At 58.7% G+C, this 447680-nt stretch carries 438 protein-coding genes and 7 tRNA genes (2 of these 445 running past the window's edge); 235 read left to right on the plus strand and 210 right to left on the minus strand.

Translation table 11 applies throughout. The features are described from left to right. Window positions 1–393: the 5' end (the start) of a MobA/MobL family protein gene (locus tag ACR0AZ_RS02770; protein ID WP_480666718.1), read on the minus strand. The gene continues 834 nt to the left of window position 1, outside the view; the window shows 393 of its 1227 coding nt (coding positions 1–393); the start codon lies at window positions 391–393; the stop codon falls past the left edge of the window. Window positions 394–611: 218 nt separating this feature from the next. On the opposite strand from ACR0AZ_RS02770, the gene ACR0AZ_RS02775 reads away from it, so the two are divergent. Next, entirely contained in the window at window positions 612–878 is a 267-nt protein-coding gene (locus ACR0AZ_RS02775; protein WP_480552452.1) for a hypothetical protein, read from the plus strand. A 16-nt stretch (window positions 879–894) separates the two neighbouring features. On the opposite strand, the gene ACR0AZ_RS02780 is transcribed toward ACR0AZ_RS02775, so the two are convergent. The 5 genes from ACR0AZ_RS02780 to ACR0AZ_RS02800 all read right to left on the minus strand — a co-directional run bounded on the left by ACR0AZ_RS02780 (window position 895) and on the right by ACR0AZ_RS02800 (window position 6334). Continuing rightward, window positions 895–1659: a hypothetical protein gene (locus ACR0AZ_RS02780; protein ID WP_480666719.1), complete on the minus strand. Its 765-nt coding sequence runs from the start codon at window positions 1657–1659 to the stop codon at window positions 895–897. Beyond that, on the minus strand, window positions 1659–2480 hold the full coding sequence (locus tag ACR0AZ_RS02785) for a hypothetical protein (RefSeq protein WP_480666720.1): 822 nt from the start codon (window positions 2478–2480) through the stop codon (window positions 1659–1661). Before ACR0AZ_RS02785 ends, ACR0AZ_RS02780 begins: the two co-directional genes overlap by 1 nt. A gap of 12 nt (window positions 2481–2492) precedes the next feature. Then, complete coding sequence (locus tag ACR0AZ_RS02790) at window positions 2493–4457, minus strand: hypothetical protein (protein ID WP_480666721.1); 1965 nt, start codon at window positions 4455–4457, stop codon at window positions 2493–2495. A gap of 14 nt (window positions 4458–4471) precedes the next feature. Beyond that, a complete protein-coding gene (locus tag ACR0AZ_RS02795; protein WP_480666722.1) occupies window positions 4472–4696 on the minus strand; it encodes a hypothetical protein in 225 nt (74 codons plus the stop codon). Between the two features lie 123 nt (window positions 4697–4819). Continuing rightward, entirely contained in the window at window positions 4820–6334 is a 1515-nt protein-coding gene (locus ACR0AZ_RS02800) for a DNA cytosine methyltransferase (RefSeq protein WP_480666723.1), read from the minus strand. 85 nt (window positions 6335–6419) lie between these two features. Here ACR0AZ_RS02800 and ACR0AZ_RS02805 point away from each other — a divergent pair, with 85 nt between their 5' ends. After that, complete coding sequence (locus tag ACR0AZ_RS02805) at window positions 6420–6863, plus strand: very short patch repair endonuclease (protein ID WP_480666724.1); 444 nt, start codon at window positions 6420–6422, stop codon at window positions 6861–6863. Window positions 6864–7135: 272 nt separating this feature from the next. Here the strand turns inward: ACR0AZ_RS02805 and ACR0AZ_RS02810 are convergent, their stop codons facing one another. Then, window positions 7136–8125: a site-specific integrase gene (locus tag ACR0AZ_RS02810; RefSeq protein ID WP_480666725.1), complete on the minus strand. Its 990-nt coding sequence runs from the start codon at window positions 8123–8125 to the stop codon at window positions 7136–7138. 431 nt (window positions 8126–8556) lie between these two features. Here ACR0AZ_RS02810 and dusA point away from each other — a divergent pair, with 431 nt between their 5' ends. Genes dusA through ACR0AZ_RS02830 form a run of 4 tightly spaced genes read left to right on the plus strand, consistent with a single transcriptional unit; the run spans window position 8557 to window position 11991 of the window. Beyond that, window positions 8557–9594: a tRNA dihydrouridine(20/20a) synthase DusA gene (gene dusA / locus ACR0AZ_RS02815; RefSeq protein ID WP_480666726.1), complete on the plus strand. Its 1038-nt coding sequence runs from the start codon at window positions 8557–8559 to the stop codon at window positions 9592–9594. A gap of 28 nt (window positions 9595–9622) precedes the next feature. After that, complete coding sequence (locus tag ACR0AZ_RS02820; RefSeq protein WP_480666727.1) at window positions 9623–10447, plus strand: sulfite exporter TauE/SafE family protein; 825 nt, start codon at window positions 9623–9625, stop codon at window positions 10445–10447. Between the two features lie 23 nt (window positions 10448–10470). Next, the gene (locus ACR0AZ_RS02825; protein WP_480666728.1) at window positions 10471–11226 is read left to right on the plus strand and encodes a hypothetical protein; all 756 of its coding nucleotides are present in this window, start codon (window positions 10471–10473) and stop codon (window positions 11224–11226) included. A 36-nt stretch (window positions 11227–11262) separates the two neighbouring features. Continuing rightward, window positions 11263–11991 carry a SpoIIAA family protein gene (locus ACR0AZ_RS02830; RefSeq protein ID WP_480469387.1) on the plus strand — a complete coding sequence of 243 codons (729 nt, stop codon included), beginning with the start codon at window positions 11263–11265 and terminating at the stop codon, window positions 11989–11991. A 492-nt stretch (window positions 11992–12483) separates the two neighbouring features. On the opposite strand, the gene ACR0AZ_RS02835 is transcribed toward ACR0AZ_RS02830, so the two are convergent. From ACR0AZ_RS02835 to ccmI, 3 genes are read right to left on the minus strand one after another with little or no spacing between them, the layout of a single operon-like run. Continuing rightward, window positions 12484–12717, minus strand: coding sequence for a DUF1289 domain-containing protein (locus tag ACR0AZ_RS02835; protein WP_480469389.1), 234 nt, complete (start codon window positions 12715–12717; stop codon window positions 12484–12486). A gap of 17 nt (window positions 12718–12734) precedes the next feature. Then, complete coding sequence (gene ruvX / locus ACR0AZ_RS02840) at window positions 12735–13199, minus strand: Holliday junction resolvase RuvX (protein WP_480469390.1); 465 nt, start codon at window positions 13197–13199, stop codon at window positions 12735–12737. Then, window positions 13196–14416: a c-type cytochrome biogenesis protein CcmI gene (gene ccmI, locus ACR0AZ_RS02845; protein ID WP_480469391.1), complete on the minus strand. Its 1221-nt coding sequence runs from the start codon at window positions 14414–14416 to the stop codon at window positions 13196–13198. The genes ruvX and ccmI overlap by 4 nt, the downstream gene beginning before the upstream one ends. 176 nt (window positions 14417–14592) lie before the next feature. On the opposite strand from ccmI, the gene ACR0AZ_RS02850 reads away from it, so the two are divergent. The 4 genes from ACR0AZ_RS02850 (at window position 14593) to ACR0AZ_RS02865 (ending at window position 19872) form a co-directional block, all read left to right on the plus strand. After that, complete coding sequence (locus tag ACR0AZ_RS02850; RefSeq protein WP_480469392.1) at window positions 14593–15837, plus strand: sarcosine oxidase subunit beta family protein; 1245 nt, start codon at window positions 14593–14595, stop codon at window positions 15835–15837. Window positions 15838–15925: 88 nt separating this feature from the next. After that, window positions 15926–16255 (plus strand): sarcosine oxidase subunit delta, encoded by a 330-nt coding sequence (locus ACR0AZ_RS02855; RefSeq protein WP_480469393.1) that lies wholly within the window; start codon window positions 15926–15928, stop codon window positions 16253–16255. Window positions 16256–16298: 43 nt separating this feature from the next. Next, window positions 16299–19313: a sarcosine oxidase subunit alpha family protein gene (locus tag ACR0AZ_RS02860; protein ID WP_480666729.1), complete on the plus strand. Its 3015-nt coding sequence runs from the start codon at window positions 16299–16301 to the stop codon at window positions 19311–19313. Further along, entirely contained in the window at window positions 19306–19872 is a 567-nt protein-coding gene (locus ACR0AZ_RS02865) for a sarcosine oxidase subunit gamma (RefSeq protein WP_480666731.1), read from the plus strand. The genes ACR0AZ_RS02860 and ACR0AZ_RS02865 overlap by 8 nt, the downstream gene beginning before the upstream one ends. A gap of 109 nt (window positions 19873–19981) precedes the next feature. Here ACR0AZ_RS02865 and ACR0AZ_RS02870 read toward each other — a convergent pair whose 3' ends face one another. After that, complete coding sequence (locus ACR0AZ_RS02870) at window positions 19982–20749, minus strand: FkbM family methyltransferase (RefSeq protein ID WP_480469396.1); 768 nt, start codon at window positions 20747–20749, stop codon at window positions 19982–19984. Window positions 20750–20850: 101 nt separating this feature from the next. On the opposite strand from ACR0AZ_RS02870, the gene ACR0AZ_RS02875 reads away from it, so the two are divergent. From ACR0AZ_RS02875 to ACR0AZ_RS02885, 3 genes are all read left to right on the plus strand, one after another. Beyond that, window positions 20851–21450, plus strand: a complete 600-nt coding sequence (locus ACR0AZ_RS02875) for a superoxide dismutase (RefSeq protein WP_480469397.1) — start codon at window positions 20851–20853, stop codon at window positions 21448–21450. Window positions 21451–21614: 164 nt separating this feature from the next. Continuing rightward, window positions 21615–22790 carry a S41 family peptidase gene (locus ACR0AZ_RS02880; protein WP_480666732.1) on the plus strand — a complete coding sequence of 392 codons (1176 nt, stop codon included), beginning with the start codon at window positions 21615–21617 and terminating at the stop codon, window positions 22788–22790. Window positions 22791–23077: 287 nt separating this feature from the next. Further along, a complete protein-coding gene (locus tag ACR0AZ_RS02885) occupies window positions 23078–23530 on the plus strand; it encodes a baeRF12 domain-containing protein (RefSeq protein ID WP_480469399.1) in 453 nt (150 codons plus the stop codon). 49 nt (window positions 23531–23579) lie between these two features. Here the strand turns inward: ACR0AZ_RS02885 and ACR0AZ_RS02890 are convergent, their stop codons facing one another. Further along, a complete protein-coding gene (locus ACR0AZ_RS02890; protein WP_480469400.1) occupies window positions 23580–24131 on the minus strand; it encodes an LOG family protein in 552 nt (183 codons plus the stop codon). Window positions 24132–24257: 126 nt separating this feature from the next. Here ACR0AZ_RS02890 and ACR0AZ_RS02895 point away from each other — a divergent pair, with 126 nt between their 5' ends. From ACR0AZ_RS02895 to ACR0AZ_RS02905, 3 genes are read left to right on the plus strand one after another with little or no spacing between them, the layout of a single operon-like run. Then, the gene (locus ACR0AZ_RS02895) at window positions 24258–25613 is read left to right on the plus strand and encodes a LysM peptidoglycan-binding domain-containing protein (protein ID WP_480666733.1); all 1356 of its coding nucleotides are present in this window, start codon (window positions 24258–24260) and stop codon (window positions 25611–25613) included. Window positions 25614–25670: 57 nt separating this feature from the next. Continuing rightward, window positions 25671–27482, plus strand: coding sequence for an ABCB family ABC transporter ATP-binding protein/permease (locus ACR0AZ_RS02900; RefSeq protein ID WP_480469402.1), 1812 nt, complete (start codon window positions 25671–25673; stop codon window positions 27480–27482). 52 nt (window positions 27483–27534) lie between these two features. Beyond that, entirely contained in the window at window positions 27535–27942 is a 408-nt protein-coding gene (locus ACR0AZ_RS02905; protein WP_480469403.1) for a DUF2147 domain-containing protein, read from the plus strand. A gap of 33 nt (window positions 27943–27975) precedes the next feature. On the opposite strand, the gene ACR0AZ_RS02910 is transcribed toward ACR0AZ_RS02905, so the two are convergent. Continuing rightward, window positions 27976–31743, minus strand: coding sequence for an efflux RND transporter permease subunit (locus ACR0AZ_RS02910; protein WP_480469404.1), 3768 nt, complete (start codon window positions 31741–31743; stop codon window positions 27976–27978). Then, window positions 31740–32969 (minus strand): efflux RND transporter periplasmic adaptor subunit, encoded by a 1230-nt coding sequence (locus tag ACR0AZ_RS02915; RefSeq protein WP_480469405.1) that lies wholly within the window; start codon window positions 32967–32969, stop codon window positions 31740–31742. The genes ACR0AZ_RS02910 and ACR0AZ_RS02915 overlap by 4 nt, the downstream gene beginning before the upstream one ends. A 226-nt stretch (window positions 32970–33195) precedes the next feature. On the opposite strand from ACR0AZ_RS02915, the gene ACR0AZ_RS02920 reads away from it, so the two are divergent. The 5 genes from ACR0AZ_RS02920 to ACR0AZ_RS02940 all read left to right on the plus strand — a co-directional run bounded on the left by ACR0AZ_RS02920 (window position 33196) and on the right by ACR0AZ_RS02940 (window position 38577). Then, a complete protein-coding gene (locus ACR0AZ_RS02920) occupies window positions 33196–33867 on the plus strand; it encodes a hypothetical protein (protein ID WP_480469406.1) in 672 nt (223 codons plus the stop codon). Window positions 33868–33910: 43 nt separating this feature from the next. Further along, a complete protein-coding gene (locus tag ACR0AZ_RS02925; RefSeq protein ID WP_480666735.1) occupies window positions 33911–35233 on the plus strand; it encodes a PQQ-like beta-propeller repeat protein in 1323 nt (440 codons plus the stop codon). A 49-nt stretch (window positions 35234–35282) separates the two neighbouring features. Continuing rightward, window positions 35283–36746 carry a ribosome biogenesis GTPase Der gene (gene der / locus ACR0AZ_RS02930; RefSeq protein ID WP_480666736.1) on the plus strand — a complete coding sequence of 488 codons (1464 nt, stop codon included), beginning with the start codon at window positions 35283–35285 and terminating at the stop codon, window positions 36744–36746. A gap of 163 nt (window positions 36747–36909) precedes the next feature. Further along, window positions 36910–37896 carry a fatty acid desaturase gene (locus ACR0AZ_RS02935; RefSeq protein WP_480469409.1) on the plus strand — a complete coding sequence of 329 codons (987 nt, stop codon included), beginning with the start codon at window positions 36910–36912 and terminating at the stop codon, window positions 37894–37896. A gap of 78 nt (window positions 37897–37974) precedes the next feature. Beyond that, window positions 37975–38577: a helix-hairpin-helix domain-containing protein gene (locus ACR0AZ_RS02940; RefSeq protein WP_480666737.1), complete on the plus strand. Its 603-nt coding sequence runs from the start codon at window positions 37975–37977 to the stop codon at window positions 38575–38577. A gap of 52 nt (window positions 38578–38629) precedes the next feature. On the opposite strand, the gene serS is transcribed toward ACR0AZ_RS02940, so the two are convergent. Together serS and ACR0AZ_RS02950 are read right to left on the minus strand one after the other, a co-directional pair. After that, the gene (serS, locus tag ACR0AZ_RS02945; RefSeq protein WP_480666738.1) at window positions 38630–39922 is read right to left on the minus strand and encodes a serine--tRNA ligase; all 1293 of its coding nucleotides are present in this window, start codon (window positions 39920–39922) and stop codon (window positions 38630–38632) included. Between the two features lie 72 nt (window positions 39923–39994). Further along, entirely contained in the window at window positions 39995–41656 is a 1662-nt protein-coding gene (locus ACR0AZ_RS02950; RefSeq protein WP_480666739.1) for a mechanosensitive ion channel family protein, read from the minus strand. Between the two features lie 192 nt (window positions 41657–41848). On the opposite strand from ACR0AZ_RS02950, the gene yajC reads away from it, so the two are divergent. The 10 genes from yajC to ACR0AZ_RS03000 all read left to right on the plus strand — a co-directional run bounded on the left by yajC (window position 41849) and on the right by ACR0AZ_RS03000 (window position 48827). Next, a complete protein-coding gene (gene yajC / locus ACR0AZ_RS02955) occupies window positions 41849–42136 on the plus strand; it encodes a preprotein translocase subunit YajC (RefSeq protein WP_480469413.1) in 288 nt (95 codons plus the stop codon). Between the two features lie 33 nt (window positions 42137–42169). Further along, a complete protein-coding gene (gene secD / locus ACR0AZ_RS02960; RefSeq protein WP_480666740.1) occupies window positions 42170–43831 on the plus strand; it encodes a protein translocase subunit SecD in 1662 nt (553 codons plus the stop codon). Between the two features lies 1 nt (window position 43832). Continuing rightward, a complete protein-coding gene (gene secF / locus ACR0AZ_RS02965; RefSeq protein ID WP_480666741.1) occupies window positions 43833–44801 on the plus strand; it encodes a protein translocase subunit SecF in 969 nt (322 codons plus the stop codon). Then, on the plus strand, window positions 44794–45540 hold the full coding sequence (locus ACR0AZ_RS02970) for a sulfite exporter TauE/SafE family protein (RefSeq protein ID WP_480469416.1): 747 nt from the start codon (window positions 44794–44796) through the stop codon (window positions 45538–45540). Before secF ends, ACR0AZ_RS02970 begins: the two co-directional genes overlap by 8 nt. Before the next feature lie 9 nt (window positions 45541–45549). After that, complete coding sequence (locus ACR0AZ_RS02975) at window positions 45550–45903, plus strand: Mth938-like domain-containing protein (RefSeq protein WP_480469417.1); 354 nt, start codon at window positions 45550–45552, stop codon at window positions 45901–45903. 131 nt (window positions 45904–46034) lie between these two features. Beyond that, window positions 46035–46649, plus strand: coding sequence for a heme ABC exporter ATP-binding protein CcmA (ccmA, locus tag ACR0AZ_RS02980; protein WP_480469418.1), 615 nt, complete (start codon window positions 46035–46037; stop codon window positions 46647–46649). Further along, window positions 46646–47302 carry a heme exporter protein CcmB gene (gene ccmB, locus ACR0AZ_RS02985; RefSeq protein WP_480469419.1) on the plus strand — a complete coding sequence of 219 codons (657 nt, stop codon included), beginning with the start codon at window positions 46646–46648 and terminating at the stop codon, window positions 47300–47302. Before ccmA ends, ccmB begins: the two co-directional genes overlap by 4 nt. A 61-nt stretch (window positions 47303–47363) precedes the next feature. Beyond that, window positions 47364–48137 carry a heme ABC transporter permease gene (locus ACR0AZ_RS02990; RefSeq protein WP_480469420.1) on the plus strand — a complete coding sequence of 258 codons (774 nt, stop codon included), beginning with the start codon at window positions 47364–47366 and terminating at the stop codon, window positions 48135–48137. Beyond that, window positions 48134–48292, plus strand: coding sequence for a heme exporter protein CcmD (ccmD, locus tag ACR0AZ_RS02995; RefSeq protein WP_480469421.1), 159 nt, complete (start codon window positions 48134–48136; stop codon window positions 48290–48292). The genes ACR0AZ_RS02990 and ccmD overlap by 4 nt, the downstream gene beginning before the upstream one ends. Beyond that, the gene (locus ACR0AZ_RS03000; protein WP_480469422.1) at window positions 48285–48827 is read left to right on the plus strand and encodes a DsbE family thiol:disulfide interchange protein; all 543 of its coding nucleotides are present in this window, start codon (window positions 48285–48287) and stop codon (window positions 48825–48827) included. The genes ccmD and ACR0AZ_RS03000 overlap by 8 nt, the downstream gene beginning before the upstream one ends. Here ACR0AZ_RS03000 and ACR0AZ_RS03005 read toward each other — a convergent pair. From ACR0AZ_RS03005 to acnA, 3 genes are all read right to left on the minus strand, one after another. Continuing rightward, on the minus strand, window positions 48822–49523 hold the full coding sequence (locus ACR0AZ_RS03005; protein WP_480666743.1) for an SDR family NAD(P)-dependent oxidoreductase: 702 nt from the start codon (window positions 49521–49523) through the stop codon (window positions 48822–48824). The genes ACR0AZ_RS03000 and ACR0AZ_RS03005 overlap by 6 nt on opposite strands. A 127-nt stretch (window positions 49524–49650) precedes the next feature. Then, a complete protein-coding gene (locus ACR0AZ_RS03010) occupies window positions 49651–51153 on the minus strand; it encodes a BCCT family transporter (RefSeq protein ID WP_480469424.1) in 1503 nt (500 codons plus the stop codon). A 119-nt stretch (window positions 51154–51272) separates the two neighbouring features. Continuing rightward, the gene (gene acnA, locus ACR0AZ_RS03015; RefSeq protein WP_480666744.1) at window positions 51273–53963 is read right to left on the minus strand and encodes an aconitate hydratase AcnA; all 2691 of its coding nucleotides are present in this window, start codon (window positions 53961–53963) and stop codon (window positions 51273–51275) included. A gap of 226 nt (window positions 53964–54189) precedes the next feature. On the opposite strand from acnA, the gene ACR0AZ_RS03020 reads away from it, so the two are divergent. Further along, on the plus strand, window positions 54190–54891 hold the full coding sequence (locus tag ACR0AZ_RS03020; protein ID WP_480469426.1) for a DUF1223 domain-containing protein: 702 nt from the start codon (window positions 54190–54192) through the stop codon (window positions 54889–54891). Here the strand turns inward: ACR0AZ_RS03020 and ACR0AZ_RS03025 are convergent, their stop codons facing one another. The 5 genes from ACR0AZ_RS03025 to purB all read right to left on the minus strand — a co-directional run bounded on the left by ACR0AZ_RS03025 (window position 54892) and on the right by purB (window position 59267). Beyond that, window positions 54892–55815: a lysophospholipid acyltransferase family protein gene (locus tag ACR0AZ_RS03025; RefSeq protein ID WP_480667134.1), complete on the minus strand. Its 924-nt coding sequence runs from the start codon at window positions 55813–55815 to the stop codon at window positions 54892–54894. A 72-nt stretch (window positions 55816–55887) separates the two neighbouring features. Beyond that, window positions 55888–56982, minus strand: coding sequence for a flagellar motor switch protein FliG (locus tag ACR0AZ_RS03030; protein ID WP_480666745.1), 1095 nt, complete (start codon window positions 56980–56982; stop codon window positions 55888–55890). A 66-nt stretch (window positions 56983–57048) separates the two neighbouring features. Beyond that, a complete protein-coding gene (locus ACR0AZ_RS03035; protein WP_480469428.1) occupies window positions 57049–57591 on the minus strand; it encodes a tetratricopeptide repeat protein in 543 nt (180 codons plus the stop codon). A 104-nt stretch (window positions 57592–57695) separates the two neighbouring features. Then, a complete protein-coding gene (locus ACR0AZ_RS03040; protein WP_480469429.1) occupies window positions 57696–57848 on the minus strand; it encodes a chitin-binding domain-containing protein in 153 nt (50 codons plus the stop codon). A 114-nt stretch (window positions 57849–57962) separates the two neighbouring features. Next, the gene (gene purB, locus ACR0AZ_RS03045; protein WP_480666746.1) at window positions 57963–59267 is read right to left on the minus strand and encodes an adenylosuccinate lyase; all 1305 of its coding nucleotides are present in this window, start codon (window positions 59265–59267) and stop codon (window positions 57963–57965) included. A gap of 88 nt (window positions 59268–59355) precedes the next feature. On the opposite strand from purB, the gene ACR0AZ_RS03050 reads away from it, so the two are divergent. The 5 genes from ACR0AZ_RS03050 to ACR0AZ_RS03070 all read left to right on the plus strand — a co-directional run bounded on the left by ACR0AZ_RS03050 (window position 59356) and on the right by ACR0AZ_RS03070 (window position 61820). Further along, the gene (locus ACR0AZ_RS03050) at window positions 59356–59688 is read left to right on the plus strand and encodes a hypothetical protein (RefSeq protein WP_480666748.1); all 333 of its coding nucleotides are present in this window, start codon (window positions 59356–59358) and stop codon (window positions 59686–59688) included. Beyond that, on the plus strand, window positions 59685–60107 hold the full coding sequence (locus ACR0AZ_RS03055) for a DUF6314 family protein (protein ID WP_480469432.1): 423 nt from the start codon (window positions 59685–59687) through the stop codon (window positions 60105–60107). Before ACR0AZ_RS03050 ends, ACR0AZ_RS03055 begins: the two co-directional genes overlap by 4 nt. A gap of 76 nt (window positions 60108–60183) precedes the next feature. Next, on the plus strand, window positions 60184–60771 hold the full coding sequence (locus ACR0AZ_RS03060; RefSeq protein ID WP_480666749.1) for a biotin transporter BioY: 588 nt from the start codon (window positions 60184–60186) through the stop codon (window positions 60769–60771). Window positions 60772–60912: 141 nt separating this feature from the next. Further along, the gene (locus ACR0AZ_RS03065; RefSeq protein ID WP_480666750.1) at window positions 60913–61467 is read left to right on the plus strand and encodes a hypothetical protein; all 555 of its coding nucleotides are present in this window, start codon (window positions 60913–60915) and stop codon (window positions 61465–61467) included. A gap of 11 nt (window positions 61468–61478) precedes the next feature. Continuing rightward, window positions 61479–61820 (plus strand): hypothetical protein, encoded by a 342-nt coding sequence (locus ACR0AZ_RS03070; protein ID WP_480469435.1) that lies wholly within the window; start codon window positions 61479–61481, stop codon window positions 61818–61820. A 48-nt stretch (window positions 61821–61868) separates the two neighbouring features. Here ACR0AZ_RS03070 and ACR0AZ_RS03075 read toward each other — a convergent pair whose 3' ends face one another. Both ACR0AZ_RS03075 and dddP read right to left on the minus strand, forming a co-directional pair. Further along, window positions 61869–63083, minus strand: a complete 1215-nt coding sequence (locus ACR0AZ_RS03075; RefSeq protein ID WP_480469436.1) for a bifunctional alpha/beta hydrolase/OsmC family protein — start codon at window positions 63081–63083, stop codon at window positions 61869–61871. Between the two features lie 451 nt (window positions 63084–63534). Beyond that, entirely contained in the window at window positions 63535–64878 is a 1344-nt protein-coding gene (gene dddP, locus ACR0AZ_RS03080; protein WP_480469437.1) for a dimethylsulfonioproprionate lyase DddP, read from the minus strand. 125 nt (window positions 64879–65003) lie between these two features. Between dddP and ACR0AZ_RS03085 the strand changes: the two genes are divergently transcribed. Continuing rightward, on the plus strand, window positions 65004–65747 hold the full coding sequence (locus ACR0AZ_RS03085; RefSeq protein ID WP_480666751.1) for a heme-dependent oxidative N-demethylase family protein: 744 nt from the start codon (window positions 65004–65006) through the stop codon (window positions 65745–65747). A 36-nt stretch (window positions 65748–65783) separates the two neighbouring features. Here ACR0AZ_RS03085 and ACR0AZ_RS03090 read toward each other — a convergent pair whose 3' ends face one another. From ACR0AZ_RS03090 to ACR0AZ_RS03110, 5 genes are all read right to left on the minus strand, one after another. Then, window positions 65784–66692, minus strand: coding sequence for a hypothetical protein (locus ACR0AZ_RS03090; protein WP_480666752.1), 909 nt, complete (start codon window positions 66690–66692; stop codon window positions 65784–65786). A gap of 197 nt (window positions 66693–66889) precedes the next feature. Next, window positions 66890–67681, minus strand: a complete 792-nt coding sequence (locus tag ACR0AZ_RS03095) for a lytic murein transglycosylase (protein WP_480469440.1) — start codon at window positions 67679–67681, stop codon at window positions 66890–66892. Window positions 67682–67741: 60 nt separating this feature from the next. Continuing rightward, window positions 67742–68389 carry an MSMEG_1061 family FMN-dependent PPOX-type flavoprotein gene (locus tag ACR0AZ_RS03100; RefSeq protein WP_480469441.1) on the minus strand — a complete coding sequence of 216 codons (648 nt, stop codon included), beginning with the start codon at window positions 68387–68389 and terminating at the stop codon, window positions 67742–67744. A gap of 122 nt (window positions 68390–68511) precedes the next feature. Beyond that, window positions 68512–69918, minus strand: a complete 1407-nt coding sequence (gene glnA / locus ACR0AZ_RS03105) for a type I glutamate--ammonia ligase (RefSeq protein WP_480469442.1) — start codon at window positions 69916–69918, stop codon at window positions 68512–68514. Between the two features lie 32 nt (window positions 69919–69950). After that, on the minus strand, window positions 69951–70289 hold the full coding sequence (locus ACR0AZ_RS03110; RefSeq protein WP_480469443.1) for a P-II family nitrogen regulator: 339 nt from the start codon (window positions 70287–70289) through the stop codon (window positions 69951–69953). 170 nt (window positions 70290–70459) lie between these two features. On the opposite strand from ACR0AZ_RS03110, the gene ACR0AZ_RS03115 reads away from it, so the two are divergent. The 3 genes from ACR0AZ_RS03115 to tig all read left to right on the plus strand — a co-directional run bounded on the left by ACR0AZ_RS03115 (window position 70460) and on the right by tig (window position 75049). Continuing rightward, the gene (locus ACR0AZ_RS03115) at window positions 70460–72103 is read left to right on the plus strand and encodes an NAD(P)H-hydrate dehydratase (protein ID WP_480666753.1); all 1644 of its coding nucleotides are present in this window, start codon (window positions 70460–70462) and stop codon (window positions 72101–72103) included. A gap of 305 nt (window positions 72104–72408) precedes the next feature. Further along, window positions 72409–73533 (plus strand): porin, encoded by a 1125-nt coding sequence (locus ACR0AZ_RS03120; protein WP_480469445.1) that lies wholly within the window; start codon window positions 72409–72411, stop codon window positions 73531–73533. 184 nt (window positions 73534–73717) lie between these two features. Next, window positions 73718–75049 carry a trigger factor gene (gene tig / locus ACR0AZ_RS03125; protein ID WP_480471888.1) on the plus strand — a complete coding sequence of 444 codons (1332 nt, stop codon included), beginning with the start codon at window positions 73718–73720 and terminating at the stop codon, window positions 75047–75049. A 101-nt stretch (window positions 75050–75150) separates the two neighbouring features. Here the strand turns inward: tig and ACR0AZ_RS03130 are convergent, their stop codons facing one another. From ACR0AZ_RS03130 to rpsF, 6 genes are all read right to left on the minus strand, one after another. Next, window positions 75151–76005 (minus strand): acyl-homoserine-lactone synthase, encoded by an 855-nt coding sequence (locus ACR0AZ_RS03130; protein ID WP_480469446.1) that lies wholly within the window; start codon window positions 76003–76005, stop codon window positions 75151–75153. A 120-nt stretch (window positions 76006–76125) separates the two neighbouring features. Further along, window positions 76126–76827 (minus strand): autoinducer binding domain-containing protein, encoded by a 702-nt coding sequence (locus ACR0AZ_RS03135; RefSeq protein WP_480469447.1) that lies wholly within the window; start codon window positions 76825–76827, stop codon window positions 76126–76128. Between the two features lie 281 nt (window positions 76828–77108). Beyond that, on the minus strand, window positions 77109–77594 hold the full coding sequence (locus ACR0AZ_RS03140) for a transglycosylase SLT domain-containing protein (RefSeq protein WP_480469448.1): 486 nt from the start codon (window positions 77592–77594) through the stop codon (window positions 77109–77111). A gap of 155 nt (window positions 77595–77749) precedes the next feature. Further along, window positions 77750–78370, minus strand: a complete 621-nt coding sequence (rplI, locus tag ACR0AZ_RS03145; RefSeq protein ID WP_170414354.1) for a 50S ribosomal protein L9 — start codon at window positions 78368–78370, stop codon at window positions 77750–77752. A 12-nt stretch (window positions 78371–78382) separates the two neighbouring features. Further along, entirely contained in the window at window positions 78383–78610 is a 228-nt protein-coding gene (rpsR, locus tag ACR0AZ_RS03150; protein ID WP_005608650.1) for a 30S ribosomal protein S18, read from the minus strand. A gap of 27 nt (window positions 78611–78637) precedes the next feature. After that, entirely contained in the window at window positions 78638–78991 is a 354-nt protein-coding gene (gene rpsF / locus ACR0AZ_RS03155; RefSeq protein ID WP_170382745.1) for a 30S ribosomal protein S6, read from the minus strand. 279 nt (window positions 78992–79270) lie between these two features. Between rpsF and ACR0AZ_RS03160 the strand changes: the two genes are divergently transcribed. Together ACR0AZ_RS03160 and ACR0AZ_RS03165 are read left to right on the plus strand one after the other, a co-directional pair. After that, window positions 79271–79780 carry a hypothetical protein gene (locus ACR0AZ_RS03160; RefSeq protein ID WP_480469449.1) on the plus strand — a complete coding sequence of 170 codons (510 nt, stop codon included), beginning with the start codon at window positions 79271–79273 and terminating at the stop codon, window positions 79778–79780. A 126-nt stretch (window positions 79781–79906) separates the two neighbouring features. Beyond that, window positions 79907–80479: a YceI family protein gene (locus tag ACR0AZ_RS03165; protein ID WP_480469450.1), complete on the plus strand. Its 573-nt coding sequence runs from the start codon at window positions 79907–79909 to the stop codon at window positions 80477–80479. Window positions 80480–80539: 60 nt separating this feature from the next. Here ACR0AZ_RS03165 and ACR0AZ_RS03170 read toward each other — a convergent pair whose 3' ends face one another. Further along, window positions 80540–81766, minus strand: coding sequence for a cytochrome b/b6 domain-containing protein (locus tag ACR0AZ_RS03170; protein ID WP_480469451.1), 1227 nt, complete (start codon window positions 81764–81766; stop codon window positions 80540–80542). Window positions 81767–81939: 173 nt separating this feature from the next. Here ACR0AZ_RS03170 and fabD point away from each other — a divergent pair, with 173 nt between their 5' ends. The 9 genes from fabD to ACR0AZ_RS03215 all read left to right on the plus strand — a co-directional run bounded on the left by fabD (window position 81940) and on the right by ACR0AZ_RS03215 (window position 89613). Continuing rightward, window positions 81940–82878: an ACP S-malonyltransferase gene (gene fabD / locus ACR0AZ_RS03175; RefSeq protein WP_480469452.1), complete on the plus strand. Its 939-nt coding sequence runs from the start codon at window positions 81940–81942 to the stop codon at window positions 82876–82878. A gap of 44 nt (window positions 82879–82922) precedes the next feature. Beyond that, window positions 82923–83660, plus strand: a complete 738-nt coding sequence (gene fabG, locus ACR0AZ_RS03180; RefSeq protein ID WP_480469453.1) for a 3-oxoacyl-[acyl-carrier-protein] reductase — start codon at window positions 82923–82925, stop codon at window positions 83658–83660. A 210-nt stretch (window positions 83661–83870) separates the two neighbouring features. Beyond that, a complete protein-coding gene (locus tag ACR0AZ_RS03185; protein WP_008756330.1) occupies window positions 83871–84104 on the plus strand; it encodes an acyl carrier protein in 234 nt (77 codons plus the stop codon). Between the two features lie 141 nt (window positions 84105–84245). After that, complete coding sequence (locus ACR0AZ_RS03190) at window positions 84246–84785, plus strand: GNAT family N-acetyltransferase (RefSeq protein ID WP_480469454.1); 540 nt, start codon at window positions 84246–84248, stop codon at window positions 84783–84785. A gap of 123 nt (window positions 84786–84908) precedes the next feature. Further along, window positions 84909–85652, plus strand: a complete 744-nt coding sequence (locus ACR0AZ_RS03195) for a 1-(5-phosphoribosyl)-5-[(5-phosphoribosylamino)methylideneamino]imidazole-4-carboxamide isomerase (RefSeq protein ID WP_480469455.1) — start codon at window positions 84909–84911, stop codon at window positions 85650–85652. Between the two features lie 209 nt (window positions 85653–85861). Further along, window positions 85862–87127 (plus strand): beta-ketoacyl-ACP synthase II, encoded by a 1266-nt coding sequence (gene fabF, locus ACR0AZ_RS03200; protein ID WP_480469456.1) that lies wholly within the window; start codon window positions 85862–85864, stop codon window positions 87125–87127. Further along, complete coding sequence (gene mltG / locus ACR0AZ_RS03205) at window positions 87128–88285, plus strand: endolytic transglycosylase MltG (RefSeq protein WP_480469457.1); 1158 nt, start codon at window positions 87128–87130, stop codon at window positions 88283–88285. Between the two features lie 125 nt (window positions 88286–88410). Continuing rightward, window positions 88411–88755, plus strand: coding sequence for a copper resistance CopC family protein (locus tag ACR0AZ_RS03210; RefSeq protein ID WP_480469458.1), 345 nt, complete (start codon window positions 88411–88413; stop codon window positions 88753–88755). Between the two features lie 3 nt (window positions 88756–88758). Next, window positions 88759–89613 (plus strand): copper resistance D family protein, encoded by an 855-nt coding sequence (locus tag ACR0AZ_RS03215; protein ID WP_480469459.1) that lies wholly within the window; start codon window positions 88759–88761, stop codon window positions 89611–89613. Window positions 89614–89646: 33 nt separating this feature from the next. On the opposite strand, the gene ACR0AZ_RS03220 is transcribed toward ACR0AZ_RS03215, so the two are convergent. Next, complete coding sequence (locus ACR0AZ_RS03220; protein ID WP_480469460.1) at window positions 89647–90906, minus strand: DEAD/DEAH box helicase; 1260 nt, start codon at window positions 90904–90906, stop codon at window positions 89647–89649. 298 nt (window positions 90907–91204) lie between these two features. Continuing rightward, window positions 91205–91741, minus strand: coding sequence for a winged helix-turn-helix transcriptional regulator (locus ACR0AZ_RS03225; protein ID WP_480666755.1), 537 nt, complete (start codon window positions 91739–91741; stop codon window positions 91205–91207). Between the two features lie 39 nt (window positions 91742–91780). Here ACR0AZ_RS03225 and ACR0AZ_RS03230 point away from each other — a divergent pair, with 39 nt between their 5' ends. The 20 genes from ACR0AZ_RS03230 to ACR0AZ_RS03325 all read left to right on the plus strand — a co-directional run bounded on the left by ACR0AZ_RS03230 (window position 91781) and on the right by ACR0AZ_RS03325 (window position 107507). Continuing rightward, window positions 91781–92155 carry a VOC family protein gene (locus ACR0AZ_RS03230; RefSeq protein WP_480666756.1) on the plus strand — a complete coding sequence of 125 codons (375 nt, stop codon included), beginning with the start codon at window positions 91781–91783 and terminating at the stop codon, window positions 92153–92155. A gap of 83 nt (window positions 92156–92238) precedes the next feature. Further along, window positions 92239–92679, plus strand: coding sequence for a hypothetical protein (locus ACR0AZ_RS03235; RefSeq protein ID WP_480666757.1), 441 nt, complete (start codon window positions 92239–92241; stop codon window positions 92677–92679). Continuing rightward, window positions 92588–93958 carry a DNA-packaging protein gene (locus tag ACR0AZ_RS03240; protein WP_480666759.1) on the plus strand — a complete coding sequence of 457 codons (1371 nt, stop codon included), beginning with the start codon at window positions 92588–92590 and terminating at the stop codon, window positions 93956–93958. Before ACR0AZ_RS03235 ends, ACR0AZ_RS03240 begins: the two co-directional genes overlap by 92 nt. Before the next feature lie 108 nt (window positions 93959–94066). After that, on the plus strand, window positions 94067–94870 hold the full coding sequence (locus ACR0AZ_RS03245) for a class I SAM-dependent methyltransferase (RefSeq protein WP_480666760.1): 804 nt from the start codon (window positions 94067–94069) through the stop codon (window positions 94868–94870). A 120-nt stretch (window positions 94871–94990) separates the two neighbouring features. After that, entirely contained in the window at window positions 94991–96151 is a 1161-nt protein-coding gene (locus ACR0AZ_RS03250) for a phage portal protein (RefSeq protein WP_480666761.1), read from the plus strand. Then, complete coding sequence (locus tag ACR0AZ_RS03255) at window positions 96144–96362, plus strand: GTA head formation protein, RCAP_rcc01685 family (RefSeq protein WP_170585149.1); 219 nt, start codon at window positions 96144–96146, stop codon at window positions 96360–96362. Before ACR0AZ_RS03250 ends, ACR0AZ_RS03255 begins: the two co-directional genes overlap by 8 nt. 26 nt (window positions 96363–96388) lie before the next feature. Then, a complete protein-coding gene (locus tag ACR0AZ_RS03260) occupies window positions 96389–96934 on the plus strand; it encodes an HK97 family phage prohead protease (protein ID WP_480666762.1) in 546 nt (181 codons plus the stop codon). A 36-nt stretch (window positions 96935–96970) separates the two neighbouring features. Beyond that, the gene (locus ACR0AZ_RS03265; protein WP_480666763.1) at window positions 96971–98149 is read left to right on the plus strand and encodes a phage major capsid protein; all 1179 of its coding nucleotides are present in this window, start codon (window positions 96971–96973) and stop codon (window positions 98147–98149) included. A gap of 172 nt (window positions 98150–98321) precedes the next feature. Continuing rightward, window positions 98322–98921 (plus strand): head-tail connector protein, encoded by a 600-nt coding sequence (locus ACR0AZ_RS03270; protein ID WP_480666764.1) that lies wholly within the window; start codon window positions 98322–98324, stop codon window positions 98919–98921. After that, entirely contained in the window at window positions 98918–99256 is a 339-nt protein-coding gene (locus ACR0AZ_RS03275; protein WP_480469470.1) for a phage head closure protein, read from the plus strand. Before ACR0AZ_RS03270 ends, ACR0AZ_RS03275 begins: the two co-directional genes overlap by 4 nt. Continuing rightward, window positions 99253–99666, plus strand: a complete 414-nt coding sequence (locus ACR0AZ_RS03280) for a DUF3168 domain-containing protein (RefSeq protein WP_480469471.1) — start codon at window positions 99253–99255, stop codon at window positions 99664–99666. Before ACR0AZ_RS03275 ends, ACR0AZ_RS03280 begins: the two co-directional genes overlap by 4 nt. A gap of 20 nt (window positions 99667–99686) precedes the next feature. Beyond that, window positions 99687–100100 carry a phage major tail protein, TP901-1 family gene (locus ACR0AZ_RS03285; protein ID WP_170374021.1) on the plus strand — a complete coding sequence of 138 codons (414 nt, stop codon included), beginning with the start codon at window positions 99687–99689 and terminating at the stop codon, window positions 100098–100100. Then, window positions 100100–100414 carry a gene transfer agent family protein gene (locus ACR0AZ_RS03290; RefSeq protein WP_480666765.1) on the plus strand — a complete coding sequence of 105 codons (315 nt, stop codon included), beginning with the start codon at window positions 100100–100102 and terminating at the stop codon, window positions 100412–100414. The genes ACR0AZ_RS03285 and ACR0AZ_RS03290 overlap by 1 nt, the downstream gene beginning before the upstream one ends. Next, entirely contained in the window at window positions 100411–100620 is a 210-nt protein-coding gene (locus ACR0AZ_RS03295; RefSeq protein WP_480666766.1) for a rcc01693 family protein, read from the plus strand. Before ACR0AZ_RS03290 ends, ACR0AZ_RS03295 begins: the two co-directional genes overlap by 4 nt. Next, entirely contained in the window at window positions 100607–101269 is a 663-nt protein-coding gene (locus tag ACR0AZ_RS03300; RefSeq protein ID WP_480666767.1) for a phage tail tape measure protein, read from the plus strand. The genes ACR0AZ_RS03295 and ACR0AZ_RS03300 overlap by 14 nt, the downstream gene beginning before the upstream one ends. A gap of 12 nt (window positions 101270–101281) precedes the next feature. Then, window positions 101282–101914: a phage distal tail protein, Rcc01695 family gene (locus tag ACR0AZ_RS03305; RefSeq protein ID WP_480469475.1), complete on the plus strand. Its 633-nt coding sequence runs from the start codon at window positions 101282–101284 to the stop codon at window positions 101912–101914. Next, window positions 101914–102798 (plus strand): DUF2163 domain-containing protein, encoded by an 885-nt coding sequence (locus ACR0AZ_RS03310; RefSeq protein ID WP_480666769.1) that lies wholly within the window; start codon window positions 101914–101916, stop codon window positions 102796–102798. The genes ACR0AZ_RS03305 and ACR0AZ_RS03310 overlap by 1 nt, the downstream gene beginning before the upstream one ends. Continuing rightward, on the plus strand, window positions 102798–103238 hold the full coding sequence (locus ACR0AZ_RS03315; protein ID WP_480667135.1) for an NlpC/P60 family protein: 441 nt from the start codon (window positions 102798–102800) through the stop codon (window positions 103236–103238). The genes ACR0AZ_RS03310 and ACR0AZ_RS03315 overlap by 1 nt, the downstream gene beginning before the upstream one ends. Then, window positions 103238–107203 carry a baseplate multidomain protein megatron gene (locus ACR0AZ_RS03320; RefSeq protein WP_480666770.1) on the plus strand — a complete coding sequence of 1322 codons (3966 nt, stop codon included), beginning with the start codon at window positions 103238–103240 and terminating at the stop codon, window positions 107201–107203. Before ACR0AZ_RS03315 ends, ACR0AZ_RS03320 begins: the two co-directional genes overlap by 1 nt. A 7-nt stretch (window positions 107204–107210) precedes the next feature. Next, window positions 107211–107507, plus strand: coding sequence for a DUF7742 family protein (locus ACR0AZ_RS03325; RefSeq protein WP_480666771.1), 297 nt, complete (start codon window positions 107211–107213; stop codon window positions 107505–107507). On the opposite strand, the gene ACR0AZ_RS03330 is transcribed toward ACR0AZ_RS03325, so the two are convergent. Then, window positions 107488–107826 (minus strand): TraR/DksA family transcriptional regulator, encoded by a 339-nt coding sequence (locus ACR0AZ_RS03330; RefSeq protein ID WP_480469479.1) that lies wholly within the window; start codon window positions 107824–107826, stop codon window positions 107488–107490. The genes ACR0AZ_RS03325 and ACR0AZ_RS03330 overlap by 20 nt on opposite strands. Before the next feature lie 84 nt (window positions 107827–107910). On the opposite strand from ACR0AZ_RS03330, the gene cysE reads away from it, so the two are divergent. Beyond that, entirely contained in the window at window positions 107911–108720 is an 810-nt protein-coding gene (gene cysE / locus ACR0AZ_RS03335; RefSeq protein WP_480469480.1) for a serine O-acetyltransferase, read from the plus strand. Between the two features lie 3 nt (window positions 108721–108723). On the opposite strand, the gene ACR0AZ_RS03340 is transcribed toward cysE, so the two are convergent. The 7 genes from ACR0AZ_RS03340 to ACR0AZ_RS03370 all read right to left on the minus strand — a co-directional run bounded on the left by ACR0AZ_RS03340 (window position 108724) and on the right by ACR0AZ_RS03370 (window position 114842). Further along, a complete protein-coding gene (locus tag ACR0AZ_RS03340; protein WP_480469481.1) occupies window positions 108724–108966 on the minus strand; it encodes a hypothetical protein in 243 nt (80 codons plus the stop codon). Between the two features lie 148 nt (window positions 108967–109114). After that, window positions 109115–110413: a pyruvate dehydrogenase complex dihydrolipoamide acetyltransferase gene (locus ACR0AZ_RS03345; protein WP_480666772.1), complete on the minus strand. Its 1299-nt coding sequence runs from the start codon at window positions 110411–110413 to the stop codon at window positions 109115–109117. A 1-nt stretch (window position 110414) separates the two neighbouring features. After that, window positions 110415–110675 carry a hypothetical protein gene (locus tag ACR0AZ_RS03350; RefSeq protein ID WP_480469483.1) on the minus strand — a complete coding sequence of 87 codons (261 nt, stop codon included), beginning with the start codon at window positions 110673–110675 and terminating at the stop codon, window positions 110415–110417. Beyond that, on the minus strand, window positions 110675–112045 hold the full coding sequence (locus ACR0AZ_RS03355; RefSeq protein ID WP_480469484.1) for a pyruvate dehydrogenase complex E1 component subunit beta: 1371 nt from the start codon (window positions 112043–112045) through the stop codon (window positions 110675–110677). The genes ACR0AZ_RS03350 and ACR0AZ_RS03355 overlap by 1 nt, the downstream gene beginning before the upstream one ends. A gap of 14 nt (window positions 112046–112059) precedes the next feature. After that, window positions 112060–113049, minus strand: coding sequence for a pyruvate dehydrogenase (acetyl-transferring) E1 component subunit alpha (gene pdhA, locus ACR0AZ_RS03360; protein WP_170585104.1), 990 nt, complete (start codon window positions 113047–113049; stop codon window positions 112060–112062). Window positions 113050–113221: 172 nt separating this feature from the next. Next, on the minus strand, window positions 113222–113521 hold the full coding sequence (locus ACR0AZ_RS03365; RefSeq protein WP_480469485.1) for an FtsB family cell division protein: 300 nt from the start codon (window positions 113519–113521) through the stop codon (window positions 113222–113224). A 130-nt stretch (window positions 113522–113651) separates the two neighbouring features. Further along, the gene (locus ACR0AZ_RS03370) at window positions 113652–114842 is read right to left on the minus strand and encodes a phosphoglycerate kinase (protein WP_480666773.1); all 1191 of its coding nucleotides are present in this window, start codon (window positions 114840–114842) and stop codon (window positions 113652–113654) included. A gap of 136 nt (window positions 114843–114978) precedes the next feature. Between ACR0AZ_RS03370 and ACR0AZ_RS03375 the strand changes: the two genes are divergently transcribed. After that, a complete protein-coding gene (locus ACR0AZ_RS03375; protein ID WP_480469487.1) occupies window positions 114979–115485 on the plus strand; it encodes a peptidylprolyl isomerase in 507 nt (168 codons plus the stop codon). After that, window positions 115478–116026: a peptidylprolyl isomerase gene (locus tag ACR0AZ_RS03380; protein ID WP_480469488.1), complete on the plus strand. Its 549-nt coding sequence runs from the start codon at window positions 115478–115480 to the stop codon at window positions 116024–116026. The genes ACR0AZ_RS03375 and ACR0AZ_RS03380 overlap by 8 nt, the downstream gene beginning before the upstream one ends. 39 nt (window positions 116027–116065) lie before the next feature. Here ACR0AZ_RS03380 and ACR0AZ_RS03385 read toward each other — a convergent pair whose 3' ends face one another. The 7 genes from ACR0AZ_RS03385 to ACR0AZ_RS03415 all read right to left on the minus strand — a co-directional run bounded on the left by ACR0AZ_RS03385 (window position 116066) and on the right by ACR0AZ_RS03415 (window position 122187). Continuing rightward, entirely contained in the window at window positions 116066–116908 is an 843-nt protein-coding gene (locus tag ACR0AZ_RS03385; RefSeq protein ID WP_480666775.1) for an alpha/beta fold hydrolase, read from the minus strand. A gap of 103 nt (window positions 116909–117011) precedes the next feature. Next, complete coding sequence (gene aqpZ, locus ACR0AZ_RS03390; RefSeq protein WP_480469490.1) at window positions 117012–117701, minus strand: aquaporin Z; 690 nt, start codon at window positions 117699–117701, stop codon at window positions 117012–117014. A 199-nt stretch (window positions 117702–117900) separates the two neighbouring features. Continuing rightward, entirely contained in the window at window positions 117901–118632 is a 732-nt protein-coding gene (locus ACR0AZ_RS03395) for an NAD-dependent epimerase/dehydratase family protein (RefSeq protein ID WP_480469491.1), read from the minus strand. Between the two features lie 198 nt (window positions 118633–118830). Beyond that, on the minus strand, window positions 118831–119331 hold the full coding sequence (locus ACR0AZ_RS03400) for a bactofilin family protein (protein ID WP_480469492.1): 501 nt from the start codon (window positions 119329–119331) through the stop codon (window positions 118831–118833). Then, entirely contained in the window at window positions 119321–120646 is a 1326-nt protein-coding gene (locus ACR0AZ_RS03405; protein WP_480666776.1) for a DUF5930 domain-containing protein, read from the minus strand. Before ACR0AZ_RS03405 ends, ACR0AZ_RS03400 begins: the two co-directional genes overlap by 11 nt. A gap of 178 nt (window positions 120647–120824) precedes the next feature. After that, a complete protein-coding gene (locus tag ACR0AZ_RS03410; RefSeq protein WP_480471890.1) occupies window positions 120825–121643 on the minus strand; it encodes a ferritin-like domain-containing protein in 819 nt (272 codons plus the stop codon). Window positions 121644–121725: 82 nt separating this feature from the next. Continuing rightward, window positions 121726–122187 carry a peroxiredoxin gene (locus ACR0AZ_RS03415; protein ID WP_480469494.1) on the minus strand — a complete coding sequence of 154 codons (462 nt, stop codon included), beginning with the start codon at window positions 122185–122187 and terminating at the stop codon, window positions 121726–121728. Between the two features lie 69 nt (window positions 122188–122256). Here ACR0AZ_RS03415 and ACR0AZ_RS03420 point away from each other — a divergent pair, with 69 nt between their 5' ends. The 4 genes from ACR0AZ_RS03420 (at window position 122257) to ACR0AZ_RS03435 (ending at window position 128803) form a co-directional block, all read left to right on the plus strand. Then, the gene (locus ACR0AZ_RS03420; RefSeq protein WP_480666777.1) at window positions 122257–125640 is read left to right on the plus strand and encodes a YhdP family protein; all 3384 of its coding nucleotides are present in this window, start codon (window positions 122257–122259) and stop codon (window positions 125638–125640) included. 45 nt (window positions 125641–125685) lie between these two features. Further along, the gene (queA, locus tag ACR0AZ_RS03425; RefSeq protein WP_480469496.1) at window positions 125686–126732 is read left to right on the plus strand and encodes a tRNA preQ1(34) S-adenosylmethionine ribosyltransferase-isomerase QueA; all 1047 of its coding nucleotides are present in this window, start codon (window positions 125686–125688) and stop codon (window positions 126730–126732) included. A 107-nt stretch (window positions 126733–126839) separates the two neighbouring features. Beyond that, entirely contained in the window at window positions 126840–128114 is a 1275-nt protein-coding gene (locus ACR0AZ_RS03430) for an MFS transporter (RefSeq protein WP_480469497.1), read from the plus strand. 107 nt (window positions 128115–128221) lie between these two features. After that, window positions 128222–128803 (plus strand): DUF924 family protein, encoded by a 582-nt coding sequence (locus ACR0AZ_RS03435; RefSeq protein WP_480469498.1) that lies wholly within the window; start codon window positions 128222–128224, stop codon window positions 128801–128803. Here the strand turns inward: ACR0AZ_RS03435 and ACR0AZ_RS03440 are convergent. Further along, window positions 128800–129234 (minus strand): hypothetical protein, encoded by a 435-nt coding sequence (locus ACR0AZ_RS03440; RefSeq protein WP_480469499.1) that lies wholly within the window; start codon window positions 129232–129234, stop codon window positions 128800–128802. The two genes, ACR0AZ_RS03435 and ACR0AZ_RS03440, sit on opposite strands and share 4 nt — an antisense overlap. Window positions 129235–129437: 203 nt before the next feature. On the opposite strand from ACR0AZ_RS03440, the gene lpdA reads away from it, so the two are divergent. Further along, window positions 129438–130832, plus strand: a complete 1395-nt coding sequence (gene lpdA / locus ACR0AZ_RS03445) for a dihydrolipoyl dehydrogenase (RefSeq protein WP_480469500.1) — start codon at window positions 129438–129440, stop codon at window positions 130830–130832. Window positions 130833–130965: 133 nt separating this feature from the next. Here lpdA and ACR0AZ_RS03450 read toward each other — a convergent pair whose 3' ends face one another. After that, on the minus strand, window positions 130966–132351 hold the full coding sequence (locus tag ACR0AZ_RS03450; protein ID WP_480469501.1) for a dipeptidase: 1386 nt from the start codon (window positions 132349–132351) through the stop codon (window positions 130966–130968). A gap of 300 nt (window positions 132352–132651) precedes the next feature. On the opposite strand from ACR0AZ_RS03450, the gene hemA reads away from it, so the two are divergent. The 3 genes from hemA (at window position 132652) to ispG (ending at window position 136411) form a co-directional block, all read left to right on the plus strand. Continuing rightward, on the plus strand, window positions 132652–133875 hold the full coding sequence (gene hemA, locus ACR0AZ_RS03455; RefSeq protein WP_480666780.1) for a 5-aminolevulinate synthase: 1224 nt from the start codon (window positions 132652–132654) through the stop codon (window positions 133873–133875). Between the two features lie 129 nt (window positions 133876–134004). Beyond that, a complete protein-coding gene (locus ACR0AZ_RS03460; RefSeq protein ID WP_480469503.1) occupies window positions 134005–135219 on the plus strand; it encodes a helix-turn-helix domain-containing protein in 1215 nt (404 codons plus the stop codon). Window positions 135220–135289: 70 nt separating this feature from the next. Next, on the plus strand, window positions 135290–136411 hold the full coding sequence (ispG, locus tag ACR0AZ_RS03465; protein WP_480657371.1) for a flavodoxin-dependent (E)-4-hydroxy-3-methylbut-2-enyl-diphosphate synthase: 1122 nt from the start codon (window positions 135290–135292) through the stop codon (window positions 136409–136411). A gap of 170 nt (window positions 136412–136581) precedes the next feature. On the opposite strand, the gene ACR0AZ_RS03470 is transcribed toward ispG, so the two are convergent. The 3 genes from ACR0AZ_RS03470 to ACR0AZ_RS03480 all read right to left on the minus strand — a co-directional run bounded on the left by ACR0AZ_RS03470 (window position 136582) and on the right by ACR0AZ_RS03480 (window position 139552). Then, window positions 136582–137292, minus strand: coding sequence for a CHAP domain-containing protein (locus tag ACR0AZ_RS03470; protein WP_480666781.1), 711 nt, complete (start codon window positions 137290–137292; stop codon window positions 136582–136584). 122 nt (window positions 137293–137414) lie between these two features. Next, window positions 137415–138173: a DsbA family protein gene (locus ACR0AZ_RS03475; RefSeq protein WP_480666782.1), complete on the minus strand. Its 759-nt coding sequence runs from the start codon at window positions 138171–138173 to the stop codon at window positions 137415–137417. Then, entirely contained in the window at window positions 138170–139552 is a 1383-nt protein-coding gene (locus ACR0AZ_RS03480; RefSeq protein ID WP_480469507.1) for a M48 family metalloprotease, read from the minus strand. The genes ACR0AZ_RS03475 and ACR0AZ_RS03480 overlap by 4 nt, the downstream gene beginning before the upstream one ends. On the opposite strand from ACR0AZ_RS03480, the gene ACR0AZ_RS03485 reads away from it, so the two are divergent. From ACR0AZ_RS03485 to ACR0AZ_RS03495, 3 genes are all read left to right on the plus strand, one after another. Then, window positions 139551–140714 carry a pyridoxal phosphate-dependent aminotransferase gene (locus tag ACR0AZ_RS03485; protein WP_480657375.1) on the plus strand — a complete coding sequence of 388 codons (1164 nt, stop codon included), beginning with the start codon at window positions 139551–139553 and terminating at the stop codon, window positions 140712–140714. The genes ACR0AZ_RS03480 and ACR0AZ_RS03485 overlap by 2 nt on opposite strands. Before the next feature lie 66 nt (window positions 140715–140780). Continuing rightward, entirely contained in the window at window positions 140781–142001 is a 1221-nt protein-coding gene (locus ACR0AZ_RS03490; protein WP_480666783.1) for an N-acetylmuramoyl-L-alanine amidase, read from the plus strand. A gap of 95 nt (window positions 142002–142096) precedes the next feature. Continuing rightward, a complete protein-coding gene (locus ACR0AZ_RS03495) occupies window positions 142097–144586 on the plus strand; it encodes a penicillin-binding protein 1A (protein ID WP_480666784.1) in 2490 nt (829 codons plus the stop codon). On the opposite strand, the gene ACR0AZ_RS03500 is transcribed toward ACR0AZ_RS03495, so the two are convergent. Continuing rightward, window positions 144580–145410 carry an aminoglycoside phosphotransferase family protein gene (locus ACR0AZ_RS03500; protein ID WP_480666785.1) on the minus strand — a complete coding sequence of 277 codons (831 nt, stop codon included), beginning with the start codon at window positions 145408–145410 and terminating at the stop codon, window positions 144580–144582. The two genes, ACR0AZ_RS03495 and ACR0AZ_RS03500, sit on opposite strands and share 7 nt — an antisense overlap. Before the next feature lie 77 nt (window positions 145411–145487). On the opposite strand from ACR0AZ_RS03500, the gene prfB reads away from it, so the two are divergent. The 3 genes from prfB to ACR0AZ_RS03515 all read left to right on the plus strand — a co-directional run bounded on the left by prfB (window position 145488) and on the right by ACR0AZ_RS03515 (window position 149002). Beyond that, on the plus strand, window positions 145488–146612 hold the full coding sequence (gene prfB, locus ACR0AZ_RS03505) for a peptide chain release factor 2 (RefSeq protein ID WP_480469512.1): 1125 nt from the start codon (window positions 145488–145490) through the stop codon (window positions 146610–146612). A gap of 180 nt (window positions 146613–146792) precedes the next feature. Further along, window positions 146793–148190 carry an amidase gene (locus ACR0AZ_RS03510; protein ID WP_480666786.1) on the plus strand — a complete coding sequence of 466 codons (1398 nt, stop codon included), beginning with the start codon at window positions 146793–146795 and terminating at the stop codon, window positions 148188–148190. A gap of 26 nt (window positions 148191–148216) precedes the next feature. Further along, a complete protein-coding gene (locus ACR0AZ_RS03515) occupies window positions 148217–149002 on the plus strand; it encodes a DUF2189 domain-containing protein (RefSeq protein WP_480469514.1) in 786 nt (261 codons plus the stop codon). 17 nt (window positions 149003–149019) lie between these two features. Here ACR0AZ_RS03515 and ACR0AZ_RS03520 read toward each other — a convergent pair whose 3' ends face one another. The 3 genes from ACR0AZ_RS03520 to ACR0AZ_RS03530 form a co-directional block, all read right to left on the minus strand. After that, complete coding sequence (locus ACR0AZ_RS03520; protein WP_480469515.1) at window positions 149020–149745, minus strand: helix-turn-helix domain-containing protein; 726 nt, start codon at window positions 149743–149745, stop codon at window positions 149020–149022. Window positions 149746–150027: 282 nt separating this feature from the next. Beyond that, window positions 150028–150594, minus strand: coding sequence for an acetolactate synthase small subunit (gene ilvN, locus ACR0AZ_RS03525; RefSeq protein WP_480469516.1), 567 nt, complete (start codon window positions 150592–150594; stop codon window positions 150028–150030). Between the two features lie 67 nt (window positions 150595–150661). Further along, the gene (locus tag ACR0AZ_RS03530) at window positions 150662–152413 is read right to left on the minus strand and encodes an acetolactate synthase 3 large subunit (protein ID WP_480469517.1); all 1752 of its coding nucleotides are present in this window, start codon (window positions 152411–152413) and stop codon (window positions 150662–150664) included. Between the two features lie 424 nt (window positions 152414–152837). On the opposite strand from ACR0AZ_RS03530, the gene ACR0AZ_RS03535 reads away from it, so the two are divergent. Together ACR0AZ_RS03535 and ACR0AZ_RS03540 are read left to right on the plus strand one after the other, a co-directional pair. Continuing rightward, a complete protein-coding gene (locus tag ACR0AZ_RS03535; RefSeq protein ID WP_480469518.1) occupies window positions 152838–153683 on the plus strand; it encodes a HalD/BesD family halogenase in 846 nt (281 codons plus the stop codon). 3 nt (window positions 153684–153686) lie between these two features. Next, window positions 153687–154112, plus strand: a complete 426-nt coding sequence (locus ACR0AZ_RS03540) for a bleomycin resistance protein (protein WP_480469519.1) — start codon at window positions 153687–153689, stop codon at window positions 154110–154112. Between the two features lie 74 nt (window positions 154113–154186). Here the strand turns inward: ACR0AZ_RS03540 and ACR0AZ_RS03545 are convergent, their stop codons facing one another. Together ACR0AZ_RS03545 and ACR0AZ_RS03550 are read right to left on the minus strand one after the other, a co-directional pair. Next, window positions 154187–154831: a response regulator transcription factor gene (locus ACR0AZ_RS03545; protein ID WP_480469520.1), complete on the minus strand. Its 645-nt coding sequence runs from the start codon at window positions 154829–154831 to the stop codon at window positions 154187–154189. Then, the gene (locus ACR0AZ_RS03550; RefSeq protein WP_480469521.1) at window positions 154831–156264 is read right to left on the minus strand and encodes a cache domain-containing protein; all 1434 of its coding nucleotides are present in this window, start codon (window positions 156262–156264) and stop codon (window positions 154831–154833) included. The genes ACR0AZ_RS03545 and ACR0AZ_RS03550 overlap by 1 nt, the downstream gene beginning before the upstream one ends. A 245-nt stretch (window positions 156265–156509) precedes the next feature. Here ACR0AZ_RS03550 and ACR0AZ_RS03555 point away from each other — a divergent pair, with 245 nt between their 5' ends. The 3 genes from ACR0AZ_RS03555 to ACR0AZ_RS03565 all read left to right on the plus strand — a co-directional run bounded on the left by ACR0AZ_RS03555 (window position 156510) and on the right by ACR0AZ_RS03565 (window position 161010). Further along, window positions 156510–157592: a TRAP transporter substrate-binding protein gene (locus ACR0AZ_RS03555; protein ID WP_480469522.1), complete on the plus strand. Its 1083-nt coding sequence runs from the start codon at window positions 156510–156512 to the stop codon at window positions 157590–157592. Between the two features lie 119 nt (window positions 157593–157711). Further along, complete coding sequence (locus ACR0AZ_RS03560; protein WP_480666787.1) at window positions 157712–158638, plus strand: TRAP transporter small permease subunit; 927 nt, start codon at window positions 157712–157714, stop codon at window positions 158636–158638. A gap of 17 nt (window positions 158639–158655) precedes the next feature. Continuing rightward, window positions 158656–161010: a TRAP transporter large permease gene (locus tag ACR0AZ_RS03565; protein ID WP_480469524.1), complete on the plus strand. Its 2355-nt coding sequence runs from the start codon at window positions 158656–158658 to the stop codon at window positions 161008–161010. A 49-nt stretch (window positions 161011–161059) separates the two neighbouring features. Here the strand turns inward: ACR0AZ_RS03565 and ACR0AZ_RS03570 are convergent, their stop codons facing one another. From ACR0AZ_RS03570 to ACR0AZ_RS03590, 5 genes are all read right to left on the minus strand, one after another. Next, on the minus strand, window positions 161060–162418 hold the full coding sequence (locus ACR0AZ_RS03570) for a dicarboxylate/amino acid:cation symporter (protein WP_480666789.1): 1359 nt from the start codon (window positions 162416–162418) through the stop codon (window positions 161060–161062). Window positions 162419–162659: 241 nt separating this feature from the next. Then, the gene (locus tag ACR0AZ_RS03575; protein WP_480469526.1) at window positions 162660–163067 is read right to left on the minus strand and encodes a VOC family protein; all 408 of its coding nucleotides are present in this window, start codon (window positions 163065–163067) and stop codon (window positions 162660–162662) included. 5 nt (window positions 163068–163072) lie between these two features. Beyond that, a complete protein-coding gene (locus ACR0AZ_RS03580) occupies window positions 163073–163897 on the minus strand; it encodes an arginyltransferase (RefSeq protein ID WP_480469527.1) in 825 nt (274 codons plus the stop codon). Window positions 163898–163972: 75 nt separating this feature from the next. Then, complete coding sequence (locus ACR0AZ_RS03585; protein ID WP_480469528.1) at window positions 163973–164404, minus strand: RDD family protein; 432 nt, start codon at window positions 164402–164404, stop codon at window positions 163973–163975. A 63-nt stretch (window positions 164405–164467) separates the two neighbouring features. Beyond that, the gene (locus tag ACR0AZ_RS03590) at window positions 164468–164893 is read right to left on the minus strand and encodes a DUF2852 domain-containing protein (protein WP_480469529.1); all 426 of its coding nucleotides are present in this window, start codon (window positions 164891–164893) and stop codon (window positions 164468–164470) included. A gap of 145 nt (window positions 164894–165038) precedes the next feature. Here ACR0AZ_RS03590 and ACR0AZ_RS03595 point away from each other — a divergent pair, with 145 nt between their 5' ends. From ACR0AZ_RS03595 to ACR0AZ_RS03615, 5 genes are read left to right on the plus strand one after another with little or no spacing between them, the layout of a single operon-like run. After that, entirely contained in the window at window positions 165039–165428 is a 390-nt protein-coding gene (locus ACR0AZ_RS03595) for a DUF4440 domain-containing protein (RefSeq protein ID WP_480666790.1), read from the plus strand. After that, on the plus strand, window positions 165425–168196 hold the full coding sequence (locus tag ACR0AZ_RS03600; RefSeq protein ID WP_480666791.1) for a [protein-PII] uridylyltransferase family protein: 2772 nt from the start codon (window positions 165425–165427) through the stop codon (window positions 168194–168196). Before ACR0AZ_RS03595 ends, ACR0AZ_RS03600 begins: the two co-directional genes overlap by 4 nt. Before the next feature lie 2 nt (window positions 168197–168198). Further along, window positions 168199–168471: a hypothetical protein gene (locus ACR0AZ_RS03605; RefSeq protein ID WP_480469532.1), complete on the plus strand. Its 273-nt coding sequence runs from the start codon at window positions 168199–168201 to the stop codon at window positions 168469–168471. Between the two features lie 41 nt (window positions 168472–168512). After that, a complete protein-coding gene (locus tag ACR0AZ_RS03610; protein WP_480469533.1) occupies window positions 168513–169715 on the plus strand; it encodes an RSP_2647 family RNA methyltransferase in 1203 nt (400 codons plus the stop codon). Continuing rightward, window positions 169712–170254, plus strand: a complete 543-nt coding sequence (locus ACR0AZ_RS03615; protein ID WP_480469534.1) for an RSP_2648 family PIN domain-containing protein — start codon at window positions 169712–169714, stop codon at window positions 170252–170254. Before ACR0AZ_RS03610 ends, ACR0AZ_RS03615 begins: the two co-directional genes overlap by 4 nt. 49 nt (window positions 170255–170303) lie before the next feature. Here the strand turns inward: ACR0AZ_RS03615 and ACR0AZ_RS03620 are convergent, their stop codons facing one another. From ACR0AZ_RS03620 to ACR0AZ_RS03650, 7 genes are all read right to left on the minus strand, one after another. Then, on the minus strand, window positions 170304–170993 hold the full coding sequence (locus ACR0AZ_RS03620) for a M48 family metallopeptidase (RefSeq protein WP_480469535.1): 690 nt from the start codon (window positions 170991–170993) through the stop codon (window positions 170304–170306). 79 nt (window positions 170994–171072) lie between these two features. Next, complete coding sequence (locus ACR0AZ_RS03625) at window positions 171073–171372, minus strand: antibiotic biosynthesis monooxygenase family protein (protein WP_480469536.1); 300 nt, start codon at window positions 171370–171372, stop codon at window positions 171073–171075. 72 nt (window positions 171373–171444) lie between these two features. After that, complete coding sequence (locus ACR0AZ_RS03630) at window positions 171445–172629, minus strand: vWA domain-containing protein (protein WP_480666792.1); 1185 nt, start codon at window positions 172627–172629, stop codon at window positions 171445–171447. Window positions 172630–172633: 4 nt separating this feature from the next. After that, on the minus strand, window positions 172634–172801 hold the full coding sequence (locus ACR0AZ_RS03635; protein ID WP_480469538.1) for a hypothetical protein: 168 nt from the start codon (window positions 172799–172801) through the stop codon (window positions 172634–172636). A gap of 6 nt (window positions 172802–172807) precedes the next feature. After that, window positions 172808–174172 carry a DUF2927 domain-containing protein gene (locus ACR0AZ_RS03640; RefSeq protein ID WP_480469539.1) on the minus strand — a complete coding sequence of 455 codons (1365 nt, stop codon included), beginning with the start codon at window positions 174170–174172 and terminating at the stop codon, window positions 172808–172810. Next, window positions 174169–174618: an N-acetyltransferase family protein gene (locus ACR0AZ_RS03645; protein ID WP_480469540.1), complete on the minus strand. Its 450-nt coding sequence runs from the start codon at window positions 174616–174618 to the stop codon at window positions 174169–174171. The genes ACR0AZ_RS03640 and ACR0AZ_RS03645 overlap by 4 nt, the downstream gene beginning before the upstream one ends. A 110-nt stretch (window positions 174619–174728) precedes the next feature. After that, window positions 174729–175574 carry an AAA family ATPase gene (locus ACR0AZ_RS03650; protein ID WP_480469541.1) on the minus strand — a complete coding sequence of 282 codons (846 nt, stop codon included), beginning with the start codon at window positions 175572–175574 and terminating at the stop codon, window positions 174729–174731. Window positions 175575–175927: 353 nt separating this feature from the next. On the opposite strand from ACR0AZ_RS03650, the gene dksA reads away from it, so the two are divergent. After that, the gene (gene dksA, locus ACR0AZ_RS03655) at window positions 175928–176350 is read left to right on the plus strand and encodes an RNA polymerase-binding protein DksA (protein ID WP_170432517.1); all 423 of its coding nucleotides are present in this window, start codon (window positions 175928–175930) and stop codon (window positions 176348–176350) included. Window positions 176351–176421: 71 nt separating this feature from the next. Beyond that, complete coding sequence (locus ACR0AZ_RS03660; RefSeq protein ID WP_480666793.1) at window positions 176422–177573, plus strand: FAD-dependent oxidoreductase; 1152 nt, start codon at window positions 176422–176424, stop codon at window positions 177571–177573. Window positions 177574–177577: 4 nt separating this feature from the next. Here the strand turns inward: ACR0AZ_RS03660 and xth are convergent, their stop codons facing one another. Then, the gene (gene xth, locus ACR0AZ_RS03665; protein WP_480666794.1) at window positions 177578–178357 is read right to left on the minus strand and encodes an exodeoxyribonuclease III; all 780 of its coding nucleotides are present in this window, start codon (window positions 178355–178357) and stop codon (window positions 177578–177580) included. 288 nt (window positions 178358–178645) lie between these two features. Next, window positions 178646–178969: a HesB/IscA family protein gene (locus ACR0AZ_RS03670; protein ID WP_480469544.1), complete on the minus strand. Its 324-nt coding sequence runs from the start codon at window positions 178967–178969 to the stop codon at window positions 178646–178648. 76 nt (window positions 178970–179045) lie between these two features. Here ACR0AZ_RS03670 and ACR0AZ_RS03675 point away from each other — a divergent pair, with 76 nt between their 5' ends. After that, window positions 179046–180203 carry a deoxyguanosinetriphosphate triphosphohydrolase gene (locus ACR0AZ_RS03675; protein WP_480666795.1) on the plus strand — a complete coding sequence of 386 codons (1158 nt, stop codon included), beginning with the start codon at window positions 179046–179048 and terminating at the stop codon, window positions 180201–180203. Here the strand turns inward: ACR0AZ_RS03675 and ACR0AZ_RS03680 are convergent. Beyond that, complete coding sequence (locus ACR0AZ_RS03680) at window positions 180185–180736, minus strand: putative pterin-binding protein (RefSeq protein ID WP_480666796.1); 552 nt, start codon at window positions 180734–180736, stop codon at window positions 180185–180187. The genes ACR0AZ_RS03675 and ACR0AZ_RS03680 overlap by 19 nt on opposite strands. 129 nt (window positions 180737–180865) lie before the next feature. On the opposite strand from ACR0AZ_RS03680, the gene argS reads away from it, so the two are divergent. The 6 genes from argS to ACR0AZ_RS03710 all read left to right on the plus strand — a co-directional run bounded on the left by argS (window position 180866) and on the right by ACR0AZ_RS03710 (window position 186479). After that, window positions 180866–182611: an arginine--tRNA ligase gene (argS, locus tag ACR0AZ_RS03685; RefSeq protein ID WP_480666797.1), complete on the plus strand. Its 1746-nt coding sequence runs from the start codon at window positions 180866–180868 to the stop codon at window positions 182609–182611. Window positions 182612–182699: 88 nt separating this feature from the next. After that, window positions 182700–183743 carry an SPOR domain-containing protein gene (locus ACR0AZ_RS03690; RefSeq protein WP_480469548.1) on the plus strand — a complete coding sequence of 348 codons (1044 nt, stop codon included), beginning with the start codon at window positions 182700–182702 and terminating at the stop codon, window positions 183741–183743. Continuing rightward, complete coding sequence (gene nagZ / locus ACR0AZ_RS03695; RefSeq protein ID WP_480666798.1) at window positions 183740–184747, plus strand: beta-N-acetylhexosaminidase; 1008 nt, start codon at window positions 183740–183742, stop codon at window positions 184745–184747. Before ACR0AZ_RS03690 ends, nagZ begins: the two co-directional genes overlap by 4 nt. Next, window positions 184737–185531, plus strand: coding sequence for a segregation and condensation protein A (locus tag ACR0AZ_RS03700; RefSeq protein WP_480666799.1), 795 nt, complete (start codon window positions 184737–184739; stop codon window positions 185529–185531). Before nagZ ends, ACR0AZ_RS03700 begins: the two co-directional genes overlap by 11 nt. Then, window positions 185524–186174, plus strand: coding sequence for an SMC-Scp complex subunit ScpB (gene scpB, locus ACR0AZ_RS03705; protein WP_480469550.1), 651 nt, complete (start codon window positions 185524–185526; stop codon window positions 186172–186174). Before ACR0AZ_RS03700 ends, scpB begins: the two co-directional genes overlap by 8 nt. Before the next feature lie 65 nt (window positions 186175–186239). Continuing rightward, entirely contained in the window at window positions 186240–186479 is a 240-nt protein-coding gene (locus ACR0AZ_RS03710; protein ID WP_480469551.1) for a hypothetical protein, read from the plus strand. A gap of 3 nt (window positions 186480–186482) precedes the next feature. On the opposite strand, the gene ACR0AZ_RS03715 is transcribed toward ACR0AZ_RS03710, so the two are convergent. The 8 genes from ACR0AZ_RS03715 to ACR0AZ_RS03750 form a co-directional block, all read right to left on the minus strand. After that, window positions 186483–187562, minus strand: coding sequence for a 2'-deoxycytidine 5'-triphosphate deaminase (locus ACR0AZ_RS03715; RefSeq protein ID WP_480657410.1), 1080 nt, complete (start codon window positions 187560–187562; stop codon window positions 186483–186485). A 61-nt stretch (window positions 187563–187623) separates the two neighbouring features. After that, window positions 187624–187700 (minus strand) — tRNA-Pro (locus ACR0AZ_RS03720). A gap of 61 nt (window positions 187701–187761) precedes the next feature. Further along, on the minus strand, window positions 187762–188352 hold the full coding sequence (locus ACR0AZ_RS03725) for a MerR family transcriptional regulator (protein WP_480666800.1): 591 nt from the start codon (window positions 188350–188352) through the stop codon (window positions 187762–187764). Between the two features lie 18 nt (window positions 188353–188370). Continuing rightward, window positions 188371–188673, minus strand: coding sequence for an integration host factor subunit alpha (gene ihfA / locus ACR0AZ_RS03730; protein WP_008755922.1), 303 nt, complete (start codon window positions 188671–188673; stop codon window positions 188371–188373). Window positions 188674–188769: 96 nt separating this feature from the next. Next, window positions 188770–189741, minus strand: a complete 972-nt coding sequence (locus ACR0AZ_RS03735) for a beta-ketoacyl-ACP synthase III (RefSeq protein WP_480469554.1) — start codon at window positions 189739–189741, stop codon at window positions 188770–188772. Window positions 189742–189765: 24 nt separating this feature from the next. Continuing rightward, the gene (gene plsX / locus ACR0AZ_RS03740; RefSeq protein ID WP_480469555.1) at window positions 189766–190851 is read right to left on the minus strand and encodes a phosphate acyltransferase PlsX; all 1086 of its coding nucleotides are present in this window, start codon (window positions 190849–190851) and stop codon (window positions 189766–189768) included. A gap of 24 nt (window positions 190852–190875) precedes the next feature. Continuing rightward, complete coding sequence (rpmF, locus tag ACR0AZ_RS03745; RefSeq protein WP_008756996.1) at window positions 190876–191082, minus strand: 50S ribosomal protein L32; 207 nt, start codon at window positions 191080–191082, stop codon at window positions 190876–190878. A 205-nt stretch (window positions 191083–191287) separates the two neighbouring features. Continuing rightward, a complete protein-coding gene (locus tag ACR0AZ_RS03750) occupies window positions 191288–191824 on the minus strand; it encodes a YceD family protein (protein WP_480469556.1) in 537 nt (178 codons plus the stop codon). Window positions 191825–191909: 85 nt separating this feature from the next. On the opposite strand from ACR0AZ_RS03750, the gene ACR0AZ_RS03755 reads away from it, so the two are divergent. From ACR0AZ_RS03755 to ACR0AZ_RS03765, 3 genes are all read left to right on the plus strand, one after another. Further along, window positions 191910–192386, plus strand: coding sequence for an outer membrane protein assembly factor BamE (locus ACR0AZ_RS03755; protein ID WP_480469557.1), 477 nt, complete (start codon window positions 191910–191912; stop codon window positions 192384–192386). A 97-nt stretch (window positions 192387–192483) separates the two neighbouring features. After that, window positions 192484–193218: a GNAT family N-acetyltransferase gene (locus tag ACR0AZ_RS03760; protein WP_480469558.1), complete on the plus strand. Its 735-nt coding sequence runs from the start codon at window positions 192484–192486 to the stop codon at window positions 193216–193218. Between the two features lie 68 nt (window positions 193219–193286). Further along, the gene (locus tag ACR0AZ_RS03765) at window positions 193287–195095 is read left to right on the plus strand and encodes an ABC-F family ATP-binding cassette domain-containing protein (RefSeq protein WP_480469559.1); all 1809 of its coding nucleotides are present in this window, start codon (window positions 193287–193289) and stop codon (window positions 195093–195095) included. A gap of 76 nt (window positions 195096–195171) precedes the next feature. On the opposite strand, the gene ACR0AZ_RS03770 is transcribed toward ACR0AZ_RS03765, so the two are convergent. Continuing rightward, the gene (locus tag ACR0AZ_RS03770) at window positions 195172–195726 is read right to left on the minus strand and encodes a sugar O-acetyltransferase (protein WP_480469560.1); all 555 of its coding nucleotides are present in this window, start codon (window positions 195724–195726) and stop codon (window positions 195172–195174) included. Window positions 195727–195736: 10 nt separating this feature from the next. Continuing rightward, window positions 195737–196492 (minus strand): 3-hydroxyacyl-CoA dehydrogenase, encoded by a 756-nt coding sequence (locus tag ACR0AZ_RS03775; RefSeq protein WP_480469561.1) that lies wholly within the window; start codon window positions 196490–196492, stop codon window positions 195737–195739. Between the two features lie 169 nt (window positions 196493–196661). On the opposite strand from ACR0AZ_RS03775, the gene ACR0AZ_RS03780 reads away from it, so the two are divergent. Next, window positions 196662–197399, plus strand: coding sequence for a hypothetical protein (locus ACR0AZ_RS03780; protein ID WP_480666801.1), 738 nt, complete (start codon window positions 196662–196664; stop codon window positions 197397–197399). A gap of 99 nt (window positions 197400–197498) precedes the next feature. On the opposite strand, the gene tyrS is transcribed toward ACR0AZ_RS03780, so the two are convergent. Together tyrS and ACR0AZ_RS03790 are read right to left on the minus strand one after the other, a co-directional pair. Then, a complete protein-coding gene (tyrS, locus tag ACR0AZ_RS03785; protein ID WP_480657419.1) occupies window positions 197499–198752 on the minus strand; it encodes a tyrosine--tRNA ligase in 1254 nt (417 codons plus the stop codon). A 562-nt stretch (window positions 198753–199314) separates the two neighbouring features. Then, window positions 199315–200880, minus strand: coding sequence for a carbamoyltransferase C-terminal domain-containing protein (locus tag ACR0AZ_RS03790; RefSeq protein ID WP_480666802.1), 1566 nt, complete (start codon window positions 200878–200880; stop codon window positions 199315–199317). A gap of 396 nt (window positions 200881–201276) precedes the next feature. On the opposite strand from ACR0AZ_RS03790, the gene ACR0AZ_RS03795 reads away from it, so the two are divergent. The 4 genes from ACR0AZ_RS03795 to ACR0AZ_RS03810 all read left to right on the plus strand — a co-directional run bounded on the left by ACR0AZ_RS03795 (window position 201277) and on the right by ACR0AZ_RS03810 (window position 205295). Beyond that, on the plus strand, window positions 201277–201687 hold the full coding sequence (locus ACR0AZ_RS03795) for an SxtJ family membrane protein (RefSeq protein WP_480657422.1): 411 nt from the start codon (window positions 201277–201279) through the stop codon (window positions 201685–201687). Window positions 201688–201706: 19 nt separating this feature from the next. After that, window positions 201707–201856, plus strand: a complete 150-nt coding sequence (locus ACR0AZ_RS03800) for a DUF5989 family protein (RefSeq protein ID WP_480469566.1) — start codon at window positions 201707–201709, stop codon at window positions 201854–201856. Window positions 201857–201926: 70 nt separating this feature from the next. Next, window positions 201927–203774 carry a carbamoyltransferase family protein gene (locus tag ACR0AZ_RS03805; protein WP_480666803.1) on the plus strand — a complete coding sequence of 616 codons (1848 nt, stop codon included), beginning with the start codon at window positions 201927–201929 and terminating at the stop codon, window positions 203772–203774. 393 nt (window positions 203775–204167) lie between these two features. Beyond that, window positions 204168–205295 carry an anhydro-N-acetylmuramic acid kinase gene (locus tag ACR0AZ_RS03810; protein WP_480469568.1) on the plus strand — a complete coding sequence of 376 codons (1128 nt, stop codon included), beginning with the start codon at window positions 204168–204170 and terminating at the stop codon, window positions 205293–205295. A 109-nt stretch (window positions 205296–205404) separates the two neighbouring features. Here ACR0AZ_RS03810 and ACR0AZ_RS03815 read toward each other — a convergent pair whose 3' ends face one another. Together ACR0AZ_RS03815 and ACR0AZ_RS03820 are read right to left on the minus strand one after the other, a co-directional pair. Then, window positions 205405–206295, minus strand: a complete 891-nt coding sequence (locus tag ACR0AZ_RS03815; RefSeq protein ID WP_480666804.1) for a fatty acid desaturase — start codon at window positions 206293–206295, stop codon at window positions 205405–205407. Window positions 206296–206299: 4 nt separating this feature from the next. Then, window positions 206300–206719, minus strand: a complete 420-nt coding sequence (locus ACR0AZ_RS03820; protein ID WP_480469570.1) for a cupin domain-containing protein — start codon at window positions 206717–206719, stop codon at window positions 206300–206302. An 87-nt stretch (window positions 206720–206806) separates the two neighbouring features. Here ACR0AZ_RS03820 and ACR0AZ_RS03825 point away from each other — a divergent pair, with 87 nt between their 5' ends. Next, entirely contained in the window at window positions 206807–208225 is a 1419-nt protein-coding gene (locus tag ACR0AZ_RS03825; RefSeq protein WP_480666805.1) for a protein adenylyltransferase SelO, read from the plus strand. A gap of 7 nt (window positions 208226–208232) precedes the next feature. Here the strand turns inward: ACR0AZ_RS03825 and ACR0AZ_RS03830 are convergent, their stop codons facing one another. After that, complete coding sequence (locus tag ACR0AZ_RS03830; RefSeq protein ID WP_480666806.1) at window positions 208233–209120, minus strand: DMT family transporter; 888 nt, start codon at window positions 209118–209120, stop codon at window positions 208233–208235. 187 nt (window positions 209121–209307) lie between these two features. Here ACR0AZ_RS03830 and ACR0AZ_RS03835 point away from each other — a divergent pair, with 187 nt between their 5' ends. The 6 genes from ACR0AZ_RS03835 to ACR0AZ_RS03860 all read left to right on the plus strand — a co-directional run bounded on the left by ACR0AZ_RS03835 (window position 209308) and on the right by ACR0AZ_RS03860 (window position 213644). Continuing rightward, window positions 209308–210006, plus strand: coding sequence for an endonuclease/exonuclease/phosphatase family protein (locus ACR0AZ_RS03835; RefSeq protein ID WP_480469573.1), 699 nt, complete (start codon window positions 209308–209310; stop codon window positions 210004–210006). A 71-nt stretch (window positions 210007–210077) separates the two neighbouring features. Continuing rightward, window positions 210078–210491 (plus strand): Fur family transcriptional regulator, encoded by a 414-nt coding sequence (locus ACR0AZ_RS03840; RefSeq protein ID WP_480469574.1) that lies wholly within the window; start codon window positions 210078–210080, stop codon window positions 210489–210491. Window positions 210492–210627: 136 nt separating this feature from the next. Then, complete coding sequence (locus ACR0AZ_RS03845; RefSeq protein WP_480666807.1) at window positions 210628–211506, plus strand: DMT family transporter; 879 nt, start codon at window positions 210628–210630, stop codon at window positions 211504–211506. A gap of 137 nt (window positions 211507–211643) precedes the next feature. Further along, window positions 211644–212921 carry a phosphopyruvate hydratase gene (gene eno / locus ACR0AZ_RS03850; protein WP_480469576.1) on the plus strand — a complete coding sequence of 426 codons (1278 nt, stop codon included), beginning with the start codon at window positions 211644–211646 and terminating at the stop codon, window positions 212919–212921. 135 nt (window positions 212922–213056) lie between these two features. Further along, window positions 213057–213374, plus strand: coding sequence for a hypothetical protein (locus tag ACR0AZ_RS03855; protein ID WP_480469577.1), 318 nt, complete (start codon window positions 213057–213059; stop codon window positions 213372–213374). 102 nt (window positions 213375–213476) lie between these two features. After that, entirely contained in the window at window positions 213477–213644 is a 168-nt protein-coding gene (locus ACR0AZ_RS03860; protein ID WP_480469578.1) for a hypothetical protein, read from the plus strand. Here ACR0AZ_RS03860 and ACR0AZ_RS03865 read toward each other — a convergent pair. The 3 genes from ACR0AZ_RS03865 to mazG all read right to left on the minus strand — a co-directional run bounded on the left by ACR0AZ_RS03865 (window position 213641) and on the right by mazG (window position 215946). Beyond that, the gene (locus ACR0AZ_RS03865) at window positions 213641–214090 is read right to left on the minus strand and encodes an N-acetyltransferase family protein (protein ID WP_480469579.1); all 450 of its coding nucleotides are present in this window, start codon (window positions 214088–214090) and stop codon (window positions 213641–213643) included. The two genes, ACR0AZ_RS03860 and ACR0AZ_RS03865, sit on opposite strands and share 4 nt — an antisense overlap. Further along, window positions 214087–215025, minus strand: a complete 939-nt coding sequence (locus ACR0AZ_RS03870; RefSeq protein ID WP_480469580.1) for a nucleoside hydrolase — start codon at window positions 215023–215025, stop codon at window positions 214087–214089. The genes ACR0AZ_RS03865 and ACR0AZ_RS03870 overlap by 4 nt, the downstream gene beginning before the upstream one ends. Window positions 215026–215088: 63 nt before the next feature. Further along, entirely contained in the window at window positions 215089–215946 is an 858-nt protein-coding gene (gene mazG / locus ACR0AZ_RS03875) for a nucleoside triphosphate pyrophosphohydrolase (protein WP_480469581.1), read from the minus strand. A gap of 66 nt (window positions 215947–216012) precedes the next feature. Here mazG and ACR0AZ_RS03880 point away from each other — a divergent pair, with 66 nt between their 5' ends. The 4 genes from ACR0AZ_RS03880 (at window position 216013) to ACR0AZ_RS03895 (ending at window position 219620) form a co-directional block, all read left to right on the plus strand. Then, window positions 216013–217176, plus strand: coding sequence for a M20 aminoacylase family protein (locus ACR0AZ_RS03880; RefSeq protein ID WP_480469582.1), 1164 nt, complete (start codon window positions 216013–216015; stop codon window positions 217174–217176). A gap of 12 nt (window positions 217177–217188) precedes the next feature. Then, window positions 217189–218157, plus strand: coding sequence for an agmatinase (gene speB / locus ACR0AZ_RS03885; RefSeq protein WP_480469583.1), 969 nt, complete (start codon window positions 217189–217191; stop codon window positions 218155–218157). A gap of 59 nt (window positions 218158–218216) precedes the next feature. Then, on the plus strand, window positions 218217–219152 hold the full coding sequence (gene speB / locus ACR0AZ_RS03890) for an agmatinase (RefSeq protein ID WP_480666808.1): 936 nt from the start codon (window positions 218217–218219) through the stop codon (window positions 219150–219152). Window positions 219153–219218: 66 nt separating this feature from the next. Beyond that, complete coding sequence (locus tag ACR0AZ_RS03895) at window positions 219219–219620, plus strand: DUF1499 domain-containing protein (RefSeq protein WP_480469585.1); 402 nt, start codon at window positions 219219–219221, stop codon at window positions 219618–219620. On the opposite strand, the gene ACR0AZ_RS03900 is transcribed toward ACR0AZ_RS03895, so the two are convergent. Beyond that, entirely contained in the window at window positions 219546–219848 is a 303-nt protein-coding gene (locus ACR0AZ_RS03900) for a hypothetical protein (protein ID WP_480469586.1), read from the minus strand. The two genes, ACR0AZ_RS03895 and ACR0AZ_RS03900, sit on opposite strands and share 75 nt — an antisense overlap. A 62-nt stretch (window positions 219849–219910) precedes the next feature. Between ACR0AZ_RS03900 and prfA the strand changes: the two genes are divergently transcribed. The 3 genes from prfA to ACR0AZ_RS03915 all read left to right on the plus strand — a co-directional run bounded on the left by prfA (window position 219911) and on the right by ACR0AZ_RS03915 (window position 222627). Beyond that, window positions 219911–220966, plus strand: coding sequence for a peptide chain release factor 1 (gene prfA / locus ACR0AZ_RS03905; protein ID WP_480667136.1), 1056 nt, complete (start codon window positions 219911–219913; stop codon window positions 220964–220966). Further along, window positions 220963–221808: a peptide chain release factor N(5)-glutamine methyltransferase gene (gene prmC, locus ACR0AZ_RS03910; RefSeq protein WP_480469587.1), complete on the plus strand. Its 846-nt coding sequence runs from the start codon at window positions 220963–220965 to the stop codon at window positions 221806–221808. Before prfA ends, prmC begins: the two co-directional genes overlap by 4 nt. A 240-nt stretch (window positions 221809–222048) precedes the next feature. Beyond that, the gene (locus ACR0AZ_RS03915) at window positions 222049–222627 is read left to right on the plus strand and encodes a DUF4167 domain-containing protein (protein WP_480469588.1); all 579 of its coding nucleotides are present in this window, start codon (window positions 222049–222051) and stop codon (window positions 222625–222627) included. 58 nt (window positions 222628–222685) lie between these two features. On the opposite strand, the gene rsmA is transcribed toward ACR0AZ_RS03915, so the two are convergent. The 5 genes from rsmA to lptG all read right to left on the minus strand — a co-directional run bounded on the left by rsmA (window position 222686) and on the right by lptG (window position 229066). Beyond that, complete coding sequence (gene rsmA, locus ACR0AZ_RS03920; protein ID WP_480657431.1) at window positions 222686–223528, minus strand: 16S rRNA (adenine(1518)-N(6)/adenine(1519)-N(6))-dimethyltransferase RsmA; 843 nt, start codon at window positions 223526–223528, stop codon at window positions 222686–222688. Between the two features lie 81 nt (window positions 223529–223609). Beyond that, window positions 223610–224575, minus strand: a complete 966-nt coding sequence (gene pdxA, locus ACR0AZ_RS03925) for a 4-hydroxythreonine-4-phosphate dehydrogenase PdxA (RefSeq protein WP_480666809.1) — start codon at window positions 224573–224575, stop codon at window positions 223610–223612. Beyond that, window positions 224572–225816 carry a peptidylprolyl isomerase gene (locus ACR0AZ_RS03930; protein ID WP_480469591.1) on the minus strand — a complete coding sequence of 415 codons (1245 nt, stop codon included), beginning with the start codon at window positions 225814–225816 and terminating at the stop codon, window positions 224572–224574. Before ACR0AZ_RS03930 ends, pdxA begins: the two co-directional genes overlap by 4 nt. Continuing rightward, a complete protein-coding gene (locus ACR0AZ_RS03935; protein ID WP_480666810.1) occupies window positions 225807–227966 on the minus strand; it encodes an LPS-assembly protein LptD in 2160 nt (719 codons plus the stop codon). Before ACR0AZ_RS03935 ends, ACR0AZ_RS03930 begins: the two co-directional genes overlap by 10 nt. Next, a complete protein-coding gene (gene lptG, locus ACR0AZ_RS03940; protein WP_480469593.1) occupies window positions 227966–229066 on the minus strand; it encodes an LPS export ABC transporter permease LptG in 1101 nt (366 codons plus the stop codon). The genes ACR0AZ_RS03935 and lptG overlap by 1 nt, the downstream gene beginning before the upstream one ends. A 219-nt stretch (window positions 229067–229285) precedes the next feature. Here lptG and ACR0AZ_RS03945 point away from each other — a divergent pair, with 219 nt between their 5' ends. The 3 genes from ACR0AZ_RS03945 to ACR0AZ_RS03955 are packed head-to-tail and all read left to right on the plus strand — an operon-like array spanning window position 229286 to window position 232301. Next, a complete protein-coding gene (locus ACR0AZ_RS03945; RefSeq protein WP_480469594.1) occupies window positions 229286–230764 on the plus strand; it encodes a leucyl aminopeptidase in 1479 nt (492 codons plus the stop codon). Window positions 230765–230768: 4 nt separating this feature from the next. Then, complete coding sequence (locus ACR0AZ_RS03950) at window positions 230769–231227, plus strand: DNA polymerase III subunit chi (protein WP_480469595.1); 459 nt, start codon at window positions 230769–230771, stop codon at window positions 231225–231227. Between the two features lie 27 nt (window positions 231228–231254). After that, a complete protein-coding gene (locus ACR0AZ_RS03955) occupies window positions 231255–232301 on the plus strand; it encodes an aldo/keto reductase (protein WP_480666811.1) in 1047 nt (348 codons plus the stop codon). 76 nt (window positions 232302–232377) lie between these two features. Here the strand turns inward: ACR0AZ_RS03955 and ACR0AZ_RS03960 are convergent, their stop codons facing one another. Next, a complete protein-coding gene (locus ACR0AZ_RS03960; protein ID WP_480469597.1) occupies window positions 232378–233364 on the minus strand; it encodes a GlxA family transcriptional regulator in 987 nt (328 codons plus the stop codon). Window positions 233365–233495: 131 nt separating this feature from the next. Here ACR0AZ_RS03960 and bcoG point away from each other — a divergent pair, with 131 nt between their 5' ends. The 4 genes from bcoG (at window position 233496) to ACR0AZ_RS03980 (ending at window position 237037) form a co-directional block, all read left to right on the plus strand. Further along, entirely contained in the window at window positions 233496–234410 is a 915-nt protein-coding gene (bcoG, locus tag ACR0AZ_RS03965; protein WP_480657440.1) for a 3-dehydrocarnitine:acetyl-CoA trimethylamine transferase BcoG, read from the plus strand. Window positions 234411–234471: 61 nt separating this feature from the next. Continuing rightward, the gene (locus ACR0AZ_RS03970; RefSeq protein ID WP_480666812.1) at window positions 234472–234804 is read left to right on the plus strand and encodes a hypothetical protein; all 333 of its coding nucleotides are present in this window, start codon (window positions 234472–234474) and stop codon (window positions 234802–234804) included. 8 nt (window positions 234805–234812) lie between these two features. Further along, on the plus strand, window positions 234813–236279 hold the full coding sequence (locus tag ACR0AZ_RS03975) for a carnitine 3-dehydrogenase (protein ID WP_480666813.1): 1467 nt from the start codon (window positions 234813–234815) through the stop codon (window positions 236277–236279). Next, window positions 236276–237037, plus strand: a complete 762-nt coding sequence (locus ACR0AZ_RS03980; RefSeq protein WP_480666814.1) for an SDR family oxidoreductase — start codon at window positions 236276–236278, stop codon at window positions 237035–237037. The genes ACR0AZ_RS03975 and ACR0AZ_RS03980 overlap by 4 nt, the downstream gene beginning before the upstream one ends. Before the next feature lies 1 nt (window position 237038). Here the strand turns inward: ACR0AZ_RS03980 and ACR0AZ_RS03985 are convergent, their stop codons facing one another. Then, the gene (locus tag ACR0AZ_RS03985; RefSeq protein ID WP_480469602.1) at window positions 237039–237221 is read right to left on the minus strand and encodes a hypothetical protein; all 183 of its coding nucleotides are present in this window, start codon (window positions 237219–237221) and stop codon (window positions 237039–237041) included. Between the two features lie 76 nt (window positions 237222–237297). Beyond that, a complete protein-coding gene (locus tag ACR0AZ_RS03990; RefSeq protein WP_480666816.1) occupies window positions 237298–238164 on the minus strand; it encodes a helix-turn-helix domain-containing protein in 867 nt (288 codons plus the stop codon). 109 nt (window positions 238165–238273) lie between these two features. On the opposite strand from ACR0AZ_RS03990, the gene ACR0AZ_RS03995 reads away from it, so the two are divergent. The 3 genes from ACR0AZ_RS03995 to ACR0AZ_RS04005 are packed head-to-tail and all read left to right on the plus strand — an operon-like array spanning window position 238274 to window position 240296. Further along, window positions 238274–238477 carry a DUF2061 domain-containing protein gene (locus ACR0AZ_RS03995; RefSeq protein WP_480657445.1) on the plus strand — a complete coding sequence of 68 codons (204 nt, stop codon included), beginning with the start codon at window positions 238274–238276 and terminating at the stop codon, window positions 238475–238477. Then, a complete protein-coding gene (locus tag ACR0AZ_RS04000) occupies window positions 238470–239372 on the plus strand; it encodes a fatty acid desaturase (protein WP_480666817.1) in 903 nt (300 codons plus the stop codon). Before ACR0AZ_RS03995 ends, ACR0AZ_RS04000 begins: the two co-directional genes overlap by 8 nt. A 21-nt stretch (window positions 239373–239393) precedes the next feature. Next, window positions 239394–240296 carry an EamA family transporter gene (locus ACR0AZ_RS04005; RefSeq protein WP_480666818.1) on the plus strand — a complete coding sequence of 301 codons (903 nt, stop codon included), beginning with the start codon at window positions 239394–239396 and terminating at the stop codon, window positions 240294–240296. Here ACR0AZ_RS04005 and ACR0AZ_RS04010 read toward each other — a convergent pair. The 3 genes from ACR0AZ_RS04010 to ACR0AZ_RS04020 form a co-directional block, all read right to left on the minus strand. After that, entirely contained in the window at window positions 240293–241672 is a 1380-nt protein-coding gene (locus tag ACR0AZ_RS04010; protein WP_480666820.1) for a DEAD/DEAH box helicase, read from the minus strand. The two genes, ACR0AZ_RS04005 and ACR0AZ_RS04010, sit on opposite strands and share 4 nt — an antisense overlap. A 183-nt stretch (window positions 241673–241855) precedes the next feature. Beyond that, the gene (locus ACR0AZ_RS04015) at window positions 241856–242797 is read right to left on the minus strand and encodes a glycosyltransferase family 2 protein (protein WP_480666821.1); all 942 of its coding nucleotides are present in this window, start codon (window positions 242795–242797) and stop codon (window positions 241856–241858) included. Window positions 242798–242818: 21 nt separating this feature from the next. Next, a complete protein-coding gene (locus ACR0AZ_RS04020; RefSeq protein WP_480666822.1) occupies window positions 242819–244423 on the minus strand; it encodes a peptide chain release factor 3 in 1605 nt (534 codons plus the stop codon). Between the two features lie 109 nt (window positions 244424–244532). Between ACR0AZ_RS04020 and ACR0AZ_RS04025 the strand changes: the two genes are divergently transcribed. The 8 genes from ACR0AZ_RS04025 to ACR0AZ_RS04060 all read left to right on the plus strand — a co-directional run bounded on the left by ACR0AZ_RS04025 (window position 244533) and on the right by ACR0AZ_RS04060 (window position 251946). Then, window positions 244533–244895, plus strand: coding sequence for a nuclear transport factor 2 family protein (locus ACR0AZ_RS04025; RefSeq protein WP_480469610.1), 363 nt, complete (start codon window positions 244533–244535; stop codon window positions 244893–244895). Between the two features lie 70 nt (window positions 244896–244965). Next, window positions 244966–245745, plus strand: a complete 780-nt coding sequence (locus tag ACR0AZ_RS04030) for an SDR family oxidoreductase (protein ID WP_480469611.1) — start codon at window positions 244966–244968, stop codon at window positions 245743–245745. A 2-nt stretch (window positions 245746–245747) separates the two neighbouring features. Beyond that, entirely contained in the window at window positions 245748–246860 is a 1113-nt protein-coding gene (locus ACR0AZ_RS04035) for a hypothetical protein (RefSeq protein ID WP_480666823.1), read from the plus strand. 98 nt (window positions 246861–246958) lie between these two features. Beyond that, the gene (locus ACR0AZ_RS04040) at window positions 246959–248005 is read left to right on the plus strand and encodes a methyltransferase domain-containing protein (protein WP_480666824.1); all 1047 of its coding nucleotides are present in this window, start codon (window positions 246959–246961) and stop codon (window positions 248003–248005) included. Between the two features lie 45 nt (window positions 248006–248050). Beyond that, window positions 248051–249172 carry an ABC transporter ATP-binding protein gene (locus ACR0AZ_RS04045; RefSeq protein WP_480666825.1) on the plus strand — a complete coding sequence of 374 codons (1122 nt, stop codon included), beginning with the start codon at window positions 248051–248053 and terminating at the stop codon, window positions 249170–249172. A gap of 120 nt (window positions 249173–249292) precedes the next feature. Continuing rightward, a complete protein-coding gene (gene surE / locus ACR0AZ_RS04050) occupies window positions 249293–250075 on the plus strand; it encodes a 5'/3'-nucleotidase SurE (RefSeq protein WP_480666826.1) in 783 nt (260 codons plus the stop codon). Beyond that, the gene (locus tag ACR0AZ_RS04055) at window positions 250072–250722 is read left to right on the plus strand and encodes a protein-L-isoaspartate(D-aspartate) O-methyltransferase (protein ID WP_480469616.1); all 651 of its coding nucleotides are present in this window, start codon (window positions 250072–250074) and stop codon (window positions 250720–250722) included. Before surE ends, ACR0AZ_RS04055 begins: the two co-directional genes overlap by 4 nt. A 63-nt stretch (window positions 250723–250785) precedes the next feature. Then, on the plus strand, window positions 250786–251946 hold the full coding sequence (locus ACR0AZ_RS04060) for a peptidoglycan DD-metalloendopeptidase family protein (protein ID WP_480469617.1): 1161 nt from the start codon (window positions 250786–250788) through the stop codon (window positions 251944–251946). A 63-nt stretch (window positions 251947–252009) separates the two neighbouring features. Here ACR0AZ_RS04060 and ACR0AZ_RS04065 read toward each other — a convergent pair whose 3' ends face one another. Both ACR0AZ_RS04065 and ACR0AZ_RS04070 read right to left on the minus strand, forming a co-directional pair. Beyond that, the gene (locus tag ACR0AZ_RS04065; RefSeq protein WP_480469618.1) at window positions 252010–252681 is read right to left on the minus strand and encodes a helix-turn-helix transcriptional regulator; all 672 of its coding nucleotides are present in this window, start codon (window positions 252679–252681) and stop codon (window positions 252010–252012) included. Between the two features lie 21 nt (window positions 252682–252702). Beyond that, the gene (locus tag ACR0AZ_RS04070; RefSeq protein WP_480469619.1) at window positions 252703–253008 is read right to left on the minus strand and encodes a hypothetical protein; all 306 of its coding nucleotides are present in this window, start codon (window positions 253006–253008) and stop codon (window positions 252703–252705) included. A gap of 218 nt (window positions 253009–253226) precedes the next feature. Between ACR0AZ_RS04070 and ACR0AZ_RS04075 the strand changes: the two genes are divergently transcribed. The 4 genes from ACR0AZ_RS04075 (at window position 253227) to ACR0AZ_RS04090 (ending at window position 255739) form a co-directional block, all read left to right on the plus strand. Beyond that, window positions 253227–253442 (plus strand): twin-arginine translocase TatA/TatE family subunit, encoded by a 216-nt coding sequence (locus tag ACR0AZ_RS04075; RefSeq protein ID WP_480469620.1) that lies wholly within the window; start codon window positions 253227–253229, stop codon window positions 253440–253442. Window positions 253443–253448: 6 nt separating this feature from the next. After that, window positions 253449–253907 carry a Sec-independent protein translocase protein TatB gene (gene tatB, locus ACR0AZ_RS04080; RefSeq protein WP_480469621.1) on the plus strand — a complete coding sequence of 153 codons (459 nt, stop codon included), beginning with the start codon at window positions 253449–253451 and terminating at the stop codon, window positions 253905–253907. Next, the gene (gene tatC / locus ACR0AZ_RS04085; RefSeq protein ID WP_480469622.1) at window positions 253904–254782 is read left to right on the plus strand and encodes a twin-arginine translocase subunit TatC; all 879 of its coding nucleotides are present in this window, start codon (window positions 253904–253906) and stop codon (window positions 254780–254782) included. The genes tatB and tatC overlap by 4 nt, the downstream gene beginning before the upstream one ends. Window positions 254783–254896: 114 nt before the next feature. After that, on the plus strand, window positions 254897–255739 hold the full coding sequence (locus ACR0AZ_RS04090) for an ATP-binding protein (protein ID WP_480469623.1): 843 nt from the start codon (window positions 254897–254899) through the stop codon (window positions 255737–255739). Window positions 255740–255801: 62 nt separating this feature from the next. Here the strand turns inward: ACR0AZ_RS04090 and ACR0AZ_RS04095 are convergent, their stop codons facing one another. From ACR0AZ_RS04095 to ACR0AZ_RS04125, 7 genes are all read right to left on the minus strand, one after another. Next, on the minus strand, window positions 255802–256446 hold the full coding sequence (locus ACR0AZ_RS04095; RefSeq protein ID WP_480469624.1) for an SDR family NAD(P)-dependent oxidoreductase: 645 nt from the start codon (window positions 256444–256446) through the stop codon (window positions 255802–255804). Between the two features lie 42 nt (window positions 256447–256488). After that, window positions 256489–256737: a hypothetical protein gene (locus ACR0AZ_RS04100; protein WP_480469625.1), complete on the minus strand. Its 249-nt coding sequence runs from the start codon at window positions 256735–256737 to the stop codon at window positions 256489–256491. 242 nt (window positions 256738–256979) lie between these two features. Next, window positions 256980–258500, minus strand: a complete 1521-nt coding sequence (gene purF, locus ACR0AZ_RS04105) for an amidophosphoribosyltransferase (protein WP_480469626.1) — start codon at window positions 258498–258500, stop codon at window positions 256980–256982. A 644-nt stretch (window positions 258501–259144) separates the two neighbouring features. Further along, window positions 259145–259717 carry a CvpA family protein gene (locus tag ACR0AZ_RS04110; protein WP_480469627.1) on the minus strand — a complete coding sequence of 191 codons (573 nt, stop codon included), beginning with the start codon at window positions 259715–259717 and terminating at the stop codon, window positions 259145–259147. A gap of 41 nt (window positions 259718–259758) precedes the next feature. After that, window positions 259759–261123 (minus strand): DNA repair protein RadA, encoded by a 1365-nt coding sequence (gene radA / locus ACR0AZ_RS04115; RefSeq protein ID WP_480666827.1) that lies wholly within the window; start codon window positions 261121–261123, stop codon window positions 259759–259761. 121 nt (window positions 261124–261244) lie between these two features. Next, a complete protein-coding gene (locus ACR0AZ_RS04120; protein WP_480666828.1) occupies window positions 261245–262021 on the minus strand; it encodes a DNA repair protein in 777 nt (258 codons plus the stop codon). Window positions 262022–262168: 147 nt separating this feature from the next. Beyond that, entirely contained in the window at window positions 262169–262621 is a 453-nt protein-coding gene (locus ACR0AZ_RS04125) for a paraquat-inducible protein A (RefSeq protein ID WP_480657463.1), read from the minus strand. Window positions 262622–262725: 104 nt separating this feature from the next. Here ACR0AZ_RS04125 and ACR0AZ_RS04130 point away from each other — a divergent pair, with 104 nt between their 5' ends. Beyond that, window positions 262726–263154 carry an acyl-CoA thioesterase gene (locus ACR0AZ_RS04130; protein ID WP_480666829.1) on the plus strand — a complete coding sequence of 143 codons (429 nt, stop codon included), beginning with the start codon at window positions 262726–262728 and terminating at the stop codon, window positions 263152–263154. Here ACR0AZ_RS04130 and ACR0AZ_RS04135 read toward each other — a convergent pair. The 3 genes from ACR0AZ_RS04135 to alr are packed head-to-tail and all read right to left on the minus strand — an operon-like array spanning window position 263151 to window position 265707. Continuing rightward, window positions 263151–263897: an ABC transporter ATP-binding protein gene (locus tag ACR0AZ_RS04135; RefSeq protein WP_480469632.1), complete on the minus strand. Its 747-nt coding sequence runs from the start codon at window positions 263895–263897 to the stop codon at window positions 263151–263153. The two genes, ACR0AZ_RS04130 and ACR0AZ_RS04135, sit on opposite strands and share 4 nt — an antisense overlap. Beyond that, window positions 263894–264676, minus strand: a complete 783-nt coding sequence (locus tag ACR0AZ_RS04140) for an MlaE family ABC transporter permease (RefSeq protein ID WP_480469633.1) — start codon at window positions 264674–264676, stop codon at window positions 263894–263896. The genes ACR0AZ_RS04135 and ACR0AZ_RS04140 overlap by 4 nt, the downstream gene beginning before the upstream one ends. Next, window positions 264673–265707 (minus strand): alanine racemase, encoded by a 1035-nt coding sequence (gene alr / locus ACR0AZ_RS04145; RefSeq protein WP_480469634.1) that lies wholly within the window; start codon window positions 265705–265707, stop codon window positions 264673–264675. Before alr ends, ACR0AZ_RS04140 begins: the two co-directional genes overlap by 4 nt. Window positions 265708–265971: 264 nt before the next feature. Here alr and ACR0AZ_RS04150 point away from each other — a divergent pair, with 264 nt between their 5' ends. Next, entirely contained in the window at window positions 265972–266553 is a 582-nt protein-coding gene (locus ACR0AZ_RS04150; RefSeq protein ID WP_480666830.1) for a GNAT family N-acetyltransferase, read from the plus strand. Between the two features lie 3 nt (window positions 266554–266556). On the opposite strand, the gene ACR0AZ_RS04155 is transcribed toward ACR0AZ_RS04150, so the two are convergent. Further along, window positions 266557–268047, minus strand: coding sequence for a replicative DNA helicase (locus tag ACR0AZ_RS04155; RefSeq protein ID WP_480469636.1), 1491 nt, complete (start codon window positions 268045–268047; stop codon window positions 266557–266559). Between the two features lie 201 nt (window positions 268048–268248). Continuing rightward, window positions 268249–268926 carry an orotate phosphoribosyltransferase gene (locus ACR0AZ_RS04160; protein ID WP_480666832.1) on the minus strand — a complete coding sequence of 226 codons (678 nt, stop codon included), beginning with the start codon at window positions 268924–268926 and terminating at the stop codon, window positions 268249–268251. Between the two features lie 413 nt (window positions 268927–269339). Between ACR0AZ_RS04160 and ACR0AZ_RS04165 the strand changes: the two genes are divergently transcribed. Next, on the plus strand, window positions 269340–270620 hold the full coding sequence (locus tag ACR0AZ_RS04165) for an alginate O-acetyltransferase AlgX-related protein (RefSeq protein ID WP_480666834.1): 1281 nt from the start codon (window positions 269340–269342) through the stop codon (window positions 270618–270620). Between the two features lie 445 nt (window positions 270621–271065). On the opposite strand, the gene ACR0AZ_RS04170 is transcribed toward ACR0AZ_RS04165, so the two are convergent. The 4 genes from ACR0AZ_RS04170 to ACR0AZ_RS04185 all read right to left on the minus strand — a co-directional run bounded on the left by ACR0AZ_RS04170 (window position 271066) and on the right by ACR0AZ_RS04185 (window position 274542). Continuing rightward, the gene (locus ACR0AZ_RS04170) at window positions 271066–272247 is read right to left on the minus strand and encodes an ammonium transporter (RefSeq protein WP_480469639.1); all 1182 of its coding nucleotides are present in this window, start codon (window positions 272245–272247) and stop codon (window positions 271066–271068) included. A gap of 197 nt (window positions 272248–272444) precedes the next feature. After that, entirely contained in the window at window positions 272445–272921 is a 477-nt protein-coding gene (locus ACR0AZ_RS04175) for a CinA family protein (protein ID WP_480469640.1), read from the minus strand. Further along, on the minus strand, window positions 272918–273415 hold the full coding sequence (locus ACR0AZ_RS04180; protein WP_480469641.1) for a phosphatidylglycerophosphatase A family protein: 498 nt from the start codon (window positions 273413–273415) through the stop codon (window positions 272918–272920). The genes ACR0AZ_RS04175 and ACR0AZ_RS04180 overlap by 4 nt, the downstream gene beginning before the upstream one ends. Beyond that, window positions 273412–274542 (minus strand): bifunctional 2-C-methyl-D-erythritol 4-phosphate cytidylyltransferase/2-C-methyl-D-erythritol 2,4-cyclodiphosphate synthase, encoded by a 1131-nt coding sequence (locus ACR0AZ_RS04185; RefSeq protein WP_480666835.1) that lies wholly within the window; start codon window positions 274540–274542, stop codon window positions 273412–273414. Before ACR0AZ_RS04185 ends, ACR0AZ_RS04180 begins: the two co-directional genes overlap by 4 nt. A 179-nt stretch (window positions 274543–274721) precedes the next feature. On the opposite strand from ACR0AZ_RS04185, the gene dusB reads away from it, so the two are divergent. The 7 genes from dusB (at window position 274722) to ACR0AZ_RS04220 (ending at window position 283772) form a co-directional block, all read left to right on the plus strand. After that, the gene (dusB, locus tag ACR0AZ_RS04190) at window positions 274722–275705 is read left to right on the plus strand and encodes a tRNA dihydrouridine synthase DusB (protein WP_480666836.1); all 984 of its coding nucleotides are present in this window, start codon (window positions 274722–274724) and stop codon (window positions 275703–275705) included. Beyond that, window positions 275702–276781, plus strand: coding sequence for a two-component system sensor histidine kinase NtrB (locus ACR0AZ_RS04195; RefSeq protein WP_480469644.1), 1080 nt, complete (start codon window positions 275702–275704; stop codon window positions 276779–276781). The genes dusB and ACR0AZ_RS04195 overlap by 4 nt, the downstream gene beginning before the upstream one ends. Next, on the plus strand, window positions 276781–278148 hold the full coding sequence (locus ACR0AZ_RS04200; RefSeq protein WP_480469645.1) for a response regulator: 1368 nt from the start codon (window positions 276781–276783) through the stop codon (window positions 278146–278148). Before ACR0AZ_RS04195 ends, ACR0AZ_RS04200 begins: the two co-directional genes overlap by 1 nt. A gap of 162 nt (window positions 278149–278310) precedes the next feature. Continuing rightward, window positions 278311–280536 (plus strand): sensor histidine kinase NtrY-like, encoded by a 2226-nt coding sequence (locus ACR0AZ_RS04205; protein WP_480667137.1) that lies wholly within the window; start codon window positions 278311–278313, stop codon window positions 280534–280536. Further along, complete coding sequence (gene ntrX, locus ACR0AZ_RS04210; protein ID WP_480469646.1) at window positions 280533–281942, plus strand: nitrogen assimilation response regulator NtrX; 1410 nt, start codon at window positions 280533–280535, stop codon at window positions 281940–281942. The genes ACR0AZ_RS04205 and ntrX overlap by 4 nt, the downstream gene beginning before the upstream one ends. Before the next feature lie 23 nt (window positions 281943–281965). Then, the gene (locus tag ACR0AZ_RS04215; protein WP_480469647.1) at window positions 281966–282556 is read left to right on the plus strand and encodes a helix-turn-helix transcriptional regulator; all 591 of its coding nucleotides are present in this window, start codon (window positions 281966–281968) and stop codon (window positions 282554–282556) included. A gap of 43 nt (window positions 282557–282599) precedes the next feature. Next, window positions 282600–283772, plus strand: coding sequence for an MFS transporter (locus ACR0AZ_RS04220; RefSeq protein WP_480469648.1), 1173 nt, complete (start codon window positions 282600–282602; stop codon window positions 283770–283772). A gap of 10 nt (window positions 283773–283782) precedes the next feature. Here the strand turns inward: ACR0AZ_RS04220 and ACR0AZ_RS04225 are convergent, their stop codons facing one another. Next, window positions 283783–284262 carry a hypothetical protein gene (locus ACR0AZ_RS04225; protein WP_480666837.1) on the minus strand — a complete coding sequence of 160 codons (480 nt, stop codon included), beginning with the start codon at window positions 284260–284262 and terminating at the stop codon, window positions 283783–283785. A 96-nt stretch (window positions 284263–284358) separates the two neighbouring features. Here ACR0AZ_RS04225 and trkA point away from each other — a divergent pair, with 96 nt between their 5' ends. From trkA to hflX, 4 genes are all read left to right on the plus strand, one after another. Next, on the plus strand, window positions 284359–285735 hold the full coding sequence (trkA, locus tag ACR0AZ_RS04230; protein ID WP_480469650.1) for a Trk system potassium transporter TrkA: 1377 nt from the start codon (window positions 284359–284361) through the stop codon (window positions 285733–285735). Continuing rightward, window positions 285735–287276: a TrkH family potassium uptake protein gene (locus tag ACR0AZ_RS04235; protein WP_480469651.1), complete on the plus strand. Its 1542-nt coding sequence runs from the start codon at window positions 285735–285737 to the stop codon at window positions 287274–287276. The genes trkA and ACR0AZ_RS04235 overlap by 1 nt, the downstream gene beginning before the upstream one ends. 130 nt (window positions 287277–287406) lie before the next feature. Further along, window positions 287407–287646, plus strand: a complete 240-nt coding sequence (gene hfq, locus ACR0AZ_RS04240) for an RNA chaperone Hfq (RefSeq protein ID WP_005982826.1) — start codon at window positions 287407–287409, stop codon at window positions 287644–287646. After that, entirely contained in the window at window positions 287646–288917 is a 1272-nt protein-coding gene (gene hflX, locus ACR0AZ_RS04245; RefSeq protein WP_480666838.1) for a GTPase HflX, read from the plus strand. The genes hfq and hflX overlap by 1 nt, the downstream gene beginning before the upstream one ends. On the opposite strand, the gene ACR0AZ_RS04250 is transcribed toward hflX, so the two are convergent. The 4 genes from ACR0AZ_RS04250 to hemB form a co-directional block, all read right to left on the minus strand. Next, window positions 288914–289309 carry a nuclear transport factor 2 family protein gene (locus ACR0AZ_RS04250; RefSeq protein ID WP_480666839.1) on the minus strand — a complete coding sequence of 132 codons (396 nt, stop codon included), beginning with the start codon at window positions 289307–289309 and terminating at the stop codon, window positions 288914–288916. The two genes, hflX and ACR0AZ_RS04250, sit on opposite strands and share 4 nt — an antisense overlap. Window positions 289310–289412: 103 nt before the next feature. Next, window positions 289413–291875: a penicillin acylase family protein gene (locus tag ACR0AZ_RS04255; protein ID WP_480666840.1), complete on the minus strand. Its 2463-nt coding sequence runs from the start codon at window positions 291873–291875 to the stop codon at window positions 289413–289415. 166 nt (window positions 291876–292041) lie between these two features. Then, window positions 292042–292614, minus strand: coding sequence for a lipid-binding SYLF domain-containing protein (locus tag ACR0AZ_RS04260; RefSeq protein ID WP_480469655.1), 573 nt, complete (start codon window positions 292612–292614; stop codon window positions 292042–292044). A 143-nt stretch (window positions 292615–292757) separates the two neighbouring features. Continuing rightward, the gene (gene hemB / locus ACR0AZ_RS04265) at window positions 292758–293756 is read right to left on the minus strand and encodes a porphobilinogen synthase (protein ID WP_480666842.1); all 999 of its coding nucleotides are present in this window, start codon (window positions 293754–293756) and stop codon (window positions 292758–292760) included. Window positions 293757–293876: 120 nt separating this feature from the next. Here hemB and ACR0AZ_RS04270 point away from each other — a divergent pair, with 120 nt between their 5' ends. Then, the gene (locus ACR0AZ_RS04270; RefSeq protein WP_480469657.1) at window positions 293877–294404 is read left to right on the plus strand and encodes a component of SufBCD complex; all 528 of its coding nucleotides are present in this window, start codon (window positions 293877–293879) and stop codon (window positions 294402–294404) included. A gap of 19 nt (window positions 294405–294423) precedes the next feature. Beyond that, complete coding sequence (gene mfd / locus ACR0AZ_RS04275; protein WP_480666844.1) at window positions 294424–297879, plus strand: transcription-repair coupling factor; 3456 nt, start codon at window positions 294424–294426, stop codon at window positions 297877–297879. On the opposite strand, the gene ACR0AZ_RS04280 is transcribed toward mfd, so the two are convergent. From ACR0AZ_RS04280 to ACR0AZ_RS04300, 5 genes are all read right to left on the minus strand, one after another. Then, entirely contained in the window at window positions 297876–298553 is a 678-nt protein-coding gene (locus tag ACR0AZ_RS04280; RefSeq protein WP_480666845.1) for an SH3 domain-containing protein, read from the minus strand. The genes mfd and ACR0AZ_RS04280 overlap by 4 nt on opposite strands. Further along, on the minus strand, window positions 298550–300214 hold the full coding sequence (locus ACR0AZ_RS04285) for a tetratricopeptide repeat protein (RefSeq protein ID WP_480666846.1): 1665 nt from the start codon (window positions 300212–300214) through the stop codon (window positions 298550–298552). Before ACR0AZ_RS04285 ends, ACR0AZ_RS04280 begins: the two co-directional genes overlap by 4 nt. A gap of 58 nt (window positions 300215–300272) precedes the next feature. Further along, on the minus strand, window positions 300273–301481 hold the full coding sequence (locus ACR0AZ_RS04290) for an MFS transporter (protein ID WP_480469661.1): 1209 nt from the start codon (window positions 301479–301481) through the stop codon (window positions 300273–300275). Between the two features lie 73 nt (window positions 301482–301554). Next, a complete protein-coding gene (locus tag ACR0AZ_RS04295; RefSeq protein WP_480469662.1) occupies window positions 301555–302214 on the minus strand; it encodes a DsbA family oxidoreductase in 660 nt (219 codons plus the stop codon). Next, window positions 302211–303728, minus strand: a complete 1518-nt coding sequence (locus ACR0AZ_RS04300; RefSeq protein WP_480666848.1) for a class I adenylate-forming enzyme family protein — start codon at window positions 303726–303728, stop codon at window positions 302211–302213. The genes ACR0AZ_RS04295 and ACR0AZ_RS04300 overlap by 4 nt, the downstream gene beginning before the upstream one ends. 65 nt (window positions 303729–303793) lie before the next feature. On the opposite strand from ACR0AZ_RS04300, the gene ACR0AZ_RS04305 reads away from it, so the two are divergent. Further along, window positions 303794–304417: a helix-turn-helix domain-containing protein gene (locus ACR0AZ_RS04305; RefSeq protein ID WP_480469664.1), complete on the plus strand. Its 624-nt coding sequence runs from the start codon at window positions 303794–303796 to the stop codon at window positions 304415–304417. Here the strand turns inward: ACR0AZ_RS04305 and ACR0AZ_RS04310 are convergent. Both ACR0AZ_RS04310 and ACR0AZ_RS04315 read right to left on the minus strand, forming a co-directional pair. After that, the gene (locus tag ACR0AZ_RS04310) at window positions 304406–304723 is read right to left on the minus strand and encodes a hypothetical protein (RefSeq protein ID WP_480469665.1); all 318 of its coding nucleotides are present in this window, start codon (window positions 304721–304723) and stop codon (window positions 304406–304408) included. The two genes, ACR0AZ_RS04305 and ACR0AZ_RS04310, sit on opposite strands and share 12 nt — an antisense overlap. Window positions 304724–305298: 575 nt before the next feature. Further along, window positions 305299–307113: an extracellular solute-binding protein gene (locus ACR0AZ_RS04315; RefSeq protein WP_480469666.1), complete on the minus strand. Its 1815-nt coding sequence runs from the start codon at window positions 307111–307113 to the stop codon at window positions 305299–305301. A 294-nt stretch (window positions 307114–307407) separates the two neighbouring features. Between ACR0AZ_RS04315 and ACR0AZ_RS04320 the strand changes: the two genes are divergently transcribed. Both ACR0AZ_RS04320 and ACR0AZ_RS04325 read left to right on the plus strand, forming a co-directional pair. Further along, on the plus strand, window positions 307408–308181 hold the full coding sequence (locus ACR0AZ_RS04320) for a 3-hydroxybutyrate dehydrogenase (protein WP_480471893.1): 774 nt from the start codon (window positions 307408–307410) through the stop codon (window positions 308179–308181). A 65-nt stretch (window positions 308182–308246) separates the two neighbouring features. Beyond that, on the plus strand, window positions 308247–309272 hold the full coding sequence (locus ACR0AZ_RS04325; RefSeq protein WP_480666849.1) for a patatin-like phospholipase family protein: 1026 nt from the start codon (window positions 308247–308249) through the stop codon (window positions 309270–309272). On the opposite strand, the gene ACR0AZ_RS04330 is transcribed toward ACR0AZ_RS04325, so the two are convergent. The 4 genes from ACR0AZ_RS04330 to ACR0AZ_RS04345 form a co-directional block, all read right to left on the minus strand. Then, window positions 309273–309950 (minus strand): DUF502 domain-containing protein, encoded by a 678-nt coding sequence (locus ACR0AZ_RS04330; RefSeq protein WP_480469668.1) that lies wholly within the window; start codon window positions 309948–309950, stop codon window positions 309273–309275. 63 nt (window positions 309951–310013) lie between these two features. Then, on the minus strand, window positions 310014–310928 hold the full coding sequence (locus ACR0AZ_RS04335) for a pseudouridine-5'-phosphate glycosidase (RefSeq protein WP_480469669.1): 915 nt from the start codon (window positions 310926–310928) through the stop codon (window positions 310014–310016). Continuing rightward, complete coding sequence (locus tag ACR0AZ_RS04340; protein ID WP_480469670.1) at window positions 310925–311818, minus strand: PfkB family carbohydrate kinase; 894 nt, start codon at window positions 311816–311818, stop codon at window positions 310925–310927. The genes ACR0AZ_RS04335 and ACR0AZ_RS04340 overlap by 4 nt, the downstream gene beginning before the upstream one ends. Before the next feature lie 55 nt (window positions 311819–311873). Further along, the gene (locus ACR0AZ_RS04345; RefSeq protein WP_480469671.1) at window positions 311874–312494 is read right to left on the minus strand and encodes a thiamine phosphate synthase; all 621 of its coding nucleotides are present in this window, start codon (window positions 312492–312494) and stop codon (window positions 311874–311876) included. A gap of 164 nt (window positions 312495–312658) precedes the next feature. Here ACR0AZ_RS04345 and ACR0AZ_RS04350 point away from each other — a divergent pair, with 164 nt between their 5' ends. The 3 genes from ACR0AZ_RS04350 to ACR0AZ_RS04360 are packed head-to-tail and all read left to right on the plus strand — an operon-like array spanning window position 312659 to window position 316082. Next, a complete protein-coding gene (locus tag ACR0AZ_RS04350) occupies window positions 312659–313402 on the plus strand; it encodes an RNA methyltransferase (protein ID WP_480657495.1) in 744 nt (247 codons plus the stop codon). 60 nt (window positions 313403–313462) lie between these two features. Then, a complete protein-coding gene (ctaA, locus tag ACR0AZ_RS04355) occupies window positions 313463–314608 on the plus strand; it encodes a heme A synthase (protein ID WP_480666851.1) in 1146 nt (381 codons plus the stop codon). A gap of 4 nt (window positions 314609–314612) precedes the next feature. Then, window positions 314613–316082: a carboxypeptidase M32 gene (locus ACR0AZ_RS04360; protein WP_480469674.1), complete on the plus strand. Its 1470-nt coding sequence runs from the start codon at window positions 314613–314615 to the stop codon at window positions 316080–316082. A gap of 28 nt (window positions 316083–316110) precedes the next feature. On the opposite strand, the gene trhA is transcribed toward ACR0AZ_RS04360, so the two are convergent. Together trhA and gyrA are read right to left on the minus strand one after the other, a co-directional pair. Further along, window positions 316111–316779, minus strand: a complete 669-nt coding sequence (trhA, locus tag ACR0AZ_RS04365; RefSeq protein ID WP_480657498.1) for a PAQR family membrane homeostasis protein TrhA — start codon at window positions 316777–316779, stop codon at window positions 316111–316113. A gap of 126 nt (window positions 316780–316905) precedes the next feature. Then, on the minus strand, window positions 316906–319629 hold the full coding sequence (gene gyrA, locus ACR0AZ_RS04370; RefSeq protein WP_480666852.1) for a DNA gyrase subunit A: 2724 nt from the start codon (window positions 319627–319629) through the stop codon (window positions 316906–316908). 194 nt (window positions 319630–319823) lie between these two features. Between gyrA and ACR0AZ_RS04375 the strand changes: the two genes are divergently transcribed. After that, window positions 319824–320093, plus strand: coding sequence for an usg protein (locus ACR0AZ_RS04375; protein ID WP_480469677.1), 270 nt, complete (start codon window positions 319824–319826; stop codon window positions 320091–320093). A gap of 3 nt (window positions 320094–320096) precedes the next feature. On the opposite strand, the gene ACR0AZ_RS04380 is transcribed toward ACR0AZ_RS04375, so the two are convergent. Further along, window positions 320097–321050, minus strand: coding sequence for a radical SAM protein (locus ACR0AZ_RS04380; protein WP_480469678.1), 954 nt, complete (start codon window positions 321048–321050; stop codon window positions 320097–320099). A 163-nt stretch (window positions 321051–321213) separates the two neighbouring features. Between ACR0AZ_RS04380 and zwf the strand changes: the two genes are divergently transcribed. From zwf to ACR0AZ_RS04400, 4 genes are all read left to right on the plus strand, one after another. Further along, window positions 321214–322668 (plus strand): glucose-6-phosphate dehydrogenase, encoded by a 1455-nt coding sequence (zwf, locus tag ACR0AZ_RS04385; RefSeq protein WP_480469679.1) that lies wholly within the window; start codon window positions 321214–321216, stop codon window positions 322666–322668. After that, window positions 322665–323336, plus strand: a complete 672-nt coding sequence (gene pgl / locus ACR0AZ_RS04390; protein ID WP_480469680.1) for a 6-phosphogluconolactonase — start codon at window positions 322665–322667, stop codon at window positions 323334–323336. The genes zwf and pgl overlap by 4 nt, the downstream gene beginning before the upstream one ends. Before the next feature lie 5 nt (window positions 323337–323341). Next, window positions 323342–324952, plus strand: coding sequence for a glucose-6-phosphate isomerase (pgi, locus tag ACR0AZ_RS04395; RefSeq protein ID WP_480469681.1), 1611 nt, complete (start codon window positions 323342–323344; stop codon window positions 324950–324952). Window positions 324953–325058: 106 nt separating this feature from the next. Beyond that, window positions 325059–326678: a long-chain-fatty-acid--CoA ligase gene (locus tag ACR0AZ_RS04400; protein WP_480657503.1), complete on the plus strand. Its 1620-nt coding sequence runs from the start codon at window positions 325059–325061 to the stop codon at window positions 326676–326678. Between the two features lie 18 nt (window positions 326679–326696). On the opposite strand, the gene ACR0AZ_RS04405 is transcribed toward ACR0AZ_RS04400, so the two are convergent. From ACR0AZ_RS04405 to ACR0AZ_RS04415, 3 genes are all read right to left on the minus strand, one after another. Beyond that, a tRNA-Asn gene (locus tag ACR0AZ_RS04405) sits at window positions 326697–326771 on the minus strand. Window positions 326772–326887: 116 nt separating this feature from the next. Then, window positions 326888–326962 (minus strand) — tRNA-Asn (locus ACR0AZ_RS04410). Between the two features lie 77 nt (window positions 326963–327039). Beyond that, window positions 327040–327954 (minus strand): MBL fold metallo-hydrolase, encoded by a 915-nt coding sequence (locus ACR0AZ_RS04415; protein WP_480469683.1) that lies wholly within the window; start codon window positions 327952–327954, stop codon window positions 327040–327042. A 44-nt stretch (window positions 327955–327998) separates the two neighbouring features. Here ACR0AZ_RS04415 and ACR0AZ_RS04420 point away from each other — a divergent pair, with 44 nt between their 5' ends. Continuing rightward, window positions 327999–329318 (plus strand): ATP-binding protein, encoded by a 1320-nt coding sequence (locus tag ACR0AZ_RS04420; RefSeq protein ID WP_480666854.1) that lies wholly within the window; start codon window positions 327999–328001, stop codon window positions 329316–329318. A gap of 2 nt (window positions 329319–329320) precedes the next feature. Here ACR0AZ_RS04420 and ACR0AZ_RS04425 read toward each other — a convergent pair. Next, window positions 329321–329397 (minus strand) — tRNA-Ile (locus ACR0AZ_RS04425). A 107-nt stretch (window positions 329398–329504) separates the two neighbouring features. On the opposite strand from ACR0AZ_RS04425, the gene purM reads away from it, so the two are divergent. The 3 genes from purM to rnd all read left to right on the plus strand — a co-directional run bounded on the left by purM (window position 329505) and on the right by rnd (window position 332414). Further along, window positions 329505–330551 (plus strand): phosphoribosylformylglycinamidine cyclo-ligase, encoded by a 1047-nt coding sequence (purM, locus tag ACR0AZ_RS04430; protein WP_480469685.1) that lies wholly within the window; start codon window positions 329505–329507, stop codon window positions 330549–330551. Then, a complete protein-coding gene (gene purN / locus ACR0AZ_RS04435) occupies window positions 330548–331144 on the plus strand; it encodes a phosphoribosylglycinamide formyltransferase (RefSeq protein WP_480469686.1) in 597 nt (198 codons plus the stop codon). Before purM ends, purN begins: the two co-directional genes overlap by 4 nt. A gap of 112 nt (window positions 331145–331256) precedes the next feature. Continuing rightward, complete coding sequence (gene rnd / locus ACR0AZ_RS04440) at window positions 331257–332414, plus strand: ribonuclease D (RefSeq protein ID WP_480469687.1); 1158 nt, start codon at window positions 331257–331259, stop codon at window positions 332412–332414. Here rnd and ACR0AZ_RS04445 read toward each other — a convergent pair. Beyond that, entirely contained in the window at window positions 332411–332935 is a 525-nt protein-coding gene (locus tag ACR0AZ_RS04445; protein WP_480469688.1) for a hypothetical protein, read from the minus strand. The two genes, rnd and ACR0AZ_RS04445, sit on opposite strands and share 4 nt — an antisense overlap. Window positions 332936–333075: 140 nt before the next feature. Here ACR0AZ_RS04445 and ACR0AZ_RS04450 point away from each other — a divergent pair, with 140 nt between their 5' ends. Continuing rightward, window positions 333076–333486, plus strand: a complete 411-nt coding sequence (locus tag ACR0AZ_RS04450; RefSeq protein ID WP_480657508.1) for a SufE family protein — start codon at window positions 333076–333078, stop codon at window positions 333484–333486. Window positions 333487–333489: 3 nt separating this feature from the next. Here ACR0AZ_RS04450 and ACR0AZ_RS04455 read toward each other — a convergent pair whose 3' ends face one another. Then, on the minus strand, window positions 333490–334149 hold the full coding sequence (locus ACR0AZ_RS04455) for a DUF1638 domain-containing protein (RefSeq protein ID WP_480666855.1): 660 nt from the start codon (window positions 334147–334149) through the stop codon (window positions 333490–333492). 101 nt (window positions 334150–334250) lie between these two features. Continuing rightward, window positions 334251–334949 carry a corrinoid protein gene (locus ACR0AZ_RS04460; RefSeq protein WP_480469691.1) on the minus strand — a complete coding sequence of 233 codons (699 nt, stop codon included), beginning with the start codon at window positions 334947–334949 and terminating at the stop codon, window positions 334251–334253. A 318-nt stretch (window positions 334950–335267) separates the two neighbouring features. Between ACR0AZ_RS04460 and ACR0AZ_RS04465 the strand changes: the two genes are divergently transcribed. Continuing rightward, the gene (locus ACR0AZ_RS04465; RefSeq protein ID WP_480469692.1) at window positions 335268–336335 is read left to right on the plus strand and encodes a PA0069 family radical SAM protein; all 1068 of its coding nucleotides are present in this window, start codon (window positions 335268–335270) and stop codon (window positions 336333–336335) included. 6 nt (window positions 336336–336341) lie between these two features. Here ACR0AZ_RS04465 and ACR0AZ_RS04470 read toward each other — a convergent pair whose 3' ends face one another. From ACR0AZ_RS04470 to gltX, 3 genes are all read right to left on the minus strand, one after another. Further along, on the minus strand, window positions 336342–337283 hold the full coding sequence (locus ACR0AZ_RS04470) for an autotransporter outer membrane beta-barrel domain-containing protein (RefSeq protein WP_480469693.1): 942 nt from the start codon (window positions 337281–337283) through the stop codon (window positions 336342–336344). A 183-nt stretch (window positions 337284–337466) separates the two neighbouring features. Next, entirely contained in the window at window positions 337467–338762 is a 1296-nt protein-coding gene (gltA, locus tag ACR0AZ_RS04475) for a citrate synthase (RefSeq protein ID WP_480469694.1), read from the minus strand. 121 nt (window positions 338763–338883) lie between these two features. Beyond that, window positions 338884–340284, minus strand: coding sequence for a glutamate--tRNA ligase (gene gltX, locus ACR0AZ_RS04480; RefSeq protein ID WP_480666856.1), 1401 nt, complete (start codon window positions 340282–340284; stop codon window positions 338884–338886). A 78-nt stretch (window positions 340285–340362) separates the two neighbouring features. Between gltX and ACR0AZ_RS04485 the strand changes: the two genes are divergently transcribed. Continuing rightward, window positions 340363–342390, plus strand: coding sequence for a ComEC/Rec2 family competence protein (locus ACR0AZ_RS04485; RefSeq protein WP_480666857.1), 2028 nt, complete (start codon window positions 340363–340365; stop codon window positions 342388–342390). On the opposite strand, the gene lexA is transcribed toward ACR0AZ_RS04485, so the two are convergent. From lexA to ACR0AZ_RS04515, 6 genes are all read right to left on the minus strand, one after another. Continuing rightward, complete coding sequence (lexA, locus tag ACR0AZ_RS04490) at window positions 342384–343082, minus strand: transcriptional repressor LexA (RefSeq protein WP_480471894.1); 699 nt, start codon at window positions 343080–343082, stop codon at window positions 342384–342386. The two genes, ACR0AZ_RS04485 and lexA, sit on opposite strands and share 7 nt — an antisense overlap. 70 nt (window positions 343083–343152) lie before the next feature. Then, window positions 343153–344325: a molybdopterin molybdotransferase MoeA gene (locus ACR0AZ_RS04495; protein ID WP_480666858.1), complete on the minus strand. Its 1173-nt coding sequence runs from the start codon at window positions 344323–344325 to the stop codon at window positions 343153–343155. Continuing rightward, window positions 344322–344795 (minus strand): cyclic pyranopterin monophosphate synthase MoaC, encoded by a 474-nt coding sequence (gene moaC, locus ACR0AZ_RS04500; RefSeq protein WP_480469698.1) that lies wholly within the window; start codon window positions 344793–344795, stop codon window positions 344322–344324. Before moaC ends, ACR0AZ_RS04495 begins: the two co-directional genes overlap by 4 nt. Further along, window positions 344795–345607 carry an indole-3-glycerol phosphate synthase TrpC gene (gene trpC, locus ACR0AZ_RS04505; protein ID WP_480469699.1) on the minus strand — a complete coding sequence of 271 codons (813 nt, stop codon included), beginning with the start codon at window positions 345605–345607 and terminating at the stop codon, window positions 344795–344797. Before trpC ends, moaC begins: the two co-directional genes overlap by 1 nt. Next, the gene (gene trpD / locus ACR0AZ_RS04510; RefSeq protein WP_480469700.1) at window positions 345604–346623 is read right to left on the minus strand and encodes an anthranilate phosphoribosyltransferase; all 1020 of its coding nucleotides are present in this window, start codon (window positions 346621–346623) and stop codon (window positions 345604–345606) included. The genes trpC and trpD overlap by 4 nt, the downstream gene beginning before the upstream one ends. Beyond that, window positions 346620–347201 (minus strand): anthranilate synthase component II, encoded by a 582-nt coding sequence (locus ACR0AZ_RS04515; RefSeq protein ID WP_480469701.1) that lies wholly within the window; start codon window positions 347199–347201, stop codon window positions 346620–346622. Before ACR0AZ_RS04515 ends, trpD begins: the two co-directional genes overlap by 4 nt. A gap of 197 nt (window positions 347202–347398) precedes the next feature. Between ACR0AZ_RS04515 and ACR0AZ_RS04520 the strand changes: the two genes are divergently transcribed. Further along, entirely contained in the window at window positions 347399–348904 is a 1506-nt protein-coding gene (locus tag ACR0AZ_RS04520; RefSeq protein WP_480484997.1) for a divergent polysaccharide deacetylase family protein, read from the plus strand. A 33-nt stretch (window positions 348905–348937) separates the two neighbouring features. Here the strand turns inward: ACR0AZ_RS04520 and trpE are convergent, their stop codons facing one another. The 5 genes from trpE to fabI form a co-directional block, all read right to left on the minus strand. After that, the gene (gene trpE, locus ACR0AZ_RS04525) at window positions 348938–350449 is read right to left on the minus strand and encodes an anthranilate synthase component I (RefSeq protein WP_480469703.1); all 1512 of its coding nucleotides are present in this window, start codon (window positions 350447–350449) and stop codon (window positions 348938–348940) included. A gap of 12 nt (window positions 350450–350461) precedes the next feature. After that, entirely contained in the window at window positions 350462–352303 is a 1842-nt protein-coding gene (locus tag ACR0AZ_RS04530) for a peptidyl-prolyl cis-trans isomerase (protein WP_480469704.1), read from the minus strand. A gap of 81 nt (window positions 352304–352384) precedes the next feature. Beyond that, entirely contained in the window at window positions 352385–353560 is a 1176-nt protein-coding gene (locus tag ACR0AZ_RS04535) for an aminotransferase (protein WP_480469705.1), read from the minus strand. 65 nt (window positions 353561–353625) lie between these two features. After that, window positions 353626–354135: a xanthine phosphoribosyltransferase gene (gene gpt / locus ACR0AZ_RS04540; RefSeq protein ID WP_480666860.1), complete on the minus strand. Its 510-nt coding sequence runs from the start codon at window positions 354133–354135 to the stop codon at window positions 353626–353628. A gap of 3 nt (window positions 354136–354138) precedes the next feature. Next, entirely contained in the window at window positions 354139–354945 is an 807-nt protein-coding gene (fabI, locus tag ACR0AZ_RS04545; protein WP_480666861.1) for an enoyl-ACP reductase FabI, read from the minus strand. Window positions 354946–355080: 135 nt separating this feature from the next. On the opposite strand from fabI, the gene pdxH reads away from it, so the two are divergent. The 4 genes from pdxH to ACR0AZ_RS04565 all read left to right on the plus strand — a co-directional run bounded on the left by pdxH (window position 355081) and on the right by ACR0AZ_RS04565 (window position 356930). Continuing rightward, entirely contained in the window at window positions 355081–355686 is a 606-nt protein-coding gene (pdxH, locus tag ACR0AZ_RS04550; protein ID WP_480469708.1) for a pyridoxamine 5'-phosphate oxidase, read from the plus strand. Between the two features lie 121 nt (window positions 355687–355807). Next, window positions 355808–356335 carry a cold-shock protein gene (locus tag ACR0AZ_RS04555; RefSeq protein WP_480469709.1) on the plus strand — a complete coding sequence of 176 codons (528 nt, stop codon included), beginning with the start codon at window positions 355808–355810 and terminating at the stop codon, window positions 356333–356335. Window positions 356336–356342: 7 nt separating this feature from the next. Next, the gene (locus ACR0AZ_RS04560; RefSeq protein ID WP_480666862.1) at window positions 356343–356810 is read left to right on the plus strand and encodes a DUF192 domain-containing protein; all 468 of its coding nucleotides are present in this window, start codon (window positions 356343–356345) and stop codon (window positions 356808–356810) included. 43 nt (window positions 356811–356853) lie between these two features. Next, window positions 356854–356930: transfer RNA gene (locus tag ACR0AZ_RS04565), tRNA-Pro, on the plus strand. 11 nt (window positions 356931–356941) lie between these two features. On the opposite strand, the gene ACR0AZ_RS04570 is transcribed toward ACR0AZ_RS04565, so the two are convergent. Continuing rightward, window positions 356942–357376: a hypothetical protein gene (locus ACR0AZ_RS04570; RefSeq protein ID WP_480469711.1), complete on the minus strand. Its 435-nt coding sequence runs from the start codon at window positions 357374–357376 to the stop codon at window positions 356942–356944. A 546-nt stretch (window positions 357377–357922) separates the two neighbouring features. On the opposite strand from ACR0AZ_RS04570, the gene ACR0AZ_RS04575 reads away from it, so the two are divergent. Further along, window positions 357923–361540, plus strand: a complete 3618-nt coding sequence (locus tag ACR0AZ_RS04575; protein ID WP_480469712.1) for a vitamin B12-dependent ribonucleotide reductase — start codon at window positions 357923–357925, stop codon at window positions 361538–361540. Between the two features lie 544 nt (window positions 361541–362084). Next, on the plus strand, window positions 362085–362330 hold the full coding sequence (locus tag ACR0AZ_RS04580; protein ID WP_480666864.1) for an EF-hand domain-containing protein: 246 nt from the start codon (window positions 362085–362087) through the stop codon (window positions 362328–362330). 55 nt (window positions 362331–362385) lie between these two features. On the opposite strand, the gene ACR0AZ_RS04585 is transcribed toward ACR0AZ_RS04580, so the two are convergent. Further along, the gene (locus tag ACR0AZ_RS04585) at window positions 362386–363930 is read right to left on the minus strand and encodes a trimethylamine methyltransferase family protein (protein WP_480666865.1); all 1545 of its coding nucleotides are present in this window, start codon (window positions 363928–363930) and stop codon (window positions 362386–362388) included. A 413-nt stretch (window positions 363931–364343) separates the two neighbouring features. Here ACR0AZ_RS04585 and ACR0AZ_RS04590 point away from each other — a divergent pair, with 413 nt between their 5' ends. Next, complete coding sequence (locus ACR0AZ_RS04590; RefSeq protein ID WP_480666866.1) at window positions 364344–364862, plus strand: outer membrane protein; 519 nt, start codon at window positions 364344–364346, stop codon at window positions 364860–364862. 8 nt (window positions 364863–364870) lie between these two features. Here the strand turns inward: ACR0AZ_RS04590 and ACR0AZ_RS04595 are convergent, their stop codons facing one another. Further along, window positions 364871–366064 carry a pyridoxal phosphate-dependent aminotransferase gene (locus ACR0AZ_RS04595; protein ID WP_480666867.1) on the minus strand — a complete coding sequence of 398 codons (1194 nt, stop codon included), beginning with the start codon at window positions 366062–366064 and terminating at the stop codon, window positions 364871–364873. A 54-nt stretch (window positions 366065–366118) separates the two neighbouring features. Next, window positions 366119–366463, minus strand: coding sequence for an MmcQ/YjbR family DNA-binding protein (locus ACR0AZ_RS04600; RefSeq protein ID WP_480469717.1), 345 nt, complete (start codon window positions 366461–366463; stop codon window positions 366119–366121). A gap of 218 nt (window positions 366464–366681) precedes the next feature. Here ACR0AZ_RS04600 and cysS point away from each other — a divergent pair, with 218 nt between their 5' ends. Genes cysS through ACR0AZ_RS04615 form a run of 3 tightly spaced genes read left to right on the plus strand, consistent with a single transcriptional unit; the run spans window position 366682 to window position 370491 of the window. Continuing rightward, window positions 366682–368082, plus strand: a complete 1401-nt coding sequence (cysS, locus tag ACR0AZ_RS04605) for a cysteine--tRNA ligase (RefSeq protein ID WP_480469718.1) — start codon at window positions 366682–366684, stop codon at window positions 368080–368082. Continuing rightward, window positions 368079–369713 carry a citramalate synthase gene (gene cimA, locus ACR0AZ_RS04610; protein ID WP_480469719.1) on the plus strand — a complete coding sequence of 545 codons (1635 nt, stop codon included), beginning with the start codon at window positions 368079–368081 and terminating at the stop codon, window positions 369711–369713. The genes cysS and cimA overlap by 4 nt, the downstream gene beginning before the upstream one ends. A gap of 1 nt (window position 369714) precedes the next feature. Next, complete coding sequence (locus ACR0AZ_RS04615; RefSeq protein WP_480469720.1) at window positions 369715–370491, plus strand: squalene/phytoene synthase family protein; 777 nt, start codon at window positions 369715–369717, stop codon at window positions 370489–370491. Window positions 370492–370493: 2 nt separating this feature from the next. On the opposite strand, the gene ACR0AZ_RS04620 is transcribed toward ACR0AZ_RS04615, so the two are convergent. After that, window positions 370494–371720: an MFS transporter gene (locus tag ACR0AZ_RS04620; protein WP_480469721.1), complete on the minus strand. Its 1227-nt coding sequence runs from the start codon at window positions 371718–371720 to the stop codon at window positions 370494–370496. A gap of 98 nt (window positions 371721–371818) precedes the next feature. Here ACR0AZ_RS04620 and ACR0AZ_RS04625 point away from each other — a divergent pair, with 98 nt between their 5' ends. The 3 genes from ACR0AZ_RS04625 to ACR0AZ_RS04635 are packed head-to-tail and all read left to right on the plus strand — an operon-like array spanning window position 371819 to window position 373603. Beyond that, the gene (locus tag ACR0AZ_RS04625) at window positions 371819–372451 is read left to right on the plus strand and encodes a DNA-3-methyladenine glycosylase family protein (RefSeq protein ID WP_480469722.1); all 633 of its coding nucleotides are present in this window, start codon (window positions 371819–371821) and stop codon (window positions 372449–372451) included. After that, window positions 372448–373113, plus strand: coding sequence for an alpha/beta hydrolase (locus tag ACR0AZ_RS04630; RefSeq protein WP_480666868.1), 666 nt, complete (start codon window positions 372448–372450; stop codon window positions 373111–373113). Before ACR0AZ_RS04625 ends, ACR0AZ_RS04630 begins: the two co-directional genes overlap by 4 nt. A 1-nt stretch (window position 373114) precedes the next feature. Then, window positions 373115–373603 (plus strand): N-acetyltransferase family protein, encoded by a 489-nt coding sequence (locus ACR0AZ_RS04635; protein ID WP_480666869.1) that lies wholly within the window; start codon window positions 373115–373117, stop codon window positions 373601–373603. Here ACR0AZ_RS04635 and ACR0AZ_RS04640 read toward each other — a convergent pair. Continuing rightward, window positions 373600–374025 (minus strand): VOC family protein, encoded by a 426-nt coding sequence (locus ACR0AZ_RS04640; protein ID WP_480666870.1) that lies wholly within the window; start codon window positions 374023–374025, stop codon window positions 373600–373602. The genes ACR0AZ_RS04635 and ACR0AZ_RS04640 overlap by 4 nt on opposite strands. Window positions 374026–374057: 32 nt before the next feature. Next, a complete protein-coding gene (locus ACR0AZ_RS04645) occupies window positions 374058–374663 on the minus strand; it encodes an rRNA large subunit pseudouridine synthase E (RefSeq protein WP_480667138.1) in 606 nt (201 codons plus the stop codon). 212 nt (window positions 374664–374875) lie between these two features. Here ACR0AZ_RS04645 and ACR0AZ_RS04650 point away from each other — a divergent pair, with 212 nt between their 5' ends. Then, window positions 374876–375463, plus strand: a complete 588-nt coding sequence (locus ACR0AZ_RS04650; protein ID WP_480469726.1) for an HNH endonuclease — start codon at window positions 374876–374878, stop codon at window positions 375461–375463. Window positions 375464–375467: 4 nt separating this feature from the next. Here ACR0AZ_RS04650 and ACR0AZ_RS04655 read toward each other — a convergent pair whose 3' ends face one another. Both ACR0AZ_RS04655 and ACR0AZ_RS04660 read right to left on the minus strand, forming a co-directional pair. Beyond that, window positions 375468–375929, minus strand: a complete 462-nt coding sequence (locus ACR0AZ_RS04655) for a disulfide bond formation protein B (RefSeq protein WP_480469727.1) — start codon at window positions 375927–375929, stop codon at window positions 375468–375470. Next, window positions 375926–376504, minus strand: a complete 579-nt coding sequence (locus ACR0AZ_RS04660) for a YqaA family protein (protein ID WP_480666872.1) — start codon at window positions 376502–376504, stop codon at window positions 375926–375928. The genes ACR0AZ_RS04655 and ACR0AZ_RS04660 overlap by 4 nt, the downstream gene beginning before the upstream one ends. Before the next feature lie 145 nt (window positions 376505–376649). On the opposite strand from ACR0AZ_RS04660, the gene ACR0AZ_RS04665 reads away from it, so the two are divergent. Further along, a tRNA-Leu gene (locus ACR0AZ_RS04665) sits at window positions 376650–376735 on the plus strand. A gap of 189 nt (window positions 376736–376924) precedes the next feature. On the opposite strand, the gene ACR0AZ_RS04670 is transcribed toward ACR0AZ_RS04665, so the two are convergent. Genes ACR0AZ_RS04670 through ACR0AZ_RS04680 form a run of 3 tightly spaced genes read right to left on the minus strand, consistent with a single transcriptional unit; the run spans window position 376925 to window position 381004 of the window. Then, window positions 376925–377959 (minus strand): lipocalin-like domain-containing protein, encoded by a 1035-nt coding sequence (locus ACR0AZ_RS04670; protein WP_480666873.1) that lies wholly within the window; start codon window positions 377957–377959, stop codon window positions 376925–376927. Beyond that, window positions 377949–380360, minus strand: a complete 2412-nt coding sequence (locus ACR0AZ_RS04675; RefSeq protein ID WP_480469730.1) for an ABC transporter permease — start codon at window positions 380358–380360, stop codon at window positions 377949–377951. The genes ACR0AZ_RS04670 and ACR0AZ_RS04675 overlap by 11 nt, the downstream gene beginning before the upstream one ends. Continuing rightward, window positions 380357–381004: an ABC transporter ATP-binding protein gene (locus ACR0AZ_RS04680; RefSeq protein WP_480666874.1), complete on the minus strand. Its 648-nt coding sequence runs from the start codon at window positions 381002–381004 to the stop codon at window positions 380357–380359. Before ACR0AZ_RS04680 ends, ACR0AZ_RS04675 begins: the two co-directional genes overlap by 4 nt. A 155-nt stretch (window positions 381005–381159) precedes the next feature. On the opposite strand from ACR0AZ_RS04680, the gene ACR0AZ_RS04685 reads away from it, so the two are divergent. Further along, window positions 381160–381594: an ion channel gene (locus ACR0AZ_RS04685; protein ID WP_480469732.1), complete on the plus strand. Its 435-nt coding sequence runs from the start codon at window positions 381160–381162 to the stop codon at window positions 381592–381594. On the opposite strand, the gene cls is transcribed toward ACR0AZ_RS04685, so the two are convergent. From cls to ACR0AZ_RS04700, 3 genes are all read right to left on the minus strand, one after another. Further along, window positions 381591–383003: a cardiolipin synthase gene (gene cls, locus ACR0AZ_RS04690; RefSeq protein ID WP_480657605.1), complete on the minus strand. Its 1413-nt coding sequence runs from the start codon at window positions 383001–383003 to the stop codon at window positions 381591–381593. The two genes, ACR0AZ_RS04685 and cls, sit on opposite strands and share 4 nt — an antisense overlap. A gap of 24 nt (window positions 383004–383027) precedes the next feature. Beyond that, complete coding sequence (locus ACR0AZ_RS04695) at window positions 383028–384002, minus strand: HAD family hydrolase (protein ID WP_480666875.1); 975 nt, start codon at window positions 384000–384002, stop codon at window positions 383028–383030. 72 nt (window positions 384003–384074) lie between these two features. Further along, complete coding sequence (locus ACR0AZ_RS04700) at window positions 384075–385643, minus strand: arylsulfatase (RefSeq protein ID WP_480658558.1); 1569 nt, start codon at window positions 385641–385643, stop codon at window positions 384075–384077. 241 nt (window positions 385644–385884) lie between these two features. Here ACR0AZ_RS04700 and ACR0AZ_RS04705 point away from each other — a divergent pair, with 241 nt between their 5' ends. Continuing rightward, complete coding sequence (locus tag ACR0AZ_RS04705; RefSeq protein ID WP_480666876.1) at window positions 385885–386565, plus strand: Crp/Fnr family transcriptional regulator; 681 nt, start codon at window positions 385885–385887, stop codon at window positions 386563–386565. A gap of 3 nt (window positions 386566–386568) precedes the next feature. On the opposite strand, the gene ACR0AZ_RS04710 is transcribed toward ACR0AZ_RS04705, so the two are convergent. The 8 genes from ACR0AZ_RS04710 to ACR0AZ_RS04745 all read right to left on the minus strand — a co-directional run bounded on the left by ACR0AZ_RS04710 (window position 386569) and on the right by ACR0AZ_RS04745 (window position 395001). Continuing rightward, a complete protein-coding gene (locus ACR0AZ_RS04710) occupies window positions 386569–387798 on the minus strand; it encodes a hypothetical protein (protein ID WP_480666878.1) in 1230 nt (409 codons plus the stop codon). After that, window positions 387795–389291 carry a VWA domain-containing protein gene (locus ACR0AZ_RS04715; protein ID WP_480666879.1) on the minus strand — a complete coding sequence of 499 codons (1497 nt, stop codon included), beginning with the start codon at window positions 389289–389291 and terminating at the stop codon, window positions 387795–387797. Before ACR0AZ_RS04715 ends, ACR0AZ_RS04710 begins: the two co-directional genes overlap by 4 nt. After that, on the minus strand, window positions 389291–390277 hold the full coding sequence (locus tag ACR0AZ_RS04720; RefSeq protein ID WP_480666881.1) for a VWA domain-containing protein: 987 nt from the start codon (window positions 390275–390277) through the stop codon (window positions 389291–389293). The genes ACR0AZ_RS04715 and ACR0AZ_RS04720 overlap by 1 nt, the downstream gene beginning before the upstream one ends. Beyond that, window positions 390277–390750: a DUF4381 domain-containing protein gene (locus ACR0AZ_RS04725; protein ID WP_480666882.1), complete on the minus strand. Its 474-nt coding sequence runs from the start codon at window positions 390748–390750 to the stop codon at window positions 390277–390279. The genes ACR0AZ_RS04720 and ACR0AZ_RS04725 overlap by 1 nt, the downstream gene beginning before the upstream one ends. Then, window positions 390747–391694, minus strand: a complete 948-nt coding sequence (locus ACR0AZ_RS04730; protein WP_480666883.1) for a DUF58 domain-containing protein — start codon at window positions 391692–391694, stop codon at window positions 390747–390749. Before ACR0AZ_RS04730 ends, ACR0AZ_RS04725 begins: the two co-directional genes overlap by 4 nt. Before the next feature lie 19 nt (window positions 391695–391713). Further along, window positions 391714–392691, minus strand: a complete 978-nt coding sequence (locus tag ACR0AZ_RS04735; RefSeq protein ID WP_480666885.1) for an AAA family ATPase — start codon at window positions 392689–392691, stop codon at window positions 391714–391716. 117 nt (window positions 392692–392808) lie between these two features. Then, entirely contained in the window at window positions 392809–393918 is a 1110-nt protein-coding gene (locus ACR0AZ_RS04740) for an acetoin utilization protein AcuC (RefSeq protein WP_480666886.1), read from the minus strand. Between the two features lie 3 nt (window positions 393919–393921). Then, on the minus strand, window positions 393922–395001 hold the full coding sequence (locus ACR0AZ_RS04745; RefSeq protein WP_480469743.1) for an AI-2E family transporter: 1080 nt from the start codon (window positions 394999–395001) through the stop codon (window positions 393922–393924). A 143-nt stretch (window positions 395002–395144) separates the two neighbouring features. On the opposite strand from ACR0AZ_RS04745, the gene ACR0AZ_RS04750 reads away from it, so the two are divergent. The 3 genes from ACR0AZ_RS04750 to ACR0AZ_RS04760 all read left to right on the plus strand — a co-directional run bounded on the left by ACR0AZ_RS04750 (window position 395145) and on the right by ACR0AZ_RS04760 (window position 398172). Next, the gene (locus ACR0AZ_RS04750) at window positions 395145–396002 is read left to right on the plus strand and encodes a YihY/virulence factor BrkB family protein (protein ID WP_480666887.1); all 858 of its coding nucleotides are present in this window, start codon (window positions 395145–395147) and stop codon (window positions 396000–396002) included. Further along, window positions 395999–397897, plus strand: a complete 1899-nt coding sequence (locus ACR0AZ_RS04755) for a multiheme c-type cytochrome (RefSeq protein ID WP_480666888.1) — start codon at window positions 395999–396001, stop codon at window positions 397895–397897. The genes ACR0AZ_RS04750 and ACR0AZ_RS04755 overlap by 4 nt, the downstream gene beginning before the upstream one ends. Before the next feature lie 80 nt (window positions 397898–397977). Then, window positions 397978–398172, plus strand: a complete 195-nt coding sequence (locus ACR0AZ_RS04760; protein WP_480469746.1) for a hypothetical protein — start codon at window positions 397978–397980, stop codon at window positions 398170–398172. A gap of 3 nt (window positions 398173–398175) precedes the next feature. On the opposite strand, the gene ACR0AZ_RS04765 is transcribed toward ACR0AZ_RS04760, so the two are convergent. Beyond that, window positions 398176–398892 carry an RlmE family RNA methyltransferase gene (locus tag ACR0AZ_RS04765; RefSeq protein WP_480469747.1) on the minus strand — a complete coding sequence of 239 codons (717 nt, stop codon included), beginning with the start codon at window positions 398890–398892 and terminating at the stop codon, window positions 398176–398178. 389 nt (window positions 398893–399281) lie between these two features. After that, complete coding sequence (locus ACR0AZ_RS04770) at window positions 399282–400394, minus strand: Ppx/GppA phosphatase family protein (RefSeq protein ID WP_480469748.1); 1113 nt, start codon at window positions 400392–400394, stop codon at window positions 399282–399284. Window positions 400395–400574: 180 nt separating this feature from the next. Between ACR0AZ_RS04770 and ACR0AZ_RS04775 the strand changes: the two genes are divergently transcribed. The 5 genes from ACR0AZ_RS04775 (at window position 400575) to ACR0AZ_RS04795 (ending at window position 406563) form a co-directional block, all read left to right on the plus strand. Further along, entirely contained in the window at window positions 400575–402461 is a 1887-nt protein-coding gene (locus ACR0AZ_RS04775) for a PhoX family protein (RefSeq protein WP_480666889.1), read from the plus strand. Between the two features lie 244 nt (window positions 402462–402705). Next, window positions 402706–403002 carry a virulence factor gene (locus tag ACR0AZ_RS04780; protein ID WP_480469750.1) on the plus strand — a complete coding sequence of 99 codons (297 nt, stop codon included), beginning with the start codon at window positions 402706–402708 and terminating at the stop codon, window positions 403000–403002. Between the two features lie 26 nt (window positions 403003–403028). After that, the gene (locus ACR0AZ_RS04785; protein WP_480667139.1) at window positions 403029–403955 is read left to right on the plus strand and encodes a methylenetetrahydrofolate reductase; all 927 of its coding nucleotides are present in this window, start codon (window positions 403029–403031) and stop codon (window positions 403953–403955) included. A 9-nt stretch (window positions 403956–403964) separates the two neighbouring features. After that, window positions 403965–405023 carry a methyltetrahydrofolate cobalamin methyltransferase gene (locus tag ACR0AZ_RS04790; protein WP_480469752.1) on the plus strand — a complete coding sequence of 353 codons (1059 nt, stop codon included), beginning with the start codon at window positions 403965–403967 and terminating at the stop codon, window positions 405021–405023. Window positions 405024–405549: 526 nt separating this feature from the next. Next, entirely contained in the window at window positions 405550–406563 is a 1014-nt protein-coding gene (locus tag ACR0AZ_RS04795; protein WP_480666891.1) for a hypothetical protein, read from the plus strand. A 570-nt stretch (window positions 406564–407133) separates the two neighbouring features. On the opposite strand, the gene ACR0AZ_RS04800 is transcribed toward ACR0AZ_RS04795, so the two are convergent. Both ACR0AZ_RS04800 and ACR0AZ_RS04805 read right to left on the minus strand, forming a co-directional pair. Further along, window positions 407134–407991, minus strand: coding sequence for a class I SAM-dependent methyltransferase (locus tag ACR0AZ_RS04800; protein ID WP_480666893.1), 858 nt, complete (start codon window positions 407989–407991; stop codon window positions 407134–407136). A gap of 24 nt (window positions 407992–408015) precedes the next feature. Then, window positions 408016–410061, minus strand: a complete 2046-nt coding sequence (locus ACR0AZ_RS04805) for an ASKHA domain-containing protein (RefSeq protein ID WP_480666894.1) — start codon at window positions 410059–410061, stop codon at window positions 408016–408018. Window positions 410062–410276: 215 nt separating this feature from the next. Between ACR0AZ_RS04805 and guaB the strand changes: the two genes are divergently transcribed. From guaB to ACR0AZ_RS04820, 3 genes are all read left to right on the plus strand, one after another. Beyond that, window positions 410277–411725: an IMP dehydrogenase gene (gene guaB, locus ACR0AZ_RS04810; protein WP_480469757.1), complete on the plus strand. Its 1449-nt coding sequence runs from the start codon at window positions 410277–410279 to the stop codon at window positions 411723–411725. 28 nt (window positions 411726–411753) lie between these two features. Beyond that, window positions 411754–412914: an RsmB/NOP family class I SAM-dependent RNA methyltransferase gene (locus ACR0AZ_RS04815; protein ID WP_480469758.1), complete on the plus strand. Its 1161-nt coding sequence runs from the start codon at window positions 411754–411756 to the stop codon at window positions 412912–412914. A 104-nt stretch (window positions 412915–413018) separates the two neighbouring features. After that, a complete protein-coding gene (locus tag ACR0AZ_RS04820) occupies window positions 413019–415304 on the plus strand; it encodes an ATP-binding protein (RefSeq protein WP_480666895.1) in 2286 nt (761 codons plus the stop codon). Here ACR0AZ_RS04820 and ACR0AZ_RS04825 read toward each other — a convergent pair. Beyond that, entirely contained in the window at window positions 415301–415894 is a 594-nt protein-coding gene (locus ACR0AZ_RS04825) for a gamma-glutamyl kinase (protein WP_480469760.1), read from the minus strand. The genes ACR0AZ_RS04820 and ACR0AZ_RS04825 overlap by 4 nt on opposite strands. A gap of 190 nt (window positions 415895–416084) precedes the next feature. Here ACR0AZ_RS04825 and recA point away from each other — a divergent pair, with 190 nt between their 5' ends. The 4 genes from recA to ACR0AZ_RS04845 all read left to right on the plus strand — a co-directional run bounded on the left by recA (window position 416085) and on the right by ACR0AZ_RS04845 (window position 421253). Beyond that, complete coding sequence (gene recA / locus ACR0AZ_RS04830; RefSeq protein ID WP_480469761.1) at window positions 416085–417149, plus strand: recombinase RecA; 1065 nt, start codon at window positions 416085–416087, stop codon at window positions 417147–417149. Window positions 417150–417329: 180 nt separating this feature from the next. Then, window positions 417330–420002: an alanine--tRNA ligase gene (alaS, locus tag ACR0AZ_RS04835; RefSeq protein WP_480666896.1), complete on the plus strand. Its 2673-nt coding sequence runs from the start codon at window positions 417330–417332 to the stop codon at window positions 420000–420002. 1 nt (window position 420003) lies between these two features. Further along, window positions 420004–420291, plus strand: a complete 288-nt coding sequence (locus tag ACR0AZ_RS04840; RefSeq protein WP_480469763.1) for a DUF1330 domain-containing protein — start codon at window positions 420004–420006, stop codon at window positions 420289–420291. A gap of 341 nt (window positions 420292–420632) precedes the next feature. Beyond that, window positions 420633–421253: a transglutaminase-like cysteine peptidase gene (locus tag ACR0AZ_RS04845; RefSeq protein WP_480469764.1), complete on the plus strand. Its 621-nt coding sequence runs from the start codon at window positions 420633–420635 to the stop codon at window positions 421251–421253. 86 nt (window positions 421254–421339) lie between these two features. Here the strand turns inward: ACR0AZ_RS04845 and ACR0AZ_RS04850 are convergent, their stop codons facing one another. The 4 genes from ACR0AZ_RS04850 to ACR0AZ_RS04865 form a co-directional block, all read right to left on the minus strand. After that, on the minus strand, window positions 421340–421651 hold the full coding sequence (locus ACR0AZ_RS04850) for a hypothetical protein (protein ID WP_480666897.1): 312 nt from the start codon (window positions 421649–421651) through the stop codon (window positions 421340–421342). Window positions 421652–422095: 444 nt separating this feature from the next. Continuing rightward, window positions 422096–423913, minus strand: coding sequence for a translational GTPase TypA (typA, locus tag ACR0AZ_RS04855; RefSeq protein ID WP_480469765.1), 1818 nt, complete (start codon window positions 423911–423913; stop codon window positions 422096–422098). Window positions 423914–424506: 593 nt separating this feature from the next. Beyond that, on the minus strand, window positions 424507–424752 hold the full coding sequence (locus ACR0AZ_RS04860) for a hypothetical protein (RefSeq protein ID WP_480469766.1): 246 nt from the start codon (window positions 424750–424752) through the stop codon (window positions 424507–424509). Further along, on the minus strand, window positions 424752–425405 hold the full coding sequence (locus ACR0AZ_RS04865; RefSeq protein WP_480469767.1) for an alpha/beta hydrolase: 654 nt from the start codon (window positions 425403–425405) through the stop codon (window positions 424752–424754). The genes ACR0AZ_RS04860 and ACR0AZ_RS04865 overlap by 1 nt, the downstream gene beginning before the upstream one ends. 179 nt (window positions 425406–425584) lie before the next feature. Here ACR0AZ_RS04865 and iscR point away from each other — a divergent pair, with 179 nt between their 5' ends. The 10 genes from iscR to ACR0AZ_RS04915 all read left to right on the plus strand — a co-directional run bounded on the left by iscR (window position 425585) and on the right by ACR0AZ_RS04915 (window position 433418). Continuing rightward, the gene (gene iscR / locus ACR0AZ_RS04870; protein WP_480469768.1) at window positions 425585–426043 is read left to right on the plus strand and encodes a Fe-S cluster assembly transcriptional regulator IscR; all 459 of its coding nucleotides are present in this window, start codon (window positions 425585–425587) and stop codon (window positions 426041–426043) included. Between the two features lie 54 nt (window positions 426044–426097). Next, window positions 426098–427177, plus strand: a complete 1080-nt coding sequence (locus ACR0AZ_RS04875; protein WP_480666898.1) for a cysteine desulfurase family protein — start codon at window positions 426098–426100, stop codon at window positions 427175–427177. An 18-nt stretch (window positions 427178–427195) separates the two neighbouring features. Continuing rightward, on the plus strand, window positions 427196–428716 hold the full coding sequence (sufB, locus tag ACR0AZ_RS04880) for a Fe-S cluster assembly protein SufB (RefSeq protein ID WP_480666899.1): 1521 nt from the start codon (window positions 427196–427198) through the stop codon (window positions 428714–428716). Beyond that, a complete protein-coding gene (locus ACR0AZ_RS04885) occupies window positions 428716–428919 on the plus strand; it encodes a hypothetical protein (RefSeq protein WP_480666900.1) in 204 nt (67 codons plus the stop codon). The genes sufB and ACR0AZ_RS04885 overlap by 1 nt, the downstream gene beginning before the upstream one ends. Before the next feature lie 49 nt (window positions 428920–428968). Beyond that, window positions 428969–429724 carry a Fe-S cluster assembly ATPase SufC gene (gene sufC / locus ACR0AZ_RS04890; protein WP_480666901.1) on the plus strand — a complete coding sequence of 252 codons (756 nt, stop codon included), beginning with the start codon at window positions 428969–428971 and terminating at the stop codon, window positions 429722–429724. Then, window positions 429724–431004 carry a SufB/SufD family protein gene (locus ACR0AZ_RS04895; protein WP_480666903.1) on the plus strand — a complete coding sequence of 427 codons (1281 nt, stop codon included), beginning with the start codon at window positions 429724–429726 and terminating at the stop codon, window positions 431002–431004. The genes sufC and ACR0AZ_RS04895 overlap by 1 nt, the downstream gene beginning before the upstream one ends. Then, window positions 431004–431489 (plus strand): YIP1 family protein, encoded by a 486-nt coding sequence (locus tag ACR0AZ_RS04900; RefSeq protein ID WP_480469774.1) that lies wholly within the window; start codon window positions 431004–431006, stop codon window positions 431487–431489. The genes ACR0AZ_RS04895 and ACR0AZ_RS04900 overlap by 1 nt, the downstream gene beginning before the upstream one ends. Next, window positions 431486–432052: a Yip1 family protein gene (locus ACR0AZ_RS04905; protein ID WP_480469775.1), complete on the plus strand. Its 567-nt coding sequence runs from the start codon at window positions 431486–431488 to the stop codon at window positions 432050–432052. The genes ACR0AZ_RS04900 and ACR0AZ_RS04905 overlap by 4 nt, the downstream gene beginning before the upstream one ends. A 13-nt stretch (window positions 432053–432065) precedes the next feature. After that, window positions 432066–433286: a cysteine desulfurase gene (locus tag ACR0AZ_RS04910; RefSeq protein ID WP_480469776.1), complete on the plus strand. Its 1221-nt coding sequence runs from the start codon at window positions 432066–432068 to the stop codon at window positions 433284–433286. A gap of 55 nt (window positions 433287–433341) precedes the next feature. Continuing rightward, window positions 433342–433418 (plus strand) — tRNA-Arg (locus ACR0AZ_RS04915). 102 nt (window positions 433419–433520) lie between these two features. Here the strand turns inward: ACR0AZ_RS04915 and mepK are convergent. Further along, a complete protein-coding gene (gene mepK, locus ACR0AZ_RS04920; RefSeq protein WP_480469777.1) occupies window positions 433521–434090 on the minus strand; it encodes a peptidoglycan L,D-endopeptidase MepK in 570 nt (189 codons plus the stop codon). 347 nt (window positions 434091–434437) lie between these two features. Between mepK and ACR0AZ_RS04925 the strand changes: the two genes are divergently transcribed. From ACR0AZ_RS04925 to ACR0AZ_RS04940, 4 genes are read left to right on the plus strand one after another with little or no spacing between them, the layout of a single operon-like run. Then, complete coding sequence (locus tag ACR0AZ_RS04925; RefSeq protein WP_480666904.1) at window positions 434438–436033, plus strand: L,D-transpeptidase family protein; 1596 nt, start codon at window positions 434438–434440, stop codon at window positions 436031–436033. Window positions 436034–436068: 35 nt separating this feature from the next. Then, a complete protein-coding gene (lpxD, locus tag ACR0AZ_RS04930; RefSeq protein WP_480666905.1) occupies window positions 436069–437160 on the plus strand; it encodes a UDP-3-O-(3-hydroxymyristoyl)glucosamine N-acyltransferase in 1092 nt (363 codons plus the stop codon). A gap of 32 nt (window positions 437161–437192) precedes the next feature. Further along, entirely contained in the window at window positions 437193–437450 is a 258-nt protein-coding gene (locus tag ACR0AZ_RS04935; protein WP_480657653.1) for an acyl carrier protein, read from the plus strand. 9 nt (window positions 437451–437459) lie between these two features. Continuing rightward, window positions 437460–438668, plus strand: coding sequence for a beta-ketoacyl-[acyl-carrier-protein] synthase family protein (locus ACR0AZ_RS04940; protein WP_480469782.1), 1209 nt, complete (start codon window positions 437460–437462; stop codon window positions 438666–438668). A 48-nt stretch (window positions 438669–438716) separates the two neighbouring features. Here ACR0AZ_RS04940 and ACR0AZ_RS04945 read toward each other — a convergent pair whose 3' ends face one another. Beyond that, window positions 438717–439310, minus strand: a complete 594-nt coding sequence (locus ACR0AZ_RS04945; RefSeq protein ID WP_480666906.1) for an invasion associated locus B family protein — start codon at window positions 439308–439310, stop codon at window positions 438717–438719. Between the two features lie 446 nt (window positions 439311–439756). On the opposite strand from ACR0AZ_RS04945, the gene ACR0AZ_RS04950 reads away from it, so the two are divergent. After that, window positions 439757–441304 (plus strand): helicase HerA-like domain-containing protein, encoded by a 1548-nt coding sequence (locus tag ACR0AZ_RS04950; protein WP_480666907.1) that lies wholly within the window; start codon window positions 439757–439759, stop codon window positions 441302–441304. A gap of 45 nt (window positions 441305–441349) precedes the next feature. Here the strand turns inward: ACR0AZ_RS04950 and ACR0AZ_RS04955 are convergent, their stop codons facing one another. From ACR0AZ_RS04955 to ACR0AZ_RS04985, 7 genes are all read right to left on the minus strand, one after another. Further along, entirely contained in the window at window positions 441350–441604 is a 255-nt protein-coding gene (locus ACR0AZ_RS04955; protein WP_480469785.1) for a hypothetical protein, read from the minus strand. A 188-nt stretch (window positions 441605–441792) separates the two neighbouring features. Beyond that, window positions 441793–443106, minus strand: coding sequence for a branched-chain amino acid ABC transporter permease (locus tag ACR0AZ_RS04960; RefSeq protein WP_480666909.1), 1314 nt, complete (start codon window positions 443104–443106; stop codon window positions 441793–441795). Continuing rightward, window positions 443103–444113 carry a branched-chain amino acid ABC transporter permease gene (locus ACR0AZ_RS04965; RefSeq protein ID WP_480469787.1) on the minus strand — a complete coding sequence of 337 codons (1011 nt, stop codon included), beginning with the start codon at window positions 444111–444113 and terminating at the stop codon, window positions 443103–443105. Before ACR0AZ_RS04965 ends, ACR0AZ_RS04960 begins: the two co-directional genes overlap by 4 nt. Then, complete coding sequence (locus ACR0AZ_RS04970; protein WP_480469788.1) at window positions 444113–444547, minus strand: hypothetical protein; 435 nt, start codon at window positions 444545–444547, stop codon at window positions 444113–444115. Before ACR0AZ_RS04970 ends, ACR0AZ_RS04965 begins: the two co-directional genes overlap by 1 nt. 1 nt (window position 444548) lies before the next feature. Further along, window positions 444549–445379 carry an ABC transporter ATP-binding protein gene (locus tag ACR0AZ_RS04975; protein ID WP_480469789.1) on the minus strand — a complete coding sequence of 277 codons (831 nt, stop codon included), beginning with the start codon at window positions 445377–445379 and terminating at the stop codon, window positions 444549–444551. Further along, window positions 445376–446164 carry an ABC transporter ATP-binding protein gene (locus ACR0AZ_RS04980; RefSeq protein WP_480469790.1) on the minus strand — a complete coding sequence of 263 codons (789 nt, stop codon included), beginning with the start codon at window positions 446162–446164 and terminating at the stop codon, window positions 445376–445378. The genes ACR0AZ_RS04975 and ACR0AZ_RS04980 overlap by 4 nt, the downstream gene beginning before the upstream one ends. 126 nt (window positions 446165–446290) lie before the next feature. Next, window positions 446291–447472 (minus strand): ABC transporter substrate-binding protein, encoded by a 1182-nt coding sequence (locus ACR0AZ_RS04985; protein ID WP_480469791.1) that lies wholly within the window; start codon window positions 447470–447472, stop codon window positions 446291–446293. 150 nt (window positions 447473–447622) lie between these two features. Between ACR0AZ_RS04985 and ACR0AZ_RS04990 the strand changes: the two genes are divergently transcribed. After that, window positions 447623–447680, plus strand: the 5' end (the start) of a protein-coding gene (locus ACR0AZ_RS04990) for a PQQ-dependent sugar dehydrogenase (protein ID WP_480666910.1). It continues 1046 nt past the right edge of the window; 58 of the gene's 1104 nt are visible here — the first part of the coding sequence; the start codon lies at window positions 447623–447625; the stop codon falls past the right edge of the window.

Here is a 447680-nt window from a genome sequence, read left to right on the forward strand (position 1 = left end):
TTCAAGGTGCGGATTCTTGAAGCGAGGGGCATGAATATTCGCCTGGACCGCCACGCCGTATTGGTCTCGAAGCCAGAGAGAAAACCCTCGAACGAGCCTGACCTGGTCGGCCAGCGGTAGCTCGGCCGGCAAGGAAGGGCGAAGTTCCCGGATGACGCGGGCATTGCGCCGGTTTTCGGCCTGTTCTGCTGCATTCCAAAGATCTCCTGGCCTTCCGCTCCAATTTATCAACTCGTGTGACAGAAGCCCTCCCTTGGCTTTGCCGGAAAAACGCTTGCCGAGGCGCGTGTCCTGGTAAGTGGCACGCGCCGTGTAGGCGGCGGACTTGACGGCGGAGCGGCCATCGGCACGAGAATGAACAACGACTTCAAGTCGACTTGCTGGATGTATCATGAAGAGGATATCGGTCCCGATCCCGATATCCGCTCCCAAGCCCCGCCGGCCAGGCGCGCAGGCTAACCCCCGGTTTGCGTAACTGCGCGCATCGCCTTTTCAGGGCGTGCGAGGGCCGCGCTCAGGGCGGCAGGGTGAGACACCTATTCAAAGATAGGAGCGATCATTCAAACAGGGCACCACTTCCTGTTCGACCACCATCGATATGGGAGAACGAAATGGCGGATTTGGAAGCGAAAATCGAACACGCTCGACAGCGGCTCAGGGATCTTCAGGCGCAGGCGCAAAAACAGAAGCGCCGCAACGAGACGCGAAGGAAAATCATCTACGGCGCCGCTTTGCAAGAACACCTCGGGCAATTAGAAGCCTCGAAGAGGGAGGCCACCTTGGCATGGTTACACAAGAGAATTACTCGGCCCACCGACCGGCGTTTTTTGGGGCTGCCAGATGCCTTGAAAAACGGCGATCCTGAAAAGAAAGCTTGAACCCTGTTTGCACCCGCTACTTTTTCCAGGCATCGAATTCGGCAGGTAGGAGACTGTAAACTTGTTCCTTGCTCATCGAATGCATGTCGAAATTCATTTGCAACTGTTTCGCCACCTTGGTCGCCAAGCGTCTGGCGCTGCCAGGGGTTTCTTTGCCAAGCGCCTTTTTCTTCATAGCTCCGCTGTCGGCATCCAAGTACATTTCGACCGACACCTCCAACAAAGCCGGTGTTGTCAGGAAATCCTTGTCGGAGGTATAGAGCTGCTCGATTGCATCGGAGTGCTCATACATGGGCCGAGACAAGAACAGGCGCGCAGCAGTCTCTCCCAGTTGCCTGTGAAGCCAGAACGAAATGAAAGCCAGATGCCTGTAGTAACGGAACTTGCTGTAGGCGAGAGGAATATACCGATAGGTACTCCATAGATCATGTGAGTTTCCCCGACTGGATCGCTTCAGCAATTGAGGGAGGTAGACCGCCGATATCCAAGCCCATAGTCCCACATTCGAATACTGGACCTTGGACAATTCGGCAGGAAGTGTCTCGTGAAGATAGTGGCCGAATTCGTACCTTGAATCGAAGACCATGGAGTCATCGATTGGGTCAGCTCCAGGCACCTCTCGAACCAATTCTGAAGCCCCAGCGATTTTTTCAACCATGGAAAAGAAATCTTCGGAAACCTTAGCTGGCTGCGAAGATTTCACCTTTGCCCTCTCCGCATCCATCAGTTCCTGAAAGGCGGCCACACCATCCGAATTGAACTCGCAAAGCGTTCTCTCCATTACAAAATCTCCTCGATCAGGGTTTTGCCGTCCCGCCATTTCTGACTGGTGAACGCAGCAACGATCTGTTCGACGAGGTCGAGCCTATCAATGTTGTCTGCATCGTTGAGGTGGGCAGCTTCTTCTCCCTCGAGGGGTATTGAGAGCCGTTGCTGAATAAAGCTCACCCACTTTGCCAATAGAGAATCCTCGTCAATGTCCTTGATGCTGTCAAATCTCAGAAGAATTCCTGTGGCGACACTTCTCACGATCTCGGGGAAGACATGTGCGGCGAACAGTGGATCGTCGACGAATTTGTGGAAATAGTCGGCGTGCACGAACACCTCGAAGTCTCCATGCCCATCCCAGCCGACTTGCCAAATGCGATCCCCAATGCTTGTTGAGGGCTTGGGATGGAAGATACCCTGGTTCTGTTCTCCTGAGCCTTCGTCCCCGCTGCCGGTATGGAGCCTTACACGCCCACCTGTCGCGGCGAGGATCTTCCCTGAAGCATCTATAGAACGTGAAATCACCTTCAGGCGAAATTCCAAGTTTGCTCCATCCGGGATCTCATCCAACTCGATTTCATCCTCGGACCTGTATTCCGGAAGCACATGTCGACGAATGTCGCCAAGCGCGAAGACATCGAGAACAAACTCCTTGGGTTCTTCTTTGTCGAGCTTGCACTCTTTCTCGATCGCGGCCCGGTCGAATTTTGCATGTATTCGGACAGTTTCCCCTTTGCGGTCAAGGAGTTGTAAAGAGAAAAGCTCGCTTTTCTGTTTGATCCGAGCTCGACCAGTGAAATTATGCGTGTCGTTGAATTCAAGCTGAATGGTCATCGGCTAACCTCATCACAATTTAATTCTCGGATGGATCAGCAAGTCCCTGTTTCCATCGAAACCTCTTGCTGAAACCCGAAACTCCGGCTGGAGCAGCTCAACGGTGAAGGTATTCTCCGACGCCGAAACAATTTTTGCTGCCCCTTTTGGCGAAATCTCGATTGGAATGGTCTTTCCAAATTGGAAATCAATTTTGCTGTAGTCCCGCCATGATCTGCTTTTTCCGAGAGCCGATACATATGCCGCTTTCACGTAAACTTCGACCGGGAAGGCAACTTCCTCTTCTTCGAACAGTTCGGCAATGTTCCCCACCGGGAGCAGGTCGAAACCCGGGTTCTCTGTATCCCTTTCGACCCGAATGGCAGGCGACCTCTTCACTGGGGGGATGTCATCCGGTTCCTCCGACTTTTTCCGCTTCTGTCCACGTTTCTTCTTGGAACCAATCCCCATCGGTTCCATTACAGAGAAGATATCATCTGCGAAATTCTCGTATGTGTTTGCATCCTCATCTTCCCGAGAAAGGATGCGATACATGTATGCTGGGAGATCCATCACAAACCGCAGCGCCCAATCGGATGTGAAGCTTTTTTGTTCATTGAATCGATTCAGGAACCACCTCGTATGCGCCGGCTCTTCGGCTTCCTTGAGGTAGTCCGACATATCTCGATCTTCAGCGATCAAGAAGCAGGTGACATTCTTTGCCGGGATGTTTGAGGGTTGCCTCGATATGATGATCTGGTTCCGGATGAATTGCGCATTATCGGTCAGCTTGTAGTCATCTTTTTTGAAATATACTTCGACCAAACCGACTTGCTGCTCCCCATCAACGGTCTCGAATTTCAGGCTGAAACTGAACCCAACCAATTGACCTTTCTCGAATGCAGAAAACATCCTTCCAAGGTTGTCTTCCGAAAAACAATCCTTGGTAACTGCCCCCCGGATGTCTCCATGGGCTGTGTGTGTCATGATCGGCTCATTACCAGCAAACCAGTTTGGCTTCCCGCCGGTCTTGAGTTCAAGGATCTCCCGCACAATTCCGACGCGGTGTTCAGTGTCCGAAACAGCTTTCCTGAGCCGCTCCCCTTGATCTGCAATATGCGTGATCACTTCTGAGAGGTTTTCCGCGCACACCGTCGTCGTCTCACCGGAAAGGCGATCGACGACTTCGACAACAAGATCACCCTTCAGGATGGGCCAGTAGTAATCGCGTACCGTCGCAAGGAGAAGCCCACCGCTGTCGACTGAACTGGGAATGCCCGGGATGAAGACCGACAAGCCGCTCTCGTCACGCTTCAAGGAGAACTCGGACAGGAACCTCTCAACGTCAGTAGATTCCTCGATTGGCATGAACTTTTCATTGCCGCCTTCATGAACCGATTGGCCAAATCGGCCGTAGCCGAGATAACTGCTTCCGTTCACTCGATGATAGGGCAAATTCGCAAAGCCAAGAAGGTATCTCTTCTGGTCATCGCTGCGCTTTGTCACCGCCAAAAACAGCGACATCCCGGAAATACGAGTAAGAGTGGTTTTACCAACGCCGTGACTGCCGCTGGATCCTTTACCCTTGCCACTGATCCCATCGTTCCACCAGAAGCCGACGAAGTTGGATCCCGAATGAGCGTTGCTCTTGTCTGTTTCGCCGATAAGGCCCTTGGTGCCTTCATCTTCGATAATCAAACAGCGAAGCTCCTTTCCGGCAAAACTCTCCGCAAACTTTCCGAGATCGTTGCTCGACAGGTGGTTGTCAACGGTCTCTCCTGCTTGACCAGTCCGGAGGAATGGCTCGAGGGTTTCCCATGGGAACGAGGCCAACGAAAGACGCACTCTGACCGGCTTCGCCGGATCAAGAGCGGCGTCCAATGAGTTCTGGACGGCTTCTCGAACCAGAGCCGTAGAAGCATCCTGATCGTTGAAGAACTCATTCAGTTTCGAACTTGAATTGCTGTGCTCTGGGCCGGCCTTTGGAAAACTCCACATCACATCTTCCTAATTTACAATTTGAAATCTTGGTCCGAGGGGCGGGTCTGTGTAAAACGCCCCTTCAATGCTCTCATTTCATCGTCGAGCGCTTTCATGATTTTCCGAACATCACCATCATCGAACGAGTAGTTGTTCCTGTTCGAGAGGTTTCCGATGAGGCGGAGATCCTTGATCGCCTTGTTCACGCGCTTCTCGGCGAGTTCCTCAAATTTCTGTCGCTTGTCTCGTTCAACCATCGGCCGTCACCTCCAATTCGCGTGGCGCCCGACTCATATAGTTATTCAATACTCAGAATGTCAACTACATATGAATAATGTAGTACCCATTTTCGAGATGAGAACTATTTTTAGCCTATGGGATTACCCTTTCGTCGCTTGTTTCAACATGCTGGAAACCGCGCTTGCGATCTGAAATGCCAGATACGGAGGCACTGCATTGCCCACCTGATGGTACTGGGCCGTTCTGCCCCCATGGAAGAAATAGTTGTCAGGGAACGTCTGCAACCTTGCTGCCTCTCGGACCGTCAAGGATCGACACTGTGTTGGGTCAGGATGAATGAAGTAGTGCCCATCCTTTGAAATATGACTCGTCACCGTGGTCGAAGGGCGGCTACCTACCTGAGTCCGGAAGCGGTCAGCAAAGTGCCCTGTTTCACGGTTCTTGTGTTCAGGTTGCAGAAAATCAGGGAACTCAGACAATTTCGGAGCCTTCTGATGCTCCTCTGCAAAGATGGAAGAGAACAGGTAACGCCCGAGATCGCCGGGGATGTGCCCCCTGGTTTCATGATGAAGGACGGCCTCCAGTTTTTCGTCCAATAACCATTCTTCCAGATCCTTCGGAAGCTGATGACCATCAGAGTAGGCTCGCGCCTGTCGTGCCAATGGAAGCTCATTTGCCTTGGCAATTTGTCGGGCACGTCTCCTAACTTCTACAGGCACATCCTTTGCCTCTGAGATCTCCTTCGCCTGGTCTCGTACCGCATCGATCCAAGCTTCCAGTTGATCACCTCGGCTCAGCCCGCTCCGAACACGTGGGATCCCGGAGAGCGCTCTTTCAACAGTCGTTTGCCGATCTCGGCGAACAAGGAGGGGTTCCTCCCCGAAGTCCAATTTTTCAGAGATATCTTTCCGTACGCCGACCACGATCACCCTGTGCCGTGCTTGCGGCACACCGTGATCTTCTGCGCGGAGAATGAAATCTCGCGCCGGAGGATGCCCCACCCCGAGGTGTGGCGCAGCATTCAGCGGAATCAGGGTGTACCCTGGTCCAGCCCCGGCAAGATCATCCAACACTCGGTGGAAGATTCCCCCGCCATCAACCTTGCTCGACAACATTCCCTTGACGTTTTCCATCACGAAGGCTGCCGGTTCGAGGCGCTCCAAGATGTTCACGTATTCCTTATAGAGGTAATGCCGGTGATCGTTTTCGAGGACATAGTCCTCCTTGCCCTTGTTGCGCGATCTGCCAGCCAGTGAATAGGCTTGGCAGGGCGGACCACCAATCAGGATGGTGTTTCCTTGGAAATCTGTGCGAACCTTGTCGAGAACCCCTGCAATTTCGTCAAAAACACCGGCATCCCCCAGAACCAATTGCCGGACTTCCTGCTCTGCGTGTTTCCATTCTTCCGGATAGAGTTCCGACCAGTTGGGAAACTCCAGCCCCCCATTCAGTGCCGCATAGTACTCCTTCGGAAACTCTTCACCAAAGCGGCGCAGAAAGGAGCGCAGACGCAATGTCTGCACGGCGTTGGCTTCCATTTCTACAGACAAGTGGATTTTCATGCTGACGTCGCCATCACGGCCTGCCTGAGTAAACCCCTCGCCAAGCCCTCCCGGCCCCGCAAACAGGTCGATTATTGCGAATTCACTGCTCATCTACGTTCCTTCTTTGTATTATTCTTTTATCTTCAAGAGCATGATGTGCGCCAGGGCAAACCTGTCACGGCGAGAATGGGATCACATGGCAGACATAGTCACACCCGAAGTGCGTTCCAGGATGATGTCGCGCATTCGTGGTCGAAATACCACGCCGGAGGTAGTTCTGCGAAAGGCCCTTCATCGCAGAGGATTTCGATTTCGGCTGAATGCCAAAAAGTTGCCTGGTTCACCGGACATCGTGCTGCCGAAGTGGAAAACCGTTCTGTTTGTTCATGGCTGCTTCTGGCACCGCCACCCAGGGTGCCGGAAAGCCACAACTCCTTCCAGCAACGTCGAATTCTGGGCAAAAAAATTTCACCAGAATGTGGAAAGGGATGCGCGCAACATCCGCGACCTTCAGGAGGCCGGATGGCGTGTGGGTGTCGTCTGGGAGTGTGCCATAGGCCGCGAGCCACCGTCAGGCCTCGTTGAAAACCTTGTCGAGTTCATCACAAGTGCGGAGCCAGGCCGGAAGGTTCTTGAGTGATCAAGGCTTCGCCGTCGAAGACCAATTCTGGGGGCGGCCCTGGAAATGCTGCCATTCCGGGCCGTTTCTTCTAACTCCCCATGTATTTGCCCTTTATTTTCGAGGAATTTCCGCCCTGGCACTGTCTTCGGGACGTAGGGAAGGGAGGTTCAAACCTTCCGTATTGTCCCCTATATGAGGCCTGGGGGGCCACAATCGTTAGTCCTTCGAATATCGAAGGCGATGTTGTCGCCTCCCTGGCTTTCGACAGCCAAATAACGGCTTCCTTCAAATCACAGGGGTGCTGTTACCACGTCCCACCATTTCCATCCGTCGTATTTGTCGCCACGCTGTTTGATCTGCGTGTAACGTTTAAGGCATTGCCATGATTGATGGCCCGAAATTTGAGCCACCTGGGGGATGGTCAGTCCCATCTCGAACAGGCGGGAAATTCCCTCGTGGCGCAGATCGTGAAAATGCAGGTCTTCGATCCCCAGCAGTTTGCAGGCATCGGTGAACCGACGACTGACGACATCGCTGTTGTAGGGGAAAATCCTGTCCTCAGTGCGAGGCATGGATTCGATGATCGCCCGCGCTTCCTGCTGAATGGAGAGCGTCATGTCATTTCCTTGGGTCTGCCTGGGGTGTTTCATGTTGCGGATGGTGATCTCTTCATGCTCCAGATCATAATCTTCCCAGGTTTGCGACAGGATGGCCCCTTGGCGATGGGTTTCGAAGATCGCTGCCGGCACGATTTTGTGCATCGGTACCATGCGGGGGTTTTTCCGGTATCCGTTGACGAAATGGTTCATCAACAAGTCGAGTTCATTGAGGGTGGGGCGGCGAGTTCGTTGCGCTGACTTCGTGACGATCTTCTGATGTTGAAGGGTGCGCATGGCCTCTTCGAATTCAGCGCGCGGCATGGTGACGCCACAGATCGGTCCACCAAAACGGATCAGCGTGCCCAGGGTCACCATATATCCGTTGACCGTTTGCGGTTTGCGGGGTTTGAAGGTGTAGTGTGCAGGAGTGTCTTTTCGCGGATCAACGGGGCGTGCTTGAAGCCCGGACAGAAGCTCCATTGCGATTTTTACGAAATCCCGTGCCAATAGATCTTCGATGGCAGACGCGCCAAAATCCAGTCGCTGAAAATAACTCAGCATCTGAGACTTGGATTTGCCGAAACCTTCAGGGGAGGCATCAATGTAGTCGCTGATGCAATCGGCAACGCTTTTGCGCGTCTTTGCCTTTACGGCGCGTTCCAGGCCGCCCGGCTTTTTCAAGGCGTCTTCACGACGCTTCAACCAGCTTTTTGCAGCCTGCTCCGAGGCAAATGTCTCGACCAGGTTGAGGATGACCTTTCCGTTTTTCTTCTTGCGAATCTGGACGGTGAAGCTCGGTTTGCCATTGGCCTTGAGGCGTTCTGTGATAGTTCCCATGGGAATTCCTTTCAGTCACGGGTTTTCCATGGCCGGGACATCTGATCGTTTGATTTTTTCGGAAGCGGGTTTGATTGGGTTTGAAACCCAAATCGGGGGTGATCGAGCCGAATGGGGCGGAACTGATTGGGTAGGATGGTAGCCTGGCAGTGCTCGAACCGGAGTGCTGGAACTTGGGGCGAAAAAAGTGCTACACGGCGCCGTCGGTGCTACATTCTCTAGCACCGCACCCAAAAACGGGGCTAAATCGAGCCAAAACGAGGAAAACGTTGAAGATGGTGGTTTCGAAAAACCAAGAAAAATCAGGGTTTTCCGACGTGCGGCGAGCGGCACGCCTATCCATTGCACCCATGATGGATTGGACTGACAAGAATTGCCGGTATCTGCATCGTTTGCTCAGCGCTGAGACCCTGCTTTATACTGAAATGGTCACGGCGCCCGCTCTGGTGCGCGGCGGCGCGCTGCATCTGCTGGACCATAACCCGCAGGAGCATCCGGTTGCGCTGCAGCTAGGAGGTTCGGACCCGCAGGAACTCGCGCAAGCGGCACAAATGGGGGCCGAGGCCGGATATGACGAGATCAACCTGAACTGTGGTTGCCCCTCGGATCGGGTCCAGTCCGGGACCTTCGGCGCCGTGCTGATGCGTGAGCCCGAAAGGGTTGCTGACTGCGTTGCGGCGATGCGTGAAGTAGTGGACATCGAGGTCACAGTGAAATGCCGCATCGGCGTGGACGAACAGGAACCCGCGGAGGTTCTGCCTGCATTCCTTGACCAAATCCGCTCGGCGGGATGTGATCGGGTCACGATCCATGCGCGCAAAGCCTGGTTGCAGGGGCTAAGCCCAAAAGAAAACAGGGATATTCCGCCTCTGGATTATGAGCTGGTGCACCGGATGAAGGCGGAATTTCCGGACATGCATATCTCGATTAACGGCGGTATCACATCGCTGACGCAGGCGCAGGAGCATCTGAAGGCCGGGTTGGATGGCGTCATGATCGGGCGCGCGGCCTATCACCAGCCGACGGATATTCTGGCTGCGGCTGATCCGTTGATTTTCGAAACGGGGAAGGTTGCTGACCCCATCGAGGTGGTGCAAGACATGCTGCCCTATGTCGAGGCGCATCTTGCCAAAGGTGGAAGACTGCACCAGATCACTCGGCATATGCTGGGGCTGTTCGCAGGGCGTCCAGGCGCGCGGGGCTGGCGGCGGATGCTGTCCGAGGGTGCCGTACGTGAAAACGCGGGACCGGAAGTGATCCTGCAGGCTATGGACACCGTCGCGGGGGTGTCACAGGTGGAACGGGTGGTTTGAGACGGCTCTGGGCCGGTATGGGGGAATAATGCCCGAGACGATGTTGCTGGCCCAGATGCTGGGCCTTTTGCTTGTGATCGGTGCCTTTGCCGGGGTGCTTGCCGGGCTGCTGGGCGTTGGCGGCGGAATCGTTCTGGTTCCAGCTTTTTTCTATGCCTTTCAAACGCTTGGATATGGCGGGCCGCAGTTGATGCAATTGTGTCTGGCAACATCTTTGGCGACGATCATTGTGACCTCAATCCGGTCGGTATTGAGCCACAACAAAAAAGGTGCTGTCGACTGGAGCATCTTGCGCGGTTGGGGACCGGGAATCGCGGTGGGGGCGGTGATTGGTGTTCTGGTGGCGTCAGCACTGCGTACGGAACTGCTGCAGGCGCTGTTTGGTGTGCTCGGTATGGTAATCGGCATCTATCTTGGCCTGGGGAAATCCGAATGGCGGTTGGGGGATGCTATGCCAAAGGGGGTGCGCCGGGCCGCACTCTCACCCTCGGTCGGGTTTCTCTCGGTTTTGATGGGCATTGGTGGGGGCAGCTTCGGCGTCCCGCTGATGAGCCTCTATAACATCCCCATCCACCGCGCGGTGGCTACCGCTGCCGGATTCGGTGTGATCATCGCGGTGCCCTCGGTGATTGGATTTATGTTTCTGAACATCGCGCCGGAACACCGGCCACCATTGACCATCGGAGCGGTCAATCTGGTGGCCTTCGGCATCATCGTCGCCATGACCATGATCACCGCGCCCTGGGGTGTGAAACTGGCCCACGCGATGGATCCGAAACCGCTGAGGCGGGTCTTCGCAGTGTTCCTGACGCTGGTTGCGCTGAACATGTTGAGAAAGGCATTGGGGTGGTAGAGGCCTTTCACCAGCGGGGATGGGTGAAATTCCCTTACGAACAGGCTTTGGTGGATTGGGTCGAGCATGCTCTGCCTGTGGCACGAACATCCGTCACTGATCCGACGCATGCTAAATGGCACGATTGCGAGGGGACGTGGTTCATTGGGGTCGATGCGTTGGAAAATGACGTGCAGGGCAGGGTGGCTGGCTCTCCGGCTCTGGCTGGGTCGGCGATTGCGCTGGCGCATCAGCAATATGGGCCGATTGATCTGCACAAGGGGCAGGTCTCGGTGATTTATCCGGGTTACCCGCGACCCCGGCGCGGCGAAAGTGAGGGCGCCGCGCGATATCGCGCTCGGCGGGATGCGGCACATGTGGATGGGCTGAAGCCGATGGGGTCTGACCGGCGGCGTCGGGTCGATGAACCGCATGCGTGGATATTGGGGATCCCGCTGACCGAGGCCAGTGCCGATGCAGCTCCGATGGTCGTTTGGGATGGCAGCCACAAAATCCTTGGCGAGGCGTTTCGCGAGGCGCTGAAGGATACCCCGCGGGATCAATTGGCCAGTGCCGATATCACCGACATCTATCAGGCTGCTCGGCGTGAAGTGTTCGAGACCTGCCCGCGAATCGAACTGCCTGCGCGCCCGGGTGAGGCTTATCTGCTGCACCGCCATTGCCTTCATGGCGTCGCGCCCTGGGCCGAAGGGGCGCGGGCCGGGCCGGATGGCCGGATGATCGCCTATTTCCGCCCCGAGTTTCCCGGCGGAGTGGCGCAATGGCTCGAATCCCCGTAACTTCCTGCCATTCTTTGGTTTTGGAGGGTTGGTTCGATGATTACGGTTCACACAAACGCCGATGGCACCCTGATCGAGGTTGAGCTGTCTGGTGAAGTCACCAGCACCGATTATGCGACAACGCTTGTTCCCGCGATCGAGGCTGCACTGGAAGAGCATGACGCCATTCGCCTTCTGGTAATCGTGACATCCGAGTTCAAGGGATACGATCTGGGTGCGGCCTGGTCGGATACAAAGCTGGGGCTCAGCCACTGGCGCGGGTTCGACCGGATTGGAGTTGTGGCCGATCAGGGGTGGGTGCAAACCAGCGTCCGTCTGGCCGCGCCGATCCTGCCTTGTCCGGTGCATGTGTTCGACATATCCGAACTGGAAGGAGCCCGCCGTTGGATTCGCGAATCCCTGGGCGCGATCCATGTGACCGATCTGGGCGGTCCCTGTATTCAGATCAGCCTGATGGGAAAGCTCGATTCCGAAGAATACAAGCAGGCGCAGATTGATCTGGATGCATTGTTGCAAAATCGCGAAGGATTTCGGCTGCTGATTGATCTGCGGGAATTCGACAGCTGGCAGGGATTGACGGCGATGGGCGCGCATTTCCGCCTTGCCGCTGGGCATATCGGGCAGCTGGATCGCGCCGCGATTGTTGGAGACAGGACCTGGCAGAAGATGGCGCAACGTATGGCGAGCCACGTTCTGGGTACCCGCACCGAGTATTTCTCTGCGGAGGATTATGAGCACGCCAAATCCTGGTTGGTGGCAGGCTGATCCGTCAAGGCTTTAAAGGTACGATCAAAGTGACGCGGCGTTACAAATCACGCAGCGTTTATCCGTGTAATTTCGGCAAGGCATTGAAGTGTCATAAGGAAACTTGGGCGAAGCAGTTTTCTGCTAAATTATCGCAGCTTTTCCCCCTTATTCCCCCTCCGCGGTTCACTACATGCGCCGCATTGCTGCTAACAACCCAGATTTGCAGGTGCGCTGTATTGTTGACCTCATGAGGTGAGCAACCGCTGGCATTTGTCTGGACTCGGTGGGAGGAAAAAGATGCTTTTGAAGAAGTTGCTTTCCAGTGTTTTTGACGGAAGTTCCGTGTCCGCGTCACCGCGCAATCGGTCGGGGCACGATCTGTCCCAGCAGATCAGTGACAGGAATCGGATGGAAAAGACCGAGATTATGGAGCTGTTTCAGCGTGATCTGTCGCCAACGCCTGAGTTCTACAAAGCCCGAGAAAAGCAACGACCTGAAATACGCAGATGATCAGTCACGATTCAGTCGCGCGGCACGTCCGCCGCGGCGCTTTGCCAGACGCGGTTTGCGGTCCGGCAATTCCTGCATGATTTCTGCACGTTCGGAACTGTCCATCTTGGACCAGCGGGTGATCTCATCAATAGTACGATAACACCCGGTGCAGATGCGTTCGGTCGGATGAACAACGCAGATCTGGATGCAAGGGCTTTCGACCTCGTCCCGTTTCCAAACCATGTTTGTCATCTGCGTTCCCTCATCCGTCAAAGAAAGCGCAACCTATCCAGCGCCCCTTGCAAGATATAACCAGCTGCGACGTGATCAATAACCTGTCCGCGACGCTTTCGTGTCGTATCCGCCTCAAGCAGGGCCTTTTCTGCGGCAACGGTGCTCAGACGTTCGTCCCAGAAACCGATGGGAAGGTTCGTCAGGCGGGTCATATTTCGCGCAAATGCACGGGTGGACTGGCACCGGGGTCCTTCGCTGCCATCCATATTGCGGGGCAGGCCGAGGACGATTCCGCCGATCTCACGCTCGGTCACGATTTCGATCAGCCGTGCGGAATCCAGGGTGAACTTTTTGCGCCGGACCGTCTCAAGCGGGGTGGCCACGCCGCGCATCCGGTCCGAGACGGCAACGCCGATGGTCTTCTCACCCAGGTCCAGCCCCATCAGGGCGGACATCGGAGCCAGAGACGCAGCGAAATCTTCGAACGCGTCATGGATCATTGCGCGATTCCGGCTTGCAGCGCGGCAGCGTCAATCATCTGCAGCGCCTCGGCGTCGCCAGCGAACACCTCCATGGCCTCGTTTCTGATGTCTATGGCGCGCTGACCCTCGCCCAACACACCCAGAGCGGCAATCAGGCGTGCCCATTCTTCAGGCGTTCCGCCTTCGGTCGCCAGACGATCCGAGAGGCCATCAACCATGCCCCGTATCATCTCCTGTCGTTCTTCCGGCGACATCTCGGCGGCAGCACTTACGTCGTCCTGACTGGGGCCGGATGCTGCGGAAAAGTCGGGCGCGTTGAACACCCCGGCGCGGAAGGCCAACTCATCGATCTGTGCGCGGATCGCGCTCGCCCAGGGCGCGCCAGCTGGGGCGTCGTTCAAGGTCTCAAGCCAAACGCGATAGGCCATGTCAGGCCGCCCGGTTTGCGCCAGCATCTGACCCCAGTAGTACCGGGCCGGGCCGAGGGTCGGGTCACGCTCCAGCGCCTGACGCAATGCGGTTTCAGCTTCGGGAGAGACATATCCTCCGGCAGCCAGAATCATCATTTCAGCCAGATCAGAATAAGCTTCGGCCGGAGCGTTCGCGCCAGACAGCTCAATGACTCGCGATTGCGCTTCGTAGCCTGCCTTGAAATTTCCGGCGTTGGTTTCGTGCTGCGCCAGAAGGATATGCCCCTGCAGATCATCCGGGCGTTCGGCCACAGTTTCACGCAGGCGGTTCAGCAAGGTGGCATAGTTTTCTTCCAGTGGAGGCACCTGAACCGGCGGTGCCAATTCCTCGGATTCAAGCTGGCTGAGACGGTTGGTGCGCAGATCGTCGGCCATCTCCAATCGGGCGGTCAACGGCATGTCAGGGAAACCTGCAGCCCCCATCTGGCGATACATCGCCAATGCGCCACCCACCAGTATGATTGCTATCAAGATCAAGGCGATGACGGAAACTGCGCGCGATGGCCCCGCAGCCGAGGCCTCGCCCCGCATCTGTGCATCCGCGGCCAGAATGCGGCGTGAGATTTCGGTGCGCACGCGTTCGGCGTCTGCGTCAGCGATCACGCCACGCGCCAAATCCCGATCAACGCCCGCAAGCTGTTCGCGGTACACCCTGAGGTCATAGGCAGCTGCCGGCTCTTCCAAACGGCGGCCGCGCAACAGAGCGAACCCCAGAAATCCGGCGATCAGCAGGGCGATGAGGAATATGAGAACCCAGAACGGCATGGTCCCTCCGAAAATGTTGCCCTGATTTAGACCTCTGAGCCCGCCGACAAAAGGGACAAATGGCCGCGAGGTGCGCTCATGTCGCAATAGTGCATTATTGCGACGTTGTGCGGCGTGGGTAAACTGTCCGGGCACGGCATATCTGCGCCCAATCACCGAACCGGATGGATTCGCTTATGAAACACTACTCAGCCTTTGCTGTGGCGCGTGAAGCGCTGCGCTATCACACCGGGTGGGAACGCGCCTGGCGTTCGCCCGAGCCGAAGAAGCGTTATGACGTCATCATCGTTGGTGCCGGCGGGCATGGCCTGGCGACGGCCTATTACCTGGGCAAGAACTACGGCATCCAGAATGTTGCCGTGATCGAGAAAGGCTGGCTGGGCGGTGGCAACACCGGTCGGAACACGACTATCATCCGGTCGAACTACCTGCAGGACCCGTCGGCGGCGATCTACGAAAAGGCGCGTAGCCTGTATGAAGATTTGAGCCAGGAGCTGAACTATAACGTCATGTTCAGCCCACGCGGCGTGATCATGCTGGCGCAGACTCAGCATGAGATCCGTGGTTATCAGCGTACGGCGCATGCGAACGCACTGCAGGGTGTGAAAACCGAGTGGATCGGCCCCGAACGTGTCAAAGAACTGGTGCCGATCATCAATCTGGAAGGCCCGCGCTATCCGGTTCTGGGCGGGCTCTGGCAGGAACGTGGCGGCACCGCGCGGCACGATGCCGTGGCATGGGGCTATGCCCGCGCCTGTTCAGCCATGGGCATGGACATCATCCAGAAATGCGAAGTCACTGGCGTACGGTCCGAGAACGGTCGTGTTGTTGGGGTCGACACCACAAAAGGGGCCATCGACTGTGACAAGCTGGGCGTTGTAGTTGCTGGACACTCGGGTCAGTTGGCCGAGATGGCTGGCTTCCGTCTGCCGCTGGAAGCCGTTGCGCTGCAGGCGCTGGTCTCTGAGCCGATCAAACCCTGCATGGATGTGGTCGTGATGGCCAATACCGTTCACGGCTATATGTCTCAGTCCGACAAGGGCGAGATGGTGATTGGCGGCGGTACGGACGGGTTCAACAACTACACCCAGCGGGGCTCGTTCCATCACATCGAGGAAACCGTCCGCGCATTAGTCGAAACCTTTCCGATGATCTCGCGTCTGAAAATGCTACGCCAGTGGGGTGGGATTGTGGATATGACCGGCGACCGTTCGCCCATTCTGTCGAAAACACCGCTGCAAGGCTGCTTTATCAATGCGGGTTGGGGCACCGGTGGTTTCAAGGCCATTCCGGGGTCGGGTTGGGGCATGGCACAGCTGATGGCTACGGGTCATTCGCCGCTGACCGAAGCCTTCTCGCTGGACCGCTTCAAAGAGGGCCGTTTCATCGACGAAAGCGTCGCGGCCGGGGTGGCGCACTGATGAAGATTTTTCGTCGAAAAATCTCGCACTCCCGTCATGCAGATTTCGCAGGCAGCCTCGTCTCGCCTGCTGCCAAGAGGATGATCACATGCTGATCCTGAATTGCCCTTATTGCGGCGTCGATGCCGAAGAAACTGAGCTGGCCGCTGGCGGCGAGGCGCATCTGAAGCGTTATGGCCCGGGCTCGTCGGATGATGAGTTCCACGACTATCTGTTCATGCGCGAAAACCCAAAAGGCGTCCATTTCGAACGCTGGCGTCATGCCAATGGATGCGGCAAGTGGTTCCACGCCGCGCGCTGCACGAATACGCTTGAGGTCTTTGGCACCTATCCGGCGCAGACCACCGAACCGCCGCAAGAGATCAAGGACGCCATCACCGCCAAACGTCCCGGCTGGACGTGGAGAGAATACGAATGATCCACACAGCCATCCGTAATACCGCCTGCGAAAGGTCCGCATCATGAGCACCCGTCTCGCAAAACAAGGCCGCCTGATCGATCGGTCTAAAAAGGTTTCTTTCACCTTCAACGGCACCTCTATGCAGGGCTTCGAGGGTGACACGCTCGCGTCTGCCCTGTTGGCCAATGATCAGATGATGATGGGCCGTTCGTTCAAGTACCACCGCCCGCGCGGCGTTGTCGCCAGCGGTGCGGAAGAGCCGAACGCTCTGGTCGGTCTCGGTGAGGGCAACCGGTTCGAGCCGAACCAGCGCGCCACCACGACCGAGTTGTTCAACGGCCTGACATCCGTGTCGCAGAACCACTGGCCAAACCTCGAGTTCGACATCGGGTCAATCAATACCCATTTGTCGCGCTTTCTGCCGGCTGGCTTCTACTACAAGATGTTCATCCATCCGAAGCCATTCTGGAAGCACGTCTACGAGCCGTTTATCCGTCAGTCTGCAGGTCTGGGCAAAGCGCCGGACAAGGACAACCGAGATGCGGACACCTATGAGCATTTTTACCACTTTACCGATGTTCTGGTGATTGGTGGCGGTGTCGCAGGTTTGCAAGCCGCCAAGGTGGCGGCCCAGTCCGGTGCCAAGGTGATGCTGATCGAGCAGACCGCGCATTGGGGCGGTCGCGCTCCGGTTGATGGCGGAACCATCAACGGTGAGCCTGTGGATAAGTTCGTGGAACAATTGGTTTCCGAACTCGAAACAATGGACAACGTGATCATACGCAATCGCTGCATGGGCGCGGGGGTCTATGACCACGGTTATGTGCTCGGGTATGAGCGCCTGACAGACCACAAGCCGGGTACGCAAGGCCCACGTCATCGCCTGTGGCGCATTCGTGCGAAACAGGTCGTGACCGCGACCGGTGCCATCGAGCGTCCGCTGTCATTTGCGGGCAACGATGTGCCGGGCGTCATGCTGGCGTCGGCCATGCGCGACTATGTTGTCAACTGGGGCGTAACACCGGGTGAGCGCGTGATTGTCGCCACCAATAATGACGACGCTTACCGGACCGCGATCATCCTGAAACAGGCCGGTGTGGATGTCCTGCGTGTGGTTGATGCGCGCGACACGGCCGGCCCCCTCGCCGAAGAGGCGCGTCAGCTGGGTATCCGCGTTGATCCCGGCAAGGCGATCGCCAAGGTCAAAGGTGGCAAGCGTGTCAAGAAGGTTGCCATCTGTAATCAAGAGGGAATTGGCGGCGCTCGGGAAGAGGTCGAATGTGACGCGGTCGCCATGTCGGGCGGTTGGTCCCCGGTCGTGCATATGTGGTCGCATTGCGGTGGCAAGCTGATCTGGGATGAGGCCAACGCGCATTTCCGCCCCGACCCATCGCGTCCTCCGCTGGGGGCCGATGGCGAAGGTTTCGTGCTCGCCGCTGGGGCCTCGAACGGTCCGCTGGCTTTGGGCAAAGTTCTGACCGATGCGGATGCAGCGGGTAAAGCGGCAGCCAAGGCAGCCGGGTTCAGCGCGAAGCGCACCAAAGCGCCGGTTGGCGAAACCACAGCCGAAGCCCCGATGGCAGCCGTCTGGCTGATGCCCTCGAATGCCGAGATTGGCCTGCGCATGAAATCGTGGCTGGACTTCCAGAACGACGTGAAAGTTTCGGACGTTCAGCTTGCCGCACGCGAAGGCTATGAAAGCGTCGAACACACCAAGCGTTACACAACGCTAGGCATGGCGACGGATCAGGGTAAGTTAAGCAATATCAATGGACTGGCGATCCTTGCTGATGCGTTGGATTCAGAGATCCCAAAAGTCGGCACCACCACCTTCCGCCCACCTTATACCCCCATCTCGATGGCGTCGATTGGCGGTGAGGCGCGTGGTGAGGTGTTCCAGCCGATCCGTCAAACCCCGATGCACAATTGGCACGACAAGAACGGCGCGGACTGGGAGCCGGTCGGCCATTGGCGCCGTACATACGTCTATGTCCGTCCCGGTGAATCCGTGCATGACGCGGTGAACCGTGAGGTCAAGAACACCCGCGAAAACCTCGGTCTGCTGGATGCGTCGACACTGGGTAAACTGATCGTCAAAGGCCCCGATGCGGGTAAGTTCCTCGACATGATGTACACCAACATGATGTCCACGCTAAAGGTCGGCAAATGCCGCTATGGCCTGATGTGTTCCGAGAACGGCTTCCTGATCGATGACGGCGTTGTTGCCCGTATCGACGAGGACACATGGCTATGCCACACCACCACCGGTGGGGCCGAGCGTATCCATGGTCACATGGAAGAATGGCTGCAAACGGAGTGGTGGGACTGGAAGGTCTATGTGGCCAACGTGACCGAGCAGTACGCTCAGGTCGCCGTGGTTGGCCCTAATGCCCGCAAGGTTCTGGAGAAACTTGGCGGCATGGATGTCTCAAAAGAGGCGCTGCCGTTCATGGAATGGCGCGATGGCAAGATCGGTGACTTCGATTGCCGCGCCTATCGTATCTCGTTCTCGGGCGAGCTGTCCTATGAAATTGCCGTGCCTGCAAGTCAGGGGCAGGCGTTCTGGGACGCGCTGATGGATGCAGGCAAAGAGTTCGGCGTGATGCCATACGGCACCGAATGTCTGCACATCCTGCGGGCCGAGAAGGGCTTTATCATGATCGGTGATGAGACCGATGGCACCGTGATCCCGCAGGATCTGGGGCTGCACTGGGCGCTGTCCAAAAAGAAAGAAGACTACCTCGGCAAACGCGCCCATTCGCGGACCCACATGGCTGATCCTGAACGCTGGAAACTGGTCGGGTTGGAGACTGTGGATGGATCGGTTCTGCCCGACGGTGCTTATGCAGTAGGCGAGGGCGTCAACGCCAACGGTCAACGCAACATGATTGGACGTGTCACCTCGACCTACTACTCGGCCAATCTGGTTAAAGGTATCGCCATGGGCCTGGTCAAGCACGGCCCTGACCGTATGGGCGAGATTATCGAATTCCCGGGAACGGACGACAAAACTTACAAAGCCAAGATCGTGGACCCGATCTTCTATGATAAGGACGGGGAGAAGCAGAATGTCTGAACCCATCAGCGCACTGAACCACGCCAGCTATGACGGTATCGCCAAGGTCGAGGAATGCGGCCTGCAAGGCATGATCACGCTGCGCGGAGACCTGTCCGACAAGGTGCTGGCCAAGGCGGTCAAGGACGCCACCGGGAAGAAGATGCCTGGTCAGCGAGAGGCTCTGGTCGAGGGTGATACCGGCGTGTGCTGGATGTCCACCGACGAGCTACTGGTGCTTGTGCCCTATGCTGAGGTGGAGGCCAAACTGGCCGCGATGACCAACGCGCTTGGCGGTACGCATGCGCTGGCCGCCAATGTCTCGGATGCCCGTGCGGTGTTTACGGTCTCGGGCAGCAAAGCGCGCGAAGTTCTGGGCAAGGTTGCTCCGGTCGACCTGTCTCTTGCGGCGTTCCAACCGGGCCAGATCCGCCGTTCGCGCCTCGCGCAGGTGGCTGGTGCCTTCTGGATGGACGACGCCGAGACCTTCCGCATCGTTTGCTTCCGTTCCGCCGCGGATTATGCCTTCAAACTGCTGAAGGTTGCGGCGCAGCCTGGCAGCGAGGTCGGGGTTTATTAAGCCCTGATCGCCTGATGATATGTGGGTGCGGGGGCTTTGCCCCCTCGGCCTTCGGCCTCAATCCCAAGGCACTTCTGTCTAAATGAAAGTCGGATCTCTGTCTCGGGTGTCAGGGGTTCGCGCTGAACAGGAATGTCGGGAACTGAGTGAGTGCACGCTGGCCCGTGAGGGCTGACTTGCCGGTTTCGCCTGTGTGTGGGTCGTGGCAATGGCGATAGAAAGCCAGGTCTTTTGATAGTTTGTTCATAGCTGCGCTGCGGTTGTCTGCGCTCAGATAAGGTGCGTGCGTTGAGAGAAACAGCGCAGGGTTATCTATTTTTAACCAAGGCAGCAGAGAAGGCAGGACCGAAAATTCAGCGCCTTCGATATCCATTTTGACCAAAGACACGTTAGACAGGTCGACGGATTCAGAAAATTGATCCCAACCGACAGTGAGTGCGTCAGTGCCATGGCTTCCGTCGTGGAGCAATGACGAGGTGGAATCACCTGCCTCTCCGTGTGCCGATGCCATTCGGGTCACCCCAAACCCCTCAGACAAGGCGATGCTGAAGGCTGATACGTTGCGGATGTCGTTCAACTCTAGATTCCAGACCAAGTGGCGATAAGCCACTGGGTCAGGCTCAAAACACCAGACATGGCGAGCGCGGCGCGCGGCGTATAGGACCGTAGGGCCGATCCATGCACCAATATCGAGATAGTCATGCTCGGGCGACAGACATTGGTCCAGCACCGAAAATGTCTCGGGCTCCCACCGCCCGGCTGATGCCTTGCGCCAGAATTTCGAGTGGTAGGGGTCCAGGCGAAAAGGTTCACCATTCAGGTTGCCCGCATAGTATCCGCGGGCGCGATAGAACATTTTGCGCGCCTGTGTCAGCATCGCGGGCCTCCGGGTTTTCTTGTCTCAGCCCTTGACCTGCGGCATTTGCCAAAGCATGTAACCTTTGGAAACCGCAACATTCATTTCAACAGGGGGCCGAGATGGCTTTTGAACTTCCTGATCTTCCTTATGCACATGACGCGCTGGCAGCCAAGGGTATGTCCGCAGAAACGCTGGAATATCACCATGACCTGCACCACAAGGCCTATGTCGATAACGGCAACAAGCTGATTGCGGGCACCGAGTGGGACGGCAAGTCGCTGGAAGAGATCATCGTTGGCACCTACGACGCGAACGCCGTCGCTCAGAACGGTATCTTCAACAACATCAGCCAGCTGTGGAACCACAACCAGTTCTGGGAGATGATGGGCCCTGACGGTAACGCGATGCCCGGCGAGCTGGAGAAGGCTCTGACCGAAAGCTTCGGTTCGGTTGACGAGTTCAAGTCGCAGTTCAGCGCCGCTGGTGCCGGTCAGTTCGGTTCTGGCTGGGCATGGCTGGTTAAGAACGCAGACGGTTCGCTGGCCGTAACCAAGACCGAGAACGGCGTGAACCCGCTGTGCTTCGGTCAGACCGCCCTCTTGGGTTGCGACGTGTGGGAGCATTCCTACTACATCGATTTCCGCAACAAGCGCCCGGCCTACCTGTCGAACTTCCTCGACAACCTGGTGAACTGGGAAAACGTCGCATCGCGGATGTGATTTGATCCAAACGGGATCAAAAGTGGCCTGCTGGCGGTGACGCTGGTGGGCCTTTCGTTTTAAATGGGTGTTTCTATTGCTGTGGTGGTGCTTCGCAAACGGCGTCAAATGACAGTTCTGAGCTTAATCTAGACATTGACGAACGGCTGTGCCCACTGTGGGCCATGTCGCTGACGGAAGACCTGAAGCAAATTCTAGAAACTACCCTGCCAACCGATCCCAGTTTTCGGCGGATCGAGAAAGCCGTGATAGACAGCTGCATTAGTGACTGCAGACGATACGCTTTGGAAGGCTCAAAAGAGGCCTTTCTGATTTCCGCGATGCGCCTATTGGCACTTCCCAACAATGGGCACACACGGCTGATCCCGAATGATGCGATCTCGGTGCTCCCGCTGAGGTTCGTGAGCGTGGGGCGTTCGGTGCAACTCATAGGGGCGGCACCAAGGGTAACTGCGCCGCGAGGCGAGTTGATTGCAGTCAACGGTGCAGCTTTGAGCCAAATCGAAGCCGCCTCAAATGAGTTTCTGGCGGGAACGCGCCAAAGAAAACGGGTCATCGGATCAATTCTTCTGGCTTGGCCGTATGCTCTGGCTCATCTGGGGTTTTCTTCAAAAGACGATACGACCGAGTATCGCGTGCAAGACGAGAATGGGCGGATAACCGGTTTCAAAGTGGAAAATGGATATACCGTTCCTGCATCAACGCTCTACCCGAGAAACGAACACGGCAAGGTTGATCCGGCCTGGAAACCTAAGAGATTTGTGGAGATTGAGGACTGGCAGGGATTGGGGCTTTCAATAGTGTTGCCAAGTTTCTTTGATCCAGACGAAAGTGCGCTGCCGAAAGCTATCTCGGGTGCAGCAGAACATGTACGCGCCTGGCCGGACAAAACGCTCTTGATTGACATTCGTGGAAACACTGGTGGCGACTTTCTTCAAACGATGCCATTGATCGACGCCATCTCGGAAAACGCAGGCAGTCAGGTTGTTGTGCTTGTCGATAAATTCACGTTTTCCGCAGCGATCGTGTTTGTAGCCATCCTTAAACGTCGTGTGAGAGATAGGCTCAAACTCATCGGGGAAGAAATGGGTGATGGGTTGAAGTTCTTTGCTGAGGGTGGGCTGCTCGATTTGCCGACAAGCGGAGCGGTCGTTCGATACTCATCAGCCTTTCACGACTGGAAGAATGGAACGACCGACGAAACCACTCCGTCCGAGATCGTGCAGCAAATCGTACCCGCCGGGGCACTGAACTTGGATCGGGAATGGGTCGCAGGACCTGCTGATGCGGATGCACAAGGCGCGTTCTACCAACGAGTACTCAAAAGCCTGAGCGATTAGACGAACTGCCAGTAAGCCCGCTTGGCTGACTCTACAGATTGTGTCATGCGAACGTGCTGATCCAACTCGGCGACGCAGCCGCGAGAGAAAACCTGCCGATACGTCAACTTTCGACCCAAGACCTATTGTACCGGCCCGCACAACCCCTAGCTATAGTATGCGGAGGGAGAGAACCGCCAATACATTCAGGACTGATCACGCAGCGCGCGGAAACATCTAGATCGCGCGATAGATAAGCTGTGTCCAGGGGACGGGGAAAGCCACGTCAATCTTTGCAGGAGACTATAATGGCCGCACTTGAACAGGGAACATGGGTTATCATTGCTGATGGGGAAAAGGCTCTGGTGATGGAGAACATTACCGACGCGCAGGACCCCAATCTCGTTGTCGTATCCGTCGAGGAGCAGGAGGTGACCCCGGCAAAACCCTCCGACAGGGCAGGGCGCAGGTCCGATACCGGCCCTAATCAGAAATCCGCCGTGGAAGAGGATACCTGGAAGGCTCACGCTAAATCCCTGTTTGTTCAGGACGTGGCCAATCTGCTGAACCGGAAGGGGCTGAAGGGGGCCTATAAGCGGTTGGTTCTGGTCGCCAGTCCCCATGTGCTGGGCCTGTTGCGGCGCAGGTTGCATAGCGAAGTATTGGCGAAAGTGGTGGCCGAGGTGGACAAGACTTTGACCAACCATCCGCTGCACAAAGTCGAACGCATCCTCAAGTCGCGGCTTGCAAAGCCCGCCTGACCATCAAGCGAAGGTACGGGCGGTTACGACCGCCCGATTGCCTGTCTTTTTAGTTAAGAAAGTCACGCAGCCGAGCCATGGCCTCATCAGGCGTGCCGACCCAAGTGATGAAGTCGGCCAGTGACGTATCGGCAAAGCCCTGATTGATCACCTGATCTAGCAGCGTATGCAGCGCATCCCAGTAGCCGTCGACATTCAGCACCAGAATGGGTTTGTCATGCAGACCCAGCTGCCGCCATGTGAGCGCCTCGAACAGTTCATCCAGCGACCCGGGGCCGCCGGGCAGCACGATCACCGCATCTGCGTTCATGATCATGACCTTCTTGCGCTCGTGCATGGTCTCGGTGACCACAAATCGCGTCAGATCGGTTTTGCCGACTTCGCGCTGCAGCAGGTGGACAGGGATGACGCCGAATGTGTCTCCTCCGGCAGTTTGTGCAGCACGCGCAACCTCACCCATCAGTCCCACATCTCCTGCGCCGTAGACCAGACGCCAGCCTTCGTTGGCCAGCAGGGTGCCGAACGACCGGGCCGCCTCGGAATAGGCCGGACTCGCACCATTGCGTGACCCGCAATACACACACACGGATTTCTGGGACATGGGTCGGTCTCTCTGCTCTTGTGTTCGGGGTTTTGACCCCTGATAGCGGGATTGATAGGTTGGCTCAACCGTCTGTCGGAATGCTTGGCTGTCAAAGCATTTACGCGACGGAGTGAAAGGAAAAGAATGAACGCCAATTCGGGAAGCGGAAGCTCGGGCACCTTCATCTGGGGGCTGGTTGCCGGGATTGTTGCAGTGATCGCCGCTGGCGGATTGTACTTGTCGGGTATCTTCGGCACAGCGCCAGAGCCACAGACGCCTGAGGTGGCCGAGGTGGCTCAGCCAGACGAAGAGACGGCTGAGGCCACGCCAGAGCCCGAAGCCGGGCCGATCGAAGAGACGCCATCCGAAACGGTTGAGGCGGAGCCAGAAAACGAAGAGGTCGCGGCCCCCGCCGTGCAGGCGCCTGTTCTGGATCAGATTTTTGTCGAACCCGACGGCAACGCCGTTCTGTCAGGCAATGCCGAACCGGGGGTCGAGATCATCGTGCTGCTGGACGGAGAGACCGTGCACAGCTTTGTCGTGGATAACAGTGGTCAATTTGCCGAGTTTGTTACGATCCCGTTTGCAGATGCTGCGCGTGGGCTGGTGCTGGAAGTACAGGGTGATGGTGAACCCGTGCGGTCGGATGACTATCTGATTGCGGCATTGCCGAAGCCACCTGCGCCTGAGGAAACCACTCCTTCCGTTGAAGAGCCAAGCGTTGAAGTTGCCGAGGCCGAGACGACCCTGGAAGCACAGGAACCGAATGAGGAAACCACCGAGGCGGTGACGGAATCAGAACCCGAAGCGCCCGCGTCGGAGACTGCTGAGGCAGACACGACAGACGTTGCCAGTGGCGAAACGGATGTGACTGAGCAGGCTGAGGCGACGCCAGAGCCGCAACCTGAGGCGGAAGCATCGCAAACCACCGAAAGCCAAGATCAGCAGATCGCGGTCATCCGGTCCGGAGAAGAGGGCGTCGAACTCGTTCAGCCTCCAACCGTTACGGATGTCCCGCCCAAGCAGATTGCTCTGGATACGATCGGCTACTCGGATACCGGCGACGTGGAACTGACGGGTCGCGCACAGGATGGATCGGCCGTGCGCCTTTATCTCGATAACCGGCTGATCGCCGACCTGCCACCCGCGCCGGACGGCCAGTGGCGTGGCGAAGTCGAAGGCATTGATCCGGGTGTTTACACCTTGCGCGTGGATGAAGTCGCACCCGATGGTACCGTGGTCAGTCGGCTTGAAACACCGTTCAAACGCGAACCCGTCGAAGTCTTACGCGCCGCCGAAGAGACCGAGCAGGGCGAGACCCCGAGCGAGACGCCTCCGATCCGGTCCGTCACCGTGCAACAGGGTGATACACTCTGGGCAATCTCGCGTGAGCGGTTTGGCGACGGTATCCTCTATGTCAGGCTGTTCGAGGCAAACCGCGATTCAATCCGCGATCCAGACCTGATCTATCCGGGGCAGATTTTCACCATCCCCGAGTAACACTCTGCCTCGGCCCGTTCGGGCCGGCGCATTCTCTGACCGCAGTCAAGGTACGTGATGAGACGATCCTCAGCCCTGAAAGTTGATGCCGACGAACAGCGTTCCGGCTGGCGCACGATCCGCAAGGTCGCGCCCTATCTCTGGCCCGATGACGAGGCCTGGGTAAAGCGCCGGGTGGTTCTGGCGCTGGTGATGCTGGTGGTCGCCAAGCTGATCGCGGTCTATACCCCGATCCTTTACAAAGGCGCGGTAGACGGTCTGGCGGGCGAAGGTGTTCCACCGCTGGCGCTGGGGGCGGTGGGGCTGACGGTGGCCTATGGCGTCGCGCGTATGATGACGGTGGGCTTTCAGCAGTTGCGCGACGCGCTGTTTGCACCGGTGGGTCAGCGGGCGCTGCGGGCTTTGGCGCTGGAAACGTTTCAGCATATCCATCAGCTTTCGATGCGCTACCACGTCACCCGACGCACCGGCGGTCTGAGCCGGATCATCGAACGCGGGGTTAAGGGTGTCGAGTTCCTGCTGCGGTTCCTGCTGTTCTCCATCGGGCCGCTGATACTGGAATTGCTGTTGGTGGCCATTATCCTGATGTGGCTGTTCGACGTCTGGTATCTGGTCGTAGTGGCGGCGACCATCGCGCTGTACATCTGGTTCACCTTCGCCGTGACCGAGTGGCGCGTAAAGCTGCGCCGCGAGATGAATGATCAGGACACCGAGGCCAATCAGCGCGCCATCGACAGTCTTCTGAACTTCGAAACAGTCAAGTATTTCAACGCTGAAACACGCGAAGCTGAACGCTATGACGTTTCGATGAAGGCTTATGCCAAGGCGGCATTGAAGACCGCCTATTCGCTGGCTTTCCTGAATTTTGGCCAGTCCTTCCTGATCACCTGTGGTCTGATTGGCGTAATGGTTCTTGCCGCAATCGGTGTGCAAAACGGTCAGCTGACCGTGGGCGATTTCGTGATGGTCAATGCCTATATGATCCAGATCACCGTGCCGCTGAACTTTTTAGGCACGGTCTATCGCGAAATCCGTCAGTCGCTGGTGGATATGGGGCAGATGTTCGACCTGCTCGAACAACCTGCCGAGGTCACCGATAAGCCTTGCGCGCCGAACCTGAAAGTCAATGGGGGCGAAGTCACTCTGGAAGATGTGCGCTTTGGCTATGAGGCAGACCGCGAAATTCTCAAGGGTGTGTCCCTGACAGTCCCGGCGGGGCAGACTGTGGCCATCGTGGGGGCGACCGGGTCAGGCAAATCTACCATCGGGCGGTTGCTGTTCCGGTTCTACGATGTCACCGGCGGCGCGTTGAAGATCGACGGGCAGGATGTGCGTGATGTCAGTCAGCCCAGCCTGCACGCGTCTATCGGAGTCGTGCCGCAGGATACAGTGCTGTTCAACGATACGATCCGCTACAACATCGCTTATGGCCGGGAAGGGGCGTCGCAGGAGGATGTTGAGGCGGCGGCCAGGTCCGCACAGATCCATGACTTCATTACCAGCCTGCCCGAGGGCTATGACACCAAGGTGGGCGAGCGTGGTCTGAAATTGTCCGGCGGCGAGAAACAGCGGGTCGGCATCGCGCGTACGTTGCTCAAGAACCCTCCGATCCTGCTGTTGGACGAGGCAACCTCGGCACTGGATACCGACACCGAACAGGACATCAAGGACGCGCTGGCCCGCGCGGGCGAGGGGCGCACGGTGATCACCATCGCGCATCGTCTCAGCACCATTGCCGAGGCTGACCGGATCGTTGTTCTGGAACGTGGTGAGATTATCGAGCAGGGCACTCATGATGAGTTGCTGGCGCGTGAAGGTCGTTATGCCCAGCTTTGGAGCCGCCAGCAATCGGATGCGCAGGCGGCCTGATCCCACGACTTTGATATGCTATGATGGGGCCTTGATAGGCGGAGGATTTACTATGTTTGGATGTCCAAAGACCTTCAGTGCCCCAATTATCGCCGTCCTGATCCTATTGCCCGGGATCGCCCTTTCAGACCCCATTGTGGGTGTCTGGAAGACCGAGCCGGATCGCAAGAACCTGACCTCTCACATCAAGATCACTGCCTGTGGTGACAAATTCTGCGGTCAAATTCTGTCGGCCTATGATCCGTCGGGCAAAGAGGTGCAGACACCGAATATCGGCAAAAAGCTGTTCTGGGATGTCGCCAGCGAAGGTGGTGGCAAATATGGCGGCGGTGAGTTCTGGGTGCCGTTGATCAATGTCGATGCGGTACCGCAGATGACGTTGCAGGGCGACACGCTGCAGGTCAAAGGGTGCGAACATCTGGTCTGTGCCCATCAGACCTGGTCACGGTTGAAGGGCTAAGAGAAAGGGCCGGAAGATCCGGCCCTTGTGGTGTCATTCTGCTGCTTTGAGTGGCGGTCCAGGCGGCTGATCCGGATCCTGTTTGACCTCGGACGCAGTGCCATCGTTCCAAACAATCTCGGTCGCTTGCATGTCGCGTGCGCTCTGGTCGATGGCCATGTCCTGCGCGATCTTGCTGGAGCGCCCCTGTGTGGCCCGCGCCAGCGCCTTGCCGAGCCAGACCGCATAAGTCGTCACCCACACCCGCAACGCCAGCAGCGAGGGCGTCACGATCAGCGTCAGCACCGTCGCCGTGCCCAGACCAAACACCACTGCTGTCGCCAATTGCTTCCACCACAGCGCGGTGGGGCTGTCGATTGAGTAGCCGCCATTGATGAAGTCCAGAGACAGCCCGAACATCATTGGCGTCAGACCCGCCATGGTGGTCAGGGTGGTCAGCAGAACGGGACGAATACGTGCCTCGGCGGTGCGGACGATGGCCTCGATCCGGGGCATATAGCGACTGTACTCCTGATAGGTATCGATCAGAACGATATTGTTGTTCACCACGATCCCCGCCAGCGCCACGATGCCCGTCCCGGTCATGATGATCGAGAACGGCTGCTGCATCACCATCATCCCGATCAGAACACCGGTGGTCGACAGCACCACCGCCAACAATACCAGCACCGAGTTGTAGAACGAGTTGAACTGTGCCAGCAGGATCACGAACATCAGACCCAATGCTGCGAGGAAGGCGCTGGACAGGAAGGCTTGGCTCTCGGCCTGATCTTCCTGATCGCCGGTCCATTCCCAACTGATGGTGCGACCGAACGGATCGGTCTGCAGCCATTCCGTCAGCACCGCGATCCGCTCGTTCGGGTTGATCAGAGTAAAGCTGGCGCTGCCATCTTCGATGCTTGCGCGCAGTTGGCCGATATTCTCTGCACCGGTCAGTTGCACCAGCTCATATTCGCTGCCATCGGGACCGGTGATGATGGCTCGGTCAGAGGTTGCTCCCTCGGCCAGCGGGCGCACGACGGCCAGCCGCTCAGTGCTGCCATCCGGGCCACTGGCCACGACCTTGCTCAACCCCGGTTCGACATCGGCTTTCACGTCATAGTAACGCTGCTGATCGACCCGGTTGATCTCGGCCAGTTTGGCCACCGGCTGGCGGGTCACGAAGTTTGAGAGCGGCACCAGCCCGTCCGGCGTGCGGACCTTGAGCGTATCGAGCGTCGACAGCACTCGATCCTGATCGGGCAGGCGGACGCGGATTTCGATCTCTTCATCGGTCGAATCCGGGCGCATTTCACCCAGCAGGATACCGCGGGTCACAAGCTGCACCATTGCGCCGACGGTGGCGACGTCCGCGCCAAAACGCCCTGCCTTGGCGACGTCAACGTCGATCTGCCAGTCGATGCCGGGCAGGGGCAGGGTGTCTTCGATCTTGATCAGACCGGGGGTCTGTTCGAACGCCTCCCGTGCGGCGAGAGCGGAAGAGGTCAGCTCTTCCCAACCGTCGCCCTTGATGCGCAGATGGACGGGCTTGGCCGAGGCGGGGCCTTGTTCAAGTGGCAGAATTTCGACGACGAATCCGGGGATCTTGGCCAGTTCGGCATTCAGCTCATCCAGCACGAAATCGCCATCATATTCCGGCGCGATCACGTGGCGGTCGAAGAGCCCCCCGAAGATAGGCTCCGATACATTCGGACGATCCTCCCACGGGATGATCTCGAACTGAACGCGGCCCACGGTATCCGCGGGGGCGGTGGCTCCGCCGTTATTCTGGTTCAGGCCACCTTCACCGGCAAAGGCAAAAACGTTGATCACAGCCGGATGGGCGCTGATAACCTTTTCTGCCTCCAGAACCATCTCGTCCTTCTCGGCCAAAGACAGGTTGCCGCGAGCCCTGACATAAGCCGTGGCCTGTTCGGGTTCGCTTTCAACAAAGAATTCAACACCGCGGTTGTTTTCGCCAAAGACAGTCATGACGCTGATCACAGCGAAACCGACTAGACCAAGCGACACGATTGGCATGATCGGATTGCCGACCAGGAATTTGATCACATAGCCAAACGGCGTGTGTTCTTTGGCGGTATGCACATGATCATCCGGCGCGCGCTGGATTTTGGCAGCGCTCAGAGTGACCGACCCGGCGAAAGCGCCGAAGAGGAACATCAGAGCCCCGGCAATCGCGCCTCCGGGCAGCAGATAGCCGGGGTTCAGCATCTGCATCGCACCAAGGAAGATCGTGTACAGCGACGGCGGCACCAACAACAAGCGCACCCACCAGGGCGTTCTTGCCCGCAGCCAGTTCGAGCTGCGGTCGAAACTACGGCTCATCCGGCCGGAGACGCCCCCCACGACAGGAAGATAGAGCAGCGCCACGATCAACGACGCGGACAGCACGAAGATAAGCGTGATTGGCAGCATCTTCATGAATTCGCCTGGAATGCCAGGCCAGAACAGCATCGGCAGGAATGCGCACAAGGTCGTGGCGGTCGAAGAGACAATCGGCCAGAACATCCGTTGCGCGGCCTCGACATAGGCGTGCATCGGACCGACGCCTTCTTTTATGCGTTTGTCGGCATATTCCACCACAACGATGGCACCATCGACCAACATACCCACGGCAAGAATCAGGCCGAACATAACCATGTTCGAGATTGTGACCCCGATCATCGCCAGAAACGCGAAACACAGCAGGAACGAGGTCGGGATCGCAAAACCCACCAACAACGCGGCGCGTGTTCCCAGAGACGCCAGAACCACGATCATCACAAGTGCGACGGCGGTCAGGACGGACCCTTCAAGCTGACGCACCATTGAATCGACGATGCGACTCTGGTCGTTCGAGGTGCCCACATCAACAGCGGCCCGCAGCTCGGCTGGCCACTTGGTCTGGGCCTCGGCCACGGTGGCTTTGATCAGCGCGACCGTATCGATCAAGTTATAGCCCTTGCGCTTGACCACCTGCAGCGCGACGGTGGACTCTCCGTTGAAGCGGGCCGTGCCTTCGCGGTCTTCGAAAGTATAGTTGATCTCGGCCAGTTCACCCAAGGTAACCACGCGGTCCCCATTGACCTTAACCGGCAGGCCATAGACGTCCTGTGCAGTTTTGAAGGACGAGGGGATTTTGACCGAGAACGTGCCTTGTTCAGTCTCAACTTCACCGGCGGCAATCAGTTGGTTGTTGTTCTGCACCACGCTGATCAGTTCGGCGGCGGTGACGTTATAAGCCTCCAGCCGCAATGGGTCGATCACGACCTCAAGCATCTCGTCACGGTTCCCGGCGATGCCGGCCTCAAGCACAGCATCCAATGCCTCAAGCTCGTCCTGCAGGTCTTTGGCAACGCGTGCCATTGTACGTTCAGGGACGGGACCCGTCAGGTTGACGATGACGATGGGGAATTCCGAGAAGTTAACCTCGGTAATCGTATATTGCTCGGCCCCCTCGGGGAAGTCGGCCTGCGCGCTGTTCATGGCGTCGCGCACGTCTGCGATGGTGGCGGACTTGTCCCAACCGAACTCGAACTCCAATAGAAGGCCCGCATAGCTCTCGGCAGCGGTGGCGGTCATCGTATCCAGCCCGTCGAGATCGGCCATCTCGGTTTCCATCGGCTTGATCAGCAGGCTTTCGCTGTCTTCGGCTGAAATGCCCGGAAACTGCACCGATACGAACAGCATCGGGATGTCGATATCCGGCTCACCTTCTTTCGGCAGGCCCACATAGGCGAACCCGCCAACAACCAGCGAGATCGCGATAAAGGCCAGAACCATCCTGGCCCGGCCTGCGGCCCAACTGACGATCCCCGTCATTGCGATGCTTCCCTGTAGGTCGGTGCAACGGTTACGCCTCTGGTGACGAATTCCTGCCCGATTACGATGATATCAGCGGTTTCAGGCAAGCCACCCACCCAAACGCCATCTGCGGTGTCACGCAGCAGTTGGATCGGCACAAAGTCGACCACATTGTCTGCGACGACGGTTCGCACGCCAATCTGACCTTCGTTGTTCAGGGTTAGCGCCGACTGCGGCAGCAGATGTGCTTTGACACCTTCCGCTGCGATCTGAATATTTGCGGTCTGGCCATCACGGATCAGCAATTCCGGGTTGGGAACAGTGATCTCTACCTCAAAGGTCCGGGTGGTCTCATCGGCTGAGCGGCTGAGGAAAGTCACACGCCCCTCGACCTGCAACCCGGTGACCAGCTGCGCCGACGCCATCGAGCCGACGATGATCCGGTTTACCTCGGTCTCGGGCACGAAACCGACCAGCTTGATCGGGTCCAGCTGGATCACGGTCGCGCACAGCGAACCGGGCTGCATCAGGCTGCCAAGCTCGGCTGTGTCACTTTCCAACAGTCCTTTGAACGGGGCTTCGATGGTGAGCCTGTCCATCTCGCGGTGCGCAGCGGCCACTTCGGCGGTTGCGGCTTCGATCCCGGCTTGGGTAGCCTCCAGCCCAGCCTCGGCGCTTTTGATGCCTGCTTTGGCCGAGCTCATTTCGGCCTCGCTCGAGATGCGGCGGGTTTCCGATCCAAACCCGGTTTCCGACAATTTGCGCGCGGCGGTCAGATTGATTTCGGCTTCGGCCAAACGAGCGTGGGATTCTTGCAGACGCGCTTCAGCTTCGGGCACACGGCTTTCGGCCTCAAGTTTGGCGGCCTTCGCTTCGGCGAGGCTTGCAGGGCGGGTGCCCGGGTCAAGTTCACACAGCAGGTCGCCCGTCTCAACAAAGGCCCCTTTGCGCTTGGGCTCGGAGACAACGGTCGAGGTGGTCTCGGCAAGAACCTCAACCTGACGGTTGGCTTTAGTCTGTCCGCGCAGCTGAACAGCACTGCCAATTTCCCGCGCAGTCGAGCGTGATACGACGACGCCAATCGCGTCCGCGATCTGTGTTTGTTCGGTTTCCGTGGCGTCAACTGGCGCTTCGGTCTGTTCTTCTCCACGGCCAGCAAACGCGAACAACGCGTCGCGTTCGAAAACAAGGAAATACAATGCGACTATAACCAATACGGCGTTGATGAATGAAATCAAACGCATGCGGTGTATTCTCCAGATCTGATCGGCCACCCGGTTGCGGCGCTTACGCCTTGAAATGGGGCCGGGTCTTTGGCTTGTCCATACTGAACTGAATAGTTCGGTTCACTTTTTTTAGCAAGTCCCGGGGGCAACCGAGCAATTGTGTGAATTCGGACACTTGGCTTGGCCCAAAGGCCGGGGTATGACATGGCGCTAGAAAACCGAACACCTAAGCCTGGGGGCAGGGATGAGCGATACCGACAGTTTCATTGATGAGGTCACTGAAGAGGTGCGCCGTGATCGCATGTTCCTGCTCTTGCGGCGCTGGGGTTGGGTCGGTGTTGTCGCTGTCATCGCCATTGTCGGCGGGGCTGCGTTCAACGAGTACCGCAAGGCGCGCGACGCGGGTCAGGCCGAGGCGTTGGGGGATGCGATTCTGACGGCTCTTGCTGAAAACGGCTCGGCCGAACGGGCGACCAGCCTGCAGGCGGTCGAGACGCAATCGGTGGGCGGAGATGCGGTGCTGAACATGCTGCTCTCGGCGGCTCAAATCGAGGCCGGGTCCGATCAGGATGCTGTAAACAGCCTGAACGCAATTGCGACACAGGGCGATCTGCCCGAGATTTATCGCGCAATCGCGAGCTTCAAGGCGTTGCTGCTACAGACGGAAACTCTGCCGGTTGCCGATCGTCGCCAGCAATTCGAAGCGCTGGCAACACCCGGTGCCCCTTTGCGTCTGCTTGCGGAAGAGCAGCTTGCTCTGATCGATGTGGCCGACGGCAATACGCAGGCGGCGCTGGACCGGCTGCAAGCGCTGCGGCAGGACGCCGAAGCCAGCATCGATCTGCAGCAGCGTGCAGCGCAGCTGATCGTGGCGTTGGGTGGTAAGCCCGAGCCCGTCGCGGCCCAACAGGGCTGACCCGGGCGGCGAAACAGGATTTCACAGACGAGTTCATAAGATCATGGTAGCACGTTACTTCTCACGCCTTGGATTGCCCGTCGCGGCGATTGCCCTGACAGCACTGAGCGCCTGTCAGGAACCCGAGACGATCCTGCCGGGCGAACGGGAAGATATCCGTCCTGCCCTTGACAATGAAACGGTTGAGACGCGCGGAGCCAAGCCCATTAGCCTTCCGGCCCAAAGCCGCAATGCAAGCTGGTCGCAAAGCCCGGGGACCCCGGCCTTCCGCACGACAAACGCCGCACTCAGCACGACGCCACAGCGGGTTTGGTCCGCCAATATTGGCAGCGGCGACAGTCGCAGACAGCGGATCACCGCTGATCCTGTTGTTGCAGGCGGTTTGATTTATACGCTCGATTCGGGCGCGAATGTCTCGGCTGTGACCCCACAAGGGCAAGTGGCCTGGACCACGAACCTTATCCCACCTTCCGAGAAAGATGGCGACGCCACGGGAGGCGGGCTCGCCCATGCTGACGGGGTTCTGTATGTCTCATCCGGCTTTGGCCGGCTGACCGCGCTGGACGCCAAGACCGGTGCTCAGAAATGGCAAAAGCGCTTGAACGCTACTGGTAGCGGCGCGCCGTTGGTCAGCGGCGGAATCCTCTATCTCGTCGCCGGGGATGAGACGGGTTGGGCCGTCAACACCAAGGATGGTCGGATTCTCTGGCAGATCGATGGCACCCCGAGCGTCGGCAATGTACTGGGCGCACCCGCGCCGGTCATCGCATCGGAGTTTTCTGTCTTTGCGTTTGGGTCCGGTGACATTGCGGCAACCTTCCGCCGAGGGGGGATCCTGCGTTGGACCGCTTCAGTAGCGGGTGGTCGCCGTGGCCGAGCGGCTGCTCAGATCGTGGACGTCACCGCCGGGCCTATGGTGTCTGGCAATGCTATCCTGATCGGCAATCACTCGGGCCGTACCGTCTCGTTCGATGTCGATTCAGGTGAGCGGAACTGGACCGCGCTTGAAGGGGCGGTCGACACGGTCTGGCCAGCTGGAAACAGCGTCTTTTTGATCAGCGACCGCAGCCAATTGGTGCGATTGAATGCTACAGACGGTACGATTGTCTGGGCCATCGACCTGCCGGGCTTTGTCAAAGACAGGCCAGGACGCCGCGGACCGATCTTTGCCCACTACGGTCCGATCATGGCCGGGGGACGGCTGGTCGTAGCCTCGAATGACGGCTTCCTGCGCTTCTTCAATCCTGTCGACGGTGCGCTGCTGCATCAGGTCGAAGTCCCCGGCGGGGCGACGACGGCGCCTGTGGTGGCGGGTCAGACGCTCTATGTCGTGTCGACCAAGGGTGAATTGCACGCTTTCCGTTGACGACAAGATGCGTTAAAGGGCGCATCTTGAGTCTTGAAAGTTGAGTATCATGTCGCTGACCCTCGCCATCGTGGGGCGCCCGAATGTGGGTAAATCCACTCTGTTCAATCGCCTCGTGGGCAAACGTCTGGCTTTGGTCGACGACCAGCCTGGCGTGACGCGCGACCTGCGCGAAGGCGAAGGGCGGCTGGGTGACCTGCGCTTTACCGTCATCGATACGGCAGGTCTTGAGGACGCGACCGACGACAGCCTGCAAGGCCGGATGCGTCGCCTGACCGAACGCGCCGTGGACATGGCCGATGTCTGCCTGTTCATGATCGACGCGCGCGTGGGCCTGACGCCAACCGATGAGATGTTCGCCGAAATCCTGCGTAAACGGTCCAAACACGTGATCCTTGCGGCCAACAAAGCCGAAGGCAACGCGGCGGATGCCGGCGTGCTTGAGGCCTATAACCTTGGGCTGGGTGAGCCTGTGCGCCTGTCAGGTGAGCATGGCGAGGGGATGACGGACCTTTATGCGCAGTTGATGCCGCTGGCCGATGCCGCCGAGGAAGCGCAAGCAGAAGAGACGCCGGAAACCAATATCGAACTGGACGAAGACGGCGAGGGCGAAGCGCCTTTGATCACCGCTGCCAAGCCGTTGCAGGTGGCTGTCGTAGGCCGTCCGAATGCCGGTAAATCCACGCTGATCAACAAGATCATAGGTGAAGACCGTCTGCTTACCGGTCCCGAGGCCGGGATCACCCGCGACGCGATCAGCCTGCGGATCGATTGGGGCGGGCCGGATGGGGACAGCACCCCGATGCGGATCTTTGATACCGCCGGGATGCGCAAGAAAGCCAAGGTGCAGGAGAAGCTTGAGAAGCTCTCGGTCTCGGACGGCCTGCGCGCTGTCAAGTTCGCCGAAGTTGTCGTAGTCCTGCTGGATGCGGCTATCCCGTTCGAACAGCAAGACCTGCGTATCGCCGATCTAGCCGAGCGTGAAGGGCGCGCCGTGGTTGTTGCCGTCAACAAGTGGGACGTCGAGGACAACAAGCAGGAAAAGCTGCGCGATCTCAAGGAATCCTTCGAACGCCTGTTGCCACAATTGCGTGGCGCGCCGCTGATCACTGTTTCGGCCAAAACCGGACGCGGGCTGGAGCGTCTGCGCACTGCCATTCTGCGCGCCCATGACGTCTGGAACCGCCGCGTGCCGACGGCTGCACTGAACCGCTGGCTGACTGCCATGCTGGAACAACATCCGCCGCCAGCGCCGCAGGGCCGCAGGATCAAGCTGCGCTATATGACACAGGCCAAGACCCGCCCGCCGGGGTTTGTCGTCATGTGCTCGCATCCTGACAAGATGCCCGAAAGCTACAACCGCTATCTGGTCAACGGTCTGCGCGAGGATTTCGACATGCCGGGCACGCCGATCCGGCTGACCTTGCGCGGCCAGGGAGACAAGAACCCCTATAAAGGGCGGCGTAAGAAAAACGCCGGTGCGCTGGCGAAGCATCTCAAGGGACGGGCGTAACTGCGCTAATTTTCAGCGTTTTCAGTGAGGGGGCGTGACAGCCCCTTTTTCGCGCGCTAGCATTCAGTAGCGTGCATTTGTTTTCGCGCGCAGCTTGTCTGCGGGTTTTCCGCACATAATTTTGCAACAGGTAGTAACCGGACCACCCTGGGGAGCGGGCGCGATGGATCTGAGGGAATATACTAGACAATACGCGGTACAGGATAATCGGCTTGCCGCGCTCAGCTATTTCGGAACATTTGCTGTCTATTTCGCATCGCTGACACTGGCGATCATCTATGTCGACAGCTGGTATATCATGATCCCGGCCGGGATCGTTTTTGCCTTTTCAGCCGTGCGTCTCTACGTGCTGCAGCATGATTGCGGGCATCACTCGCTGTTTGAAACGCGCGAGCAGAACGAATGGGCAGGTCACGGATTGTCACCGTTTACCTTTGCGCCGTTTGAGGTGATGAAACAGAACCACAATCTGCACCATGCCGGTATCGGTAATCTCGAACATCGCGAGACCGGTGAAATTCACACCATGACACTGCGCGAATGGAACGAGGCGGATTGGAAAAAGCGTCTGTTCTACAGGCTTTATCGCAATCCCTTCATTCTGGTTCCTGTGGGTGCACTGTTTACTTATTTCATCCGTTATCGCTGGCCCAAGAATACTGTCCGGTTCGGTGTCATGGGTGTGGTGCTGCACAACCTTTCGATCGTCGTGTTTCTGGGGCTGCTCTATCTGATCGCTGGTACCACGGGCATTCTGATCTGGCTGGTATTCTCGCTGCTGGGCGGGATGCTGGGCGTGTTTCTGGTGTATTTGCAGCATAACTTCGAAGACACCTATTGGGATCGCCGCCCCGATCTGGATCCGAAGATTGCGGCACTTCAGGGATCGTCAGCGTTGGATTTCGGATGGTGGTTTGACAATGCGGTGGCTTGCATCACATTGCACGACATCCACCATTTCAACGCGCGTATCCCATCCTACAGGCTGCGTGCATGCCACTATAACCTGCCGCCGGAGTTTACTCCGCGCCGGATCAAATTTCCCGAAGCGGTGGCTGCGCTGAACCTCAAGCTATGGGATGAAGAGGCCAAGCGTCTCGTCCCGTTTCCAAAGCGGTCGCAAGAGCAAAGGGTGGCGCAGACCAGTTGATTGGCGGGTGCGCAGCTCTTGTCTGCGTGTATAGGCCGTGTATATACATGTGTGAGGGATGACAGGAAAGGATCCGCGATGACTGCAGTTACCGATGTGCGCGGCGTGGGACAGGCGCTGGCACAGGCGCTGAATGCAAACGGCTTTAAAACAGCCGAGGCTGTGGCGAAGGCCGCGCCCGAGGATTTGGTAAAAGTGCCGCGTATCGGTGCAGCGCGAGCCGCAATCCTGATTGCTGCTGCAAAAGAGGCGGTTGCCAAATCGACCCAGACCAAAGCCCCCGCGCGTCGCGCGCCAAACCGGAAGCCTCCGGCGCGTCGGACGCCCGCACGCAGCACCGCAGCAACCAAAAAAGCCGAAGCCGAACGCAAGGCCGAAGCGGCGCGTAAAGCGGCAGAAGATCGTGCTACGGCAGAGCAGGTGGCGGCGGAGGCCAAGGCAAAGAAGAAGGCAAAAGCCAAGGTTAAAGCCGAGAAAGCCGCCCGGAAGAAATCCGAGATGGAGGCCGTATTCTCCAAGGCTAAGGAAAAGCTCAAAGAGAAAGCCAAAAAGGACAAAAAGCCCAAAGGCGACGGTAAGAAGAAGGCTGACAAGAAGAAAGCCGACAAGAAAAAACCGAACAAGAAGAAGTCCGACAAGAAGTCCGGTAAATCCAAGGATAAGAAAAAGGCGAAGAAGTAATACCTTCTCCGCCTCGCTTTGGTTGATCGGCACCTGTTGAGTGCCGGTTTTCTTATGCCAGAGTGCCGCCGGTCTGCAGAGTCATCTTACCACCTAGGTAGGGTGCCAGAACCTCAGGCAGGGTGACCGTACCATCTGCGTTCTGACCGTTCTCCAGAACCGCGATCAGGCAACGCCCAACAGCCAGACCCGAGCCGTTCAGCGTATGGACATATTCGGGTTTGCCACCACCTTCGGGACGGAAACGCGCATTCATGCGGCGTGCCTGAAAATCACCGGTGGTCGAAACAGAACTGATTTCGCGATAAGTGTTCTGCCCTGGCAGCCATGCCTCGATGTCGAAGGTACGGCGCGCGCCAAAGCCCATATCGCCGGTGCACAGAACGACGGTGCGGTAGGGGATGCCGAGTTGTTCCAGCAAATCCTCGGCACAGCGCAACATGCGCTTCTGTTCCTCATCCGATTTCTCGGGGTGGGTAACCGACACCATTTCGACCTTCTCGAACTGGTGCTGGCGCAACATTCCCGCGGTATCCTTACCGGCGCTACCTGCCTCGGACCGGAAGCAAACCGTGTGGGCGGTCATGCGAATGGGCAGGGCGGCTTCGTCCAGTATATCGCCCGATACCGAATAGGTGAGCGTCACCTCGGAGGTCGGGATCAACCACCAGCCATTGGTGGTCTGATAACTGTCCTCGCCGAATTTCGGCAGTTTGTCGGTGCCATACATCGCTTCATCGCGAACCAGAACTGGCGTTTGCGTTTCGGTCAGTCCGTTCTTGTCGATATGCGTGTCCAGCATGAACTGCGCCAGCGCGCGATGGACGCGGGCAACACCCTTCGATAGGTTCACGAACCGGCTGCCGCTGGTCTTGGCTGCGGTCTCGAAATCCATGGCCGCGGCGACGGCGGGGATGTCGTAATGCTCCTTCGGGGCAAAATCGAACTCTCGCGGAGTGCCCCAACGGTTGACCTCGACATTATCGTCTTCGTCTTCGCCCAATGGCACATCTTCGGCAGGCAGGTTGGCGATGCGGGCCAGTTGGTCGGTCAGCAACGCGTCCAGATCCTTGGCCTCGGTCTGCATCCGGGCAATCTCAGCCTTCTTCTCGGCGACCAGCGCGCGCAAACGCTCGAATTCAACCTCATCGCCGCGCCCTTTCGCCGCGCCGACTTCCTTGCTGGCCTTATTCTGCTCGGCCTGAGCGGTCTCGGCGGCCAGAATCTTGGCCCGTCGACTTTCGTCCAACCGCAGCAGATCTGACGACACCGGCGCGTCCCCGCGGCGCGCAAGGGCGGCGTCGAAGGCGGCTGGGTTTTCGCGAATGGCGCGGATGTCGTGCATGGTTCAGATCCTTAAATGCGTGAATCACTGAAACCGCTTATGCACCATCTGAAAGGCAGGGTGTAGCGCCGGTTATGACTTATCCGGGTCGTCGTGGGTTTCATGTGCCAGATGGCCATCCCATTCTTCGATCGGAATTTTTGGCTCGGGCGGATCAGCCATGTAGGACGGCGTCATGATCTGCACATTGTTCTCGTTGAATACAGCCACGATGTTGCGATGCAGATCCGAGCGGATTTTCGGAATGATGCTACCGCGTGTGGTATATCCGTTAATTTGATAGTTGATCGCGTAATCCGCCAAAGCGGTCCATAAAACAAAGGGCTCAGGCTTGGCCTTGATCCCCTTGGTGCGATGTGCGGCCTCGATCAGCATCGCCTCGACCTTTTCGGGCGGCTCTTCATACCCAATCCCGACAGTGGTGTGCAGCAACAACCCGTTGCCATCGGTTTTCTTTGAGAAATTTACTACGTCCGAATTCATCAACTGGGCATTCGGGATCGAGATCAACTCATTCTTGATGGACTTCAGATGTGTCTCCATCAGCTTGATCTGCACGACGTCGCCGATATGGTCTCCGATCTGGATGCGGTCTCCGATCGAGGTGGATCGGCGATAGATCACAAAGAGCCCCGCCAGCATGTTCGACACGACCGAATTCGCCCCCAGCGACAGCATTGCACCCACCAGAATGGTCAGGCCTTGAAATGCCGCAGAATCCGACCCCGGGATGTAAGGCACCGCAAATACCAGTGCGATCAGGATCACGACCACCCGTGCGATGTTGAACGTGGGGTTTATCCAGTGCTTCTCGAAATCGCCCATATCGAACGAGCCTGCCTCGACCGCATCGAAGAACACGCGCATGCCCCGGATAATGTACAGTGTTATCCACGTGATAAGCGCCAGCATGATCAGGTTCGGAATATAGCTGAGTACGCCTTTGAAGATCAGCAGGACTGGTTCGGTCAGATAGGTCAGCAGTAGCTGCGCGAAATATCGTGTTTCCGCAAAAGCCAGCAGAACGAAAGAGAGGTAATAGTAGAAGCCGAGGAAGAAGATCACCAGCAGGACGAAATTCAGTCCATACCGGATCAGCGCCGCTATGGCTTCGGCCTGCACGCTTTTGGCGGTCGCGGTTTCGACGTCTCTGAGATACCGCTTGACCAGTTTCAGTGTGCGCCGACGAATCCTTCGGTTCAGCCACAGGATCACCACAACGAACAGAGCAAACCCGACCGTCCAGCCCGCTGCTTCGATGGCCCCCGAGACCCGCGCTTGTTCGGTTCGGTTCGCGCGATAGGTGACGATGGCCTCTTTGATGGCTTCCCCGTGGAGCAGGCTGAGCACATCAAGCTCCATCTGATCCAGCTCCGCATCTGCAACCGTCACGATCGAAACGATCACGTCATCGGCCAGAATGCGCGTGCCCAGCTCGGTTTCTTCGAAACGTATCTCTACGGTCGGGTTGTCCGAGGCTTCAGCGACCGCGATTATGCTGTTCTGCACCCGTTCTGCGCGTTCGCTGGCAGGCAACGCGCTGGAGCCACGCAGGAAGAACAAGGTGTCGCCATCGACAATGACGGGTGCCTTGAATACGTCGGACTCTTCTTCTGTAGCAGGCGCATCGGCAGGGGCATCCTGTGACCATGCGGGTGGCACGGGCGGGCACAGGAAGAACACTGCCGCAAGCAGGCAGATCGCCGTTCTAAGGGCTTGGAAGAATTGAGTCATTGTGCCTCCCTCTCTGCAACTATATCCAACCAGAGCAGTCTGCCTAGAACATATCTGCAACGTTGCATTTCAAACCTGCGGGGCAGATCGTGGAATTGGCATCGCCTTTGCTTGCAAACCCTCGGTTCAAAGCATAGGTTCCCGCCAACTTTGCAGAGAGCCCTCTGCATCATCAAAACAAAGGAATATCCCATGGAAGGTGGCGCAATCGCCCAGTTTCTCCCGCTGATCCTGATCTTTGCGATCATGTATTTCCTGCTGATCCGTCCGCAGCAGAAAAAGATGAAGGAACATCAGGCTATGGTCGAGGCCGTGCGCCGGGGCGATCAGATCGTCACCCAGGGTGGACTGATCGGTAAAGTGTCGAAGGTCAAGGAAGGCGAGAACGAGATCGAGGTTGAACTGGCTGAGAACGTCAAGGTTCGTGTCGTCAAATCGACCATCGCTCAGGTTCTGAACAAGACCGAGCCGGCGAAGTAAGTTCGCGCGACAATTCCTTGAAAAGGCAGGGTAATGCTGCAAATTGATACCTGGAAGCGGGTTCTGATCTGGGCGGTCTGCGTGATCGGTCTGATCCTGGCCCTGCCGAATGCGTTCTACACGCGCGTCGAGCAATCCAACGACGCTAAAGCCGCGATTGAGCTTGGCATTGATACGCCCGAGATGCAGGCCGAAGCGGGGCAATGGCCCGATTGGTTGCCATCGTCTCTGGTCAATCTCGGTCTCGACCTGCGTGGCGGCGCGCATCTGTTGGCCGAGGTGAAGGTCGGCGATGTCTACGAATCCCGGATGGAGGCGATGTGGCCGGAAATCCGCGATGCGCTGCGGGACGAGCGCGGTACCATCGGAACGGTCCGCCGTCAGGACTCGGCCCCTGACCAGATTCGCGTGCGCATCAGCCAGCCCGAAGGCATTTCCCGCGCTCTGGAGGTCGTGCGCGGCTTGGCGCGTCAGGTGCAGACCCTGACCGGGGTAGGTGCCACGGATATCGAAGCCTTTGCTGACGGCGATACCATCATCGTGCAGCTGTCAGAGGCCGAAAAACTGGCCTCGGATGACCGTACCGTGCGTCAGTCGCTGGAAATCATCCGTCGCCGGATCGACGAGGTCGGCACGCGTGAACCGACGATCCAGCGCCAGGGTGCGGATCGTATCCTGATCCAGGTGCCGGGTATCGGCAGCGCCGGTGAGTTGAAAGAGATCATCGGGACAACCGCGCAGTTGACCTTCAATCCGGTTGTTGGTCGTGGCTCTGACCCCGACGCGATTCCGGGTGTTGGCGAAGAGATCGTGCCTTCGCTTGATGAAGAGGGTTTGTACTACACGCTAGAGTCGGCCCCGGTCGTAACTGGCGAGGAACTGGTCGACGCTCAGCCCTCGTTCGATCAGAACGGTCGCCCTGCGGTAAGCTTCCGCTTCAACACTTCCGGAGCACGCAAGTTCGGCGACTATACTCTGGACAATATCGGCGCGCCGTTCGCCATCGTGCTGGATGACGAGGTCATCTCGGCCCCTGTGATCCAAAGCCATATCCCGGGCGGATCCGGCATCATCACCGGCAATTTCACCGTTGAGGAAAGCACCAATCTCGCCGTTCTGCTGCGTGCAGGCGCTTTGCCCGCTGGTCTGGAATTCCTCGAAGAACGCACCATCGGTCCGGAATTGGGTCAGGACAGCATCGACGCGGGTAAAGTCGCCACCATGGTCGCCTTTGCCGCCGTTCTGGTCTTCATGGCACTCAGCTATGGCCTGTTCGGTATCTTTGCCAATATCGCGCTGATCCTGAACGTGGGCTTGCTGTTCGGGCTGTTGTCTCTGATCGGCGCAACGCTGACGCTGCCGGGTATCGCTGGCATCGTTCTGACCGTCGGTATGGCGGTGGACGCCAACGTGCTGATCTTTGAGCGTATCCGTGAAGAACTTAAGTCGGCCAAAGGCCCGGCGCGTGCGATTGAACTGGGCTACGAAAAAGCGTTGTCCGCCATTCTGGACGCCAATGTGACCACGTTCATCACTGCGACGATCCTGTTTGCCATGGGCAGCGGCCCCGTGCGCGGCTTTGCGATCACTCTGGGACTGGGGATTCTGACCTCGGTCTTCACCGCGATCTTCGTGACACGCCTGATGGTCGTCATGTGGTTCGAACGCCGCCGTCCGAAAACGATCGAGGTTTGACATGAGACTGAAACTTGTACCCCAAGGCACCTCGTTCGATTTCTTCAGCCGCTGGAAGATTTGGTTGGGCATTTCTGCTCTGATGATGGTCGCGGCCTTCGTCTCGTTCATGCTGCAGGGCCTGAACTTCGGTATCGACTTCCGGGGTGGCACCACGATCCGGACCGAAAGCACGCAACAGATTGACGTTGGCGCCTATCGCGACGCCATCGCGCCGCTGGAGCTGGGTGATATCACCATTACCGAGATCTTTGATCCCACCTTTGGACCCGAACAAAACGTCGCCATGATCCGTATCCAGGCGCAGGATGATGCCGAGGCCGTCGCCGCCAGCACCATCACCGCTGTGGAAGAGGCGCTGCAATCCGTGGTTCCCGATATCGAGTTCGTTTCCGTCGAATCCGTCGGCCCCAAAGTGTCAGGTGAGTTGATCCAAACCGCCGTGATCGCTGTGGTGCTCGCCATCGGGGCCGTGCTTGTCTACATCTGGCTACGGTTCGAATGGCAGTTCGCGCTGGGTGCGGTGGCAGCACTGGTTCATGACGTGATCCTGACCATCGGCATCTTCTCGGAACTGCAAATCCGTTTCGATCTGGCCATAATCGCGGCGCTGCTGACCATTGTCGGTTATTCGCTGAACGACACCGTGGTTGTCTTCGACCGGGTGCGCGAGAACCTGCGTAAGTACAAGAAGAAAGACCTCAAAGAGGTGCTGAACATCTCGATCAACGAAACCCTCAGTCGGACAGTGATGACCTCGGTCACCACGCTGCTGGCGCTAATCTCGCTCTATGTGCTGGGCGGAGACGTCATCCGCGGCTTTGTCTTCGCGATGATCTGGGGTGTGATCATAGGCACCTATTCGTCGGTCTTCGTGGCCTCGACCATTCTGTTGTGGCTGGGGGTCAAACGCGACTGGTCGAAACCGTCGAATACGGCGGGTAACCAGTTCGCCAATATCGATGCCTGAGTATTTCGGCCAGACTCCGACCAGTCTGGCCGTTATCATTTCAGCCGCCCTGATCGGAGGCATCGTCCGCGGCTTCTCGGGCTTCGGAACGGCGTTGATATTCCTGCCCATGGCCAGCCCGTATCTTGGCCCCTTCGGCGCGATCATCGCACTGACCATCATGGATATCTTTGGCCCGCTGCCGAATCTGCGTCGCGCCTGGAACGCAGTCGACAGGTCTGATCTTATGCGCCTTATTCTGGGATGTGCGGTGGTCCTCCCAATTGGCCTTTGGCTGCTCGCCCGCTCTGAGCCCGAGCTGTTTAGATACCTCGTCAGCCTGATCTCACTGTCGATGTTGGCCGCACTTGCCTTCGGCCTGCGCTATCACGGCAGAGTAGGGCGGGGAATGGTAACAGCAATCGGGGGTACTGCGGGTTTTCTTGGGGGGATCGCGGGGATACCGGGCCCGGCGGTCATCCTGTTCTACATGTCGCGCCCACTCCCCGTTGCCGTCATCCGCGCCACGATCCTGCTGTTTCTGTTCGCCTTCGATTTCCTGATCCTCGGTTACCTCACGGGAATGGGGCGCGTTACGTTTGCAACCGTCGGTATGGGGCTGATGCTTGCCATTCCCAACATCGCGGGGAACTGGCTGGGTGGCTGGATGTTCCGGCCCGAGCGCGAAAAGCTCTACCGCATAACCGCTTATCTGGTGATTGCGTCAGCTGCCTTGTCCGGTCTGCCGCTTTGGGGTTAAAACCCCGCCATGCGCTTGAATGAGATCACCTATACCAACGCCCAGCCGATCGACGGCTACGGCCCCGGCTTTTTCCGCATTGGCGGGCAAGTGCATGAAGGCCTCGTGCTGACCGGCCCCACAGGAACCACAGCCTGGGGCGGTTATGCTGATGAAAACGCACTTTTGGCTCTGTCGGATCAGATCGATGTTCTTTTCATCGGAACCGGCAAGGACCTGACCCACATCCCCACCAAGCTGCGTTCAACGCTTGAAGAAGCTGGCATTGGTGTCGAAATCATGAACTCCCCTGCCGCCTGCCGTACCTACAACGTGCTGCTTTCTGAAGGCCGCCGCGTCGCGCTGGCGCTGATCCCCGTCTGAGGATCCGTTCTTCATCTGGCCGAAAATATCTCGGGGAGCGCGAGGGGCTGGCCCCTCGCTTCAAACACTCCCAACCATTCTGCGGCATTTCCGACCTTTTTCCCGCACGCACAATCCGTTAATCGGACGTCATGACTTTGACAGTAACCGATCTGGCCATCACGCGCGGAGGCGTCCCCGTTCTGGAAGGGCTCAGCTTTTCGCTCTCTGCCGGAAAGGCTTTGATCCTGCGTGGCCCCAACGGGATCGGCAAGACAACCCTGCTGCGTACACTTGCTGGCCTGCAGCCACCGCTGGCAGGCCATATCGAAGGCGCCGAAGATCAGATCGCCTATGCCTCGCACTCTGATGGTCTGAAACCAACACTGACGGTGACCGAAAACCTCAGCTTCTGGGCGTCGGTCTTCGGAGTGCAGGGCATCCAGAAAGCGCTCGATGCGTTTGCGCTGAACGAACTCGCGGATCGGCACGCGGGTAACCTGTCTGCGGGGCAGAAACGGCGGCTCGGATTGGCCCGGATGCTGGTCACCGGTCGTCCGATCTGGATGCTGGACGAGCCGACTGTGTCGCTGGACAAAAACGCGGTGCAGATGTTTGCCGACGCCGTGCGCGCACATCTGGGGCAGGGCGGCTCTGCCCTGATCGCCACTCATATCGACCTCGGTCTGGACGGAGAGGTTCTGGATGTCGGCCCCAACAAGGCCAAGCCCAAACCCATCGACGATTTCGACGGAGGTTTCCTGTGATCGCCCTGTTGCTGCGCGACCTGAAACTGGCCTTCCGCGCGGGCGGAGGGTTTGGTCTGGGTCTGGCTTTCTTCCTGATCGTGACCGTACTGGTGCCTTTCTCGGTCGGCCCGCAATCTTCGCTGTTGTCCACCATTGCACCCGGGGTCCTTTGGCTGGGCGCATTGCTTGCCTGTCTTTTGTCCCTCGACCGCCTGTTGGCCCTGGATTGGGAGGACGGCTCGCTCGATCTGCTGGCCACCGCGCCACTGCCACTGGAATCGGTGGTTACCATCAAAGCTTTGGCCCATTGGCTGACGACCGGCCTGCCTTTGGTTCTGGCCGCGCCGTTTCTGGGTGTGTTGCTGAACCTGCCGGTGCCCGGCTTCTTCTGGCTGGTTATCTCTCTGCTGATCGGCACCCCAGCCATGAGTGTCATCGGCACCTTCGGCGCAGCCCTGACCGTCGGCCTGAAACGCGGAGGTTTGCTGATGTCGTTGCTGGTCCTGCCGCTTTATGTCCCGACCCTGATCTTCGGAGCCGAGGTCGCCCGCCGCGGGGCCACGGGGATGGAGACGCAAACCCCACTGCTTATGCTGGCCGGTATCACGGCCGCCACGGTTGCACTGCTGCCCTTCGCCAGCGCCGCCGTCCTGCGTATCAATCTCAGGTAACAGGATCGATGATTGACCGAGGTCAATTGAGAACCATACCGACTTGGACTAGATAGGGCTCATGACAATCGCAGCCAAAGCCAACGCCCTCTGGGAATACGCCAATCCGCGCAAGTTTCTTGCAACGAGCGAGCGCATCCTGCCGTTTTTCTGGATAACCTCGGCTGTCTGCCTGGTCTTGGGGCTGGTCTGGGGGTTCTTTTTCACACCGGATGACTACAAGCAGGGATCGACCGTCAAGATCATCTATCTGCATGTGCCCGCCGCGCTGATGGCAATCAACTGCTGGCTGATGATGTTGGCGACTTCGCTGGTCTGGCTGGTCCGTCGCCATCATGTAAGTGCACTGGCCGCGCGTGCCGCTGCACCGATCGGCATCATTATGACTCTGATCGCTCTGGCCACCGGCGCGATCTGGGGTCAGCCCATGTGGGGAACGTGGTGGGCCTGGGATCCGCGCCTGACTTCGTTCCTGATCCTGTTCTTGTTTTATCTGGGCTATGTTGCCTTGTGGGAAGCGATCGAAGACCCCGATACTGCCGCCGACCTGACCTCGGTCCTTTGCCTTGTGGGATCGGTCTTTGCGCTCCTCAGCCGCTACGCGGTGAACTTCTGGAATCAGGGGCTGCATCAGGGCGCCTCGGTCATGCGGGCCGGGGCGATTACCGGAACGGATACCGAAGAGAAGGTCAGCAATATCTACTTCTATCCGCTGCTGCTTTGCATCATCGGCTTCGTGCTGCTGTTCATCGCGCTGGTCTTCTATCGCACGGGTACTGAAATCCGAGCCCGTCGGACCAAGGCGCTGCTGGCACGGGAAAGGATTAACGGATGATCCCCGATCTTGGTAAATATGCCGACACAGTCTTGTGGTCCTATGTCGTGTCAATCGGGCTTCTGATCGCGTTGGTGGGTTTCAGCGTGGTCCGGGGCCGCAAGGTACGGGCCGAGATGGAAAAGGTCGAACAAAGGATGTCGCGCAATGGCTAAGATTTCGCCCCTGATGATCGCGCCTCCGCTGATTTTCGGAGCCTTCGCTGTACTCGCTGGCATCGGCATGTTCCGCGACGATCCCAACGCGCTGCCGTCAGCGCGCGAGGGCCAGCCCGCACCGCCCGTCGTGTTGACCGAGTTCGCGGGCAAACCGGGTTTCGATGACGCCACTCTGCGCGATGGTGAGGTCAAGCTGGTCAACTACTGGGCCAGCTGGTGTGCGCCCTGCCGCGTCGAACATCCCAACCTGCAGGCACTGTCGGACGAGGGCATTCCGGTCTATGGCATCAACTACAAAGACAAGCAGGACAATGCCGAGGCTTTTCTGACCGAGCTGGGGGATCCCTATGCTGGGATCGGGCGGGATGAACAGGGCCGTATGGGGCTGGATTGGGGCGTCTATGGCGTGCCTGAAACCTATGTGATCGACGGTGAGGGCACGATCATCCTACGCTTTGCAGGGCCGATTACGCAGCGGGTGATCGATAGCACGATCCGTCCCGCGCTTGAGAAGGCGGCAGGCGGATCATAACCGGTAACCTCCGGTCGCAGCCAGCACCTCTCCGGTGACGAAGGACGCGGCGTCGGAGGCCAGAAATCTGACCACTTTGGCGATATCTTCGGGCCTACCAGCCCGACCCAATGCCGTATCTTTGACGAATAACTCCGTCAGTTCTTTTGACCGGGGCGCTTCGGGAATGTTGATAGCTCCGGGAGCTACCGCATTCACGCGTATCCCTTGTGGCCCGAGCTCCTTGGCCATGGCGCGGGTCCACAGGTTCAGTGCGGCCTTGCTGGCCCCATAGGTTACCGCATCCCGCGGCGGCAGAACGGCGTTCATTGAAGAAATGCTGATGATCGAGGCATCGCGTTTCAGATGCGGCAGCGCGGCTGTCAGCAATGCAGCAGGGGCCAGCAGATTCAGATCCAGAATGGCGCGATGGTCTTCTGCCTGAAACTCCTCTTTCGGCGTAGATTTCACGAGACCGGCGTTGTTGACGATCACATCAAGCCGACCGAACTGGTCCATCACCTGAGCGATCACTTTCGCAGGTTGATCGGGCGCAGACAGATCGGACCGTATGGCCAGATTTTCCCCGCCCAAAAGCTCAGGTGCTGGTTTGCTTGACAGCCACGTAAAAGCAACACGGTGATCGCGGCTGAAATCCTCGACAATTGCACGCCCTATTCCGCGTGCGCCGCCTGTTATCAATGCAACTTTTTCCATCGTTGCAGAAAATCGTCATAGCGCCGAAGTTTCAATGACGAATATGCGCAGCTATTTGCGGATCAAAATCCAGATCATTGCACCGATGAATGCAAATGTGATCAGGTTCATCAGGGTATCTGTCAGATCACCGATCAGCATGGTTCTGGCCCTCCTCCCGTAACCCTCGGAACAGGCAGACCATCAGCAGGACTGAGATGAACACAAAGGGTAACGCTCCGAGTGAGATCAGGATTTTCACCGAATTCACCGACCCGGACAGGATCATCGCCACGCTCAACAGACCCAGCAATGCGCCCCAGATCAGGCGCACGCGCGGGGGTGGGTTTTCGTCCCCTTCGGTCGAGAATGTACCCAGAACAAAAGCCGCGCTTACGACGCTGGTCACGATGAACAGAAACGCTGCTGCTACGGTTGCCAGCGTCGTGATCAACGACAGGGGCAGACGGTCGAGCAGGGCGAAGGTCACCCGTTCAATGTTCGTTTGCGTGTAGGCCAACAGCTCTCCCGCGCCGTTGAGGGCCTCGAACAGGCCGATGCCGCCAAAGGCGCCAAACCAGAAGATCGAGAACAGCGTGGGTGCGAAAAGCACCCCGATCACGAATTCTCGTATGGTTCGACCGCGTGAGATCCGCGCAACGAACACGCCCACAAATGGCCCCCAGGCGATCCACCAGACCATGTAGGTAAGGGTCCAGTCGCTGAACCATTTGGCGACGTCATCGCCGAAGAATGTGAAGGTCTGAAAACCGCGTGGGATGACATTGGTGATGTAGTCGCCAAACCCCTGAACCACTGTATTCAGAAGGTATTCGGTCGGACCGAGGATCACCGTGTAGGAAACCAAACAGATTGCGATCAGCATGGCAGCATTGGACAAACGCGCCATGCCCTGACCCAGATCGATCAGCAACGCCGGGATATAGGCTGCGACCATGGCTAGAAAGACGAGGCCGATCAAAAGGGCTCCGACCGTTTCCTGACCGCCCAGAACCGCGATCCCGTCTGCCACCTGAAACACGCCCATTGCCATCGAGCCACCGACACCGATGGCAATGGCAACTATGGCCATGAAATCCGACAGCCACCCGACACGCTCGGCCCAGCGTTCACCGGGAAACAGGCTTTTGATCGGAGCGCTGACCATCATGCCCGTCCCGCGCCGAAAGCTGAAATAGGCGATAGTCAGCGCGGTCGAGCCGTAAATGGCCCATGCGTGCAGGCCCCAGTGGAAATTCGTTGCCAACATCGCCTGCTGCGCGGCGACATAGTCGGGGGCCATGCCCGAGATAAAATTGAAATGAGTCAGCGGCTCGGCGACCGCCCAGAACAGCAGACCAACGCCCATTCCGGCGGAAAACAGCATTGAAATCCATGTGGCGGTTGAGAATTCAGGCTCTTCATCATCTCGGCCGAGGCGGATCTTTCCATACGGAGAAAATGCCAGAACCAGGCACCCGATCAACATGCCCGAGGCGGCGAGCATCACAAACCAGCCGCGACTGTGGAAAGTTTGTTGCACGATACCATTGGCCCAGGTCACCAAACTCTGGATGTCGATGACACCCCAGATCCCGATCACAGCAATAACGCTGAGCGAGCAGATCAGCAGGGCGTTGGGTTTTTTCATGGCGGATGGCGTCCGTAGGTGACCTCTCTTCACAGTTTCAGATTTTTGAATTAATGGCCAGAAAACAAAAAACCCCCGACGCTAGGCCAGGGGTTCGGATTTGATATGACGCAGTTGCGTTACGATGCTTTTGCGAGGTTACGCAGCACGTACTGCAGCACGCCGCCGTTTTCGATGTACTCGATCTCGGGCGCGGTATCGATACGGCACTTCAGGGTGATCGTCTTCTCGGTGCCGTCGCCATAAACGATGGTGCAGGGAACTTCCTGCAGCGGCTCAACCGAGTCCAACCCGTGGATCGATACGGTCTCATCACCTTTCAAGCCCAGCGACTTGCGTGTGTCACCGCCAGTGAACTCGAACGGGATGACGCCCATGCCAACCAGGTTCGAGCGGTGGATACGCTCAAAGCTTTCGGCGATCACGGCCTTGACGCCCAGCAGCGCAGTGCCTTTGGCCGCCCAGTCACGCGAGGAACCTGCACCGTACTGTTCGCCGCCAAAGACGACCAACGGAGTGCCTTGTTCCTGATAGGCCATCGACGCCTCATAGACCGAAGTCTGCGCGCCATCGGGGCCTTTGGTGTAGCCGCCTTCAACGCCGTCCAGCATCTCGTTCTTGACGCGGATATTGGCGAAGGTGCCGCGCATCATGATCTCGTGGTTGCCACGGCGCGAGCCATACGAGTTGAACTCCCGCGGTTGAACCTGACGATCTGTGAGATACTTACCGGCAGGTGTGGTCGTCGCGAACGAACCAGCGGGCGAGATGTGGTCAGTGGTGATCATGTCACCCAGGATCAGCAGAACCTTGGCACCCTCGATGTTCGAGATCGTGCCCGGTTCGGCCCCCATGCCCTGGAAATAGGGTGGGTTCTGAATGTAGGTCGATGTTGCAGGCCAGTCATAGGTCTCCTGCTGCGGAACATCGACACCCTGCCATTTCTCGTCACCTTTGAAGACGTCGGCATATTTCGACTGGAATGCCTCGCGGGTCACGGTCTGTTCGACCAGCTCGGCAACTTCCTGCGCTGTCGGCCAGATGTCTTTCATGTAGACATCGTTGCCGTCCTTGTCCTGACCGATCGGTTCCGAAGTCAGGTCAATATCCAGCGTACCGGCCAGCGCATAGACCACGACCAGCGGCGGCGAGGCCAGATAGTTGGCGCGCACATCCGGCGAGATGCGGCCTTCGAAATTCCGGTTGCCCGACAGAACAGAAGTGGCAACCAGATCGCCTTCGGCAATCGCTTCCGAGATCTCTTGCTGGATCGGACCCGAGTTACCGATACAGGTGGTGCAGCCATAACCCACGAGGTTGAAGCCGATCTTGTCCAGATCTTCCTGCAGATCCGCCGCCTCAAGATAGGCAGACACAACCTGCGATCCCGGTGCCAGCGAGGTTTTGACCCAAGGCTTGCGGTTCAGACCCAAAGCGGCGGCTTTGCGCGCCACCAGACCCGCGCCGATCATCACATAGGGGTTCGATGTGTTGGTGCACGAGGTGATCGAAGCGATTACGACCTTGCCCGATTCCATTGTGTAGTCTTCGCCTTTGACGGCGACTTCTTTGCCCATGGGACGCTTGAAAGTCTCTTCCATTTCCTTGGTGAAAGCGGCCTTGGCGTCGGTCAGCGCAACATAGTCCTGCGGGCGTTTCGGGCCCGAGATCGCAGGGACAATGGTACCCATGTCCAGCGACAGGGTGTCGGTGTAGATCGGTGCATAGTCCGCGCCGCGCCAGAAGCCGTTCTCTTTCGCATAGGCTTCGACCAACGCGATACGGTCTTCATCACGACCGGTGTTGCGCAGGTAACGCAGCGTTTCGTTGTCGATCGGGAAGAAACCACAGGTCGCGCCATATTCCGGGGCCATGTTGGCAATGGTCGCACGGTCGGCCAGCGGCAGACGGTCCAGACCTTCGCCGTAGAATTCGACGAATTTACCGACCACGCCCTTTTCGCGCAGCATCTCGACGACCTTCAACACGAGATCTGTGCCGGTGGTGCCTTCGACCATCGCGCCAGTCAGCTCAAAACCAATAACTTCCGGGATCAGCATCGAGATCGGCTGACCAAGCATCGCCGCCTCGGCCTCGATCCCGCCGACGCCCCAACCCAGAACGGCCATGCCGTTAACCATGGTGGTGTGGCTGTCGGTGCCGACCAGCGTATCGGGGTAGGCGACCTCTTCACCGCTCTGGTCGGTGTCGGTCCAGACGGTCTGGGCCAGATATTCCAGGTTCACCTGGTGGCAGATACCGGTGCCGGGGGGCACAACGCGGAAGTTGTTGAACGCGTTCTGGCCCCATTTCAGGAACTGGTAGCGTTCCATGTTGCGCTCATATTCGCGGTCCACATTCATCTGGAATGCGCGCGGGTTGCCGAACTCGTCGATCATGACCGAGTGGTCGATGACCAGATCAACTGGGTTCAGCGGGTTGATTTTCTGCGCGTCGCCGCCCAGACCCTTGATGCCGTCGCGCATCGCGGCCAAATCGACCACGGCAGGCACGCCGGTAAAATCCTGCATCAGAACGCGGGCAGGGCGGTATGCAATCTCGCGCGGGTTTTTACCGCCATTCGCGCCCCATTCGCCGAAGGCTTTGATATCGTCGACCGAGACCGAAAAACCGTCATCCTCGAACCGCAGCATGTTCTCCAGCACCACTTTCAGCGCGGCCGGAAGTTTCGAGAAATCGCCCAGACCGGCCTCTTGCGCGGCGGGGATCGAGTAATAGGAAATGGACTTGCCATTCACGCTCAGGCTGCGGCGTGTCTTGGCGGTATCCTGTCCGACTTTGATGGGCATCTTATGGCCTCCCTCTCAAATGACGTGGAATATGGGATTCGCTGAGGGGTATCTGCATGACGTTTGCTTTCGGTTCAAGGTCCAACAGGCCACCTGCGGCAATTTTTGTATACCATTGCACACATTTTCGCGAAATTTTGCCAAAATAGTCTCAAGAAACCTTGATTGGTGGTTCAGGTGATTCCGGTTTAGACCTTTAATAAGACTACTCAGACCGAGAGATTTCATGCTCAGAACAGCCGCCCTGACCGCGATTGCCTCATTCTTCCTTACGACCGCAGCCGTGGCGGAAGCCGATCCGGTGGTGGTTGAGTTGTTTACGTCGCAGGGCTGCTCTTCCTGCCCGCCGGCGGATCGGATCATGCAGGAACTGGCGCAGCGCGATGACGTCATCGGGCTGGCCTTGCATGTGGATTATTGGGATTACATCGGCTGGAAAGACGAATATGCCAGCCCCGCGCATACGGAACGTCAGCGGGCTTACGCGCGTGAGGGCGGGCGAACCATGATCTATACACCGCAGATGGTGGTGAATGGACAGCAGGATGTTGTGGGTGCCAAAGCAGGTGAGTTGAATCGTTTGATCAACGCCCACCTGACGGCGGCGCCCGAGGCTGAAGTGAGCGCGACACGTACAGGCGAAGATGTGGTGGTGGACGTTACCCCGGTCGAGCTTCCCGCTGGCCAGACCTATGAGGTGCGCGTCGTGCAGTATTCTCCGATGCGCCATGCCTCGATCCGACGCGGTGAGCTGGCAGGGTATGAACTGGACTACGCCAATGTGGTGGAAAACTGGCAGATCGCCGGGCACTGGGATGGCGTGGCACCGCAGGAATTCAAGGTGTCGCTCGCATCTGACTTGCCTGCGGTCGTGTTGATCCAACGCGCGGGTCATGGGCCAATCGTCGCTGCAACGCGTGTGAAGTGATCAGGGCATATCCTGAGGTTGCACCCCAAGTTTCTTCCACGCCTTCCAGCGGCGGTGAATCCAGAACCATTGCCCCATGTGCTGCCGCACCATCGCTTCCAGGTCATCATTGGTAAACTGGGTCATGGTCTTGGGATCGGTATGGGGCACCGGATCGTGCAACACGATCTCAAAATCAATGCCATTGGGTTGGCGCACCGCATAGCAGGGGATCAGCACCGCCTTGTATTTGATCGCCAACTCAGCATTCAGGACCGAAGTCACGGCGGGTTTGCCAAAGAAAGTCAGCTCTTCACCGCCATGGGCATGGAGGTCTGACACAATCGCGATGATGCCGCCTTTCTTCAGCGAGCGGACCATCTCGACCATGCCGCGACGGCCTTGTTCGAACATGGGCGCGCCAGTCTGATAGAAAGCATCCACATACATCTCGTTGAAATAGGGGTTGGCCATGCGGCGATAGAGGCAGCCGATCGGCTGACCGCTGCGCGCTTGCAGTGCGACACGTGCCGCCAGGTAATGCCCGAAATGCGCGGTGATCATCATCACTGGACGCCCTTCGGCAACAGCCTTGTCAAAAGCCTCGACACCCGGCCCCGAAATCTTGGCCTTGCTTTGGCGGTCGATGAATCCATCGGCCGAAAAATGCTCCATGATCGCCCGTCCGGCATTGTCAGGCACCGCCCGGCAGATGCGTTTGACCTCGTCCTCGGGCAGTTCAGGGCAGGTGAGTTTCAGGTTGCGCCGCACACGTGTGCGGAAGCCCACCAAGGGTGCAAGCCAGCTGGTCAAGGCCCCCATCGCGCCAATGCGCCGTTCATAGGGCAGCATACGCATGCCGCCGATCATCCCTTTCAGGAACAGGTTGGCGACATAGTATTTTCCAAGCTCAAATCGGCTCAGTTCCGACTTTTCGACGGGCATGGGGAAGGGCACCTGGGCGTTGTGAATTGCGCGATCAGACATACAGGCCCCGTTCTTTGATCACAAGTGGGGCTAGGCGTCCTCCTCCTCAGTCTCAATCTGAGTAATGGCACCTTCGTCCAGCAAGGAACGGATGGCGGCAACGATCTGTGTCATCGCCTCTTCCGCTTCGGCTTGTTTGACCTTGCCGCGATCTGCCATCTCTTCGCGCAGATTGTCGGCCATCCGAGAAGATATGTTGGACAGGATAAACTCAACCGCCGCCGCGTCGTCTTCGGTACTTGCGCCTGCAAAGGCGGTCACAAGGACGGGCTGTTCCACCGCGCGCAGGATTGCGGGTATATCGCGCGGCTGAATACGCTTGGGAATATGAGCAAATATGAAGATCGATTGCCGAACTACACTGGCAAAATCTGCATCCTCTTCGTCCAGCGCCGACAGCAAACCGTCGCGTGTGGACGCCGCCGACTGATTGAGGATCGCGCCAACCCGCGCGCCGGGGCCATCGCGAAAGGCCGGGGTGGGGCGCTGGTCCAGTTGCGCGGCCAGAGACCACCCGATGCGTTCCACCGCTTCCGGCGTCACGTTCGCGGTTTTCGAAACCGCATATGTGATCCGGCGTGCCGTTGGGCCGGGCAGGTGACCGAGGATCTGTGCTGCCGTGGCAGTTTCAAGCTTTGACAGCATCACCGCTGCCACCTCGGTGCTTTCCGCCTTGGCCATTTCGGCCAGCTCTTCCGGGGGCACCTCGCGCAAGCGTTGCCATGGATCGCCAACCTGTCGCACTCCGGCCACTTTGCGGAGCCGCGCGGCGGTTGCCGGAGCAATCTTGCCATTCACCGCGTCCAAAGCCCCGGCCAATCCATGCGGAAAGGACAGGCCAACGCCCTCCAGCGCATCCACGAATTCCTGCGCCACGGCGGCCAGTGTTATCCGATCAACAAGGCCCATCTGCCCCAATTGATGGATCAGTTTCTCCTGCAATGGATCGGGTAGTTCCTCAAGCGGGATGTCGGCACCTTCGTTCAGGAGCAACCGAACCACAACCGCCGCTTTTTCCCGGTTGCTGAGCTGGCGGGGCACAATCCGATCTGCCCCATCATCCTGATCGGAGAGCGTGGGTTGAGCACCCGGTGCCCTTTGTACTAATGCGTGTGTGTCCTGCATCTGCCTGCAATGCCAAGTTCGCGTTGCAGGCAGAATAAGGAGAGTCGGGTAAAGAAACCCTGAAGCTTAGTAGCTGTAGGTCAGCCCAGTACGAATGGCTTCGCGCAAGGAGGCTTCGGCCCAGGTGCCCTCGCCGCCGCGTGCCTTGATCTCGCGCCATTGTGCAATGGCCAGCTCGGTCTTGCCTTCGGCGACAAAGCCCTGAGCCATGTAGCTGCGGGCCAGGATGTTGTCGGGGTTAGCGTCGATGGCCTTCTGATAGAAGGCATTGGCCAGTTCCAATTCACCCATCTTGCGGTAGGTAAATCCCCAATAGGTCTGAACCCGGTCATCCTCCTGATCCATGATGCGGAGAATGCCCTGAGCGTTTTCATATTGCCCGTCATAGGCCAACTCGCGCACCGCATCATACAATTGATCTTCGGTAAAGTTGGTTCTGTTGGGTTTTACACAACGTCCAGCCGCCTCGTCATATACGCGGCCAAACAGGCATTTCTTGGTGGTGTTGGTCGGTTTGGGAGGGCTGCTGTCACCGCCGCCTGCGGCGTGAACCATGGGGGCAAAGGCAAATGCCTGAAATGCAATTGCGGATGCAAGGACTAAGCGCATAATTTGTCTCCGTTCTCGGGGCTGCTTCTTGAAATCATAGTGCGTTCTTCAGAAAAGCTAACACCGGACGGGTCGCATTTATTCACAAACAGGAAAGAACGTCTTCAGCTGTTCACGATTTTTGTGCAGCTTTGCGCTTCCTGATCCCAGACCGAGCCTTCGGCGCAGGATTGGGTTTGTTTGGTAGAGTTACTGCATGCAATGCCAGCAGAGGCCAAGCAAACAAGGGCGATGGTGCAAAGAGCGGTTCGGATCATGATCTGTCCCTTTCGCAGAGATTATCACCGTATCATAACCGATTTTCGTGCATTCGTAAAAAGGCCCGACCTGCGTTTGAGCAGGCCGGGCCATATTTTCGGGGTTTTGCGCGTTTATTCGCCGAAGACCCGTTCAAAAATCGTGTCGACATGCTTGGTGTGATAGCCGAGGTCGAATTTCTCTTCGATTTCCTCGGGGCTCAGCGCGGCGGTGACATCGGGGTCAGCCAGCAATTCTTCTTTGAAATCGGTGCGATGTTCCCAAACCTTCAGCGCGTTGCGCTGAACCATGGCATAGGCGTCTTCCCGGCTGACCCCCGCCTGTGTCAGCGCCAGCAGGACCCGTTGGCTCATCACAAGACCGGGGAACTTGTTCATGTTCTCCAGCATGTTCTCGGGGAAGATCAGCATCTTGTCGATCACGCCGGTCAAGCGCGCCAGCGCAAAATCCAGCGTAATCGTAGAGTCCGGCCCGATCATCCGTTCGACCGACGAATGCGAGATATCGCGTTCGTGCCAGAGCGCCACGTTCTCCATCGCCGGGATCACGGCCGCACGCACCATACGCGCGAGGCCGGTCAGGTTCTCGGTCAGTACCGGATTTTTCTTGTGTGGCATGGCTGACGAGCCTTTTTGGCCCATCGAGAAGAATTCCGCCCCTTCCAGCACCTCGGTCCGCTGCATGTGGCGGATTTCGATGGCGATGTTTTCGATGCTGCTGGCGATCACGCCCAGAGTGGCAAAGAACGCCGCGTGGCGGTCGCGTGGGATGACCTGCGTGCTGATCGGCTCGGGGACCAGCCCCAACTTGTCGCAGACATGCTCTTCGACGTGCGGATCGACATTTGCGAAGGTGCCAACTGCGCCGCTGATCGCTCCGGTGGCGATTTCAGCGCGGGCATCGCGCATGCGCGACAGGTTGCGGTCCATCTCGGCATAGAAACGGGCAAAGGTCAGGCCCATCGTGGTCGGCTCGGCGTGGATGCCGTGGCTGCGGCCAATACGGACGGTGTTCTTATGTTCGATGGCGCGACGCTTGAGAGCAGCCAGTAGACCTTCGAGATCGGTAATCAGGATGTCCGCAGCGCGGGTCAGCTGCACGTTAAAGCAGGTGTCTAGAACGTCCGAACTGGTCATGCCCTGATGCACAAAACGGGCTTCTTCACTGCCCACATGCTCGGCCAGATGGGTCAGGAAAGCGATGACATCGTGTTTGGTGACGGCCTCGATCTCGTCGATGCGGGCGACGTCAAATTCCACGTCCTTGGCTTTCCACACCGCCTCGGCGTTTTCGCGCGGGATCACGCCCAGTTCGGCCATAGCATCGCAGGCATGGGCCTCGATCTCATACCAGATGCGGAATTTGGCCTCGGGCGACCAGATAGCGACCATGTCAGGGCGGGAATAGCGGGGAATCATTGGCGACAGCACCTTTTTGTGATTGGGATGAGGCGTTGGCGCGGGGTTTAGCCGCGTGCGCACGAGGGAACAAGATGCGAGTGCCGGGATGAGACGGTTTGCCCTGATTTTGTTGCTCTGGCCGGGTATATTGGCGGCGGAAGAGTTTCGCGCGCTCACGGGCGATGAGATATTGCGGGCGTTGACTGACAGAAAGCTCGAGTATGGCGCAGGTATCTGGCAAATCTTCGAGGGCTCTATGCAAACCCGGTATTTCTCGGGTCGTCCCAGTCTGGGGCGCTGGGCTGTGCGTGGGGATCAATATTGTTCGATCTGGCCACCATCCGAGCTTTGGGCCTGTTATGACGTCCACCAACGCGGCGATACGATCCGGTTTGTCGACAAATCGGGCGGGATAACCGATGGAACCTATATCGAATGACCTTGCCTGCATCTCTTTCTGACTTCGAAGGACGCTGGAGCCTTGATCGGCTGATCCGGGACGACCGGGCAGGGCAACTGGTTCACGCCGATGGAAACGCCGTTTTTCGGCGCGAAGGGGGTGCATTGCTTTACGATGAGACCGTCACGCTGCGCATTCCTGACCAACCTGAAATGACAGGCACGCGCCGTTACCTGTGGCGCGAAGCAGGCGACCAGATAGCGGTCCATTTCGATGATGATCGCTATTTTCATGCTCTGAAACTGGGGCAAGACCGGGCCGAGGACCACCACGATTGCCCGCCCGACAGCTATGATGCATTATATGATTTCTCAGGGTGGCCGCACTGGAAAGTTCGTTGGAGCGTGTCCGGACCGCGAAAATCCTATGAAATGGAGACCAAATATACGCGGCGATAGCGTAATCATCTTGCAGTACAGGCCCGGAATCTGCATTGCTGCATGCGCAAAGAGATCCGCAAGTGGAGAGAACAAAATGAATGCGAACGTATTGGCCAATGCGATTGGCCCGCGCGAGGGGACAGCGCTGCGCGTCAAACAGGTTGTACTGGTTGCTCTGGGCATCGTTGCTCTGGCGGTCGCTGCAAAGGTCAAAGTACCGATGTGGCCGGTTCCGATCACCATGGGCACCTTTGCCGTGCTGACCATCGGCACCGCTTATGGCGCGCGCCTGGGCCTGATCACCATGCTGGGTTACCTGCTGGTTGGCGCGCTGGGCTTTGATGTGTTCGCCGGTTCGTCGGCCGAGAAATTCGGTCTGACATACATGATGGGCGGCACGGGCGGCTATCTGGTCGGTTATGTTCTGGCGACATTGGCTTTGGGTGCTCTGGCCGCGCGTGGCTGGGACCGTTCGGTTGGTAAGCTGGCGCTGGCACTGGTTCTGGCGAACGTGCTGATCTATGTGCCCGGCTTGCTGTGGCTGGGTCAGCTTTATGGCTGGGACAAGCCAATCCTGGAATGGGGCCTCACACCCTTCCTGCTGGGTGACGCGATCAAGCTGGCTCTGGCCGCACTGTTGATCCCGGCTGTTTGGAAACTGGTCGGCGACGCCCGCACCTGATCCTACGCCTTTTGCTAAGATCCAAACCCGCGTCCGAGTGCTTCGGATGCGGGTTTTTTATTGCGGCGACAACGTCATGCTGGACAAGAGCGGGCAGGGCGGGTCAATCTGAGCCTTGAGAAATCATTAGGCTATTGAGATATGCGTATTCGACTAAAGTCAGCGCTCGCGCTGTGTGGCGCATTGTGGTTCGCAGGCGCTGCACTGGCTGAAACTCCGGTAACATATACTGATGATGGGCGAGCACTATTCCGCTTTAATGTACCCGATTTCTGGGCCGTTCGAACCGGTGGTCCGCGCGAGATCGAAGACACCGAACTGGGTGATGCCCGTGCCGTTGCACGGGTTATGGGGATCAAGCCGGTCACGGATGATAACGTCTGGATGGGCTTCGTCTCACCCGCCGGAGTATCCGATATTCAGGGTGGCATCCGCTATCTGGACGATATCGACAAGTTTCTGGTCAACGACCCAACGGTTACCAGCACCAGCGATACTCGTATAGGCGGGCTTGCTGCTCGGGTGATCCGGGGCTCTGGTTCGCGTGAGGGACGCGGAGTGAATTTCACCGCGACAATCATTGATCTGCCGCAGGGCCGTGTCGCAGTAGCGGTGGCGATCCTGCGCGATGGGGCCGATCCGGCTTATGTGGACGACCTAAACGACATCTTCTCGTCCTTCCGGTCATTGCAGTGACGGAGGTTCGGATGACACGCAAACTTATCAAACGATCCGCTCTGGCTCTGGGCCTCGGCTTGTCGACCCTTTCCCTTTCGGCCTGCGACGGCGTCACAATTGGCGTTGGGTACGGGTATGACCCGTTTTATGACTCGATGCTGTGGAACGATTATTATCACAATCGTGACGTGAATGTTGACGTGGACATCAATCGGCCTGAGCGACCCGATCGCCCCAAGCCGCCTGTTTCAAAACCTCCGCAGCGGCCAAAGCCTCCGATCGCCAAACCGCCTGCGCGTCCGCGCCCGCCCGTGGCGCGCCCTCCGGTGGCAAGACCTCCGATCCACCGCCCGTCACCACGGAGGCGCTAATCCGAAAGCAACTGCACGGCAGCGCGTTGATGGCCGATGCGCAAGGCGTTAGTCGAGCAATTCGGTCGTGATCCGTGCTGATCCTTCCAGGGTCCGGTGGACAGGGCATTTGTCCGCGATCTCCATCAGCTTGGCTTTCTGATCGGCGTCAAGCGGCCCCTCAAGCCGGATCTTGCGGCGGAACAGATCAACCTTGCCCTCACTGGCAAGCCCCGCGTCCTGAGCATGCACCTTGTTGTGACAGACATCGACGGTAATCCCGGTCAGCGGCCAGCGCTTGCGGCGCGCATACATGCGGATCGTCATCGAGGTGCAGGCCCCGAGGCCAGAAGATACAAAACCATAGGGCGACATGCCGCGATCCGTGCCACCATAAGAGGCCGGCTCGTCTGCCACGGCGTGATGACGCGGTCCGGATTGAATATCCTGCAGAAATCCTGACGGATCAGCCTCAGTCACGCGCACGACGCCCTCTGGCGCGCCGGGTGGAGGCGCAGGCGGGCAAAGTTTGACGTAGCGAGATACCCAGGCCGCGATTACGTCGGCCGCATAGTCGGCATCCTCTGCGCGGGTGATCAGGTGGTCAGCATCGTCGAGGGTTACAAAGCTTTTCGGATGTTTCGCGGCCAGAAAGATGGTGCTGGCATTGTCGATGCTGACAGTCTCATCCCGCGGGGCATGCAGGATCAGCAGGGCCGCTTTCAGTTCGGCAATGGCCGGTGACAATGCGGTTTGTGAAATGTCGTCCACGAACGCCTTGCCGATACGGAAAGGCCGCCCACCCAGAGACACTTCGGCGCTGCCTTCCGCCTCAATCTCGGGCAGGGCAGCTTCAAAATGGTGCGAGACATGGCCGGGATCGGCAGGCGCGCCCAGTGTGACCACTGCCTTGACCGAAGGGATGCCAGCGCGGGCACGCAGCACGGCGGCCCCGCCAAGTGAATGGCCGATCAGCAGTGCAGGGGCCATATCGCGCCCCGCCAGATACTGCGCCGCCGCGATCAGGTCCTCAACGTTTGAGGTGAAGGTGGTGTTCGCGAACTCTCCGCCCGAATGGCCGAGCCCGGTAAAGTCAAATCGCAGTACAGCGATGCCCATTGCGGCCAGGCGAGCAGAAATACGTCGCGCCGCCGGGATGTCTTTGGAGCAGGTGAAACAATGCGCAAACAGCGCCGTTGCCAGCACGGGCCCATCCGGCAGATCGAGGCGCGCGGCCAATTGACTGCCGTCGTGACCGGCAAAGGTGATGCGTTCGGTGGGCATGGGTGTTCCTTGGTGTTGGGATCACACCAATACTGTGTGCTGCGGGCGGTTCGCTCAACCCTTATGTCAGAAGCGTCACGGTAAGGTGAGGATTTGACACCAAAACCTGCGTCGGATCGTGTGCCCGTCGTGTCTCATGAAAACTGGACATTCATCATGATCAGTGATGATAAATCAAATAAACATTCATTTTACTAATGCATGTGGGGCGCCTAACTCTTAGCCATCACTGGTTCAAATATCGGAGGCTAAAATGGCACATGCACCCATAGTCACACCAAGACCAACTGTGCGGCCCGGAGTATTGTTTGTAATCCTCCTGACAGGCGCAATCGGCTTTGCCCTCGGGCAGAACTGGCCGCTTTTCGAATCTCAGCAAACCGTCGTGTCCGCACCAGAAGACTGGCACGGTAATGTCAAACGTTCAGATTGGGGACGGGATCGTTAACCTCTACTCCAGTCCCATAAGCTGTGCGTCGAACGGGTATTTGGTCAGATTCTCATAACCATCCTCGGTGATCAGGACCTGATCTTCCAGCTTGATCGAGAAATCCCCGCCAACTTCGCCCACGGCGGCTTCGACGCACAGCACCATGCCCGGTTCGAGCGGGTAGTCGTATGCACCCTCGACCGCTTTGTCCGGATAGGCGACAAGGGGCCATTCATCACACAAGCCGACCCCATGCATCAGACAACCGTATTTCTGAGCCTGGAACTTGTCGTCCAAACGATGCGCATTTGCGGTCAGTTCCGGGATCATGACACCGGGCTTCAGCATCTCCATATTGGTCATGATGTGTTCATGCGCGTGCTGCATCGCATAGATCATGTCTGCACGGGGCTTTTGATCGCCGATCCACCACGTGCGCGAGATATCGACGCAAATTCCGTAGGACCCGATCAGGTCGGTATCAAAGGCGATGATCTCATTCTGGCGTGTGATCCGCGGACCGCATTCCTGAAACCAGGGATTAGTACGCTGGCCCGAGGCCAGTAGACGGGTCTCGATCCATTCGCCGCCGCGCCGGATGTTTTCTGCGTGCAGGACGGCCCAGATATCATCTTCGGATGTCTTTCCATCGCCCACATTGGCACGCGCAAACCGTTCCATCTCCGCAACGGCAGTCTCACAGGCATGACTGGCGCAGCGCATGGCGAGGATCTCGTCCGACCCTTTCACTGCGCGGGTCTTTTCGGTGAGTTCTTCACCCTCCATGACCTCAAACCCCTGTGCCTCAAGCGCGCGCAAACCGTGCAGCATGATCTTGTCCACGCCCAGCCGTTTGTTGGCGCCGCCATGTTCCTCGATCAGCACCCGCACCTCGTTCGAGAATACATCAGCGGCAATGTCGATCTTGTCGCCGCGATCAAAATAGAACAGGTCCGCACCCGAGCGCTGCTCACGCACGAGCGGGTTGAATTTCGACAGGAACGGGGAGTTCTTGTAGTCCCAGATCACCATATATCCGTCAGCGCACACGAGCACCGCCCGGAACGGGTTATGAGTGTTCCACAACTGCATATTGGTGCTGTCGGTTGCGTAGCGGATGTTGAGCGGATCAAACAGCAAAACACCGCCCCAACCGCGATCCACAATCCCCTGGGTTAGCCGTTTCCAGCGATACTCGCGCATGCGTTCTAGGTTTGGCAGGCTTAACCCGGCCGCAGCCCACTCATCAAACGCCAACTGGGTCGGCCCGATCTCAATTCGGTCGTTGTCGTTGGGGGTTCCATCCCCAAGGGTGGCGCCTTTGGTCGGGTCAATCTTGCGGGTATCGCGATATGGGCTGTTCACGGGGCGGGCCTCTCTGTTGGTCTGGTCACACTGCAAAGCAAGTTTCACCTCGTCTTTAAGGTTTGCGACTGAAAGCGGGTCGCTTTTTGACCGACAGGGTTGGCAAGGGATGTTATGCCTCTGACATGACAGCGATTTTGCAACGAGATATCCCTTACGACCCTCTGGCTCCGAATCCGTTACCCGGCATACGCCCGGCTGATCCCGACCACTGGCTGCTGCGGGACGATGCCTTTGCCGGTCAGATGCAGCGGCGTGGAGCGCTTCTGGCAGAGCACAAGGCGGATGTTCTGGCGCAATGCCCCGAGGCATTGGCCCCGGCACAAGAGTTGCTCGATCTTGTATTGCGGCAAGCCTATCCGGGCGCTGCCGAACAGGTATGCCGCCCCGATAGTGTGCAGATCACGATAGACAGATCAAAGCCGTTGGAAACGCTCTGCCAATTGGTGCAGGAGGATTTCTGTATCCTGCAGAAACAGGGTGATGAGCATGTCTTGACCGGAGCCATCCTGTGCTTTCCCGCAAGCTGGACGCTGTCCGAGAAATTCATGCACCCGTTGATTGCGATTCATGGGGAGGTTGACGCATACGACGCGAATATTGCCCGGCGGGTGCAGCGGTTATTCGATGGCATTCAAGTGGGTCGTCCCCTCTGGCGGTTCAATACGCTGTGGTATCACGATGCCGAGCTGTTTCAGCCTCGCAGCAATCAAGAGCCGCGCAGGATCCGGGATCGCGACAGCGCCCGATATCTGCGCAGCGAGCGTCAGATCCTGCTGCGTCTGCCGCAGACGCAGGCGGTCGTCTTCTCGATCCATACATATGTTCTGTTGGCTGACCGCTTCCTGAAAATGGAAAACCCCGCCTGATGGCGGGGCTTCCAAGGAGGGTCTTCGGTAATTCTGTTAGATGCCCAAGGCGGTCGCGACCTCGGCGAAGGCGTTGGTTGAGTGCAACCCGAAAATCGCCATCGTAAAGGCCAGTACCTGCGTATTAAGGCGGAAGTCTTCACCCCGGATCAGGTTCACGGCGGCCAGGGAAATCGCAATCGGGGCCGAGACGCTGGCGACAGCACCTGTCATGCCCCAACTGGTGAGCCTTAGAATATCGTTGGGTTTCTCCGTTTCATCGACAGAAGCGGGAGAATCCTGCACAGTGACCGGCGCCTCGGGCTCAGTGCGGAATGCGATGCTGAGCAGTTGCTCATCGCTCAGCTGGATGGGACGGGGTTTGGTGGTTCTGGGTTCGTCCATCACCTCATCGGGATCAGGCAGATCAAGTCCGGCAAACCGCCCGCTGATGGAGTCGAAAATCTGCTTTCGATCCCGGGGTTTACGCGGCGCGATTGAATCAAATGCCCCAAGAAACTGTTCGATCGTCAAAACCGTCTTGGGGGACAACCACTCGACACGCTGGGTCGAACAGATGTCGACCATGCGATAGAGGATGACGACAAGCATAAGTTCGGTAATCTCGCTGTCATCCAGAAGGGCAGATACCGGGCAAATCGTGATCGTCAGCCTGTTGCTCGGCAATGATACGACGGGCCGTTTCAGTGTCTTCAGCCCGGCAGCGCGGTCCATGCGTACGTGACGCGAATGCTCGGCCTCGACGGGCGCTGAATCCAACGTAAGACGCACGAGATACTGGCTGGTGACAATACTGGCCTCAGAGGTGCTCAGCAGGGTCTTGCGCTCGACCAGATGCCCATAGTCTTCAAGCGTAGTCTTCACGACGTCACAAAAGCGCTCAAGCGCGCCGTCTGTGGTGCCGTTGAATTGCAGACCACCATGATACATGTGCTTTGCGGTCACAGCTTGTTCCTTTGCCGTAATATTCCTCACGACAGATTAACCGCGGATGTAGGGCAAATTTTGACGAAACGGGAGAAAAGTCAGATTTTTCCGGAATTGATTACGCTTTGGAAACCAAGAAACTAAGGGGGTGCCTTAATGTCTGTGGCAAGAATGTGGCTGAAATCAGGTTCGGCGATGTCGGCCGTCGGGCAGGCTCAGTTATCGATTCGCCACGCCATAATTGCGATGGATTGCTGGTAGACCGAGGCCGCATTCCACTGCTTGATGACTGCAAAATTCGACTCGCCCGGTTGATAGCCCTTACCGGGTTTCCACCCTTTCTTACGAAGAAAATTTGCGGTCGAGGCCAGGGCATCGGTCATGTTGTAGAAGTCGACCTGACGGTCTCCGGTGGCGTCGACACCATAGGTTAAGGCATTGCCCGGCAGGAACTGTGTATGACCCAACTCGCCATGTTTTGCCCCTTTTGTCGCCATCGTGATACTACCCTGATCCACCAGTTTGAGTGCACCGATGGCATGAGGGATAAAGAATTCGGATCGGCGACAATCATAGGCCAGAGTGGTGATTGCTGACACAACCGGACTATCGCCCATAAAGCCACCGAACCCGGTTTCCATGCCGTGGATGGCGATCAGGATGCCCGCCGGCACGCCGTATTGATTCTCTAGCGCTGCGTAGAATTGCGGGTTGCGGGCTTTGCGTTTACGCCCCTGCGCGATGATCGTGTTTGCGCCACGCACCTGCATGAACTTGTCCAATGAATACTTGAAGCTTTTCTGGTTGCGGTCGGCCGCGATCGTTCTTGTCTGGTACTGGGTTTGGGCCAGCGCTTGCAGTCCTTTCTTTTTGACGCCTGCGCGTTTGGCCTGTTTCGCGAAATCCTGTTTCCAGGCTTCGAAGCCAGCGCTGGTGTTGCCACACGTGGCCGAGAAGGCAAGTCCGGGTGTGATCAGTGCGAGAGTCAGTAGAAGCGGGCGAAGCATAAGACCTATCCGTTTGGGTAAATTGAAAGTGCAGAACGCGTTGACCGCCGGTGCAACGAGTTAATAGAGATCCAGTTCTCCAGCCGCTTTCAGGCTTTCAAACCATTCGTCCGGCGTTTGTTTGATCTTGGCATGCTTGACCATCATTGCGTTCATGTTCGGCAAGTTGGAGGAATCAGGCCAGTTCTCTGGCTGCCAGAGATTTGCGCGGATAACGCATTTGGGGCAATGCGCGAAAACAGTCTCGACATGGACCAAAAGCGCAAGTTTGGGTGCGTGCGCATTCACGGCCATTGATTGCAGCAGGTTGGGATCCGCACATATGCGCGCCGTACCGCGCAGGCGCAGCGTTTCCATTTTGCCGGGAACAAAGAATATCACGCTGACCCTGGGGTCTTGCAGCACATTATGAAACGTATCTACACGTTTGTTCCCGGGCCGGTCCGGAATGGCGATCAGAGAGTCCGACAGTACCTGAACAAACCCGTGCGGATCGCCGCGTGGAGAAATGTCGAGATGCCCCTCCGGGTTGGCAGAGGCGATCAGACAGAACGGAGAGGTTTCGATGAAATCGCGACACATCTGATCCAGTCCGGACAACTCTTTATCGATGATCTGGGGCAGCGGCTGTCCGCAGATGCGCTCCAAGTCTTCGGGCGAAGTTATGAAATCTGAAAATTCGGCAAATCGGGCGTCGCTGGCGGTCATATGCATTCTCCGCAGGGTGCAATGATCCAAGTGTGGAAGATCAGCCGCAATCCGTCAAACCCCGTCGAAAAAAGGGGCGCCCGATGGGCGCCCCTCTGAGAATTTTCGCAGAAAATTCTTAATCAGCAGCTGTAGTACATGCCGTATTCTACAGGGTGCGGAGTGTGCTCGTAGGTTTCGACCTCTTCCATCTTCAGCGCGATGTAGCCGTCGATCTGGTCTTTGGTGAACACGTCGCCCTGCAGCAGGAAGTCGTGATCGGATGCCAGAGCTTCCAGAGCCTCACGCAGCGAGCCGCAAACGGTCGGGATGTCGGCCAGTTCTTCGGCAGGCAGATCGTATAGGTTCTTGTCCATGGCTTCGCCCGGATCGATCTTGTTCTTGATGCCGTCAAGACCGGCCATCAGCAGCGCGGCAAACGCCAGATAGGGGTTTGCGGCCGGATCGGGGAAGCGGGCCTCGACGCGCTTGGCTTTCGGGCTTTCGGTCCACGGAATACGCACGCAGCCTGAACGGTTGCGGGCCGAATAGGCGCGCAAGACGGGGGCTTCGAACCCAGGGATCAGACGCTTGTAGCTGTTGGTCGCCGGGTTGGTGAAGGCATTCAGGGTCTTGGCGTGCTTCAGGATGCCACCGATGAAGTACAGCGCCTCATCCGACAGATCGGCGTATTTGTCGCCAGCGAACAGCGGCTTGCCGTCTTTCCAGATCGACATGTTCACGTGCATGCCAGTGCCGTTGTCACCTGCGATCGGCTTCGGCATGAAGGTGGCCGATTTGCCGTAGGCGTGTGCCACGTTGTGGATGACGTACTTGTACTTCTGCAGCTCGTCCGCCTGCTTGGTCAGGCTGTCAAAGATCAAGCCCAGCTCGTGCTGACAGGACGCAACCTCGTGGTGGTGCTTATCGACCTTCATGCCCAGACGCTTCATGGTCGACAGCATTTCCGAACGCAGGTCCTGGCTTTCGTCGATCGGGTTGACTGGGAAGTAACCGCCTTTGACGCCAGGACGGTGGCCCATGTTGCCCATCTCGTACTCGGTGTCGGTGTTCCACGACGCGTCGGTTGCATCAACTTCGTAAGATACCTTGTTGATGCTGTTCGAGAAACGGACATCATCGAATAGGAAAAACTCAGCTTCGGGCCCCATGTAAGCAACGTCGCCGATACCCGATGCTCTCAGGTATGCCTCGGCCTTCTGAGCAGTTCCGCGCGGGTCACGCTCATAGGCTTCGCCGGTGTCGGGCTCAACAACCGAGCAGTGCACGCAGATGGTTTTTTCCGCGTAGAACGGATCGACATAAGCGCTGTCGGTGTCGACCATCAGCTTCATGTCGGATGCTTCAATCGACTTCCAGCCCGCGATGGACGAACCGTCGAACATGAAGCCTTCTTCCAGAAAGTCTTCGTCAACCTGATCGGCCATCAGGGTGACGTGCTGCAGCTTGCCGCGCGGGTCGGTGAAACGGACATCGACGTATTCGGCGTCTTCGTCCTTGATCAGCTGAAGAACTGCGTCCTTGCTCATTCTTTTGATTCCTCTGATTTGAAGATAGTGCGTTACAGGGCTTCCGAACCGGTCTCACCGGTACGGATGCGAATGGCTTGTTCGACGGGCGAGACAAAAATTTTGCCGTCGCCGATCTTGTCGGTCTTTGCGGCACCGACGATGGCCTCGATTGCGGCGTCGACCTGATCGTCGTCCAGCACGACTTCGACTTTCACCTTGGGCAGAAAGTCGACAACATATTCCGCGCCGCGATAAAGCTCGGTGTGGCCTTTCTGGCGGCCAAAGCCCTTTACCTCGATCACGCTGAGGCCTTGCACGCCCACGTCCTGCAGCGCCTCTTTTACTTCGTCCAGTTTGAACGGCTTGATGATCGCTTCGATCTTTTTCATTCCGGCTCACCTTGCATGGTTGTCTGGATCGCACTGATCACGTCTAAGATGGTGCGGCAATCCGATTGCTGTATTGCTCGATGTCAGATGCATGGAAATCAGGCGTTGGATCAAATTTTGATCGCTATGCACAAAAAGTAATCGAAATTGAATCGCTTGAGGGAGTTGAGATGACGGAATTGCTGACCGCTGCGCAGATGCGCGCCATCGAACAAGAGGCGATCGAGTCCGGCAAGGTTACCGGCCTGGAATTGATGGAGCGGGCAGGGCAGGGCGTTGTCGAGGCGATCTTTGAAGAATGGCCGGAGTTGCGCGGACGAGGGGTCAACCCCTCGCGCTCCCCGAGATATTTGGGGCCAGATGAAGGGGATCCCTTGCGCGCGGTGGTGTTGTGCGGTCCAGGGAATAATGGCGGTGACGGTTTCGTGGTTGCGCGGCTGCTGCGCGAGCTGGGTTGGAAAGTCGAGGTCATTCTCTTTGGTGATCCGGCCAAGCTGCCGCCGGATGCGCGGGTGAACTACGAACGATGGGAGGGACGGACACTGGGCCTTGCTGAGTCCATTGAGGCGGAGATGCAGCATCCGCATCTTTCCATTGATGCGTTGTTTGGAACCGGTTTGGCGCGGCCAATCGAGAACCCGGCTCTGTGGGAACATCTTTGGCTGCACGATGACGCAGAAGACGCGTGGGAAATGCGACGGCAGGGCGCGGGGACGGAAATCATCCCACCACGGACGGTGGCGATCGACCTGCCATCCGGTCTTTGTTCGGATTCGGGTAAAGTGTTGGGTGGCACGTATCCCTCGCATGGTCGTCGGTGCGCGCGTTCGGCTCTGACAGTCTCGTTTCATTCCCGCAAGCTTGGGCATGTGCTGGGTGAAGGGCCATCTTTCTGTGGTCGGCTGGTCGTAAAGGATATCGGGCTGAGCCGCGTATCAGACAGCCCCGAGATCGTGCAATCGGTAGAGCGGCCAACAGCTTCAAATCTTTGCAAAGGCGGATCTGGCCATAAATACGCGCATGGTCACGCATTTGTCCTGACAGGCGGGGCTGGAAAAACCGGGGCTGCGCGCCTTGCGGGGCGGGGAGCATTGCGGATCGGGGCTGGTTTGGTGACGCTGGGCGTGCCGCCCTCAGCACAAATGGAAGTGGCCAGCCAAATCACGGCGCTGATGATGCAACGAGTCGAGGGTGCCGATCATCTGCTGGGGATACTGGCAGATGAGCGATTGAATGCGCTTTGCCTTGGGCCCGGTTTGGGGGTGGAACGCGCGCGAAAATTGGCGCCGGTTGCACTGGCGGCGCAGAGGTCGGTTGTGTTGGATGCTGATGCGCTGACAGCTTTTTCCGATGATCCTCAAAGCCTGCATAGCCAATTGCATGACCGCTGCGTATTGACCCCTCATGGGGGCGAATTTATGCGCCTTTTCCCGGATATTGCCGAGAGATTGAAAGCTGTTTCAGATGTAGGACCTGCATACTCCAAGGTCGACGCCGTCCGCGACGCTGCAAGGCGGACAGGTTGCGTTGTGCTGTTCAAGGGGCCAGATACAGTAATTGCAGCACCGGATGGGCGATGTGCGATCAATTCAGCCCTTTACGAGAGAGCCGCGCCTTGGCTGGCGACAGCCGGATCGGGCGATGTGCTTGCAGGGTATATCGCCGGGTTGCTGGCGCGCGGGCTTGAACCGATGCAAGCTGCCGAGACGGCAGCATGGCTGCACGTGGAGTGTGCGCGGCAATTCGGCCCCGGTCTGATCGCCGAGGATCTGCCAGAGAAGTTACCCTCGGTATTCAAACAACTTGATATTTAGGTATTTTGAGAAAAGAATGACATGGCACCAGCAAATCCGGTGATGCTTAGCGGTCGGTTTGCTCTGGTTGCAGTGCGTATGTCTGCAGGATGTGTAGCGCGGTGTCGAAATTTGTTAGGAGGTGTGTCGATTACGCGTCTCACGATCAATTAAAGCATTGATATAAATATAGTTTCTGAAGGCATTCGGGGTTGCCTGTAGTGAAGGCAGAATGCCCCGCCAGCAGATATCCGCCCCTGTTTTTACTGCCGTGTTTCCGGCGCCTTTGGGCCGCGCGTGAAACCTGAACTTGGATGGTGATTGAAATGACCCGCACACTTAAACTGTCTTCGATGGCTGCAATACTGGCTGCGACCACGGCAATTCCAGCCGCAGCCGAGCTGAAATACGAAAACAACTCCGGCGGTTATGTACTGCTTTACGGTCAATTGGACCCGGTCATCGTTTCGGTTGACGATGGTGAGGAAACCGAGACTCGGTTGCTCGACAACGATTTGTCCAACAGCCGGGTCGGCCTTCGGCTGATGCAGCCATATGGCAGCAATGAATTCATGTTCCGCTTTGAAACCGGTTTGGGCCTGCCAAGCACCGGTACGGCCAATCAGGACGGGACCAACACCAATGGCTGGTCGCGCGAAGATATCCGGCATGTCGATTTCTCGCTGAAGGGTGGGTACGGCAAGTTTTCAGCCGGTCAGGGCAGCATGGCTTCGGATGGGGCGGCAGAAACTGATCTCTCTTATGTCGGAACGGCTCTGTATTCCTTCACCAACGATGAAAATGGCGCGTTTTTCTACCGTGGGTCGGATGGCATTCTGAGCGATATCACCGTGGGTGACTCGGCTGGTAACTTTGACGGCGCGCGCCGCGGGCGCATTCGCTATGACACGCCGGATTTCAATGGGTTCTCGGCCGCGATTGCCTATGGTCAGAACATCTTGTCCAGCAGCGATGACGACGACTATTACGACATCGCGTTTTCGTATGGGAACACATTCGCCAATGGCGTAGAGTTTGCCGCAAGTCTCGCTTACGCTGTGCGTGACTTTGACGACGGATCGGGCAAGCGGAAGGACACGATCGGGTCGGCCTCGGTCCTGTTGCCAAGTGGTTTCAGCTTTACGGCGGCGCTCGGGTCGCGTGATGACACGGCGACAGGGGCCAGCGATCCAGACTACTGGTACACCAAGCTGGCCTATGAGGGCGATTGGGTGTCCTGGGGCAAGACCGGGATCGGTATCGACTATTTCGACGGGTCGGACTTTGAGAACTCAGGATCCAGCACCAAGTCCTGGGGGATCGCGGTGGTTCAGCGGATCGACAGCATCAATACGGATGCCTACCTGAAGTACCGCAGCCATGATTTCGACGATACGGTCGATTTCGAAAAGAACGAGGCTTGGGTTCTGGGTGCGCTCTGGAAGTTCTGAACCTCAAGGTCTGAGGATAAGGTGCCCCGGTTGGGTCCGGGGCGCTTTTTTGTTCAAATCGGCGGCAAAACAGGACCGATAAAGGCATTGCCCCCTTGCACGTAGGGGGCTGGGCAAATAGAAGGCGTCAAATTTGCCCGGCGCGCCCTTTTTGCGCGCCCCGAATCCTATGGGGACTACCATAATGCAGGTTACCGAGACGCTGAACGAAGGTCTGAAACGCGGCTACAACATCGTTGTGACCGCAGCCGAGCTGGACGACAAGGTCAATGAGAAACTGACCGAAGCGCAGCCGGAAATCGAAATGAAAGGTTTCCGCAAAGGTAAAGTACCGATGGCTCTGCTGAAAAAGCAGTTCGGCCAACGTCTGTTGGGCGAAGCGATGCAGGAAACCATCGACGGTGCGATGAACAAGCACTTTGAAGACAGCGGTGAGCGTCCTGCGCTGCAGCCCGAGGTCAAGATGACCAATGAGGACTGGAAAGAAGGCGACGACGTTGAGGTCGCCATGTCCTATGAGGCGCTGCCTGAGATTCCCGAAGTCGACCTGAAATCGGTCGAGCTGGAGAAGCTGGTTGTTAAAGCCGATGAGGCAGCCGTTGAAGAAGCGCTGAACAACCTGGCCGAGACCGCTCAGAACTTCAAAGCGCGCCGTAAAGGCTCCAAAGCCAAAGATGGCGACCAGATCGTGTTCGACTTTGTTGGCAAGGTTGACGGCGAAGAGTTCGAAGGCGGATCGGCCGAGGACTACCCGCTCGTTCTGGGCTCGAACAGCTTCATCCCCGGCTTTGAAGAGCAGTTGGTTGGTGTGAAGGCCGAGGAAGAAAAAGACGTTAACGTCACCTTCCCCGAAGAATACGGTGCCGAGCATCTGGCCGGTAAAGATGCCGTTTTCACCTGCACCATCAAAGAGGTGAAAGAGCCGGTCGCGGCTGAGGTTGACGACGAGCTGGCCAAGAAATTCGGTGCCGAGGATCTGGCCGCGCTGAAAGCACAGATCGCCGAGCGTTTGGAAGCCGAATATGCCGGTGCTTCGCGCGCTGTCATGAAGCGGGCTCTGCTGGACGTGCTGGACGAGAAAGTCTCGTTCGACCTGCCGCCGTCGCTGGTTGAAGCCGAAGCCAAGCAGATTGCGCATCAACTGTGGCACGAAGAAAACCCGGATGTCGAAGGCCACGATCACGATCCGATCGAGCCCACCGATGAGCATAACAAACTGGCCGAGCGCCGCGTACGTCTGGGCCTGCTGCTGGCTGAGCTGGGCCAGAAGGCCGAGGTTGAGGTGTCTGATGCCGAGATGACTCAGGCAATCATGAACCAGGCGCGTCAGTATCCGGGTCAGGAACGCCAGTTCTTTGAGTTCGTGCAGCAGAACGCTCAGATGCAACAGCAACTGCGCGCGCCGATCTTTGAAGACAAGGTTGTCGACTACATCGTCGAGCTGGCTCAGGTCGAAGACAAAGAAGTCAGCAAAGACGATCTGCAGAAAGCCGTTGAGGCACTGGAAGAGGAATAATCCTCTTCCTTCCCCCACCATTCATGGGGGCACAAAAAAGCGGAGCCGTCTGGAAAAAGGACGGCTCCGCATGGGTGGCTTTGTGCTATGAGGTGAGGGGGTCAGGCCTCATGAGCAAAAGCACGGGGGGTCTGTAACAGAGCGGTCTTTTGCTCTGGGGTGAATGTGTCGGACAGAGCTTCGATCAATTTCAGCACTGCCTCTCTCTCTGCCTCGGTCTTTGCGGCACTCATCTGCTCGACAAAGTATTTCTCAAGATCAGTGAGCGGTTTGTGGTCGCGATTTGCCGGGCTGAGTTTCTCGGCCTTTTTGGCCTCGAAGAACTCCAACGCCTTTTCTTCCTCGATAAAGACATCGTGGTGAATGTCTGCGAATTCACGAAGGCCCGAAATCCTCTCTTCACTGCAATCCAGCAGAGCGGCCATCGCCGGCACCTTACCCATCGGAACGGTTTCGCCCACATAGTCGTAGGGCGCACAGTTTGAGCGTTTGAGGACGCGGTTCATAACCGGATCAATCACGGTGATAATGTCCTGAATACCCGCGTTGCGACAGTATTCCAGCGATCCGATCATCAATTCACAAGTCGCATAAGAGACCGAGTTCTTCTCTTTGCCACGTGTCAGGCGTTGCGTATCGACGCAGAACCGGGTGGATTCCCACATGGTCGCACTGCGCATTGGCGCCTCGCCGCATAGGATGTCCGAAAACACATCCGAAAGCATATGTGGACCGGTGGTCTGGAGTGCACGTACTGCGGCTACGACGTTCCCCTCATCGTCGAGACCAATTACGTATGCAGGATCCAGGTGATCGAACTGATCGATTTCTTTGCCGTCTTCGATGTGGACATCCCATCCAAGTCGTCCACCAAAAACCCGAGCGCGCAGTTCGAACATATCGTCAAGAACTTCGGTGAACAGATGTCTGTTCAGCCCATCAACTACCAAAATCATGTTAACCCCCTTCGAGTTGTCTGTCCTGTGGATAAGACGTTACCCGGATTCGCGAGCGAATCTATTGGGGGTTTCCCGTAATATTGGCTTTTTTAGGTCGGATTTCGGGGGAATTTTGCTTTAGCCCGGGTAAATTAGCCCGATTCCAATCGCACGGCCCACCGCCTGCGGTGTGGTCAGCGCATTAAGCTTTTCGCGAGAAGAGCGCAAGTGCACTTCAACTGTGCGGTGAGAAATCGACAGGATATCGCCGATATCCTGTTGCGATTTACCTGCTGCGGCCCATTGCAGAATTTCCAATTCACGGCTTGAAAGCGTCGGGTGATACAGCATCCGGCTGATCGTATCCGACGTCATCACGTTGTCATGGATGTGCACGGCCAGCGATTGCAGATCGCTGATCACGTTAGGGACCAGCTTTTTCCACTCCTCACGGCTGCAATCACGCACCGCACTCAGCAGGCCAATGTCGCCATAAGGGCCGCGTACGGGGATCGTGACCCCTTGATCGGGGATGCCGAAGTCGTGGGCGTCGCGAAACACACGCTGAAAGTCTTTACCACGTTCCAGGCGACTCCAGTCCACGGGTGCAATGCTGCGCTGGCTCATATGCAGGGTCGGGTCAATCAGGTGAAGGCCTTGTTCCTGATAATGATTCTTCCAGTCGTCGCCATATGTCACATGGCCGTGGATCGTGCCCGCAGCCGGATTCATCCCGGCATAGGCCGCGTGGTCCATTTCGTATTTGTCACAGACCTGGCGCAGGAACTCATCATAGCGAGAGTCCTGTTCGGGAAGAGTGCTGAGATCAACAATATCCATACGGTAACGACCAGCTAGACCCGAGTGAGCGGGCGGATCCCTTTGGCCAGGAAAAAAGATACTGCCTTCCCTGACGTCATAGAGCACATCACATTTCCCATATTATGACAAGAAGATGTGGGAAATGTCTGCTTTTTTAGGGGAAATGTGCCTTTAATACACATCAAATTCGCCCCTCCTGAATGAGGTTCCGCAAGGTTCCTCTGTTTGGCGATGGTGTCCGTTGTTGCGTTCGAGTGGTTATGTTTGAGCTTTAACGGGGAAATGCGCAACAAAAATGCCTATTCTGTGGCAGAAACCAGACCAGTTTCCACCAACATGCCGCGTTTTTTCGCCTCTGGGTAGTATCCCTTGGCATATAGGAAGATCGCGCGTTGCTGATCTCCGTCCGATAACAACCAAGCCCCGCGCAGGTATTTGCCTGCATACTCCAGGTTCGTATCTGCATCCAGCAGGCCCTGAGCGTTCCCGGTATAGCCCATTGAACGGGCCGTGGCGGGCAGAATCTGCAGCAAGCCGTAATAGGGACGATTCACGGCCCAAGGGCGGTGCGTGCTTTCGCGGATCGCCAGCTTATGCACCAACTCACGAGGCAACTCGTAGTGGTCTGCCCATTTATTGATCGATGCGCGCAGTTCCGGCGTTTCGTTCGGATAGAGAGGGGGATCAAACGTGTCCGCCCGGCTGGGCGTATCCGGACCGCCACACGCAGTGAGCGGTGCTGCAATCAGAAAAGCAATGACAGTGCGTCGAACGAGGGGGGGCATGGCAATACTCCGTTTTGCAGAGTCGGATGATATGGATCGAGCATCTGACCGCAAGGCCCAGGGCGGTTTCGGGCCAAAACTCGCTGCTGATGAGTGCGACAGAAAAAAAGGGCCACGCAAACGCGTGGCCCTTTAGCATTGATAGCTTCGCCAGATCAGGCTTTGGCTTCGTCTTCTTCAGCCGGAGCTTCCTCAGCAACCAGCTCTTCGTCGTCCGAAGCGGCGGAACCGATGTCGTCGAACAGTTCGGCGATTTCGAATTCAGCAGCGGCTTCTTCTTCAGCAGCCAGTTCCTGGATCGATTTACCCGAAGCCTGCAGTTCGGCTTCTTCTTCCGAACGGGCGACGTTCATCTTGATCTCAACTTCGACCTCGGGGTGCAGTTTGACCGCCAGCGAGTGCAGACCCAGTTCCTTGATCGGAGCGATCAGGGCGATCTGTTTCTTGTCGACGGTGAAGCCTGCTTCGGTCGCAGCGTCTGCGGCGTCACGCGGAGTGACCGAGCCGTACAGAGCGCCGGCATCCGATGCCGAGCGAATCACGATGAACTGCTGACCGTCCAGCTTTTCAGCCAGTGCTTCAGCTTCTTTCTTGGTTTCCAGGTTGCGGGCTTCCAGCTGCGCTTTCTGGGCTTCGAACGAAGCGATGTTCGACTCGGACGCGCTCAGGGCTTTGCCCTGGGGCAGCAGGAAGTTGCGGGCGTAGCCAGGCTTGACGTCAACGACGTCGCCCATCTGACCCAGTTTCGCAACGCGTTCCAGAAGGATAACTTGCATGTCAGTCTCTCCTTACTTCACGGCGTAGGGCAGCAGGGCGAGGAAACGGGCGCGCTTGATAGCACGGGCCAGTTCACGCTGCTTTTTCGCCGAAACGGCGGTGATGCGCGAAGGTACGATCTTGCCACGCTCAGAGATGTAGCGCTGCAGCAGACGGGTGTCTTTGTAGTCGATTTTCGGCGCGTTCTCACCCGAGAACGGGCAGACCTTGCGGCGGCGGAAAAATGGTTTTGCGGCCATGGTTTATGTCCTTTCGTCAGGCGTTGATCAGCGGCGCTCGCGGCGGCCTTCGCGCTCATCGCGCTTCTGCATCTGGACCGAGGGGCCCTCGGCATGCTCGTCGACCTTGATGGTCAGAACGCGCATGACGTCTTCGTGCAGGCGCATCAGGCGCTCCATTTCCTGAACGGCGCCAGCGGGGGCGTCGGTCTTCAGGAAGGCATAGTGGCCTTTGCGGTTCTTGTTGATCTTGTAGGCCATCGTCTTGACGCCCCAGTACTCGCTGTCGACGACGTTGCCGCCGTTGTCAGCCAGAACGGTGCCGAAATGTTCGACGAGGCTTTCTGCCTGCGCGTTGGACAGATCCTGACGCGCGATCATTACATGCTCATACAGTGGCATGTGCACTCCTGTTTATATCAAGGCGCATTTCAAAGGCGGGGCCATATGGTCCTTCGCGACCCTGCCACGAGAGGCTGCGCGATTCATAACTCCTGCGAAGGATGGCCCCGTATACACGTTTATGGCGGCGGAGCAAGCCCTGCCACAGATGCCCTTGTGAAGTCGTCCAATTTCCTTTGAGGCGCCCAATTCCTGACTCTTTTCGCCGTGAGGTTGTTCATGAAACCGGGAACACCCGGATACTTGGAAAACCACAGACAGGGCAAGACAATGGCCGTCATGAACACAAATACTTTTGTAGAAGCAGCACCCGCCGCTGCATTTGAAAAATCCGTTCCCGTTCTGATCACTTTCGCGCCCAACTGGCGTGCCCGGATGGTGCTTCTGCGTGTGGTCGGGGCCTTTCTAATTCTGTCTGCCTTTTCCATGTGGCTGATGCCTGGGTCGATCATGGGTGCCGAAGTCTGGCCGCTGAAGCTGGTCGCGTCGCTGATGTTCCTGATTGTCGGGGTAAGTCTGCTGACAATTGAGGTTATGGATGCACGTCCTGATGCCTATTTCGACCCGATCCGCCGCGAAGTGCGCATCCTGCAGAAGAATGAAAACGGTCGCCCGCAGACGGTGCTGCGTCGCAGCTACGACTCGCTGGGCGGTGCACGCTTTGCGGATGATCAGGTTGAGCTGTTTGACGTTGACGGTAGCCTGCTGATGAAGCTGCCGCTGGAATCGGCGGATGTCGGCTCAGCGCTGAAAGGTCAACTCAGCCAAAACGTGACGATTTTCGCCTGAATTCAGTTCTGTTCAAATAGGAACAGAATTTGTGAATCGAAAAGACTTGTGTGCTGCCTTTGGGCGGCACATTTTTGTTGGTGAGCAACCCACCCGGTTTGCAACAACACCACTGCGGAGATTGTTATGAAATCCACCCTTCTTGCTGCCGCTCTGGCCGTGTCGGCCACGACTGCTTTCGCCAGCGCCGAAAAATATGTTTTGGACCCCAGCCACAGCCAGGTCATCTTCAGCTATAATCACCTTGGTTTTTCAACCACCACGGGCATGTTCTCGGGCTTTGAGGGCGAGATCATGTTCGATCAGGAAGACCCCGCCGCGTCGAGCGTGACTGTGTCGATGCCGGTCATTGAAATGATCACCGGTTGGAAACCGCGCGAAGATCACTTCATGACCGAAGATTTCTTTGGCGCAGCCGAAGGTGATCTGGTGACCTTCACTTCAACCGGTATCGAGGTGACGGGCGAGAACACAGCCAACATCACTGGTGATCTGACCATGAACGGCGTCACCAAATCGGTCGTTCTGGATGCCAAGCTGAATCAGGTGGGTGAGCACCCGATGGCAGGCAAGCCATGGGCGGGATTTGACGCCACCACCACGCTGGTTCGCAGCGATTTTGATCTGGGCCAATTCGCACCGTTTGTTGGCGATGAGGTCGAAATACGTATCTCGGTTGAGGCTCAGAAGGCCGACTAACAAGCGTCTTCGATACGTAAGTCAGACCGCCGGAGGCACCCCCTCCGGCGGTTTTTTATTTCATTCAGCGCGTGTTGCCGTGAGTTCCGCACTGACCGTGACCGTGAAGCCCAGCGAGTCCTCGGTGGGTTGGGACGTGCCCACACCAAAGTCCAGCCGGTTCACGTCAACCGATCCGGACATGATGGCGCTGCCGTCTTCCATCTCGAGCGTAAATGGCAGCACGATATCCATTGACTGGCCTTTGATTGTCAGCGGTCCGCGCGCCTCGTAGCCGGTTTCGGTCTTAAACAGATCGGCTTTGAACTGCGCGGTAGGAAACTGGGCGTTGTCGAAGAAATCAGCAGCCATGGCCTGGTCGGTGACGGTTCCAAGGCTGAGCGAACCGATGGAAATGGTCACGTCTGCTGAACCGGCCAGCCCGGGTTCTTCTGGCTCGTCAAAGGCGATCGCAGCGGTCCAGTCAGAAAAGGTGCCGGTCACAGGGCTGTTCAGCTGAGAGATCGTGATAGACAGGGTGCCATCCTGAACCTGCCAATCCGATTGGACCTCGGTCAGTTCAGCTGTGTCGATTGCGGCGTCAGAGCTGTGCGAAAACACGCCGATGGACCAGCCTCCGGCAAGCACCGCAACCCATACCGCAAGCGCAGCAACTGCGGGTGCGGCCGAGTGATGTTGCGCGGGGGGCTCTGGGGCGTTCGCGTCGCCCGGCAGCATCCGCCGTAGCGTGCTGTCCTTGTCTACAACATGGTGCTTCAATGCCCCAAGAATGTGCAGGACCAATGATCCGCCCAATATCCAGACAAACAGCCAATGCAGGCTGGCAGTGAACTCGGCCAGAAGGGGCGATTTCGGAACCAAAGGCAGGTTCTGGCCAAAGGGCCACAGGATCGGGGCAAAGCCCTCTGCTGCGGCATGGTGGACCCAACCGCTCAGGGGGGCAAGGACAAGGGAGCCGTATAACAACCAATGGACCGTTTCTGCAGCAAAAGCCTCGGGCTTGTTATCGGCGTTGAGCAGCCCGGGCTTGGTCTGGGTCAGTGCCCAGAGGATTCGGGCCAGAGCGACGAAGAAAACGGTAACCCCAACGGTTTTATGCAGCGAAAACAGCCGAGCCGCCCGTGCTATGTCTTCTTCGGTGGTTGCGATATTGGGGTCGTAGATCGCATGCGCCAGTTCGTTGGCGAACCATCCCAGTGGCAGGGCGGTCAAGATCAGTAGGGCAGTCAGCCAATGAAACGCTTTTGTTACACCGCCATAGCTGGAATGCGTGTTCGTCAGGGGCATGAGGGGAGCTCTCTACTTTGCTTGTGTGCTGCTAGGGTAGTGGGATGATGTGCGGACACAAGGCAGAGAAATGCACATTAACGGTGTCCTGATGCAGAACGCAGGCAATGCTTGTGCCGCGCCGTCAGTCAGTTTACACCCCGCCGAAACCTGACGTCACGCAAGAGGCACCAATGACACGCGCGTTTGTTTTCCCGGGGCAGGGCGCCCAGACCATCGGAATGGGCAAGGCACTGGCCGAGGTCTATCCGGCTGCTCAGGCGGTTTTCGATGAGGTGGATGAAGCCCTGGGCGAAAAGCTGAGTGCTCTGATCTGGGAAGGCGATATCGCGGAGTTGACCTTGACGCAGAATGCGCAGCCGGCGCTGATGGCGACCTCGATGGCAGCAATGCGCGCGCTTGAGGCCGAGGGAGTTTCGATCTCGACAGCGTCTTACGTGGCAGGACACTCGCTGGGGGAATATTCGGCATTGGCTGCTGCCGGGGCCCTGTCGGTTGCAGACACCGCGCGCCTGTTGCGGACGCGCGGGCAGGCAATGCAAAGCGCCGTTCCGGTGGGCGAAGGTGCGATGGCTGCCATTCTTGGGCTGGACCTTGAGGCTGTGCGCGTCGTCGCCGACGAAGCCGCGCAGGGTGAGGTCTGTCAGGCCGCAAATGACAATGATCCGACTCAGGTGGTTGTGTCGGGGTCCAAGGCTGCTGTTGAGCGTGCCGCTGAGATCGCCAAGGAAAAAGGCGCCAAGCGTGCAATTATGTTGCCGGTAAGTGCACCATTTCACTGTGCACTGATGCAACCTGCTGCAGATGTTATGGCGGACGCTTTGGCTGCTGTTGAGATCAAGGCACCTGCTGTGCCCCTGATTGCGAATGTTCGGGCGGAGGCCGTGAGCGATCCGGATATGATCCGTCAGTTGCTGGTGGAACAGGTGACGGGTTCGGTCCGGTGGCGCGAGAGCGTGCAATACATGGTTGCGCAAGGCGTTTCTGAGGCATGGGAGATCGGCGCGGGCAAAGCGCTGTCGGGCATGATCCGCAAGATCGACCGGTCGCTAGCCTGCACAGCGGTCGGGTCGCCCGAGGATGTACAAAAGGCCGTTAATCCCGGCGCATGAACTGAGAATAGTCGCCGGTCTCGGCGGCCAGAGAGGGACAATAGATGTTTGATTTGACAGGTAAGAATGCGCTGATCACGGGCGCTTCGGGTGGCATTGGCGGCGATATTGCCCGCGCGCTGTATGACGCGGGTGCCTCCGTTGGCCTATCGGGGACACGGGTTGAACCGCTGCAGGCGCTGGCCGAAAGCCTGGGAGACCGCGCGCATGTTCTGCCCTGTAACCTGAGTGACCCTGAGGCGGTCGAGGCGCTGCCTAAGCAAGCGGCCGAGGTGATGGGCTCGGTTGATATTCTGGTCAACAACGCAGGCATCACACGGGACAACCTGTTCATGCGCATGTCGGACGAGGAATGGCAGAGCGTGATCGATGTAAACATGACCGCGACGATGAAGCTATGCAAAGGCGTGATCCGTGGCATGATGAAGGCGCGCTGGGGCCGGATCGTAAATGTCTCGTCTGTTGTGGCCGCGATCGGTAATCCGGGTCAGGCGAACTATGCTGCGTCCAAGGCCGGGATGATCGGCTTTTCCAAGGCGCTGGCGCATGAGGTTGCGACCCGTGGTATCACCGTGAACGCGGTTGCGCCGGGCTTCATCACCACGGCGATGACTGAAAAGCTGACCGATGAGCAAAAGAAGGGTCTGCTGCTCAAGGTTCCGGCGGGCCGGATGGGTGATCCGCAGGAAATCGCGGCTGCCGTTCTGTACCTTGCAAGCCCCGAAGCGGGTTATGTGACCGGAAGTACCTTGCATGTGAATGGCGGCATGGCCATGTTGTAATCGCAATTCGGGGCGGATGCGAAAGCGTTTGCCTTGCGCGTTGTCTGTGTTATAGGCGGCGCGTATGCGCAGGGACCGGTCGGAAGGCCGGTTCTCTGATTTCCCGGGGACCCGGGACCCAAACCGCCCGGAACGGGCAAAACAAGTCCATCCCGAACGGGCAAGGGCAGAACCGGGCGGACCGCCCTGAAATTGAAATGAGGAATAGACATGAGCGACGTCGCAGATCGCGTTAAGAAGATCGTTGTTGAGCACCTGGGTGTTGAAGAGGACAAGGTTGCTGAAAACGCCTCGTTCATCGACGATCTGGGCGCAGACAGCCTGGACACCGTTGAGCTGGTAATGGCGTTCGAAGAAGAGTTCGGCATCGAGATTCCGGACGACGCAGCCGAGACCATCCAGACCTTTGGCGACGCGGTCAAATTCATCAGCGAAGCTTCCTAAGCTTACCCGTCTGATCCAAAAGCGGCGCTTCCGGGCAACGGAGGCGCCGTTTTTTTATGCCTTGCCACAATTCACACTTGCCTTGAGAGGCGTGCGCTCGTCACTCTGAAGCCTGAGGCACAATTCCGAGCGGGCAAGGGCATGATAAGATCCACCCCGATGATCAATACGGCGCGTCTGACTTTATGTGCGATGCGCCCTGAGGATTTTAAGAGATTCGCTGAAATCTGGCGTGACCCCGAGGTCGTGCGCCATATCAGTGGCACTCCGCTGACGCGAGGTGAAGCGTGGGACAAGTTTCTGCGCAACGCCGGGCACTGGCACATGACCGGTTTCGGTCAATGGGGCGTGGTTCTGCAATCGAATCGAACATTGATCGGCCAAGCCGGGTTCTTTTATGGAAACCGTTCTCTGGGCGAGGATTTCGATGGTTTCCCCGAAGCCGGATGGGTTCTGGCCACCGAGATGCAGGGGCAAGGGTATGGGCAAGAGGCCGCGCAGGCAGCTCATGACTGGTTCGACCGGGTCATTCCCGGCCCGTTGGTCGCGCTGATCGATGCCGACCATGTGGCATCACAAAGGTTGGCTGAAAAGCTGGGGTACAAGCTTCTGCGCGAAACCGAGTACAAGGATACGCCGGTCCATCTGTTTCGCCGTGACGGACCTCCCGCACGGGTGTGAAACGCATCCGGTATGACGATGCCGCAAAATGGACGAACTGTGCCGATCTTGGTGAATTCTGCGCCAGATTGAGACTCTATGCTATCGTGGAAACCCGGAGTGATTCAGCGGAGGATATGGATCATGATGATTTACCCCACGATGGAGCTTCAGAACGGTCGATGCGTCACGTTGGACAAAGGCCGTATCGAAGACGCGATGATCTGGCATGTGGACCCGGTTGAGACCGCGCGCGGCTGGACTGCCGCGGGCGCCGAATGGATGCACCTGACGGATTTCGATGCGATCGAAGGCCGTGATACCAACGCAGAACTGGTGGAAGAGATCATTCGCTCGGCTGAGGTTCCGGTGCAACTGGCTGGTGGCATGCGGACCCGTGAGCATGTGGAACATTGGATCAACAAAGGTGCGGGGCGAATCGTGATCGGCACGCTGGCGGCTTGGGATCCCCAGCTGGTGAAAGAACTCGCCAAGCTCTATCCTGACCAGATCGTATTGGCCGTTGATGTATGGCAGGGTCAGGTGATGACCGAAGGCTGGCGCAGCCAAAGCGCCTTTACGCCAGACGCCTTCATCCAAGCCTTCGCAGATACGCCATTCGCCGCCATTCTGGTCACAGATATCGACAGTGACATGGAAGATGTCGAAGCGCAGTTGGGCCTGATCTCGGGTCTGGCCGAGAAATCGCGCACGCCGATCATTGCCAGCGGGGTGGTACGGACATCCGATGATATATCGCGCTTGGCTTATATCCCGAATATCTCGGGCGCGATTGTTGGACGCGCGCTGTTCCGCAAGACAGTCGATCTGGGCGAGGCGCTGGAAGTGGCGAAGTTGGCCCACGAGCCGATTGCTGAGTTCCAATAAACCTCTGGTATGAGGCGAAGATCCGCCCTGACTGATCGGCAGCCGGGGCGGGTTTTGGTATCCGGGTATACGTTTAAGCTGGTCGGCGGACCGCTCTCGGACATGCAAGACCTAGGTTGCTAGGTCAGAATCCGCCGTTGCTCTTGCCCCCGGACCCCGGGCCGGGGTATGAGCGGTTCTCATAACAGGAAGCAGGCAAGAGGCATTTCATGCGCAGAGTCGTTGTAACCGGTCTGGGATTGGTCACTCCTTTGGCCAGCGGGGTCGAGGAAACCTGGTCGCGTCTGCTGGACGGTGAGTCCGGCGCAGGCCCCATCACGCTGTTTGATGCCGAAGGCAGCGGGGTCACCACGACCTATGCCTGCGAAGTTCCGCGTGGCGATGGCACCAACGGGACGTTCAATCCCGATGACTGGATGCCGCCGAAAGAGCAGCGCAAGATTGAGGATTTCATACTCTATTCCATCGCTGCGGCCGAGATGGCCTGCAAGGATGCGGGTTGGCTGCCTGATGATGAAGAAGACCGTCTGCGCACCGGTGTGCTGATTGGCTCAGGCATTGGCGGGCTGGGATCAATTGCCCAAACTGCGAACCTGATCCGGGACAAGGGTCCACGCAGGGTGTCGCCGTTCTTTATTCCGGGTGCGCTGATCAATCTGGCCTCAGGGCAGGTATCTATCCGGTTTGGCTTCAAAGGCCCCAACCACTCGGTTGTGACCGCGTGTTCGACCGGTGCCCACGCGATTGGCGATGCCAGCCGTATTATCCGTGCAGGTGATGCAGATGTCATGATCGCAGGTGGCGGTGAAGGCTGTATCTGCGAAATCGGCATCGCGGGCTTCAACGCTTGCAAAGCTCTGTCCACCAAATATGCCGATGACCCGAAGAAGGCGAGCCGCCCCTATGACATCGACCGCGACGGCTTTGTCATGGGTGAGGGCGCTGGCATTGTGGTGCTTGAGGATTATGAACACGCCAAGGCGCGTGGCGCGAAGATCTATGCAGAGGTGCTGGGCTATGGCATGTCGGGTGACGCCTATCACATCACCGCACCTTCCGAGGATGGTGACGGCGCGGAGCGTTCGATGAGAGCCGCGCTGCGCAGCGCTGGGCTGGAGCCGAAAGATCTGGACTATATCAATGCGCATGGCACATCGACCATGGCCGATACCATTGAACTGGGCGCAGTCGAGCGTTTGCTGGGCGATCATGCCAGCAACGCGACCATGACCTCGACCAAGTCGGCAACGGGTCACCTGTTGGGTGCGGCGGGCGCGATTGAGGCAATCTTTTCGATCCTCGCGATCCGGGATCAGGTCGCCCCTCCGACGATCAACCTGGACAACCCCGCGGTCGAGACGCCGATCGATTTGGCCCCGAACGCAAAGCGTGAGCGTGAGATCAACGTGGCCCTGTCGAACTCGTTCGGATTTGGCGGAACCAATGCAAGCGTGATCTTCGGAAAGGCCAGTTAAATGTGGCGGGCGTTGGCGTCGAACGCACTGACCGTTCTGATCGTTTGCCTGTTCCTGTTGGGCGGCGTCGTGCTGTGGGGTCAATCGCAATACACGTCAGATGGCCCGCTGGAAACTGCGATCTGCCTGCAAGTCAGACCGGGTTCGAACATGACCCGCGTCAGTCAGGAACTGGAAGATCAGGGTGCGATCAGCAGCGGGCTGATCTTTCGCCTTGCCGCTGATTATGCTGATAAATCTCAGCAACTGAAAGCTGGTAGCTTTCTGGTGCGCGAAGGGTCGTCGATGGAGCAGATCGTCGACGAGATCACGAGCAGCGGGGCCAGTACCTGTGGCACCGAGATCGAATATCGTATCGGTGTAACCCGGATGCAGACCCGTGTGCGTGAGTTGAATCCGGCGACACTGAATTTTGATGAGGTCGCTTCGTTTGTGATCGGCGAAGAGGAAGCGCCTGAAATCTATGCGGAAAAACGCGGTGAAGCGGATACGCGTTACCGTGTTTCTCTGGCTGAAGGTGTCACCAGCTGGCAGGTTGTCGAGTCGCTTAAAGCGATGGATCTGCTGACTGGTGAGGTGGCTGAACTGCCCGCCGAAGGAATGCTTGCCCCTGATAGTTATGAGGTCAGGCCCGGTGAAGATCGGAATGTAATCCTGGCAGATATGCAGGAAAAACAGCAGCTTAGGATCAATGCGGCTTGGGAGGGGCGTCAGGACGGATTGCCTTTGAACAGTCCTGAGGAGATGTTGATTCTGGCTTCGATCATCGAAAAGGAAACTGGGCAGCCGGAAGAGCGCGGTCAGGTGGCGAGCGTTTTCGTCAACCGTCTGAACCAAGGTATGAGGCTGCAGACAGACCCGACAGTGATCTATGGTGTCACCAAAGGGCAAGGGACCTTGGGTCGGGGCTTGCGACGGAGTGAATTACGCCGTGTAACGCCCTGGAATACTTATGTAATCGAAGGATTGCCGCCGACCCCGATTGCCAATCCGGGTCTTGCCAGCCTTGAGGCCGCGGTTGCACCGGACAATACGGATTTCATCTTCTTTGTTGCGGATGGGACCGGGGGGCATGCTTTTGCCAAAACGCTGGAAGAGCACAATCGAAACGTCGCCAAATGGCGCGAGATTGAAGCGGATCAGAATTCGGGGAATTGAGCCGCGTGGCCTAGAATGTCCGAGTTGTACGTCGCCAGAAACACGGATCTTCTGTTTTGTACAAACCAGAGGTCTGCAGTATTTCGCGGTTCGTCGTGCGCGGTAACAGTTTGGAAAGATCTGCCATGATAAGAATTGCCCTGACAGTTTTTACCCTGCTCGTGACGGCGACGGTCGCGATGGCGCATTCGCCTGTGCAGCGAACCACTCCGGTGGATGGCGCAGCTATCGATCAGGTCCCGTCTGAGATCTCGCTTGTTTTCGGACGCAAGATTCGTCTGACGCGGGTGGATTGGCAGTTGAACGGGGATCAGATGGGTACAGTTGATCTGGGCGCGGCAGGTGAATTCACGACGGAAATCGTGCTGCCCTTCGATGCGGCAGGACCGGGCGCGTATCAGATCGATTGGCGTGGCTTGTCCGAGGATGGACATCCGCAAATGGGCAGCTTTAGCTTTACGGTCGAATAGCGGGTGGCTGACCCGATCAGCATAGCTTCGATTCTTGCAAAATGGGCGCTTTATGTTGGTGTGCTGGGCTGTACCGGATCCGCGTTCTGCGCGGCGCTATTTCGGGTTGAGATACGGCAGAGCCTGATTGCTTCATTCGCGGGAATTGGGGTGCTGTGCGCCATTCTCTCTTTTGCTTTGAAGGGCAGCGCTTTGACCGGCGATATGTCGGGGGTCGTCGATGCCGAGATGCTGGGCCTGCTATGGCAAACTCAGAGCGGCGTGGCTCTGAGATGGCAGTTGATCGGGTTGGCGTTGATGCTTGTTGGCCTGTTTAGGCTGCGCTTTGCCCGGGTTCTGCAGATATTTGGCGGGGTGCTTGCCCTTTGCGGTCTTGCAGCTATCGGTCATGTGCATGACCGGGAGGTTCCCGTTATGCTTTACAGCCTTGTCCTGCATCTGATCTGTGCGGCGACGTGGATCGGAATATTGATCCCCTTGCATCGGTTGGCCTCTGATCCGGAGCAGGCAGAGGCTGCCGCGTGGCTTGGAGAGCGATTTGGTCAGGTCGCGATGGTGTTTGTGCCGCTGCTGCTGGTTGCGGGGGGGTATATGGCCTATGGGCTGACGGGTTCGGTCACGGCGATGCTGACCTCGGGCTATGGGCAGGTGTTGTTGGCGAAAGTGGCGCTTGTTGCTGCGTTGCTGGCGTTGGCGGCGCTGAACAAGCTGCGCTTTGTGCCCGGTTTGCGCGCAGGGAACTCCTTGGCGGCATCTGGTTTGGTCCGCACGATCAAGGCCGAAGCAGGGCTGATGGCCGTGATCCTGCTGGTGACCGCGATCCTGACAACAAGTGTGACGCCGCCAAGCCTGCATTGACCAGAGGGGCGGGAACCCCTCTGACCCTGTGCATCACGCCGCCTTGGGGCGACGCGGACGGCGGCGTTTTTGGCCAGCGGGTTTCGGCCCGCTGTTGTTCTGCGGTTTCGGACCCCGGCGGCGATTATTCTGTCGACGGGCAGGTTTGGCGGGAGTGATCGCCTCGGGCATCTCACCACTGGCCACCGGAATTTCGATCTTCATCAGCTTTTGAATCTGACGCAGCAGATCAACCTCTTCGGCTGAGCAGAAGGCAATGGCTTCGCCCTCGCGCCCCGCGCGGGCGGTGCGGCCGATGCGGTGGACATAGTTGTCGGGCACTTCGGGCAGGTCGTAGTTGATCACATAAGCCACGCCGGGAATATCGATGCCGCGTGCAGCGACATCAGTGGCGACAAGCACATTGACCTCACCCGCGCGGAAGGCCTTGATCGCGCGGTCGCGCTGGCCCTGGCTTTTGTTGCCGTGGATCGAGGCCGCGTTGTAGCCATCGGCGACGAGGCCTTTCATCAGCTTTTCAGCCCCGTGTTTGGTGCGGGAAAAGACCAGCGTCAGCGCGTCCATATCCGCCGACAGGATCTCGCGCAGCTTGGCGGGTTTTGCCGGCTTTTCAACGAAATGGATCGACTGGGTGATCTTGTCCGCCGCTTTGCCGGGGGGCGAGACCTGCACCCGTTGCGGGTTGGTCAGGTAGGCCCGGCTGAGCTCTTCCATCTGCTTCGGCATGGTGGCCGAGAACAGCATGGTCTGGCGCGGCGTGCCCAGTTCCGGCGCGATGCGGCGCAGGGCGTGAATGAAGCCCATGTCGAGCATCTGATCGGCCTCATCCAGCACCAGATGGCGGACCGAACTGAGGTCGACGGCCTTGCGCTCCATCAGGTCAATCAGACGGCCGGGCGTGGCCACGAGGATATCGGTGCCGCGCGACAGGAACATGATCTGCTTGTTGATTGACTGGCCGCCGACCACGGTGGCGACGCGCAGTTTGGTCTTTTTGGTGAGGTTGCGCAGGCTGTCGGCGATCTGGTTCACCAGCTCGCGGGTCGGCGCAAGGATCAGGGCCTTGGCGGTTTTGGGATCGGGCTTGCCGGGCTGCGCCAGCAAGTGGTCAATCAGCGGCAGGCCGAAGGCCAGCGTTTTGCCGGTGCCGGTCTGAGCGAGGCCGAGGATATCGTGGCCGTTCAGCGCCAGCGGAATCGCCTGATTCTGGATCGGCGTGGGTTGGGTGAAATTGGCGCGTTGCAACGCGTCGTTCAGGGCGGGCGCGAGGCCCAGCATGTCGAAGTCGAACAAAGAACTATCCTTTTTCGCCCATGGCTTTGGCGCATGGGCAAGTCGCAATGGGCCGCATCCGCGACCGGCAGGGGTTGTGCGAGACCTCGGGACAGGCAGGCGGTTCCTGCGATGTCCGGTCGTCGCGTCAAGAACCCTGCGTGATGGGGAACTATGGGTGGATCGGGCGCTGTGGGGGCTCTGGATGGCCCGAATGCTCACGCTTCAGCGCTGTTTGAAGGGCACATGCGGGTTGGGCGCGAGAATGTCAAGCTGTCGGGTCGGGTTTTCCGCGTGCTTTCTGAGAGTGTTGCAGCGTTTACTGGGCCAGTCCGACCGCCTGATGGATCGCAAATCCTGTTTTGACCGCGCAATAGGTCGGGAACGGCATCCGTCCCGAGGTCTCGATATCGCGACTTATCCAGTCGTGATCTTCCAGCTGATGCAGGGATGACGAGAGGGCGCGGTCGGTGATGGGGGTCAGGTCAGACTTGATCGCCGAAAAGCGATGCGGGGTGCCGGTCAGGGCCAGGATGGGTACGGTCCATGACTTACGAAGAAGCTTGAGCGCACTGGTGTCCGGGGCGATCTGAATGATCGCGCTGGCGATCCCGGCGGCCTGGATCCCGGCTGGGGTCAGGCGAAATTCTGGGCGCAGAGGGTGACCGTGGCCGGGGTTTCGCTCGATCAGGCCAAGCTGGGCAAGGTGATCGAGACTTGCCGCAAAGGCTGTTCGGCTGGCGCTGGTTGCGGCGAGCAAAGGGGCCTGACGACCGGGAACACCCGAATGCATCAGGGCCAGGATGTTCAGCGACCATGCGCGCGCGGTCAGCTTGACAAGTAAATTAATGTCCATAAAGTATAGTAACTATATTTTCAGACAAGGGAAAGACCGATGCCGCTCGTTTCATTGAAAAACACGATCACATTTGCGATTTCGGTCCGGGATCGCCACACCAGCGCGGATTGGTATCGCGATATGCTCGGGTTCGAACTGATCCACCATATCGATGAAGCCGGGTGGAGCGAGATGCGCACCAATGTGGAAGGCGTGACATTGGGTCTGGGAGAACAGGCAGAGCCGTCGCCGGGCAATTGCGTCCCGGTCTATGAGGTTGGTGATATTGCCACGGCGCGGGACGCTTTGGAGGCCGCAGGGGTGGCGTTCGATGGCCCGACCGAGACGATCGAAGGCATGGTCAGTACGGCAACGTTCTATGATCCGGACAAGAACGCGATGATGCTGGCGCAGGATTTGACCGGTGGTTGATGTTAACATACCGCACTGTGCCTGTTGCGTCCGTGTTGCGTAACACATTGACTTTGCGCACTTAATCGCGTACTCCTTATGTCATGCTAGAAGAAGTGGGCAACGGCCCCGGGGTGACCCGGTGGCCGTTTTTCGTTTCTCTCGTGCGGAAAAACTCACGCATGAGGTCACAGGCAAACATGACTTTGATTACCCCGGAAGAGCGGATTTCCCAGACGGCTGAATTGTTGCAGTCGCTCGAAAGATCCATTCGCGATCTGCGCCAAGCAGCGGAAGAACTGCGAAAACAGATCGGTGCCGGGGAGGATGCAGACCTTGCCGGAACAGGCAAGCAACTGGGTCAGCTAGAGGGGCTGATCCGAAGTTGCCAGAAAGTGGAGACAAGCTTTGTCGAACAACATCACAGACAAGCCGGAATTGCCCAAGGGGGCTATGCGCTCGACCTTGATCGGGCACGATCTGAGATTGGGTGCAGGCTGGCTCGCCTCCGCGCCTGCTGCGGTGCAGGACAGATTTCTGAGTGAGATCGGGGAGGGGGGGCTGTGTGCCCTCCCTTTCCTGTTCGAGTTCTGGGCGCTGCCGCATCAGTTGCCGCCCGAGGGTGACTGGCGGTCGTGGGTGATCATGGGCGGGCGCGGGGCTGGTAAGACGCGGGCCGGGGCTGAGTGGGTGCGGTCTATGGTCGAGGGGTCTTTGCCCTTGGATCGCGGTGAGGCATGTCGTGTGGCTTTGGTTGGAGAGACGTTTGATCAGGTGCGCGATGTGATGATCTTTGGCGATAGCGGGATTTTGCAGTGCTCACCGCCGGATCGGCGGCCTACATGGAAGGCATCGGAGCGCAAGCTGATCTGGCCCAACGGGGCTGAGGCGCAGGCGTTTTCGGCGCATGATCCCGAGGGGTTGCGCGGCCCGCAATTCGATGCGGCCTGGGTGGATGAATTGGCCAAGTGGAAGAAGGCTGGAGAAGCCTGGGATATGTTGCAGTTTGCGTTGCGGCTGGGGGAGCGGCCTCGGGTCTGTGTGACGACCACACCACGCAATGCGAAGGTTTTGAAGGACTTGCTGGCGTCGCCGTCCACCGTGCAGACCCACGCGCCGACCGAGGCGAACCGGGCCAATCTGGCGGACTCGTTTTTGCAGGAGGTGCGCGCGCGTTACGCGGGCACGCGGCTGGGGCGGCAGGAGTTGGACGGGGTGCTGCTGTCGGATGCTGAGGGTGCGTTATGGACGGACTCGATGCTGGAGGCGGCGCGCTGTGCGCAGGTGCCCGCGTTGGATCGGATCGTTGTGGCGCTGGACCCAGCGGTGACGACGGGGGCGGATGCAGATGCCTGTGGGATCGTGGTCGTGGGCGCACAGCTTCAGGGGCCGCCCGAGGAGTGGCGGGCCTATGTGCTGGCCGACCGGACGCTGCAGGGCGTTGGCCCGGCGGGCTGGGCGCAGGCGGCGATTGACGCGATGGACGAGTTCGGGGCCGAACGACTGGTGGCCGAGGTCAATCAGGGCGGGCAACTGGTGGAAGAGGTCGTGCGGCAGGTGGACCCTCTGGTCCCTTATCGGGCCGTGCGGGCCTCGCGCGGCAAGGTCGCGCGGGCCGAGCCTGTGGCGGCTTTGTACGAGCAAGGGCGGGTGGCGCATGTGGCCGGGCTGGACGCGCTGGAGGAGCAGTTGTGCCAGATGACCGCGAGGGGGTTCGAGGGTCAGGGCTCTCCCGACCGGGTCGACGCGCTGGTCTGGGCGCTGCATGAGTTGGTGGTGGGGCCTGCGGGGGTGTTTAGAAGGCCGAGGGTAAGGGCGTTGTAAAGCGATGGGCGCAAGGACGTATGAAATGGTCGTGTGCCTCGTCTCGAATCGCGAAAAAGTGTAAGCTCTGACGTGTCGGGGTTCTGAAAGCTGAGCCGGAGAGACGCCATGGAACCTGCTGTTTCACAAGACGAACTGGACGCTGGCCGCGGTTATGAGCAACTGTTCGTGCCAGCGCTGTTTGCATCTTGGCCCCCACATTTGGTGAAGTGCGCCGGAGTGAAAGCTGGCCAGCAGGTTTTGGACATTGCATGCGGTAGCGGTGTTCTGGCGCGGCACTTGCTGTCAGTGGTGGGCGATGGAGGCCGCGTAACTGGACTCGATCCAGCGCGGGGAATGATCGCGGCTGCGCGCGAGGTTGAGCCACGCATTGACTGGGTTTTGGCGGGTGCAGAGGATACTGGGTTGGAGAGCGGGACGTTTGATGCCGTGCTGTCCCAGTTCGGGATGATGTTCTTTCGGGACCGAGATGCGGCAGCGTGGGAAATGCATCGCGTCCTCAGGCGGGGCGGCGCGCTGGCCGTAGCGGTCTGGAACGATCTGGATCACAATCCGGCCTATCACGCCATTATCAAGCTCTTGGAGTCCGAGATCAGCACTGCGGCGGGGGATGCTCTGAGATTGCCTTATTCGCTTGGGAACCCTGCAGAGGTTGTTTCAGTCTATGAAACGGCTGGATTCCTGGACATCGAGGTGGTGAGCGACACTGAACCGGCGCGCTTTCCAAGTGCCCGGACGATGGTTGAGGCTGATTTGCGCGGCTGGCTTCCGCTTTTTGACATTCATCTGAGCGAAGAAAAAATCGCGAGTGTCTTAGCCTGTGCTGAGGATGCGTTAGCAGCGTTCCGTACTGCTGATGGTAAGGTCGTATTTCAGGCGTCAGCCTATATTGTGAGTGGCAGGAAGCCTTGAGCGGTTGGTGACGCGATCGCGTTGCCCACCCTCCGTACGCCCCATTCCCAAGGCTTAAACTTCTTTCCGTCATAACTCCTTTCAACAAGCCGGGCAGAGCGGCGGCAGAAAGGAGCACAGATGGTATTCGATTTCTTGCGTCGTGGATCGGCTGAGGCAGCGCCCGAGGCGAAGGCGAGCGCGGCGGGGCCTGTGGTGGCGTGGCAGACGGGCGGGCGCGTGGCGTGGAGCCCTCGGGATGCGGTGTCGCTGACGCGGACGGGGTTTTCGGGGAACCCGGTGGGTTTTCGCTCGGTCAAGCTGATTGCCGAGGCGGCGGCGGCGTTGCCTTTGGTGCTACAGGATCAGGCGCAGCGCTTTGATGTGCATCCGATCTTATCGCTGATGCGCCGTCCGAATGCGGCGCAGGGGCGGGCGGAGTTGATGGAGGCGCTGTACGGGCAGTTGCTGCTGTCAGGCAATGCCTATGTCGAGGCGGTGCAGGCCGAGGAAGGCCTGCCGGTTGAGCTGCATGTCTTGCGCTCGGATCGGATGAGCGTGGTGCCGGGGGCGGATGGGTGGCCCAAGGCGTATGATTATGCCGTGGGCGGCAAGAAGCACCGGTTTGCGGCGGAAAACATCTGTCATATCAAGTCGTTCCATCCGCAGGATGATCATTATGGGTTCTCACCCATGCAAGCGGCGGCGATGGCGATTGATGTGCATAACAGCGCGTCTCGGTGGTCGAAATCCCTTTTGGATAATGCGGCACGGCCTTCTGGGGCGTTGGTGTGGAAGGGCGATGGCCATGGGGTGATGGCCGAGGATCAGTTCCGCCGCCTGTCCGATGAGATCGAGCAGAATTATCGCGGGGCGCGCAATGCGGGTCGCCCGATGGTTCTGGAAGGGGGCTTGGATTGGAAGCCGATGGGGTTCTCTCCGTCCGATATGGAGTTTCAAAAGACCAAGGAAGCCGCCGCCCGCGAGATCGCGTTGGCCTTTGGGGTCCCGCCGATGCTGCTGGGGATACAAGGCGACGCGACTTATTCGAACTATCAGGAGGCCAACCGGGCGTTTTATCGCCTGACCGTGCTGCCTCTGGTGACGCGGGTGGCGGCGGCGGTGTCGGATTGGTTGGCGGGCTTCACCGGGGAGGAGCTGGTGCTGAAGCCCGATCTGGATCAGGTGCCTGCGCTGTCTGCGGAACGCGATGCGCAATGGGCGCGGGTCAACGGGGCCGATTTCCTGAGCGATGCCGAAAAACGCGCGTTGCTGGGGCTGCCGGAGCGTGCGGATGGGTGACGGGTATCCTCCGTTCGATTGCGCGCCGGGCTTGCGCCTGGCCGCGCATGAGCGGGTGGCCGAGATCCAGCACGCGCACTTGTGCAGGCGGCTGGATCAGATCGAAGAAATGATGGAACGGCTGGAGAAACGGTTGTGGCTGACAGTCTATGGTGTGGCGGCGGTGATCCTGGCGCAGGCGTTTCAATCATTCCTCGTGGCAACGCCATAATGTCAGTGGGTTACATGGAGAAGTTCATGGATTTGGAACATAAATTCGCGCGGTTTGGGGACGGCTTGTCGGTGACCGAAGATGCGGTGATCGAAGGCTATGCCAGCCTGTTCGGGCAGGTCGATCAGGGCAGCGATGTGGTGCAGCGCGGGGCGTATCGCAGCTCGCTTGACGGGCTCGAAAAGGCGGGTCAGCGGGTCAAGATGCTATGGCAGCACGACCCGGCGCAGCCCATCGGTGTTTGGGACGAGGTGCGCGAGGATGATCGGGGCCTTTGGGTCAAAGGACGTTTGCTGGAGAGCACGCAGAAAGGCCGTGAGGCGGCCGAGCTGATCCGGGCGGGGGCGATGGACGGCCTGTCGATTGGCTATCGCACAAAACGGGCCGTGAAAAATGACAAGGGCCAGCGGGTCCTGACCGAACTGGAGCTGTGGGAGGTGTCTTTGGTGACCTTCCCGATGCTGCCCAGTGCGCGGGTGGCGGCGAAGGGTTTTGAGCCTGACGTTGAAAACACCTGGCGCAGTATTGCCGAGGTGTTCAACGACGCCCGGCAGGAGCTGGCGCGGACCTAGCGCGCCTCAATACCCACCCAAAAACAGGACATGCTGATGAGCAAGACCGAAACCCCGGCCTTGACCGGAGAGGGTGCGCCCCTGGTTCAGGAGGTGAAGCAGGCGATGGCTGGCTTCGTGAATGAATTCAAGGACCTCAAGGCTGAAGTTAAAACCCAACTGCAACAGACAGAAGAGCGACTGACCATGCTGGATCGTAAATCAACCATCGCGGCGCGTCCGCATCTTGCGTCCTCGATCGAGGACGGCGCACCGCATCAGAAGGCCTTTGACGCCTATGTGCGTTCGGGCGAGGATGACGGGCTGCGCGGGCTGGAGATTGAGGCCAAGTCGCTTTCGACGGCGGTCAACAGTGATGGTGGCTATCTGGTCGATCCGCAGACGGCTGAGATGATCAAGTCGGTGTTGAATTCGACTGCTTCGATCCGTTCGATTGCGTCGGTGGTGAATGTCGAGGCGAACTCGTTCGACGTTCTGATCGACCACACCGATGTGGGTGCGGGTTGGGCGGATGAGAATTCGGCCACGGCAGAGACATCGACCCCGTCGATTGACCGCATCTCGATCCCGCTGCACGAGCTGAGCGCGCTGCCCAAGGCGTCGCAGCGTCTGTTGGATGACAGTGCGTTTGACGTCGAAGGCTGGCTGGCCGGTCGCATCGCCGACAAGTTTGCACGGGCCGAGGCAGCGGCGTTCATCAATGGTGATGGTGTGGACAAGCCCAAGGGTATCCTGACCCACCGTACGATGGAAAACGGCAGCTGGGGCTGGGATAGCCTGGGTTATGTCGCGTCGGGTATTGATGGTGGCGTCGATGCCGATGCGATTGTGGACGTGGTCTATGCGCTGGGCGCGCAGTACCGGGTGAACGGCACTTTCGTGATGAACTCGAAAACCGCGGGTCTGATCCGCAAGCTGAAGGACAGCGATGGCCGCTTCCTTTGGTCGGATGGCCTAGCCGCTGGTGAGCCTGCGCGTCTGATGGGCTATCCGGTACTGATCGCCGAGGACATGCCGGATGCGGCGACCGACAGCTATTCGATTGCCTTCGGTGACTTCCAGTCGGGCTACACCATAGCCGAACGTCCCGATCTGCGCGTGCTGCGCGATCCGTTCAGCGCCAAGCCGCATGTTCTGTTCTACGCGACCAAGCGCGTGGGCGGTGATGTGAGCGATTTTGCTGCAATCAAACTGCTGAAATTCGGCATCGCCTAAGCGGTGGCGGATCCGGGGGGCTGCAAGGCCCCTCGGGCGGCGGGCGCGGGCCGGGGTGAGATCCCCCGCGTTGTCTAGCTGCTCCCCTCCGTCCGAGCAACGTGGGGCGGCGCGTGCCCGTCATTTTCCAAGGATACGGCCCCGGAGGGGTCCGAGATTGCGGAGTGAATGGATGATGTTGATCGAAGAAACCGCCATCGCGGATGCGGCGCTGCCGGTGGATCAGTTCAAGGCGCATCTGCGGCTGGGCACGGGGTTTGCCGAGGGCAATGTGCAGGACGAGGTGTTGAATGGCTTTCTGCGTGCGGCCATTGCGGCGATTGAGGCGCGCACCGGTAAGGTGCTGATCGAACGGGATTTCTCGTGGAGCCTGAACGGTTGGCGCGATCCAGCAGGTGAAGTGCTGCCGGTGGCCCCGGTGGTCTCGGTTGCTGCGATCACGCTGACGGATGCGGCGGGGACCGACATGGTTGTGGATGCCGAAGCTTACCGTTTGGAGCGCGACATGCAGCGCCCTCAGTTGCGTCCGGTTGGCGCTTGCTTGCCAAGGGTGCAGACCGGCGGCTCGGTGAAGATCGTTTTCACGGCCGGAATGGCTGCGGATTGGGGCGGGCTGCCCGCTGATCTGGGGCAGGCGGTGCTGCTGCTGGCGGCGCATTACTACGAATATCGCGATGAGACGGCGCTGGGCGCAGGGTGCATGCCGTTTGGCGTGACCAGCCTGATCCAGCGCTATCGCACGGTGCGTTTCGGCGCAGGGGTGACGCAATGAGCGCGCCGCGATTGAACCGCAAACTGGTGCTGGAGGCTCCGGTTCGTAGTGCCGATGGTGCGGGAGGTTACACCGAGACATGGGCCGCACTGGGTGCGCTTTGGGCTGAGGTCTCTGCGCGCAGCGGGGCGGAACGGGCTGTTGGTGGTGCCTCGGTGTCGCGGGTTGGCTATCGGATCGTGGTGCGCGGCGTGCCGGAGGGGTCCTCGATGCGGCCTGCGCCGGATCAGCGGTTCGCCGAAGGGACGCGCCGGTTTGTCATTCGTGCGGTGGCCGAGCGCGATCCGCGCGGCCAGTACCTGACCTGTTTCGCAGATGAAGAGGTGGCGGCATGAGCTATGGCGTTGCAGCCGCGTTGCAGGCGGCGATGTTTCAACAGCTTTCGGGGGATGCGCAGGTTAACACGCTTTCGGGCGGTGCGATTTATGACGCGGTGCCCTCGGGGGTGTTGCCGCAGACCTACGTGACCCTGGGGCCGGAAGAGGTGCGGGATGCCTCGGATCGGTCGGGCACGGGTGCCGTGCATCGGTTCACGGTCTCGGTGGTGTCCGAAGCGGCGGGTTTTGGTGCGGCCAAGACACTGGCCGGTGCGGTTTGCGATGCGCTGGAAGGTGCGGCGCTGACTTTGGACCGGGGCCATTTGGTGGGGCTGTGGTTCGAGCGTGCCAGCGCCCGGCGCACGGGAACTGGCGGCGCGATCCGCCAGATCGATCTGAGATTCCGCGCCCGCGTGGAAGATGACTAAGCAATCAACGGAGAGAGCATATGGCTGCCCAGAACGGAAAAGACCTGTTGGTCAAAGTGGATATGAACGGCACCGGTCTGTTCGAGACCATCGCGGGGCTGCGCGCCACGCGGATCAGTTTCAATGCGGAAAGTGTGGATGTCACCAGCCTGGAAAGTCAGGGCGGGTGGCGCGAGTTGCTATCGGGGGCGGGGGTCAAATCGGCCTCGATCTCGGGCTCGGGCGTGTTCAAGGATGAAGGTACTGATGAGCGGGCGCGTCAGCTGTTCTTTGACGGCGAGACGCCCGGCTTTCAGGTGATCATCCCCGATTTTGGCATTGTCGAAGGCCCGTTTCAGGTGAGCAGCATCGAGTATGCGGGATCGCATAACGGTGAGGCGACTTATGAGATGAGCATGGCAAGCGCCGGTGCGCTGAGCTTTACGGCGCTCTGATGGTCAATCCGTGGACGGGCGAGGTGGCGTTGACCATCGATGGGGAGCAGCGGGTGCTCAAGCTGACTTTGGGTGCTTTGGCGGAATTGGAACAGGCGTTGCAGACCGGGTCTCTGGTCGAGTTGGTGCAGCGGTTCGAGGGCGGCGGGTATTCCAGCAGCGATGTGCTGGCGCTGCTTGTTGCCGGGCTGCGGGGCGGTGGGGCGCAGGTGAGCCGCGATGACCTGCTGCATGCCGAGATTGCGGGCGGGCCGATGGCGGGCGCGCGGGCGGCGGCAGAGCTGCTGGCGCGCGCCTTCATGGTGCCGGAGTGAGTGGGTTCGACTGGCCCGTCCTGATGCGGGCCGGGTTTCTCGGCCTGCGGCTGACGCCGGATCAGTTCTGGGGTCTGACCCCGGCAGAGCTGCGGCTGATGCTGGGGCAAGGCGCGGGGATGCCTGCGATGAATCGGGCGGGGCTGGACGCGCTGCTGGCGGCATATCCGGACAAAGAACAAGGAGAGCGTGATGACGGATCGTGAGGGTTTTGACGACCTGCAGGAGCGGGGAGAGGCGCTGGGTGATGCGCTAGGTGATGCCGCGACCATGGCCTCGGCGTTTGATGGGCAGATGCGTCGGATCAGGGCCGCGTTTGAAGAGACCGGCAAGGATGTGGCGACGCTGGAGCGTGGCATGTCGGGCGGGTTGCGCAAGGCTTTTGATGGCGTGGTGCTGGACGGGATGAACCTGTCGGGCGCGCTGGATGTGCTGAAGAACTCGATGATCAAGACCGCCTATTCGGCGGCGATCAAACCGGTGACGGATCACTTTGGCGGGATGCTGGCCAATGGGGTTGGCAATCTGGTGCAGGGGATTTTGCCCTTTGCGGATGGCGGCAGTTTCTCTCAGGGACGCGTGATGCCCTTTGCCAATGGCGGCGTGGTCAGCGGCCCGACGATGTTTCCGATGCGCGGGGGCACCGGGTTGATGGGCGAGGCTGGCCCCGAGGCGATCATGCCGCTGGCCCGTGGGGCCGACGGAAAGCTGGGCGTGCGGACGCAGGGCGGCGGGCGCGCAGTGAACGTAGTGATGAATATCAGCACGCCCGATGTACAGGGATTCCGCCGTTCTCAGGGACAGATCGCGGCGCAGATGAGCCGGGCCTTGGGCCGTGGCAATCGCAACAGATAAGGGGAGCAGGTGATGAATTTCCATGAGGTGAGATTTCCCGCCAGCCTGAGCTTTGGCTCGGTCGGGGGACCGGAACGGCGCACCGATATCGTGACGTTGGCCAACGGGTTTGAGGAACGCAACACCCCCTGGGCGCATTCCCGCAGGCGCTATGACGCCGGGCTGGGGATGCGGTCGCTGGATGATATCGAGACTTTGATCTCGTTTTTTGAGGCGCGGCAGGGGCAGATGTTTGGGTTTCGTTGGAAGGACTGGTCGGATTTCAAATCGGGCGCGGCGACGGCTGAGGTCGACAAGGGCGATCAGGTCATTGCGCGCGGGGATGGCGAGACCACGGTGTTTCAGCTGATCAAGACCTACAGCTCGGGCGGGTTCAACTATGTTCGGCCAATCCTGAAGCCGGTGCTGGGGACCGTGAAGCTTGGGCTGGATCAGGACGCGCAGCGCGAAGGCGTGGATTTTGAGGTCGATCTGGCGACCGGGCGCGTGATGTTCTCAGCCCCGCCGCCTGAGCAGGTCGAGATTACAGCCGGGTTTGAGTTCGACGTTCCGGTACGGTTCGACACCGACAAGATCCAGACCAGCGTGGCCAGCTTTCAGGCCGGTGACGTCCCGAACGTACCGGTGGTCGAGGTGCGGGTCTGATGAGCGGGGACAAACAGGCGCTGCAGGCGCATTTGCAAAGCGGGCTGACCACCACCTGTCGTTGCTGGGCGATTACGCGCAGCGACGGGCAGGTCTATGGTTTCACGGATCACGATATGGAGTTGCGCTTTGACGGGCTGGGGTTCAAAGCCAGCACCGGTCTGACCGCTGCGGCGATCGAGCAGGCAACCGGCCTGTCGATCGATAATACCGAGGCGATGGGCGCGCTGTCTGATGCCTCGGTCCGGGAAGAGGATATCGAAGCGGGGCGCTTTGATGGGGCCGAAGTGCGGGCCTGGTTGGTCAATTGGGCTGATCCCCAGCAGCGGATGCTGCAGTTTCGCGGCTCGATTGGCGAATTGCGCCGCGCGGGCGGAGCGTTTCATGCGGAGTTGCGAGGGCTGACCGATCTGCTGAACCGGCCTTTGGGACGGATTTATCAGAAACCATGCACGGCGGTGCTGGGGGATCGCGCATGCCGTTTTGCTCTGGACACGCCGGGGTATCGCGCCGAGGCCGAAATTGTCTTGGTCGAGGGTACGGTTTTGCGTTTGCAGGGCGCGGAGGGTGCCGATGCGGGATGGTTTGAGCGGGGCAGGCTGGACGTGCTGGACGGTGCGGCGCAGGGTCTGTGGGCTTCGGTCAAACTGGACGAACAGGCCAGCGGCGGGCGCGTTGTTACGCTGTGGTCCGCGATTGGCGGCGGGCTGGTTGGCGGTGACCGCGTTCAACTGACTGCCGGTTGCGACAAGCGCATGAGCACCTGCCGCCTGAAGTTCGACAACATCCTGAATTTTCAGGGCTTCCCTGATCTTCCACATGAAGACTGGGTGATGGCCACACCGAAGAAAAGCGATCCAAACAGAGGGGGCAGCAGGCGGTGATCGGGGTTAAGCAAGATATTGTTGACGAGGCGCGGCGCTGGCTGGGCACGCCTTATGTGCATCAGGCCTCGGTCCGTGGAGCCGGGGCGGATTGTCTCGGCCTGCTGCGGGGCGTTTGGCGCGCCGTGAAGGGGCACGAGCCCGAGGCGGTGCCGGTCTATAGCATGGACTGGTCCGAGCCACAGGGCGAGGAGCGCATGTGGGCCGCTGCCCGCCGCCATCTGATCGAGAAATCGCCCGACGACATAGCCTCGGGCGATGTGTTGTTGTTTCGAATGCGCGACGCAGCGGTAGCCAAGCATCTGGGGATCGTCAGCGGGTCAGACCCGGTGCGTTTCATCCATGCCTATTCCGGGCATGGCGTGGTCGAAAACACTCTGAGCGAACCCTGGCGTCGCCGTGTCGTTGCCTGTTTCGCGTTCCCGCTGGAGGATCTCTGATGGCTACTATTCTTCTATCCGCCGCCGGTGCGGCGCTGGGCGGGTCGATTGGAGGGTCGGTTGCGGGTCTTTCGACGGCGATTATCGGTCGCGCGGTGGGTGCAACGCTGGGCCGGGTGATCGACAATCGTCTGATGGGGCAATCGGTCATGGGCGGCGGCAGCGAGGTGGTCGAGACCGGCCGTCTGGACCGCTTCCGCCTGACCGAAACCGGTGAGGGTGCGCCGGTGGCCACGGTGTTTGGCCGTATGCGTGTGGGCGGTCAGGTCATCTGGGCTTCGGACTTTCTGGAAACGCGCAGCACTTCGACCACGACCCAGTCCACCGGAGGCGGCAAGGGCAGCTCTCCGAAACCGGCTGAGGTGAAGACGACAACCCACAGCTATAGCTATTCCGTCTCGCTGGCGATTGCGGTCGGTGCGGGCGTGGTTGCCGACATCACGCGCGTGTGGGCGGATGGCGAAGAGGTTGAGCGCAGGTCACTGAACATGCGCATCTATCGCGGCGGTCCCGAGCAACTGCCCGACCCGTTGATCGAGGCCATTGAAGGCGCGGGTCAGGTGCCGGCATATCGCGGTACGGCTTATGTTGTGATCGAAGACCTACAGCTGGGTCCTTATGGCAATCGAGTGCCCCAGTTTTCGTTCGAGGTGGTCCGGCAGGAACAGGAGGGGATGCCCGATGCCGCGGATGCGCTGTCACGGATCGTGAAGGGCGTCGCGCTGATGCCGGGAACGGGCGAATATGCGCTGGCCTCATCTCAGGTGAACTACAGCAAGGGCAGGGGGCGCAGCTGGGCAGCGAATGTGAACTCGCCCTCGGGTCGATCCGATCTTGTGACTTCGATGCGGGCGCTGACCCGAGAATTACCGGGATGCGAGGCGGCCTCGTTGATCGTGTCGTGGTTTGGCGACGATCTGCGCTGCGGTGAGTGTCAGATTCGTCCTAAGGTCGAGCGCAAGAGCGTTGATGGCGAGAACATGCCTTGGAGCGTGTCCGGCGTTTCCCGCGCGGCGGCCAGTAAGGTCCGCTGGGTCGATGGGCGTCCGGTGTATGGCGGAACCCCAGCCGATGCAGCGGTGGTTCAGGCGATCAAACATCTGAAAAAGACCGGCAAGCGGGTCATGTTCTATCCGTTCATTCTGATGGAGCAGCTGCAGGGGAACGGTCTGCCCGACCCTTGGTCGGATGCAGGCGATCAGCCGCATCTGCCGTGGCGGGGCCGGATCACGTTGGACGTTGCTCCGGGGCGAGAGGGCTCGTCGGATCAGACTGCCGCAGCCGATGCGCAGGTGGCGGCGTTTTTTGGCACTGCAAGGGCCTCTCATTTCTCTACCGGCAGTGGCCGGGTCACCTATCGCGGCCCGCAGGAATGGGGGCTGCGGCGGTTCATTCTGCACTATGCGGCCCTGTGCAAAGCAGCCGGAGGTGTGGAGTCGTTCTGCATCGGCTCAGAGTTGCGCGGGTTGACGCAGATCCGTGGCGCTTCGGGCTTTGCCGCGGTTGCGCAGTTGCGGTCACTGGCTGCTGAAGTGCGCGAGATTCTGGGGTCGGGCACCAAGATCGGCTATGCCGCCGACTGGTCCGAATATTTTGGGTATCAGCCGCAGGATGGCAGCGGTGACCGGTATTTCCATCTGGATGCGCTGTGGGCTGACGACAACATCGAATTCGTGGGCATCGACAACTATATGCCTCTGTCCGACTGGCGCGAGGGCGAGGGTCATCTCGATGCCGGGGTCGGGTCGATCTATGATCTGGACTATCTGCGCGGCAATATCGAGGGCGGCGAAGGCTACGACTGGTACTATGCCTCGCCCGAAGCGGCAGATGCGCAGGTGCGGACGCCGATCACCGATGATGCTTATGGCGAGCCATGGGTCTGGCGTTACAAGGATTTGCGCAACTGGTGGGCCAACCGGCACCATGAACGCATCGGTGGGGTCCGGCAGGAGAACCCTACGGGCTGGGTGCCCGGGTCAAAGCCGATCTGGTTCACTGAATTGGGCTGTGCTGCCATCGACAAAGGCACCAATCAGCCGAACAAGTTTCTGGACCCGAAGTCTTCGGAATCGGAATTTCCGAAATATTCCAATGGTATGCGCGACGACTTTATGCTAGTTCAATATCTTCGTGCGATGCTGGGCTATTGGGGTGATCGGCAGATCAATCCGACGTCCGAGATCTATGGCGGCCCGATGGTGGATATGTCGAACGCCTATGTCTGGGCTTGGGATGCGCGGCCCTATCCGACCTTTCCGAACCTACGTTCGCAATGGACGGATGGCGACAACTATGCGCGTGGGCATTGGTTGAACGGGCGGTCCGGGTCGCGGACGCTGGCCTCGGTGGTGACCGAAATTTGCCATGGCGCGGGGGTGACGGATATCGATGTCTCGGCGCTTTATGGTATGGTGCGTGGCTACGCGGTCGAGGACGTGATGAACGCGCGTCAGGCGCTGCAGCCCCTGATGCTGCGCTATGGGTTCGACGCGATTGAGCGCGATGGCGTGCTGGTGTTCCGCACCCGTGACGGACGTCGGCCGCATGAGCTGGAGCCTGAGCAGATTGCTATCAGCTCGGACCTAGATGGGTCAGTCGAGTATCGACGCGAGGCCGAGGCTGAGATGACGGGCCGCGTGCGGCTGCGCTTTGTTCAGTCGGATGCCAATCACGATGTGGTTGCCGAGGAAGCGGTGCTGCCGGATGACAGCACCCATGCGGTGGCAGTGAATGAGATGCCCCTGTCGATGACCCGCGCCGAAGGGCGGCAGACGGTCGAGCGGTGGCTGAGCGAGTCGCGCATCTCGCGCGAGACGGCAAGATTCGCTTTGCCGCCGTCTCTGTTGCATGTGGGGGCGGGGGATGTGGTGCGTCTGCCTGGCCTCGGGCAGGGGGCGGGAGCGCTCTATCGCATCGACCGGCTGGAGCAGGCCGAGATGCAACTGGCTGATGCGGTGCGGATCGAACCGGGGGTTTATGCGCGCGCTGACATGCAGGATGACGGGGTGACGGCGAAACCGTATACGGCCCCGGTTCCGGTTCTGCCGGTGTTCATGGATTTGCCCTTGATCACCGGTTCAGAGGAACCTCACGCGCCTTATCTGGCGATCTCGGCTGATCCCTGGCCCGGCAGCGTGGCGATCTATTCCGCAGCGCAGGACGAGGATTATGCCCTGCAGGAGGTTATAGCCGGGCAGGCGGTCATCGGGTTTACGGAAACCCCGCTGCGGCGCACCAGTGCTGGCATCTGGGACGAGGGACCGGCGCTGCGAGTAAATCTGATCGACGGGTTGCTAGAATCGCGACCCCGGTCGGCTTTGCTGAGCGGGGCCAATCTGGCGGCGATCGGGGATGGCACTCCGGGCAATTGGGAGCTGTTCCAGTTCGCCGAGGCCAGCTTGCAGGAGACCGGCATCTACCATCTGTCTGGTCGTTTGCGTGGGCAACTGGGAACGGACGCGCTGATGCTGGATGTTTGGCCCGAGGGGTCAAGCTTTGTTCTGCTGGATCAGAGGGTTTACCAGACCAGCCTTTTGCGCACCGAACGGCGGGTGGCCAAGCATTATCGTATCGGTCCTGCAATGCGCGGGTACGAGGATCCGGCCTATGTGCATCTGGTCGAGGCCTTCGACGGCAATGGGCTGCGCCCTTACGCGCCAGCGCATCTGCGGCGGGCGCCGACTGACGCGGGGGACATGTTCACATGGGTGCGACGCACGCGGATTGACGGGGATGACTGGGATGGGCTTGAAGTTCCGCTGGGGGAAGAGGGTGAATCCTACCTGATCCGAATTATCGCTGACGGGGCGGTTTTGCGTGAGACGGTCGCAAGTGCGCCGAGCTGGGAATACTCGGCCGCGATGAAGGCCGAGGATGGCCTGAGCGGTGCGTATGAGATCACGGTTGCGCAGGTCTCGGCCACCTACGGGCCCGGAGCAGTTGCCCGCTTGATGGTTGTCTGACGCGCCCATGCGCCCCGTCTTACACGGAGATATCAGCGCGGCGGCGCGGGCTTTGCTGGCCGCGCCGCCGCCGGAACGTCGTCGATTATGCGTCCGGATGATCGCCGAAGCCGAACGCGCGGACAGGCATGTCCAAGCGACCGGACGGTTGCACCCGGTCTATGGCAACGGCGCGTTGATGAGCGCGGCACGCAGCCGGGCACTGGCGGATGAGCCGGGTTTTGACGATCTGCAATATTGCCAGTGTTTTGAAATGGTTCTGAGCGCCCTGATCCGGTTTCATATCAGCCGGAGGCGCAGCTGACGCATTTGGTGGCGGCCAGATCCAGCTCTAACCTGCCGCGCGGGATATCCTCACCGCAATCCTCGCAATAGCCGTATTCACCCTCGGCCATGCGATCCAGCGCGGCCTGAAGGCGCAGGGTTTCGGTATCCCTGCGCGCCTGCTGCGCCTTGGCCATGGCCTGATTCTGCAAGGCATCCATCCGGCTGAGCCGCCCAACTGCCTGCTGATCGAGCTCGACCACGGCCTGCGCCTCTTGCCCGCTTTCGGATTGGGTTTGCAGGGCAGTCAAGTTTTGGTGGATCAAGTCTTTGAAATACTTCAGATCGTCAGGGTTCATTTTTTGTTGTAGGGCACATCAAGGGTTTGCGTTTGGTGATTTTATCACTAGATGGCATTCTAGGCGGAGCAAAGGATCAAAGCCATGTTTGAAACGCGCAGCCAAGTCACCCCTGTCGATCCGGTTTGGGATCGTATCACATCCGAGGCCCAGGCGGCCGTGGAGAAAGAGCCGCTGATGGGCGGGCTGGTGCATGCCTGTGTTCTGCATCACCGCAGTCTTGAACGCGCATTGTCCTACCGTATCTCGGCCAAGCTGTGCTCGAACGAAATGTCGATGATGGTGCTGCGCGAGATCGTGGATGAGGCCTATGCCGACGACAAGGGGCTGATTGAAGCCGCGCGTGCTGACCTGATGGCGGTGTATGAGCGCGATCCGGCCTGCCACCGGTTGTTACAGCCGATCCTGTACTTCAAAGGCTATCAGGCCATGCAGGCCTATCGCGTGGCCCATTGGCTGTGGCGCAAGGGCCGCCATGATCTGGCCTATTTCTTCCAGATGCGCTCGTCCGAGATTTTCGGGATCGACATTCATCCTGCCGCCAGAATCGGCAAGGGGATCATGATCGACCACGCCCATTCCATCGTGATCGGCGAAACCGCCGTGGTGGGCGACAATGTCTCGATGCTGCATTCGGTGACGCTGGGCGGGACCGGTAAGGAAGAGGAGCAGCGCCACCCCACTATCGGCGACGGTGTTCTGATCGGAGCCGGGGCCAAGGTGCTGGGCAATATCGAGGTTGGTCATTGCAGCCGCATCGCGGCGGGTTCGGTGGTGCTGCAAGAAGTGCCGCCATGCAAGACCGTCGCTGGCATTCCCGCCAAGATCGTGGGTGAAGCAGGCTGCGAGCAGCCTTCGATCTCGATGGATCACATGCTGGGGAAAGACCAGTAAGGATCAGTTCGAGCGGTTGTTCTTTCGGTTCTGCCGCTCGCGCCGCCGCTCTTCACGCTTTTGTTTCCGCAATTCGATGCGCCTCTGACGCTCGGCTTTTTGCTGTGCGATCACGGCAGGGTCGGTGGAATTGAACTTGGAATTCTCACCCGGATAGCTGTTGGGCTTCGCGATTGCAGCCGCAGGGAGTGTAGTTGCGGTCACGGCAACCAGAAGCAGGGTTTTGGTCAGGTCAGAAATGCGCATGGTCCACCTTTGGATTGCAAAACTGTCTGCATGAAGGTGGGGAAATCGGGGGGCGTGAGCAACCGTCGGGCTGATCACGCTTTCTCACATCACAGCGGTGATCGCGAGAGGCCCCGCCGGGGTCTGAACCCCGGCAGCGGCGATTGTGTCAGGCCAGCATGACCATCGGGTTTTCCAGATTATCGACGATGGCTTGCAGCAACTGCGCGCCAAGAGCGCCGTCGATGACGCGGTGATCGACTGACATTGTAACGGACATGACAGTTGCAACCGTCAGCTCGCCATCATCACCTACAACCGGTTTCTTCAGACCAGTGCCTACGGCCAGAATACCTGCATGCGGCGGGTTCACGATAGCGTCGAAATTGTCGATGCCGAACATGCCGAGGTTCGAGACCGCGAAGGTGCCGCCCTGGTATTCATGCGGGGCCAGCTTGCGCTCGCGTGCGCGACCGGCGAGGTCCTTCATCTCGGTCGAGAGTGCCGAGAGTGATTTGGTGTCAGCGTCCTGCAGAACCGGTGTGAACAAGCCGCCTTCGATCGCAACGGCAACCGCTACGTCGGAAGGTTTAAGTTGCAGAACCCGGTCGCCCGCCCAGACAGCGTTGCATTCGGGAACCTGCTGCAACGCGTTGGCGACGGCCTTGATGATGAAATCGTTGACGCTGAGCTTCACGCCCCGGCCTTCGAGCTGCTTGTTCAACTGGCTGCGGAACTTGAGCAGCGCGTCCAGCTTGATATCGCGGCGCAGATAGAAATGCGGGATGGTCTGTTTGGCTTCGGACAGGCGTGCGGCGATGGTCTTGCGCATGCCGTCGAGTTTGACTTCCTCGTAATCGCGCCCTTCGTACATCTTGGCGACAGCATCCGCCGAAGGCCCTGCAGGCGCGGCGGCTGGGGCTGCTGCAGCTGCGGGCGCTGCTGCCGCAGCAGGCGCGGCAGTTGCGCTTTCGACATCCGCCTTGACGATACGTCCATGTGGGCCGGAGCCGGTAATCTGAGCCAGATCCAGACCCTTTTGCGAGGCAATCCGACGGGCCAGCGGGGAGGCGAAGATGCGACCACCATCGGCTTTGACCGGAGCTGCCGGAGCAGGGGCGGGCGCCTCGGGTGCCGCTGACGCGGCAGCCTCGTTGCCCGCTGCGGCTGCAGGTGCAGCCGCTGGAGCAGCGGCGGGTGCGGCCGCGATATCATCAGCGCTTTCACCATCTTCCAGCAGAACTGCGATGGCGGTGTTGACCTTGACGCCTTCGGTGCCCTCAGCGATCAGGATCTTGCCGATGGTGCCTTCGTCGACGGCCTCGAACTCCATCGTCGCCTTGTCGGTTTCGATTTCGGCCAGCAGGTCGCCCGAGGAGACAGTGTCGCCCTCTTTGACGAGCCATTTTGCAAGCGTGCCTTCCTCCATCGTTGGGGACAGGGCGGGCATCAGGATTTCGGTGGGCATCTCAGCGCTCCTCAATCAAAGTAATTTGGTCAAAAGGCGCCCTTGGGCGCCCGGTGCCGCGTGCGAGCGTCGCAATCGCAGCCTCGATTTTATCTTTGTTTTCAGCCATCCAGACATAGGCTGTCTGGTGCGAGGGGCGCGCGCCGATCAACCGCATATCCGCCGCCAGCCGTTCGGGCACAAGCGCCCGCACGGTCCGGTCATCGAGGTCAATCTCGACACGGTAGCATTCGGTTGCTGGATCGCGGCCCCTGATCTCCATTACCGGTAGGTCACCTGTTTCACCGCTGCGATCACCTCATCCGTGGTGATCAGCGCCAGCTTTTCGAGGTTCGCCGCATATGGCATCGGAACATCTTTACCGGTGAGGGTGATGACCGGTGCGTCGAGGTAATCGAACGCTTCCTGCATTACGACCGAACTGATGTAGCTGCCGACCGAACCTTGCGGCCAGCCTTCTTCGACGGTTACCAGACGGTTGGTTTTCATCACCGAGTTGATGATTGCGCCGGTGTCCATCGGGCGGATGGTGCGCAGGTCGATCACTTCGGCGCTGATGCCATCCTCGGCCAGTTTGTCGGCGGCTTCCAGTGCGTATTGCATGCCGATGCCAAAGCTGACGATGGTCACGTCAGAGCCTTCGCGCCAGATGCGCGCCTTGCCCAGCGGGATGGTCAGGTCATCCACCTGCGGTACGTCGAAGGACCGACCGTAGAGGATTTCGTTTTCCAGGAAGATCACCGGGTTGGGATCACGGATCGCCGATTTCAGCAGACCTTTGGCGTCGGCTGCCGAATAGGGCATGACGACTTTCAGACCGGGAATCTGCATGTACCACGCGGCGTAGTCCTGAGAGTGCTGCGCGGCCACGCGGGCGGCGGCACCGTTGGGGCCACGGAACACGATGGGACAACCCATCTGACCGCCGGACATATAGAGCGTCTTGGCAGCCGAGTTGATGATGTGGTCAATCGCCTGCATGGCGAAGTTGAAGGTCATGAATTCGACAATCGGTTTCAGGCCACCAAAGGCCGACCCGACCGCGATACCGGCAAAGCCATGCTCGGTGATCGGCGTGTCGATCACGCGTTTAGGGCCGAATTCGTCGAGCAGACCTTGCGAGATTTTATAAGCGCCCTGATACTCGGCGACTTCTTCACCCATCAGGTAGACGTCTCCGTCACCACGCATTTCCTCGGCCATCGCATCGCGAAGCGCTTCGCGGACGGTCTCGGTCTTCATTTCAGCGTCGGCCGGCCAATCGGGCGACAGGTCCACAACCGGAGCAGCAGGGGCTGCTGTCGGAGCGGGGGCCTCAACCGCCGCAGGGGCGGCTTCGGTCACCGCTGCGGCTGCGGGTGCAGCCGCGGGCAGGGCGGAGGCGTCTTCGCCTTCCTCTACAAGGATTGCGATGGGGGTGTTGACCTTGACCCCTTCGGTGCCCTCGCTGATCAGGATCTTACCGACGATGCCTTCATCGACGGCTTCGAACTCCATCGTCGCCTTGTCGGTTTCGATCTCGGCCATGATATCACCAGAGGATACGGTGTCGCCTTCCTTGACCAGCCATTTGGCCAGCGTACCCTCTTCCATCGTGGGCGAAAGGGCGGGCATGAGAATTTCGGTTGCCATGTCTATTCGTCCTCTCAGGCGTAGATATCGGTCCAGAGCTCGTCCAGTGACGGCTCGGGGCTTTCTTTCGAGAATTCGGCGGCCTGATTGACGATCTCCTTGATCTCTTTGTCGATCGCTTTCAGGTCATCCTCGGTCGCGTGTTTGCCGGTCAGCAGCAGCTCGCGCACATGTTCGATCGGGTCGCTTTGTTCGCGGACCTTCTGAACCTCTTCGCGGGTGCGGTACTTGGCCGGGTCGGACATCGAGTGGCCGCGGTAGCGGTAGGTCTTGACCTCAAGGATGTAGGGGCCTTTGCCCGCGCGGCAGTGGGCCACCGCTTTTTCGCCGGCGGCTTTGACCGCCAGCACGTCCATGCCGTTGACCATTTCACCGGGTATCCCAAAGGCCTGACCGCGGTGGTAGATGTCGGCGGAAGAAGTCGAGCGCGCCTGAGCGGTGCCCATGGCGTATTGGTTGTTCTCGATCACGAACACCACCGGCAGTTCCCACAAGGCCGCCATGTTGAAGGTCTCATAGACCTGACCCTGGTTGGCCGCGCCGTCCCCGAAATAGGTGAAGGTCACGCCGCCATTTTCTTTGTACTTGTCGGCGAAAGCCAGACCCGCACCCAGCGGCACCTGAGCACCGACAATACCGTGACCGCCGTAGAAATGCTTCTCTTTCGAGAACATGTGCATTGAGCCACCTTTGCCCTTGGACAGGCCGCCCTCGCGCCCGGTGAGTTCGGCCATCACGCCGCCGGGATCCATACCGCAGGCCAGCATGTGGCCGTGATCACGGTAGGATGTGATCCGCTTGTCGCCCTCTTTGGCGGCAGCCTCAAGGCCGACAACAACCGCTTCCTGACCGATATAGAGATGGCAGAAACCGCCGATCAGACCCATTCCGTAGAGTTGACCCGCTTTTTCCTCGAATCGGCGGATCAGCAGCATCTCGCGGTAATATGTGGTCAGTTCTTCCGCAGAAACATTTGGTTTCTTTGTGGTTTTTCGCGCAGCCATAGTGGCGATCTCCCCCTTTCGGCAAGATAGTTTAGCGTTAAACTATCTATTAAGGCATTTCTCCTCATCTGGCGAGGGTAAAAGTGACGCGGAGGCAAGCGCGCGAATTGCGGCTGACGGGAGCTTATTTAATGGGCGAGACGGTGCAGAGATTTTTCGACGAAAAATCTTGTCAGCGGATGACGATCTCATCCGCGCGGATCATACCAAGGACCGAGCGGGCCTGCTGATCCAACAGATCGAGATCCAGATAGGTGTCCGACAGGCGACGGGTCAGGTTTTCCATCCGGTCGATCTCGGCGTTCAGTTGGGCCAGATCGCGCGACAGGGCGTTGCGTTCCGCTGCAATCTCAACGCGACGAAACAAGCCATAATCCCCCTGCACTGCGGCAAAGGTGAAATATACGCCCAGCATGAAGGCAACCGAGAAGAAGATGAAAGCCCCCAGACCGGGCCGATGGGAACGGGTCACTGTGTTAACCGCCGTATAACAAACTGCCTCAGAAACGCACCCTTTGCGGATGTCTGAACGCACTATGTCACAGGTGATTCGCCTTGTGAATCCCCTGTGACGAAAAAGCTGAGGCCTGAGCTTTGGGCGCTTATTGATCCAGTGCTGCCACGCCCGGCAAGGTCTTGCCTTCCATCCATTCCAGGAAGGCGCCGCCAGCGGTGGAGATATACGAGAAATCGGTCGCCGCGCCGGAGGCGTTCAGCGCTGCGACCGTGTCGCCTCCGCCAGCGACCGAGGTCAGTTTACCGTCGCGGGTCAACGCTGCGGCTTTCAGGGCAGCGGCGTTGGTGGCCGCGTCGAACGGGGTGAGCTCGAACGCGCCAAGGGGGCCGTTCCAGATCAGGGTCTGGCTATTTTCCAACACTTCGGACACTGCGACGACGCTTTCGGGGCCTGCGTCCAGGATCATGGCGTTCGAGGGGCATTGATCAGCGGGCAGGACTTGATGCGGCGCGTTGGCCTCGAATGCCTCGGCCACGACGATGTCACGCGGCAACACAATGGTGCAGCCTGCGGTTTCGGCCTTGCTCAGGATTTCGGCGGCTGTATCGATCATCGTGTGTTCTGCAAGGGACTTGCCGACGTCGACGCCTTTGGCCACCAGGAAGGTATTCGCCATGCCACCGCCAATAACCAGGTAATCAACCTTCTCGATCAAGTTGCCCAGCAGGTCCAGTTTGGTCGACACTTTTGCGCCCCCGACAACTGCGGTGACAGGCCGCTTGGGCGCGCCCAGAGCGGCCTCAAGGGCGCTCAGCTCCTGTTGCATCAGGCGACCGGCGCAGGCGGGCAGCAGGCGGGCAAGCGCCTCGGTCGAGCTATGGGCGCGGTGCGCGGCTGAGAAGGCATCGTTGCAATAGATATCGCCCAGCTTCGCCATGCCTTCGGCCAGGGCGAAGCTGTTCTTAGTCTCTTCGGCATGGAAGCGAGTGTTTTCCAGCAGAAGAACTTCTCCGTCATCCAGTGATGCGGCAGCGGCTTCTGCTTCTGGCCCGACGCAATCATCGGCAAAACGAACCGGCGTGCCGAATGCGGCCTCAAGGGTGGGAACCAGTTGTTTCAAAGACATCTCGGCAACGCGTTCGCCCTTGGGGCGTCCGAAGTGCGCCAGCAGGATCGGCTTGCCACCTGCGGCGAGGATGTCGCGTACGGTGGGCACGATGCGCTGGATACGCGTGTCATCCGTGACTGCGCCATCTGCGACGGGAACATTGATATCCACGCGCACCAGAACCCGTTTGCCGTTCAGATCCATATCGTCCAGAGATTTCCAGCCCATCGCGCTTGTCCTTGCCCATTGCATCCAGTGTCAGGCGGTTCTTTTCCTGCATTTTGCCCTCAGGTCAATGCGTCACTTGGCATTCGTGCGCCCGCGTCATAGGTATTTGCGCAAGTTTCAAAGACAGGAGGGCCACATGGCCGAGATCAAAGACCCCGAAAACACAATCATCGTCGAGCTGAAAGACGGCAATGTCGTCATCGAGCTCTTGCCTGATGTGGCCCCTCAGCATTCGGCCCGCATGAAAGAGCTGGCCCGTGGTGGTGAATATGACAACGTTGCTTTCCACCGCGTGATCGACGGGTTCATGGCACAGACTGGCGACGTGCAGCATGGCGACATGGAAGACGGGTTCAACCTGCGCATGGCGGGCACCGGTGGTTCGTCTCTGCCCAACGTTCCGGCTGAGTTCTCGAAACTGCCCCATGATCGCGGAACGCTGGGCGCCGCGCGCTCGGCCAACCCGGATTCGGCCAACTCTCAGTTCTTCATTAACTTCAAGGACAATCACTTCCTGAACGGCCAGTACACCGTCTATGGCCGCGTCATCGAAGGGATGGAACATGTGGACGCCATCACCCGTGGCGAGCCGCCTGCAAGCCCTGACCGCATGATCAGCGTCAAGGTGGCCGCCGATGTATAAGCTAGCCGCCGCGTTTGCACTGCTGGCCAGCCCGGCGCTGGCCACCGGTCTTGAAATCGAAATCGAAGGTGAAGGGGCCAATGGCACCGTCACCGTTGATCTGTTCGAGGACCTGGCACCTAAACACGTTGAACAGATCACCGCCCTGGCTGCTGCCGGTCAGTATGATGGCGTGGTGTTTCACCGCGTGATCGACGGCTTCATGGCACAGACCGGCGATGTTGAGTTTGGCCGTATCGGTGGCGACATGCGTCGCGCGGGTACCGGCGGTTCGGATCGTCCCGATCTGCCTGCCGAGTTTTCGGACTACAACTATGATCGCGGCGTTGTCGGTATGGCGCGTGCGCAGGATCCCGATAGCGCGAACTCGCAATTCTTCATCATGTTCGAGCCTGGCCCGTTCCTGAACGGCCAGTATACGGTTGTCGGTCAGGTGACAGATGGCATGGATGTGGTTGATGCGATCAAGCGGGGCGATGGCCCGAATGGCGCTGTGATCGGTCAGCCTGATGCGATGAAAAAAGTCACCGTTACGGAATAAGAAGTAAGCCCGGCGCTGGTTGCGGCGCCGGGCTTTGGACTATTGATCAATAAAGTCCCGGATTGCCTTGGTATATCCCTCCGCGTCCTGAAAAGACGCAAAATGACTCACATCTTCCAGAATCAGAAGATCGGCACCGGGGATGGCCTCGGAGATAGCCTTTGAATGTTCGGTCAGGATCGCTTCGTCATGTGCGCTTTGCACGACCAGCGTGGGGACCGTAACCGATGCCAACCCTTCAAGGCCGCCGGGCTTTTCCGTCGCCCACATGGCCGCGACTCCACCCAGAAACGCTTCGAACCCATCCGGGGTAGGTGACATCTGGGCATAATCCTCTGCCATCATGCCGACATAGGTGCCGAAAACTGCGTTGGTTTCGACCGACGGGTCGATACCGTCCAGCGTGACGTTGCCCGCATGGGCGAAGTGGCTGGCCAACCGATCCGGTGCGGTGGTCGAAATCGCATAGCCGATATTGGCGCCGTCCGACCAGCCGACCAGATGGACCTGATCGATGTCTAAGTGATCCAGCAGAGCCAGATAATCCCGCGCCAGAAGATCATAGGCATAGGTGCTGCCGTCGTTGGTCGAGCGTCCGTGCCCGCGTGTATCCGCAACGATGACAGAGTGATCCTGCGCGAGGTCCGCCACCTGCGCTGCCCAGATATCCCCATGCGCGAGGCCGCCATGGATCATCAGGATGGGGATGCCGTCGCTCTCTCCATAGGTGGCGTAATACATGTCGATGCCGTTAACCTCGGCGGTGCCGGAGGTTGCGGCTTTGGGCATGGCCGGGGCCTGCGGAATGGTCAACCATTGCTCGTTGGCCCAGCTGGCAGAGGCCAAGCAGCCCAGAAACGCCGTTGTGATGAGCTTGTTCATTGCGTCCTCCCAAATCTATGGCGCGACGCTGGATACCGCCGCCCTGTCGCGCGATGGTATCGCGATTTTCAGGGCGGCGGGTAGAATTTATCTGACGTCCAAGTCAGTCGTCGGTTGTCATAACCTTCCAGATCAGCGCGCCAATCGCGCCACCGATCAATGGTGCCACCCAGAACAGCCAAAGCTGCGCCAGCGCCGGACCATCGGCAAACAGCGCCACGCCGGTTGAGCGGGCGGGGTTTACAGATGTGTTGGTCACCGGGATCGAGATCAGGTGGATCAGTGTCAGCCCCAATCCGATTGCTATCGGGGCGAATCCGGCGGGGGCTCCGCTGGAGGTCGCGCCCAGGATGATCACGATGAAAAACGCCGTGAGGACGATTTCGATCACCAGGGCAGACATCATCGAATACCCTTCTGGTGACGCCTCGCCATATCCGTTGGAGGCAAAGCCGCCCACACCCTCAAACCCCGGCGCGCCACTGACGATCAGATAGAGAACGGCTGCCGCAACGATGGCGCCGATTACCTGAGCGATCCAATAGGGGATCAGATCCTTGGCGTCGAACCGCCCGCCGATCATCAGCCCGAGGCTGACCGCCGGGTTGAAGTGCCCGCCCGAGATATGACCGACAGCGTAGGCCATGGTCAGTACGGTCAGGCCAAAGGCGAAGGATACGCCCAGCCAGCCGATGCCCACATCGGCCACACCCGCGGCCAGCACCGCGCTGCCGCAACCGCCCAGCACCAGCCAGAACGTGCCGAAGAATTCGGCCATGAGTTTTGATGACATGGAATCTCCTCCGAAAAACAATGGCTTTAAGGGTAATTCAAAAAATACTTTTTGTGAAATTGTGAATGGTCGGGGAATTCCGGCTAAGATACGTCAGATTGGAGGCGTTGTTGCGGAGCTTGGTTCCGTGTCCGGTTGATCAAGAATGTTTGTTCTGCGTCCTCTTCGACCGGTTCTGCATCGCGACCGAACGTCGATATTAGGCAGAGGGTATCGGGAAGGTCGAAAATGCGTCATCCTGTGGCGCGTATCCCAGAACTTTGCAGGTTTCGGTCAAATCTAGCCGTTTGAAACGATTGTTTGAGATTCCGTGTGCAATGAAACTCCCGTTAATCTCAGCTAGAATTGCTCGATCAATCAGGTGAGTTGCATCACGATGGCTAAGCCAAGCGCTGAGATCGCGCTTGGTTTCAAGCGGCGGGCCGTCAGCAGGCTCGAACGCCCCTATTCGCAAGGAAACGCAGGACATACCGAAGCGCGTTGCGTAGAGTGAACACAGAGCTTCCCCATAACACTTGGAGACACCGTAGAGATTGGCCGGAGCGACGGCCATCCCCGGCACAATCTGTCGGTCTACAGGGTATCCTTCGATAGTTTGCGCGCTGCTGGCATAGACGAAGCGACTGACCTCTGCCTTACGAGCGGATTCAATCAAATAGGTTGTCGCCAAGATATTGGCGGGCAGCACATCGTCAAATTCAGCGTCTGGATCTGGCACGCCAGCAAGATGCACAACCGCGTCCACGCCCTGGCACAATGCGTCAGCGGCATTTACATCAGAAAGATCAGATTGCACAAAGCGATGCGGACCCGGGACCGGTTGCGTAGGCTCCTTCATATCAGTCAGCACAAACTCATAGCGCTCCTGATACGCGGTAAAGAATGCCTGGCCGATCCGACCGGATGATCCAGTAACCAAAACCTTCCGCATTGTTTGTTCCCTCTAGCTTTACGAAACGGCTGCTAGTCCTAAAGAAGTCGCTGGCCAAAGGAAAGTGGACTTTCAGTAGAGCGGCCTCTTCGTCCACATTACGGTCATTGCCAAGCTTAGGCGAACAACTCCAAAACAAAAAACGCCGCAGGTGGTCCTGCGGCGCCAATTGATTTTGCTACTTCGTTGACCGGAGCGTTACTGCTTCACTTCCGCCGCCGGGTTGGCACCGGATTTGCCACTGCGGCCCGGATTCAGCGGGTCGTCCTGACGCTGTACAGAACCTTCGAAATGTGCGCCGCTTTCGATGGCGATGGTCTTGTGGATGATGTCGCCTTCGACACGCGCGGTCGAGGTCAGACGGACCTTCAGGCCGCGCACACGGCCCACGATACGGCCATTGACCACGACGTCATCTGCGGTGACTTCGCCCTTGATGGTCGCAGTTTCGCCGATGGTCAGCAGGTGGGCGCGGATGTCGCCTTCGACAGTGCCCTCAACCTGGATATCGCCCGAGGTCTTCAGGTTGCCGGTGATGTGCAGATCCGACGACAGGACCGATGCAGGTGGCTTGGCCTTGGGCGGAGTGCTGGCCTTGGTTTCAGCCGGTGCGGGCGCCGCCGGAGTGGCCGGTGCGGCCGGTTTTGCTGCCTCAGTCTCTTTCGATCCGGGCTCGTTGATTTTGCTCTTAGAAAACATTTCTCGCAGCCTTGATGTAAGTCATTGGGTTTACAGGTTTTCCGTTCACGCGCACCTCATAGTGCAAATGCGTGCCGGTCGACCGTCCGGTGCTACCCATATCAGCAATATGATCCCCGCGCGAGACCCTTTGACCAACCTTTACGCGTAACTTGGTGTTATGAGCGTAAAGTGTCTCAATCCCGAACGCGTGCCTGATCTTGACCAGCCGTCCAAAGCCCGATTGCCAGCCCGCATGGGTGACGACTCCGTCAGCGGTTGCGAAGATATCAGTGCCCTGCGGACCCGCGAAATCTGCTCCGTTATGCATACGGCGTCCACCGGTCTTGGGGTCGCGACGGGTGCCGTAGCCGCTGGTGAAGCGAACTGCGGCGCGCACCGGGCTGGCGAAGGGGGCCTTTTCGGCAGCGATGCGATAGAGGTTCAGCTGGTCCATCTGTTCCAGCAGGATATTGGCGCGGATCTGGTCAGGGGTCAGTTCCTCACCGCGTGTGCTCAGGGATAAAGGGGTCAGCGGACCGCCCATACCGCTATATCCGCGCCGAACCTCTTCGAGGATACGATCTGTTGGCATGCCTGCGCTGCGGAACATCTTGTCCAGCGGTTCGACCGAGATCAACATGGCCTCTTCCAACTGGCGGAAGATCTCATCGCTGCGTTCCTGCATGAGGCGAATTTCAAGCTCAAGCTCATCCTTTTGATCCAGAGCTCCCTGTGCGTCGGCAGCGATCTGGTCGCGTTGCGCCGCAGTGCGCGCCAATGCGTCGGTCATGAATGCCATCTGCGCCGGATTGGCCGAAGCCATCACATAAGCTGCATCTCCTTTGGCGCTTTGTTGCAGGTCGGCCAGCTCAATGCGGGCCTCTTCACGCTGCTTCATGGTGGCGCGCAGGGTGGTCTGGATAACCTCGATTCCCGTTTCCAACTCGCGACGGCGATTTTCCGATTCCAGCAGTTCGGATTGCATGGCCGAGACCTGCTCAAGCGCTGCATTGAAACGCTCATGGGCGGCCAGAGCCTCTGCTGCGCGGGCGTCCCGTTCCGATGACAGGATGTTCAGGCGTTCCTGATATGTGGCCTGATCGCGTTTGGCCTGCTCGCGGAAATTGCCCGATCCGATGCTGTCCATCAGCAGGATCGAGGTGGCAATCGCGGTCCAGGCGACCATGATGCCGACCCCTGTCACGGCCGCGATCTGAGTCTCAGAGCTCAGCCGAATGAACCGTGTGTCATTGTCGGATTTCAGAAATACCCGGCGTTCAGGAAAGTGCCGCTCGAGCAGTGAGTGTAGTTTGATTGCCAGACGTGTCCGCACGCGTCCTACCTCAGTTGTCCCCATATCCCGGAGCCGATCGTGAGTAAGTAGCCGCTCCTTGGGGCGATTGCATAATGCGGACGGATCATTCGGGCAAGTTTGTTAACCAATTCACAGCCCGAACCGGGGGTTTCCCGCAGGCGATCGGCGGGAATTTGCCTAGACCGGGCGTTTGCGGTCAGTCTGCCACACCTCCGGGCGGTGGCAGATCTTCAGTCAGAGGCCAATAGAAATCGGGTGGCAGGCCGGCCTCGGCGCGTTTCTCTTCGTTGAAGGGAGGCTTCAGTGCGCCGTGGAAATAGCGGCGGACGAGGTCGTGAAATACATCTTTGGGATCGGCGTTTTCACGTCCGCACAGGAAGTGGAACCATTTCGAGCCATAGGCGACGTGGCCGACCTCTTCGGCATAGATCACTTCGAGCGCGGCGACAGCGTCATCAGCTTTGGCTTTGCGGAAGATGTCGATCATGCCCGGGGTTACGTCCAGCCCGCGCGCCTCGAGCACCATGGGAACCACGGCGAGGCGGCCCATCAGATCGTGGGCGGTGTCTTCGGCGGCGCGCCACATGCCCGCATGGGCGGGCAGGGCGCCGTAGTGGCTGTCCATCTGCTCAAGGCAATCGCAGACCATCTCGAAGTGGCGCGATTCTTCTTCGGCGCATTTTACCCAGTCGTCGTAGAAACCGATGGGCATCGGGACATGGCCGAACCGGGCGATGATGTCCCAATGCAGGTCCACCGCGTTCAACTCAATATGCGCGACGGCGTGCAACAGCGCGATCCGTCCTGCCTCGGACCCCGGTCTGCGGCGCGGCACATCGCGGGGTGACAGGAGTTCGGGCTTATCCGGACGCGCGGGCGACAAGGGCGGTTCTGCCGTGCCGATCTCGATTCCCGGCGTTTCGCCGTTGCGGGCGGCAAACCACGCGGCGGCATGGCGTTTGGACAATGCGGTCTTTGCGCGCCCGTCTGCTGTGGTCAGAACCTCGGTCGCCATTTCGGTCAGTGTTTTCGCCACGGTCGCCCCCTGCGCTGCATCGCGCGGGGCATACCCCGTATGTCCGCGCGGGTCGAGAGGGTCAGAGCGCCTGCACAGCCTCCAGCACTTCGTCGACATGGCCGGGCACTTTCACCTTGCGCCAGACGCGCGCGATCTTGCCTTCGGCATCGATCAGAAAGGTCGAGCGTTCGATGCCCATGGATTTCCGGCCGTACATGTTCTTTTCGACCCAGACGCCATAATCCTCGCACACGGTCTGGCCTTCGTCAGACAATAGCGGCGTCGTCAGCCCGTGTTTGGCGACAAACTTGTCATGCTTGGCGACGGTATCACGCGAGATACCGAAAACGTTAGCGCCTGCGTCACTAAATGCTTGAAGCTGTTCCGAGAAACCGATGGATTCCTTGGTGCAGCCCGGCGTATCATCGCGGGGGTAGAAAAACAGAACGACGGCGCGGCCACGCTGTTCCGACAGGGTCACTTCTCCGCCGCCGTCGCGAGGCAGCGTAAAGTCTGGGGCGATGTCTGAAACGTCGGGCATATGAAAACTCCGGCTGAGAAAATTAACGGTTGGCTCATATCATAGGGCGCCGCGAGCAGGTTGAAAGGCGTGGAACGCAAATTGGTCCAGCAAGATCAGCAGGATGAGACTGAGAGCGGCAAGAAGCCGCGTCGCCGGTCGCGTCGGCGGACGGCTGGCCTGTGGGCTATGCGCGGCGTCTTTGTTCTGGTGTTTCTGGGGCTGGTGACCGGATTCATGGTGGTCGGGCAGCGGATGCATGCTCCGGCCTGGGTGCGCGACCGCGTCGAAGCACGGCTGGACAAGGCATTGGGCGGCGTGCAGGTCCGGTTCGGCGACGTAAGTTTCATCATTCATGAGGGGTGGCGGCCGCGTCTGCGCCTGACGGATGTGCGCATCAGTGATGCGGCCGGGCAACAGATAGCCGAGGTGTCGGACCTACGCGCCAGCCTAGCGATGCGGCCTTTGTTGCGGGGCCATGTTCGGCCCAAGCGGATCATCCTGCAGGGCGCGCAGATTGCACTGACACGAGGCGAAGATGGTGCGCTATCTCTGACCGTGGGCACCGGCAGCGCGCCGGTTGGCGAGGCGCCGAACCTTGCGCAGTTGATCGAGGCCTCGGATGAGGTGTTTCGATCCCCCGCGCTGTCGGCGCTGACCTCGGTTCGGCTGGATTCGATCACTCTGGACTATCGTGACCTGCGGCTGGGTCGCTCGTGGGTGCTGGATGGCGGCCATATTCAAGCCACCCGCAGTGCGCGCGAGGTACGGCTCGCCACCGGTTTCTCGGTACTGGCCGGGCGCGATTATGTCAGCGGGATTGAGGCGAACTATACTAGTTCACTGGACAGTGCAGCGGCGCAGTTCGGTATCTCGATCACCGATCTGCCTGCCGAAGATATTGCCGGACACAGCCCCGCGCTGGCCTGGATGCAGGTGTTGCGCACGCCGATCTCGGGCGCCTTACGCGGGAGTGTCGATGCCGATGGCGCGCTCGGGCCGGTCTTTGCCACACTGAATCTTGGAGAAGGGGCGGTGCAGCCAACGCCCGAGACCCGCCCGGTCCGGTTCGATTCGGCGCGTACCTATTTCACCTATAACCCGCAGCAGGAAGTGCTGGACTTCAACGAAATCTCCATCCACTCCGCCTGGGGCGAAGTCCATGCCGAGGGTAAGGCGTTTCTTGAAGGGGTCGAGGCCGGGCGTCTCGACAGTATGGCCGGGCAGTTCCGGCTGAGCGGGATCGAGGTCAACCCGGCAAACCTGTTCCCCGAAGCGCTGAACCTAAAGCGCGCGGATGTTGATTTTCAGATGAAACTTGCGCCCTTCCGGATGCGCGTGGGGCAGATGACGGTCGAGGATGGCGCGCATCGTCTGCGGCTCAACGGTGCGCTGGCCGGGTTGTCCGACGGATGGTTGGCCGAGGTTGACGCGCAAATCGACCAGATGAACTCGGACCAGTTGCTGAACTATTGGCCCGAGCGTCTGGCCCCCAAGCCGCGCCTTTGGGTGACCGAAAACCTGCATTACGGAGAAATGTCGGATCTTGACTTCGCCTTGCGCCTGCGCCCCGGCGAAAAGCCTGACATCTACGCGGATTTCGAGTTTGAAAACACCAGTCTGAGATTTGCGAAAACGCTGCCCCCGGTACAAGACGCGCAAGGACAGGCCAGCCTGTTGAATCGGCGGTTTACCGTGACCGCGCAAAAAGGTGTGGTGGTTGCCGATCAAGGGGGGCAGGTAGATGCCGCTGGCACCTCTTTCATCATTCCCGATACCGGCATTAGGAAATCGACCCCGGGTATCGCGCGGATACAGGCGCGTGGCAGCGTCACGGCGGCACTGTCTTTGCTGGACCGCCCTCCGTTGTCGCTGCTGACCAAGGCCAATCTGCCAGTCGATCTTGCCGATGGACAGGTCAGTCTTGACGGCACGCTGTCTCTGCCGCTGATCAAGGGGCTGACGTTGGAGGATACGCGGTTTCATTTCGACGGCACTCTGGCGGATCTCGACAGTGATAAACTTGTGCCGGGGTTCGAGGTCAGTGCGGATCGGTTGAACCTGTCCGGAGATCAGACCGGGGTCTTGATTGACGGACAGGGTCTCTTTGGTGTGGTGCCGGTCACGGCCCTTTGGCAGCAACCTATCGGAGGGGATAAGGCGCAGCGCAGCACGCTGAGCGGGCAGATCGAGCTTTCGCCTCGTCTGATGGATCAGATCAACGCCGGTTTGCCGCGCGGCATGCTGACGGGGCAGGGGGTGGCGGATTTCTCGTTGGGCATAGGGGCAGGCGATCCTCTCAAACTAACGGCGCAATCCGATCTGGTGGGTGTCACACTTGCGATCCCCGAACTTGGCTGGCGCAAGGCGGCGGCGACCAGCGGCTCTTTGACAGCCGAGGCAACGCTGGGCGCAAATCTGAGTGTCGATTCCCTGCGGATCAATGCCGCTGGGTTGCGAAGCGCGGCCTCGATTTCATTCCATGATGGGGCTTTTGATCGGGTCCGGTTCAGTTCGTTCGAGATCGGAGATTGGCTGGCCGTTCCTGCCGAGCTGATCGGACGTGGGGCCGCGCTGCCTGATATTCGGGTCCTGGGGGGCGTGCTGAATCTGGGCAAATCGACCTTGGGCGAAGGCGGCGGCGAGGGGGGCGCTGGCGGGCCGGGGCCGAAGATGGATGTCACGCTGGACAGGTTGCAGGTAACCGAAACGGTTGCACTGACAGGGTTGACCGGTTCGTTCCAGACCACCGGAGGGCTGACCGGTGCCTTTGCCGCGCAAGTGAATGGTGGTGCGCCGATCAGGGGGCAGGTGTCTCCGCGTGGCGGTCGCAGTGCAGTTAGCCTGACCTCTGAGGATGCAGGTGCCGTGATGCGGTCCGCGGGTCTTATCACTCAGGCGCGCGGCGGCAACCTGCAGGTGCAGCTCGACCCGATTGCCGAGCCCGGAAACTATGATGTGGACCTGCGAATCGAGAATACGCGGATCAAGGATGCCCCTGCGATGGCGGCCCTGCTGAATGCGATCAGCCTGGTTGGCTTGCTGGACGAAATGGCGGGACAAGGGATCTTCTTTTCCGCGATCGAAAGCACGATGCGCCTCACGCCGACCGAGGTGAAGGTTTTAAGTGGCAGTGCCGTCGGTCCGTCGATGGGCCTGTCCTTCGATGGCACCGTCGACACTGTCGCCGGGAGGCTGAACCTGCGCGGTGCGATTTCTCCGATATATCTGTTGAACGCGATTGGAAGTGTTTTGACCCGGAAAGGGGAGGGTGTGTTTGCGTTCAACTACACACTGACCGGGCCGCTGGTCAATCCGAAGGTGTCGGTGAACCCGTTGTCAGGCCTTGCCCCGCTGTTTCTGCGCAACCTATTGCGGCAGCCGGCGCCAACCGTCTCGGATGGTCCGAACGCAACGCCCGACCGATCCGAGCGCCCGCATCCCGCCTTCCAGTCGCGCGGGGAAGATCGCTGATCTCAGCAGTGGCCGAATCTTTAGCGGCATTGTATTGGCGCGGCCATGAAACTCAGCGATTTCGACTTCCACCTGCCTGAACACCTGATTGCCACGCGGCCTGCCAGCCCGCGATCCTCGGCGCGACTGCTGGTGGCGCAGGGTGATGACATCCGCGACCGGCATGTGTTCGACCTGCCTGATCTGTTGCAGCCCGGCGACCGTCTGGTGCTGAACGACACCCGTGTCATCCCGGCGCGGCTCAACGGGCGACGTCACCGTGACAGCGCGCAAGGTCCGGTCTCGGCCGCAATCGAAGCGACCTTGCTTGAGCCGCAGGCCGATGGCAGCTGGACCGCGCTGGTAAAACCGCTGAAGAAGGTCAAACCGGGAGAAGAGATCGTATTCTCCGATGACCTGAGCGCCACCTTGGAACGGGTCGCCGACGGGCAGGCCTATCTGCGGTTTAATCTGACAGGTGAGGATTTCGACAAAGCGCTGGAACAGGCCGGAGCGATGCCGCTGCCGCCATACATTGCAGCCAAGCGTGCGGCGGATGAGCAAGACAAGACCGACTACCAAACGGTCTGGGCACGCCATTCCGGGGCGGTTGCGGCACCGACCGCCTCGCTGCATTTTGATGATCCTTTGTTGCAGGCCCTCACCGCGCGTGGGGTGGAGTTCACCCATGTCACCCTGCATGTTGGCGCTGGTACGTTTCTGCCTGTGAAGGTCGAGGATGTTACAACGCACAAGATGCATGCCGAATGGGGGTGCGTCAGCCCTCAGGCCGCTGCCGAGATCGCCGCGACCAAGGCCGCAGGCGGGCGCGTCATTCCGGTGGGCACGACCGCGCTGCGCCTGATTGAAAGCGCAGCAAGGGGCGGAGAGATCACCCCATGGGAAGGTGAGACCGACATCTTCATCTATCCCGGCTTCCAGTTTCATGCCGCCGATGCTTTGATGACCAATTTTCACCTGCCGAAATCTACGCTGCTGATGCTGGTCTCGGCGCTGATGGGGCAGGACCGGGTGCGTACGATCTATGACCATGCAATCGCGGGGGAATATCGGTTCTTCTCGTATGGCGATGCATCATTGTTGATCCCCTGAGGCGCGGATTTTCGGTTAGCGTCCTCACAATGTCGTAGACAAGCGCGACGCAGGCTGTAAGTGGGCATCAGGTAAACTGAAACTACTTTGGCATTTGGATAGGCAGCATGCTTCAGGTTCTTTCCAGCGCTTGGGCGCTTCTTCTTGGAATGGGATTGCTGATGATCGGCAATGGCCTGCAGGGCACGTTGCTGGGTGTGCGGGGCGATATTGAGGGGTTCTCGACCCTTGAGATGTCGTTCGTGATGTCTGCTTATTTCGTGGGCTTCCTTGGCGGTTCGCGCCTTGCGCCCGAGATGATCCGGCGGGTGGGGCATGTCCGCGTGTTTGCGGCGCTGGCCTCGTTCATCTCGGCCGTGATGATCATGTATCCGATGCTGACGGACCCGATTGCCTGGTCTCTGGGCCGGGTGGTGATCGGGTTCTGTTTCTCGGGCGTGTACGTGACTGCAGAGAGCTGGTTGAACAATGCGGCCAGCAACGAAAACCGGGGGCAGGCGCTGTCTCTGTATATGATCGTGCAGATGGCAGGTGTGGTCAGTGCGCAGGCTTTGCTGCTGGTCGGAGATCCCGCGGGGTATGAGACTTTCGTGATCGCATCGATCCTGGTTTCGGTCTCGTTTGCCCCGATTCTGCTGTCGATCTCGCCGACACCGGCTTTTGAGACTACCAAACCAATGACATTGCGCAAACTGATGGAGACATCACCACTGGGTTGTGTGGGGATGTTCCTGCTGGGCGGCGTGTTTTCGGCCCAGTTCGGGATGAGCGCGGTCTACGGCGCGCAAGCAGACCTGTCGCTGGTCGAGATTTCGACTTTTGTCGCGGCGTTTTACATCGGCGCGGTTGTGCTGCAGTATCCGATCGGTTGGATATCGGACCGTGCGGACCGGCGTATCCTGATCATGTTGGTGGCAGCCGTTGGCGGCGTCGGGGCCTTGATCGGCATGTTTTTCGGGGCAGGATCATTCCCGATCCTGCTGCTCTCAGCGTTTGCGATCGGGGGCATGACGAGCCCGCTCTACTCGTTGTTGATCGCCTATACGAACGATTATCTGGAATATGACGACATGTCCGCCGCCTCTGGCGGGCTGATTTTCATCAACGGTCTGGGCGCTATTGCAGGCCCGGTCATCACGGGTTGGTTGATGGGCGTTGGCTTGCTTGGCCCTGCCGGGTTCTTCCTGTTCATCGCGGCGCTGATGTTCGCCATGGCGATCTATGGTGCGTACCGTATGACTCAGCGCGCTTACGTGCCCGTGGATGAGACCGGAGCCATCGCGCCGATTTACCCGACCTCATCCCCGGTTGCGCTTGAAGTTGCACAGGAAGTTGTCATCGAAGCGGCCCAGGAAGAGCAGGATACGCAAGAACCTGCCTGACGCCGGATTTGTGACTTTTGTGTTGCAATATGTTACTGTCACAAATCTGTAAAAGAGATTTAAATGACGCTACGTCCCTGGGGAGGACAATTACGGAGTTTAGGGCAATGGTTGCTCCTGAAAAAGTATTGAGTTTTTGGTTGGATGAGGTTGGGCCCAAGGGCTGGTACCTGCAGGATGAGGCGCTGGACGAGCAGATCCGCGACAAGTTTCTGTCAACTTGGAAGGCCGCGTGCGAGGGAAAATTCTCGCTCTGGCTGACCTATCCCAGCGGTGCGCTGGCTTATATTATCCTTATGGATCAATTCCCTCGCAACATGTTCCGCGGCAGCGCCAAGGCGTTTTCATCGGATCGTGCAGCGTTGGCGGCTGCGAAATGTGCGGTCGACAAGGGATGGGACATGAAGATTGACGAGCCGGCGCGGCAGTTCTTTTACCTGCCGATGATGCATTCGGAAAATCTGTGTGATCAGGAGCGCTGCGTGCGCCTGATGCACGAGCGGATGCCGCAGGCCGGCGAAGGAAATCTTCTGCACGCTCGGGCGCATCGCGAAGTGATCCGCAAGTTCGGTCGTTTCCCGTATCGAAACGATGCACTGGATCGCAGCACAACTGAACACGAAGCCGCATATGTCAGCAACGGTGGCTATGGCAGCACCGTTCGTGAGTTGCAGGCAGCTGCGACCTAGGTTGCGGGCGTGCACCCTCTGACCGACTGAAGGCCGTGGGTCACGCTATCCACCGTGGTGGTAATGGCGTGATCGATCAGATCTTCAGGAGAGTCCACCAGGCCCGCCAGTCGGGCCTGTGTTTTTTCCAGACCTTTCTCCAACCCGTTCAACCGCTGCAGTGCTGCATTCAGTTGTCGTGCCGTTGCAGGATCAGATGCATCATCCTGCGCGCGAATTGCAGCCATGTCGCTGCGCAACGCCGCAAGCTCTCCGCGAAGGCCCTGCGCCTGATCTCGTAACGGTGTCACCAACTGCAGGTTTTCTGCAAAACCGGTTCGGATATTGTCGACCGACTGCGCCAGCTTCCAACCCAAGAACAGGCACAGGGCCAGCAGGATCAGGGTGGCGTTCAAAAGGGCAAGCAAAAGATCTTTGAGTGTTTTTGCCATCATGGCCTCTCTCAAATACACAGGTTTGGAAACGAATTGGTTCGGTTCTAGCCTTTGGTGAGGCGTGGGTATAGGCTGAATTCAGCGCCTGACGGGCGATTTGACCCCGCGTCACATATGTCGCGGGCGGAGTTGTTGATGCGCTGTGAAAAATAGTTTAACGGTAAACTAGTTTTGAAACCGATCTGCGCCGAGAGGGACACATGGCTGCAAAATCTTATGATCTGATCGTAATCGGGGCCGGCCCCGGAGGCTATGTCGCTGCCATTCGCGCAGCCCAGCTGGGCCTGAAAACCGTCGTTGTCGAGCGTGAGCATCTGGGCGGCATCTGTTTGAACTGGGGCTGCATCCCGACCAAGGCGTTGCTGCGCTCGTCGGAAGTCTTCCATCTGATGGAGCGCGCTAAGGATTTCGGCCTCAAGGCAGACAAGGTGGGTTATGACCTCGACGCGGTCGTCAAACGCTCGCGCGGGGTTGCAGCCCAGCTGTCGGGCGGGATCGGTCATCTGATGAAGAAGAATAAGATCGACGTCGTGATGGGCGAGGCGACGATACCTGCGAAAGGGAAGGTCAGCGTCAAGACCGACAAAGGCTCCGAAGAACTGACGGCGAAGAACATCGTACTCGCAACCGGCGCGCGGGCCCGCGAACTTCCCGGTCTGGAGGCGGATGGTGATCTGGTCTGGACCTATAAACACGCGCTGCAGCCGCCCCGGATGCCCAAGAAACTGCTGGTCATCGGCTCGGGCGCGATCGGCATCGAATTCGCCAGTTTCTACAACACGCTGGGCGCAGATACGACGGTGGTCGAGGTTATGGACCGCGTGCTGCCGGTTGAAGACGCCGAGATCAGCGCCTTTGCCAAGAAAGCCTTTACCAAACAGGGCATGACCATCATGGAAAAGGCGATGGTCAAGCAGCTGGATCGCGCCAAAGGCAAGGTGACTGCGCATATCGAGGTGAAGGGCAAAGTAGAGAAGCATGACTTCGATACGGTAATCTCGGCGGTTGGTATCGTGGGGAATGTTGAAAACCTGGGGCTTGAGGCTCTGGGCGTAAAGATCGACCGCACCCATGTGATCACTGATGAATTCTGCCGTACCGGTGTCGATGGGCTCTATGCCATTGGCGACATCGCGGGCGCGCCCTGGCTGGCGCATAAAGCCAGCCACGAAGGTGTGATGGTGGCTGAATTGATTGCGGGTAAACACGCGCATCCGGTCAAGCCCGAAAGCATAGCGGGTTGCACATACTGCCAGCCGCAGGTCGCATCGGTAGGTTATACCGAAGCGAAGGCCAAGGAGCTTGGTTTTGACATCAAGGTCGGTCGCTTCCCCTTTATCGGCAACGGCAAGGCCATCGCCTTGGGCGAACCTGAAGGAATGATCAAAACCATCTTTGATGCCAAGACGGGTGAGTTGCTGGGCGCACATATGATCGGCGCCGAAGTCACCGAGCTGATTCAGGGCTATGTGGTTGGTCGTCAGTTGGAGACCACCGAAGAAGACCTGATGAATACGGTCTTCCCACACCCAACGCTGTCAGAGATGATGCATGAGAGCGTTCTGGATGCCTATGGGCGTGTGATCCACATGTAAGGGAAGGGGGCTCTGCCCTCGCCGTGGCAAGCCGCGACTCCCCCGGGATATTTATGGCCAGATGAAGCAGGGGACCCGGTCTTCATCTGGCCGAAAATATCCCGGAGCGCGAGGCAGAGCCTCGCTGGAATCCTTATTTGTTCAGCGCATCCAAAATGCGGGCCCAGGAGCGGATACCTTTGTGGAAGCTTTTGACGTCGTATTTTTCGTTCGGCGAGTGGATAGCGTCGTCGTCATTGGCATAGCCCACGAGCATTGAATCCAGCCCGAGCACGGTATCGAAATAGCCGACGACCGGGATCGAGCCGCCCATGCCGGTAAAAACGGCCTCGCGATTCCATTCGTCGGAAAGCGCGCCGCGTGCTGCTTCGAATTCCGGGCGGTTGAGGTTCATGACAGAAGCGGGCGAGCCTTCGAGGTCGTTGTCCCAGACGACTTTGACGTCAGGGGAAAGACGCTCTTCTACGTGTTTGCGAATTTTGTCGCGCAGTGCGTCTGGATCCATGTCACCGACAAGGCGGCAGGTGATCTTGCAATGCGCTTCGGACGGAATAACGGTTTTTGACCCTGCGCCATTATAGCCACCCCAGAGTCCGTTAACTTCGAGCGTCGGGCGTGCCCATTGCTGTTCCAGGGTAGAGTAGGCTTTTTCACCGTGAGGCTGGGTGTAGCCGACCGAGTTCAGATATTCCGCCTCGTCGAACCCGCAATTTTCCCATTGGCGTAATTGGTCGGCAGGCACCTCATGAACGCCTTCATAGAACCCTTCAACGGCGACACGCCCGGTTTCTTCGTCATAGAACGAGGTAACGATGCGAGAGAGTTCGCGCAGCGGGTTCAGGCCGGGTCCTCCGTAATGGCCCGAGTGCAGGTCGATGCGCGGGCCGATAATGGTGAATTCATCTTTCAGCATCCCGCGCAATTGTGATGCGATCGAAGGCACACCACGAGAGACCATCGAGGTATCGCAAACCAGCGCCAGATCTGCCTTCAACTCTTCCTTGTTCGCTTCGAGGAACGGCACCAGCGAGGGTGAGCCGGATTCCTCTTCGCCCTCGAAGAAGAATGTGATGCGGCAGGGCAAGGTGCCGTGGACAGCTTTCCACGCCCGGCAGGCCTCGACAAATGTCATGAGCTGGCCCTTGTCATCCGATGCACCGCGCCCGCGGATTACATCCCCATGTTCGGTTTGTTCCAGTGCCGGATCAAACGGGTCGCGGTTCCATAGCTCAAGCGGGTCAACCGGTTGCACATCGTAATGGCCATAAAACAGGACATGCGGCCCGTCGCTGTCTTCGCCAACATGGCCTACCACCATCGGGTGGCCTGGGGTCGGGCGTTTCTCGGCCGCGATGCCGAGGCTCTGCAGATCGGCCACCAGCCAGTCAGCGGCCTTGTCGACATGCTCTTTATAGGCGGGGTCGGTAGAGATTGAAGGGATGCGCAGGAACTCCATCAGGCGATCGATAGAAGGGGTCAGATCAGTGTCGATCCGGCTCAGTACGGCGTCAAGCGACATGGGGCTCTCCTGAAAAGTGCTGAATTCGGGCAGAGCCTAGCAGCATGGGCGGGGCCGTCCAGCAGGATTCTGGGGCAAAGGCATAGGGGCGGCCTGCGTCGTTTCCTCGCGTTTTCTGGCCGTAACTTTGCTTGTCGGTTCGGGCGTTAGGCGTTATTTGATGCAAATCAAAGTTGGGTTCAACGTTTCGGCGGTAGGCAAGTCGGACAGATGAACGCGACGCCACATTTGCAGAAACCCTGTAGTGTAGCGAAAAAAGTAGTCCGGAGGTATGATGGCCGGGCATCCAAGGAGGGTCCGGTGGACTATACTGCTCAGCTCGATACAGCGATCGCCAAGCTGCATGACGAAGGACGTTACCGGACCTTTATCGATATTGAACGCCGGAATGGTCATTTTCCGCATGCGGTGCGGACCTGTCCGGACGGGTCGCAGCAGAACATCACCGTGTGGTGTGGCAACGACTATCTTGGCATGGGGCAGAACCCGGTTGTTTTGAACGCCATGCACGAGGCGGTCGACGCGGCTGGCGCGGGCTCGGGCGGGACGCGCAATATTTCGGGCACCACCGTTTATCATAAGCGGCTGGAGGCTGAGCTTGCTGATCTGCATGGCAAAGAAGCCGCGCTGCTGTTTACCAGCGCCTACATCGCCAATGATGCCACGCTTTCGACACTGCCCAAGCTGTTTCCCGGCCTGATCATCTATTCCGACGCGCTGAATCATGCCTCAATGATCGAAGGCGTGCGCCGCAATGGTGGGGCAAAGCGTATCTTCCGTCACAATGACGTCGCTCATCTGCGCGAGCTGATGGCGGCGGATGATCCGGCTGCGCCCAAGCTGATTGCGTTTGAATCGGTCTATTCCATGGATGGCGATTTTGGTCCGATCGAAGAGATCTGCGACCTCGCTGATGAATTCGGTGCGCTGACTTATATCGATGAGGTTCACGCGGTCGGTATGTACGGCCCGCGCGGTGGCGGCGTGACCGAGCGGGATCGTCTGACCCATCGGATCGACATCATCAACGGAACACTGGCTAAAGCTTATGGTGTCATGGGTGGCTATATCGCCGCCAGCGCCAAGATGTGCGACGCGATCCGGTCATATGCACCCGGCTTCATCTTCACCACCTCGCTGCCACCTGCGGTTGCAGCAGGGGCGGCGGCGTCGGTGGCTTATCTGAAAACCGCGCCCGAGCTGCGCGAACAGCACCAGACACAGGCCAGCATTCTCAAGCTGCGTCTGAAGGGACTGGGCATGCCTCTGATCGATCACGGCAGTCACATCGTGCCAGTAATCGTGGGCAACCCCGTCCACACCAAGAAGTTGAGCGATATGCTGTTGGATGACTATGGCATCTATGTGCAGCCGATTAATTTCCCGACCGTTCCACGTGGCACTGAACGCCTGCGGTTTACCCCGTCTCCGGTACATGGACCTGACGAAATGAACCGTCTGGTTCAGGCGATGGACGAACTTTGGTCACATTGTGCGCTAAATCGCGCCGAACTTGCTGGATAACCTCACGCTAAAGTGTGCAACGAGTTTGCTGCGTGTTAGGCTTACGCTAACAAAACTGGCAGACGAATCGTTTAGGGTCGATTCGCTGACGGCGCGTAACACGCGACAGGCAAAGATGGGGCAGCAGGAATGATTGGGCGCAGATCACAGCGCGATTCCGGAGAAGACATGGACGTCAGACCAAAAGGGTTTGATGACTATGAGGTGCGACTTGGCGATGTCATGCGCGGCGAGCGTGCGACGATGGGCAAGTCTCTTCTGGACGTACAACGCGAACTGCGGATCAAGGCCAATTATATCGCCGCCATCGAGAACGCTGACCCGGACGCCTTTGACACTCCTGGCTTTATCGCTGGTTATGTGCGGTCCTACGCCCGTTATCTGGGTATGAACCCGGATGAGACGTTCCAGACTTTCTGCAAGGAAAGCGGTTTCGAGGTCGCTCATGGCATGTCGGCTGAGGCGTCAGTCGTTAAGAAAGCGCAAGGCGGTTTGCCTGCGCGTGGGCCGATGGGGCGCGACCCCTTTGTTTCGCCCAACACTCCTTATATCCCCGGTCGAGAATCCGTTGTCAGCCAGATTGAACCACGGGCTATTGGTTCGACACTGGTTCTGCTGGCCGTCATTGGCGGCATTGGCTATGGCGGCTGGTCGGTCCTGAACCGTATTCAGCAGGTGCAGGTTAGCCCGGTTGAACAGGCACCCGTCGTCCTGACCGATCTCGACCCGCTTGATGCGGCACAGGTGCGGTCGGATGAGGTTGAACTGGCCAGCGTGGACACTCCAAGCTCCGAAGCGCTGGATCGTCTGTATCGTCCGCAGGCGCTGGATGTGCCTGTTCTGGTGGCGCGTGACGCCCCGATCTCGACACTCGATCCGCGCACGGTTGGCACTTTCAGCCCGCCAGAACCGCCGCAGATTCAAGTGACAGAGGTTCACACGGTCGAGCGTCCGGAGTTGCCGCAGGTTGTTGAGAAGATTGACACAAACCTGAAAATCGTTGCTGTGAACCCGTCGTGGATGCGCGTCACGGCTGCCGATGGCAGTGTCATTTTCGAGGGGACGCTTGGGACGGTTGAACAGGGTAGCACGTTCGAGGTTCCGCTTACGGAAGAGCCGCCGCAGTTGCGCGCAGGCGCCTCTGGCTCCGTCTATTTCTCGATGAATGGTGAGCATTTTGGCCCGGTCGGCGCGCCCGGCACGGTGACCAAAGGGGTCGTGCTGTCGAAAGATTCGGTGGCCGAGAATTTCACCGTGGCCGATCTTGAAGCCGATCAGAACAGCGCGCTCAAGCAATTGGTGGCCGAGCTGCAGACCGAGGCGACAGAAGCGCCCGCCGAGTGATCTTGGCATTGCTCCTTCGGGGTTGGCGAACTATCTAAGGCGCAACTCAGGCTGATCCGGATCGATCCTCATGTCGCTCAATCACGTGCGCCCGTGGCGCAACATCTATCGCCGCAAATCCCGTCAGATCATGGTTGGCAACGTGCCTGTTGGTGGCGACGCGCCGATTGCCGTGCAGACCATGACCAACACGCTGACCACCAATGTCGCGGCGACTGTTGCACAGGTACAGGCGGCGGCAGAGGCAGGGGCGGATATCGTACGCGTCTCGGTTCCGGATGAGGCATCGTCGAAAGCGCTGAAGGAGATCGTGCGCGAAAGCCCTGTGCCCATCGTCGCCGATATTCATTTCCATTATCGCCGCGGCATTGAATCCGCTGAGGCCGGTGCAGCCTGCCTGCGTATCAATCCCGGCAACATCGGCGATGAGAAGCGGGTAAAAGAGGTCATCGCTGCCGCGCGCGACCACAACTGCTCGATCCGGATTGGGGTGAACGCAGGGAGTTTGGAAAAGCATCTGCTGGAGAAATATGGAGAGCCGTGCCCCGAGGCGATGGTTGAAAGCGGGCTCGAGCATATCCGCATCCTTGAGGATAATGACTTTCACAATTTCAAGATCAGCGTGAAGGCCAGCGACGTGTTCCTGTCGGCCGCGGCCTATCAGGGCATTGCCGAGGCCACAGACGCCCCCATCCATTTAGGCATCACCGAGGCCGGAGGGTTGGTCAGCGGTACGATCAAATCGGCCATCGGTCTGGGCAATTTGCTGTGGATGGGTATTGGCGACACGATCCGCGTCAGCCTATCCGCCGATCCGGTGGAAGAGGTCAAGGTGGGCTATGAGATCCTGAAATCTCTGGGCCTGCGCCATCGTGGGGTGAACATCATTTCATGCCCTTCTTGCGCGCGGCAGGGTTTTGACGTGATCAAAACGGTAGAAGCGCTGGAGCATCGGCTGGAACACATCAAAACGCCCATGAGCCTGTCGATCATCGGCTGCGTTGTGAACGGCCCGGGTGAAGCGCTGATGACAGATGTCGGTTTCACCGGCGGCGGGGCAGGGTCCGGTATGGTTTATCTGGCGGGCAAGGCCAGCCACAAAATGTCGAACGACCAGATGATCGACCATATTGTGGAAGAGGTCGAGAAAAAAGCCGCTGAGTTGGACGCCGCGGCTGAGGCCGCAGAATAGCGCCGAAACGAAACAAACTCCGTTGAAACCGAGATCGCTGCGGATCGTAAACAGACTATGCCACCGTTCAGCTTTCTTACGCGAGAGGCTGCTATCTCTGATTTGCGACCGTGACGAAGATCGCCTGTGGCGCATTCCTGGGTTATTTGGCGGCGCGAGGAGAAATTGGGTTACTCGCCAAATTTCGGGTATATGAACCCGTTCACCGGATAGTTGCTGCCATATTGTCCCGGTTGGCTTTCGACACGGACCAGCGTCCAATCATTGTTTTTGGATACGTCCTTGACGCCCATTTTCAACGATACTTTGTTGCGGTGCCAGTTGGCGTGGTTGATGATGACTTCGCGCTCAGTGACGATATCGGATACGACCGCCACATGGCCCAAAGGCATTCCGCTGGTTGCCCGAAACGACATCACCGAACCCACAATCGGTTCGTTGCCCCGGTCAAAAGCACTACGCGCTTTCCCCCACCAGTCTTTGGCATTGCCGCGAATTTCGATGCCGCTGAGGTTTCGTGCGTAGGGCACACACCACACTCTTTGCCCCCGGGCCTGCTTTTTAGAGACCTCTTGCAGCGCCATTGCCTGACGTTCCGGATCGAGATCCACTTCGTTCGGGTTCTTAGCGCAGGCGGAAACAAGAGCAATTATCCCCACCGCAATTGCAGCGCGGGCAGACAGGCGTGACCTGATCGTATTTGTTTTCCGAGTGTGGTTTTGCAAGAAACTTCGGTGCCGGTTTGAGTGGTAACCGAGTTCTAGTGTGATCTTGCGGGTGATGAAAAGAGGCCCGTTAAGACCCGGCAATTTTTTGCCTGTTCTAGATGCCGAATGTGACCCAATAGCTGCGCTGGACAGTCCGCTCACATCCTTAGTCACGAGTGATGCGCTTGGTCAGTCAGCTTGCAAAAAAAGTTCACATCCCAAAAAGGCGGCTTTGTAAATCAAAGCCGCCTGAGCCTGTTAAAGACGTGAACCCCGGCCAAACTGCCGCCTCGTGCTCACCCTTGTTCCGCGCGCACCCCATTCGCGATCTGCTGCATCTGATCGGCAGGCAGGAACCCACGCAGCATCTCGGTGCCCAGAACGAAGGACGGCGTGCCCGAAATCCGCATCTTTTGTGCCAGTTCGCGTGTCTGCGCGATTTCGGCGGTGACCTCATCGCTGTCCATGGCTGCGACGATGGCGTCGCTGTCCAATCCCAGCCCATCCGATATCCGGCGCAGGGTGATCTCGGAGGGCTCACCGCTGAATTCCAACAAGGCATCGTGGACCTGCTTATAAGCGTCGTCTCCGGCCACCTGTTTCGTCGCAATGGCGAACCGGGAGGATACGACCGATGCATCACCCAAAATCGGCAGTTCCTTGATCACCAATCGGATATTGCCATCCTCGGCCAGCAGGCTGGCCACCTCAGGCACGGCACGGCGGCAGTAGCCACAGCGGTAGTCCATGAACTCGACCAGAGTGATGTCACCGTCGGGATTGCCACCCACCCAGCTGTAGCCGTCATTGAACAACGCGTCCGCGTTGGCGGCGACCAGTTCCTTGTCGGCGGCGGCCTCGGCGGCAGCGTTGCGTTCTTCCAAAATGTTGATCGCTTCGATGATCACTTCGGGGTTTTCCAGCAGGTATTCGCGTACCTGCGCACCGAATTCGACCTTTTCGGCGTCGCTCATGGCGTTCAGGTCCAGCGCGTGGGCCGGAGCGGCAAGCATGGAAAGCCCCAGAAGGGCGGGTGCTGTATGTCTGAGGATCATTTCCGTTTCCTTTTCTTTTTCTTCGCCCGTTCCGAGGCGATCAGCACATCCTGTGCCCGTTGCCACCCCGGAGACCCCTCGGGCAATTGCCCGATGGCGCGTCTTGCGTGAATTCCTGCATCGTCCAGTCGACCATGCAGGGCATATCTTTCTGCGGTGACCGCCGAAGCCATCCCGGTGTTGCCCACCTTGGCGTAGGCTGCGCCAAGATCCTGCATCAACCGGGCGTTTCGGTAGTCCCTTGCGCGTGCTTTTTCAAGCGCTTGCAAGGCTTCTTTCGTCTGACCGTCCGCCAGCAGGGCGCGCCCGTACCCGGCAAGGATCAGCGAGTCATTGGGTGCCATATCAACAGCTGCGCCGTAAGCTGCAACCGCTTCTTTCAGACGGCGGTTTTCCAGCAGGATTTGGCCTTTCAACTCATAGAAGAATGGGTCATCGGGCCGGATTTCAAGAGCCTTGTTGATGGCGGCGCGCGCACGGGCCAAATCTCGGTTTTGGTGATGGGCCGAGGCCTCGCGCATCAGGCGGATGTCGGGATCGGTCTCCTCAGCAGCTCGGCGCAGAGTCCAGCCGGGTGATCGCAACCACGCTGACAGCTTGCCTTTGACCCTCGCGAACCAATAGTCGGCATTGGCGTTCTGTTTGGCCTTGTCTCCGAACTCATCAAGGAAATGCTCGGCCGCGCGCAAACGTTCCCGGCTGGTGGGGTGCGAGCGCATATATGGGTCCTGATTGGCCTCGCTCAGCAGTTCCTGACCGGCGAATTTACGATGCAGGTTGACCATTCCGCGCGGAGAGATGCCCGCCCACCGCAGATAGCTGGCCGCGCTGCGATCGGCCGAGGCCTCTTCCGCGCGCGTGTGTCCCAAAAAGCTGCGCAGGGCCGAGGACGACGTGCCCGCGGCGATACCAGCCGCCGCTTCCCCTCCACCGGCGGCAGCGACGATCAGCGCCAGCGCAGTACCGAATTGGGCGTTGCGCTGGGCTGCGCGCAGGTTCTCGGCCCGACGGGCCAGATGACCGTTTGCGATATGGGCAGCCTCGTGGGCGATGACGGCCTGCAACATCTCGGGCGTGTCGACCGACAGAATCAGCCCGTAGTTTACGTAGATGGTGTTGTAGTCGATGACGAACGCATTGAAGGTGCTGTCATTGACCACCAATATCCGGACGCGGTTGGTGCTTAGACCTGCTGCGCGCAAGATCGGAAAGGCCAGTTCGCGCAGGCCATGTTCGATATCAGGATCGCGGATCAGGTTTTGCGCCTGGCTTTGTGCGCTTGCGGCCAGCCACATTACCGCAGCCAGCATCAGGGCCGGGATTGACGCCAGCCGGGATACGCGTTCAAAAGCCATGGCTGCAACATGGGAGATGGGCATGAGAAACTCAACCCGGTCCGGGGTCGATCCGTTTATTGTGATGGATGTGATGGAAGCCGCGCGCAAAGCCGAAGAAGCCGGGCGTCACATCATCCATATGGAGGTTGGCCAGCCCGGAACCGGCGCGCCCAAAGGCGCGACCGAAGCGTTGGCGAAGGCGATGGCGCAAAGCCCGCTGGGCTATACGGTCGCCCTTGGGATGCCCGCCCTGCGCCAACGCATCGCGCGACTTTATGGCGAGTGGTACAATGTCGACCTGAACCCCGAGCGGGTGGTTATCACCCCCGGGTCCTCGGGTGGGTTTCTGCTGACCTTCACCGCGCTCTTTGACAGTGGCGATCGTGTCGGCATCGGCGCACCCGGCTATCCGTCCTATCGGCAAATTCTCAAGGCGCTGGGTTTGGTGCCTGTCGATCTGCCCACCGCGCCCGAAAACCGGCTGCAACCGGTGCCCTCCGACTTCAACGGACTGGATTTGCAAGGCCTGATGGTCGCATCGCCTGCCAACCCCACGGGCACGATGCTGGATCACGCCGCGATGGGGGCGCTGATCGAGGCGGCGCAGGGGCAGGGGGCGTCATTCATCAGTGACGAAATTTACCATGGGCTTGAATACGAGGCCAAAGCGGTCACGGCGCTGGAACTCACCGACGAATGCTATGTGATCAACTCGTTCTCCAAGTATTTCTCGATGACCGGCTGGCGGGTGGGCTGGATGGTCGTCCCCGAGGATCAGGTGCGTGTGGTTGAGCGGATCGCGCAGAACATGTTCATCTGCGCTCCGCATGCCAGTCAGGTGGCCGCGCTGGCTGCGATGGATTGCGATGAAGAACTGCAGGCCAATCTGGACGTCTATCGCCGCAATCGTGCGCTGATGCTGGATGGTCTGCCCAAAGCCGGGTTCACCAATATCGCGCCGCCGGATGGGGCGTTTTATGTCTATGCCGATGTCTCGGACCTGACCGATGACAGTCGTGCTTTCGCCGCCGAGATTCTTGAAAAGGCAGGTGTTGCCGTCACGCCGGGGCTGGATTTTGACCCCCAGCGCGGTCACACGACTCTGCGCTTTTCCTATGCGCGTGCGACGGCTGACATTCAGGACGGGCTGGAACGTCTGCGTCGGTTCATGGCAGAGCGCGGTGCGATCGCTGCACCGGTCTAGGGCGTTCACAAAGCTTGGTTGATGCTATAGGCTTTGCGCCAATCGATCTCGGGATAACTTGAGGCCATGAGCAGGATTTTCTACGCATTCGCCCTGATCTGGGCGCTGTCAGGTGTTGCCGTCGCGCAAGAGTTCAATGCGCTCGCCCGCGTGCTGCCCGAGCAAAGCCGCATCAGCGATGAAGGCCGATCCGGTGTGCGCGTCGATCTTGGCCTCAGCCAGGGTGTGCCCTATCGCGTTTTCACGCTGCGCGATCCTTACCGCATGGTGCTGGATTTTCAGGAGGTCGACTGGACCGGGCTGGACCGTCAGAGCTTTCTGCAATCCAACCGCATAAGCGGGGTGCGGTTTGGTGCCTATGTGCCCGGCTGGTCACGGCTGGTGTTGGAGCTGGGCGCGCCTCTGGCGATTGAAACAGCTAATCTGCGGGTCGATGAAACTACTGGCGCCGCGCATCTTTCACTGCAACTGGTTGGCACCGATTTTGACAGTTTCGCAGCTAACGCAGGCGCTCCGCGCCAGCCGGGGTGGGATTTGCCCGAACCTGTGCTCACGCCCGAAGCCTCAGGACGGGACAATGCGGGAGTCTTGCGGGTGATGCTGGACCCCGGCCATGGTGGCATTGATCCGGGGGCCGAAGTTCCGAATACGAATGAAAAGACACTCATGCTGACCTTCGCGCGTGAGCTGCGCGAAATGCTGCTGCGTGCCGGTGGGTTCGAGGTGGTGATGACACGTGTGGACGATCAGTTCGTCAGCCTTGAACGCCGCATTGCCTTGGCACACCGGGCAGGGGCCGATGTGTTCGTTTCGCTGCATGCTGACTGGCTGTCCGAAGGGCGCGCGCATGGGGCAGCGGTCTATACCCTTGCTGATGAGGCGTCAGACATTGCCAGCCAGAAACTGGCCGAGCGGCATGACAGGGGGGACTTGATCGCTGGGATCGATCTGAGTGGATCGGATGATCAGGTTGCCGATGTGCTGCTGGATCTGGCGCGGCAAGAAACCAAACCACGTACGAATGCACTGGCGCAGGCACTGGCCGAAGGGATGACCCAGCAGGGTGGACCGATGAACAGCCGCCCGATCCGTACCGGATCATTTTCGGTCCTCAAGGCTGCGGATATTCCGTCGGTTCTGGTCGAGCTTGGGTTTCTGTCTAGCCCACGCGATTTGAACAACATCCGGAACCCGGAATGGCGTGCCCTGATGGCGCATGGTATCGTGCAGGGGCTTGAGGCTTGGCGGCAGGATGATCAGGTGAAACGCAGCCTGATTGGGCAATGACGCAGCGGCGCAAAATGGCCATTGTAGGGTTTCGTGTTTTGACCCGGGACAGGCGCATCCCTATATAGGCGTCACCGCGAGAAAAAGGCAGTAACGTGATCCGGTTTGTTCTTTCGTTTTTCGGGGCGATCTTCAGCCTCGTGACTTTGGGTATATTTATGGCCGCGCTGGTTGTTGGCGCGGTGTTCTGGATGTATGGGCGCGACTTGCCCAGCCACGAGTCGTTGGCGCAATACAAACCGCCGACGATCAGCCGGATATATTCGGGCGAAGGTCAGCTGATCGACGAATTCGCGCAGGAACGCCGCCTGTTCACCCCGTCCGAGGAAATTCCCGATCTGGTGAAACAGGCCTTTATCTCGGCGGAAGACAAGAATTTCTATACCCATCAGGGGTATGACCCACGCGGGATTGTCGCCGCCGGGGTCGAGGCGGTGCGTACCAAGGGGGAAACCGTACGCGGGGCGTCGACGATTACCCAGCAGGTGATGAAGAACTTCCTGCTGTCCGGTGACCGCCGGGCTGAGCGCAAGATCAAAGAGATCATCCTTGCCACGCGGCTTGAGGATACCTTGGATAAGGAACAGATCCTCGAACTCTATATGAACGAGATCTTTCTGGGCCAGAACTCTTATGGCGTGACCGCCGCGGCGCAGACCTATTTCAACAAGACGCTGCAGGAACTTGCCCCGCATGAGGCCGCGATGCTGGCGGCGATGCCCAAGGCGCCCTCGGATTACCACCCGGTCCGTCAGAAAGAACGCCTGCTGAACCGCCGCAACTATGTGCTGCGCGAGATGCAGCAGAATGGTTACATCGATCAGGCGACCTATGAGGCTGAGGTCGAGATGCCTTTGCGTTCGGTCCAGAACGGCGACTTTGAGAGCTTCCGCACCGCCCTGCCGCCGCGTGATTACTTCACCGATGAAATCCGCCGCCAGTTGAGCGAGGACTTCGGCGAAGGCGAATTTTTTACCGGCGGTTTCACCGTGCGCGCATCCGTGGATGAAGAGATGCAGGTCGAGGCCGCTAAGGCCTTGCGCACAGCGCTTCAGAAATACGACCGCTCGCGCGGACGCTGGCGCGGCACAGGTGATGTGATCCCGGAAGAGAAGCTGGCGGATGAGGCGCAATGGCGCGAGGCGCTGGCGATCATGGAAATCCCACGCGACGTGGTGCTGCCGACGCAGTGGTACCCGGCGGTGGTGCTGAACGTTGCCGATCAGTCCCTGACAGTTGGTATCGAGGATGGCCCCGCTGACGGCGCCATTCCGCGGTCTGACATCCAGTGGATGCAGGGTAATTTCCAGGACAACTTCAAACGCGGCGACGTCATTCTGGTGATGGCCGGGGAAGAGGGTCAGTGGTCCGCCCGTCAGGTGCCCGAAGTGCAGGGTGGCTTTGTCGCGATGGACGTGAATTCGGGCCGTGTTCTGGCGATGCAGGGCGGGTTCTCGTATCAGGACACCGTGTTCAACCGCGCCACACAGGCGCAGCGTCAGCCGGGGTCGAGTTTCAAGCCCTTCGTCTATGCCGCCGCACTGGACAGTGGCTATAGCCCGGCGACGATCGTTGTGGACGCACCGATTGAGGTGAATACGCCACAGGGTCTGTGGAGGCCCAAGAACTCGTCGAACAAGTTCTATGGGCCAACGCCTTTGCGTACGGGTATCGAACAGTCGCGGAACCTGATGACCATTCGTCTGGCGCAAGAGGTGACGATGCCGGTGGTCGCAGGCTATGCCGAGCGGTTCGGCGTCTATGACCGGATGGGGGCGTTCCTTGCGAACTCACTGGGGTCCGAGGAAACCACGCTCTACAAAATGGTCGCGGCTTATGCGATGTTCGCCAATGGTGGTGAGCGGGTTGAACCGACCCTGGTCGACCGCATTCAGGACCGGTATGGCAAGACGATCTATCGCCATGATGACCGGCAATGTCTGGATTGCAATTCGAGCTGGCTGGAACCGGACGAAGCGCCTCAGATCATCACGGATCGCAGTCAGGTGATGGATGCGATCACCGCTTATCAGCTGACTTCGATGATGAAGGGCGTGGTTGATCGCGGAACCGCATCCAGCGTCGTCAATCTGCCGGTGCCGACAGCAGGCAAAACTGGCACCACCAATGAATCCAAGGATGCGTGGTTCATCGGATTTACCTCGAACATCGTTGCCGGCTGCTATATCGGTTACGACCGCCCGCGCCCGATGGGGCGGGGAGCCTATGGCGGCACCATGTGCGGCCCGGTCTTCCAAAGCTTCATGGAAAAAGCCGTCGAGAAATATGGCGGTGGCCCGTTCGAAGTGCCGCCGGGTGGGCAGTTCATCAAGATCGACCGGTTCAGCGGTGCACGCCTGCCGGCAGATGCATCGGGTGATTATGTTGTCGCCGAGTATTTCCGCGACGGCGTCGACGGTTTTATCGACCGCGTCTATGACGGTGGCTTTGCCGTTGGATCGGAATTGCCGTTGTTCGAAGAAGTCACCCGAGGCGGTCGCCAAGTGACGACCTCGACCGGCAACACGATTACGGTTGGTCCCAACGCCAGTCAGGGTGACCTGCAGGGCGGCGGTCTTTATTGATCTGTGATCTCTAGCAAAAGATGAAGCAGACCGGCCTCATGGTCGGTCTCGATCCTCCTATCGGCGCGCCAGAAGATAGACAGCGCGCATTTCGCGGCGGCCCATTCTGCGAGCCGCTGAGCACTGACGTTCATAGCATCGGAATAAAGGGTCAGGCATCGGTGGATCTGACCGTGTTGGCGCACCAGTTCGGGCATGCCCTTCGGGTGGCGCAAGGCGTTGGCAAGCTCATACGCGGGATCACCCAGATAGCCTTTGGCGTCTATGACCCGCGGCCCCTTGGCGGTCAGTATTACGTTGTCGGGATGTAGGTCCCCGTGCAGCGGTACTGCTTCGGGCTGGTTGTCCAGCAAGGCGCGCGCCAAGTCGATAGCCCGGACCATGTCATGTCGAAACGGCACGAGGCAGTTCGGTGCAAACTCGCAGCAGAGTAGCGGGTCAAACACCTGCTGCAGCGGTTTCAGCCGTGTCGCCTTGACCACTGGCGCACGATGCAGGCGGCGCGCGGTTTCAGCCAGCGCGGCGAGGGTGGTATCGGGCTGTCCGGCGCGGGCCAGATCGCCCAGCGATGGCCCCTCCAGCCACTCCATCAGCACGGCATTGTTCTCCTCTGCCAGAACCGTGACCGCGCCGCGGTTTTGCCAAAGCCTGAGGAGGTCGGTGCCAGCCGCCTCGTTGCCCCGATCTTCGCGGCGATAGAGTTTCAGCGCTGCAGGACCATTGGCTGTTTGAACCTGCCAAAGCTGAGCGTGACCGGTGTCAGCGATATGTGACACGAAGCTCAGGCCCCACGCATCCGCAATCTTTTCCGCAGCGCTTTGCATTCCGATCCTGCCTGTCTTGTGGTGGCCCGCACCTCTTGCTATCACGCAGGCCTGATTGAGCAAGTTGGGACAAGACCATGCGCGCCGAAACCCAGAACATCGTGGCGGAAATCGAAAAGTCGCTGGAGCTGCTGGCGCAGCGCATGGACTATGAAACTGCGCCGCATCGGTTGGAGGAATTCAACGCGCGCGTCGAGGATCCGAACCTGTGGGATAACCCCGAGAACGCGCAGAAGCTAATGCGCGAGCGGCAGTTGCTGGTTGATGCCATCGAGACATATGAATCCATCAAGACCGATCTGAGCGACAATATCGAACTGATCGAACTTGGCGAGATGGAGGAAGATCAGGAAGTCGTCGACGACGCCGAAGCTTCGATCAAGGCGTTGCGGGCCAAGGCCGCCAAGAAAGAGCTTGAGGCGCTGCTGGATGGTGAGGCCGACGGCAATGATACATTCCTTGAGATCAATTCGGGCGCGGGCGGCACAGAGAGCTGTGATTGGGCTTCGATGCTGGCGCGGATGTATGTGCGTTGGGCCGAGAAGAAGGGGTATACGGTCGAACTGCAATCCGAGACAGCCGGTGAAGAGGCGGGGATTAAATCTGCCGCTTATAAGATTTCCGGGCATAACGCTTATGGCTGGCTGAAGTCGGAGAGCGGTGTGCATCGGCTGGTGCGCATTTCTCCTTATGACTCGGCTGCGAAACGGCATACCTCGTTCAGCTCGGTTTGGGTCTACCCGGTGGTGGACGACAATATCGAGATCGAGGTGAACCCCTCCGACATTCGTATCGATACTTACCGGTCTTCGGGCGCGGGGGGACAGCACGTGAACACGACGGACTCGGCGGTGCGGATCACGCATATCCCGACCGGGATTGTGGTGACGAGTTCCGAGAAATCGCAGCATCAGAACCGTGACATTGCCATGAAGGCGTTGAAATCGAGGCTGTATCAGCAAGAGCTGGATCGCCGGAACGCGGATATCAACGCGGCGCATGAAGCCAAGGGGGACGCGGGCTGGGGCAACCAGATCCGGTCTTACGTGCTGCAGCCCTATCAGATGGTCAAGGATCTGAGGACCAACCATGAGACTTCAGACACCAAAGGGGTGTTGGATGGCGATCTGGATGGGTTCATGGCGGCGACGCTGGCTTTGAATGTGGCGGGTAAATCCCGGTCCGAGGCGCAGGGCGACTAGGCCGGGCAGGGGGCGCTGCCCCCGTCGCGGCAGGCCGCGACTCCCCCGGGATATTTTGGGCCAGATGAAGCGGGATCCCGTTCGCGCCTCTGGTCGGGAAAAGATACATTGAAACAGTGGGTTTAAATGGTGAGGCGGCTTGGCTAGGCTGAGCGGCGAAAGCCTGATGTGAGCCTGCCTATGAACCTGAGCCAAACCTCTGCCACAGACCTGTTGGGCGCCCTTGCGCAGCGCTCGATCTCTGCGGGTGAGGTTATGCGCGCGACGCTGGATCGGATCGCTGAGGTCAATGGCCGCGTAAATGCGATCGTTGCGCTACGGGATGAAGCGGCGTTGCTGGCAGAGGCGCAGGCGCTGGATGACGGCCCGATCCGAGGGCCGTTGCATGGTTTGCCGATTGCGGTGAAAGATCTGGTGAACGTGGCCGGGGTTGTGTCGACACAAGGTTCGCCGCTGTTCAAGGACCACGTTCCGCAGTCTGATGACTTGATCGCAGCGCGGATGCGGGCGGCTGGCGCGATTCTGATAGGCAAGACAAACTCGCCCGAGTTCGGGTTGGGATCGCACACGTTCAACCCGGTCTATGGCGCCACGCGCAACCCGTATGACCCGGCGCGATCCTGTGGTGGGTCATCCGGTGGTGCGGCGGTGGCTTTGGCCACTGGCATGGTAGCGCTGGCCGATGGGTCGGACATGATGGGCAGTTTGCGCAACCCGGCTGCGTGGAACAATGTGTACGGGTTTCGGCCCAGCTGGGGGCGGGTGCCCTCTGAACCTGTCGGGGACAGCTATCTGCACCAGCTATCGACCCTTGGCCCCATGGCACGCAGCCCGGAGGATATCGGGATTTTGCTGGATGTAATCTCGGGCCCGGATTCGCGGATGCCGCTGAGCCTTGATGTCGATGATGTCTCTACGGTTTCGAAGGCCGACCTGAAAGGCATGCGGATCGGATGGCTGGGCGATTGGGGCGGCGCGTTTCCTTATGAGGCTGGAATATCAGAGCTGTGTGAGAACGCTCTGGACGTATTTGCTCAGCTTGGGGCGCGTATTGAGTCGGTTGCCCCGCCATTTGACGCCGAACGGATTTGGGACAGCTGGATTACCTTGCGATCCTGGAGCGTAGCCACAGGGCTGGAAGCCTTGTCGGACCGGAAAGCCTCACTCAAGGACAGTGCGCAATGGGAGTTGGAGCGTGGATTGGCGCTGAGCGCGATGGACGTGCATCATGCCAGTGTCACACGGTCGGAGTGGTTTCGGCAGGCCGCGGCGCTGTTTGAAAGCTATGATGCGCTGGTACTTCCGGCGGCTCAGGTTTGGCCCTTTGATATCGACCAGCCATATCCGACCGAGGTCGCAGGACAGGTGATGGACACCTATCACCGCTGGATGCAGGTGGTTACTCCGGTCAGTTTGCTGGGTCTGCCCTGTCTGGCGGTGCCAGCCGGGTTTGGCGCGCAGGGATTGCCGATGGGTTTGCAGCTATTCGGGCCACGCGGTTCCGACGCGCGAATGCTGGCAGTCGGGGCAGCTTATCATGAGGCGACGTGCTGGCCACAGAAAAGACCGACCAACTAGATCGGTCACGGGAGGAGAGACAGAGAATGGATAAGCCTTTTGGTGTTCCAACAATGAAAGCGGTTGACGCAGCCATGCTGAAGGACGCGCTGCGTCAGGGTTGGCAGGATTTCCGCCGCGCGCCGGTCTTCGGTCTTTTGTTTGCCGGGTTCTACGTGGTGGCGGGCTGGGTGATGGCCTGGGTCACACTGCAGAGTGGAACCTCGTTCTGGCTGGTACTCGCCGCGATCGGGTTCCCGCTGATCGGTCCGTTTGCCGCCGTGGGTCTCTATGAAGTTTCTCACCGACTTGAGCAGGGCGAACCGCTGGATTTTGGTGCGATCTTTGGGGTTGTCGTGCAGCAAAGCCGCAGGCAGCTGCCGTCGATCTGTGCCATCATCGTGGTGATGTTCCTGTTCTGGTTTTTCCTCGGGCACATGATTTTTGCACTTTTCATGGGGCTGTCGACGATGACCAACATCTCATCGTCGTTTGAGGTGTTTCTGACACCAAATGGATTGTCCATGCTGGCCATCGGGACAGTCGTCGGGGCCATATTTGCGATCCTGCTTTACATGATCACGGTTCTGTCGATCCCGATGTTGCTGGATCGTGAGTTGGATTTTGTCACCGCGATGATATCGAGCTATGCCTATGTCGCTGCAAATAAAGGCGTGATGTTGGGCTGGGGCGCTTTCATTGCCATTGTCACCTTTCTGGCAATGATCCCGTGGTTTTTGGGTTTGTTGGTGGTATTGCCGCTGATGGGCCACGCCAGTTGGCGCCTCTATCGGCTGATCACTGAAGACGCAGTGGCAGACGAAGCGGCCTGAATACAGGCCCGGATGTGTCAGCGCGCTTCTGGGGCGTGCGGTGCTCTGCGTCTTAGACGCAGGGCTGCAGACAGATCGTACGCGAGGTGACGTAGTTCCAGCCGTTGAATATTCGGACCTAGGGCAGGTCGGTCTGGTAGCCGCAGCAGATAACCCAGCCACCGCAACTCGGTGTCCGAGGGTTGTGGCGTCACTACCATCACCCGGCAATCCCGCCCGCCCTGACGGGACATCAGCGCGCAGATCTGCGTACCGGATTGCGTGACAACCCCTTGAAGCTCGCGCGCGGGGGCGGGTTCACCGGGCATCGCTGAGTGCGGCTCATAACCGCGCAGCAGGGCGCAATGGCCAATGCGGCGCACAAGCAGCAGCTGGTGCCGTGCGGCATCGCTTCCGTTCAGATCTGCCTCGATCGCGTGATAGAAACCGGGTGCGAACAGCGCGTTGGTTCCGGCAGCGAGAAAGCGGTCGATGGTGTCGGACGCCGGGTGCGCAGGGGGTGTTTCAATCTCTTCCAAAGGTTTCAGCAGGATACGCGCATCCACGGCAAAGAACCGGCAAATCCGATCCAGCACGTCGGGTCGCGGAAAGCTTTCGCCACCCAGATATCGATTGAACTGTGTCCGGTTGATGCCCAACTGGCGGCAGAGTTCCGAAACCGAAGGATAGCTGCGCGCAAGCTGTTTGAGGTTTTCGCCAAACATGCTGCGCAATTCGGCGGGGTTGCGGATGGTATCGGTCACGTTCGTCCCGGGATTCTGCTGGTTTTTAGTAAAACGCGATCACATCGGCGCAATGGCCGAATGTCAGTCAGAAATCGTAACGAAGACCCTAGCGGAGGCCTGATTGCACGCCGCTACACGCTACACGCTAACGTGACGTGTGCCAAAATCAATAGGGTTTTGGCTAACTTGTCTGATCTTTTTCATGTTCTGGTCTAGATGTGAGGAAAATAGCCGCGCGTTTGCGTTCGCGCGGTTATTTCAGTGATCGAGCCGCGCATGATGCGGCAGAGAGACCGGATTTCAGGTTCTATCGCCACGCAATAAGGCAGCAACACCAGTGCGCGCGATTTCAGCAAGACCCAGGGGCCGCATCAGATCGGCAAACGCGTCGATCTTGTCTGGCGCACCTGTGATCTCGAAGATGAACGAATTCAGGGTGCTGTCGACCACATTGGCACGGAAGATATCCGCAAGACGCAGCGCTTCGACCCGTTTGTCGCCTTCGCCGACGACCTTGATGATCGCCAGTTCGCGTTCAACTGATGAGCCTTCGACGGTCAGGTCATGCACATCCCGCACCGAAACGATCCGGCCCAGCTGTGCCTTGATCTGTTCGATCACCTGCGGCGTGCCGGTGGTCACGATGGTGATCCGGCTGAGATGTCCGGTGTGGTCCACCTCGGCGACGGTGAGACTTTCGATGTTATAGCCGCGGCCCGAGAACAGACCGATCACCCGCGCCAATACGCCGGGCTCGTTTTCGACCAGAACGGCGATCGTGTGCTGCTCCTGTACGTCCGAGAAAGTGGGGCGTAGGTTGTATGCGGAATGGCGGGTTGCGCCTTTTTTGATTTGTAGGGCAGACATTTATGTCCCTTTCATCATCCTGCGATGGTCGGGCACCGAAGCGCCCGACAAAATTCGTCGAATTTTGTTAAACCAGAACCGAACCCTTGGAATCGATCACGCCCTGGGTCTCGGCTTCGCCAAGCAGCATCTCGTTATGGGCTTTGCCCGACGGGATCATCGGGAAGCAGTTCTCGTGCTTTTCGACCAGACAGTCAAAGATCACCGGGCCGTCATAGTTGATCATCTCCATGATCGCGTCATCCAGATCGGCGGGCTCAGAACAGATGATGCCCTTGGCACCAAACGCTTCGGCGAGCTTGACGAAATCGGGCAGTGCCTCGGACCACGAATGCGAGTACCGTTCGCCATGCAGCAACTCCTGCCACTGGCGCACCATGCCCAGGCGTTCGTTGTTGAGGATGAACTGCTTCACCGGCAGGCGGTACTGAACGGCGGTGCCCATCTCTTGCATGTTCATCAGCCACGAAGCCTCGCCCGCCACGTTGATCACCAACGCATCCGGATGCGCCATCTGCACGCCGATCGAGGCCGGGAAGCCGTAGCCCATGGTGCCCAGACCGCCAGACGTCATCCAACGGTTGGGGTCTTCGAAGCCAAGATATTGCGCGGCCCACATCTGGTGTTGGCCAACTTCGGTTGTGATATAACGGTCGTGGTTCTTGGTCAGTTCTTCCAGCCGCCGTAAGGCGTGTTGCGGTTTAATGGTCTTCTCGCTGGCCGTGAAAGCCAGGCAATTCACCTTGCGCCAGTCATCGATCTGCTTTTGCCATTCGGCAACAGCTGGCGTGTTGGTTTTGCGGCCGCGCGATTTCCAGATGTTCAGGATGTCTTCCAGAACATGGGCAACGTCACCGACAATCGGGATATCCACACGGATGACCTTGTTGATCGAGGACGGGTCAATATCGATATGCGCCTTGACCGAATTCGGCGAGAACGCATCGATCCGTCCGGTGATCCGGTCGTCAAAGCGAGCACCAATGTTGATCATCAGATCGCAATCATGCATCGCCATGTTGGCCTCATAGAGGCCATGCATCCCCAGCATTCCGATCCAGTTCTTGCCTGAAGCCGGATAAGCCCCGAGCCCCATCAGAGTCGAAGTGATTGGAAAGCCGGTCGCATCCACCAACTCGCGCAGCAACTGGCTGGCCGCGGTGCCAGAGTTGATGACGCCGCCGCCGGTGTAGAAAACGGGCTTCTTGGCGGTCTCCATCGCGGCAACCAGTTCAGTGATCTCTTCCAGATCACCTTTGAGCACGGGTTGATAATGTGAGGTTGAAGGCTTCGGTCCGCTGTATTCTCCATTCGCAAACTGAACATCCTTGGGGATGTCGATCAGAACGGGGCCGGGGCGGCCCGACGTGGCGACGTGGAAGGCCTCGTGCAGGGTGCCGGACAGTGAGTCGGTATCTTTCACCAGCCAATTGTGCTTGGTGCAGGGGCGGGTGATGCCTACGGTGTCGGCTTCCTGGAACGCGTCCGAGCCAATCATGAAGGTCGGCACCTGACCGGTCAGAACAACGATCGGGATCGAATCCATCAGCGCATCGGTCAGACCGGTCACCGCATTGGTCGCGCCGGGGCCAGACGTCACCAGCGCAACGCCCGGTTTGCCGGTGGACCGCGCATAGCCTTCGGCTGCGTGTACCGCGCCCTGTTCGTGCCGCACAAGAATGTGACGGATATCGTTTTGCAGAAAGATCTCATCATAGATCGGTAGGACGGCGCCACCGGGGTATCCGAATACCGTGTCCACGCCCTGATCCTTAAGGGCCTGAACCACCATCTTTGCGCCGGTCATCTCACGTGTCATCTGCTTTGCTCCGTTCGCGACATGTGTCTTGCGTTCTGCATAAAAAAAGCCCCCGAGATTTTTCGGAGGCGCATGGGTTCGATTATGGTTTACCGTTACCGGCCCATGCGCTTGGTTCCTACGATTACGACTAGCGTTCTCATCGCCAGAGGCTCCTTCTTTGCGTGCAGGGACATTATGAGGGGCGCGCGGGGGCGTCAACAGGCAATTGCTCAAATTTTCTAACTCGGAGGCGGTATTTTGCGACATATTATTGCGCATTTTGACGCATGTTGGGAATTTCCGCCAAAAATCGAAGTTATTCACTGGTTTGGCAGAGGATGCGGAGGTCTGAAAGCGTCAACGCGATGTCCGAAACGGGCATGATCGGTCGACCTGTCTGCGTCACGCTTGTCTGTAACCGCACGAAAAAAGGAGATCAGTGATGCTGCACGATCTGGTGGATCTCGGGCGATACCCGATCGATTGCCCGGGATCCTGGGCGTATAACCGAATGATCGAGGATCTTCGGCGAGAGCTTGATCAGGACGGTTGTGCGGTGTTGCCCGGTTTTGTGCACGAAGCCGGGTTGGAGCATCTGGTGCGTGAAGCCGAAGCTACCGCCCCGCAGGCGCATCGTTCGTTCAACCGGACCAACGCCTATTTCACCAAGGATGATCCGCGCTTCGGGATCGGCCATCCAATACGTCGTTTCTACGACCGGTCAAACGCCTTTGTTCCAGCGGATAACTTTGCCAAAAATGGTCCCCTGCGTCGGATTTACGAATTTGAAGAGTTTATGCCCTTCATCCGGACCGCTCTGAACGAACCCGAGGATCGGTTCTTTCGATATGATGATCCGCTGGCCGATGTGATCATTAACGTGGTCGAGGAGGGGCAGGGCTTTCCCTGGCATTTCGACACCAACAACTACACGGTCACGCTGGCGATCCAGAATGGGGAAGAGGGCGGGGCGTTTCAGTATGCTCCCAACCTTCGCAGCGCAGATGAGGAGAATTTTTCGGATGTCGCGGCGGTGCTGGATGGCAACATGGCGCGAGTTCATACGCTTGAACTGCAGCCCGGCGATCTGCAGATATTCCGGGGACGGTATTCACTGCACCGGGTGGCACCGGTCAGCGGCCCGCGCAAGCGGTATGTCGGGATTTTTTCGTTTGTCGAAACTGAAGGCATGTGTGGGGGAGTCGAGCGGACCCGCCAACTATACGGCCGCGTATTGCCGCATCATCATGAGCGTGAAGGATTGCGAAACGATCAACTTATCGACTGAGTCATGCTAGAGTTTCAGCCATTGGATCGGGAGGATCAGATGGCGCGGATATTGCAACTCACACCGTTTGTGCTGTGCTCGTCTCTGGACAGGCAAATCGAGTTTTATTGCACTCGGTTGGGATTTACCTGCACCTTCAAGCAGGACAACTATGCTTTCTTGCGGCTTGATGTGGTTGCCATCCGTTTGCTGGAATGCCCGCCGCGCCCGGATGGGCGTCCGTTGGGTGACGAACAATCTTTCTATATCGATGTCGAAGGGATTGACGCTTTGTATGAAAAGCTGCGTCCTGGTTTGCAGGACTTGCCCGAGGGGCGCGTGCGGCCTCCATTCGATCAACCCTATCGACAGCGCGAGTTCCACGTCATCGACGAGGACGGGACGCTGGTGTTTTTTGGCGAAGGCATCAGCCCGCGCGGCAGCGGGTAGCACTCCCGCCCGTCGTCGAAGCGCCTTCGGCGCGCCTCCTCCGGTTGGGCCGGGCAGCGCGTGCCGCGCTGCGGTCAGAACCCGGGACTGGTGCCTTGCAGCACCCCATGTTCTAGCGCATAGCGGGTCAGGCCCGCGGTGGAGGAGATGCCAAGCTTGCGTTTGATGTTCTTGCGGTGGGTCTCGACGGTGCGTACCGAGATATCCAGCGCCAGCGCGACCTCTTTGTTGGATTTGCCCTGCGCCAGTTCCAGCAGAATGGTCTGTTCGCGGCCTGTCAGCGCCTCGCGGGTGTTGCCGTCCTTGGGCTCCAGCGATCCGCTGGCCCCGGTGCAGAGGTAGCGCTCGCCGCGCATCACCGCATCGATGGCCTGCTTGATCTCTTCAGTGGGCACGTCCTTGAGCACATAGCCCTTGGCCCCGTGGCTGAGCGCGGTCGAGATGTATTCCGGGCTGTCATGCATCGACAGGATCAGGATGCGCGTGTCGGGCACCCGTTCGAGAATGAGTTCGGTTGCGCTGAGCCCGCTGAGACCTGGCATGTTGAGGTCCATCAGTATTACGTCCGGTTCCAGCTGTGTCGCCTGATCGACCGCCTCCTGACCGTTGGAGAGGGTGCCGACCACTTCGATCTCGTCATAGCCTTCGAGCAGAGATTGGATGCCCTCAGCCACCATCGGGTGATCGTCGACAATAAGAACCCGGATCGAATCAGACATCAGGAACCGGCCTTTCGTTTCGGTGTTGCGTCTTCCTGCGGTGGCAGCAGGTGGCTGAGCGGCAGGCTGGCCTCGATCACGGTGCCGCTGCGTTGACCGCGGGATGACAGAATGCGAAGCGAACCGTCAAGCTGTTCTATCCGTTCCTGCATGTTGCGCAGGCCGATACCGGTGGAGGTGCTGTCCGTTTCGCTGCGCAGCCCGCAGCCATTGTCCGTGATGCGCATCGTGGCGCCTTTCTTGTGGCCGCGCAGGTCGATTGTAACACGGGTCGCGCCCGAGTGACGCTCGATATTGGTCAGCGCCTCTTGGGCAATCCGGTAGAGCGCGATCTTACTGTCCTGATCCAGCCGGTTGCGGAACACCACTGTGGTGAACTCGGTCTCGATCCCTGTGCGTTCGCGGAAATCGTCGGTCAGCGCCTTAAGCGCGGGGCCGAGGCCCAGATCGTCCAGCACGCCGGGTCTAAGATCGCGACTGATGCGGCGCACTTCGGTAATCGCGGTACCCAGATTGTCGATGCCTTTCTCTAATGGTTCCTGCGCACCTGTATCGTCGCCGCGGGTCAAGCGGCGGCGGGCGTTGTCCAGCGCATAGCGGACACCGACTAGGATCTGGCTGATGCCGTCATGCAGTTCGCGCGCCACGCGGCCGCGTTCTTCTTCCTGCGCGTCGAACACGCGCTGGGTCAGCTCTTTGAGTTTGGCATCGGCCAGACGGCGCTCACGGAAATTCAGCAACATGCCTGAGGCGAAAACGATCAGCACGGCAGCCAGAACGATGCCTCCGATATAGAGGAAGGTGCGCTGAACGCGCGCTTCGACTTCGGCCCGTGCATTAGCGACTGTTGCGACTATATCATCAATAAAGACGCCGGTGCCGACGACCCAGCGCCAATCCTGCAGGCCGACGACATAGGCAATCATCTGCGCCTCTTCCCCGGTCGAGGGTTTTTGCCACATGAAGCTGTGCCAGCCAGCACCCTGACGGGCGAGCGTGATGAACTCGTCCACGATCGGTATGCCGTCGCTGTCGGTCAGATCTGACCAGTTGCGGTTGATGAACTCGGTCTGGCGCGGGCTGACAAGGTTGTTGCCGTCATAATCGTAGACGAAGAAAAAACCGTCCTTGCCATAGATCATCGCCGACAGGATCTGTGTAACGAGGTTCTTTGCAACCTCATCATCGGGCGAGGCGCGACCGTAGATATAGGCAAACCCGTTGCGAGCCTGAGTCACATAGTTGCGCAGTTCATCCTTCTTGGCCTCGATCAGACGACGTTCGAGGGCTTGTATCTCGCGTTCGGCGGTTGCACGGGATTCATAGGCGACCACCAGCGCAATCGCAGCCACCGCTGCAAGCAGCGGGATAGCAGCGACCAGCGACAGTTTCTGCGCATAGGTCAGCGAGATGAGATTTCGGAATCCTCTCATGGTCGAATCGATACGCAAGCTGCCAGGAAATTGCAAAAAGATTGGGCGATCAGTGGTCCCGGCACTCGATTTTTAAGAAGGGGCAGGTGAAATCGGCCTGATTTATGCCCCGAGCGCGGAAAAATCGGCTCGGCTACGTAGTAGTAGGTATTCACATTCATGTGCTTGCAATTAGGCTGACGCGCACTGGAAACGATCGGCCCGGCATCAGCCGGGTAATGAATATGTAGGGGAGGAACACTCATATGGATCGTCGTAAGTTTCTGAAAACGTCAGCACTGGGCGGCTCGGCTGCTGCCGCGACCACTCTGGCCGCGCCCGCTTATGCGCAGGGCAAGCGGACGCTGACCATGGTCACCTCGTGGGGCCGTGGCCTTGCGGGCGTTTTCGACAGCGCGCAGCGTTGTGCCGACAGCATCACCACAATGTCGGATGGTGACCTGAACGTTGAAATCAAAGCCGCCGGTGAACTGGTTGGTGCGTTCGAAGTGTTCGACGCGGTATCGTCCGGTCAGGCCGATATGTACCACGCGGCTGATTACTATTTTGTGGGTCAGCACCCGGGCTATGCCTTCTTCACCGCTGTTCCGTTCGGCATGACCGCGCAGGAACTAGTGAACTGGTACTACCATGCCGGCGGTATGGAGCTGCATGACGAACTGGGCGAAATCTTCGGCCTGAAATCCTTCCTGGCCGGTAACACCGGTGCGCAGGCAGGTGGCTGGTACTCGAAAGAGATCAACAGCCCCGAAGACTTCAACGGTCTGAAGTTCCGTATGCCGGGTCTGGGCGGTAAGGCACTGGGCAAACTGGGTGCATCGGTTCAGAACATTCCGGGCTCGGAAGTGTATCAGGCGCTGTCGTCCGGCGCGATTGACGGAACCGAGTGGATCGGTCCGTGGGCCGACGAAAAAGCGGGCTTCCAGGAAATCACCAAGACTTATTACACTGCAGGCTTCCACGAGCCGGGTGCGGGTCTGTCGCTGGCCACCAACCGCGAAGTGTTTGACAGCCTGTCCGCCGCTCAGCAGAAGATCATCGAGATCGCAGCTGCCGAAGCGCACCAGTGGAACCTGGCGCAATTCCTGGCCAACAACGGCGCGGCGCTGCAGCGTCTGCAGGCCGGTGGTGTCAAGGTCATGGAATTCCCCGACAGCGTCTGGGATGCCTTCGGTCAGGCCAGCCAGGAAGTGCTGGACGAGAACATGGGCGACGAGCTGTTCAAGCGGATCCATGACAGCGCCATGGAGTCGATGGCCGCATCGTCGGGCTGGAACAACCTGTCGTCGGGTGTCTACACCGCACAGCGCGACCGCGTGCGCGGTTAAGCACTCCCGCTCAATGCAATCGGTTCCCCCGTTCGGCGGGGGAGCCTTTCCCGTTGCACATAAGCGGTTCGGACATACCGCAATAATGAAACGTGCAACCGATGCGACCTGGGGACAACATGCAGGACGAAAACGGTATCTCGTTCTTCGGCGCCCTTTGGAATGGACTGGTCTGGTTCATTCAGAACATTGCCGAAGCCTTCTATAATTTCGGATACGCCATCACGCATCCGCAGCTCTGGCTGAACTGGTCGGACAAAGAAGCTATCATGCGCTTTGTCTATTACGGCGGTTCGGTCGAGTTCTTCTTCGTGATCTTCGCGCTGTTTCTGGTGCTGACGGCCATTGGCCTTTACTACCGGAACTTCATGTGGGGAATGGTGCGCGTGTTGGAAGGATTTGCCAACACAACGGGTCGCTTCTTTGCCTGGGCGGGTCTGCTGATGGTCATACAGCAGATTGTTATCGTTTTCATGCAGCGGGTGTTTACACGCCCGGATATGTCTTTCGGGCTGGGTATCCCTTTTCAAATGGATATCAGCTGGTTCGCAGAAGAACTTAAACTCTATAACGCCATGGTGGTCTGTCTTTGCTGCACCTATACGTTTGTGCAGGGCGGTCACGTCCGGGTTGACCTGATCTATGCCGGTATCAGCCATCGCGCCAAGCGCGTTGTCGACATGTGCGGGGCGGTTCTGTTCATGATGCCCATGGCGGTGCTGACATGGATGTATGGCTGGTACTTTATGTGGCGGCACCTGATCGTGCCGAAGCCCTCGGCCAGCGATACTCTGGACCGGTTGGTCGCCAAGTCCCGCGCGCTGCGCTGGAACGTTGAAACCATCGGGTTCAGCCCAAACGGCTTCAACGCTTATTTCCTGTTCAAAATTCTGCTGGTGGCCTTTGCCGCGATGGTGTTCCTGCACGCGATCGCGTTCCTGTATCGGTCTTATCTGGAATATGTGGAAGGGCCGGAAAGCATTGGAAAATACCTCGACAAGGACAGCCTTGGCGAGGGTGAAGAAGCCTACGAAGGCGCGCATTAGGGACGGAGAACCAGACAATGCTATTCGGACTTGATGGCGTCGAGATAGGCCTCATTATCGTATTCTTCTGCCTTTTCGGGGGCATCCTTTCGGGCTTTCCGGTGGCCTTTGCCATTGGTGGGGCCGGGGTGATTTCTTTCGGGATCATCGCCGCGCTGGACAGCGCCGGGCTGTTGATCCATCAGGCGATCGACACCGGGTCACAAGCTTACCGCGACTTGGTAAATACCGGGGTCAAACCGGATGTCATATCCGTGTTCCGATACCCGGATTTGCCAAGGATAGGTGAGCCGGTCTTTTTGCAGGGCTGGGAAACAGCGCTGGACCGGAATGTTTCCTTCATCGTGAACCGGATGAACGAACGGGTTCTGGCCGGGCAGTCGATTGAAACCCTGCTGGCGGTGCTGATGTTCGTGCTGATGGGCATCACGCTGGAGCGGTCGAAGATCGCAAACGACCTGTTGACCACGATGGCGCGCGTGTTTGGCCCGTTGCCCGGTGGTCTGGCGGTGTCGATTGTGGTTGTGGGTGCCTTCCTAGCTGCGTCGACCGGCATCGTGGGCGCAACCGTTGTCACCATGGGTCTGTTGGCCTTGCCGACCATGTTACGTAACAACTATTCGCCGGAACTGGCGACAGGTGTGATCGCAGCCTCAGGTACGCTGGGGCAGATCATTCCGCCGTCCATCGTGATTGTTCTTCTGGGAACGCTGGCAGGTGACCTCTATTCAACCGCGCAGGAAACCCGCGCCGTCGAGGCAGGGTGTACTGACGCACTGACCTATCTGGGTGAGCCCGCCGTTGTCTCGGTGGGTACGCTGTTCCAGGCGGCTCTGCTGCCGGGGATCATGCTGGCGCTGCTCTATGCGCTCTATGCCTTTGGCTATGCGCTGTTGAACCCGGAAAAGGCTCCGGCGGTTGAACTGTCGGGCGGGTCTGGTGAGACCATCACCCGGTCCGAGGGCCTGACTTGGCTGCTGGGCGCTCCGGTGGCTCTGATCGCAGGTGCGATGCTTCTGGGAAGCGCGGGCGTGATCGGCAGCCAGAACGTCTCGGTTTCGGCCTTTTCGGATATCGGGCAGGGCGCATCGCTGCGCACCAATGTGTCTGAGGAGTGCAAAGCCTCGATGATCGAGCTGCATGGCCAATCCGCTTGGGATCAGGCCGTGACCGAACAGGAAGCAATCGATGCCGCGGGCGGAGCTTCTGAGGCACAGCGTCTGAGCGAAGAGGAGTTGGCCGCTGCGCAAGAGGCCAAGATCGCCGCAGCCGCGCCGATTGGAAACGGCGTAGCCGTGATCATAATCCTGCTGGGTCTGACACTGGTGTTGGGCCGCGGGATTGCGCCGTCGCGGTCGCCGCAGCCACTGATTGTGGGTGCTATCGGCTTGTTGCTGATGCTGCTGGTCGATGTGCTGCTGATTGCGCCGACAACTTCATCGGGGGCGACGTTCCTGTTGTTGGCCATACCCTTTGCAATCGCCATGTACGGCTGCAAAGAGGCGGCCGCCCGCTGCGCCACCAATGATCTGATCCGCGTGGTTTTCCCGCCGCTGGTTCTGATCATCGCGGTTCTGGGTTCGATCCTTGGCGGTGTCACCAACCCCACACCTGCTGCAGCGCTTGGGGCAGGCGGGGCCATTATGCTGGCGGCCTATCGCAAGCTTCAGGATCAGGGGCGGTCGGGCAAGGTGATCATCTGGTCAACCTTCGCCGTGATCATCGCACTGCTGATGGGCGTGAACTTCGATTTGCGTATCAATCAGGGCAATGTCTCGGTTGAAAGCTGGATCGCCTTCATCATCGCCTATTCGGCCTACCTCTATGCGCTGTTCGGTCTGCTGTTCGGCTGCTGGGTGCTGTTCGCCAGTGGGGTTCTCACGCCGGTGGTGCGTGAGACGGCCAAGGTGACGTCGATGGTCTTCACCATCCTGATCGGCTCGCAGTTGCTGAACCTGGTGGTGATCTCGTTCGGGGGTGAGCACTATATCCAGCAATTCCTGCGCAGTTTCGACAACGAGTTCACGGTCTTCCTGATCGTGATGCTGGTGCTGTTCATTCTGGGCTTCGTGCTCGATTTCCTTGAGATCATCTACATCGTGATCCCCATCGTGGGCCCGGTGATCTATGGCGGGTCGTTCGATCCGAAATGGGTGACGATCATGGTAGCGGTGAACCTGCAGACCTCGTTCCTGACGCCACCGTTTGGCTTTGCGCTGTTCTACCTGAGGGGCGTTGCACCGAAAGAGGTCACAACAGGCCATATCTATCGCGGCATCGTACCGTTCGTGATCATTCAGGTGGTGGGCATTGGGATCCTGTGGTTCTTCCCGACGATTGTGACCATCGTCCCCGATCTGATCCCGAACTGATCCGGAAATCAAACGTCAAGGAGGCCCCGCGGGGCCTCCTTTTTTCGTGTCAGGTTTGTGGCTGAGGGTGTGTCAGCCTGGCAAATTCCTGTTCGACATTGTGGTCGATCCCAAGATCGGCGGTATCGAACGTCCCGGCCTTTGGGTTGTCGAACACGGTCTTGTCCAGCTTCCCAACCTTTTGCCCGACAATGGTGGTCACAACCGCATCGCCGGTAATATTCACAACTGTCCGCATCATGTCGAGGATACGATCGACGGCCAGAATGATCCCGATACCCTCCAGCGGCATGCCCAACTGGTTCAGAACCATCGCCAGCATCACGATTCCCACGCCCGGCACACCTGCGGTACCGATTGAGGCCAGGACCGAGATCGAGATCACGGTCAGATAGCCGCTCAGCCCCAGATCCATGCCATAGGCGTTGGCAAGGAACACGGTGGCCACGCCATGCATGATCGCGGTGCCATCCATGTTGATCGTCGCCCCCAGAGGGATGCCGAATGAAGCGACCGAGCGATCCACGCCGATGCGCTGTGTCACGCATTGCAGGCTGGCCGGGATCGTCGCGTTCGAGCTGGATGTCGAAAACGCAAACACCTGGGCCGAGCGCATCTTGCGCAGGAAGGTGCGCGGGTTGAGTCCCGTTGTGAAATAGAGCAGGGCCATCAACGTGACACAGAGGTGGAACACCAGCGTCAGGCTGATCGTGGTCAGATAGCCGATTACCGGGCCGAACAGACCAAAGCCCTCCATCGCAAAGGTCTTGGCGATCAGGCTGAATACACCGACAGGAGCAAAGGCCATGACGATCTTGACGATTTTCATCGCCAGTTCATTCATGAATTCACAGCCTTCGACAAAAGCTTTGGCACGGCTGCCCATCATCAGAACCGCAATGCCAACCACCATTACGTAAAAAATGATCTGCAGCATCTCGCCATTGGCTAGTGCGTTTATCGGGTTCTTGGGGATTATATTCGCCAGAATCTCCCACGTGGTCTGCGGGTTGGCTACTGTCACGCCGTCTCCGGCAAGATACAAGCTTTCGAAGCCTTTGCCGGGGCCGATCAGGCTGGCGAACATCAACGCAGTGGTTACGGCCAGTGCGGTGGTTGCCAGATAGGTGACAAACGTCATGCCGCCCACGCGACCCAAAAGCTTGACGTCTCCGATCCCGACCACTCCGCAAAGCAACGAGAACACGACGAGCGGGACAACCAGCATCTGCAGGGCGTTCAAAAACATCTGGCCGAGCATCGACAGCGCTCCGTCCACCAACGTGGTGTTCAGGGCCGAGATATCCAAATAATTCAAAACCAGCCCAAAAACCGACCCAAGGGCCAGGGCGATCAGGATCTGGGTCGTCAGATTGGCCGAGACCAGTCGGCGCATGGCGTTTACCATTTTCCCCTCCTTCAAAACCTCTGCAACAGAGTGGGAAGTCTGTTGCAGTAATAAAAAACCAGCCCTGACAGCAGATAGTTTGCTGCAGGCGTCAGAACTGGACTGAGCATCAAGAAGTTCGGTTAACTTGGTGACCCTAGGTCAATTTTCAACTGCCTAAAAATTACGCAAGGTGTTCCAAATTGCCGCATGATTGAGCAACTTACTGTTGATGGTGTCTAGAGATCTGAAAAATATAGATTTAATCAAGAAGAGAAGGTTCTGAAAACTCGATGAGGTCCCATCGATTTCCAAATGGATCACGCCAGACCGCGACGATTCCATAGGGTTCATGTCGTGGCACTTCCTCAAATCCAACGCCAGCCTCAAGCATGGCTGCGTGATCCCTGTAGAAATCGTCGGTTTCGAGGAAGAAACCAACGCGCCCTCCGGTCTGGTTCCCGATCGACGCCGCCTGGTCTGCATCGACCGCCTTTGCCAACAGCAATGACGCGCCAGCAGACCCCGGTGGTGTCACACGGACCCAGCGTTTGTCGTCGCCCAGATCGATATCCTGCGTCAGTGCAAAATTCAGAACCCCAGTGTAGAACGCAATCGCAGCGTCATAATCCGGCACTACCAAAGTAATCGCATGAAGGCTCTGCCGCACGCCGGTCAGCCTTTGGTCGGATGTCGGTCGGGCAATTGGATATTCGCCACCTGCTCGGCGATCGGGGCCGAGGACAGAGGGTGATGCGCCGCATGCGCATATTCATTGGGGCTTTTGATCAACCGCCATTCACCCTGAATATAGGCCTGCAAGCCTGCGAATTTGGCCTTGTATCCCATCTTGGGGCTGCCGGGCACCCAGTAGCCCAGATAGACATAGGGCAGCCCAGCCTCGCGTGCGATCTCGATATGATCGAGGATCATGTATGTGCCCAGCGAGTTCTGCTGAAACTGGGGATCGTAGAACGAGTAGACCATGCTCAGCCCGTCCTCGAGGACATCTGTCAGGCTGACCGCGATCAACTCATCGGTTTTGGGGTCGGCATATTCGACAACGCGGCTGCGGATCGGGGTTTCCTCGATCATCGCGGCAAATTCGAACACATCCATATCGGCCATGCCGCCATCCGCGTGGCGGGCGTCGAGGTAGCGGCGGAACAGGTCGAACTGTTCATCCGTTGCCCAGGGCGAAGTGGCGCGCCGTTTCAGGTATCCGTTTCGCTTGCCGGCGCGTTTCTGGCTTTTGCTGGGGCGGAAGGCTGACACGTCGATCCGGGCTGACAGGCAGGCGGAACAATCGGTGCAAGAGGGGCGATAGAGCACGTTCTGCGAGCGTCTAAACCCTTGTTGCGACAGGCAATTGTTCAACTGATCCGCGCCTTCCCCCTGAAGGGCGGTGAACAGTTTACGTTCCATCCTGCCCTCAAGATAGGGGCAGGGCTGGGGGGCGGTCACATAGAACTGTGGCGCGATTGGCAGCGTGTGTCGCATGAAGGTCCCGCATTTCCTCGGGACGGATGATAGCAACGGTTCCCGGCGCCGCCAAGAGACTCACAGAGTTGTTTTTCAGGCCCGCTGGTTGATCATGACGGTGCCTAGGAACGCGTCCGTAAGCCCCTGACAGCGTGCGCTTGTCATCATCATGATGACCGAGATAATTTGCAGCACCGGGATCGCCATGCTGACGAAATACCCCGCCGTGTGCGCGATGGCCTTGCCGGTATCCATGCGGGCACCAAAGGCGTCGCGTAGCTCAATCCCCATGAAGCGCATGCCCAAGGTGGCCGATCCGTTTGCGATGGTCACCACGCGATAGATGAAGCTGATGACGGCGTAGATCAGGGCGAGGATGAAAAAGCCCATGCCAAAGGTCAGCAGGATAGCGACGGTACACAGCAGTGAGATGAAGGCGATATCAAACAGCCATGCGAAGAAACGCTTGGTTGCGACAGATTGGTAGAATTCCGGCTGGCTGTCGGGATCGGGCAGGTGAGTCATGTCTTGGTCCGGTTGTTAGTCAAAAGCACCCTGTCCCGAAGGTCGGGGCAGGGCAAGTCAGGATCAGGCGGGTTGTTCGCCGTTTTCCGTGTCATCGCGATTGTCGCGGGCACGTTCGTCCATGAACTGATCGAACTCGGCCTTGTCCTTGGCTTCACGCAAGCGGCGCAGGAAGGATTCAAAGTCTTTCTGCTCACGCTCCAGCCGGGCTAGAGTGTCCGCTTTGTAGGCGTCAAAGGCGCTGTTGCCCGAAGGTTTCATGGCGCTCATGTGACTGTTCCACGACGAACGGCGGCTGCAGGATTTGCTGAACATACGTTTGCTCCAGATCATATAGGCCAGAAAGGCCAGGCCAATGGGCCAGAAGAAGATAAAGCCAAGGACCATTGCGGCGATCCAGGCCCCTTTGCCCTTGCTGTCAAGCCAGGCCTCGGCGCGGTGCAGCCAACCCGGGTTTGCAGGAACGGCGTGTTCGGACAATGCGGTCATTAGGTCTCTCCACTCAGGATGTAAATGCTCTTCACATTTCCTAGATGGGAGGGGTGAATGGCGTATGCAAGGGGTAATGTGAAAAAGATTTACATGGCCGTTTTCGACGGTTGACGCCGTGGCGGAACAGGCGCAATTTCTGATCATGCAAGATATTGAAAACAAACCCGCTCCGACGCTAGATCAGATCCTTTCGCTGGAAAAGCAGGTCTGGGCGGCGTTGGTTGATGGCAACGCCCAGGCTGACCGGGCGCTGTTGAGCCCGGATTTTCTGGGAGTCTATCCGAGCGGCTTTGCCAACCGGGATGATCATGTGGGCCAGTTCGCTGATGCGCCCACGATGGCGACCTATGAGTTGTCCGAGGCCAAGCTGCGGATTCTGACGTCAGACATCGTTCTTTTGAGCTATCGCGCGGATTACACGCGTCCGGGCGCGCCAAAGGCCGAGGCGATGCTGATATCCTCGCTGTGGGAGCGGCGGCATGACAACTGGATCAACAGCTTCAGTCAGGACACGCCGTTGGAACGCATATGAGCCTTGCCATCAACAGAATCCCGCGCGCCTTTGATGCCGCGCTTGGGGTGGAAACCCGCGCCGCACTGGCGGATCTGACCACTGAACAGGGTGAGTTGATCACGGGCACGGCGGGGTCCAGCCCTTATCTGAAAGGGCTGATTGATCGCGAAAGGGACTGGTTGCCCGAAGCGTTGCAGGACCCAGATCAGGCTTTGGTGGACGTGATGGCCGCCGCGCGTGCGCTGCCAGCGGATCAGTTGAGGCCCGGCCTGCGACTGGCCAAGCGGCGGCTGGCGCTTCTGACTGCACTGGCCGATCTGGCGGGGGCATGGCCACTTGAGAAGGTGACAGGCGCTCTGACGGATTTCGGCGCGCTGGCCGCAGATGTGGCTGCCAAGGCGGAGATCGCTGCTCTGATCCGGCGTGGCAAGTTGCCCGGCATGACCGAAGAAGATGTCGAGACGGCTGCCGGGATGGTCATTCTGGCGATGGGCAAGATGGGCGCACATGAGCTGAACTACAGCTCGGATATCGACCTGATCGTTCTGTTCGATGAAACGCGTTTTGACCCGGATGACTTTTATGACGCCCGGCACGGCATGGTCCGGGCCACACGCAATTTCTGTGCCACGCTCAGTGATAAGACAGCAGATGGTTATGTCTTTCGTACCGATCTGCGTCTGCGCCCCGATCCGGCGGTGACACCGGTCTGTCTGGCGATGGAAGCGGCCGAGCGCTACTACGAGAGCCTCGGGCGGACATGGGAGCGCGCAGCCTATATCAAGGCGCGCGCTTGCGCCGGCGACATTGCAGCGGGTGAGCGTTTTCTTGAGGCGCTGCGCCCGTTTGTGTGGCGACGCCATCTGGATTTCGCCGCCATTCAGGACGCCCATGACATGCGATTGCGCATTCGTGAGAACAAGGGAACGGGCGGCAGCCTTTCCATCCCCGGCCATGACATGAAACTGGGGCAGGGCGGCATTCGCGAGATTGAGTTCTTCACCCAAACACGACAATTGATTGCCGGAGGCCGGGATCCCGATCTAAGGGTGCGCGGCACGGTCCCGGGCCTGGCGGCGCTGGCCGCAAAGGGTTGGGTGCCCGAGGACGTGGCGGAAAAGCTGATCGATCACTACCGTGCCCATCGCGAGGTCGAGCATCGCATCCAGATGGTGCATGACGCACAGACCCACAAGGTGCCGCAATCCGAAGACGGGATTGAGCGGGTCGCCTGCCTGATGGGTCTCAGCAGCGCCGAGCTGCGGGCCGATCTGACCCGCCGCCTGACCGAGGTGCATGAACTGACCGAAGGCTTCTTTGCCCCCGGTGCCAGCCCGCGCCCTGCAGCCACGCAAGAGGTTGAATTCGACAAGGGTGTTCTGGCCCGCTGGACCACCTATCCAGCGCTGCGCTCGCAGCGCGGTGCGCGCATTTTCGAACGTCTGCGGCCCGAGCTTTTGTCACGCCTTGCCAAGACCGCGAAACCCGACGAGGCCCTGATGGCGCTGGATGGCTTTCTGGCGGGCCTCCCCGCCGGGGTGCAGTTGTTTTCGCTGTTCGAGGCGAATCCACAGCTGATCGATCTGCTGGTTGATATCGTCGGAACCTCTCACGCGCTGGCAACGCATCTGTCGCGCAACGCCGCCGTGTTCGACGCGGTAATCGGCGGTAGCTTCTTCAGCGAATGGCCGGGTCAGGCAGCGTTGCGGGAGGATCTGACGCAGGCTTTGTCTGCAGAAGATGACTATGAAACCCAGCTCGACCTCGCCCGGCGCTGGTGCAAGGAATGGCATTTCCGCATCGGCGTCCACCATCTGCGCGGGCTCATTGGCGGGGCGCAAGCGGGGCAGCAATACGCGGAACTGGCGCAGGCCGTCATCGCATCGGTTCTGCCTTGCGTTGAAACCCAATTCGCCAAAAAACATGGGCCAGCACCCGGGCGCGGGGCGGCGGTGCTGGGCATGGGCTCGCTCGGGGCCGGGCGGATCAATTCGCAATCCGATCTGGATATGATCGTCATCTATGACCCGCTGGATCAAGAGATGTCGGATGGTCCGCGTCCTCTGGCCACGCGCACCTATTACGCGCGCTTCACGCAGGCCCTGATCACCGCGCTGTCGGCCCCGATGTCGCAGGGACGCCTGTACGAGGTGGACATGCGCCTGCGCCCCTCGGGCAATCAGGGACCCGTCGCCACAAGCTGGAGCAGTTTCACCAACTATCAGCAGAACGAGGCCTGGGTTTGGGAACACCTCGCCCTGACCCGAGCGCATGTGGTGGCCGGAGATGCCGGGCTGGCCGAGGACATCGAAAGCTTCCGCACCGACCTACTCGCTCGTCCCCGCGATCGGGCCAAGGTTCTGAACGAGGTTGCTGAAATGCGCACCCGTCTGGCGGCGGCCAAGTCCCCGGCGGGCGTCTGGGATGCCAAGAATGGTCCCGGACGGATGATGGATATTGAATTGCTGTCCCAGAGCGGAGCCTTGCTGTCCGGCATGACAAAACGCGACGTACAGTCCGGGCTGGATGGCGCGGTCGCTGCCGGGCTGCTGGAGGTCGCGCAGACACAAACGCTGAAGGACTGTTACGCCCTATGCTGGTCCGTACAATGCGCGGCGCGTCTGCTTTCGGGCAAAGCCATCGAGGCGGACACGATTGGAGAGGGTGGCACGGCATTCCTCTGCCGGGCCACCGGTTTCGATCGGGTCGAAGAGCTGCAGACTGCGTTGCAGGACAGTTACACCACCGCCGCCGCGTTGATCGGCTATGTGGTTGAGGGAGGGTAAAGATGGCGCGCAGTGATGATCCGAATGATCACAAGGGGCTGATCCGCGAGGCCTATCGCATCGACGGCATTACCTTGCCCGAGTGCCGCAGCATCTTCCTTGATTGGGCGCTCAGCCTACCGGAAGACCGGGATCAGAAAGAGGCGTTAACCGCGCTGCATACGCTCTATGTCGCACAAGCGGGCGATCATCCGATGACGCAGGTTCTGGCCGAAGGGTTGCAATCGGCGCAGGCCCCGAAGCGGCGTGGCGGCTGGCGCAGCCGGAACCGCTAAGAGGGCTTTCACCTCAGCCGCTTCAGAGCTATGAGGGCGCCATGACCGCCTCATCCGACCGTCCCCGTATTCGCCTGAAACCCAAAGCCAACGCACGTGGGTTGCGCCATGGATTTCCATGGGTCTACGCCAACGACATCGTGACCGACCGGCGCACCCGCAAGATCGCTGCCGGAGCGTTGGCGGTGCTGGAAGACGACAAGCGGCAACCGATTGCGCTGGTTGCCGTCAATCCAGAGTCGAAAATCATGTGCCGGGTGCTGGATCGCGACATTGACGCCCAACTGAACACAGATTGGTTCGAAACTCGCTTGTGTCGTGCGCTGGAGATGCGCGAACGTCTGTTTGATGCACCATACTATCGCTTGATCCACGCTGAAGCCGACGGCTTTCCCGGCGTGATTGTCGACCGGTTCGGGGACGCCTGCGTCATCCAGCCCAACGCTGCCTGGGCCGAAGCGCATCTCGAAGCCCTGACGGATGCGCTGGTCTCGGTGACCGGGGTAACCACGGTACTGAAGAACGCAACCGGCCGCACCCGGGGGCTGGAGGGGCTCGACGACATAAACCAGACCCTGCGTGGAGCAGCCCCCGAAGCACCACTTCCGGTTCCCATGAACGGCGCGACCTACATGGCCGATCTGACCGGGGGTCAGAAAACGGGCCTGTTCTACGATCAACGTCCCAACCACGCCTTTGCAGCCCGCCTGGTGCATCCTGAGGCGCAGGTGCTGGACGTGTTCAGCCATGTCGGCGGCTTTGGTCTGGCCATGCTGGCGGGCGGTGCCGCCCAAGCACTCGCGATCGATGGTTCTGCCGCCGCTCTGGCGCTGGCGGAACAAGGGGCCGAGGCTGCAGGTGTCTCCGACCGCTTCCGCACCCGCCAGGGTGATGCGTTCGACGTTCTGACGCAACTGGGCGAGGAAGGGGCCAGATTCGATGTGGTGATCTGCGATCCACCGGCCTTTGCACCTTCGAAACAGGCGCTTGACGCTGGTTTGCGCGCCTATGAACGGATCGCGCGACTTGCTGCGCCGCTGGTGAAACCGGGCGGCTATTTGGGCCTGTGCTCTTGTTCCCACGCAGCGGACCTCGGTCGTTTCCGCGACGCTTCCTCACGCGGCATCGGTCGGGCAGGGCGGCAAGCACAGCTGATCCACACGGGCTTTGCCGGACCGGACCACCCGCAACTGCCGCAATTGGCCGAAAGCGGTTACCTCAAGGCCGTGTTCTACCGCCTATGAAAGCCGTTCTCGACACATGCGTCATCTATCCTACGGTGATGCGAGAGATGCTGTTGGGCGCGGCTAAGCTCGGTCATCTACAGCCGATCTGGTCCGCGCGAATCCTCGAAGAATGGGCGCGCGCCGCCCGCAAGATCGGACCAATGGGCGAAACACAGGCCCGTGCTGAAATTGCCCTGACCCAATCACAATGGCCCAAGGCCGAACATCCTGCAGCGTCAGGATTGGAAAAACGCCTCTGGCTGCCGGATGCCGCCGATATCCACGTCCTCGCAACCGCCGTCGACAGTTCTGCCGATATCATCGTAACCGTGAATGCAAAGGACTTTCCCAAACATCTGCTGGCGGAAGAAGGTCTCGACCGTCGCGATCCCGACGGCTTGCTCCATAGTTTCTGGCTGAAAGACCCAGAAGGCATCGCCGCCATCGCCGCCGCTGTCCTGGCCGAGGCCAATCGTCTTTCTGGCGATCAATGGACCCTGCGCGCCTTGATGAAAAAAGCCCGTCTCCCGCGCCTCGGCAAAGCCCTCACAATCTGACAGGGTTCCTCCTGTGTCTCACGGCAGGGCCAGCCCCCTGCATCCGAACTTATCGACCCGATCTCCAACGCTGCTCAAGCACCTCTAGCGCTGCGATCCGTTCATCCGTCTTGGGATGGCTCATCAACCAGGCCGGAACCACGCCAGCGCGCTGCTCCGTCAGTTCCTCAAGCTTGTGAAACAGCGATTTCTGCGGCCCGATCCCGATCCCTGCCTTGGTTAGCAAGGCTGCAGCGTACTCATCCGCCTCATACTCATCCCCACGCGACAGGCGCGAGGCCAGCAGGTGGGTCAGCATATTGGCGATCCACGCGCCGATGAAGGGAATGAACCGGTTCAGCAACATCATCAGCGCCGCCCGCATCGCGTTCTGACCGGAAAAATCGATCATCCGCCGCCGTGCATGCCCCAAAGCCACATGCCCCAGCTCATGCGCGATCACACTGGCCATCTCTTCGGCCGAGACCTCACCATTGCGAAACTTGCGATAGAACCCGCGCGTGATGAAAATACGCCCGTCCGGTGCGGCCAGCCCGTTCACCGGATCGATCTCGTAAATATAGACGGGCACCCGATCAATCTCCAACGCGGCTGCCAATCTGTCTGTCATGCGCTTGAGCGCAGGATCTGCCAATTCAGTTGACTTGGCATCCAGTTCACGATGGGTGCGCCAGACGGAAATCCGGTACATCGCAACGGCATAGGCAATGGCCAGCAGGATCGGGGTGAGGCGAAGCATGATCTAGATATGGGCACGGGTTCTGATTGGAGCAACAAAAAGTTCTCGTATTGATGATCTTGTGACCCAAACTCGGCGCCTACGAAGGCTCGACGAGCTCATAGTGTTTGATAGATCGGCTCTCGACCAGTTCATCCTCGGCCGGGTCGATGTGCGGTATGGTATAATCTTCGCCGACGAAGGCTTTCAGCGCGTCCAAACTCTCCCACACCATGACAAAACTAAACTCTCTGGGGGTTTCCTTTCGAGACGCGCCGGGCAACACACTTACGATGCCTTTGGTGCGTTTCATCAGTGGGATGGCGGTTTCATGAAAAAACCTGCCAAATTCCTCTTCCTTCCCGGGGCGTGTCACAACCTGAAAAATTCGGATGATCATCTTTGGTACCTCTCAAACCGAGTGAGAAAGGTAGAGTTTACCACAAACCACAGGAACGCTGGCTTATGGGGCTTACCGCGTCAGTTCTCGCATGCCCTGTTCCAGCCCGGCCAGCGTCATGGACACCATGCGATCCTCGAAAATCTCTCGGATCATGCTGACCGAATGGGTGTACTCCCAATACTTCTCGGGCACTGGATTGATCCAGAGGTTCGACGTCCACTGCTCGCGCGCGCGCTGCAGCCAGACCTGACCGGCTTCCTGGTTCCAGTGCTCATTGGCACCGCCGGGATAGGCGATCTCATAGGGGCTCATTGAGGCGTCGCCGACAAAGATGCATTTGTAATCCGGGCCATAGGTGCGCAGAACCTCATGTGTCGGTGTCTGCTGGTCCCAGCGGCGGCGGTTGTCGCGCCAGACGCCTTCGTAAAGGCAGTTGTGGAAGTAGTAATATTCTAGATGCTTGAACTCGGTCCGGGCGGCGGAGAACAGTTCTTCGACCACCTTGATATGCGGGTCCATCGAACCGCCGACGTCCAGAAACAGCAGCACTTTGACGGCGTTGTGACGCTCGGGGCGGGTTTTGACGTCGAGATAACCGTGTTCGGCCGTGGCGCGGATGGTGCCGTCCAGATCCAGTTCTTCGGCAGCGCCTTCGCGCGCCCAACGTCGCAGGCGTTTCAGAGCAACCTTGATGTTGCGGGTGCCCAGCTCGACCGTATCATCGAGATTGCGAAACTCGCGTTTGTCCCAGACCTTCACAGCGCGCTGGTGGCGGCTTTCCTTTTGGCCGATGCGCACGCCTTCGGGGTTGTAACCATAGGCACCAAAGGGCGAGGTTCCGGCGGTGCCGATCCATTTGTTGCCACCTTGGTGACGGCCTTGCTGCTCTTTCAGCCGCTCGCGCAACGTCTCCATCAGCTTGTCGAACCCGCCGAGCGCCTCAATCTCAGCCTTTTCTTCGGCGCTGAGGTGCTTTTCGGCCATCTTTGCCAGCCAATCCGCCGGAATATCGACGGCTTCTAGGACCTGATCAAAGCTGATCTCGTTCAGGCCCTCGAAACTGGCCGCAAAGGCGCGGTCGAACTTGTCGATATTGCGTTCGTCCTTCACCATCGACACGCGGGCGAGGTAGTAGAACGCTTCGACGTCATAGGTCGCCAGCCCTTTCTTCACGCCTTCCAGAAAGGTCAGGTATTCGCGCAGGGATACGGGAATGCCAGCTTTGCGGAGGTTTTCGAAGAAGGGCAGGAACATAGGTCTAGACCATGCGAACCAGAATCAATGAGATGATCAGACCCAGCAGGGCAAAAGCGATGCCGTAACCGGCGGCATATTGCGCCATATCCGCGCCGCTGCCGTTGCGTTTGCGCGCGGCCCGGGCACCCAAAATCGCGCCCAGAATCGCCATGCCCAGAACCACTACCATCTGCCGTTATCCACCCGTGTTTGCAGTGGACGCCTGTGCAAGACCTTCCGACACCGAGCGCACCACCAAATCCGAGCCGAAGCCGTAGCGCGCCCACCCAATGCTGTCCAGTCTGACGGTGCGTGCCTGATCGATTTGTCCCGACTGTCGCAGGGCCTCGGACTTTAGTAACAGCAAAGTGGCAAGCAGGGCCGCATTTTCGGCCTTTGTCATGACCTTGATGGCATCGTTTAATTCAGGCAGCGCGTCTTCACCTTGGCCTTGCGCCAGCGCGAAGGCAGTGGTCTGCGCAGTCACATGCGCCCGCTGCACTTCGGTCCCGGGGGTGGCGTCGAGATACTTCAGAGCCAGCGCATATTGCAGTTGCGCCGCATCTGGATCATCGAACTGCCCCATGCGGCCCAGCAGATAATGCGGGTAGGCACGGCGGTGATCGGTCCAGCCTTGCTGCTTGCCGATCCGGGCGGCTTCTTCTGCGGCTTTGACCCGCTTGGCCGAGCCTGAGCCGGATCCCAAAGCACGTTGTACGGCGTTGATCCAGGCGCGAGGCGTCTCGGTCACAGGTTGCGGGGCAATCCGGTCGCCGCGCGGGTTCAGTCGGCTGAGTACGCCGGGCAGGACTGCCGCAACCTGTTCCTGGGTCATGCCGCTTTGCAGTTCGGGCGCATAGGCCGTGCGCAAGATCAGCATGTCGAACCCGGTTAACACGGTGTGGAAATTGTCGTCGTTGAACACCGAATCTGGCAGGCGATACAGGTCGTTCAGCGGACCGAGCGCCTGGGCCAGCTCTTCATGCAGGCAGTCGCGAACTTCCTGCGGGCTGGCGTCATAGGGGATGAAGATCCCGATCCGCTCGCGGCTGCGCAACTCGGTCCAGTTGCTTTTGCTTTTGCGTCGATCACGGCGGTATTCTTCCAGGCTTGAGGCATTGGGCACCACGAAACATGCCGCTTGCGGCAGGATACGACGGATTTGCTTCTGACTGACTGCTTCGATGGTGATGCTCGCCTGACCTTCCGGGATCTGGCGGATGTCGATTCGCGCCTCACGCTGCAACCGGGTCAGCAGGCGGCTGAGGTCGGTCTGCATCGAAGGCGGAGGCGTTCCGGTTAGTCGCACGGTGATTGGGCCTTCGAACCGGGTGAAGACCGGCAGTTCAGCACCGCTTTCCAGAGCGAAATGCAGCGATAGGAAATCCGCCGCGATGTTCTTGTTGGACCGGGCAGGCGCGCTGGGACGGGCGGTGCCAAACGTCTTGGACGGGGGCAGCGCCTCCTCGATCACCTTGATGCGCGTCGGCAGCTCGATCCGGTCGACCGAGGTACAGGCGGAGAGAGCCGCCAGCAGGAGGGCTGCACCCAGACGCTTCATGGTCGTTGATACTTCAGAAACGGCGTTAATTTGCCGATGCGGTCGTAAAGCTGGCGCGCGGTGTGATTGAATTCCTGCGTCAGCCAATAGACGTTCGGCGCTTGTTGCCGGTCAGCTTCGTCATAAACCGCCTGAATCAGCGCACGCCCTGCACCGGTGCCGCGCGCCTCGGGGCGGGCATAGAGGTCCTGCAGATAGCAGACGCGTTCGACCTTCCAGGCATGGCGGTGAAACAGATAGTGGGTCAGCCCCACCAGCCTGCCGTCCAGCTCGGCCACAAAGCAGGAAAAGTCTTGCGGATCATCACCTAAGAGGCGAGTGAAGGTGGTGTCATAGACCTCCTCCGAGACCTCGGACTCATAGAATGCCAGATAGTCGCGCCACATCTCGGCCCACGCCGCCCGGTCGTCGGGGCGCAAAGGGCGGATGATGGGGACGGTCGACATTTTCGGATTTCCTGCTCTGCGGGGCCCGTTTACATGCCGGGCTTTGGTTGTTGCAATGCTGACATCCGGCCCCGCGGAAGGCAAGCCGTGATCACCGGATGTTCATGTGTTCAGCGTTTGCTGCGCGCCATAAATGCAAGGCGTTCGAACAGATGCACGTCCTGTTCGTTCTTCAGAAGTGCGCCATGCAGTTTGGGCAGGGCATTGGCCCCATCACGCTTGAGGTCTTCTGCCGTCAGATCCTCGGCCAGCAGCAGCTTGAGCCAATCCAGCACCTCCGAAGTCGAAGGCTTTTTCTTCAGCCCTTGCGTCTCGCGGATCTCGTAGAACTGCGTCAGGGCTGTGGTCAGCAGCGCATCCTTAATGCCGGGGTGATGTACCTCGACAATGCGGCGCATGGTGGCCTCATCCGGGAAACGGATGTAGTGGAAGAAACAGCGACGCAGGAAGGCGTCGGGCAGTTCCTTTTCGTTGTTCGAGGTGATGATCACGATAGGGCGGTTCCTGGCCCTGATCGTCTCGCCGGTCTCGTAGACATGGAACTCCATCTTATCGAGTTCCTGCAGCAGGTCGTTGGGGAATTCGATATCGGCCTTGTCGATCTCATCGATCAGCAGGACGACCTTTTCATCAGCTTCAAACGCCTGCCAAAGCTTGCCCTTGCGGATGTAGTTCGAGACTTCGTGCACACGCTCTTCACCCAACTGGCTGTCGCGCAGGCGGCTGACCGCATCATATTCATACAGACCCTGCTGCGCGCGGGTTGTGGATTTCACGTTCCATTCGATCATCGTCAGCCCAAGCGCGCCTGCCACCTGCTTGGCCAGCTCGGTCTTGCCAGTGCCGGGTTCGCCCTTGACCAGCAGCGGGCGCTCCAGCGTCACGGCAGCGTTCACGGCAATATTCAGGTCGTCGGTGGCGACGTATTCGGCGGTGCCTTGGAAGCGTGCGGTCATGTGACCCTCATGTAGTGGAGCAATATTCAATCCGGGTTACAGAGAGGCGACATTTTTGACAACCCGGATCGCAGCGTCGCGACGCTGCGATCCGGGCTTTGAAGTGATTCGTCGATGCTTCATTAAGCTTGCGGTTGAACCTGCCCGGAAATTGCCCGGTTCCTTCCACAAAGAATTTAGCTTTTGTTGTTAGTGGTCTCATATTTAGACATGCCGGAGCGACGGCGCGTCGGGTAACACGTTTGCATAGTGACATTCCTGACGTGGTCGGATACACGCTCCGCAGAAGGGGGTGCCGAATGTCAGGTGATACAACCGCTACCGACGTTTCAGCCCATACCGAGGGAGCAACAATGAAGCAGGAAGTTTTTCTGCCGGAGGATTACCGTCCGGCCGAAGATGAACCTTTCATGAATGATCGTCAGCTTGAGTATTTTCGTCGCAAGCTGCTGGATTGGAAAAACGAGCTTTTGGCAGGTAGCCGCGATACGATCGAAGGGCTGCAGGACAATACCCGCAACATTCCGGATGTCGCCGACCGCGCCAGCGAAGAAACCGATCGTGCGCTGGAACTGCGCACCCGGGATCGTCAGCGAAAGCTGGTCGCCAAGATCGACTCGGCTCTGCGTCGGATCGATGAGGGGGAATACGGGTATTGCGAGAAAACCGGTGATCCGATCTCGCTCAAACGTCTGGATGCGCGTCCGATTGCGACCATGACGCTTGAGGCACAAGAGCGTCACGAGCGCCGCGAAAAGGTTCACCGCGACGATTGATCGCTGGAAATAGACAGAAACATCAAACGCCGGGGTCTTCCACTCCGGCGTTTTTGCGTTATGGCGGAGGCATGAATATCAAGGGTCTGAAATTCTGCGTCATCGGTGGTGGCATCGGCGGGCTGGCCGCGGCTCTGGCGCTGCGTCAGCGCGGTGCGCAAGTGACGGTGTTCGAACAGGCCCCTGAACTTACCGAGGTCGGGGCCGGCCTGCAGATTAGCGCCAACGGCATGGTGGTTCTGCGTGCTTTGGGGGTGGTAGGCGACGTGCCTGAGGCCGGACAACGCTCGGCGGGGACTGTGCTGCGGGACTATCGCAAAGGGCGTGTGATTAGTCGGGTTGCCGGGCCTGCGGCGGGGGCTACCTATTATTATCACCGGGCCGATCTCCTGGACCTTCTGCACAAGGCGGCTGGGCGGGCAGGGGTAAACATCCGTCTGGGTGCGCGCGTTACCGAGGTCCGCAAACATCCCGGAGAGGCCGAGGCTGTTCTGGCCTCGGGCGAAAGGCTGCGCGCCGAATGCGCCATCGCCGCCGATGGTGGCCGCAGCGTGATCCGCCCGTTGTTAAATGGCCCCGAGACACCGGAGTTTACCCATCAAATCGCATGGCGCGCGACCGTGCCCTGTTCCGAACGCACCGAGACCCCACGCGCCTCGCTGACGATGGGCCCTGGCCGTCACGTGGTCAGCTATCCGCTGCGGAATCAGAGCCTGATGAATATCGTCGCTATCGAAGAACGTTCGGATTGGCGCGAGGAAGGCTGGCGTCGTGAGGGTGATCCGGACGACCTGCGCACGCGGTTTGCCGATTTCGGAGGGCCGGTTCGCGATCTGTTGAACCAGGTGGATGAGGTACATCTATGGGCGCTGTTCCTGCGCCCGGTTGCCCGAAGCTGGCAGAATGGTCGTCTGGCATTGCTCGGCGATGCAGCACACCCAACCCTTCCGTTCATGGCACAAGGTGCCTGTTTGGCGCTGGAAGACGCGTGGGTTCTGATCCGCGCGTTTGAGGAGCAATCCGGCGTGGCACAGGCTTTGTCCGCCTACGAGGCAAAGCGTCGACCACGCGCCAGACAGGTGGTGGCCGCCGCAAACGCGAATGCACGCAATTTCCATTTGCGCGGCCCGATGCGTCTGGCGGCGCAAGCGGCGCTCTCGGTAATTGGCCCGCGACTGTCACGTAAATATGATTGGATCTATGCCTACGACGCGACGGCGTGACCGGTCAGAGGTCGAGGTCGACCCAGACCGGTACGTGATCTGACGGCTTTTCATGCCCACGCACTTCGGCATCTATCTGGCAGTCGCGCATCAGATCAGCCGCTTGCGGTGTCAGCAGGAAATGGTCGATCCGAATACCGTCATTCCGGTTCCAGGCGCCAGCCTGATAGTCCCAGAACGAATAGTGACCCGGTCCTTGAGTTCGGGCGCGAAATGCCTCTGTGAAACCAAGATTTAGGATTTTCCGAAACGCCGCACGGCTTTCAGGTCGAAACAGAGCGTCCTCACGCCAGGCCTCGGGCCTTTTGGCATCCTCTGCTTGCGGAATTATGTTGTAGTCACCGGCCATCAAAGCGGGCTCTTCCGAGGCCAGAAGCGCGCGCGCCCGGTCGTATAGCCGCTGCATCCACGCAAGCTTATAATCGTATTTAGGGCCCGGAACCGGGTTCCCGTTTGGCAGATAGAGGCCACAAATTCTAAGGGCCCGTTTACCCACCACTGTCGCCTCAATCCAACGCGCTTGTTCGTCCGCGTCGTCGCCCGGCAAGCCTCGCGTCACATCTTCAAGCGGGAGCTTAGACAGGATCGCAACACCATTGAAACTCTTCTGTCCGTGGGTTTCGACATTGTAGCCGCGCTCTTCGAACATTTCGCGCGGGAAGTTCTCGTCCACCGACTTGATCTCTTGCAAGAGTACGATATCCGGTTGCGCGTCATCCAGCCAACGGGGCAGAGCCTCAGCCCGCGCCTTGATGCCATTGATGTTGAACGTGGCGATTTTCATGCGCGATCCTCCGACAGCTTTATGGCAACCTATCGCGCAGAACCGGGCGAACGGCAAGTCGAGACGGTGGGAAGCGAGGGGCCAGCCCCTCGCGCTCCCCGGGATATTTTTGGCCAGATGAAGAAACGGATTCTTAACCAGTTTGTTTGTAAAGTGATCAGGCGGTACAGGCGGGGACGCCGATGACCGCGCCAGGTGAAGCTCTCTGGTCTTCGGCTCAGAGAGCGGATCCCTCTTCATCTGGCCAAAAGTATTCTGGGGGTGTGGGGGCAAAGCCCCCACGCGAGCTTACATCGAAAATGATGTGCCACAGCCGCAGGACGAGGTGGCGTTCGGGTTTTCGATCACAAACCGTGCACCGATCAGTTCCTGGGTGAAATCGATCACCGCGTTTTCCAGAAACGGCAGTGAGATCGCGTCGACAATGACTTTCTGGCCCTTGCCTTCGAGGATCAGGTCGTCGTCTTTCGGAGTGTCCAGTGCGATTTCATATTGAAAACCGGAACATCCGCCACCTTCAACCGCGACGCGCAGGGCTTGGCCCTGATCTGCAGCGCCGATTTCGGCCAGGCGATCGAAGGCGCGATCTGTGACGATTGGGGGCAGATTCATGCCGGTCTCCAAAGGTTTATTTCCTCAGCGCAGTACAATATATGAAACCTGAAGACAGGCGACAAGGACAAGACCTTTGGAAAGAGCGGGTTTTGCCTCGGATCCGGGCCGCGCAAGGGGGCGGCTTGTGCCGGAGGAAGAGAGCAGCTTTCGGTCGTGCTTTCAGCGCGACCGCGACCGGATCATTCATGCCAGCGCGTTTCGGCGCCTCAAGCATAAGACGCAAGTATTTGTGGAGCATGAGGGGGACAGCTACCGCACGCGCTTGACCCATTCGATTGAAGTGGCGCAAGTCGCGCGGACCATTGCTGGTGCGCTGGGCTTGAATCCGGAATTGACCGAGGCTGTGGCGCTGGCGCATGATCTGGGTCATACACCGTTCGGACATACAGGCGAGGATGCGCTTCATGCGCTGATGGCGCCGTATGGCGGCTTCGACCACAACGCGCAGGCCATTCGGATCGTGACCAAGCTTGAGCGTCACTATGCCGAGTTCGACGGATGCAACCTGACCTGGGAATGTCTGGAAGGTATCGCCAAGCACAATGGACCTGTGGTTGGCGAGTTGCCCTGGGCTTTGGCTGAATGCAATCAGGGCTTTGATCTCGAACTCCATACACATGCGAGTGCCGAGGCGCAGGTGGCCGCGCTTTCAGATGATATAGCTTACAACAATCACGATCTGTTTGATGGGTTGCGCGCGGGACTGTTCAGCGATGAGGATATCCAGCAGCTTCCCATAATCGATGCCTGTTTCGATGATGTGGATGCTAAATATCCAGATCTGGACGCTTACCGCCGCAGGCACGAGGCATTGCGGCGGGTCTTTGGTGTGATGGTCTCGGACGTGATCGACACGTCGCGCGGGCTGATCTCAGCTTCGGGGGCACAGACGGTCGAAGAGATCAGACATCTGGGTTATCCGGTCATTCAATTCTCGGATGCGCTGTGGATGCAGCTCAAGCAGATCCGGGCATTCCTCTTTTCACGTATGTACCGCGCGCCCAGCGTGATGCAGGTGCGTGCCAAGGTCAGCAAAGTGGTTGAGGAATTATTCCCGATCTATCTGAACGATCCGAAGCAAATGCCGCGACATTGGCATCGCGATATCGAGGCGGCAACCGATGAAACTGCTTTGGCCCGGATCGTCTCAGATTACATCGCGGGCATGACCGACAGGTTTGCGCTGCAGGATCATGCCCGACTGACCGGAGATCACTCGATCGCGATATAGGCGATGGCCCAGACCTGCTGGCTGGCCTGTGTTTGAGCCAATTCTGCGTCATCCGTAGCCGGAAAAACGATCATGGTAGGGCCGTAACCACCGATGCCCATGGGTGCACCATCTGCATGGGTGGCCACGATGGGTCGGTGTGTTTCGATGCTTTGCCACGGGATTTCCGCCTGATAGCCGTCCAGCGCCATGGGCAGGGCAGATTTGCCCTCGGCCCCGGCCATCGCCATCACGTCAGACAGCAGAGGCCCTGAGAAGGTATAGTCGCGCTGGTTGTCTGGGGGGCCGTAGGGGATGGTAATCTCGATCTGCTCCAACCCGTCCAGCATCGCCGCGTCAAAACCTGATGCGCCGGCATGTGTAACTTCGAGGTGGTCGAGCAGGCCGCCGTCATTCTCACCACGTGGGGGCAGGTTGGTTTCGGTGACGGCGCCACCAAGCGTTAGCAATATATGGCCCTGTGGCGAGGGCATTTCGGCCCAGCTGGGCAAGGCGGTAGTCAGCAACAGGGCAAAGGGCAGGGTGAGGCGCATCAAAGGGCTCCGGTCAGCTTTTTTTCGACCTTAGCCCTGTTCGCGGCTAATCCAAGCTCAAACTTTAGGCGTCCATTGACCTTGGCGGTTTGCGTGGTAAACCCCGCGACAAGCAAAAGGACATCCGAAATGAACCTGTTTTCCGAGATCCGCGGCCTTGTACTGGACGCGCTGGCGCAGATGCAATCCGAAGGTGCGCTGCCAGAGGGGTTGAGCTTTGACAACGTGGCGGTCGAACCGCCGCGCGATGCCGCGCATGGAGACATGGCGACCAACGCGGCCATGGTGCTGGCAAAACCGGCGAAGATGAAGCCGCGCGACATTGCTGACGTACTGGCCGGAAAGCTGGCGGCAGATGAACGGGTCACCAGTGCTGAGGTGGCAGGGCCGGGCTTCCTGAACCTGCGTCTTGTGCCGTCGGTTTGGCAGGGCGTTCTGGCGGCGGTGCTTGAGACGGGCACGGACTATGGCCGCTCAACCATGGGGCATGGGCAGAAGGTGAATGTCGAGTACGTCTCGGCCAACCCGACCGGTCCGCTGCATGTGGGCCATACGCGGGGCGCGGTGTTCGGTGACGCTCTGGCAAGTTTGCTGGCCTATTCCGGCCATGACGTGACACGTGAATACTACATCAACGATGGCGGCGCGCAGGTCGATGTGTTGGCGCGCTCAGCCTATGAACGGTATCGCGAAGCCAACGGGCTGAGCCCCGAGATTGCCGAGGGGCTATATCCCGGCGATTACCTGATCCCGATCGGTGAGGCGCTGAAGGAGAAATACGGCGACAGCCTGATCGACAAGCCGGAAAGCGAATGGCTGGAAGAGCTGCGCAACTTTGCCACCGACGCAATGATGGACCTGATCCGCGCCGACCTGAAGGCGCTGGGTGTTGAGATGGATGTGTTCTTCTCAGAGAAATCACTCTATGGCACGGGCCGGATTGAGGCTGCACTGCAGTCGCTGACCGATAAGGGCCTGATCTATGAAGGCGTGCTGGAGCCTCCCAAAGGCAAGAAACCCGAAGATTGGGAACCGCGCGAGCAAACTCTGTTCAAATCGACCGAGCATGGCGATGATGTCGACCGCCCGGTCAAGAAATCGGACGGCAGCTGGACCTATTTTGCACCGGATATCGCTTATCACTACGACAAGGTAAGCCGTGGCTATGACGCTCTGATCGACGTATTTGGCGCGGATCACGGAGGCTATGTGAAGCGGATGAAAGCTGCTGTGTCGGCGCTATCAGATGGCAAGGTGCCGCTGGATATCAAGCTGACTCAGTTGGTGAAGCTGTGGAAGAACGGCGAGCCCTTCAAGATGTCCAAACGCGCCGGGAACTTTGTTACGCTGCGCGATGTGGTCGATCAGGTCGGGCCTGATGTGACCCGTTTTGTGATGCTGACTCGCAAGAACGACGCGCCGCTGGATTTCGATTTCGATAAGGTGCTGGAACAGAGCCGAGAGAACCCGGTGTTCTACGTGCAATACGCCCATGCCCGGGTCATGAGTGTCCTTCGCCGTGCCGCTGAGGCCGGGATTGCCACCGATGACGCAACCCTTTCCGGGGCTGATCTGGGCAAGATTGACCACGCAACTGAGCTGACCGTTGCCAAGAAGCTGGCAGAATGGCCACGTCTGGTTGAAATCGCTGCGCGCACCAATGAACCGCACCGGGTTGCTTTCTATCTATATGAATTGGCAGGAGATTTTCACGCGCTGTGGAACAAGGGCAACGACGAAACCCAGCTTCGCTTTATTCAGGATGGCGATGTTGCCACAAGCCAGTCGAAAATCGCATTGGCGCGCGCTGTTTCTGTTGTGATTTCAGCGGGCTTGGGTATTCTTGGCGTTACCCCGGCGCAGGAGATGCGGTAAACAATATCGCCCGAACCGCCGGTCTGAGGTAGGCAAGAAATGACCCGCGCGCCACTTTTTAAGGCGCGAAACGGGCGGTGAGGCGGATATGGCACGTTACGATTACTCGGGGCAGGCAAGCCCCGAGCAGATGCATTACTCGAATCAAACGCATCCTGAAGATGCGTATGGCTATCCCGACGAAAGCTATGGCTATGACGAGGCCCCGCGCGCAGGCGCAGGGTTGGGTCGCATTGTCAATGTGCTTGGGGCGGTTGCGTCTCTGGCACTGGTCGCAGGCGTTGGCGTCTGGGGTTATCAATTGATCATGCGCGACGTCAGCGGCGTGCCGGTTGTGCGGGCTGCCGAAGGGCCCATGCGCGTGCAGCCCGAGAACCCGGGTGGCACGCCTGCCGATCATCAGGGTCTGGCTGTGAACGCTGTGGCCGCAGTTGGAACTGCAGCCCCCCCGGCGGATCGCCTGATCCTTGCCCCGCGCCCTGTGTCGTTGACCGACGAAGACACGCCTATGGCTGCGCTTGAGGCGACAAACGCCGTGCAAGTGATCGAAGAACCCGCCACCGATCAAGCCGTCGTGAATGCACTGGTCGAAGGGCTTGCCGCCGAAACCCAGCCTGAGCAGGGTGAAGAGCAGGGCGTGCAACTCGCCGCGCTAGTCACGCCAGAAGAAGAGCCCGCAATTGATCCGGTTGATTACGCCGCACAACAGCCTGACCCGGCGATTGCTGCGCTGCCGGGCGTGCGCCGGTCGCTGCGCCCGCAGGTGCGTCCGGCCCGCGCTACGCCCAGTTCCATCACGTCTAACAGCGCCACCGAGGCGGCGATCAACGCGGCCGTAAAGGCTGCCGTTGGTCAGGATGTGGACCCCGACACGTTGGCCAAAGGGACACGGCTGGCGCAGCTTGGTGCCTATGAAAGCGCTGATGTAGCCCAGGCCGAATGGGCGCGATTGAATGGTCGCTTTGGCGAGTATATGGATGGAAAGCAGCGCGTTATCCAGAAAACCTCAAGTGGTGGACGCACCTTCTATCGCCTGCGTGTCATGGGGTTTGATGATCTGAGCGACTCGCGTCAGTTTTGTGCCGCCTTGGTCGCGCAGGGCGCCGATTGTATTCCGGTCGCCGTTCGTTGAAGTTCGGAGCAGTCATCACCGATGCCCATGGGCTGCGCCTGACGGCAGACGAGAAAGCCCTGTTCAAAGAAATGAACCCGTTCGGGTTCATTTTGTTTGCCCGCAACATTGAAACCGCCGACCAGACTCGCGCCCTGTGCGACGATTTCCGCGAGGCCGTTGGCCGAAATTGTCTGATCACCGTGGATCAGGAGGGGGGCCGCGTGCAGCGCCTGCGCGCACCTTTGGCCCGTGAATGGATGCCTCCGCTGGACCATGTCGCGCGTGCCGGGGATCAGGCTGAGCGTGCGATGTATCTGCGCTATCGCCTGATTGCGGATGAACTGCTGGCTCTGGGCATCGACAGCAACTGTGCACCGATGGTCGATCTGGCCCGCGACGATACCCATGCATTCCTGAAGAATCGTTGCTATGCTTCTGATCCAGAACAGGTTTCTGCGATAGGATGGGCCGTTGCGAACGGCCATCTGGATGGTGGTGTGCTGCCGATTGTGAAGCACATGCCTGGCCATGGCTTATCAACGCTCGATAGCCATCACGACCTGCCGCATGTGGATCTTTCGCTGGATGCGCTGGAAGAGGCCGATTTTGCCCCGTTCAGAGCGCTCAATGATCTGCCGATGGGGATGACGGCGCATCTGGTTTATGACCAGATTGACCCTCGGCCTGCGACGATCTCGGCTGGAATGATGACGCTGATCAGGGAGCGGATCGGTTTCGACGGTCTGATCATGACCGACGATATCACGATGAAGGCTTTGCAGGGCACGCCCGCTGATTTGGCCCGTCAGGCGCTGGACGCCGGATGCGATGTGGCCTTGCACTGCAACGGGGCCTTTGAAGAACGTGCTAAGGTGCTCGAAGCCGCTGGTGAGATGTCGGATGCGGCACAAGCCCGCGCAGATCGGGCGTTGGCCCAGCGGCAACCGCCACAGGAACTTGACATCCAAGCCGCCGAGGCGGAACTATCTGCCCTAATGGGCGGGCAGGTATATGCAGGATAACCTTTTCAGCGAAGACCCGGTCTCGGTCGCGGATCGGCTTGCAGCCGAAGCGCTGATTGTTGACGTTGATGGGTTTGAAGGCCCGTTGGATGTGCTGCTGACCCTGTCGCGGACGCAAAAGGTGGATCTGCGCAAGATCTCGGTTCTGGCGCTGGCGCAGCAATATCTGACATTCGTCGAAAAGGCACGGCAACTGCGGATCGAACTGGCCGCCGACTATCTGGTCATGGCTGCGTGGCTGGCCTTTCTCAAATCCCGTTTGCTGTTGCCCCCTGATCCGGATGATGAAGGGCCGTCGGGTGAGGAACTGGCCGCGCACCTCGCGTTCCAGTTGGAACGCCTGCAGGCCATGCGTGATGCCGCCGCACGGCTGATGGCGCGTGATCAGCTGGGTCGCGATTTCTTCAAGCGCGGGCAGGGCGAGGATGTCACCCGCATCCGCACCGTGACCTACTCCGCCACGCTGCTGGACCTGATGCAGGGCTATGCGCGTATCCGCACTCGTGACGAATTCCGTCCCTTCGTCATGGACCGTGATGCCGTCTTTACGATGGAACAAGCGCTGGAGCGGATGCGGCCCTTGATTGGCTTTGCCGGTGCTTGGACGGACATGGAGACCTATCTGCCCGAAGGCTGGGATGCCGACCCGGTGCGCCGCCGTTCGGCTACCGCTGCGACCTTTGCAGCCTCGCTGGAGCTGGTGAAAGAAGGACATATGGAGATCAAGCAAAGCGAAACCTTTGCCCCGATCCAACTGCGTAAGAGGACCGAAACACGTGACTGACGCACCCGAAGAAACAGGTACGCTGTTCGAAGCACCTCCGCTGGCTGAACAAGAGCGGATGGTCGAAGCTGTGCTGTTCGCAAGCGCCGAGCCGGTGACGATTGGTGATCTTGAAGCGCGGATGCCTCATGGCAGCAATGCCGCGCAAGCCGTTGAATCGCTTCAGAAGCGCTATGAAGGGCGTGGTGTGCGTGTCGTACGAGTGGGCGAGGCTTGGGCGATCCGTACCGCACCCGATCTGGGCTTTCTAATGCAGAAGGAAACAGTTGAGACCCGCAAGCTGAGCCGGGCCGCAATCGAAACGCTGGCGATCGTCGCCTATCACCAGCCCTGCACGCGGGCCGAGATCGAGGAAATCCGCGGTGTTTCCGTCTCGCGTGGCACCATCGATCAGCTTCTTGAAATGGAGTGGATCAGGCTAGGTCGACGCCGCATGACGCCGGGTCGTCCGGTGACCTTTGTGGTGACGCCCGAGTTTCTGGATCATTTCGGCTTGGAGAATGCCCGCGACCTGCCGGGCCTGAAAGAGCTGCGCGCCGCAGGGTTGCTGGAAAACCGGCCTCCGCCCGGCACCGTGCCTCTGGGCGAGGGGCAGGAAGCAGACGAGGACGAAGATCAGACAGAGCTGTTCGAGGAAGAGTGATCGGACAGCCCTTTTGTTGCCGCAGAACGTGCCTATTTTAGAGTGCAGGAAACGGAGTTGAGCCAATGAATGCCAATCGGATCATCGACATGATCGTGCGCCAAGTGACCCGTCGCCTTGTGAACCATGGGGTCAACAAGGGGATCGATCTGGCAAGCCGAGTGGGACGCAAACCGGATCAGTCAGAGACCCCGGGCAACCCGGAAGCTGACCGCCAGATGCACGACACCGCCGCGCGCCAGAAACAGAACGCCAATCAGATGAAGCAGATGACCCGCCAGATGCGCAGGTTCATGAAGTTCTGAGGATCAACCAACAGCCTTGAAATGCTTGGACAATTTCAGGCCCTGACCCTGATAGTTCGAAGCAATGCCTGCGCCATATAGCTGCGTCGGCATCTCAGCCATCTTCTCATAAACCAGCCGCCCAACGACCTGTCCGTGCTCAAGCACAAAGGGCGCCTCATGGCAGCGTACTTCCAGCACACCACGTGATCCGGCACCACCCGCTTCGGCATGACCGAAACCCGGGTCGAAGAACCCGGCGTAATGCACACGGAACTCACCCACCATGGCCAGATATGGGGCCATTTCTGCGGCGTACATTGGTGGGATATGCACCGCCTCGCGGCTGACGAGGATGTAGAACGCACCGGGGTCAAGGATGATGCGCCCGTCCTTGGTGCGCACCTCCTCCCAATATTCCTGCGGGTCGTATTCGCCGATCCGGTCCAGATCGATCACCCCGGTATGGGGTTTGGCGCGATAACCGACCAGATCGGTGTCGGGCAGCCGCAGATCGACCGAGAACCCCAGGCCGTCCTGAATGACGGCTGGCCCGTCGACCAACGGCGTCTGTCCATGCAACGCGGTCAGTTCGGCGTCGCTCAGAACAGCCTGACCCTTGCGGAAACGGATCTGATTCAGCCGCATGCCGGGGCGCACCAGCACCGAAAAAGAGCGCGGACAGATCTCTGCATAAAGCGGGCCGGTATAACCTGCGGGCACCCGGTCAAACTCGGTGCCGCCATCGGTGATGGTGCGGGTCAACAGGTCCAGCCGCCCGGTCGAGCTTTTGGCGTTGGCCACGGCGCTGACATCGCCGGGCAGCGCAAGCGCTTCCATCAGGGGCACCAGATAAACGCAGCCTTTTTCCAGAACCGCGCCGTCGGTGATGTCGATGCGATGCATCTCGAACTCAGCCAGACGATCTGCAACGGTCCGCCCTTCGCCTGCCAGGAACGAGGCGCGCACCCGGTAAGCTACTGTTCCCAAACGCAGATCAAGGCTGGCCGGCTGCACTTGGGCCGGGATGACATCCGGGTTCGCAGTGATCTCACCACGCGCGATCATCGCTTCCAGCTGCTGGTTTGGGCAAACACCTGTCATCTCGATCCCCCCTGATGCCAGAGCGGGATCCGGCCTATGTGCCATAAACGTCGGTGTGATTTGGTCGGGCTAGCAGGACTCGAACCTGCGACCTTCCGTCCCCCAGACGGACGCGCTACCAGGCTGCGCCATAGCCCGACGTTGAGGTGTTCATAAAGACTTTCCCGGCAGGGGCAAGAGGAAATCATCGCCTTTTTTGCTATCCCGCCGCGTGGTGTTCAACGCGATCCAGCCAGCTGCGCAGATCCTTTGCGATCGGCGCAATTTGCTTCAGCAGCTCGTCGTCATAGTCGCCTCGATTCCACGCCAGCGAAGCAATACCCCCCATCAACGGAGCCGCATCGACCTCATCAGGCTGTTGTGGCTGTTCCACGGCTGCCGGGGCCGGGGGCTTTGTGGCGGCGGGCTGGACAGGCTCACCCAGATCCAAGTTGATCTGATCCGCTGGCTCTGCCGCCGGTTTTGCGGTGAAGGGCACAACCGTGCTTTCGGGCGCAGGCTCTGGCGCGGTTTCGTCGAGCGCGGGAGACAAAGACGCCACATGTGCCACACCTTGTTCGCGCAGGATGCGCTGAACGCCTTTGATGGTGATCCCATCTTCATGGAGCAGTTTCTTGATGCCACCCAGCAGGCGCATATCATTGGGGCGGTAGTATCGCCGCCCTCCGGCTCGTTTGACGGGCTTGACCTGCGTGAACTTGCTTTCCCAGAATCGCAGCACATGAGCCTGAACTCCGAGCCAATCCGCAACTTCACTGATCGTGCGAAATGCGTCGGGGGACTTACTCATAACACAGACGTCCTGAACTTACTTGCGATTCCCGGCTGCGACGCGATCCTTCATCAGGTGCGACGGGCGGAAGGTCAGCACGCGGCGCGGCTGGATAGGAACTTCTTCACCGGTTTTGGGGTTGCGGCCAATGCGGGCGGTTTTGTCCCGAACGCTGAACGTGCCAAAAGACGAAATCTTCACTTGCTCGCCACGCACCAGCGCGTCGGACATGTGGTTCAGTACGCTTTCGACCAACTGCGCGCTTTCGTTGCGTGACAGGCCTACCTCACGGAAGACGGCCTCGCTCAGATCCATTCGGGTTAGTGTTTTGTCGCCCATACTTTTTCCCCTGTTGATGGGGAAGCATATGGCGATGCGAAATTCGCTGTCAATATCAATGAATTGCGGGCGGCTCTGTAAGCCGGATTGTGCCGGTTACCAGCGTAGGGCGACCGCGCCCCAGGCCAAACCGCCACCGATGGCTTCAGTCACGATCAGATCGCCCTGTTTGATCTGTCCACGCTGCTTGCCAACGGACAGTGCCAGGGGAATCGATGCTGCCGAGGTGTTGCCGTGGTCCTGAACCGTGACGACGACATGATCCATCGGCAGGCCCATTTTCTTGGCGGTGCCCTGAATGATGCGGATATTGGCCTGATGCGGCACGATCCAGTCCACATCGTTGCTGGTCAGGCCCGCACGTTCCAGCGCGACCTCGGCTGTTCTGGCCAGTTTCTCGACGGCGTGACGGAAAACCTGATTGCCTTGCATGCGCAGATGCCCGGTGGATTGGGTCGAGACCCCGCCATCGACATAAAGCAGATCCTTGTAACGCCCGTCCGAATTCAGATCGGTCGCCAGAATGCCACGATCATCAGGCGTGCCATTGCCTTCCTGTTCTTCCAGCACCAATGCACCTGCGCCATCGCCGAACAAGACGCAGGTCGAACGATCGGTCCAGTCCATGATTCGCGAAAAGGTCTCGGCCCCGATCACCAGCACTCGCTTGGCCTGACCAGACAGGATCAGAGCATTGGCATTGCTCAGTGCGAATACAAAACCGGCGCAGACGGCTTGCACGTCAAACGCAAAGCCGTTGGTCATGCCCAACCGGGCCTGAACCATTGTCGCTGCAGACGGAAAGGTCAGATCGGCGGTTGAGGTTGCCAGAACGATGGCGTCAATGTCTTCAGCAGTCAGCCCGGCATCAGCCAGCGCGGCCTCGGCCGCTTTGGTGGCCAGATCGGAAGTGGTTTCATCATCGGCTGCGAAATGTCGCCGCTCGATACCGGATCGGCTGCGAATCCACTCATCCGTCGTATCCAGTGTTTGCTCGAACTCAGCGTTTGGCACAACGCGCTCCGGCAAATAATGTCCGACACCTACAACAACTGAGCGGCCTGCCATGCTGGGGTACTGCCTTTTTTGTTATTATTCCGATTGAGACACGGAATGGGCCGCATCTTGTGCAAGTGCGGCTGTTGATGCAACCCGTGCCGCCAATTTTTCGGAGAAGCCGGATTCAGCCAGCGTAAACGCCAGTTTGACCGCTGCTGAAACGCCTGTCGCGTCTGCTCCACCATGAGATTTAATGACGGTTCCGTTCAGGCCAAGGAAAACGCCCCCATTCACGCGACGGGGGTCGATCCGCTTTTTCAGACGGTTGAGCGACGTGATCGCAAGGATCGAGGCCAGCCTGGACAGGGGGGAATACTTGAACGCCTGCCGCAGAAGATCTCCGATCAGGTTGGCAGTGCCTTCGCCGGTTTTGATCGCGACATTGCCTGTGAACCCGTCCGTCACGATCACATCGGCCTTGTCGCCGGGGATATCACTGCCTTCGACAAAGCCCACGAACTCAAAATTCGCCTGTTCGGCAAAATCCGAGATCATCGCATGCGCTTCTTTCAGCTCGGCCCGGCCTTTGTGTTCTTCGGTTCCGACATTCAGCAGACCAATGCGGGGGCGGCTGAGCGCCATACCGTTGCGCGCGTAGGAGGCTCCCATCAGCGCATATTGCAGCAGGTCCTTGGCGTCAGCCCGCACATCCGCGCCTACGTCCAACATCACGTTGAATCCTTGCGGATTGCGTGAGGGCCACAGGATCGCGATGGCAGGGCGGTTCACGCCGGGCAGCTTGCGCAGCCGCAGCATCGACATCGCCATCAATGCGCCGGTGTTGCCGCAGGATACCGCGCCATGCGCTTCACCTGCGCGCACCGCCTCAAGCGCGGACCACATTGAGGTGTTCTTGCCGCTGCGCACAACCTGGCTGGGTTTGTCCTCCATCGTAACCACGTCGGGGCAATCACGAAAAACGACGCGCCCATCAAGGACACGCCGTTTGGAAACCAGCTTGCGCAATTCCTGTTCCTGACCGTGCAGGATGAACCCGATCTTCGGGTTCTTGTCCGCAGATTTGGCAATACCCGCCACAACGACGGCAGGGCCCGAATCTCCGCCCATAGCGTCAACCGAGATGATGATCCGTCCGGTTTGCGAGGGCTGATCCGTCATGCCTTAGCCTGCGTCCAATCAGGCTTAGGCCGCGTCTTCGTCCAGGTCGATTTCGTCGGCCTGAGCGACGACTTCGCGATCGTCATAGTGGCCGCAAGAGGCACAAACGTGGTGCGGGCGCTTCAGCTCGCCGCAGTTCGGGCATTCGTTCGGGTTTGCAGCAACCAGAGCGTCGTGTGCGCGGCGGTTGTTGCGACGCGACTTGGAAACTTTGTTCTGTTGGACGGCCATGGTCTCAACCTTTGTCTGATAAGGGCTGACAGATTCGCCGTCAGCCGGGTTACGTACTTTGTTTTCTCGTGGTTTGACGCGCGTTTAAGGGGCTTGCCCCGCAATGTCCAACCCAAATTCCAATGAGCGCGCGAAAATACTGCGATTCTCGTCATGTTCAAGCGGTTTTTCTGAAGGCCTGCTATGACAGGAAAACACCCCCCTGTCACTCGTCTTTTTTTAGCGCATCCCGCAGCCCCGCCAGACCGGCAAAGGGTTTGACATCCTCATCCGTCAGGGCCTGTTTGCCCGGTTCGGTATAGTCGGATTGGCCCAGTTCAGCGCCGTCTTTGCGCGGGTATTGGGGCAGGGCCAGCGACAGGGCCTCAACCATGATCAAGGCAGGATCGATCTCGGGGCCAAGCGGTTCAGATTCATCATCTTCGGGGATTTCGAACTCTGGCTCGTCCGGATCGGTCCAGTTGGCCAAAAAGATGCGACTCACCGGGACATCTATGCGCGTGGTCACAGGTTCCAGCGTCACGACGCAGGGCTGGATCACCGTCGCGCCCAGCTTTCCGGTAAGCGCCCAGTCACGTTTACCCTGCGCATGCAGCTCTCCCACAAAGCTGAGTTTGCGCAATCCCAGCAGGCCAAGCTCCAGTTTGATCGCCTCAAGTGCCTCGCCGGCCGGGCGTAAATCAAACGGTGTCGGAGCGTTTTGCGGCAGGCCCGCGACGCGCAAAGATGTCTGGTTGCTCATTCGTGAGGTTTTCCTGTGTTGAACCGGGACTGCGGTTTGATGTAATCGGATAGGGTCCGCAAGGGGCCAAGGCAAGAGGGTGTGCATGTTGAAGGGTGTGAACAGGTTGAAACCAGCGTCGAAAACGCTTGTCTTTGCGGCCTGTCTGGCAGTCGCAGGCGCATGTACGCCGATCTTTAAGAATCACGGCTATGTGCCGCCGCCAGAAGATCTGGCCAAGATCAAGGTCGGCGTCGATACGCGTGAAACTGTGGAAGAGGCCGTTGGCGCACCCAGTTCCGCAGGTGTGGTACGGGATTCGGGTTACTATTATGTTGCCTCGCGCATCCGTACGTCCGGGCTCAGACGGCCCAAGGTCGTATCGCGCGAGCTGGTCGCGATCAGTTTTGATCAGCGCGGCGTTGTGCGCAACATCGAACGGTTTGGGCTTGATGATGGATATGTCATCGTCCTCGACCGCCGTGTGACCGATTCCAACATCGAGGACAAAGGATTCCTGCGCCAGTTGCTTGGCAATATCGGCAACTTCAACCCGGCGAATATCCCAGGGGTCTCCAACTAAGTCGCTCAACACGCTTGCAGGTTCACGGGACAGTCACACATACTGTGCTAGGGACCAGACAGATGCGAACCGGTCTGCAACCGCGGAGGGTGCGACGATGGCTGATTTGTTGAACAGGGGCCGCTATCGCGCTCGTCTGGCTCAGACCGGGCGCGATATAGCAGCTGCGCAAGCCCTGCGCACGCTGGCGTTTGGCACGCTCCAGACGGATCATGACGCGTATGACGCCCGATGTGCGCATGTTCTGATTGAAGATATGCAAGCAGATTGTTATCTGGTCTGCTGTTTTCGAATGCTGACGATGCAGGATGGTTCCGAGATCGGGCAGAGCTACTCGGCGCAATTCTATGATTTGTCAGCGTTAAATGATTTTACCAGTCCCATGGTTGAGATGGGCCGGTTCTGCATTCACCCCGATTGGACCGATCCCGATATCCTGCGTGTCGCATGGGGCGCGATGACGGCATATGTGGATCAGAACGGGGTTGAGATGCTGTTTGGCTGCTCGTCCTTCGCGGGGACCGAGACGGCCGAGTATCTGGATGCGTTTGCCATGCTGAAGCATCGTCATCTGGCGCCCAAGCGCTGGTTGCCGCGGGTGAAGGCACCGGATGTGTTTCGCTTTGCCGCGCGCCTGCGTCGTCGACCGAATGTGAAACAGGCGATGCTGCGGATGCCGCCTTTGCTGCGGACCTATCTGATGATGGGGGGATGGGTCAGCGACCATGCCGTGGTGGATCGGCGTATGAACACGCTGCATGTGTTTACGGGGCTTGAGATCGGAGCGATTCCCCCAGCCCGCAAACGCTTGCTGCGGGCGGTGGCCGGGTGATCCGAGTATTTCGGAAAAGGTGAAGCAGGGGCGTTGACGCGTTGCCTTGGCCGGTTTAGCTGGCGGGCATGGCGAGAATTCCTTTGTTGCAGATGTCCGGCATTTCCCTGACTTTCGGGGGCGATCCGGTGTTTTCCGAACTTGATCTGGTGGTTCAACCCGGTGACCGCGTGGCGCTGGTGGGGCGAAACGGATCCGGAAAATCGACCCTGATGAAAGTAATGGCAGGGCTGGTCGAGGCGGATCAGGGGGATATTGTGATTCCGCCCGGTAAATCCGTGGGTTACATGGAACAGGACCCGGGAATGGAAGGGTTCGCGACGCTGGGCGACTACGCCTCCAGCGGGTTGGAGCCCGGTGAGCTGTACAAGGTGGAACGCGCTGGAGAGGGCCTAAAATTCGACCCGGATCGCGCGGTCGAGACCGCCTCGGGCGGCGAGCGGCGGCGGGCGGCGTTGGCCAAGCTGATGGCCGAAGCGCCGGACCTGATGCTGCTGGACGAGCCAACCAACCATCTGGATATCGAGGCGATTGCCTGGCTGGAGCGTGAGTTGGGCGCGACGCGTGCGGCCTATGTTCTGATCTCGCACGACCGGGCGTTTCTGCGCGCACTGACACGAGCAACGCTGTGGATTGATCGGGGCGCCGTGCGGCGGCAGGAGCAGGGGTTTGAAGCCTTTGAGGGCTGGCGCGACAAGGTCTGGGAAGAGGAGGATCAGCAGCGCCACAAGCTGAACCGCCTGATCAAGTCCGAGGCGCGATGGGCCGTTGAAGGCATCAGCGCGCGACGCAAGCGCAATCAAGGCAGGGTGCGCGCCCTGCAAGCCTTACGGGCCGAGAAAGCGGCACAGATCAAGCGTCAGGGCTCGGCGGCTATGGCATTGGAATCAGGTCCTAAATCCGGTCGCAAGGTGATTGAGGCCAAGGGTGTTACCAAGGCTTTTGGCGCACAGCAGATCGTTCGGAATTTTGACCTTTTGGTGCAGCGCGGTGATCGGGTGGCCTTTGTCGGACCCAACGGTGTAGGCAAAACGACGCTGCTGAAAATGCTGCTGGGTCAGGTTGAACCGGATGAGGGCAACATCTCTCTGGGCACAAATCTTGAGATCGCGGTGTTTGATCAGACCCGTGCGCAGCTCGACCCTGAAATGACGCTGTGGGACAGCCTGACCGGTGATCCCGAGATGCGGGTTTCGGGCAAGGCCGATCAGGTGATGGTGGGTGGGCAACCCAAGCATGTGGTGGGCTATCTCAAAGAGTTTCTGTTCGATGAACGGCAGGCAAGAGCGGCTGTTAAGTCCTTGTCCGGAGGGGAAAAAGCGCGATTGCTGTTGGCCAAGCTGATGGCGAAACCGTCGAACCTTCTGGTGCTGGATGAACCGACAAACGATCTGGATGTCGAGACGCTGGATCTGCTTCAGGAATTGCTGGACGACTATGACGGCACCGTGCTGCTGGTCAGCCACGACCGGGATTTTCTGGACCGTGTCGCCACGACGACAATCGCGATGGAGGGCACCGGACGGGCAACCGTTTATGCCGGTGGCTGGTCTGACTACATCGCGCAGCGCGGTGATGTTTTTGAGAAAAAAGAAGAGAAAACAAAGACGTCGAAGCCGAAGGTGAAGCAAGAAGCCAAGCCAAAGGTAGGGCTGTCCTTCTCGGAGAAACACCGGCTTGAGAAACTGCCTGCCGAGATCGCGCGGCTTGAGGCTGAGATCGCCAAGCTTGAGGAACTGATGTCAGACCCCGAGCTGTTCACGCGTGAGCCGGTGAAGTTCCAGAAAGCCACCGATGCCCTAGTCGAGCGGCAGGAAAAGCTGTCGGCGGCCGAGGAAGAGTGGCTGATGCTGGAGGAGAAGGCCGAGGCCGGATAGTCCGTGTTGTACATCCTGAAATCGCTCAGGTGTCCGAGTTGTACAACTTTTTCTGTAAACGAGTGGAAAACAGATTCTATCCGCGCGCGGTGATCGGACGGGCCGGGTTGCCCACAACCGTTTCATCGGGTGCTACCGATTTCGTCACCACGCTGCCCGCGCCGATGATGGCGCGGTCACCGATTGAAACACCGGGCAGTATGATGGCCCCGCCGCCGATCCAGACGTTTTCCCCGATGGTGACCGGGTGGGCGATCTCAAGACCCTGCGCGCGCCGGGTCGGATCTTGGGCGTGTTCAGCGCAGTAGATCTGGACATTGGGTCCCAGCAGGGTTCCATCGCCGATCCGCACGGGGGCGGTGTCCAATATGGTGCAGCCGGCATTGAAATAGACTCGGTCACCCAGCGACAGGTTGATCCCATAGGCGCAGTGGAAGGGTGCCTCGATGAAGCAGTCCTGCCCAATCTTACCAAACAGTGCGGCCAGTTCATCTGCCATGCCGCCGCGATCATCGGGTGGGTAGGTGTTGTGGGCATGAACAGCGCGGCGCGCGGTCTGGCGCATCTGCTCTAGTTCAGGATCGAGGCAGGTGTACCACTCACCTGCCGCCATTTTCTGCCGCTCGCTCATGCCATCAGGGTTAACGCATCCGCAGGGCGCCGTCGATGCGGATGACCTCGCCGTTCAGATAGCCCATCTCGACGATGAACCCGGCCAACCGTCCATATTCGCGCGGATCGCCCAGACGGGGCGGGTTGGGGACGTCGGCGGCCAGTTGTTGCTGCACTTCTTCGGGCAGTCCGGCCAGCATCGGGGTCATGAAGATACCCGGCGCGATGGCCATGACACGGATGCCGGTCGAGGCCAGATCGCGTGCCATCGGCAGCGTCATCCCCACAATGCCACCTTTCGAGGCCGCATAGGCCGCTTGACCCTTCTGCCCGTCAAAGGCCGCGATTGATGCGGTGTTGATGATCACGCCGCGCGCGCCATCGGATTCGGGGTCGTTCTTCGCCATTTCAGCGGCGGCGAGGCGCGAGACGTTGAAACTGCCGACCAGATTGATGTCGATGGTGCGTTGAAAAGCGTTGAGAGGGTGGGGGCCGTCTTTGCCGACCGTCTTGGCCCCGATCGCGATACCGGCGCAGTTCACGGCGGCGGTGATCTTGCCCATCGACTGGACAGCCTGTTCGATGGCAGCGGCAACCGATGCCTCGTCGGTCACGTCAGTCTGCACGAAATGACCGCCGATCCCGGCAGCGACCTGCGGGCCACGCTCGGCGTCGCGGTCGAGGATTGTGATCTGTGCGCCCTGTTCGGCGAAATGGCGGGCGGTGGCCTCACCCAGGCCGGACGCGCCGCCGGTGATGACCGCTGCGGTGGTGGATAGCTGCATGGCCGGTTCCTCTCTCGGATATGAACGATTGTTCAATAACTGCAAGACCCGCACCCTGTCTACTGTTTTGAGAGTGTCGAGGTGCCAAACGATCGTTCACGCAAGGGTCGCCGTTTCGTGAATGAACAATCCGTTCCGACCACGTGTTTGACACTCAGGAGGTACCGATATGGTTATGTTAAAGAATGCGAAGCGTGCACTGGGCGCGATGGTAGCGGCTCCTGTTTTAGGGGTATTGATGGTTGGCAGCGTGGCTGCCGCGCCGGAGGTGTGCGATGGACGCACGGCGCGGGATTTGGCCAATGCCGGAGACTATGCGGGGCTGTGCGACTGTGCGCAGGTGACCCCGAGCTTTCTGAAGCGGCTTCAAAGGCGGTCGGATTTCGAAACGGTTCTGGGGGTCACGGGTGCGCAATGCCCGGGGCTGGCGGGGCTGCTGACCGATATGCCAACCGCCAGTATTTCAGCAGCAGCGACATCGCGTGGTGAGGACCGAAGCTCTGACGGCAATGGCGTTGGTGATGGCGGTGCAGGCGGCGGAGGCGCTGGCGGCGGCGCCGGAGGTGACGGTGGCGATGGTGGTGCCGGAGGTGATGGTGGCGATGGCGGTGCCGGAGGCGACGGTGGCGATGGCGGTGCCGGAGGTGATGGTGGCGACGGCGGTGCCGGAGGTGACGGTGGCGATGGCGGTGCCGGAGGTGACGGTGGTGACGGCGGCAAACCGGGTGGAAAGCCTGGCGGTAACGACGGCGCAAAGAAAAGTGGCAATGATCGCGCGGATAAAGCGCGCGCCAGAGCCGACAGGGCGCGAGCCGGTGCAAGGGCAGCGGCAGCGAATGCGAGATCCCGTGCCGACGCCGCCAGAGGCAAAGGCAAGGGTAAAGGTAAGGGCAAAGGCCGCAAGTAAGGCGAAGGCCGGGTGCCCATCAATTCGGGCAATTGCCGAAACAAAAAAGGAAACGGCCACCTCATGCAGGTGGCCGTTTTTTCTTTGTGGCAGTTGGAGTTAGCCCAATTGCACCAGTGCGTGGCGTTTCTTGCCCGCGCTCAGCTTGATCGGAGAAGACAGCGCGCCAGCGTCGATCATCAGACCGGCATCGGTCAGCGGGGTGTCGTCCAGCTTGGCGCCGTTTTCGGCGATCAGGCGCTTGGCCTCTTTGCCGGATTTCGCCAGACCCGATTTCACGATGATCTGGACGATGGACATGCCATCACCCAGCTCATCCATGCTGAGCGTGAGGGTCGGGAGATCACCGCCCACACCGCCTTTTTCGAACACTTCGCGCGCGGTGGCCTCGGCGTTCGCGGCCGCCTCGGCCCCGTGCAGCAGGGTCGTGACCTCGTTGGCGAGGCGGATCTTGGCCTCGTTGATCTCGGACCCTTGCAGCGCGCCGAGACGGTCGCATTCATCCACCGGCAATTCGGTATAGAGCTTCAGGAACCGCCCCACATCCGCATCAGTGGTGTTGCGCCAGAACTGCCAGAATTCATAAGGAGACCGCATCTCGGCGTTCAGCCAGACTGCGCCGTCCTGCGATTTGCCCATCTTCTTGCCGTCGCTGGTGGTCAGCAGGGGCGAAGTCAGACCATAGATCTCGTGATCCAGCACGCGGCGGGTCAGGTCGATGCCGTTGACGATATTGCCCCACTGGTCACTGCCGCCCATTTGCAGAACACAGCCATAGCGGCGGTTCAGCTCAAGGAAGTCATAGGCCTGCAGGATCATGTAGTTGAATTCGAGGAAGCTGAGCGATTGCTCGCGATCCAGCCGCGATTTCACGGATTCAAACGAAAGCATCCGGTTGACCGAGAAATGCCGCCCGATATCGCGCAGGAAATCGAGGTAATTCAGATCGTCCAGCCACTCGGCATTGTTCAGCATCAAGGCCTTGTTCTCGGCCTCGGTGTCGTAGTCGATATAGGCCGCAAACACCTTTTTGATGCCTGCGATGTTTTCGTCGATCTGTTCGGGGCCCAGCAGGGGGCGTTCATCGGCGCGGAACGAGGGGTCACCCACCTTGGTGGTGCCGCCGCCCATCAGAGTGATCGGCTGGTGGCCGGTTTTCTGGAACCAGCGCAGCATCATGATCTGGATCAGGCTGCCCACATGCAAGGACTTGGCCGTCGCATCAAAGCCGATATAGGCCGGTTTGCACCCACTGATCAGCGCGTCGTCAAGGCCCTGATAATCGGTGCAGTCGGCAAGAAAGCCGCGCTCGATCATCGTGGCGATGAAATCCGATTTGGGGTGGTAGGTCATGACGCTCAACAGGCCTTGTGTTCTGGCCCTCTTAGCAAGGGCTGGTGTAAATTATCGGTCAGCAAAAATCTAACTTGACCCGCTTGGCTGCACGAAGGAGCAACTTTCGTGCAACCGGGTTCTAAATCCCTATGGTTCGAGGATTTGTCAACATCGCCTCGCTTGAAAAGGTATGAGTTCCTTGAAGCTTTGCGTTGTCAAAGCTATCGGGCTGAGGCACCCCGATAGCATCGTATCATTCAACTCGCTTCGGCCCTGAGGCAGTTTCTGCGACATCCTGCAGACAGATCATCAATTGCCGATGCTCGGAAGCCTCTCAACCAGAATTTCCCCCACGACTGCGTGGCCCTGTGGCGATAGATGGCCGTCATAACGCCAATACAATTGATGCCTCTGCAAGTCGCGCTGATGAAACAATGGCAAGGCGGCCCTTCAAAAGCAGGGAGAATGGGCGCAGAAATAGGACATATGCGTTGAGGTATTTCGGAGGCACCGCGCAAAACTGCATATCACCTCAACATCGTAGCGATTTGCATTTGAACCCCTTGCAATGCACCGCTCGCTAATTGAGTCGAACATACGAAATACCGGCAACAAATGCGTCAAGGCCCGATGACCGCGCGTAGTAGTACAAGTCACTGGTCTTATTGATGAACCCGGCGTTTTTGAAGTTCAGCGAGGTGTTGCAGAGGACGCCAACACCGGAAAGCGCTTTGAACTCGGTAAGAAGATTGTAAAGCACAGGGTTCTGATCCCGATTTACAGTCTGAACGCGCGCCGAGGCGTCAACGTGACGTACCGCCTTCAAGGCCGGGTTGGTGGTATTCTGAAAATACATCATATGAGGTGATGGTCCCGACCAGTCGAAGTGCTCGGAGACATCCTCTTCAAGGCAAACCGGAGCTACCGGGGCATCGTCGGCGCGCCCTTTGATCCTGTTCAGGCGGGTTCGGTTTTCGGCCTTGAAAGCGGATGCGAAAATAGATCGGTTCCCGAGGGCACGAGGCCCAATTTCGCAACACCCCGCCGCCCAACCGACAACCTTGTCTTCATACAGGTCTGCGGCGATTTCCCGGAGGTTCAATTCGCCGACCGTAGTCTCTGGCATGTCGATACGGTCATCTACAAAGGGCTGACCACAATAGACCGACCAATCAAGCTTGGCGCATCCGCTATAATGGCGCATGGCGTCTACGGCAGTCCCAATCGAGCTGCCGGAATCGCTGGTGCAGGGCGGGACAAAGACATCGCGAAACAGACCACACTCGCGCCATCGCGTGTTCCAGTTACAGTTGAGGCCACAATCACCTGAAATCAGCAAAGGATAGCCTTTGTTCAGATGAGTCTTCGCGAACTCATAAAAAGCGTTGAAAATAGCGTCGGAATACTTTGCGGCCAGGTTCCTGAAGCGGCTCGAGTCGATGCCGATATTGTGGAAAGGCGATGATGCGAAATCGCTTTTGCTTGGAGTGAAAGACGCCTTGTCCTGATAGAGCAACTGAGCGATCAAAGTTTCGGCATCAGTGTCTTGCGCATGGGCGTCCCCGATAGCACCCGCTGCCATCAGCTTGCCCGGTGCTTTTTTGCTGAAACCGTCGTGGGCGTGCAACCGTTCAGGATCGGCCAGATCAAGCAGAAACGAATACCTGAGCCAAGGTTTCGCCATGACCTGACCAAGGTGGCGAATGTTCAAATCTGCATCAATTTCGTAGAAATCGCCAAGCGCTTCCTCCCAAACAAGCGCATAGCAAGGTTCGCCCTGTTCGAACGGAGACAATGCATAAGCGCTCCAGATATGGGATCTTTCGTGGGTTGAAGAATAGAAGTCAATTGTTCTTCCAAAGAACGTTTTTTTGCCAACCACTTCGGAACGGTTGCCGAGGCCCTGATGACCGGCACCGGTTAATGTCGCGTGGCCATTTGCCGTAGATGACCACCCGCTGAGCGCCAGGACATCCGGCAAATCCTTGAACCATGTCGCGGCGTCGATAAACGTGTCCGGATTGACCGCAGAGCTTCGGGGATAGCTGTCTTTTTCAGCCTCATATGAGAACAAAAGCTCTTTCTTGTCGGTATCAATTCCAGCGATGGTGCCATCGTGCCCGGGCTTAAAAGAAAGAACTTTCATAATAACTCACTCGCAAAAATCGTATTCCGAGCGAGCGTATTGAGGAATGTATGGTTTAATCAAGTATCGTTGATACCCAAAGGTGACAAATCCAACGATTGGTGGCAACGAATTGGCACGGCTTGTGTTGATCGAGCTTTTGCATTCAAGGCAGTAGAGGTTGCGGCCTTTGCTGTCAGAGTGTCATCGTCGCGGTGGAGGATTCTGGATCAATTTTCAAGATCGCTCGGGATTGTCGTGCCTTTGGAGACGTTGATTTCACATTCATAGATACTGTTTGCAAGAATCCACTCTGCTGTTGTACTAGAGTTCTGTGTTATTTTTTTCGAGTGCTTCATTCCAGGCTTGGATCGTTTCTATCGTCGGCCTTGACACAATTTGAAGAAAGGGTCGTACGTGTCAGACATAGCATCCCATTCAGAAGTAGAAATCGGTTCTGAACGCAGCTTCGGTCTCGTGTTTGCGGCTGTGTTCATGATCATTGCATTGTGGCCATGGGTCATTCATGGGAACCCGGTTCGACTTTGGGCTATTGCGATTGCAGCTGTGTTCCTGGCCGCTGCCTTTTTCGCGCAGCCCCTTCTGAAGCCCCTCAATAAGATCTGGTTCAAGTTCGGAATGCTGCTGAGCATGATCGTCTCACCGATCGTGATGGGCATTATTTTTTTCGTGACTGTCACGCCGATTGGCCTGATCCGTCGTCTGAAGAATCCAGATCCGTTGAAGCAGAAATTTGACGGTGATGCGGACAGCTATTGGATCGTGCGCGAAGCGTCTTCATCGGATTCTATGCGCAAGCAATTTTAGTATTTAGCGGAGTTTACCTATGTCTTTTGTCGCCGAGCTTTGGGAATTCATGAAGGTCCGAAAGAAGTTTTGGCTGTTGCCCATTCTCTTGATGATGGTGCTTTTGGGCGGTCTGATCGTTCTGACCCAGGGTTCCGCGATTGCTCCGTTCATCTATACAATCTTCTAAATCGCCTTTTGGGTGAGAAGACTGGCGGAATGGTTTACCAGACTATTAACCTTTGGAAGGGTAGAGCGTCATGACGGCGATACTTGGTGTTTCGGCTTTCTATCATGATAGCGCGGCGGCCATTCTCGTGGACGGTGAAGTTGTAGCGGCAGCGCAGGAAGAGCGATTTACGCGCAAGAAACACGATGCCGGATTTCCGCATGAGGCCATCGCCTATGTGCTTGAAGAGGCGGGAATGTCCTTGTCCGATGTCGATCATCTGGCGTTCTACGACAAGCCTTTCCTGAAGTTTGAACGTCTGCTTGAGACTTATGTCGCCAACGCACCGCGCGGCTTCAAAAGTTTCCACCTCGCGATACCGGTCTGGATCAAGGAAAAGCTCTTTCAGAAAGATCTGATGCTGAAGGAACTGAACAAGATTGAGAAGGGCACCAAAAAGACGTTTCGCAATCGTCTGCTCTTTGCCGAGCATCACATGAGCCACGCGGCCTCGGCCTTTTATCCATCGCCTTTTGAAGAGGCCGTTGTCCTGACGTTGGACGGTGTTGGCGAGTGGGCGACGACCACCGTGGCAATCGGGCGCGGTAAAGATCTGGAAATGGTGAAAGAGATACACTTTCCCCATTCGCTCGGGCTGCTTTACTCTGCCGTGACTTACTACACGGGCTTTCGGGTGAACTCGGGCGAATACAAGGTCATGGGGTTGGCTCCTTATGGCGAGCCGCGGTTCAAAGACCTGATGCTTGATAAGCTGATCGATCTGAAACCTGACGGGTCTTTTCGTTTGAACCAGGAGTACTTTAACTACGCCACTGGTCTGACCATGACCAATGAGAAATTCTCTCAGCTGTTCGGACGACCCGTTCGCAAACCTGAAGAAGATCTGCTGGACCAGTTTCACATGGATATGGCGGCGTCAGTTCAGGCGGTGACCGAAGAGATTGTCATGACGATGACTCGTAGTCTTGCCAAAGAGTACGACATCCCAAATCTCTGCATGGCGGGTGGTGTTGCCCTGAACTGCGTGGCGAACGGCAAAATCCTTCGCGATGGGGCATTCAAGGATGTCTGGATACAACCCGCTGCAGGAGATGCAGGCGGGGCGCTGGGAGCAGCCTATGCGGCCTGGCATCAGGAACTTGGACACGAACGCAAGGTTGCATCGGGTCGCGACGGCATGCGCGGCAGCTACCTGGGCCCGGTTTTCTCGCAAAGCAATATCGAGGAACGCATCGCGAAGGTCGGCGCAAACTTCACGACAGTTTCTGAAAGCGAGATGATTGAAACAACCGCGACTGCCCTTGCCGAAGGAAAAGCGGTTGGTTGGTTCAACGGCAGGATGGAGTTTGGGCCGCGCGCACTTGGTGGACGTTCCATTTTGGGTGATCCGCGCTCGGCTTCGATGCAGAAGACGCTGAACCTAAAGGTGAAATTCCGCGAGAGCTTCCGACCCTTTGCCCCCTCTGTCTTGCGCGACGACATGGCTGATTGGTTCAATTTGGACTATGACAGCCCGTACATGCTGCTTGTCGATCACGTACGAGAGGAAAAGCGGCGCGAAATGACCGAGGACGAACAGAACCTGTTCGGGATCGATAAGCTTAACGTGAAACGTTCGGAAATCCCGGCGATCACGCATGTCGATTACTCGGCGCGTATCCAAACCGTGCATGAGGATACGAACCCGCTGTATCACAAAGTCATATCTGCTTTTAAGGACAAGACCGGTTGCCCGGTTGTGGTGAATACATCTTTCAATGTCCGCGGTGAGCCGATCGTGTGCACTCCGGAAGATGCCTTCCGATGCTTCATGGGAACTGACATGGATATGCTCGTGGTTGGGAATTCGATCCTGCGCAAAGATGATCAGGATCCGGCCCTGTCAGAAGACTATAAAAACAAGTATGAGCTCGACTAAATGGGTCAAAGCCGGTGCGCCGGTCAGGAGCATTGGCAGATTCCACTGACAATCTTGCACTAGATTGCCGTTCATAAATCAATCGATTGTTGACGATGCGAAGATACCGCTAAGCGCACTATCCAAGTGTGCGGTAGGTTTTGGATATGTCGTGCCAATGGGGCTGATGTCGCGGGGCGCCGGCGACTGGGTAAACCGGATCGGGGAAAGGTGCGTTCTCAGGAAAGTTGGGGTGCTCTGAAAGACGCTCTGGTCCGGGAAAAATGCGGGATTGGTGACAAGGTGTCTTGTCAGCCTCGGTGAGATGCGGGCAGGTTGAGACCATTGCATCGTCTGGTTGAGTGGCTGTCAGAGGTCAGGCCGAAGGCGGGCTGGATTGAGCAGGAGAAACGCGTGAGCCGGAGCAACGGGAAAACAGGGCCGATCCGGGCGCTGGGGGCGATGTCTGGAACCTCGCTGGATGGCGTGGATGCGGCGGTGGTTGAAACCGACGGGCAGCGTATTTTCGGATTTGGCGACAGCCGGTATCGCGCGTATTCCGAGGAGGAACGTGCCACGTTGCGGGCGGCGCTGGGGCAATGGCACGGGCCCGAGGTTGAGGCGGCCGGAGAACTGGTAACCCTTGCTCATGCCGAGGCTTTGGCCGAGTTCGAAGATGTAGATCTGATCGGCTTTCACGGTCAAACTCTGGCGCATGAGCCACGCGGGCGCGGCACGTTGCAGGTGGGCGATGGTGTGGGCCTGTCGCAGGCTTTAGGTCTGCCCGTCGTCTGGGATTTCCGCAGCGATGATGTCGCTTTGGGTGGCGAAGGTGCACCGCTGGCTCCATTCTTTCATTTCGCCTGTGCCAAATGGATTGGCGCCACGGAACCCTTGTGTTTTCTGAACTTGGGCGGGGTGGGGAATCTGACCTATGTGGACCCCTCGTTCGATGGGCCGGAGGCGCCGGGGGCACTACTGGCATTTGATACCGGACCCGCGAATGCGCCGGTCGATGATCTGATGCAGGCGCGGCTAGGGTTGCCGATGGATCGGGACGGTGCCTTGGCGCGCGGGGGGACGGTGGAAACCGGCGCGTTGGAGCTGTTTTTGGCTGAACCGTTTTTCAACCGGATGCCGCCGAAATCTCTGGATCGCAACGACTTTGCCGAGATGATCGGATTGGTGCAGGAACTGAGCGATGCGGATGCGGTGGCGACACTGACCGGCATGTGCGCAGCGGGTGTGGTGCAGGGGATGGAGCATTGTCCCAGACCGCCCGCGCGGATGTTGGTCACCGGCGGAGGACGGCGTAATCCGGTGCTGATGGAGATGCTGCGGGTTGCGCTGGATTGCCCGGTGGAACCGGTCGAGGCGGTGGGTCTTGATGGCGACATGCTGGAGGCGCAGGCTTTTGCCTATCTCGCAGTACGTGTCGCGCGCGGGATGCCGACCTCGTGCCCCGGAACGACTGGGGTAAGCGCGCTTGTGGGGGGCGGGGTTGTGTCGTCTCCGGCGCGCGGGGCTGTGGTGAGCGGGTAGGGGGCTCTGCCCCCGTCGCTGTGCGACTCCCCCGGGATATTTTTGGCCAGATGAAGAGCGGATCTATTGCTTTGTGTTTAGGTTGCACCAAGGCATCGAAACACGCGTTTTAGCGCCTAAGGGTTCGGGTGTAGTCTATCGAGAATTCTGCGTATCCGTCTGAGGTGGTTTTCAGGTGGGCCTGGGTCCAGTTGTGGAAGGCTGGCAGTTGGTGGAACGGTACGTTTGGGAAGGCGTGGTGTTCTGCGTGGTAGGGCATATTCCAGGCGATGAACCGGATCAGGCGGTTGGTGAAGGTGGTGCGGGAGTTTTCCAGCATATTCGCCACAGGCGGGCAGAGGCCGTGTTCTGCAAGCAGGTAGAGGCGCAGGAAAGGCTGGCCGATCAGAACGGGCAAGAGCCAGAGCCAGAAAAGTACCGGTGTGAAGAACAGGCTGAGCGCGGCGAGGAGGTAGAGGGTGAGAAGTAGTCGTGCTTCGACCCTTATGGCGCGGTGCTGGCGGGGCGGCAGGTAGGGGGCGCTGACACGGCCCAGAGCATTTTGGATCAGCGTGTGCGCCATGCCTGACCAGTAGGGCCCACTGCTGAGATAGATCAGCAGGCTCGGCCAATTGTCCGGGCGGGGTTTTCCCGCGAGTTCAGGGTCTTTGTCGGGGTGATTGGTCCATTTGTGGTGGGCCAGGTGGAAGTAGCGGAACCATGTGAAGGGCAACGCGATAAGGATTGAGACCACGTGGCCGACCACGTCGTTGATCCAGCCCGTGCGGAACGGTGTTTTGTGGGTACATTCGTGGCTGAGGGTGAAGAGGAAGACCAGCAATATGCCTTGTGGGAGAAGCAAGAGCGGCCAGAGAGGGACCTGCAGCAGGATGCCGGTTGAGGTGAGACCGAGAGCCACGAGGTAGAGCGCGAGGTGGATCAGGCCTGCGCTGTTGGAGCGCTGTTGCAGCTGGGTTTTCACCTCGGGCGGCAGGGTCGCTATGAGGCTGCGGTGGTCCATCCGGTCAGCCTCTGATGATATCGAAATCAGGGGCGGCGAGGGTGAAGCCGTCGAACTCGAAGCCCGGAGAGACGGTACAACTGACCAGCGTGTAGTCGCCGGTGCTGCGGGCGGCTTGCCAGTGGTTCTGGGGCACGATCAGTTGCGGTACGCCTTGGGTCAGGTCCGGGGTCAGCAGGTGATCGATCGCGGGGCCGTCATCGGATGCGCTGAGCGACAGGATCAGTGGGGCGCCTGCGTGGTAGAGCCAGATCTCGGTCGCGTCGACGCGGTGCCAGTGGCTGCTTTCGCCCTCGGCCAGCAGGAAGTAGATGCAGGTGCCGGTGGCGCGGCCTGCGTTATCGGCGCGCCAGGTTTCGCGGAACCAGCCGCCCTCGGGGTGGCGTTGCAGTTTGAGGCGGTCGATGATGTCTTGCGCGGTCATGGCAATCCTTCGTGGGGTTGGTGCGATTATGCACGGGCGGGTGCGATCCGCTATGGCATTTGCGTCCGCACAGCATATGTTTGCCGCATGACACTGACGATCCCTTTCGACAACAGCTATGCCCGTCTGCCCGATGCGTTTTATGCTCGGCAGGCTCCGGTTCCGGTGCGCGCGCCGCGACTGGTAGCATTCAACGCTGATCTGGCGCGGTTGCTGAGGATTTCGCCGGGCGAGGTCGAGGAGATGGCGGAGGCCTTTGCGGGCAACACCGTGCCCGAGGGGGCACAGCCGCTGGCGCAGCTGTATTCCGGGCATCAGTTCGGGTCCTACAATCCTCAGCTGGGGGATGGCCGGGCCGTGCTGTTGGGGGAGACGGTCGGTGAGGACGGTGTCCGCCGCGATATTCAGCTGAAGGGGTCTGGCCCCACGCCTTTTTCGCGGCAGGGCGACGGACGGGCCTGGCTTGGGCCGGTGTTGCGGGAATATGTGGTCTCTGAGGCGATGCATGCGCTGGGCATTCCAACCACGCGGGCATTGGCTGCGGTGGAGACCGGAGAGATCGTGCTGCGCGAGGGGCCGATGCCGGGTGCGGTTCTGACGCGGGTGGCGCAGAGCCATCTGCGGGTGGGCACGTTTCAGGTTTTTGCCGCGCGCGGGCAGTTGGAGAGCCTGAAGCGGCTGACGGAATATGCGATCAAGCGGCACTATCCCGAGGCTGAAGGGCCGATGGGTCTGTTGCGCGCCGTGCGCGATGCGCAGGCGCGGTTGATAGCGCAGTGGATGAACGTTGGCTTCATTCACGGGGTGATGAATACGGACAATTGCTCGATCGCGGGTGAGACCATCGATTATGGGCCGTGTGCCTTCATGGACAGCTATCATCCGAACACGGTCTACAGCTCGATTGATCGGATGGGGCGCTATGCCTATTCCAACCAGCCCGAGATTGCGGTGTGGAATCTGGCGCAGCTAGCGACCGCATTGATCCAGCAGTATGAGGATAAGGAGGCTGCTGTCGAGGAGGCGACCGAGATCGTGCATGCCATGCCCGATCTGATGCAGGAGCACTGGCTGCAGCGGTTCCGGGCCAAGATCGGGCTTACCCGGGCTGAAGAGGGCGATCTTGAGATGATCTCGGACCTGCTGACCCGGATGGCGCAGAACAGCGCTGATTTCACCAATACATTCCGGGCGCTGGGTGGGGAGCGCGCGCGAGACCAGTTCACCGATCCGGCGGCTTATGATCAATGGGCCGAGGGGTGGCAGGTGCGGGTGCAACGCGAAGAGGCTCCGGCGGAGGTGATGGTTGCGGCGAACCCGGCGTTCATTCCCCGCAATCACCGGGTCGAGCAGATGATCCAGGCGGCGGTGCAGGGGGACTACGCCCTGTTCCAGCGGCTGAATGATGTGCTGTCACGGCCTTATGAGGATCAACCGGAAGCCAGTGACCTGAAACGCCCACCGGCTGAGAGTGAAGTGGTGCATGCCACGTTCTGCGGGACCTGATCCAGATTTATTTCCGCACGATTTCGAGCACTGCGGCGCTGACGATCAGCACAGCGCCCAACAATTCGCGCAATCCGAAGGGTTCGCCCGCGAACGCCGCTGCTGATGCGAGGCCGACGACGACCTCGCTCATCAACAGCAATCCGACGCGACCGGGCGAGAGTTTTGTGGCGGGCCAGATGGTCATGTAGACCATCGGCAGGGTGTAGAACACGGACAGCAGGACAAGTTGCAGCACCCAAAGGGTGTCTTCCGGCGCGATGGCAGGCAGTATGGGGGCTTCCAGAAACACCAGGCTGATCAGAGACAGGATTATGGCGCCCAGAACAAAGGCGAAGACCTGCCCGAAAGCCGACACTTGCACGGTCCGGTACAGGCCCATGGTTCCCAGTGCCCAGCAGATACCCGAAGCCAGGGCGAGCCAGTCACCGATATTGCTGGGCCAAGGCACAATGCCACTGTCGCCCAGAACGATGAACAAACCGACCATACCGAAGACAAGGCCAAAAAACCGCTGCCAGCTGAGGCGTTCTCCGAGAAAGAGCAGCCCCAGAAGTGTGCTCCAGATCGGTGTCAGGTAAAACAGCAGGATTGAGCGCACGACATCGGTATAGACGAGGCTGATGGAGTACAGGCTGAATGCGGCACCGGTGAACACGCCGCTGAGCAGCAGCCCGCGCCACTGCAGGGCCAATTGACGACGTTCGCGCCAGATCAGCGGGATCAGACCCAGCAAGGCAACGCTGTACATCGCAATCCCCGGCCACGGGCCGGTGAGCCCGAGGTCCAGAAAGAACCGCACGGGGATCCAGTAGAGGCCCCACATCATCCCTCCGATCACGAGGACGATGCTTGCCTTGGTCAAATCGCGTCCGGGGGCTTCGGTGGAAACCATGTTGGCTCGGGTCCTTTGTCTCGCAAGATAATCAGGCATTAAAGCTGTCTACGGTGAGTGCAAGCTTTTTGCGCAGAATGCTTAAGGTGGTGAATGCAGGCGAGAACCATAAGACAGTTTTTGCGGCTTCGACTTGCGATTGCCGGGTTTCATGGCAATCTAAGGTCCAAACGGATTTCGGATACTTATGACCCAGACCCTGCGCCTTGCGAGCTACAATATCCAGAAATGCCTGGGCCTCGATTTCCGGCGGCAGCCGCAGCGGATCATGCAGGTCATCGACAGCATGCAGGCCGATATCGTGGTGCTGCAGGAGGCGGACAAGAGGCTGCCTCCGCGCCCGGCCGCCCTGCCGCATTTCATGCTGGATGAGGCGGGTTGGCAGATCGTCGATCTGGGCGGCGCGGGCAGTCTGGGCTGGCATGGCAACGCGGTGATCTGGCGCGGGGATGCGATTACGGTTCGGCAGACCGGGCATCATGAGTTGCCGGGGCTGGAGCCCCGGGGGGCCGTGCGGGTGGAGTTTGATACGCAGATCGGCCCATTACGTGTGATGGGGATGCATCTGGGGTTGTTGCCCGCGTCGCGCCGTCAGCAGATCACCCATATCCGGCGATGTGATTCTGATCTGGACGAGATGCCCACGGTCTGGGCCGGAGATTTCAACGAATGGTCGCGCCAACCCGTGTTGGATCATCTGGCCCCGGACATGCAGTTCCTACCTCCGGTGCCCAGCTTTCCTGCGGCGCAACCGTTGGGCGCGCTGGACAGAATCGCGCTTGGGCAAGGGCTTGAGGCCACTCTGCACGGGGTGCATGACGCGCGACCGGCGCATATCGCCTCGGACCATTTGCCGGTCTGGGCAGACCTGCGCCGCGCGGCCTAGCGCAAAATCGTCGGTGGCGCAGCGCGCGCGGACATATTAAGACAGAAGTCCGAACAGTTCCGGGGGTCACCATGTCCGATACGATTATCGCCCGTTGCGAGGCCAAAGGCCTGCGCATGACCGGTCAGCGCCGGATCATTGCCCAGGTATTGCAACAGAGCGAAGATCACCCGGATGTCGAGGAGCTCTATGCCCGCGCCTCGGCTGAGGATGCGGGGATCTCGATCGCCACCGTCTATCGCACCGTGAAGCTGTTCGAAGAGGCCGGGATTCTGGAGCGTTTGGAGTTCGGCGATGGCCGCGCGCGCTATGAGGATGCCGAGCGTGATCACCATGATCATCTGATCGATATGCAGTCGGGCGAAGTGATCGAATTTGTCGATCCCGAGATCGAGGCCTTGCAGGAAAAGATTGCGGCCAAGCTGGGTTACAGGCTGAAGGGCCACCGGCTTGAGCTGTACGGGGTACCGTTGGACAAGGACTGACCCATCACGAAATGCGATAGGTCGACACACGGGAAATCATCAAACAGGTCGCAATTCGACTTGCGAGGTCGCAGTCAATCCGGTTTTGCTGCGGCAAGGGCCCCACGGTTCCCGGCCTTCTCTGATGGAAACGCGCATGAATAACATAAACGGCATCCTGCTGCTTGTCGGATCGATGGCAGCCTTTGCGATCGAGGATATGTTCATCAAGTACCTGTCGGTCACTGTGCCGACCGGGCAAATCCTGATTGCGCTGGGCGTTGTCTGCGGCCTGGCCTTTGCGTTGTTGTCAGTGGCGACGCGCAGACGGATCTTCGATCCGGCTGCATGGAAGCTTTTGCCAATTGCCCGCGCCGCGTCCGAGGGGGTGGGTGCGGTGCTGTTCGTGACCGCGCTGTCGTTGATCGATCTGTCTACGGTTGCGGCGGTGTTTCAGGCCTTGCCGCTGGTCGTGACCATGGGCGCTGCCTTGTTTCTGGGCGAAAAGGTCGGCTGGCGGCGGTGGAGTGCGATTGGTGTCGGCTTTGTCGGTGTTTTGATGATCATCCGTCCGGGGCTAGAGGGGTTCCAGCCGGAAACGCTGCTGGTCGTTGCGACCGTCGTCTTTATCGCCGCGCGCGACCTGATCACGCGCAGGCTGGATGCGCGGATCGCGTCCACCGTTGTTGCGATGCAAGCCTATATCGCCGCGACACTGGCCGGGCTTGTGTTGATGCTGTCTACCGGGCAGTCCTATGCCCCGGTCCAGGCGGCGCAGGTCGGGCCTTATCTGGCCGCTGTGGTGTTCAGCATGTTGGGTTATTACGGCATCGTGGCGGCGATGCGGGTGGGCGAGGCTTCGGCCATGATGCCGTTCCGCTATATGCGCCTTGTGTTCTCGATGATCGCGGGCGTGCTGATGTTCAACGAGCGGCCTGATGCGATGACTCTGGCGGGGGCCACGTTGATCATCGGGTCGGGTCTTTACACCTTTGTTCGCGAACGCCGTCTTGCGCGCGAGATGGTTCCGGCCTGATCAGTGTTGGCGCAAACAGAAAACTGTTAGCCCTAAAGGCAGGAAAATATACGTGTTAGCGATAACGTGACCGGTTTACTTTTCGCCGGTTGCTGTTATGAGGCGTGCAACTGATTGCAGCCACAGGGACGGGCCTCATGAGCACCATCATCGACATCCACGCACGCGAAATCCTGGACAGCCGGGGCAACCCGACGGTTGAGGTTGATGTGATTCTGGAAGACGGCACCATGGGTCGCGCCGCTGTGCCCTCGGGTGCGTCGACCGGCGCCTATGAGGCGGTCGAGAAGCGCGACGGCGACAAGGCGCGCTATATGGGCAAGGGCGTGCTGGAAGCGGTTGCTGCCGTGAACGGCGAGATCGCCGAGGAACTGGTGGGCTTTGACGCAACCGAGCAGGTGGCTATCGACCAAGCGATGATCGAGCTGGATGGCACCGAGAACAAGGGTCGTCTGGGCGCAAATGCCATTCTGGGCGTCTCGCTGGCGACCGCGAAGGCGGCAGCGGATTTCACCACGCAGCCTCTGTACCGCTATGTCGGCGGCACCTCGGCGCGCATTTTGCCGGTGCCGATGATGAATATCATCAACGGCGGTGAGCACGCGGACAACCCGATCGACATTCAGGAATTCATGATCATGCCAACCTCGGCTGCGAATATCCGCGAAGCTGTGCGCATGGGGTCCGAGGTGTTTCACACGCTGAAGAAAGAGCTTTCGGCGGCTGGTCTGGCCACCGGTGTGGGTGACGAGGGCGGATTTGCGCCCAACATCGCATCGACCCGCGAAGCGTTGGATTTCATTCTGAAGTCCATCGAAAAGGCGGGCTACAAGCCGGGCGAAGAAATCCACCTGGCCTTGGATTGTGCGGCGACCGAATACTACAAGGACGGCAAGTATGTCCTGTCGGGTGAGGGCAAGACCCTGACCTCGGAAGAGAACGCGGCTTATCTGGCGGCTCTGGTTGCAGACTACCCGATCATCTCGATCGAAGACGGCATGTCCGAGGATGATTGGGACGGCTGGAAAGCGCTGACCGACGCCCTTGGCAATGAGGTGCAACTGGTTGGCGACGACCTGTTTGTGACCAACCCCGAGCGTCTGGCCGAAGGTATTGACCGGGGATGCGCCAACTCGATGCTGGTCAAGGTGAACCAGATCGGATCGCTGACCGAGACGCTGCGTGCCGTCGATATGGCGCACCGCGCGCGGTATACCAACGTGATGTCGCACCGCTCGGGCGAGACCGAGGATGCCACCATCGCCGATCTGGCCGTGGCGACGAACTGCGGTCAGATCAAAACCGGCTCGCTGGCGCGGTCGGACCGGTTGGCCAAGTATAACCAGCTGATCCGTATCGAGGAATCGCTGGGTGAGGTCGCGGAATATGCGGGCGCGTCGATCCTGAAGCGCTGAGCGCACCGCACCTTTTTGAACCAGATCAGGCCCCGGCTTCCGCGCCGGGGCCATTTTTTTCTTTGCGTAATCCTCGATCTGTCTAAGCTGAGCATCAGAGGTCACAGTGCCGTGACTGATGGGAGAGGACGTCTTATGACCACATTCAAACACATCACTGGCGCAGCGGCGCTGTTGATCCTGCCTCAGATCGCGTTGGCCGAACGTCCGCCCGAAGCGGTGTGCCAGAAGATGGTGGAGGGCGATCCCAGCGGGCAGATCACGATGGAGGAATGCCTGTGCACCTATAACGTCGCCGACACGGTTCTGGACGATGATATCAAGGCGCTTTTGTTCCAATCCTGGTATACTGGCGAGAACGTGACCGCGCAGTTGGAGGCGCTGCCTGAGCCCAAACGCGTGCAGCGTCAGTTCAAGACCATGGAGCGGACGTTCAAGAAAAACTGCCTCTGACCGACGTATAATACCTACATAAAAATCATTATGTGTGAACTTGTTCCTATTGCCGTGGGGTAAGGCACGGTAGTCTGCCTGCATTGCAGAAAGGGGGGCAAGATGTCTGCTTCGAAGGTTTTTCTTGTGATTTCATTGGTTTCTGCCGGATTTCTGGCCGCATGTTCCGAGCCGGGAACCTATCCGATCACGGGCGCGGAGGTCTCGCAGGACGATCCGGTACAGGAAATGTACAATCCAGGGCTGATTTTCCGGGGTGAGTCGCGCTAAAGCGTTTTGCTCATCAACATATAGCGTTCGCGCGGTTTGAAGCCTGATCGCAGATAGAGTTTCTGCGCGGTCTCGTTGGTGCGGTCGACTTCAAGATGCAGGGCGGTCAGCCCGGCCTCGGCCAGCGCTTTGGGGAGATCGTGCAGCACTTCGGTTGCGATACCGCGGCCACGGACGGCGGGGCGGATGTAGATTTCGTCCACGAAGGCGTCCATGCCGCCGAACTCGACCGACCAGCCGAAGGTGAGGACAACATAGCCCAGCGGCGCGCGGCCCGGCCCGATCAGATACACGCACCCATGCGGTATGCCGTCCAACAGCGGGGCCAGCGCGTCGCGCCTATGCGCATCGTCCTGCGCGATGCCGGATTCCGAATGAAACGCCGCGACCAGCGCCATCAGGCGGTCCAGATCGTCGGGGCGGGCGAGGCGGAGTGCGGCGGTCATAGACGGGCCAGCCTTTCTGTGAGCAGGTCGAAGAAACCCTGGGCGTCCACGTCGCCCATGAACATGGCGTTTGGTGCGCGGTCGGTGACCCGCCACCAGTCGGCCACTGTCATACCCAATGTCAATTCTGACTGGGTTTCGATTTCAACATTGATGTGGCGACCCGAGAACAGCTCGGGGCGGATCAGATAGGCGGTGACGCAGGGATCGTGCAGCGGCGCACCTTCGGACCCGTACTTTTCTTTGTCGAAACGCTCGAAGAAATCGGTCATCTCGGCCACCGCATGACCAACCTTGCTGTCCAATGCCCGGAACGCATCGTTGCGATGGGGCGTGACCAGCGCATCATGGGTGACGTCCAGCGGCATCACCACGATGTGGATGCCAGATTTAAACACGATATCAGCGGCTTCCGGATCGACGTAGATGTTGAATTCGGCCGCTGGAGTGATGTTACCGACCTCGAAATAGGCCCCGCCCATCAGCACGATTTCCTGCACCCGATCGATGATGTCAGGGGCTTTCTGGAAAGCGGTGGCGATGTTGGTCAGCGGCCCCAGCGGGCAGAGCGTTACTGTGCCGGGCTCATGCGCGCGCAGAGTTTCGATGATGAAATCGACCGCATGGCCTTCGGCCAGAGGCATTTCGGGATCGGGCAGAACAGGGCCGTCGAGACCGGTTTTGCCGTGAACATGTTCGGCCGTGACAAGCGGGCGTTTCAGGGGTCGGTCGCACCCGGCATAGACAGGTATATCGGTATGGCCGGCCAGTTCGCAGACGATGCGCGCATTCTTGGCGGTCAGTTCCAGCGGCACGTTTCCAGCGACGGCAGTGATGCCCAGAACCTCGATCTCTTCGGGGCTGGCCAGCGCCAGAAGAATGGCGACTGCGTCGTCCTGACCGGGATCGGTGTCGATGATGATCTTGCGGGGCATGGTGGTCTCCGGGGGGCGTGAAGATCGGACACTCGCAAGTGTCGCGGGACTTGTCTACCAGATTTACACGTCCGCCGGAGCATCCACCGGCGGGAGTTTGCCGTTGGCGCGGTGTTCTTCGATTTTCACCTCATCCCACAGCGCGTCCATCTCGGCCAGGTCGCTTTGCGTAGGCGTTCTGCCACGTTCGGCCAGTCGCGCTTCGACCTTCTCAAAACGGCGGGTGAACTTGGCGTTGGTGCGGCGCAGGGCGGCCTCGGGTTCGATGCCTAAGTGCCGGCCGAGGTTGACGATCACGAACAGCAGATCGCCGAATTCATCCTCGAGCGCGTCGGCATCCATGCTGTCGCGCGCTTCTTCCAGTTCGGCGGCCTCTTCGGTGATCTTGGCGAGGACATGGCTGGCATCGGGCCAGTCGAACCCGACACGGGCGGCGCGTTTCTGCAGCTTGTGGGCACGTAGCAGGGCGGGCAGGTTGGCGGCAACCCCGTCCAGCGCCCCTTTCTGTTCCTTGCCCGCGCGTTCAGCGGCTTTGATGGTTTCCCAATCCAGCGTCTGTTGATCCGCCGACTTGTCTCGGGACTCATCACCGAAGACATGTGGGTGACGGGTAACCATCTTGTCCGACATGGTGCGCACCACGTCTTGGAAGGTGAAATGCCCAGCCTCTTCAGCCATTTGCGCGTGGAAGACGGATTGGAACAGCAGGTCGCCCAGTTCTCCTTTCAGCTCGTCGTAGGCCTCGCGTTCGATGGCGTCGGCGACCTCATAGGCTTCCTCAATCGTGTAGGGCGCGATGGTGGAAAAATCCTGTTCGATGTCCCACGGGCAGCCGGTTTGCGGGTCGCGCAGGCGGCGCATGATTTCCAGCAAACGCTCGATACCCGCGTCCGTGTCGTGGATCAGAGGATTTTCGGCCATTGCGAACCCTTTCGTTCCGGTGTCAGATGCATCCATCCCGCAGTCAGGATCAGGAGTCCACCCCAGATGCCCGTCGTCAACCGAATTGCCGATTACGCCGCTGATATGGCCCAATGGCGCCAGCACTTGCACACGATCCCCGAATTGGAGTTCGAATGTTATGAGACCGCCGCATTTGTGGCGGATCGTCTGCGCGAGTTCGGGGTGGATGAGCTGCATGAGGGGATCGCCAAGACCGGGATGGTCGCGATCATCAATGGGCAGGGTGAGGGCCCGACCATCGGATTGCGCGCCGATATGGATGCTTTGCCGATTACCGAAGAGACCGGTGTCGAATATGCCTCGAAGAATCCCGGCATGATGCATGCATGCGGGCATGACGGGCACACCACGATGTTGCTGGGTGCGGCGCGCTATCTGGCCGAGACGCGGAACTTCGCGGGCCGGGTTGCGCTGATCTTTCAGCCTGCCGAGGAAGAGGGCGGTGGCGCGGGCGTGATGGTGGAAGAAGGCATCATGGAGCGGTTCGACATCTCTCAGGTCTATGGCATCCATAACACGCCGGGCCGGCCCGAGGGCCTGTTTGAAACCACGCCGGGGCCGCTGATGGCAGCAGTGGACACGTTCGAGATCCACATCCAGGGCGTCGGCGGTCACGGGGCCATGCCGCATGAAACCAAAGACCCGGTGATGGCGGCTTGCGGAATGGCGCAGGCGATTCAGACCATTGTCAGCCGCAACCACTATGCGCTGGACGATCTGGTGGTGTCGGTGACGCAGATTCACACCGGAACGGTGAACAACGTCATCCCCGATACTGCTTATCTGAACGGCACCGTGCGCACCTTTGATCCGACCGTGCAGAAGATGGTGATGGAACGGATGGAACAGATCGTGGCGGGGCAGGCGGCCTCATACGGGGTTGAGGCGACGCTGGACTATCAGGTGGGCTATCCCGCCACGATCAATGACGCAGACAAGGCCGCATTCGCCGCAGAGGTGGCGCGGGATGTGTCGGGCGCGGAACGCGTAAAGGCTAATGCGGGGCGCGAGATGGGGGCCGAGGATTTTTCCTACATGCTGCAGGCGCGCCCGGGCGCATATCTGTTCCTTGGTCAGGGCGAGGGCGCGGGGCTGCATCATCCGAAATACAACTTCAATGATGAGATCGCGCCGGTGGGGGCATCGTTCTTCGCACGGCTCGTCGAAACGGCGCAGCCCGTGAGCTGATAAGGAATAGACATGGCTCTGGAAGACGCAAAGAACCAGGTGGACGAGGCGTTCACCAACCCCGATCTCAAGGGGCTGTCCTATGAGAACACATTCGGCGGCGCCACGTCGTTCCTGCGGCGGCTCTATACCAAGGACCTTGCGGGCGTTGATATCGCGGTGACTGGAGTGCCCTTCGATCAGGCGGTGACCAACCGCCCCGGTACTCGTCTGGGGCCGCGTGCCATCCGTGAGGCCAGTTCACTGCAGTCGCCGGATGCGCCCTATGGCTGGCCCTTTGATGCACTCAGCGAGCTGGCGATCGTAGATTATGGGGATATGGCCTATGACTATGCCAATATCCCGGCCTTTCCCGACACGCTGACTGATCACATACGTACCATTTTGGCGGCAAATGTGGCCTCGGTCACGTTGGGCGGGGATCACTATATCAGCTTCCCGATCCTCAAGGCCTATGCCGAGAAATTTGGGCCCATGTCGCTGCTGCAATTCGATGCGCATACGGATACCTGGGCCGATGATGACATGTCCCGCGTGGACCACGGCACGATGTTCTACAAGGCGGTGAAATCGGGGCTGGTTGATCCGAAACGCTCGGTTCAGGTGGGCATTCGCACCACCAACGAGGATACGCTGGGCGTCAACATCATCGACGCGCGCGAGGTTTACGAATCCGGCCCCGCCGCCGTTGCGCAGAAGATCAAAGACATTCTGGGCGATAGCCCCGTTTACTTGAGCTTTGATATCGATGGTCTGGACCCGGCCTTTGCGCCCGGAACCGGGACGCCAGTCTGGGGCGGTCTGACCTCGATCCAGGCGCAAATCATCCTGCGCGACATTGCCGGGATCAATATCAAAGGTGGCGATGTGGTCGAGGTGTCTCCGCCATTCGACACCTCTGGTGCGACGGCGATTGCGGGGGCGCATGTGGCGACGCAGATCATTTGTCTGCTGGGGTGGAACAAGCTTGTGAAGCCTTAACCTTTGGTTAGGCATAATCCCGGTATCTGCTTGGTGAGGCACCGGATCGGAGACATCATATGACCGAATTCAACCAACCGATTGGCGGCAATGATCTGGCGCGGTTTTCTGGCCCGAATACCTTCATGCGCTTACCGCAGGCGTCTTCGCTGGAGGGGCTGGATGTGGCTGTGCTAGGCGTTCCGATGGATATCGGCACCTCGTGGCGGTCGGGCACGCGGTTTGGACCCAAGCAGATCCGCAGCGAGAGCGCGATGATCCGGCCCTATAATATGTCCAATGGCGCGGCGCCGTTTGACCATCTGCAGATCGCAGATATCGGGGATCTGGCGATCAATACGTTCTCGCTGGCCGACAGTCTCAAGATCATCAAAGACAGCTATGACGGTATACTGGGGCAGGGTGTCATCCCGGTGGCGATGGGCGGAGATCACTCGATCACCTTGCCGATTCTGCGGGCAATGGCAGCCAAGCACGGGCCAGTGGCTTTGGTGCATGTGGACGCTCATGCGGACGTGAATGACGAGATGTTTGGCGAGAAAGAAACCCACGGAACAGTCTTCCGTCGCGCCTATGAGGAAGGGTTGATCGTGCCCGACAAGACCTTCCAGATCGGCATTCGCGGCTCGGGCTACGCGGCCAGCGACTTTACCGAGGCGCAAGGTTGGGGGTTCCGCCAATACCCGGCATGGGAGCTATGGCAGCAGAACCTGACCGAGATCGGCTCACTGATCCGCAAGACGGTCGACGATCATCCGGTTTATATCACCTATGACATCGACAGCCTCGACCCGGCTTTTGCACCGGGAACCGGTACGCCCGAGATTGCGGGTCTGACCACGCCACAGGCGCTGCAGCTGATCCATGCGCTGGCGGGTATGAACGTGGTGGGCTGTGATCTGGTAGAGGTATCTCCGCCCTATGATCCGTCAGGCAATACCGCGTTGACTGCGGCGAACCTTCTGTTCGAGCTGCTGTGCATCCTGCCGGGGTGACGCCACGATAGGGGTGTTGGTCGCCCTCGGACTGGGTAGGCTTTGCGCAAAGGGATCGAAGGGCAGATGAAAATGGTGCTTTGGCTGTTGATTTCGGTGGGCATTGCGATGGGCGCATATGTTCGTCTTGCGCCGTCTGACCCAACGCGCTGGCATGTTGCCCCCGAAGGCGTGGATCGAGATTTTAGGAACGGCGTAGTGCGGGTCGTTGAGGCAGCCCCGGGAGGGCTGGAGCAACTCGATCATATTGCCCGCTCGACGCCGCGCACGACGGTGCTGGCAGGTTCGATCGAAGAGGGAATGATAACCTATGTCATCCGTTCCAGGGTATTCGGGTTTCCCGACTACACGACCGTGCAGCATGACGGGGATAAGCTGCGCATCTATGCGCGCTCAAGATTTGGTCGGAAAGATTTCGGCGTCAATCGACAGCGGGTCACCCACTGGCTTGCTTTGCTGCAACCCTGACGACAAGCACCCCTCTTGCACCTCGCGCCACATGGGCACGTTCAGCGACATCTGGCATTGGGCCATGAACATGCGGCCGTCGACCTGTAGGCAGATCATCTCGCCCAGCTCGATGCGGCTGCCGGATTTATCGGTGCAATAGCAATCGCGGGTCTTGCCATCGGGGCCGACGTAATCGGCCATTGCAGGGCTTGAACAGAGGGTTAGGGCCAGGATCAGTCGTCTCATACACCAAACCTAGCACAAGGCAGGGCCTTGACCAACGCCCCCGGATGAGAGACACCGCCCGGATGATCCCCGAAGAACGTCTTGAACAGATCACCCAGCGATTCCAGTACCTCGAAGCGGCCATGGCGGATGGTGCCTCGGGCGGGGATATTGCGGCTTTGGCCAAGGAATATTCGGATCTTAAGCCAGTCGTTGATCAGATTATGGCGTGGCGGCAACTGGTCAGTGATCTGACCGAGGCCGAGGCGATGTTGGCTGACCCGGACATGAAAGAGCTGGCGGAAGAAGAAATCCCCGAGCTGCAGGCACGTATCCCCGAGGCGGAACATGCGCTGCAGCTGGCATTGTTGCCCAAGGATGCCGCTGATGCGCGCCCGGCGATGCTGGAGATTCGGCCCGGTACGGGTGGGGATGAGGCTGCGCTGTTCGCCGGAGACCTGCTGCGCATGTATCAGCGCTATGCCGAAGCGCGGGGCTGGAAGTTTGAGATAATCGAGGAACAGGCCTCTGATCTGGGTGGGATCAAAGAGGTCGTGGCCCATATCAAGGGTGACAACGTCTTTGCGCGGATGAAATACGAATCCGGTGTGCATCGGGTGCAGCGGGTGCCAGAGACGGAAAGCGGCGGGCGCATTCATACCTCTGCGGCGACGGTGGCGGTTCTGCCCGAGGCTGAAGATGTGGACATCCAGATTGTTGCTAACGACATCCGGATCGACACGATGCGTAGCTCGGGCGCCGGGGGGCAGCACGTCAACACCACCGACTCGGCGGTGCGGATCACGCACCTGCCCACCGGGCTTGTGGTGACAAGTTCCGAGAAATCCCAGCATCGCAACCGTGAGATTGCGATGCAGGTGTTGAAGACGCGGCTTTATGATCTGGAGCGCCAACGCATCGACAGTGAGCGTTCTGCAGATCGCGCCAGTCAGGTGGGTTCGGGCGACCGGTCGGAGCGGATCAGGACTTATAATTTCCCTCAGGGCCGCATGACGGACCACCGCATCAACCTGACGCTCTATAAGCTGGATCAGGTGATGCAGGGCGATCTGGATGAGGTGATCGACGCGCTGACCGCAGATGATCAGGCGCGGCTGCTGGCCGAGATGGCGCAATGATTGCGGCGCTGACGGCAGCTCAGGCCATGGTGGCCGCCACTGCGCGTTTGCGGGCCGCAGGCGTGCCTGATCCGGCGCGGGACGCGCGGGTGCTGCTGGCCCATGCGGCGCGGATCGAGGCCAGCCGGGTGACTCTGATCGCGCCCGAGGAACTGCCTGTCGATATTGCGGAACGCTATGACCAGCTGATTTCGCTGCGGGCCATCCGTGTGCCAGTGTCGCACCTGCTGGGTGAGCGTGAGTTCTATGGCCGCCGGTTCCGGGTGAGCCGTGATGTGCTTGACCCGCGCCCCGAAACCGAGGCTTTGATCGAGGCGGCGCTGAGTGAGCCGTTTGACCATGTGCTGGATCTGGGTGTGGGTTCGGGATGTATCCTGATCACCTTGTTGGCAGAGCGAAGCAGCGCCATGGGGCTGGGCGTGGACCTAAGCGAATCTGCCTGCCTGCAGGCCAGCGCCAATGCCGTGCAGCATCAGGTGCAGCCACGGGTGGAGATTCGGCAATCCGATTGGTTTGAGAACATTGAGGGGCAATTTGAACTTATTGTTTCAAATCCGCCCTATATTTCCGTTGAGGAAATGGATGATCTGTCGCCCGAGGTGCGCGAGCATGAACCGCGCATGGCCCTGACCGATGAAGGGGACGGGTTGGGGGCGTATCGCCGGATCGCCGCCTCGGCACCGGATTTTCTGATGCCGGGTGGGCGGTTGCTGGTCGAGATCGGGCCGACGCAGGGCAACTATGTCGCGGCTTTGTTCGATGCGGCGGGGTTGGTGGAGACGCGCATAATCCCTGATCTGGACGGTCGGGATCGCGTTGTCGGCGCCAGAATGCCGCAGTAATCGGCTTGGCTGAGGCTGAAATGTGCCGATTGATGTAAAAAAGCTGCGAAATATCGGACAAAGCCCTTGTCTGAATGCGCAGGACATGTTTACTCAGGATTAGTCGGCGAGGTTGACGCTGTTTCAGCGCGCCCCTGACGCCAAGCCCAAAAAGTCGATGACGCGTTAAGGCACAAGCCACCGAGCAGCGTTAGATACGGGTTGATCGACAGTGAGTTTATAAGGCTGACGTAAAGTAAGATGAGATCTTCCAAATCCCGTTCGCGGGCCAAGAACAACCGCAATCGTCCTTCTGGCGGCAACGTCGTAAACCGGGTTTTTGACAGCTCGGGTCCTGAGGGCAAAGTGCGTGGCACCCCGCAGCAGATCATTGATAAGTACAACCAGCTGGCGCGCGATGCGCAGCTGTCCAATGACCGTGTGGCCGCCGAGAACTTTCAGCAGCACGCCGAGCATTATCTGCGCATGTTGAGCGAGGCGCAGCGCGAGATTGAAGCCCGCCGCGAAGAGCAGGAACGCCAGAACCGTGAACGGCAGGCTGAGCGTGATCGCGAACGTGCTGAGCGTCAGGAACGCGAGGCGGCCCGTCAGGCCGATCCGGCAGAGGCTCCGCAGCCTGATGTGATGGATTTCAGCGCGCCCGAGGCCACACCCGAAAGCGGGCTAGTCGAAACACCTGAGAACAAAGGGGCGGAGGCACCTGAGAAAAAGGAAAAGCCCGCTCGCAAGCCTCGCGCGCGCAAGCCGAAACCTGCGCCTGCGGCAGAGGCTGAAGCTGAGCCCAAGACAGATGGCGATACGCCCGAAGCGGCTGAGTAAGACCAGCCTCAGAAGAGACAAAGCCCCGAGGTTTCGACCCGGGGCTTTTTTCTTGGTGTCAGTTTTTCTGAACTTCGCGGGCCAGGGCGCAGAACGCCTCTAGCGGGACCTGTTCGGCGCGTTCCGTGGGCTGGATGCCTGCGGCAAGAAGGCGGTCCTCGATGTCAGGTGCCACGCCTTTCAGCGAGGCGCGCAGCATCTTGCGGCGCTGATTGAAGGCGGCGGCCACGACACGGGACAGAGTGGCGGCGTCCGCCGGATAGCGGGGCTCGGACAGCGCGGTCAGGTGGACCACGGCGCTGGAGACCTTTGGTGGTGGTGTGAAGGCCCCGGGCGGCAGCGACATGGCGATGCGCGCTTCGGCCCGCCATTGGGCGAGGATGGCGAGACGGCCATAGGCTTTGCCGCCGGGTTGGGCGACGATGCGTTCGGCCACTTCGCGTTGGAACATCAGCGTCAGGCTTTGCCAGAAGGGCGGCCATTGTGGCGGGGTGAGCCAACGGACCAGAAGCTCGGTCCCGACATTATAGGGTAGGTTGGCGGCCACGCGAATGGGCGGTGTCAGATGGGCCAGCGGGTCGATTTCAAGCGCATCGCCATTGATCACCTCTAGCTGGCCCGGATAGGCGGCGGCGATATCGTTTAGGGCGGCGATACAGCGTGTGTCTTTTTCCACCGCCACGACCTTGCGGGCCCCTTCGGAGAGCAACCCCCGGGTCAGGCCACCGGGGCCGGGGCCGATTTCGAGGACATCGCATTGTGTCAGATCCCCGGCCTGCCGTGCGATCTTGGCGGTCAGGTTGAGGTCGAGCAGGAAGTTCTGGCCCAGCGATTTGCGGGCTGAGAGCTGGTGCGTCGCGATGACCTCACGCAGTGGGGGAAGGGAGTCGATGGCGCTCATGGCTTCACCGTTGCGTGGGTTGGAGGCGGAGCGCCAGAGAATTTTTGCCTCCGGCGGGGATATTTTTGGCCAGATGAAGCATTAGCGGGTGTTGGCCATGGATTGGGCGAGCCTTAGCGCTTCGATCAGGCTGGTGGGGGCGGCGATGTTCTGACCGGCGATATCCAGTGCCGTGCCGTGATCCGGGGATGTGCGGATGAACGGCAGGCCCAGCGTGACGTTCACGCCTTTGTCGAAATCCAGCGTTTTGATCGGGATCAGGGCCTGATCGTGGTACATGCAGATTGCTGCGTCATAATTGGTGCGTGCGGCGGCATGGAACAGGGTGTCCGCCGGGTGCGGGCCGGTGAGTGTGGTGTTTTTGATGCTCAGGTCGGACAACAGGGTCGCGATCCAGTCCATCTCCTCGGTTCCCATCTTGCCGCCTTCGCCTGCATGCGGGTTCAGGCCGGCAATCGCGATCCGGGGGGTCGGGATGCCGAATTGGGTTTGCAGGCTGTGGGCTGTGATCTCGATCGTGTCGCGCAGCAGGTCGGGCGTGAGCGCCGATGGAACTTGCGATAGCGGGATGTGAATGGTGGCCGGGACGACGCGCAGCTGATCGCTGGCCAACATCATCACAACGCGTTTGCGGCCGGCCAGAGCGGCGAGGAACTCGGTATGGCCCGGATAGGCGAAACCGGCTCCGTCGATCAGGGCCTTTTTGTTGATCGGTGCGGTGCACAAGGCAGAGGCCGCGCCCGACTGGACCAGCGCAACGCCCTGTTCAATGGCATCGATGACCGAAGGCGCATTGGCCGGGCCGGGATGGCCGGGCCGGTTGGGGGCGGGAAAATCCAGTTGCAGAACAGGCAGGGCGGATGCGCTGGCCGCGCGCGCCTCAGACGGATCGGCTATCCGGGCAATAGGGGTGTCCTGTGGCAGGTGCGCGGCGTCTCCGATGTAAAAGAACGGGCAATTGTCGCGTAGCGCCTTCCATGCCTTGGCTGCGATCTCGGGGCCAATTCCGGCGGGATCACCGCAGCTGAGGGCGATGGGGGCCGTCATTGCTCGATGATGACGGCGTCAGCCCGGAGTTGTTGCAACAGACTATCGGCAAAGGCCTGCAGGCGCTGCTGGGTCAATGCGTTGGCGACATCGGCGCGGGTGGTCTCTTCGCCCAGATTGCGGGTGCGGTTGCACAGCATCAGGAACACCAGGGTCTGACCGTTATTGCGCGTCAGCGTAGTCGACACCTCGTTCGGGTCCAGCTTGGCCAATTCCAGCGCGATATCCCGCGGGATCTCGGAAGGTTTGGCGGTGACGCGATCCAGCACCTCGGCAGGTTGATCCTTGGCAAGGCCATAGAGGTCATCGCAGGTGTCGATTTCTTCGCGCAGCTTAGCGGCGTCTGCCAGTGTTTCGGCGCTGCGACCTCCTGCGAGGTAATAGGCGGCGTAGTCGATCTCGGAATAGTTCGGGGTGCCGGGGGCAACCTCGCGGATACCGCGCATCTGGAACAGGGCGACGGCATTGCTGAGCGACAGGGGTTGCGTGATCTCTCCGTTTTTCAGACCAAGGATAACCGGTTGCAGCGCGGGAGGCAGATTGCTGAGCGACAACCAGTCGAGCCGCCCGCCTTCTTCGCGCGTGGCGGCAGCGGAATATTGAATAGCGGCTGACGAGAAACTTTCCTGATCCGTGAGCTGGGAAATCTCATCGGCCAGTGCTTCGGCTTGTGCCAGCGTCTGCGGGGTGACCGGGATGATGATTTCGGATAGCAGAACCTGAAGGCCGCCACCGCCACCTTGCCCGAGGGCGCGGTTGATCTCGTCTTCGGTGGGGCGCGATTGCGACAGGTAGCGCGCGCTGACATATTCGCGCCACGACAGCTGATCGGCGACGAAATCGCGCACGGTCTCGCGCGAGACGCCAGCTTCGTTGAGCAATCTCAGAAAATCTTCGCTGCCAAGATTGCCCCGAGCGGCGAGTTCATCGATTCCGGTCTGGACATCTTCGGGGGCGACCTGAATTCCGACCTCGCGCATCGCTTGTTTGCGCAGACGGTCCTGAATCATCGCTTCGCGCACCTCGTCCTCGGAACTGCCGGGGGCACCGAGCAATTCAAGGAATTGCTGGCGTTGCTGCAGTTCGTACCAGGTCACGATGTCCTGATTGACGCGGATGGCGGGTGAGAACAGGCTTTGACTGAAAGCCTGCGGTGCCGTCATGCCACCCAATGCGACGGCAAAGAAGGCGGCGCGCCAGCCAGAGCGGAGAATTGTGGTGAAACCTGAGATCAGCTGCATCTTTTCTTGAACTTCTTGCCTTCGCCTTCGACGGAGTACCCTGTCAGGGCTACGGTAAAGCCGAATTCTGTCGAAGGCTCAATACTTGATGTCGAGGTAAAGCGCCTGTTGACGGTCATATTAACTTGCACACATTCGTTACTGTAGGTCAGCCCGAAGCCCAGACGGAGTGGTTCGGATTCGCTGATATCATATCGCGCACTCGCACGTGTCAGCCAGTTTTGGTCGATCCGATAGCGCCCGGCAACCCTCAGTTCCGAAATTTCATCATTATTGAGCTCGGCCGGATCGGGTTCAAGCCAGACATAGCCGCCGCTCAGCGATGTGTCACCCTTGGTCCAGGCGGCGCGGAGCTCGGCCTTGGTGAAGCTGAAATCGCTGTTCAGCAATCCGCGTGCCGCAAGGGTCAGGCCCCGGCCATTGTTCAGCTGCCCTGCCAGCAGCAGGTCCGATTTGGTACCTTGCAGGCCCGAGGTCAGGGTGAAATCCGGGTCGGCATCGGCGCGGAAGACCTGTCCGATGGTCGCCAGCGCGTGCCAGCCATCGGCCGCGTACCGCGCCCAGTTCACGCCGATGACCGCAGTGGTCCCGTCCTCGCGCCGGTCTTCGGCTGGAAAGCGGGAAAGCGACAGAAGGTTGCCCTGATCAAATTCCTGAAACGTGCTTTCGTCATTCGGGACATCCGTGTCCGAGACATCAGTCCAGCCGATCTGAGCGATGGGCTCCAGTATCTGGGTGGCTCCGCTTTGCTCGCGCCGTTGCATGGGATAGCGCAGGGTGAAGGCCGCGCGCGGTGTGGCGCGGGTTACATCATTGGGAAAACTGCTGTCGTTGCGGATGTTGAACGTATCGATCGCGGCACCCAGCTGGGCGTCGGCGCGCAGACCTGTGGCAAAGGTCCAGCTGCGCAACCATTCGGCATCGAATGTCGCGCGGGCGACGTCGCGCCCGACAATGTCCTCATCGCTGGTGCGGGTATGGGTATGCCCGATAAAGGCCAACGCGACTTCACCCCCAATGGCTTTGGGGAAATAGCGCTTGCGGAAGTCGATGTCGAAAATGCGCGAGGGGATCTCATCCTGCTCTTCGCTGTCACGGAGGGTTTCATAGTGGATGAAGCTGGTGCGGAACGCGGTGTCCCGTTTGATCCGTTCCAGGGCAATCTCGCTGCGCAGACGGTCGAAATCGGGCAGGCCGTAATCGGCCAGATAGGCATCATCCGAGGTGGTTTTGATGTCGAAAGTCAGGCGATAGCTGTTCTGCAGGTTGAAATAGCCATCCGCGAAGAAATAGCCGCGATCCTGATTGGGTTGGATGTCATCCCGGGTGTAGGCGCCGCGCAGACGGATTCGGCCGTTTTTGAACGCCTGCCGATAACGCAGCCCCAGTGTGCGGGTTTTGGACGACACATATGGGGTGACCGTCAGGTCCTTATGATCGCCAAGCTTGAAGAAATAAGGTACCTGCAATCCGGTTCCGAGCTGCGAGGTCGTGCGGATCGACGGCACAAGAAACCCGGTGGCGCGGTCCAGGGTCGGGTCGGGCAGGCGCAGGAACGGGAAATAGAATACCGGCACATCCAGGACACGGAATTGGGCACCCTCGAAATAAAGCTGCCGTTCGACCTGATCATGGGTCACTTTGCGGGCGCGGATTTGCCAGAGCGGCGGTTTTCCATTGGCACAGACATGGCACGAGGTGGCTGCCACCTTGCTGAACTGCGTATAGCGTCCAGCGGCACGGGTTGCCTGCACCGAAGCGATCTGAACCTGCTGATCAAACACCATTCGCGCGCCGGTCAGCAGACCGTTCTGAATGCCGCTGTCCAGTTGCGCGGAATCAGCCAGCAGCGTGGATTGGCCGCCCTGATCGATGCGGATCGGGCCCGTCAGGGTCAGCTCTCCGGTCTCGCGGTCGTAGGTAATGCTTTGGGCGGTCAGCTTCACGTCGCCCTGAAAGGCTTCCACATTGCCCTCGGCAACCAGTTTGCGGTCGGGGGTGATGAAGATCTGATCGGCTACCAGCAGCGCGGGCTGGTCTTGAGCGCCTGCGTCGGTTGTTGGGGCGGTATCGTCGCTCTGTGCACTGGTTGCAATGGGCAGTGTCAGGATCAGCGCGCTGGATAGCAGCAGGGGAAGCAGGGCACGCATCAGCCGTCCTCCGCATGCAGCAACAAGCCCAGCGACAACAGGATCCCGGCAAAGGGCGGGGCCCAGGCGGCGACAAAGATGGGCAACTGTCCGTTTTCACCCAGAATTTGAGCGAAATTGCGGATGAAATAGATGCCAAAGCCCAGCAGCACGGCAGTCAGCACCGCAATGCCAGTGCCGCCAAAACGCACATGGCGCATGGTAAAGGCCGCGCCAATCAGGACCATCGAGACCAGAAATAGCGGGCGCGCCAATTGGACCTGCAGCCAGACCTCGTATTGCTTGGTTGAAAAACCGGCCTCGCGCAGATCACGAATCAACTGTGGCAGGTCGTAGACCGAGACTGAATCCTGTTGCCCCAGAGTATCCAGGATACGGTCACGGGTGAGCGTGGTCGGCAAATTCAGCACCTCATGTGTGATCGCGTTGGTCTCTGGGTTGAGGTCGTCTGCTAGTGTCCAGACCTTGACCTCATGCAGTGCCCAGTGGCCGTTTTCCAGTTCAGCACGCTTGGCGGCGATTTGTTCGGTGGGTTTGCCCTGAGACGAGAATGTCGTGATTGTCACGTCACGCAGTGCAAACCTGTCGCCATTGACCGTGCCAAGCGCATGGATGACTGACTGACCGCTGGCCGAGCCCTGACGCAGCCACAGCCCATCGCGGCTGATGGACAGGGTCGAACTGCCGTTGTTTCGAAAATCATCTGACAGGCGCTGGTATTCCTCGGATGTTGCTGCAGCGATTGGATTGAGTAATGAAACAGCAAGCGCGCCAATGGTCAGCGCCAGCAGGACCGGAGCCAGCAGCGCCCGGATGCCCGAGCGCCCGATGGCGCGTGTCACCACCAGTTCCGAGCTGCGGGCGAGGCCCACGAACAATGCAATCGTCGCAAGGATCATCAACAGCGGCAGCATCTCACTGATGGCTGTGGGGGTGTTCAGCAGGGTCAATCGCAAAAGCTGCCCGAAGGACAATCCGACCCCGTCAAAGCGGCGCACCTGCTCGATCAGGTCGATCAGGATCATCAGGGTCAGAAAGATTCCGCCGATCACCAGAAAGCTCTGGATGAAACGTCGGGCAAAATAACGGTCGAGGATCACGCAGGCATCTCCGCCCGATTGCGGCACTGGAGAATCGCGCGCCGCACTGGATTGATGCGCGACAGCCTATGCCTGCCGAATGATGCCACGTTATGTCCCCCGGGCCTGCAATTATTTTCGGGCGACCATAATGCAAATGCCCGTCGGGGAAAACTGCTATCTGGTCAACTGCGACCGTGCGGGCTAGGTCTTGGGCAACGCATTTTTCAGGAGAAAGATATGAGCAGTCTGGTGCCCGTCCGTTTTACCCCCGTTGATCTGGATGCGATGGCGACGGCCAAGGGCCGCGTCACGATCATCATTCCGGAGGACGGCAAGATGAGCCCCGCCGCCCGTCGCGCCAACCGCCTGACCAAAGGGGCCGTTGCGCGTCTGGTTGAGAGCGAGCGGTTCGGAAAGGCCAAATCGGGCGATGTAATCCCGATGGCGTGGCCTACGGGTATGGAAGCGATTGCCCTGGATGTGCTGGTGCTGCCGCGCCGTCCCGACAGCGATGAGGCGCGCAAGGCCGGGGCCAAGCTGATGAAGCTGGCTGCGGGCAAACCGGTTCTGGTGATGGCGGCCAATCAGGTTCGGGTCGAGGATCTGGCCCTAGGCATGGTGCTGCGCGCCTATGATTTTGATGCCCACAAAACAAAGGACTCGGACCCCGCTGGCGAAATTGTGATCGCGCATGGCAAGTCTGATGAGGCCGAAGCGGCCTTTGCGCCGCTTTATGCCGTCGCTGACGGCGTGCGGATGACTCGTGATTTGACCAACGAGCCTGCCAATGTGCTGACGACCACAGAATTCGCCAATCGTCTGGCCGAGATGGAAGCGCTGGGGCTGAAGGTCGAGGTTCTGGAAGAGGACAAGCTGGCCGAGTTGGGCATGCGTACACTGCTGAGTGTCGGGCAGGGATCGGTGAGCCCTTCGAAAGTTGTGGTGATGCATTGGAACGGTGGCGACAAGGATGACGCCCCGCTGGCGTTGGTCGGCAAGGGTGTGGTGTTCGATACCGGAGGGATTTCGCTGAAGCCCGCGGGCGGCATGGAAGACATGACCATGGATATGGGCGGCGCTGGCGTCGTGGCGGGCACCATGCGCGCGCTGGCCAAGCGTAAGGCCAAGGCCAATGTCGTGGGGCTGGTCGGGCTGGTTGAGAACATGCCATCGGGCAATGCGACCCGCCCCGGTGATGTGGTGAAATCGATGAAGGGCGACACCGTCGAGATCATCAATACCGATGCCGAGGGCCGTTTGGTTCTGTGCGACGTGATGTGGTACGCGCAGGATCGGTTCAACCCGGTGGGTATGATCGATCTGGCTACTTTGACCGGCGCGATCATCATCGGTCTGGGGCATGAGAATGCCGGGGTCTTCTCGAACAATGACACGTTCTGCGATGCCTTCCTGAAATCGGCCAAGGCCGAGGATGAGGGTGCATGGCGGATGCCTCTGGGTCCGAAATACGACGAGATGTTGAAATCGCGCATTGCGGATATGAAGAACGTGGGCGGACGGCCTGCGGGTTCAATCACCGCCGCGCAATTCCTGCAGCGTTTCGTTAAGGAAGAGACGCCGTGGATTCACCTCGATATCGCGGGCGTGGCCTCGGTCTCGTCCGAGACATCTTATGCGCCCAAAGGGGCCACCGGCTGGGGCGTGCGTGCGCTGAGCCGGTTCGTGCAGGACAATTTCGAGAGCGCGGAAGACTAATTCCGTGGGGGCCGTCTATTTCTACCACCTGACCCGTCAGCCGCTGGAGCACACTCTGCCGGTGCTGCTGGACAAGGCGCGGCAGGCCGGGTGGCGGATCGCAGTGCGTGGTGTTGATCCGGCGCGGATGGACTGGCTGGATGAAAGATTGTGGCTGGGGCCCGAGGAGGGGTTCCTGCCGCATGGCCGCGCCGGTGGCCCGCACGATGCGGCACAGCCGATTTTGCTGACCACCGGATCAGAGGCTGCCAATGACGCGACCTGCGTGATGGCAGTGGACGGGGCGCAGGTCGAGGCCGATGAGGTTCAGGCGCTGGAGCGGGTCTGCATTCTGTTTGATGGGAACGATCCGGATGCGGTTCAACATGCGCGCGGGCAGTGGAAGGCGCTGACCGGCGCGGGATGCTCGGCACAGTATTGGTCGGAAGAATCAGGGCGTTGGGAAAAGAAGGCCGAGGCTTGATCGGCCAATTTATTTAGGAGATTTGAGATGGAAATGAAGCCTTTGGGCCGCACGGGGATAATGGTGTCAGATCTATGTTTGGGCACGATGACGTTCGGCACGCAGACCTCAGAGATCGATGCGCATCGTCAGATGGATATGGCGCTGGCAGGCGGGATCAATTTCGTCGATGCGGCCGAGATGTACCCGGTCAACCCGATTTCGAAAGAAACGGTCGGACGGACTGAAGAAATTCTGGGCAATTGGAATGCGGCCAATCGCGCACGGCGCGGAGATTATGTGCTGGCGACCAAACATTCGGGCGAGGGGTTCATGCATGCGCGCGATGGGGCGCCGATCACGCATGAGACCATTCCCGAAGCCATCGAAGGTTCGCTCCGCCGGTTGCAGACGGATTGCATCGATCTCTATCAGTTTCACTGGCCGAACCGCGGCAGTTACATGTTCCGGCAGAACTGGGATTTTGAACCGCGTCCGCATGATCCGGTTCAGGTCGTCGAAGAGATGCGTGGCTGTTTGAACGCACTTCAGGCTCAGGTCGAAAAGGGCAATATCCGCGCCTTTGGTCTGTCGAATGAAAGCGCCTGGGGCACGGCGCAATGGCTGCGCGCCTCGGATGAGGTCGGGGGCCCTCGGGTTGCGACGATCCAGAACGAATATTCTTTGATGTGCCGGTTGTTCGATACCGATCTGGCCGAGCTTTGCATGTATGAAGATGTGGGATTGCTGGCCTTTTCGCCGCTGGCAGCGGGATTCCTGACGGGTAAGTATCAGGGCGGCGCGGTACCCGAGGGATCGCGTATGTCATTGGTGCCGCAGATGGGCGGGCGTAAAACGGGCCGCGTATTTGATGCGGTTGTGGCCTATCTGGAGATCGCAGCCCGTCATGGGCTGGACCCGATTCACATGGCGTTGGCCTGGTGTCAGAGCCGCCCCTTCATGGGATCGGTGATCTTCGGGGCAACGACGACCGAACAGCTGGAGCATATCCTGGCGGGCAAGGATCAGGTGTTGTCGTCAGAGGTGATGGCCGAGATCAGCGCGGCACATCGGGCGTTTCCGATGCCTTACTAGAGTGGAAGGGGGCTCTGCCCCCGTCGCCTTTGGCGACTCCCCCGAGATATTTTTAGCCAGATGAAGAGGGATCCCGTCAGTGATGGGTGGGCTGTGTGCGGTCTTGTCTGAGGTCGCGGGCTGAGAGGCCGTGGGCCGTGCGGAAGGCGCGGGCGAAGCTGGATTGGGACGTGAAGCCGGTCGCCAGCGCGACATCCATTAAGGACAGGTTGGTGTCGGTGACCAGACGGCGCGCCTCGGCCAGACGCAGTTGCAGGTAGTGGTCCTGCGGTGTCGTGTCCAGGCGCAGGCGGAACTGCTGTTGCAGGGTGCGCGGGCTGGTGCCGAGTGTGTCGGCAATATCGGCGAGGGGGAGCGGGTCGTCGAGCGACGCCTCCATCAGCGCGTTTGCCTTGGCGGTCAGGGCAGTGTGGCGGTGCGGCGCTCCGGTGCGGCTTTGGGGCTTTGAGGGCTCGGAAAGGCCGTCGTAGAGGAACAGGCCGGAGACACGCGCGGCAAAGCCTGCGCCGTGCCGCGCGGCGATGATATGCAGCATCATGTCGATTGCCGGGACCGCTCCGCCAGAGGTCAGGCGGCTTTCGGATACGGTAAACCGATCGGGGCGTACGTCGACGGCTGGGAAACGGGCGGCGAAGTTTTCCAGATCCTCCCAATGGGTGGTTGCGGCGTGGCCGTCGAGCAGACCGGCCTCGGCCAGCAGCCAGGGGCCGCCATCGATGCCTGCCATGGTCGCTCCGGTGCCAGCGATGCGGCGCAGACCTGCCAGCAGGCTGGGCGTGGCGTGGCGGGCGAGTTGGAACCCGGCCACGACGATCATCAGGTCGCAGCTTTGCAACCGAGCCAGCGGAACGCCCGGTACTTGCAGCGCGCTGGTCAACATCGCCGGGTCTTGGGTGGCGGTGACATAGTCCCAGTCAAACGCAGGGCGATCGGCCAACCGGTTGGCGGCGCGCATAGGGTCGACCGCGGCGGCGAAGCTGAGCGTGTTGCACTCATCCAGCACCAGCACCGCGGTTTTCAGGGCGCGATGTTCGGGCTGGAGTATGTTTTTTGCGGATTTCATCAAGTTCGATTCGCATTCTGGCAAGTGTTTCCACAAGGCTGCGCCAGAGTCGCAGGCAACGCAAATCGGAATCCGGGGAGAAGTCTGGGGAAAACCTGACGCACAAGCCGGTATAACTTGGGGAAAACAGCATGCCTCTGGAAATGAACCGCGAAGTCTTCATCACCTGCGCTGTCACCGGATCGGGCGGGACGCAGGATCGCAGCCCGCATGTGCCACGTTCGCCCCAGCAGATTGCCGATAGTGCGATTGCGGCGGCAAAGGCGGGGGCCGCTATCGTGCATTGCCATGTGCGCGATCCTGAAACCGGTGCGCCGTCGCGCGATCTTGGCCTCTACCGAGAGGTGACGGACCGCATTCGGGATGCCGAGGTGGATGTGGTTCTGAACCTGACCGCCGGGATGGGCGGAGACATCGTATTTGGTGGTGTTGAAAGCCCGTTCCCGGTGAACGAGGCGGCGACCGACATGATTGGTGCGACCGAGCGCGTCGCGCACGTCGCCGAGTGTTTGCCGGAGATTTGTACCTTGGACTGCGGCACCATGAACTTTGCCGAGGCCGATTATGTCATGACCAACACCCCCGGCGCGCTGCGGGCGATGGGGCAGATGATGACCGATATGGGCGTGAAGCCCGAGATCGAGGCTTTTGACACCGGCCATCTCTGGTTTGCCAAGCAATTGGTGAAAGAAGGGATTCTGGAGCCGAACGCTCTGGTGCAGCTGTGCATGGGGGTGCCGTGGGGCGCGCCGGATGATCTGAACACCTTTATGGCGATGGTCAACAATGTGCCGGATGACTGGACGTTCAGCGCGTTCTCGCTGGGGCGGAACCAGATGGCTTATGTGGCGGCGACCGTGCTGGCAGGGGGCAACGTGCGCGTGGGGCTTGAGGACAATCTTTGGCTGGACAAGGGCGTTCTGGCCGAGAACTGGCAGCTGGTTGAGCGGGCAGGTACCATCATCGAGAACATGGGTGCGCGGGTGATCGGGCCGCAGGAAGTTCGTGAGAAACTGGGGTTGGTGAAGCGGGCACCCAAGGGCTGAGAACCCATCTTGCGCCCAACAGCAGAAAAGGGCAGGCCGGGGCATCGGCAGAAGGAATGAGATGATGCGTTTGTTGCCTTTGACGTTGGTCGCCTCCGGTATGATAGCCCTGATTGGGTGCCTGCCAGAAGGCGACGAAACCACTGGCAAGCCTGTCGAGTCTGAGCGAACGGCATGCGAAGCCCAGGGTGGCACCTATGAGATCGGTGGTCTGGCGCAAAGCTATGTTTGTTTCACGCCCTTGCCGGACGCTGGCGCCACCTGTGAAAAGGAAACCGATTGTGCAGGCTTCTGCCTTTCGGAAACAAGACAATGCAGCGCGGTCACGCCGCAATTCGGGTGCATACCGCACCTGGATGAAACGGGGCGTGAGCTGGTGATTTGTATCGATTAGAGGACAGCATGACGAAAACAGCAGCGATTATCGGTGGTGGCGTGATCGGCGGCGGATGGGCCGCCCGGTTTCTGCTTAATGGATGGAACGTGCGGGTTTTCGATCCGGATCCAGAGGCCGAGCGCAAGATTGGTGAGGTTCTGGACAATGCGCGGCGATCTTTGCCGGGGCTGAGTGATGTGCCTTTGCCAGCAGAAGGAACGCTGACGTTTCACGGTGATCTGGCCGATGCCGTTCAGGGGGCTGTCTGGATACAGGAAAGCGTGCCGGAGAGGCTCGATCTGAAACTGAAGGTATACAAGGGTTTGCAGGAGACGTGTGATCCGGGTGCGATCATCGGGTCCTCAACCAGCGGGTTCAAGCCATCTGAGCTGCAAGAGGGGGCGCTGCGGCCCGAGCAGATCGTTGTGACGCATCCGTTCAACCCGGTTTATCTGCTGCCGTTGATCGAACTGGTGCCGACCGACAAGAACCCGCCAGAGATGGTGGCGCTTGCGCAGGATCTGCTGAAATCGGTGGGTTTCTTTCCGTTGCATATCAAGAAGGAAATCGATGCGCATATTGCCGATCGGTTCCTCGAAGCGGTCTGGCGCGAGGCGCTGTGGCTGGTCAAGGACGGCATCGCCACGACCGAGGAAATTGACGAGGCGATCCGTATGGGCTTTGGCATCCGCTGGGCGCAGATGGGTCTGTTCGAGACCTACCGTGTCGCAGGGGGCGAGGCCGGGATGCGGCATTTCATGGCGCAGTTTGGGCCTGCGCTCAAATGGCCCTGGACCAAGCTGATGGATGTGCCTGAATTCACCGATGAGCTGGTCGATATGATTGCAGATCAGTCGGATGCGCAGTCTGGCATGCACTCGATCCGCGAGTTGGAACGCATCCGCGACAACAACCTCGTGGGTATGATGCGGGCGCTCAAGGCGCAGAATTATGGGGCCGGGGCGGTGCTGAACCAGCATGATGCGGCTTTGAAGCCCGGCGCTTTGCCGACGCTGGATCAGGCGGATTTGAGCCAGCCGATCCTGACACTTTCGCGCGCCGTTCCCTTGGATTGGACCGACTACAACGGTCACATGAACGAGGCGAAATATCTGGAAGCATTTGCCGCCGCCACCGACCGGTTCATGGAGATCATCGGATGCGACATGGACTATATCCAATCGGGCGGCAGCTATTTCACCGCTGAAAACCACATCCGTTACATGAACGAGGTCCACGCGGGCGCAAAGATCGACGTGCGCACGCAGATGCTGCTGGGGCAGGGCAAGAAGCTGCATGTGTTCCATGAGATGTATGCGGGCGAGACGCTGCTGGCGACCGGCGAAAGCTTTTTGCTGCATGTCAGCCTGGAAACCCGTCGCCCCAGTGCGCCATCGCCCGAGATCGAGGCCGCGATGGCGCGGATTGCCGAGGCTCAGGCCGGGTTGCCTTATCCCGAAGGTGCAGGGGCGGCGATCCGCAAACCGGCATGAGCGGCAAGGTCCTGATCACGGCCGGAGCATCGGGCGTCGGGCGCGCGATGGCCGAAGCATTCGATGCGGCAGGTGCCGAAGTCTGGGTTGCTGATCTGGATGCGGATGCATTGGCGCAGTGCCCGCCGCATTGGAGGCGTAGCCAGCTTGACGTATCTGATGAGGCAGCGGTTGAAGCGTTGTTCGCCGAACTCAGGACCGCATGGGATGGGTTGGACGTGCTCTGCGCCAATGCCGGTATTGCCGGGCCGACGGCCCCAGTTGAGGATGTGGCCTTAACCGATTGGCGAACCTGTCTTTCCGTGAATCTTGAGGGCGCGTTCCTGTGCAGCAAATACGCCGCCCCGATCATGAAACAGCAGCGCAGCGGAGCGGTTCTGATCACCTCGTCCACGGCGGGTCAGTACGGATATCCCAACCGTGCGCCTTATGCGGCGGCGAAATGGGGGATGGTGGGACTTGGCAAGACACTGGCGATGGAGCTTGGGCCACATGGTATCCGCTGCAACGTCATCTGCCCCGGCTCAGTCGAAGGCCCCCGGATGGAGGGCGTGCTGCAACGCGAGGCCGCAGCCAAGGGCATGACCCGCGATCAGGTCTATGACGGCTATGCTTCGGGCACGTCTATGGGCCGCTTTGTCGAGGCTCGGGACATCGCGAATATGGCCGTGTTCCTCGCGTCAGATGCGGCGCGGCTGGTGTCGGGTCAGGTGATCGCCGTGGATGGTCATACAGTCAATCCCGACCCGAAGCTCTAATCTAGCCCTGATTTGGCCCCCGGATCTGGCGGATGGCGCTGCGGACGGCTTGCCAGTCCTGCGCCTCCTGCGGGTTTCCGGCGGCTTCGCATTCTCGCATCTTCTGTGCGGCTTCTGCCTCGGCCCGATCCCCGTGGGCGGTGTAGAGGGCACGTGCGTATTCAGCGGTTTTGAGTGCGTCCATTCCTGTCATCCTCCATCTCAGATCGGAATGTCTGATGGTTCGCGCCCGACGACTATACTACAGGATCGCGCTCAGGTCATTCCCGCGTGATCTGCTGCCGTAGTTGCTGCAGATAAGAGGGGAATTCGCGGGCGGTCATATCGGCCTCACGCACCAGCCGGTCGAAATGGCGGGTGAAGACCTCGATCCTGTCGCGGTCGCGAAACGCCATATAGTGGCTGCCTGCGTAAAAGACACAGAGCAGGGGGCCGAAAATCGTAACGGGCGCGGAGTAAAGCCGTTTGGCATCATAGAGATAGATGCGCAACCGGGGATAGAGCTGTTCCCAGAGGTTTAGCAGGTGATCGATCTGATCCAGCCGGATTTGCAGGGGCAGGCCCTCGTAATATCCGGTGGCGTGGGCAAAGCTGTGAAGTTCATACAACGGCATCGCGACTTCATAGTCTGATTGCGCGCTGCGCATCCAGGACAGCCGGTCCTCGGACGCGCCAATCGCCTGATCTGCCGTACGACCCAGATGCGGGGCATATTCCCATTCCAGCACGGCGCGGGTCTTGAGCATGTCGGGCAAGGTGGCGGGGACATAGCGGATTTTGTAGCCTGCGGCCTCCTGATGCCATTCGAAGATGCGTTCATCGACCAATGCGCGGGCGGCCTCGGTCAGGGTCAGGGAACTGGCAAGCAGCTCCGCAGCGCTTTCGGGACGGTCCGAGAGCCCCAGCAACCAATCAACCGAGACGCCGAGCGCCGAGGCGCAGCTGCCCACCACATGCGCGTTGGGCAGGCGCGCGCCTGCTCCGGTCAACAGTTGTGAGATGGTCGAGCGATCCACGCCGATGTCACGTGCAAGGGCGCTTTGACTGACATCCCGGTCCTGCATCGCGCGGGCAAGACGGTGGCGGAACTGCGCGGCGCGGTCGCGTTTGTCGACTTTATCAAGCATATGTTGATTTATATCACATATGTTGAAGATTGTTAATCATATTCAGAATTCCCGAACCGTGGCCCTGTCTGTAACGCTGAAATGACAAAAACAATAAATGGGGTCCGGAATGGAGACGCGACGAAGATCGGTCGTGAAGGCTGTGGTGTGGAATGTGATGGGGCTGGCGGTGATGACGCTGGTTGGCCTGATTGCCACGGGATCAGCCGCTGTCGGAGGGGTGCTGGCGCTGGTCAACACGGCGATCGGCCTGACGCTCTATGTGATTTACGAGCGTATCTGGGCCGGTATCGCGTGGGGTCGCAATGGCTGACCCCACGACGCCGAAATCGCCTGAATGGGTCACTTTTGGCCTGATTGTTGGATGTTACCTCGCCTGGCTGGGTACTTTGTTCTGGCTGGCCGGTGCGACTCTGTGGTTGGCCATCCCCGCGATGGGGTTGATCGCCGCGCTGCATTCGTCGCTGACACATGAGGCGCTGCACGGGCATCCGTTTCGACAGAAATGGCTGAATGAGGCGCTGATGGCGTTGCCCCTGACACTTTTCATCCCGTTCAACCGGTTCCGCGACCTGCATCTGGCGCATCATTGCGATGCCAACCTGACCGACCCTTATGACGACCCGGAAACCAATTATCTTGATCCTCAGGTCTGGGCCGGTCTGGGGATGTGGCAAAAGCGGCTTTACCTGCTGAACAACACTCTATTGGGGCGCATGGTTTTAGGGCCTGCTATTGGACAGTTGGCCTTTATGCGGGATGAATGGCGCGGCGCGCGGCGCGGTGATCGGGATATTCTGCTGGCCTGGGCCTTGCATCTGCCCGGAGTGGCTGCGGTGCTTTGGATCGTTTCCCTGTCGCCGATGCCAATCTGGGCGTTTGTCCTGTCGGCCTATATCGGGTTGGGTCTGGTCAAGATCCGCACCTTTCTGGAGCATCGCGCACATGAGAAATCCCGTGCGCGCACCGTTATCGTCGAAGATCGCGGCCTTTTGGCTTTTCTGTTTCTGAACAACAACCTGCATGTCGTTCATCACATGAATCCCGCAGCCCCCTGGTACCGTCTTCCCGCGCTTTATCGGGCCGGCAAAGAGCGGTATCTGGCTTGCAATGAATCCTATGTCTATCGCTCTTACGCGCAGATATTCCGGGACTATTTCTGGCGCGCCAAGGATCCGGTGGCGCATCCGCTCTGGCCAAAGCTCTGATTTAACGACAGAAGGGAAGCCATGAGTTTGTGGATTCCCATCACCCTCGCAGCCGCGACGTTTCAGACCGTGCGGTTCATGCTGCAAAAATCGCTGAGCAGCGTGAAGCTGTCGGCCGCCGGGGCAACCTTTGCGCGGTTTGCCTATTCCATGCCGCTGGCGCTGTTGGGTCTGTTCATAGCGCTGCAGGTGACGGGGTTTGAGTTGCCGACGCTCACGGCGCGGTTCTGGGTGTTTGCTGTGATCGGCGGGACCACACAGATTCTGGCGACGATCTGCGTGGTCGCCTTGTTCAAACAGCGCAACTTTGCGGTCGGGATCACGTTCAAGAAAACCGAGGTTATTCAAACCGCTATCGTCGGGTTTCTCATCCTCGGGGATCAGATTTCAACCGGTGCGTTGGGGGCCATTCTGCTGGGGCTGATGGCAGTTCTGTTGCTGTCCAAAACACCCGGTGGCGAGGGTGCATGGTGGCGCAATTTGACCAACAAGGCCTCGCGCCTTGGGCTGGGGTCCGGGGTGTTGTTTGCTTTTTCCTCGGTCACCTATCGCGGCGCGTCGCTGGAACTTGGGGACAATGACGCGTGGTTCCGTGCGCTGGTGACGTTGGCCGTGGTCGTCAGCTTCCAGTTCCTCAGCATGGGGATTTGGCTGTTGTGGCGCGACCGGGCCGAGTTGCGCGCGGTGTGGCAGACACGAAGCACTGGTGTCTTTGTCGGCCTCACCAGTCTTGGCGGCTCGTTCTGTTGGTTCTTCGCCTTCACGCTGCAAAACGCGGCTTACGTGAAGGCGTTGGGGCAGGTGGAGCTGATCTTCAGCCTGTTTGCTTCGCTGCTGTTCTTCCGTGAAAGCATCACCCGGCGAGAGATCGCCGGGATTGCCTTGCTGGGTCTGTCGATACTGGCGCTGGTGTTGGCGATTTAAGACGCGTCTGCATCCGCCAGAGCAGAAGTTCCCGCGCGCCGCTCTTCAAAGCTGAGAGCGATGAAGCTGGGCAGATGATCGCCCATGCCCACCACTGCTGGACCAGCATCATCGCGGCGACCGCGGCCGCGACCCTTGGACTCACGATCCTTCTTGCCTTCGCTCTTCTTGCTCTCGGCAGGTTTGGCTTTTTTCTCGGGCTTCGGCTTTTCGGCCTTTGGTTCTTCTTTGACCGGATTGTCGATGCGCGGAATGTCTTTCTGAATCAGCTTTTCGATTGCATCCAGAGCCTTCTCGTCGCGACCCGAACAGATCGTGACGGCCTTACCCTCGCGTCCGGCGCGACCGGTGCGGCCAATGCGGTGAACGTAATCCTCGGCATGGCTGGGGACGTCGAAGTTGAACACATGGCTGACCGAGGGGATATCTAGACCCCGTGCGGCCACGTCCGAGGCTACCAGCAGGCGCAGCGAGCCATCGCGGAACCCGTCCAGCGTTTTCATCCGCTGCGACTGATCCAGATCGCCATGGATGGCGGCGGCGTTATAGCCGTATTTCTTCAGTGACTTCGCGCAGATATCCACGTCCGTCTTGCGGTTGCAGAAGATGATGGCGTTGGTGCATTTTTCACCTTCGGCGTCGATCAGAGCGCGAAGGACCTTGCGCTTGCCGCTGGCCTCGCGGTCGCGGCGACCGCCTTTGAACAAGACGACGCCCTGTTCGATGGTTTCCGAGGCGGTGGCCTGACGGGCAACCTCGATCCGGGCAGGGGCGGACAGGAAGGTATCGGTGATGCGCTCAATCTCCGAGGCCATGGTGGCCGAGAAGAACAGCGTCTGGCGGGTAAACGGCGTCAGCGAGAAGATGCGTTCGATATCGGGGATAAAGCCCATATCCAGCATCCGGTCGGCCTCATCTACCACCATGATCTGAACGCCGGTCAGCAACAGCTTGCCGCGTTCGAAATGGTCCAGCAGACGGCCCGGCGTGGCAATCAGTACGTCGACGCCCCGGTCGATCAGGGCGTCCTGTTCCTTGAAGCTGACACCGCCGATCAACAGCGCTTTGGTCAGTTTCACATTTTTGGCGTAGGTGTCGAAGTTTTCCGCCACCTGTGCTGCCAGTTCCCGCGTCGGGCACAAGACCAGCGAGCGCGGCATACGCGCGCGGGCGCGACCCCGGGCCAGCAGGGTGATCATCGGCAGAGTGAAGCTGGCGGTCTTGCCAGTTCCGGTCTGGGCGATCCCCAGAACATCGCGACCCTCAAGCGCAGGTGGAATCGCGCCTTCCTGGATCGGAGTGGGGGTTTCGTATCCGGCTTCCTCAATGGCTTTGAGGACCTTCGGGTTCAGGTTCAGTTCGCTAAACTTTATCATGTATGTCCGGTTCATGCGGACACTAGACCTGGCCCGCGCGTCTGAAATATGCCGGGCCCGGATGGCCATGCGCCCTTTGCGCATAACGGCTGAGGCGGGGCATAACAAAAACGTGGGGCAGGGTCAAATGAAGAGGAGTTCATCTGTCGCATCTCCGCTCAATACGCGAATTTATGCAACAATTCAGATGCTTCCGGGGAAGTGTTTCGCCACTTTCTGATCCAGATTCAAAGGCCGATGCCGGATCAGATCGTGATCTTCCAGCCTTGTGCGCACATCCGCGTCGGCGGCGCTCATTTCATCGTAGAAGGCGCGCAACCCCTCGGGACCCTGTTCCGCTTCGATCCAGCTGAGAAGTTCATGCATGTTCAGGCCACCCCGGTTGCGGGGGACGTTTGGCGTCATGCCCGCCTGATAGGAGCCGCGCTCCATCCGGAAGTTGAGATGCGCCTGCCAATGGTCCCAGCTGGGCGCGTGGCGGTGGCATAGGTCAACCTGCGGCAATTCCGTCTTTACCGGCAGAAGAACCTTGTTCTGGAACAGGTTGTGAATGCGGTAACTGAGATTTTCCATCCCTGTGCGGACAAATAATTTGCCCTGTACATGGCTGAGAAACCCGCCCAGCACAAAGGCCCCGTAGTTCGGATAAAGGTTCTGGACCAAAGCCTCGCGATCAGGGCCGTTCGGGATGTGCGCCTTATAGAGATCTTCGGCCCCGGCGATCGCCTCAATCGGGCGCACCCGGACGGCGGGGGTGGTTTCGGGGATTTCCTGTAGCAGATCAGCGATGGAGTTTGAGGGCCAGAGGAACTCATCCACATCAATATGCGCCAGCCAGTCCAGATGGGTGTTGCGATAGACGAAAGTCGCGTGGGTCGTTTGCCGAATCTGGTGCTTTTCCGGGCACTTTCGTTTGCGTTCTTCCCAAAACGCATCGTCACAGATTCGCGCGCGGATTCTGGGATGTTGTTGCAATGCACGCAGGGCGCGGTGGTTCGGTTCATCCAGATAGATGTACAGCCGATCAGCGCCCAGATCGAGGTGATGGGCGACGTAGCGCAGGATGTCCTCGGTCGGGCCGCGGACCATCGACACGATGCCCCAGGTTGGACGCTCCTGCATCATAGCCGGCCCATCATCCGCCGATCAGGTCATCATTTCTTTGGTCGCGGTCAGATTGAGCGCCGGATAGTCGCGTACGACCCGGTCGATATCCCACTGCAGCCGGGTCAGATAGACGATGTCGCCATCATGATCATTTGCGATGTGCTGCTTGTTGGCGTTGACGAATTTCTCGACCTCTGTCTTCTCACCGCTGACCCAGCGGGCCGAGGTGAACTGAGATGCTTCGAACCGTACGGGCAGGCCATATTCCATCTCGATCCGGCTGGCGAGCACTTCGAACTGCAGCGCGCCGACGACGCCGACGATAAAGCCCGAACCGATTGAGGGTTTGAATACCTTGGCGGCACCTTCCTCGGCAAACTGCATCAGCGCTTTTTCAAGATGTTTGGCCTTTAACGGATCTGCAGCGCGAACAGTTTGCAGCAGTTCCGGCGCGAACGATGGGATGCCGGTCACGCGCAGCGCTTCGCCCTCGGTCAGCGTGTCACCGATGCGTAGCTGGCCGTGGTTCGGAATGCCGATGATGTCCCCGGCCCATGCCTCTTCCGCGAGTTCGCGGTCAGAGGCGAGGAACAGGACGGGGTTCGAGATTGCCATCGGCTTTTTTGACCGCACATGCGTCAGCTTCATGCCGCGTTTGAAGTGGCCCGATGCCATGCGGACAAAGGCCACCCGGTCGCGGTGCTTGGGGTCCATATTGGCCTGCACCTTGAAGACAAAGCCCGCGACCTTCTTTTCGTCCGGTGCGATCTGGCGGGGTTCGGCGGATTGAATCTGAGGTTGCGGGCCATAGGCTCCGATGCCTTCCATCAGTTCTTTGACACCAAACGAGTTGATGGCCGAGCCGAACCAGATTGGAGTCATGTGCCCTTCCAGAACCGCCTGAGGGTCAAGCGCGGGCAGCAGTTCGCGCGCCATCTCGACCTCTTCCAGTAGCTGTTCCAGCAGATGCTCGGGTACGTGTTCGGCCAGCTTGGGATCGTCCAAGCCGTTGATCTGGATGCTTTCTGCCACCTTGTTGCGGTCGGCGCGGTCCATCAGCTCCAACCGGTCGCGCAGCATGTCATAACAGCCGATGAAGTCGCGTCCCACGCCAATGGGCCATGCGGCAGGGGTGACGTCGATGGCCAGCATCTCCTGAATTTCGTCGATGATCTCGAACGTATCGCGGCTTTCGCGGTCCATCTTGTTACAGAAGGTCAGGATCGGCAGATCGCGCAGACGGCAGACCTCGAACAGCTTCTGCGTCTGGCTTTCCACACCTTTTGCACCGTCGATTACCATCACGGCTGCGTCCACGGCGGTCAGCGTGCGATAGGTATCTTCCGAGAAATCGCTGTGGCCGGGGGTGTCGACAAGGTTGAACCGGAAATCCCCATAGTCGAACGACATTGCCGAGGCGGAGACCGAGATACCTCGATCCTTCTCCATTTGCATGAAGTCCGAGCGCGTGCGCCGCGCTTCACCCTTGGCGCGCACCTGACCGGCCATCTGGATCGCGCCCCCGTACAGCAGGAACTTTTCCGTCAGCGTCGTCTTACCCGCATCGGGGTGCGAGATGATGGCGAATGTCCGGCGTCGGGCGATCTCGGGCGGCAGGGTGGGTTGGTTCGAGGTATCAAGCATAGGGGCGCGTATAGGCGGGGAAACCTGCCGAGGCAAGACAAAGGGGGTGGATCGAATCGTGGCCTTATGGCAATAAGAACATATAGTGAACAAATGATGGAGTGAATCAATGAATTTGAAAGAAATCTCAGAAGAACTGGTTGCCGGATGCCGCGAGAATCGGGCCAAGGAAAACCTCGGGAAGCTCTACGCGCCTGATGCTGTTTCGGTTGAGGGTCAGGATTTTGCCGGTATGGGGCGCGAAACGCATGGTGTTGAGGCCATTCGTGGCAAGCATGAATGGTGGGAGGGCGCGCATGAGGTGACAGGCGCGTCGGTCAGTGGCCCGTACCCGCATGGCGAGGATCGCTTTGCCGTGATCTTCGAGGTGCAAGGCAAGGTGAAAGAAACCGGCGAAAACTTTGATATGAAAGAGGTCGGTGTCTATCACGTGGCCGATGGCAAAATCGTTCGGGAAGAGTTCTTCTACTGAGCAAGCTATACATTCTGGTCTTCCTCTGCGGGCCGGTGCTAGATGTGCGGAAGATTTGGGGAGGATCAGAATGGATCTGGGAATACGCGGAAAACGCGCGCTGGTTTGTGCCAGCAGCAAAGGCTTGGGGTTGGGCTGTGCCGAAGCATTGGCCGAGGCCGGAGTCGATCTGGTGATGAACGCGCGCGGGGCCGAAGCGCTTGAGGCCGAGGCGACGCGGTTGCGGGCTGAATATGATATCGACGTGCAGACGGTGGCCTGTGATGTGACCTCGGCTGAGGGCCAGGCGCAGGTGATCGAAGCAGCACAGAACGTTGATATCCTTGTGACAAATGCGGGTGGGCCTCCGCCCGGACTATGGTCGGACTGGGAACGGGACGATTTCATCAAAGCGCTGGATGCCAACATGCTGACGCCGATTGCGTTCATCAAGGCCCTGCTGCCGGGGATGATGGACAAGGGCTGGGGCCGGGTGGTGAACATCACTTCGCAATCCGTTCGCGCGCCGATTGCCGTTTTGGGCCTGTCCAATGCAGCGCGGACTGGATTGACCGGTTATGTTGCGGGCACCTCACGTCAGGTGGCGCCTCATGGTGTGACCATCAACAACCTTCTGCCGGGTATTCATGCCACCGACCGGGCCGATGCGCTGGACAGCAATGTTTCGCTGCAGAAGAATATCTCGATTGAGGACGCTCGGGCCGAGCGCGCCGCAACGATCCCGGCCCGGCGCTATGGCACGCGGCAGGAGTTTGGGGCGGCCTGCGCCTTCCTGTGCTCGCAGCATGCCGGGTTTATCGTCGGGCAGAATATCCTGCTTGATGGCGGCGGCACCAATCTGACGATGTAATCATGGCGCAGGGTTATTCGCTCAAGGATCAGTTATTCAACGCTGAAAAAACGAACTATCTCAGCGGTTTGTTTTCTGACGTTGAGGCAAGTTTCGATGCTTCGGCGTTTGAGGCGCAGGTGATGTCACGCCTGCCGGATCTTGAATTGAAGGAGCGGATGGCCTGGATCGCTGAATGCCTGCAACAGGCCGTTCCGGGCGATCTGCCACAGGTTGCACCGGTGATCCTGCGCGCATTACCGCCCCCGCTTGATCCCGACAAGACGGATGACGATTTCGGCGACTTCATCTTTGCGCCGTTGGGCGATTGGGTGGTCTCGGTCGGGCTGGATCATCCGGAGCTGGCATTGGACGTGATTGAGGAGCTGACCCAGAGGTTCTCGATGGAATGGGCGATCCGTCCGTTTCTGAACCGGCATCCCGATTTGGTGCTGGAGCGGATGCAGGACTGGTGCGGGCATTCCAGCTATCATGTCCGCCGACTGGTCAGTGAAGGAACGCGACCTCGGTTGCCATGGGGGCAGGGAATTGGGTTGGACCTGTCTGATCCGCTGCCGCTGCTGGATCGGTTGCATGGTGACCAGACGCGCTATGTCACGCGGTCGGTGGCCAATCACCTGAATGACATCACCAAGAAAAACCCCGATCTGGTGCTGGAGCGATTGCAGGGCTGGCGAAACGGCGGGCAGCAATCCGGGGATGAGTTGTCGTGGATGACGTCGCATGCATTGCGGGGATTGGTGAAATCGGGCCATCCGGGTGCGATGACAGCGCTGGGATACGACCCCGAGGCCGATATATCGGTTGATGTTCAGGTGAACGGAGATGCCCGGATCGGGGAAGCGCTGGACTTTTCGACCACGCTCGCGGGTGCAGCCAAGCAACCGGTTCTGGTGGATTATATCATTCACTTTCAGAGACCTGGGGGCAAAGTCTCACCCAAGGTTCATAAACTCAAACAAACAGTTCTTGTGGACGGCACGCTGACGCTGTCGAAGCTTCATAAGCTCAAAGGCAATGCTACTACCTTTAAACTGGTGCCCGGTCCGCATCGGTTGGAAATACAGGTGAATGGACGTGTTCGCGCAAGCGTTCCGTTTGAGCTTTTGGCCTGAGTTGGGTCACGCTTTCGTCAGATTACGTGCCTCTGGATTGCGGCTCGTATGGGGTGGCATTAGCTGCTGTACAATCGACTGAAAGAAGGAATGCTCAGATGAAGCATGAGGCTGTGCAGAACTACTATGGCGAAGTGCTTCAGGGTAGCGCCGATTTGCAGACGAACGCGTGTTGTACTCCGGATGACATGCCGGATCACGTCAAAGGAATTCTGTCGCAAATTCATGATGATGTGCTGACACGTTACTATGGTTGCGGATTGATTGCCCCGCTGGACCTTGAGGGGATGAGCATCCTTGATCTGGGCTGTGGTGCAGGGCGGGACGTGTATGCTTTGTCTGCGATGGTGGGTGAGACGGGCCGCGTTGTGGGAGTGGACATGACGCCCGAGCAACTGGACGTGGCGCGCGCGCATCAGGAGTTCCAAGCCAAGGCTTTTGGGCATTCATCCAGCAATGTCGAATTCCACCACGGCTATATCGAAAAGCTGGATGAGCTGGATTTGGAACCCGGAAGCTTCGATATCATCGTGTCGAACTGCGTGATCAATCTGGCGACCGACAAGGCCGCGGTTCTGCGCGGTGCGCATCGGTTGCTGAAAGAGGGCGGCGAGATGTATTTCTCGGACGTCTATGCTGATCGCCGGGTGCCCAAAGCGATGGCCGAGGATGAAGTTTTGTACGGCGAATGTCTGTCAGGTGCGCTTTACTGGAATGACTTTCTGTCGATGTCACGCGAAGCGGGATTTGGTGACCCGCGCCGGGTCACGCATCGACCGCTGACCATTGAAAACCCGGTTCTGGAACAACGCGTTGCGCCTTTGAGCTTTATCTCGGCAACTTACCGTTTGTTCAAACTGTCCGGGCTGGAACCCGCTTGCGAAGATTATGGTCAAGCCGTGATTTACAAGGGCACGATCCCCCACGCGCCGCACAGGTTCGTGCTGGACGATCACCATGCCATTGAGGCCGGTAAGGTCTTTCCTGTCTGCGGCAACACCAGGATGATGCTGCAGGATACACGATTTGCCCGGCATTTTGAGTTCATCGGCGATTTCTCGACCCATTACGGTATCTTCGAAGGTTGCGGCGGTGACAGCCCGTTTGTTGTCGAGGGCGACACAGCGTCCACCGGGTGTTGCTGACGCCTTGCGCCTGAGAGGCGGGGTTGTTATCCCCGCCTAAGCCCGATGGATTTGATCGGGAAAAGGCTACGGGGTCCATCGGTGAACGTGACGACAACTCCTCCGCGACTGGAGATCCGCAATATGGTGGCGCGCTTTGGCGGGCGGACCGTTGTGGATGATGTCTCGCTGACGGTGCAGGCGGGGCAGGTCACCTGTCTGCTGGGGCCGTCGGGCTGTGGTAAGTCGACCACCTTGCGGATGATCGCGGGGGTTGAGATGCAGACCTCGGGCGAGATCTATGTCGATGGCAAGCTGATCTGCGATACGGTGTTCCGGGTGCCACCCGAGCGGCGCGAGATCGGCCTGATGTTTCAGGACTTTGCCCTGTTTCCGCATCTGAGCGTCGCTGACAATGTGGGCTTTGGCCTGAAGGGCAGCAAAGACGAAAAACGCGTCCGGGTTGAAGAATTGCTTACCAAGGTCGACCTGATGCGCTTCATCGATGGCTTCCCGCATCAGCTTTCGGGCGGGGAGCAGCAACGGGTGGCGTTGGCCCGTGCCCTCGCGCCACGTCCGCGGATCATGTTGATGGATGAGCCATTCTCGGGCCTCGACAACCGTTTGCGTGACGGAATCCGGGATGAGACGCTGGCGATTCTCAAGGAAGAAGACGCCGCCGTTCTGCTGGTCACGCATGAGCCGGAAGAGGCGATGCGGATGGCCGATGAAATCGCATTGATGCGGCGCGGCAAGATCGTGCAGCAGGGCGCGCCGTATAACGTCTATACCCGCCCTGCGGACAAGGCTGCCGTAGCATTCTTCAGTGATGTCAACGTTCTGCAGGCGCAGGTTAATGGGGCGTTGGCGCAAACTCCCTTTGGTCGCTTTTTGGCACCCGGCGTGCTGGACGGAACCGATGTCGAAATCGTTTTTCGACCGCAACACGTGAAACTGGATTTTGATCGCAACGGCAAAGGCCCGATGCCCACGCCGACCGATGGCGTGGCTGCTCGCGGCGTGGTCGAGAGAGCCCGGTTTCTGGGCAATGAAAGTCTTGTCGAGTTCCGGATGGACTATGACGGATCGATCCTGAAAGCGACGGTTCCGAATGTCTTTGTGCCGAAAGAGGGGCGCGTCATGTGGCTGACCATCCGCCGCGATCGGTGCTTTGTATTCCCGGCCTGAGGCCTTAAGACCACGATTTCCGTCCGAGTGGTGCGCGAATGCCGCAGATTGGGCCCGCCGGTCGCTTGCCGCAGCGCTGGGGCGGGTCTATCAAGGGCGAAACGCAGGGGTGGACCGGGCATGCGCATTCTTCTGACAAATGATGACGGCATCAACGCGCCGGGCCTTATCGTGCTTGAAGCGATAGCCAAAGAGCTGGCCAGGCCTGACGGAGAGATCTGGGTTGTGGCCCCGGCCTTCGAGCAATCAGGGGTAGGCCATTGCATCAGCTATACGCATCCGATGATGGTCGCCAAGCTGGGTGAGCGCCGGTTTGCGGCCGAGGGCTCTCCGGCGGATTGCGTGTTGGCGGGGCTGCATGACGTGATGAAAGATACGCCGCCCGATCTGGTTTTGTCCGGTGTGAACCGAGGTAATAACTCGGCGGAAAATGCATTGTATTCCGGTACGTTGGGCGGCGCAATGGAAGCGGCTTTGCAGGGTGTTCCTGCAATAGCGTTGTCGCAATTCTTCGGTCCGCGCAATCTGGGTCTGGACGATCCCTTTGAGGCTGCGGCCCGCCATGGCGCGGCGCTGATCCGCCGCATTCTGGATGCAACACCGCAGGCACAGGGCGATTATCGGCTGTTTTACAATGTGAACTTTCCACCGGTTCCAGCCGATGAGGTTCTGGGTACTCGGGTGGCGTCACAAGGATTCCGCCGCGATACTCATTTCTCGGTCGAGCCGCACAGCTCGCCCTCGGGCCGCAGGTTCCTTTGGATCAAAGGTGGGTATCAGCACAACCCGACTGCACCCGGGACGGATGCGGCGGTGAATCTGGATGGATACATCTCGGTCACGCCGATGCGGGCCGATCTGACGGCGCATGACGCACTTGAGGCGTTGAAGGTCATCGAATGACAGGACCAAGCGCGGAAACCACCATGCAGTTTCTGTTTGCCCTGCGCTCGCGCGGGGTGACTGACGCGCGCGTGCTGGCGGCGATGGAGCAGGTGGACCGGGGACGCTTTGTCAAAGGTTTGTTTGCTAAGCGCGCCTATGAGGATACGCCGCTGCCGATTGCCTGCGGGCAGACGATCAGCCAGCCCTCGGTCGTGGGGTTGATGACGCAGGCGTTGAAGGTGAGCCCTCGGGACACGGTGCTGGAGGTCGGGACCGGGTCGGGCTATCAGGCGGCGATCCTGTCCAAGCTGGCGCGGCGAGTTTATACAGTGGAACGGCACACGCGGCTGGTACGCGAAACCGGGCAGCTGTTTCGGGAAATGGGCCTCACCAATGTCACCGCGATGTTGTCGGATGGTTCGTTTGGTTTGCCCGAGCAGGCTCCGTTTGATCGTATCATTGTGACCGCAGCCGCCGAGGACCCGCCCGGGCCGCTCTTGGCGCAGTTGAAAATCGGCGGTATCATGGTGTTGCCGGTGGGACAATCGGATGCGGTTCAGACCTTGATCCGTGTGACACGCACCGAAACCGGACTGGACTATGACGAACTCTTACCCGTTCGTTTCGTGCCCTTGTTGGAGGGGCTGGGAAAAGACGGAGTTTAAAGGTATATTCAGAGTTATACGCTGGAACCCCGAAGAACAGGGGCAGGTGTTGAGGACAGTATAATGAGAGCAGTTTCTAAATCAGCAATGCGTCGCTGTGCGACAGGTGTGGCCGCCCTGACAATTCTGGCCGGGTGCGAAGGGCCGTTCGATTATGACCTGCGCGGCAATGTCGGCGGATTTTCGACCACTGACGCCGCGCTGGCCGCGACCGCCAGCCGACCCACACCCGATGCGCGTGGCGTGATCACTTATCCCAACTATCAGGTTGCCGTGGCGCGCCGGGGCGACACGGTGGGCGATGTGGCCAGCCGCATCGGCATGCCGGTGGCCGAGTTGGCCCGGTTCAACGGGTTGCAACCCAACGACTCGTTGCGGGATGGGGAAGTTCTGGCCCTGCCACGCTCGGTCGGTGGCGGCGGGAGCGGTGTAGACATTGCGTCCATTGCCGGCACCGCGATTGATGAGGCACCGGATACCGGTTCCGTTCAAACCACTGCCCTGGCACCCGTTCAGACCGCCCCAGCTCCCGCGCCGTCGGGGCCCGAGCCTATCCGGCACAAGGTCAAGCGGGGTGAGACGGCCTATACGATTTCGCGCCTGTATCAGGTGTCGGTCGAGTCGCTGGCCGAGTGGAACGGGCTGGGGTCGGATTTCGCGGTGCGCGAGGACCAGTATCTGCTGATCCCGGTCAAGAACCAGCCAGCGCCGCGTGCTGCCGCACCGGCTGCCACGGCGACCGCGGTGACACAGCCGGGCGAGGGCTCTCCTACACCGACGCCGCCCAGTGCAACGCAACCCCTTCCGGATGAGAAGGTTGCCGTCGCCACGCCTGCGCCGGATGTCACCGCCGAAGCACCCACCAATTCTGGAACATCAGCTCTGGCGCTTCCAGTGGGTGGCACCATCATTCGTACCTATGAGAAGGGTAAGAACGAGGGCATCGATATTGCAGCCGCACCCGGTACTACGGTCAAGGCGGCCGAGGCGGGGACGGTTGCCGCGATCACTGCAGATGCGGATCAGGTTCCGATCATTGTGGTCAAGCACAACAACGACTTGCTGACGGTTTATGCCAATGTCGACAATATCACCGTCAAGAAAGGTGATCGGGTACGTCGGGGCCAGAAGCTCGCTGCCCTGCGCGGTGGCGACAATGCTTATGTGCATTTTGAGGTGCGCCAGGGCTTTGAGTCGGTGGACCCGGAACCCTATCTGAAATGACCGGAATGGCCCGTTCCGGGCCATGCCTCCGGCGGGGATATTTAGGGCCAGATGAAGGGCGGATCACGCGTAAGGATCGTAGTCGCTGAGCCGTTTGCCGGGTTCGTCGGTGAAGAGTTCCGGCAGCGGTCTGATGGATTCGATCAGGTCGATGCGGAAGACGCGGAAGGCATCGCGTAGTTCGCACCAGGCGGTGAGGGTCCAGACGCGTCCCCAGTATTCCATGTGCAGCGGGCGGATCGTGCGATCTGTCAGGGCGCCGTCTATGCGGCGGTAGTTGAGATGCAGTTTCTGGCGTGATTTGATCGCGGCGCGGATCGGAGCCATATGGGCCAGCCCGCGCGTGGCATCGGCAAAGGGATAGACGGCGAATTTCCAGCTGTCGGCCTCGGCAATGACCTGAGTGGGCAGGACGGCATCAATCTTTTCGGCCAGAGATTCGGCGGCGGATTTGAGATCAGGATCAGCAGCCTCGGCCACGATTGCCATGCCGAGGTTCAACGCCTCTAGTTCAGCCGGTGTCAGGTTCAGCGGGGGCAGGGTGATCTGTTCGCGCACCATGTAACCCACGCCACGTTCGCCTTCGACCGGAACGCCCGAGGCCACCAGCGTATCCATGTCGCGATAGATCGTGCGGACCGACACTTCGAGCCGGTCCGCGATATCCTGCGCGCGGTGCAGCTTGCCGTCGCGCAGGATCTGGATGATGTCGAACAGGCGGTCAGTGCGGCGCATGACACGCCGTCCGGACCGCGTTTAGGCGGTCATGTTCCATAGCACATTCTCATGGCGCATCTGGACACTGTCGGGGTCGATCACCGCCATCATCGCAGCGGCGCAATCCTGCTGCATGAAGGCGGCGGCAGCGTCTTGTGCGGATTTCATATCGGTCCAGACGACATAATCCGTCCAGCGGCCATCCTCGCCTTGGCTGAGTTGACGGTGCGCAAAGCCGGGGGCGGCGCGCACGAAGGCCTCGGACGCCTGGCTGAGTTTCACATATTCCTCTGGCGTGGTGCCGTCGGTGAGGGTGAAGGTGACGATTTCTGCGACATGGGTCATGTGGTTCTCCGTTGACCAGGTTTCGATATCGTCTTTCTAGGGCTTTACAACTGACATAAACCTGTCAGTTGTGAAAAGCCAGCCCGCAAAAAATGCGCGATCCGTTCAAATTCGCGCGCAGATTCTGCCTGCCGCACTTTTGCTGGCGCGCGCGCAGGCGTAGACACGAGGCGAGACATATTCCCGGCGCGCTGCGCCGACGTAGAAGGAGACAAGACATGCTCAACAATATCGGCCTTCCCGGCCTGCTGCTGATCGCCGTTGTGGTTCTGGTGCTGTTTGGCCGCGGCAAAATCAGCTCGTTGATGGGTGAAGTGGGCAAGGGCATCACCGCGTTCAAGAAGGGCGTCAAGGACGGCTCGGAAGAGTTGGAACAGGACGCATCCGATCTGGCCAAAGACGTCACCCCTGAGACCGACAAAGACAAGGTCTGAGCCTAGATGTTTGATCTGGGCTGGACAGAGCTTTTGGTCATCGGCATCGTCGCGTTGATCGTGGTGGGGCCGAAGGACCTGCCTGTGCTGTTTCGCAATGTCGGACGGTTCGTCGGCAAGGCGCGCGGTATGGCGCGCGAGTTCAGCACCGCGATGAACGAGGCGGCGGATGAGGCTGGCGTCAACGAGATCAAGAAGGGCCTGAAGGCGGCAACCAATCCGGTGGGCTCTGCGATGGACGGCATCAACGAAGCTGCCCGTGACGTAGCCAAGTCCATCGATCCGACCAAGTTCGACCCTGACAGCGAAACGGGCAAGCTGGCCACCGAACGGGCCGAACAAGCCAAGAAGATTCAGGCCACGACCGCCCGTGCTGCCGCTGAACGCAAGGCCAAGGAAGCTGCGGATGCGCTCGCCAAGGCGGAAGAGGCCGAAGCGGCGTTGAAAACCGAAAGCAAGACATGACCAAGACCGACGAGATCGAGGACAGCTCGGCACCATTGATCGAGCATTTGGCCGAGTTGCGCACACGGCTGATCCACTGCGTTGTGGCGTTCCTGATCGGCATGATCATCTGTTTCACCGTGGCCACGCCGCTGTTCAACTTCCTCACGCAGCCTTTGTGTGAGGTGCTGACCGAGCGTGGGCAGGATTGCGGGCTGATCTTCATCTCGCCGCAGGAAGGCTTCTTTGTCGCCATCAAGGTCTCGTTGCTGGGCGGTTTCATTCTGGCGTTCCCCTATATTGGGATGCAGATGTGGCGGTTCGTGGCGCCGGGATTGTACAAATCGGAAAAGAACGCGTTTCTGCCGTTCATGCTGGCCTCGCCCTTCATGTTCCTGCTGGGGGCGAGCTTTGCGTTCTATGTCGTCACGCCGCTGGCCTATGATTTCTTCCTTGGGTTCCAACAGTTTGGCGCTGAAGGGGAGGCCGTTGCCGAAGGCACGACCGCTCCGCTGAGCGTGGTATTTCAGGGCTCGGCGCAGGAATATTTGAACCTAACCATCAAGTTCATCGTCGCCTTTGGTTTGTGCTTTCAGCTGCCCGTATTGCTGACACTGATGGGCAAGGCAGGCCTGGTCAGCGCCGAAGGTCTAGGCGCAGTGCGCAAATATGCGGTGGTTGGCATTCTGGTGCTGGCAGCGATCGTGACGCCGCCGGACGTGATCACTCAAATCATCCTCTTTGTGGTGGTTTACGGGCTTTATGAGATCTCAATATTCCTTGTGGCTCGTGTCGAGAAAAAGCGCGAAGAACAGCTGCGGGCCGATGGCTACTATGACGATGAAGAAGCCGAGGCAGACGCAGACATGATGCAGGATTACGAAGAGACCAAGTAATCCGCTGCAGGATCTGAAAAGGCGCACCCTGAACCGGCGCGCCTTTTTCATGCGCTGCTCTTGTTGTGCCGCGCGGAACATGGTTGAACGCCGCAAAACACCCCGGAGGAGCCGATGGACGATCAAGCCTTGAACCGCATCGCAGACGCGTTGGAACGAGTGGCGCCTGCGCCCTTGGCTACACCTGATTTCAACGCGGCCCCGGCCTTCGTCTGGCATGTCGAACCCGACCGGCTGGAGCCCGTCACTAAGGTCAATCGGGTCGATCTGGATTTGCTGGTGGGGATCAACAGGTCTCGTGACACTCTGCTGGATAACACACGCCGCTTTGCGGCTGGCTACAAGGCCAATAACGCGCTGCTCTGGGGCGCGCGCGGAATGGGCAAATCCAGCCTTGTCAAAGCCGTCCATGGCACGCTGCAGGATGAGCATCCCGACCTGAAACTGGTGGAACTGCAGCGCGAGGATATGGCCTCGGTCGCGCGCCTGCTGAACCACCTGCGCTCTGCGCCGCACCGGTTCATCCTGTTCTGTGATGATTTGTCATTCAGCCACGATGATCAGCATTATAAGTCGCTCAAGGCGGTACTGGACGGCGGCATCGAAGGCCGCCCTGAGAATGTGGTGTTCTACGCCACCTCGAACCGCCGCCATTTGATGCCGCGTGACATGATCGAAAACGAACGCTCCAGCGCCATCAACCCGTCTGAGGCGGTCGAGGAAAAGGTCTCACTCTCCGATCGTTTCGGTCTGTGGCTGGGCTTCCACCCCTGCGATCAGGACGAATACCTCGCCATGATCGACCGCTACTGCGCCGCTCACGGCGTCAAGGTCGATCCGGAAACCCTGCGCGCCGAGGCCATCGAATGGCAAGCCACCCGCGGTTCGCGTTCGGGCCGCGTGGCCTGGCAATTCTTCGTCGACCTCGCCGGGCGCAACGGCGTTCATATCGCGTAATCCGCCCGCTTCATCTGGCCAAAAATATCCCCGCCGGAGGCATGGCCCGCAAGGGCCATCCCCTATAGCTGCGCCAGAATACGCGCCGCCTCATCCGCAGTGCTGGTCAACACATCTCGATCCTCACCGGGATGGAACCGCGCGCGCACGGCTGTGGGCATCGGGGCAGGCTCAAAAATCGATACGCGCGGACCGGTCCGCGCCGTCTCAGCCGCCCAGCTGCGCGCCAGCGCCATCTGTGCTGCTTTGGTGGCGCCATAGATACCATAGAACTTCTCGCCCGCTTTCGGGTCATCAAAGAACACCGCATGGCCGGCATCGCCAAGCAAGGGCGTCACATACGGGATCAGAACCGAGGTGGCCGTCGCATTGGTGTTAATGGCCTTGGCCCATTCCTTCGGATCAACAAAATGCGCAGGCGTCAGTGCCGAGGTGTGGATCGCCGTGTGCAGCCACAGATCGATCTTGCCCCAGCGGTCATGAATACCCCGGCACAGCGTTGCCATCGCGTTGGGATCGGCGATGTCCATCGGGGCCAGGGTGGCCGAGCCGCCTTTGGCCTGAATGCGGTCGTCCAGTTCTTCCAGCCCGCCTTGGGTACGGGCGACGGCGACGATGTGATAGTCGGGGGAAAGGGCTTCGGCCAGCGCCGCGCCCAACCCGCGCGAGGCCCCGGTAATCAGGGCGATTTTGGTCTGATCGGTCATGAGGGGGGTTTGAACCCGTCCGCGCAAAGCGTCAAGTCAGGATCAACCGCCGGGAATGTCGATCCGGCGGTTCTGGCCGCTTTGTCGCAGCACAACGCCCTGTTCATCAATCGCCATCACGCGACCAGAACCCAGCCGACCGCCGGGTTTCACCTTCTTAACCCGCCCCGAAGACAATCGGACCAGAGCCTGCAGTTCGGCCTTTGGGCCAAATACGCCCAGGACCGAAACCGAATTCTTCTTCAACGCACCCCGCTGCGTGGCTGCGCTTTTGACCGTTGTATTTGCCATGATCTGCGGTCGGGCTATGCGCCCCGACCCCGTATAGTGAGTGGTTCGAGGCGCCGCGTAACATGGGCTATGTCGGAGCTAAAGAGCCGTTATGTTCACATTTGGGGGAGCAGAAATGCCACCCGGGCAAGCCGCTGTGGACTCAGCAAAAATGATGAGCGGATTTTGACCGAGAGCACTTATAGCCAAGCCGCAACTGGCCTTCTATGCCATCGCTCAATGGATTGCCTGTCAGACAACGTTCAGCCCGAGGCCAGTTTCGCCGCGTTCCATGAGCTGCCGACCACCTGCATATCCTCACGCTTCTTGCTGACCCGGCTGCTGTTTTCGAGGCTGTCCAGATAGTCCTCGTTCACCCCGGTGATGTAGTTTCCGTCAAAGCAGGAACAGTCGAAGGCTTCGATCTCGGGGTTACCTTCCTTGGCGGCCCAGATCAGATCGTCGAGATGCTGATAGAACAGCGCATCTGCGCCCAGTTCCTCACGGATTTCTTCGATCTCTTTGCCATTGGCAACCAATTCGGCCTTGGTGGGCATGTCGATGCCATAGACGTTGGGATATTTCACCGGCGGTGAGGCGCTGGCGATATAGACCTTCTTTGCACCGGCCTCGCGGCACATCTGGACGATCTTCTTGATTGTATTGCCACGCACAATCGAGTCGTCGATCAGCAACACGTTATGCCCGTCGAACTCCAACGGCACCGCGTTGAGTTTGCGGCGCACGGATTTCTGCCGTTCTTCCTGACCGGGCATGATGAAGGTGCGGCCTACATAGCGGTTCTTCACCAGGCCCTCGCGGTAAGGAATGCCGGTGATCTTGGCTGCTTCGAGCGCGACAGGGCGGGCGCTGTCTGGAACGGGGATGATCCGATCGATCTGAAGGCCCGAGTCTTGAATTTGCTTTGCCAGCGTTTGGCCCATCCGCATCTGGGTCTTGTAGACCGATACGCCATCCAGCAAGGAATCTGGCCGCGCCAGGTAGACATACTCGAAAATACAAGGGGTCAGCTTGCCTTCGACGGCTTGGAACTCATGCATGTTGCCGTCAAGATCGATCAGAATCGCCTCGCCGGGGCGCAGGTCGCGCAGCTTATCAAACCCGTTGATGCCAAAGGCCACATCTTCCGAGGCGAAAGCATAATCATCCCCAACGCCCGGTGCCTCGCGTTTCGCCACTGAAAGAGGCCGGATGCCATAGGGATCACGGAAGGCCAGCATGCCGACGCCGGCGACCAGACAGATCACCGAATAGGCGCCCTGAATGCGCTCCATCGTCATTTTCACGCCGGCAAACAGGTTGCGGATCGGGTCGGCGTTGCCATTCACCTTGATCGCATCAGCGACCTTGTCGGCCAGCACGTTCAGCAGGACCTCGGAATCCGACGTGGTGCGCAGGTGGCGGCTGTACTTGGCCGTGACCTTCTCGCGCTGTTCTTCGGTGTTGGTGATGTTGCCGTTATGGACGAGGTAGATGCCATAAGGGGCGTTCACGAAAAACGGCTGCGCCTCGGCCGCGCTGAGCGAGCCTGCGGTGGGATAGCGCACATGGCCCATGCCGACCTTACCCAGCAGGGTTTCGGCGTCGCTGGCGTTGAATACATCCTTGACGAGGCCGTTGGCCTTTTTCTCGCGGAAGAATTCACCATTATAGGTCACGATGCCTGAGGCATCCTGACCCCGGTGCTGCAGCATCAGCAACCCGTCATAGATTTCCGCAAAGACATCATGTGTCCGGCTTGCGATCCCCAATATCCCACACATACACGGGCTCCAATTTCTATGACTTGTTCTGGCTGGCGTTTCGGTCGGGTCGGCTGCGGGTCGGTATCCGAATGTGGTGTTGTTGACCGCTCAGGCGGCAAACAGGCACAAGCGCGAGGGCGGCTAGTGCGAAAGAAAACAGATACAGCAAGATCGGCAGCTCCGATTCCATCTCGGTACGGCCTCCACATAATGCCAAACGATGCGTGTGTCATCAAAGGATCACATTTGTGATTTGCCACAGGCGAGATTTGTACATGCCGTGGGTTTGGGATGACAAATGGGCAGACCTATGCTGTCATATGTTCGCGAGTGTTTTTGCAGACACTCTGGCAACACTGGGTGGAGCACAGCTATGTGGCAACACAAACAGAACAGGCCAAAAGAAGAACCCGTCAAACGGCGGTGTCATCGCTGTCGCGGGGCCGGCCGCGCACCCTGTGAGATCTGCAAAGGCAGCGGCGAGGTGGTCAAGAGTCGCGACCAATTCGGCAAACCTATCTCAAGCCGGTGCGACGGGTGTTTTGGGCTGAAAAGCATCCGGTGCAATATCTGCGGTGGAGAAGGGTTCGTTTGATCCCTGCGGCCTGGGCATGAAAAAGCCCGGTCGAAGCCGGGCTTTCATCAGTTCAGTTTGACTGCGTTCAGCCTTCCGACGCGCTGTCTGCGGTGCAGCTGGCAACCAGCTGTTCATACTGGGCGGTGACCCAACCCAGCGCAGCTTCGGGGTTTTGTTCTTCGATTTTACCGCTGAACTGTTCGAACACTTTGGCCGAGCGGCTTTCGTCGACGATTGTATAGGACTGACCGGTCATCACGGTGTCGTAGACAAAGAACGCAATCGCAACCAGCAGGATGCCGCGTGCAATGCCGAAGAAGAACCCAAGCGCCTGATCCAGCCCGCCAATCGCCGAGCGTTGCACCAGCGATGAGAACAGCGGTGTAAAAATGCTAACCACGATCAGAGCGATTGCGAAGACCGCAGCAAAGCCGGTAATAACCGAAAGCTCGCAACTGTCGCGCAGGAACTCTCCGACCACCGGGACCTCTTTCACCAGCGGCACGGCTTGCGGTGCGAAGATGAATGCCAGAACGGCGGCGGCGACCCAGCCCGCGATGGCCAGAACCTCGCGCATGAAACCGCGTGAGTAGGCCAAAAGGCCTGACAGCACGATGATCAGGGCGACAACCCCGTCAATTATTGTAAAACCTTCCATGGCCCTCGCCTGTTCTTTTTACTGCCCCTCGGGGCGCGACCTTAACCTGCTCCGAAGGTTTCGCCAACAAACCCCACCAAATCAGAGGGTCGGGTGAGTGTCAGACCTGCCACAGTGCCGGTTTTGCCACCCGCCGGAGCAATTGCCGCTGTGAAACCAAGTTTTTGCGCTTCTTTCAACCTGTTTTCGGTTTGTGGGGCGGGTCTAAGTGCCCCCGACAGCGAGATTTCTCCGAAAACCACAGTATCGGCAGGCAGGGCGGTATCTTCGCGGGCGCTGAGCAGTGCGGCGGCAACCGCGAGGTCTGCGGCGGGTTCAGAGACTTTCAACCCTCCGGCCACGTTGAGATAGACATCGAGCCCGGCAAAGGGGATGCCGCAACGGGCTTCGAGTACGGCGAGGATCATGGCGAGCCGCCCGCTGTCCCATCCCACCACCGTGCGTCGGGGCTGCGAATGGGGCGAGGGCGCAACTAGTGCCTGCAGTTCGACTAACACGGGGCGGGTGCCTTCGATGCCTGCGAAGACGGCTGATCCGGGGCAGGGTGTGCCACGCTCCGACAGGAACAGGGCCGAGGGGTTGGTAACCTGGGCCAGACCCTTGCCCGTCATCTCGAATACGCCGATCTCATCCGCCGGGCCAAAGCGGTTCTTGACCGCGCGCAGGATGCGGAACTGGTGTCCACGCTCACCTTCGAAATAGAGTACGGTATCGACCATATGTTCGACAACGCGGGGGCCAGCGATCTGGCCTTCCTTGGTGACATGGCCAACCATGATGATCGACACGCCGTGGCGTTTGGCGAATGTCGTCAGTTCATGCGCTGCGGCGCGGACCTGACTGACCGAGCCCGGCGCGCTATCCACATTGTCAGCCCACATGGTCTGGATCGAGTCGATGATGGCGAGGCCTGGTTTTTCGGCCTCTAGCGTGGTGAGGATGTCGCGCAGGTTGGTCTCAGCGGCCAGTTGGACGGGCGATTCCTCCAGACCCAACCGGCGTGCGCGCATCCGAACCTGCGCACTGGCTTCTTCACCCGAGACGTAGATGGTTTTGATCCCATTGCGAGCAAAGCGGGCAGCCGCCTGCAAAAGAAGGGTGGATTTGCCGATACCGGGGTCTCCACCAACCAGCAGGGCCGAGGCGGGGACGAGACCACCGCCAAGGACGCGATCCAGTTCTTCTACGCCGCAGAGGGTGCGGGGCGGAGGTGTTTCTTCGGTCGACAGGTCGGTGAGCGCGATAGACTGGCCGCGCTTGCCGCCGAGTGATTTCTTGGCCGGTCCCGCCGAAAGGGGCGCTTCCTGAACAATGGTATTCCATTCGCCGCAGCCATCGCAGCGACCGGACCATCTTGTATGCGAGGCACCGCAGGCGGAGCAGGTGAAGGATTTTGTCTTAGCCATGCCGCCCTTCGTGCCCCAGGCGGGGCGGTTCTTCAAGCCCTTGCGGGCTTTCCTCACCGCCGGGGGTGCGCCGCATCGTCAGGCCCTGCGGGCCATCCTCTGCGGCGGGCGCTGAAAGCGCCTATTCCGCGGCACGCGGCGGGGTCATGGCAACCACGCTGCCGGGTGTTTGATCGTCCGTCGGGGATTGCAGCTGCGCCGACAGTTCCGGCAGCAGGTCGAACAGCTCATCCCTGAGGCGCGCGAGTTGGGATTTGGCGATGGATTCCTCGATCTCGATATCGCGGGTCCACTGACGCAGCTCGTGCTGGATGGTCTGGGCATCTTCGATCCGGTGCTGGAATTGCTCGACCTCTTCCTGCCGTTGCCGCAGGAAGGCGCGGGCGCGCTCTACTTTGGCATCTCCGTAGGTTTCAGCCAGTTCCTGGCTGATCTGGCTCATCTGTGCGGCCAGTTCCAGCACCTGGGGTTCAAGCCCCTGAAGATCGGGATGGTCGCGCAGGAAGGCCATACGCTCTTTCACCGCGTCGAATTCGGATGACAGCGCGAAGGTGCCGTTGCGGTCAGCAGCATGGGCGAGTTGGTAGGCACCGGCCACATCCTGCATGTTGAGAGAGAAGTTGCGGTGCGTCCGCTCCAGCGCCATCATTCGGGCGCTTGAGGGCAGATAGAAGGTCAGCATAAGGATCAGCGCGGTCAGGCCGATCTGAACGTAGGGACCAGCGTCTATCGCGGCACCACCGCTGAGGCCAGCCTGCAGGGACAGCCACGGCAGGATACCGAAGGCGGACAAAACAGTTGTTGTGACCGCGAATAATGCGGCGGCGCAGATCAGGAAAAATGTCAGTTTCAATAAGGCATTCTGAAATTGCAATGTGATAGAGTGAAGGGCGGCCATGATGTCGATCTCCTTCTTTAACCGATACGAAACCGGGTCAAAGCGGACGACAATCAAGCACGATCTGGTCCGCTGAGGACCCGTGAACTACAAAAACGTTGCTGCTCGAAATATCATAAAGATACTCAGAAATGCGTTTTCAATCAATTACGTCTGAGGTTTTCGTGATCCAGATGTCATCTCTGTAATGTGACCTAGGGTCAACGAAGCGAGGATGCAGCCGGTGAACAGGTAAAGGCCCCAGGCTGTTTCGATGGTGGCGTATGAGATGCCTTTGGCCAGTGTGATGTAAAGCGCGATGAGGAAGATATCGGCCATCGCCAGCTTGCCGAGGATGTTCAGTGCGGGTTGGACGCGCGGGTCCAGCAGGTTCCATTGGATCAGCGCGGTCCCGATGGTTTTGATGTAGGGTGCGAAGAGGGCGAAGACGGTGACAATCAACGCGAGGAAGATGTCGGACTTCCACAAGGACTGGAGCCCGGTGATGACGCTTATTTCGCTGAGACCGAAGATCGGCAAGAGCCCTGCGCGCATCAGCGGGGCGAACCACGCGATGGGGTAGAGGATCAGGAGTGAAAGGGTGGCGAGGCGGAGGGTCATATGTACTTTTTAGGTGTTCCGCCGCCTATCGGGCGACGCGTTTCAGTTATGTGTTAGCTTAATTCAAGAATTCAAACTCGTTTTTGTCAGTGGGGAGACCTCAGATGCCAGCTTTTGTGGCTTTCAAGTCAATTGTTGATCCTTCGGATTGCGATTTTCTGGGGCATATGAATGTCTCGCGGTACTTTGCGGCTTGCTCAGATTCGGTGTTTGCTATCCAATCGGAGATGGGATTGAACGCAGACGATATGCGTTCGGGACGGCAGCTATCATTTGCGGTGGTACATGCGGAGAGTAGTTTCCTCGCCGAACTTCGAGCGGGGGAGGCTATTCAGATGGAGAGTGAGGTACTCGAGATAGGCGGGAAGTCGGTCACCTTCCGACACAGATTGCTGCGCTCTGCCGACAGAAAAACTGTATTCTCAACAGTGTTCAAATGCGTCTTGTTAAATCTCGAATCTCGAAAAGCCGAATTGCTTCCAGATGAGGTTGTCGCGAGCGCGAAAAACTGGCTAGTGAGTGAGAAAGATTAGCGCACTGCCTCAATCGGCCCCTCTGCACTCCCGCTGATGAACTGCTCCACATAGGGATCGCCCGAGGCGTCCATCTGGCTGACCGGGCCGGTCCACTGGATCACGCCTCCGTGCAGCATGGCCACGTTGTCGGCAATCGCGCGGACCGAACTCATATCGTGGGTGATGGTCATCGCAGTGGCTCCCATCTCGGTCACGATCTCGCGGATCAGGTCGTTGATGACGCCGGACATGATGGGATCGAGGCCGGTGGTGGGCTCGTCAAAGAAGATGATCTCGGGCTCGGCGGCGATGGCGCGGGCGAGGCCGACGCGCTTTTGCATGCCGCCTGACAACTCGGCGGGGAAGCGGTCGGCGACGTTGGATTTCAGACCGACGCGGCGCAGTTTTTCGATGGCGATTTCGCGCGCCTCATCCGCCGGGCGTTTCAGCGAGCCGCGCAGTAGGCGGAAGGCGACGTTTTGCCAGACGGGCAGGGAGTCAAACAGCGCAGCACCCTGAAACAGCATGCCGAAACGCGCCAGAAACGCATCCCGGTCACCTTTCTGGGCGTCCTTGCCGTCGACATAGATCATGCCGCTGTCAGGCTTGATCAGGCCGAGGATGCATTTCAGTGCCACGGATTTGCCGGTGCCCGAACCGCCAATGATGACCATCGAGGTACCCTTGGGAATTTCAAGGTTCATGCCTTGCAACACGTGATTGTCGCCAAAGGCCTTATGTACGTTCTCCATCCGGATCATAGCGAGAAGAACACCCCTGTGAGTACGAAATTGGCGGCGAGGATCAGCACGGCGGCGGCCTCGACCGAACCTTTGGTGGCGCGGCCCACGCCCTGCGCGCCGCGGCCCGAGGACATGCCGTAGTAGCAGCCCATGATGGCGGCGATGACGCCGAAGGCGGCCCCTTTGACCAGCGACGAGACGATGTCGCGGGTTTCAAGGAAGTCTACGGTGTTTTTTAGATAGGCCGCTGGGTTGAAGCCCAGATTTTGCGTGGCCACGGTGTAACCGCCTGCGATGCCAATGATATCTCCGACCCCGACCAGCGCCGGGACGGTGATTAGGGCGGCCAGCACGCGCGGGGCGGTGAGGTATTTCATCGGGTGCGTGGACAAAGTGACCAGAGCGTCGATCTGCTCGGTCACTTTCATCGTCGCAATCTCGGCGGCGATCGAAGACGTCACGCGGGCGGCGATCATCAGGCCGACCAGCACCGGGCCAAGCTCTCGCACCATGCCGATGGCGACGATCTGGGGCACCACGGCCTCAGCATTGAAACGCGCGCCGCCTGCGTAGATCTGCAGCGCCAGCGCGCCGCCGGTGAAAATGGCGGTCAGGCCAACCACGGGCAGGGACAGCCAGCCGATGTTCAGCAGGGCGATGCCGAATTCGCGCGGATAAAACGGGGGGCGGAAAATATGCGAAACCGCGTCGAGCGCGAACAGCGCGACGCGGCCAAACGCGGCCAGCATGTTCAGGATGGCGCGTCCCAGCTCACCCAGCAATGAGATGGGGTTCATTCCACGTAGCCTCGGGAATAGCGGCTGCCGAGCGAGGTCAGGATTTCATAGCCGATGGTTCCGGCGGCCTCGGCCAGATCATCGACGGTTTGGTGCCCGTTCAGGATACGCAGGCGATCAGGTTTGTACGGCAAGTCGGTAACATCCACGGTGATCAGGTCCATCGAGATACGTCCTACCACCGGGCAGGGCTGATCACCAGCGAATGTATCAATGCCGCCGCCGATGGCACGATGTAGCCCATCGGCATAACCCGCCGCGACGGTTGCGATCCTGGACGGGCGGCGCGCGGTCCAGCTGTTGCCGTAGCCCACGGTCTCACCCACCGCGACGTCGCGCACTTGAATCACCGGAAGATCAACAGTCACCACCGGCTTGGCTCCGGCAAAGGGCATCCCGCCATAGAGACCGATGCCCGGACGGCAGAAGTCAAAGTGGAATTCAGGCCCCAGCAGAGTGCCCCCGGTTGCGGCAAGCGAGCGGGGGGCTTCAACCCCGTCGGTCATCTGCTTGAATGTGTTGAGCTGCTGGCGGTTCATCGGATGGTCGGGTTCGTCCGCGCAGGCCAGATGAGACATCACCACCAGTGGATCAAGTTCCAACGCTTTGTGCCGCAGTTCGGCCCAGTCCGCCGGTTCCAGGCCCAGACGATTCATTCCGCTGTCCAGCTGGATGCCGAAACGATGATCCGGCAGCGCCTCGAGGTGACGTTTGAACTGCTCGGGGGAGTTGATCAGCGGAGTCAGATTATGGTGGCGCAGCAGATCGGTATCGCCTTCCATATGGCCAGAGAACACGGCAACCAGTGCCTCGGGTCCCACGGCCTCGCGAACGATGGCGCCTTCTTCGGCAGCAGCGACAAAAAACTTGCGCACGCCTTCTTCAGCCAGCGCCCAGGCAACCGGTTCCGCGCCCAGACCATAGGCGTCAGCCTTGACCACGGCGCCGGTTTCGACTTCCGTCTTTGCATCCAGCGCGCGCCAATTGTGGGCGAGCGCGTGCAGATTGATCGTTAAACGTGCAGTACTCATGATCCCGTTCAAGACATTGCCCGTTCCAAGGTCAAGAGGGAATGGTGATTTGAAAACGGGTTTCATGTATCGATATGATATCGCCGCGCCGCGAGGCCAATAAATCCAAGGATTTGCGCGACTTGTCGCAAAGCGGCAAAAGGTATCGGATTGTATTCACATCAGTGTTAAAACGCGTTGGCGGGGCCTATCGTTCATGTTTTTCACGCGGGTTGTTAAGCAAACCGATGTGCCGGTTGCATTACCACACGGGGCATGGGCGCTATGCCCACCGATTACATGGGAATGAGAGGCATCAACATGGCCATCCAGTTCATATCTGGTCACGACCAGCGCGCAGCCGATATTGTGGCGCTTTTCACTGCCGTTTTTTCCGCTTCGGAAGGTGCAGATGAAGGCAAGCTGATCGGCTCACTGGTGCACGACCTGATCACGACCACGCCGGATGGCGATCTCTATGTGTTTTCGGCAGTTGAGGGGGATGCTTTGCTGGGCTGTATCTGCTTGTCTCGTCTACGCTTTGATCAGGACGCTCGGCAGGTGCTTATCTTGTCACCGGTCGCGGTCAGCACAGAACATCAGAGGGGTGGCGTGGGGCAAGCGCTGATCACGCATGGATTGGATCAGTTACGTAAGGCGGAGGTTGATATGGTGTTCACCTATGGCGACCCGGCTTATTACGGCAAAACCGGCTTCCAACCGATCTCGGAGGCGTTTGCAAAGGCTCCAATGAAGTTGAGCTATCCTCACGGCTGGTTGGCACAATCTCTGACCGAAGCCGAGATGACACCCCTCAAGGGTGCGTCGCATTGTGTTGAGGCGTTGAACCGGCCCGAGCTCTGGTAGGCGTCAGTACCCTTCGATCTGACCGTCCTGTTGCCAGGGTTTGACCAGATTGCCGAAGCGAGTAAATTGTGCCTCGAAGGATAGCTCGACCGTGCCGATGGGGCCGTGGCGCTGCTTGCCGACGATGACTTCGGCTTTGCCGTGCAAGCGTTCCATGGCCTGCTTCCATTCTTCCATCTTTTCCAGCTCGTGATCGCCGGGCTTTTCGCGTTCCTTGTAATATTCCTCGCGGAATACGAACATCACCACGTCGGCGTCCTGTTCGATCGAGCCTGATTCCCGCAGGTCAGACAGTTGCGGGCGTTTGTCGTCGCGGTTTTCCACCTGACGGGAGAGCTGAGACAGCGCGATCACCGGGATGTTCAACTCTTTGGCGATGGCCTTCATGCCCATCGAAATCTCGGCGATTTCGTTCACGCGATTGTCGGCCATGCCGCGGCAGAGCTGCAGATAGTCGATCACCAGCAGGTCCAAGCCGTGCGTCCGCTTCAACCTCCTCGCGCGGGCGGCAAGTTGTGAGATCGGCAGGGCGGGGGTGTCATCAATGAAGAGCGGGCAAGCTTCCAGTTCCTTGGCCGCGTCCACGAAGCGGCGGAACTCGGCTTCGGTCATGTCGCCTTGCCGGATTTTGTGTGAGGAAATCTCGGAAGCTTCGGCCAGAACCCGGCCTGCCAGCTGCTCGGCGCTCATTTCGAGCGAGAAGAACCCAACGACGCCGCCGTCAATGGCGCCCTCTGAGCCATCCGGCTTGGTGCCGCGTTTATAGGCCTTGGCCACATTGAACGCCACGTTGGTCGCCAGCGAGGTTTTCCCCATCGATGGGCGCCCCGCCAGAATAATCAGGTCGGACGGATGCAGACCCCCAAGCTGCTTATCCAGGTCGGCCAGACCGGTGGAAATCCCCGCCATGCCGCCACCGCGCTGGTAAGCCTCGTTGGTGACGTTGACGGCTTCTGTGACCGCCTTGAGGAAGGATTGAAAGCCCTGTTCGGTCTGGCCCTGCTCGGACAGCTGGTAAAGTTGTTGCTCGGCTTCGACGATCTGTTCCTTGGGCTCACTGGATACATCGACCCGTGCTGCCTTGTCCGAGATGTCGCGACCCAGCCGGATCAACTCGCGCCGGATGGCGAGGTCATAGATCATCTGAGCATAGTCATGCACGGCAAAGGCGCTGATCGAGGCTCCGGCCAGTTTGACCAGATAGGCCGGGCCGCCCAATTCTTTCAGGCCCTCGTCTTCGGCCATGAAGGATTTCAGCGTCACGGGTGAGGCCAGCGCATTCTTGGCTATACGTGTGGCTGCCACCTCATAGATGCGGGCATGAACCGGATCATAGAAATGCTCGGCCCCGATGATCGAGGCGACCCTGTCATAGAGATCATTATTTGTCAGAATCGCGCCCAGAAGTTGCTGCTCGGCCTCGATCGAATGCGGCATGGTTTCCGGATTCTGAATCTGTGCCGCTGCCTGCTCGATACTACTGATCTCGTTCATTGCTGCTCTCATCGTCCCCATGGGACAAGGTCCATAGCTTAGACCTGCGAGTCGGGGCAAATTGTATGTTTTTGGGGATAGGTTGTGAATATCTCCCGACCCCTGCATATTGAAGCAAGATGGGGTCGAGCGTCAACATATTGTGCGATTGGTGCCTGTCGCGCGACCTCTGTTTCCAGTTTGAAAACAGTTGTCGCGACGTCAACTTTTGTTGGCTTCCTGCCACCCGCGCGGGTCGCTCAGGAAGGCTTCGACACCGCTAAGGGTCTCTTCGTCAAAGGCCTTTTGCGCCTTGGCCTCGGCCAGAACATCCCACCAGGTGCATAAGGAGTGCAGCTTCACGCCGTGGTCACCCAGCGTCTTCTCGGTCTCGGGGAAAATACCGTAGTAGAAAATCACGGCCGTATGCCCGCAGGTCGCACCCGTTTCGCGGATCGCATCCACGAAGGATAGTTTCGAGCCGCCATCGGTTGTCAGATCCTCGACCAGCAGAACGCGTTCACCTTCGCTCATCGCGCCTTCGATACGGGCGTTGCGGCCATAGCCTTTGGGCTTCTTGCGCACATAGGTCATCGGCAGAGCCATCCGCTCGGCAACCATGGCCGCGAACGGGATGCCTGCAGTCTCGCCGCCAGCGATGTTGTCAAACGCCTCAAAGCCTGCGTCGCGCATCACGGTGACGGTCAGAAAGTCCATTAGGGTCGAGCGGATGCGTGGGTATGAGATCAGTTTGCGACAATCGATATAGGTCGGGCTGGGCAGGCCGGATGCCAGCGTGAAGGGCTCGCGCGAGTTGAAGTGAACAGCCTTGATCTCCAGCAGCATCCGTGCGGTCAGGCGGGCGATTTCGGTGCTGTCGGGGAAGGAACTGGGGATCATGGCGCAAACCTCTGGGCTGGAAGGGTGTCGCAGGCTGATAGCCCGACCTCCGGTCCGGAGTCGAGAGGCGAACACCGAAAAGAAAAGCGGACCCCCAAGAGATTCTCGACTGGGGCAGTTGTGGTTTAATTCAACTAGATTCAGGCCGATTAATTTGAATTTTCGATCAAATACTGCCGAAAAGCCAACAGCTGATACGAAAGGGTGACCTATCTGACACCAGCGTATGCTAAGCCTCGTAAGCTTGACAGCAAGCAGACGATAAGCATCCTGCATCGTAGCATTATGCAATAATAGCCGAGCCGAAGCCGAGTATTTCCATTGGATCAAGTGTAAGGTGTCACGTCTAATTGAATAGTAACTAGTATTGGAGGTAGCATTGCAAAGAAGAAGAGATTGGCGGCTTTCTAGCCGTGGCCATTACGATGGTAGCTGCTGCGCTTGCCTTTGCATTATTGTCGGCAGATTCAACGCCAACAACACCTGATAGCAGACGACTTTTTGGACTTTGGAGGTTTCGTCACGTCGTATTCTTCTTTGGAATGCTTCTTGTTGCAGTTTATTTGTTTCTACTGGCACTTGGTCGGAGAGAACAACAGTTTACATTTCTAGGAACAGTGTTGGTTTGCGGAGTTTTTTTCGCATTTGTTGAACTACTTGGGCAAATCGGGTTGTTCAGCTGGCAATCGCTGATCAAAAGCCAGGGAACAGATCTTTATGAGCTGGGGTTTGCTCGTGTGCCGGATGTTGATCGTGAAATAACTTCTGGACAAGACACAGCCTTGGCTTGGGGACTCCCGAGCGAACCAATTGTATTTGATTTCAAAACCGATCCGGTTGGATTCAGGAACGCATCGGATTCCAGAAACGCTGCTGTAGTGCTGATTGGTGACAGCTTTGTCCAAGGCCCATTGGTACAGCAAAAGGATACACTGGATTCGTTTTTGTCTAACGAAACTGGCCTGCAAGTCGCTCAGGCGGCGCTTTTGGGGTTGTCGCCGCAAGCGGGTCAAGGTGTTTTCTGGAAATCTGGCATTCCGGCCAAGGATAAAGTTATTGTTCAGTTTATATTCGGCGGTAATGATCTGTGGGATTCCTATTTTTATGAGGCGAGAGGAACTGACGATATTGTCGAAGATTCTCGTGATGTACACGACCCGCATTACCCATATCTGACTAGAATGGTGTGGGATGCATTTACGACATTAACCGACCGGCAGCGCGGGCTGAGTGGACTGGATATTTGTCATATTGACGGAGATGTCTATACGTTTCGATGGACGTCTTGGATCATAAATGGATACGAGGACCAAGCTGCTAACATTACAAAGTCAATGGAAGAATTCGCTGCACGTATCGAGGAAGAAGGTGGCGAATATCTCGTTGTTTACATTCCGTCAAAGCTTCGGGTGCTTTCACCATATTGCACCTTCCCAGAGGACAGTAAGTTGGCAAATGTAGAAAGTCATCTGTCTCCGCTGCGTGAGGACATTCAGGCATGGTCGAGCGCAAGTGGAGTGCCCTTCCTCGACCTTACGTCAGCATTGCAAGAACAGGTGGAAACCGGTGAAAACCCGTGGTTTTGGGGTGATACACATTGGAGTGCAATTGGTCACGCCGTTGCTGCGAAGGAAATCGCAAAATGGGCACCTTTTCAAGACGCTATAAATCGAATGGTACATAGCGGCGGGTAAAGCTGACTTAGAAACATCTGAGAAGTCGGTGGATGTTCGGACATCGATCACTCCGAGGGCCGCGTTGGTATATGGAAAACAGATACGGTGTACAGTATGAAACTTGCCGTTATCGGTATTGGGGTGCGGCTTGATATGACACCTGACATTGGATGGAGAATAGGCGTTCTCTGATCGTTTTTTCTTAGCTTGCTGCGCAGAGGCAAATACAACTACCTAGTTCTGGATGGGATATTCTTGCTCGCTCGAACTCGAGCTCCGTAACATGATCTGCGTGAAGAGTTTGATAAGCGGTTGTGTGTCTATCGCCAGTTTCAGCGCTGAACGCTGGTGGAGCCTTGGGAAGAGTTGATAGATGTTATGAACCACGACTGGCTGTAGAAAAGCGGACCTCGTCAAGAGGTCCGCTTTGGCCCTTTGCGGGCGCATAGCAGCCAAGGTGGGCTTAGCTGCTCATGTCGTAGGCGCGCTCTCCATGTACCGAGAGATCGAGCCCGTTTGTTTCGGTCTCGGCGTCTACGCGAAGCGGGGTGATGAGTGCAACCACCTTTACCAACACAATCGTGACAATTGCCGTAAAGACACCCACAATCACCAACCCACCCAGTTGTGCGGTCCATGTGCCCAAACCGAACAGGGCGATCATCAATGTGCCGAAGATGCCTCCGACACCGTGAACGGCGAAAACATCCAATGTGTCGTCGATGTTCAGCTTGTTGCGGATCAAATTGACCGCCTCCTGGCACAGGATACCTGCAACGGCACCGATGATCAGCGCCTGCACTGGCCCCACAAAGCCCGAGGCCGGAGTGATCGAGGCCAGACCGGCGATGGTGCCAGTCACAAGGCCGACCATAGAGGCTTTGCCAAAACGGATGCGTTCCCACAGCGCCCAGGTCAGCGATGCGGTTGCAGCCGACAGGTGGGTGACGGTCATGGCCATCGCGGCGCCTCCGTCAGCGGCCAGTTGCGAGCCACCGTTGAAGCCGAACCAGCCCACCCACAGCATTGCGGCACCCACCATCACATAGCCGGGGTTGTGCGGAGGCGTGGTGCGATTGCGGCGCGGGCCGAGTATGACGGCGATGATCAATGCCGCCAGACCGGCGGTTTCGTGGACGACGATGCCACCCGCGAAGTCACGTACGCCGATCTCACCCAGAATGCCTCCATCCGCCAGCATTCCACCGCCCCAAATCCAATGGACGACGGGTGCATAGCAGAGCAGCATCCAGAGGGCTGAGAATGTCAGGACGAAGCCAAAGCCCACACGCTCGACATAGGCGCCGACGATCAGGGCAGGGGTGATGATCGCGAAGGTCATCTGGAAGGCGAAGAACAGGACCTCGGGCAGGGTGCCTGCGAGGCTGTCGGCGTCCACGCCGTTTAGAAACGCTTTGCCCAGACCACCCCAAAGGCCGCTCTCACCCGGGCCGAAGGCAATGGAATACCCCGCGACCAGCCACAGAATGCTCATCAAACAGGCAATCGAAAAGCAATGCATGAAGACGCTGAGGACATTTCGGGCACGCACGAGCCCGCCGTAGAACAGGGCAAGGCCCGGCAATGTCATGAACAGGACCAGTGCTGTTGCCACAATGATCCACGCTGTATCGGCTCCGTTCATGGGCCGCTCTCCTTTCCCTGTGGGGGCGTCGATTGGGCAAACACACCCCAACCGATGCCTTGTGAGTGGTGTGCGGCGGGTTGAAGCCGACCTGAGTTGGGGAAAAAAGAGGCAGAGGTGCAAAAAGCCGCCTGTTTAGGCGGCTTTTTCTCAACTGGTGATGAAATTTGCGCCCATATGGCGCATGCGCATTAAAATTAGGCGAGTTGTGAAAGGCCGCGTAGCAGCATCTGCAACGCATGATCACGCGCGGCTTTGCGCACATTATCCCGCCCCAGCGCGCCGAATTCGATTGTTTCAGTCCGGGTGGGTTGGCCGTCCGTGGCGAGACCAAAGCAAACGCGGCCTTCTGGCTTATGCTCGGACCCGCCGGGACCGGCGATACCGGTGATCGAGACCGCCAGTTGAGCCTGCGAGTGGTGCAACGCGCCTTCGGCCATTTCGCGCGCGACCTCTTCCGAGACCGCGCCGTGCGCCTCAAGCGTATCGGCACGTACGCCCAGCATCTCTTGCTTGGCGGTATTGGTGTAGGTGACGAAACCACGCTCGACCACAGCAGAGCTGCCGGGGACGTCGGTCAGCGCAGCGGCGACCATGCCGCCAGTGCAGCTTTCGGCTGTTGCGATCATCACGCCTTGCGCTTTGGCGCGGTCCAGCAGGTCGGTCACGGTCATAGACCCAAGACCCCGTGTGAAATTCCAGCGAGGATGATGACGCCGATTGCGGCAAAGACCCCGGCAATCACATCGTCCAGCATCACGCCCATCGGATCTCCGCGCCGATCGGCCCAGCCAACGGGGCCGGGTTTGGTGATGTCGAACAAGCGGAACAGCAGGAAACCGGCGATCCAGCCGGGCCAGAGCGCGGTGATTTCGATCCCATGCGCCCAGGACGGGTAGGAAATGGCCCAGATTGCAATGAACTGGCCAGCAACCTCGTCGATGACGATTTCGGACGGGTCGTGGTCCTCTTGCCCGGCAGTCATGACACGCGTAGCCCAGAGGCCGCCGAAGAAGGCAGCAAAGGTCCCGATAACCAGCAGAGGAAAGCCGCCGAGCGTATGTAGCACCCAAGCCAGAGGCAGCGCGGCCAGCGATCCCCAGGTGCCGGGGGCAGGGCGCAGATAGCCGACGCCGCAGACGGTTCCGATCAGACGCGCCGCAGTCATGACTTCACCAGACAGGCAGTGGCGAGCGAGGCGATGCCTTCGCCGCGTCCGGTAAAGCCCAATCTCTCCGAAGTTGTCGCCTTGACCGAGACCTGATCCGCCTGCAAGCCCATGATCCGCGCCATCTCGGTACGCATGGCCTCAGCATGCGGCCCGATCTTGGGGTGTTCACAGACCAGCGTGCAGTCGACATTCGAAATCGCATACCCCATCTGCCCGGCCAGTTCGACGGCGTGACGCAGGAATATCTCGCTGGCCGCGCCTTTCCATTGCGGGTCTGAGGGTGGAAAGTGTTGCCCGATATCGCCCTGCGCCAGCGCGCCATAGATGGCGTCGGTCACCGCGTGCATGCCGACATCCGCATCCGAATGCCCCTGCAACCCGCGATCATGCGGCACTTTCACACCGCAGAGGATCACGTGATCTCCGTCGCCAAAGCGGTGCACGTCATAGCCGTTGCCCAGCCTTACATCCATATCCTTACCCATTATGCGTTCAGCCCGAGCAAAATCCTCGGGCCGGGTGATTTTCAGATTGTCCGCGTCGCCGGGAATGATCGCGACATCAATACCGGCAGCACGCGCGACCTCGACGTCATCTGCCGCGCCTCCGGGATGAGTCGCGTGCGCTGCGGTGATCGCGTTGTAAAGAAACCCTTGCGGAGTCTGCGCAGCGAAGAGGCCGGAACGATCCTGCGTACCTGTAACCACCGATCCATCCCCGGTCCAGAGCGCATCGGTGACGGCCAGACCGGGCGCCGCCGCGGGATGTGTATCGAGCGCAGCGAGAACTTCTCCAATCACCCGAGCGCTGACGCAAGGGCGGGCCACGTCGTGAATCAGAACCTTTTCAATGCCATACGATTCCAACGCTTGCAGGCCGTTGCGGACCGATCCGGTCCGGTCTGTACCGCCCTGAGCGAGAATCAAACCGGTCGTGCTGAATTCTTCCCAAGCCGCTGTGTCCTCTTCGGCGAGCACCAAAACAATGTGATCAACCAGGCCCATAAAGCGATCTATGGTCCAATCGACCACGCGCCGCCCACCCAAGGCGCGCCACTGCTTGGGCACGTCGCCTCCGGCGCGCTGGCCGCGTCCGGCGGCGACGATGATGGCGGCTGTGGTCATCTGCGGGTTCTCCTGATTGAGGCATTGTTTAGGGGGCGGTGAATGCAGAGGCAATCACCCGCGTCAGTTTGCCTAAAAAATAAGCAAGTGATGATTTTGCGAGCTTGAATGCCGCCGTTTTGTTGTTCATATGCTGCGATTTCGATATCAAATGCGCAACTGCTCAAGGATTAGGCACATTGACCCTGCGTCTTGCTGAAAAGGATCTGACCCCTCCGGTGCTGCTGGCGCCGATGGCCGGAATCACCGACCGCCCGTTCCGCGATCTCGTGATGCGCTTCGGTGCAGGTATGGTGGTCAGCGAAATGGTTGCCAGCCAGGAGATGGTGCAGGCCAAGCCGGGTGTCCGCGAACGGGCCGAGCTGTCGGCGGATGTGGAAAATACCGCCGTGCAATTGGCCGGGCGCGAGGCGCATTGGATGGCCGAGGCCGCCCGGCAGGTCGCCGATCGGGGCGCGCGGGTGATCGATATCAACATGGGATGCCCTGCCAAGAAGGTCACCAATGGCTATTCCGGTTCGGCCTTGCTGAAGACACCGGATCATGCCCTGACGCTGATCGAGGCGGTGGTGGAGGCAGTGGACGTACCGGTGACACTGAAAACGCGTCTGGGCTGGGATGACAGCTTGCTGAACGCCCCGGATGTAGCGCGGCGGGCGCAGGGTGCGGGTATCCGGATGGTCACGATCCACGGGCGCACGCGATGCCAGTTCTACAAGGGCCGGGCCGATTGGCAGGCGATCCGGGCAGTGAAAGACGCGGTTTCGATCCCCGTCATCGCAAACGGGGATATCGTTGATACCGTGGCCGCACAGACCGCACTGGAACAATCCGGGGCTGACGGCGTGATGGTGGGACGCGGCGCGCAGGGCAAACCTTGGCTGCTGGCGCAGATATGTCACGATCTTTATGGCGCTGAGGCTCCGATCATTCCGACGGGTTCGGACCTGATCGACATGGTGCGCGCGCATTATCAGGCGATGCTGGCGTTCTATGGCACCGATCTGGGCCTGCGCGTCGCGCGCAAGCATTTGGGCTGGTACATGGATGAAGCCGGAACGCCTGCCATGCTGCGGCGTGCTATCCTGACCTCACGCGATACGGATGAGGTGCTGCGGCTGTTGGGGGAAGCACTGAACGGCCCAGCGGAGGAAGCGGCATGACCTCGGATCAGAGCATCTGGACCTCGCTGCCGGTTCCGGCCTTCATCATTGATGCCGAGGATCGGATATCCGACGTCAATTCCTCGGGCGAGGGGTTTCTGAACGCCTCGCGCAAGGCGGTGATCGGACACCCCGTATGGGATCAACTGGCAGTCGATGCGCCGTTGGAAGAGGCGTTCTTGCGGGCTCGTCAGCAGGGGACCCCCTTGTTCGTCAACGATGTGGATGTGGGCTCGGGTAATCGCGCACCGCTGCAATGTGCGCTGCAGATCGCGCCGCTTATGGGACATCCTGGTTCGATGATCATGATCATCTCGCCACGAGAGCTGGCGGGGCGGATGACACGGGGCAATACGGTGAAATCGGCGGCGCAATCGGCCATCGGCATGGCCGAAATGCTGGCGCATGAGATCAAGAACCCCTTGGCAGGCATCACCGGCGCGGCGCAGCTGCTCAGCATGAATATCTCTCAGCAAGACCTTGAACTAACTGACCTTATCGTCGAAGAAAGCCGCCGCATCGTGAAGCTGCTGGAGCAGGTGGAGCAGTTCGGAAACCTGTCGCAGCCCGATTTCAAACCGGTTAATATCCACGACGTTCTGGACCGCGCGCGGCGGTCGGCGCTGCTGGGCTTCGGCGCGCATATGACGATTGTCGAGGATTATGACCCCTCGCTGCCATTGGCCTACGGAGATCCGGATCAGTTCCTGCAAGTGGTGCTGAATTTGCTCAGGAACGCCTCGGAAGCCGCTGATGGTAATGGCACAATTCGGTTGCGCACATATTTCGAACACTCGTTCCGTCTTCGGCGCAGTGACGGGTCGGGACACTCGCTGCCCTTGCAGATTGAGATCATCGACGACGGGCCGGGGCTGCCGGAAAACATCCGGAGCGATATCTTCGATCCCTTCGTGTCGGGCAAGGAGAATGGCACCGGGCTGGGGCTGGCTCTGGTCAGCAAGATCGTTTCCGATCACGACGGATGGATTTCGGCTGAGTCCGTGCCCGGGCGCACGGTTTTCCGCCTGTCCCTGCGGCGCGCACCGCCGGGCGCATATGAAAAGGAGAGCATCTGATGGATGGCACAGTTCTGGTTGCCGATGACGACCGCACGATCCGCACGGTTCTGACGCAGGCCCTGACGCGGGCAGGGTGCAAGGTGCATGCGACCTCTTCGCTGACAACGCTGATGCGGTGGGTTGCCGAGGGGAAAGGCGATGTTGTAATCTCGGACGTGGTGATGCCAGACGGGAACGGGTTGGAGATGCTGCCAAAGATCGCGCAGGACCGCCCCGGTTTGCCGGTCATCGTGATCTCGGCCCAGAACACCATCATGACGGCCATTCAGGCGGCTGAGGCGGATGCTTATGACTATCTGCCCAAGCCCTTCGATCTGCCCGATCTGATGAAGCGCACCGCTCGGGCATTGGATCAGAAGCAACGCGCGCAAACCGAGCCGGTGGAAGTCAGCGAGGATCGCCCTGATGAACTGCCATTGGTGGGCCGAACCCCGGTGATGCAGGCGTTGTACCGTCTGGTTGCACGCGTGATGAACACCGATCTGTCGGTGATGATCTCAGGCGAAAGTGGGACGGGTAAGTCCCTGATTTCGCGCGCTATTCATGATTTCTCGGACCGTCGAACGCTGCCTTTTGTGACCGCAACGGCCGCTGATCTGAGCGATCTCGAAGGCCCGGCGCGGGTCATGGCGCGGGTGCGCGGCGGAACGCTGTTGATTGATGAAATTGCTGATATCGATGATGAAATTCAGGCGCGGATCGTGCGTATGATGGACACTCCGGGCGATCATGTGCCGCGTTTCATGGCCACCAGCCAATCGGACCTGACCGACGCGATGGAGAGCGGTCGCGTGCGGCAGGATCTCTATTACCGCCTCTGCGGTGCTACGATCCATGTTCCGGCCCTGCGGGAACGCGTCGATGATATCACTTTGCTGACCGACCATTTTTTGACGCGGGAAGAGCGGGAAAGCGGGGCGCAGCGCCGCCTCAGTCCCGAAGCTGTTGAGCTTGTGCGTCGGTATTCGTGGCCTGGAAATGTGCGTCAGCTGGAAAATGCGATCCGTCGTCTGAGCCTGACCAGCCGTGCCGATGAAATCTCACGCACAGAGGTCGAGATGGTGCTGGGCAGCCAGCCCGAGGCCGAACCGGTTCTGGGCGATGGCGAACGTGAAAAACTGTCTTCTTCGGTTGGCCGTCACCTGCGGCGCTATTTCGATCTGCATGGAAATATCCTGCCGCCACCGGGCCTCTATCAGCGCATTTTGCGCGAGGTCGAGGCGCCTTTGATCGAAATCGCGCTGGATGCGACCGGGGGCAATCAGGCAAAATGTGCTGATCTTCTGGGGATTAACCGGAATACGCTGCGTAAAAAGATCTCCGACCTCGATATTCAGGTGACACGCCGTCGCAAACTGATGTAATATCGCCACACAAACCGTGGCATTCGGGTTCGCACCCGGGAACGACCACGACATATGGCGGTAAGCCGCGAATGCGGCACATCAGTAAGAGGGCAGACGGTGGCAACCCGGGCACAGAACGGGCCGATCCTATCGATCAACCGGTGGCGCAAGTCCCGGAGGATGCGCAATTTCAGCACCTTGGGGCTCGTGATGCTGGGCCCGGTGCTGGCGCTTGCGACGTATCTGGTCATTGGACCCTTCGATCTTGGCGCTGCGGCCCCGACGCTGCGGCTGATTCTTCTTGCCGATCTGGTCTATGTGCTGGTCGTGGCCGCGCTTGTTCTGGGACAGTTGTTCAGTCTGATCGCAGCACGGCGGGCCAAGTCAGCCGGCTCTCGGCTTCACCTGCGCCTGATCGGCGCGTTCACGCTGCTTGCCCTTGTGCCCACGGTAACTGTGGCAATCTTCGCCGGTCTGACCGTCAATATCGGCCTCGAAGGCTGGTTCTCGGACCGCGTGCGGCAGGTTGTTGGTTCATCGCTGAGTGCGGCGGAGGCATACGAGCAGGAGCATCGTCAGGGCCTGACGCAGGACGCGATGGCGCTGGCGCGCTTTCTGGATAACGCGCGGACGTTGGATTACTACATCTCGGATGCGGAATTGCGAGAAGTTCTGGCCCAGGGGCAGTCGCAGATTCAGCGCGGGCTGCGCGAGGCTTATGTGATCGATGGCAGCAGCGAGATCCGGTCGCGTGGCGATCGCTCTTATCTTTTTGATTATGAGGCCCCCACGCCTGAAGAGATGATCGAGTCGAACGATCAGGGCGTAGCGATCATAGCCGATTGGGATAACAGCGAATTTAGGGCTCTGGTGCCGTTGCAAGCTTATCTGGATCGCTATCTCTATGTCAGTCGCGAGGTTGATGGCGACCTGTTGACCCTGTTGGATGAAACCAAGGAAACGGCACAGTTCTACAGTCAGCTGGAAAGTGAACGGGGCAGGGTGCTGTTTGAGTTTGGCCTTCTGTATCTCGGTTTTGCGGTGATCCTCATTCTGGCTGCGATGTCTCTGGGCATGTGGTTTGCCGAACGTCTGTCGCGCCCGGTTGGGCGCCTGACAACTGCAGCGCAACGTGTCGGTGCCGGGGATTTGAGCGTTCAGGTCTATGAAGAGGCCAGCGATGACGAGATCGCCATGCTGGGCCGCTATTTCAACCAGATGACCCGCCAGTTGAAAGGGCAGCGCGATACCCTGTTGGAGAACACACGCCACATCGAACGTCGCCGCCGGCTGTTCGACTCGGTTCTGAGTTCGGTGACCTCGGGCGTGGTGGGCGTTGATCCCGATGGATGCGTGACCTTCGTGAACCGCTCGGGCGAGCGCCTGCTGGACTGGACCAGCGGTGAACAGCATCTGGCCATCGGCATTGCCGTGCCTGAATTCCTGCCGCTGTTCGAAGAGCTGAAATCCAGCGGTCAAGAGGCGGTGCAGGGAGAGGTCAAGGTGACCCGTAAGGGTCAGTTGGAAAACCTGCTGGTGCGCATGGCCACGCGGCGGGGCGAGGATGGCGGGTTGGAAGGCTATGTGGTGGCCTTTGATGACGTGACCGATCTGGTCAGCGCGCAGCGTATGGCGGCGTGGGGCGACGTGGCGCGTCGTATTGCGCATGAGATCAAGAACCCTTTGACTCCGATCCAGCTGAGCGCGGAGCGGATCAAACGCAAGTTCTCGCGCAAGCTGGATGAAGAAGATTGCGACAGCCTTGAGTCGATGACTGACGTGATCGTGCGACAGACCAATGATCTGCGGCGGATCGTGGACGAGTTCTCAAAATTCGCGCGGATGCCCGAGCCGGAGCGGCATGAGGAAAACATCGTCACACTGGTGCGCGAGGCGGTGCTGCTGCAACAGGCCGGACAGCCGGATGTGCAGATTGATGCAGACCTGCCTGAACAGCCTGTTCTGGCGGATGTTGACGCAACGATGTTGAGCCAAGCCCTGACTAACCTGATCAAGAATGCGGGCGAGGCCATTGAAACGTTGAAGAAAAAAGGCGCGCCCGACAATCTGAAACCGCAGATCAAGGTGGCTGTGTCCAGCGACGATGCGGGAATGCAGATCACCATTGCCGATAATGGTATCGGGCTGCCCGAGGATCGTGCGCGGTTGTTTGAACCTTATGTGACAACTCGTGATGAGGGCACTGGCCTCGGCTTGCCTATCGTGAAGAAAATCATCGAAGAACATGGCGGAGCGCTGACATTAGAAGACGCGCCCACCTTTGACGGACAGGACCATTTCGGCGCGATGGCTGTCATTCGTCTCCCTGGGGCCTCAGGCGGCCCGTCAATCGCGTCGGACAAACAGGCGATTAAAACAAACAAACTGAAAGCAGGCCAAAGATGAGCGACATTCTGATCGTAGATGACGAACGCGATATTCGCGAATTGGTGTCCGATATTCTAGAGGACGAAGGCTATTCCACCCGACTGGCGGCGAACTCGGATGAGTGTATGTCGTCGATCAATGCCGAGCCTCCGGGGCTGTTGATCCTGGATATCTGGCTAAAGGACAGCCGCATGGATGGGATCGATATCCTGAAAGCGGTGAAACGCGACAATCCGGATGTACCGGTGGTGATCATTTCGGGCCACGGTAACATTGAGATCGCCGTGGCGGCCATCAAGCAGGGTGCTTACGATTTTATCGAGAAGCCCTTCAACATTGACCAGTTGATGGTGGTGATCCGTCGCGCGATGGAAACCTCGCGCCTGCGCCGCGAGAATGCCTCGCTGAAGCGGAAAGAGGTGAGCTGCTCCGACATGATCGGCAAGTCGGCTTCGTTCCGGGCGATGCAGGGTCAATTGGACAAGGTGACCAAATCGAACGGGCGCGTGATGTTGAGCGGCCCGGCCGGGTCAGGCAAAGAAATCGCTGCGCGCTACATCCACGCTCATTCGAACCGTGCCAACGCGCCTTTCGTCACCGTCAATTGTGCGGGGATTGAGCCTGAGCGGGTTGAAGAGGTTCTGTTCGGTCGCGAATCCTCGGAACGGGGGATCGAATCCGGTCTTCTGGAAGAGGCGCATGGCGGGGTGATCTATTTCGATGAGGTGGCCGATATGCCCCTGGGCACCCAGTCCAAAATCCTGCGAGTGCTGGTGGATCAGCAGTTCCAGCGTGTGGGCGGCAGTGACAAGGTGCGCGTCGATCTGCGGGTCATTTCATCGACCAACCGCGATCTGGAAGATGAAATCGCAGCTGAACGGTTCCGCGAAGAGCTTTATCATCGCCTGAATGTGGTGCCGATTGCTGTCCCGTCGCTGGAAGAACGGCGCGAGGATATTCCGGTTCTGGCCCAGCATTTCATCGAAATGTGCAACGAAACTCAGGGTTTGCCTGCCCGCGAATTGTCGGACGAGGCGGTCGCCCTGCTGCAAACGATGACTTGGCCGGGCAATGTACGTCAGCTTAAAAACCTGATCGAGCGTGTGCTGATCCTTGGCGATGGCACCGGGCCGATCGAGGCGCGCGAGCTGCCGAGTGAGGAAGAGAAATCCGATGAATCCGGTCGCGTTGTCCTGTCTGGGGCATTGGCGACCCTGCCGCTGCGCGAAGCACGCGAGGCGTTCGAGCGGGAATATCTGCTGACCCAGATCAACCGTTTCGGGGGCAATATCAGCCGCACCGCCAGTTTTGTCGGCATGGAGCGCAGCGCCTTGCATCGCAAGCTGAAATCGCTGGGGGTTGTGACGTCGAACAAATCAGGCGCGCGTGTCGCTCAGATTGATGAGCCTGAACCGGCAGAGTGATTTCTGCGACCAAGGCGAAGCAATTGATCAGCAGGTATGCAAAAGCCGATGGTACAGGGCCCATCGGCTATCCTGCATTTGGTCGCAGGCTTAGACGGCTTCGCCGGTCGGTTGGCCTCAAGCAATCCGCTTTGGCTGATATGCTGGAAGTGGATCAGGCCACGATTTCGAGGTGGGAGAGCGGGGCTCACACCCCTTCGGCAGAGATACAGCAGGGCGTTTTCTCAGTTCTGGCCCCAGTGCGCGTTCAGGATTCAGCGCTGAAACGGCTGGTGGCCCAATCGACTGACTGCGTTCATTTGGTTGAGGAGGCCAGCCATACCTGTCTGGCCTATTCGGCCAGCCGGGCCCGAGATTGGAAAACCTCGCAGAATGCTCTGCTGGGCGTCTCGCTCTGGCAGTTTGCGACGGACGAGATCCGGCAGGCTGAAGCAGAGCTGCAAAGCGAAGGTTGGTGGGACATGCACACGCCCGCACCCAAGGCCTTTCTGACCTCAGAGGCCGTGCATGACCGTATCAGGATCAGTGCAGGCCAGATCGTTTGGGAGCGGCTGTATCTGGCCGATGGCACCCCGGTTCGTCTGGTCAGCGGATCGCGGGGGCAAGTCGCATAATTTATGCGTTCCCGCGCGCAGCCGGGCGGGTTAGACCCGGAACATGACATTTCCTTACCTGAGATTTGCGCAGGTCATGCTGATCTGGTTTGCAGGGCTTGGTGCTGCCACGCAATTCGCCAAGATCGCTGTACCTTTCGCCGAAATCAGCCTGCTGTATCCCGAGCAATCCGCGGTGATCGGCTGGTCACTGTCGATCATCAGCCTGATGGGTGCGGTGTTCGGGGCGACCTCGGGCGCGATCACTGCCCGGGTTGGGCCGATGCGTCTGCTCTTGTCCGGGCTGGTTCTGGGCGGTGCTTTGTCTTTGCTGCAGGCGAGTCTGCCGGGATTCCAAATGATGCTGGCAAGTCGCGTCGTCGAAGGGGCGTCGCATCTGGCAATCGTTGTCGCGGCCCCCACGCTGATTGCCCAGATCACCACCGGCAAGGCGCGCAATCTGGCGATGGTGTTGTGGAGCACCTTCTTTGGTGTCGCCTTCGCGCTGAATGCGTGGTTCGGCCTGCCGATTGTAGACCGTTTCGGACTGCCCACCTATTTCGCCCTGCACGGAGCCCTGATGCTGTTGATCGCCGCAATGATCGCGCTGAGCCGGATCAAGATCGAGATGGGATCGATTGAGGAAAGAAGCCGTGGATTGGCTGCGTTTCTTGAGGCTCATGTCAGAACCTACCGCTCACCCTTTATTTCGGCGCCCGCGATCGGGTGGTTCTTCTATACGCTGACCTTTGTTTCGCTGCTTGCGATTCTGCCGGGACAGTTGCCTGAGGGGCAGGGCGCGTCGGTTGCGGCATTGATGCCTTTGGCTGGGATTGCGCTGTCCTGGCTGTTGGTGCCGCTGCTTCTGAATGTCTTTTCCTGTGTCACCGTTGTTAATCTAGGCTTTGGTCTGGGCATAGTGAGCATCGGGGCCTTGTTTATCGGGGCACCGCTGGCGGTTGTCGGTATTGCCTTGTTTGCCGTGTTGGGGCTGGTTCAGGGCGGCAGTTTTGCTGCGGTACCTCAGCTCAATGACACGGCCGAGGCGCAGGCGCTTAGCTATGGTGGAATGGCGCAGATGGGAAATGCCGGAAACCTGCTGGGCACTCCGGTTCTGCTGGCGATCCTTGTGGGTATTGATGAAACGGCGATGTTCGGGGCTGTTGTCGGGTTCTATGCCATAGCAATGATGCTGCACATCTTTCTTGGACTGCGCCGCGCTATGGTCAGCGACTAGCGGCTGAGGACTATCCCGTTTGCCCCGGCGTGATGATCTGGAACGAGCCATCGTCAAACTTCACGAAACAGGACTCGGTGCTCAAGGGCGGAAATGTGGTCGTCCGAGTGGGCACAACCCGCGATTTCACCCCTTGTTTGCAGGGTGACAGGCTGACCGGGCGATACCCTTTTGAGGCCATACACTGCGCCTCGACCTTGTTTCGCAGGCCCTGATTCACATCGACCGTGTAAATCCGTCCCGGCTCCCACCAGCCCGGATTTCGATAGCATCTGCCATTGCGGTCGCAATAGGTGCGACCGGGCCAATAGACCGGCGGGCTCTGCCGGACCTGATTGGCGACGGGGGCGTCTTTCAGTGCCTGCACCTGACAGGCGGTGGTCTCGGTCTGCATGCGCGCGACGCTCTCGCCCTCGCGGTAATAAAGCGACAGTGGTCCGCAAGCAGAAAGGGTCAGCAGGCAAATCAGGCCGGGCAGCAATGTTTTCATGCGCTTATCTTGCCGCAGCTTATGCGGTATGACAATTCAATTGACCGCTTTGGGGGCATCTGTCATTCAAAGATTTCAGGCAGAGGGGCCAATTGTATGAAGGTCATCATATGCGGTGCCGGTCAGGTGGGCTGGCAGATTGCGCGTCATCTTTCGGGCGAGCTGAACGATGTGACGGTGGTCGATAACAACCCCGATCTGGTGCGCCGCGCGACCGAGACGCTGGACGTGCAGGGCATTGCAGGGTTCGCCAGCTATCCGGATGTGCTGGAACGGGCAGGGGCGCGTGACGCCGATATGATCATCGCCGCAACCCATTCGGACGAGGTGAATATGGTCACCTGTCAGATGGCGCATTCGGTGTTTGCGATCCAGCGCAAGATCGCGCGGCTGCGCTCGAAATCCTATCTGGAGGCAATCCATTCCGATCTCTACCGCCGCGATCATCTGCCCATTGATGTTGTGATCAGCCCCGAACGCGAGGTCGCGGCAGCGGCCATGCGGCGCCTCTCGGCCCCATCGGCTTTTGACACCGAACTGTTCATGGATGGTAAGGCGCAGCTGTTGGGCATTCGGGTCGATGAGGACTGCCCGATTGTGAATACGCCTCTGCGTCAGCTGACCGACCTGTTCTCGACCCTGAGTTCCATCGTTGTGGGCGTCCGGCGCGAAGGGTCGCTGTTTGCCCCCGAACCGGATGATCAGCTGTTTGTTGGCGACGAATGCTATGTCTTCACCAGCGTCAAGGATGTCGACCGCACGATGGAGGTGTTTGGCAAAGCGCAACGCCAGCAGGATCGGGTCGTGATCGTTGGGGGCGGCAATGTCGGGCTGGAAGTGGCCCGGACGCTGGAAGAACGCGAAAGCCGTGTGCGTGCAAAGATTATCGAACGTGATCGCAGATGCGCTGAAATCGCCGCTGAAGCATTGGAACGGACGATCGTTCTGAACGGCGACGGTCTGGATTCGGCACTGCTGAGCGAGGCGGGGATCGAACGCGCGGATGCGATGCTTGCGGTTACGGATGATGATCGTACCAACATGCTGGCCGCCGTGCGTGCCAAGGGCGAGGGCTGCGCTCTGGCCATTGCATTGATCAATGACCCCAGCATGGTGGCGCTGATGGGCCCGTTGGGCATCGACGCCTATATCAACCCGCGCGCCACGACCGTCAGCTCGATCTTGCGCCATATCCGCCACGGGCGCGTTCGTCAGGTCTATTCTATCGGCGATGCCGAGGCCGAAGTAATCGAGGCCGAGGTGCTCTCAACCTCACCGATGGCCGGGCAAAAACTGCGTGACATCGATTTCCCCGAAGGCGTTCTGGTCGGAGCGGTACGTAAGGGCGACGAAGTGGTGCGCCCGACCGGCAGCCTTCGCATTGATGAAAAAGACGTGGTCGCCATCTTTGCGATGGCCAAGGACGTACCCGAGGTGGAACGCCTGATGCAGGTCTCGATCGATTTCTTCTGATGTTGCAAGCGCGCGGACAGCATCGGGTCGGAGTGCTGCGGCGGCTGCCGTTGCTTCTGATGATCTGGGGCGTTTCGGCGCTTGCGATGTGGATACCAGCGATCTACGCGCTGACACTGGATGATCACCATACCTCGCGATCATTCTTTTATTCCGGGCTTCTGGGCCTGTTTGTGGTGTCGATCATTGCCGTGGCGATGTCGAACAGAACACCGCGACGCGGGACGCTGGGCCAGTTGGCCGTTCTGCTGGCCTCGTTCACGATCCTGCCGGTTTTTCTGGCTATCCCATTCCATGAGGCGCTTGGCACGACGAGCTTTCTGAACGCCTATTTCGATATGGTCAGTGCGCTCACCACCACCGGGGCTGATCTGTTTCCTGATCCCGGGCGCCTGTCTGCACCACTGCATCTGTGGCGCGCTCTGGTGGGTTGGCTGGGTGGTCTGCTGATGTGGATTGCAGCGGCGGCGATCCTTGCCCCGCTGTCGCTGGGAGGGTTCGAGGTCACTGCGCGCGGACAGCCGGGCCGCCCGGTGACGGGCGTGGCGCAAAGCGAAAAGATGGACCCGCGTGGGCATCTGATCCGCGTGACGCGTACGCTGACCCCGGTCTATGCCGGGCTAACCGCTGTAATCTGGATTCTGTTGCTGATCGCGGGGGAGCAAGGTCTGACAGCCGTTTGCCATGCGATGTCGGTGATGGCGACGTCGGGCATCTCGCCTGTCGGAGGGTTGGAGGGGTCGACAGCTGGCTTCACAGGGGAGGCGATCCTGTTTCTCTTTCTGTTCTTCGCCCTGTCACGGCTGACATTCTCAACCGACACGGCCACCTCGGGCTATACCCGGTTGGACAAAGACCCCGAGCTTCGCATCGGCGTTTCAATCGTGCTTGCCGTGGCCGTGCTGCTGTTCCTGCGGTTTTTGTCGGGCGTGGCGGAACTGAGCATTGATGTCACTCCGCTGCAGGCGCTGCAGGTGATCTGGGGCATGATCTTTACTGCGATGTCGTTCCTGACCACGGCAGGGTTTGAGAGTGCAAACTGGAATGATGCGCAGCAACTCTCGGGCCTGGGCACGCCGGGGCTGATCCTGATGGGGCTGGCACTGATCGGGGGCGGGGTTGCAACCACCGCAGGCGGGGTGAAGCTGTTGCGTGTCTTTGCGCTCTACCTCAATGGCAAGCGTGAGATTGACCGGCTGATCTATCCCTCATCGGTAAGTGGCGAGGGCGGGGGAAACCGCCGCATCCAAAGCGACGGTGCCTTCATCGCGTGGATCTTCCTGATGATGTTCGCTCTGACGCTGGCGATGTTTGACCTTTTGCTGGCCGCGATGGGGGTCGGGTTTGAACAGGCAATGGTGCTGAGCGTGGCCGCACTCAGCACGACGGGGCCGTTGATCGAGCTGGCAACGGACGTTCCGATCCGCCTGATCGACCTGTCCGGCGGGGCCAAGCTGACGCTTTGCGCGGCGATGGTGATCGGCCGACTTGAGACGCTGGCCATCGTTGCGCTGATCACGCCCACCCTGTGGCGCGATTGACCTATCGTCAACGGTTGGCGTTACTGCCTGATTTTTCATCTGGAATATCTGTGCGCGGCACTCCATACTCCCCCAGAGGGAGCGCGTTGGTCCGCAGCGCGTAGCAAGAACAATGGCGAGATAATAAAATATGGCTTCGGACAGACAGAATCTGCAGGACGCGTTCCTGAACAATGTACGGAAAGCAAAGGTCCCGGTCACAATATTCCTGATCAACGGCGTGAAATTGCAGGGTGTGATCACCTGGTTCGACAATTTCTGCGTGCTTCTACGCCGCGACGGACAGTCGCAGTTGGTCTATAAGCACGCGATTTCGACCATCATGCCGTCACAGCCGATCAACCTGTATGAGGGCGAAGACGCCTCTTGATGGAACATGAGAGGGCGCGCACCCGCGCTTGGGTGCTGCATCCCGAAATCAAATCAGATGAACAGCGCCGCGTCCCCGAACCGGCGCTGGAAGAAGCGGTGGCATTGGCTGCCGCTTTGCCCGATCTGGATGTGGTCGGGTCTGAGATCGTGCGCCTGCCGCGCGCGCAAGCCGGATTGTTGTTCGGCAGCGGCAAGATCGAAGAACTGGCAGAACGCCTGCACGACAATGAGATCGAGCTGGTTCTGATCGATGGGCCGGTGACGCCGGTTCAGCAGCGCAATTTGGAGAAGGCGTGGAAGGTTAAAATCCTCGACCGAACTGGCTTGATTCTGGAAATCTTCAGCGACCGTGCGCGTACCCGAGAAGGTGTGCTGCAGGTCGAGATGGCCGCTCTCAGCTATCAGCGTACGCGGCTGGTGCGGGCCTGGACCCACCTGGAACGCCAGCGTGGTGGCCTTGGGTTTGTCGGCGGACCCGGCGAAACCCAGATTGAGGCTGACCGGCGCGCCATCGACGAACAACTGGTCCGCCTGCGCCGCCAGTTGCAGAAAGTGGTGAAGACACGCACCTTGCACAGGGCCGCGCGAGCCAAGGTTCCGTACCCGATAGTCGCTCTGGTCGGATACACCAACGCCGGGAAGTCCACGTTATTCAACCGTCTGACCGGGGCCGAAGTGATGGCCAAGGACATGCTGTTCGCCACGCTCGACCCGACCATGCGGCGGGTTGAGCTGCCGGACGGCCCCGAAGTGATCCTGTCCGACACGGTGGGTTTTATCTCAAACCTGCCAACTGAGTTGGTCGCCGCCTTCCGCGCCACGTTAGAAGAGGTGCTGGGCGCAGATCTGGTCGTGCATGTCCGCGATATCAGCCACGAAGAGACGGATGCACAGGCGCAGGATGTTGAGACGATCCTGACCTCTCTGGGGGTCGAGGATGATCGGCCCCGGCTTGAGGTCTGGAATAAGATCGACTTGCTGAGCCCCGACGAACGCGAAGCCGCGACGGCACGGGCTGAGCGCGATCCGGCAATCTTTGCGATATCGGCCGTGACGGGCGAGGGCGTTGATCCTCTGCTCTCTGAAATTGCAACGATTCTGCAGGGCGCGCGGCATGAGGTGACGCTGTCATTGGGCTTTGCCGAGGGCCAAAAGCGTGCATGGCTGTTCCGTCAGGATGTCGTGCGATCAGAGGAACAGACCGAAGAAGGTTTTGAGATCACCGTGCTCTGGACCGACAAACAAGCGGCGCGTTTCGCAGCGCTTTAGGTTCCGTCAATCTGGCTTTGACGCTCGTCCGCATCAAACCATTCCGATGAGCTTTGGATCTTATTGTCCGGCGTTAGTTCCCATTGCTCCCAACCGCGCGTGACAACACGGTTTCCGGTGGCTTTGTGATGCCCTTCGAGCGTTCTGACGAACAGAGCATGCGGTCCGGCCCATCGCATCATGTCGCAACGCACTTCGAGATCGGGAAACTCTGCGTACAATGCGCGCGCCATCTCAGCGATTGCTGCATGGCCCTGCAGAGTTTCGCCGTGATTGATGGTGATCCGGCCTTCAGGGGCGAAGAAACGAGCGACGGATTCAGGATCGCCCGAACTCCAGGCGATGGCATAATCACGTGCGAGATTGTTCAAGGTATCGCGAAGGCTGCCCATGCATTTCCCCCTTCGTACAATGCGACGGCCTGATGATTTTAGGCGAAAACGAATGAGTGCGTCCACGAGTGGCGCAGAAAGGGGCGGGGATTTGCCGATTTGATTAGCGCGGGTTGAGCACGGTCACCCCGACGGCTGCAGCGCGGGCAAGCCCAATGTCCAGCGACATCGGGATATATTCCCCCCTCCGCCACAGCTGCGCCTGATCGTCGTAGTAGCGCGACAGGAAATGGCCTGATTGCCCGGTCGCGGTGATAAAGACCGAACTGTCGGGATCGGCGAAATCGTAAACGCCACGATAGCCTGCACCATGCACGTTCTGGAACGGGTCCGGCCCTTCGCCTGAGGTGCGTCCACGCAGCAGAGTGTTGTCGCCACCGCTGGTGGATTGACGGATGTTGACGAAGAATCGCAGCACCGGAACGTCACCCAACACGGGGTGGTCATGGGTTGCCTGATGCGCATCGCCCCAACGCAAGGACTCAAGCGCAGAGCCATAGCGCTCGGAAATCCAGATAATGGCGTCGTCCAGTGCTAGCCGCGCCATGTCAGTACAGGTCTCAAGCGGTGCGCTTTGATGTACGTCGCACCAGACCGACGCACCATCGATATCGCGGTAAACCCGCTCGATGAAGAGGGGGTCCACGTGCTTGAATTCCGTAGCAAGCGGGCCGAGTTCGTCCGTGATTAGGCGGATCTGCAACGCGCGCAGCCACGCGGCGTAGATCAGCGGTTCCGGCAGATGTTCGTTCATCTCACCGTTCCAGTTGGCCAGCAGGTCCAGCGCAATCTGACGTTGCCGTTTGGGGGTGTCTTCGGGCGCGGATTCGCCCGTGAACCAGAGGTCGGCACCGATCAGTGGTAGCAGGGACCGCGCCGTGAAGCTGACCGTATCCAGTTGCGCTTCGATAAAGCTGTCGCGGGTGTGCACTTCGCGCGACTGCATGAGGCGTTCCCAGCGATTGATCCTCTGGGTGTCGCCCCATTCATAGGAAACGTGTCGCGGAAAGGGGCGGTCAATGATCTTGTTATTCGTGTTGCCGAGCACGCCGCCGACCGGGGCCACAAACTCAGGGTTATCAGTATAGGGCAGACGACCCTGCCAGCGGTTCCGTTCCAGCCAGCCGGGAGAGGGAATACGACCGCGGCTTTGATGATTCAGGTCGCGCCGGGGCATCGCTCCGATCAATTTCAGGCCGATCGTGTCTTTGTCGACCAGCGACAGGTTTTGCGATGGGGCAATGAAATCTTCACCCAGATCAATGGCTTCGCGCACCGTGTCAGCGTTCATCAGCGCCAGAGAGGCGCTCATCGACGTGTCGCGAGGGCTCAATGCGCTCCACGACAATGACGCCACGTGGCCCGGCGGTGTGATGGTTTCCAGATCGTAATCGGTGCCCGGCAGAACGGGGCCATTCTCGGTCCAGCGCAGGGTCAGGGTGATTGGTGCGGTATCCTTGATCTCGATGATCGAGGGGCGGGTCTGAAAGCGTTTGTAGCCGTCGGGCGTGAGGTATTCCTCGGGATTATCGGGGTTCAGCTGTTCGATGTGAACGTCCTGATCATCCAAATAGGACGAGGTCAGCCCCCAACCCAGACGTTCGCTGCGCCCGGCCGAGACCGCCGGAATGCCCGGAATGGTCGCGCCGATTACGCCGCCTTTGGTCAGCTCCAACCGTGCCAGATACCAGATGCCGGGTGCGGTGAAACCCAGATGCGGATCGTTGGCCAGCAAGGTGCCACCACTAGCTGAGCGGGACGGCGCGGCGGTCCAGGCGTTTGATGCGCCCGCCAGACCACGCTGCGGGAATGGGGACAGCGGCGAGTCGGGCATCGGTGTGCCTTGCGCAAAGCGCGGCAGGTTTGGGAACAGCGCCGCGTATTCGGGCAACGCCGCGATACCGGGGCCGGGGACGTTGGGCAGTATGTCGGCAAGTCGCGCAGGATCGTCCAACATCAGAGACGTACGCGCACGCAGAACTTCGTCTGCGAGGTGGCCCGAAAGTTGCAGGCTCATCAACTTCATGATCGCTAGACTGTCGCCCGGCTGCCACGGGGGAACCGGCGCGTTGAACAGGAACATCTCGGGTGCACCCCGACCAAGCGCCTCTTCGTTGATTTCGGTCAGACGCGCGTTGATCCCGGCTGAATATGCGCGCAGGGCGGCTTTGGTATAGTCATCCTGCACCTCGACCGAGCGATGGGCGAGCCCGTAGAGGTCCAGTCGGCGCAACAACTTGTCGATGGATACGGTGCGTTGCCCAAAAACTTCGGACAAACGGCCCTGTACGGTGCGGCGCAGAATGGTCATCTGCCACAACCGATCCTGCGCATGCGCATATCCAAGGCCAAAAAATACATCCGGATCGGAAGCACCCAAGATATGCGGCACGTTCGCCGTGTCGCGTACAATCTCGACCGGGGCGGTTATTCCTTCTACGTCAAGGGTTTGATCGTATTCGGGCAGGGATTGGCTTGCCAGGAAATAGACCAGCCCTACGGCGGCGATCACCAGCAGGATCAGGCCTGTCGTAAGTCTCACCAGCCAGCGAAAAACCAGACCCATTTGTCCCCCGAAATCTTTGCGTCATTATTTTCGCCGAGGTTACTGGAACCCCAGCCGGACCGAAAGAGGAATGCCGCCTGTCTTCGTCGAAAACCATCGAAACTCAGAGCCCCGCCACAACATGCAGCGGGGCTCGTCCGAGGGGGGAGGGTGGTATCTCTGAGTATCAGGGGATGATGCGCGTGTATTTGGTGCCTTCGACCGTCGCGCCGAATTTCAAACCAGCCTGCCCGAAAACCGCAGCCAGAACGGGTTTGCGTAATTGCGTGGTGTCGGTCGACAGGGATTCTCCTGTCGCATCGACCACGTAACCGATGTCGGCCCCGGCGGTCCAACCGTTCGAGCGGCGGAAATCGTTCAACGCCTCGTCGGTCATGAAGAACAGCACATGCGCATATTGTTGCGCACCGATCTGAAGGCCCGCGCTGCCCGAAATGGCCGAGTAATAGTCCACGGTCGCGCCTTGTATACGCAGCGCTCCTTGACCATAGGCACCGCCGAAGATGAAACCGGCCTCGGTGATCAGCGGCATGACCAGCATTCCGTTGGCCTTGTTCGCGATCTCAAGGGTGTTGGGGTACTTGTTGTACATTTCGTTCAGCGTTGCATCGACACGCGCGTCGATGGTGGCCGCATTCGAGTTGCCGACCCCATTGCCGCATGCTGCGGTCAGGGTCAGCCCGGCCATGCCAAAAGCAAAGCCGCGACGGCTGAGTCGGGGGGAGTTTGAACTGCTCATGTTTCTCTGTCTCTGTATATGTGCCTGATATGTCGGGTATTCCCGATCTTGTATGCAAGAATACGCCGATTGCGGCCGCCTGTCACGGGAAAGCTGTGCCGCGGGCGCAGCAAATCGGCGAAAAATCGCGACAATCTGAGACGTTAGCCTTGCAGAATGCGAGCAGCTTCGGGTGCAAAATAGGTCAAGATGCCGTCACAGCCTGCGCGTTTGAAGGCCAACAGGCTTTCCAACATCACATTTTCGCCGTCGATCCATCCGTTCTGTGCGGCGGCCTGGATCATCGCGTATTCACCAGACACTTGATACGCATAGGTTGGCGCGCCAAAGCTGTCTTTCACGCGGCGGCAGATGTCCAGATAGGGCATTCCCGGTTTGATCATGACCATATCCGCGCCCTCGGTCAGATCGCGTTCGATCAGACGTAAGGCCTCGTTCGAATTGGCCGGATCCATCTGGTAAGTCTTCTTGTCGCCTGTCAAAGCGCCCGAGGCCCCCACGGCATCACGGAACGGGCCGTAAAAGGCACTCGCATACTTTGCGGCATAGCTGAGGATCATCACATTGTGATGCCCTGCCGCTTCGAGCGCATTGCGCATCGCGCCGATCCGGCCATCCATCATGTCTGAGGGGCCGATAATATCGGCCCCGGCTTCGGCCTGTGCCAGCGTCATTTTCACCAGCGCTTCGACCGTCTGATCATTCACGATCTCGCCATCTACCACATAGCCGTCGTGGCCGTTGATGTTGTAGGGATCGAGCGCCACGTCGGTCATCACCGCAATATCCGGAGCCGCCGCCTTGATGGCGCGAATCGCGCGGTTGGACAGGTTGTCGGGGTTCCAGGCTTCGGCGCAATCTTCGGTTTTCAAGCTGGGATCAGTGTAGGGGAACACGCAAATCGCCGGTATGCCGAGGGCCTGCGCCTCGACAGCGGCTTTGGCGATCAGGTCGACCGATCGGCGCACGACGCCCGGCATCGACGGTACAGGCTCTTCGATACCTTCCCCATCGCGCACAAAGACCGGCCAGATAAAATCATCGACCGTCAGGGTATTCTCACGCACCAGTCCCCGTATCGCCTGCGATTGGCGGGCCCTGCGGAAGCGGGTCAGGGGATAGGGGGCGATGGTCGGTTTCATGGCGCGCTCTCCTTGAATAATCGCACATTGGGTGGCATGAATTGCCCGTAGTCTCAAGGGTAACAATGGACGCGTCGATGCGATGAAGGTCCCTGCAGACGGTGAATAAAGGGCTGACGCTTGGACATATACTCTACGATTTTCGAACTCATCGACATGCGTAGCTTCTCGAACCTATGGTATTGGATCGGATTGGCCGTGCTTTGGTCTTCGGTCAGCCACTGGGCGATGGGGGTGCCTTACGATCTGGTGGTGCGTGCGCGCCGGGTTGGTGGACAGACTGAACGCGATCTGCTGGACATCGTTCGCATCAATGGGAATCGGTTGCTGAATATCGTTGATGTGTCCGGTCTGGCTATCCTGGCGCTGAGTTGTTTCATCTTCACCGGCCTCGCGACGCTGGGATTCTTCTACGGTGTCGAGTTCGCACAGGCGGTGTTTCTGCTGCTGTTTCCCTTGTGTTTCGTAATGCTGATAAATATCTCGGCGGCTCGGCGGTTGCGCCGGCAGGAGCCAACGCTTGAGACTGTATCCAAGATACTGACGCGATGCCGGGTCTATACTCAGATCATTGGGATGATTTCGATCTTGATCACGTCCCTCTGGGGGATGTACCAGAATTTCTCGATTGGCCTTTTGGGTTGGTAAAATCGGAAAGGACGAGGCGATGACGGCTCCGAACCATGTTACGGTTGGCGGTGCCCCTGAGGGGTTTGACGCGCAGCTTGTCCTGAACGAGATTGCCCGTTCGGGTGGTCCTGTTGTTCATGTGGCCCGCGATGACAAGCGGATGGCGGCGATGCGGGCGGCGCTTGCCTTCTTTGCCCCGGACATGCCGGTCTTCGTGTTTCCGGGTTGGGACTGCCTGCCTTATGACCGGGTATCGCCCAACGCGGATATAGCGGCCGCACGGGTGGCGACGCTTGCGGCGCTGGTGCACCAGATGCCGGCTCGGTTTGTTCTGCTGACGACGCTGAATGCGGCGACACAGCGGGTTCCTGCGCGGGACGTGCTACGCGAGGCTGCCTTCACGGCGCGTGTTGATCATCGGGTTGATGAAGAGGCTTTGCGGAATTTCCTGGTGCGCATGGGGTTCACCCAAAGCCCGACCGTCATGGAGCCAGGTGACTATGCCATCCGCGGCGGGATTATTGACATCTTCCCGCCGGGCGAATCCGGCCCCGTCCGGCTGGACCTGTTCGGGGATGTATTGGACGGGGCGCGTCGGTTCGATCCGGTGTCGCAACGCACGACCGAGAAGCTTGAGGTGGTCGAACTCGCCCCGGTGTCTGAGGTCATTCTGGACGAAGCCGCCATTACCCGGTTCCGTCAGAACTACCGCATTGAGTTCGGCGCGGCCGGTACTGACGATCCGCTTTATGAGGCGGTCAGTGCGGGCCGTAAGCACCAGGGCATTGAGCATTGGTTGCCGTTCTTCCATGAAAAACTGGAAACACTCTTTGATTATCTGCCTGAGGCCTCCGTTTCGCTGGACGATCAGGTCACGCCCGCACGGCTGGCGCGTTGGGATACGATTTCCGACCAATACGAGACGCGCAAGCTGGCACTCGAAAACCGCTCGCGCATGGATACGGTTTACAAACCGACCCCACCCGGTTTGCTGTATCTGGATGACGCCGCGTGGGAGCAGGCCGTTGGTGACCGCCGCGTTCTGCAATTTAGCCCTCTGCCGCAGGCCAGCGGGCCAGGTGTGATCGATGCGGGTGGCCGCATTGGGCGCAACTTTGCACCCGAGCGGCAGCAGGAGAGCATCAGCCTGTTCGGCGCTCTGGCCAGTCATATTACCGACAAGATGGCGAAGGGGCCGGTGCTGATCGCGTCTTATTCCGAAGGCGCGCGCGAACGTCTGACCGGGTTGATCGAGGATGAAGGTCTGGCCGAGGCGATCCCTGTGACCGACGGTACCCGCGTTGGGAAACGCGGACTGCATCTGGCTGTCTGGGCGTTGGAGCACGGGTTCGAGACCCCCGACCTGACGGTGATCGCTGAACAGGATGTACTGGGCGACCGCCTGATCCGTCAGCCCAAGAAACGCCGCAAGGCCGAGAACTTCCTGACCGAGACCCAATCGCTGTCCCCCGGTGATCTGGTGGTGCATGTGGATCACGGTATTGGCCGCTATCAGGGGATGGAGGTCGTTACGGCAGCAGGTGCAGCGCATGAATGCCTGCTGTTGGAATATGCCGAACAGTCCAAGCTGTACCTGCCGGTCGAAAACATCGAGCTGCTGTCGAAATACGGCCATGACGAGGGGCTGCTGGACCGTCTGGGCGGCGGTGCATGGCAGGCCAAGAAGGCCAAGCTAAAAGAGCGCATCCGCGAGATGGCGGACAAGCTGATCCGCATCGCTGCCGAACGTGCTTTGCGCAAAGCTCCGGTCATGGATCCGCCGCCCCATGCGTGGGAGGAGTTCAGCGCACGTTTCCCATATCAGGAAACCGACGACCAACTGCGCGCGATATCGGAAGTCATGGAGGATATGCACTCTGGCGCGCCGATGGACCGTCTGATCTGTGGTGACGTGGGGTTCGGTAAGACCGAGGTTGCGATGCGTGCTGCCTTCGTCGCAGCCATGTCCGGTGTGCAGGTGGCTGTGATAGCCCCGACCACTCTGCTGGCCCGTCAACATGCGGCCTCGTTCAAGGATCGCTTCCGCGGCTTCCCACTGGAGGTCCGGCAATTGTCGCGCTTTGTTTCGGCCAAAGAGGCGCAACAAACCCGCGACGGGCTGGGGCGCGGCACGGCGGATATCGTGATCGGCACCCATGCGCTGCTGGCCAAAGGCATACGGTTCCAGAACTTGGGCCTGCTGATCATCGACGAGGAACAACATTTTGGCGTGGGTCATAAGGAGCGGCTGAAACAGCTGCGTTCGGATGTCCACGTCCTGACGCTGACCGCCACGCCGATCCCGCGTACGTTGCAACTGTCGCTGACCGGCGTACGTGATCTCTCAATCATCGGCACTCCGCCCATCGACCGGCTAGCGATCCGCACCTATGTCAGCGAGTTTGATGCGGTCACGATCCGTGAGGCGCTGCTGCGCGAGCATTATCGCGGCGGGCAGAGTTTCTATGTGGTGCCGCGCATTTCGGACTTGCCCGAGATCGAGGAATTCCTGAAGGAGCAGTTGCCAGAGCTGACCTATGTGGTTGCACACGGACAGATGGCAGCGGGCGAACTCGATGACCGGATGAATGCCTTCTATGACGGCAAATATGATGTGCTGTTGGCGACCACGATTGTGGAAAGCGGGCTGGATATTCCGACTGCGAACACGATGGTCGTGCATCGGGCGGATATGTTCGGCCTTGCGCAGCTCTATCAGATTCGGGGGCGGGTGGGGCGCTCGAAAACCCGCGCCTATGCCTATCTGACAACCAAGCCGCGTCAGAAACTTACGGCGGCGGCCGAGAAGCGCCTGCGGGTTCTGGGCTCGCTGGATACGCTGGGTGCCGGTTTCACCTTGGCGTCTCAGGACCTCGACATTCGCGGGGCAGGTAACCTTCTGGGCGAAGAGCAATCGGGCCAGATGCGCGATGTGGGTTATGAGCTTTATCAGTCGATGCTGGAAGAGGCGATTGCCAAGATCAAAGCCGGTGAGATGGAAGGCCTGTCGGATGCTGACGACCAATGGGCACCACAGATCAATCTGGGCGTACCGGTTCTGATCCCCGAGGATTACGTGCCCGATCTGGACGTGCGGTTGGGGCTTTATCGCCGACTGTCGTCCCTGTCGACCAAGGTCGAGCTGGAAGGGTTCGCCGCCGAGTTGATCGACCGCTTCGGTACCCTGCCGAAAGAGGTCAACACTTTGATGCTGGTCGTGCGCATCAAGGCGATGTGCAAACGCGCTGGCATTGCCAAGCTGGATGGCGGGCCGAAGGGCGCGACGATCCAGTTCCATAATGACAAGTTCGCCTCGCCCGAAGGTCTGGTCGAGTTCATCCAGAACCAGCGCGGGCTGGCCAAGGTTAAGGACAACAAGATCGTCGTGCGCCGCGACTGGAAGAAGGACAGCGACAAGATCAAAGGGGCTTTTGCCATTGCTCGTGATCTGGCCGAAAAGGTCGTGGCCGAGAAGAAGAAGGCGAAGGCCTAGTCCCCAGTCACAAAGGTGCAGAGCTGCCACTCACCCGCGTCGGATTTCACAAATGCGGCGCGGTAACCGACCATCGACGTCAAGAAATCGCTGAGCAGATATCCCGATGTTCCATCGGTCAGTCTTATCTTCTGATATTCTTCGTCAGGCTGAAAGTCAGGGACGATCACGATCTCATGGCTGATCAGCGCGAGGATGGCTGCGCCGCGCGATGGAGTCTGGCGTAGCGTGATGCTTTCGCCCGAAACAAAGAACGCCGTGAATGGGTCCACCGCAGCGGGCAAGGTGATCCGCCAATGATGGGGCATCCAGAATTCGCCCTGATCGTCGAAATATCCCGGTTGGGAAAGCGTTTTCTGTAATTGCGACCAGTAATATTCGCGAAGCTCAGCGGCTTCGTCCTGAAACTCTTCATCCAGTATTTCCGGCGGCACGGTGAGGTTGGTGTGGAACTCCTCCGGGCCACCGGTGCTGCCATGGCTGAGATAGATATCCGGGCAGGCGGCGGCGACGACGGCATCTGTATCGCGGGCGTCGATCTTTGCCCGCAGGTCTTCGCGGAAAGCGAGCACTGAGGGATCGCGTTCCGCCTCGTCAACGGGCGGAAAGGTCTGGCGCTGCGCAAGCGCCGGACCAGCGATCAGCAAGCTGGCCACCAAAAGAGGTATTCTCATTCAGCGGCCCTCATTGCGGCTTGCGCGCAGAAACAGGATGCTCCAACTGCGCGGTCGGCGCGGGCAAGCGCGAGGTCCAGACGTTGTTTGATCTGCCGGATTTCCACCGCCTCTCCGCGCGCCTTTAGGCAATCGTGTAGGCCCTTCAGGCTCCAGACATTGTCCGGGTGGATCGAGGCGCGGCTGAGCGTGCCGCCCAGACCCAGATCTTCGCGATAGACGGCCTCGGCCTCGGCGATATGGCCCTGTTCAAACAGCAACGCACCCAATGCGTGGCGGGTCGGCTGCATCCATCCCCATGGCTCGTCATAGGGCAGCGTATCATCCAGTTCGACCGAGCGGCGCAGATGGGCATAAGCGATCTCATAATTGCCTTTGCGATACTCGATCTCACCGCGCAGCATTTCCGCTGCGATCTCCAGCAGGTCGATGACCCGATTGTTGTGCAGGCGGCGGGTCTCGGGCACGCAGGTTTTTGCGGCGAGGAACAGTTGCTCTTCTGCTTCGGCCTGTGTCACCTCTCCGGTCGCGGCATGGGCGATGGCGCGGGCATAATGCGTGGTCGCGGTCAGGGTGCGGTACAGGTCGGGATCCTCAGGCAATTCCAGTGCCTTGGCTTCTTCCCAGCGGCCAAAACGGATCAGAATATGCGGCCCCATGGACATGTAGCTTTCGAAATAGTCCGCCATGGGCGGGCTTTCGACGCGCAACATATCCTCGGGCGTTGTTTCCCACAGGCCCTGATTGGCGCGCAGGGCCGGTTCCATCTGACCGAGGAACAGAGCGCCATAGATGGTGAAGTGATAATTGTGCTGGCGATAGCCGGTATAGATGTTGAACGCACCTTCACGCTCATAATATTTCAGATCGGCGACCGAGGCCTGTTCGTTCCAGTGGACAACGTTTTGATAGTGGCCGCACAGCACGTCGATATGGGTGGGCATGTGCACCAGATGCCCCGCATCCGGTACCAAAGTGCGCAGGATATCCCCCGCCTTCAGGGCCTTTTCTGGCGTTGGAGACATCTCCATCAGATGGACATAAAGATGAAGCAATCCGGGATGAGACATGGCCGCCGGATCGTTGGCCATCGCGGTTTCCAAAGCCTCCTGCGCCTCGAACGTGGCTGCGCCTTCGGCAGGTTGACCGGTCTTTAGATCCCACATCTGCCATGGCGTGAGGTTCATCAGCGCCTCGACATAGATCGTACGCAAATCCAGATCGTCAGGCTGTTCGGCAAAGGCCGCGCGCATCGCGTCGGCGTAATCGTAGTCCCATCGGTGCATGCCCTCCGTCGGATCACGCTGCGGGTATCGTGCGGGCAGGGCGCGGATGAGGGCTTGTTCAACCGGGGTACACTTGTCCAGCAGCGACATTGCCCGTTGCATTGCATCATAGGCAATTGCCAACGATTTGGTCTGATTTTGATCGTCGCGCAAATCCCACGGCAGGTTGTAGTTCGGCCCTGCCGCATAGGCGACGCCCCAATGCGCCATGGCGCAGTCGGGGTCATGTTCGGCGGCCTTTTGGAAACAGGCGACCGCTTCGTCGTGGTTATAACCATAGGTCCAGACCAGCCCGCGATCGAACCAGAGCTGCGCCTCGGGCGACGATGTCGTGACCGCACAGGAATATGTGCCCAGATCATAGTAATCGTTCATGAAAACCCCCTCCCAAGTCTGGGAGGCAGGTTAGCGCGTTTCAGGAGCGCTGCACAGATCAGGCGAGAAGTCTGTTTTCAATCCGGCCCATATGCAGCATCAGGCCGAAGCCCACGATGCACATGATCAGTACAGCAGTTGTCAGCGGCGTGATCGAACCATCGAACAACAAACCGACCGGAGCCGCGATGGCCGCCGCCAGCACGGTGGCGATCGAGCCGATCACTGAGGCCGCCATACCTGCGATATGGCCCATCGGCTCCATCGCGATGGCGTTCAGGTTGCCCATGGTCACACCCGCCATGAAAAAGACCGATGTTTGCCAGGCCACGAACAGGCCGAACGAGGCGTCGGGCGACAACGGTGTCATGTTCAGGAAAATGACGCAGCTGGTGATCAGGATTTGCCCTCCCAAGGCCCAGGTCACCATCCGGCGCATGCCAACACGGACGACCAGCGCCGCGTTCAACAGGCTGGCCGAGCCTGAGATCAACGCCACGAAGCCGAACCAGAACGGAAAGCTTTCGGCCCGGTCATGCACGACGTCAAAGATCGGTTGCACCATTGTCAGCATGGTGAACAGCAGGCCCATGCAAAGCGTTTGCACCATGATCGACAGGCGGACGGTGGGATGCGCGATCATCTCTTGTACCGCCGCAATCATCAGCGGCAAGCGGAAGGGGCGGCGGTTTTCGGGTGCTAAGGATTCGGGCAGTCGAACGGTCATCCAGATCACAATGACCAATGCGAACAGGATGAATGACACGAAGATACCGCGCCAGCCGACCAAAGCGATAACGCCTGCGCCAAGCAGCGGAGCGATCGCAGGAACCAGAGTGAAAATCATCATCGCGATTGAGATGATGCGGGCCATCTCGCGCCCGGCAAAGAGGTCACGAATGATTGCCATTGCCACAACGCGCGGACCAGCTGCGCCCAACCCCTGAGCCACCCGCGCCGCCAGTACCAGTTCGAGCGACGAACTGGCCCAGGCCACGGCGGAGGCGAGGATGTAAAGTACCACACCTCCGTAGATCACAGGCTTTCGTCCGACTGCATCCGAGATTGGCCCCGTAAAAAACGTGCCGATCCCCATGCCCAGAACAAAGGACGTCAGGATCAGCTGGGCCTTGTTGAGATCACCGGGGCTGAGCTCTGCCCCGATTTCAGGCAGGGCGGGCAGCATTGAATCGATCGAAAAGGCAATCGTGGCGAACATCATCGCGACCAGCGCAATGAATTCGCCCCGCGACATACGATTGGTCATGGGAAGCTCCTTCCCAGCAGCGCTATCACGGTGCAACGGGTTGGACTAGATCAGGAATGCACAGAGGTATGTGCTATTCTGCAGGGGAAGCCTCAAGTTGAGACATGATGTCCGCGATCACTTTCCCCCATAATTCAGGGGGTTGCGCACCAGGAACCGCATGTTGATTGGCCACGATGAATGTCGGAACCGAATTCACGCCCATCTGCCGCGAATGCGTATCCCGGTTGCGGATATCTTCCCGGTCGGCGTTTGACTTCAGCAGTTTCAGTACAACGGCGGCATCCATGCCGACGGTGTCGGCGATATCTGCCAGAACCTCATGATCGCCAATATCGCGCGCCTCGACGAAATAGGCGTTGAACAGCGCGTCAACCACGGCGTTCTGTTTGCCCTCGATCCCGGCCCAGTGGATCAGCCGGTGGGCATCCAGCGTGTTGGGGGTGCGTTTCATGCCCTCGAAATCGATTTTCAGACCAGCGTTATCGGCATGTTCTACCACGGGTGCATAGGCGCGGACGGCACCGTCCTTGCCGCCGAATTTACGTTCAAGGTATTCGCGCCGGTCCATACCCGCGTCAGGCATGTCGGGATTCAGCTGAAACGGATGCCATTCGATCACAAAGGGGTGGTTCGGCACCTCTGCCAGCGCTTTGTCCAGATGGGTCTTGCCGATATAGCACCAGGGGCAAATCGGGTCGGACATGATGTCGAGCTTAACGGTCTGTGTCATTCGGACGTCGCCTTGAAATAGGCCGGCAGGGCGCGGCGCAGGAGTTTGCTGTTGCCTCCGGTAGGCAGGGCGGACAGATGGACAAAGGCGCGCGGCTGTTTGTAGCGCGCCAGCTTGTCAGACACATAGGCGCGCAACACCTCCGCGTCCAGTTCTTCGGGGCCGGTGTAGAAGGCAACGATGATCGAGCTGTCCTGTTTCACCTCAACCGCCGCCGCGCCGACCTGAGTGATGCCGGGGTGGGTAGACAGTGCCGCCTCGACCTCGACCGGAGATACCCGGTACCCACCCGCATTCATCATATCGTCGTCGCGGCCGAGATAGATGATCTGACCGTCTGCTGCCATCGCCCCCTGATCGCCGGTCAGGAACCAGTTCCCGGCCATGCGCGCCTCGGCCTCTTCCGGTGCGTTCAGGTAGGTCAACATCAGACCGGGGTCGTTGCGATGAATTGCAATTGTACCCTCTTGCCCCTGAGGGACCGGTCCGTCAGGCCCAACGATGGCGATCCGGCGACCGGGCTGTGGTTGGCCCAGAGCCTCTCCGCGTGCCGGGTGGGTCGGGCTGGATGAGATAAAGGTCGAGCATTCGGACATGCCGTAGGCTTCGTACAGTTCGGTGCCGGTGCTCTGCATCCAGCGTTCGTGCAGGTGACGCGACAGTTTCTCGCCCGCCGAGAGGCCATGGCGCAGGTTGGGCAAGCTCATACGTTCGGGGGCCTGCAACATCTTGCGAAAGACGCCCGGCGCGGCGGCGAAGATCGTGGCTCGATGCTGATTCAGCAACGCGGGCAGATCCGCGATATCGGTGCCGGGTTCAGGGATCAGCGCGGTTGCGCCGATGGTCCACGGGTCCATCAACCCGGTGCCCAGCGTATAGGTCCAGTTGAACGCGCCTGCATGGCACAGTCGGTCGGATGGCGTTAGCCCGTACCAGCCATCAACCATCATCTGCCGCGCCCAGATCGCCCGGTGGGCATGCGCAACCGCGCGCGGCTTGCCCGACGTGCCCGAAGTATAGACCACATAGGCCATGCGGTCGGGATCCCCCATCTCAAAGCGCGCAGGGGGCAGGCTGCGCATCTCGGTCAGGTCGAACAGGGTGATCTGACGCGGATGCGGGGCGCAGGCCACGTCCGGGTCGCGCAGGATGGCGGCCGGGTTGAGGTCGCTCAGGATACCAGCGGTCTCAGCCTCTGTCAGTTGCGAGGATGTCGGGACCGGAACAAGGCCCACTGCGATGGCGCCCAGATAGGCAATCGGGAAATCAACGGTATTGCCTAACCGCATGACCACGATGTCTCCGGGCGTGAGACCCGCGTCCAGCAACCCGGCCCCGGTGCCAAGGATCGCTGCCTTTAAGTCGGCATAGGTCCAGTCACGGGCCAAGTGACCGCCAAGAACGGACAGGGCCGTTTTGCCGGCGCATTCATCTGCATGGCGCAGAACATGCGCCGCCAGATTGAAGGGGTTGGGACAGGGTGCAAAGGGTCCCTGATCAAAGATCGACAACATGGCCTACGGCTACCGTCGGGTGCCGTGCGTTGCAAGCGGCGCGGCCTGGCCCTATAGAAAGAGCTATGAGCACGAATGATCACAAATCCATCGTCCGCATTGCGCGCGACAACGGCAACAGCAAGGAATTGGAGCCTGTCGATCTGGGTGCGCGGGTGCGTGAGCTGCGCAAGGCGCGCAAATGGACGTTGGAGCAGGCCGCCACTCAGGCCGGGCTGGCACGTTCAACGCTTAGCAAGATCGAGAACGGTCAGATGTCTCCGACCTATGACGCGCTGAAAAAGCTGGCTACCGGTCTGGAGATCTCGGTGCCGCAGCTATTCACGCCACCGCAGCGCGATCAGGTGATTGGTCGCATGGCGGTGACCAAGATGGGTGAGGGGGCCGCGCATGCAACCGCGACCTACGAGCATGAGCTATTGGCCGAAACGCTGACCAAAAAACAGATGCTGCCGTATCGCGCCCGCGTTCGTGCGCGATCGATGGAAGAATTTGATGGCTGGGTGCGCCATGATGGTGAGGAATTTCTGTACGTGCTGACCGGTGTTGTCCGGTTGTTCACCGAGTTTTATGAACCCGTCGAGATGCGTCGGGGCGACAGTGCCTATTACGATGGCAGCATGGGGCACAATGTCATTTCGGTCAGTGATGAAGACGCAACGATCCTGTGGGTGACTTCACTTAGCTAAAGACTGGGCAGCCTCGCGGTTTAGAGCCTCAGTAAACAGGAAATCCTCAAGCTCTTCGCGTGCTTCGTTGACTGTCAGGTGATGACGCTCGGCCAGATAGGCCTCGAACTGTTTGCGATCTTCGCCAACGCGGGCCATATCCCTGTCTCGCAGGTTTGGAAACCTGCGTTTCGCGCGCGCATAAGACGCGCCCCAGTCTTGCGTCAGATCAGCCCAGTTCAGCATCTGCGAGCCTTCCTTTGTTAGTGTTTCAGGATTGCTCTCCCCCAAACCAGCGTACGGAGTGAGGCGCGATGCTGCGGACATGACAAAATGTCGCAGGGTGCAATCGGGTCATTCGGGTGCAAAAAACCCGCTGCGGCGTAACCGCAACGGGCCTACGGACCTGCTGTTTAGTGAGTGGCGGCCGGTCCGTAATTCCTCTGGCTTGAACAGCCAGCTCAGTAAAACATGCCCGATAAATACAGCAATTATCTGCATTATAACGAACGTCGGTATATGTGCAGGGTATATCCCCAAGAACCTATCCGTAAAGCCATCTTGTGATGATAGCTGCCAGAATCTCAAAACTTATGGATGATGTATATTTGTAGGCGTCAACGATGTGGAGCTGCACAAGGACTGGTATCGTATCCGCTTGTGCTGAAATCCGCCGAAAACTACGAAGATCAGGTCGAGGGCGGCGATGATCTCGGAAAATCACTGGTGCGAACCGGTGCGGTGCAGAGTCTCGGATGTCTATAGTATCGGACGATCGAATATATGGCATCTGGCTTAGGCACCACCGGGTTGAAATGCGCACCCGGGACTCGGGTCAAATCAGGCAGGTCTCGTTGGCGGTATGGTCGCTAGCGGCGAAGACAAATTTCATCTTGAGCGTGTCATTCCTCATACCACCAGACCTGAGGCATATATTCGGGTCCATCGCCATAGATCGGCCAAGTGCTTGGGTGCTTCAGTTCCTTGGCGTGGGCGATGCGCCCAACGTCAAAGTTCCAAATCGGGATCACATAGCGCCCGGCAGTCAGAACGCGATCCAGCGCGCGGGTGGCGGCAACGAAATCCTCGTGGCTTTCCGAGGTCAGCATCGCGTCGATCAAACCATCAACCGCAGGCGATGTGACGCCCATCAGGTTCCGCGTACCGGGTGTGTCCGCATTCTCGCTGCCCCAATACAGGCGCTGCTCGTTGCCCGGCGAAAGCGACAGCGCGCGGCGGAAGATGGTCATGTCAAAATCCAGCTCGGAGGTGCGCCCTGTATATTGCGCGCTGTCGACCTGTTCGATTGTCACCTGAATACCCAGACGTTCCAGCGCGCGGGTATAGATCTCCATCGCCGTCATATTGTCGCTGTCGCCTTGTTGCAGCAGGACCGTGATGGTGAAGGGCTCGCCTTTGTCATTGCGCAGGACACCGTCCTGAATGGTCCAGCCTGCTTCAGCCAGCAGGTTTGCGGCCGCGCGGATGTTGGCACGGTTCCGGGCCGATCCATCGCCCGCTGGCGGGGTGTACCCGTCAAGCGTTCCGGGCGGCAGATCAGCGGCGTAGGGTTCCAGCAGCTCGGCAACACGGCCGGTTGCCGGACCTGGCTGCATGGCCAGATCAGAACCTGAGAAATACGACGTAATCCGGGGCTGTGCGCCACCGGTGATGGTGTCGTTGATAAATTCGAAATTGAAGGCCAGCGTCAGCGCTTCGCGCACGCGCCAGTCGTCGAACGGGGCTTTGCGCGTGTTCATTACATAGCCCGTCATGCCTGAGGGCTTGCCATGTGGGATTTCCGTCTTGATGACATCGCCACGTTGCACTGAGGGAAAGTTGAACTGGGTGTCCCACTTATCGGCGTTGAACTCACGCACGGCGGTCAGTTCTCCGGCCTTGAACGCCTCGAACAGAACCGTAGCATCACCGTAGAATTCCAGCAGCATTTCATCAAGGTTCATGGTGCCTTTGCGGAACGGGATATCGGCACCCCAATAGTCAGGGTTCCGCCGCAGGGTGACATAGCGACCGGCCTCATAATCATCGATGACGTAAGGCCCGGTTCCGATGGGGATATCCTGCAGCGGAGCGTCGGCGAAATCCTTCCCCTCCCATTGGGCTTTTCGCAGGATCGGGCGTAGACCGGCGATCAGGGCCAGCTCTCGATCCGGTTCGTTGAAGGTGATGCGCACGCTGCGCGGCCCGGTCTGTTCGATGCTGTCGATTTTGCCCCAAAGCCCGCGATAGCGCAGGTGGCCTTCGGTGCCCAAAGTCTCGTATGACCAGATCACGTCATCGACGGTCACGGGGGTTCCGTCTGAAAATGCGGCGTTCTCGCGAAGTGTGAATTCGACCCAGGAGCGGTCGTCGGCCGTCTCAACTGATTCGGCTAACAACCCGTAAAGAGTGAAAGGTTCGTCCCAGGATCGGCCCATCAGGCTTTCATGGGTCCAAAATCGCAACTGCCAGGGTGACGTGCCTTTTTGCACAAACGGATTAAGGCTGTTATAGGCGCCGGTGTTTCCGAACACGACTTTACCGCCCTTCGGCGCGTCCGGATTTGCATAGGGCAGCGACACAAAATCCGGTGGTAAGGCCGGGTCCCCATACATAGCTATGCCATGGACCGATTCTGCAGAAACCAAAGAGGCAGTAAAAATGCAGGTGATTCCCGCGATAACGTGTCTGAACGGGCGGAGATAATCGGGGCTCATTTTGGAAACAATCCTGCTCTGGCCTTATTTTGTTTGGGATTCACCGTAGCCATGATTTTTCTTATTATCAAACTTTTAGCTTGGATGGATGCAAAGAATTGCTTATAAAGGATGCACTGCTCGATAGGTTTCTTGCCTGTATGAAACCTGCCTCAATAACTTAACGCCCGCTTCGTGCGGGCGTTTTTTTATGCAGATCTGAGCCGGGAAACAAACCCGTCATCATTCCCCGTTTTATTTGCAGGTGCAGCATGGCACAGTGCGCGCGAAATGAAATCCAGCAGGGAGAATGTCATGGGTCTGTCGGGCAAAACAGCCGTCATCACGGGGTCGAATTCAGGGATCGGGCTGGGCATCGCGCGCGAGTTGGCCAAGGCCGGGGCGGATGTGGTGCTGAACTCGTTCACCGACCGAGACGAGGATCATGCGCTGGCCGCCGAGATCGGGCAGGAGACGGGCACCAATGCGCGCTACATCAAGGCGGATATGTCCAAGGGTGACGAGTGCCGCGCCCTGATCGAGCAGGCGGGCGCTTGTGACATCCTGGTGAACAATGCGGGCATTCAGCACGTCGATCCGATCGATCAGTTTCCGGCTGACAAGTGGGACGCGGTCATTGCGATCAACATGAACTCGGCCTTCCACACCACGGCTGCGGCCCTGCCGATGATGCGTGCGGCGGGCTGGGGACGGATCGTGAATATCGCCTCGGCCCATGGTCTGACGGCCTCGCCCTTCAAAGCGGCGTATATCGCGGCCAAACATGGCGTGGTTGGGATGACCAAAACCGTGGCGTTGGAAACCGCGCAAGAGCCGATCACCTGCAATGCGATCTGCCCGGGCTATGTGTTGACACCTTTGATAGATTCCCAGATCCCTAACACGATGCGAGAATACAACATGACCCGGGAAGAGGTCATAAAGAACGTATTGCTGGAGCGGCAGCCTTCAAAAGAGTTCGCGACAATCGAACAACTGGGCGGTACGACGATCTTCCTGTGCTCGGATGCGGCTGCGCAGATTACGGGTACGACGATTTCGGTCGATGGAGGTTGGACCGCCTTGTGAGTTTTCTTGGGGGCACAGCCCCCATGCCCCCGAAGTAATATTAGTCAGAAGAAGAGGGTGGGGTCGTGAAGAGGATCAATCTGGCATTGCAGGGTGGTGGGGCGCATGGGGCGTTCACCTGGGGCGTGCTGGACCGTTTGCTGGACGAAGAGGACATCGAGGTTGCAGCGATCACAGGAACCTCGGCGGGGGCGCTGAACGGGGCAGCGTTTAAGTCGGGGATGGTACGAGACGGGCGTGAGGGCGCGCGGGCTTCTCTGGATGGGTTGTGGAAGCGCATGGGGGCCGTCGGGGATATGCGGATTGCCCATTGGATGCGCGGCATTGAGCCCGCTCATGTTGCTCAGGCGCTGGAATACTCGGTTCCGTTTTCGATGGCCGAGACCTGGTCGCGGCTGGTGTCGCCCTATGCCTATGGTCCGTTCTACCGCAATCCGCTTACCCCGGTGGTGGATCGCTTCAACTTTGACGAAATCTGCGCAGATGAGGGGCCAGAGCTTTTTGTCTGCGCGACCTGTGTGCGCAGCGGCAAGATCCGCGTGTTTGCCGGGGAAGAGATTTCGACAGATGCCATTCTGGCCTCGGCCTGCCTGCCCAACCTGTTTCAGGCGGTTGAAATTTTTGACCCCAAATCCGGGCGAACCGAGGCCTATTGGGATGGGGGCTATACGGGCAATCCGGCTCTCTATCCATTGTTCAACAATGGTTTGCCGGATGATGTGGTGATCGTGAACATCAACCCACTGGAACGTGACGAGGTTCCCAAAACGCCGCAGCAAATCCAGAACCGGATCAACGAGATCAGTTTCAACTCATCGCTCTTTCGCGAATTACGAGCTATCAATTTCGTGCAGCGCTTGCTGGCCGAGGGCAAACTGAAAGCGGGAGAGATGAGCCGGGTGCTGGTGCATATGATTGCGGATGACGCCTTGATGAACGACCTCTCGGCGGCGACCAAAATTGTACCCAACCCGGTTGTGTTGAACCGGTTGAAAAAGGCCGGACGCAACGCGGCAGAGCAGTTTCTGACTGCTTGTAAAGACGATCTGGGAGAGCGCAGCACAGTCGATCTGCCTGCGATGTTTGGCTGATTATTCAGGTGGTTGGGTCGGGTCTTTGTCGTTCGGATAAACAAGACCGGCTGAAATCACCAGTTTGGCTGCGTCCTCGATGGACATGTCCAGCAGGATCACGTCCTCGGCGGGGAAAAACAGCAGGAAACCGGATGTAGGGTTCGGAGTTGTGGGGACAAACACGCTCAGCAACTCGCCCCCGGTTTCAGCGCGCTCACTCACTTCGCCCCGGGCGGTGGTCGAGACAAAGCCGATGGCCCAGATGCCTCGGCGGGGATACTGGATCAGGCAAGCCTTTTCGAAAGACCGCTCGGTCTGCGCGAACACCGTTTCCGAGATTTGCTTGATCCCGGAATAGACCGAACGAACAACGGGCATACGGTCGACGAGGCTCTCGGCGAAATGGATCAACGAGCGGCCCAGGATGCCTTTGGCAATCCAGCCGACGATGACCGTGAAGAGCAGGAAGATGACGACGCCCACGCCGCGCAAGTTGATGCCGACATATTCCGAAGGCTGGAACCGCTGCGGGATCAGCGGCAGTACCGCGCTGTCGATCCAGCCCACGACAGACCAGATCAACCAAACAGTCAGCCACACGGGCGCGATGACGACAATGCCCGTCAGAAAAGACGCGCGCAGCCGGGACAACAGACCCGGTCGGCGGTGAGGTTCTTCGTCAAACGGAGTGTTCATTGCGGTCCTGAGTGGTTTGCGGATTTAGGTAAGCAGTCTGGGCCTTTGGTACAATAGGCCCCTTTACGGTGCCGATTTTGCCAATTCTCGCGCGATGGCGGCAGCCAGGCGGGCATTGTTGCGGACCAGAGCGATATTGGCAGTAAGGGAACGGCCCTCGGTCTGTTCGTAGATACGCTGCAGCAGATAAGGGGTAACGCCCTTGCCGGTGATGCGGTGCGTCTCGGCGTCGGATTGGGCCGATGCGATGATGGGCGCCAATTCATCGGACGGGATCTGATCGGCATCGGGGATTGGGTTGGCCACCAATTGTCCGCCGGGTAGACCCAGCGCGCGACGGGTGGCGTGGGCTTTGGCAATCTTGGCAGCATCGTCCATGCGCAGCGGGGCCGCGAGCGGAGACTTTGCGGACCAGAACGCCGGAAACTCGTCCTGCCCATGCGCGATGACGGGCACGCCCAGCGTTTCCAGAACCTCAAGCGTTTTGGCTAGGTCGAGGATGGCTTTGGCCCCGGCCGCTACAACGGTGACCGGGGTGTGGGCAAGCTCGTGCAAATCGGCAGAAATATCGAATGAAGTTTCGGCCCCCTGATGCACCCCTCCGATGCCCCCGGTCGCAAAAACCTCGATACCGGCGTAATGTGCGGCGATCATCGTGGCCGCAACCGTGGTTGCGCCTGTGCCGCCGGTAGCGAGGCACGCCGCCATGTCAGCACGCGACAGTTTGGCGACGCCCTGAGCCTGACCCAATGCACTCAACTGGTCGGCTTCGAGACCGACATTCAGAACACCGTCGATAACGGCGATTGTGGCCGGAACTGCACCGGCATCACGGATATCCTGTTCGACCTGGGCCGCAACCTCGATGTTCTGAGGGTAGGGCATGCCGTGGGTAATAATGGTGCTTTCCAGTGCCACGATGGGTTGGCCTGCATCTTTGGCAGCACGGACCTCGGCGGAATAGTGAAGGGTGATCACAGTGGGGTTTCTCCGGAAACATAGGTTGCGGCGGCATGCAGGGCGCGGCTGAGGGCCGCGTCATTCACTGCGCCATTTGCCTCGGCGGCGATATGGGCGGCCATGAAGGTATCTCCGGCACCAGTCACACGAGTGACCAGAACCGAAGGGGGTGTTTGGGTCAGAACGCCGTCAGTATCCCCGACAGTGGCTGAGTTTCCGCCATCGGTTACCAGTACCCGCAGGGCACCACGATCCAGCAGACCCTTGGCGGCGCTTTCGGAATCGGTGAATTCGCGCTGACATAGCAGGCCGGCCTCTTCGAGGTTCACATACAGTGTCGCGCGGGCGTGTTTGAGGAAGGGCAGCAGCCGCTCGGCCTTACCGGGTGAGGCGGGCGCGACGCGCAGATCGGCTTTGGCGAAGGCGGGGCTTTGGGCAATCTCTTCCAGAAGGGTGAGTGTCAGGTTGCCATCCAGTGCAATGGGGCCTTCGAAAGGTGTATTTTCGTAACCCAAAGGCCCGTGCATGAGAGGGCGCAGGATTTTGGCTCCGGCGGCTTCCAGCGAATGCGCATCGGCAATGGCGGCGATCAGCCCGTTTGCGCCCTCGACAGCCATATATCTGTCGGTTGGCAGGTCTTGCGAGCGATAGATGTGATCGGTGACCATCCCGAGGCGCGCGCAGGACTGAACCAGTTCGTCGCCCTCGGGGTCGCGGCCTATTGCGGTCAGCAGCGTGGGAGTCATCCCGAACCGCACCAGCGTCATGGCGATGTTCATGGCGACGCCACCGGGCAGGCGGGTGATGCGACCCGGCACGTCCGAGCCCTGACGCATGGCGCTGGCCGACCGTCCGATCACGTCCCAAAGGACTGAACCGATGCACAGGATTTCGCTGTTCTTATTCATGCCACGTGTCATGCCGCAGCCCCGGCGTGGGTGCAAGGGTTAACGCTCACATCCCTCAGCGCATTGCGGCAATCAGAGAGTTCAGCGCGTCCAGCGGGTTATCTTGTGACCAGATTTCCTCGCCGATGCCGAAGAAATCAGTGCAGGGGGTAAGGTCCTGCACCAGTTCCGGGGTCAGCCCACCTTCGGCCACGACCGGAACCTCGATCATCTCGGACCACCATTGGAACAGGTCTTTCTCGGCCTGCGTACCATCGCCCAGCGTGACAGAGCCGACCGGGCCAAAGGCCACATAATCCGCACCATTCTCACCAGCGGTCATGCCATCATGGCTGGAGGTGCCGCAGAAGCTGCCTACGATCGCGTCTGCGCCCAATTCCTTGCGGGCAGCCCGGATGGAGCGCGCGCCGTCATCCAGATGCACGCCATCCAGCCCCAACCGCTGCGCAAGCAGAACGTGGTTGGAAATCACGATGGCCACGTCCCGCGCATGCGCCACCTCGCGGCAGGCATCGGCCGCGCGCGAGATGGTGTCTTCGTCGCTGCCTGCCAAAGCCAGACGAATACAGGCAATGTCAGCCCCATCCAGCACACGGCCCAATTGTTCGGGGAATGTGCTCAGCGCGATAGTCGGAGGCGTGATCAGGTAAATCTGCGGCTGCTCTGGAGTGTCCATTGCGCGTCCTTCGGCTTTGAATTCTTTCGCGCGGTTTAGCGGATTGCGCGGGGGAAGCAAACTTTTATGCCCGCTGAGCATCTATTTGAGAGCAGAACAGGCAGGGGCGGCTTGCCCTTGATCCATGTGGCCAGTAGAGCAGGCGGAGTTTTTCGGAGTGAGCCATGCCCAGCGATACATCCCAGCCTTCCTTCGTTCTGGTGCGCCCGCAGATGGGTGAAAACATCGGTGCCGCCGCGCGGGCGATGTGGAACTTTGGGCTGGACCGGATGCGGATCGTGGCGCCGCGGGACGGGTGGCCCAATCCCAAGGCTGTGGCGATGTCCAGCGGGGCTGGACGGCTGCTGGACGAGGCGCAGCTGTTCGATGATCTGGCGGGCGCGCTGGCGGACACCACCTTTGTCTTTGCCACAACAGCGCGGCAGCGCGGGTTGACCAAGCCCGTCTATAGCCCGGAGCGTGCAATGCAGCTCGCAGCTGAGAAAGTGGCGGCGGGCGAAAAGGTGGCTGTGCTGTTTGGCCCGGAACGTGCAGGGCTTGAAAACGAAGATATTGCCAAGGCCAACGCGATCATCTCGGTCCCTGTGAATCCGGAATATGCCTCGTTGAACCTTGGGCAATGCGTGCTGCTGACCGCCTATGAATGGATGCGCCAGACCGGGGATGTCGTGCATGAGGCAACTGATCTGGGCAAGGGCGACTGGGCCACGGGTATCGAGGTCGAAAAACTGGTCGAGCATTACGAGGACCGGTTGGAAGAGGCCGGGTTCTTCTATCCACCCGAAAAGGCGGAGGGCATGAAGGTCAATCTGCGCAATCTGTGGTCGCGGATGCGGATGACACGTGCGGATGTGCAGATGCTGCACGGGATCATGCGGCAGATGGTCCGCTGGAAGGACAAAGGCTGAGGCTGGACCTCGGCTGCCGGTGGCCCTAGCTTGCGATGAAATTCAGGACATGAGGACAGCATGAGCGGTAAGCGCAGCATCTTCGAGGAAGTCTCGGACACCGAAAAGCAACAGGCAGTTCAACCCGGTATGATCGATCGGGGCCGCGGTGGCGCGCGCAATGCAATCCGCGCCTGGCTGATGATCCTGTTTGCTCTGGTGGTGGTGATGATTGCGGTGGGCGGGCTGACGCGCCTGACCGATAGCGGTCTCTCGATCACCGAATGGCGGCCTATCACCGGGGCCATCCCGCCGATGAATGAGGCCGACTGGCAATCCGAGTTTGATAAGTACAAAGAAATCGACCAGTGGCGCATTCAGAACCAGTGGATGGAACTGGATGATTTCAAAACCATCTATTGGTGGGAATGGGGCCATCGCCAACTGGGCCGCGTGATTGGACTCGTCTGGGCCATCGGGTTCTTTGGCTTTCTTGTGGCGCGCAAAATCCCGACGGGATGGACCGGCAAGCTGCTGATCCCCGGCGCTCTGGGCGGCGTTCAGGGGGCTGTTGGCTGGTGGATGGTTGCCTCGGGCGTCACGCAAGGTGAAGGCATGACCGCCGTTGCCAGCTATCGTCTGGCGACGCATCTGGGGTTGGCCTTCGTGATCCTCGGTTTCCTTGCCTGGTACATCTTTGAACTTGGCCGGGAAGAGCGTGACCTGATGCAGGCCCGACGCGCGAAAGAGACCAAACTTTTCTCTCTGTCGACCGGTCTGCTGCACTTCACCTTTTTGCAAATCCTCATCGGTGCCTTGGTGGCAGGGATCGACGCCGGGCGGTCCTACACCGACTGGCCTCTGATTGGTGGGCAACTGCTGCCGCCTGATGCGGCGATGCTTGAGCCGATGTGGCGCAACTTCTTCGAAAGCCCCGGTCTGGTGCAGTTCATTCATCGTTGCGTGGGCTATCTGCTGCTCATCTTCGCCTTTGTCGTCTGGCGGCGTGGGCAGACCAGCGCCCATCCACAAACCCGGTTCGCATTCAACGCGGCCTTTGCGGCGCTCTCGCTACAGGTGGTTGTGGGCATCGTGACTGTCGTTTACGCAGCCCCGTGGCAGATCGCCATTTTCCACCAGTTCATGGCCGTGGTTGTCTGGACCTTGATCCTGCGCGCGCGGTTCCTGACAGCTTACCCCATCGCAACCTCTCTGCGCGGAGAATGATTTCATGACAGCATTCAATGATCTGATGGCCTTTCAGCGCGAAACCTCGGCCCTGGGCCAGATTGCCGGACGGCTGGGTTGGGATCAGGAAACGGTGATGCCGCGCGGAGCGGCTGTGCAGCGGGCCGAGGAGATGGCAGCGATTGAGGCTGTTCTGCATGCCCGCCGTTCCGACCCGCGTGTTGCGGACTGGCTGGAGCAGGCTGCGCCTCAGGACGAGGTTGGCAAGGCGCAGCTGCGTGAAATCCGGCGCGCCTATGACCGGGCGGTAAAGGTGCCCGCTGATCTGGCCACGGCGATTGCCCGGGTAACCTCGGCGGCGCAGGGTAAATGGGCGCAGGCGCGTGCGGACGAAGACGTTTCGGCTTTCCTTCCGGTATTGGAAGAGGTTGTTTCCCTGAAACGCCAGGAAGGCGAAGCGTTGGCACAAGGCAGCGATATCTATGACGCGATGGTCGAGGATTATGAACCCTATACGACCGGAGCCCAGATTGCCGCGATCTTTGACGAAATGCGCCCGCGTCTGGTTGCCCTACGCGCCGCTGTCCTGGATCGTCCCGAGCCTGCTGCACTGACGGGCCGTTTTGATGAACTCACTCAGATGCGTCTATCACAAAAGCTGGCCGTGGCCTTTGGGTATGATCTGAACAATGGACGCGTAGACAAGGCCGTGCACCCGTTCAGCTCGGGCAGCGGTCTGGATGTGCGCATCACCACCCGGACCAGTGAAACCGACCCGTTCAACTGCTTCTATTCCACGATTCATGAAGTCGGGCACGCAGCTTATGAACAGGGGATCGACCGCAACTATCTGCTGACCCCACTGGGCCGGGGTGTCTCGATGGGCGTGCATGAGAGCCAAAGCCGTATCTATGAGAACCAGTTGGGCCGGTCTCGTGCCTTCACCGGTTGGCTGTTCAAGCAGATGACCGACGCGTTTGGTGACTTTGGCGTCGCGGACGCGGATGCGTTCTATGCCACGGTGAATCGGGTCCATAACGGGTATATCCGGACCGAAGCCGATGAGGTTCAATACAACCTTCACATCATGCTGCGCTTTGATCTGGAACGCGCCCTGATGGCCGGCGACTTGCAGGTGAGCGACCTTGAGGCTGCTTGGAATGATCGTTTCAAAGCGGATTTCGGGTATGCGGTGGATAAGCCCTCGAACGGGTGTTTGCAGGATGTGCATTGGTCGGTTGGCTTGTTTGGCTATTTCCCGACCTATTCGCTGGGCAACGTCTATGCGGGATGCCTGTATCATGCGCTGCGCACGGCAATTCCCAAACTTGAGGGGCAGTTGGCGGCTGGCGATACATCCGAGGCCACCGGCTGGCTTCGAGAGCAGGTTCAGCAACACGGAGGGCTTTACGCGCCCCGCGAAATCATCCAGCGCGCCAGTGGCGTGGAACCGGGACCAGAGCCGCTGTTGGCCTATCTGGAGCAGAAGTTTGGGGCGTTGTATGGGCTTTGAAGCCCGCTCGGCATGATCGGGTTCGACCTTAGATGGGCCCAGACGGTACCATTTCGATACGCAGGGCGACGGCGGCAAAGAACAGGCCGCTACCAGTCAAGACGAACACATGCCATATGGTGTTGTGATAGGGCAGCCAGTCCAAAAGGTAGAAAACCACGCCTGCGGTGTAGATCAGACCCCCGGCAATCATAAGCGTCAAGGTGCCCGGCGAAAGCTCGGCCAGCATGGACTGCCCGGCCCAGACTGCGGCCCACCCCATCAGCAGATAAAGCGCCAGTCCGAACCAGCGGAAGCGGCTGGGGTCGATCATCTTCAGGACCGACCCGAGCGTCGCCGAAGACCACAGGCCCAGCAACAGCCCCGGTGGTTGTGAGGCTGAAAGCAATAGAAACGGTGTATAGGTGCCAGCAATTTTCACATAGATGCCGGAATGATCGAGACGGCGCAGAAACTCTGCCCATTCATCATGTTCGATCATGTTGTAAAGCGCCGAGAAGGTCAGCATCAGAACCAGCGTGATACCATAGATCGAAGCCCCCAGGACCGCCGCCGGGTCGGACCGATAAAAGACTGTCATGATGATCAGCATCGGAGCCGCGATCAGCGCCGAGGACACGCCCAGCACATGAATGACACCATCGCTTATGCGTTCAGCGCGGCTGTAGGCAGGGCGGATATGGGCGAAAGACCACATAATAAAAGGCTAGGGCTGCGGTGGGTCTCGGGCAAGTCCGCCAACGGGGCCGTTGGCATGAACGTGACCCAGAATAACAAAAACGCCCGCAAAACGGGCGCTTTGTTACACTTCTGTAGTGCTTTGTTATTCTTCGCTTTCTTCATCACCCTGATCGGCTATCCAGGCGACGCTAACAACTTCTTCACCTTTGCCGGTGTTGAAGACCCGCACACCGCCCGCGCTGCGAGACCGGAATGAGATGCCTTCGACCGGCACACGGATCGACTGGCCTTTGGACGTTGCCAGCATGATCTGGTCATCAATCTCAACTGGGAAAGACGCAACCAGTTCGCCGCCCCGCATTGCCTTGTCCATCGCCGCGACACCCATGCCGCCGCGTCCGCGGACGGGGTAATCATGGCTTGAGCTCAGCTTGCCTGCGCCACCGGTCGTGATGGTCAGGATCAGGTTTTCGGCCGCCGACATTTCGGCATAGCGTTCCTGCGTGATGGTGCCGGGGGTCGCTTCATCCTCATCGGTCTCACCATCATCGGCGATACCCGCTACGGCACGGCGCATTTTCAGATACGCGGCGCGTTCATCCGGCCCGGCCTCGAAGTGGCGGATGACAGACATGGAAACGACATGGTCGCCATTGGTCAGCTTGATGCCACGAACACCGGTGGATTCGCGCGAGTTGAAGACACGCACATCGGTGGTCCGGAAGCGGATCGCGCGGCCGGAATTGGTGACTAGCATCACGTCTTCGTCTTCCGAACAGATGCGGGCGTTCACCAGTTCCACGCCCTCGGGCAGCTTCATTGCGATCTTGCCATTGCGGCGAACGTTGGTGAAGTCCGACAAGCGGTTGCGGCGCACGTCGCCCGCGCTGGTGGCGAAGACGATCTGCAGGTTTTCCCATTCTTCATCCGGCACATCGACCGGCATGATCGCCGCGATGGAAACACCTGTGGGGATCGGCAGGATGTTGACGATAGCCTTGCCTTTGCCGGTGCGTCCCGATTGCGGCAGGCGCCAAGTCTTGAGCTTGTAGACCATGCCATCGGTGGTGAAGAACAGCAGTTGAGTATGCGTGTTCGCCACGAAGAGGTTGGTGACAACATCCTCTTCCTTGGTCTGCATCCCCGACAAGCCCTTGCCGCCACGCTTCTGCGCACGGAAATCGGCCAGTGGCGTGCGCTTGATGTAACCGCCCGAGGTGACGGTCACGACCATATCCTCGCGCTCGATCAGGTCCTCGTCTTCCATGTCGCCGGACCAGTCGACAATCTCGGTACGGCGGTCGACGGCGAATTTCTCGCGGACGTCGCGCAGCTCATCGGCGATGATGCCCATGATGCGCTCGCGCGAGGACAGAATATCCAGGTATTCCTTGATCTTGGCGGCCAGTTCTTCCAGCTCGTCGGTGACCTCTTTGACACCCAGTTGGGTCAGGCGCTGCAGGCGCAGGTCAAGGATGGCGCGGGCCTGAACCTCGGTCAGGTTATAGGTGCCATCGTCGTTCATCTTGGACAAAGGATCGTCGATCAGACGCAAATAGCCCTCGATCTCGGATGCAGGCCAGCGGCGGGTCATCAGTTTCTCGCGCGCCTCTGCGGCGTCTGCCGACGAGCGGATCGTGGCGACCACTTCGTCCACGTTCGACACGGCCACGGCCAGACCACACAGGATATGGCTGCGTTCACGCGCTTTGCGCAGGTCGTAGGCGGTACGACGGGCAACGACATCCTCGCGGAAGTCGATGAACGACGTCAGGAACCGGCGCAGGGTCAGCTGCTCGGGACGGCCGCCGTTCAGGGCCAGCATGTTGCAACCGAACGATGTCTGCATCGGCGAGAAGCGGAAGAGCTGGTTCAGCACGACCTCGGGCGTTGCATCGCGTTTTAGTTCGACCACCACGCGCACGCCATTGCGGTCGGATTCGTCCTGTACATGCGCCACGCCTTCGATGCGTTTCTCGCGCACCGCTTCGGCGATCTTCTCGATCATCGAAGCCTTGTTTACCTGATACGGGATCTCATCCACGACAATGGCGTAGCGATCCTTGCGCAGTTCTTCGACCCGCGTCTTAGCACGGATGATGACGCTGCCACGGCCCTCCAGATAGGCTTTGCGTGCGCCAGAACGGCCCAGCATCACGCCGCCGGTGGGGAAGTCGGGGCCGGGGACGTATTCGATCAATTGTTCCGAGGTCAAATCCGGATCGTCGATCAGCGCAAGCGTGGCGTCGACCACTTCACCCAGATTGTGCGGCGGGATGTTCGTGGCCATACCCACAGCGATACCACCGGCGCCATTGACCAGCATGTTCGGGAAACGCGCGGGCAGGACGGTCGGTTCCTTGTCCTTGCCGTCGTAGTTGTCCTGAAAATCAACCGTCTCTTTTTCGATATCGGCCAGCAGCGCGGCGGCAGGCTTGTCCATCCGCACTTCGGTGTAACGCATTGCCGCCGGATTATCGCCATCCATCGAGCCAAAGTTGCCCTGACCGTCCAGCAGCGGCAGCGACATCGAGAAATCCTGCGCCATCCGCACCAGCGCGTCATAGATGGCTGAGTCACCATGCGGGTGGTATTTACCCATCACATCGCCAACCGGGCGGGCCGATTTGCGATACGCTTTGTCATGCGTATTCCCGGTCTCGTGCATGGCATAGAGAATCCGCCGGTGAACCGGTTTCAGGCCATCGCGCAGATCGGGGATCGCGCGGGACACGATGACCGACATGGCATAGTCCAGATAGGACGTGCGCATCTCGGATTCGATGGAGACCGTCGGGCCGTCATAGACTGGGCGCTCGGGCGGGGTTTCATCCATGTTTTCTGGGGTTTCTGGCGTATCGCTCACGTAGGCTGCCCGTGTCTTGTTCTTGATCTATATCTTGTGGATGCACCTTATCAGACCCGGCATATAAGGTGCAAGCAAGCTGATGATTTAGCAAAAAAATACCGCGGTAACACGAGGGTAACATATTGTTATATAAGTATTAGGAGGGTTCCGTGTTACCCTGAGAAGACCTTTTAACAAATTTGGAGGTCTGAATGGCGCAAAGCGAAACCGAATTGATGCTCAAGGGGTACGGGCTGACGACGGCGGAGTTCTTTTATCACATGCCCGATTATATTCATGTTCTGAATACCTTTATCTGGCAGGATTACGACCTTGCTCCTGATCATCCGAAACTCTTTAAATTCGTAGAATTCTGGCAAAAAGAGATCGAAGGACCGTTGCATTCGGTCCGGTTCACCCATCGTAAGATGATCGCCCCGGGGGAGTGGCGCAATATGGTGGGTGAATTCCGGGTGAATTAACCCTCAGGCTGAACAGCTTGCCCCGCCTAACACGCAGAATTTGGCGCAGTGGGGGTGGTTCAGATGAACGTTGGATTCCGCCTCGGCCAGGGTTGCACCCATTTCGAATTCAGGCGCATAGGGCAGCAGCGTGCAGGCCAAAACAGCGGGACGTTCGGCACCTTTGCGCTTTATCACCATTCGAGAGCTGGCGCACATCACCGCATCAGGCGATTTGTTCAGAATGCCCCAGCAGGCCGTGGTGATCTCGGGCACTTCCACAGTTTCATCCATCTCGGGGAACAGGACGGTCTGAGCAGGGTTCTGGGCGTCGACGTCAAACCCATGCTTTGCAAAAAACGCGGTATAGCCTGCGCGGCTTTCGGCGTCGGTATCACCCCAGAGCGTGCGACCAGCGATAGCCATCTTGAACCCATTGTCGCGCAACCACTCCATTCCCGCGACCGTTTTGTCAAAACTGCCTGCGCCACGTTCCTCATCATGAAGTTCAGGCCGATAATGATCGACCGAAATCCGCAGGGTAAGCTTATCGCCGTAGGTTTGCTGCAAATCCAACAACCCCTCACGCGTTTTGCGGCGCATCATCGGCAACATCGCATTGGTCAGGATCAGCACCTCGTATCCACGCTCCAGCGCCGTACGGGTCATGTCGATCATCTCGGGGTTCATAAAGGGTTCGCCGCCAGTAAATCCGATCTCGCGGATCGGCCATTTACGCTCTTCGATCTGATCCAGATAGTCGCGCACCTCGTCAGCGGTGATGTAAACCAGGGCGTCATTCGTGGGGCTACTGGCAATGTAGCAGTTCACACATTCGATATTGCACAGGGTTCCAGTATTGAACCACAACGTCTCGGGGTTGGTCAGGGTGACCGAGGCGCGTGTCTGGCCGTCTGCTGTCACCTTTTTGTTTTGAAATTTGCCGATATTGGCAGCCTGCGGGACGTTGTCTTTCATTCCGGTATCCGGTTCAGTGCGCTTGCCTGCCTGACCTAACCAATCAGGTGGGTTTCGTTAAGTGGGACAACCTGTCATTGACGGAGTTTTGATGGCAGCGATTTATTGCTTTATGATTGCGCTAACATTGGACATGGCCCAAGCGGCAAGGTAAGGAAAACGCATGGTTTCTCGTGTCATACCTGTCGACCCGTTCGATCTGGTCATTTTCGGCGCAACTGGCGATCTGGCGCAGCGCAAGATCGTTCCAGCGTTGTTTCGACGCTATTGCGCTGGTCAATGGCCTCAGGACACTCAGATTATTGGAGCTGCCCGGGGTGGGCTGGACGCCGGGGCGTTTCGGGCGATGGTCTCCGAATCGCTCCATCGGCATGCGCCGGATCAGGTTCGGGATGCCGAAGCGCTGCAGGGGTTTCTGCAGCGTGTCGATTATGTTTCGCTGGATGCCTTGTCGGATGAGGGTTGGGCGAGGCTTGCCGGAAAGTTGCAGCCGCAACGCGTACGGGCCTTCTATTTCTCGGTTGGGCCACGCCTGTTTGGGCCACTGGCCGAGCAGATCAAAGCGCATGACCTTTTGACCGAGCAGGCGCGGATCGTGGTTGAAAAACCGTTCGGACATGATCTGGAAAGCGCCCGAGCGTTGAACGCAACGCTCGCGGCGCATTTTGATGAGAGCCAGATCTATCGGATCGATCATTATCTGGGCAAAGAGACGGTGCAGAACCTGATGGCCGTCCGTTTCGGCAATATGCTGTTCGAGCCGCTCTGGAACAGCCAATACGTCGACCACATTCAGATCACAGTTGCTGAAACTGTCGGCATTGACGGGCGTGAGGATTATTATGAGCGTGCGGGTGCGATGCGCGACATGATGCAGAACCACCTGATGCAGCTTCTATGCCTCATCGCGATGGAGCCACCGGCGAAATTCGACCCCGATGCGGTGCGTGATGAAAAGCTGAAGGTGATCCGGGCGCTGGATCCGGTTGAGCCGCACCACATCGTGCGCGGTCAATTCGTCGACGGTGCAGCGGGCCAAGGTTATCGTGACGTTGTAGGAAACCCGCGCTCCACAACTGAAAGCTATGTGGCTTTGCGCGCCCATATCAGCAATTGGCGGTGGGCGGGAACTCCGTTCTATCTGCGTACGGGCAAAGAATTGGTGGCACGGTCTTCGGTCATCAATGTGATGTTCAAGGACGCGCCGCATTCGATCTTCGGGGAAGAGGCGGGGCGCCATGCAAATGCGCTGTCGATCCGGCTGCAGCCCAATGAAGGCATTACGCTGAAGGTGACGATCAAGGAACCCGGGCAGGGCGGTATGCGTCTGGTCGACGTGCCGCTGGACATGAGTTTTGCCGAGGCGCTGGGACCCGAAAGCCAGAATCCACCTGATGCCTATGAACGGCTGGTGATGGATGTTATTCGCGGCAACCAGACCCTGTTCATGCGCGGTGATGAGGTCGAGGCCGCCTGGGCCTGGACCGACCCGATCATCGCTGGCTGGGAAGCACGGGGCGATGTGCCCAAACCTTATGAAAGTGGCAGCACCGGCCCCGGCGACGCCGAATTGCTGATGAAACGAGATGGTCGCCGCTGGCAGGGGATAAACCCATGAATATCAAAGAATATGCCGACCGTGACATGCTGGCGATAGATGTCGCCAATGATCTCGCCGGAGACTTGGAATCCGCCTTGCTGCACCATGACATGGTCTCGCTTGCGGTTCCCGGCGGGACGACACCAGGGCCGGTGTTCGACGTCCTCTGCGCCGCCGATCTGGAATGGGATCGGGTGCGGGTTCTGCCCACTGATGAGCGCTGTGTTGCGGGGGATAGCGAACGCTCAAACGAGCGTCTGATCCGAGAGCGTTTGCTGACCAGCCGCGCCTCGGTTGCGCAATATGTGCCACTCTATGTTGAAGGCCACGAACCTGAGGAAGTTTTACCCGAGATTGAGAGCTTGATTAACCCAGTGCTGCCGCTGTCAGTGCTGGTGCTTGGGATGGGTGAGGATATGCACACCGCCTCGCTTTTTCCGGGGATGGACGGGTTGGCGGCCGCGCTGGACAGCCATGCGCCAACGCTTGCGGTGGCACGCACCGATGTGCAGCCAGAACCGCGCATTACCCTGACTGCGCCGGTTCTGGAGGGGGCGCTTTCGAAACATCTGATCATTTTCGGTACCGCCAAACGTGATGCGCTTGAGCGGGCTATGACGTTGCCGCCCGAAGACGCTCCGATCGCGGCAGTGCTGAGTGGTATGACGGTTCATTGGGCGGAGTAGACGCGATGCAGTTGGATAGCCTCAAGACCTATGTCGCGGTGACCCAGGGCCGACGTATCGAGGATCTGTTCGCTGACGATCCAACGCGCGCACAGGGGTTCTCGGCCTCGACCGGTGATCTGCTGTTTGATTACTCGAAAACACAGATTGATGAGAGTATCCGGTCGGGTTTGATTGATTTGTGCGATCAGGCGGGGCTGGCCGAACGCCGCGAGGCCATGTTCACAGGCCAGAAGATCAACGAGACCGAAGACCGTGCGGTGCTGCATACGGCGCTGCGCAACCTTGATGGCGACCCGGTTGAGGTTGATGGGCAGGATGTGATGCCAGATGTGCTCAGCACCCTGCAGCGGATGCGTATCTTCGCCGAGGAAGTGCGCGGCGGCGCGATCCAAGGGGCGGGGGGCAGCTTTACCGATGTAGTGAGTATCGGCATCGGCGGCTCGGATCTGGGACCGGTCATGGCGACCCATGCGCTGTCGCCATATCACGATGGGCCACGGCTGCATTATGTGTCGAACGTGGATGGCGCGCATATTGCCGATACTTTACGTCCGCTTGATCCGAAGCGCACGCTGGTCATCGTGGCTACGAAAACGTTCACCACGATCGAGACCATGACCAATGCACGTACCGCACGGGCGTGGATGGTGGACGGGGGTGGGGACCTGTCTCAGCAATTCGCGGCTGTCTCGAGCGCTGTGGACAGAACGGCCGCATTCGGCATCCCCGAAGAGCACGTGTTCGGGTTCGCCGGCTGGGTCGGCGGGCGCTATTCCGTTTGGGGGCCGGTGGGACTGCCAGTGATGATCGCCGTTGGATCAAACGCGTTTGATGCGTTTCTGCGGGGCGGGCAGGCGATGGATCTGCATTTTCGCTCGGCAGAATGGGTCGAGAATATGCCGGTGATGTTGGCCCTGGTCGGTATCTGGCATCGTCAGGTGCTGGGGCATGCCAGCCGCGCGGTGCTGCCCTATGATCAACGCCTGCTGCGCCTTCCTGCCTATTTCCAGCAGCTTGAGATGGAATCGAATGGTAAATCCGTCGCCATGGATGGCAGCGATCTGACAATACCATCCGGCCCAGTGGTCTGGGGTGAGCCCGGCACCAACGGGCAGCACGCGTTCTATCAGCTGATCCATCAGGGCACCGATGTGATCCCCTGCGAGTTCATGGTGGCTGCCGAGGGGCATGAACCCGAATTGGCGCATCATCACCGGTTGTTGCTGGCCAATTGTCTGGCCCAGTCCGAGGCTTTGATGCGGGGGCGCTCGTTAGAGAAAGCCCGGTCACGTATGGCGGAAAAAGGTCTGACCGGAGACGAGTTGGAGCGTCAGGCAAGGCACCGCGTATTCTCGGGCAATCGCCCTTCGACCACGTTGATTTACCCACAATTGACACCTTTTGTGCTGGGCCAGATCATCGCGCTCTACGAACATCGTGTGTTTGTCGAAGGGGTATTGCTGGGCATAAACTCTTTCGATCAATGGGGCGTTGAGCTGGGCAAGGAACTGGCGACTTCTCTGGGTCCTATTGTCGATGGAGAGAGTGGCACCGAGGGCAAGGACGGTTCGACCGCCGCTCTGGTCGAATACGCTTTACGCCATCGCAGTTGACGCCGCGCCCGGTCGCACTCTCTTATTGTCAGACAATTGAATTCTTGGCAGGGTTGCTGCCAAGAGACTAAGGCGCGGCCAAGCGCTGACGATGGGAGGAATGTCCATGCTGGGACAGATGATGACGCAGCCTTTGCTGATTTCGTCGCTGATTGATCACGCCGAACGCTATCACGGCCAGACCGAGATTATCTCGGTCGAAACCGACGGAACCGTAACCGAGACCAACTGGGCGGGCATTGCGCAGAATGCGCGACGGATGGCCTCGGCGCTTGTGAAGCTGGGGCTGCAGCCGCAGGATCGCGTGGGTACACTGGCTTGGAACAACCGCCGCCACCTAGAGATCTACTATGCCGTATCCGGTGCCGGCTTCGTCTGCCACACGATCAATCCGCGCCTGTTTCCGGAACAGCTGACTTATATCATTAACCATGCGCAGGACCGGGTCCTGTTTTTTGATGCAACCTTCCTGCCGTTGGTATCTGCTCTGCAAGAACATCTGACCGAGGTGCAGCATTTCGTTCTGATGGGCGCGCGCGATGAGGCCGCGCTGTCTCAGGTGCCGGGGCTGGTTTTCTATGATGAGCTGATAGAAACCGGGGATGCGGATTTTGCGTGGCCCAGCTTTGACGAAAATACTGCCTCCAGCCTGTGCTACACGTCGGGTACGACAGGTAATCCCAAGGGGGTTCTCTATTCGCACCGGTCCACATTGCTGCATAGCTTTGCGTCAAATACGCGCGATGTGATCGGCTATTCTGCCATGGATGTGGTGATGCCGGTGGTGCCGATGTTCCACGTCAATGCCTGGGGGTCCCCTTACGCCAGCGCGATGTCTGGCTCGCGCATGGTGATGCCAGGGCCTGATCTGCATGGCGAAGCGCTGGTCAACCTGATCGACACCTTCGGAGTGACACTGGCGATGGGCGTGCCGACCATCTGGCAGGGCCTGCTGGCCCACGCCGCGAAATGTGGAACGAAGCTGGAAAGTCTCAATCGCACTGTGATCGGTGGTGCCGCATGTCCACCCTCGATGATCGAAACCTTCCGCGAGACCTATGGCGTAGACACCGTTCACGCCTGGGGGATGAGTGAAATGAGCCCTCTGGGCACCACAAACTATCCCATGGCCAAACATCTGGAGATGCCCATCGAAGCGCAGCACAAGTTGCGTGAGAATCAGGGCCGCCCACCCTTTGGGGTAGAACTGAAGATCGTCGACGATGACGGCAATGATCTTCCTCATGACGGTGAAACTCAGGGTGATCTGATGGTGCGCGGTCACTGGGTGCTGGATAGTTACTTCCACATGCAGGATGAAGCCCTGCTGCAGGATGGCTGGTTCGCGACGGGCGATGTGGCGACGCTGGATCCGGACGGATACATGACGATCCGCGACCGGTCGAAGGACATCATCAAATCAGGCGGCGAATGGATTAGCTCTGTCGAGTTGGAGAATATCGCCGTCGCGCACCCTCAGCTGGCAACTGCTGCCGTCGTAGGCGTGCCGCATCCGAAATGGGATGAACGTCCGCTGTTGGTGGCCGTGAAGGCCGAAGGCGAAGAGCCGACCGAGCAGGATTTATTAGCATTCTTTGACGGTAAAATCGCCAAATGGCAGGTGCCGGACAAGGTTGTGTTTGTCGACGCTTTGCCCCTGAACGCGACCGGAAAGGTCCTGAAACGCACATTGCGTGCGGATTTCAGCGATGCGCTGATAGGGTAAGTGCCAGTTTGGGAAGAATGGCTCCGGCGGTAGGGATCGAACCTACGACCAATTGATTAACAGTCAACTGCTCTACCGCTGAGCTACGCCGGAACGGTTCGCGCCGTATAGCAACCTGTATCTGCGCCGTCCAGAGGGCGTTGGAGTTTTTTCGACGAAAAAACTTGCCAGTGGCAAACGATGCAAATCTAGCTGATTTTGGGAAGATTTGGCTCCGGCGGTAGGGATCGAACCTACGACCAATTGATTAACAGTCAACTGCTCTACCGCTGAGCTACGCCGGAACTGAGGGGCGTATAACAACAGCAATTTTCGCCGTCCAGAGAGGAAGTGCATAGCTGACGAAAAATTTTTTGCGAGCTCATACGAGACGCCTGAAACGCGCACCGGCAGACAGGTCACCCTGGGGCGCAACGCGGGATTTGCCGGTCAGATCGACCAGATGGGCGAACACATTGCGCTCAGCCGCGGGAAGCAGTGCTTTTGGGGTTTCGACGTAGATCTGCTCAGCCAGCCCCTGAGCCGTCGCGGGGCCTTGCGACAACGCATCAAGAATCTGAGTTTCTCTTTGCAATCTGTGTTCAATCAGCCAATCCAGACGTTCGGCGGGGTTTGTGATCGGCGCTCCATGACCTGAGTGGAAAACCGACCAGTTGCGCGCGCGCAGGCGACGGCAAGCAGCCATGAAATCCGTCAGGTCTCCATCCGGAGGGGAAACCAAGGAACTGGCCCAACCCATGACATGATCCGCTGTGAAACAGATATCGCCCCAGGCAAACGCGATGTGATTGCCCAGATGACCTGGCGTATGGATGACTTCCAGCTCCCAGCTGTCGGTCGCGATCACCTCACCATCTTCAAGTTCGACATCAGGGCGGAAATCGGTATCGATTCCCTCTCCACCACCTGCAAGACCATTTTGCGCCAGCTGCGTCATGACGGCGCTGCGTCCTGCCTGAGGCCCTCCGAAGGCGAGAATCGGAGCGCCTGTGTGTGCCGATAACGGGGCGGCTAGCGGAGAGTGGTCCAGATGGGTGTGGGTGACAAAGATATGGCTGATCCGCTGCCCCGGTTTCAGGGCAGCCAGGATTGCGTCGAGATGGGCATCGCTCAGCGGACCGGGGTCGATCACCGCGATGTCTTTATCCCCCAGAAGATAAGTGTTTGTCCCGCGATAGGTCATCGGAGATGGGTTGGGCGCGAGCAATCGGCTCAGGCCCGGCGAAAGCTCATGAATCTGTCCGGGAGTTGGGTTGAAATCGTCGGGAGCCTGCATCGTGACCTCTTCCTCTTACCCGGGCGGCCCGCTAGGTTTAGCCCATGTCGACGCAATGGCTCAAACCCTATATGCCGCGCAGCCTATATGCGCGTGCAGCGCTGATCCTGGTGCTGCCGGTCATTGTTGTCTTGTTGGTTGTTTCCATTGCCTTTCTGCAGAAACACCTCGAGGAAGTCACGGCACAGATGACCCGCGCCGCCGCGCGTGAGGTCATGCTGGTGCTGGATCTCATGCAGGGGACGGAGACCCAGCAACAAGCGTTGGCTGCGGCGCGCACGGAGCTGTCGGTTCTGGATATGAGGGCCCGGTTTCTGCCTTTAAACGAGGAACCGCAGAGTGAATCGCGCCGATGGTACGATTTCATCGCGCCGCAGGTGGATACCGAGATGCGCGCCCTGATTCCCGAACTTCAGGAAATCGCATTGCCCAATGGCAATGAGGTCCGTCTGTATCTGGCGACCGATCTTGGAACGCTTGAATTGAGCTTTGATCGTCGGCGTCTGTCGCCCACCGCCCCGCATCAGTTGATCGTGACGATGGTGTTCTTTGCAGGTTTGATGACCTCCATCTCATTCCTCTATATGCGCAATCAGCTGCGCCCGATCACCCGGCTTGCCGATGCGGCTCAGGCGTTTGGACGTGGCCGTGTCGTGCCTTATACGCCCGGCGGCGCGATCGAGGTGCGGGCAGCAGGAAGCGCGTTTGTCGATATGCGCGCCCGGATTGAGCGGCAGATCGAACAGCGCACGCTTATGCTGTCTGGGGTCAGCCATGATCTGCGAACTCCGCTTACCCGGCTCAAACTGGGGCTGTCGCTGTTGCCAGAGGATGAAGCGGCACCACTGCAGAAGGACGTCGATGAAATGCAGTCGCTGCTGGATGCGTTCCTTGAGTTCTCGCGAGGAGCTGCAGAAAGCGCACCCGAAGCAGTCGACCCCGAAACCTGGTTGAGTCAGATCGTCGATGATGCGCAGCGGGCCGGGCAGCAGGTCGAGCTGGTATCCGTCGAAGGGCAGGGCTGTGCAATGTTACGCCCAACAGCCATGCGTCGGGCTGTTGAAAATCTGATCGGAAACGCGATCCGTTATGGAAACAAAGCCGAAGTCAGCCTGCACATGACACCAAAGTCGCTGCGGATCAGGGTCGAGGATGACGGCCCCGGCATTCCGGCCGAACAACGTACAGAAGCGGTGAAACCCTTTACCCGACTCGATCCTGCACGAAATCAGAATCAGGGCAGCGGCGTTGGCCTTGGCCTTGCCATCGTGGCCGATATCGCACGCGTTCATGGTGGTACTCTGCGGTTGGGCAGCAGCAAAAAATTGGGTGGGCTTTGTGCGGATATCGTGATTGGGCGGTGATTTGGTAGGCCCGGCAGGACTTGAACCCGCAACCAAAGCGTTATGAGCGCTCTGCTCTAACCAATTGAGCTACAGGCCCGCCATGTCGCCTTGGGTATCACGATCAGCCCCCGCGTCAAGCCTGACCGTTGCAACATGTTGCACAATAGAATAACCCGCGCGCAAAGCACTCATGAGGGATTGGCCATGACAGCGGGCAAGAACGGAATCACCTACGCCGATGCGGGTGTCGATATCGATGCAGGGAACGCTCTGGTCGACCGAATCAAGCCTGCAGCCAAGCGGACCAATCGCTCGGGCGTAATGAGCGGGCTGGGTGGATTTGGTGCTCTGTTCGACCTCAAGGCGGCAGGGTACGAAGATCCGATCTTGGTCGGCGCAACCGATGGTGTTGGCACCAAACTGCGGATTGCAATCGACACCGGCGTTGTTGATGGCGTTGGCATCGATCTGGTGGCCATGTGCGTCAACGATCTGATCTGTCAGGGGGCCGAGCCGCTGTTCTTCCTTGATTATTTTGCCACCGGAAAACTCGATACAGACACTGCCGCGCGCATCATCGAAGGTATCGCCGAAGGTTGCGTTCAGTCCGGGTGTGCTCTCATTGGTGGCGAAACAGCCGAAATGCCGGGCATGTATCCGGATGGCGATTTCGATCTGGCCGGGTTCTCGGTCGGTGCGATGGAACGGGGCACAGCGCTGCCGGAAGGCGTGCAGCAGGGGGATGTTCTGCTGGGCTTGGCCTCGAACGGGGTGCATTCCAACGGCTATTCTCTGGTGCGCAAGCTGGTCGAGATTTCGGGACTGGGCTGGGATGCCGCTTCACCCTTCGGCGACGGGACGCTGGGCGAGGCGCTGCTGACTCCAACGCGGCTTTACGTTCAGCCTGCGCTGCAGGCGCTCCGGGCAGGGGGCGTACATGCGTTGGCTCATATCACAGGCGGTGGCCTGACCGAAAACCTGCCGCGCGTGCTGCCCGAAGACCTTGGGGCCGAGGTCGATCTGGACGCATGGGAATTGCCCGCGGTCTTCAACTGGATGGCGGAAACTGGCGGGATTGCCGAGGCAGAAATGCTCAAGACCTTCAACTGCGGCATCGGCATGATCGTGGTCTGCGCAGCGGACCAGGCCGAGGGGCTGGAGGCTCTGCTGGCTGACGCAGGCGAAACCGTCTCGCGAATCGGCATCGTCACTGACGCGCCGGGTGTCGCCTATTCGGGCAAGCTGCTGTGAGCCATAAACGCGTCGCCATCCTGATTTCCGGGGGCGGCTCGAACATGCTGTCACTGGTCGACAGCATGACTGGTGATCATCCGGCGCGCCCCTGTCTGGTCTTGTCTAACGATGCCGAGGCAGGTGGCCTGAAAAAAGCGGCTGAACGGGGCATCCCGACGGCTGCGGTTGATCACCGCCCCTTTGGCAAGGACCGAACCGCGTTCGAGGCTGAATTGTTGAAACCTCTGCTTGAGGCCGAGCCTGATATCGTCTGCCTTGCCGGGTTCATGCGGGTTTTGACCGGGGATTTCGTTTCGCGGTTTCAGGGACGCATGCTGAATATTCACCCGTCGCTGCTGCCCAAATACAAGGGACTGAACACCCATGCGCGTGCGATCGAGGCTGGTGATACCGAACATGGTTGCACCGTCCACGAAGTGACGGCCGCACTGGATGATGGCCCGATTCTGGGGCAGGCCTGCGTAGGGATCGAACCCGGCGACACACCTGAAACCCTCGCCGCGCGTGTGCTGACATGGGAACATAAACTCTATCCAGCAGTGTTGCAGAGGTATTCTCTGGGCAACACCGACCCGGTTCTTTTGCCCTGACCCGCACGGGTGATTTACACGCGCCGATTATTCGTCTTATGGTCGCATATCGCTCGGGATGAGGACAAAACGGGCAGCAACAAAAACCATAAAAGCAAGAACACAACGGCGCATGAAAACCCTGACAACGACGCAAGAGCTGGCCGCTTTCTGCACGGCCGCTGCGGACCATCCCTACGTCACCGTGGATACAGAGTTTCTGCGCGAACGAACCTATTATTCCAAGCTGTGCCTCGTACAGCTTGCGGTGCCTTCAGATGATGAAGACAGTGCGGTGCTGGTCGATCCTTTGGCCGATGGCATGTCGCTGGACCCGTTGTACGAACTGTTCCGCAACGAGAACGTAGTCAAAGTCTTTCATGCGGCTCGTCAGGACCTTGAGATTTTCTGGGTTGATGCCGGTGTTTTCCCGACCCCTCTGTTTGACACTCAGGTGGCGGCTATGGTTTGCGGCTTCGGCGAGCAGGTGGGGTATGAGACCCTTGTACGCAAGATCTGCAAGGAAGGCGTCGACAAGACCTCTCGGTTCACGGACTGGTCGCGTCGCCCGTTGAGCGATGCGCAAAAGTCCTATGCGCTGGCGGACGTGACCCATTTGCGGCGCATCTATGAATACCTCGCGGCCGAGTTGGAGAAGACCCGGCGAGATCATTGGGTTGCCGAAGAGTTGCGCATTCTGACCCGCTCTGAAACCTATGATATCCGCCCTGAGGAGGCTTGGCGGCGGGTCAAAACACGCACAAACTCGGCCAAATTTCTGGCAGTTGTGCGGGAACTGGCAGAGTTCCGCGAAGCCTATGCGCAGGAAAACAACGTTCCGCGCAGTCGGGTGTTCAAAGATGATGCGCTGATCGAGATGGCCTCGATCAAGCCGAAATCATCTTCGGATCTGGGTGGTTCGCGTATGCTGTTGCGCGAGGCACGCAAGGGTCCGATAGCGGACGGGATTCTGGCAGCGGTGAAGCGGGGCGTGAACTGCCCGCCGGACCAATTGCCGAAGGTGGATAACAGCCGCGACAAGTTGAAGGTCAATCCGGCTTTGGCCGATTTGTTGCGCGTGCTTCTGAAGTCCAAGACAGAAAGCGCAGGTGTGGCCGCGAAACTGATCGCTTCCAGCGCTGATCTGGATCAGATCGCTGCCGGTGAACGTGAAGTACCTGCACTATCTGGCTGGCGGTTCGAGGTGTTCGGCGAAGACGCCCTGAAACTGTGCGACGGCAAGATCGCCTTGGCGGCTAAAGGGCAGGCGGTGCGTGTGGTTTCGCTTTAGCGGCGGCGGGATTCCAGCGCGTTCTGCGCACCTTTGACCCGAACCAACCGGATGCCTTCCAGCTCCTGCGTGCTGACGGTGACAGCCTCAGAGACCATACGCGACCGCACATTGCCCTGAACTGTGGCGTATTCTGGGTAATCCACGCGGAAAGTGAATTCCATCACGCCATTTTTGCTCAACTCTTCTGACCGGACCCGCGCCAACTGAGCGTTGAACGCCCCCTGACGGATCGCTGTGCCTGCGGCATAGATAATGGCACCTGTCGGGGTGGGATCGATGCGGAGTTCATCAATGATGGCGATCGGCACACTGTTATCCTCGGCCTCGGGTCGGGCAAACAAGCCGCTGCCATCGCTTTGCTCGGGGACGAGGGCGTTTGCATCATCGACCGAGTACTCCACTGGAGCCGGGGTGCTGTTGCCAAACCAGTTCGACGGGTTCACTCGGGAATCGCGCCATCCGCTGCACGCGGACAGAAACATCGAGGCGACCAGAAGAACAGACAGAGTTTTGTGCATGGACCCAACACTTTGCGCAACTTTACCACCATCGGGTTAACGCAAATTCAGCGGCTTGAAAAGGCACGCTAGGGGCTGGACAGCGGGGAAAGCTGGACATAGTTCACATTTGTGATCGCTCAACGCAAGGACAGCCCATCATGGCCACGCCAGCCTTTGAAGAAATTGTCGAAGATTTCGAGTTCCTGGAAGACTGGGAAGATCGCTATCGCCATGTGATCGAACAGGGCAAAGCAATGGAGCCTCTGGACGAAGCGTTCAAAGTACCTGCCACCAAAGTGACCGGTTGCGCCAGTCAGGTTTGGTTGCACCCAACTATAGAGGATGGCCGGTTCCGTTTCGACGGAGATAGCGACGCGCTGATCGTACGTGGCCTCATTGCAGTGCTGCGCACGCTCTACAACGGCTTGTCGGTGGCCGAGGTGCCGAAGGTGGACGCGGGTGGAGAGTTGGCGCGGCTGGGCCTGCACGACCACCTTTCGGCGCAACGTTCGAACGGTTTGCGGGCGATGATTGAGCGTATTCGCGAGGTTGCGTTAGCGAGCGCCTGACGATCAGCCGCGCGCGGCCCATTCCGACAAAGTGACCTCCAGATCGCCATAACCGGTCAGGCGGCGCTCGAACTCAAGGCCCATGCGGTCGGCACAATCCTGTGCGCGGCGTGTCAGTTCAGGATCGTCGGTCTGTGCCTGATAGACGAGTTTGGTGTAGTTGCCGAAATACATGTCCCGCAGTTCTGGATGACGGTCCAGCCCGAGGGGTTTCCAGACGAAAGCATCGAATTGCCGGGCCAGAAAGTCGGTCAGATAAAATGCGGTGGTTTCGTCGTCGCTATGGGCGGCAAACGCCGCATTGCCTTCAAAGAAAGAATAGCAATGGGGCCCCTTGATCATCTCGACGCCTAGTTTTTTGCACGCAGCCTGAAGCAATCCGCCGGTGCCGCAATCGGCATAGACAATATATATGCGGTCGTAGTTGTCGCGATGTTTGGCAACGGCGTCTTCGACCGCCTGCGTGATCTTCTCAGGATGGACGTGTAGAATCGCCGGCAGGCAGGTCAGCGCGATGTGATCCCAACCATTGCGTTCTTTGAGGTCCAGAATCTCGCGCGCCAGTGCGCCGCAGGCAATCAGCAGAATGGATTCGGCTGCACGCGTTGTGGCATAGCCCTGACGAGTCAGGCTCTCATCATCTGGAAGGGGGGTTTCGGTCATCTGAACGCGCCTCCGGGGCTGATATTGATATAGGTACGCATCGCCAGAACGAAAAAGGCCGCCCCTGATTGGACGGCCTGTCTCACAGCATGGTCTGTGCCTCAGCCGGCCAGTTGATTGTGCCTGCGTGACATGAAGTCTTTGGCCATTTCCACGGCTACAGCAGCATCACGGCAGTAACCGTCTGCACCGATGGCTTTTCCGAATTCTTCGTTCAGCGGAGCACCACCGACCAGTACCACGTATTCCTCACGCAGACCCTGCTCGACCATCGTGTCGATCACGACCTTCATGTAGGGCATGGTGGTCGTCAGCAGAGCCGACATGCCCAGAATGTCGGGCTTTTCGTTTTCCAGTGCTTCCAGGTAGTTCTCGACCGGGTTGTTGATGCCGAGATCCACAACTTCGAACCCTGCGCCTTCCATCATCATCGCCACAAGGTTTTTGCCGATGTCATGGATGTCGCCCTTGACGGTGCCGATGACCATCTTGCCGACGCGCGGCGCGCCTGTTTCGGCCAGCAGGGGCTTCAGGATTGACATGCCGCCTTTCATGGCATTGGCGGCCAGAAGCACTTCGGGAACGAACAGGATGCCGTCGCGGAAGTCGTGCCCCACGATGGTCATGCCACCGACGAGGGCTTTGGTCAGGATGTCGTAAGGCTGCCACCCGCGTTCCAGCAGGATATTCACACCTTCTTCGATTTCCTCTTTCAGGCCGTCATACAGGTCATCGAACATCTGTTCGACAAGTTCGTCGTCGTTGAGTTCGGACAGGATGATGTCTTCTTCGTCGGACATGGGGCATTTCCCTGAGCTTGGCGGGCGCTCGGCCCGTGGTGGCATTTTTTTTGTTTTGGCCATTTCGTCGCAGTTCTACTGTGACGATTGCGACCTCGGCGGATACGGGACCGACCTATAGGTCGAATTATCACGGTCAGCGAGGTAATTTTTTGCAAGATCATCCTGCAGCTTTCTCATCTTCTGCGTCAGGCTGATGTTTTTTGTCGAATTTTCTGGCCGGTTTGGACGCTCGCCAGGCCGATATGCTCGGAATCAAGCACTTGTCAGTGTTTGGAGTTTCGACTAAATCTGAAATAAAGAACAAAGAGAGAACATATGCCAGCCCAACCAAAGCGTTCGGGGCGCGGGGCCGCTTCCAATGCCACGGGCCGGTTTGAGCGTTTTACAACCGAAACAACAGATGATGGCTGGGACTTGCCGGAGGACCTGCCCCCCCTGCGTACCGAAGTCAGGGATGAGATCGCGCACACGTTTATCACCTATAACAAGTCCCCGGATTTGCCCTTTGATTGCTCTATCAACCCGTACCGAGGATGCGAACATGGCTGTGTTTACTGTTTTGCCCGCCCGACGCATGCCTATCTCGGCTTGTCACCCGGGTTGGATTTCGAAACACGTCTGATCGCCCGTCCAAACGCGGCGGAAATCCTCAGGCGAGAGCTGTCTACGCGCAGATACAAAGTGGCGACGATTGCGCTTGGAACCAACACCGATCCATACCAGCCGATTGAGAAAAACCGCGAGATAACAAGAGAGTGTTTGAGGGTTCTGAGTGAATTTCATCACCCTGTGGGGATCGTAACCAAAGGTGCTCTGGTTGAGCGTGATCTGGATATTCTTGCCCCCATGGCGCGCAAGAATCTGGTGCGTGTCGGTATTTCTTTGACCACGCTTGATCCATCCCTGTCGCGCAAGATGGAACCGCGCGCACCGTCACCGCTGCGCCGGTTGCGTATGATCCAGAGATTGACCGAAGCCGGCGTGCCGGTGCGCGTCATGACCTCTCCGATTGTGCCGGGGCTGACCGATCACGAGCTAGAGCATTTGCTTGAGGCCGGTCAGGAAGCTGGTGCAGATGCCGCCAGCTGGATCATGCTGCGACTGCCCCGCGAAGTCTCGGCTTTGTGGCAGGAATGGTTGGATCTGCATGAACCGGGCAGAGCGGCGAAAGTTATGGAGCGATTGCGCGAAATGCACGGGGGCAGGGACTATGACCCGCGATGGGGGCACAGGATGCGAGGAGAGGGGACCTATGCCCAGATGATCGCTCAGCGTTTCAAAGCGGCCTGCAAAAGGCTGGGGCTCGCGATCAGAACACCGCCGCTCAGCACCGATCACTTCAGGCCCCCGCCGCAGCCCGGAGATCAACTTACGTTGTTCTGAAACGTGTCAAAAGCTGATCCCAAGCCCCACGGTGAAGCCATTCACCGTATCACTACCGTAGTACCGGACCATCAGCCGGGTGGTGGTGACCCAAGGCACCCACGTGTCTGAAAGATCGACCTCGATCCCGCCGCCAACGCGCGCCAACCAATCGGTGCCGAGCACAATCGATTGATCACCGATAAGATAAGAGAGGGACAGATCGCCGACCCAGCGCACAGGCCGTCCGAACATGCGTTTGCCACTGGGGAAACGATATCGGGTCCACAGAACGGCATTGGCTGCGGTCGATTGAATCAGAAGGTCTTCATCATCACCGATGGGCCAATATTCGATATGCGTATAACGCAGGCTGGCTTCAAACTCGCGATCATTTTCAAGCGGCAGATCATAATCGACGGTCAGGGATCCACCTGCACCCCCGGCCCACAATCCTCCGCTTTCGACGAAGTCGCGGTCCAGGCCCAGCCGGTTGGCTATAACTTGCGCCCCGACAGACGCATCGGATTGTGTGCGTCCAATCGAGATGTGCGCCATTGGTGTGAGTTTCCAGCGTTCGCCCAGGTCGAACTGGTACCCGACGCCACCCGTGACGGCGAGACTGGTCCATTTCAACGGAAGGGTCGTGGTGTTGCCCGTGTCGCTGAAAGTGAAGACCGGATCATACCGGGCATAACCGATATATCCTTCAAGATAGAGCGGGATGCCTTCGCTCAAGCGGAACCCTCCACCCAATTGCGCCGATTTAAAGTCGTACTCGCGATTGTCCGTGTTGGATTGCAGTGAAATCGCACTGGCTGAGTCATCCGGGATTCCTGCCAGGCTGAGAACCGCAAGCGAGCCTGCCGCGTATTCGCGCTGTACATCATTAAAGGCGTCTTCCAGCGGTGTCTGTGCGACGGCGGGTAGGCCGATTAACAGGAAAAAAAAGATAATAATGTTACGCATAAGGCCGTATGTCTGAGGAAAATTTCCGTGCGACACTAAGCTCAGCCTTGTTGTCTGCAAAGCTATGGCAAGGCTCCTCGCGCGGATTTCGCACCGGAGACTACATTTCGGTAACACCAAAAGACAAAGCCCCGGAGAACCGGGGCCTTGCTATGGGAACGTCCGATGGACACCACAGAAGAGTTAGCGGTTTTCGATATCCACATAATCCCGCATTGTTTCACCCAGATACAGCTGGCGCGGGCGGCCGATCTTGTTCTGAGGATCGGCAATCATCTCTTTCCACTGACTGACCCAGCCAACGGTGCGCGAAAGCGCGAAGATCGGGGTGAACATCGAGGTCGGGAAGCCCATCGCCTCAAGGATGATGCCCGAATAGAAGTCGACATTCGGGAACAGCTTCTTCTCGGCGAAATAGGGATCTTCCAGCGCCTCGCGCTCAAGTTCCTTCGCGACTTGCAGCTTGGGGTTGTCTTCAACACCAAGCAGATCCAGCACCTCGTCGGCGGACTGCTTCATCACCTTCGCACGCGGGTCGAAGTTCTTGTAGACTCGGTGACCAAAGCCCATCAGGCGGAACGGATCGTTTTTGTCTTTGGCGCGTGCAATGTATTCCGGAATGCGATCGACGGTGCCGATTTCTTCCAGCATCTCAAGACAGGCCTGGTTCGCACCACCATGCGCTGGCCCCCAGAGGCAGGCGATACCGGCAGCGATACAGGCAAACGGGTTGGCACCCGATGACGAGGCCAGACGCACGGTCGAGGTCGAGGCGTTCTGTTCATGATCGGCGTGCAGGGTGAAGATGCGATCCATCGCGCGGCTGAGGATCGGATTGACCTCATATTCCTCGGCTGGAACGCTGAAACACATCCGCAGGAAGTTCGACGCATAGTCTAGATCGTTGCGCGGATACACAAAGGGCTGACCGGTGTGATATTTGTAGGCCCAGGCCGCGATAGTTGGCATCTTGGCGATCAGGCGGTGCGAGGCGACCTCGCGCTGATGCGGGTCCGCGATGTCGGTCGAGTCGTGATAGAACGCGGACATCGCGCCAACCACGCCAACCATGATGGCCATCGGATGGGCGTCACGGCGGAAGCCGCGGTAGAAATACTGCATCTGCTCGTGCAGCATTGTGTGGCGGGTGATCGTGGTCTCGAACTTTTCCAGATCCTTGGACGCCGGAAGCTCTCCGTACAGCAGCAGATAGCAGACTTCGAGGAAATGCGATTTCTCGGCCAGTTGGTCGATCGGGTAACCGCGGTGCAGCAGTTCGCCCTTTTCGCCGTCGATATAGGTGATCGTGCTGTCGCAGCTGGCGGTCGAGGTAAAGCCGGGATCGTAGGTGAACACATCAGCCTGGCTGTAAAGCTTGCGGATGTCGATGACATCTGGGCCAGCGGTGGGTGAGTGTACCGGCAGCTCATAGGTGTTGCCATGGACAGTCAGGGTGGCTGTTTTTTGGCTCTCAGTCATGTGTATCCCTTCTTCATTCATGCGCATGTCGGTTCGCTGTCCGACCAAACGGGCAACGGCTGCGCGCAGTCGCGCAGTCCGGGTCTTAACGGAGCAGCGTTACCCGAATGTGAAACCGGGATCAGGTCGCTGCATCAGAAAGCCGCGCCAGGGTTTCATCCCGCCCAAGCACAAACATCATGTCAAATACCGAAGGTGTGACCGCCCGACCTGCCAGCACCGCACGCAGCGGACCCGCCAGTTTGCCTAACTTAACCCCTTTCGCTTCTGCGAAGGAATTCAGGGCCTCCTCCAGTTCGTTCCGAGACCAGCTAACATTTTGCAGCTGCGGCGTCAATTCTTCCAGTATACCGTCGGATACCGTCGATAGCGCCTTTGCCGCCTTCTCATCAGGGGTGATGGGGCGTGACGTGAGTGCAAAGTGAGCTTTTTCAATGAGTTCCGGGAATGTGCGCGCCCGATCCTTGAGGCAATACATCGCACGTTCCAGATCACCGGATTGTGCATGGGTGAGAGCAGGCAGACCTGCAGCCACCAGATAGGCCTCGATTTCTTGCCGCAGCGCAGCATCATCTGAGATGGCGATGTGCTGACCACAAAGGTTTTCCAGCTTTTTCAGATCGAACCGTGCTGGGCTTTTGCCAATCCCATCCAGATCGAACCACTCCTGCGCCTGCGCGTCGGTGAAGAACTCATCATCGCCATGGCTCCAGCCCAGGCGGGCCAGATAGTTACGCATACCAGCGGCAGGGTAGCCCATCGCCTGATATTCCTGCGCGCCAAGTGCGCCATGGCGTTTCGACAGCTTCTTCCCGTCCGGACCGTGAATCAGCGGAATATGCGCCCAAACCGGAACGTCCCAACCCATCGCCTCATAGATCATCATCTGCCGGGCCGCGTTGTTGAGGTGATCATCCCCCCGGATCACATGGGTCACGCCCATATCATGATCGTCAACCACAACGGCCAGCATGTAGACCGGAGTGCCATCCGAACGCAGCAGGATCATATCGTCGAGCTGATCGTTGCGAATGGTCACATCGCCCTGCACCTGATCGCGGATCATGGTGCTCCCGTCTTGCGGTGCTTTGATGCGGATCACAAAGGGCGCATCCGGATGGGTCGATTCATCTGCATCGCGCCATGGGCTCCGGAACAGGGTCGATTTCCCCTCGGCGTGTGCCTGTTCCCGAAACGCTGCGATTTCGTTCTGCGTCGAGAAACACTTGTAGGCTTTGTCCTCGGCCAGAAGCTGATGCGCCACCTCGGCATGACGATTGGCCCCTTCGAACTGGCTGATGACCTCGCCATCGTGGTCCAGACCCAGCCACTCCATGCCTTTCAGAATCGCGGCTGTCGCCTCAGGGGTCGAGCGTTCGCGGTCGGTATCTTCAATTCGCAACAGGAACTTGCCGCCACGACCCCGTGCATAGAGCCAGTTGAACAAAGCGGTGCGCGCGCCACCGATGTGCAGAAATCCGGTGGGAGAGGGGGCAAAACGGGTGACGACCTGATCGGACATTGTGTGGATTAACCTTTTGGTAACCGTAGCGAGCATAGTTTGGCGACTATCTACCCAGCCCGAAGGACGGGGGCAACCATGCGTGTTCTGGCAAGGGCCGAGGCCGCGTTACTGACCCAACGTGGGTATCTGTTTCCATGGGCTCCGGTTTGCCTGGCGGTTGGGATTGGCTGGTATTTCAGCCTTCGGTTCGAACCGGACGCTGCGCTTTATGTCGCCGTGACGGTTCTGGCATTGGTCAGCGCGGTCGCCGCCCGGTGGATGCAGGCGGCCTGGGCGCCGCTGGCGATCGGTGTTGCCCTTGTGGCGGCAGGGTTTCTGCTTGCGGGTGCGCGGGCACACACCGTTGCAGAGCCGGTTTTGCAATGGCGCTATTATGGCCCGGTCGAGGGGAGGGTCGTGGCGCTGGACCGCTCTGCGTCGGACGCGCCGCGGGTTACTCTTGATCAGGTGCGGATCGGGGACGTTCCTGCGGATCAGAGGCCCCGGCGCGTCCGGCTTTCGTTACATGGCGATTCTACGCATTTGTCGCCGGGGCAGAGGGTAATGACCACTGCACATCTCTCGCCACCGCAAGGTCCGGTCGAACCCGGCGGTTTCGATTTTCGCCGCCATGCGTGGTTTCAGCGACTGGGCGCAATTGGCTACACTCGGGTACCTGTTCTGACGATCACGCCTGCTGACCAGGGCGTCGAAGGCGTCCGGGTCACCGCATGGCGTATGGCAATTTCGGATCACGTGCGCTCGGTGTTGCCCGGCGAGGTCGGTGGTTTCGCCGCTGCCGTTACCACAGGTGACCGAAGTGGGATGGATCAGGCCGCGCTGGACAGGCTGCGCGCTTCGAACCTGGCGCATCTACTGGCGATCTCAGGGCTGCATATGGGGTTGTTGACAGGGTTTGTCTTTGTGGCCTGCCGCATGGGGCTGTCGTGCAGTCCCTCTGTTGCCTTGCGCTTGCCTGTCCGCAAACTCGCCGCGATTTGCGCGCTGTGTTCCGCGACGATCTATTTGTTCCTGTCCGGCGGAAACGTCGCGACCGAGCGCGCCTTTGTGATGGTCTGCGTCATGTTGGGTGCTGTGCTTCTGGATCGCCGCGCGATCTCGCTGCGCGGAGTGGCAGTTGCTGCATTGATCGTCATGGTTCTGCGGCCTGAGACACTGCTGAGCCCGGGATTTCAGATGTCTTTTGCGGCCACCACAGCGCTTGTGGCCGTGTTCGGTGCCTTGCGCGACCATGGTCATCTGCCCGGGCCCAAATGGCTGGGGCCGGTTTGGGCGGTGTTGATATCATCGGGCGTTGCCGGGTTGGCGACAGCCCCGATCGGAGCGGCGCATTTCAATACGTTGTCGCACTACGGTCTGGTGGCAAATCTACTTTCGGTTCCAATGATGGGCAGTTTGGTCGTCCCGGCGGCAGTTATCGCGGCGTTGCTGGCGCCGTTTGGGTTGGACGGCATAGCGCTGTATGTCATGGGGTTGGGATTGCAGTGGATACTGGCCGTGGCAGATTGGGTATCAAATCTGGATGGCGCACAGAGTCACGTCGCCAGCCCACCGGATTTTGCGTTGCCGGTTCTTTCAGGTGCGCTGCTGTGGCTCATCCTGTGGCAGGGGCGCGCCCGTTGGCTGGGTGTTATTCCGGCGAGTTTTGCTTTGGCGATGTGGGGGCAGGGATACCGGCCTGACGCTCTTATTGCCGAAACAGGAGGCCTTGTCGGGGTGATGACCGAACAAGGCCGTGCCTTGAGCAAAGAGAAGGGTGGCGGCTTTGTCGCTTCGGTCTGGTTGGAGAATGACGGAGATTCCGCTGATCAGCCAAAAGCGGCAGGGCGTTGGCCAAATGCCTCGCGCGGCGTTCAGCGTTATTTGGTTGGAGATAAGGAGCTCGTGCACCTCACCAGAAAGCGTGCAGCGCTTGCATTTGATGAATGCGAGAGCGGGCAAATCGTGGTGGCTCCGGTTTCACTGGAGCTGAGAGGGGATTGCATTTTCTATGACCCAAACAAGCTGCACGAAACGGGGAGTCTGGCGCTTTCGAACGGACGGCTGCTCAGCAGTGCTGAGGTGACGGGCGACCGGCTTTGGTCGCCCAGCACCCATCAGTAACTGCGGATCAGGCCAACCAGTCGGCCCTGAACCTTGACTTTGTCTTCGGGCAGGACGCGCGTCTCGTATGCGGGGTTTGCAGCTTCAAGCGCGATGGCCTGACCCCGGCGGAAGAAACGTTTCAGCGTGGCCTCCTGGTCTTCGACCAGCGCCACCACGATGTCACCGTTATCGGCGGCTGAGGTTTCGCGGATCACCACAACGTCGCCATCATTGATGCCCGCGTCGATCATCGAATCTCCCCGCACTTCAAGCGCGTAGTGTTCACCGTGACCTGAAACCATCGTGCCCGGCACCGCGACTCTGTGCGAAACATGGCTGATGGCTTCAATCGGCACACCGGCGGCAATCCGACCCATGACCGGGAGTTCCATCGCGTCGACCGTAACGGGTTCGAAATTGGCCGGGCGCGGCCCTTCGGGGCGATCCCCTTCGATCACGCGCGGTTTGAACGCAGCCGTCGGCTCTCCACCAAGGCTTTCGGGAAGCTTGACAATCTCGATCGCGCGGGCCCGGTGGGCGAGGCGGCGGATGAAGCCACGCTCCTCCAACGCAGTTATCAGACGGTGGATGCCGGATTTCGACCGCAAATCCAGTGCAGCCTTCATCTCATCAAAACTGGGCGGAACACCGTCCGCCTGCACGCGTTTATGGATGAATTCCAGCAAATCCAATTGCTTCTTGGTCAGCATCGCTCGCACCTCATCGCTCATGCGTTTTCTTTTGTTCTACGCATGTTCACGTTTTGTGTCAACGGATTTGCTAAATTGGCAGATAAAGCACCTCTTCCCCGGCGGCGCGGGCGGGATCATGCGGCTGGCGCACCAATAATGCGTTGGCCTGCGCCAGAACACTTAGAAGTGAGCTGTCCTGATCCTCGCACGCACGAATGCCGCCTTCGTTCAAGACCGCCCGCATGTAATGTTCTCGCGGACCATTTTCGGCAAGCGGCGCTGCAAGGCGAGCGCGTTTGAACGGGTTCAAAACCTGTTCGATTCCCAGCATCCGACGTACCATCGGGATCAGAAAGAGGTAGCCGCAGACCATCGCGCTGACCGGATTTCCAGGCAGGCCAACCATCGCGGCATCACCCAGACGACCAGCCATCAGCGGTTTACCAGGGCGCATACGGATCTTGTAGAACGAACGCTCCATCCCCAGTGCTTCAGAGACGTCGGCGACCAGATCATATTCACCAACCGACGCCCCGCCGATTGTCACCACAAGATCAGCGCCTTGCGCCAGACCAAAGGCCGTTTGCAGCGAGGCAACCGTGTCTTGTGCGATGGGTAGCACGCGTACATATGCACCAGCGTCTTCCAGCAACGCCTTGAGGCCAAAGGTATTCGAAGCAATGATCTGATCGGGGCCGGGGGTCTCACCCGGCATGACCAGTTCGTCGCCAGTTGAGATCAGCGCCACCACCGGTTTCCGTGTCACCGGGACCGAGGCAATATTCATCGCTGCCATCAGCGCCATATCTTCAGCGCGGAGCCGTCGTGGCGCAGTAATCTGCGCACCAACGGTAAAATCCACCCCAGCCGGGCGAATGTTGGATTTTGGACCCGGCGCATCCGTGATGGTAATCAGATCGCCGCGCCGATCTACGTCTTCCTGTATGACGACAAAATCAGCACCTTCGGGCACGGGAGCACCAGTGAAAATGCGGATCGCCTGACCGGCTCCAACTGTGCCGTCGAAACGCTTGCCGGCTGCCGCCTCACCGACCACTTTGAACATGGCGTGCAGTTCGACTTCAGCAGCTTTGACCGCGTAGCCATCCATCGAAGAAGCCGCAAATGGCGGCTGATCACGGGTGGCAGAGACGTTCTGCGCAAGAATACGTCCCGAAGCTTCGATCAAGGGAACACTCTCGGCAGGTAGCGCTGAGACAAGGTCGAACAGAAGGGCGCGTGCGTCTTCGACTGAAATCATGTCGCTTCGTAACGCCCTGATTTCCCGCCATCTTTAAGAAGAACGCGAATCCCGCCGATCTCCATAGCTTTATCGACGGCCTTGGTCATATCATATACGGTCAATGCCGCAGTCGACACGGCTGTCAGCGCCTCCATCTCAACCCCGGTTTGACCCGAAGTCTTGACGGTTGCCTCGATCTGCACGCCAGGCAGATCCGAATCCAGTGTCAGTTCTACCGCGACCTTGGTGACCGGCAGAGGATGGCAGAGCGGAATCAGGTCCGGCGTTTTCTTCGCGCCCATGATCCCGGCAAGCCGTGCCACGCCCAGAACATCGCCCTTCTTGGCGCGGCCTTCTGAAATAAGATCAAAGGTTTCTCGTGTCATCTTGATGTGACCCGCCGCGACCGCGACCCGGTCGGTCACCGCCTTATCCGAGACATCCACCATATGCGCCTGACCTTGGGCATCGAAATGGGACAACGGCATCACATCACTCCGGGGATCAGCGGGTTGGCCAACAGGGATCGGGTGGCCGTGGCAACGTCGTCCTGCCGCATCAGGCTTTCGCCTATCAGGAAGCAGCGCGCGCCATAACGGGCGATGTCGGCCAGATCAGCGGGCGTACTCAGACCGCTTTCGCACACGATGGTCCGATCGGCTGGAACCAGTTTTGACAGATGGCGTGTCGTATCAAGAGTGGTCTCGAAGGTCTTGAGATTGCGGTTGTTTATCCCGATCAAAGGACTTTTTAACTGGGTCGCGCGTTCCAGCTCTTCAGCGTCATGGACTTCGATCAGAACATCCATTCCCCAGTCAAAGGCGGTTTGTTCGAGTTCTGCCGCCTGTGCATCCTCGACGGACGCCATGATGATCAGGATGCAATCCGCACCCAGCGCACGCGCCTCGACCACTTGATAGGGGTCATACATAAAATCCTTGCGCAACGCCGGCAGCGAACAGGCCGCGCGCGCCTCCGTCAGAAATTCTTTTGCGCCCTGAAAACTGGGAGTATCGGTCAGCACCGACAGGCATGCTGCGCCGCCGTCTTCATAGGCCTGGGCCAACGCAGGCGGATTGAAATCCTCGCGGATCAGACCTTTCGACGGGCTGGCTTTCTTGACCTCGGCAATCAGCCCATAGCCGTTGCGCGTGGCATTATGCAGAGCGTTGGCGAAGCCACGCACTTCGGGTGCATTGCGAGCCTCAGACTCCAGTGCTTCCAATGACTTTTGCGCCTTGTCTGAAGCGACTTCTTCCAGCTTGTAGGCTTTGATCCTGTCCAGAACGGTCTCGGTCATGCGGCTTCCTGTGTAATGCGTGCCAGCGCGTTGATCTTTTCGCGAGCTTTGCCGCTGTCTATACTTTCCAGCGCCATGGCGACGCCTTCGCGCAAATCACTGGCTGCGTCGGCGACGACGAGAGCGGCGGCGGAGTTCAGCAACACCGCGTCGCGGTAGGCCGAGGGCTGCCCGTCCAGTAGAGCGTGGAACGCGACGGCGTTTTCTTCCGGCGTGCCGCCGATGATGTCCTCGAACGGGTGAACCGGCAGGCCTGCGTCTTCGGGATGAAGCTCGACCTCTTTCACAACACCGTCCTCTACTGATGCGACCCAACTGATGCCCGTAATCGTCAACTCATCGGTGCCATCCGATCCATGCACTAGCCAGGCATGTTCTGCGCCCAGAAGGCCCAGAGTTTCAGCCATGGGGCGTATCAGGTCGCGGCTGAAGGCGCCGGTCAGCTGACGTTTCACGCCAGCCGGATTGGTGAGCGGGCCCAGAATGTTGAAAATTGTCCGCGTCCCGAGTTCTTGCCGCGAGGGCATTACATGGGCAATCGCAGGGTGATGCATCGGGGCCATCATGAAGCCGATACCGACTTCTTGTATCGCTTTTTCAACCACTTCTGACCCGACCATCACGTTGATTCCAAGCTGGCCGAGTGCATCTGCCGCGCCGGATTTCGAGCTCAGGTTCCGGTTGCCGTGTTTTGCAACCGTGACCCCGGCTCCTGCCGTTACAAAGGCCGTCGCGGTTGAGATGTTTAGGGTGCCTTTGCCATCGCCACCCGTGCCGACGATATCAATCGCACCTGCCGGTGCCTTCACAGCGTTGCATTTCGCGCGCATAACGGCGGCGGCGGCTGCATATTCGTCAACGGTCTCACCCCGCGTACGCATCGCCATCAACAACCCGCCGATCTGGCTTGGTGTCGCGGCACCTTCAAACAGGATGCTAAAAGCTTGTTCTGCCTCGGCGCGGGTCAGAGGCCGATCAGCCGCAGCGCCAATCAGCGGTTTCAGAGCGTCGCTCATGCGGGGACTTTCATTTCATTCAGGAAATTCTTGAGCAGGGCATGTCCGTGCTCGGAGGCGATGGATTCCGGGTGGAACTGAACCCCATGGATTGGCAGCTCTTTGTGCTGCAGGCCCATGATGGTGCCGTCTTCGAGTTCCGCCGTGATCTCAAGGCAGTCAGGCAAGCTTTCGCGTTCGACAACCAGCGAGTGGTAGCGAGTTGCCTCAAAGGGCGAGGGTAGCCCGGCGAAGACACCTTTGCCGGTGTGGTTCATCGTGCCCATCTTGCCATGCACGATCTCATGGCAGCGCACGACCTTGCCACCAAACGCCTGACCGATGGTTTGATGCCCCAGACAGACACCCATCAGCGGTGTTTGCGTCTCGGCCGCCGCCTCGGTCAATGCCAGACAGATACCGGCCTGATCCGGGTCGCAGGGGCCGGGGCTCAGCAAAATACCAGCCGGGTTCATCGCCATCGCTTCCTGCACGTCCAGCGCATCATTCCGGCGCACGACCATCTCGGCTCCAAGCTCACCGAGGTAGTGAACAAGGTTGTAGGTAAACGAGTCATAGTTGTCGATCAGCAGCAGCATTTGAGCACTTATCTTCTTATGGGCATTTCAGGCTGGCGATGCAGCCCGTTGCCACGGTATGATGTCGGGACATACATGCTCAGGCTTGTGCGGCAGCGTCAAGAGGACATACCCAACTTGGCGCAGCACAAGTGAGCACCGCGGAAGATGGTGTATGGGCGGAAGAGGCACGAAACAACGCGAGAGGCGAGATTTCGATGGGCGGATTTTACGGTGGACTGATCGCCGGGGCGGTCTCTGTACTGGCTTTGGGTGTTATCTTGTCGCTGACGACGCCTTTGTCGCGCAAACCCGAAGTGACGGCTGAGGCACCAGAGGTGGCTGAAGCGCCGGAACTTGCGCAGGCTGTCGAGATCGAAGAGGCCAGTGTTGATGCGGATCTGGTTGAGCTGCCGCCTTCGGGACCAGAAAGCCCCGATGCCGCGTCGGATTCGCTCGACGCGCTCTCCGGCATCGAGTTGGAACCGGGCCAGCGACCCGAACCCGTTGATGTGCCCGCCGAGTCTGAAACCCCTGAGCCGGTCTCAACGACCACGGTGACTGTACAGACGGACGCTCCTGCCGCGCCGCAGGCTCCTGCGTCAGCCCCTGCTTCACCTCAACCTGAGGCGGAACCCGAGGTCATCGCAGAAGCGCCTCCGCCGCCTGCGCCTGAGAGCGAGCCAGAGCCTGAAGTGGTCGCAGAAGCGCCGGAACCTGAGAGTGTCGAGACAATCCCTCCAGCGGAGAGTATCGATGAGGCGCCAGACAAAGAGTTGCCTCAGATAGCTGCTATTCAGCCGGATGCAATTGAGACACCCGAGCCTGAGACTGCGCCGCAGGACAATCCGATAGCGGTTGAGGGTGAGGAAGATACCCAGCCAGTATCTAAGCCTCGTGTCCGCACGTTGCCGCAAATCGGAGGGGATGGGTCGACTGGTTCCAGCACTTTGGTTGGCAAACGCGTTGTGCCGCTGACGGATCGCGACGATCCACCCGCCGAGCCGACGGATGAGACGGTTGCGGAAGCAAAAAAACCGATCGAAGAACATGCGGCAAACTTTGAGAACCCTGAGTCAAAGCCGCTGATGTCGATCATACTGATCGATGATGAAGGTGCCTTTGGTGCCGAAGCGTTGCAGGACTTCCCGTATCCGCTGAGCTTTGCCATCAGCCCAACTGATCCGGATGCCGCCGAGAAAATGGCCCGTCATCGCGAGGCCGGGTTCGAGGTGCTTGCGCTTGTTGATATGCACGAAGCGTCAACTGCGCAGGACGCCGAGGTATCCCTGTCCGTATGGCTGGACCAGTTACCCCATACGGTTGGCATCCTTGAAGGTATCGAGACGGGCATCCAGGGCAACCGCAAGCTGGCCGATCAGGTCGCGGCAATTGCAGGCGACAGTGGGCGCGGGGTGGTCATGCAGGACAGTGGTCTGAACACGGTGCAGAAATTGGCCGCGCGCAATGGCATCCCCTCAAGCGTTGTGTTCAGGGATTTCGACGGGGCCAAGCAGGACCCCAAGGTCATGCGCCGCTTTCTGGATCAGGCGGCCTTTCGCGCCGGGCAGGAGGGTGCTGTGGTGATGCTGGGACGCCTGCGCCCCGAGACGATCTCGGCTCTGTTGCTTTGGGGACTCGAAGACCGCGGCAGCCGCGTGGCGATGGCCCCGATCTCGGCCGTGATGATGCAAGAGGTTCAGCAGGACGACTCCGGGTCCTGAACATAAAACGGCGGCAATGATGTGCTGCCGTTCTTAGCTGTTCCCATTTCCAGTAAATCGCGCTGCATCGGCCGCCGCACGGCGGATCGCGTTCGATTTGTGGACGGTCTCCATATATTCCGCCTCGGGGTCGCTGTCATAGACAACGCCGCCGCCCGCCTGGATATAAAGCTTGTGGTCTTTGACGATGGCCGTGCGTAGGGCGATACACATATCCATATCGCCGCCAGCACTGAAATACCCAACGCCGCCACCATAGATACCACGCTTTTCGGGTTCCAACTCGTCGATGATCTCCATCGCACGCACTTTGGGCGCACCCGAAACCGTACCGGCAGGCATCCCGGCAAAGAACGCATCCAGCGCGTCTTTGTCCTCGGCCAGTTCCCCGACCACGTTCGACACGATGTGCATCACGTGGCTGTAGCGTTCGATGATGAACTCTTCGGTGGGGCGTACTGTACCGATCTTCGCGACGCGACCGGTATCGTTACGGCCCAGATCCAGCAGCATCAGATGCTCTGCCAATTCCTTCTTGTCGGCCAGCAGATCGACCTCGTTGGCCTTGTCTTCTTCGGGCGTTGCGCCGCGTGGACGGGTGCCTGCGATAGGGCGTATTGTGACTTCGTTACCGAAGACCCGCACGAGGATTTCCGGGCTGGCACCCACCACCTGAAAGCCGCCAAAGTTGAAATAGAACATGAAGGGCGACGGGTTTGTGCGTCGCAACGAACGGTAGAGCGCGAAAGGGGGTTGCGGGAAATCCTGCGTCCAACGCTGCGCCGGGACGACCTGAAAGATATCGCCTGCGCGGATGTATTCCTTGGCCTTTTCTACGGCCTCCATATAACCCGACTTGGTGAAGTTCGACACAGGCGGTCCAACTTCAATCGCCTCGCCCAGATCGCGCGTCTCAGCAGGCATCGCGCGTTCCAGATCACGCACGGCGTCCATCACGCGTTCTGCTGCTTGCGCATAAGCGGCTTTGGCGGTTTGGCCTTCGCTGACCCATGCGGGCGATACAACGGTGACTTCGCCTTTGACGCCATCTAATACGGCGATGACCGACGGGCGCAGCATGATCGCGTCCGGTAGGTCCAAGGGATCGGGATTCACATCCGGCAGGTACTCCACCAGCCGCACCATGTCATACCCCAGATAACCGAACAGCCCGGCAGCCGCCTGCGGCAGATCATCCGGCAGCGCGATGCGGCTTTCGGCCAGCAAGTCGCGCAGATTGTCCATCGGGTTGCCATTCTGCGGTTCAAACGCTTCGGCGTCGAACCGGGCAGACCGGTTCAGGGCTGAAGCTTCGCTATGACAGCGCCAGACCAGATCGGGCTTCATACCGATGATCGAATAGCGCCCGCGCACCTCACCCCCGGTCACCGACTCGAGCATGAAGGCATCCTTCTGCGCCCCCGTCAGCTTGAGCATCAGCGAAACCGGCGTATCCAGATCGGCGGCAAGGCGGGTATAGACGACCTGATTTTCGCCTGCGTCATAGGCGCGCGCGAAACTGTCGAAATCCGGTGTCAGGGCCATCTGATGTCTCTTCTAGTAGCTTGAACGCACTGCGTTCAGCGCTTGCTGATCCAGCACGGGGCGCGCACGCGTTTGAGCGTCACGCACGTAGATATCAAAAATGTTCTGTGCCAGCGCCTGATTCATCTGTGCGGCCAGCGCGTCCTGCATCCGGCGTTGTTCATCGGTCTCCGCCGGGGGCAGCTCTTCGTCCAGCCGCACGATCAGTGCAGTGCCATTGCCGGGAATGACGCGCAGCTCAGCAGGGTCCATTTCGAAGACCTGAGTCATGAAATCGACAGGCACGTCCTCAAGAAACGCGGTGCGGGTCAAAGCGTTTTCGACGCGGAAGGGCAGACCAGTCGCGGTGAAATCGCCATCCGTTGCAAGTTGCGTCAGGATCGAATTGGCCTGGTTTTGCAGTGCTTTTGCAGTCTCATCCTGCACCCAGGCACCGGCAACCCGAGCGCGCGCGCTTTCCAATGGTTCGGGACGTTCGGGCAGAACCTCATCCAAACGCATGGCGAAGAGCGATCCATCTTCGAGGAATGCGACCTCGGGGAAATCGTCTTCCTGAATGGCGACCGCGGCTTCGCGGAATCCGTCATAGGCGGCGACACCTTCATCGCTTTGTTGCGTCCAGTCGATCTGACCCAGCTCAAGCTCGGTCTCGTCAACCAGCTCTTCCAGCGTTGCACCGCCTGCCAGCAGGTCATTTATGTCTTCGGCCTGCGCTTCGATTTGACGACGTGCACGCTCGGCAGCCAATTCTTCGCGTAGCTCGGCTTCAGCTTCTTCGAATGTCACGTTGTTCGCAGCCAGCGAGCCGTTTATGCGGAACAGGGCAGGGCCGAAGGTGGACGGCAAAGGACCAACGACATCGTCGATCTCGGCAGCGAAGACTGCATCGGCGGCTTCGCCCAGATTTTCGCGGGTCACATCTCCCAAGTCCACATCGCTGAGATCAAGCTGACGATCGCGAACCAACTGCTCGAAATCGGCACCGCCAACTTCCAGCTGCGCCAACGCCTCGGTCGCCGCCTCTTCGCTGGGATAGGTCAGGCGTTCGACCAGACGGCGTTCGGGCTGCTGGTATTGATCTGCACGCTGATCATACAAACGGCGCAGCGAGTCCTCATCGACCTCAACCGTGTCCAATAACATCTCGGGCGACAGAATGGCGTAGGTCAGGCGTTTGGTGCGGGGCAGGGTAAAGCGATCGCCGTTTTCGTCGTAATAGGCCTGTACCTGCTCATCCGTTGGCTCAGCAACCGGAGTTTCAAGCGCATCGGCAGACAAAGTCGCGACGGTAAAGCTGCGGCGGGCGAGGACATAGTTCGACAACGTCTCGGTCATTGTCAGAGGCATCTCGACCCCGCTCGTGACCGCGCCCTGAACGATGGTACGCGCAGATTCCTTGCGCAGGTCAGACTCGAATTCAGCATCGGACATGCCGACCTGATCCAGTTGAAAGTCATAGGCTTCGCGGTCGAATGTGCCATCGACGCCCTGAAAGGCGGGGATCTGCACGATCTCGCGCTGCAGGTTTTCATCGCCAATCGAGATTCCGAGCTGACCTACCTCATTGTCCAGGGCAGCGAGTGCGATCAGTCGGGACAAGGCAAGTTGATCCAGACCCAGATCAATGGCTTGCGAGATTTGCATCGGCTGGCGGGTCTGGGCCTCGACCGCGCGAATTTCGCGCTGCAATTCGCGGAAATATTCGTCGACGGAAACACTTTCATCCCCGACCTGAGCCACGGTACGTACCGTGCCCGTCAGGCTGGTCGCACCGAATCCTGCAAGGCCCAGCATTAAAAGACCCATAAGGATCCATACAAAGGTCTTGGATAGGTTTTTCATGCCTGCGGCCATGGTGCCCTCTTGGTTGTATTGGCGAGTGTCTGCCCTGTTGGTTGCGGCCCTGAATACGATGCACGGCGCGGGGGGGCAAGCTCAGATGGACAAGCCCTGCAGCCGGTCGAATAATTGCGCAATACCGGCGCGGTCGAGATTGGCAAACGCGACCCTGACCTGCCGCTTTCCGGCCGGGTCATGGTCGGGCATGAACATCGTGCCGGGCAGCAGTAGAACCCCGGCCTCGGCCACCAACCGTTTCGCCAATTCGTCCGAGGGAATATCGAACGGGTGTTCGAGATAAGCGAAATACGCACCCAGACCCAGCAGACGCCATCCCTTTTCGGCAAGGCGTGGCATGCCTTCCGTGATCGCTGCGCGGCGGTCGAGGATTTCTTCCCGCTCGCCCGCGACCCATTGTGACAGGTTCTGCATGCCCCAGAGCGCGGCGAACTGCCCGATTTGACCGGGGCAGATCGCGACAGTGTCGAGAAACTTCTCAATCTCGGCCAACAGGGCAGGACTGGTCGCAATTGCACCGACGCGGTGACCCGTCAGCCGATAGGCCTTCGAGAATGAATAGAGGTGGACTAGCGTGAGGTCCCAGTTGGGCTGCTGAAACAGCTCATGCGGAGGGCCGCTGCGGCTGTCGAAATCGCGATAGGTCTCATCGACCAGCAAACGCAGACCGAATTCCTCTGCGAGGTCATAGAACGCGCGCACCAACCCAGCAGGGTATTCCACACCACCGGGATTATTCGGGGTAACCAGTGCAATCGCGCGCGTTTTATCGGTGATCAGAGCGCGCGCCCTGACTGGGTCGGGTAGAAGATCATCGCCAGTGGATAGGTCGATGGCCGTGACCCCGGCCATATCAAGCCACATTTTATGGTTGAAATACCATGGGGTTGGCAGGATGACTTCATCCCCTTGATCGGTGATTGCGGAAATGACGGCCGAGAAGGCTTGGTTACAGCCGGAAGTGATCGCCACCTGGGCGGCAGTGACACGTGCTTCGTAGTGGGCGCTGATCTGCGTGGCAAGCTCGGCCCGAAGATCATCGTTACCCAAAACGGGGCCGTAGAGATGAGCGCTGTCTTGCGATACGGCGAATTCTGCCATCGCTTGTCGCAGTGCCAGTGGTGGCGGATCAACCGGCGCCGCCTGGCTGACATTGATCAGAGGCCGATCTTCGGAAAACGTAACGCCGTCAAGCCAGCGGCGCGCCTCCATCACCGGTGGGGGGAAGGTGGCGCTGGTGCGTGTCTGAGCCATGGCAGGACCGTCCTTTTGCGAGGCTCCGCCCCGCGATCCGAGGTTTTTTGAACAGCAATAAAGGGTCAGTCGGCGCCGCGATAGGGCTCAACATATTGCAGGGCCATGTCCCACGGAAAGAAGATCCACGTGTCCTGGCTGACCTCGGTAATGAAGGTATCAACCATGGGGCGACCTTTGGGTTTGGCATATACAGTGGCGAAATGGGCTTTGGGGTACATCTCACGCACGAGTTCCAGCGTCTTACCGCTATCGACCAGATCATCAATGATCAGAATGCCCTCGCCATCCCTCATCAAATCGGCGTCAGGAGCCTTCAGTACCTCGGCCTCGCCCTGTTCCTGATGGTGATAGGATCTCACGCTGACGGTATCGACGGTGCGAATGTCGAGCTCGCGGCTGACAATCATCGCAGGAGCCATGCCACCGCGAGTGATGGCCACGACGGCGCGCCATGCGCCGTCGTCGGGGCCTTGCCCGTCAAGCCTCCACGCCAAGGCGCGCGAGTCGCGGTGAATCTGGTCCCAGCTGATGTGAAAGCCTTTTTCGTGGGGCAGGCGATCCTTGGCGCTCATGTTTTAACCCTTCTCAACGTCTGGTGCGTCAACGGCTTTCATGCCGACAATGTGATAGCCCGAATCCACGTGCAGGTTTTCACCGGTCACACCACTGCTGAGATCAGACAGCAGGTAGAGCGCTGAGTTGCCTACGTCGTCGATCGTGACGTTGCGGCGCAGGGGCGAGTTATACTCGTTCCACTTCATGATGTACCGGAAATCACCGATGCCGCTGGCTGCCAGCGTCTTGATCGGACCGGCCGAGATCGCGTTCACGCGAATGCCATCCTTACCGAGGTCTTCGGCAAGATATTTCACCGACGCCTCAAGCGCGGCCTTTGCGACGCCCATGACATTATAATGCGGCATCACCTGCTCGGCACCGTAATAGGTAAGCGTGATGGCAGAGCCACCCTCGGTCATCAGCTTTTCTGCGCGCTGCATGACTGCGGTAAACGAGTAAACCGACACATCCATGGTCAGCTTGAAGTTCGCACGGCTGGTATCGACATAGCGACCGCGCAGCTCGTTCTTGTCGGAGAAGCCGATGGCGTGCACGACGAAATCCAGCTTACCCCATTTCTGTTCGAGTGCTGCGAACAGACCATCGATTGATTCTTCGTCGCTAACATCGCAGGGCAAAACGACCTCGCTGCCCAGTTGCGCCGCCAAAGGGTCGACGCGTTTCTTCAGGGCATCACCCTGATAGGAAAAGGCCAGTTCGGCCCCGGCGGCGGACAAGGCGCGGGCGATTCCCCATGCGATTGATTTGTCATTGGCCAGTCCCATGATGAGGCCGCGTTTTCCGGCCATCAACTGATTTGACATCTTCGGTTCTCCGCATGTCGTCGCGTTATGTCCGGTTGGTTTATGCCATTGATTGGTCTGCATCAAGGCCATGCGCTCTTGCCCGCAGCGGGTTCTCGCCTTAGGGTCAAGTTCAACTGTTTCCAGGGGATGGAAATGAACGAGCGCAGTGGCATCTTTGCCGGGGCCGATCCGTTTGAAATTGCGGGACGGTGGCTGGCTGAGGCAGAGAAGACAGAATCAAACGATCCGAACGCGATTGCGCTGGCGACCGTGGATTCAGAAGGTCTACCCAATGTCCGGATGGTATTGCTGAAGGAAATCGAAAAAGACGCGTTTGTCTTTTATACCAATTATCACAGCGCCAAAGCCCAGGAACTCGATGACGCCGGCAAGGCAGCCTTCGTGATGCACTGGAAATCTTTGCGGCGTCAAATTCGTGTTCGTGGTACAATCACCCGCGAGGACGGTCCGCAGGCGGATGAATACTATGCATCGCGCTCGCTCAAGAGTAGACTAGGGGCTTGGGCGTCGCATCAGTCGCAACCGCTTGAAAGCCGTGCAACTCTGATGGCCGAAGTGGCTAAAGTGACGGCGAAGCTGGGAACGAATCCGCCGCGCCCTAAATTCTGGGGTGGGTATCGATTGGTGCCTGTTGAAATAGAGTTTTGGGCCGACGGAGCCTTTCGGCTGCATGATCGGTTTCAGTGGAGACGTGACGGTGACGCATCTAACTGGCAAGTGCAGAGGTTAAATCCGTGACGTTCGCGTATCGTGAAATGCAACAGTCGGTAAACAAAGGCTTTTTTCAGCTTGAATTTGCGGGCCAATACCATAAACAACAAACCCTTAACGACTTAGTAATCTTCGTGATGGGAAAACAGTGCCAGAAGATCTGAACAGCATGTACCGCGTTCGTGGACACGTAAAATGGTTCGACCCCGCCAAGGGGTACGGATTTGTTGTGTCCGACGAAGGTGGGCCGGATATTCTGTTGCACGTCAACGTCTTGCGGAATTTCGGTCAAAGCTCGGTCGCGGACGGCGCCGGGATCGAGATCATGACACACAAGACCGACCGCGGTGTTCAGGCGGTCGAGGTCGTCAGTGTGGATCCACCGGTTCGTGCCGAGACCATGATGCTTGCCGATTTTGCCGAGCTTGATCCGAACGTGATCGGAAGCGCGCCGCTCGAGGCTGCGCGGGTCAAATGGTTCGACAAGGGTAAGGGTTTCGGGTTTGCGAACGTGTTCGGCAGCAGCGAAGACGTGTTTCTTCATATTGAGGTTCTGCGTCGCTCGGGCCTTGCTGATCTGCAACCGGGCGAGGCGCTGGCCATGCGGGTCATCGATGGCAAGCGCGGGCGCATGGCCGCTCAGGTGCTAGCCTGGGAAGCGGCACTGAACAGTTAAGCAGTACATGAAGAAATTCGCGACAGCTCTAATTGCTCTCACGGTTCTGTTCTCTGGGACCGCCTGGGCCGAGTGTCGTGCTGACCGGGTTGAGCTGCGAAATGATGCGGCGCAGGTTCGGTTCGACATCGAACTGGCAGTGACCCCAGAGGAACGGTCGCGCGGATTGATGTTCCGTGAGAGCATGCCCAGCCGGTCGGGGATGTTGTTTATCTTCGATCCGCCGCAACGCGTGGCATTCTGGATGAAGAACACACTGATTCCGCTCGACATGATTTTTGTGGATCGCGCTGGCGCGGTGACGCGCGTGCATGAAGGGGCCGTTCCTGGCGATCTGACCCCGATCGAGGGCGGCGATTCGGTCTATGCTGTGCTTGAAATCAATGCAGGGCTCGCTGCACGCTATGGCATTCGGCCCGGAACTCAGATGCGACACGAAGTTTTTTCGCAAGGTCCCGCAATTTGGCCCTGTTAGGGCTTTTCAAATCAGATTGCCGCGTTTAGGAAGGCGCACGGTCCGGGGCGTGGCGCAGTCTGGTAGCGCACCTGTTTTGGGTACAGGGGGTCGTAGGTTCGAATCCTGCCGCCCCGACCACTTCTCTCTGTTTACACTGGCGTTCCGCCGAAAGTGTTGTAGAGCCGCGAAAAATCGCGATCCAAATCCTTGCTTTCTACCGGAATCCTTAGCGTTTTACCGCTTTTCTGCGGAACAAGGAAAAACAACTCGGCATCCACGCGATAGCCTTGTTGGTTTTTTGTCGAGCTCAGTCGCGTCACGATCTGAGGCAAATTCTGTGGATAACCGTCATAGCTGAGAATCAGATAGGCGGTGGCCTGAGGGGACAGCGTCTCGTGGCACTCATAGCTGTTCGAACTGGTTTTCCGATAGCTGTCACCGGGGCCTGAACAATCTGTCTTGAAGGTGTTGAACAGGCTTTCTGGATAACTTGGGAACTGAGCACTGCGCGATGCAAGCAGCGCCTCTTGTGATGTACAAGACACGGTCAGGGCCAGAAGGGGCAACAGAAGCAGCAGGCGCATGGTGGAATAAAATCCCGTACGGAAAAAACACAACACGCTGACTATGCCATGTGTTCAACACAGTAGACGATGATTCTCTGATAGTGTTCTTGATGGCCGCGCGCTTGATCAATTTCGCGTAACTGTGGCGTTCAAAACGGGAAATCAATTTGGGACTAATGGCTCGTGCGTGATTGATCCGGGCGACCGGCCTGTGGAGGAATCATCGACCGGCGATTTCCCGCCTGTTTGTCAGATTGGGTCAAGCCAAAAGATTTCAAAAATGACCCAAAAAGCCCGTTGACCAACTATGGGTATATACGTCAGATTGTATAAACCGATGAACGAGCCACTAAATCTGGTAGGTAATGACCAGAAGCGGGCGTCGGGCAAGGGACGGACAGCAAACCAATATAACGTGCGACCGCGTAAGCGGTTCTGCGCTGTAACGGGCAGCGCTAGGTCCTTTGTGCCTTTGTTGAATCGGTTGTGCGGGCGGCACCCCGCAACACAAGATTTGGTGTCGGGGTTGAAAATTTTGGACAACGTGAAGCTGGGGCAGCGGACATGAAGATTGAAAGAAAATTCACCAAACCGGGGCAGGATGCATATGCCGAGCTGGATTTTGTGTCCGCAACGTCCGAGATCCGCAATCCGGATGGCACCATCGTGTTCCGCTTGGACGAGATCGAGGTTCCCGCGAAGTGGAGCCAGGTAGCCAGCGACGTCATCGCGCAGAAGTATTTCCGCAAGGCGGGTGTTCCGTCCAAGCTGAAAAAGGTCAAGGAGAAGGACGTCCCTGAGTTCCTGTGGCGCTCTGTTCCCGCTGATGACGCTGAATTCGATGGTGAAACTTCGTCAAAGCAGGTGTTCGACCGTTTGGCTGGTGCTTGGGCCTATTGGGGCTGGAAGGGCGGCTATTTCTCGACCGAGGACGACGCGCGCGCTTACTTTGATGAGATGCGGTATATGCTGGCAACCCAGCGCGCCGCGCCTAACTCGCCGCAGTGGTTTAACACCGGTCTGCACTGGGCATATGGAATCGACGGTCCGGCGCAGGGTCACCATTATGTTGACTACAAAACCGGCAAGCTGACCAAATCGAAATCGGCTTACGAGCACCCGCAGCCGCATGCGTGCTTCATCCAGTCCGTAGATGATGATCTGGTCAACGAAGGCGGTATCATGGATCTGTGGGTGCGCGAGGCGCGCCTGTTCAAATACGGCTCAGGTACCGGGACCAACTTCAGCCATCTGCGGGCTGAGGGCGAGGCGCTGTCGGGTGGCGGCAAGTCCTCGGGCCTGATGGGCTTTCTCAAGATCGGTGACCGCGCCGCCGGCGCGATCAAATCGGGCGGGACAACCCGTCGGGCAGCAAAGATGGTAATCGTCGATGCGGATCACCCGGATATCGAGCAATTCATCGAGTGGAAAGTGATCGAAGAGCAGAAGGTTGCCTCGATCGTTGCGGGATCAAAGATGCACGAGAAGATGCTGAATGGCATTTTCGAGGCCATCCGCAGCTGGGACGGTGCGCAGGACGATGCGTATGAGCCCAACAAGAATGATAGTTTGAAGAAAGCGGTGCGTGAGGCGAAAAAAGTTGCGATCCCCGAAACTTACATCAAGCGCGTGCTGGACTATGCGCGGCAGGGTCACGACAGCATCGAGTTCCCGACTTACGACACGGACTGGGATTCGGAGGCCTATAGCTCGGTCTCGGGTCAGAACTCGAACAACTCGATCCGCGTGACCAATGCGTTCCTGACCGCTGTCGAGAAAGATGCCGATTGGGAACTGATCAACCGCACCGACGGCAAGGTCGCTCGCACCGTCAAGGCGCGGGACCTTTGGGAGAAAGTTGGCCACGCCGCTTGGGCCTGTGCCGATCCGGGCATTCAATTCCACGATACCGTCAACGAATGGCACACATGCCCCGAAGATGGTGAGATTCGCGGCTCGAACCCGTGCTCGGAATATATGTTCCTCGATGACACGGCCTGTAACCTGGCGTCGATGAACCTGCTGACCTTCCTCAAGGATGGTGAGTTCCAGGCGGCGGACTATATGCACGCTTCGCGCCTGTGGACCCTGACGCTGGAAATCTCGGTGACCATGGCGCAGTTCCCGTCGAAGGAAATCGCGCAACTGTCCTATGACTTCCGTACTTTGGGTCTGGGTTACGCCAATATTGGCGGTCTGCTGATGAACATGGGCTACAGCTATGACTCGGACGAGGGCCGGGCGATCTGTGGCGCGCTGACCGCGATCATGACCGGTGTGGCTTATGCGACCTCGGCGGAGATTGCAGGCGAGCTTGGCCCGTTCAAAGGATATGAGCGCAACGCCGATCACATGCTACGCGTCATCCGTAACCACCGCCGTGCGTCGCAAGGTGTGACCGACGGTTATGAGAAGCTGGCCGTGAAGCCGGTGCCTCTGGACCACGGCAATTGCCCGGACAAACGTCTGGTCGATCTGGCCATGTCGGCTTGGGATGAGGCGCTGAACCTCGGTGAGAAGAACGGCTACCGCAACGCGCAGGCCACAGTTATCGCACCGACCGGCACTATTGGTCTGGTGATGGACTGCGACACAACCGGGATCGAGCCCGATTTTGCGCTGGTTAAATTCAAAAAGCTGGCCGGTGGCGGTTACTTCAAGATTATCAACCGCTCGGTGCCTTCGGCGCTGGAGAAGCTGGGCTATTCCTCGGCTCAGATCGAAGAGATCGTGGGCTATGCGGTTGGGCACGGCACCATCGGCAACGCACCGGGGATCAACCACACCTCGCTGACCGGTCATGGCTTTGGGCCGAATGAACTGGCCAAAGTGGACGCCGCACTGGAAAGCGCCTTCGACATCCGGTTCGTCTTCAACCAGTGGACACTGGGCGAGGATTTCTGCACCGGCGTTCTGGGCATCCCGGCGACCAAGCTGAACGACCCGACATTCGACCTGCTGCGCCATCTGGGCTTTACCAAGGCGGATATCGACGCGGCCAATGACCACGTCTGCGGAACCATGACGCTGGAAGGCGCGCCGCACCTGAAAGAGGAACACTACGCGATCTTTGACTGCGCCAACCCGTGCGGCAAGAAAGGCAAGCGTTTCCTGGGGGTTGATAGCCACATCACTATGATGGCGGCGGCGCAGAGCTTCATCTCGGGTGCGATCTCGAAGACGATCAACATGCCGAACGACGCGACCATCGAGGATTGCCAGAAGGCCTACGAACTCAGCTGGTCGCTGGGTGTGAAGGCCAATGCGCTGTACCGCGACGGCTCAAAACTGTCGCAGCCCCTGGCCGCGGCGCTGGTCGAGGATGACGACGAGGCAGCGGAAGTGCTGGAAAGCGGCTCGACGCAGGAAAAAGCTGTCGTTCTGGCCGAGAAAGTGATCGAGAAGGTTGTGGTCAAGGAAATGATCCGCAGCCACCGCGAGAAACTGCCGCATCGCCGCAAGGGTTACACTCAGAAGGCAATCGTGGGTGGCCACAAGGTCTATCTGCGCACTGGTGAGTTCGAAGACGGCAAGCTGGGCGAGATCTTCATCGACATGCACAAGGAAGGCGCTGGCTTCCGGGCGATGATGAACAACTTTGCCATCGCCGTGTCGGTTGGTCTGCAATATGGCGTGCCGCTAGAAGAGTTCGTGGACGCCTTCACCTTCACCAAATTCGAACCGGCAGGGATGGTGCAGGGCAACGACTCGATCAAGAACGCGACATCGATCCTAGACTATATCTTCCGTGAACTGGCTGTGTCCTATCTGGACCGCACCGATCTGGCCCATGTGAAGCCCGAAGGCGCGACGTTCGACGATCTGGGCCGTGGCGAGGAAGACGGATTGTCGAATGTGTCTGAGATCAGCGACAGCGCGGCGACCAAGTCGTTGGAAGTGCTGAAACAAATCAGTTCGACTGGCTATTTGCGCAAGCGTCTGCCGCAAGATCTGATGGTCTTTAACGGTGGTCAGGCTGACGTAACCGGCATGGCAGAAACCTCAGCCGCTTTCGAAGCACCTGCTGAAACGGCAGTCGCAACCGGAATGGACGCCCGCACCAAAGCCAAGATGCAAGGGTACGAGGGCGATCCCTGCGGTGAATGTGGAAACTACACGCTGGTGCGCAACGGCACCTGCATGAAATGCAACACCTGCGGCGCGACAAGCGGGTGTAGCTGAGTTTAGCGCCCCGGCAACCCGGGGTGCAGGGGTCGGATAGCTGCCACAGGTACCGACCCCGACGAATACGGAGCAAGGCGCTGAGACTTACCATCGATGCCTTGGTCCACTCGGCCGACATGCCCGTGTTGGCCGGGAACAGGGTGGGGCGGAATATTTGCTCCCTCCCACTCTCTCACGGGGCGGGTGCGCTCGCCCCATGCGCAGTCCAGGCCGCAGGCAAAAAAACACCGGGCGGTCAACGAAATGAGCCTGGAAGGCGAAACTGACAGGGGGCTTCGGCCCCCTTTCTTTTTTGGGCCGCCGAGTCGGTCTTTTCAGCAGACCCTTGCCGGATCGCACGCCTTTCATCGGGTAAAGCTTGCCTAATCTTCAGTTGGCCGTTTTGCCCGGCAGGGCTTTGCAGATGCGACTCAGTCAAACACGCAGAGATTGGCCTGAATGGCTTGGGATCGCGGAATGCGGGTGACCTGTGTGATCAAGAGGCTTTTTGTGGTGCCTGTCCGGACGAGAAATACACCTAAAACACACTCAGGAGGCACAAATGGAACCGAAGAAACTGGCGATACTTTCCACTCTGGCTATTGGACTGCCGATGATGGCTCTGGCACAGGGAACGGCTGATACAAATGGCGACGGGGTTCTGACCATCGAAGAAGTGCAGGCGGTTGTACCTGGCGTCGATGCCGATGGCTTTGCGCTGATGGATGCCAATGGGGACGGAGCGTTGGATCCCGAAGAGATCGTGGTCGCGCAGGAAGCAGGGTTGCTACCGCCATCCAACGGGTGAACGTAGCGATAAAGAAGGCAGCTCGATATGCATCGAGCTGCCTGTTTTCAACATCTTACGTAGGCAAGTGAATGTTGAACCTGCTGCGCAGTTCAGCATCCAGAACCGGATCGAACCGAGCCATGGAAGGGGTCGCCAAGATCTCTTCCTTCCGAGCGATGGCCTTTTCGATCAGATCGGGCTTTCCGAGTTCCGCCCACTCCTTGGGCGAGGTCCGGTCGCCGAAAGTCGGATAGACGTAATCTGCCTGCATCCGGCTGAGCGTCGCATCCGTACCCAGATAGTGCCCGGGGCCACCCATGCAGACCTCGGCGATTTGATCCAGCGCGAGCGTTTCATCACTGACCTCAATGCCGCGCACGCAGCGCTGCGCCTGACCGATCAGATCATCGCTGAGGATGAGGCTTTCATGGCAAAAGCCTAGCAGAGAGGCGTGCATGCCAGCCGCTTCGTACACCATGTTCAGACCCGACAGGCCTGCCATGACGTTGGAACACATCTGCTCCCACCCGGCTTGCATATCGGGCAGTTTCGAGTCCGATGCGCCCGCAGCGGCACCGCCGGGCAGATTATAGAAGCGATGCATTTGCGCACATCCAGCGGTCAGCAAGGCTTGCTCGCCTGATCCGATAGACATCGCGCCCGTCCGCAGGTCGAGGCCAAAGGGCCAGGTGCCAAAAATCGCCGGAGCACCGGGACTTACGGCGTTTACATAAACCAGTCCAGCCAGACATTCAGCGGTAGCTTGCATGATCGCTCCGGCGATGGTTGAGGGCGCGGTAGCACCGGCCATGCCAGCGGAAAGCAGCAGAACGGGCATCCCGGCCTTGATGCATTCCTCCATCACTTCGCAGCTTTCGGTCGCAAATTTCATTGGCGGAACAACAAAGCAGTTCGAGTTCGACACGAAAGGTCGCTCGCGATAGGCGTCCTCGCCACCGGCAATCATGTGGATCAACTCCATTGCCGGTGCGACATGGCTGGGTTCTGTGAAAGAAGTGCCGATGTGTTTGAAGGTACCCGAACATGCGGCGTAGATCGTGTTCAGGTCCATCTCAAGGTTGTCGGGGATGTCGCGGCACACCATCGGTCTTTGAACAAAGTGAATGTTTTCAAGTTGTTCGCAGATGCGTGCGGCGTCGTGCAGGTCCTGAACGGTCGAATCACGGTATTCCAGCCCTTGGACATCAACCATGCTGACCGCAGCACCGGCCGTGCCATAGTGAACCTTGGTACCAGACAGTTCCAGATCGGTTTTTCCATCCCGACTGTAGAGTGTAACCGAGCGATTGGCCTTGGCAATCGTATCTTCCACCAGCGCACGCGGAAAACGAATGCGGCCATCGTCGCCCAATGTGCACCCGGCGGCGGTCAGATAATCGATACCGCTTTGCGGCGCATCTGCCAGACCGATGGTTTCGAGCGCCGTCAGGGCAGCCTCGTGGATGCGCTCGATCTGGGCCTGGGTCAGGACATTGAGGACACCGCCTTCCATTCCGGGACGGATGGGGCGGAGATGCTCTGGCAGTGCCGTGGCGCGGGCAGCACGGCGCGCAGCGCGCCCACCACTGCGGGAGGAAGTACGGGTTTGATCGTTCATAGAGTTGAGTCCGGTTCTGAGATTGCAAGCGTATATTCAGGTGCGATCAGCGTGTCGCTGGCCTGCCGCGTGCCGCACGTCCCCGATCCGCACCAATGGTGCGGCTGATCAGGCGTATTTTTCCGACATCACTTTGCATGCGTGTCCTCAGTCTGGTGTCCTGAGTGTTCCAATACCGGGCGACATAATCTGTCCCGTTTGCGACTTGGGTATGGATATTTTTTATCAGAAATTAGTCATGGAACCACAACTAAGCGTGAGAAAATGTTTTTCCCGTTACGCTAGAAATCTGTTACTCTGTACATAGTTAATTAACGAAAGCGCGAGAGTTTAAGTTATAATCATTGCTGCAAGGTGTTGAAACGCAGCCCCGCCAATCCGCCCAGACCGGCACCATAGGTTCGGAGGTCTGAATGAAATCGATAAATGCCACACTTGTCGCAGTACTGTTCGCGGTGGCTGGACCCGTTTTGGCTGAGGATTGGACCGGTGCCTATGCCGGGTTCAGTTTTGGTTATGCGGACGTAGATGGATCTGGTGGTGCAGGGGGCAACGGTGGCAGCTTTGGACCGCTTATCGGTTACGACTACGATTTTGGCAATTTCGTTCTGGGTGGTGAACTGGAATATAACCGCCTGAACCTTGATCTGGGTCAGTCTCAGGGAAGCCTCGATAGTATGTCTCGCCTGAAGCTGCGCGGCGGGTACGATTTTGGCCCGGCCCTCGGCTATGTGGTGGTGGGCACCGCACGCGCCAGTACCTCGGGTGATAGCGACACGGCTGCCGTTTACGGGATCGGTGTTGCCTATCCGCTAGGCGATCGGTTCGTCATCAGTGGCGAGGCTTTGCGACAGGATTTCGATGATATTCCAACCTCGGGCCGAGGTCTGGATGCAAATGTGTTCAATTTGCGGACCACGTTCCGGTTCTGATCCGGGCATCAGGCGGTAGCTGTCTGAACTCCTCCGGCCAACTGCGCAGCGAAATCGCAGAGCAATTTCAGCGAGGCGGCAAACTTCTCATCCGCTATCGTCATGGCGACACGGACGTGTCCGGCGGCGGCGGTCCCAAAACTCTCACCGGGCATAACGGCGATGGAATGGGTGTCCAATAGTGCGTTGGCAAAGGCTTCTCCGCTGAGGCCGGTGGCGCGGATATCGAGCATCAGGTACATCGCTCCTTGTGCCGGGATCAAACCAACGGCTTGTTGCGCGCCCAGCACTTCAAGCGCCAATGCGCGGCGACGTCTAAATGGCTCGGATATCCGATCTTCCAGTTCGTGACCGGCGCTCAGGGCAAAGCTGGCGGCGTCCTGAATGAAACCGGGCACTCCGTATGTCGTATGGGTGGCAAGGTTGATCAGGTGCTTGATCACCTCCTCCGGCGCGACGATCCAGCCACAGCGTGAGCCTGTCATGGCATGCGATTTCGACATTGATCCGATCACCAATGTACGCTCGGCCATGCCGGGCAGGGCGCGCGGCGAGACATGGGTGCCGTCCCAGACCTGAGTGTCATAGACTTCATCCGAGATCAGCCACAAATCGCGGCGCTCGCAAAGCTTCGAAATGGCCGAGAGCGTTTCGGTGGAATACACCACTCCCGTTGGGTTGTTCGGCGTGTTGATCAGCAGCGATACCGCGCCGTCAGCGGCCGCGTCGATATCCTGCGCGCGCGGTTGAAACGCATCTTCTGCACGGGTTGCGATGGGTCTGGCAATAGCACCGGCCCCGCGAATTGTGCCGGGATAGGTGGCATAATAAGGATCGAGATACAGGCCAACATCACCAGGATCGCAGAGCGCTGTATGCGCAGCGAATAGCGCGGCCTGTCCACCCGGCGTAATCATTACGTTGTCACGTGTTGTTCTGACCCCGGTGCGCAGCTGAACGCGGGCAGCGACTGTATCGCGCAGCAGGTCTGTGCCGGGCACCATGGCATAGCCGGTGTGACCGTCACGGGCAGAGGCATCCATCGCAGCCAGAATTGAAGGATCGGTTCGGATATCATGTTCGCCAATGGTCAGTTCGGTGACCGCGCGACCTTCGCCGATCATCCGGCGCGCGCGGTAGAAAACGTCCCATCCATCCGATCCACCGCCTGTCAGATGCGTGATGCGATGCGATAATTTCATGACGCGCCCTCCGGTCCTTACGCCGAATGGGGCAGAGCGCCGCAGCTTTGTCAATCAGCTTCGTGGCGGCAAGCCAGATTGCACTTTCTTGGTCAGCGATGCGCGGACAATGTCGTACGAGGTGACCAGACGGTGCCGCATCTCGTCGACTTCGGTTTCCCAAGGCAGTCGGACCCAACTGCGGTGAAAATAGGGGGCTTTGGTGCCGATCCCGGCATCAATCAGCATCTGCGCGGTCTCTATGTCGGGCGTCTTGATCGAAACTCCGTCGCCGACCGAACCGACGCAGGCGAACATCTTGCCGCCAACTTTCCATGCGTCGTGGCCGCCACCCCAAGGGTCGGAAAGTTCGGCACCGGGCAGGTCTGCGCATACGGAATTGACGTAATCACGGGTCATGGTGGGCAGACTGCCGCTGAGGGCGCTAAAACTCAAGGCTTGGCTCAAAACCGATCCCGTGCTAGGCAAAGCGCATGAACCGGAAAACTTGCATCATTATCTGCTGCATTACCTGCTGATTTCTCAAGCGGGCCGGTTTCTTTCGTTTTCATCTCTGAGACAAGTTGCTAAGCCCGCGCCAACGCGTGACGTATATGCTGTTTCAGGAGCACGACCAGATGACGACGATCAAACTGCACAACACAAGGACACGGACGAAAGAGGATTTCGCGCCGATCGATCCCGACAATGTGCGGATGTATGTCTGTGGTCCGACGGTCTATGACCGGGCGCATTTGGGGAATGCACGGCCTGTGGTTGTGTTCGACGTGCTCTATCGTTTGTTGCGGCATGTGTACGGTGCTGATCACGTGACCTATGTGCGCAATTTCACCGACGTGGACGACAAGATCAACGCCACCGCTCTGGCGCGTAAGAAGGCCGGAGCCGAGGGTTCGCTTGAGCAGTTGGTGCAGGAGCGTTCGGACGAGACCATTGGCTGGTATCTTCATGATATGGGCGCGCTTGGGGCGATGGAGCCGAACGCGATGCCTCGTGCCACAGAATATATCGCGCAGATGATTGCGATGATCGAAGACCTGATCGCCAAAGGGCATGCCTATGTCGCCGAGGGGCATGTTCTTTTTGCGGTGGATAGCTGGAAGGAGCACTACGGCGCTCTTTCTGGACGGTCGGTCGATGACATGATCGCGGGCGCTCGGGTTGAGGTTGCGCCTTACAAGAAAAACCCGATGGATTTTGTTCTGTGGAAGCCGTCGACCGATGAGTTGCCCGGCTGGGACAGCCCATGGGGCCGGGGGCGTCCGGGCTGGCACATTGAGTGCTCGGCGATGAGCTATGAGCTGTTGGGCGAAAGCTTTGACATTCATGGCGGCGGTAACGATCTGATGTTCCCGCATCACGAGAACGAGATTGCTCAGAGCAAATGCGCCCATCCGCATGGCGAATTCGCGCGTGTCTGGATGCATAATGAGATGCTGCAGGTCGAGGGCAAGAAGATGTCCAAATCGCTGGGCAATTTCTTCACCGTTCATGACTTGCTGGAGCAGGGTGTGCCGGGTGAGGTGATCCGGTTTGTGTTCCTGCAGACCCATTATCGCAAGCCGATGGACTGGACCGAGAAGAAGGCACGCGAAGCCGAGGCAACGTTGCGCAAGTGGCGGGCGCTGACAGCAGGCATCGAGCCCGCTGCCACCGCGGCACCTGCGGTCATTGATGCGCTTGCAGATGACATGAACACGGCAGGTGCCATCGCTGAACTTCATCGTTTGGCTGCTGACAGCAACGCTGCTTTATTGCTGGCGAGTGCACAGGTAATCGGGCTGTTGACGGATGAAATGGCAGCTTGGGCGCATACCGCCGTGGCTGATCTGTCATCCCACGCAGAAAAACTGGCCGATGCGCGCGCTCTTGCGATGCAGAACAAGGATTTCTCTGAGGTCGATCGCCTGAAGGCGGCCTATGTCGCCGCAGGGCTGGAGGTTCGGATGAGCAAGGACGGTGTGGAATTGGTGCCAGGTGCTGGCTTTGATGCCGCGAAGTTGGAGGCGGTCGAATGACCAAACAGCGCCTTTATCTCTATGACACCACCTTGCGCGACGGGCAGCAGACGCAAGGCGTACAGTTCTCGACCGCAGAGAAGGTACAGATCGCGCAGGCTCTGGATTCGTTGGGGCTTGATTACATCGAAGGAGGCTGGCCCGGGGCGAACCCGACTGACAGCGCCTTTTTTGATGCCGCGCCCAAGACTTCGGCCTGTATGACCGCGTTTGGGATGACCAAACGCGCGGGCCGATCGGCGGAGAATGATGACGTTCTGGCTGCTGTGATGAACGCGGGAACACCAGCCGTTTGTCTCGTGGGGAAATCGCACGATTACCACGTGACCCATGCGCTTGGTATCACGCTGGAGGAGAACACCGAGAACGTTCGTGCCTCGGTCGCGCATATCGTGGCGCAGGGGCGGGAGGCTCTGTTTGATGCCGAGCATTTCTTTGATGGCTACAAGGACAAACCGGAATATGCGGTTGAAGTCTGTCGCGCTGCGCTCGATGCGGGGGCACGGTGGGTGGTTCTGTGTGACACCAATGGCGGGGCCTTGCCGGCAGAAGTCGGGCGGATCGTGTCTGAGGTGATTGCGGCCGGTCTACCCGGGGATCGGCTGGGTATTCATACTCATAACGATACCGAAAATGCCGTGGCGTGCTCGCTGGCTGCCGTTGACGCGGGCGCGCGGCAGATACAGGGGACGCTGAATGGTTTGGGAGAGCGCTGCGGTAACGCCAACCTGACCGCTTTGATCCCGACGTTGATGCTGAAAGAGCCCTATGCCTCGCACTATGAGATCGGAGTGAAGCCCGAGGCTCTGGCCGGATTGACGCGGATCAGCAGGATGCTGGATGATATCCTGAACCGCGTGCCCAGCAAGCAGAGTGCCTATGTCGGCGCGTCGGCTTTTGCGCATAAGGCCGGGCTGCATGCCAGCGCGATCCTCAAGGACCCGACGACCTATGAGCATATTGATCCCGCAAGTGTCGGCAATGCGCGCATTATTCCGATGTCGAACCAGGCTGGGCAATCGAACCTGCGCAAACGGCTGACCGATGCAGGATTGGCCGTTGAAGCGAGCGATCCGGCGCTGGGGCGTATTCTGGAGCGGATCAAACTGCGCGAGGCCGAGGGCTATTCCTACGACACCGCGCAGGCCAGTTTCGAACTGTTGGCGCGGGATGAGTTGGGGCAACTGCCCGAATTCTTTGAGGTCAAACGATATAAGGTGACCGTTGAGCGCCGGAAGAACAAATACAACAAGATGGTCAGCCTGTCCGAGGCGGTCGTTGTTGTGAAAGTGGATGGCGAGAAGAAGCTGTCGGTGAGTGAATCACTCGATGAAAGCGGCAGCGATCGCGGCCCGGTGAACGCGCTGGCGAAAGCTCTGGCCAAGGATTTGGGGCAGTATTCGCAGATACTGTCGGATATGCGGTTGGTCGACTTCAAGGTGCGCATCACTCAAGGCGGGACCGAGGCGGTCACGCGCGTGATCATCGACAGCGAAGACGGGCAGGGGCGGCGTTGGTCCACAGTTGGCGTCAGTGCGAACATTATCGATGCCTCGTTCGAGGCGCTGTTGGACGCGATCCAGTGGAAGCTGGTGAGCGATTGCAGCCCGCAGTCAGCGGCAGCCGAATAGCGTGGAATTCGACGACGACATCAAGGCCTGCGCGGCGCTGGTGCACCGCGCTGATCCGGACCGGTTCATGGCGGCGATGGCGGCGCCGGTCGCAGCGCGGGCGGTTCTGTTTCCGATCTATGCGCTGAATGTCGAGGTGGCTCGCGCGCCCTGGGTGACGCAGGAAAGCATGATCGCCGAAATGCGCCTGCAATGGTGGCGCGATGCGTTGCAGGAAATTGCTGAAGGCCCCATCGTGCGTCGGCATGAGGTTGTTACGCCGTTGTCGCGTGTACTCTCTCCGCATCTCGCGGCGCAGCTGGATGAGTATGTGGCTGTAAGGCGTTGGGATGTTTATCGTGATCCGTTTGAGGATGAAGATCATTTTGATGCCTACATAAACCATAGCGCCGGGACTCTGATGGTTGTATCCGCGCAGGCTTTGGGCTCGGCAGACGAAACTGTGCTGCGCGACTTTGGCTATGCGACGGGGATTGCAAATTGGCTGCGCGCCATTCCCGAACTTGAAGCGCGCGGTCGCATTCCCTTGCTCGATGGTACACATGACGGCGTTCGGGCGCTAGCGCAAAAGGCGCTGGACCGATTGGCACGGGCGCGTTCTGTGCGCAATGAGGTCTCGGCCCAGGCGCGGCCTGCGCTCTATGCAGGCTGGCAGACGGAATGGGTACTGCAGAAGGCTCTGACCCAGCCCGGGAGCGTGGCTTCGGGCGCGTTGGCGCAGGGTGAAATCCGCCGCCGGTTTTCCCTGATGAAGACAGCAGCAACCGGACGCTGGTAGGATCAGGCAGTTTGGGGGTCTGATGGTCTCAGGACCAGCCACAACAGCGCGCCGCCCGCAAGGGTCAGCAGCGGGATCATGGCGAGGTTGACCGCCGTCCAGCCTTCGACCGCTGAACCGCCCGAGCAGTTCATTAACCCGCCAGACGCAAGCGAGGCGAAAGTCACGCCGCCAAAGACCAGCAGGTCGTTCAGGCCCTGCATCCGTCCGCGTTCGTGTACTTCGTGCGAGTCGGCCAGCATGCTGGTGGCGCCGATGAAGCCAAAGTTCCAGCCGACGCCCAGCAGGATCAGAGCGGCGAAGAAGTTACCAAGATCAACACCTTGCAGGGCGACAATGCCTGCGCCGCCGAGGATGGCCAGACCGAGGGCCACGATCTTTTCGACCCCAAACCGCGCGATCAGATGGCCGGTGAAAAAGCTGGGAATATACATCGCCAGCACGTGGCTGGTCACGATATCGGCTGCATCGCCCTCGGTATATCCGCATCCGACAACGGCCAGAGGTGTGGACGTCATCACAAGGTTCATCAGCGCGTAAGAGACCATGGCGCAAATGATGGCCACAGCGATGCGCGGAGTTCTGAGCAGCTCTAATCGTGTGCGGCCTTTGGGTTCATCCTCGGTAGGTTTCGGCGGCGTGGGGATGTCGAGGAAGAAGAACAGGGCAGAGCCAACCACATTGATCGCGATCACGGCCAGATAGGTGCCCAAAAACGGGATCACATAGGCCTGCGAGGTCAGCTTAACGATCTGCGGGCCGATGATAGCAGCTGCGAGCCCTCCGGCCATGACGTAAGAAATCGCCTTGGGCCGGAATGCGTCGGACGCGGTATCGGCGGCGGCAAAGCGATAGAAGCCATGCGCGCTCATGTAGATGCCGGTCAGAAAGCTACCGATCAGGAAGATCGGGAACGAGCCGAGGTAAAGGCCATAGGCGCCGATAACCCCGCCTGTAGCACCCGCGGTCGATCCCACAAGAAACCCGGCGCGGCGCCCCCAGCGCTGCATGATGGCCGAGATCGGTGTGGCGGCCAGCATCGAACCCAGTACGATCAGTGAAATCGGCAGCGTTGCAAGGCAGGCGTTGCTGGCCAGCGATTGACCGGCAAGCCCTCCGACGATGAACATCATCGGCATCTGCGCACCCAATATCGCCTGCGCCGCCACCAAAACGGCGACGTTGCGTTTGGCCTGACTGTCGTTGGGGGTGGCAGCGATCATTGTCATGAGCGAATGGTTATCTACGATTGAGACTCGGCACAAGCGGGTTGCATATGCGGCACATCAGCCTAACGTGCGGACAAGGATCATTTATCGGAGAGCGCATGTCCGTCGGACGCATCATCGAAACACCGGACTGCGTAAATGAAGGGGCCGAATGGCTGGCCGGGGCTTGCCCGAGGATGGCTTATGCGATGGCGCAAACAGGCCCTCTGCCATTGCGGCGTAAGCCGGACGGGTTTGCGCAGCTTCTCAGTGCGATTGTCAGTCAGCAGGTCAGCGTAGCCTCGGCAAATGCAATCTGGAAGCGATTGCAGGTCGCCAAATTGACCGGCCCGCGCAAGATCATGCGGGCAACGGATGACGACCTGAGAGCGGTGGGTCTCAGCCGTCAGAAAATCCGCTATGCCCGCGCGTTGGCCGAGGCGCGGATCAATTACAAAGCGCTTCGCGATGCACCGGATGACGAAGTGGTCGCAATTCTGACCGAGGTACCGGGGATCGGTGTCTGGACCGCTGAGATTTACGCCATGTTCTCGCTGGGCCGTGCCGATGTGATTGCACCGGGTGACTTGGCCCTGCAAGAGGCCGCGCGCATCCTCTACGACTTACCAGAAAGACCAAAAGACAAAGAGTTGCGCCAGATGGCCGAAGCGTGGTCGCCGTGGCGATCAGTTGCGGCACGGGTGCTGTGGGCCTATTACCGGGTCGCAAAAGACAGAGAAGGGATCAGATGACACGGGTTTTGAATGCGCTCCGGAAAGAGCCGGTTTCGGGGGATACACGCTCGGTCGTGGTGTTTGTGCATGGCTATGGCGCGAACGGTGCTGATCTGCTGGGGCTGGCTGATCCTCTGGGTGAGCATTTGCCGGATACGCTGTTCGTGGCGCCCGATGCGCCGGAACAAATCCCAGGCATGCCGAACGGCTTTCAATGGTTTCCGATCCCGTGGATTGATGGCTCGTCCGAAGAAGAGGCGCGGCGTGGCATGGAAATGGCGGTTGAGGATTTCAACGCATTTCTTGACGCGCTGATGGTGGATGAAGATGTCCTGCCAGAGCAAGTCGTTCTGTTTGGCTTCAGCCAAGGCACCATGATGAGCCTGCATGTCGCCCCGCGCCGTGAAGACCCGGTGGCCGGGATCGTCGCCTTCTCGGGCCGTTTGCTGGAACCAGACTTGCTGCCGGACGAAACCTTGAGCCGCATGCCAATTCTGCTGGTCCATGGTGACGCCGATGATGTGGTGCCGCCGCAATCACTGCCCGAGGCCGCCGAGGCGTTGCAAACAGCCGGGTTCAAAGAGATTTATGCCCATGTGATGAAGGGCACCGGCCACGGCATCGCGCCGGATGGCCTGAGCGTCGCGCTGGCCTTCATGCGCGACAAGCTGAGTCTGTAAGATGATCGTCATCCGCCCCATGATGAGAGAGGATGTGGCAGACGCCTGCAGCATCCTCAATCAGATCATCGAGATCGGCGGAACGACAGCGTTTGAATTTCCATTCTCTGAAACACTATTTGTCCAAAGCTATCTCAAAGGGTCTGACAAGCTTTGCTGCCATGTCGCGCTGGATATCAAAGGTCAGGTGGCTGGCTTCCAATGGCTCGGGATCCACGAAAGCCTGCCGGATGATTGTGCCGATATAGCGACGTTTACCCGTCGAGAGCCAGTGTTGAAAGGGGCAGGGCGTGCCTTGTTTGCGGAAACTGAGAAATTGGCCCGTGCTCTGGGTTTCAACAGCATCAACGCGACCGTACGGGCCGATAACACTCTGGGTCTGAATTACTATGAAAAGATGGGTTTTCACGATTTCTCGGTAAAATATGGCGTGCTACTTCGTGACGGGACTCCGGTGGATCGGATATCCAAACGTCTCGATCTAGGTTAATCCCACAGATGTGCCTCGGTAAACTCAACTGAATTACCTGAAGGATCGCGCACATAAAGCGAGTGCGCGCCACTGGGCCAGTCGAACTCGGCGTCCACCGGTACGTTCCAGTCAAGCAGGTGCTTTCGCATCACTTCGATCTCAGGTCGGGTCAGAACCAGACATACATGGCCGGGTCCGCGCGCGCCGTGAGGTGGGACAGGCAGATCGGGGTTCAGCGGTGGCTCTTCGGTCTTGTCCGCATTGAAAATCAGCAGGACCGAGCTGCCGATTCGATAGAAAACGTGCCTGTCGGATACCCGCTGAATCTTCGAAAGCCCAAGCAGCTCACCATAGAACCGCTCGGCCGCGTCCAGATCATCCACGTAAAGAGCTGCTTCTAGTATCGCTGACGGGGCGGGTATGTCGGGCGTTACTTTCATGAAGCCAGTCTAGCATTTAGGGGCAGTCCCTGTCATCGGCGCGGACGTCTGTCCCGTTTGCGCGATGGTGCGGCGCTTATCTCTGGCATCGGCAGGCTCTCCCACTGGCCGGGCTCAAGGCCGTCCAAGGACCAGTCTCCGATCCGGGCGCGGATCAGGCGCAAGGTCGGATGGCCTACAGCTGCCGTCATGCGGCGAACCTGACGATTGCGACCTTCACGGATCGTCAGTTCGATCCAACTATCCGGTACTGTCTGACGGACACGGATCGGCGGGGTGCGCGGCCAGAGGTCTGAAGGCTCATCAATTAAACGCGCCTTGGCGGGACGCGTCAGACCATCCTTAAGCTCAACGCCATCACGCAGCGCCTTAAGTGCGGCTGCGTCGGGTAGGCCTTCGACCTGTACCCAATAGGTTTTGGCCATCTTGTGCTTGGGATCGGATATCTGTGCCTGCAGCCGCCCGTTATCGGTCAGCAGCATCAAGCCCTCACTATCTCGGTCCAGCCGCCCGGCAGGATATACGCCGGGCAGATCGATGAAGTCCGACAGTGTGGCGCGGGGCGAGTCGGCGTTGGCGCGGTCGGTGAACTGCGGCAACATATCGAAAGGTTTGTTGAAGCGGATGAACCAGGACATGCCACCGCCATAGCGTCCGGGCCACATCTGCGCAACCTGTGGATAAGTGTCACTTATCTGTTACGGATTCGTCCTAACCAGTACCCGAGATGTTGTGTGAACTCGGCACTTGTCAGAGATTTAACACGATATATAGTTAACTTTAGGCCGGGGCGGGTGTTCCCCGCTCTGATGTCACAAACGGGCAGTACAGAGCGAGGAGCGATTCTGATATGGACGGAGACTTCAGGACCGAATTTGTCAGGGAACCCGGTGCGCTGAGGCATCATCCGGCATTGGTTCTGAACGCCGATTATCGCCCGCTTTCCTATTATCCGCTGTCTCTCTGGCCCTGGCAGGAGGCCATCAAAGCGGCATGGCTGGACCGCGTGGACATAGTTGCCGAATACGACGAAGTGGTCCGAAGCCCAAGTACCGAGATCCGAATACCCTCGGTCGTTGTTTTGAAAGATTATGTAAAACCCAGAAAGCGCGTGGCCTTCACGCGCTTTAATTTATTTCTGCGGGATGAATTCAAGTGCCAATACTGTGGCAGCCGCGGAGAGCTTACTTTCGATCACGTCGTTCCGCGTGCGGCGGGTGGTGTTACCAGCTGGCAGAACGTGGTTGCTGCCTGCAGCCCGTGTAACCTGCGCAAAGGGTCGAAATCGCTGCGGCAAGCCAGGATGTCTCTGAACAAACCGCCGCGTCAACCTGATGCTGAGGCCCTTCGTAATATTGGCCGTAAATTCCCGCCAAACCACCTTCACGACAGTTGGATCGATTTCCTCTATTGGGATGCGGAGCTGGATCAGCAATAATCGCCTAGCGCGCTCGCCAGGCAGCAATCCAGATCAATGCAAGCGCGCTTGAGAGAAGCCCGTTCCAACCAGCCATGGAAATTCCGAGCATCTCCCACGGGATGTCGTCGCAGCGTACCAGTGGGGCAGACATGATCTGATCCAGCAATTCCTCGGCGCTCAGCCCACCGATTGGGCCAGAGGTGCACGTCGAAGGGCCCTCCCACCAGCCTTGCTCAACGCCTGCATGGAACAAACCGATCCCGGCGGTTGTTGCGGCGGCGAGCGCACCTAGCAAGGGCAGAGGACGGATGCCCGGAAACGCAAAGGCCAGCACACCCAGAATCACAGCCACTCCATGCGGATAACGCTGCCATATACACATTTTGCACGGAGCCAGTCCGCCTATGTACTGAAACGCCCAAGCACCCAGTAACAAGGCGGCCGACCCTGTGGTGGCCAGTAAAATCAGTGATTTCCGTGTCATAGGTAACGTACCAGGAAGAAACCTCCGACCAGCAACACGATGAATAGCGTAAATACCAGCCCAAGTCGTTTTTCGATGAAGTCTCTGATCGGTTCGCCGAAGCCCCAGAGCAGACCAGCCACGACGAAGAATCGCAGTGCCCGCGCGAGTATCGATGTTGCGATGAAGGTTCCCAACGGCATCCCGGTCCAACCCGACATGATCGTGATCACTTTGTAAGGGAACGGCGTAACTCCGGCGGTGAGCACGGCCCAGAAGCCAAAATCGTTGAAGCGGGTGTTGAACTCTTCCATGGCATGGGCCTTACCCACAGCCTCCAGCACAGGTTGGCCGAGGCTTTCATAGAAGAAGGCACCGATTGCGTAACCCAGAATTCCCCCGAGAACGGAAGCCACCAGCGCGACCGAGGCAATCAACCATGCCCGAGACGGGCGTGCCAGGATCATGGGAATCATCAAAACATCCGGCGGGATGGGAAAAAACGAGCTTTCTACAAAAGCGACAACCGCCAGCGCCCAAAGCGCGTGAGGATGCTCGGCCAGACGAATGGTCCAGTCATAAAGTGATCGCAACATAAAGTACAAGTATCCCGGCAATTGTTGGGCCAAGCCAAAGCATGCACCTGAAGAGGGGTCAACCTCTGTCACTTAAACAAACGTGCCAATGGTTGTTTTTTGCCTCTGGACCTTCCGTCAGTTGAAGGCTAATCCAAGTGACGTGGCCCAAGTGGCGGAATGGTAGACGCAGGGGATTCAAAATCCCCCGCCTTCACGGGCGTGAGAGTTCGAGTCTCTCCTTGGGCACCACATCAATCATTTCAGAGCAATATACGCTTAAAAAATAGGGTTCTGGGCTGCTCTTCAGAAAACCTGTCAGGCGAAACACCTGGTTTTCTGATGCGAAACTGAGCCGCACATATCGACGTTCAACCAGAAGATCTGAACCTGGCAAGCAATCTTTCTGCCGATATCGTTGGCGGGTTCGGTGACAAATCCCTAATACCCGGTCATTTCAAGATAACCGCGCCCGCTGTGGCTGCCTGAAATGGTTATCGGGCCTTCCCAATACTCGAAGCTTGTACCCATCCAGGATCGGGGGGTCAGGGCGGCTACTTCAACATCAAGCTCACGATCCGGCACCTGAACGCGCCATCTGGTCGGAATGTCGCGCTGCGCGACCGGACTGGTCCCGAGGGCTGTGAATTTGACCGACCCATCTGGCAGCGCCTGCGTCTGGCCATCCGCGTTGATCCATGTCGCGGCGGTGAAATCGCCGCGCGCACCGCGCAGGCGGAAAGCCATCAGTTTGTCTCCGCCGTTGAAGCTGAGCGAGAACCAATCCCAGCCGCTCTGATCTTCGGCCAGCGGTTGCGAGGACCACTCGCGGTCCAGCCAGCCCTGACCGGTCACAGAGATATCACGGTCCGGCAGATGTAGGGTGCCCGCGACGCTGTAGAAAGGTTGCGAGTAATAGAAGCTGGCTTGCCCGTCGGCGGATTTAATAGAGTATCCGTCTTCTCCGTGGAACACCAGCGGACCCTGCGCTTGAAGACTTAGATCATAGCCGAAATCATTGCCGTTGGCGGTCAGGTCCATCGAACCCTCGATGTCTCCGCGCATGTGCCATTCGTCGATCCAGGCTTCGAACGGATTTGCGATGACACCTGCCTGACCAACGCCCCCGCGCGACAGGCGTTCGGTGAAATAGTGCGCATCAGGCGTCGTGACCGCGGCGTGGCCCATCCAGATTTGAGGGCTTTGCCATCCGTCGGCTTCCGATGGTTTCAGCGCCGAGCGAAACAAGGTCCATTGGATGCCATAGTCGCGCCCGTCCTCTCCGGTTAGATTTGCGGTCAGATACCACCACTCGATCCGGTAGGTTGAGTGCGGGCCATGATCGCGGGGGAACTGGAAACTGTATCCAGCGGCTGGGCGATCGAATCCATCGGCGCTGCCACCTAGCCCGGCATAGCCTTGCGCCCAGGCCGTAACCGGGAGCAGGAGGAAGAGAACGAGGACTTTAACGTTCATTTGCGAAAACTCTCAGCAGGGCGGCAGGGGGCAGGCGGAGCAGCCGCCAAGCGGGCAATGCCGCCGCGAGGGTCGCGGCGATCAAGGTTAGCAGAAACAGTCCAATCCAGTCGCCGGGGAAGAGGTGCATCGGGAGCTTCCAGCCAAAGGCCTGGACGTTGATCACTGTCAACAGAACCCAGGCAAGCACCACCCCAAGCGGTAGCGCCAGACAGGCGGTCAGGGCGGTCAGTAGCACGCTGCGCAGAAGCTCCAGCCGTGCCAGCTGTGCGCGTGTGAGCCCTAAAGACCAAACCGGAGCGACCTGCGGCAGGCGTTGTGTCCACAGCGTCAGCAGGCTCGTCAGGATCGCAAAGCCCGCGACCCCGAGCGTCAAGATGTTCAGGGCCGAGGTCACGACGAAGGTTTTTTCGAATATCGCCAGTGATTGGGCTTTCATTGCTGCCTGGTGGACAACTGCGCGAGCTGGCAGATCGAACCGCTGCCGCAGGGTTTGGGCCAGATCGGTTGCGCGGTCGGGCGCGATACGGATACCAAAGCGTCGGTCGGCCGTGCCGGGGGCGATCTGATCGAGAATGGGCATCGCAACGATCGCCTGTCCGGTGGGGTTACCATAGTCGGAATACACGCCAGCGATGCTCAGTTCATGTTCCGGCGAGAGCGACAGCGTATCGCCGGGCCAGAGATCGGCGCGGCGGGCGAGTTGTTCATTGATCAACACATCACCGCGTAGCAGGACGTTATCCCATACATCGGTTGCTTGGGCGATCAGCGGCCAATTCTGGCGATAGGTATCATCATCGACGATGCCATACAGAAACAATGGACCTGTCTCATGCGGCAGTTCGGTGCTGCGAATGGGTAAGATTGCCGCGACTTGCTGGTCCAGCCATTCCGCTATCTGCGCGGCCTGAGCTTCGTCTTGTGCAGTCACGTAGAGCTCGGATGTCAGGCGCTGGTCGAGCCAGCCGATAAAGGTGAGCCGAAAACTCGAGACCATCGTGCCCACGCCGATGTTCGCGGCGAGCGCCAGAAGTAGTGCCATCAGCGCGAGTGACAGGCCCGGCAACTGCGCGCGCATGTCGGCCCAAACCCATTGCGCTAGCGGGCCTTTTGCCTGACGTGCAAAGTAAGAGAGGATTGCGGATAGCAGTGCGGGCAGGGTCAGGGCGGCACCTGTCAACACTCCGGCCAGCAGTGCGAAACCTGATAGCAAACCATCGGCTGCGAAAAAGATGATGATCCCAGCGGCGATCAATCCAAGCCCCAAGGCTCCGCTGAGGCGCGTGGATCCCTGACTGCGCCACGCTTGCAAACCGGGGCCTGCAAGGATCGGCATGCGCGACAGCCGCCACAGGGCATGGCCGCTGGCGACAAGGGTGCCGCCGATTGCCATGGCAAGCCCCGCAGCGATCCATTGCGGGCGCAGGGACATTTGCCCGTCGACCGGTGCGCCGTAGAGCCCGCGCAATGTGGCGGCAACGTCGGGCAGCAGTGCGCCTGCCAGGAAGAAGCCCAGGATGAGGCCCAGGATGCCTCCGATCAGGGCGATGAACAGCAATTCGCCCAGCACGATGATCACCAGTTGTTTCAGTGGCAGCCCCAGCGCGCGCAGGGTACGGATCATGCCGCGTCTTTGGGCAAAGGCCAGTCCGACCGTGCCGTGGACAATGAATAGGCCGACTGCGAATGAAAGCAGACCAAAGGCCGTCAGGTTCAGGTGGAAACTGTCGGTCAGTTGCGCGGTGTCCATTTGCGCCGACGCGCTGATGCGTTGCAATTCAGGTGCGACCTCAGACAAGGGCGATACCGCGCGGGGCTGCTGGGGCAGGATCACCAGTCGCGAGATTTGCCCCGGACGCCCCAGCAGACGTTCGGCCACGCCGATATCGGTAAGGATGAGATCCGGGGGCAGGGCGGTGGTCTCAATCACAGGCGGAAAAGTCTCCGTCACCTCGAACAGGGGGACAAGGTCGGGAGCCATAATCAAACGCCCCGGCGCGGTCAGAACATCGGAGGGATCAGGGGGGGTGGTGCTTTCATTGACTTCTGTAACAGCGGGCAAGGCAGGGTAGGCCACCATGTCGACACCCATCAGGCGCAGGCGACGCTCTGCCACGCGCAGGGTGCCTTCGAGAACCGCCGCAACCTGCCAGCCAACGCGCCTGAGTTCTGCATATTGCTGCAAGGTAATGGTGCCACCGGGATTCTGAAGCTCATCGAACTGCCCAATGGCAAGCTGAGCATTGGCGCGTGCATAGCTGGCACGCGCTTCGGCGTTGATGGCCTGAACGGCGGACCAGAGACAGGTGGCCAGAGCAATCCCCGTCAGCAACGTCACCAGCTGCAGCGGATGCGCGCGCCAGTGAGACAACAGAGACTGAACGGCAGGACCAATCATGTAATGCGACCACCCGCCAGATGCGCGCGTCGATCGAGCCGTGCGGCAATCTCGTTCGAATGAGTGACAAGCAGCAACGCTGCACCCGTATCGGCCACCAGAGACAGCATCAGGTCCAGCACGACGGCACTGGCCGTTTCGTCCAGATTGCCGGTGGGCTCATCCGCAAGCAGCAGTTTGGGCCGCGTTGCCATGGCGCGTCCGATAGCAACGCGCTGCTGCTGGCCGCCCGAGAGGCTTTCGGGGTATCGATCCTGCAGCTCGGACAACCCGAGCCGTTCGCTCAGATGCTCGATCCACTTGGTGTCGCCTCGCCCCGCCAGGCGTGCATGAATCGAGAGATTTTGCGTGACTGTCAGCGATGGGATCAGGTTAAACTGCTGAAACACCAGCGACAGGCTGTTGCGACGCAATGCAGCGCGGTCAGTGTCATTCAGCGGCGACAGCGGTTGACCGTCCAGAGTGATCTCTCCGCCGTCAAACCCATCCAGCGCCGCGACCAGATGCAGAAGGGTGCTCTTGCCACTGCCACTTTCGCCGGTTAGCGCCAGTGTTTGACCTTGTTCCAGACTCAGCGAGACATCGTTCAGAACGGGTCGTCCTCCGGCATAAGATTTCCGGACGTGATCAATCGACAGCAGCATGCGTGGCCTCATCTGGTTTGGTCACAATGTGCAACGCAACCCGGCAGTGTCCAGAGCGGAATTCGGTTCTATTCGCCGCAGGCCTCAGGGTTGTTCACCGACACAGAAAGCCCCATGCTGCAAACAACGTCAGCGCAGAGGTCCGAGGCCGTTTCATGACTTTGTCACAGCAAATCCTTTGGGGCAGCCTCTATCTGGGTATTTGCTTTCTGATCGAGATTATCCTTCTGACCGTCTGTGTCATCGTCATCCGCAGGCTGGTGGACTGGTGGGAGACACGAAATACGATCATAGCGACTGCGGGACCGATCACGGTGGCGCTTTTGTTTATCGTTTTGACCCATACCGTGCAGGTCTGGATCTGGGCGATTGTCTGGGTGCTGGGGGATGTGTTGCCGGACTGGAACTCGGCGCTGTATTTTTCGCTGGTGACGTTCACGACGCTGGGTTACGGCGACATCGTGTTGGGTGAAGGGTTGCGGATATTCGGGGCGTTCGCTTCGGTTACGGGGCTGCTGGCATTTGGCCTGTCCACCGCTTTCCTTGTCGCCCTGATGACTCGCGTGTTCGAAGAACGGTTCCTGAGCTAGAGGATCGGCGCAAAGAGCCGCGCGAGCGGTGCGCCAAAGCGTATATGCACTGGTTGTTGCAGTAGATTTTGGGTCAGCTCGTAGCTCGATTCGAAATCGGTCTCGAGCATCTGTGCCACCGCATTCGCTGCGCGCGGGTCAAAGAACAGGGCCATCGCCTCGAAATTCAGCCGGAAAGAGCGGTTGTCCAGATTGGTGGTGCCAACCGCCGCCAAGGTATCGTCGACGACAAAAGCCTTCTGATGCATGAACCCGTCGGTATAGCGGAACACCCGCGCGCCGCAGTCACGGATTTCGTCGAAATAGGCAAAGGCGGCCAGCCAAGGCAGGCGGTGATCGATTACGTCGGGTACCAGAATGCGCACATCAACACCGCGCAGCGCGGCATGTTGCAGGGCGGTCATGATGTCGATGTCCGGCACGAAATAAGGTGAGGCGATCCAAAGGCGCTCTTTTGCTTCGGTGATGGCGGCAAAGAACATCATCGAACCGGTTTCCGTCTCGTCGCCCGGGCCGGTCGCCACAAGCAGAGCGTTCATATCCTGATCGGATTCGCTGCCAGCCCAGTCGAGCTCGTCGATCAAGTCTTCATCCCGAGCCCAGTGCCAGTCTTCAGTGAAGATCAATTGCAGCTGCCGGACGACATGGCCGGTCATTCGGATATGCGTATCGCGCCAACGCCCGAACCGAGGGCTTTGTCCAAGATACTCCACCCCGATGTTATGGCCCCCGATGAATCCGGTTTCACCATCGATGATCACCGTCTTGCGATGGTTGCGATAGTTCAGCTGGAACCGGAAATTCGGGCCGCGTTGTTCGCGGGGATCCGCAACATCAACCCCACCTTCACGCAGGGTTTCGAGGTAGCTGGTAGGCAAACCATAGCTGCCGACCGCATCGGTCATGAAACGCACATGCACGCCACGTTTGACGGCAGCGATCAGACGCTCTTGAACCTGCCGACCAAGGTCATCGTCACGCACGATGTAGAACTGGATCAGCACATAGTTTCTGGCCTTGTCAATCTCGTCCAGGATGGCATCAAAGGTGACTTGTCCATCGATCAATAGCTCGGCACCATTGCCGCGCGAAACGGGTAGGTGGGCAAGGGCCTCGAACGGTCGCGGATTGATCCGCAAGGTTTCCGGGTCGGGTTTCGAGAAATCGGCGAAGGTCTTGATTCCCTCGACTACGCGCTCGCTTTCCTGACGGGCGATGCGATAGCCACGAAATCGGTGGTGGCCGAGAAACAGATAGAGCGGAACACCAAAGACTGGTGCTGACAACAGGAACACCACCCAGCCGACTGCACCTTGTGGGGTACGCGCGGTTTGGGCTGCCCGCACCGAAAAGACCACTGCCGCACAGTAAAGCGCGAATACAGAAATCGAAACGAGCAAGGTCCACATCGGCGTCTAACAGTCCGGGATTGTTCAGTTTGTCCCAGTGTAGACGCGCGACCAGTCCTTGGCCATATCAACTATGACCCAGCCCATATCCGGCCCCTTATCCAGCCCGTCGACCAGCCGCCCGATCGGGCTTTCACGATCATAGGCCCATTCCCGATTAGGGTCGGTATGATGGATCAAAACGCCCAGACGCGGCCCGTCGCCGGCCGTTGTCCATTCCAGCATGGCGAAATCCCCGTCCGAGTTGCCCCCGGCCAGAACGGGACGTTTGCCGATGGTCCGTTCGATGTTGATTGGCTTGCCCTCCTTGTCGTCGACAAAGGCAATCCCAGGGGCCTTGATGATCATCGGAGCATCCCCCGACGTGTCATAGACAGTCTCTCCGTAGGTGCCCAGGACCTGATCCGGGGGGATACCATAGGCCTCTTCTGCAAAGACGCGCATGAAATGCAGCCCACCGCCCGAGACGATATAGGTTGTGAACCCTTCATCGCGCAGATAGCGCAGCAGTTCGACCATCGGTTGATAGGTCATTTGGTTGTAAGGTAGATCGGTGTCGCGATGACGCGCGGTGTTCAGCCACGTGGCGACGGTGGCCTGAAACTCTTCGACGCTTTCGCCGGAATGGGTGGCGTTGATCACCTCAATCAAAGCGTCATGTCCGCCTTCAAAAACGGTCTCGAGATCACCTTCGGCAGCTGCTTTCAGGATAGGGGTCGAGAGAATGCCGGGATCTTGTTTAGCCAGTTCAGCCAGCCGATCCATCGCGAAGATGAACTGAAAATATACCGGCTGTTCTGCCCAAAGCGTGCCGTCATTGTCGAAGACGGCAATCCGATCTGCCGGGGTCACATAGTCCGGCCCTTCCGGATCAGTAACCGCATTAACAAATTCGACGATTGCCTCTTTCGCACCCGTCGAATTCCAACTGGGTAAAGGGTCCGCAAGCAGAGGCAGTGGCGTGAAGGCCAATAAGGCGCCTAGAACAACGTGTCGCATGAGAATCTCATCGGTTTACAATGCTAAAAGGCCGCCCTTTACAGGGCGACCAATGATGCAGAACTGCCGAACCTAGTTGTTGGTCGGCGTTGTCAGCTTCTCCATGACCTGATCCAGGTTGAAGCTGGCAGCTTTCTGGCGGGGAGGGAACTCCTCAAACGTGCCTAGGAAAGCGCCAACATATTGTTGGGCCGGCACGAGGAAATAGGCCCGGTCCAGCAGCCAGTCATAGTAGGTGTTAGAGGTCCGATAGGCCCGTTCATACGGGTCGCGTCGCAGATTGACGATCAGAGGGATGCGCAGCTCGGTCCATGGCTCGATCCAGGCGCGCAGGGTTGCCCATGCTTTCTGCTCAAGGAAGATCAGTTTCCAATCTTCGAAGCGCAGCGCCGTGAGGTCGCCATCATCCGAGAAATAGAAGATCTCTTTGCGCGGGCTCTCAGTGCTTTCACCGGTCAGCAGAGGCAGCATGTTATAGCCATCCAGATGCACCTTGTACTCGCGCCCCATGCCTGAGGAACTGTAACCGGCCTTTAGCTTTTCCTTGATGTCGGGATCACCGGCAACCGCAAGGTAAGTGGGCAGCCAGTCCATGTGATGAACGATTTCATTGGTCACAGATCCGGCTTCGATCTGACCCGGCCAGCGCACCATGGATGGAACGCGCCATCCACCTTCCCAATTGGTGTTCTTTTCACCCCAGAATGGCGTCGCTGCCGCATCGGGCCAGGTGTTCATGTGTGGTCCGTTATCTGTGGAATAATGGACGATCGTGTTGTCGGCGATGCCAAGCTCGTCCAGCAGATCCAGCAATTGCCCCACATGCATGTCGTGTTCGATCATGCCCGCAGTATATTCATCCGCAACGCGGCCCGAAATTTCATTGGCCTTTGCGCGCATCTCGTCTTTGACATGGGTGCGGAAATGCATTCGCGTGCCGTTCCACCAGACATAGAAGGGCTGGCCTTGCTCATGTGCCCGCTGGATGAAATCGATCGCCGCGGCCACGGTTTCGTCATCCACAGTTTCCATGCGCTTGCGGGTCAAAGGGCCCGTGTCTTCGATGGTGCCATCGGACTTGGATTTGATGACGCCGCGCGGACCATACGCCTCGCGGAAGGTACGGCCATCGGACAGTATCCGGTCACCCGGATAGTCCTCGTTTTCTGGCTCTTCTTCAGCGTTCAGGTGGTAGAGGTTGCCAAAAAATTCATCAAATCCGTGGTTTGTCGGAAGGTGCTCATCCTTGTCGCCAAGGTGGTTTTTGCCAAACTGACCAGTGACATATCCGTGGTCTTTCAACAAACCCGCGATGGTCGGGTCTTCGACCTGCATACCAAGATCAGCACCGGGAAGACCAACCTTGGATAGACCGGTCCGGAACACGGACTGTCCCATGATATAGGACGACCGACCGGCGGTGCAGGATTGTTCACCATAGTAATCGGTAAAGATCATGCCTTCATTGGCCACGCGGTCGATGTTGGGTGTTTGATACCCCATCAGACCCATGGTATAGGCCGAAATGTTCGACTGACCGATATCATCGCCCCATATCACCAGAATATTGGGCTTCTGATCCTGCGCCCAGGCGGGCAGGGCGAGCGCGACGGAAAAGGTCGCAACTGCGAACTTGCGCATCGTGTTGCGCCAGCTATCTGCAATCATTTGTGGAGGTGACATAGGGTGCTCCTGACTAAGCGAGCTTTAATGGCCCGACCAATTGAGTTTTAGAGGCAGCGACTAGTCTGAACTTTGAAGCCGTGCGCAAGCTGTTGATTACCGACAGAAAAAATATGTAATGGTCCGGGAATCGAACGGAACTAGCTTAAGCGATGAAACGTGTCGAAAACCTATCATATGATCATTTTGAAAGATGCTAATGTTTGATAATGATGACGATATGAGAACTCTGACCCAAACCGACTGGTTTGGCACGCGTGATGCAAAGTTCCAAAACGACCTTTTGACCTGTGCAGTTGCCAGAACCTTCGACCCTGGCGAAACCCTCTATCACCATGGCGACCCGGCAAATGGTATCCACGCGGTACTTGATGGATCTGTACAGATCACGGCACCAGCCGATGATGGGCAGGAATTCGTGCTTCATCGGGATGGCATAGGCTTCTGGATTGGGGACCTTGCACTTTTTGCTGAGGCGCAGCGACTGGTCAGCGTCGTGAGCACTCAGAAGACTCGTACGTTATTCTTTCCTAGCTCTCGTATAGAGCGGCTGGTTCAAGAATATCCTGAATATGTCCGCGATTTCTATGCATTGACGCGGGAAAACATGAAAACGGCCCTGCGGATTATGGCGAACTTGGCGGTCACGGGTTCGGAAAAACGTCTAGTTCTGCGTTTGCTGCATCTGGACGAGGGCACGTCGAAATCCAATGGCTGGATCATTGTGTCTCAGGACGAGCTTGCGGCGATGGTTGCAGTGTCACAACCGACATTGCGTCGCAGCCTTCACCGCTTGGCGGATTTGGGCTTGGTTGAGTTGGGATATGGTCGACTACGTTTGATTGACAGGCGCAAATTGATCGCGAACTGTCAAAGTTGACTCCTAGGGATTGAGCGGTGACAACGCTCCGCGCTCGGGTCGTGCGGTACGGTCTAAGTCTTTCAGGCATTGCATTGCCGAAGCCCAATCTTCAGAGGGTTTCTGGTTCCCGCCGGAATACCGCGCGGCTCCAATCGTAGTCAGGCTGCGTTCGAGCGGTAATGCGTGATCGGGTCGATCGCTGCGCTTTTTCCAAAGCTCCAAAGCCCCATAAGCAGCGGCTAAATCCTGCGCCTGCAACGCAGATTTCAAGGCGTCAGTGGCGTATTTTCCCGAGGCAAGATATCTACGCTGCCGCGCATCGTTCCAGACCCGATAGCGTGGGCGAATAAATCGTACCGCAAGCCATGAAGCCGAAACAATAAACGCGATCCAAAGTGCTGCTCTAACAAGGGTTTCCGTGTCGGGAGGCTGCCACTTTGGCGGCGCCAGAATCAGCTCGGTTGCAGGGATCGAGGTCGTTTCGACTTTGTTGGTCTGCAAATTGAACCAGTTGATTGACACAGCGGGTAATTGGGTCTCGCCACCCTCCTGCGCGATATATACTGTCTCTTCGACGCGTGTTCCGGACAGCACTCCACGATCTTCTGCTTCTGTAAAGCGAGGCTCCTTGGGATATGCGCTCAGCAAGGAGGCGGGATCAGGCGGCGTCAATTTGGGGATCAACAGTGGTGTGGTGCCTGTGATCCGCGCGATCAGTTCGCGTGTGATGGCATCACCGGCCTGCATATCGGTCGGGCCGTCCACCTGCTGTTCAAGCAAGAACCCGGTTGCGATGATCAACGGATCAAGTCCTCGGGCACCTTCAGGCACCTCGGCGCTGAGCTGCACAGGCGGGAGTGCCAACGAAACCTGAACAGGGTCGTTGGTCTGAGGATCGGCATAAGTCACGACAATCTCTTGCGAGTTAAACGCAACCGGACCTGCTGCCAGAGGGTATAGGCGATAGCTGCGCTGAACGCCGGACCAGGTCGCTCCGTTCACTGTCTCGCTAATCGGTCCCGAAGCGCGCTCAGGCAGTCGAACCAAAAGGTTTTGTTGTTCCAATGAAGGAAACACCGGAGGTTGCGGCATGTAGGTCGGCACCAAAACCCTGATCCGGACGATCGTCGGTTGACCTACAATGACAGGCTCGTCAGGGACTTCGATTGTGACCTGAGGCGCAGTCGCTTCGCTGCCCTGAGCGAACACGGGACGAGCGAAAAGAAGAATGAAGAAAATAACGTATCTCATTCCTTTGGCTCCTGATTTTCCAGAAGAAACCGGTTGCGCAAGAAATCCTGCATATCGGTATCAATCGTACTGATCCACTGATCTGCTGAAAGCGTCTGTGGCCCGTCCTTGGGCGCCTGAATCGTAGTTTCGCTACCGCGCGCCGCGTCATTGTCGAACACTGTGTCATCCGCACCGATGCCAGCTTCCTCGCCTGTATCGGACTGTTCGCGGGTCGTTTCGACAAAATCCAGGATAGCTTTGGACAGCTCGAGATTGTGCTGCGCTTCGGGCCAACCCGGACGCCGATCCAGAGCGGTCTCGAAGGCCAGAATGGCTGGGCGATATTCTCGGTTTCGTATTCGGGCCATGCCTTCGGCAAACGCCGCTTCCGGAGTGTCCAGCCCGGCAAAAATGGTGGACGCTTGCGGATACTGCCCGTCCCTTAGATAGGCATAACCTTTGTGATAGGGGTCCTCAAACAATTCCGCGGCATCGCCAAAGCGCTTTTGGTTCATCGCAATCTGTCCTTGCTGGTCGGGAGTGAGGAACCAATCTCGCCACCCATCGGCGCGCGCTCCGGAGGGTGGCAGAACGAATATCGCCAGCAAAGCCCAACGGATCACCCAGCCTTTTCTGAACCATAGCAACGACAACAAGGCGGCGGGCCACGCCAGGATCCAGCCGTTATCCTGCCAGTCCAGGCGGTCATCTTCATCCAGCGCAGCTGTGTAGGCTGATTGAATCTGGCGTTGCAGTCGATCAATGTCTCGATTGTCGTCGGAGAACGGAACGACCGATGCGCCCTGGATGTTATCCAGCTGTGGAATACGTCCACTATCTGGCAACATTGTTAGAAAGAAAATATTGGTAGTTGAGGTATTTACTTCAGGCACTTGAGACGGATCGATGTCGTCCAATACGAACAGCACAGCCCCCGGGTTCTCGCTGTCCTCCAGTATGGATCGAGCCAACACGATGGCGTCAGTTGCGGCGTCACCTTCGACTGGCATGACCGCTGGCGTTAGACCCTCAAGCAGAGGGCGAAGGATGTTGGCATCTTCGGTCAAGGGGGCCACACGGTGCGGCGTTCCTGCATATGCTATCAGGGCGGTGCGCGCGCCAGAACGTTCGTTAATCAGATCGGCGATTTTGAACTTTGCGCGTTCCAACCGCGAGGGCGCAAGGTCAGCGGTATTCATACTGTCCGTGACTTTGAGGGCGATCACCAATGGGGCGGTATCCGCGATCAGCGGATTGGATGCGCGCGACCAAGTAGGACCTGAGGCCGCAAGGGCGACAAGTGTCGCGATGATCATCGCGACATCAATTGGCTGAACGTGGCGGGTCTCGTCCTTATCCACCTGCAAAGTAGCGGCCAGATGTGGAGCTATCCCCGCGGGCGGCTTGGCCTCAATTGCGGATTTAGGCCTGATCACCCACCACAAAGCGGCGATCGGGATGAGAAGCAGAAGGTAATAGCCTCGAATAAAATGGAAATCAGACAGCTCCATTACCGTATGACCTCCTTACGCCGCTGGGAGAAATGGAACCCGATTGCGCTGATAAGAATGACAATCAATGCAAATGCCAACGGAATATGGGTGAGGCTTTGTGTGGGACGATAGCTTTGAGTTTCCACTGTTCTGGGGTTGAGCTGATCAATGCGTTCGTAGGTCTGTGCGAGAGCTGAGGTGTCGTCGGCAAAGAAGTATTCGCCTCCGGTGCGATCGGCGATGTCCTTCAGCGTTTGCAGATCCACGCGGTCTTCTCCCGACGCGTTGGGATCTCCGACGCCAATCGTATAGACGACCACATTTTTTTCAGCGGCGATTGTCGAAGCATTTATCGGCGTCATTCGGCTTGAAGTATCGGCCCCGTCGCTGAGGACGATCATGAGACGTTGGTCGACCTCACTGGATTCAAACATTCTGATCCCGAGCCCGATCGCATCACCCAAGGCGGTATTCGGACCTGCCATTCCAACTTGAGTTTGATCCAGGAACCCATTCAAACTATTCAGGTCTTCCGTAAAAGGTGCTTGAATGAAGGCGCGTGTGCCAAAGATAATCAGTGCAATTCTATCGCCATCTCTTTCGGAAATAAATTTTCTCAAGACGTCTTTGACAGCCTCCAGCCTTTGCATCGGAGCACCAGACTCGGTTTCGAAGTCGCGTTGATCCATTGAGCCCGAAATGTCCAATGCAAGAACGACGTCACGTGCTGACTTTTCTATTACTATGGGATCGCCCAATCGTTCCGGACGAGCCAGAGACAGAACCAATAGAAGCCAGATCAGCACTACGCTCGTTGTTTGAAGCTGGGACCGACAAGGGATCATCGAACCCGATTTCGGCTCAACACCTGCCGCCTTTGCTATACGGCGAAAGAAAGGAATGCGTATGGAAGCGGCCTTTTTGCGCTGGGGCGGAGCAAGAAAATAGACCAGTAGCGGTAATGGAAGTAACAGAAATACCCACGGAGCAGTGAACGAAAACATCACTTTCTCCGATACGGTTTGTGGGATTTGACCCAGTGCTGTGCAAGCTGCGTGATGGCAGGGTTTGGTGGGGTATCTTGATACGGCGCTTTTGTCAGTAGTCGCCCTGTTTCGTCGTTAAATAATTTATTATCAATTGTTTGAGATAGAAACCTCAGCCAATCTTCACCATAAATTCCCGCAACTTGTTCGCGCGGATACGCGGCCAGTGCAGTGCGGCGAAGGATTTCGGCAACCTTTGAGGCAGAGATATCGGGCGACGCAAGCTCTGCCAGCGCGTACCGCCTGTAGGCATTCATGCGCCTGTGCCTAAGGATCATGACTGTGCCGAAAGCAGCGATACTCAGCAGGACGGCGGCGATCGCAACCCACCCCCATGTCTGGGGCATCATCGAAATAACCGTAGGCTCCGGCGCGGGTTCGAGCATGTCCAACAGATCAACCAAGGATTTTCCTGTGGTATCGACACTCATCTCAGCCCCCCACGATGTCCAATCAAGCGCAGCAACTGATCCAACGCGGATTCCGCCGTTGTCAAAGAAATGACCGGAAAACCATATCGTCGGGACCAGATGTGCAGTTGCGCTAGCCGATCCTCCATGGATTTTCGGATTTTTGCTGATAGTTCAGGGTCGGAACTGTCGATTTCGATCTGCTCGTCACAGTCGGAAACCGTCATTTTCAAGTTCGGTGCGAGGACCTGCGCTGTTGGATCCGCAATATTGAACACGATCAGATCGTTTGAGAGAGCCATGCGGCGCAACAAAGGTTCCGACCCGGCATCCAGCCCGTCGCAGTCCGAAAACAGGCAGATCAATCCACTGGTCTGGGTGATGCGCGCAGCTTCTGAAAGTATATCGTTCAGAGACACGGTTGGCTGTGGATTCAAACCTGCATGTAAGTGTGAATTGGCAGCTTCGATGGAGGACAAAAACCGGGTAAGGGCTGCTGCGCGGCGCTGTGGTCTGTGTTCGGCAACGTCTGTGTCGCCAAACACGAGGCCTCCGACACGATCGCCTTGGCCAAGAATCCGATGCGCCGCAATCGCAGCAGATTCGGCAGCGATGACGGATTTCATGTAGACTTTTGTTCCGAAGAACATCGAAATGCGCTGATCGACCAGCAGAAGAGCAGGGCGATCACGCTCCTCGGTATAGACCCTGACATGGGGCTTTCCCGTGCGCGCAGTGACCTTCCAATCGATGGTTCGGATGTCGTCACCGGGCAAGTAGTCGCGCAGTTCCTCAAAATTCAGGCCGCGGCCGCGTAAGCGCGAGGCGTGACGGCCATTCAGGATCGAGCGCGCAGGTTGGCGAGGTAGCAGGCTGAGTGCCCGCGATTTGAGCCCCAGCCGCAAAAGATGGTCAGCATCGACATGGATGCGTGGGTCGTTCGGATATGGCGCAGTCTGGGTCATGCTCCGATTTCCGTGGTGACTAGGGCAATGCAACCAAGCGCAACAGTTCTGCGATCACATCATCCGCGGATTTTCCCGATCCTTGGGCTTCGAAACTAAGGGTCACGCGATGGCGAAATACATCATGCGCAATGGCGCGGATGTCCGCAGGATCGACATAATCGCGACCGTTCATCCAGGCATGCGCGCGCCCGCATTTGTCTAGCGCCAGCGATGCACGCGGACTCGCTCCAATCTCAATCCAACTCGCAAGTTCCGGGCTTAAAGCTTCGGGCGTGCGCGTCGCCTGTACGAGGTCGGCCATATAGCGATCCATCGCGTCTGAGACGTGGATTTGCCCAATCTCGGAACGGGCGGCAAAAACAACATCCTGCGGAATGGCTGCGGGGGTTTCAGCGGACCCACCTTTGGCAGCAGCGATTTCTTCACTCCGGACAAGGCGGATCACTTCCACTTCGTCCTCAACCGGGGGATATGTGATCTGCACATGCATCAGAAACCGGTCCATCTGAGCCTCAGGTAAAGGGTAGGTGCCTTCCTGCTCGATGGGGTTCTGCGTCGCAATCACAATGAACAGGGGTTCCATCTTGTGGGTGGTGCCGGAAACGGTGACCTGCCGCTCCTCCATCGCTTCCAGCAGGGCGGCCTGCACTTTGGCGGGTGCTCGGTTGATCTCATCCGCAAGAACGATGTTGGCGAAGATGGGTCCGGGTTCGAATTTGAACTCACCCCCTGTATCGGTTTGCTGGAAAATCTCGGTTCCGGTCACATCCGAGGGCAACAGGTCCGGCGTGAATTGAATGCGGCTAAAACTTGCATCCATGTTCTTCGCCATTGCCTTGACCGCGCGCGTCTTGGCCAGGCCAGGCAGGCCTTCGATCAAAAGGTTGCCATTTGCCAGAAGACCGATCAGCAGGCGATCAATGACCTCGGTCTGACCGATGATCGATTGGCCCATAAGGGATCTGAGATCCATGATCTGGTTGAGTGCGCTCATAAAGAATATCCCGTAACCGCCCGATATGCAGGCTTTGCAACCAGATGTCTGCGAAAGCCGAGACTCGGGATTTTCAAGTGATGTTAAATTGTTATCAGGACGACGGCGTTCGGGCCACTAGGAATTCCGGTTTATGAGTTTTTGAATATCATTCGTAATCTGCTCGCGGATAGGTCCCGGGCTACAAGGATCACGCAGCGTGGTTGACCAATGCTTTGGCCTTTTCTGCCTGAGTTTTCGGTTCCAATACAGGCCATCCAAGATCGTTTGCTGATCTTCGCCCAAGTTTGATGGAATGTCACACCCGTTCAGGGTGGCCCAAACCCCGCTCCACAAACGTGCCACGGACCATGGGTTATACCCGCCACCGCCGAGGACCAGAAATCGGGACGTCAGGGCCTGAAGGCCGGCGACGGCACGCCAATGTGAATTGTTTGACAAAGCCAGCCGGGACAAGGGGTCTTCGACCACCGCATCAGCGCCGCATTGCAAGACAATGGCCTGCGGGTGGAATGCCTGAGTTACCGGAAGGATCATCTCGTCCAGTATGGCCTGAAACTCATCGTCGTTCAGTCCGCGATCAACGGGCAGGTTCCAGGCGGCACCGCCCGCGTCATCTTCCAGCTGTCCCGTGAAGGGCCATCTGCGGGCCTCATGCACTGAGATCATCCGCACCTTGGTCGAGCCGTGAAAGGCAGCCTCGACTCCATCGCAGTGATGCGCATCTATGTCTACATAGACGATTCGCTCCAGCCCCAGATCAAGTAGCCTGAGGATTGCGAGAACGGGATCGTTCAAATAGCAAAATCCGTTGGCCCGGTCGGCCATCCCATGATGGGTACCCCCGGCCGGGTTGAAGACGATCCCTCCGTCGCGGATCAGTTCTGCGCCCAGCATGGACCCACCGGCGGCGGTTGCCGGGCGTCGATACATCTCAGCAAAGACCGGGTTGGACAATGTTCCCAGCCCATATTTGCGTTTAACATCGTCAGTGACCGACTGGGTCTTTTCCGCCCGTTGCAGCGCCGAAATATAGTCCGGTGCATGAAACCTGTGCAGCGCCTTTGGTTTGGCGCATGGGCTTACCCTGTAGTTTTCCGAATCGAGCCACCCTAATGACTGGCACAGATCGATCACAGTGGACACGCGCGGGATCGCCAGAGGATGCTTCGCGCCATAAGTCGAGTTCCGATAGATCTCGGACCCTATGAATATAGGGCGGCGCATTGGTTATTTTGTGGCTCGTGCATCGCCGTCTTCACCTAGCCTGCCGTCCAGCGACATCAAGATCGCGACGGGACGTAAGGCCGGGATGTGGCTAAAGATGATCAGGATGCAGACCGTCAGCGGCACGCTCAGAAACGCGCCAATCAGGCCCCAGACCGTTGTCCAGAAGGTCAGCGCCAGGATCACAAGGAAGGTCGACATGTTCAGCGAACGGCCCAGCATGGCAGGGTCCAGAAAGTTGCCAATCACGAACTGGATGGTCCCGCAGCCCAGTACGATCACGAGGAAGGGCCCGATAGTCTCGAATTGCACCAACGCAATCATGGCCGGGAAGATCACAGCGATGATCGAACCGATTGATGGAATGAAGTTCAGGGCGAAGGTCAGGACGGCCCAGGTCTCTGCGTATTCCAGCCCCAAAAGCTTGAAAATGGAATAGCTGATGGTGGCTGTGATCAGGCTGATCAGGGTTTTCACTCCAACATAGCGCTGCAGGCTGAACGAGATCGCATCCAGCACCGCAGCCAGATCCGCCCCAAGCTGCGGACTACCCGCTGCAAGTTGGATTTTCTTGCGAAAGGCCAGACGCTCGGCCATCAGAAAGGCCACATAGAGGCTGATCAGAAAGAACTGGTTGAGCAGGGATGTTGCGCTGCCCAACAACACGCGCGCCACGTAGGACATGTCGATACTGACCAGATTGTCCCGGATAAAGCTGGTCACATCATTGCCCACAAGCCCGGTGATCCTGTTCACGGCGCCGTCGAATTGACTTTCATAGGTATTGATTGAGCGGGCGAACTGCGTGGCCTGACTGCCGAGGATGTACATGATCATGAACAAGCCCGCCAAAACCACCGTCACACCAGCGATATTTGCCAGCCAGATCGGCGCGCGGGTCAGGGCGATGACCCGATCGCTCAGCGCAATGATCAGGACATTGACCAGCAGAGCCATGGTCAGCGGCACCAGAAAGTTGGCCCCCGCATAAAGGCCCAGCACGACCAGAGTGGCGACAATCGCAATGTCGCGCAGTACGCCCAGTTGAAGACGGGGCCGAGCCTGGTTGTCATCGGGGTTCATTGGATAACCTTGCTGTGCGTTGCGAACGATCCTGCACGGGCTGGCCGGTTTATGCAATCCGCGCAGGTGCTTACGCGCGAAAATTCACAGAACCGCACAGATTGGCAGTTCAGAGTGGCGGGAAGGCAGGTTAGGGTCAGAAAATGTCACGTATTGCGATTCCATCCTCCGGCCAGTTTGTGCGAGGCCTCTGGCTTGCGGTACGGCGGTTCAATGACAAGAACGGCTTTGTCATGAGCAGCCATGTCGCTATGTCATTGATGATGGCGCTGTTTCCATTCGTTCTGTTCACTGTGGCGCTGGCGGGGGCGTTATCGCAGGGTTATGTGACGGATGAACTGATTGAACTGATCTTTGGCGCGTGGCCCAAGGATGTCGCCGACCCGATTATTGCAGAACTGCGCGCGGTGTTGGCCGGGGCCGGGTCGGGCGTAATTACTCTGGGCGGTCTGTTGGCGATCTATTTTGCCTCGAACGGCGTCGCAGCCGTGCGCAAGGCAATGACGCAGGCCTATCACGATAATGACAGCTGGCCGTTCTGGAAAACGCGGCTGTTGTGTTTTGCTTTGGTTATCATCGGCGGCGCAGCAATCCTCGCCATCGCGGCGGTCGAGGTGGTGTTACCGGTCTACACGCGTCTGGTATCCGAGACGACGGCCGTAGATGTCGATAACTGGCTGTCGGTCGACCGCTTGCGCTGGACCTTCACTGTCGCAGTGCCGGTGGGGACGGTCTTTTTGGCGCATTTGGTTCTGCCGACACGACGCCACAGTCTGGCACAGATTCTGCCGGGGGTGGTGCTGACGTTGGCGCTTTGGGCCGCGGGCGGTTGGGGGTTTTCTGTTTATATCGCTCAGTTCGCATCTTACAGCGCGACATATGCCGGGTTGGCAGGTGCGATGGCGGCGCTGATTTTTCTTTATCTCTGCTCGGCGATGCTCATCCTTGGCGCGGAGTATAATGGCGCGCTGATCGATCTGAAAAAGGCAGAGGACGGATGAGAGTTGTCCAGACGGCGGCCGCGCTGTTGGTGATGGCTCAGACCAGTTGGGCGCAGGATTATGTCGGATCCGAAGCTTGCACCGATTGCCATCAGGAGGAGGCCAAAGCGTGGCGAGGCTCGCACCACGCCCTTGCTTGGACCGATGTGTCGAATGGCAAGGTTTCGGCGGATTTTGCGGGCTCCGGTTTTGAACATGACGGGATGACGGTCACGTTTGGCGATCAGGACGGTACATTCAGCGCGCAGGTGACCGAAAAGGATGGCACCACCACGGATTATCCTGTCCATTCTGTGGTCGGCGTCGAACCATTGCAGCAATATCTGTTCGAAACAGAACCCGGCAGGCTGCAGAGTTTCGATGTTGTCTGGGATACGGAAAAGGGCCGTTGGTTCCATCTCTACCCCGATCAGAACTTGCCGCCGGATGACGGTTTGCACTGGACGGGGCCATATAAGAACTGGAATGCGCGCTGTGCTGAATGTCACGCGACCGGGTATGTGAAGAACTATGATGCTGTCACCAGAACCTACGCCTCGACACAGGCTGAGATTGGTGTCGGGTGTGAGGCGTGCCATGGGCCAGGGTCTGCGCATCTGGAATGGGTCACAGGCAAAGAACTGAACGATGGGCTGACCGAGTTTGGGTTCTCCATGAGCTGGGGCAGGGGCCAGACCGAGGCTGAGATTCAACAATGCGCGGGTTGCCATTCCCGGCGCGAGGCCTTGGAAGACGGCAATCCCTTGCCTGGAACCGCCTATCATGACGCTTACAATCTCGCCGTTTTGCGCCCGGGCCAATATTATCCGGACGGGCAGATACTGGATGAGGTCTATGTTTATGGCTCATTCCTGCAATCCCGCATGTATGCGCGCGGCGTGGGCTGCATGAATTGCCATGATGCCCACCGGGCCGACCTGAAAGCCGAGGGCAATGGTGTCTGCACGCAGTGTCATTCGCCCGCGGGCAATCCCGAATTTCCAACGCTGCGACAGGCCGAGTACGACACTCCGGACCACCACCATCATGCCGAGGAGTCGGAGGGGGCCCAGTGCAAAAGCTGCCACATGATCGAGCGGGTCTATATGGGCGTCGATGGCCGCCGTGACCACAGTTTTCGTATCCCGAGACCTGATCTGGGGCTTGGGGTCGATGCCTGTACCGATTGTCACACGGATCAGGATCAACCCTGGGCCGCGCGAGAGATCGAAGGCTGGTTTCCCGAGGCCACACACAGGGCAGCACACTACGGAACAACGTTTGCGGATGCCGCCGGTGGCCAACTGGATAACCCTGATGCATTGACGGTGATTGCTCTGAATACGCAGCAGGCAGGTGTCGTGCGAGCCACGGCTCTTTACTTGCTGCAACCCTTTGCTTCGCCTGATTTAGCCGAGGCGTTGATGCCGACCCTGACCGACCCTGACCCTTTGGTGCGTGCCAACGCGGTAGTTCTGCAACGACAAGCTCCATTGGCTGAGCGTATCTCGCGGCTGGAACCCCTTTTGTCGGACCCCTTGCGCAACGTGCGCATCGCCACTGCGAAAGAGTTCCTGCCGATCCCGCCTCAAGCCCTCACTCCTCAGCAGAACGCCAATGCACAGCAGGGTATGGCAGACTGGCAGCGCAGCATGTCCAATCGTTTGGACTTTCCCGAAACCCATCTGGTTCTGGGCGGCCTCGCACTGACGTTACGCAACGCACCGGCGGCAGAGCGGGCTTTCCGCGAAGTTGTTTTATTGGATCCCCAGCGCGCCGAGGCTTGGCCGATGCTGGTCCAACTCGCGCATATCAACCGCGGCCGACAGGCTGCTTTGGATGTTCTGGCTGAGGGCCTTGAGGTGCTTCCCGAAGATCCAATCCTGCGCCAATTGGCGAGCGAACTGGCGCAATGACCGGCATCGAACAGACCGATTTCCGCCACGATGCGGGCTCATTGTCTCACTAAACTCACCCTTGAAACTAAAGGTGAGCTATGTCGGATCGTTCAGCAACACGTCCGCCGCAATTGTCTGGTACGCGGAACACAACTCTGGATCAGAGGATCGAGGAACTGCGCGCGCGCAAGCCCGTGGATATCAACCATGGTGAGGCGCTGTTGCTGCAAGGCATCGCCGCGGCTTCTCTGCGCGAACAGCGTCTGGCACAGGGCAGGATCGATCTCGACTGACGTTCAGCCCCGGAAGCCTGTAGCAACCACAAATTTCTCGGAGCTGTCCGATCGGGATGCCGGCGGTTTGACGTTGGCGACCTTGGTGAATTTCTGCTTCAGCAGCTTCTGCAGATCCCCTTCGGCCCCACCGGCCAGAACCTTGGCAACAAAAGTGCCACCTTCTTCCAGCACGTCGAATGCGAAATAGGCAGCGGTTTCACACAGTGCCATGATCCGCAAATGGTCAGTCTGCTTATGACCCGACGAGGCTGCGGCCATGTCCGAGATCACCACATCCGCTTTGCCGCCCAACCAGTCTTTGACTTTCTGATCGGCGTCATCTTCCATGAAATCCAGCACATGGGCGGTTGCGCCTGCGACTGGTTCGACCTCTTGCAGATCGACCCCAAGAACGGTGCCAATACGCTTTCCGCTTTTCTCACCCAGCGCGTTGACCCGCTTGACCGCGACCTGCAGCCAGCCGCCGGGGGCGCAGCCCAGATCGACCACGCGAGCGCCCGGCACCAGAAACCGGAATTTGTCGTCCAGTTCCAATATCTTGAAGGCCGCGCGTCCGCGATACCCTTCGACCTGCGCGCGTTTTACATATGGGTCGTTCAACTGCCGTTCGAGCCAACGGGTCGAACTCAGCTTGCGCCCGCGCGCGGTTTTGACCTTAACCTTCAGGTCACGTTGCCCGCGACCCGAGATGTTCTTTCCACTCGGTGTCTTCGCCATGTGATTGATCTCCTGAAAGCTGACCGTCCATACCGCCTTGCTGGATGAGTGGCAAGGCGACGCTAGTCCCTCACTAGCAGGTCTGGCCATGGTGAAGAAATGCCAAACGCCAACCAACCCGCACCATTCATTATCTGAGCAGTACAAGATGGCCGATCCCGTGTTGATGGCTCGAAGCTGCGTATCAGATCCCGGGCCTCCGAAGCCTGAGAGTTTGGTACGGCAATATGGATGCCGCCAATCGCCCAAGACCAGTGCGGAGCCACGCTAACCAAGTTGAAACCCGGGCTGAAAACGTCAAAACCCGCAGCTTCGAGTGAGCAGATTGCAGTTGCAGCGGTGCTGGTACGGTAGGCGATGGCAACTACTGTAAAGGCGTCTGTGAGCAATCAGAATGGCCCGTCTTCCAATACACCGTCCGCGCTCATCTGTGCGTAAAGCAAGCCTTCGCGCAGGCCGCGGTCTGCCACCGAAAGGCGATCGGTGGGCCAACATCTGAGCAGTGCCTGCAAGATGGCCGAGCCGGACATGATCAGGGCCTGCCGATCATCGCCAATCCGGGGATCCCTGCGCCGTCCCTGAGGGCCGAGCTCCAGATAGCCGCGGATCACTTTGTCGATCTGATCGCTGGTCATGCGCAGCCCATCGACCTTGGTTCGGTCATAACGCTTCAGACCCAAGTGAGAGGCCGCGACGGTGGTGACCGTGCCGCTGGTGCCGACGATCTGGAAGCCTTCGCGGGCTTGCTCATCCTTGTAAGGCGCAAAGTCAGCCAGGTTCTCTTCGAAGAACCAACTCATCAGGGCAAAGCGCGCAGCATCGTCTTCGACGTCATTGAACTGATCCCGCAAGGTGGCAACACCCAGCGGGACGCTGATCCAGTCGACGACCTTGGCAGCAGGGAAGGGGCTGTCGGCGGTGTGGAAGCCATTGTGCAACCGCATGATCGCCGCCGGACGGTCGCGGCGCGGAACGGATGAGATGTCGATCCACACCAGCTCGGTCGAGCCGCCGCCGATATCTACCACCAGCAACTGTTCGGTCTTGGTGGACACCAGAGGTGCGCAGGAAATCACGGCCAGACGCGCTTCTTCCTCGGGCTGGATGATTTCGAGCGTCAGGCCGGTTTCACGTCGCACTTGCCGGATGAAATCACGCGAGTTCTTGGCTCGGCGGCAAGCCTCGGTTGCGATCAGGCGCATGCGCTTGACCTTGTTGCGTTTCAGCTTTTGCTGGCAGATCCGAAGGGCCTGAACGGTCCGCGACATAGACGCCCGCGACAGTCGTCCGGTACGTTCCAGACCGGCGCCCAACTGCACCGATTTGGAGAAGCTGTCTACCACATGAAACCCGCTGCCCTTGGGCTGGGCTATCAACATGCGGCAGCTATTTGTTCCCAGATCCAGTGCCGCATAGAGTGCATCCGGATCGGGTCTTGCCGGCGCGGGGCTTTCGACCGCCTTCGGGAACGCGCCCGCACCTTTGGGACGCTTGGGCGCCATTCGTCACGCCCTCCGATTTTCGAGTTAGTTTGACCCTAGGCGGCGTATCGCCGACGCGCAAGTGATTTCAGTTTTGAAATTACCTGGACTGTCACACTGAGTTCATACTGAAATGCGAATTCCGTGCTGATCCCCTGATCGGGATTCCTTACAAGCTCTCAGCCAGATACGGAGACTGCCATGAAAGATGAGCGCACCCTGACATTCGATGAATTTGACGAAGTTGTGAATCCACGTCCGGAAGAATGCGAATTTGACCGCGTGGTCGAACGTGCGTTGTCGCGTCGCGGCTTTCTGGGCGGCGTTCTGGCAGTGGGTAGCTTCACGGCTGTTGGCGGCTCGCTTATTCCATCGGGTGCGCGCGCTGCGACGGACCGGTTCTCGTTCGAGGCGATCCCTGTTTCCACCGCGGACGACGTGATTGTACCTGCTGGCTACAAGGCCGAAGTCATGGTGCGCTGGGGTGATCCGCTGTGGTCCGACGCGCCCGAATTTGATCATGCGACGCGTGGCACCGCCGCCAGTCAGGAACGCGCCTTTGGTGACAACACCGATGGGCAGGACGTTTTCTTCCATGACGGTCATGTTCTGCTGGTTGTGAACAACGAATACACCAACCGCGATATCCTGTGGGGCAACAATCCGGATGCCAAGGCGGCCTCGGATGACGATGTTGCGAAGGGCATGATGGCGCACGGTGTCACCGTGGTTGAGATTGCGAATACCGACGGCACATGGGGTATCGTTAAGGACAGCCCATATAACCGCCGCATCACACCGCAGACCGATATGGCCATTACCGGTCCGGCGGCAGGTCACGATCTGATGAAAACTGCTGCAGATCCGTCGGGTACCACTTCCAAAGGTACCTGGAACAACTGCGGCAACGGCATGACACCGTGGGGCACCTATCTGGCCTGTGAAGAGAACTTCAACGGCTACTTCTCGGCAGAAGATGAAAATCATGAGGTCAGCGCCGAGCTGAAGCGCTATGGCGTTTCATCGAAGGACTGGGGCTATGGCTGGGCCAAGATCGACGACCGGTTCGACGTCTCGAAAAACCCCAATGAACCGAACCGTGCCGGTTACGTGGTTGAGATCGATCCGACCGATCCGAACTCGACCCCGCGCAAACTGACCGCCTTGGGTCGTTTCAAGCATGAGAATGCCGAAACCATCGTCAACAATGATGGTCGCGTCGTTGTCTATATGGGCGATGATGAACGGGGTGAGTTCCTGTATCGTTTCGTTTCGGATGGCGTTTATGCCGCTGGGGTTGATACCAACGCTCTGCTGGAAAACGGAACTCTGTCAGTTGCCAAGTTCAACGACGATGGTACGGGTGAGTGGCTGGAGCTGACACCTGAGACAACCGGTCTTGCTTCACTTGCCGAAGTCAGCATCCACACGCGTCAGGCGGCCTCGACCGTTGGGGCCACTACCATGGATCGGCCCGAGTGGGTTGCGGCCAACCCGAACGCACCCGAGGTCTACTGCTGTTTGACCAACAACAAGAACCGTGGCGTGAAGCCGAATGCTGGCGGTGACGACACCTCGGCTAATGGCCCGAACCCGCGTGACGCCAATCATTATGGCCAGATCGTGCGTTGGCGCCCGGACGGCGGTGACCACACAGCGCCGGGCTTTGGCTGGGACCTGTACGTGCTGGCAGGAAACCCAACCGTGCATCAGGACGCTTATGCGGGTTCGGATAACGTCAATGCCGATAACATGTTCAACTCGCCCGATGGCCTGAAATTCGACAGCAATGGCCTGCTGTGGATCCAGACCGATGGCAACTATGGCAACGAAGGGGACTTCGTAGGGCAGGGTAACAACCAGATGTTGGCCGGTGATCCGGTCACCGGGGAAATCCGTCGCTTCCTAGTTGGCCCGAACGAATGTGAGGTCACCGGCCTAAGCTGGTCGCCGGATCGCCGTACCATGTTTGTGGGCATTCAGCACCCGGGCGAGGATGGCAACAGCCATTGGCCCGAAGGTGGTGACGCGGTGCCGCGTTCGGCCATTATTGCGATTACCCGCGAAGATGGCGGTTTGGTCGGTTAAACCGATTTCCACCCTTGAAACGCCCCGGATGGCTTATGCCGTCCGGGGTTTTTTCTTTTTATGAAGGGCATTCACAGAGATATTGAGAAATTTGCTATGCGTGTTTGCCCAGGAATTGGCTAAAAGCCCGGAAGACTGGCGTAACGAAAAGGTCGTTTGAAAAGCGTCGGGTGTCGAAAATCGACCGACCCGAGCTCACATTGAAGTTTAGAACCGCTCCATCGGGTTAGAAGGAATCACAGCAATGCCTGACGTCACCATCGTATACTGGCGCGACATTCCCGCTCAGGTCATCGTCGGCAAAGGCCGCCGTGGTGCCAAGCGGCAACTGGAAGAACGGTTCGAGCAAGCCATCGACCGGGCAGCCATGAAGGTGAACGCAAAGGACAGTGATGCCTACCTGGCAGAATGGCGCAAGGCCGAGCCTTTTGCGGTTGAGGGCGACCCGTCCGAGATTGCCGAGGCCGAAGCTGTGCGCCTTGAAGCTGAATACGATCAGGACCGCATCAAAGCGCTGATCGCGAACGACGGTTGGGCATGAGCCCCAAATCTTTATGGGAGGCCGCGATGGCTTTGCTGAACTTCAAGAAACGTGATGCGGCCGCGAAGGCCCCGGTGAACCCGACTGTCGAAGCCTTCCTGCAAGGCTATTCGATCGAGGTGATGCCGCGTACCGCAGAAAAGGTCGAGGATTTCCGCGCGTTGTTGCCGGAAGGTACCCGTGTCTACATTGCCCATATCGAGGCCACACCGATCGAAGACATGGTGAAAACCGCCAAACGTATCGCCGACGAAGGCTATCCCGTGATGCCGCACTTCCCGGCGCGGATCATCAAAGACGCTGCGACGCTGGAGAACTGGATTTCCATGTATCAGGGCGAAGCAGGGGTTGAGCAGGCGCTGCTGCTGGCGGGTGGGGTTGCAAACCCGCACGGTGATTTCGACAGCTCGATGCAATTGCTGGAAACCGGTCTTTTTGACAAGGCGGGGTTCAAGCATCTGCATGTGGCTGGTCACCCGGAAGGCAACAAAGACATTGACCCCGACGGTTCGACAAAGAACGTCGACGACGCGCTGCGCTGGAAACAGAAGTTCTCGGAAACCACCGACGCCGAAATGGCGCTGGCGACACAGTTTGCCTTTGATGCCAAACCGATCATCGCTTGGGCGGATAGTCTGAAAGAAGCGGGCATCGACCTGCCGATTCACATCGGCATCGCTGGCCCCGCCAAGCTTCAGACCCTGATCAAGTTCGCCATCGCCTGCGGCGTCGGCCCGTCGCTCAAGGTTCTGCAGAAGCGTGCCATGGATGTCTCGAAGCTGCTGCTGCCTTATGAGCCGACAGACGTGCTGACCGAACTGGCGAACCACAAAGCTGCGAACCCCGACTTCAACATCACCAAAGTGCACTTCTTCCCGCTGGGTGGTATCAAGACCAACGCCAACTGGGCGATTGAAAACGGCGGCGCTTCGGCAAAGCCTGTAAACTCCTAAGGACCGGACATGACCCGTACAGTCGTTGAATCAAAAACAAAAACTGCCGTTCTGGGCTTTGACGAACCGTTCTGCGTGATCGGTGAACGGATCAACCCGACTGGCCGCAAGAAGCTGGCGGCCGAGCTGGAAGCAGGCGATTTCTCGACCGTCGAGAAAGACGCCATCGCTCAGGTTGCTGCAGGCGCAACCGTTCTGGATATCAATGCGGGTGTTGTTTACAACTCGAACCCCAACCCGAACGAGACCGAGCCGCCTCTGATGACCAAAATTGTCGAGCTGGTGCAGGGGCTGGTCGAAGTGCCTCTGTGCATCGACTCATCGGTTCCCGGTGCGCTTGAGGCAGGTCTGGAAGCTGCCGAGGGTCGCCCGCTGCTGAACTCGGTCACGGGTGAGGAAGAGCGTCTGGAACTGGTTCTGCCGCTGGTCAAGAAATACAACGTGCCGGTTGTGGCGATCTCGAACGACGACACCGGTATTTCGGAAGACCCCGATGTGCGGTTCGACGTGGCCAAGAAGATCGTTGAGCGTGCCGCCGATTTCGGCATCCCTGCGCACGACATCGTGGTTGATCCGCTGGTCATGCCAATTGGCGCGATGGCAACCGCCGGCAATCAGGTATTTGCTCTGGTCCGCCGTCTGCGCGAAGAATTGGGCGTAAACACCACTTGCGGTGCATCGAACATCTCGTTCGGTCTGCCAAACCGACACGGCATCAACAATGCGTTCCTGCCGATGGCGATGGGTGCAGGCATGACCTCGGCGATCATGAACCCGGTCGCTCTGCCGGTCGGTCCCAAGAAACTGGCCGAGAAAAAGGCCGAGGTCGAAGCCAAGGGCATCGTTCTACCTGCGGATATGGATGATGAAACGTTCTGCCAGCTGTTCGGCCTTGGCTCGACCAAGCCGCGCGCGGGCAAAGAGATGGAGGCCATCCGTGCCGCGAACTTGCTGACCAACAATGACCCGCATGGCGGTGAGTGGATCAGGTTCAACAAAGCGCCTGACGAAGCAGGTGCCGCCGCTGGTGGTGGCCGCCGCGGAGGTGGTCGTCGTCGTCGCGCGTGATCCTGAATTGCTGAAATTGAAAGGCCGGGCCCAGCGCCCGGCCTTTTTCGTTTTGACACGGATCAAGATTTTACTCTGTCGAAGCCACGAAAACACTAGTCGTTGGGTGAGGGTCACATAAGTGCAACGCCAGTTCTCTTGGAGTTCATTGATCCTTGATCGAATTTCGCTTCAATCATTTAAATTCTAAGAGATTGGTTGGAACTCGTTGACAATTAACGGCCCCGGGCAGTTATTGGTGGCGCTAGGGTTTCAAATGGTGTTGCCGATATGGTTTCATGAGATTTCACGTGACCAAGATAGTCTGATGGATTGCCCCTCAAAACGCGCATCTGGTGTTGTACCAAGCGGAGCAAGTTTGCATGAAGAGATCAAGGAACATCAACTTGAATAATTTGTTCCTGATAAACGAATTACGCGGAGTTATAATTTGTTTAGAGTAATTATAGTTAACGGTTTGCTAATTGGACTTGTTTTGATTGCGGCAGAACTTCTATTTGGAACTTGGTTCTCTGAGAAGCATGCTATGATGAAGTTCACCCAGGTTAGAAACTTCAAAAATGTACAAGATAATCCAGTTCACGTCGGTAAATCTACGATCACGTATACCCGTGACTCATTTGGATTTCGTGGATTGGAGGGGGACGTATCAGAAATTGATATTTTGACGGTTGGCGGTTCCACGACCGATCAGAGATGGATTGACGATTCAGAGACCTATCAAGCCACCCTGCGCGAGTTGTTTGCTGATGATGGCAAGGATGTTTCGATCGCCAATGCAGGTATTGATGGTCAGTCAACCTTCGGGCATATGGCCAACTTCACGTCCTGGTTTAATAAAATACCAGGTCTCAGTGCACGCTACGTGCTATTTTATGTTGGAATAAACGATCTTCTCAAGTCTGAGCCTGAATCTTCGTATGATGTGGTTGCGCTGGAAGATAGCACCTATAACGATCTGAAGGCATTTATCAAAGACAAGTCGATATTCTATCAATTGTATAGAATATCGAGAACTGCTCTTTCTGAAGAACATGCACTTAACGAACTAAACAGGACGAATATCGCTGATCACGAACCTCTTGTAACAGAGCCGCTGATTTCTGCCCCTTTGTCTGATATTTTCAGTACTTCACTGGATAGCTACGCCGAGCGCATCTCTGAATTAGACCGAATGACCCGTGAATTCGGTGCAGAGCCGATTTTTGTCACGCAGAGAAGTGCCCGATGGGACCGTCGCGATGGGAAAATTTTTGGCATCGCCAAATACGAGCCAGATTTCTTCGAATTGGTTCGTCAGCAACTACCGGAAGAATTTCAAACATTGAACGGTGTCGATTTCTATCGGATTGAACGTGCTTTGGCGGAAGCACAAATGGAAGAGTGTGAGAAACTGGGTGCCATTTGCCTCGATCTTTTGACAGAAATTGAGTTTAACCTAGCGATGGATTTCTATGATCCAATCCACACTACCGCGCTCGGTTCACGGGCAATAGGTGAGTACCTTTATTCTAAGCTTCAAAATCTTGATTTGGATTGATTGCAGGTCATTTGTTGGTTTGAACAGAAGCTGGTGGGCGTAGGTTCAGAACTAGTGATTTGAGAAGGATTCTTGTTGCGTGGTTTGCAAACCAAGCGGCGAACATCTTTGTTTGTTTCCGTTTGGATTCGACTTGTTAGTGTTGAGAATACTTATCAACAGATCGCTTCTATGCGTGTAAATATGCAAACCAATTGACCGATATATGCTGATGTTGGGCGGCGAAATATCCGGATAAGATCTAAGTCCAATGTCTTGCCGCTCGTCGTCGAGTTGATTGCGATAGGACCACGGTGCACCAGCCCGCGCTTCAATTAGATACTGTCATCTTCCACCTGGATGATAAGTTCGGAACTTACATATGATTTCTCTTGTGTGGAAAGGTGGTTGATGCTTCGCGAAATATTTTTTGCCCTACGCATATGATACTTGAACTAAAGTTGTGATCGTTTGCGAAAATCTGCTGCCAACTGACACAGACGACGTTTGCCAAAAATGCAGCATTCATTTCGACTTACAAAAACTTTCTATTATAACACGGTATGCGCTACGCGGCCCATTTTCCGTCCATCACTGGGCCACACGCGCCTGTAGCAGGTTTATCACAGCAGGGATCTTCACGCCTTCGGACGTTTGGTATGCTTTGAATTCTTCGGCAACGGCATCGACGATAGCGTCGACATCCGTTTGCATGCCCTCGAAATGAGCGACAACCCGCGCCGCCGGGCCAACGCGGGTGCACAACAAGGCTGCGTCCGCCACGGTCTTTGGGCCAGAGAGCATCAAGGGGATCGCCTCGACCCTTATATCCGTCAATCCGGCAGAGGACATAAGACCTGCGACTCTGTCGCGGTCGTGAAAGGCCAACGGCCCCGGCGCGTTTCGGTCTACCTTAGGAGGTTGGCCCAATCGTTTGACAGCAGCGACATGCGGTATTTTGAACCACGGGTTTTCAGACAGACCGCCCCAGGCCGCGAATGTCATTTGTCCGCCGGGCTTCAGCGCGCGTGCCATATTTGCAAAGGCCGCAACCGGGTCTGAGAAGAACATGACTCCAAAGCGCGAGATCATGGCGTCGCAGTTGTTTGTCCCCAGATCAGCGACCTGTGCATCGGCATATTGAAACGCCAGATTGGAATGTTGGGCACGGGCCGCGCGGTTGCGCGCCCGTTCCAGAAACTGTTCCGAAATATCGACACCCAGCACATGGCCGTCGGAACCAACCTGCTGTGCGGCCCGCAGTGCGCTAGCTCCGGTGCCGCAGCCGATGTCGATGACGCGCATTCCATCGGACAATGCGGCGCGGTCAAGGACCAGATCCAGAACGGGAGTGAAGAGGTGATCCAGTTGATCTTCGAAAGTCAGCCAGCGCGTGCCCATTTCGGACTTGCCCCAGAACTCTTCCTGATCTCCGTTGATCGTCAGCATGTTGCCCTCCGCCGTTTGGGGCGACTATGACCTCCTGCGACGTCGACGACCAGACTTTTCCTCATCCCCGCCGCCGGTGTTGAAGGATGGCGCAGGCAGGGTGACGACTTGCGCCAGTTCGGGGAACGGATCGGTTTTGTGCGGGATCGCGTTGGCGGCGACGAAATGGTCCTGGAACTTGGGCTCGATGGCGGTTTCGACCTTGGTAATTTCTCGCACGACGCGCTCGATTTTGGCGCGTGATCCGATGTTACACAGCGCAATCCGCGCGCCGGTTCCGGCGGCGTTGCCCGCGCTTGAGACCTTGTCCAGCGGCGCGTCAGGGATCATGCCCAGCACCATCGCGTGTTTGGTCGAAATATGAGCACCAAATGCACCGGCCAGAACGACACGATCGACCCGGTCGACCTCCATTTCATCCATGAGCAGGCGCGCACCGGCGTAGAGCGCGGATTTGGCCAGCTGGATTGCGCGGATGTCGCCTTGGGTAACGGTGATGCGCGGTCCGCCTTCGGCGCTCGCATCGTGGATCAAATAGGCATGGGTGCGCCCTTCGGGAACGCAGCGCGCGGTGCCTGTCTGCTCAGGGGATCCGATCAGGCCGCTCTCGTCGAGCAGGCCAGCGATACGCATTTCGGCCACGGCTTCGATAATGCCCGATCCGCAGATGCCAGTGATGCCGGTGGTGGCGATGTCCTGATCGAACCCGTCCTCGTCCGACCATTTCTCGGACCCGATCACGCAGAAGCGAGGTTCTTTGGTGACAGGATCGATCTCAATCCGTTCAATCGCACCGGGCGCGGCGCGCTGGCCCGAGCTGATCTGCGCACCCTCGAATGCAGGGCCGGTGGGCGAAGAACAGGCCAGAACGCGGTGGGTGTTGCCCAGCAAGATTTCCGCATTGGTACCGACGTCGACAATCAGAACGAGGTCGTCGGATTTGCCGGGTTCTTCGGACAGGGCGACGGCGGCACAGTCCGCGCCGACGTGGCCTGCGATACAGGGCAGGATATAGACCTGCGCGCGCGGGTTCATGGCGGTCAGGTCCATCTCGCGCGCGGGCAGGGACATGCTTTCGGACGTGGCCAGCGCAAACGGGGCTTGCCCCAACTCGACCGGGTCCAGACCCAGCAGCAGGTGGTGCATCACCGGGTTACACACAAACACGGTCTCGACGATCAGCGCGGCGTCGATTCCGGCTTCTTCGGCGATCGAAGTGGTCAGGTCATTGATCGCCTCACGCACGGCCTTCGTCATCTCCTGATCGCCGCCGGGGTTCATCATGGCGTATGAAACGCGGCTCATCAGGTCTTCGCCGAAGCGGATTTGAGGGTTCATCAGGCCCGACGACGCTTTGACCTCACCGGTTTCCAGATCCGTCAGATGCGCCGCAATGGTTGTTGAGCCAAGGTCGATGGCCAGACCATACAGGCCTTGCTCGTGCAGACCGGGCCAGATTTCGACAATACGGGCCACGTCATCCTTGTGGCCTTTGTGGACGGCCACGGTGACCTCCCACTTACCCTTGCGCAGCACGGGCTGCAGCTTGGACATCAGGGACAGATCAGCGGTGACGGCTTCAATGTTCCATTGCTGGCGTAGGGCGCGTTCCAGCCGCTCCAGATCGCCGGTAGGGGAATGCATGTCAGGCTCTTCCACCACGACGAAATAGAGCCGCGTGGCCGGGTCCATGATGATCGCACGCGCAGCTGCGGCCTTGCGGACGACCTGACGGTGGACCTGGCTTTCGGGTGGGACGTCGATCACCACATCACCCTGTACCGACGCCTGGCAGCCCAGTCGGCGACCCGGCTTCAGACCGCGTTTGTCGTCATAACGCTGCTCGACCGCATTCCACTCGCTCAGGGCGTCCTCGGAAACGGTGACACCGTGTTTGGGGAACTCGCCATAGCTGGGGGTGATCTGGCATTTGGAACAGATGCCGCGCCCGCCGCAGACCGAATCCAGATCAACGCCCAACTGACGTGCTGCGGTCAGAATCGGCGTGCCGATGGGAAAGTGCCCGCGTTTGCCGGAAGGGGTGAAGACGACAAGAGGATCGGTGGTCATGAAAGGCCTGCCTTTGTATTCGCGCGTATGCCGCGGAAGATATGGGTTTGAGCGAAAAGGGAAAGGGCATTCAGCGGCACGTTTTGCATCGCTTGCGTCGTTTTCGGGCGCGGCAAAGCCCCGCATGGAAAAACAACTTGGGTTCAGGGCTTTCCCTCGGGTGAAATCCATGTAATAGGGTCACCGCCAAACGGGCTTTTGCATGGGGTTTTCAGATGCAGATTCGTGAGGCACTCACCTTCGACGACGTTCTCCTGGTTCCGGGCGCATCTTCAGTGCTTCCGGCTACGGCAGATACCACCACGCGCGTGACGCGTGAGATTACCATGAACATTCCGCTGCTCAGCTCGGCGATGGACACGGTGACCGAGGCGCGCATGGCCATTGCAATGGCGCAGGCCGGGGGTATCGGTGTTGTCCACAAGAACCTTTCGGTCGAAGAACAGGCGCGCGAGATTCGCCGGGTTAAACGGTTCGAATCCGGCATCGTTTACAACCCGGTGACGCTGCGGGCGGATCAGACACTGGCGGATGCGCAGGCTTTGGTCGAGCGGTATAACTTCACCGGTTTCCCTGTCGTTGACGGCGACGGGCGGGTCGTCGGCATCGTGACGAACCGGGACATGCGCTTTGCAACCTCGGACGATACGCCGATCAAGGCGATGATGACCTCGGACAACCTCGCGATGCTGCAAGAACCCGCCGATCTGGAAGAAGCCAAAAGCCTGATGCGGGCCCGCCGGATCGAAAAGCTGTTGGTTGTCGACGGTAGTGGCAAACTGACCGGCCTGCTGACCCTGAAAGACACTGAACAGGCCGTGCTGAACCCCACTGCTTGCAAAGACCACCTGGGTCGTCTGCGGGTGGCCGCGGCGACCTCTGTGGGTGATGCCGGCTTTGAACGGTCCGAGCAACTGGTGGATTCCGGCGTCGATATTATCGTTGTGGATACTGCACATGGCCATTCTCAAGGGGTTCTGGATGCGGTGAAACGCGCCAAGATGCTGTCGAATGAGGTGCAGATTATTGCAGGCAATGTTGCCACCGCCGAAGCGACCAAGGCGCTGATTGATGCTGGCGCGGATGCGATCAAGGTGGGCATCGGACCGGGCTCCATCTGTACGACAAGGATGGTTGCGGGTGTCGGGGTGCCTCAGCTGACGGCAATCATGGATTGTGCTGCCGCGGCAGGTGACGTTCCTGTAATTGCGGATGGCGGTATCAAATTCTCGGGCGATTTTGCCAAAGCAATCGCGGCGGGAGCCTCTTGCGCCATGGTCGGCTCGATGATTGCGGGCACCGATGAAAGCCCGGGTGAGGTGATCCTGTATCAGGGTCGCTCGTTCAAATCCTATCGCGGCATGGGAAGTTTGGGCGCAATGGCGCGTGGCTCGGCGGACCGATACTTCCAGAAGGACGCGGCCAACGACAAGCTGGTGCCTGAGGGGATAGAGGGGCAGGTGCCCTATAAGGGATCGGCCAGCGCAGTTGTCCATCAACTGGTCGGCGGCTTGCGTGCGGCGATGGGCTATACCGGATGTGCGACGGTGGACGAGATGCGAAAGAACTGCAACTTCGTCAAAATCACAGGCGCGGGTCTGAAGGAAAGCCATGTGCACGATGTTCAGATCACGCGGGAAAGCCCGAACTATCGCGTGATGTGATCGGGCCTGATCAGGATCGGAGCCAACGATGACCCCGGCAGCGCGCGTGCAGGCCGCGATTGAGATACTGGATCAGATACTGTCTGGTGCGCCTGTCGAAAAGGCGCTGACGGGCTGGGCCAGGCAGAGCCGTTTTGCGGGCTCAAAGGATCGCGCGGCGGTCCGTGATCACGTGTTTGGCGCGCTTCGTTGCAAACGGTCTTTCGCGGCGTGTGGCGGCGCAGAGACAGGGCGCGGGTTGATGATCGGCGCGTTCCGCTCGTCGGGTGGTGATCCCGCTCAACTATTCACGGGTGAACGGTTTGCGCCTGCACCGATCTCCGACGGTGATCAAGCGCGGGTGTTCCAGTCAGAGGCCGAGCGCTTGGATATCCCCGAATGGCTCTGGCCTGAATTTCAGCAGGCATTGGGCGATGAGGCCGAGGCCGCCGCCATCGCGCTGCAATCTCGCGCACCCGTGCATCTGCGCGTCAACAGAGCAAAGGTAGAGCGTGAAGATGTGATCCGTCTACTCTCAGAGGGCGGCATTCAGACAAGCGCACATCCCGCTTGTGATACCGCGCTTGAGGTCGCAGAGGGGGAGCGCAAGATCGCGCAGAGCGATGTTTATAAGAGGGGGCTCGTTGAGTTGCAGGATGCTGCAAGTCAGGCGGTCGTCGCGGCGCTCGACCTTCAGCCCGGTATGCGGGTTCTGGATTATTGTGCAGGCGGGGGCGGTAAAACGCTGGCGCTGGCGGCTTCGAAGGGCGTGCAGGTCTTTGCCCACGATGCCAATCCCGGTCGTATGCGCGATCTGCCTGCCCGAGCGTCAAGAGCGGGTGCAGAGGTGACTATTTTGCAATCGGACCAGCTGGCTCAACAAGCGCCGTTCGATATCGTTTTGACGGACGTGCCGTGTTCGGGCAGCGGTTCCTGGCGGCGGGCGCCCGCCGGGAAGTGGGCGCTGACGCCCGAGCGTTTGAGAGATCTTTCCAGCATTCAGGCAGACATTCTGCGAGATGTGTCACCCCTGGTTGCCGCACGCGGCGTGCTGGCCTACGCCACCTGTTCTATGCTGACTGTTGAGAATGATGCAGTGGTCGACAGGTTTCTTAAGGACTACCCTGAGTGGCAATCGGGTCTGCGCAGATCGTGGCTAGTTTCCCACGGAACGGATGGATTCTACACCGCGCACTTGACGCGATCTTGATTATATAAAATCAACCATAGGCAGTTCACGCCGTGATTTTGTTAAGCGGCAGTTAACCATTGCGGGCCGATATTGGTCAAAAATTGACTTAACATGAGCTGTTTATGTCCAGTATTTCTGCTGTTTTTTCCAGTGGCTCAGAGCGATGGAGTGGTGCGCGTGCGCGATATGCCTCACTCGGGGTGATCGCCATCGTTTTGTGCGTGCTCTCGCTGTTCGGGCAGTTGCCGCGGCCTTGGAACGTCATGGCCGCAACGATCGGGGTTTCCTTTCTGTCGGTCGGAACTCTTGAGATCGCGCGCGCTTGGTTTTCACGCCGATCGGAACTGCAGGCGCTTACATATCTTTCAACATACCTGAATCATCAGGGCGCGACCTGCTTGGTGGCAGATGCAACCGGACGCGTCCTGATCGCTAATGAATGTGCTGCGGCGCGTTATAAGGCAGCCGCAGGCATTCGTTTGGAAGACTGCCTACGATCTGCTGTGGCCAACCCAGCAGCTGTTTTGCTCAGCCTTCAAACTCTCGCCAAGGCAAAGGGGTTCGCGCGGAGAGAAATCGTTACACGTGGGCAATCGGTATCGATTGAGGTGTCGATGTTGAACGAAGATCGGTTTTGCTGGCGCATCTCACTGGGTGCTGGCAGCTTCTGGAATGATCTTGAGGTTCCGATCATGACCGTAGGACGCGACAATGTCGTGCTGGACCTGAACAAAAGCGCAGTTGATTTGCTAGGCAAATCTCCCGCTACGGCTGATCAGGTGCTTTCCAACGACGGTCGCGATGGCATCCAACAGATGGAGACGGAGAGTGGAAAAAGACGCGTGATTGTCTCAACTCTGCGGAAGAGAGAGTCATCCCGTGAACTTCTGATGATACCGCTTGAGAATGCAGAGCCTGCACCCGATCTGGCCTCGTTCGCTGATCTGCCTGTTCCAATCATGCGGCTGTCTCCCGAAGGGGAGATCCTTGAGGCCAACCCTCTTGCACGACAATTGATCGGCGAGATCAGGCCGGGATGTGCAAATCTTGAGGCAATGATGCAGGGGCTGGGATATCCAATCCGGGATTGGCTGACCCGCGCGATGGAGCAGGATGCTGGGCCGCGCTCCGAATTCCTGCGTCTGACACGGCGAGACAGAGAGGTTTTCGTGCAAGTCACTCTCTCGCGAATACAGCGTGAAGGGCAGGCTGGTCTGATTGCTGTTCTGAATGATGCGACCGAGCTCAAGACGCTTGAAGCGCAGTTTGTGCAAGGACAGAAGATGCAGGCGGTGGGGCAGCTTGCTGGCGGCGTTGCGCATGACTTTAACAACCTTCTGACTGCGATTTCAGGTCATTGCGACCTGTTGCTGTTACGTCATGATCAGAACGATCCGAACTATGGTGACCTGGTGCAGATCAATCAGAATGCCAACCGTGCGGCGGCCTTGGTCAGTCAGTTACTGGCGTTTTCGCGCAAACAAACCTTGCGCCCCGAGACGCTGGATTTGCGTGATACCATCTCGGATCTGATCCACTTGCTGAACCGGCTAGTGGGCGAGAAAGTGAGGCTGGCACTCAGCCACGACCCTGTTCTGAAACCCGTATGTGCAGACAAGCGTCAGCTTGAGCAGGTACTGATGAATCTCGTGGTGAATGCCCGGGATGCGATGCCGGAAGGTGGAGAGATTCGGATCGAGACTGAAGTCTTATCTCTGGACCGGCCCTTTACGCGTGACCGGGCAACCGTCCAGCCCGGAGAATATGTCACAGTCAAGGTGATCGACAGTGGTGTGGGAATACCCGCGGACAAGCTGCAAAAAGTGTTCGAACCTTTCTACACGACCAAACGCACAGGCGAAGGTACAGGGCTTGGCCTGTCTACCGTTTATGGAATTGTGAAGCAAACCGGAGGGTTCATTTTCGTCGACAGCGTGCGGGGAAAAGGCACCGAATTTACTGTCCTATTGCCGGTGGCGGCTGCGATTGAAGCCACTGAGCCTGAGGTGCCCATCGTTCAGGAAGAACAAGTCGCACGGCAGGGCGAAGGTGTGGTTCTGCTGGTCGAAGACGAAGCGCCGGTTCGGGCCTTTGCAACGCGGGCTTTGCGGCTGAAAGGCTATACGGTGCTCGAAGCGGAATCAGCCGAGGACGCGCTGCATCTTCTCGAAGACCCCGATTTGTCTGTGGATGTTTTTGTCACCGATGTGGTCATGCCGGGCATGGACGGTCCGACCTGGGTACGCGAAGCCCGACAGTCGCGCCCGGATGTCAAAGTTGTCTTTATGTCTGGCTACACCGAAGGGGCCTTTGGCGAATCCGGGCCTGAAATCGAGAACTCGACCTTCCTACCCAAACCTTTCTCACTCACGCAGTTGACCGAGGCTGTGTTCCAACAGCTGAGTTAACGCGCAGATTGATGCAGGGTGAATTCAGCCGCGTTTAACGATCGAAAGCGCTGTTCAGTTTGCGCTGACATATCTAACGGTCGGTCTGGTGAGACATTCTCGGATGTCAGATGGATTTCGCAGTCCAGACGATCCTGGAGAAACGCCAGTATCTGGTCCTGATTCTCGTATTTGAATAGATGAGTGACCCCGGCACCGTTACTGCGCGGTCTGAAAAAATCGGATTGGCATCCGACATCCGCAAATGCCGGGCGTGGCGTGTTCATATAGGCGTTGAGGAATTCGTCGAAACTCAGACTTTGCGTTGAATAAGGGTGTCCCGCGCGCTCGGACCGGGTGCGGTACCGATACCAACTGCCCAGCCAATCGATGGGCTCGCGGACCACAGCCATCACCTCCATCTCGGTGTCGAACATCTTGCGGAACATTGTTTGAAAGAACCGGTCAAAGCGGCGCATGTTCGCGTGTTTCAGATCCGTCGGACCAGAGACGACGATATCGGCCCGGTCGCGTAATGCGGTCTGATAGGCGGTGCTGCCGGTTTTGGGAACGGATAAAAGCGCCAGACGCTCTTTGTAAAACACAAGCATTTATCTTTTCTCTTCAACGCTTTTCGTGTCGCAGATTGTCGTAAACGACTCTTTAACACAATTGCTCAACAGTGGGTTTCATAAGTTTTAGTTGAAATGTTCTCTTTTTGGTCCCATAAGGAACAAGAGGCGAACAAAGCAGCGATTGCCGCCCGTCAAAGGGTGTGACAAAAGGGATAGTGACAGGACAATGGCGGATCTTCTGACAATGAGCGACAAGAAAAACGCAGACAAGCAAAAGGCGCTCGACAGCGCGCTGGCGCAGATCGAACGGCAGTTCGGCAAGGGCTCGATCATGAAGCTTGGCGAGGATGCCAAGCAGGATATCGATGCAAGCTCGACCGGCTCGCTGGGGTTGGATATTGCGCTGGGAATCGGTGGTTTGCCGATGGGGCGAATTGTTGAGATTTACGGACCCGAAAGCTCGGGTAAGACAACGCTGACATTGCATTGCATTGCAGAACAGCAGAAACGCGGTGGTGTTTGTGCCTTCGTCGATGCGGAACACGCGCTGGACCCGCAATATGCACGCAAGCTGGGCGTTGATTTGGATGAGTTGCTGATCTCGCAACCCGATACCGGCGAACAGGCGTTGGAGATCACCGATACGCTGGTGCGGTCGGGCGCGGTAAACATGGTCGTGGTCGACTCGGTGGCGGCGCTGACGCCGAAATCTGAGCTTGAAGGCGATATGGGTGACAGCAATGTGGGTGTTCAAGCTCGTCTGATGAGCCAGGCGATGCGGAAACTCACCGGCTCGATCAGCCGCTCGAACTGCATGGTGATCTTCATCAACCAGATTCGGATGAAGATCGGTGTAATGTTCGGCAGCCCGGAGACCACCACCGGCGGTAATGCTCTGAAATTCTACAGCTCGGTCCGTCTGGATATCCGCCGCATCGGTGCGATCAAGGATCGTGACGAAGTGGTCGGCAACCAGACCCGCGTGAAAGTCGTCAAGAACAAGGTCGCGCCTCCGTTCAAGCAGGTTGAATTCGACATCATGTATGGCGAAGGCATCAGCAAGATGGGCGAACTGCTGGATCTGGGCGTCAAGGCCGGTGTGGTCGAGAAATCGGGTTCGTGGTTCAGCTATGGGGATGAGCGGATCGGGCAGGGGCGTGAGAACGCCAAGCAGTATCTGCGCGACAACACCCGTGCTGCGCTGGAGATTGAGGACAAGATTCGTGCAGCCCACGGTCTGGATTTCGAGATGCCGCCCGAAGCGGAAGAGGACGATATCCTCGAAGCATAAGGAACGCTGACGGGAACTGCAGAAATCCTACGGCACCCCGATGGTGCTGAGAATACCTGGAACAGGGCGGTCCATCGGGGCCGCCTTGTTTCGTTCCGGGGTAGCCAATGCTGTGGACACTCCCGAGGTGGGGGGCTAAACCTTCGCAGACCCTAGTGAATGCGCGTCGAGAGAGCCCAAATGCCCACGCTGAACGATATCCGATCAACCTTTCTGAATTACTTCGCCAAGCAAGGCCATGAAGTTGTGGCGTCCAGCCCGCTTGTCCCGCGCAATGACCCGACGCTGATGTTCGTGAACTCGGGCATGGTGCAGTTCAAGAACCTGTTTACTGGCCTCGAGACCCGGGACTATAGCCGCGCAACCACGGCACAGAAATGCGTGCGCGCCGGCGGTAAGCACAACGATCTGGACAATGTGGGCTATACCGCGCGTCACCATACGTTCTTTGAAATGCTGGGGAATTTCTCGTTCGGGGATTACTTCAAGCACGATGCCATCCCGTTTGCCTGGGAGTTGATCACCAAGGAATTCGGCATCGATAAGAACCGTCTGCTGACAACAGTCTATCACACCGATGATGAGGCGTTTGAAATCTGGAAGAAAGTCGGCGTGCCCGAGGACCGGATCATCCGCATCGCCACCAGTGACAATTTCTGGCAGATGGGCCCGACCGGCCCCTGCGGCCCGTGCACCGAAATTTTCTATGATCACGGCGATCACATCTGGGGTGGCCCTCCGGGCTCGGCCGAGGAAGATGGCGACCGGTTCATCGAAATCTGGAACATCGTTTTCATGCAGAACGAGCAGTTCGAGGACGGCTCGATGGTGGAACTCGACATGCAGTCCATCGACACCGGCATGGGGCTAGAGCGGATCGGTGCGTTGCTGCAAGGCAGCCACGACAACTATGACACAGATCTGTTCAAAACGCTGATTGAGGCGTCAGCAGATGCCACCGGCGTTGATCCTTATGGGGATCAGAACGTGCATCATCGGGTGATCGCGGATCACCTGCGCTCGACCTCGTTCCTGATTGCGGATGGGGTGATGCCCAGCAATGACGGGCGGGGTTACGTGTTGCGTCGGATCATGCGACGGGCCATGCGTCATGCACATCTGCTGGGCGCAAAGGATCCTGTCATGCACAGGCTGGTGCCGACGCTGGTGCAGCTGATGGGTGCGCAGTATTCCGAACTCGGTCAGGCTCAAGCTTTGATCGAAGAAACGCTTCTGCTTGAAGAGACGCGGTTCAAGCAAACCCTCGACCGTGGCCTCAAGCTGTTGGATGACGAGGTTGCAGGCCTGTCTGCAGGCGCAGCTTTGCCCGGTGACGCAGCCTTTAAACTCTATGACACATATGGTTTCCCGCTCGATCTAACACAGGATGCGCTGCGCGAGAAAGGCCTGACCGTTGATACCGATGGCTTTGATGCAGCGATGGCCGAGCAAAAGGCTAAAGCGCGCGCCGCTTGGGCCGGATCCGGCGAAGCAGCTGATCAGGCTGTGTGGTTTGACGTATTGGATACGGCAGGGGCCACCGATTTTCTGGGGTACGACACCGAGAAGGCCGAGGGGCAGATTGCCGCTCTGGTCGTAGATGGCGCGTTGGTCGACAAGATCGAGCAGGGCGGCACTGGATGGGCCATCGTTAACCAGACGCCTTTCTATGGTGAGGCTGGCGGCCAGGTCGGAGATTCAGGTGAGATCAGACGTCTGGAAGAGCGTGAGGATATCTCTCGCGTCGAAGACACAAAGAAATTCGCCGACGGCAAAGTCTATGCGCATAAAGTTACCGTGGAACGCGGTGCGCTGTCCAAAGGCGATGCGGTCGAACTTGAGGTCGATCACGCCCGTCGCACGGCCATTCGTGCCAACCATTCGGCCACGCACCTGCTGCATGAAGCCTTGCGAGAAACGCTTGGTGATCACGTTGCGCAGCGCGGGTCGCTGAACGCGGCCGAACGTCTGCGGTTCGACTTCAGTCACTCCAAGGCTCTGACCTTAGAAGAAATTCACAAGGTCGAGCGTGAGGTGAATGATTTCATCCGCCAGAATTCGGCGGTTGAAACTCGTATCATGACGCCCGATGACGCGCGCGCCTTGGGTGCGCAAGCGTTGTTTGGCGAGAAATACGGCGATGAAGTACGCGTTGTTTCTATGGGTAAGGCACCCACGGGCAAAGGGCAGGATGGTGAAACCTGGTCGATTGAGCTTTGCGGGGGCACTCATGTACGTCAGACCGGTGATATCGGCACGTTCGTGGTGCTGGGTGACAGTGCCAGCAGCGCGGGTGTCCGACGGATCGAGGCTCTGACCGGTGACGAAGCGTTCAAATATCTGTCGGCGCAGGATCATCGTTTGGGGACAATTGCGTTGGAGCTGAAGGCTCAACCGGATGATGTCGTCGCGCGTGTGAAATCCCTGCTGGATGAACGTAAAGCGCTGCAGAACGAGGTGGCTCAATTGCGCCGCGATTTGGCAATGGCCGGCGGTGCGGGGCAGGGTGGTGGCGCCGATGCCCGAGAGGTGAATGGCGTTGCATTTTTTGCCCAGTCGCTGACCGGTGTATCAGGCAAGGATTTGCCCGCGCTGATTGATGAACACAAAAGCCGTCTGGGATCGGGTGCAGTTCTGCTGATCGCTGACACGGGCGGCAAAGCGGCCGTGGCTGCGGGCGTGACCTCTGACCTGACGGACAAAGTGTCGGCAGTGGATCTGGTCAAGGCAGCGGTAACAGAACTGGGTGGCAAAGGCGGTGGTGGTCGGCCTGACATGGCGCAGGGCGGGGGCAAAGATGCCTCGAACGCAGACGCAGCCATCAAAGCTGCCGAACAGGTATTGGGAGGATAAGATGCCAGCACTTTGGATTGCACATGTCACGGTCACTGACACCGACGCATATGGCAAATACGCCGAACTCGCCGGTCCAGCCATTGCGGCGCATGGCGGGGAGTTCATTGCCCGTGCCGCCCGCTATGTTCAGCTGGAAGGAAAAGAGCGGCCTCGTAATGTGGTTGCCCGGTTCCCTTCTCTTGAGGCCGCTGTAGACTGCTATCATTCAGCCGAATACCAAAAAGCGCTCGATCATGCGCGCGGTGCCAGCGAACGAGAGTTGGTCGTGGTTGAAATCACCGATTGAGAATCACTTACCTCCAAAACCGCATGACTTTTATGTGATTGCGAAGCTCTAAGGCACGACAGCCTGATTGTGCTGTCGTGCAGTGATGATTTTTCGGATAAAAGTAATATAATACAATTGCTTGTGCAGGTGCGTTTGGGGCATTCTGCCGACTGAATGTGGCGTTCGCGCCATGATCTGGTGCGGAAATGGTCACAAAAAACGACGAATTTCCGCCGCTTTTCCTCGACAAATTCTTCAATGATTGCGTGCCGCCTGCAGTTTACGGATATTTTCCCGTGAGCAGATAGGGTTCTGAGCCACGCTGATCGCTTGGATTGAACGGAACTTGAGGGACAGGCATGAAACTGGTTGGCACTATTGTAAAAGCCTTTGGCAAGCGCACCATCAGGTTTGGAGGCCATTGCGGCTTGGCTGCTCTGGTTGGAAGCGCTCTGCTGTATGGTTCGAATGCATGGGCCCGGGACGCTGCCTTTATCACAAGCGTTGCGACAACACCGCCTCCGTCGGGCGCGCAGCAATTGTGCAGACAATATGCCTGGGCATGTTCGTATAAGGCTGGGGCCGCGATGCCCAGCGAACAGGAAATGAAACTGGTCAAGCAGATCAATCGCCGTGTGAATGCCTCGACACGCGAAGTGACGGACCAATCCCAATACAAGACCCGCGAGCTTTGGGCGCTTCCGACCTCACTGGGCGGCGATTGCGAAGATTTTGCGCTGCTTAAGAAACGGGACCTGATCAAAGCCGGAATCGATCCACGAAAGCTGTTGATTGCGACTGTTTTGGATACGCGCAGAAATTCTCATGCAGTTCTGGTGTTTCGCTCGAGCCAGGGTGATCTGGTTTTGGATAATCTGACAAACCGGATCAAGCCATGGTCGGAAACGCGGTATCTGTTCTTGCGTATGCAAGATCCAAAGCAGCCACGTCGCTGGGTTGGAGTCTACGGACGGAGCTAGGAGCAGTTTGCCCCTAGCTCGATCACCGAATACATAGCCTCTAAGCGTAGTCCAGTTTTAAGACGTTGCTTCACTAAGCAGTAGGATTATGCGTCGTTGTTTTTAGGCGGGTCCGACTTAGGTGGGTCCGACTTAGGTGGGTCCGACTTAGGCGGGTCCGACTTAGGCGGCTCTGACTCAGGATCAGGATCAGTTTCGACGTCCGGGTCACCATTATCGTCGGGTCCGTCATCGTCGCCGAAGGTCTCATCGTCGCGACCATCGCCGGTTCTCTTTTCAGCAAAGCCAACAGATGCGGTTGGAAGGTCGGTCAATATGGCAGCAAAGGCCGGGCAATCCAGCAAGGTTTGCTCCAGTATAGATTCAAAGTCGGCCCGTCGCTGTATGTATCTGACCATCCGAGAGCTCACGACATCGCAAGCGCAAAGGGTGGTCGAAGATACAGATTGCTTAGCCGTTTTGACGGTGCACATGTCTGAGGCCTGGGCTGCTCCGGCCGACATGAAAGGAAGTGTTGCGGAAACAAAAACAAAAGATAGCAGTTTGGATCTGATGCGCATGGCGCCTCTCCTTGGAACTCGTAAATTACATCAACTACATCGCGGTATACTGAAGCGATGACATACTTTGAACATAAAGTGATCGTTTTTTTGACGTTTTGACAAGGGGAAGGGAGGGTGTTCTCGCTCCTTGACAGAAATGCGGTTCTGAAAATTGATTAAAAATCAAATAGAAAGCCCGCCAATGAGGCGGGCCTTCGTTTTTCGTAGACGTCTCGATATGACGCAAAATTGCCACGATTGGATCATTGTTTCCAATCTGTGAACAAGATTACTGCGCTGTCACGCGGATTTGGACATCCTCTTGCGTTCATGCGGATCGAGGTACCGTTTGCGCAGACGAATGGCGTTCGGTGTCACCTCGACCAATTCGTCATCGTCAATATAGGCGATGGCCTCTTCCAACGAAAACTGAACATGCGGAGTGAGGCGAACCGCATCGTCCGAGCCACTGGCGCGCACATTGGTCAGCTTTTTGCCCTTCAGCGGGTTTACCTCAAGATCGTTGTCGCGCGAATGCTCACCGATCACCATGCCCTGATAGACATCAGTCTGCGGTCCGACAAACATGCGGCCCCGCTCTTCAAGGTTCCAAAGGGCGTAGGCGACCGCCTGACCGTTCTCCATTGAGATCAAAACACCCGCGCGACGGCCTGGGATCGGGCCTTTGTGCGCCGCCCAACCGTGAAACACGCGGTTCAGAACACCCGTACCGCGGGTATCGGTCAGGAACTCTCCGTGATAACCGATCAGGCCGCGCGACGGGACGTGGGCGATAATGCGGGTCTTGCCTGCGCCTGCGGGGCGCATCTCGGCCAGTTCACCTTTGCGCGCACCTGTGATCTTTTCAATGACCGAACCGGAATATTCGTCATCCACGTCGATCGTGACTTCCTCGATGGGCTCCAATCGCTGGCCATCTTCTTCGCGGAACAGAACTTGCGGGCGTGATATGCTGAGTTCGAACCCCTCGCGGCGCATGTTTTCGATCAGAACACCCATTTGGAGTTCGCCGCGGCCGGCAACCTCGAAGGCTTCGCCGCCGGGGGTGTCTGTGATGCGAATGGCAACATTCGATTCAGCTTCTTTCATCAGACGATCGCGGATTACACGGGACTGAACCTTCTTGCCGTCACGACCGGCCAGCGGAGAATCGTTGATGCCGAATGTCACCGTGATGGTCGGCGGGTCGATGGGCTGAGCGGGTAGGGCCTCTTCAACCTGTGGGGAGACGAGCGAATCTGCCACGGTGGCTTTGCTCATACCTGCGATGGTGACGATGTCACCGGCTTCGGCGACGTCGATCGGCTGCTGTGCCAGACCACGGAACGCCAGGATTTTCGAAGCACGGAAATTTTCGATCAGGGTTCCGTCACGGCTGAGCGCTTTGAGGCTGTCGCCCGCTTTCAATGTACCGCTCTCGACGCGACCGGTGAGGATGCGGCCGATGAACGGGTCGCTGCCCAGTGTAGTGGCCAGCATCCGGAACGGTTCGCTTTTTTGCTCGATCTGTTTCGGGGCAGGGACGTGGTCGACGATCAGATCGAACAGTGCAGTCAGATCCTTGCGTGGACCGTCCAGTTCCATATCTGCCCAGCCCGAGCGACCTGAGGCGTACATCGCAGGAAAATCCAGCTGATCATCGTCGGCACCGAGGTTGGCGAAGAGGTCAAAGCACTCATCCAATGCGCGGTCGGGCTCGGCATCTGGTTTGTCGACCTTGTTCAGCACTACAATCGGGCGCAGGCCCAGAGCCAGCGCCTTGGAGGTTACAAACTTGGTCTGTGGCATCGGGCCTTCGGCGGCATCAACCAGCAGGACAACGCCATCGACCATGCTGAGGATACGCTCGACCTCTCCGCCGAAATCGGCGTGACCGGGCGTGTCAACGATGTTGATGCGCGTATTTTTCCACTCAACTGACGTCGCCTTGGCCAGAATAGTGATGCCGCGTTCGCGTTCCAGGTCATTGCTGTCCATGGCGCGCTCGGCCACGGCCTGATTTTCCCGGAACGCGCCGGATTGTTTGAGTAGCTCATCCACCAGAGTCGTCTTGCCGTGGTCCACGTGAGCGATGATTGCGATGTTGCGCAGGTCCATGAGAGGTCAGCCTTTGAACGGGAAGTTGCCCGGCGCATAACGTGGTGCGGAGAAATATGCCAGCCCTAACCGGCGGTCAGCGGCTGGCTGCGGTAGAAAACGGGTGGATGATCAGGATACCGCCGAGCAATAAGGTCTGCCCAATGATTACCGGCCAATCCAACCGTTGATCAAAGACGAGAAACCCGATCAGCGTGGTCAGGCTGATCCCGAGTCTGGCTCAGATCGCGCAGGAAACGCCAGCCGGCATGACCTTCAGCGCGAGAGTAAGTCGATCCACGGTGGCGTTTACCAAAGGTAAGGGATACCCGACTACCCGGAATGATACCTGTCGTGTTAACTACAACGCAGTTTTTAGTGAATTTTTAACGAGTTTGGTAATATGACGACTTTTGCAAAATCTGTCATTATCGTTTCGGTATTGATTGTGGCGCTGGGGTGGCTTGCAGACGGGGGGTCCGTCGACATTGATGCAGCCCAGAATGTTGAGCGGTTAACGGGTATTCCAGTTTAAGCGCCCATCGAACGATAGTAGAGAAAAGGAGCCCTCGGGCTCCTTTTTTTCGTTTCAAAGCATGGGCCAGGAAATCTGGTCACTGCTTTTCAATTGCTTTGAGCTTCGAGCGATGTTGCGACAGTCTTTTCACAACAAACTGCCGCGCTTTGCGCTCGGCCAATCGAACGCGGATTTCGGTCAGAAACGCCTCTTCCAGTGATTGTGAGGCGGCCCCGAGAACCTCGCCGACCTCAACAAAGAAGCGCTCATCACCTGTTTCATCCATGACCTTCATCGTGTCCTCGGCCAACTTGGCGGCCAGAGTATTGATGGTGTCAGACATCAGCGCGTGTTCTCGGTCAAGCGACGTTTCACGTAGTCGGTCACGTCGGTCATCAACGTATCCATGTGACGGTCCTGGAAGAAGTGATCTGCACCTTCGACCTCATGATGGGTGATGGTGATCCCCTTCTGCTCGTGCAGCTTGCCCACCAGCGAAGTGGTGTCAGCAGGCGGTGCTACACGGTCAGCCGAGCCATTGATGATCAGGCCCGAAGACGGGCAGGGTGCCAGGAACGAGAAGTCGTACATATTTGCAGGCGGCGATACGCTGATGAAGCCGGTGATTTCGGGGCGGCGCATCAGCAGCTGCATCCCGATCCAGGCCCCGAATGAGAAACCGGCGACCCAGCAGTGCTTCGAGTTGTTGTTCATCGACTGCAGGTAATCCAGCGCCGAGGCTGCATCGCTCAATTCACCAACGCCCTGATCGTATTCGCCCTGGCTGCGGCCAACGCCGCGGAAGTTAAAGCGAAGCACGGTGAAGCCCATGTTGTAGAAGGCATAATGCAGGTTATAGACAACCTTATTGTTCATCGTCCCGCCGAACTGAGGATGCGGGTGCAACACGATGGCGATCGGTGCGTCTTTTTCCTTTTGCGGGTGGTAGCGGCCTTCCAGGCGTCCTTCGGGTCCGGGAAAAATCACCTCGGGCATATGTGCTTTTGTCCTGTTTTTTACCGTAGCGGCCCCGAGACTATCTTGACGGTAATTCTCGGGTACTTTAGAACGGTTCTAATTACATCATTGTCGCGTCATAACGCTGCCAGTGGGAGATACGCATTGGCTGCACCGACGTCAATGTTTTCGCGCGGTTCTTGCCGAGAGGGAATGAAATGAAGCTGTCGACCAAAGGCCGCTACGCGATGGTTGCGCTGGCCGATATCGCTTTGCAGTCGTCCGATAAGCTTGTGACGCTTGGCGAGATTTCCGAACGTCAGGATATCTCGCTTCCCTATCTTGAGCAGTTGTTCGTCAAGCTGCGGCGGGCCGAACTGGTCAGTTCCGTACGCGGTCCGGGTGGTGGATACCGTCTGGCGCGCCCGGCATCTGATATTCGGGTGGTCGAAGTTTTGGCAGCCGTGGATGAGACCGTGGATGCGATGCACAAAGGCGCAGGGGCATCGGGCGGGTCTTCGGGCAGCCGTGCGCAGTCGCTGACCAACCGGTTGTGGGAAAGCCTCAGCGCGAATGTCTATGTTTTTCTGCACCAGACACGCCTGTCGGACGTGATCCGGAATGACCTTGCGCCCTGTCCAGCAGTGCCGAGCCTGTTCGCGGTCGTGGACGACTGATCCGATGCGAGCTATGCCCACGCGCCCCACGCTGACACCAGAAAAGATGTATCCATGAAACGTGTTTATCTGGATCACAATGCCACAACGCCCCTGCGCCCTGAGGCACGCGCAGCCATGATGGCGGCGATGGATGTGGTTGGGAACCCGTCGTCTGTGCACGCAGAAGGGCGTGCGGCAAAGGCAGTGGTGGAACGTGCGCGGGCGCAGGTTGCCGAGGCGGTGGGCTGCCGTCCACAAGAAGTCATCTTTACCTCTGGCGCTACTGAGGCCGCACGGGTTCTGGAAAACCGCTCCGAGGGTTGCGACGTGTTCGTCGAGACCACCGCGCATGATGCGCTCTGGTCGCATTTCGATCTGTCCAACTGCGAACAGCGACCTTTCGGCCCCGGCCATACACTGGCAATGGGTCTTGCGAACTCTGAGACCGGGATTATTTCGCAGCCCCCAGAAAGGGTGGAAAATCAGTGGCCTTATGGCGCACGGCGCGCGGATTGGTTGTTGCTGGATGTGACACAGGCCATTGGGCGCATTCCCTTTTCTTTCGCCTGGAGCGGGGCGGATATGGCTATCCTATCAGCGCACAAGATCGGAGGGCCAAAGGGTGTTGGTGCTCTGATTCTGAGGCAAGGGCTGGATATAGCGCCCTTGGCCAGCGGTGGTGGTCAGGAGATGGGGCGTAGGTCCGGCACGGAAAATGTGATTGGAATCGCGGGTTTAGGCGCGGCTATTGAGGCATCAATGCGCGATCTGGCTGATGGTGTTTGGTCAAAAGTCGGAGAACTTAGAAATATTCTAGAAAACGCTCTTGAGGCTAGCTCTAAAGCTACTATTTTTGTCGGGAAAGATCAGGAGCGACTCCCGAATACCATGTGTTTTGCGACGCCCGGCTGGAAGGGCGAAACACAGGTCATGCAGATGGATTTGTCAGGCTTCGCTATCAGTGCGGGTTCGGCCTGTTCAAGTGGCAAGGTCAAGACAAGTCGGGTCCTGACTGCAATGGGTTTTGATGAGACGGTTGCATCGAGCGCGATCCGCGTTTCGCTGGGGCCTGAGACGACGAAAGAAGAAGTGCTGCGTTTCGCGGAAGCGTGGCTCGAAAAAGAGAAAAAGCATCGCGCGCGTGCCGCGTGATCAGACGGAGGGTGTCACATGGCCGCTTTGGACCAGACCCAGGTAAAAGAGGGTGTCGATCAGGAAACCGTGGATGCGGTTCGCGAGGTCAGCACTTATAAATACGGCTGGGAAACCGATATCGAGATGGAATACGCGCCAAAAGGCGTGAACCCCGATATTGTCCGTTTGATCTCGGAGAAGAATGAAGAGCCGGAATGGATGACCGAATGGCGTCTGGCCGCGTTCGAACGTTGGACCCAGATGCAAGAGCCCAAATGGGCGATGGTCAGCTATCCCGAAATCGATTTTCAGAACCAGTATTATTATGCCCGTCCAAAATCGATGGAAGAAAAGCCCAAATCGCTGGATGAGGTCGATCCCAAGCTGTTGGCCACTTACGAAAAGCTGGGTATCCCACTGAAAGAACAGATGATTCTGGCGGGCGTCGAAGGTGCTGAAGATGCGCCGGCAGAAGGCCGCAAGGTTGCAGTTGATGCTGTGTTCGACTCGGTCTCAGTCGGAACCACCTTTCAGGCCGAGCTGAAAAAGGCTGGCGTGATCTTCTGTTCGATCTCTGAGGCGATCAAAGAACATCCTGAACTGGTCAAAAAGTATCTGGGATCAGTCGTACCAGTTTCAGACAATTTCTACGCGACGCTGAACTCGGCCGTGTTCTCGGACGGCTCGTTCGTCTACGTGCCACCGGGCGTGCGCTGTCCGATGGAGTTGAGCACCTATTTCCGCATCAACGCCGAGAACACGGGTCAGTTTGAGCGCACGTTGATCATCGCTGACAAGGGCTCTTACGTGTCGTATCTGGAAGGCTGTACGGCGCCGCAACGCGACACGGCACAGCTGCACGCGGCGGTGGTTGAGATCATCATCGAAGAAGATGCCGAGGTGAAATACTCGACCGTTCAGAACTGGTTCCCGGGGGATGAGAACGGCAAGGGCGGCATTTATAATTTCGTGACCAAGCGCGCTGATTGCCGTGGGGATCGTTCCAAGGTGATGTGGACACAAGTGGAAACTGGTTCTGCCGTAACCTGGAAATACCCGTCATGCATCTTGCGTGGTGACGACAGCCAGGGTGAGTTTTACTCGATCGCGATTGCCAACAACTATCAGCAGGCTGATACCGGCACGAAGATGGTGCATTTGGGCAAGAACACCAAATCGCGCATCGTGTCGAAGGGGATTAGCGCTGGTAAGGCGCAGAACACCTATCGCGGTCTGGTCTCGATGCACCCCAAGGCCAAGGACAGCCGCAACTATACCCAGTGCGACTCGCTACTGATCGGAGATAAGTGCGGCGCGCACACAGTTCCGTATATCGAAGTCAGGAACAACTCTTCACGTGTCGAACACGAGGCCACGACATCCAAAGTCGATGACGACCAGCTTTTCTATTGCCGTCAGCGTGGCATGGACGAGGAAGAGGCCGTAGCGCTGGTCGTTAACGGGTTCTGCAAGGACGTGCTGCAGGCACTGCCAATGGAGTTCGCCATGGAGGCTCAGCAGCTAGTGGCGATCAGCCTTGAAGGCTCCGTTGGTTGATGACGCGTTCGACTGAAAACCGCATCCGGAAGGATGATGTGCTGACCTGGCTTGGTTACGCACTGCCGGTTCTCGGTGGGCTGCTTGGCGTCGTTTACGTCAACATCAACTACTACGAATTTATCAACCCAGTCTGGGCCATCGCCATCGGAGCCATCCTCGGATGGATCGTAGCGCGCCTGATCCGGAAGATGCTGGGATAAGAAACGATTGGGGTGAGAGTACCCCTTGCGATGTGCAAAAGGATTAAAAATGCTGGAAATCAAGAACCTGCACGTAAAACTTGAGGAAGAAGACAAAGCGATCCTCAAAGGTGTCGATTTGACGGTTGAGGCCGGCAAGGTGCACGCGATCATGGGGCCGAACGGTTCGGGGAAGTCGACACTCAGCTACGTCTTATCGGGTCGTGACGGCTATGAGGTGACCGATGGTACGGCCACTCTGGAAGGCGAAGACCTGCTTGAGATGGAACCGGAAGAGCGCGCAGCTGCGGGGATTTTCTTAGCGTTCCAATACCCAGTGGAAATTCCGGGTGTTGGTAATATGACGTTCCTGCGCACCGCGGTAAACGCTCAACGCAAAGCGCGTGGGCAGGACGAACTGTCGGCAACCGATTTCCTGAAAGAGGTGCGTGCCAAGGCGAAGGCTCTGAAAATCGACGCGGATATGTTGAAGCGCCCGGTGAATGTGGGCTTCTCGGGCGGTGAGAAAAAACGCAACGAAATTCTGCAGATGGCGATGCTTGAGCCCAAGATGTGCATTCTGGATGAGACGGATTCGGGTCTGGATGTGGACGCCATGAAGCTGGTGTCAGAGGGCGTGAACGCGCTGCGTGACGAAGGGCGCGGGTTCCTTGTGATTACCCACTACCAGCGGCTGCTGGATCACATCAAACCCGACGTAGTGCACATCATGGCCGATGGTCGCATCGTGAAATCCGGCGGTCCCGAACTGGCGCTGGAAGTTGAGAACAACGGCTATGCCGACATCCTGGCCGAGGTGAACTGATGGCTTTGCCCCAAGCAAAACAGACGGCAACCGAGGAACGGCTGGCAGCGATGACAGTGCCGGATGCCGGGTGTACCCGCAAAGCGCGCGAAGCCGCACTGGCGCGTGTTCGCGAAATGGGTCTGCCTGGGCGCCGGGATGAATATTGGAAATATACCCGACCGGACACTCTGACCTCTGCCGAGGCTGTCCCGGCAGCACTGTTCCACACCGACGAACCCATGATGTTCCATGAGTTCGACCGCCTGAAGATCGTTTTTGTCGATGGCGTGTTCAGCCCCGAAGAATCGGACGACCTGTCGCTGGAAGGCGTCTCAATCGACCGGTTGGAGGATATCTGCTGCAAAGACATCCATTGGGCAAAAGAGCTGTATGGCGTTCTTGAAGCCCGTGGTCAGAACCCGGTTCAGCGACCTCTGGCGGCCTTGAATACGGCCTTCGCCTCAGATGGTGTGGCTATTCATGTCACGGGCAAGCCGTCCAAACCGATCAGCCTGATCTATCGTCATGAGTCCGAGACTTCGGATGCCATTCTGCACCATATCGTGCGGGTTGAGAGTGCCGCCGAGGTGACGATCCTGGAAAATGGCCCGGCAGCCTCGCGTTTCAACAAGTGTATGGAGATCGACATCGCGGATCGCGGAACCTTGCACCATGTGCGTGCGCAGGGCCGTGATCATCAGCGCCGCGCGGCCACCCATATGTTTACGCGAATGGGGCATGAGTCTGTCTATAAGTCGTTCACATTGACTGTGAATGGCGTGCTCACCCGTAATGAGCAGGTTGTCGAACTGACCGGAGATGACGCGGTGGCGCATGTCGCTGGCGCTTGTGTAGGTGACGGGGATTTCCATCACGATGACACGGTGTTCATCACCCATGATGCGGTGAACTGCGAAAGCCGTCAGGTGTTCAAGAAAGTGCTGCGCAACGGCGCAACGGGCGTATTTCAGGGTAAAATTCTGGTCAAGGAGGGCGCGCAGAAGACGGATGGCTATCAGATCAGTCAATCCTTACTGCTGGACGATGACAGCCAGTTCCTGGCCAAGCCCGAGCTTGAGATCTATGCCGATGACGTGGCCTGTTCGCACGGCTCGACCTCCGGTGCCATTGACGAAACGGCGCTGTTCTATTTGCGGTCGCGCGGCGTACCGGTCAATGATGCAACCGATATGCTGACACTGGCCTTCCTTGCAGAAGCCGTGGAAGAGATCGAGGACGAAGCGCTGGCCGATGTGATCGTCGAACGCCTTGAAAGCTGGTTGGCGCGCCGAAACTGATGCCGGTCACAACCGATATCGTGGCCACGTATCGCGGACCGGGGCGCGTAGTGCGTCGCCTGTTGGATATGGGGCCACGGGAAGATCGAGCGCTGGCGTTTGTCATGGCCTTTTGTGTGATTGGCTTTATCGCTCAATTACCCAGCCTTGCGCGGAAGGCGCATCTGGAAGGGTCCGAGTTGAATATGCTGATGGGCGGAGCCTTGCTGGGCTCTGTCTTCATTCTGCCGTTGATCTTCTACGGTCTGGCCTGGCTGTCTTATTTGGTAGCACGGGCTGTCGGAGGCAAGGGTACAAGCTATGGCGCGCGTCTTGCACTGTTCTGGGCGCTGCTAGCCTCGGTACCGCTGGTGCTGCTCAATGGCCTAGTGGCCGGGTTTATTGGCCCGGGGGCAGCGCAGTCTTTGATTGGTCTGTTGTGGGTTGCAGTTTTCGTCTGGTTCTGGTTCTCGGGGCTGAGGCAAACGCAAAGGGCACCTGAATGAGCTCTACCACGTTGATGAATATGGTCGTTCTGACCCTGTCGAACCCTGCCGAGGCCGCACGTCGTCTGATGGCGATGCGGCTTGGTCGTGACGTGTTGTGGTTGGCGTTCTTTTTGGCGGTTATTCTGAACGGGATTGTACAATCTGCCTCTGGTGTCATTTTGCCCCTGATCTCACCTGATGTGCAGCAACTGGCAGTTCCGATGGTGCAGACCCTGCTGGTATCCGCCGGGGCCATCCTGATCAGCGTTGTGACGTTTCAGCTTGTAGGGCGGATGCTGGGTGGAACCGGCGCGATAACCGAGGTCGCAACACTGGTGATATGGCTGCAGATTCTGCAGATCGCTGGCCAGGCGATTGTCCTTTTTTCGGCGTCGCTCGCACCATTTCTGTTTCTTCCTGCCAGCCTCATAATGCTGGGTCTGAGTCTGTACATCACTCTGCATTTTCTGAATGAAGCGCACCGGTTTGGCTCGCTTGGCAAATCGTTCCTGGTGATGCTCATCTCGGGTGTTCTGGCGATCCCCTTCGTTCTTTGGTTGTCCCCCGGCGGGCCTGTATAGGGAATTCCTTTCTATGTACGACGTAGAGAAAATCCGCGCTGACTTTCCGATCCTGTCACGAGAGGTGAATGGTAAGCCGTTGACCTATCTGGATAACGGTGCCTCTGCGCAGAAACCTCAGGTGGTGATCGACGCGGTTGCGCAAGCCTATGCGCATGAATATTCGAATGTGCATCGTGGACTTCACTACCTGTCGAATCTCGCGACCGAGAAATACGAAGCCGTGCGCGGCACAGTCGCGCGCTTTCTGGGTGTTTCTGACGAGAATGAGATCGTGCTGAACTCCGGCACGACCGAAGGGATTAATCTGGTAGCCTATGGCTGGGCAATGCCGCGCCTTGAGGCGGGGGATGAGATCGTCCTGAGCGTCATGGAGCACCATGCAAATATCGTACCCTGGCATTTCCTGCGCGAACGTCAGGGCGTCGTCCTGAAATGGGTTGATGTCGATGCTGCGGGCCATCTGGATCCGCAAGCCGTCATCGATGCGATCGGCCCCAAGACCAAGCTGGTTGCGGTCACCCATTGCTCGAACGTGCTGGGCACGGTGGTGGATGTTAAAACCATCACGCAGGCCGCGCACGCCAAGGGCGTGCCGGTTCTTATCGACGGTAGCCAGGGGGCGGTGCACACGCCGGTTAATGTCGAAGATATCGGCTGCGATTTCTATGCGATCACTGGCCACAAGCTCTATGGCCCTTCGGGGTCGGGCGCGATTTTCATCAAGTCCGAACGTATGGCCGAAATGCGTCCGTTCATCGGTGGCGGGGACATGATCAAAGAGGTCTCGAAGGATCAGGTGATCTATAACGATCCGCCTATGAAGTTTGAGGCCGGAACCCCCGGGATCGTTCAAACCATCGGGTTGGGTGTGGCGCTGGATTACATGATGGATCTGGGTATGGAGAGTATTGCCGCCCATGAGGCAGGTCTGCGCGACTATGCCATGCAGCGCCTGACCGGATTAAACTGGTTGCAGGTGCAGGGTAAGACCGCCGACAAGGCCGCAATCTTCAGCTTCACGCTGGATGGGGCAGGGCACGCGCATGATATTTCGACCATTCTGGACAAGAAAGGCGTTGCTGTGCGAGCAGGCCATCATTGCGCAGGGCCTCTGATGGATCATTTGGGCGTCACCGCCACCTGCCGCGCCAGCTTTGGTCTCTATAACACTACGGATGAGGTTGATACGCTGATTGATGCGCTGGAACTGGCGCATGATCTGTTTGCCTGATCCGGTTGCATTTGCAGTTGCACCCGGATCGGAACGAGGGTAGCTAACGGCCAAGGCACCTGTAGCTCAGCTGGATAGAGCGCTGCCCTCCGAAGGCAGAGGCCAGAGGTTCGAATCCTCTCAGGTGCGCCATTTCACATGTTCTTGATCGCCTGAACCACGTCACCAGACAAAACAATACCCCCACCAGAACCATCTGAGGGGGCTAACTCATCAGAGCAAAGGTACGCGATACTAGCCGCGCCAGGTGCGGATGTCGCCACAATCCATGTGTACGAAGTTCGAGCGGTAGTACTGCCCAACGCCACCTGCGCGGCAGGACATTGCCGCTTTGGCCATCTGAGAGACGGAGCGGGACGACAAGCGCAGATCGGCGGCTTGGCCCTTCATGTGAAGCGAGTTTTTGGCCACTCCGCGCGATCGGGAGCGTAGCATTGCATTGGTCTTGGGAGAGCGATAGCCCGAAAGCAGCATATAGGGCTCGCTGACATCCAGCATATTGTGCGCGGCGGCCATGATATCGATGGTGCGCAGGTCCATGGGTTTGACCTGATCGTTACGCCAATCACGCATGAAGTAGTTCACTTCTTTGACGGCATCCTTGATGTATTTGCCATCGACCCAATATACCATATCCAGACGCTCACCCGTGCGGCCTGAATACATGCGAATGCGGCGAATATCGCCCCCTCCGCGGAGGAATCCTGCTGCCTTGGAATAGGTCGGAGCTGCTACGACTGCCGTTGCGGCGAATGCGCCCAATAAGGCACGCCGGGTCACGCCCGATGCACTGCTCTTGGTCATTTGTGTTTCGTCCCGTACTGTTCCTGCCTGCACACGATGTTACGCGCGCTGTATTAATTTTTTCCCATCCCAGATGCGGGAGTTATGGCACAGACGGATTCAACAGCCAAGAAATCTTTGGCCGCAGCTGAATCAAGGGGGAATTTTCGGCAGTTTTTTGCGCAACTGATGCAAGTATGCTTTGATCTACAGCAGTTGGCTGCGCCGCCGATGCAAACACGCACCAGAGGCGAAAAGATGCACTTTGGTGATGCATTTGTGAATAGACAACAATCGCACAGCTTAACATTATCATTGGACGCGTCCAAGCAGTGCGCGTCAAGCTATTGAATAACCAAGGTCATCTCATGTCGTTTGTTTCCCGTTCCCGCGTTTTGCTTTTCACCCTACTGGCATCTACGGCATCCTTTGCTCAGGCGAGCACGGATGGAACAGCCTTTCAGATGGCCGTTGCCGAGAACACGGCATCAGCACCCGTTTTGGCCGAATTTTACCGTGATAACGGTTTTGATCCGGTATGGGTCGGCGACACTTCCGAACATGAAGCGCGGCGTGCGGCTTTGATCAAGGCACTGTCAACAACCGATCTGCACGGGTTACCTGCCGCGCGTTATGACGTGCAATCGTTGATGGACCAAATGCGGCAGGCGCGGACCACTCGCGATCTCGGTCGGGTCGAGGCGGAAATGAGCCGTGTCTTCGTAAAATACGCACGTGATCTGCAATCCGGGACTGTGACGCCGTCGCAGATCGACAATGGGCTCGTCCGCAAGATTGAACGACGCTCGGCCAGTGAACACCTTCGACGGCTCACCACGTCGGAGGGCGGGAGCTATCTTCAGGATCTGATGCCGCAATCCCCACAGTATCTGGCGCTGATGAAGCAGAAGAGGGTGTTGGAAGATTTAATCTCACAAGGCGGATGGGGCGCGACCGTACCAATCACCAAGCTGGAGCGCGGGGATACCGGCCCAAGCGTCCTCAAACTGCGGAACCGGCTGGTGTCGATGGGTTACCTCAAGCCGACCGCCAGCCCGACCTATGATGGCGCGCTGATCGAGGCCGTCAGGGCGTTTCAGACCGCGCATGGTTTGGAACCGGATGGCGTTGCAGGCAAAGGTACGATCACCGAAGTCAATCGCCCTGCGTCGGATCGGCTCAAGGCTGTGCTCGTTGCGCTTGAACGGGAACGTTGGCTTCCGGAAGAGCGTGGCGCGCGCCACGTATTGGTAAATCAGGCGGACTTTTCAGCCAAGATTGTTGATGACGGTCGGGTCACTTTCGAAACCCGCGCCGTGATCGGGAAGAACACGAGTGATCGCCGCAGCCCCGAATTCTCGGACGAGATGGAGCATATGGTGATCAATCCCAGCTGGTATGTACCACGCTCGATCATCACCAAGGAATACCTGCCAAAGCTGCAATCCAATCCGAATGCGGTCGGCCATATCCAGATCACTGACCGTAGTGGTCGGCAGGTAAATCGCGGCGCCGTGGATTTCACCCAATTCACCGCTCGGAACTTCCCGTTTTCGATGCGGCAACCCCCGAGCCAAAGCAATGCATTGGGCTTGGTGAAGTTCATGTTCCCCAACAAGTACAACATCTATCTGCATGATACGCCTCAGAAATCTCTGTTTGCACGAGAGGTGCGCGCCTTCTCGCATGGCTGTATCCGGCTGGCGCAACCGTTCGAGTTCGCATACGCGCTGTTGGCCAAGCAGGAGGAAGATCCGAAGGCGTTTTTCCACCGCGTGCTGAACACAGGGAAAGAAACCACCGTGAAGCTGGATAAAAAAGTTCCGGTACATCTGATCTACCGCACCGCCTATATCGGCCCGAAGGGCGACGTTCAGTACCGCCGCGACGTCTATGACCGTGACGCCAAGATTTGGAAGGCGTTGCAAAAGGCAGGGGTGGTCCTGCCGGACGTTCAGGGGTAATCACGAGGGCAAGTCCTGCCATAAGGAAGCCCGACATGCAGTTCACCGTTGAGCAAATCGCCGAAGCCATCGGGGCCGAGGCCGCTGGTCAGACAGGCCTGACCATCCTACGCGCCGCCGAACCGGGGGATGCCGGGCCAACCGATCTGGCGATGGCGATGTCTCCGAAATATGCCGAGGCACTGGCGAAGGGATCTGCGCGGGCGGCTGTGCTTTGGGATGGTGCCGACTGGCAGTCCTTGGGCCTTGAGGCGGCGATATTCGTACAGCGGCCGCGGATGGCGATGGCGGGAATTACGTCAATGCTGGATCGCGGGCAGGGGATCGAGCCTGGAATCCATCCATCTGCCGTGATTGATCCAACTGCCGAGATTGGTGCGGACGTATCCATCGGGCCGCTGGCCGTCATCGGCGCGCGCGCTCAGATCGGGGCCGGCTCGGTCATCGGTGCGCATTGCGTGGTCGGCATGGATGCGCTGCTGGGTAAGAACGCCTTACTGCGCGAAATGGTAAGCATCGGGGCACGGGCACAGATCGGGGATCGCTTTATCGCTCAGCCGGGTGCGCGTATCGGGGGCGATGGTTTCAGTTATGTCACTCCCGAGGTGTCGGGTGCTGAAAACGCCCGAAAAACGCTGGGTGATCAAGGGGATGCCAAGGCGCAGAGCTGGTTGCGAATTCATTCCTTGGGTGCGGTCGAGATTGGCGATGATGTCGAAGTAGGATCAAACTGCACAGTCGATAACGGGACCATTCGCAATACGGTGATCGGGAGCGGATCCAAGCTGGATAACCTCGTGCATGTGGGCCACAACACGCGCGTCGGGCAAGATTGCCTGTTGTGCGGCCAAACCGGGGTTTCGGGATCGGTCGAGATCGGGAACAACGTCGTCCTTGGCGGTCAGACCGGCGTGGTCGATAATATTTTCATCGGTGATGGCGTGATTTCTGGTGGCGGTACAAAGATTCTGTCGAACGTGCCCGCGGGGCGTGTAATCATGGGCTATCCCGGCATTAAAATGGATAGCCATACCAATATTTATAAGGCACAACGCCGTCTGCCGCGTATGGCCCGTGACGTCGAGGCGTTGAAAAAGGCTGTTTTCAAACAGCCGCCGAGCGATTAAATCATCCCCAACGCGAAAATCAGGGGACCGATATGAGCATCAGCGACCGCGTCATTGCAATCATTGCCGAGCAGGCCGTTCTTGAGCCTTCGGACGTGACGCCCGATAGCACGCTCGAAGATCTGGGTATCGACAGCCTGGGTTTGGTCGAGAGCATCTTTGCCATCGAAGAAGAGTTCGACATCTCGGTGCCCTTCAACGCCAACGAGCCTTCGGCCAGTGATTTCGATATCACCAACGTGGCTGCGATTATTGCGGGTATTGAAAAGCTCGTGGCGGAAAAGGTCTGACGCCGGGCTATGAAACGCGTTGTCATTACGGGTGCGGGCACCATCAACTCGCTGGGTCATTCGGTGCCCGATACTTTCGAAGCAATGCGCGAAGGTCGTTGCGGCATTTCCGAGCTGGAGTTCAGGGATGTCGAACGTCTGTCGATCAAGATCGGCGGTCAGGTACGCGGCTTTGAGGCAGAGGGTCGGTTCAACCGCCAGCAGATGAGCCTTTATGACCGTTTCACCCAGTTCACTCTGATTGCGGCGAAAGAAGCGATCGATCAGTCCGGGATCGTGTTTTCGGGCGAAACTGCTGCGCTGTCCGGTGTCGTTCTTGGGACTGCCGGTGGGGGTGTGTCGACCTGGGATGACAATTACCGCTCGGTCTATGAAGATGGCAAGAACCGGGTCCATCCGTTCGTTGTGCCTAAGTTGATGAACAACGCAGCAGCCAGCCATGTCTCGATGGAGCATAACCTCAAAGGGCCCAGCTTTACGGTATCGACGGCCTGTGCCTCTTCCAACCACGCGATGGCGCAGGCGTTTCAACTGGTTCGCAGCGGTGCCGCGCCTGCCATGGTCACAGGCGGATCGGAATCGATGCTGTGCTTTGGAGGGGTCAAGGCGTGGGAAGGGCTACGCGTGATGTCCAAAGACGCTTGCCGCCCGTTCAGTGCCAACCGGAACGGCATGGTTCAGGGCGAAGGTGCAGGCATCTTTGTGTTCGAAGAATACGAACACGCGCGGGCCCGGGGGGCAGATATCCTGTGCGAGGTTGTAGGGTTTGCGATGTCGTCAGACGCCGCTGACATCGTGATGCCAAGCAAGCAAGGGGCTTCCCGCGCCATGGCAGGTGCGCTGAAGGACGCGCGCCTGAATGCCAGCGATGTATGTTATATCAACGCGCACGGGACGGGCACGGCGGCCAATGACAAGACGGAATGCGCTGCGGTTGCCGGTGTGTTTGGCCCGCATGCGGATGAACTGATGATCTCGTCCACCAAGTCGATGCATGGCCATCTGATCGGTGGGACCGGCGCGGTCGAATTGTTGGCATGTATCATGGCGCTGCGCGATGGCGTGATCGCTCCGACCATTGGTTATGAAGAGCCCGACCCGGAATGCGCGCTAGACGTAGTGCCTAATGAAGCACGTGAAGCAAAGGTCAATGTCGCCCTCAGCAACGCATTTGCATTTGGCGGTCTGAACGCCGTTCTTGCGCTGAAACGGATATAAGAAAGCCGCCGTGTAAGAACGGCGGCTTTGTAAAGTAACCCTTGAGGCTTATCTCACCGAAACATTCAGTCCGTCGAAGGCTGAGGTGAAGCCTGATAGCGACATATCCATGTTCAACACCTGATCCGGAAGGCGGGCAGGAACCAGCGACAGTACCGCCTTGGAGCCTGCTTTCATCGCGTCGATATCGCCCTGGGTAAATCCGAGCTGCGCAATACAGCCGACCGAAACGCAGTGATGATAATTGTACAGCTTACGCGGCGCGCCATCGATCGACACCGCCAGCTGCGCCTGCAGCAGGGTCTCTAGCGGAACAACCACATTCGCCCATGCAACGGCTGCGCCGCCTTCCGGCAGTTTGCCGAGCGACACTTCGGCAATGGGATCGCCTTGTTGATTGTTGAGAATCTGAACCATCGCGCAGGGATCTTCGTCTTCCTGCGTTTTGATGCAGGAGATGTTCCAATCGCCAACCTGCTCACGCACATATTGCTCGCCGATCCGAGGACCTGATTGACCCAGGTCCAGATCGCTCCCTACTTCGGCTTCGGCCTCAGGGGCATCTGTGGTTTCCTGCGCATAGGCCGCACTGCTCAGCAATGCAGCAGCAACCAGATTTAGAGGGAGAAGTTTCCTGATCATGAATGCCTCATCTTTATGATCCCGCTTTTTGATCCGTCTATCACTCTGTGCTTGTGGTGTCAGGCTCAAACCGAATACCTGCGCTGGAATTGAACGGATTTTTGCCGAAACGGGATAAAGAGACCACGTTAGAGCCAAAGAAAAAGGGAGCCGGTGGAGCGGCTCCCTTCATGAAATTTTTCTCCCCGTCGGACTGGCCGACTTAGTTATGCGCAGACGTTACGAAAGGGGAACCCAAGGGTCAACTGCTAAGCCAAAGAATTTAACCCTTCGAGACCTGAATTTTGCCATATTTCGCAAAAAAGCCGCGCCCGAAGGCACGGCCAGTCGACAGGGAGGAATTTGCCCCACCGCGACAATGCCGCGATGAGGTGAGATTTACTCTCGCAGCCAAAGGTTAACTTTGTATGCTTGGCGCAGATCGGTAGAACTGGGACAGATATTGAATGGACAACAAGATCTTTATCGGCGGCGCGGGCGAAGGATACAGCCACGCGCAAGGGCTTTCGTTGAAATACGCCAACCGACACGGCTTGATCGCAGGGGCGACGGGTACCGGGAAAACGGTCACGCTGCAAATTTTGGCCGAAGGGTTCTCGCAGGCGGGGGTCCCCGTTTTTCTAGCCGATGTCAAAGGTGATCTGTCGGGGCTGGCGTTGCCGGGGAGCGTTGATCACAAGCTGCATCAGGCGTTCATGGATCGGGCAAACCGTATCGGGTTTGATGCATTCTCATACAACGCATGCCCAGTGACTTTCTGGGATCTGTTCGGAGAACAAGGGCATCCGGTACGCACCACCGTGACCGAGATGGGGCCGCTGTTGTTGTCGCGGTTGCTGGAGCTCAGCGAGGCGCAGGAGGGAATTCTCAACATCGCCTTCCGCGTGGCAGACGAAGAAGGAATGCCCTTGTTGGATCTGAAGGATCTGCAGGCACTGCTGGTCTGGATCGGTGAAAACAGGGCGCAACTGTCTTTGCGTTATGGCAATGTCTCGACCGCATCAATCGGAGCTATTCAGCGCCGTCTGCTGGTGTTGGAAAACCAGGGTGGAGCCAATCTGTTTGGTGAGCCCGCGCTCGAACTCTCGGACCTGATGCGGACCGATGAGAACGGGCAGGGGATGGTCAATATTCTTGCCTCGGACAAATTGATGGGTGCGCCGCGTCTTTATGCAACCTTTCTGCTGTGGCTTCTAAGCGAGCTGTTTGAGGAATTGCCCGAAGTCGGAGATCCGGAAAAACCCAAACTAGTCTTCTTCTTTGATGAAGCGCATCTGCTGTTCGAAGACGCGCCCAAAGTTCTGGTGGACAAGGTCGAACAGGTCGCGCGCCTGATCCGTTCGAAAGGGGTTGGGGTGTACTTCATCACGCAAAACCCAGCAGACATTCCCGAAGATATCCTTGGGCAATTGGGCAACCGGGTGCAGCACGCTCTGCGTGCATTTACTGCACGGGATCGTAAGAATCTGCGTCTGGCAGCTGAGACCTATCGCGAGAATCCGGCCTTTGACACCGAAACTGCCATCCGTGAAGTCGGCGTGGGTGAAGCGGTGACCTCGATGCTGCAGAAGAAGGGCGTACCGGGCGTTGTTGAACGGACGCTGATCCGGCCTCCGGGCTCGCAACTCGGGCCGATCACGAAGGCTCAGCGCAGGACGGTGATGGATGCCTCAGCAATGCAGGCGAAATATGGCGAGAGGGTCGATCGGAAATCGGCTTTCGAGATCCTTCAGGCCCGGGCTAATGCAGCCGCACAGGCGGCGGCAGAGGCCGAATCTGAGGAGGTTTTGGAGCAACAAAACCCAATGCAGCGCGAATACGCGTCGGCTCGTAGATATTCGGGCAGCCGCGTCGGACGGTCCTCGTCACGCGTTGCGCGCAAGAAAGATTCATTTGCAACAGCGATGAGCGAGGCGGTGATAAAGGAACTGAAAGGAACGACCGGGCGCCGCATTGTGCGCGGGATACTGGGTGGCCTGTTCCGAAATCGATAGAGAATGAGTGAGGCGCCCCTCAATATATCAGGGGCGCCAGATCTGTTAGCGATTCAGACGACGCAGCCCTTCCTGGCGGCAATATCCATCAGCCTCTGGCACCGACATTTTGGTGGCCGGAAAGTCAATCGCACGGTCCCATGTCACACGATCCTGCCGGTACAACTGGCAGGTTACGACACCTTTGGGCGTCTGAACCTTCACCGGAGTGGTTTCAAGTTGCTCGGGCGACGGGATGCATGCGCTCAGCACCGCCAGAAGCGGGGTGGCTATAGCAAAGAATCTGAGTGGTCGTTTCATAGCAAATAAGGTGCTCTTATCCTGGTTAACTTCGTAATCGTTAAAGGGCCTGCCCAAACACAAGTCGTATGAAGACAGAGTGGCGATGTGGTGGATCGCGGGTGGGGCTGTTTAGACCGTTTTGATCACCCATACAATAAACCGCGCCGTCAAACGGCGCGGTAGGGGAAATTCTCACGAAATTTTGCTTATTTCTCGGGGATCAAACCCCTTGGACTGAATCTGAGAACAATCAGCAAGATCAAGCCCATCGTGAACAGGCGCATATGCGCTGCACTATCGATCAGATGCGTCTTGAGAGCGCTGCCATCAGGCATTCCTGAGGTGATCAGGTTCATCAGCCACAAGCCGATGGGTTCAACTTGCACCCAAAGGAACCAGATCAGGAACGCACCCAGAACGGCTCCGAAGTTGTTGCCTGACCCGCCGACAATGACCATGACCCAGACAAGGAAGGTAAAGCGCAGCGGGTTGTAGGTGCCCGGCGTCAACTGCCCGTCCAGAGTGGTCATCATGGCACCTGCGATACCGCAAATGGCCGAGCCGAGGACGAAGATCTGCAGATGCCGACGAGTGACGTCCTTGCCCATCGCTTCGGCCGCAACTTCGTTGTCACGAATGGCACGCATCATCCGGCCCCACGGGCTCTTCAGTGCCATCTGTGCCATCCACAGCAGCACCAGCAAGACGATCAGGAACAGCAGCGAATAGCCCAGTTTGACCGAAAGTGTCGAGGCGATCACCGGGTCAATTCCCAACCAATCCGCGCGTGCGATGAACGAGGGGTCTTGCTGCAGCTCAACCTCATAGCCAACCACAGGCGAGGGGCGGGGGATGCCGTAGACATTCTTTACGCCGCGCGCCAGCCAGTCTTCGTTTTTCATGATGGCGATGATGATCTCGGCAATGCCCAGTGTCGCAATCGCCAAATAGTCCGAGCGTAGACCCAACGCGGTTTTGCCAATCAGCCAGGCGGCACCCGCAGCCAGCAATCCCCCGGCAGGCCATGCCAACAGGACCGGCAGGTTCAGGCCACCGATATTGCCTGCAACGGCGGGATCGATCGCCTCAATCGCCGCGATGCTGGGGTCAAAGATTGCACGGTAGACAAAGAAACCAACAACGAGGATACCGATGATGGCCAGTGTTTGCACACGCCCTTTTGGCATCTTCTGCGCAACCATCACTGCCGCAACAACTGTCGCTGCACCCAGCAATAGGGCAAGCACGACGCCATAGCCGCCAGCCGACCATGCACCGGGCGTTGGCGGCGTCGAGACCAGCACAACCGCCAGTCCGCCCAGCGCGACAAAGCCCATGACACCAACGTTGAAAAGGCCCGCAAAGCCCCATTGCAGGTTCACGCCAATCGACATGATGGCCGAGATCAGGCCCATGTTCAGGATCAGAATTGCAGCGTTCCAGCTTTGTGTGAAACCGGTCAGCAGGATCAGAGCGCCGACGACAACAAAAAGCAGCGTGTTTTTGACGGGCTCGCTCATATCACTTTCCCCTTGAACAGGCCCGTGGGCTTAAACAGCAGCACGATCAGCAGGATCGCAAAACTGACGGCGAATTTGTAATCAGTGGACAGGAACTGGACCAATCCTGACGGCTCCAGATTTTCCGGGGCCAGATATGTCAGCACTTTCTTCCACGCATAGGTGATGGTCACCTCGGAGAATGCGATAATGAACCCGCCCGCGATGGCTCCAATTGGATTGCCAAGGCCTCCCACGATGGCCGAGGCAAAGATTGGCAGCAGAAGCTGGAAATAGACAAAGGGCTTGAAGCTCTTGTCCAGCCCGTAGAGCACACCCGCAGTAGTGGCCAGCGCGGCCACGATGATCCAGGTGATCATCACAACGCGTTCGGGGTTGATGCCGGACAGCAGCGCCAGATCCTCGTTATCCGAATAGGCACGCATCGACTTGCCGGTGCGGGTCTTGTTGAGGAACCAGAACAGCAGCACCACAGCAACAACGGCAACAATCACAGTGATTCCCTGAGAGGTCTTGATCGCCAGCCCTTCCCGCAGCCCGGTCATTGCCTTGAAATCCCGTGCCGAGACGATGAAGCGCGCGCCGTCCGAGAACCTCTGATCATCCGGTCCGATGATGAACCGCACAAGGCCGTTCATGATGAACATCACGCCCATCGACACGATCACCAGAATGACAGGTTTGGCCTTTTGTTCCCGGTAGAAGCGATAGACCAGCCGGTCAGTGACCAGCACCAGAACGATACAGCCCAGAATGGCAAAGGGCAGGGCCAGCAGAGCGGTCGGCAACGGCCCGAAACTGACCCCGGCCGCCTGCAGGCCCCATGTGACCAGCACAGCGATCATCGCGCCAAAGGCCATCGTGTCGCCATGGGCAAAGTTCGAGAACCGCAGGATGCCGTAGATCAGCGTCACCCCCAAGGCACCCAGCGCCAACTGGCTGCCATAGGCGATTGCGGGAACAAGGACGAAGTTGGAGAGCGCCACAAGGGCGTTGAGGAAGTCCATTAAAACTCCTGCTCGCAATCGCCTTCAAATACGCGACGCGCATTGAAGGTCTCTGAGTAATTGACATATTTCTGCGGAACGACGACGAGCGTAGCCGTCAGCGTTGATGGTGGTGTTCGTACGAAGTATACGATCGAGTTGCTATTCTCTGTCTTTTGAGACGCGATCATCAATGAGTTTTTAGATGTGACAACATACTCTGTTCTATTCGAAAGGCGTAAGTTGGAAGTCGTTTCTCCGGCCGCGGACGTGCCATCAATTCTGAACTCCCCGAAATTACTTCGAACTTGATTGGGCGGACTGCCGACGAACTCGATATCGAATGTTGAACCCAAGCACTCTTCTTCGTGTTCACAGACTTCACTTAGAAAGCATGCTTCGGCACCAGCGGCGCCGGTTAGTGAGGCAATGATCAATGCTGCAGGTATCTTCACGCTACCCCCCCAAGAAACTCTTACGCACTTCGGGATCGGCCAGCAGTTCTTTGCCTGTGCCGGTATAGGCATTCCGCCCCTGAACCAGCACATATCCCTTGTCCGCGATCTCCAGCGCCTGACGGGCGTTCTGTTCGACCATCAGGATCGGCAACCCGGTACGTGAGACCTCAATGATCCGGTCGAACAGTTCATCCATTACGATGGGCGAAACGCCGGCGGTGGGTTCGTCTAGCATCAACACTTTGGGCTGGGTCATCAGCGCGCGGCCCACGGCGACCTGCTGGCGTTGACCGCCCGACAGCTCTCCTGCAGCCTGATTGCGTTTGTCGCGGAGGATAGGGAACAGGTCATAGACCTGCTCCATCGTTTGGCTGATGTCGTCGCGGCGGATGAAGGCGCCCATTTCCAGGTTCTCTTCCACCGTCATCGAAGTGAAGATGTTCGAGGTCTGGGGCACAAATCCCATGCCACGTACCACGCGATCCTGCGGTGTGAGCGAGGTGATGTCTTCACCGTCGAGCCGAACCGCGCCCGAGCGCACATCCAACATACCGAAAACGGCCTTCATCGCGGTGGATTTACCCGCACCGTTGGGGCCAACGATCACAGCAATCTCACCTTTATCGACGGCGATGGTGCAATCGTGCAAAATGTCCGGCCCTTTGCCATAGCCGCCGGTCATGGTGTCGCCGATCAGGAAAGGGCCGCCCTCAACCCGATGCGTCTCACCGCTTTTGCGATGGGCGGGGGTCATAGTGCCGACGCCATGCGCATTGGTGATCGAGGCGTCCTTGTTGCCTTTATCGTCCTGGTAGGGGTTGTCGCTCATGCACCCGCCTCCAGTTTATCTTTGTTTTTCAGGCCGGTACCCAGATAGGCCTCGATCACATGCTCGTTGGCCTTGATCTCGTCCAGAGTACCCTCGGCGAGCACCTTACCCTCGGCCATGCAAATGACCGGGTCGCAGATCTTGCCGATGAAATCCATATCGTGCTCGATGACGACGAAGGTATAGCCGCGCTCCTTGTTCAGGCGCAGGATCGTGTCGGCGATGGTCATCAGCAGGGTGCGATTCACACCCGCACCGACCTCATCCAGGAACACGATCTTGGCGTCGACCATCATGGTGCGACCTAGTTCCAGCAGCTTCTTCTGACCGCCCGAAACCTGACCGGCCTTATGATCAGCCAGATGTTCGATGGTCAGGAATTCCAGCACCTCATCGGCCTTGGCCTTCAACGCGCGTTCTTCATCGGCGATGCGTTTGCGTCCGAACCATGTGTTCCAGAGCGATTCACCTGATTGCGCACCAGGCACCATCATCAGATTCTCGCGGCAGGTCATCGACGAAAACTCATGCGCGATCTGGAAGGTGCGCAGCAGGCCTTTGTGAAACAGCTCATGCGGGGGCAGGCCGGTGATATCCTCACCATCCATGAAGACCTTGCCACTGGTTGGTGGAAGAACACCCGCGATCACATTGAACAGAGTGGTTTTTCCGGCCCCGTTCGGCCCAATCAGACCGGTGATCGAGCCCTGTTGGATTTCCAGCGATGCCCCGTCCACCGCATGAAACCCGCCGAAATGCTTGTGCACGTCTTCGACGACGATCATCTTTTCCCCTAGCCGCCGTTTTCGGCGTCGTTGCCCCATCCCCGTGTGAAAGGTGCGGCCTTTTGTCATTGAAACAGCCCGGACACAAGGCCCGGGCTGCTTGTTTTTATGACTGTTAACGCAGTATCAACGGAAGTTGACGGTCTTGTTCTCGCCGTCGGTGACTTCGATCTCACGATACGAGCCAGCGCTTTCGCCGGGGCCGATCAGTTCAACGCCCGATGCGCCGACATAGTCGATCTCCTGACCGGCAGCCAACAGTTCCAGACCCTTGGCCAGTTCACCCGGATAGATCTTCTCACCCGGAGCATTGGCAACGTCCATGATCTTGGCGCCGTAGTCAGCAGCGTTGGTCGAACCTGCGGCCTGCATGGCCAGCATGAACAGTGCTGCTGCATCATAGCTTTCCGGCGAGTACGGGGACGAGCCGTCAAAACCAGCGGCTTCGGCCATGGCAAAGTACTTCTCGGCACCTTCACCACCCGAACCGGCGATCTGACCGAACGAACCATTCAGGTCGGGACCAACGTTTGCAGGCAGCGAGTCACCTATCATGCCGCCGGGCAGACCGAAGGTGTCAAACGCACCGCTGTCCAGCGCCGATTGGATGATGCCCAGACCGCCTTGGTCCAGATAGCCTGCAACGACCAAAATGTCGCCACCGGCCGAGGCCAGCGCGCCAACTTCGGCCGAATAGTCGGCTTTGCCGTCTTCGTGCGCGGCAACGATGGTGACTTCGCCACCCGAAGCCTCGAACGAGGACTGGATCGCATCTGCCAGACCCTTGCCGTAGTCGTTGTTGGTGTAGGTCAGCGCGATCGAGCTGATGCCACGATCATTCAGGATGTCAGCCATCACCTGACCTTCACGCGCATCCGACGGGGCGGTGCGGAAGAACAGGCCGTTATCTTCCATGGTCGATAGACCCGGCGAGGTCGCCGATGGCGAGATCATCACCATGCCGTTGGGGATCGCGACGTTCTGCAGAATTGCTCCGGTCACGCCCGAGCAGTCACCGCCGATGATACCGGCAACGCCGTCCGCGATCATACGTTCGCCGTTCGAGGTGGCCAGACCGTTGTCGATGCAGCCCGTGTCGGCGCGGGTCCCGGTGACGGTCGCACCGTCCAGCAGTTTCCCGGATTCGGTGACCTCGGCCATCGCCATTTCGGCACCCGAACCCATGGCAGGTGCGAGCGATTCGATTGGGCCGGTGAAGCCGAACAGCACGCCCAGTTTGACGTCTTCGGCCATTGCGGTACCCGCCAGCAGAGCGGTGGCTGCAGTTGCAGTCAGCAGCTTTTTCATATGGTTACTCCCTATTGTGAACGTATTCGTTCTGCGCACGACCCTAGGCAAGCCATGCGAAAAAGAAAAGTCCTAACGCAAACGTGTTTTTGTGGGGCATAAACCTATTTGTTCTCATGATGATAAAACCGCGTGTCCGAGGAAGAGATCATGAAGTTCAAAGCGTTTGCGATTCTAATCCTGCTGTCTAGCGCGGGGATTGTCCGCG

The organism is Ruegeria sp. BE3, assembly GCF_056538865.1.

Bases quoted from the DNA above. Each gene is read 5' to 3' on its own strand.
- ACR0AZ_RS03340 (WP_480469481.1), bottom strand. From the start codon at position 108,966: ATGCGCATTTCTGACCTGACCAAAACCCTGCTTCTGGTTGCCGTGACC.
- ACR0AZ_RS03600 (WP_480666791.1), top strand. From the start codon at position 165,425: ATGAGCCTTGCCATCAACAGAATCCCGCGCGCCTTTGATGCCGCGCTT.
- rpsR (WP_005608650.1), bottom strand. From the start codon at position 78,610: ATGGCCGCAAAACCATTTTTCCGCCGCCGCAAGGTCTGCCCGTTCTCG.
- ACR0AZ_RS03780 (WP_480666801.1), top strand. From the start codon at position 196,662: ATGGTTATGTTAAAGAATGCGAAGCGTGCACTGGGCGCGATGGTAGCG.
- ACR0AZ_RS04020 (WP_480666822.1), bottom strand. From the start codon at position 244,423: ATGCTTGATACCTCGAACCAACCCACCCTGCCGCCCGAGATCGCCCGA.
- ACR0AZ_RS03195 (WP_480469455.1), top strand. From the start codon at position 84,909: ATGATGATTTACCCCACGATGGAGCTTCAGAACGGTCGATGCGTCACG.
- ACR0AZ_RS04655 (WP_480469727.1), bottom strand. From the start codon at position 375,929: ATGACACGGAAATCACTGATTTTACTGGCCACCACAGGGTCGGCCGCC.
- ACR0AZ_RS04845 (WP_480469764.1), top strand. From the start codon at position 420,633: ATGAAACTGGTTGGCACTATTGTAAAAGCCTTTGGCAAGCGCACCATC.
- ACR0AZ_RS02780 (WP_480666719.1), bottom strand. From the start codon at position 1,659: ATGGAGAGAACGCTTTGCGAGTTCAATTCGGATGGTGTGGCCGCCTTT.
- ACR0AZ_RS03395 (WP_480469491.1), bottom strand. From the start codon at position 118,632: ATGCGGAAGGTTTTGGTTACTGGATCATCCGGTCGGATCGGCCAGGCA.
- dusA (WP_480666726.1), top strand. From the start codon at position 8,557: ATGGTGGTTTCGAAAAACCAAGAAAAATCAGGGTTTTCCGACGTGCGG.
- ACR0AZ_RS03680 (WP_480666796.1), bottom strand. From the start codon at position 180,736: ATGCGCCTCACCCTGCCCTTTGCCCTGTTGCTGACTACCGCCTTGCCC.
- ACR0AZ_RS04045 (WP_480666825.1), top strand. From the start codon at position 248,051: ATGGATTTGATCGGGAAAAGGCTACGGGGTCCATCGGTGAACGTGACG.
- ACR0AZ_RS03970 (WP_480666812.1), top strand. From the start codon at position 234,472: ATGATGCGTTTGTTGCCTTTGACGTTGGTCGCCTCCGGTATGATAGCC.
- ACR0AZ_RS04330 (WP_480469668.1), bottom strand. From the start codon at position 309,950: ATGAACACTCCGTTTGACGAAGAACCTCACCGCCGACCGGGTCTGTTG.
- ACR0AZ_RS02950 (WP_480666739.1), bottom strand. From the start codon at position 41,656: ATGACTCAATTCTTCCAAGCCCTTAGAACGGCGATCTGCCTGCTTGCG.
- ACR0AZ_RS04645 (WP_480667138.1), bottom strand. From the start codon at position 374,663: ATGTCCTGGTTCATCCGCTTCAACAAACCTTTCGATATGTTGCCGCAG.
- ACR0AZ_RS04100 (WP_480469625.1), bottom strand. From the start codon at position 256,737: ATGGCAAATACAACGGTCAAAAGCGCAGCCACGCAGCGGGGTGCGTTG.
- ACR0AZ_RS03580 (WP_480469527.1), bottom strand. From the start codon at position 163,897: ATGCGACACACGCTGCCAATCGCGCCACAGTTCTATGTGACCGCCCCC.
- ACR0AZ_RS02920 (WP_480469406.1), top strand. From the start codon at position 33,196: ATGAGCGATACCGACAGTTTCATTGATGAGGTCACTGAAGAGGTGCGC.
- ACR0AZ_RS04065 (WP_480469618.1), bottom strand. From the start codon at position 252,681: ATGCGCCGCACTGACCGCCTGTTCGACATCATCCAGATCCTGCGCGAC.
- ACR0AZ_RS04285 (WP_480666846.1), bottom strand. From the start codon at position 300,214: ATGAACGATTACTATGATCTGGGCACATATTCCTGTGCGGTCACGACA.
- alr (WP_480469634.1), bottom strand. From the start codon at position 265,707: ATGAGTACTGCACGTTTAACGATCAATCTGCACGCGCTCGCCCACAAT.
- ACR0AZ_RS04800 (WP_480666893.1), bottom strand. From the start codon at position 407,991: ATGCTGACGATCAACGGAGATCAGGAAGAGTTCTGGGGCAAGTCCGAA.
- ACR0AZ_RS03475 (WP_480666782.1), bottom strand. From the start codon at position 138,173: ATGATCCTCAGACATACAGCACCCGCCCTTCTGGGGCTTTCCATGCTT.
- ACR0AZ_RS03700 (WP_480666799.1), top strand. From the start codon at position 184,737: ATGCAGGATAACCTTTTCAGCGAAGACCCGGTCTCGGTCGCGGATCGG.
- ACR0AZ_RS04015 (WP_480666821.1), bottom strand. From the start codon at position 242,797: ATGATGCAGGAGCGTCCAACCTGGGGCATCGTGTCGATGGTCCGCGGC.
- ACR0AZ_RS03005 (WP_480666743.1), bottom strand. From the start codon at position 49,523: ATGGAAAAAGTTGCATTGATAACAGGCGGCGCACGCGGAATAGGGCGT.
- ACR0AZ_RS04520 (WP_480484997.1), top strand. From the start codon at position 347,399: ATGGGCGGATTTTACGGTGGACTGATCGCCGGGGCGGTCTCTGTACTG.
- surE (WP_480666826.1), top strand. From the start codon at position 249,293: ATGCGCATTCTTCTGACAAATGATGACGGCATCAACGCGCCGGGCCTT.
- ACR0AZ_RS04300 (WP_480666848.1), bottom strand. From the start codon at position 303,728: ATGTTGTCGATCTTTGATCAGGGACCCTTTGCACCCTGTCCCAACCCC.
- hemB (WP_480666842.1), bottom strand. From the start codon at position 293,756: ATGAAACCGACCATCGCCCCCTATCCCCTGACCCGCTTCCGCAGGGCC.
- rpsF (WP_170382745.1), bottom strand. From the start codon at position 78,991: ATGCCACTGTATGAGCATGTAATGATCGCGCGTCAGGATCTGTCCAAC.
- ACR0AZ_RS03765 (WP_480469559.1), top strand. From the start codon at position 193,287: ATGGCGAGAATTCCTTTGTTGCAGATGTCCGGCATTTCCCTGACTTTC.
- ACR0AZ_RS03760 (WP_480469558.1), top strand. From the start codon at position 192,484: ATGGCTGATTTGTTGAACAGGGGCCGCTATCGCGCTCGTCTGGCTCAG.
- ACR0AZ_RS04955 (WP_480469785.1), bottom strand. From the start codon at position 441,604: ATGAAACGACCACTCAGATTCTTTGCTATAGCCACCCCGCTTCTGGCG.
- ACR0AZ_RS03400 (WP_480469492.1), bottom strand. From the start codon at position 119,331: ATGTTTTCTAAGAGCAAAATCAACGAGCCCGGATCGAAAGAGACTGAG.
- ACR0AZ_RS03320 (WP_480666770.1), top strand. From the start codon at position 103,238: ATGGCTACTATTCTTCTATCCGCCGCCGGTGCGGCGCTGGGCGGGTCG.
- aqpZ (WP_480469490.1), bottom strand. From the start codon at position 117,701: ATGTCATCAAAACTCATGGCCGAATTCTTCGGCACGTTCTGGCTGGTG.
- hflX (WP_480666838.1), top strand. From the start codon at position 287,646: ATGGAACATGAGAGGGCGCGCACCCGCGCTTGGGTGCTGCATCCCGAA.
- ACR0AZ_RS04785 (WP_480667139.1), top strand. From the start codon at position 403,029: ATGGCTTTGCTGAACTTCAAGAAACGTGATGCGGCCGCGAAGGCCCCG.
- ACR0AZ_RS04735 (WP_480666885.1), bottom strand. From the start codon at position 392,691: ATGAGCGCACTCAACCAGATCATGGATCTCAGATCCCTTATGGGCCAA.
- ACR0AZ_RS04805 (WP_480666894.1), bottom strand. From the start codon at position 410,061: ATGACCACCGATCCTCTTGTCGTCTTCACCCCTTCCGGCAAACGCGGG.
- lexA (WP_480471894.1), bottom strand. From the start codon at position 343,082: ATGCTGACCAAGAAGCAATTGGATTTGCTGGAATTCATCCATAAACGC.
- ACR0AZ_RS03480 (WP_480469507.1), bottom strand. From the start codon at position 139,552: ATGCCCATCTCCCATGTTGCAGCCATGGCTTTTGAACGCGTATCCCGG.
- ACR0AZ_RS04975 (WP_480469789.1), bottom strand. From the start codon at position 445,379: ATGAGCGACAACCCCTACCAGGACGATAAAGGCAACAAGGACGCCTCG.
- ACR0AZ_RS02880 (WP_480666732.1), top strand. From the start codon at position 21,615: ATGTCGCTGACGGAAGACCTGAAGCAAATTCTAGAAACTACCCTGCCA.
- ACR0AZ_RS04865 (WP_480469767.1), bottom strand. From the start codon at position 425,405: ATGCCCGAGGTGATTTTTCCCGGACCCGAAGGACGCCTGGAAGGCCGC.
- ACR0AZ_RS03620 (WP_480469535.1), bottom strand. From the start codon at position 170,993: ATGCTTCGCCTCACCCCGATCCTGCTGGCCATTGCCTATGCCGTTGCG.
- ACR0AZ_RS03190 (WP_480469454.1), top strand. From the start codon at position 84,246: ATGATAAGATCCACCCCGATGATCAATACGGCGCGTCTGACTTTATGT.
- secF (WP_480666741.1), top strand. From the start codon at position 43,833: ATGAGACTGAAACTTGTACCCCAAGGCACCTCGTTCGATTTCTTCAGC.
- ACR0AZ_RS03270 (WP_480666764.1), top strand. From the start codon at position 98,322: ATGATGTTGATCGAAGAAACCGCCATCGCGGATGCGGCGCTGCCGGTG.
- ACR0AZ_RS03565 (WP_480469524.1), top strand. From the start codon at position 158,656: ATGCTATTCGGACTTGATGGCGTCGAGATAGGCCTCATTATCGTATTC.
- ACR0AZ_RS03985 (WP_480469602.1), bottom strand. From the start codon at position 237,221: ATGGACGCACTCAAAACCGCTGAATACGCACGTGCCCTCTACACCGCC.
- ACR0AZ_RS03590 (WP_480469529.1), bottom strand. From the start codon at position 164,893: ATGACCGCATTGTCCGAACACGCCGTTCCTGCAAACCCGGGTTGGCTG.
- ACR0AZ_RS03250 (WP_480666761.1), top strand. From the start codon at position 94,991: ATGGTATTCGATTTCTTGCGTCGTGGATCGGCTGAGGCAGCGCCCGAG.
- ACR0AZ_RS04465 (WP_480469692.1), top strand. From the start codon at position 335,268: ATGCCAGCCCAACCAAAGCGTTCGGGGCGCGGGGCCGCTTCCAATGCC.
- ACR0AZ_RS03230 (WP_480666756.1), top strand. From the start codon at position 91,781: ATGCCGCTCGTTTCATTGAAAAACACGATCACATTTGCGATTTCGGTC.
- ACR0AZ_RS04815 (WP_480469758.1), top strand. From the start codon at position 411,754: ATGACCCCGGCAGCGCGCGTGCAGGCCGCGATTGAGATACTGGATCAG.
- ACR0AZ_RS04320 (WP_480471893.1), top strand. From the start codon at position 307,408: ATGGGTCTGTCGGGCAAAACAGCCGTCATCACGGGGTCGAATTCAGGG.
- ACR0AZ_RS03160 (WP_480469449.1), top strand. From the start codon at position 79,271: ATGAACACAAATACTTTTGTAGAAGCAGCACCCGCCGCTGCATTTGAA.
- ACR0AZ_RS02925 (WP_480666735.1), top strand. From the start codon at position 33,911: ATGGTAGCACGTTACTTCTCACGCCTTGGATTGCCCGTCGCGGCGATT.
- ACR0AZ_RS03030 (WP_480666745.1), bottom strand. From the start codon at position 56,982: ATGCAGGACACACACGCATTAGTACAAAGGGCACCGGGTGCTCAACCC.
- zwf (WP_480469679.1), top strand. From the start codon at position 321,214: ATGGTTTCTCGTGTCATACCTGTCGACCCGTTCGATCTGGTCATTTTC.
- ACR0AZ_RS04470 (WP_480469693.1), bottom strand. From the start codon at position 337,283: ATGCGTAACATTATTATCTTTTTTTTCCTGTTAATCGGCCTACCCGCC.
- ACR0AZ_RS03010 (WP_480469424.1), bottom strand. From the start codon at position 51,153: ATGAAAAAACCCAACGCCCTGCTGATCTGCTCGCTCAGCGTTATTGCT.
- cysS (WP_480469718.1), top strand. From the start codon at position 366,682: ATGACGACGATCAAACTGCACAACACAAGGACACGGACGAAAGAGGAT.
- ccmI (WP_480469391.1), bottom strand. From the start codon at position 14,416: ATGCCGTTCTGGGTTCTCATATTCCTCATCGCCCTGCTGATCGCCGGA.
- ACR0AZ_RS03635 (WP_480469538.1), bottom strand. From the start codon at position 172,801: ATGGTAGTGGTTCTGGGCATGGCGATTCTGGGCGCGATTTTGGGTGCC.
- ACR0AZ_RS04950 (WP_480666907.1), top strand. From the start codon at position 439,757: ATGGACAACAAGATCTTTATCGGCGGCGCGGGCGAAGGATACAGCCAC.
- ACR0AZ_RS03025 (WP_480667134.1), bottom strand. From the start codon at position 55,815: ATGCCCGTCGAAAAGTCGGAACTGAGCCGATTTGAGCTTGGAAAATAC.
- ACR0AZ_RS04925 (WP_480666904.1), top strand. From the start codon at position 434,438: ATGTCGTTTGTTTCCCGTTCCCGCGTTTTGCTTTTCACCCTACTGGCA.
- ACR0AZ_RS04260 (WP_480469655.1), bottom strand. From the start codon at position 292,614: ATGAGCAGTTCAAACTCCCCCCGACTCAGCCGTCGCGGCTTTGCTTTT.
- ACR0AZ_RS04140 (WP_480469633.1), bottom strand. From the start codon at position 264,676: ATGAACCCCATCTCATTGCTGGGTGAGCTGGGACGCGCCATCCTGAAC.
- ACR0AZ_RS04580 (WP_480666864.1), top strand. From the start codon at position 362,085: ATGGAACCGAAGAAACTGGCGATACTTTCCACTCTGGCTATTGGACTG.
- ACR0AZ_RS04345 (WP_480469671.1), bottom strand. From the start codon at position 312,494: ATGGACACTCCAGAGCAGCCGCAGATTTACCTGATCACGCCTCCGACT.
- ACR0AZ_RS04305 (WP_480469664.1), top strand. From the start codon at position 303,794: ATGAGCACGAATGATCACAAATCCATCGTCCGCATTGCGCGCGACAAC.
- lpdA (WP_480469500.1), top strand. From the start codon at position 129,438: ATGGCTGCAAAATCTTATGATCTGATCGTAATCGGGGCCGGCCCCGGA.
- ACR0AZ_RS04715 (WP_480666879.1), bottom strand. From the start codon at position 389,291: ATGGAGCTGTCTGATTTCCATTTTATTCGAGGCTATTACCTTCTGCTT.
- ACR0AZ_RS04485 (WP_480666857.1), top strand. From the start codon at position 340,363: ATGCGTGTTCTGGCAAGGGCCGAGGCCGCGTTACTGACCCAACGTGGG.
- ACR0AZ_RS04155 (WP_480469636.1), bottom strand. From the start codon at position 268,047: ATGAACGAGATCAGTAGTATCGAGCAGGCAGCGGCACAGATTCAGAAT.
- ACR0AZ_RS03820 (WP_480469570.1), bottom strand. From the start codon at position 206,719: ATGACCGCGCAAGACATCATCGACCGCCTCAAACTGCAACGCCACCCC.
- ACR0AZ_RS03130 (WP_480469446.1), bottom strand. From the start codon at position 76,005: ATGATTTTGGTAGTTGATGGGCTGAACAGACATCTGTTCACCGAAGTT.
- ACR0AZ_RS04685 (WP_480469732.1), top strand. From the start codon at position 381,160: ATGACTTTGTCACAGCAAATCCTTTGGGGCAGCCTCTATCTGGGTATT.
- ACR0AZ_RS04180 (WP_480469641.1), bottom strand. From the start codon at position 273,415: ATGACTGCGGCGCGTCTGATCGGAACCGTCTGCGGCGTCGGCTATCTG.
- ACR0AZ_RS02820 (WP_480666727.1), top strand. From the start codon at position 9,623: ATGCCCGAGACGATGTTGCTGGCCCAGATGCTGGGCCTTTTGCTTGTG.
- ACR0AZ_RS02870 (WP_480469396.1), bottom strand. From the start codon at position 20,749: ATGCTGACACAGGCGCGCAAAATGTTCTATCGCGCCCGCGGATACTAT.
- ACR0AZ_RS04680 (WP_480666874.1), bottom strand. From the start codon at position 381,004: ATGCTGCTGTCGATTGATCACGTCCGGAAATCTTATGCCGGAGGACGA.
- ACR0AZ_RS04630 (WP_480666868.1), top strand. From the start codon at position 372,448: ATGACACGGGTTTTGAATGCGCTCCGGAAAGAGCCGGTTTCGGGGGAT.
- ACR0AZ_RS04705 (WP_480666876.1), top strand. From the start codon at position 385,885: ATGTTTGATAATGATGACGATATGAGAACTCTGACCCAAACCGACTGG.
- ACR0AZ_RS02905 (WP_480469403.1), top strand. From the start codon at position 27,535: ATGTTTGGATGTCCAAAGACCTTCAGTGCCCCAATTATCGCCGTCCTG.
- fabF (WP_480469456.1), top strand. From the start codon at position 85,862: ATGCGCAGAGTCGTTGTAACCGGTCTGGGATTGGTCACTCCTTTGGCC.
- queA (WP_480469496.1), top strand. From the start codon at position 125,686: ATGAAACTCAGCGATTTCGACTTCCACCTGCCTGAACACCTGATTGCC.
- ACR0AZ_RS02830 (WP_480469387.1), top strand. From the start codon at position 11,263: ATGATTACGGTTCACACAAACGCCGATGGCACCCTGATCGAGGTTGAG.
- ACR0AZ_RS03660 (WP_480666793.1), top strand. From the start codon at position 176,422: ATGAATATCAAGGGTCTGAAATTCTGCGTCATCGGTGGTGGCATCGGC.
- ACR0AZ_RS03980 (WP_480666814.1), top strand. From the start codon at position 236,276: ATGAGCGGCAAGGTCCTGATCACGGCCGGAGCATCGGGCGTCGGGCGC.
- ACR0AZ_RS04445 (WP_480469688.1), bottom strand. From the start codon at position 332,935: ATGCACAAAACTCTGTCTGTTCTTCTGGTCGCCTCGATGTTTCTGTCC.
- speB (WP_480666808.1), top strand. From the start codon at position 218,217: ATGACCGAATTCAACCAACCGATTGGCGGCAATGATCTGGCGCGGTTT.
- ACR0AZ_RS03085 (WP_480666751.1), top strand. From the start codon at position 65,004: ATGACAGCGATTTTGCAACGAGATATCCCTTACGACCCTCTGGCTCCG.
- ACR0AZ_RS03040 (WP_480469429.1), bottom strand. From the start codon at position 57,848: ATGATCCGAACCGCTCTTTGCACCATCGCCCTTGTTTGCTTGGCCTCT.
- ACR0AZ_RS04450 (WP_480657508.1), top strand. From the start codon at position 333,076: ATGGCCACGCCAGCCTTTGAAGAAATTGTCGAAGATTTCGAGTTCCTG.
- purM (WP_480469685.1), top strand. From the start codon at position 329,505: ATGACAGCGGGCAAGAACGGAATCACCTACGCCGATGCGGGTGTCGAT.
- ACR0AZ_RS04170 (WP_480469639.1), bottom strand. From the start codon at position 272,247: ATGAACGGAGCCGATACAGCGTGGATCATTGTGGCAACAGCACTGGTC.
- ACR0AZ_RS03615 (WP_480469534.1), top strand. From the start codon at position 169,712: ATGAAAGCCGTTCTCGACACATGCGTCATCTATCCTACGGTGATGCGA.
- ACR0AZ_RS03260 (WP_480666762.1), top strand. From the start codon at position 96,389: ATGGATTTGGAACATAAATTCGCGCGGTTTGGGGACGGCTTGTCGGTG.
- ACR0AZ_RS03050 (WP_480666748.1), top strand. From the start codon at position 59,356: ATGAGACGGTTTGCCCTGATTTTGTTGCTCTGGCCGGGTATATTGGCG.
- ACR0AZ_RS03540 (WP_480469519.1), top strand. From the start codon at position 153,687: ATGCTAGAGTTTCAGCCATTGGATCGGGAGGATCAGATGGCGCGGATA.
- ACR0AZ_RS04885 (WP_480666900.1), top strand. From the start codon at position 428,716: ATGACGCGTTCGACTGAAAACCGCATCCGGAAGGATGATGTGCTGACC.
- ACR0AZ_RS04340 (WP_480469670.1), bottom strand. From the start codon at position 311,818: ATGAATAAGAACAGCGAAATCCTGTGCATCGGTTCAGTCCTTTGGGAC.
- ACR0AZ_RS03095 (WP_480469440.1), bottom strand. From the start codon at position 67,681: ATGCTTCGCCCGCTTCTACTGACTCTCGCACTGATCACACCCGGACTT.
- pdxA (WP_480666809.1), bottom strand. From the start codon at position 224,575: ATGACGGCCCCCATCGCCCTCAGCTGCGGTGATCCCGCCGGAATTGGC.
- secD (WP_480666740.1), top strand. From the start codon at position 42,170: ATGCTGCAAATTGATACCTGGAAGCGGGTTCTGATCTGGGCGGTCTGC.
- fabI (WP_480666861.1), bottom strand. From the start codon at position 354,945: ATGTCAAATCAGTTGATGGCCGGAAAACGCGGCCTCATCATGGGACTG.
- ACR0AZ_RS03715 (WP_480657410.1), bottom strand. From the start codon at position 187,562: ATGACAGGTGTTTGCCCAAACCAGCAGCTGGAAGCGATGATCGCGCGT.
- ACR0AZ_RS03305 (WP_480469475.1), top strand. From the start codon at position 101,282: ATGAATTTCCATGAGGTGAGATTTCCCGCCAGCCTGAGCTTTGGCTCG.
- ACR0AZ_RS03330 (WP_480469479.1), bottom strand. From the start codon at position 107,826: ATGAACCCTGACGATCTGAAGTATTTCAAAGACTTGATCCACCAAAAC.
- ACR0AZ_RS04790 (WP_480469752.1), top strand. From the start codon at position 403,965: ATGACCCGTACAGTCGTTGAATCAAAAACAAAAACTGCCGTTCTGGGC.
- tyrS (WP_480657419.1), bottom strand. From the start codon at position 198,752: ATGACCTACCACCCCAAATCGGATTTCATCGCCACGATGATCGAGCGC.
- ACR0AZ_RS02940 (WP_480666737.1), top strand. From the start codon at position 37,975: ATGACTGCAGTTACCGATGTGCGCGGCGTGGGACAGGCGCTGGCACAG.
- ACR0AZ_RS03570 (WP_480666789.1), bottom strand. From the start codon at position 162,418: ATGGTAAACGCCATGCGCCGACTGGTCTCGGCCAATCTGACGACCCAG.
- ACR0AZ_RS04675 (WP_480469730.1), bottom strand. From the start codon at position 380,360: ATGATTGGTCCTGCCGTTCAGTCTCTGTTGTCTCACTGGCGCGCGCAT.
- ACR0AZ_RS04235 (WP_480469651.1), top strand. From the start codon at position 285,735: ATGTTGCAAGCGCGCGGACAGCATCGGGTCGGAGTGCTGCGGCGGCTG.
- ACR0AZ_RS04825 (WP_480469760.1), bottom strand. From the start codon at position 415,894: ATGCTTGTGTTTTACAAAGAGCGTCTGGCGCTTTTATCCGTTCCCAAA.
- ACR0AZ_RS04960 (WP_480666909.1), bottom strand. From the start codon at position 443,106: ATGAGCGAGCCCGTCAAAAACACGCTGCTTTTTGTTGTCGTCGGCGCT.
- ACR0AZ_RS03845 (WP_480666807.1), top strand. From the start codon at position 210,628: ATGAATAACATAAACGGCATCCTGCTGCTTGTCGGATCGATGGCAGCC.
- sufC (WP_480666901.1), top strand. From the start codon at position 428,969: ATGCTGGAAATCAAGAACCTGCACGTAAAACTTGAGGAAGAAGACAAA.
- hfq (WP_005982826.1), top strand. From the start codon at position 287,407: ATGGCTTCGGACAGACAGAATCTGCAGGACGCGTTCCTGAACAATGTA.
- ACR0AZ_RS03860 (WP_480469578.1), top strand. From the start codon at position 213,477: ATGTCTGCTTCGAAGGTTTTTCTTGTGATTTCATTGGTTTCTGCCGGA.
- ACR0AZ_RS03990 (WP_480666816.1), bottom strand. From the start codon at position 238,164: ATGCTTGATAAAGTCGACAAACGCGACCGCGCCGCGCAGTTCCGCCAC.
- typA (WP_480469765.1), bottom strand. From the start codon at position 423,913: ATGGACCTGCGCAACATCGCAATCATCGCTCACGTGGACCACGGCAAG.
- trhA (WP_480657498.1), bottom strand. From the start codon at position 316,779: ATGTGGTCTTTCGCCCATATCCGCCCTGCCTACAGCCGCGCTGAACGC.
- ACR0AZ_RS04060 (WP_480469617.1), top strand. From the start codon at position 250,786: ATGAGAGCAGTTTCTAAATCAGCAATGCGTCGCTGTGCGACAGGTGTG.
- ACR0AZ_RS04670 (WP_480666873.1), bottom strand. From the start codon at position 377,959: ATGAACGTTAAAGTCCTCGTTCTCTTCCTCCTGCTCCCGGTTACGGCC.
- ACR0AZ_RS04455 (WP_480666855.1), bottom strand. From the start codon at position 334,149: ATGACCGAAACCCCCCTTCCAGATGATGAGAGCCTGACTCGTCAGGGC.
- ACR0AZ_RS04250 (WP_480666839.1), bottom strand. From the start codon at position 289,309: ATGGGCAGCCTTCGCGATACCTTGAACAATCTCGCACGTGATTATGCC.
- ACR0AZ_RS04420 (WP_480666854.1), top strand. From the start codon at position 327,999: ATGTCGACGCAATGGCTCAAACCCTATATGCCGCGCAGCCTATATGCG.
- ACR0AZ_RS04765 (WP_480469747.1), bottom strand. From the start codon at position 398,892: ATGGCGAAGACACCGAGTGGAAAGAACATCTCGGGTCGCGGGCAACGT.
- pdhA (WP_170585104.1), bottom strand. From the start codon at position 113,049: ATGGCTGCGCGAAAAACCACAAAGAAACCAAATGTTTCTGCGGAAGAA.
- gltA (WP_480469694.1), bottom strand. From the start codon at position 338,762: ATGACTGAGAGCCAAAAAACAGCCACCCTGACTGTCCATGGCAACACC.
- ACR0AZ_RS03955 (WP_480666811.1), top strand. From the start codon at position 231,255: ATGGAAATGAAGCCTTTGGGCCGCACGGGGATAATGGTGTCAGATCTA.
- ACR0AZ_RS02895 (WP_480666733.1), top strand. From the start codon at position 24,258: ATGAACGCCAATTCGGGAAGCGGAAGCTCGGGCACCTTCATCTGGGGG.
- ACR0AZ_RS04135 (WP_480469632.1), bottom strand. From the start codon at position 263,897: ATGATCCGGATGGAGAACGTACATAAGGCCTTTGGCGACAATCACGTG.
- ACR0AZ_RS03490 (WP_480666783.1), top strand. From the start codon at position 140,781: ATGAGCAGGATTTTCTACGCATTCGCCCTGATCTGGGCGCTGTCAGGT.
- ACR0AZ_RS03775 (WP_480469561.1), bottom strand. From the start codon at position 196,492: ATGCAGCTATCCACCACCGCAGCGGTCATCACCGGCGGCGCGTCCGGC.
- ACR0AZ_RS04635 (WP_480666869.1), top strand. From the start codon at position 373,115: ATGATCGTCATCCGCCCCATGATGAGAGAGGATGTGGCAGACGCCTGC.
- ACR0AZ_RS04415 (WP_480469683.1), bottom strand. From the start codon at position 327,954: ATGCAGGCTCCCGACGATTTCAACCCAACTCCCGGACAGATTCATGAG.
- ACR0AZ_RS04570 (WP_480469711.1), bottom strand. From the start codon at position 357,376: ATGCGCCTGCTGCTTCTGTTGCCCCTTCTGGCCCTGACCGTGTCTTGT.
- ACR0AZ_RS04495 (WP_480666858.1), bottom strand. From the start codon at position 344,325: ATGATTTCAGTCGAAGACGCACGCGCCCTTCTGTTCGACCTTGTCTCA.
- ACR0AZ_RS04280 (WP_480666845.1), bottom strand. From the start codon at position 298,553: ATGAGAATACCTCTTTTGGTGGCCAGCTTGCTGATCGCTGGTCCGGCG.
- ACR0AZ_RS03650 (WP_480469541.1), bottom strand. From the start codon at position 175,574: ATGACCGCACGCTTCCAAGGCACCGCCGAATACGTCGCCACCGACGAC.
- ACR0AZ_RS03375 (WP_480469487.1), top strand. From the start codon at position 114,979: ATGGCCGAGATCAAAGACCCCGAAAACACAATCATCGTCGAGCTGAAA.
- ACR0AZ_RS03430 (WP_480469497.1), top strand. From the start codon at position 126,840: ATGCTTCAGGTTCTTTCCAGCGCTTGGGCGCTTCTTCTTGGAATGGGA.
- ihfA (WP_008755922.1), bottom strand. From the start codon at position 188,673: ATGGGCGACAAAACACTAACCCGAATGGATCTGAGCGAGGCCGTCTTC.
- ACR0AZ_RS02800 (WP_480666723.1), bottom strand. From the start codon at position 6,334: ATGAGCAGTGAATTCGCAATAATCGACCTGTTTGCGGGGCCGGGAGGG.
- ACR0AZ_RS03840 (WP_480469574.1), top strand. From the start codon at position 210,078: ATGTCCGATACGATTATCGCCCGTTGCGAGGCCAAAGGCCTGCGCATG.
- ACR0AZ_RS04965 (WP_480469787.1), bottom strand. From the start codon at position 444,113: ATGGACTTCCTCAACGCCCTTGTGGCGCTCTCCAACTTCGTCCTTGTT.
- argS (WP_480666797.1), top strand. From the start codon at position 180,866: ATGAACCTGTTTTCCGAGATCCGCGGCCTTGTACTGGACGCGCTGGCG.
- ACR0AZ_RS02775 (WP_480552452.1), top strand. From the start codon at position 612: ATGGCGGATTTGGAAGCGAAAATCGAACACGCTCGACAGCGGCTCAGG.
- prmC (WP_480469587.1), top strand. From the start codon at position 220,963: ATGATTGCGGCGCTGACGGCAGCTCAGGCCATGGTGGCCGCCACTGCG.
- ACR0AZ_RS04255 (WP_480666840.1), bottom strand. From the start codon at position 291,875: ATGGGTCTGGTTTTTCGCTGGCTGGTGAGACTTACGACAGGCCTGATC.
- pgl (WP_480469680.1), top strand. From the start codon at position 322,665: ATGAATATCAAAGAATATGCCGACCGTGACATGCTGGCGATAGATGTC.
- ACR0AZ_RS02875 (WP_480469397.1), top strand. From the start codon at position 20,851: ATGGCTTTTGAACTTCCTGATCTTCCTTATGCACATGACGCGCTGGCA.
- ACR0AZ_RS03235 (WP_480666757.1), top strand. From the start codon at position 92,239: ATGCTAGAAGAAGTGGGCAACGGCCCCGGGGTGACCCGGTGGCCGTTT.
- ACR0AZ_RS03645 (WP_480469540.1), bottom strand. From the start codon at position 174,618: ATGTCGACCGTCCCCATCATCCGCCCTTTGCGCCCCGACGACCGGGCG.
- ACR0AZ_RS04640 (WP_480666870.1), bottom strand. From the start codon at position 374,025: ATGAAAGTAACGCCCGACATACCCGCCCCGTCAGCGATACTAGAAGCA.
- ACR0AZ_RS03255 (WP_170585149.1), top strand. From the start codon at position 96,144: ATGGGTGACGGGTATCCTCCGTTCGATTGCGCGCCGGGCTTGCGCCTG.
- glnA (WP_480469442.1), bottom strand. From the start codon at position 69,918: ATGAGCAAGGACGCAGTTCTTCAGCTGATCAAGGACGAAGACGCCGAA.
- ACR0AZ_RS04945 (WP_480666906.1), bottom strand. From the start codon at position 439,310: ATGATCAGGAAACTTCTCCCTCTAAATCTGGTTGCTGCTGCATTGCTG.
- mazG (WP_480469581.1), bottom strand. From the start codon at position 215,946: ATGGCCGAAAATCCTCTGATCCACGACACGGACGCGGGTATCGAGCGT.
- ACR0AZ_RS04150 (WP_480666830.1), top strand. From the start codon at position 265,972: ATGCCCACCGATTACATGGGAATGAGAGGCATCAACATGGCCATCCAG.
- ACR0AZ_RS04980 (WP_480469790.1), bottom strand. From the start codon at position 446,164: ATGATCGTCGTCGAAGACGTGCACAAGCATTTCGGCGGGTTTCATGCG.
- ACR0AZ_RS04725 (WP_480666882.1), bottom strand. From the start codon at position 390,750: ATGAGTGTCGATACCACAGGAAAATCCTTGGTTGATCTGTTGGACATG.
- ACR0AZ_RS03385 (WP_480666775.1), bottom strand. From the start codon at position 116,908: ATGAACAAGCTCATCACAACGGCGTTTCTGGGCTGCTTGGCCTCTGCC.
- ACR0AZ_RS03165 (WP_480469450.1), top strand. From the start codon at position 79,907: ATGAAATCCACCCTTCTTGCTGCCGCTCTGGCCGTGTCGGCCACGACT.
- ACR0AZ_RS03790 (WP_480666802.1), bottom strand. From the start codon at position 200,880: ATGAAAGTTCTTTCTTTTAAGCCCGGGCACGATGGCACCATCGCTGGA.
- ACR0AZ_RS04875 (WP_480666898.1), top strand. From the start codon at position 426,098: ATGAAACGTGTTTATCTGGATCACAATGCCACAACGCCCCTGCGCCCT.
- ACR0AZ_RS02915 (WP_480469405.1), bottom strand. From the start codon at position 32,969: ATGCGTTTGATTTCATTCATCAACGCCGTATTGGTTATAGTCGCATTG.
- ACR0AZ_RS03245 (WP_480666760.1), top strand. From the start codon at position 94,067: ATGGAACCTGCTGTTTCACAAGACGAACTGGACGCTGGCCGCGGTTAT.
- sufB (WP_480666899.1), top strand. From the start codon at position 427,196: ATGGCCGCTTTGGACCAGACCCAGGTAAAAGAGGGTGTCGATCAGGAA.
- ACR0AZ_RS04225 (WP_480666837.1), bottom strand. From the start codon at position 284,262: ATGAAAACATTGCTGCCCGGCCTGATTTGCCTGCTGACCCTTTCTGCT.
- ACR0AZ_RS03560 (WP_480666787.1), top strand. From the start codon at position 157,712: ATGCAGGACGAAAACGGTATCTCGTTCTTCGGCGCCCTTTGGAATGGA.
- cls (WP_480657605.1), bottom strand. From the start codon at position 383,003: ATGTGGACCTTGCTCGTTTCGATTTCTGTATTCGCGCTTTACTGTGCG.
- rnd (WP_480469687.1), top strand. From the start codon at position 331,257: ATGAAAACCCTGACAACGACGCAAGAGCTGGCCGCTTTCTGCACGGCC.
- ilvN (WP_480469516.1), bottom strand. From the start codon at position 150,594: ATGTCTGCCCTACAAATCAAAAAAGGCGCAACCCGCCATTCCGCATAC.
- ACR0AZ_RS03640 (WP_480469539.1), bottom strand. From the start codon at position 174,172: ATGAAGCGTCTGGGTGCAGCCCTCCTGCTGGCGGCTCTCTCCGCCTGT.
- ACR0AZ_RS04175 (WP_480469640.1), bottom strand. From the start codon at position 272,921: ATGACCGTGACCGACCTGCTGGACCGCGCCAAAGCGCAAGGCGTGATG.
- trpD (WP_480469700.1), bottom strand. From the start codon at position 346,623: ATGAGCGACGCTCTGAAACCGCTGATTGGCGCTGCGGCTGATCGGCCT.
- ACR0AZ_RS03140 (WP_480469448.1), bottom strand. From the start codon at position 77,594: ATGCCCCCCCTCGTTCGACGCACTGTCATTGCTTTTCTGATTGCAGCA.
- ACR0AZ_RS03550 (WP_480469521.1), bottom strand. From the start codon at position 156,264: ATGAGAGGATTCCGAAATCTCATCTCGCTGACCTATGCGCAGAAACTG.
- ACR0AZ_RS03870 (WP_480469580.1), bottom strand. From the start codon at position 215,025: ATGCCCCGCAAGATCATCATCGACACCGATCCCGGTCAGGACGACGCA.
- ACR0AZ_RS04750 (WP_480666887.1), top strand. From the start codon at position 395,145: ATGTCACGTATTGCGATTCCATCCTCCGGCCAGTTTGTGCGAGGCCTC.
- ACR0AZ_RS04075 (WP_480469620.1), top strand. From the start codon at position 253,227: ATGCTCAACAATATCGGCCTTCCCGGCCTGCTGCTGATCGCCGTTGTG.
- ACR0AZ_RS04400 (WP_480657503.1), top strand. From the start codon at position 325,059: ATGCTGGGACAGATGATGACGCAGCCTTTGCTGATTTCGTCGCTGATT.
- ACR0AZ_RS04745 (WP_480469743.1), bottom strand. From the start codon at position 395,001: ATGAACCCCGATGACAACCAGGCTCGGCCCCGTCTTCAACTGGGCGTA.
- recA (WP_480469761.1), top strand. From the start codon at position 416,085: ATGGCGGATCTTCTGACAATGAGCGACAAGAAAAACGCAGACAAGCAA.
- mltG (WP_480469457.1), top strand. From the start codon at position 87,128: ATGTGGCGGGCGTTGGCGTCGAACGCACTGACCGTTCTGATCGTTTGC.
- iscR (WP_480469768.1), top strand. From the start codon at position 425,585: ATGAAGCTGTCGACCAAAGGCCGCTACGCGATGGTTGCGCTGGCCGAT.
- ACR0AZ_RS04660 (WP_480666872.1), bottom strand. From the start codon at position 376,504: ATGTTGCGATCACTTTATGACTGGACCATTCGTCTGGCCGAGCATCCT.
- ACR0AZ_RS03610 (WP_480469533.1), top strand. From the start codon at position 168,513: ATGACCGCCTCATCCGACCGTCCCCGTATTCGCCTGAAACCCAAAGCC.
- ACR0AZ_RS04585 (WP_480666865.1), bottom strand. From the start codon at position 363,930: ATGAACGATCAAACCCGTACTTCCTCCCGCAGTGGTGGGCGCGCTGCG.
- ACR0AZ_RS04840 (WP_480469763.1), top strand. From the start codon at position 420,004: ATGCCAGCACTTTGGATTGCACATGTCACGGTCACTGACACCGACGCA.
- ACR0AZ_RS04010 (WP_480666820.1), bottom strand. From the start codon at position 241,672: ATGATAAAGTTTAGCGAACTGAACCTGAACCCGAAGGTCCTCAAAGCC.
- ACR0AZ_RS04200 (WP_480469645.1), top strand. From the start codon at position 276,781: ATGGATGGCACAGTTCTGGTTGCCGATGACGACCGCACGATCCGCACG.
- ACR0AZ_RS03530 (WP_480469517.1), bottom strand. From the start codon at position 152,413: ATGACACGTGAGATGACCGGCGCAAAGATGGTGGTTCAGGCCCTTAAG.
- ACR0AZ_RS04595 (WP_480666867.1), bottom strand. From the start codon at position 366,064: ATGAAATTATCGCATCGCATCACGCATCTGACAGGCGGTGGATCGGAT.
- ACR0AZ_RS02795 (WP_480666722.1), bottom strand. From the start codon at position 4,696: ATGGTTGAACGAGACAAGCGACAGAAATTTGAGGAACTCGCCGAGAAG.
- ACR0AZ_RS03285 (WP_170374021.1), top strand. From the start codon at position 99,687: ATGGCTGCCCAGAACGGAAAAGACCTGTTGGTCAAAGTGGATATGAAC.
- ACR0AZ_RS02885 (WP_480469399.1), top strand. From the start codon at position 23,078: ATGGCCGCACTTGAACAGGGAACATGGGTTATCATTGCTGATGGGGAA.
- ACR0AZ_RS03755 (WP_480469557.1), top strand. From the start codon at position 191,910: ATGTTGAAGGGTGTGAACAGGTTGAAACCAGCGTCGAAAACGCTTGTC.
- fabD (WP_480469452.1), top strand. From the start codon at position 81,940: ATGACACGCGCGTTTGTTTTCCCGGGGCAGGGCGCCCAGACCATCGGA.
- tig (WP_480471888.1), top strand. From the start codon at position 73,718: ATGCAGGTTACCGAGACGCTGAACGAAGGTCTGAAACGCGGCTACAAC.
- ACR0AZ_RS04560 (WP_480666862.1), top strand. From the start codon at position 356,343: ATGAAGAAATTCGCGACAGCTCTAATTGCTCTCACGGTTCTGTTCTCT.
- ACR0AZ_RS04030 (WP_480469611.1), top strand. From the start codon at position 244,966: ATGGATCTGGGAATACGCGGAAAACGCGCGCTGGTTTGTGCCAGCAGC.
- ACR0AZ_RS04040 (WP_480666824.1), top strand. From the start codon at position 246,959: ATGAAGCATGAGGCTGTGCAGAACTACTATGGCGAAGTGCTTCAGGGT.
- ACR0AZ_RS04130 (WP_480666829.1), top strand. From the start codon at position 262,726: ATGCCAGCTTTTGTGGCTTTCAAGTCAATTGTTGATCCTTCGGATTGC.
- ACR0AZ_RS04905 (WP_480469775.1), top strand. From the start codon at position 431,486: ATGAGCTCTACCACGTTGATGAATATGGTCGTTCTGACCCTGTCGAAC.
- ACR0AZ_RS04900 (WP_480469774.1), top strand. From the start codon at position 431,004: ATGCCGGTCACAACCGATATCGTGGCCACGTATCGCGGACCGGGGCGC.
- ACR0AZ_RS02990 (WP_480469420.1), top strand. From the start codon at position 47,364: ATGACAATCGCAGCCAAAGCCAACGCCCTCTGGGAATACGCCAATCCG.
- ACR0AZ_RS04760 (WP_480469746.1), top strand. From the start codon at position 397,978: ATGTCGGATCGTTCAGCAACACGTCCGCCGCAATTGTCTGGTACGCGG.
- xth (WP_480666794.1), bottom strand. From the start codon at position 178,357: ATGAAAATCGCCACGTTCAACATCAATGGCATCAAGGCGCGGGCTGAG.
- ACR0AZ_RS03900 (WP_480469586.1), bottom strand. From the start codon at position 219,848: ATGAGACGACTGATCCTGGCCCTAACCCTCTGTTCAAGCCCTGCAATG.
- ACR0AZ_RS04935 (WP_480657653.1), top strand. From the start codon at position 437,193: ATGAGCATCAGCGACCGCGTCATTGCAATCATTGCCGAGCAGGCCGTT.
- ACR0AZ_RS04185 (WP_480666835.1), bottom strand. From the start codon at position 274,542: ATGACCACAGCCGCCATCATCGTCGCCGCCGGACGCGGCCAGCGCGCC.
- prfA (WP_480667136.1), top strand. From the start codon at position 219,911: ATGATCCCCGAAGAACGTCTTGAACAGATCACCCAGCGATTCCAGTAC.
- ACR0AZ_RS03280 (WP_480469471.1), top strand. From the start codon at position 99,253: ATGAGCTATGGCGTTGCAGCCGCGTTGCAGGCGGCGATGTTTCAACAG.
- tatC (WP_480469622.1), top strand. From the start codon at position 253,904: ATGACCAAGACCGACGAGATCGAGGACAGCTCGGCACCATTGATCGAG.
- ACR0AZ_RS03805 (WP_480666803.1), top strand. From the start codon at position 201,927: ATGACGGCGATACTTGGTGTTTCGGCTTTCTATCATGATAGCGCGGCG.
- ACR0AZ_RS04860 (WP_480469766.1), bottom strand. From the start codon at position 424,752: ATGTCTGACACCATCAATACTCTGGCCGCCAAGTTGGCCGAGGACACG.
- ACR0AZ_RS03300 (WP_480666767.1), top strand. From the start codon at position 100,607: ATGACGGATCGTGAGGGTTTTGACGACCTGCAGGAGCGGGGAGAGGCG.
- ACR0AZ_RS04775 (WP_480666889.1), top strand. From the start codon at position 400,575: ATGAAAGATGAGCGCACCCTGACATTCGATGAATTTGACGAAGTTGTG.
- trpC (WP_480469699.1), bottom strand. From the start codon at position 345,607: ATGACCGAGACCGTTCTGGACAGGATCAAAGCCTACAAGCTGGAAGAA.
- ACR0AZ_RS04025 (WP_480469610.1), top strand. From the start codon at position 244,533: ATGAATTTGAAAGAAATCTCAGAAGAACTGGTTGCCGGATGCCGCGAG.
- ACR0AZ_RS03345 (WP_480666772.1), bottom strand. From the start codon at position 110,413: ATGCCCACCGAAATCCTGATGCCCGCCCTGTCCCCAACGATGGAGGAA.
- ACR0AZ_RS03630 (WP_480666792.1), bottom strand. From the start codon at position 172,629: ATGTTCCTGCCCTTCTTCGAAAACCTCCGCAAAGCTGGCATTCCCGTA.
- ACR0AZ_RS03800 (WP_480469566.1), top strand. From the start codon at position 201,707: ATGTCTTTTGTCGCCGAGCTTTGGGAATTCATGAAGGTCCGAAAGAAG.
- ACR0AZ_RS03605 (WP_480469532.1), top strand. From the start codon at position 168,199: ATGGCGCGCAGTGATGATCCGAATGATCACAAGGGGCTGATCCGCGAG.
- ACR0AZ_RS03515 (WP_480469514.1), top strand. From the start codon at position 148,217: ATGGATAAGCCTTTTGGTGTTCCAACAATGAAAGCGGTTGACGCAGCC.
- yajC (WP_480469413.1), top strand. From the start codon at position 41,849: ATGGAAGGTGGCGCAATCGCCCAGTTTCTCCCGCTGATCCTGATCTTT.
- gltX (WP_480666856.1), bottom strand. From the start codon at position 340,284: ATGTCCGATCAGGTCGTCACCCGTTTTGCCCCCTCTCCCACCGGATTT.
- ACR0AZ_RS03460 (WP_480469503.1), top strand. From the start codon at position 134,005: ATGATTGGGCGCAGATCACAGCGCGATTCCGGAGAAGACATGGACGTC.
- ACR0AZ_RS03915 (WP_480469588.1), top strand. From the start codon at position 222,049: ATGAGATCTTCCAAATCCCGTTCGCGGGCCAAGAACAACCGCAATCGT.
- ACR0AZ_RS03535 (WP_480469518.1), top strand. From the start codon at position 152,838: ATGCTGCACGATCTGGTGGATCTCGGGCGATACCCGATCGATTGCCCG.
- ACR0AZ_RS04985 (WP_480469791.1), bottom strand. From the start codon at position 447,472: ATGAAAAAGCTGCTGACTGCAACTGCAGCCACCGCTCTGCTGGCGGGT.
- ACR0AZ_RS03935 (WP_480666810.1), bottom strand. From the start codon at position 227,966: ATGCGTGCCCTGCTTCCCCTGCTGCTATCCAGCGCGCTGATCCTGACA.
- ACR0AZ_RS04295 (WP_480469662.1), bottom strand. From the start codon at position 302,214: ATGACACAGACCGTTAAGCTCGACATCATGTCCGACCCGATTTGCCCC.
- ACR0AZ_RS03225 (WP_480666755.1), bottom strand. From the start codon at position 91,741: ATGGACATTAATTTACTTGTCAAGCTGACCGCGCGCGCATGGTCGCTG.
- ACR0AZ_RS03035 (WP_480469428.1), bottom strand. From the start codon at position 57,591: ATGCGCTTAGTCCTTGCATCCGCAATTGCATTTCAGGCATTTGCCTTT.
- ACR0AZ_RS02850 (WP_480469392.1), top strand. From the start codon at position 14,593: ATGAAACACTACTCAGCCTTTGCTGTGGCGCGTGAAGCGCTGCGCTAT.
- ACR0AZ_RS03100 (WP_480469441.1), bottom strand. From the start codon at position 68,389: ATGACCGCCAGCGACGCCCGATTTGCCGAATTTTCAGATTTCATAACT.
- tatB (WP_480469621.1), top strand. From the start codon at position 253,449: ATGTTTGATCTGGGCTGGACAGAGCTTTTGGTCATCGGCATCGTCGCG.
- ACR0AZ_RS04590 (WP_480666866.1), top strand. From the start codon at position 364,344: ATGAAATCGATAAATGCCACACTTGTCGCAGTACTGTTCGCGGTGGCT.
- ACR0AZ_RS04530 (WP_480469704.1), bottom strand. From the start codon at position 352,303: ATGGCCGCAGGCATGAAAAACCTATCCAAGACCTTTGTATGGATCCTT.
- ACR0AZ_RS04090 (WP_480469623.1), top strand. From the start codon at position 254,897: ATGGACGATCAAGCCTTGAACCGCATCGCAGACGCGTTGGAACGAGTG.
- ctaA (WP_480666851.1), top strand. From the start codon at position 313,463: ATGAGCGGTAAGCGCAGCATCTTCGAGGAAGTCTCGGACACCGAAAAG.
- guaB (WP_480469757.1), top strand. From the start codon at position 410,277: ATGCAGATTCGTGAGGCACTCACCTTCGACGACGTTCTCCTGGTTCCG.
- ACR0AZ_RS03185 (WP_008756330.1), top strand. From the start codon at position 83,871: ATGAGCGACGTCGCAGATCGCGTTAAGAAGATCGTTGTTGAGCACCTG.
- ACR0AZ_RS02860 (WP_480666729.1), top strand. From the start codon at position 16,299: ATGAGCACCCGTCTCGCAAAACAAGGCCGCCTGATCGATCGGTCTAAA.
- ACR0AZ_RS03960 (WP_480469597.1), bottom strand. From the start codon at position 233,364: ATGAAATCCGCAAAAAACATACTCCAGCCCGAACATCGCGCCCTGAAA.
- ACR0AZ_RS03120 (WP_480469445.1), top strand. From the start codon at position 72,409: ATGACCCGCACACTTAAACTGTCTTCGATGGCTGCAATACTGGCTGCG.
- ACR0AZ_RS03070 (WP_480469435.1), top strand. From the start codon at position 61,479: ATGACACGCAAACTTATCAAACGATCCGCTCTGGCTCTGGGCCTCGGC.
- ACR0AZ_RS04095 (WP_480469624.1), bottom strand. From the start codon at position 256,446: ATGACCGATCAGACCAAAATCGCCCTGATTACCGGGGCCTCGCGCGGG.
- ACR0AZ_RS03835 (WP_480469573.1), top strand. From the start codon at position 209,308: ATGACCCAGACCCTGCGCCTTGCGAGCTACAATATCCAGAAATGCCTG.
- trpE (WP_480469703.1), bottom strand. From the start codon at position 350,449: ATGGCCCTGACACCGGATTTCGACAGTTTCGCGCGCGCCTATGACGCA.
- ACR0AZ_RS04625 (WP_480469722.1), top strand. From the start codon at position 371,819: ATGTCCGTCGGACGCATCATCGAAACACCGGACTGCGTAAATGAAGGG.
- ACR0AZ_RS03210 (WP_480469458.1), top strand. From the start codon at position 88,411: ATGATAAGAATTGCCCTGACAGTTTTTACCCTGCTCGTGACGGCGACG.
- ACR0AZ_RS04125 (WP_480657463.1), bottom strand. From the start codon at position 262,621: ATGACCCTCCGCCTCGCCACCCTTTCACTCCTGATCCTCTACCCCATC.
- ACR0AZ_RS04055 (WP_480469616.1), top strand. From the start codon at position 250,072: ATGACAGGACCAAGCGCGGAAACCACCATGCAGTTTCTGTTTGCCCTG.
- ACR0AZ_RS04515 (WP_480469701.1), bottom strand. From the start codon at position 347,201: ATGCTGCTGCTGATCGACAACTATGACTCGTTTACCTACAACCTTGTT.
- ACR0AZ_RS04290 (WP_480469661.1), bottom strand. From the start codon at position 301,481: ATGACCAATCGTATGTCGCGGGGCGAATTCATTGCGCTGGTCGCGATG.
- ACR0AZ_RS03310 (WP_480666769.1), top strand. From the start codon at position 101,914: ATGAGCGGGGACAAACAGGCGCTGCAGGCGCATTTGCAAAGCGGGCTG.
- rsmA (WP_480657431.1), bottom strand. From the start codon at position 223,528: ATGAGCGCCATCGACTCCCTTCCCCCACTGCGTGAGGTCATCGCGACG.
- ACR0AZ_RS04620 (WP_480469721.1), bottom strand. From the start codon at position 371,720: ATGACAATGATCGCTGCCACCCCCAACGACAGTCAGGCCAAACGCAAC.
- ACR0AZ_RS02970 (WP_480469416.1), top strand. From the start codon at position 44,794: ATGCCTGAGTATTTCGGCCAGACTCCGACCAGTCTGGCCGTTATCATT.
- ACR0AZ_RS04940 (WP_480469782.1), top strand. From the start codon at position 437,460: ATGAAACGCGTTGTCATTACGGGTGCGGGCACCATCAACTCGCTGGGT.
- cimA (WP_480469719.1), top strand. From the start codon at position 368,079: ATGACCAAACAGCGCCTTTATCTCTATGACACCACCTTGCGCGACGGG.
- rpmF (WP_008756996.1), bottom strand. From the start codon at position 191,082: ATGGCCGTCCAACAGAACAAAGTTTCCAAGTCGCGTCGCAACAACCGC.
- ACR0AZ_RS03325 (WP_480666771.1), top strand. From the start codon at position 107,211: ATGCGCCCCGTCTTACACGGAGATATCAGCGCGGCGGCGCGGGCTTTG.
- ntrX (WP_480469646.1), top strand. From the start codon at position 280,533: ATGAGCGACATTCTGATCGTAGATGACGAACGCGATATTCGCGAATTG.
- ACR0AZ_RS04695 (WP_480666875.1), bottom strand. From the start codon at position 384,002: ATGCGACACGTTGTTCTAGGCGCCTTATTGGCCTTCACGCCACTGCCT.
- ACR0AZ_RS03670 (WP_480469544.1), bottom strand. From the start codon at position 178,969: ATGAATCTGCCCCCAATCGTCACAGATCGCGCCTTCGATCGCCTGGCC.
- ACR0AZ_RS03865 (WP_480469579.1), bottom strand. From the start codon at position 214,090: ATGACCGCCGCACTCCGCCTCGCCCGCCCCGACGATCTGGACCGCCTG.
- ACR0AZ_RS03370 (WP_480666773.1), bottom strand. From the start codon at position 114,842: ATGGGCTGGAAATCTCTGGACGATATGGATCTGAACGGCAAACGGGTT.
- ACR0AZ_RS03625 (WP_480469536.1), bottom strand. From the start codon at position 171,372: ATGATCATCCGAATTTTTCAGGTTGTGACACGCCCCGGGAAGGAAGAG.
- ACR0AZ_RS04720 (WP_480666881.1), bottom strand. From the start codon at position 390,277: ATGTTTTCGTTCACTGCTCCGTGGGTATTTCTGTTACTTCCATTACCG.
- ACR0AZ_RS04820 (WP_480666895.1), top strand. From the start codon at position 413,019: ATGTCCAGTATTTCTGCTGTTTTTTCCAGTGGCTCAGAGCGATGGAGT.
- ACR0AZ_RS04730 (WP_480666883.1), bottom strand. From the start codon at position 391,694: ATGACCCAGACTGCGCCATATCCGAACGACCCACGCATCCATGTCGAT.
- ACR0AZ_RS03435 (WP_480469498.1), top strand. From the start codon at position 128,222: ATGGTTGCTCCTGAAAAAGTATTGAGTTTTTGGTTGGATGAGGTTGGG.
- ACR0AZ_RS04650 (WP_480469726.1), top strand. From the start codon at position 374,876: ATGGACGGAGACTTCAGGACCGAATTTGTCAGGGAACCCGGTGCGCTG.
- ACR0AZ_RS02865 (WP_480666731.1), top strand. From the start codon at position 19,306: ATGTCTGAACCCATCAGCGCACTGAACCACGCCAGCTATGACGGTATC.
- ACR0AZ_RS04310 (WP_480469665.1), bottom strand. From the start codon at position 304,723: ATGTCCGCAGCATCGCGCCTCACTCCGTACGCTGGTTTGGGGGAGAGC.
- ACR0AZ_RS03075 (WP_480469436.1), bottom strand. From the start codon at position 63,083: ATGCCCACCGAACGCATCACCTTTGCCGGTCACGACGGCAGTCAATTG.
- bcoG (WP_480657440.1), top strand. From the start codon at position 233,496: ATGCCTCTGGAAATGAACCGCGAAGTCTTCATCACCTGCGCTGTCACC.
- ruvX (WP_480469390.1), bottom strand. From the start codon at position 13,199: ATGATCCATGACGCGTTCGAAGATTTCGCTGCGTCTCTGGCTCCGATG.
- ACR0AZ_RS04360 (WP_480469674.1), top strand. From the start codon at position 314,613: ATGACAGCATTCAATGATCTGATGGCCTTTCAGCGCGAAACCTCGGCC.
- ACR0AZ_RS03110 (WP_480469443.1), bottom strand. From the start codon at position 70,289: ATGAAAAAGATCGAAGCGATCATCAAGCCGTTCAAACTGGACGAAGTA.
- pgi (WP_480469681.1), top strand. From the start codon at position 323,342: ATGCAGTTGGATAGCCTCAAGACCTATGTCGCGGTGACCCAGGGCCGA.
- ACR0AZ_RS03170 (WP_480469451.1), bottom strand. From the start codon at position 81,766: ATGCCCCTGACGAACACGCATTCCAGCTATGGCGGTGTAACAAAAGCG.
- ACR0AZ_RS03000 (WP_480469422.1), top strand. From the start codon at position 48,285: ATGGCTAAGATTTCGCCCCTGATGATCGCGCCTCCGCTGATTTTCGGA.
- ACR0AZ_RS03410 (WP_480471890.1), bottom strand. From the start codon at position 121,643: ATGGCGACCGAGGTTCTGACCACAGCAGACGGGCGCGCAAAGACCGCA.
- ACR0AZ_RS04000 (WP_480666817.1), top strand. From the start codon at position 238,470: ATGGCTGACCCCACGACGCCGAAATCGCCTGAATGGGTCACTTTTGGC.
- ACR0AZ_RS02790 (WP_480666721.1), bottom strand. From the start codon at position 4,457: ATGTGGAGTTTTCCAAAGGCCGGCCCAGAGCACAGCAATTCAAGTTCG.
- ACR0AZ_RS03995 (WP_480657445.1), top strand. From the start codon at position 238,274: ATGGAGACGCGACGAAGATCGGTCGTGAAGGCTGTGGTGTGGAATGTG.
- ACR0AZ_RS02910 (WP_480469404.1), bottom strand. From the start codon at position 31,743: ATGACGGGGATCGTCAGTTGGGCCGCAGGCCGGGCCAGGATGGTTCTG.
- ACR0AZ_RS03265 (WP_480666763.1), top strand. From the start codon at position 96,971: ATGAGCAAGACCGAAACCCCGGCCTTGACCGGAGAGGGTGCGCCCCTG.
- acnA (WP_480666744.1), bottom strand. From the start codon at position 53,963: ATGCCCATCAAAGTCGGACAGGATACCGCCAAGACACGCCGCAGCCTG.
- ACR0AZ_RS03440 (WP_480469499.1), bottom strand. From the start codon at position 129,234: ATGGCAAAAACACTCAAAGATCTTTTGCTTGCCCTTTTGAACGCCACC.
- mfd (WP_480666844.1), top strand. From the start codon at position 294,424: ATGACGGCTCCGAACCATGTTACGGTTGGCGGTGCCCCTGAGGGGTTT.
- moaC (WP_480469698.1), bottom strand. From the start codon at position 344,795: ATGCCGTTGTCCCATTTCGATGCCCAAGGTCAGGCGCATATGGTGGAT.
- ACR0AZ_RS02785 (WP_480666720.1), bottom strand. From the start codon at position 2,480: ATGACCATTCAGCTTGAATTCAACGACACGCATAATTTCACTGGTCGA.
- mepK (WP_480469777.1), bottom strand. From the start codon at position 434,090: ATGACCAAGAGCAGTGCATCGGGCGTGACCCGGCGTGCCTTATTGGGC.
- ACR0AZ_RS03055 (WP_480469432.1), top strand. From the start codon at position 59,685: ATGACCTTGCCTGCATCTCTTTCTGACTTCGAAGGACGCTGGAGCCTT.
- pdxH (WP_480469708.1), top strand. From the start codon at position 355,081: ATGAACGAGCGCAGTGGCATCTTTGCCGGGGCCGATCCGTTTGAAATT.
- ACR0AZ_RS03355 (WP_480469484.1), bottom strand. From the start codon at position 112,045: ATGGCAACCGAAATTCTCATGCCCGCCCTTTCGCCCACGATGGAAGAG.
- ACR0AZ_RS02835 (WP_480469389.1), bottom strand. From the start codon at position 12,717: ATGACAAACATGGTTTGGAAACGGGACGAGGTCGAAAGCCCTTGCATC.
- ACR0AZ_RS02975 (WP_480469417.1), top strand. From the start codon at position 45,550: ATGCGCTTGAATGAGATCACCTATACCAACGCCCAGCCGATCGACGGC.
- rplI (WP_170414354.1), bottom strand. From the start codon at position 78,370: ATGCAAGTTATCCTTCTGGAACGCGTTGCGAAACTGGGTCAGATGGGC.
- gpt (WP_480666860.1), bottom strand. From the start codon at position 354,135: ATGAGCGCCAAGGATCGCCTGCCCCACGAAAAAGGCTTTCACATCAGC.
- ACR0AZ_RS03060 (WP_480666749.1), top strand. From the start codon at position 60,184: ATGAATGCGAACGTATTGGCCAATGCGATTGGCCCGCGCGAGGGGACA.
- ACR0AZ_RS04195 (WP_480469644.1), top strand. From the start codon at position 275,702: ATGACCTCGGATCAGAGCATCTGGACCTCGCTGCCGGTTCCGGCCTTC.
- ACR0AZ_RS04710 (WP_480666878.1), bottom strand. From the start codon at position 387,798: ATGAGATACGTTATTTTCTTCATTCTTCTTTTCGCTCGTCCCGTGTTC.
- ACR0AZ_RS04035 (WP_480666823.1), top strand. From the start codon at position 245,748: ATGGCGCAGGGTTATTCGCTCAAGGATCAGTTATTCAACGCTGAAAAA.
- ccmD (WP_480469421.1), top strand. From the start codon at position 48,134: ATGATCCCCGATCTTGGTAAATATGCCGACACAGTCTTGTGGTCCTAT.
- ACR0AZ_RS04740 (WP_480666886.1), bottom strand. From the start codon at position 393,918: ATGCGCCGCCCTATATTCATAGGGTCCGAGATCTATCGGAACTCGACT.
- purB (WP_480666746.1), bottom strand. From the start codon at position 59,267: ATGATTCCCCGCTATTCCCGCCCTGACATGGTCGCTATCTGGTCGCCC.
- ACR0AZ_RS04910 (WP_480469776.1), top strand. From the start codon at position 432,066: ATGTACGACGTAGAGAAAATCCGCGCTGACTTTCCGATCCTGTCACGA.
- trkA (WP_480469650.1), top strand. From the start codon at position 284,359: ATGAAGGTCATCATATGCGGTGCCGGTCAGGTGGGCTGGCAGATTGCG.
- ACR0AZ_RS03895 (WP_480469585.1), top strand. From the start codon at position 219,219: ATGAAAATGGTGCTTTGGCTGTTGATTTCGGTGGGCATTGCGATGGGC.
- ACR0AZ_RS02805 (WP_480666724.1), top strand. From the start codon at position 6,420: ATGGCAGACATAGTCACACCCGAAGTGCGTTCCAGGATGATGTCGCGC.
- eno (WP_480469576.1), top strand. From the start codon at position 211,644: ATGAGCACCATCATCGACATCCACGCACGCGAAATCCTGGACAGCCGG.
- alaS (WP_480666896.1), top strand. From the start codon at position 417,330: ATGCCCACGCTGAACGATATCCGATCAACCTTTCTGAATTACTTCGCC.
- ACR0AZ_RS03065 (WP_480666750.1), top strand. From the start codon at position 60,913: ATGCGTATTCGACTAAAGTCAGCGCTCGCGCTGTGTGGCGCATTGTGG.
- ACR0AZ_RS04205 (WP_480667137.1), top strand. From the start codon at position 278,311: ATGCGCAATTTCAGCACCTTGGGGCTCGTGATGCTGGGCCCGGTGCTG.
- ACR0AZ_RS03450 (WP_480469501.1), bottom strand. From the start codon at position 132,351: ATGTCGCTTGACGCCGTACTGAGCCGGATCGACACTGATCTGACCCCT.
- radA (WP_480666827.1), bottom strand. From the start codon at position 261,123: ATGGCTAAGACAAAATCCTTCACCTGCTCCGCCTGCGGTGCCTCGCAT.
- ACR0AZ_RS03115 (WP_480666753.1), top strand. From the start codon at position 70,460: ATGACGGAATTGCTGACCGCTGCGCAGATGCGCGCCATCGAACAAGAG.
- ACR0AZ_RS04120 (WP_480666828.1), bottom strand. From the start codon at position 262,021: ATGGCCGCCCTTCACTCTATCACATTGCAATTTCAGAATGCCTTATTG.
- ACR0AZ_RS03750 (WP_480469556.1), bottom strand. From the start codon at position 191,824: ATGAGCAACCAGACATCTTTGCGCGTCGCGGGCCTGCCGCAAAACGCT.
- ACR0AZ_RS03415 (WP_480469494.1), bottom strand. From the start codon at position 122,187: ATGCCCGACGTTTCAGACATCGCCCCAGACTTTACGCTGCCTCGCGAC.
- ACR0AZ_RS02890 (WP_480469400.1), bottom strand. From the start codon at position 24,131: ATGTCCCAGAAATCCGTGTGTGTGTATTGCGGGTCACGCAATGGTGCG.
- ACR0AZ_RS04780 (WP_480469750.1), top strand. From the start codon at position 402,706: ATGCCTGACGTCACCATCGTATACTGGCGCGACATTCCCGCTCAGGTC.
- ACR0AZ_RS03135 (WP_480469447.1), bottom strand. From the start codon at position 76,827: ATGGATATTGTTGATCTCAGCACTCTTCCCGAACAGGACTCTCGCTAT.
- ACR0AZ_RS04315 (WP_480469666.1), bottom strand. From the start codon at position 307,113: ATGAGCCCCGATTATCTCCGCCCGTTCAGACACGTTATCGCGGGAATC.
- dksA (WP_170432517.1), top strand. From the start codon at position 175,928: ATGAAGCAGGAAGTTTTTCTGCCGGAGGATTACCGTCCGGCCGAAGAT.
- ACR0AZ_RS03725 (WP_480666800.1), bottom strand. From the start codon at position 188,352: ATGAGTAAGTCCCCCGACGCATTTCGCACGATCAGTGAAGTTGCGGAT.
- ACR0AZ_RS03830 (WP_480666806.1), bottom strand. From the start codon at position 209,120: ATGGTTTCCACCGAAGCCCCCGGACGCGATTTGACCAAGGCAAGCATC.
- fabG (WP_480469453.1), top strand. From the start codon at position 82,923: ATGTTTGATTTGACAGGTAAGAATGCGCTGATCACGGGCGCTTCGGGT.
- ACR0AZ_RS03240 (WP_480666759.1), top strand. From the start codon at position 92,588: ATGCGCTCGACCTTGATCGGGCACGATCTGAGATTGGGTGCAGGCTGG.
- ACR0AZ_RS03770 (WP_480469560.1), bottom strand. From the start codon at position 195,726: ATGAGCGAGCGGCAGAAAATGGCGGCAGGTGAGTGGTACACCTGCCTC.
- ACR0AZ_RS03735 (WP_480469554.1), bottom strand. From the start codon at position 189,741: ATGGCAGGCCGCTCAGTTGTTGTAGGTGTCGGACATTATTTGCCGGAG.
- ispG (WP_480657371.1), top strand. From the start codon at position 135,290: ATGTCGCTCAATCACGTGCGCCCGTGGCGCAACATCTATCGCCGCAAA.
- ACR0AZ_RS04110 (WP_480469627.1), bottom strand. From the start codon at position 259,717: ATGGAAGGTTTTACAATAATTGACGGGGTTGTCGCCCTGATCATCGTG.
- cysE (WP_480469480.1), top strand. From the start codon at position 107,911: ATGTTTGAAACGCGCAGCCAAGTCACCCCTGTCGATCCGGTTTGGGAT.
- ACR0AZ_RS03350 (WP_480469483.1), bottom strand. From the start codon at position 110,675: ATGGAGATCAGGGGCCGCGATCCAGCAACCGAATGCTACCGTGTCGAG.
- serS (WP_480666738.1), bottom strand. From the start codon at position 39,922: ATGCACGACATCCGCGCCATTCGCGAAAACCCAGCCGCCTTCGACGCC.
- lpxD (WP_480666905.1), top strand. From the start codon at position 436,069: ATGCAGTTCACCGTTGAGCAAATCGCCGAAGCCATCGGGGCCGAGGCC.
- ACR0AZ_RS02935 (WP_480469409.1), top strand. From the start codon at position 36,910: ATGGATCTGAGGGAATATACTAGACAATACGCGGTACAGGATAATCGG.
- ACR0AZ_RS03855 (WP_480469577.1), top strand. From the start codon at position 213,057: ATGACCACATTCAAACACATCACTGGCGCAGCGGCGCTGTTGATCCTG.
- ACR0AZ_RS03555 (WP_480469522.1), top strand. From the start codon at position 156,510: ATGGATCGTCGTAAGTTTCTGAAAACGTCAGCACTGGGCGGCTCGGCT.
- ACR0AZ_RS04600 (WP_480469717.1), bottom strand. From the start codon at position 366,463: ATGACCCGTGATTACGTCAATTCCGTATGCGCAGACCTGCCCGGTGCC.
- ACR0AZ_RS04535 (WP_480469705.1), bottom strand. From the start codon at position 353,560: ATGGCTCAGACACGCACCAGCGCCACCTTCCCCCCACCGGTGATGGAG.
- ACR0AZ_RS04160 (WP_480666832.1), bottom strand. From the start codon at position 268,926: ATGATCCCCAGTTCCTTCCCCGACAGCACCGAAATCGCCCGCCTGACC.
- der (WP_480666736.1), top strand. From the start codon at position 35,283: ATGTCGCTGACCCTCGCCATCGTGGGGCGCCCGAATGTGGGTAAATCC.
- ACR0AZ_RS04460 (WP_480469691.1), bottom strand. From the start codon at position 334,949: ATGTCCGACGAAGAAGACATCATCCTGTCCGAACTCAACGACGACGAA.
- ACR0AZ_RS04220 (WP_480469648.1), top strand. From the start codon at position 282,600: ATGACATTTCCTTACCTGAGATTTGCGCAGGTCATGCTGATCTGGTTT.
- ACR0AZ_RS04350 (WP_480657495.1), top strand. From the start codon at position 312,659: ATGCCCAGCGATACATCCCAGCCTTCCTTCGTTCTGGTGCGCCCGCAG.
- ACR0AZ_RS03815 (WP_480666804.1), bottom strand. From the start codon at position 206,295: ATGGACCACCGCAGCCTCATAGCGACCCTGCCGCCCGAGGTGAAAACC.
- ACR0AZ_RS03825 (WP_480666805.1), top strand. From the start codon at position 206,807: ATGACACTGACGATCCCTTTCGACAACAGCTATGCCCGTCTGCCCGAT.
- ACR0AZ_RS03595 (WP_480666790.1), top strand. From the start codon at position 165,039: ATGCAAGATATTGAAAACAAACCCGCTCCGACGCTAGATCAGATCCTT.
- ACR0AZ_RS04895 (WP_480666903.1), top strand. From the start codon at position 429,724: ATGGCTTTGCCCCAAGCAAAACAGACGGCAACCGAGGAACGGCTGGCA.
- plsX (WP_480469555.1), bottom strand. From the start codon at position 190,851: ATGACGGATCAGCCCTCGCAAACCGGACGGATCATCATCTCGGTTGAC.
- ACR0AZ_RS04380 (WP_480469678.1), bottom strand. From the start codon at position 321,050: ATGAAAGACAACGTCCCGCAGGCTGCCAATATCGGCAAATTTCAAAAC.
- ACR0AZ_RS03880 (WP_480469582.1), top strand. From the start codon at position 216,013: ATGCCCGTCGTCAACCGAATTGCCGATTACGCCGCTGATATGGCCCAA.
- ACR0AZ_RS03545 (WP_480469520.1), bottom strand. From the start codon at position 154,831: ATGTCTGATTCGATCCGGGTTCTTATTGTCGACGATCACCCGATGGTG.
- speB (WP_480469583.1), top strand. From the start codon at position 217,189: ATGGCTCTGGAAGACGCAAAGAACCAGGTGGACGAGGCGTTCACCAAC.
- ACR0AZ_RS04755 (WP_480666888.1), top strand. From the start codon at position 395,999: ATGAGAGTTGTCCAGACGGCGGCCGCGCTGTTGGTGATGGCTCAGACC.
- ACR0AZ_RS03500 (WP_480666785.1), bottom strand. From the start codon at position 145,410: ATGCAAAGCGCTGCGGAAAAGATTGCGGATGCGTGGGGCCTGAGCTTC.
- ACR0AZ_RS04770 (WP_480469748.1), bottom strand. From the start codon at position 400,394: ATGGCGCCCAAGCGTCCCAAAGGTGCGGGCGCGTTCCCGAAGGCGGTC.
- ACR0AZ_RS03290 (WP_480666765.1), top strand. From the start codon at position 100,100: ATGGTCAATCCGTGGACGGGCGAGGTGGCGTTGACCATCGATGGGGAG.
- ACR0AZ_RS04375 (WP_480469677.1), top strand. From the start codon at position 319,824: ATGGCGCAAAGCGAAACCGAATTGATGCTCAAGGGGTACGGGCTGACG.
- ACR0AZ_RS03975 (WP_480666813.1), top strand. From the start codon at position 234,813: ATGACGAAAACAGCAGCGATTATCGGTGGTGGCGTGATCGGCGGCGGA.
- ACR0AZ_RS02855 (WP_480469393.1), top strand. From the start codon at position 15,926: ATGCTGATCCTGAATTGCCCTTATTGCGGCGTCGATGCCGAAGAAACT.
- ACR0AZ_RS03510 (WP_480666786.1), top strand. From the start codon at position 146,793: ATGAACCTGAGCCAAACCTCTGCCACAGACCTGTTGGGCGCCCTTGCG.
- ACR0AZ_RS03485 (WP_480657375.1), top strand. From the start codon at position 139,551: ATGAGAAACTCAACCCGGTCCGGGGTCGATCCGTTTATTGTGATGGAT.
- ACR0AZ_RS03275 (WP_480469470.1), top strand. From the start codon at position 98,918: ATGAGCGCGCCGCGATTGAACCGCAAACTGGTGCTGGAGGCTCCGGTT.
- purF (WP_480469626.1), bottom strand. From the start codon at position 258,500: ATGTGTGGGATATTGGGGATCGCAAGCCGGACACATGATGTCTTTGCG.
- ACR0AZ_RS04850 (WP_480666897.1), bottom strand. From the start codon at position 421,651: ATGGTCAGATACATACAGCGACGGGCCGACTTTGAATCTATACTGGAG.
- ACR0AZ_RS04575 (WP_480469712.1), top strand. From the start codon at position 357,923: ATGAAGATTGAAAGAAAATTCACCAAACCGGGGCAGGATGCATATGCC.
- ACR0AZ_RS03710 (WP_480469551.1), top strand. From the start codon at position 186,240: ATGAATGCCAATCGGATCATCGACATGATCGTGCGCCAAGTGACCCGT.
- ACR0AZ_RS03020 (WP_480469426.1), top strand. From the start codon at position 54,190: ATGCTCAGAACAGCCGCCCTGACCGCGATTGCCTCATTCTTCCTTACG.
- prfB (WP_480469512.1), top strand. From the start codon at position 145,488: ATGCGCGCCGAAACCCAGAACATCGTGGCGGAAATCGAAAAGTCGCTG.
- ACR0AZ_RS04795 (WP_480666891.1), top strand. From the start codon at position 405,550: ATGATGAAGTTCACCCAGGTTAGAAACTTCAAAAATGTACAAGATAAT.
- ACR0AZ_RS02900 (WP_480469402.1), top strand. From the start codon at position 25,671: ATGAGACGATCCTCAGCCCTGAAAGTTGATGCCGACGAACAGCGTTCC.
- ACR0AZ_RS04005 (WP_480666818.1), top strand. From the start codon at position 239,394: ATGAGTTTGTGGATTCCCATCACCCTCGCAGCCGCGACGTTTCAGACC.
- ccmA (WP_480469418.1), top strand. From the start codon at position 46,035: ATGACTTTGACAGTAACCGATCTGGCCATCACGCGCGGAGGCGTCCCC.
- ACR0AZ_RS04700 (WP_480658558.1), bottom strand. From the start codon at position 385,643: ATGCGCAAGTTCGCAGTTGCGACCTTTTCCGTCGCGCTCGCCCTGCCC.
- ACR0AZ_RS03380 (WP_480469488.1), top strand. From the start codon at position 115,478: ATGTATAAGCTAGCCGCCGCGTTTGCACTGCTGGCCAGCCCGGCGCTG.
- ACR0AZ_RS04070 (WP_480469619.1), bottom strand. From the start codon at position 253,008: ATGACCCATGTCGCAGAAATCGTCACCTTCACCCTCACCGACGGCACC.
- ACR0AZ_RS03585 (WP_480469528.1), bottom strand. From the start codon at position 164,404: ATGACTCACCTGCCCGATCCCGACAGCCAGCCGGAATTCTACCAATCT.
- ACR0AZ_RS03930 (WP_480469591.1), bottom strand. From the start codon at position 225,816: ATGCAGCTGATCTCAGGTTTCACCACAATTCTCCGCTCTGGCTGGCGC.
- ACR0AZ_RS03945 (WP_480469594.1), top strand. From the start codon at position 229,286: ATGAGCAGTCTGGTGCCCGTCCGTTTTACCCCCGTTGATCTGGATGCG.
- ACR0AZ_RS03690 (WP_480469548.1), top strand. From the start codon at position 182,700: ATGGCACGTTACGATTACTCGGGGCAGGCAAGCCCCGAGCAGATGCAT.